316 protein-coding genes, 4 tRNA genes, 4 pseudogenes and 1 riboswitch (1 of these 325 running past the window's edge) are annotated in these 335,086 nt (G+C 42.0%); of the genes and pseudogenes, 121 read left to right on the plus strand and 203 right to left on the minus strand.

Annotation, left to right across the window (positions count from 1 at the left end):
* A protein-coding gene (locus ACZ47Z_RS14025) for an alpha-galactosidase (protein WP_464525676.1) crosses the window boundary here: on the minus strand, positions 1–2,145 show its 5' portion. It extends 39 nt beyond the left edge of the window; the window shows 2,145 of its 2,184 coding nt (coding positions 1–2,145); the start codon lies at positions 2,143–2,145; the stop codon falls past the left edge of the window.
* 233 nt (positions 2,146–2,378) lie between these two features.
* Between ACZ47Z_RS14025 and ACZ47Z_RS14030 the strand changes: the two genes are divergently transcribed.
* On the plus strand, positions 2,379–3,290 hold the full coding sequence (locus ACZ47Z_RS14030) for an AraC family transcriptional regulator (RefSeq protein WP_464525677.1): 912 nt from the start codon (positions 2,379–2,381) through the stop codon (positions 3,288–3,290).
* On the opposite strand, the gene ACZ47Z_RS14035 is transcribed toward ACZ47Z_RS14030, so the two are convergent.
* Positions 3,199–4,890 (minus strand): glycoside hydrolase family 13 protein, encoded by a 1,692-nt coding sequence (locus tag ACZ47Z_RS14035; protein WP_464525678.1) that lies wholly within the window; start codon positions 4,888–4,890, stop codon positions 3,199–3,201. The genes ACZ47Z_RS14030 and ACZ47Z_RS14035 overlap by 92 nt on opposite strands.
* Positions 4,891–5,163: 273 nt before the next feature.
* On the opposite strand from ACZ47Z_RS14035, the gene ACZ47Z_RS14040 reads away from it, so the two are divergent.
* Together ACZ47Z_RS14040 and ACZ47Z_RS14045 are read left to right on the plus strand one after the other, a co-directional pair.
* A complete protein-coding gene (locus ACZ47Z_RS14040; RefSeq protein WP_117825525.1) occupies positions 5,164–6,042 on the plus strand; it encodes a helix-turn-helix transcriptional regulator in 879 nt (292 codons plus the stop codon).
* 227 nt (positions 6,043–6,269) lie between these two features.
* Complete coding sequence (locus ACZ47Z_RS14045; protein WP_331468653.1) at positions 6,270–6,482, plus strand: TraX family protein; 213 nt, start codon at positions 6,270–6,272, stop codon at positions 6,480–6,482.
* A 380-nt stretch (positions 6,483–6,862) separates the two neighbouring features.
* Here the strand turns inward: ACZ47Z_RS14045 and ACZ47Z_RS14050 are convergent, their stop codons facing one another.
* A complete protein-coding gene (locus ACZ47Z_RS14050) occupies positions 6,863–7,534 on the minus strand; it encodes an AAA family ATPase (protein WP_464526061.1) in 672 nt (223 codons plus the stop codon).
* 157 nt (positions 7,535–7,691) lie between these two features.
* On the opposite strand from ACZ47Z_RS14050, the gene ACZ47Z_RS14055 reads away from it, so the two are divergent.
* The 12 genes from ACZ47Z_RS14055 to ACZ47Z_RS14110 all read left to right on the plus strand — a co-directional run bounded on the left by ACZ47Z_RS14055 (position 7,692) and on the right by ACZ47Z_RS14110 (position 18,714).
* Complete coding sequence (locus ACZ47Z_RS14055; protein ID WP_001140406.1) at positions 7,692–8,066, plus strand: TnpV protein; 375 nt, start codon at positions 7,692–7,694, stop codon at positions 8,064–8,066.
* A 366-nt stretch (positions 8,067–8,432) separates the two neighbouring features.
* The gene (tet(O), locus tag ACZ47Z_RS14060) at positions 8,433–10,352 is read left to right on the plus strand and encodes a tetracycline resistance ribosomal protection protein Tet(O) (protein ID WP_000691759.1); all 1,920 of its coding nucleotides are present in this window, start codon (positions 8,433–8,435) and stop codon (positions 10,350–10,352) included.
* A 54-nt stretch (positions 10,353–10,406) separates the two neighbouring features.
* A complete protein-coding gene (locus ACZ47Z_RS14065) occupies positions 10,407–10,577 on the plus strand; it encodes a cysteine-rich KTR domain-containing protein (protein WP_223213393.1) in 171 nt (56 codons plus the stop codon).
* 489 nt (positions 10,578–11,066) lie between these two features.
* Entirely contained in the window at positions 11,067–11,576 is a 510-nt protein-coding gene (locus ACZ47Z_RS14070; RefSeq protein WP_000872511.1) for a sigma-70 family RNA polymerase sigma factor, read from the plus strand.
* Between the two features lie 94 nt (positions 11,577–11,670).
* Entirely contained in the window at positions 11,671–12,096 is a 426-nt protein-coding gene (locus ACZ47Z_RS14075) for an RNA polymerase sigma factor (RefSeq protein ID WP_000323896.1), read from the plus strand.
* A gap of 83 nt (positions 12,097–12,179) precedes the next feature.
* Positions 12,180–12,653, plus strand: a complete 474-nt coding sequence (locus ACZ47Z_RS14080) for a sigma factor-like helix-turn-helix DNA-binding protein (protein ID WP_000323521.1) — start codon at positions 12,180–12,182, stop codon at positions 12,651–12,653.
* 153 nt (positions 12,654–12,806) lie between these two features.
* Entirely contained in the window at positions 12,807–13,838 is a 1,032-nt protein-coding gene (locus ACZ47Z_RS14085; protein ID WP_001170965.1) for an AAA family ATPase, read from the plus strand.
* 518 nt (positions 13,839–14,356) lie between these two features.
* Positions 14,357–15,322 carry a MobV family relaxase gene (gene mobV, locus ACZ47Z_RS14090; RefSeq protein ID WP_001145977.1) on the plus strand — a complete coding sequence of 322 codons (966 nt, stop codon included), beginning with the start codon at positions 14,357–14,359 and terminating at the stop codon, positions 15,320–15,322.
* 7 nt (positions 15,323–15,329) lie between these two features.
* Positions 15,330–16,184, plus strand: a complete 855-nt coding sequence (locus ACZ47Z_RS14095) for a ParB/RepB/Spo0J family partition protein (protein WP_000743701.1) — start codon at positions 15,330–15,332, stop codon at positions 16,182–16,184.
* Between the two features lie 76 nt (positions 16,185–16,260).
* Entirely contained in the window at positions 16,261–16,491 is a 231-nt protein-coding gene (locus ACZ47Z_RS14100) for a YdbC family protein (protein ID WP_000659121.1), read from the plus strand.
* 70 nt (positions 16,492–16,561) lie between these two features.
* Positions 16,562–16,753 (plus strand): hypothetical protein, encoded by a 192-nt coding sequence (locus ACZ47Z_RS14105; protein ID WP_000503424.1) that lies wholly within the window; start codon positions 16,562–16,564, stop codon positions 16,751–16,753.
* Between the two features lie 53 nt (positions 16,754–16,806).
* Entirely contained in the window at positions 16,807–18,714 is a 1,908-nt protein-coding gene (locus ACZ47Z_RS14110; protein WP_464525679.1) for a recombinase family protein, read from the plus strand.
* A gap of 7 nt (positions 18,715–18,721) precedes the next feature.
* Here the strand turns inward: ACZ47Z_RS14110 and ACZ47Z_RS14115 are convergent, their stop codons facing one another.
* The 13 genes from ACZ47Z_RS14115 to ACZ47Z_RS14175 form a co-directional block, all read right to left on the minus strand.
* Positions 18,722–19,732 carry a helix-turn-helix domain-containing protein gene (locus ACZ47Z_RS14115; protein WP_117825521.1) on the minus strand — a complete coding sequence of 337 codons (1,011 nt, stop codon included), beginning with the start codon at positions 19,730–19,732 and terminating at the stop codon, positions 18,722–18,724.
* A gap of 149 nt (positions 19,733–19,881) precedes the next feature.
* Entirely contained in the window at positions 19,882–20,070 is a 189-nt protein-coding gene (locus ACZ47Z_RS14120; RefSeq protein ID WP_005342828.1) for a hypothetical protein, read from the minus strand.
* 349 nt (positions 20,071–20,419) lie between these two features.
* Positions 20,420–20,782 carry a pyridoxamine 5'-phosphate oxidase family protein gene (locus ACZ47Z_RS14125; RefSeq protein WP_054754375.1) on the minus strand — a complete coding sequence of 121 codons (363 nt, stop codon included), beginning with the start codon at positions 20,780–20,782 and terminating at the stop codon, positions 20,420–20,422.
* Positions 20,783–21,182: 400 nt separating this feature from the next.
* Positions 21,183–22,217, minus strand: coding sequence for an SdpI family protein (locus tag ACZ47Z_RS14130; RefSeq protein ID WP_464525680.1), 1,035 nt, complete (start codon positions 22,215–22,217; stop codon positions 21,183–21,185).
* Complete coding sequence (locus tag ACZ47Z_RS14135) at positions 22,192–22,485, minus strand: autorepressor SdpR family transcription factor (protein WP_054754373.1); 294 nt, start codon at positions 22,483–22,485, stop codon at positions 22,192–22,194. Before ACZ47Z_RS14135 ends, ACZ47Z_RS14130 begins: the two co-directional genes overlap by 26 nt.
* Positions 22,486–22,727: 242 nt before the next feature.
* On the minus strand, positions 22,728–22,943 hold the full coding sequence (locus tag ACZ47Z_RS14140) for a PF20097 family protein (RefSeq protein WP_117825516.1): 216 nt from the start codon (positions 22,941–22,943) through the stop codon (positions 22,728–22,730).
* A gap of 16 nt (positions 22,944–22,959) precedes the next feature.
* The gene (locus ACZ47Z_RS14145) at positions 22,960–23,274 is read right to left on the minus strand and encodes an AbrB/MazE/SpoVT family DNA-binding domain-containing protein (RefSeq protein ID WP_464526062.1); all 315 of its coding nucleotides are present in this window, start codon (positions 23,272–23,274) and stop codon (positions 22,960–22,962) included.
* Between the two features lie 60 nt (positions 23,275–23,334).
* Positions 23,335–24,957: a recombinase family protein gene (locus ACZ47Z_RS14150; RefSeq protein ID WP_055229859.1), complete on the minus strand. Its 1,623-nt coding sequence runs from the start codon at positions 24,955–24,957 to the stop codon at positions 23,335–23,337.
* 107 nt (positions 24,958–25,064) lie between these two features.
* Positions 25,065–25,250, minus strand: coding sequence for a hypothetical protein (locus ACZ47Z_RS14155; RefSeq protein ID WP_015540918.1), 186 nt, complete (start codon positions 25,248–25,250; stop codon positions 25,065–25,067).
* A 261-nt stretch (positions 25,251–25,511) separates the two neighbouring features.
* Complete coding sequence (locus ACZ47Z_RS14160; protein WP_464526063.1) at positions 25,512–26,852, minus strand: virulence-associated E family protein; 1,341 nt, start codon at positions 26,850–26,852, stop codon at positions 25,512–25,514.
* Positions 26,737–27,477, minus strand: a complete 741-nt coding sequence (locus tag ACZ47Z_RS14165; protein ID WP_464525681.1) for a CHC2 zinc finger domain-containing protein — start codon at positions 27,475–27,477, stop codon at positions 26,737–26,739. Before ACZ47Z_RS14165 ends, ACZ47Z_RS14160 begins: the two co-directional genes overlap by 116 nt.
* A gap of 47 nt (positions 27,478–27,524) precedes the next feature.
* On the minus strand, positions 27,525–28,613 hold the full coding sequence (locus ACZ47Z_RS14170; protein WP_464525682.1) for a DUF3991 domain-containing protein: 1,089 nt from the start codon (positions 28,611–28,613) through the stop codon (positions 27,525–27,527).
* Between the two features lie 129 nt (positions 28,614–28,742).
* Complete coding sequence (locus tag ACZ47Z_RS14175) at positions 28,743–29,309, minus strand: flavin reductase family protein (protein WP_054754268.1); 567 nt, start codon at positions 29,307–29,309, stop codon at positions 28,743–28,745.
* A gap of 120 nt (positions 29,310–29,429) precedes the next feature.
* Here ACZ47Z_RS14175 and ACZ47Z_RS14180 point away from each other — a divergent pair, with 120 nt between their 5' ends.
* Positions 29,430–29,768, plus strand: coding sequence for a winged helix-turn-helix transcriptional regulator (locus tag ACZ47Z_RS14180; protein ID WP_054754266.1), 339 nt, complete (start codon positions 29,430–29,432; stop codon positions 29,766–29,768).
* Positions 29,769–29,875: 107 nt separating this feature from the next.
* Here the strand turns inward: ACZ47Z_RS14180 and ACZ47Z_RS14185 are convergent, their stop codons facing one another.
* From ACZ47Z_RS14185 to ACZ47Z_RS14280, 20 genes are all read right to left on the minus strand, one after another.
* Positions 29,876–37,186 carry an N-6 DNA methylase gene (locus ACZ47Z_RS14185; protein WP_118374193.1) on the minus strand — a complete coding sequence of 2,437 codons (7,311 nt, stop codon included), beginning with the start codon at positions 37,184–37,186 and terminating at the stop codon, positions 29,876–29,878.
* 15 nt (positions 37,187–37,201) lie between these two features.
* Positions 37,202–37,501 (minus strand): hypothetical protein, encoded by a 300-nt coding sequence (locus ACZ47Z_RS14190; RefSeq protein ID WP_054754264.1) that lies wholly within the window; start codon positions 37,499–37,501, stop codon positions 37,202–37,204.
* On the minus strand, positions 37,482–37,742 hold the full coding sequence (locus ACZ47Z_RS14195) for a hypothetical protein (protein ID WP_023920501.1): 261 nt from the start codon (positions 37,740–37,742) through the stop codon (positions 37,482–37,484). The genes ACZ47Z_RS14190 and ACZ47Z_RS14195 overlap by 20 nt, the downstream gene beginning before the upstream one ends.
* Before the next feature lie 12 nt (positions 37,743–37,754).
* Positions 37,755–38,051, minus strand: a complete 297-nt coding sequence (locus tag ACZ47Z_RS14200) for a hypothetical protein (protein WP_054754262.1) — start codon at positions 38,049–38,051, stop codon at positions 37,755–37,757.
* A 161-nt stretch (positions 38,052–38,212) separates the two neighbouring features.
* On the minus strand, positions 38,213–42,463 hold the full coding sequence (locus ACZ47Z_RS14205; protein ID WP_464525683.1) for a SpaA isopeptide-forming pilin-related protein: 4,251 nt from the start codon (positions 42,461–42,463) through the stop codon (positions 38,213–38,215).
* A gap of 285 nt (positions 42,464–42,748) precedes the next feature.
* Positions 42,749–43,693: a ParB/RepB/Spo0J family partition protein gene (locus ACZ47Z_RS14210; RefSeq protein WP_117825218.1), complete on the minus strand. Its 945-nt coding sequence runs from the start codon at positions 43,691–43,693 to the stop codon at positions 42,749–42,751.
* Entirely contained in the window at positions 43,650–44,474 is an 825-nt protein-coding gene (locus tag ACZ47Z_RS14215) for a ParA family protein (protein ID WP_054754259.1), read from the minus strand. Before ACZ47Z_RS14215 ends, ACZ47Z_RS14210 begins: the two co-directional genes overlap by 44 nt.
* A 534-nt stretch (positions 44,475–45,008) precedes the next feature.
* Positions 45,009–45,188 carry a hypothetical protein gene (locus ACZ47Z_RS14220; RefSeq protein ID WP_002594660.1) on the minus strand — a complete coding sequence of 60 codons (180 nt, stop codon included), beginning with the start codon at positions 45,186–45,188 and terminating at the stop codon, positions 45,009–45,011.
* The gene (locus ACZ47Z_RS14225; RefSeq protein ID WP_117825216.1) at positions 45,185–46,570 is read right to left on the minus strand and encodes a zinc-ribbon domain-containing protein; all 1,386 of its coding nucleotides are present in this window, start codon (positions 46,568–46,570) and stop codon (positions 45,185–45,187) included. The genes ACZ47Z_RS14220 and ACZ47Z_RS14225 overlap by 4 nt, the downstream gene beginning before the upstream one ends.
* Positions 46,571–46,716: 146 nt before the next feature.
* Entirely contained in the window at positions 46,717–47,337 is a 621-nt protein-coding gene (locus tag ACZ47Z_RS14230) for a flavodoxin family protein (RefSeq protein ID WP_117825211.1), read from the minus strand.
* Positions 47,338–47,347: 10 nt separating this feature from the next.
* Positions 47,348–48,181, minus strand: coding sequence for an SDR family oxidoreductase (locus ACZ47Z_RS14235; protein WP_117825208.1), 834 nt, complete (start codon positions 48,179–48,181; stop codon positions 47,348–47,350).
* Positions 48,171–48,599, minus strand: a complete 429-nt coding sequence (locus ACZ47Z_RS14240; RefSeq protein ID WP_054754248.1) for a MerR family transcriptional regulator — start codon at positions 48,597–48,599, stop codon at positions 48,171–48,173. The genes ACZ47Z_RS14235 and ACZ47Z_RS14240 overlap by 11 nt, the downstream gene beginning before the upstream one ends.
* A 326-nt stretch (positions 48,600–48,925) precedes the next feature.
* Complete coding sequence (gene lysS, locus ACZ47Z_RS14245) at positions 48,926–50,947, minus strand: lysine--tRNA ligase (RefSeq protein WP_464526064.1); 2,022 nt, start codon at positions 50,945–50,947, stop codon at positions 48,926–48,928.
* A gap of 169 nt (positions 50,948–51,116) precedes the next feature.
* Positions 51,117–51,599 carry a transcription elongation factor GreA gene (gene greA / locus ACZ47Z_RS14250; RefSeq protein WP_015530013.1) on the minus strand — a complete coding sequence of 161 codons (483 nt, stop codon included), beginning with the start codon at positions 51,597–51,599 and terminating at the stop codon, positions 51,117–51,119.
* Between the two features lie 421 nt (positions 51,600–52,020).
* Positions 52,021–52,983 (minus strand): tRNA dihydrouridine synthase DusB, encoded by a 963-nt coding sequence (gene dusB, locus ACZ47Z_RS14255; RefSeq protein WP_055157160.1) that lies wholly within the window; start codon positions 52,981–52,983, stop codon positions 52,021–52,023.
* Positions 52,984–53,167: 184 nt separating this feature from the next.
* A complete protein-coding gene (locus ACZ47Z_RS14260) occupies positions 53,168–54,700 on the minus strand; it encodes an AMP-binding protein (RefSeq protein WP_464525684.1) in 1,533 nt (510 codons plus the stop codon).
* A gap of 12 nt (positions 54,701–54,712) precedes the next feature.
* Positions 54,713–54,937, minus strand: coding sequence for an acyl carrier protein (locus ACZ47Z_RS14265; protein WP_054754242.1), 225 nt, complete (start codon positions 54,935–54,937; stop codon positions 54,713–54,715).
* Positions 54,938–54,999: 62 nt separating this feature from the next.
* On the minus strand, positions 55,000–56,415 hold the full coding sequence (locus ACZ47Z_RS14270; RefSeq protein ID WP_054754272.1) for a condensation domain-containing protein: 1,416 nt from the start codon (positions 56,413–56,415) through the stop codon (positions 55,000–55,002).
* Positions 56,415–57,380, minus strand: a complete 966-nt coding sequence (locus tag ACZ47Z_RS14275; RefSeq protein ID WP_226861508.1) for an alpha/beta hydrolase — start codon at positions 57,378–57,380, stop codon at positions 56,415–56,417. Before ACZ47Z_RS14275 ends, ACZ47Z_RS14270 begins: the two co-directional genes overlap by 1 nt.
* A 28-nt stretch (positions 57,381–57,408) precedes the next feature.
* Entirely contained in the window at positions 57,409–57,777 is a 369-nt protein-coding gene (locus ACZ47Z_RS14280; RefSeq protein WP_054754240.1) for an SCP2 sterol-binding domain-containing protein, read from the minus strand.
* A gap of 263 nt (positions 57,778–58,040) precedes the next feature.
* On the opposite strand from ACZ47Z_RS14280, the gene ACZ47Z_RS14285 reads away from it, so the two are divergent.
* Positions 58,041–58,655, plus strand: a complete 615-nt coding sequence (locus tag ACZ47Z_RS14285) for a TetR/AcrR family transcriptional regulator (protein WP_054754237.1) — start codon at positions 58,041–58,043, stop codon at positions 58,653–58,655.
* A 99-nt stretch (positions 58,656–58,754) separates the two neighbouring features.
* Positions 58,755–61,025: an endopeptidase La gene (gene lon / locus ACZ47Z_RS14290; protein ID WP_196021852.1), complete on the plus strand. Its 2,271-nt coding sequence runs from the start codon at positions 58,755–58,757 to the stop codon at positions 61,023–61,025.
* A 155-nt stretch (positions 61,026–61,180) separates the two neighbouring features.
* Here the strand turns inward: lon and ACZ47Z_RS14295 are convergent, their stop codons facing one another.
* The 16 genes from ACZ47Z_RS14295 to ACZ47Z_RS14370 all read right to left on the minus strand — a co-directional run bounded on the left by ACZ47Z_RS14295 (position 61,181) and on the right by ACZ47Z_RS14370 (position 76,820).
* Positions 61,181–61,525, minus strand: coding sequence for a DUF6145 family protein (locus ACZ47Z_RS14295; RefSeq protein ID WP_015530004.1), 345 nt, complete (start codon positions 61,523–61,525; stop codon positions 61,181–61,183).
* A gap of 122 nt (positions 61,526–61,647) precedes the next feature.
* Complete coding sequence (locus tag ACZ47Z_RS14300; protein ID WP_020436572.1) at positions 61,648–62,640, minus strand: biotin--[acetyl-CoA-carboxylase] ligase; 993 nt, start codon at positions 62,638–62,640, stop codon at positions 61,648–61,650.
* 205 nt (positions 62,641–62,845) lie between these two features.
* On the minus strand, positions 62,846–63,838 hold the full coding sequence (gene argF, locus ACZ47Z_RS14305) for an ornithine carbamoyltransferase (RefSeq protein WP_015530001.1): 993 nt from the start codon (positions 63,836–63,838) through the stop codon (positions 62,846–62,848).
* A gap of 196 nt (positions 63,839–64,034) precedes the next feature.
* Entirely contained in the window at positions 64,035–64,823 is a 789-nt protein-coding gene (gene rlmB, locus ACZ47Z_RS14310; RefSeq protein ID WP_054754229.1) for a 23S rRNA (guanosine(2251)-2'-O)-methyltransferase RlmB, read from the minus strand.
* Positions 64,824–64,826: 3 nt separating this feature from the next.
* The gene (locus tag ACZ47Z_RS14315) at positions 64,827–65,483 is read right to left on the minus strand and encodes a potassium channel family protein (protein WP_055146979.1); all 657 of its coding nucleotides are present in this window, start codon (positions 65,481–65,483) and stop codon (positions 64,827–64,829) included.
* 72 nt (positions 65,484–65,555) lie between these two features.
* Positions 65,556–66,962, minus strand: a complete 1,407-nt coding sequence (locus tag ACZ47Z_RS14320; RefSeq protein ID WP_227164683.1) for a TrkH family potassium uptake protein — start codon at positions 66,960–66,962, stop codon at positions 65,556–65,558.
* Between the two features lie 175 nt (positions 66,963–67,137).
* Positions 67,138–68,133 carry a biotin synthase BioB gene (gene bioB / locus ACZ47Z_RS14325; protein WP_054754223.1) on the minus strand — a complete coding sequence of 332 codons (996 nt, stop codon included), beginning with the start codon at positions 68,131–68,133 and terminating at the stop codon, positions 67,138–67,140.
* A 410-nt stretch (positions 68,134–68,543) separates the two neighbouring features.
* Positions 68,544–69,236 (minus strand): response regulator transcription factor, encoded by a 693-nt coding sequence (locus tag ACZ47Z_RS14330; RefSeq protein ID WP_015529995.1) that lies wholly within the window; start codon positions 69,234–69,236, stop codon positions 68,544–68,546.
* A complete protein-coding gene (locus tag ACZ47Z_RS14335) occupies positions 69,229–70,287 on the minus strand; it encodes a sensor histidine kinase (protein WP_015529994.1) in 1,059 nt (352 codons plus the stop codon). The genes ACZ47Z_RS14330 and ACZ47Z_RS14335 overlap by 8 nt, the downstream gene beginning before the upstream one ends.
* A 91-nt stretch (positions 70,288–70,378) precedes the next feature.
* Positions 70,379–71,572 (minus strand): methionine adenosyltransferase, encoded by a 1,194-nt coding sequence (metK, locus tag ACZ47Z_RS14340; RefSeq protein ID WP_020436567.1) that lies wholly within the window; start codon positions 71,570–71,572, stop codon positions 70,379–70,381.
* 134 nt (positions 71,573–71,706) lie between these two features.
* Positions 71,707–71,808, minus strand: a riboswitch (SAM riboswitch).
* A 96-nt stretch (positions 71,809–71,904) separates the two neighbouring features.
* Positions 71,905–73,374 carry a CapA family protein gene (locus ACZ47Z_RS14345; protein ID WP_412376928.1) on the minus strand — a complete coding sequence of 490 codons (1,470 nt, stop codon included), beginning with the start codon at positions 73,372–73,374 and terminating at the stop codon, positions 71,905–71,907.
* Positions 73,367–73,519: a hypothetical protein gene (locus ACZ47Z_RS14350; protein WP_157050471.1), complete on the minus strand. Its 153-nt coding sequence runs from the start codon at positions 73,517–73,519 to the stop codon at positions 73,367–73,369. The genes ACZ47Z_RS14345 and ACZ47Z_RS14350 overlap by 8 nt, the downstream gene beginning before the upstream one ends.
* Before the next feature lie 72 nt (positions 73,520–73,591).
* Positions 73,592–74,884, minus strand: coding sequence for a UDP-N-acetylglucosamine 1-carboxyvinyltransferase (locus ACZ47Z_RS14355; RefSeq protein WP_054752850.1), 1,293 nt, complete (start codon positions 74,882–74,884; stop codon positions 73,592–73,594).
* 180 nt (positions 74,885–75,064) lie between these two features.
* Positions 75,065–75,583 (minus strand): shikimate kinase, encoded by a 519-nt coding sequence (locus ACZ47Z_RS14360; protein ID WP_054752847.1) that lies wholly within the window; start codon positions 75,581–75,583, stop codon positions 75,065–75,067.
* A 52-nt stretch (positions 75,584–75,635) separates the two neighbouring features.
* On the minus strand, positions 75,636–76,031 hold the full coding sequence (locus tag ACZ47Z_RS14365; protein WP_270376523.1) for a hypothetical protein: 396 nt from the start codon (positions 76,029–76,031) through the stop codon (positions 75,636–75,638).
* 204 nt (positions 76,032–76,235) lie between these two features.
* Positions 76,236–76,820: an FHA domain-containing protein gene (locus ACZ47Z_RS14370; protein WP_243005340.1), complete on the minus strand. Its 585-nt coding sequence runs from the start codon at positions 76,818–76,820 to the stop codon at positions 76,236–76,238.
* Between the two features lie 135 nt (positions 76,821–76,955).
* Here ACZ47Z_RS14370 and ACZ47Z_RS14375 point away from each other — a divergent pair, with 135 nt between their 5' ends.
* A complete protein-coding gene (locus ACZ47Z_RS14375) occupies positions 76,956–77,819 on the plus strand; it encodes a methionyl aminopeptidase (RefSeq protein WP_117579224.1) in 864 nt (287 codons plus the stop codon).
* Between the two features lie 122 nt (positions 77,820–77,941).
* Here ACZ47Z_RS14375 and ACZ47Z_RS14380 read toward each other — a convergent pair whose 3' ends face one another.
* From ACZ47Z_RS14380 to ACZ47Z_RS14450, 15 genes are all read right to left on the minus strand, one after another.
* Positions 77,942–79,999: a glycoside hydrolase family 13 protein gene (locus tag ACZ47Z_RS14380; RefSeq protein WP_117825178.1), complete on the minus strand. Its 2,058-nt coding sequence runs from the start codon at positions 79,997–79,999 to the stop codon at positions 77,942–77,944.
* Between the two features lie 114 nt (positions 80,000–80,113).
* A complete protein-coding gene (ftsH, locus tag ACZ47Z_RS14385) occupies positions 80,114–81,952 on the minus strand; it encodes an ATP-dependent zinc metalloprotease FtsH (RefSeq protein ID WP_055157063.1) in 1,839 nt (612 codons plus the stop codon).
* Between the two features lie 18 nt (positions 81,953–81,970).
* Positions 81,971–82,498, minus strand: a complete 528-nt coding sequence (gene hpt / locus ACZ47Z_RS14390) for a hypoxanthine phosphoribosyltransferase (protein ID WP_015529986.1) — start codon at positions 82,496–82,498, stop codon at positions 81,971–81,973.
* A 4-nt stretch (positions 82,499–82,502) separates the two neighbouring features.
* Positions 82,503–83,951, minus strand: coding sequence for a tRNA lysidine(34) synthetase TilS (gene tilS / locus ACZ47Z_RS14395; RefSeq protein WP_117825176.1), 1,449 nt, complete (start codon positions 83,949–83,951; stop codon positions 82,503–82,505).
* A gap of 39 nt (positions 83,952–83,990) precedes the next feature.
* Complete coding sequence (locus tag ACZ47Z_RS14400; protein ID WP_464525685.1) at positions 83,991–85,394, minus strand: SpoIIE family protein phosphatase; 1,404 nt, start codon at positions 85,392–85,394, stop codon at positions 83,991–83,993.
* A gap of 207 nt (positions 85,395–85,601) precedes the next feature.
* Entirely contained in the window at positions 85,602–85,934 is a 333-nt protein-coding gene (locus tag ACZ47Z_RS14405; RefSeq protein ID WP_054752843.1) for a septum formation initiator family protein, read from the minus strand.
* 100 nt (positions 85,935–86,034) lie between these two features.
* Entirely contained in the window at positions 86,035–86,364 is a 330-nt protein-coding gene (gene yabQ / locus ACZ47Z_RS14410) for a spore cortex biosynthesis protein YabQ (RefSeq protein ID WP_117916631.1), read from the minus strand.
* Between the two features lie 12 nt (positions 86,365–86,376).
* Positions 86,377–86,664 (minus strand): sporulation protein YabP, encoded by a 288-nt coding sequence (gene yabP / locus ACZ47Z_RS14415; protein ID WP_015529981.1) that lies wholly within the window; start codon positions 86,662–86,664, stop codon positions 86,377–86,379.
* Positions 86,665–86,933: 269 nt separating this feature from the next.
* A complete protein-coding gene (locus ACZ47Z_RS14420) occupies positions 86,934–87,173 on the minus strand; it encodes an RNA-binding S4 domain-containing protein (protein ID WP_015529980.1) in 240 nt (79 codons plus the stop codon).
* Between the two features lie 25 nt (positions 87,174–87,198).
* A complete protein-coding gene (locus ACZ47Z_RS14425) occupies positions 87,199–87,471 on the minus strand; it encodes an HU family DNA-binding protein (protein WP_015529979.1) in 273 nt (90 codons plus the stop codon).
* A gap of 168 nt (positions 87,472–87,639) precedes the next feature.
* On the minus strand, positions 87,640–88,725 hold the full coding sequence (locus tag ACZ47Z_RS14430; protein ID WP_054752837.1) for a protein kinase family protein: 1,086 nt from the start codon (positions 88,723–88,725) through the stop codon (positions 87,640–87,642).
* A gap of 146 nt (positions 88,726–88,871) precedes the next feature.
* A complete protein-coding gene (locus ACZ47Z_RS14435) occupies positions 88,872–90,212 on the minus strand; it encodes a CCA tRNA nucleotidyltransferase (RefSeq protein WP_015529977.1) in 1,341 nt (446 codons plus the stop codon).
* A gap of 202 nt (positions 90,213–90,414) precedes the next feature.
* On the minus strand, positions 90,415–92,133 hold the full coding sequence (locus ACZ47Z_RS14440) for a Na/Pi cotransporter family protein (protein WP_117541440.1): 1,719 nt from the start codon (positions 92,131–92,133) through the stop codon (positions 90,415–90,417).
* 352 nt (positions 92,134–92,485) lie between these two features.
* On the minus strand, positions 92,486–93,877 hold the full coding sequence (gene asnS / locus ACZ47Z_RS14445; protein WP_464525686.1) for an asparagine--tRNA ligase: 1,392 nt from the start codon (positions 93,875–93,877) through the stop codon (positions 92,486–92,488).
* 145 nt (positions 93,878–94,022) lie between these two features.
* On the minus strand, positions 94,023–94,181 hold the full coding sequence (locus ACZ47Z_RS14450) for a hypothetical protein (protein ID WP_155492233.1): 159 nt from the start codon (positions 94,179–94,181) through the stop codon (positions 94,023–94,025).
* Positions 94,182–94,900: 719 nt separating this feature from the next.
* Between ACZ47Z_RS14450 and ACZ47Z_RS14455 the strand changes: the two genes are divergently transcribed.
* Entirely contained in the window at positions 94,901–95,743 is an 843-nt protein-coding gene (locus ACZ47Z_RS14455) for a formate/nitrite transporter family protein (protein ID WP_055147018.1), read from the plus strand.
* 129 nt (positions 95,744–95,872) lie between these two features.
* Here ACZ47Z_RS14455 and ACZ47Z_RS14460 read toward each other — a convergent pair.
* The 3 genes from ACZ47Z_RS14460 to ACZ47Z_RS14470 all read right to left on the minus strand — a co-directional run bounded on the left by ACZ47Z_RS14460 (position 95,873) and on the right by ACZ47Z_RS14470 (position 99,348).
* Positions 95,873–95,944, minus strand: a tRNA-Cys gene (locus ACZ47Z_RS14460).
* Between the two features lie 75 nt (positions 95,945–96,019).
* Entirely contained in the window at positions 96,020–97,750 is a 1,731-nt protein-coding gene (ade, locus tag ACZ47Z_RS14465) for an adenine deaminase (RefSeq protein ID WP_054752859.1), read from the minus strand.
* 35 nt (positions 97,751–97,785) lie between these two features.
* Positions 97,786–99,348, minus strand: a complete 1,563-nt coding sequence (locus ACZ47Z_RS14470) for a sensor histidine kinase (protein ID WP_054752823.1) — start codon at positions 99,346–99,348, stop codon at positions 97,786–97,788.
* A 201-nt stretch (positions 99,349–99,549) separates the two neighbouring features.
* Between ACZ47Z_RS14470 and ACZ47Z_RS14475 the strand changes: the two genes are divergently transcribed.
* Positions 99,550–100,824: a M18 family aminopeptidase gene (locus ACZ47Z_RS14475; RefSeq protein WP_464525687.1), complete on the plus strand. Its 1,275-nt coding sequence runs from the start codon at positions 99,550–99,552 to the stop codon at positions 100,822–100,824.
* A 51-nt stretch (positions 100,825–100,875) separates the two neighbouring features.
* On the opposite strand, the gene ACZ47Z_RS14480 is transcribed toward ACZ47Z_RS14475, so the two are convergent.
* On the minus strand, positions 100,876–101,772 hold the full coding sequence (locus ACZ47Z_RS14480) for a LysR family transcriptional regulator (RefSeq protein WP_117914359.1): 897 nt from the start codon (positions 101,770–101,772) through the stop codon (positions 100,876–100,878).
* Positions 101,769–101,966 (minus strand): VanZ family protein, encoded by a 198-nt coding sequence (locus ACZ47Z_RS14485; protein WP_330577882.1) that lies wholly within the window; start codon positions 101,964–101,966, stop codon positions 101,769–101,771. The genes ACZ47Z_RS14480 and ACZ47Z_RS14485 overlap by 4 nt, the downstream gene beginning before the upstream one ends.
* Before the next feature lie 541 nt (positions 101,967–102,507).
* Between ACZ47Z_RS14485 and ACZ47Z_RS14490 the strand changes: the two genes are divergently transcribed.
* Entirely contained in the window at positions 102,508–103,005 is a 498-nt protein-coding gene (locus ACZ47Z_RS14490; protein ID WP_015528578.1) for a QueT transporter family protein, read from the plus strand.
* Between the two features lie 225 nt (positions 103,006–103,230).
* Here the strand turns inward: ACZ47Z_RS14490 and ACZ47Z_RS14495 are convergent, their stop codons facing one another.
* The 27 genes from ACZ47Z_RS14495 to ACZ47Z_RS14625 form a co-directional block, all read right to left on the minus strand.
* Positions 103,231–105,681, minus strand: coding sequence for a C39 family peptidase (locus tag ACZ47Z_RS14495; RefSeq protein WP_464525688.1), 2,451 nt, complete (start codon positions 105,679–105,681; stop codon positions 103,231–103,233).
* Entirely contained in the window at positions 105,681–106,928 is a 1,248-nt protein-coding gene (locus ACZ47Z_RS14500) for a class I SAM-dependent methyltransferase (protein ID WP_054752816.1), read from the minus strand. The genes ACZ47Z_RS14495 and ACZ47Z_RS14500 overlap by 1 nt, the downstream gene beginning before the upstream one ends.
* An 860-nt stretch (positions 106,929–107,788) precedes the next feature.
* Entirely contained in the window at positions 107,789–108,328 is a 540-nt protein-coding gene (locus ACZ47Z_RS14505) for a transcription repressor NadR (RefSeq protein ID WP_054752814.1), read from the minus strand.
* Positions 108,329–108,392: 64 nt separating this feature from the next.
* Positions 108,393–109,247: a carboxylating nicotinate-nucleotide diphosphorylase gene (nadC, locus tag ACZ47Z_RS14510; RefSeq protein ID WP_055147039.1), complete on the minus strand. Its 855-nt coding sequence runs from the start codon at positions 109,245–109,247 to the stop codon at positions 108,393–108,395.
* 87 nt (positions 109,248–109,334) lie between these two features.
* Complete coding sequence (locus ACZ47Z_RS14515) at positions 109,335–110,582, minus strand: L-aspartate oxidase (RefSeq protein ID WP_464525689.1); 1,248 nt, start codon at positions 110,580–110,582, stop codon at positions 109,335–109,337.
* A 91-nt stretch (positions 110,583–110,673) separates the two neighbouring features.
* Positions 110,674–111,579 (minus strand): quinolinate synthase NadA, encoded by a 906-nt coding sequence (gene nadA / locus ACZ47Z_RS14520; RefSeq protein WP_054752812.1) that lies wholly within the window; start codon positions 111,577–111,579, stop codon positions 110,674–110,676.
* An 860-nt stretch (positions 111,580–112,439) separates the two neighbouring features.
* Complete coding sequence (locus ACZ47Z_RS14525) at positions 112,440–113,297, minus strand: TrmH family RNA methyltransferase (RefSeq protein ID WP_054752810.1); 858 nt, start codon at positions 113,295–113,297, stop codon at positions 112,440–112,442.
* A 14-nt stretch (positions 113,298–113,311) separates the two neighbouring features.
* Positions 113,312–113,578 (minus strand): hypothetical protein, encoded by a 267-nt coding sequence (locus ACZ47Z_RS14530; protein ID WP_181968172.1) that lies wholly within the window; start codon positions 113,576–113,578, stop codon positions 113,312–113,314.
* 203 nt (positions 113,579–113,781) lie between these two features.
* Positions 113,782–114,021 carry a hypothetical protein gene (locus tag ACZ47Z_RS14535; protein ID WP_054752808.1) on the minus strand — a complete coding sequence of 80 codons (240 nt, stop codon included), beginning with the start codon at positions 114,019–114,021 and terminating at the stop codon, positions 113,782–113,784.
* Between the two features lie 18 nt (positions 114,022–114,039).
* On the minus strand, positions 114,040–114,555 hold the full coding sequence (locus ACZ47Z_RS14540) for a hypothetical protein (protein ID WP_054752806.1): 516 nt from the start codon (positions 114,553–114,555) through the stop codon (positions 114,040–114,042).
* Between the two features lie 468 nt (positions 114,556–115,023).
* The gene (locus tag ACZ47Z_RS14545) at positions 115,024–115,875 is read right to left on the minus strand and encodes an AraC family transcriptional regulator (protein WP_464525690.1); all 852 of its coding nucleotides are present in this window, start codon (positions 115,873–115,875) and stop codon (positions 115,024–115,026) included.
* A 40-nt stretch (positions 115,876–115,915) separates the two neighbouring features.
* A complete protein-coding gene (locus ACZ47Z_RS14550; protein WP_464525691.1) occupies positions 115,916–117,250 on the minus strand; it encodes an MATE family efflux transporter in 1,335 nt (444 codons plus the stop codon).
* Positions 117,251–117,501: 251 nt separating this feature from the next.
* Positions 117,502–118,695: an ABC transporter permease gene (locus ACZ47Z_RS14555; RefSeq protein ID WP_054752803.1), complete on the minus strand. Its 1,194-nt coding sequence runs from the start codon at positions 118,693–118,695 to the stop codon at positions 117,502–117,504.
* Positions 118,688–119,572 carry an ABC transporter ATP-binding protein gene (locus ACZ47Z_RS14560; protein ID WP_054752801.1) on the minus strand — a complete coding sequence of 295 codons (885 nt, stop codon included), beginning with the start codon at positions 119,570–119,572 and terminating at the stop codon, positions 118,688–118,690. The genes ACZ47Z_RS14555 and ACZ47Z_RS14560 overlap by 8 nt, the downstream gene beginning before the upstream one ends.
* On the minus strand, positions 119,556–120,335 hold the full coding sequence (locus tag ACZ47Z_RS14565) for a hypothetical protein (RefSeq protein WP_464525692.1): 780 nt from the start codon (positions 120,333–120,335) through the stop codon (positions 119,556–119,558). Before ACZ47Z_RS14565 ends, ACZ47Z_RS14560 begins: the two co-directional genes overlap by 17 nt.
* Positions 120,322–120,861, minus strand: coding sequence for an RNA polymerase sigma factor (locus ACZ47Z_RS14570; RefSeq protein ID WP_464525693.1), 540 nt, complete (start codon positions 120,859–120,861; stop codon positions 120,322–120,324). Before ACZ47Z_RS14570 ends, ACZ47Z_RS14565 begins: the two co-directional genes overlap by 14 nt.
* Before the next feature lie 142 nt (positions 120,862–121,003).
* The gene (locus ACZ47Z_RS14575; protein ID WP_464525694.1) at positions 121,004–123,553 is read right to left on the minus strand and encodes an ABC transporter permease; all 2,550 of its coding nucleotides are present in this window, start codon (positions 123,551–123,553) and stop codon (positions 121,004–121,006) included.
* A 13-nt stretch (positions 123,554–123,566) separates the two neighbouring features.
* A complete protein-coding gene (locus ACZ47Z_RS14580) occupies positions 123,567–124,247 on the minus strand; it encodes an ABC transporter ATP-binding protein (RefSeq protein WP_464525695.1) in 681 nt (226 codons plus the stop codon).
* A 98-nt stretch (positions 124,248–124,345) separates the two neighbouring features.
* Entirely contained in the window at positions 124,346–125,254 is a 909-nt protein-coding gene (locus ACZ47Z_RS14585; RefSeq protein WP_464525696.1) for a sensor histidine kinase, read from the minus strand.
* Positions 125,251–125,934: a response regulator transcription factor gene (locus tag ACZ47Z_RS14590; protein WP_464525697.1), complete on the minus strand. Its 684-nt coding sequence runs from the start codon at positions 125,932–125,934 to the stop codon at positions 125,251–125,253. The genes ACZ47Z_RS14585 and ACZ47Z_RS14590 overlap by 4 nt, the downstream gene beginning before the upstream one ends.
* Positions 125,935–126,139: 205 nt before the next feature.
* Positions 126,140–128,584, minus strand: coding sequence for an ABC transporter permease (locus ACZ47Z_RS14595; RefSeq protein ID WP_464525698.1), 2,445 nt, complete (start codon positions 128,582–128,584; stop codon positions 126,140–126,142).
* A complete protein-coding gene (locus ACZ47Z_RS14600; protein ID WP_055157098.1) occupies positions 128,581–129,255 on the minus strand; it encodes an ABC transporter ATP-binding protein in 675 nt (224 codons plus the stop codon). The genes ACZ47Z_RS14595 and ACZ47Z_RS14600 overlap by 4 nt, the downstream gene beginning before the upstream one ends.
* A gap of 177 nt (positions 129,256–129,432) precedes the next feature.
* Positions 129,433–130,698, minus strand: a complete 1,266-nt coding sequence (locus tag ACZ47Z_RS14605) for a sensor histidine kinase (protein ID WP_054752797.1) — start codon at positions 130,696–130,698, stop codon at positions 129,433–129,435.
* Positions 130,674–131,363, minus strand: coding sequence for a response regulator transcription factor (locus ACZ47Z_RS14610; RefSeq protein ID WP_008120506.1), 690 nt, complete (start codon positions 131,361–131,363; stop codon positions 130,674–130,676). Before ACZ47Z_RS14610 ends, ACZ47Z_RS14605 begins: the two co-directional genes overlap by 25 nt.
* Positions 131,364–131,509: 146 nt before the next feature.
* Positions 131,510–132,907 carry a 23S rRNA (uracil(1939)-C(5))-methyltransferase RlmD gene (gene rlmD / locus ACZ47Z_RS14615; RefSeq protein ID WP_464525699.1) on the minus strand — a complete coding sequence of 466 codons (1,398 nt, stop codon included), beginning with the start codon at positions 132,905–132,907 and terminating at the stop codon, positions 131,510–131,512.
* 95 nt (positions 132,908–133,002) lie between these two features.
* Positions 133,003–133,947: a 3'-5' exoribonuclease YhaM family protein gene (locus ACZ47Z_RS14620; protein ID WP_054752791.1), complete on the minus strand. Its 945-nt coding sequence runs from the start codon at positions 133,945–133,947 to the stop codon at positions 133,003–133,005.
* A gap of 19 nt (positions 133,948–133,966) precedes the next feature.
* A complete protein-coding gene (locus ACZ47Z_RS14625; protein ID WP_054752789.1) occupies positions 133,967–135,277 on the minus strand; it encodes a S1C family serine protease in 1,311 nt (436 codons plus the stop codon).
* 238 nt (positions 135,278–135,515) lie between these two features.
* Between ACZ47Z_RS14625 and ACZ47Z_RS14630 the strand changes: the two genes are divergently transcribed.
* From ACZ47Z_RS14630 to ACZ47Z_RS14640, 3 genes are all read left to right on the plus strand, one after another.
* Complete coding sequence (locus tag ACZ47Z_RS14630; protein ID WP_464525700.1) at positions 135,516–137,891, plus strand: endonuclease MutS2; 2,376 nt, start codon at positions 135,516–135,518, stop codon at positions 137,889–137,891.
* A gap of 51 nt (positions 137,892–137,942) precedes the next feature.
* Entirely contained in the window at positions 137,943–138,644 is a 702-nt protein-coding gene (locus ACZ47Z_RS14635) for a response regulator transcription factor (protein WP_015527527.1), read from the plus strand.
* Between the two features lie 67 nt (positions 138,645–138,711).
* Positions 138,712–140,115: a sensor histidine kinase gene (locus ACZ47Z_RS14640; protein ID WP_020437008.1), complete on the plus strand. Its 1,404-nt coding sequence runs from the start codon at positions 138,712–138,714 to the stop codon at positions 140,113–140,115.
* Between the two features lie 267 nt (positions 140,116–140,382).
* Here ACZ47Z_RS14640 and ACZ47Z_RS14645 read toward each other — a convergent pair whose 3' ends face one another.
* Positions 140,383–141,714, minus strand: coding sequence for a substrate-binding domain-containing protein (locus ACZ47Z_RS14645; protein ID WP_464525701.1), 1,332 nt, complete (start codon positions 141,712–141,714; stop codon positions 140,383–140,385).
* 310 nt (positions 141,715–142,024) lie between these two features.
* Between ACZ47Z_RS14645 and ACZ47Z_RS14650 the strand changes: the two genes are divergently transcribed.
* Positions 142,025–142,195: a DUF362 domain-containing protein gene (locus ACZ47Z_RS14650; protein ID WP_015527524.1), complete on the plus strand. Its 171-nt coding sequence runs from the start codon at positions 142,025–142,027 to the stop codon at positions 142,193–142,195.
* Positions 142,196–142,434: 239 nt separating this feature from the next.
* On the plus strand, positions 142,435–143,052 hold the full coding sequence (locus ACZ47Z_RS14655; RefSeq protein WP_054752777.1) for a helix-turn-helix domain-containing protein: 618 nt from the start codon (positions 142,435–142,437) through the stop codon (positions 143,050–143,052).
* Positions 143,053–143,158: 106 nt separating this feature from the next.
* Here ACZ47Z_RS14655 and dnaB read toward each other — a convergent pair whose 3' ends face one another.
* The 13 genes from dnaB to nagA all read right to left on the minus strand — a co-directional run bounded on the left by dnaB (position 143,159) and on the right by nagA (position 154,063).
* Positions 143,159–144,514, minus strand: a complete 1,356-nt coding sequence (gene dnaB / locus ACZ47Z_RS14660; protein ID WP_020437011.1) for a replicative DNA helicase — start codon at positions 144,512–144,514, stop codon at positions 143,159–143,161.
* 15 nt (positions 144,515–144,529) lie between these two features.
* Positions 144,530–144,979 carry a 50S ribosomal protein L9 gene (gene rplI, locus ACZ47Z_RS14665; protein WP_020437012.1) on the minus strand — a complete coding sequence of 150 codons (450 nt, stop codon included), beginning with the start codon at positions 144,977–144,979 and terminating at the stop codon, positions 144,530–144,532.
* A 2-nt stretch (positions 144,980–144,981) separates the two neighbouring features.
* Positions 144,982–147,027: a DHH family phosphoesterase gene (locus tag ACZ47Z_RS14670; protein WP_054752773.1), complete on the minus strand. Its 2,046-nt coding sequence runs from the start codon at positions 147,025–147,027 to the stop codon at positions 144,982–144,984.
* Positions 147,028–147,233: 206 nt separating this feature from the next.
* A complete protein-coding gene (gene rpsR / locus ACZ47Z_RS14675; protein ID WP_015527519.1) occupies positions 147,234–147,500 on the minus strand; it encodes a 30S ribosomal protein S18 in 267 nt (88 codons plus the stop codon).
* Positions 147,501–147,521: 21 nt separating this feature from the next.
* On the minus strand, positions 147,522–147,968 hold the full coding sequence (locus ACZ47Z_RS14680) for a single-stranded DNA-binding protein (RefSeq protein ID WP_015527518.1): 447 nt from the start codon (positions 147,966–147,968) through the stop codon (positions 147,522–147,524).
* Between the two features lie 16 nt (positions 147,969–147,984).
* Entirely contained in the window at positions 147,985–148,272 is a 288-nt protein-coding gene (rpsF, locus tag ACZ47Z_RS14685; protein WP_015527517.1) for a 30S ribosomal protein S6, read from the minus strand.
* Between the two features lie 127 nt (positions 148,273–148,399).
* Positions 148,400–148,588 carry a DUF951 domain-containing protein gene (locus tag ACZ47Z_RS14690; protein ID WP_015527516.1) on the minus strand — a complete coding sequence of 63 codons (189 nt, stop codon included), beginning with the start codon at positions 148,586–148,588 and terminating at the stop codon, positions 148,400–148,402.
* Position 148,589: 1 nt separating this feature from the next.
* Positions 148,590–149,438, minus strand: a complete 849-nt coding sequence (gene srtB, locus ACZ47Z_RS14695; RefSeq protein ID WP_054752768.1) for a class B sortase — start codon at positions 149,436–149,438, stop codon at positions 148,590–148,592.
* Between the two features lie 21 nt (positions 149,439–149,459).
* Positions 149,460–150,095 carry a lactate utilization protein gene (locus ACZ47Z_RS14700; RefSeq protein WP_054752766.1) on the minus strand — a complete coding sequence of 212 codons (636 nt, stop codon included), beginning with the start codon at positions 150,093–150,095 and terminating at the stop codon, positions 149,460–149,462.
* A gap of 57 nt (positions 150,096–150,152) precedes the next feature.
* A complete protein-coding gene (locus tag ACZ47Z_RS14705; protein WP_117914257.1) occupies positions 150,153–151,043 on the minus strand; it encodes a Cof-type HAD-IIB family hydrolase in 891 nt (296 codons plus the stop codon).
* A 107-nt stretch (positions 151,044–151,150) separates the two neighbouring features.
* Entirely contained in the window at positions 151,151–151,900 is a 750-nt protein-coding gene (locus ACZ47Z_RS14710) for a copper homeostasis protein CutC (protein WP_054752764.1), read from the minus strand.
* Positions 151,901–152,092: 192 nt separating this feature from the next.
* A complete protein-coding gene (nagB, locus tag ACZ47Z_RS14715) occupies positions 152,093–152,818 on the minus strand; it encodes a glucosamine-6-phosphate deaminase (protein WP_117541344.1) in 726 nt (241 codons plus the stop codon).
* A gap of 120 nt (positions 152,819–152,938) precedes the next feature.
* A complete protein-coding gene (gene nagA / locus ACZ47Z_RS14720; protein WP_270376881.1) occupies positions 152,939–154,063 on the minus strand; it encodes an N-acetylglucosamine-6-phosphate deacetylase in 1,125 nt (374 codons plus the stop codon).
* Positions 154,064–154,532: 469 nt separating this feature from the next.
* Here nagA and ACZ47Z_RS14725 point away from each other — a divergent pair, with 469 nt between their 5' ends.
* Complete coding sequence (locus ACZ47Z_RS14725) at positions 154,533–156,053, plus strand: sodium/proline symporter (RefSeq protein ID WP_464525702.1); 1,521 nt, start codon at positions 154,533–154,535, stop codon at positions 156,051–156,053.
* 250 nt (positions 156,054–156,303) lie between these two features.
* Here the strand turns inward: ACZ47Z_RS14725 and ACZ47Z_RS14730 are convergent, their stop codons facing one another.
* From ACZ47Z_RS14730 to ACZ47Z_RS14905, 36 genes and pseudogenes are all read right to left on the minus strand, one after another.
* The gene (locus tag ACZ47Z_RS14730) at positions 156,304–156,756 is read right to left on the minus strand and encodes an Hsp20/alpha crystallin family protein (protein ID WP_054752758.1); all 453 of its coding nucleotides are present in this window, start codon (positions 156,754–156,756) and stop codon (positions 156,304–156,306) included.
* Positions 156,757–157,078: 322 nt separating this feature from the next.
* Entirely contained in the window at positions 157,079–158,299 is a 1,221-nt protein-coding gene (locus tag ACZ47Z_RS14735; protein ID WP_055157120.1) for a tyrosine-type recombinase/integrase, read from the minus strand.
* Between the two features lie 104 nt (positions 158,300–158,403).
* On the minus strand, positions 158,404–158,598 hold the full coding sequence (locus ACZ47Z_RS14740; RefSeq protein ID WP_004614488.1) for a hypothetical protein: 195 nt from the start codon (positions 158,596–158,598) through the stop codon (positions 158,404–158,406).
* Between the two features lie 434 nt (positions 158,599–159,032).
* A complete protein-coding gene (locus ACZ47Z_RS14745; RefSeq protein ID WP_004613734.1) occupies positions 159,033–159,281 on the minus strand; it encodes a helix-turn-helix domain-containing protein in 249 nt (82 codons plus the stop codon).
* A 1-nt stretch (position 159,282) separates the two neighbouring features.
* Positions 159,283–159,702 carry an RNA polymerase sigma factor gene (locus tag ACZ47Z_RS14750; RefSeq protein ID WP_054752756.1) on the minus strand — a complete coding sequence of 140 codons (420 nt, stop codon included), beginning with the start codon at positions 159,700–159,702 and terminating at the stop codon, positions 159,283–159,285.
* A 293-nt stretch (positions 159,703–159,995) separates the two neighbouring features.
* Positions 159,996–161,000, minus strand: coding sequence for a sensor histidine kinase (locus tag ACZ47Z_RS14755; RefSeq protein WP_055267763.1), 1,005 nt, complete (start codon positions 160,998–161,000; stop codon positions 159,996–159,998).
* Positions 160,997–161,656 carry a response regulator transcription factor gene (locus ACZ47Z_RS14760; RefSeq protein WP_015530206.1) on the minus strand — a complete coding sequence of 220 codons (660 nt, stop codon included), beginning with the start codon at positions 161,654–161,656 and terminating at the stop codon, positions 160,997–160,999. Before ACZ47Z_RS14760 ends, ACZ47Z_RS14755 begins: the two co-directional genes overlap by 4 nt.
* A 58-nt stretch (positions 161,657–161,714) precedes the next feature.
* Positions 161,715–163,682 carry an ABC transporter permease gene (locus ACZ47Z_RS14765; protein WP_055056265.1) on the minus strand — a complete coding sequence of 656 codons (1,968 nt, stop codon included), beginning with the start codon at positions 163,680–163,682 and terminating at the stop codon, positions 161,715–161,717.
* The gene (locus ACZ47Z_RS14770; protein WP_055056266.1) at positions 163,672–164,442 is read right to left on the minus strand and encodes an ABC transporter ATP-binding protein; all 771 of its coding nucleotides are present in this window, start codon (positions 164,440–164,442) and stop codon (positions 163,672–163,674) included. Before ACZ47Z_RS14770 ends, ACZ47Z_RS14765 begins: the two co-directional genes overlap by 11 nt.
* Positions 164,443–164,608: 166 nt before the next feature.
* Positions 164,609–164,839 carry a hypothetical protein gene (locus ACZ47Z_RS14775; RefSeq protein WP_054752748.1) on the minus strand — a complete coding sequence of 77 codons (231 nt, stop codon included), beginning with the start codon at positions 164,837–164,839 and terminating at the stop codon, positions 164,609–164,611.
* Between the two features lie 15 nt (positions 164,840–164,854).
* On the minus strand, positions 164,855–165,184 hold the full coding sequence (locus tag ACZ47Z_RS14780; RefSeq protein WP_003061243.1) for a DUF3784 domain-containing protein: 330 nt from the start codon (positions 165,182–165,184) through the stop codon (positions 164,855–164,857).
* Between the two features lie 14 nt (positions 165,185–165,198).
* Positions 165,199–165,408, minus strand: a complete 210-nt coding sequence (locus ACZ47Z_RS14785; RefSeq protein ID WP_005342572.1) for a helix-turn-helix transcriptional regulator — start codon at positions 165,406–165,408, stop codon at positions 165,199–165,201.
* A gap of 1 nt (position 165,409) precedes the next feature.
* Complete coding sequence (locus ACZ47Z_RS14790; RefSeq protein ID WP_055267761.1) at positions 165,410–165,724, minus strand: DUF6442 family protein; 315 nt, start codon at positions 165,722–165,724, stop codon at positions 165,410–165,412.
* 144 nt (positions 165,725–165,868) lie between these two features.
* Entirely contained in the window at positions 165,869–166,771 is a 903-nt protein-coding gene (locus tag ACZ47Z_RS14795) for a conjugal transfer protein (RefSeq protein WP_117628733.1), read from the minus strand.
* Positions 166,772–166,787: 16 nt separating this feature from the next.
* Positions 166,788–167,795 (minus strand): bifunctional lytic transglycosylase/C40 family peptidase, encoded by a 1,008-nt coding sequence (locus ACZ47Z_RS14800; RefSeq protein ID WP_117628732.1) that lies wholly within the window; start codon positions 167,793–167,795, stop codon positions 166,788–166,790.
* Positions 167,792–169,987, minus strand: a complete 2,196-nt coding sequence (locus ACZ47Z_RS14805; protein WP_117628731.1) for a CD3337/EF1877 family mobilome membrane protein — start codon at positions 169,985–169,987, stop codon at positions 167,792–167,794. The genes ACZ47Z_RS14800 and ACZ47Z_RS14805 overlap by 4 nt, the downstream gene beginning before the upstream one ends.
* Positions 169,987–172,437 (minus strand): conjugal transfer ATPase TcpF, encoded by a 2,451-nt coding sequence (gene tcpF / locus ACZ47Z_RS14810; RefSeq protein ID WP_117628730.1) that lies wholly within the window; start codon positions 172,435–172,437, stop codon positions 169,987–169,989. Before tcpF ends, ACZ47Z_RS14805 begins: the two co-directional genes overlap by 1 nt.
* Entirely contained in the window at positions 172,415–172,813 is a 399-nt protein-coding gene (locus ACZ47Z_RS14815; RefSeq protein ID WP_003061368.1) for a conjugal transfer protein, read from the minus strand. Before ACZ47Z_RS14815 ends, tcpF begins: the two co-directional genes overlap by 23 nt.
* A 118-nt stretch (positions 172,814–172,931) precedes the next feature.
* Entirely contained in the window at positions 172,932–173,435 is a 504-nt protein-coding gene (locus tag ACZ47Z_RS14820; protein ID WP_002323345.1) for an antirestriction protein ArdA, read from the minus strand.
* 17 nt (positions 173,436–173,452) lie between these two features.
* Positions 173,453–173,956: an antirestriction protein ArdA gene (locus ACZ47Z_RS14825; protein WP_054752738.1), complete on the minus strand. Its 504-nt coding sequence runs from the start codon at positions 173,954–173,956 to the stop codon at positions 173,453–173,455.
* Entirely contained in the window at positions 173,875–174,171 is a 297-nt protein-coding gene (locus ACZ47Z_RS14830; protein WP_054752736.1) for a hypothetical protein, read from the minus strand. Before ACZ47Z_RS14830 ends, ACZ47Z_RS14825 begins: the two co-directional genes overlap by 82 nt.
* An 86-nt stretch (positions 174,172–174,257) precedes the next feature.
* Entirely contained in the window at positions 174,258–174,854 is a 597-nt protein-coding gene (locus ACZ47Z_RS14835) for a VanZ family protein (RefSeq protein ID WP_006857107.1), read from the minus strand.
* A 143-nt stretch (positions 174,855–174,997) separates the two neighbouring features.
* Positions 174,998–175,219, minus strand: coding sequence for a hypothetical protein (locus ACZ47Z_RS14840; RefSeq protein ID WP_003060793.1), 222 nt, complete (start codon positions 175,217–175,219; stop codon positions 174,998–175,000).
* Between the two features lie 24 nt (positions 175,220–175,243).
* Positions 175,244–175,333: pseudogene (locus ACZ47Z_RS14845) on the minus strand (DUF3789 domain-containing protein); the annotation flags it as partial.
* Between the two features lie 33 nt (positions 175,334–175,366).
* Complete coding sequence (gene mobT, locus ACZ47Z_RS14850; RefSeq protein WP_055285970.1) at positions 175,367–176,563, minus strand: MobT family relaxase; 1,197 nt, start codon at positions 176,561–176,563, stop codon at positions 175,367–175,369.
* 183 nt (positions 176,564–176,746) lie between these two features.
* Positions 176,747–178,141 (minus strand): FtsK/SpoIIIE domain-containing protein, encoded by a 1,395-nt coding sequence (locus tag ACZ47Z_RS14855; protein ID WP_055168651.1) that lies wholly within the window; start codon positions 178,139–178,141, stop codon positions 176,747–176,749.
* A 393-nt stretch (positions 178,142–178,534) separates the two neighbouring features.
* Entirely contained in the window at positions 178,535–178,717 is a 183-nt protein-coding gene (locus ACZ47Z_RS14860; RefSeq protein ID WP_005428606.1) for a hypothetical protein, read from the minus strand.
* 97 nt (positions 178,718–178,814) lie between these two features.
* Positions 178,815–179,198 (minus strand): YdcP family protein, encoded by a 384-nt coding sequence (locus tag ACZ47Z_RS14865; RefSeq protein ID WP_005428605.1) that lies wholly within the window; start codon positions 179,196–179,198, stop codon positions 178,815–178,817.
* Positions 179,199–179,213: 15 nt separating this feature from the next.
* Entirely contained in the window at positions 179,214–179,540 is a 327-nt protein-coding gene (locus ACZ47Z_RS14870) for a YdcP family protein (protein WP_005428604.1), read from the minus strand.
* Between the two features lie 233 nt (positions 179,541–179,773).
* Positions 179,774–182,818: an SrtB-anchored collagen-binding adhesin gene (locus tag ACZ47Z_RS14875; protein WP_117628729.1), complete on the minus strand. Its 3,045-nt coding sequence runs from the start codon at positions 182,816–182,818 to the stop codon at positions 179,774–179,776.
* Between the two features lie 475 nt (positions 182,819–183,293).
* Positions 183,294–185,033: an ABC transporter ATP-binding protein gene (locus tag ACZ47Z_RS14880; protein WP_464525703.1), complete on the minus strand. Its 1,740-nt coding sequence runs from the start codon at positions 185,031–185,033 to the stop codon at positions 183,294–183,296.
* A 1-nt stretch (position 185,034) separates the two neighbouring features.
* Positions 185,035–186,789, minus strand: a complete 1,755-nt coding sequence (locus ACZ47Z_RS14885) for an ABC transporter ATP-binding protein (protein ID WP_464525704.1) — start codon at positions 186,787–186,789, stop codon at positions 185,035–185,037.
* Positions 186,790–186,981: 192 nt separating this feature from the next.
* Positions 186,982–187,611: a TetR/AcrR family transcriptional regulator gene (locus tag ACZ47Z_RS14890; protein WP_021739680.1), complete on the minus strand. Its 630-nt coding sequence runs from the start codon at positions 187,609–187,611 to the stop codon at positions 186,982–186,984.
* Between the two features lie 316 nt (positions 187,612–187,927).
* Positions 187,928–188,728 carry a class I SAM-dependent methyltransferase gene (locus tag ACZ47Z_RS14895; RefSeq protein WP_464525705.1) on the minus strand — a complete coding sequence of 267 codons (801 nt, stop codon included), beginning with the start codon at positions 188,726–188,728 and terminating at the stop codon, positions 187,928–187,930.
* Positions 188,728–189,507, minus strand: coding sequence for an alpha/beta fold hydrolase (locus tag ACZ47Z_RS14900; RefSeq protein WP_054752730.1), 780 nt, complete (start codon positions 189,505–189,507; stop codon positions 188,728–188,730). Before ACZ47Z_RS14900 ends, ACZ47Z_RS14895 begins: the two co-directional genes overlap by 1 nt.
* A pseudogene (locus tag ACZ47Z_RS14905) lies at positions 189,494–190,395 on the minus strand (ketopantoate reductase family protein). Before ACZ47Z_RS14905 ends, ACZ47Z_RS14900 begins: the two are co-directional and overlap by 14 nt.
* Positions 190,396–190,852: 457 nt before the next feature.
* Here ACZ47Z_RS14905 and ACZ47Z_RS14910 point away from each other — a divergent pair.
* Entirely contained in the window at positions 190,853–192,172 is a 1,320-nt protein-coding gene (locus tag ACZ47Z_RS14910) for an MATE family efflux transporter (RefSeq protein WP_464525706.1), read from the plus strand.
* Here the strand turns inward: ACZ47Z_RS14910 and ACZ47Z_RS14915 are convergent.
* From ACZ47Z_RS14915 to ACZ47Z_RS14935, 5 genes are all read right to left on the minus strand, one after another.
* Positions 192,114–192,902 (minus strand): hypothetical protein, encoded by a 789-nt coding sequence (locus tag ACZ47Z_RS14915; protein WP_054752718.1) that lies wholly within the window; start codon positions 192,900–192,902, stop codon positions 192,114–192,116. The genes ACZ47Z_RS14910 and ACZ47Z_RS14915 overlap by 59 nt on opposite strands.
* A 114-nt stretch (positions 192,903–193,016) precedes the next feature.
* The gene (locus tag ACZ47Z_RS14920) at positions 193,017–193,601 is read right to left on the minus strand and encodes a cytidylate kinase-like family protein (RefSeq protein WP_349179021.1); all 585 of its coding nucleotides are present in this window, start codon (positions 193,599–193,601) and stop codon (positions 193,017–193,019) included.
* Positions 193,602–193,614: 13 nt separating this feature from the next.
* Positions 193,615–194,982: an MATE family efflux transporter gene (locus ACZ47Z_RS14925; protein WP_464525707.1), complete on the minus strand. Its 1,368-nt coding sequence runs from the start codon at positions 194,980–194,982 to the stop codon at positions 193,615–193,617.
* 366 nt (positions 194,983–195,348) lie between these two features.
* Entirely contained in the window at positions 195,349–195,852 is a 504-nt protein-coding gene (gene bilS, locus ACZ47Z_RS14930; protein WP_054752712.1) for a flavodoxin family protein BilS, read from the minus strand.
* Between the two features lie 54 nt (positions 195,853–195,906).
* A complete protein-coding gene (locus ACZ47Z_RS14935) occupies positions 195,907–196,383 on the minus strand; it encodes a PTS sugar transporter subunit IIA (RefSeq protein WP_055147167.1) in 477 nt (158 codons plus the stop codon).
* Positions 196,384–196,632: 249 nt separating this feature from the next.
* Between ACZ47Z_RS14935 and ACZ47Z_RS14940 the strand changes: the two genes are divergently transcribed.
* Positions 196,633–197,955: an MATE family efflux transporter gene (locus ACZ47Z_RS14940; protein WP_054752708.1), complete on the plus strand. Its 1,323-nt coding sequence runs from the start codon at positions 196,633–196,635 to the stop codon at positions 197,953–197,955.
* Positions 197,956–198,057: 102 nt separating this feature from the next.
* Here ACZ47Z_RS14940 and malQ read toward each other — a convergent pair whose 3' ends face one another.
* The 3 genes from malQ to ACZ47Z_RS14955 form a co-directional block, all read right to left on the minus strand.
* A complete protein-coding gene (malQ, locus tag ACZ47Z_RS14945; RefSeq protein ID WP_464525708.1) occupies positions 198,058–199,572 on the minus strand; it encodes a 4-alpha-glucanotransferase in 1,515 nt (504 codons plus the stop codon).
* 15 nt (positions 199,573–199,587) lie between these two features.
* Positions 199,588–200,442: an endonuclease/exonuclease/phosphatase family protein gene (locus tag ACZ47Z_RS14950; RefSeq protein WP_054752706.1), complete on the minus strand. Its 855-nt coding sequence runs from the start codon at positions 200,440–200,442 to the stop codon at positions 199,588–199,590.
* Positions 200,443–200,578: 136 nt separating this feature from the next.
* A complete protein-coding gene (locus ACZ47Z_RS14955) occupies positions 200,579–200,728 on the minus strand; it encodes a hypothetical protein (RefSeq protein WP_155492235.1) in 150 nt (49 codons plus the stop codon).
* Positions 200,729–201,148: 420 nt separating this feature from the next.
* On the opposite strand from ACZ47Z_RS14955, the gene ACZ47Z_RS14960 reads away from it, so the two are divergent.
* Positions 201,149–202,174 (plus strand): LacI family DNA-binding transcriptional regulator, encoded by a 1,026-nt coding sequence (locus ACZ47Z_RS14960; RefSeq protein WP_117542411.1) that lies wholly within the window; start codon positions 201,149–201,151, stop codon positions 202,172–202,174.
* A gap of 79 nt (positions 202,175–202,253) precedes the next feature.
* Here ACZ47Z_RS14960 and ACZ47Z_RS14965 read toward each other — a convergent pair whose 3' ends face one another.
* From ACZ47Z_RS14965 to ACZ47Z_RS14980, 4 genes are read right to left on the minus strand one after another with little or no spacing between them, the layout of a single operon-like run.
* Positions 202,254–203,030: a Cof-type HAD-IIB family hydrolase gene (locus ACZ47Z_RS14965; RefSeq protein WP_464525709.1), complete on the minus strand. Its 777-nt coding sequence runs from the start codon at positions 203,028–203,030 to the stop codon at positions 202,254–202,256.
* Entirely contained in the window at positions 203,008–205,221 is a 2,214-nt protein-coding gene (locus tag ACZ47Z_RS14970; RefSeq protein ID WP_117827371.1) for an alpha-galactosidase, read from the minus strand. The genes ACZ47Z_RS14965 and ACZ47Z_RS14970 overlap by 23 nt, the downstream gene beginning before the upstream one ends.
* A 2-nt stretch (positions 205,222–205,223) precedes the next feature.
* Positions 205,224–206,612 carry a sucrose-specific PTS transporter subunit IIBC gene (locus ACZ47Z_RS14975; RefSeq protein WP_054752702.1) on the minus strand — a complete coding sequence of 463 codons (1,389 nt, stop codon included), beginning with the start codon at positions 206,610–206,612 and terminating at the stop codon, positions 205,224–205,226.
* A complete protein-coding gene (locus ACZ47Z_RS14980; RefSeq protein WP_054752700.1) occupies positions 206,605–207,984 on the minus strand; it encodes a glycoside hydrolase family 32 protein in 1,380 nt (459 codons plus the stop codon). The genes ACZ47Z_RS14975 and ACZ47Z_RS14980 overlap by 8 nt, the downstream gene beginning before the upstream one ends.
* Positions 207,985–208,075: 91 nt before the next feature.
* Here ACZ47Z_RS14980 and ACZ47Z_RS14985 point away from each other — a divergent pair, with 91 nt between their 5' ends.
* Complete coding sequence (locus ACZ47Z_RS14985) at positions 208,076–208,942, plus strand: AraC family transcriptional regulator (protein WP_226875140.1); 867 nt, start codon at positions 208,076–208,078, stop codon at positions 208,940–208,942.
* Between the two features lie 184 nt (positions 208,943–209,126).
* Here the strand turns inward: ACZ47Z_RS14985 and ACZ47Z_RS14990 are convergent, their stop codons facing one another.
* Positions 209,127–209,663: a hypothetical protein gene (locus tag ACZ47Z_RS14990; RefSeq protein WP_015527498.1), complete on the minus strand. Its 537-nt coding sequence runs from the start codon at positions 209,661–209,663 to the stop codon at positions 209,127–209,129.
* A 26-nt stretch (positions 209,664–209,689) separates the two neighbouring features.
* Entirely contained in the window at positions 209,690–209,965 is a 276-nt protein-coding gene (locus ACZ47Z_RS14995) for a helix-turn-helix domain-containing protein (RefSeq protein WP_054752697.1), read from the minus strand.
* Positions 209,966–210,152: 187 nt separating this feature from the next.
* Here ACZ47Z_RS14995 and ACZ47Z_RS15000 point away from each other — a divergent pair, with 187 nt between their 5' ends.
* Positions 210,153–210,917, plus strand: coding sequence for an EFR1 family ferrodoxin (locus tag ACZ47Z_RS15000; RefSeq protein ID WP_054752695.1), 765 nt, complete (start codon positions 210,153–210,155; stop codon positions 210,915–210,917).
* A gap of 125 nt (positions 210,918–211,042) precedes the next feature.
* Here the strand turns inward: ACZ47Z_RS15000 and ACZ47Z_RS15005 are convergent, their stop codons facing one another.
* Positions 211,043–211,699 (minus strand): trimeric intracellular cation channel family protein, encoded by a 657-nt coding sequence (locus ACZ47Z_RS15005; protein WP_055163260.1) that lies wholly within the window; start codon positions 211,697–211,699, stop codon positions 211,043–211,045.
* A gap of 413 nt (positions 211,700–212,112) precedes the next feature.
* Between ACZ47Z_RS15005 and ACZ47Z_RS15010 the strand changes: the two genes are divergently transcribed.
* On the plus strand, positions 212,113–212,706 hold the full coding sequence (locus ACZ47Z_RS15010) for a 50S ribosomal protein L25 (protein ID WP_015527493.1): 594 nt from the start codon (positions 212,113–212,115) through the stop codon (positions 212,704–212,706).
* A gap of 70 nt (positions 212,707–212,776) precedes the next feature.
* On the opposite strand, the gene ACZ47Z_RS15015 is transcribed toward ACZ47Z_RS15010, so the two are convergent.
* Together ACZ47Z_RS15015 and ACZ47Z_RS15020 are read right to left on the minus strand one after the other, a co-directional pair.
* Positions 212,777–214,153: an MATE family efflux transporter gene (locus tag ACZ47Z_RS15015; RefSeq protein WP_226866080.1), complete on the minus strand. Its 1,377-nt coding sequence runs from the start codon at positions 214,151–214,153 to the stop codon at positions 212,777–212,779.
* Positions 214,154–214,203: 50 nt separating this feature from the next.
* Positions 214,204–215,463: an iron-containing alcohol dehydrogenase gene (locus tag ACZ47Z_RS15020; protein ID WP_464525710.1), complete on the minus strand. Its 1,260-nt coding sequence runs from the start codon at positions 215,461–215,463 to the stop codon at positions 214,204–214,206.
* A 314-nt stretch (positions 215,464–215,777) separates the two neighbouring features.
* Here ACZ47Z_RS15020 and ACZ47Z_RS15025 point away from each other — a divergent pair, with 314 nt between their 5' ends.
* Positions 215,778–216,917, plus strand: a complete 1,140-nt coding sequence (locus tag ACZ47Z_RS15025) for a glucose-1-phosphate adenylyltransferase (RefSeq protein ID WP_055147206.1) — start codon at positions 215,778–215,780, stop codon at positions 216,915–216,917.
* Between the two features lies 1 nt (position 216,918).
* Positions 216,919–218,034, plus strand: a complete 1,116-nt coding sequence (gene glgD, locus ACZ47Z_RS15030) for a glucose-1-phosphate adenylyltransferase subunit GlgD (RefSeq protein ID WP_412377692.1) — start codon at positions 216,919–216,921, stop codon at positions 218,032–218,034.
* Positions 218,035–218,180: 146 nt separating this feature from the next.
* On the opposite strand, the gene ACZ47Z_RS15035 is transcribed toward glgD, so the two are convergent.
* Positions 218,181–218,948, minus strand: coding sequence for a type III pantothenate kinase (locus tag ACZ47Z_RS15035; protein ID WP_020435950.1), 768 nt, complete (start codon positions 218,946–218,948; stop codon positions 218,181–218,183).
* 3 nt (positions 218,949–218,951) lie between these two features.
* Complete coding sequence (gene coaBC / locus ACZ47Z_RS15040; protein WP_015527755.1) at positions 218,952–220,151, minus strand: bifunctional phosphopantothenoylcysteine decarboxylase/phosphopantothenate--cysteine ligase CoaBC; 1,200 nt, start codon at positions 220,149–220,151, stop codon at positions 218,952–218,954.
* A 225-nt stretch (positions 220,152–220,376) separates the two neighbouring features.
* Between coaBC and ACZ47Z_RS15045 the strand changes: the two genes are divergently transcribed.
* Positions 220,377–220,808, plus strand: a complete 432-nt coding sequence (locus ACZ47Z_RS15045; RefSeq protein ID WP_020435949.1) for a hypothetical protein — start codon at positions 220,377–220,379, stop codon at positions 220,806–220,808.
* Between the two features lie 73 nt (positions 220,809–220,881).
* The gene (locus ACZ47Z_RS15050; protein ID WP_015527753.1) at positions 220,882–221,577 is read left to right on the plus strand and encodes a 3'-5' exonuclease; all 696 of its coding nucleotides are present in this window, start codon (positions 220,882–220,884) and stop codon (positions 221,575–221,577) included.
* On the opposite strand, the gene ACZ47Z_RS15055 is transcribed toward ACZ47Z_RS15050, so the two are convergent.
* Genes ACZ47Z_RS15055 through ACZ47Z_RS15075 form a run of 5 tightly spaced genes read right to left on the minus strand, consistent with a single transcriptional unit; the run spans position 221,574 to position 227,234 of the window.
* Positions 221,574–221,801 carry a phosphopantetheine-binding protein gene (locus ACZ47Z_RS15055; protein ID WP_015527752.1) on the minus strand — a complete coding sequence of 76 codons (228 nt, stop codon included), beginning with the start codon at positions 221,799–221,801 and terminating at the stop codon, positions 221,574–221,576. The two genes, ACZ47Z_RS15050 and ACZ47Z_RS15055, sit on opposite strands and share 4 nt — an antisense overlap.
* Positions 221,773–223,056 (minus strand): diaminopimelate decarboxylase, encoded by a 1,284-nt coding sequence (locus tag ACZ47Z_RS15060; protein ID WP_412377691.1) that lies wholly within the window; start codon positions 223,054–223,056, stop codon positions 221,773–221,775. The genes ACZ47Z_RS15055 and ACZ47Z_RS15060 overlap by 29 nt, the downstream gene beginning before the upstream one ends.
* Positions 223,053–224,651, minus strand: coding sequence for an amino acid adenylation domain-containing protein (locus ACZ47Z_RS15065; RefSeq protein ID WP_464525711.1), 1,599 nt, complete (start codon positions 224,649–224,651; stop codon positions 223,053–223,055). Before ACZ47Z_RS15065 ends, ACZ47Z_RS15060 begins: the two co-directional genes overlap by 4 nt.
* Positions 224,648–225,637: an SGNH/GDSL hydrolase family protein gene (locus ACZ47Z_RS15070; RefSeq protein ID WP_464525712.1), complete on the minus strand. Its 990-nt coding sequence runs from the start codon at positions 225,635–225,637 to the stop codon at positions 224,648–224,650. Before ACZ47Z_RS15070 ends, ACZ47Z_RS15065 begins: the two co-directional genes overlap by 4 nt.
* A 10-nt stretch (positions 225,638–225,647) precedes the next feature.
* Positions 225,648–227,234, minus strand: coding sequence for an MBOAT family O-acyltransferase (locus tag ACZ47Z_RS15075; RefSeq protein ID WP_464525713.1), 1,587 nt, complete (start codon positions 227,232–227,234; stop codon positions 225,648–225,650).
* Between the two features lie 251 nt (positions 227,235–227,485).
* Between ACZ47Z_RS15075 and ACZ47Z_RS15080 the strand changes: the two genes are divergently transcribed.
* A complete protein-coding gene (locus ACZ47Z_RS15080) occupies positions 227,486–228,022 on the plus strand; it encodes an ECF transporter S component (protein WP_054752685.1) in 537 nt (178 codons plus the stop codon).
* A gap of 159 nt (positions 228,023–228,181) precedes the next feature.
* Here the strand turns inward: ACZ47Z_RS15080 and ACZ47Z_RS15085 are convergent.
* From ACZ47Z_RS15085 to ACZ47Z_RS15095, 3 genes are all read right to left on the minus strand, one after another.
* Positions 228,182–228,253: transfer RNA gene (locus ACZ47Z_RS15085), tRNA-Cys, on the minus strand.
* A gap of 42 nt (positions 228,254–228,295) precedes the next feature.
* Positions 228,296–228,367: transfer RNA gene (locus ACZ47Z_RS15090), tRNA-Glu, on the minus strand.
* 115 nt (positions 228,368–228,482) lie between these two features.
* A complete protein-coding gene (locus tag ACZ47Z_RS15095) occupies positions 228,483–229,979 on the minus strand; it encodes a DUF6612 family protein (protein ID WP_054752683.1) in 1,497 nt (498 codons plus the stop codon).
* Positions 229,980–230,397: 418 nt separating this feature from the next.
* Here ACZ47Z_RS15095 and ACZ47Z_RS15100 point away from each other — a divergent pair, with 418 nt between their 5' ends.
* Positions 230,398–231,060, plus strand: coding sequence for a GDSL-type esterase/lipase family protein (locus ACZ47Z_RS15100; RefSeq protein ID WP_054752682.1), 663 nt, complete (start codon positions 230,398–230,400; stop codon positions 231,058–231,060).
* Between the two features lie 171 nt (positions 231,061–231,231).
* Here ACZ47Z_RS15100 and baiCD read toward each other — a convergent pair whose 3' ends face one another.
* The gene (gene baiCD / locus ACZ47Z_RS15105; protein ID WP_055147243.1) at positions 231,232–234,696 is read right to left on the minus strand and encodes a bile acid Fe-S flavoenzyme BaiCD; all 3,465 of its coding nucleotides are present in this window, start codon (positions 234,694–234,696) and stop codon (positions 231,232–231,234) included.
* A gap of 287 nt (positions 234,697–234,983) precedes the next feature.
* Between baiCD and ACZ47Z_RS15110 the strand changes: the two genes are divergently transcribed.
* Positions 234,984–235,991: a helix-turn-helix domain-containing protein gene (locus tag ACZ47Z_RS15110; protein ID WP_054752677.1), complete on the plus strand. Its 1,008-nt coding sequence runs from the start codon at positions 234,984–234,986 to the stop codon at positions 235,989–235,991.
* Positions 235,992–236,188: 197 nt separating this feature from the next.
* The gene (locus tag ACZ47Z_RS15115; protein WP_117916781.1) at positions 236,189–237,529 is read left to right on the plus strand and encodes a sodium-dependent transporter; all 1,341 of its coding nucleotides are present in this window, start codon (positions 236,189–236,191) and stop codon (positions 237,527–237,529) included.
* A 96-nt stretch (positions 237,530–237,625) separates the two neighbouring features.
* On the opposite strand, the gene ACZ47Z_RS15120 is transcribed toward ACZ47Z_RS15115, so the two are convergent.
* Together ACZ47Z_RS15120 and ACZ47Z_RS15125 are read right to left on the minus strand one after the other, a co-directional pair.
* Entirely contained in the window at positions 237,626–238,852 is a 1,227-nt protein-coding gene (locus ACZ47Z_RS15120) for a sensor histidine kinase (RefSeq protein WP_464525714.1), read from the minus strand.
* Positions 238,849–239,586: a response regulator transcription factor gene (locus ACZ47Z_RS15125; protein ID WP_055147259.1), complete on the minus strand. Its 738-nt coding sequence runs from the start codon at positions 239,584–239,586 to the stop codon at positions 238,849–238,851. Before ACZ47Z_RS15125 ends, ACZ47Z_RS15120 begins: the two co-directional genes overlap by 4 nt.
* A 195-nt stretch (positions 239,587–239,781) precedes the next feature.
* Between ACZ47Z_RS15125 and ACZ47Z_RS15130 the strand changes: the two genes are divergently transcribed.
* The 6 genes from ACZ47Z_RS15130 to ACZ47Z_RS15155 all read left to right on the plus strand — a co-directional run bounded on the left by ACZ47Z_RS15130 (position 239,782) and on the right by ACZ47Z_RS15155 (position 244,332).
* Positions 239,782–239,922, plus strand: coding sequence for a CD1871A family CXXC motif-containing protein (locus tag ACZ47Z_RS15130; RefSeq protein WP_020435933.1), 141 nt, complete (start codon positions 239,782–239,784; stop codon positions 239,920–239,922).
* Positions 239,915–240,802, plus strand: coding sequence for a 4Fe-4S binding protein (locus tag ACZ47Z_RS15135; RefSeq protein ID WP_054752676.1), 888 nt, complete (start codon positions 239,915–239,917; stop codon positions 240,800–240,802). The genes ACZ47Z_RS15130 and ACZ47Z_RS15135 overlap by 8 nt, the downstream gene beginning before the upstream one ends.
* Positions 240,803–240,843: 41 nt before the next feature.
* A complete protein-coding gene (locus ACZ47Z_RS15140) occupies positions 240,844–241,779 on the plus strand; it encodes a TlpA disulfide reductase family protein (RefSeq protein ID WP_015527735.1) in 936 nt (311 codons plus the stop codon).
* Between the two features lie 148 nt (positions 241,780–241,927).
* A complete protein-coding gene (sdaAB, locus tag ACZ47Z_RS15145; protein ID WP_054752674.1) occupies positions 241,928–242,596 on the plus strand; it encodes an L-serine ammonia-lyase, iron-sulfur-dependent subunit beta in 669 nt (222 codons plus the stop codon).
* A gap of 23 nt (positions 242,597–242,619) precedes the next feature.
* Positions 242,620–243,489: an L-serine ammonia-lyase, iron-sulfur-dependent, subunit alpha gene (sdaAA, locus tag ACZ47Z_RS15150; protein ID WP_020437104.1), complete on the plus strand. Its 870-nt coding sequence runs from the start codon at positions 242,620–242,622 to the stop codon at positions 243,487–243,489.
* 51 nt (positions 243,490–243,540) lie between these two features.
* Positions 243,541–244,332: a helix-turn-helix transcriptional regulator gene (locus ACZ47Z_RS15155; protein WP_054752672.1), complete on the plus strand. Its 792-nt coding sequence runs from the start codon at positions 243,541–243,543 to the stop codon at positions 244,330–244,332.
* A gap of 15 nt (positions 244,333–244,347) precedes the next feature.
* On the opposite strand, the gene ACZ47Z_RS15160 is transcribed toward ACZ47Z_RS15155, so the two are convergent.
* The 4 genes from ACZ47Z_RS15160 to ACZ47Z_RS15175 all read right to left on the minus strand — a co-directional run bounded on the left by ACZ47Z_RS15160 (position 244,348) and on the right by ACZ47Z_RS15175 (position 251,499).
* Positions 244,348–245,535, minus strand: a complete 1,188-nt coding sequence (locus tag ACZ47Z_RS15160; RefSeq protein WP_464525715.1) for an iron-containing alcohol dehydrogenase — start codon at positions 245,533–245,535, stop codon at positions 244,348–244,350.
* Between the two features lie 2 nt (positions 245,536–245,537).
* Entirely contained in the window at positions 245,538–246,827 is a 1,290-nt protein-coding gene (locus tag ACZ47Z_RS15165; RefSeq protein WP_464525716.1) for an L-cysteine desulfidase family protein, read from the minus strand.
* Between the two features lie 765 nt (positions 246,828–247,592).
* The gene (locus ACZ47Z_RS15170; RefSeq protein ID WP_055163273.1) at positions 247,593–248,528 is read right to left on the minus strand and encodes a DUF5692 family protein; all 936 of its coding nucleotides are present in this window, start codon (positions 248,526–248,528) and stop codon (positions 247,593–247,595) included.
* 208 nt (positions 248,529–248,736) lie between these two features.
* Positions 248,737–251,499, minus strand: a complete 2,763-nt coding sequence (locus tag ACZ47Z_RS15175; protein WP_464525717.1) for an FAD-dependent oxidoreductase — start codon at positions 251,497–251,499, stop codon at positions 248,737–248,739.
* 226 nt (positions 251,500–251,725) lie between these two features.
* Here ACZ47Z_RS15175 and ACZ47Z_RS15180 point away from each other — a divergent pair, with 226 nt between their 5' ends.
* Both ACZ47Z_RS15180 and ACZ47Z_RS15185 read left to right on the plus strand, forming a co-directional pair.
* Positions 251,726–252,331 carry a TetR/AcrR family transcriptional regulator gene (locus ACZ47Z_RS15180; RefSeq protein ID WP_054752666.1) on the plus strand — a complete coding sequence of 202 codons (606 nt, stop codon included), beginning with the start codon at positions 251,726–251,728 and terminating at the stop codon, positions 252,329–252,331.
* 523 nt (positions 252,332–252,854) lie between these two features.
* Positions 252,855–252,931 (plus strand) — tRNA-Arg (locus ACZ47Z_RS15185).
* A 217-nt stretch (positions 252,932–253,148) separates the two neighbouring features.
* On the opposite strand, the gene ACZ47Z_RS15190 is transcribed toward ACZ47Z_RS15185, so the two are convergent.
* The 3 genes from ACZ47Z_RS15190 to ACZ47Z_RS15200 form a co-directional block, all read right to left on the minus strand.
* Positions 253,149–253,271 (minus strand): hypothetical protein, encoded by a 123-nt coding sequence (locus ACZ47Z_RS15190; RefSeq protein ID WP_264466043.1) that lies wholly within the window; start codon positions 253,269–253,271, stop codon positions 253,149–253,151.
* 178 nt (positions 253,272–253,449) lie between these two features.
* Positions 253,450–254,235, minus strand: a complete 786-nt coding sequence (locus ACZ47Z_RS15195; RefSeq protein ID WP_054754425.1) for a hypothetical protein — start codon at positions 254,233–254,235, stop codon at positions 253,450–253,452.
* On the minus strand, positions 254,219–254,782 hold the full coding sequence (locus tag ACZ47Z_RS15200; protein ID WP_117861307.1) for an RNA polymerase sigma factor: 564 nt from the start codon (positions 254,780–254,782) through the stop codon (positions 254,219–254,221). The genes ACZ47Z_RS15195 and ACZ47Z_RS15200 overlap by 17 nt, the downstream gene beginning before the upstream one ends.
* 440 nt (positions 254,783–255,222) lie before the next feature.
* Here ACZ47Z_RS15200 and ACZ47Z_RS15205 point away from each other — a divergent pair, with 440 nt between their 5' ends.
* The 14 genes from ACZ47Z_RS15205 to ACZ47Z_RS15270 all read left to right on the plus strand — a co-directional run bounded on the left by ACZ47Z_RS15205 (position 255,223) and on the right by ACZ47Z_RS15270 (position 268,187).
* Complete coding sequence (locus tag ACZ47Z_RS15205; RefSeq protein ID WP_147322155.1) at positions 255,223–255,585, plus strand: DUF6017 domain-containing protein; 363 nt, start codon at positions 255,223–255,225, stop codon at positions 255,583–255,585.
* A 14-nt stretch (positions 255,586–255,599) separates the two neighbouring features.
* Entirely contained in the window at positions 255,600–255,896 is a 297-nt protein-coding gene (locus ACZ47Z_RS15210) for a hypothetical protein (protein WP_055166957.1), read from the plus strand.
* A 7-nt stretch (positions 255,897–255,903) separates the two neighbouring features.
* Positions 255,904–256,308, plus strand: a complete 405-nt coding sequence (locus ACZ47Z_RS15215) for a hypothetical protein (RefSeq protein WP_055166980.1) — start codon at positions 255,904–255,906, stop codon at positions 256,306–256,308.
* Between the two features lie 134 nt (positions 256,309–256,442).
* Positions 256,443–257,420 carry a choloylglycine hydrolase gene (gene bsh / locus ACZ47Z_RS15220; protein WP_054754348.1) on the plus strand — a complete coding sequence of 326 codons (978 nt, stop codon included), beginning with the start codon at positions 256,443–256,445 and terminating at the stop codon, positions 257,418–257,420.
* A 38-nt stretch (positions 257,421–257,458) separates the two neighbouring features.
* A complete protein-coding gene (locus ACZ47Z_RS15225) occupies positions 257,459–258,139 on the plus strand; it encodes a GTP pyrophosphokinase (protein WP_054754346.1) in 681 nt (226 codons plus the stop codon).
* 35 nt (positions 258,140–258,174) lie between these two features.
* Positions 258,175–259,734 (plus strand): cardiolipin synthase, encoded by a 1,560-nt coding sequence (cls, locus tag ACZ47Z_RS15230; protein ID WP_464525718.1) that lies wholly within the window; start codon positions 258,175–258,177, stop codon positions 259,732–259,734.
* Positions 259,735–259,988: 254 nt separating this feature from the next.
* Positions 259,989–261,353, plus strand: coding sequence for a citrate/2-methylcitrate synthase (locus tag ACZ47Z_RS15235; RefSeq protein ID WP_172679323.1), 1,365 nt, complete (start codon positions 259,989–259,991; stop codon positions 261,351–261,353).
* A gap of 168 nt (positions 261,354–261,521) precedes the next feature.
* Positions 261,522–261,779, plus strand: a complete 258-nt coding sequence (locus ACZ47Z_RS15240) for a helix-turn-helix domain-containing protein (protein WP_242950202.1) — start codon at positions 261,522–261,524, stop codon at positions 261,777–261,779.
* 174 nt (positions 261,780–261,953) lie between these two features.
* Positions 261,954–263,387: a phospholipase D family protein gene (locus ACZ47Z_RS15245; protein ID WP_055166961.1), complete on the plus strand. Its 1,434-nt coding sequence runs from the start codon at positions 261,954–261,956 to the stop codon at positions 263,385–263,387.
* The gene (locus ACZ47Z_RS15250; RefSeq protein WP_054754342.1) at positions 263,366–264,076 is read left to right on the plus strand and encodes a response regulator transcription factor; all 711 of its coding nucleotides are present in this window, start codon (positions 263,366–263,368) and stop codon (positions 264,074–264,076) included. The genes ACZ47Z_RS15245 and ACZ47Z_RS15250 overlap by 22 nt, the downstream gene beginning before the upstream one ends.
* The gene (locus tag ACZ47Z_RS15255; protein ID WP_464525719.1) at positions 264,076–265,119 is read left to right on the plus strand and encodes a HAMP domain-containing sensor histidine kinase; all 1,044 of its coding nucleotides are present in this window, start codon (positions 264,076–264,078) and stop codon (positions 265,117–265,119) included. The genes ACZ47Z_RS15250 and ACZ47Z_RS15255 overlap by 1 nt, the downstream gene beginning before the upstream one ends.
* A gap of 31 nt (positions 265,120–265,150) precedes the next feature.
* Positions 265,151–266,215 (plus strand): FUSC family protein, encoded by a 1,065-nt coding sequence (locus ACZ47Z_RS15260; RefSeq protein WP_015527717.1) that lies wholly within the window; start codon positions 265,151–265,153, stop codon positions 266,213–266,215.
* Complete coding sequence (locus ACZ47Z_RS15265) at positions 266,205–266,777, plus strand: CDP-alcohol phosphatidyltransferase family protein (protein WP_054754338.1); 573 nt, start codon at positions 266,205–266,207, stop codon at positions 266,775–266,777. Before ACZ47Z_RS15260 ends, ACZ47Z_RS15265 begins: the two co-directional genes overlap by 11 nt.
* A 48-nt stretch (positions 266,778–266,825) precedes the next feature.
* The gene (locus tag ACZ47Z_RS15270; protein ID WP_055166965.1) at positions 266,826–268,187 is read left to right on the plus strand and encodes an MATE family efflux transporter; all 1,362 of its coding nucleotides are present in this window, start codon (positions 266,826–266,828) and stop codon (positions 268,185–268,187) included.
* Positions 268,188–268,244: 57 nt separating this feature from the next.
* Here the strand turns inward: ACZ47Z_RS15270 and ACZ47Z_RS15275 are convergent, their stop codons facing one another.
* The 7 genes from ACZ47Z_RS15275 to ACZ47Z_RS15305 form a co-directional block, all read right to left on the minus strand.
* Positions 268,245–268,685: an ImmA/IrrE family metallo-endopeptidase gene (locus ACZ47Z_RS15275; RefSeq protein WP_005423556.1), complete on the minus strand. Its 441-nt coding sequence runs from the start codon at positions 268,683–268,685 to the stop codon at positions 268,245–268,247.
* A gap of 35 nt (positions 268,686–268,720) precedes the next feature.
* Positions 268,721–268,846, minus strand: coding sequence for a hypothetical protein (locus ACZ47Z_RS15280; RefSeq protein ID WP_278278154.1), 126 nt, complete (start codon positions 268,844–268,846; stop codon positions 268,721–268,723).
* A gap of 261 nt (positions 268,847–269,107) precedes the next feature.
* A complete protein-coding gene (locus tag ACZ47Z_RS15285) occupies positions 269,108–269,281 on the minus strand; it encodes a hypothetical protein (RefSeq protein ID WP_157050617.1) in 174 nt (57 codons plus the stop codon).
* A gap of 13 nt (positions 269,282–269,294) precedes the next feature.
* Complete coding sequence (locus ACZ47Z_RS15290; RefSeq protein ID WP_157050615.1) at positions 269,295–269,432, minus strand: hypothetical protein; 138 nt, start codon at positions 269,430–269,432, stop codon at positions 269,295–269,297.
* An 830-nt stretch (positions 269,433–270,262) separates the two neighbouring features.
* Complete coding sequence (locus tag ACZ47Z_RS15295; protein WP_054754334.1) at positions 270,263–271,816, minus strand: glycosyl hydrolase 53 family protein; 1,554 nt, start codon at positions 271,814–271,816, stop codon at positions 270,263–270,265.
* A gap of 6 nt (positions 271,817–271,822) precedes the next feature.
* The gene (locus ACZ47Z_RS15300) at positions 271,823–274,288 is read right to left on the minus strand and encodes a glycoside hydrolase family 2 protein (RefSeq protein ID WP_117861347.1); all 2,466 of its coding nucleotides are present in this window, start codon (positions 274,286–274,288) and stop codon (positions 271,823–271,825) included.
* A 20-nt stretch (positions 274,289–274,308) separates the two neighbouring features.
* The gene (locus ACZ47Z_RS15305) at positions 274,309–275,691 is read right to left on the minus strand and encodes an MFS transporter (protein ID WP_054754332.1); all 1,383 of its coding nucleotides are present in this window, start codon (positions 275,689–275,691) and stop codon (positions 274,309–274,311) included.
* Between the two features lie 167 nt (positions 275,692–275,858).
* On the opposite strand from ACZ47Z_RS15305, the gene ACZ47Z_RS15310 reads away from it, so the two are divergent.
* Complete coding sequence (locus ACZ47Z_RS15310; RefSeq protein ID WP_054754331.1) at positions 275,859–276,908, plus strand: helix-turn-helix domain-containing protein; 1,050 nt, start codon at positions 275,859–275,861, stop codon at positions 276,906–276,908.
* A 224-nt stretch (positions 276,909–277,132) separates the two neighbouring features.
* On the opposite strand, the gene ACZ47Z_RS15315 is transcribed toward ACZ47Z_RS15310, so the two are convergent.
* Positions 277,133–277,441, minus strand: coding sequence for a hypothetical protein (locus tag ACZ47Z_RS15315; RefSeq protein ID WP_117861345.1), 309 nt, complete (start codon positions 277,439–277,441; stop codon positions 277,133–277,135).
* Positions 277,442–277,845: 404 nt separating this feature from the next.
* Complete coding sequence (locus tag ACZ47Z_RS15320) at positions 277,846–277,980, minus strand: hypothetical protein (RefSeq protein ID WP_270347138.1); 135 nt, start codon at positions 277,978–277,980, stop codon at positions 277,846–277,848.
* Between the two features lie 221 nt (positions 277,981–278,201).
* Between ACZ47Z_RS15320 and ACZ47Z_RS15325 the strand changes: the two genes are divergently transcribed.
* Together ACZ47Z_RS15325 and ACZ47Z_RS15330 are read left to right on the plus strand one after the other, a co-directional pair.
* Positions 278,202–278,627, plus strand: coding sequence for a GNAT family N-acetyltransferase (locus ACZ47Z_RS15325; protein WP_054754432.1), 426 nt, complete (start codon positions 278,202–278,204; stop codon positions 278,625–278,627).
* Positions 278,628–278,723: 96 nt separating this feature from the next.
* Complete coding sequence (locus tag ACZ47Z_RS15330; RefSeq protein WP_464525720.1) at positions 278,724–279,440, plus strand: AAA family ATPase; 717 nt, start codon at positions 278,724–278,726, stop codon at positions 279,438–279,440.
* A gap of 314 nt (positions 279,441–279,754) precedes the next feature.
* On the opposite strand, the gene ACZ47Z_RS15335 is transcribed toward ACZ47Z_RS15330, so the two are convergent.
* Positions 279,755–280,009 carry a hypothetical protein gene (locus ACZ47Z_RS15335; RefSeq protein ID WP_054754219.1) on the minus strand — a complete coding sequence of 85 codons (255 nt, stop codon included), beginning with the start codon at positions 280,007–280,009 and terminating at the stop codon, positions 279,755–279,757.
* A gap of 25 nt (positions 280,010–280,034) precedes the next feature.
* Complete coding sequence (locus tag ACZ47Z_RS15340) at positions 280,035–280,409, minus strand: response regulator (protein WP_117498360.1); 375 nt, start codon at positions 280,407–280,409, stop codon at positions 280,035–280,037.
* A 289-nt stretch (positions 280,410–280,698) separates the two neighbouring features.
* On the opposite strand from ACZ47Z_RS15340, the gene ACZ47Z_RS15345 reads away from it, so the two are divergent.
* From ACZ47Z_RS15345 to ACZ47Z_RS15430, 18 genes and pseudogenes are all read left to right on the plus strand, one after another.
* Positions 280,699–281,418, plus strand: a complete 720-nt coding sequence (locus ACZ47Z_RS15345) for a LytR/AlgR family response regulator transcription factor (RefSeq protein WP_054754217.1) — start codon at positions 280,699–280,701, stop codon at positions 281,416–281,418.
* 617 nt (positions 281,419–282,035) lie between these two features.
* Positions 282,036–283,484: a ParB/RepB/Spo0J family partition protein gene (locus ACZ47Z_RS15350; protein WP_464525721.1), complete on the plus strand. Its 1,449-nt coding sequence runs from the start codon at positions 282,036–282,038 to the stop codon at positions 283,482–283,484.
* Between the two features lie 283 nt (positions 283,485–283,767).
* Positions 283,768–284,109, plus strand: coding sequence for a DUF7768 domain-containing protein (locus ACZ47Z_RS15355; RefSeq protein WP_003020223.1), 342 nt, complete (start codon positions 283,768–283,770; stop codon positions 284,107–284,109).
* The gene (locus ACZ47Z_RS15360) at positions 284,109–284,822 is read left to right on the plus strand and encodes an antirestriction protein ArdA (protein ID WP_014080243.1); all 714 of its coding nucleotides are present in this window, start codon (positions 284,109–284,111) and stop codon (positions 284,820–284,822) included. Before ACZ47Z_RS15355 ends, ACZ47Z_RS15360 begins: the two co-directional genes overlap by 1 nt.
* Positions 284,823–284,937: 115 nt before the next feature.
* On the plus strand, positions 284,938–285,345 hold the full coding sequence (locus ACZ47Z_RS15365; protein WP_330368563.1) for a PcfB family protein: 408 nt from the start codon (positions 284,938–284,940) through the stop codon (positions 285,343–285,345).
* Positions 285,332–288,259 carry a DUF4368 domain-containing protein gene (locus ACZ47Z_RS15370; protein WP_464525722.1) on the plus strand — a complete coding sequence of 976 codons (2,928 nt, stop codon included), beginning with the start codon at positions 285,332–285,334 and terminating at the stop codon, positions 288,257–288,259. Before ACZ47Z_RS15365 ends, ACZ47Z_RS15370 begins: the two co-directional genes overlap by 14 nt.
* Positions 288,256–288,600 (plus strand): TnpV protein, encoded by a 345-nt coding sequence (locus ACZ47Z_RS15375; RefSeq protein ID WP_033119194.1) that lies wholly within the window; start codon positions 288,256–288,258, stop codon positions 288,598–288,600. The genes ACZ47Z_RS15370 and ACZ47Z_RS15375 overlap by 4 nt, the downstream gene beginning before the upstream one ends.
* Before the next feature lie 135 nt (positions 288,601–288,735).
* Positions 288,736–289,566, plus strand: coding sequence for a TraX family protein (locus ACZ47Z_RS15380; RefSeq protein WP_464525723.1), 831 nt, complete (start codon positions 288,736–288,738; stop codon positions 289,564–289,566).
* A 300-nt stretch (positions 289,567–289,866) separates the two neighbouring features.
* Positions 289,867–290,391, plus strand: a complete 525-nt coding sequence (locus ACZ47Z_RS15385; RefSeq protein WP_015516227.1) for a hypothetical protein — start codon at positions 289,867–289,869, stop codon at positions 290,389–290,391.
* Between the two features lie 127 nt (positions 290,392–290,518).
* Positions 290,519–290,878 (plus strand): DUF3847 domain-containing protein, encoded by a 360-nt coding sequence (locus tag ACZ47Z_RS15390; protein ID WP_097770909.1) that lies wholly within the window; start codon positions 290,519–290,521, stop codon positions 290,876–290,878.
* Entirely contained in the window at positions 290,844–292,340 is a 1,497-nt protein-coding gene (gene mobQ, locus ACZ47Z_RS15395; RefSeq protein WP_097770908.1) for a MobQ family relaxase, read from the plus strand. The genes ACZ47Z_RS15390 and mobQ (ACZ47Z_RS15395) overlap by 35 nt, the downstream gene beginning before the upstream one ends.
* Positions 292,337–294,208: an AAA family ATPase gene (locus tag ACZ47Z_RS15400; RefSeq protein ID WP_117844093.1), complete on the plus strand. Its 1,872-nt coding sequence runs from the start codon at positions 292,337–292,339 to the stop codon at positions 294,206–294,208. The genes mobQ (ACZ47Z_RS15395) and ACZ47Z_RS15400 overlap by 4 nt, the downstream gene beginning before the upstream one ends.
* 142 nt (positions 294,209–294,350) lie before the next feature.
* The gene (locus tag ACZ47Z_RS15405) at positions 294,351–294,509 is read left to right on the plus strand and encodes a transposon-encoded TnpW family protein (RefSeq protein ID WP_002596227.1); all 159 of its coding nucleotides are present in this window, start codon (positions 294,351–294,353) and stop codon (positions 294,507–294,509) included.
* 41 nt (positions 294,510–294,550) lie between these two features.
* Positions 294,551–295,438: pseudogene (locus ACZ47Z_RS15410) on the plus strand (VirD4-like conjugal transfer protein, CD1115 family); the annotation flags it as partial.
* 95 nt (positions 295,439–295,533) lie between these two features.
* On the plus strand, positions 295,534–295,692 hold the full coding sequence (locus ACZ47Z_RS15415; protein WP_097786389.1) for a Maff2 family mobile element protein: 159 nt from the start codon (positions 295,534–295,536) through the stop codon (positions 295,690–295,692).
* Positions 295,693–295,847: 155 nt separating this feature from the next.
* On the plus strand, positions 295,848–296,120 hold the full coding sequence (locus ACZ47Z_RS15420) for a helix-turn-helix domain-containing protein (RefSeq protein WP_002593556.1): 273 nt from the start codon (positions 295,848–295,850) through the stop codon (positions 296,118–296,120).
* On the plus strand, positions 296,080–296,457 hold the full coding sequence (locus tag ACZ47Z_RS15425) for a TnpV protein (RefSeq protein ID WP_340277574.1): 378 nt from the start codon (positions 296,080–296,082) through the stop codon (positions 296,455–296,457). The genes ACZ47Z_RS15420 and ACZ47Z_RS15425 overlap by 41 nt, the downstream gene beginning before the upstream one ends.
* Before the next feature lie 47 nt (positions 296,458–296,504).
* Complete coding sequence (locus ACZ47Z_RS15430) at positions 296,505–297,014, plus strand: GNAT family N-acetyltransferase (protein WP_054754202.1); 510 nt, start codon at positions 296,505–296,507, stop codon at positions 297,012–297,014.
* A gap of 72 nt (positions 297,015–297,086) precedes the next feature.
* On the opposite strand, the gene ACZ47Z_RS15435 is transcribed toward ACZ47Z_RS15430, so the two are convergent.
* On the minus strand, positions 297,087–297,410 hold the full coding sequence (locus ACZ47Z_RS15435) for a helix-turn-helix domain-containing protein (RefSeq protein WP_054754200.1): 324 nt from the start codon (positions 297,408–297,410) through the stop codon (positions 297,087–297,089).
* Positions 297,411–297,545: 135 nt separating this feature from the next.
* On the opposite strand from ACZ47Z_RS15435, the gene ACZ47Z_RS15440 reads away from it, so the two are divergent.
* On the plus strand, positions 297,546–298,364 hold the full coding sequence (locus ACZ47Z_RS15440; protein WP_464525724.1) for a hypothetical protein: 819 nt from the start codon (positions 297,546–297,548) through the stop codon (positions 298,362–298,364).
* Between the two features lie 45 nt (positions 298,365–298,409).
* Here the strand turns inward: ACZ47Z_RS15440 and ACZ47Z_RS15445 are convergent, their stop codons facing one another.
* A complete protein-coding gene (locus ACZ47Z_RS15445) occupies positions 298,410–299,228 on the minus strand; it encodes a helix-turn-helix domain-containing protein (RefSeq protein ID WP_464525725.1) in 819 nt (272 codons plus the stop codon).
* A 482-nt stretch (positions 299,229–299,710) separates the two neighbouring features.
* On the opposite strand from ACZ47Z_RS15445, the gene ACZ47Z_RS15450 reads away from it, so the two are divergent.
* From ACZ47Z_RS15450 to ACZ47Z_RS15570, 25 genes and pseudogenes are all read left to right on the plus strand, one after another.
* Entirely contained in the window at positions 299,711–299,899 is a 189-nt protein-coding gene (locus ACZ47Z_RS15450) for a hypothetical protein (protein ID WP_002304353.1), read from the plus strand.
* Positions 299,896–300,237, plus strand: coding sequence for a DeoR family transcriptional regulator (locus ACZ47Z_RS15455; protein ID WP_003020305.1), 342 nt, complete (start codon positions 299,896–299,898; stop codon positions 300,235–300,237). The genes ACZ47Z_RS15450 and ACZ47Z_RS15455 overlap by 4 nt, the downstream gene beginning before the upstream one ends.
* On the plus strand, positions 300,230–300,526 hold the full coding sequence (locus ACZ47Z_RS15460) for a DUF3847 domain-containing protein (protein ID WP_340278052.1): 297 nt from the start codon (positions 300,230–300,232) through the stop codon (positions 300,524–300,526). The genes ACZ47Z_RS15455 and ACZ47Z_RS15460 overlap by 8 nt, the downstream gene beginning before the upstream one ends.
* A 301-nt stretch (positions 300,527–300,827) precedes the next feature.
* Complete coding sequence (locus tag ACZ47Z_RS15465; protein WP_054754190.1) at positions 300,828–301,247, plus strand: hypothetical protein; 420 nt, start codon at positions 300,828–300,830, stop codon at positions 301,245–301,247.
* Positions 301,248–301,436: 189 nt separating this feature from the next.
* Positions 301,437–303,017 (plus strand): MobQ family relaxase, encoded by a 1,581-nt coding sequence (gene mobQ, locus ACZ47Z_RS15470; RefSeq protein WP_340278016.1) that lies wholly within the window; start codon positions 301,437–301,439, stop codon positions 303,015–303,017.
* 65 nt (positions 303,018–303,082) lie between these two features.
* On the plus strand, positions 303,083–303,727 hold the full coding sequence (locus tag ACZ47Z_RS15475; protein WP_340278015.1) for a CHC2 zinc finger domain-containing protein: 645 nt from the start codon (positions 303,083–303,085) through the stop codon (positions 303,725–303,727).
* Positions 303,696–305,033, plus strand: coding sequence for a virulence-associated E family protein (locus ACZ47Z_RS15480; RefSeq protein WP_464526065.1), 1,338 nt, complete (start codon positions 303,696–303,698; stop codon positions 305,031–305,033). Before ACZ47Z_RS15475 ends, ACZ47Z_RS15480 begins: the two co-directional genes overlap by 32 nt.
* Positions 305,034–305,274: 241 nt before the next feature.
* Positions 305,275–305,472 carry a hypothetical protein gene (locus tag ACZ47Z_RS15485; protein ID WP_004612761.1) on the plus strand — a complete coding sequence of 66 codons (198 nt, stop codon included), beginning with the start codon at positions 305,275–305,277 and terminating at the stop codon, positions 305,470–305,472.
* Entirely contained in the window at positions 305,473–307,143 is a 1,671-nt protein-coding gene (locus ACZ47Z_RS15490) for a recombinase family protein (protein ID WP_117142167.1), read from the plus strand.
* Positions 307,144–307,233: 90 nt separating this feature from the next.
* A pseudogene (locus ACZ47Z_RS15495) lies at positions 307,234–307,314 on the plus strand (Maff2 family mobile element protein); the annotation flags it as partial.
* Positions 307,315–307,325: 11 nt separating this feature from the next.
* A complete protein-coding gene (locus tag ACZ47Z_RS15500) occupies positions 307,326–308,192 on the plus strand; it encodes a VirB6/TrbL-like conjugal transfer protein, CD1112 family (protein WP_014080220.1) in 867 nt (288 codons plus the stop codon).
* Positions 308,193–308,207: 15 nt separating this feature from the next.
* On the plus strand, positions 308,208–308,939 hold the full coding sequence (locus ACZ47Z_RS15505) for a septation protein SpoVG family protein (RefSeq protein WP_117536003.1): 732 nt from the start codon (positions 308,208–308,210) through the stop codon (positions 308,937–308,939).
* Positions 308,929–309,708, plus strand: a complete 780-nt coding sequence (locus tag ACZ47Z_RS15510; RefSeq protein ID WP_464525726.1) for a DNA-methyltransferase — start codon at positions 308,929–308,931, stop codon at positions 309,706–309,708. Before ACZ47Z_RS15505 ends, ACZ47Z_RS15510 begins: the two co-directional genes overlap by 11 nt.
* A 2-nt stretch (positions 309,709–309,710) precedes the next feature.
* Positions 309,711–310,280 carry an MT-A70 family methyltransferase gene (locus tag ACZ47Z_RS15515; RefSeq protein WP_257362322.1) on the plus strand — a complete coding sequence of 190 codons (570 nt, stop codon included), beginning with the start codon at positions 309,711–309,713 and terminating at the stop codon, positions 310,278–310,280.
* A gap of 3 nt (positions 310,281–310,283) precedes the next feature.
* Complete coding sequence (locus ACZ47Z_RS15520) at positions 310,284–310,673, plus strand: PrgI family protein (RefSeq protein WP_118523115.1); 390 nt, start codon at positions 310,284–310,286, stop codon at positions 310,671–310,673.
* Positions 310,630–312,990, plus strand: a complete 2,361-nt coding sequence (locus tag ACZ47Z_RS15525; RefSeq protein WP_181967583.1) for a VirB4-like conjugal transfer ATPase, CD1110 family — start codon at positions 310,630–310,632, stop codon at positions 312,988–312,990. Before ACZ47Z_RS15520 ends, ACZ47Z_RS15525 begins: the two co-directional genes overlap by 44 nt.
* Positions 312,971–314,689, plus strand: coding sequence for a C40 family peptidase (locus tag ACZ47Z_RS15530; RefSeq protein ID WP_118553450.1), 1,719 nt, complete (start codon positions 312,971–312,973; stop codon positions 314,687–314,689). Before ACZ47Z_RS15525 ends, ACZ47Z_RS15530 begins: the two co-directional genes overlap by 20 nt.
* 14 nt (positions 314,690–314,703) lie before the next feature.
* A complete protein-coding gene (locus tag ACZ47Z_RS15535) occupies positions 314,704–314,958 on the plus strand; it encodes a DUF4315 family protein (protein WP_014080213.1) in 255 nt (84 codons plus the stop codon).
* Positions 314,959–314,960: 2 nt separating this feature from the next.
* Positions 314,961–315,710 (plus strand): DUF4366 domain-containing protein, encoded by a 750-nt coding sequence (locus ACZ47Z_RS15540; RefSeq protein WP_464525727.1) that lies wholly within the window; start codon positions 314,961–314,963, stop codon positions 315,708–315,710.
* A 177-nt stretch (positions 315,711–315,887) separates the two neighbouring features.
* Positions 315,888–316,241 carry a cysteine-rich VLP domain-containing protein gene (locus tag ACZ47Z_RS15545; protein ID WP_118553448.1) on the plus strand — a complete coding sequence of 118 codons (354 nt, stop codon included), beginning with the start codon at positions 315,888–315,890 and terminating at the stop codon, positions 316,239–316,241.
* 179 nt (positions 316,242–316,420) lie between these two features.
* A complete protein-coding gene (locus ACZ47Z_RS15550) occupies positions 316,421–317,380 on the plus strand; it encodes a hypothetical protein (protein WP_412358293.1) in 960 nt (319 codons plus the stop codon).
* Positions 317,381–317,393: 13 nt separating this feature from the next.
* The gene (locus tag ACZ47Z_RS15555; RefSeq protein WP_118553447.1) at positions 317,394–317,978 is read left to right on the plus strand and encodes a defense against restriction DarA-related protein; all 585 of its coding nucleotides are present in this window, start codon (positions 317,394–317,396) and stop codon (positions 317,976–317,978) included.
* A gap of 12 nt (positions 317,979–317,990) precedes the next feature.
* Positions 317,991–318,155, plus strand: coding sequence for a hypothetical protein (locus ACZ47Z_RS15560; protein ID WP_014080207.1), 165 nt, complete (start codon positions 317,991–317,993; stop codon positions 318,153–318,155).
* Positions 318,152–318,499, plus strand: a complete 348-nt coding sequence (locus ACZ47Z_RS15565) for a plasmid mobilization protein (RefSeq protein ID WP_003020363.1) — start codon at positions 318,152–318,154, stop codon at positions 318,497–318,499. Before ACZ47Z_RS15560 ends, ACZ47Z_RS15565 begins: the two co-directional genes overlap by 4 nt.
* Positions 318,500–318,657: 158 nt before the next feature.
* A complete protein-coding gene (locus tag ACZ47Z_RS15570) occupies positions 318,658–320,004 on the plus strand; it encodes a relaxase/mobilization nuclease domain-containing protein (RefSeq protein WP_464526066.1) in 1,347 nt (448 codons plus the stop codon).
* A 200-nt stretch (positions 320,005–320,204) separates the two neighbouring features.
* Here ACZ47Z_RS15570 and ACZ47Z_RS15575 read toward each other — a convergent pair whose 3' ends face one another.
* Entirely contained in the window at positions 320,205–320,564 is a 360-nt protein-coding gene (locus tag ACZ47Z_RS15575) for a helix-turn-helix domain-containing protein (protein WP_054754179.1), read from the minus strand.
* Positions 320,565–320,810: 246 nt separating this feature from the next.
* On the opposite strand from ACZ47Z_RS15575, the gene ACZ47Z_RS15580 reads away from it, so the two are divergent.
* The 7 genes from ACZ47Z_RS15580 (at position 320,811) to ACZ47Z_RS15610 (ending at position 329,383) form a co-directional block, all read left to right on the plus strand.
* Positions 320,811–321,494: a response regulator transcription factor gene (locus tag ACZ47Z_RS15580; RefSeq protein ID WP_270664723.1), complete on the plus strand. Its 684-nt coding sequence runs from the start codon at positions 320,811–320,813 to the stop codon at positions 321,492–321,494.
* A complete protein-coding gene (locus tag ACZ47Z_RS15585; protein ID WP_117461331.1) occupies positions 321,491–322,522 on the plus strand; it encodes a sensor histidine kinase in 1,032 nt (343 codons plus the stop codon). The genes ACZ47Z_RS15580 and ACZ47Z_RS15585 overlap by 4 nt, the downstream gene beginning before the upstream one ends.
* Before the next feature lie 141 nt (positions 322,523–322,663).
* The gene (locus ACZ47Z_RS15590; RefSeq protein ID WP_054754173.1) at positions 322,664–323,329 is read left to right on the plus strand and encodes an ABC transporter ATP-binding protein; all 666 of its coding nucleotides are present in this window, start codon (positions 322,664–322,666) and stop codon (positions 323,327–323,329) included.
* Between the two features lie 15 nt (positions 323,330–323,344).
* Entirely contained in the window at positions 323,345–325,855 is a 2,511-nt protein-coding gene (locus ACZ47Z_RS15595) for an ABC transporter permease (protein ID WP_118601454.1), read from the plus strand.
* A gap of 580 nt (positions 325,856–326,435) precedes the next feature.
* Entirely contained in the window at positions 326,436–326,846 is a 411-nt protein-coding gene (locus ACZ47Z_RS15600) for a sigma-70 family RNA polymerase sigma factor (protein ID WP_014080198.1), read from the plus strand.
* Between the two features lie 469 nt (positions 326,847–327,315).
* Positions 327,316–327,582 (plus strand): DUF6870 family protein, encoded by a 267-nt coding sequence (locus tag ACZ47Z_RS15605; RefSeq protein WP_007884026.1) that lies wholly within the window; start codon positions 327,316–327,318, stop codon positions 327,580–327,582.
* A gap of 118 nt (positions 327,583–327,700) precedes the next feature.
* Positions 327,701–329,383 carry a recombinase family protein gene (locus tag ACZ47Z_RS15610; RefSeq protein ID WP_118553444.1) on the plus strand — a complete coding sequence of 561 codons (1,683 nt, stop codon included), beginning with the start codon at positions 327,701–327,703 and terminating at the stop codon, positions 329,381–329,383.
* 44 nt (positions 329,384–329,427) lie between these two features.
* On the opposite strand, the gene ACZ47Z_RS15615 is transcribed toward ACZ47Z_RS15610, so the two are convergent.
* Together ACZ47Z_RS15615 and ACZ47Z_RS15620 are read right to left on the minus strand one after the other, a co-directional pair.
* Positions 329,428–329,649, minus strand: coding sequence for a hypothetical protein (locus tag ACZ47Z_RS15615; RefSeq protein ID WP_054754165.1), 222 nt, complete (start codon positions 329,647–329,649; stop codon positions 329,428–329,430).
* A 308-nt stretch (positions 329,650–329,957) separates the two neighbouring features.
* On the minus strand, positions 329,958–330,443 hold the full coding sequence (locus tag ACZ47Z_RS15620) for an entericidin EcnA/B family protein (protein WP_117541662.1): 486 nt from the start codon (positions 330,441–330,443) through the stop codon (positions 329,958–329,960).
* 157 nt (positions 330,444–330,600) lie between these two features.
* Here ACZ47Z_RS15620 and ACZ47Z_RS15625 point away from each other — a divergent pair, with 157 nt between their 5' ends.
* The 3 genes from ACZ47Z_RS15625 to ACZ47Z_RS15635 all read left to right on the plus strand — a co-directional run bounded on the left by ACZ47Z_RS15625 (position 330,601) and on the right by ACZ47Z_RS15635 (position 334,192).
* Positions 330,601–331,275 carry a response regulator transcription factor gene (locus ACZ47Z_RS15625; protein WP_464525728.1) on the plus strand — a complete coding sequence of 225 codons (675 nt, stop codon included), beginning with the start codon at positions 330,601–330,603 and terminating at the stop codon, positions 331,273–331,275.
* Entirely contained in the window at positions 331,272–332,624 is a 1,353-nt protein-coding gene (locus ACZ47Z_RS15630) for a sensor histidine kinase (RefSeq protein WP_054754160.1), read from the plus strand. The genes ACZ47Z_RS15625 and ACZ47Z_RS15630 overlap by 4 nt, the downstream gene beginning before the upstream one ends.
* A 164-nt stretch (positions 332,625–332,788) precedes the next feature.
* On the plus strand, positions 332,789–334,192 hold the full coding sequence (locus ACZ47Z_RS15635) for an alanine/glycine:cation symporter family protein (protein ID WP_226865976.1): 1,404 nt from the start codon (positions 332,789–332,791) through the stop codon (positions 334,190–334,192).
* A gap of 104 nt (positions 334,193–334,296) precedes the next feature.
* On the opposite strand, the gene ACZ47Z_RS15640 is transcribed toward ACZ47Z_RS15635, so the two are convergent.
* Positions 334,297–335,037 (minus strand): SdpI family protein, encoded by a 741-nt coding sequence (locus ACZ47Z_RS15640; protein WP_054754158.1) that lies wholly within the window; start codon positions 335,035–335,037, stop codon positions 334,297–334,299.
* Positions 335,038–335,086: the final 49 nt, after the last annotated feature.

Genomic DNA, 335,086 nt, shown 5'->3' on the forward strand with positions numbered 1-335,086 from the left:
CTGTCTGATTCTTGGTATTCGGATTCCTGCATACATCAGTTCATCCCCGCCGTACTCCTGCCCGGTCTCACAATCTGTGTAAACTGCATCCGGATCCAGTCCTTTTAATCGAATTACCGGAACTCTGTAGGCTGAGCGTGCAAGGATCTGCACGTGAGTGAAGATGACTTCCATTCCATCTTCTGAAACAATATTCCAGGCACTTTGATTCTCCTGAAATGAATCCACCAGCCGGTAATAAGTTCCAAACTGTACGGTTCTTCGTCTCCTTTTATATTCTGCAATCTGCTCTCTGACTTCTTTCTTCTCTTCTTTTAAAAGCTTCTTCAAATCCAGTTCATATCCAAGATTGCCTGCTGCCGCCACGGCAAATCTTGTAGCAAGCGGTGTGGTCCGTCCAACCTGATGATTCGGACATGCTGACACATGCGCTCCCATTGTAACTGTCGGAAACAGAAAGCTTGTTCCATGCTGGATTTTCAGCCTGCAGACCGCATCTGTATTATCGCTGGTCCATGTCTGTGGCATGTAATAAAGCATTCCTGCATCGAATCTGCCACCTCCACTGGAACAGCTTTCAAACAACACCTGTGGAAAACGTTCTGTCAATGTCTCCATTACCTGATAAAGTCCAAGCACGTAGCGGTGTGAAAGTTCATTCTGATTTTTCCTGTCAAGATAAGCACTTCCAAGATCTGTCAGATGCCGGTTCATATCCCATTTCACATAACTGATATTTCCCGGTACCAACACCTTACTGACTGCTTCGATCAGATATTCGCAAACTGCCGGATTCGACAGATCCAGTACCAGCTGATGTCGGCTGAGTATTGGTTCGTAGAGCGGACTTCGGATCACCCAGTCTGGATGCTCCCTGTAAAGATCACTTTCCCTTGAAATCATCTCCGGTTCAAACCAGATTCCGAAATCAATCCCCTTCTGTTTCACCTTTTCGGCAAGACTCTGCAGTCCATCCGGAAATTTCTTCTTATCTTCCGTCCAGTCCCCCAAGGAAGTCGTATCTGTATTTCTTCCCTTGAACCAGCCATCATCCATCACCAGAAGTTCGATTCCAAGTTCCGCTGCTTCTTCCGCTAGCGTCAGCATTTTCTCTTCATTGATCTCAAAATACATACCTTCCCAGCTATTCAATAGAACTGGCCGTTCCCGGTCTCTGTACCATCCCCGGCAGACGCGCGTTCTGTATAACTTATGAAATGTATTCGACATTCCGGAAAGTCCATTTACACTATAGACCAGTACAGCCTCCGGTGTGCAAAAGCTTGTTCCCGGTGCAAGCTGCCATCCAAACTGATACGGATTAATTCCAAGCTGTACCCTGATTGTTCCATACTGTCCACACTGAACACATCCATAGAAGTTTCCACTGTAAATCAGGTTTACTCCAAGCACTTCCCCTTGCTCTTCCGTAGTCCCGGGACTTAACAATCCGATAAATGGGGTTGCCTGTGGGCTGCTCGTTCCACGACTGCTTTCAATCGTGACTGAATCCGCACACAATGGACGTCGATACACGTTTTTCTCTTCTGTATGTGCACCGGATAATGTCAGTACATCATATTCCTGTGTTGGAAGATCCATGTTCATGCTTAAGAATCGACAGATTTCTATCGGTTCTGTTCCGTCATTGATCCATTTTGCGAATCGTGTGACCACTGCATCTTCATAGATGGTGTAATATAACAGAATTCTCTGATTTCTCACCTTATCCTGAAGCGTAATCTCCAGTGTCATTGCCTCGGTGTCCGCATCAGTATAGACATGTGGCAGGCCATCCGGAGCGATCTTTCCACTCAGAATGCGATAGCCGTTATAGAAAAATCTTGCGTTTTTATCTCCATTTCTATCTTCTAGTTCGTAAGCCGGACTTCGGAAGTCCCCCTGTCCGGACTCCGGAAATTCCCTCAACTGTGTATCCAGAGAAAATGTCCTGTCTTCCGCTATCGGATTCGCACAGAATCCACGGTCGTAATAATAATCCTTGATGCCGCTGTGCCATCTCTTTATTCTTTTTCCGTAGTAACAATGCTTTAAATATCGTTGTTTTTCTACTTGAATCACATAACTGATCTTATCGTTGTATAGATGAAAAACCTGCTGTTCTTTCTCAAAACTGATCTGCATTCTATTCCTCCACTCTCTCATTCTGCTTCATTTCATCGCTTGACTAAATGCATTATAACTTCCATCTCTTTTCACTTTCAATGGTAATGCAGATTAGTGAATGGTAATTTCTTGCTATTTTTTATTGATTGCTATATTATAATATCTGATATAAAAACCCAAAACTAAGATTTCTACAGATTGTTTCGTGTGGCGCCCCGCAATCTTCATTTATTTTGAAAGGAGTACTTTTTATGACAAACACAAAATCATCTGCCCAACCGCCTTTTGATTCCGTCGGTTTTCATATAACCTCTGCGCTTCCCCTCCAGACACTTCGTGGAATCGGCATGCATCACATCACTTCCCATGACTATCATTGGGATAACCGAGTCCGCAAAAACTCTTATGTATTACTTCAGTACACGATTTCAGGAAAAGGAAGTTTCCAGACACCAGACCATACCTATCCTCAACAGGCGGGTGATCTCTTCCTTGTTCAAGTACCCGGAGACAGCCAATACTCATTACCCGATGATTCGGAATGCTGGGATGTTCTTTATCTAGAATTTTCCTCCGAGTGTCTCCCTCTTCTCTACCACATTCATCAATCCTGTGGACCTGCTTTCCACCTGGAAGCATCCAGTACTTTACCTGAACAGATGAAACAGCTCTATGCTGATGCGATTTCCAATCAGTTAGCATCGGTATTTGATAATTCCAAAGCGGCCTACGCTTTTCTTTTAGATCTGGCAGATTATGCATTGGAACACCCGGCACTTTCTTCACCTCGTGTTACACTGGCCAAGAATTATCTGGATTCCAATTATTACAACACGGATCTGAACCTTGACGAAGTCGCTGATACCGTCGGGCTGTCCAAGTATCATCTTTGCAGAGAATTCAACCATCTCTATGGAATCTCGCCCGGAAAATATCTGGCGAATCTGCGTCTTCAGAAATCCTGTGCGCTTCTTTTACAGAGCCGCCAGCACACAATTGCCGAAATCGCCTCCATGGTCGGATTTTCAAATGATAATTATTTTTGTAAGGTCTTTCGAAAAGCTTTCGGAACTACACCAACTCAATATCGGCTTCAAAATCAGAACTATGATCTTGTCCGCGTTCTCCATGATTCGCATCCCAGGATTCCATCTGATAAATAACCGCCTCATATGGTCTGAGTTCTGTAATTTTTTCCGCGGCAGGCGTATCTGCATAATTACTAAGCATGACCTGCCCGGCTCTCTTACACTGTAACTTTCTTGTCTTCTCATGAAAGTTACAGACAATCAGCCATTTTTCCTCCTCCAGCGTTCTTGTATAGATATAAAGGTCTTCATCCTCCGGGAACAGCAGTTGATAAGTTCCGTATACCATAACTTCATGTTCTTTCCGAAGCTGAATCAATTTCTGATAATGATAGAAAACGGACTCTGGATCCGCCAATGCCTGTTCTACATTGATTTCCTTATAATTTGGATTGACTCTGTACCATGGAGTTCCTTCTGTAAATCCTGCATTCTTTTCGGTATTCCACTGCATCGGTGTCCTTGCATTATCCCTCGCCTTCGCCCGGATTGCATACATGGTCTCTTCCTCTGTGAATCCCGCTTTCAGGCGTTCTTGATAAATGTTCTGTGTCTCAATATCAGGGAATTCATCAATCGTCTGAAATGGAACATTCGTCATTCCAATCTCTTCCCCCTGATAGATATACGGTGTTCCCTTCATTCCATGAAGCAGTGTCGCAAGCATTTTTGCAGACAGGACACGATAGTCTCCGTCATTTCCCCAACGGGAAACGATTCTTGGGAGATCATGATTATTCCAAAATAAACTGTTCCATCCATGACCTTCTAACTCTGTCTGCCATTTGCTGAAAACACACTTCAGATCCGGCAGATAAAGTGGTTTCAAATCCCATCTTTGTCCGCCCGGTTTCTTATCCAGCTGAATCTGTTCAAACTGGAAGATCATACTAAGTTCTTTTCTTGCCGGATCAGTATATAATCTTCCGATCTCCGGGGTCGCCCCCCAGCACTCACCAACCGTCATGCTGTCCCTGTGACCAAAGGTCGCTTCGTTCATCTCTTGCAGGTATTTATGAAGCATCGGCCCATTCTCTTTAATCTTCTGATCCGGTATCTTTCCAATCAGATCAATCACATCCATACGGAAACCTGCAATCCCCTGATCCAGCCACCAGTTCATCATGTCATAAATTTTCTGCCGCAGCTTCGGATTCTCCCAGTTCAGATCCGGCTGTTTCTTACTGTAAAAATGCAGATAATACTCATCCGTCTCCGGCGAATACTCCCATGCACTTCCACCGAAATTTGACATCAGATCATTCGGTGGCTGTCCATCTTCACCTTTCCTCCAGATGTAATAGTCCCGATATGGATTATCCAGGCTTTTCTTTGCTTCTATGAACCATGGATGTTCATCTGATGTATGGTTAACTACCAGATCCATAATGATTTTAATATCATTATCTTGACATTTTTGTATCAATATCTTCATATCTTCCATTGTTCCAAACTCCGGGTAAACCGTACGGTAATCAGAGATATCATATCCATTGTCATCCTGCGGCGACTGATAGATTGGACAGATCCAGAGTACATTAACTCCCAGTTTTTTCAGATATTCAATTTTCCCTGTAATTCCTGGAATATCCCCCATTCCATCCCCATTGCTGTCCGCAAAACTCCGAGGATATATCTGATAAACGACACTGCTCTGCCACCATTTCTTCTCCATCTTATGTCCCCTTCTTGCTTTTTTTATTCGAACCAAGTATAATACAAAAAATAAAAAGATACTTTCATTATTTTATCAAAAAATAACACAATATTATGCACCAGTTCAGCCATGCGGCTGTATAAGGACAGACTATCGTTATAAGCTCGCTTATATAAAATAGTCTGTTCTTATGCAGACATAGGGCAGACGCCCCTAAGCGAGGATTCGTCACGCAGTGTCGAATTCGAGCTGCATGGCTGAACTGTTTCACTACAAGAAAGGAGATCACTCATGTCACGTTCCTTAAAAGAGACAAATTTTCACGGAACCCCTATGTTCCCCTTACAGATTTATTCTCATAAAGATAAGAACGGTTTCTATTCCGTTACTGCCCACTGGCATGAGGAACTGGAATTTCTCTATATTGAGGAAGGAACTATGCACGGAATCATTTCCGGAACCCCTTATGAAATGAAAGCCGGTGAATTCTATTTCATCAACTCTGGTGAACTGCATGAACTAAGCGCACACAACCATTCCCTGCATCATGCAATCGTTTTCGATCCTCAATTACTTAATTTTGATTTGTATGATGCCTGTCAGTACAATTTCATCCAGCCAATCACACAGAAGAAACTGCTCTTCCCAAACAACATCTCCAGTGCTCTCAGTCAGGAAGAACAAGAAAGTCTCCGACAGCTTTTTCTTGAATTGATCTGTAATTACCACTACCCGGAACAATGTGCACTTCTCAAAATTAAGATCTGTCTTCTACAGATTTTGGAACTCTGTTTCCGCACAGAAATTCTTATACAGAACCAGACTACCGGAAAGCAGCTCTCCTCCATGAATCTGCTGAAGGAAGTGCTTGATTTTATCCGGTCACATTACGCCGAAGAAATTACATTAAAAGAACTTGCTGACATTGCCTGCATGAGCCCGACCTATTTCTGCAGATATTTCCATCAGGAGATGGGAAAAACACCGTTCGCCTTCCTGAATGAATACCGCATCAAAAAAGCGGCTATCCTTTTGGATGACAGCTCACTGTCTGTTTCTGATATTGCCATTAACTGTGGATTTGACAACATCAGCTATTTCATTCGTAAGTTCAAAGAATACCAGGGAATCACCCCCAAAAAATACAGAAGCCGGAAGATGCCAGAATAATATTTCTTTATTTGAGAAATATTCAGCAAACAAGTAGCAAGTACAACATTATAGGGATCTTTAAAAGACAAAGATGACCCAGTAAGTGGATGTAGAAATAGTATGATATCATGTGAATAACAATCGGAATTGATAAAGGATCATCTGCATGAAACGATTATTATGTTCGCACTTTTCAAGTGTAGGAAATTTGATAAAAAAAGAAATTGAAAAAAGGACTAATTTTTATGAACAATGTAAAAGAGAGAATCAAAATATTTTCAGGAGCGCAGCTTAAATACATCGCTTTTCTATCCATGCTTATCGATCACACAAACAAAGCGTTAATCTATCCGAATTTGGATGGAGGAGCATTGAATCGGTTGAGTGACTTTTTTGATATTTTAGGAAGAATTGCATTTCCAATATTCATCTTCCTTCTCGTCAGTCGAGTAGACTAAGACCTCTCAATCTTAGCCCCTCACAGATCCGTACGTGCGGCTTTCCCGCATACGGCTCCTCATAGTAACATTCGCTTCAATATAAACAATAGTACGTTTCTCTGACTCCGCAGTGCCACATAACACTCGCCATATCGCATTACATGATATTGTCTTCCGCACCAGTTAAGACGTCGACCGACTGAAGTTAACGTTTCGAAGCTCAATCACTATTCAACCCTGCTTTCTTGCTGTCTACGCTTATCAGATGCCGTTACCGGCATCATCCCAAGACTCGCTATTATCTGGTTGGCTAAACCTTGGATAAACCGGAATCCCACCGGCTTGACTACACACCCTTAGCTGGGCGCACAACTGGAATTTATCGATTTCTTTATTATCTAATCTGTTAGTAATCTATCCAACAGCATCTGCCTATTATTTATAAACATTTCTGTTACCTGGTAACTCTCTGTATCCTCATATTCGCACAGATGTATGCGTCCATTATCAAAACAATAGATATCTGCATCTGGTATTCCTAACAAAATTGGCGAATGCGTAACTATAATAAACTGTGCTCCCTCTTTTGCACATCTGTATATTTGCATCAACAATGTAAGCTGTCTCTGCGGCGATAATGCAGCTTCCGGCTCGTCAAAAAGATACAAGCCATTTGGATTCATATTATTCTGTGCTAATGCAAGAAAACTCTCTCCATGTGATTTTTCATGATATTTAGCGGAAGGATGTGTAATATCTGCATATTCTTCTTCCTGCGTTGCAACATTATAAAAGCTTTCTGCCCTAAGAAAATATCCCCACTTTTCCTTCCGATAGCCTTTGGCAATTCTTATCGCATCACACAACTCTGAATGTGTATCATGCGTAGAAAAAACATAATTCTTCGTTCCACCCTCAGGATTAAAACCATGTGCTACGGCAAGTGCTTCCAATAAAGTTGATTTACCGCTGCCATTTTCCCCTACAAAAAAAGTAATTGGTTTGTTAAAATCAAGTTTTTCAATCCCCTTAAAAGCCTCGATTCTCTTTAAATAACTATCGTTATCAATTCTATTTCAATCGAATATTACCCCTTGTAAGAATTGATCATTCATCTAATCATCTTCCTGTAAAAGACACTTTCTAATCCACCAATCTTTCGTTCTAAAGATGTAGGACGGATTTTGCGGACATTCAAAATAAAAAAGAATGTGGAGGTAACAGACAATGGCAAAGACAATTTTTGAGGAAATGGGCGGCAAATACGAAAGGCAAGGCGATTATTTAATACCGTGCTTAACTGTACCCGCCGAAGAAGAACAGCCGATAGGCATCTGGGGACAGCGGCATTTGGATTATCTGAAGCATCACTGCAAAGTTACATACACCAATCTTCTTACAAGCGGCAGACTTAACGCTTACCTTGCCGACATTGACAGACAGGCACAGGAACGCTTTGAAAGGCTCATAGAGGGTATGAAACAGGCACAGGGCATAACGGAACAGCTAAAGGCAGAAAACGCCTTAGAATGGACAGGATGCCTCAATAACATAAGGGCTTGTGCGAGGGAGATTGTGGAAAAGGAAATTATTTTTGCATAAACAGATGATTAGTGGCAGGGGGAAATCCTGCCGCTTTTTCTGCTTTAGTTTGTCAGCTTGACAAATAAAGGGTTAAGGAATATAATTAGATTCAGTATTATACAAGGAGTTAATAAATATGCGGCAAGGTATTCTTAAATAAACTGTCAATTTGATAGTGGGAACAAAAAGTAGCAGTCCCGTTTCACTTTTAATATGGGGCTTAGTTTTTTGTACCCAGTTTAAGAATACTTTTATCATGTAATTTTATATGCCCGAAAACATATAAGTGTTTTGGGGCTATTGGAGTTATTTACCCAGTGATAGGAGTATTTATCACTGGGTATTTTTATGCCCTTTTTTGGGTGTTGATAGGAGGAAAATCACATGAAAATAATTAACTTAGGCATTCTGGCTCACGTTGACGCAGGAAAGACAACATTAACGGAGAGTTTATTGTATACCAGTGGTGCAATTGCAGAACCAGGGAGCGTAGATAAAGGCACAACAAGGACAGATACAATGAATTTGGAGCGTCAAAGGGGAATCACTATCCAGACAGCAGTGACATCTTTTCAGTGGGAGGATGTAAAAGTCAACATTATAGATACGCCAGGCCATATGGATTTTTTGGCGGAAGTATACCGTTCTTTATCCGTATTAGACGGAGCAGTATTATTAGTTTCTGCAAAGGATGGCATACAGGCACAGACCCGTATACTGTTTCATGCACTACAGACAATGAAGATTCCGACAATTTTTTTCATCAATAAAATTGACCAAGAGGGGATTGATTTGCCAATGGTATATCAAGAAATGAAAGCAAAGCTTTCTTCGGAAATTATAGTGAAGCAAAAGGTTGGGCAGCATCCCCATATAAATGTAACGGACAATGACGATATGGAACAGTGGGATGCGGTAATTATGGGAAACGATGAACTATTAGAGAAATATATGTCAGGGAAACCGTTTAAAATGTCAGAACTGGAACAGGAAGAAAACAGGAGATTCCAAAACGGAACGTTATTTCCCGTTTATCACGGAAGTGCTAAAAACAATCTGGGGATTCGGCAGCTTATAGAAGTGATTGCCAGTAAGTTTTATTCATCAACGCCTGAAGGTCAATCTGAACTATGCGGGCAGGTTTTTAAGATTGAATATTCAGAGAAAAGGCGGCGTTTTGTTTATGTGCGTATATATAGCGGAACATTGCATTTGAGGGATGTTATTAAAATATCTGAAAAAGAGAAAATAAAAATCACAGAGATGTGTGTTCCGACAAACGGTGAATTATATTCATCCGATACAGCCTGCTCTGGTGATATTGTAATTTTACCAAATGATGTTTTGCAGCTAAACAGTATTTTGGGGAACGAAATGCTGTTGCCGCAGAGAAAATTTATTGAAAATCCTCTCCCTATGCTCCAAACAACGATTGCAGTAAAGAAATCTGAACAGCGGGAAATATTGCTTGGGGCACTTACAGAAATTTCAGATGGCGACCCTCTTTTAAAATATTATGTGGATACTACAACGCATGAGATTATACTTTCTTTTTTGGGGAATGTGCAGATGGAAGTCATTTGTGCCATCCTTGAGGAAAAATACCATGTGGAGGCAGAAATAAAAGAGCCTACTGTTATATATATGGAAAGACCGCTTAGAAAAGCAGAATATACCATCCACATAGAAGTCCCGCCAAATCCTTTCTGGGCTTCTGTCGGGTTGTCCATAGAGCCGCTCCCTATTGGAAGCGGAGTGCAGTATGAAAGCAGAGTTTCACTTGGATATTTAAACCAATCGTTCCAAAATGCGGTTATGGAGGGGGTTCTTTATGGCTGCGAGCAGGGGCTGTATGGATGGAAAGTGACAGACTGTAAAATCTGTTTTGAATATGGATTGTATTATAGTCCTGTAAGTACCCCCGCAGACTTTCGGCTGCTTTCCCCTATCGTATTGGAGCAGGCTTTAAAAAAAGCAGGGACAGAACTATTAGAGCCATATCTCCACTTTGAAATTTATGCACCGCAGGAATATCTCTCACGGGCGTATCATGATGCCCCAAGGTATTGTGCAGATATTGTAAGTACTCAGGTAAAGAATGACGAGGTCATTCTGAAAGGAGAAATCCCTGCCAGATGTATTCAAGAATACAGGAACGATTTAACTTATTTCACAAATGGGCAGGGAGTCTGCTTGACAGAGTTAAAAGGATACCAGCCAGCTATTGGTAAATTTATTTGCCAACCCCGCCGCCCGAATAGCCGTATAGATAAGGTTCGGCATATGTTCCACAAGTTAGCTTAACAGCTTGCAAAAGTCATATAAAATGAGATTTGAAAGGATTAGAGACTAATTATGATGAAATGCGAATGGATATTGTGTCCTGTTTGTGGGAGCAAAACCCGTAATAAAATTAGGAAGGACACTGTTTTGGAGAATTATCCCCTTTATTGTCCAAAATGCAGACAAGAAAGCTTGATTAAAGTTGACAACTTGAAGATAACTGTCATCAAAGAGCCAGACGCTTAAGACGCAGAGCCGATGAAATTGTGGAACAATTCACGAATCATCGGCTCTTTTTGTTTCGTATTTGAAAGAACAAACTCACCAAATAAAAAAAACGATATTCGGGTGGGTTATTTTGTTATACCCTAAATTACCCTCTGAATTTGTTTTTAAATTTGGAGGGATTTTTTTATGTTCTTTTTTCGGGCGGTTATTCATCTGCTCATACGAAGTAAAATTTATCAATACATAGCATATCAGAGAATGGCAGGAAACCAGTTAAAAAAATTTCTGCCAGTGCAGCGGTACTTCTCACCTTGAAAGTGGAAGTACAATCTCCATACAACAGAATTTGTATTTCCCATAACCGTGAAGGTCACAGAGCCTTTGCGGTTTTTCTTTTGTCGTTTTTTGTTGGAAAGTGCCGCAGGGCTGTTTCTGGTGTGCGTTGCCGCTCCCCGCCTCTCCATCTGGATTTTTACATTTCAAAAATTCAGATTGGAGGTATTAGCGGTGAAATACGCACCAAGAAAAGTATATATCAAAGAAAGCGGCGGCTATGTGGAACTGTCCTATACGGATTTCTGCCGCCGCAGGCAAGCCGACAAGGGATATATGGACAAGCTGTTTATCCCCGTCCAAGGTTGTCTGCTTGAAGTCGTAAGGGAGCAATATGCGGACTTCTACCGTGACAGGGAGCGGTGGCGTTACCTGCAAAAATTAGATGCGAGGAACAGCCTGCTATCTCTGGACGGATTTACGGACAGCGAGGGGAATCCTCTGGACTTTATCGCTGATGAAGCGGCGGACATTGCGGAAACCGTTGTCAATGCTGTTATGGTGGACAGGCTGAAAGCCGCCCTGCCTTTGTTGTCGGATAGTGAGCAGGAGTTGATACAGGCAATCTTTTTTGACGGACTTTCCGAGCGTGAAGTCGGGGCGAGGTTAGGCATAACCCAGAGCGTTGTGAACAAACGCAAAGCCAGAATCCTAAGAAAACTAAGAAAGATAATAGAAAATTAAAATTTAAGGCGTTCAGCCCCCTTGTTTTTTCCTTTGGGAAAATGAGGGGGCTTTTCTCTGCCCTCTCAATCAATTCTGATTGGAGGAAGAAAGAATGGCATACAACCACGGACGGGAGGACAGGAAATGGCGTATCTGGAAAGAAGCGGAGGAAAAGCTGCTGCGTGAGTGCGGCGTTGATGAAGTGACCATTGAGCAGATACGCATAGCGGACAGGGCAGACTTCAATTCCAACAGGCGGTTTTACCGATGGACGAATGACGTTGCGGAATACCTTGAGGACATGGCAGACAGGGAGCGGCAAGCGGAGGTGAATACAGTTGCGGAGTTACTGGACGAGATTGAGAGCGAAAATCTCTATCAAGTATTAGTCACGGTGGACGGGCGTACCTTGAAAATCGTCCTGCTGAAAATGCAGGGGTATTCCACAAAGGAGATTGCCCCACTTGTGCATTTGACGACTGGTGCCATCTATGCGAGGTTAGACCATCTGCGGAAGAAGCTTCGGAAAATTTTGTAAGCGTCTAATACATCCCATTATTCTGCGGGCTACTGGGTGGGGAGTGGAATCTCCCCGCTTATTTTTGGCAGGAGGAAAACGGGATGGCATATAAAGCTAAGGCGTACACGCTTCGGGAGGAATCCACGGAAAGCGGTATAAGGTATTTTATCAGTTTTAAGGACGGGCAGGGGGAACACCACGAACTGGAAGTATCCGAGCAGTTATTCTTTGAATTTCGGCAGATGGAACGCAGGAACAGGAATCTTCTCCAATGGGACGAGCGGCACAGGGAGTTTTCGGAAGTATGGGACGAAACGCTGAACAGGCGGGCGTTAAAGCTGCCTAAGAGCATTGAGGAACAAATGATTGAAGCAGAACGGGCGGAACTGCTCTGTAAGGCGGTTGACAGACTGCCAGAGATACAAAGGCGACGTTTCCTGCTCTACTACGAGTATGAGTTCAATTTTTACCAAATCGCCGCTATGGAGCATTGCACCGCTTCTGCAATACAGAAATCCGTTGCTGTTGCAAAGAAGAAAGTAAAAGCGGAAATGAGGAAATATCTCCAACCATGACCGACACCGCCCGAAAAAGAAATCTGTTTTTTATTTGTGTGGGATTGGCGGTATTACATACTCTCACTTTTTTCGTGGGAGTAAATCTATTTTTAAGGAGGTCAACGCCTATGTGCAACAAAAACAAGATAACTGCCCGAAAGGAGGAAACCCATGCAGAAGTTACAGACAGTCAACGCCGAAACGCTCCTTTATGAGCCGCTTGAGAAGCCGTCCTTTGTGGTGGACAGCCTTATCCCCACAGGCTTGTCGCTGTTCTGCGGCTCACAGAAGATAGGCAAGAGCTGGCTCATGCTGAAGCTGTGCTTATGCGTGTCGCAGGGAATCCCCTTATGGGACATGACGACAATGGAGGGCGATGTGCTTTACCTCTGCCTTGAGGACACGTTCTGCCGCATACAGGACAGGCTGTTCCGTTTGACGGACGAAGCGAGCGGGCGGCTTCATTTTGCCGTGGCAAGCTGCAAGCTGTCAGACGGTCTTATCGTGCAGCTTGAGGATTATCTGAAAGACTATCCAGACAGCAGGCTCATTGTCATTGATACCTTGCAGAAAGTCCGTACAGCTTCAAAAGACAACGCCTATGCAAGCGACTATGGGGACATCTCCCTAATCAAAGATTTTGCCGACAGGCACTCTCTGGCGGTCATTGTCGTACACCACATCCGAAAGCAGAATGACAGCGATGTGTTCAACAAGGTGTCTGGGACGACAGGCTTAACGGGGAGTGCGGACGCTACCTTTGTTCTGGAAAAGGAGAAACGGGCATCTGACACCGCCAAGCTGTATGTAACGGGCAGGGACACGCCCTATCAGGAATACACGCTCCGTTTCCGTGATTGCAGTTGGGAACTTGTGGAGAGGAAAACGCAGGAGCAGCTTGCGAAAGAAACGATACCAGATGTCCTTTTTCGGTTGGTGGATTTTATGAGGGATAAGGAAGAATGGGCAGGCACGGCAACGGAGCTGTTAGCCGCTATGGGGGAAACGGAAACCATACCCACGGTGATTACGAAATGGCTGAATGAATATCACACCACATTTTTAAGCGAGAACCGTATCTGCTACCAGTACAGCCGCAGGAAAGACGGCAGGCAGATTGCCCTTGCAAGGAGGGCGGGTGACAGCGGTGACGGCGGTGACAGCGATATTGGGATACCCCCTGTTACTGTCATTGACGCTTAAAGCCATGTAAAGTTGGCGGCTCTGCCCTGCGGGTGACAGCGGTGACGGCAGTGACAGTGATTTTAGGATACCCTGCCGCTGTCATCCCTACGGGAGAACACCCCGCAAACGCAAAATGCAGGCGTGGGATTCACCCGCCCTTTTCGGGCGTGTAAAATCACCCCTGCGGTCAGAAAAATCTCTCCGATTTTTCCGACTGCGTTTACAGGGTGTAACACACTACACTTTGCCCTGCAAAGAGCCGTGTGCCAGACGTTCCCTCTGGACTCCCTTATGGCAGGTCTTACGCCCTGCTATCCTACGCCTTGCGGCTTCGGATAAAAGAACGGCGGCATGACGGTTACAGCTCTTGCGAGGGAGTATCCCAAAAACACCGTCACCATCGTCATGACCGTCATGCAGGGGATAAGGGTGACAGTTACGGCAATCGGCAGGGGGCATCCCAAAACTGCCGTCACCACCGTCACCGCTGTCACCCAAAGGGCAGTTACCCGCCGAAGAAAGGAAGATGATGGATTATGCCCTATGCAATCCTGCGTTTCCAGAAACGCAAAGCGGGCGGCGTTGCGGCTTGCGAACGCCACAACGAGCGGAAGAAAGAAGCCTACAAAAGCAACCCAGATATCGACATGGAACGCTCTAAAAATAACTATCATCTTGTCGCACCGCCAAAGTACACCTATAAGAAAGAGATTAACCGAAAGGTAGCCGAAGCAGGGTGCAGGACAAGGAAAGACAGCGTGATGATGGTGGAAACGCTCATCACGGCTTCACCAGAATTTATGAACCAGTTACCGCCCGAAGAACAGAAAGCGTATTTTACGATGGCTCTGGATTTCATTTCGGAGCGTGTCGGGGAGCAGAATATCCTCTCCGCAGTCGTCCACATGGACGAGAGAACGCCCCATATGCACCTCTGCTTTGTGCCGATTACACCAGACAATAAGCTGTCCGCCAAAACAATTTTAGGCAATCAAAAGAGCCTGTCGGAGTGGCAGACCGCCTACCATGAGCGGATGTCCTCACGTTGGAATCAGCTTGAGAGAGGTCAATCTTCGATGGAAACCAAGCGGAAACACGTCCCCACATGGCTCTATAAGTTGGGCGGCAGGCTTGATAAGCAGTATGGGGAAATCGTGTCTGCCCTGTCCGACATCAACGCCTTTAACGCAGGGAAAAAGCGTGACAAGGCTCTGGAACTGGTTGCCGCATGGCTGCCCGAAGTGGAGAAATTCTCTAAGGAAATCGGCAGACAGCAGGCGTATATCGACAGCTTAAAGGAGCAAATCGGGCAGGAAGCCGACTATGCAGGGCGTATGCGTGATGAAAAGTACGAGCAGGAATTAAAGGTGCAGAAAGCCAACCAGAGGATATTTGAATTGCAGAGAACCAACGAGCAGATGGGGCGGCTGCTCTCAAAGATACCGCCAGAAGTGTTGGAAGAATTACAGAGAACAGGCAGAAACAAATCAAGAGAAAGGTAAAAAGTGAATGAAGAAACAGGATTTTAAGGTGTTAAAGACCAAAGATTTATACCCGTTTCCCGACAATCCGTTTCATGTTGTGGAGGATGAAACGCTGTCAGAGTTAGCGGAAAGCATCAAGGAATTTGGCATTGTCACGCCGATAATCACACGCCCGAAAGAGGACGGGAACGGTTATGAAGTGATTGCGGGGCAGCGGCGTGTCCGTGCGTCCGAACTTGCAGGTATAAATACCGTGCCTGCATTTGTCCTGCCCTTAGACCGTGACCGAGCCATCATCACCCTTGTAGACAGTAATTTACAGCGTGAAAATATCCTGCCATCGGAGCGGGCGTTTGCCTACAGGATGAAATCCGAAGCCATGAAGCGGCAGGGTTTCCGCACAGACTTAACCTCGTCACAAGTTGTGACGAAGTTGCGGACGGACGACAAAGTGGCACAGGGCTTCGGCGTGGGCAGGATGACCGTCCAGCGTTTTATCCGCCTGACGGAACTGATACCGCCGATTTTGCAGATGGTGGACGAGGGGAAAATCGCCCTCACACCTGCGGTGGAACTGTCCTTTTTGAAGAAAGACGAGCAGGAAAATCTCTTTGCCACGATGGAGAGCGAAGAAGCAACGCCCTCACTCTCACAGGCACAGCGGATGAAAAGCATGAGCCAGAGCGGGCAGCTTGACATGGATATGATATTTTCCATTATGACGGAGGAAAAGGGAAACCAGAAAGAAACCTTGAAAATCAACACAAGCAAACTGAAAAAATACTTTCCGAAGGACACAACGCCGAAGCAGATGGAGGAAACCATCATCCGACTTCTGGAACGTGAGTTGCAGAGAAAACGGAGCAGGGACAGCCGCTAACCTTCTTTTTTCGGGAAGTAAATGCAGGAATTTGGAACAGAAGAAAGACAGAATTTTAAGGAGAATGAGGTAAGGAATGAAAGAAATCCAGTATGAGATTGTAAAGGAAATCGCCGTATTGTCTGCGAGTGACAGCGGCTACACAAAGGAAATCAATCTTATTTCATGGAACGGGAGAGAGCCGAAATATGACATCCGCAGCTTTTCCCCGAACCGTGAGAAGTGCGGAAAGGGTATCACGTTGAACGCTGATGAAGCAGCGGCACTCCTTGAAGCATTACAGAAAGAAGTAAACAGCGGGGATTGATGGTATCTGATTGACAGGGCGGGGCGTTTCCAGACGTTCTCCTGCCCTGTCTGGAAAGGAAGATTTAAGTATGGGCGAGGATAGGAAAACAACTGGAAGAAGAAAGCGTATTGTGCCAAAAGGGCAAGTACAAATGATTATCAGTCGAGAATATATCGGCACACAGACCGTTGCAGAAGCGTTTGTCCCGATTATCTCCGAGGATATTCGGAAGAAGATTGCCGAGGGCGACACCTTCGACAATGAGGGGCTGTCCGCTTAGAATGTACGCAATGGAACATGAAAACGTTAGGACAGATATGGAGGTTTTACAGTATGGCAGGAATAAGAACGGAGAACAAGATTTATGAAGTCGGCATTTACTGCCGCTTATCAAAGGACGATGGCACGGATAACGAGAGTGCGAGCATTGCGACACAAAAATCCATCCTCACGGATTATGTGAAAAGGCAGGGATGGCATTTAGCAAAAACGTATGTTGACGATGGCTACTCTGGAACAAATTTCCAAAGACCAAGTTTCCAGAATATGATTAAGGACATTGAAAACGGGCTGATAAACTGCGTGATTACAAAAGATTTATCCCGTCTGGGGAGGAACTATCTTGATTGTGGGTTATATCTGGAAGTCTTTTTCCCAGAGCATAACGTGAGGTATATAGCGGTCAATGACGGCGTGGACACCTTAAACAAATCCGCTATGGACATCACGCCTTTCCGCAACATCCTAAACGAAATGTATTCTGCCGATGTGTCAGTCAAGATAAAATCGGCGTACCGTGCGAGGTTTCAGCAGGGGAAATTCATGGGAACAACAGCCCCTTATGGCTATGTCAAAGACCCTGCCGACCACAACCATCTGCTGATAGATGACAAAGTTGCCCATGTGGTAAGGGAGATATTCGACCTTGCGTTAGCGGGCAACGGCATCGCCAAAATCCGCAAGCACATCAACAAACAGCATATCCTACGCCCTGCCGCTTATGCGGTGGAGCAAGGGGCAACAGGCTATGAGCGGTACTTTGAGGATAACGAGGAAAACCGTTATATTTGGAGCGAGAACAGCGTGAGGGGCATTTTAAGAAGCCCGATATATGCGGGCAACCTTGCAGGCTACAAGCGGATTGCAGCCAACATGAAAAGCAAGAAACGCCCCTCTAAGCTGCCCGAAGAATGGGAAGTGATACCAGACACCCATGAGGGGATAGTCACGCAGGAGGAATTTGACACCGTACAGCAGCTTATGACGAGCCGCAGGCGGGAGCAGAACGCAGGGGGATTTGAGAATATCTTTTCGGGCGTTATCAAGTGTGCGGACTGCGGCTATGCGATGCGGGCGGCGAGTGCCAACAGGAGGAAACGCCCCGACATCATCGACTGCGTACAATACACCTGCAATAATTATGGCAGATATGGCAATGTTATGTGTACCGCACACAGCATTGAAGCGAGGGACTTATTCAATGCCGTCCTTGCCGACATCAACCGCTTTGCGGATATGGCGGTCAATGATGAAAAGGCGGTCAGAGCCATAGAAAGGCGGCTCACGGAAACAGACCAGAGCAGGGCGAAATCATTAGAGAAAGAAAAGAAGAAGCTGAACAAACGCCTTGCGGAGCTTGACAGGCTGTTTTCCTCTCTCTATGAGGACAAGGTAATGGAGCGTATCACGGAGCGGAATTTTGAGATGATGTCGGGGAAATACCAGAAAGAGCAGCTTGAAATTGAAGCACGGCTGAAAGAGGTAACGGAAACGCTCAATGACAGCTATGAGAAATCGCAGGGCGTGAGGGACTTTCTATCCCTAATCCGCAACTATCAGGGGCTGAAAGAGTTGGACGCAACCATCATAAACGCACTCATAGACAAGATACTTGTTTCGGAACGTGAGAAACTTGCGGACGGGACAGTAAGGCAGGAAATCAAGATTTACTATAAATTCATCGGCTTTGTCGGTGAATTACATATCACACCCACAAAGCGGTGGACGGCGTTAAAGCCTAAAAATTGTACGGTGTGCGGTGTTGAATACGTCCCCAGCTCTGGAATATCAAAGTATTGTCCCGCTTGTGCTAAGAGGATACAGAGGGAGAAATCAAACGAGAGCAAACGCAGGAGTAGGGAGAGGAACCGAAGGGCATGTATTGAACTGTCCGCAAAAAATGACCGACTGAACTCGGTCAACCGGAATTTCTGGATGCGTATAATATGCGAAAAAACTTAACTCCATCTTAAATATAGTGCTGAGTTTCACTGCCATTCTTTAACACCATTTTCACCACACCAAGCAATGCTGCAAACAAAACACCAGCAACCGGCCATACAATCCATGTAATATCCCAGCTCATCGTCCAGAAGCTCCATGCAAGGTAAATCGCTGTAGTCAAGCACCAATATACACCAGAAAACGTGTCAGTCTTTTTCTTAAACAGTTTTTCTTCTTTTGTATATTCGCCTTCCTGAAGAAGGGTATCGTAACTGCTTTTTACCATCCCAACACGAACCAACAGATTCACTCCTATTGCAAGTATGAATAGCAGCAATCCAACGGAAAGGCCGCAACAATAGTCAGACGTTTCCATGGATCCGGCAATAATTGTCGGAATCACTGCCAGTATACAGAGCACTACCCCAACAGCTGTTCCTCTGATAAAAATCGGTTCATAGGAATCTTTTTTTTCTCGTACTATTCCAGATACACCATACTCTGTTTCAAAGCATTCTTTTTCAAAATGTTCCATATGTGATTCTCGCATTCCATATGTAATAAACAAAAAGACGGCTGCCGCAACCATTCCAAGCAAAAAAACACATCCAAATACTGTTGCCAGAGATTCCGAAACATGAAATACGCCATCTTCTGCCATTGTCACAAGAACAATCAATAATATTGGACTTGAGATACACATACTTGTTGCGTTTGCCACTACTTTGGATCCATTTCTTTTCATGTCAAGAAATTCATTTGCATTCTCCATAGTTACTTTTTTCAACGGTTCTGCATAGCTTTCAGTACTTTCGTGATAGGTGATATTTTCTGCTTTCATTTTATCTTTTAATAGGTAATCTGTACTAACACAAAATAGCTCCGACATCTGTAAAATTCTTTGCAAATCTGGAACAGCTCCTGCACTTTCCCACTTAGATACTGCCTGTCTGGATACGCCCAACTGATTGGCTAGTTCTTCCTGTGACCATCCATTCTTTTTTCTTTCCTCTGTAATCTTATCAGCTAAAATCATTTTTTTCTCCTTTTGCAGATTTTATGAGCTCAATATAACAGTTTTGCTGTTTGCATTCCACCATTTCAGGCTGTAAATCTGTCAACCAGCAGTTGCAAATCACAAAAGGACTCGATGAATTCCGATTTTCCAACAATACAAGCAGAAAATTATTTATCATCTGTATTGTTTTCCTTTTTCTTATGAGTCGAACCCAAGCAAAGAAATGAAGAACCAAGACATAACCATACTATAGCCATAGAACTTTCATTTCCACTCGTAAAACCAATAGCTGACGCTATGAAAAACAGAACTGATGCAATGTAAAATAAGATTGATTTGTTTATCCCTTTTTTCATAAATAAGAATCTCCTCCAAATTCCGATTGTTACATTGGCGAATGAATCCACATGTATCCCAAAATCAAGACACTAAGCACTATTACAAGCAGCAATGCTATACCAATTGCTTTGTGCTTTCGCTTAAAAGCGATAAAACTTCCCACACCCATTACTATGTATGCGAGAAGCAATAACATCGTAAAACTCATATGACCTCCTTAAATTCAGATTCCTCAGTTTCAAGAACTGGAAGTTGTCTATTATCTGATACAAGCTTTGGCAGTATAGGATTCAACGTCAATCTTAACCACATTTACTGCACTTGCCATCTTATCGTCGATCTCATGTTCTTCACCAGTCTGTACTTTCATAAGAACACCAAGCGCTTTACATTTTCTTTTATGTCTTCAATGATCATTGCTTTACCTCGACACATGACGCTCCCATACTCTGCTCCATATTTGCAAGGTATATCCGCTGTAATAAGAGATTCACCTCTATCAATTTCTACAAATACATTCCTGTTTTCTTTGAGGCACTCCAGCTTGTGTCCTTTTTTCGCACAATGCACATAAAATGTCAGCTTTCCCTTTTCCATTTGGTAGCCATAATGCAATGGTACAATATAAGGGAATTCACCGTCAAACATTCCTAAATGCATATATCTTGCTGACGCAATAATTGTCTCGATTTTATCAATGTCGGTAATCTCTCTATCTTTCCTTCGCATAGTTTTTTACTTCCTTCAAATTCCGATTGAGATTTCACCTGTTTTAAGAAATTTAATAACTGTTATATTTTGTTATTAAATTCTCCGCAAACCATTGAAAACACTGGATTTGTCGCAGGTGAGCTTTCCCTTATTGTTTCCCTTGTGTTATATCGTCCCACCAGTGTTTACGAACTCTGATAAGGGAAAATACAAGGGCACAAGAGGTCCGGTGGACCTTTGCTCTGTGCCGACCGAAGCGGCAGCGGAGACCAAAAAAATTATATAAAACAGTATAACACAAAATAAAAGTGACATGGTGAACTGATTGAAATGCTTCTGATTTTTGTAGCAAATAATTGATTGAACGATAAGGAAATAAGAAACGCTGAGAATAATTTCTTCTCAGCGTTTCCGACAACTATTTTCTTTCCTTTGACACCTTCTCACTTATTCTCTGATAGATTTCCTTTGTCTCTGCGTCATTTTCCCCATTTACAACTAATATTTTTCCATCTATGTTCATGACAACATATGAATGGCAGGAGGCATGAGTGTAGCGGATATAATCTCCGAAGATATCGTTTTTGAAGTTTCCCATAGCATACTTCAGGTTTCCAAGACCATTAGTTCTGTAACCATTATCGTTCTGCAATACATTTTCTTCATAAGAAATGCTGTCAATTTGCGAATACTCCCCTGTATAATCATTCCATCCTTTTGCTTCAATGTTAAAATCACGATCATTACAACGAATCTGAATGCTTCCACAAAACAAAGTCCATATAGTAAACACAATAGTGGAAATTGCGATGATCAGATATATCACACTTTTTTTTGTATTATACTGAATTTTTAATCCTTCTCCTGTTGCCAGCTTTTTCTTATAAAAAAGGTAGGAGTAGAGAATGCTAATGATTGCAGCTGCCATAATGCTTATAATATACACAACCAGTGCAGCCATGCTTTCCCCAAAAAGTCCACAAAGCATACATAAAATACCTGATGCCATCCATAATTTGCCGCTGAATCTATGTGTTGCATTCCAGTTTTCTTCATCCATTAAAGACCATACAACTCTTATTCCTATGGTATTATTCTGTTTCACTTTTGGCAAATAATTTCCAATAACCATAAACAGCAGTCCAGTTCCATAGTAAATTACTGCCATAAACAGATTTTCCATATCTGCACCCATATTGACCAGTCTTGCAATACCATTATAGAGTAATGTTATAATTGGTATAATCCACATCGTCATTCCTATAATCTTGCGGCTCTGCTGTCTGTTCCGGTTATCATAAAATATTATTGCCACCAGCGCACAATCCGTCACTACAAAAAACACATTTGCCCACATGCTCTGTGAACTAGTGAATCCTACTAAAACCCCGATGAGCATTACCAGAACAGAACAAATTAATGAACCTCTATATTTTTTTATCATTTCCTTCATCGTCCGATACTCCTTTCAGATCTATAATCCACAACATGACATCTTCCAATACGGAAGTGTTTAATTCATAATAAATAAATTTTCCCTCTCTTTTATTTCGGATTAAATCAGCCTCCTTCAATATTGCCAGATGTCTGGATATAGAAGCTCCCGTTACTGAAAAATGTTCACATATCTCTCCAGCAGAAAGCCGTCCATTCTTCAATAAATTTAAAATCTCACGTCGTATTGGATCTGCCAGTGCTTTTAATGTATCTTGTATACCCAAGAATTCATCACGCTCCTCGTTTAACATTTAACCTAATTGTTAAATGTATTATAATGCAAGATATGTTATCTGTCAACGACTAAATTTTTCTAAAAGAACGTGCTTTGTTCATTAAGGGCAGAGAGGCTTTTTGTCCCTCTGCCCTTAATAACAGATGGCTTCCTCCTTTCTCGAAAAAAATAACAGCCTTACGTTTGATTTCGTAAGACTGTCTCATAATTTCTTTATTGAATTGTAACTGCTTAATACTTAAATATAACTGTTTTGCACTCTTCACAAATTGAAGCAGCTACCCTTGTTCTATGACTTGGTTTAAGCTCTGTGATTTTCACAAAGCCCTCTGCATTTTTCGCATTTTCAAATACTCCCGGTACTTTATTTGCAAAGCTAAAAGCACCATCTTTACTGCAAAACAAGTATCCGTCACGCATCTCTTTACCACATTCAAGGCATTTCATTGTATGCACCTCCATTTCATTCATTTGTCATTTGCCTACTTAATTTTAATGCTTCTTGTACTCGCTGTTCAAAGACATCTGCCTTTACAAGAGCAATGCCTTCTGCATCATCTCCGAGAACAACTAATCTGTCGCCTTCATTTAGTTCAAATGTTTCTCCTGCCGCTTTCGGTATTACAATCTGACCTTTGCTGCCGATAGTAACTGTCCCCCATAAATGCTTACCTATCGGGGCAGGAGCAATCTTTATATCATCGACTTTATTGTCCTGATGAACAAGTGAATCTATCGTAACGCCATAGTATTTTGCCAGCTTGTCACACTTATCAATATCAGGATAAGTTTCTCCCGTCTCCCTTAATTAAAGATATTGTTGGGTAAAAAAGAAAGGTCAGTCGATTTTGCCGATGAAGCGGTAGTAGATTTCTACTTCCTGCTCACGGCTTCCGTCCTCGCCCTTGACAGCTTCGTGGACGGTTATTTTTTCAATTAGAGTGTTCAGAAGTTCGGCGGTCAGCTCCACAGGGTTGACATACTGTTTCATCAGGGCAATCCACTTTTCAGCATCCGCTGCGGTCTGTACGGCGGCTTCCATCGTTTCGTGAAGCTGTCTTATTTTTGTTTCAAGCTCCTTTTGCTCGTTCTGGTACTTCTCGGACAGCATATTGAAGTTATACTCGGTTATGCGTCCGGCAGACCAGTCCTCATACATTTTAGCAAACAGCCCGTCAACCTCGGCTTTACGCTTCTCTGCCTTTTTCAGCTCCGCAGCCTGCTTTTTCTTCGCAGAGTTTCTTTCCCTGTCGTTGGCATTGAGCAGGCGTTTCAGCAGCTTGTCCTCGTCTTTCTGTGCCAGCATAGACCAGTATTGCAGTCTTGCAAGCACATAGGCATACAGTACATCATAGCGGATATAGTGCATGGAACACTGGCGTAATCCCTGCCCGTTCTTGCTGCAATGGTAGTACCCGTATGGGTTCTTATTCTGCTTGTTTTCCCCATAGGCTAAAGACCATCCGCAGTCTGCACATTTTATCAATCCTGCGAAAATCTGTGTCGTACCGTTTCTGCGTTTCCTGCGTCTGCTTGCAATCAGCTCCTGAACTTTTTGGAACACTTCTTCAGAAATGATGGCTTCGTGGGTATTTTCCACACGATACCATTCTTCCTGCGGCTTCCGCACCTTTTTCTTGTTCTTGAATGAAATGTTGCTCTGCTTGTTGTGAATGCTGTGACCGATGTAGGTTTCCTCTTTCAAAATGCTCTTGACCTGTGCTATCGTCCACGCATAGGCTTTTTCTGCGGGCGCACCGGCGTAGATATTGGCGAAAGTCCCGTATCTTTCATAGTTCAGCCAGCCGGGGGTAGGTACTTTTTCCTCCACCAGAATCCGTGTAATGCTGGCGGCTCCACGCCCGTGTACAGCAAGGTCAAAAATCTTCTCTACAATCCAGCGTGTTTCCGGGTCGATCAGAAGATGACCTTTTTTGTCCGGGTCTTTTACATAGCCCAGCGGTGCATAGGCTCCATAGTGTGCGCCATTGGCAAATCTTGTGTGCATGGCAGCCTTGACCTTTTTGCTGGTCTGTCGGGCGTGCATTTCATTCAGGATGTTTAAGAACGGTGCAAGCTCGCTTTCTCCGTTGATGGTGTCCACATTGTCATTGATGGCAATGTAGCGTACTCCCTTGCTGGGGAAATAGATTTCTGTGTACTGACCGGTCAGGATATAGTTTCTTCCCAGACGGGATAAGTCCTTTGTGACAACGCAGTTGATTTTCCCGTCCTCGATGTCATCAATCATCCTTTGGAAACTTGGACGCTCGAAATTTGTCCCGCTCCATCCGTCGTCAATGTACTCGTCTACAACGGTCAGCCCATGCTCTGCGGCATACTGTCTAAGCATCATGCGCTGGGTCTGGATACTGCCGCTTTCCCCCTGTAATTCATCGTCGCGGCTCAATCTCAAATATAGTGCGGTGTTATAAATCGTTGTATTGTATGGTTGTTTCACGTTTAAAAATCCTCCTTCTAAAAGAAACAACCCACGCTTATACAATACTCGCTGGTACAAGTATATCATAAGTGTGGGCTGATTGACAGTCGTTATTCCGTATTTTTTCAGGAAGCGGCGGCAGCGTGCTGGATCACATCTTCCAGCAGGCTGTCAAGCGGCTTCCCATCCTGTGCAAAATGCTCCGATACCTTGATACGGACTTTCCCCATGACAAAATACTGGGTGCCGTCTTTTTCGGTAAGCAGGGTGCCGCTGTTTTCGTTGTTGCTCTCGTTTTTGTTTTTTGCCATAGGCAGTTACCTCCATAAATGAAATATGCCCGACAAGAGAATGTCAGGCAGGTGTACAGCCGCAGACTGTCTCCGTGTCAACCAAACCGTGTCAACCGGCAGAAAAGACTTTGAAAACAATCCATAGGCGCTCTATGATTACTTTTTACTTTTTCTTTGATTTCTTGGTTGACAAAGGAGAGAAATGCCCCAAATATCAGGCTTTTCTCCGTCAACCGGCTGTCAACCGAAGCGTCAACCAAACTGTCAACCGGTGGCTTTTCAGAATGGCAGTTCCATTTGCCGGGCTTCTTCTTCCGTGATTTCCTGAAAACCGTCCCCCTCCGGCGGGGCTTGGTTGACACGCTCCCAGCCTTTTTGAGAACCGTATTTCTTATACCGCTTCGGGCTTTTGTAGGCTGCCCAGCCCTGTATGATGCCGCCCGCAATGCCGGTATTCATAATCTCACAGATTGCCCGTGTCTCCCAGTCTGCCGGGGAATTTAAGTTCCCCAGCGCTTCCTCATAAAGCTGCTTGGAGCATACCCTGTCACCGGTGTAGTCCTCCAAATAGGCGTAGATCATGCCAGCCTGTGTGTCCTCCTGCATGAAGTCCTGCTGATGGGCGTTCAGGTATCGGTTCATTTCTATGCTGAATGACAGCTTATACTTCCCACTGCGGTAAACCGTCATGGCTTCCGCCCACATCTGTTCGATATACGCCCTCGCCGCCGCTTCATCGTCCAGTATGTGAACCTCCGCCCGTTCCGGGTACACCGTCACGGGGAGAAAGCGCCGGTTGCCGGTGCGGTCACGGGGCAAAAAGTCCTGCCGGTTGGTCGTCCCTCCAAATACACATTGCCGCAGCCGGTCTGCCGGATGTGTCTCATACGGCACTTTGTAGGTTTCTTTCTGGCGGCTTAAGAATGACTTGATTTCCTCAATACTCTTGGCGTTGGCTGTGGCGATCATCTCCGACATCTCGATAATCCAATGCCCTTGAAGCTTGCGGTACACATTTTCATCGTCCAGCTTCTTCAAATCGTCTGAAAACCATTCGTCCCTGCCTGCCAGCAGCCGGAAAAAGGTAGATTTCCCGGCTCCCTGACCACCAACCAGACAGAGCATGACCTCAAACTTGCTCCCCGGTCTGAATACCCGCCGGATGGCTCCCATCAGGAACAGTTTCAAGGCTTCATAGGTGTATTCGTCCGTATCGGCTCCCAGAAAGTGATGCAGGGCGTAACGGATGCGCTCTGTGCCGTCCCATTGCAGGCTGTCCAGGTAATCCCTGACCGGATGGTAGCGGTTTTCATTGGCAACAATCTTGATGGCGCTCTGCACCTTTTTCTCGCTGGTAAGCCCGTAATTTTCTTCCAGATACAAAAGCAGGTAGTTCATGTCCATGTCGGTCAGCGTGGTACTGGTGCGCTTCCAGCCCAGCGGCTTCACAATGTCAATCTGCTCCGTCAAAAGGTTCAGGCGCAGCGCCCCGCGAAACAGAGGGTCACGCTGGAACACCGTCAGGCAGTTTCGGATGCTGTTCTTCACGCCGCCTTTCTGCGTCCCCTCTAACGTCTCCCGGATTTCTTCCGGTGTCTGCGCCGGTTCCATTGTGTCCATCGTCCTTTTGACCGCTTCCTGCGTTTCCGGCGGCAAGCTCTGAAATTCGCTGTTCAAGCCGCAGCACCTCCTTTCCCTGTGCGGCGATCAATGCCGCTTTTTCTTCTATTTCTCCGTATAACAAAATATCCAAAAGGTATTCTGTGTAGCTTATCCTCTGCAACGCTTCCACAAAAAGAGGATGCCAGATGGCATCCTGCGGCTGTGGGGCGTATGCTGTTTTCCAATGCTCCAGCAGGCGCTGATAATCGCATAGCACCCGGAAACAATACCGTTCCGTTTCCTGAAATCTCTGCTCCGCTGATTTTTGCCGGGGCTGTGACCTGTTGTGACGCTTCCTATCTGGCGGCGCATTGCCGGATTTCTCATAGGAAACGCCGAAGTCCTCCGCAAGCCTGACCGCAGCTTCCCGTTTCCCCAATCCATGCAGCAAAACGGCAAAGTCGATCACATCCCCGGAAGCCCCGCAGCCGAAGCAGTAAAAGCGGCTGTCCACTTTCATGCTGGGCGTGCGGTCATTGTGGAATGGACAGCAGACCATGCCGTTTCTCCCCACCCGGATTCCATAGAATGAAGCAGCCTGCCGTGTGGTAACAGACTGTTTCACCGCTTCAAATACATTCAAATGCTCCCTCCGTAAAAATACCGGTAGCGGTAAAGCTGCCGGTTATATCATAGCTCCATCTCATGTTTCTTTCTCTGTACTTCCTGTGGCTGCTCCCTCCGGCGCAGTGCGGTATCTACGGCGTTCTGCACCTGCCGCAGCCGTATGACTTCCTCCAGGAGCGGCTTATGCTGCGGAGACAGTTCGGCATACTCTGTTTTTAACTGTTCGTATTCCTGTTTCCATGCTTTCAGGGCAATGGGTTTTCCGTCCAGTTTTTCTTTCAGAATACGGCGGGCGGCATAAAACAGCCGTAACTCCGCATCGTGGGATGTTTCAAATTTCTCCCTCTGTTTCTTAAACTTGATATTGTTCAATTCCGTATGAACAGGTTTTAGCCGCTGGTAATTCTCGCCCTCCCGTATCAATTCCTGCAATTCCTTTATCCTGGCAGATTTCTTTTTCATGGAGCCGCTTAATGCTTCAAATTCTTCACTGACAGAGGAAAGACGCTCCTGCAAATCCTCTAATGTGAGCAGCTTGTCAATGGCACACTCAAAGAGGTGTACTTCCTCTAAGTTTTCCTTACCAAGCCGAAAAGAATAATCTTTTTTACTGCCACTGCAATCGCCCATAATTCTACGCTTATTCGTGGAACGGTAGGCTGCATATTTCGGCTCTTTCTTCTCGTCATAGCCTACAAACACAACATTGTGATACGGCAGGCTCTCAAAGATAAGGTCATTAGAGATACAGTAATTGATGATTTCAAAATCTATTCCTCTCCCGAAAAGATACTCTGTAATCACTCTGTTGGAAACACATTTTTCAGGGAGAAGAAGTGGTTTATTTTCCTCTTTTGCCTGTGGCTTTTCATAGACCGGAGCTTGAATCGCTGTGTGTCCGATAATGGTTTCCACTGCTTCAAGGAAGCTGTAACCTTTGACCTTAATCAGATAATCCAAAGCACTCCTGCCGCCGATACCTCTCGACCACCATATCCATTTCCCGTTTGAAATCTTCAAGCTGTCGTGGGTTCTGGTGCAATAGGTGTTACCTGAAAACTTAACCAGTTCATACGGTTCATAATTTTTCAGGTAGGTTAATAAGTCCATCTGCTTCGCCTGAATGATTAACTCAGGTGCGATAAAAGGCATATCGACCACCTCCTTAAAATAAAAATAGCCACCTGATTTTTTGAAAACCAAGTGGCTATATAATATTAAATTTTGTGTCTATGTTTTATGAAAGAATCTTCTCTTAATCAATTTTTCTTTCCTGTAGCTTTACTTTTTCAGTTTTAACCCATCTTTGAAAGCTTCACCCACACGCTCTGTAACCTTGTAGTAACCATGAGTATAAGGGTCAAATGCAATGGCATTTACCTTGGAAATATCAATTTTACCGTCTACCATAACGCTCTCATCGGCAGTTACATTCACTACCTTTCCAATAACGCCACAACCGTATTCATTATCTTGATACTCAATAAATTTACATTCTAAACAAATTGGAAACTCATTGATAATAGGAGCATCTACGACTTCAGCCTTACTTGCAGTCAATCCGCTACGTGTAAATTTATCTGTTACACGATTACCAGACTCTACGCCAAAATAATCTGCTTCTACCAAGTGTTCTACATCTGCGATACTAACAGTAAATGCACCTCGTGCCTTAATATTTTGCACGGTTTTATGTGTTTCGGTAAGATTCAATGCAACTATGTCCCTTGCTTGCATTGTCCCCCAAGCAGCATTCATTACATTCACACTGTTGTCCTCATTATAAGTTGCCACCATCAACACTGGCATAGGAAAAATTCCTTCCGTAATTTTCAACTTTGTTCTCATAATAATCTCTCCTTAAAATTAGATTGACAGAATTATTTATCCTGCTTATAATTATATCCAATCAATTCAGAATTTCAAGTACTGGTAAAAATGATAGGTACTATCCAAGGAGAAAGTATAATGATACAAAACTACATTGAAAATGCCAATTTTGAAGATACAGGCTTTGCTTACACCTTGTCCCTGATTTCCGGCAAACATAAAATGGTCATTCTTTATTGTTTAATGGAATTTAAAACTGTAAGGTTCAATGAGCTGAAGCGTTATCTGAAAACAATTTCCGATAAAACATTAAGTAGCAATCTCAAGGAACTAGAATCTGACAAACTGATTATCCGTACTGAATATCCTCAAATTCCACCCAAGGTGGAATACTGTCTTTCGGAACGTGGCAAGTCACTAATGGTAGTGTTAGATCAGCTTTGTGTTTGGGGTGAAGAAAACAAACTGACAGATTAACATCTTCTAATTTTTTTGAAAATATTATTTCTGACAGTATAACTTTGTACCATCTTACCTAACATACTATCTGCGGTATGGGATTTTTCCATACCGCAATTCTAAACTCATCTTTCAAAATTTCTTGACTTCTTTTCAATCATTTCGCCCTCATCAGGTTCTCCGCCGACAATCTCATTTTCTTTTTTATCCATATTGAGCAGGATATTCAGCTCATCAAGTCGGGCAGTTTTTGCCCTCAATTCTTCCTCCTTTGCAAACGGCTTTTCGATTTCCTGCTTCGCTGTTTCAAACTGCTTCTCCGTATTTTCAAGGCTGTTTTTCGTATCAGCAAGTGCTTCCTCAAAGCGTTCTATGCCGTTATCTATTCTCACGATATTACCGTGAGAATCATCGCCAAGCGGTACATCTCTGCTCGTTTCGCCTTTTAATTTCACAACATAATTACGCTGCACCGTATCAAAATACAGTTCCATTTGAAAGCCACGGTACTCGCCAAGTGGTATCGCATCAGGACTGTTCATTGACTTGCAGGCATTGATGATTGCCTGACCTGCTTCGGCTTTTTCGGAATAAGAAACACCCGATACCATCATTCCAAGCGGCTGCTCGTCTATCGGTTTCGGGTGTGATTTTGCTGTTTCAACATCTTTTGTAAGTCCCTCTACACGGGATTTTAAGTAAGCAATCTGTTGTGGATAGAACTTGATGACCTTATCCTCCAGTCCGTATTTCTCCGATAAGAAATTGGATTTTAACATCTTCAGCTTCTGCACCTGAATGTCTAAGTCCATCTTTTCTTTGATATACGGATTGCCTGTTGCAAGCATTTTTATCTCTGCATAGGACAGTGCGGTTTCATCAATGTCCTCTGCCGACCTGACCGGAGATTTGCTCGTCATAATCTGACTTGCGAACTTCTGCTTACCTTCCACAAGCTGATAGAGGTATGCATCAAAGGTCTGCTCTGTTACATAGCGATAAATCTCTACCTGCGGATTTTCATTGCCCTGACGGACAATTCTACCGGAACGCTGCTCCAAATCTGAAGGTCGCCACGGACAATCCACATCGTGAAGTGCAATAAGTTTGTCTTGCACGTTCGTCCCTGCTCCCATCTTCTGAGTAGAGCCGAGAAGCACTCTGACTTCTCCCTTGCGGGTCTTTTGGAACAGTTCTTTTTTCTTCATATCCGTGTCGGCTTCGTGTATGAACTTCACTTCACTTTCAGGAATACCTCTCTCAATCAGCTTCTTTCTGATGTCGTTGTAGACGGAAAATGTGCCATCATTCTTCGGAGTGGAAAGGTCGCAGAACACAAGCTGTGCCGATTTTTTGTCGATATTTTCTTCCCATATCCGATAGATGTTATCGACGCAGGCATTGATTTTACTGCCCTCAAAATCAGGCAGCATATCGTTTAGCATACGCTGGTCAAGAGCCAGTTTTCTTCCGTCATTCGTGATTTTCAGCATATTATCTACGCTTGAATCCACACCGCCGCCACGCACCTGCTCGGCTCTCTCTGCAAGGGAAGCAACCATTTCCTTCTGCATTTCCGACGGCTTTACTGCAATGTTATGGTACTTTGCTTCCGGTACTGGCAGGTTCAACATATCTGCTGTTTTAATGTCCGCAATCTCCTTGAACATCGCCATTAGTTCCGGCAAGTTATAGAATTTTGCGAACCTTGTCTTTGCTCTGTATCCTGTTCCTTCCGGTGTAAGTTCCACTGCCGTAATGGTTTCTCCGAAAGTGGAAGCCCAGGCATCAAAGTGCTGCAACCCATTTTTCACAAGCGTGTTGTACTGCAAATATCGCTGTATCGTATAGAGTTCCACCATACTGTTTGAGATAGGTGTACCCGTTGCAAATACGGTTCCTCGCCCTCCGGTAATCTCGTCAAGGTAACGACACTTCATAAAGAGGTCGGAAGATTTCTGTGCTTCCGTCTGTGCGATACCGCCCACATTACGCATTTTTGTATAAAGATAAAGGTTCTTGTAATAATGGCTTTCATCAACAAAAAGCCTGTCTACACCAAGTTCCTCAAAGGTTACAACATCATCTTTTTTCGTCTGGTCATTGAGTTTATCAAGTTTCTGCTTGATGGATTTCTTTGACTTTTCAAGCTGTTTTATGGAGAAGTTTTCCCCTCGGTTTCGCTTGAGTTCTGCAATTCCTCCGGTTATCTCCTCAAGTTGCTGTTCTAAGATTGCCCTCTGTCTTTCAATGGACATCGGGATTTTCTCAAACTGTGAATGTCCGATGATAACTGCGTCATAATCTCCGGTTGCAATCCTGCCGCAGAACCTTTTACGGTTCTTGGTTTCAAAATCTTTCTTTGTTGCGACAAGGATATTCGCCGCCGGATAGAGCTGCAAATACTCAGCCGCCCATTGTTCGGTCAAGTGATTTGGTACAACAAACAGTGACTTATTACAAAGTCCAAGCCTTTTCGACTCCTGTGCTGCCGCTACCATTTCAAAAGTTTTTCCTGCTCCGACTGCGTGTGCAAGAAGCGTATTTCCTCCGTAAAGGATATGGGCAACCGCATTTTTCTGATGTTCCCTGAGTTCAATTTCAGGGTTCATACCATTGAAGATGATATGACTTCCATCATACTCACGAGGTCTGACGCTATTGAATTTCTCATTGTAGGATTTGCAAAGCCTTTCCCTTCGTTCTGGGTCAGACCATATCCAGTCCTGAAATTCCTGCTTAATCATTTCCTGCTTCGACTGAGCAATCGCTGTTTCCTTTTTATTCAGGACAGCCTTTTTCTTTCCCTCATCATCTTCGATATAATCAAAGATACGCACATCTTTTAAATTCAGCGTTTCCTCAATAATCTTATAGGCATTGATGCGGGAAGTTCCGTAAGTGTTATATGCCCTTACATTTCCTTTGTCGTAAGATTTGCCCTCAATATTCCACTCACTCGTAAATGGAGAGAAGTGAACTTTGATATTCCACTGTGCATAGCGTGGTGTTTCAAGCAAATGAAAGATAAACTCCTGCACATCGTCCGGTGGCAGCCAAGTTGCACCAAGTCGCACGGAAATTTCACTTGCAGTCAGGTCTTTCGGCTGCACCTTTTGAAGTGCTTCCACATTGACCTTATAATCTTCCGGATAGAGTTCTGCCGAGTTCTTTGCAATCTTCAGCTTTTCCCTGACATTACCCGAAAGGTATTCATCAGCCATCAGATACTTCGGTTCGTAAGAATTTCCATACTCATAAAGCGGGTTTAGGAAGATAACACCCTTTAAGTCCTCAAAGATTTCATTCTCCGATTTACCGGAAAGCTCCATCATATAGTCCATATCAATCGTGGCTTTTTCTCCAAGAGATACCGCCAACGCTTCGCTTGCCGTATCAACAGAAGTAACCGGAGTATGCGGCTTAATTGTCCTCTTAGAAAACATATCAGCCTTACGTTCCAGTTCTCCGTCCTCTCCGATTATCTCCAATGCGGAAAGCAAAGAGAATGAACTGTCCTGCGAAAAAGCAGAGGTATTTGCACGGCTGTTAATGAGTCCGTACTTACCTGAAAAGGTATCATAAAGTCTGTTTAATCGCTCCTGCTCCGCTTTGATTTCGCTGTCAGGGTAATCTTCTGTCTGCAATTCAATCAGCGTTCTGACGGAATTTCTAATAGCAATCATACCCTTAATTCGGTTCTCTGCGGTTGCCGACACTTCCACCGGAGTCATACGGGAATTTTCACGATAATAGATTTTATCGTCTACCACCGTATATGAAAAGTTTCTCACTGCCGGGTCTGCCGGAATAGAATTATCTTCCTCCTCCAGTTCTTCCTCGGCTTCATATTCCGTGATTTCTCCGTGAATGTTTGCTACTGCTTCATCAAGCTGTGCTGCAAGGTCTGCATTTTCATACGGCACACAAGTTGCTTCCATACCGAAACGCCCCGATACCATTTTCATTTCTCCGAGTATCATTTCGGGGTGCTGCACAAAATAAGAGTTCATCTTAATTCCGTTCTCATCGGTATCAAGATGAACCCAATCCGGCTCAATATCTATCAGTCTGTCACGCTTTTGCAGGATAAGAATATCCGAAATGACTTCCGTTCCTGCATTACCCTTAAAGGTATTATTCGGCAATCGGATTGCTCCAAGAAGCTCTGCCCTCTGTGCAATATACTTTCGTACTGCTAAAGTTTCCTTATCCATTGTGCCTTTGCTCGTTACAAGTGCCATCACACCGCCGGGTCTTAACTTATCAAGGGACTTGGCAAAAAAGTAATCGTGTATCAGGAACTTATGCTTGTCGTACCTTTTATCCGACACCTTAAAATCTCCAAAAGGCACATTGCCAACCACTCCATCAAAGAAGCTGTCCGGCAGATTGGTTTCTTCAAATCCTTGTGCCGCAATGGTTGTTTTCTGATAAAGCTGCTGTGCAATCCCTGCGGAAATCGTATCAAGTTCCACACCGTAAATCTTACTGTCCTGCATTGTGTCCGGCAGCATACCGATGAAATTACCGATACCGCAGGACGGCTCTAACAAGTTGCCTTCCTTAAAGCCCATCTGCTCCATTGCCTTATAAATGGCTGTGATAACTTCGGGCGGCGTGTAGAACGCAGTCAACGTGCTTTCTCTTGCCGAAGCATATTCCTCCGGTGTTAATACCGAAGAAAGTTCCAGATATTCCGTTGCCCACGCTGAATTATTTTCATCAAAGGCTTCTGAAAGCCCACCCCAACCAACGTACTTTGATAAGATAATCTGTTCTTCAGGAGTGGCAAATCTGTTTTCTTCCTGACATTTTTTTAGAAGCTGTATCGCCATAATATTTCTGCGGAAGCGTTCCTTTTTACCAACTGTTTCAACCTCATTTTCTTTGAGATTAAAGGTGTGGCGTTCTGCCATAGATACATCAGGGTGCAAGTCAAAGCCTTTGACTTTTTTCTTCTGCTCCCAAGCGGGAACTACCGGCTCAGGCTCTTTATCATAACCGTTTCCTATGCGATACCCCTGATGATACATCTCATCATAGCTGTCAAAACCTGACTGCGAAGCTACTATCTCTCGATAATCTTCAATCGGCATACTGCCCATATTGGTCTGAACTTCTTCCGTTTCATTTCTTTCTTCGGCAGGTTCTTCCTTTACAATCAAATGCTCATTCATCGGATTCTCACGCACTTTTCTGTCAAACTCTGTGCGTGAAAATTCCTTATTGAACAGTGGCATATCATAGTCATAGAGCATTACTCTCTCATCATCAACAGATAAGATTTCGTACTCAGAAGCACCGATATACACCTTATCGCCAAGATGATATTCATATTTCACATCTTGCGATATTTCCGCTTCTTCAGGTTCTTTTTCGGCTAGTTCCTGCTCCGGTGGTGCATTAGAGAGTATCTCACGGTTTCTTTTCGTTTCCTCGATTTTGGCTCTGCGTTCCTCTTGACTTTCAAGCCACTGAGGATAGCGTTCTTTTTCCTTTGGATTTAAGTATCTGTCCATTCGGATAAGTTCCCCGATACGTTTCTCCACCTGCGACCACGAAAGCGTGATATGTGGATTTTCTTTACCGATACCTTTCGTAATCGTAATACCTTTTCCATCGTGACTCTCATCAATTCCTGCTCCGATTATTACTGGATAAGAGCCGCCCCAACCGTACTCATTTTTTAAGAAGTCTGCGTTTTCTTTTGCTGAAAGGCTTTTTTCAAACTGCTCATAGATACGCATTTTACCCTCAGAAAATCCGCTTCCATTCGCAAGAACAGCGTCGATAATCTCCTGAGAAAAAGTAAAGGCAGAGGTTTTCTTTTCCTCTGCCCGACCGTCTAATATGAATGTCATCTGACCGTCCATTGACGGTAATGGTTTTATGCTGTCACTTAATTCTCCCAATAATCGCATAGCTTCAAAATGTCGGGCAATAACAGCCCAATCATAAAAACTCTGTGCGGTTCTGCTGTCGTATTTGCCCTCCCACAAATGCAGAACGTTTTCAAAGGTCTTGTACCCTACTGTCCTGCCATCCTCTAAAGTAAGCTCGGTATAATCATTATTGAAAATACTCTTTATATACTCTGTGCGGTCTTTGTTATCAGGATTACGTTCATAATAATCTTTGATTTCTTCCAGACTTGCTGATAAATGTGGTGTCGTTCTGAGAATTTCATTGATTACTTCATCACGCCCAAAGAACGGAAGGCTTTTATCCTCGTGTGTTCTGTCGTAATACTCTAAGCGAATATCACTTCCGCTTTCACGATTTCCTGTGCCGAGCTGCGAAGGGAGTTCATCAGACGAACCCATTTCATCATATCCTCCGCTTTCATCTGTTCGCTCACTCCCTCTTTCTGTGCCATCTGGCTCAGGATTGTTTCCTCCATCTTGCTGGCTCTCTGTTCCACTTCCGCCAAGTGCTGTGTCAGTTCGCCCCTCGTCAGGAGATTGTAGTAAAGGACTCTGTGATGTTCCTTCAGAAAATCTCTCCTCATCTGAGCGTATCTGCCCAAAGTCACTTCCGGCTGCTGTGGAAGTTTCAGGTTCGGAAGGCTGTAATCGCCCACCATCGTGTAGGTCAGTTCGTTCATTGTCCAAACTCCTTTCGTCGTTATTTTCAACCTTATTGTATTCATTTCTGTCCTGACCGACAATTATGCGATTTTGACGGTTGAGTGCAGTAATTGTTTTAGATATTTCCGTCAATCCCATTTCTGCAATATCACTGGTAGCAAATCCAAGTGCATTGAGTGTTTCCTGCGTATTGAAATTGGTAACATCTCTGAAATCATCAAGTTCAAAATAACCGTCCGTATCAACGCCAAGCCTTGACATCATCATATATGCCACACTATTTGTCACGACATTTTTATAAATGAAAGCCACAATATCCTCTTCCACTTCCTCGAAGGAACTGCCCTCGGTTGCATAGTAAAGGTCTTGCAGATAATCAGGGATATTATCCTCTGCCGCATTTCTTGCTGCTCCCATAATTGCTTCGGCAAGACTACTCTTATTCTCAATCTCTCCGAAAGTGCTTTCCAATGTTTCAATCACATCAGCTTCGTATTCCTGACGCATATCCCAAATCGGGACTGTTCTTGAATATCTGCTTTCGTGAGTATCTGAAATGTCAAAGTAATGTGTCAGTCTTTGCCGTGAACGGTTTTCATCAGCAAAAACAGCAATACCTCTTGCACCTCGGTTGACCCATCTGCCAAAAATTTTGTTCCACTGCTCTATCTCAAGAACCGCCGTTGCATCAGGTCGCTGTGCATATACAAGTAGCTGCTCGTCATAACGTAACTTATAATTTCGGCAAGCCGAAGCCAAGAATGCCTGCCAGTTCTGAGGATTTGACACAACCGTTTTGCAGGTGCGGTTGTAAAGCTCAGAAATAAGGTCATATTTTCGTGCCATTACTCTTGCACCTCCTTATCGCTGTTTTTCTCTGTTTCTGGTCTTGTTTTTTGACGGTTCGGATTGATTGATAGGTTCAACTTTGCTTCCATTAAGCTCCATTTTTTCAGCAAACTCACATATATGATAGCAGCAATTTCCGACATACAAATGGTAGTCATCAATATACTTGCACACTCTGTCTGCTGTGTGTCCATCACGAAAAGTAATCCTGATTTTTCCACCATCGGGAATATAGAATTTTAAGTTGTAATGACTGTTTATAAATCGAATTTGCTTTTCCTGCGGCTCTGCTCTATTCTCCTGTTGCTTCATTTTCCTTACCTCTCATTTTTGTTGCTTCATCAGAACCGCCGCCCAAATACGAAAAGAGTTTACCGGACTTTGTATTCTTCTGAAGCTCCATAATCACACCCATATCAGGAATCGTGATATTCGGAATTTTCAGGATTGCTTCCATATCAAGCTGCTGCAACTTTTTCTCCGTATCACAACCGGAGTCAAAGAGTTTATTCAGCACCTTAACCTTATTCTGAAAAGTTGCTTTGTCTTTCACGAAAATACCTCCTTAGCTAATGTTGATTACAATAGAAATACTGCCGCTCTGTTCTTCTTTCTGCGGATTACGTGAATACTCAGGAAAAAGGGACTGTACTCTCTGCCTTGCCCTGCGTATGGTTTCAAAACAAGGAAGTCCGTATGCTCGGTAATTAAATACAATATCCTCAAGCGGAAGATTTCCAGCAGGTATATATCCGTACCGATTGTAATAATGCAGAATAAGAAGCATATCATCATACCTCGACATCGGGCATTTCTTTAAGATTTCAAGCACTCGGCTCTCCACCGTTTTCTGTTGTTTCATAATGTTCCTCCAAAAATTAAAGGGACAGAGTTTTTTACGCTCTGCCCCGACTGGTTAATGTTCGCTTGTTACTTACTTCTTACGGTTTTTAACCTGAAGAAAGATAAAGCCGCCGACAATAACGGCGACTAATGCGATAGCGATAATTGTCTTTGCTTCCATTACTCGTTACCCTCCTTTTTCTTCTTTTTGTGTGCAACAACAGACGTTACAGCGATACCGACAGCAGAAAGTCCGGCAAGGACATACCAAAGTTTCATATTGGTATCATCTCCTGTCTTTGGAGTATCCCTCAACTCATTGTGCATTTTTACAACGGCTGTTTCATCAAGTTTGATAGTAACATTCTGGTCGGCAGGTGTGATATATGCAGCAGAGGCATTGTTTGCCACTTCGGATACGGTATATTCGCCAATACGAAGTCCCTCAATCACGATTTCGCCGTTCTTATCTGTTTCAAATGTCATATCATAGCCGTTTGCTCCGGTTACTCTGAACGCAAAACCTTTGACCTTACCGTCTGAAGATGTCTTAACGATTTTCAGTGTTCCACGCATAGCTTCATTGATAAATCCGACACCTGCCTTATTCTCAACGGAATAAGTTGTTTCGTCTTTCTCAATGAAAACAGAGTATTCTCCCTTATCAAGCAGGAAGCCCTCCGGTGCTTTTGTTTCACGGACAATATATTTTCCGTAAAGCAGTTCTTTCATCTCATAAATTCCGGTTTCAGTTTCTTCAAGATTTCCGATAAGTTCATCTCCATCATCAATCTTTCCGTTCTCATTGGTGTCCTTATATACCTCAAAGGTTGCACCCGTAAGCTTGTTATCCGGATATTCAGCGTCCACCTTCGTGAGTCTGATATTGCCGTGAACATACTCATTGACAATCTCAATTTCAACTACCTGCTCGGCTTTGCTAATATTAACCTCATACGCTTTTTCATCAAGAACAAATCCCTTTGGCTGCTCGATTTCTCTTACAATCCATTTGCCATAAGGTACTTTTTCAAAAGAAAAACTACCGTCTTTTGCAGAGATAGTCGTCATAAGTGCAGTATCCTTTGTAAATTCTGTTTCTTCGGCTTTGAAGATACCGATAACAGCACCCTCAAGTGCTTCTCCATTCTCGTCAATCTTCTTACCTGATACAGAACCATAGATAAGTTCATTCTTGATTTCTTTTCCGTCATTTACTTTAATTTCAACCGTTGCGGTATCCTGACCTGCGTATTCAAACACAACCGGATACTTCGTATCAGAGAGAATATAATGCTCATCGGTTGCATTCTCTTTGACATAGTATTTGCCAAACGGAAGGTCTGACTTCATAACAGCAGTTCCATTTTCATTTATGCTGACAATCTCAATCAGTCCATCAGCCGGAATAACGGTACCGCTTGCAGATACAATATCTTCTGCGGCATAAAGACCAAAGCTGATGTTTTTGATTTCTCCGTTGTCGCCAATACCAAATGTCTTATCCTTTTCAATGGCTTTTGCAAGGCTTACCTGAACTTTCTGTCTTTCGTTATAGAATGATGTGGAAGTTTCGGTAACAGAGATATTCTGACCTGCATAAGTAAGCTCAACCGTATGTGTTTCGCCACTCACTACCATTCCATCAGGTGCGGTAATTTCCTTGACCTCGTATTTTCCGAGATAAAGTTCTTTGCTCTTAACAAATCCATCGGAGCTTGTTGTGATAGTATCTACCACTTCGCCCTTTGAATAGCGGAGTGTACCGTCCGGTGTGCTAATATCTTCCGCAGCACGGACTTCATAAACTGCACCCTCAAGTCCTGCCACTTCATAAGCAGGCTGATAAATAACATCACTGTCCTCAGAACCACTTACATTGACACCACTAAATACTTCTCCGGTCTTTTCAACCGTGATAGTACCTTTCTGTGCCATATTCGGCTTATTGACTTTCACAACAGTTACGCCGCCTTCCTCTGTGGAATTTTCTTCGGTAATATCAAAATATACCGGAGTATCATCAAGTACATATCCGTATGGAGCTTGTACCTCTACGATAGAATACCCCTTGCCGTAATCCAGTTTCTCAGGTGTGACAAGAGAACCATTTGCATCGGTATAGAACACATCAATCGTGGTCGGTGTCGGATAAGTAAAGGTCATTTTGACCTGATTACCCTGCGGGTCGTAAATCTTAAATCCTGCTCCTGCATACGGAATACTCTTTCCGCTTTCTGCGTCCACCTTAACTACATTGACAAAGCTCTCGAAGTTACGGTTATTGATAAGATAACGATACGTCTGTGCGTTCTGTGAAATGAACACATCAAAATCGTCCATCATCTCTCTGCCTTCCCAACCAGAAGTCTGGTGTACAGTATAAATACCATACGGCATATCTTTTGTCTGACCAAAGCCATTTTCATCGCAAACGATAGTATCTCTCTCGTCTTTATTGGCTGCGTCATAGCTTCCGGCAGATTTCAGATAAATCTCAAAGGAAGCACCCTTTTCAGGTGTTTCAATCTTTGTTTCTCCATCGTCAGTGTGTTTAATGATAGCCACATTACCTTTGATTACCTGCTCGGTTACATCATTGGAAGTAAGGTTGTGTTCCACCTCATAAAGTTTCGGGTCTGCACCTACTTCATGGATAGTCTTATCAAGCAAATATCCCTCTGACGGTGTGATTTCTCGGATTGTCCAGTCGGTATCACAAACATATTCTTTGGTAGTGAACTGACCGTTTTCATCAGTAACATACTTATCTACAAGCGTTTCTCCCTTATAGATACCGTAAATTGCTCCCGAAAGTTTGGCATTGCCCTGTGCTTCGCCTTTCTCAGCGTCGCTCTTTGTTACTGTTACAGTAAACTTCTTCAAAATATTATTGAAGTTTCTTGTGGTTACTTCTTTCCACTTCACTGGTGCAATCTGATTTTTCGGCACAACATAACGGATAGCCGTGTCTACTTCCTCAAGGGTATATGGTTCAGAACCACTGATAAGCACATCTTTGAAAGTTGCCACACCGTTTTTGTCTGTAACTGCATACTGGTCAACAGCAGCACCGGAAAGAGAAGTACCGAAAAGATGGAACTTCATACCTTCAACAAGGTTATCTTCTGAGGACTTCACTACCTGAAGGTCGCCACGCTTCAATTTGTTATTAAAATTGACCTTTGCACCCTGTCCTGCTACAACAGTAACTCTATGTGTTTCCTGCGGCTCGTACTTATCGTATGCCTGCTCGGTTACAGTATAGATACCCGGCATAAGGTTATCAATCTGGAACTTACCGCCATTAGCTGTTGTAACCGTCTGATTGATACCGTTTCCGGTAATCGTGAAGTTAATACCGTCAACCTTGCCGTCCTCACTGGTCTTTACAATCTGACAAGAACCATAGCTGACTTTCATCTTCACATAACCGTTGATACTGTCGCTTACTTCCTGAGCATAGCTGACAACATCCTGCACACTGGAATTCTGACCGTGTTTGCCCTCTGACCATACAACCACACCTCTGCGGACTGCATTTTTCTTGGTTGCGGTAATGGTAAATTCCTTACTCGGTGCTGTATCCATAGAAACCGTAAGTTTGTTACCATTCACTGAAAAGCTCACTCCACTGATGCTTGCCTTGAAATTATATTTGGACAGCACATTATTGGAATCTGTCAGAGTAGTTGTGTACTTGCTTCCGTTCCACTCAAGTTCTATTGTCTTTGCCGAACCGGATGATTTATTACAAAAACTCGGTATGGTCGCATGGTTCTGTACACTCTGCACCATACTGTTGTAATAACTGAAAATCTTATTGCGAAGCGGATGCTTTGCATTGATGACATCTTTCACATTGCTGCAACCACTGGCTGCTACATGATTGAAGTTCACATCACGCTCTCCGATAACAGTTTCCCAGATAAGAAGCTGTGTGGCATAAGCCTGTGCAATGCTGTTTGCTGCTGCTTCATTCTGTGACCTCCAAGATGTCGAGATTGTCCCACGGTAGCCATACTGTAAAATACGACCAACGAAAAGACGGATTTCATCTCCGGAAATAACCCCGTTGGATGCAAGGTTATTAAAATAATTTTCGTCATACTTATTCATTGTCTGACCGACCTTGAGCGAAATTCCCGGCTCAATACAATAAGCAACATTGCCTGAGTATGAGCCAATAGCCTTAAGATTGGTAAAATTAGAACGTCCGGTATGCCAACCATTTTTCAAGGTCAAATTACTGTGTCCCCATACCCCATCGTAATTAGCATCGCCATCACGAGGGAAATCGACCATATAAACATCGGCTTTTTCTCCCGAAGCAGCATATGCTGTTATCGAGCCAATGCCTGCAAAAGTGGTCACACACATAAGGGTCGCCAAGAAAAGCGACGTGACTCTTTTGAATTTTGACTTTATCATTGCGTTTCCTCCTGTAAAAATTGAAAAACACACCGTATCTCTACGATGTGCCTTTGTGGATTTTCTCTTACGACAAGATTTACCTGCCGAAAAACAAATGCGGATTTTTCGTTAATTTTTCATTTTACCATACACCTCCTGTCCGTTCATACTGTGCGATTGCCCCTTAGAGATAGACATATACTTTGAGATAGTTATATTCAAGTGAGATAGTATATATCATTTTCGGTAGGTAAAAGTATAACTAAGGGGTTAGAGTGTGAGAAAGGGGAACTGTAAAACAGGCTATCTGCTGTCACGCTCTGCACGATTACGCAAGAACTTGTTGTAATGCTCCAATGCCTTGCAGACAAAATCCTCCGTCTGACTGACGGGAATATTTTTCGGGATAAGCTGTCTTACTCTGTCGCCCCTCAACACGATTTTTTCCTTTTGGTTCGGCTTTTCCTCAGACATAACAGCGTGGATTGCTTCGGTTGTAAGGTTGCCCTCGTTGAATAACTTTCGCATACGGATTGTCTGGTCGTGTGACGGGGTAGCGTCATTCAGGTCGATTTCGTCAACCACATCACGCTGGCAATCTTCATCAAGATAGGAAAGTTCTACGGCAGGACGCATTTTGATACGCCCCTCATCAACAAATTCAAGCAGTTCGGGAACAAGGTTTGTTAAACGAATATAACGACGAACTTGCGTTTGACTGTCGCCCGATTGTTCTCCGATTATTTGAGCAGTTTCTTTGCCATCCGACTTCCGACCCAGTGGGTTGGAAGTTAAATCTGTTCTTTTCCCTTGTCTGCTTAATGCTTCTAAACGCATTTTATAGGCAAAGGCTTTTTCACTCGGCAATATCTCTGACCTTTGGAAATTACTCTCAACCATTAAAATGGTCGCTTCATCTCTGTTCAGGTCTACAATCTCACTTCTCAGTGTTTCAAATCCTGCCAGTTCACAAGCTCGCTTTCGTCTGTGTCCTGAAACAAGTTCATATCTGCCGTCCTCTTTCTGCCTTACCGTTGCCGGAGTAATAACCCCTCTTTCCTTGACACTCTCCACAAGCTGCATCATATCTTCATCGTCCCTGACCTTAAACGGATGGTCTGGGAAATCATCAATCAGCTCTAACGGAATATCTCGGATTTTTGAAAGCTGTTCTTCATCTCTCTGTGCCTGAGTGGTAAATAAATCATCGAGCTTCGTGAGAGTGAAGTCGCTCTTTCTTCCTGCCATCGGCTAACACCTCCTTTGTAAATTCAGCGTATGCCTTAGACACTGTGCTATTTGGCTCATAAGCATAAATGCTCTTGCCTTTGGAAGAAGTTTCAGCGGCTTTTACGGCAATCGGGATTTGTGTTCGATACATTCTTATCTGATTACCGAAGTTTGCCCTGAGTGCTTCAACCGTACTCTTTGCAAGGTTTGTTCGGCTATCCACCAAAGTAAGCAGCATACCGTCTATCTTAATATCCGGATTGATATACTTCTTTACTTTTGAAATAGTCTGCACAAGCTGTGTCATACCCTTTGCCGGCAAATACTGAGCCTGAACCGGAATGATAACACTGTCTGCCGCCGATAAAGCATTAAGAGTAACCATACCAAGTGAAGGCATACAGTCTATAATTACATAATCATATCTGTTTTTCACTTGACTCAGATAATTCTTGAGTGTAGTTTCTCTGCTCATTGCGTTTACAAGGTTAAATTCCATTGCTGAAAGCTCAAGGTTTGCCGGAACAAGGTCAACACCTTCTTCGTGGTGCAGGATACCAACCATAGGGTCTGTCATCGTTTCATTGATTACATCTGTGAGTTTCGTTGCAAGCGTGATACCCAAACCGTCTGTATCCTGCCAACCAAGACAAGTCGTTAAATCGCCCTGCGGGTCTGCGTCTATGAGCAATACTTTCTTGCCCTGCATTGCAAGCCCGACTCCGAGATTAACTGTTGTGGTGGTCTTTCCGACTCCGCCTTTCTGGTTACATACGGAAATCGTTTTACAGTTTGACACTTCTTTTTGCCCTCCTTTCTGAAAATTCATAGCCACCGCATTATGGCTATGTACCTGACCGACTCATTTCCTAATCGGTCATAGCAATATTTGTTCTCAACACCCCTTGCCAAGCAAAATGCTTATGGGAAGTCACTAAGGAACAGACTGCTTATCTGTATCATAGGATTCTAACCTCTGCCGGGTACTCCGCCAGCTCCGTAGAGAAGTATCATTATCATTCTGACTGTCATCGCCATATCAGGGGCAACCTGATACTCATAGCCGGAGTTCTCGCTATTCTGAAATACAGAAATCACGGCGTACCTGCTAAAGTGGCTATCATCAGAAGTAAAGTCTTAGTGAATGACTTATTCAATTTTCAAGTGAAAAGGCTTCCGTTTTTGCTATCTGGAATGAACCCCTTCACTCATTTGGACAAAGGGGTATGAAATGCACACCCAAAATCGCCGCTTTTCCAAAAATTTTTCAAAAAAATTTTTGAAATAAAAAAAGCCGCCTGCTCCGGTTAGGAAACAGACGGCAAAACACGTTCTAAATGTATTCAATTTTCAATTTCTTTTTCTTTGCTTCAAGCACTTTACAGAGGACATCATCTACTGCATCGGTGTATCGTCCCTGAGCTGCTAAATTGTTCTTCAGTTCAATGAGCGATTGTATCACTCGGCTTCGTTCTTCTTCATTTAAGTATAGATGATAGGTTTTCTCTCTCATTGGCTGTCCCTCCATCTTTCAAATGTATTTTTTATTATCTCCACATCTTCCTCGGTATCGGAAGAAATAAATATATGTACGCTCTGAAAAGCTTTCTTTAAGCTATTGGCATAATCCAGTTCTGTGCCTTTCATCGGCAGCTTAATCAGCCTTATCCCTCGTTGCTTACACATATATGCTTTCATTATTTCTATATTCTCATCAGCACTTCCGGACTCAATAGCCAACTTTTCTGAAGGTATGTATGTTTCAAGCGGAACTCCAAGCAATCGGTCAGAACCAAGTTCTGCTTTCAAGCCTTTCTTATTAGAATAATAGCTGACAGCCAAAGCAGGAAATAATGACAAATACTCCTGCTCACAAAATCGACAGCCTTTATTCAATATCGTTCTTTCATTTATCTTCATACTCCACGAATGACCGTGCCTGCATTTCCACCACGCTCTCTTTGCCGAAGTTCGTGATACTTGTGTCGGTTTCAATTTATTCTGTTCATAATCCCATTCGCTAAGAAGCTGACTGTCTGTTGTCGCCAAATCATTATATCCGGCAAGGACTTCTCTCTCTGCACAAACGGGGCATACCGTACCTTTTACACGAGCATTGATAACTGATTTCCACTCATTACCGCATTTTCTGCACTTCCACCAGACATTTTTCCTCGACTTTGCATTTACCTCATCAGGCTTCAATGACAAGTTCTTCTCCGACCACTCAGAAGCAATTTCAGGGTGTGTTGTCTGCAAATCGTTAAACCCTTTCAGGAATATGTACCCACTGCAATACGGGCATTTGCTCCCACCGGAACGAGTAGAAATAAGGGTGTTCCACTCTCTTCTGCAATCCTTACACTTCCACCAAGCCTTACGATTGGCAAAGACCGTAACCTGAGTTGGAAGTAACGGATAATTTCTATCCGACCACTCGGCAGCTATATCCGGCAGAAGTGTTGCAAGGTCATTAAATCCTGCCAACACTTTATTATGGGAGCAATACGGGCAACCTGTTTTATTTATTGTCCTGCTCTTAACGGCTGCTTCCCACTCGTGACCTTTCTCGCATCTCCAAATCACTTTCTTATGAGAACCAATAGAAACCTCTGTCGGTTTTATCTTATTCTTTTTCGACCACTGCTTTACCAGTAGCGGCTCTAATGTCGCCAAATCGTTAATCCCTGCAATCACTCTCGCACCGGAACATATCGGGCATTTTTCTCCATTAGAACGAGCCTTAACGCTTGTCTGCCATTCGTGACCGCAAGCACCTCTCCACCATACTTTTTTATTTGAACCAAAGGTAATATCATCAGGTGTAAGCGGTATGTTCTTCTCCGACCACTCCGAAACAAGCTCCGGGTGTACTTCTGCTAAACTGTTGTTCATAGCCAAACCTCAACCTCCTTGTGCTTAGAGTATATGAAGTTTTGGCTTTATCTTGTAGTTTGCGAATATCCGTATAAATAGAAAAAGCCCTTTGAGAAAAGGATTTCTCCTCTCTCAAAGGGTAAATTGAAAAACTTGAATCTGTACTACCGAATAAAATTAGTCAGTATTTTTTCTTCTGTATCAGGCATTTCAATTCCTTGCTTTTTTCCAAGTGCAATACATTTTAATAACCATGCCATATTATTGGCAAGTGTTCTCATTGTCTGCATTCCCTCTAAATCCTGTCTCACATCATCCGGTGTAAATCCGTGTACCTGATTCCAATACTGCGATGAAACAACAGGCATACTATTCATCGTAAAGTACTTGTTTAACTGATCAAAGGTTGCTGATGCTCCACCACGTCTACAGCTAACAACAGCAGCACCAAGTTTTCCCTCAAACTTACCACTTCCTGCAAAAAATGCTCGGTCAAGAAATGATGTAATCTGTCCACTTGCCCCTGCATAATAAACCGGAGAGCCTAATACGATTCCGTCTATTTCCGGCAGCTTTGCAATGAATTCATTAACACGGTCATCAACAAAACATTTCCCGGTTTTTTGACAGTTTCCACAGGCGATACAACCTGCTATTGGCTTTACACCTAAATACATCATCTCTGTTTTAATTCCATTTGCCTCAAGGGTATCTGCAACTTCTTTTAATGCTGTGTATGTGCATCCTTCCTTGTGAGGACTTCCATTTATCAATAATACTTTCATCGTAACCTCCTTAAAAATCTGTATAGGATGCTGTATCTTGCATTTCATCCATTAGCTGTACTGTGTTTAAGGCAATTTCTCGAATTCCGTTACAGCAATCTGTTCCCATTGGAAGGGATTCCGGTGGATTATCCATTTCTGCAACCTTGATATAGAGTTCTGCGGCTTTCTTTGGATTACCTGCTTGCGTTCCATTTTGTCCATTATAAAAATCCATATTTTCATCATAAAGGTCTTGATATGGGGAGTGTTCCGCTATATCTGTTTTATGTGAAGCCCCAAAAAACTCTGTTCTCATAAATCCGGGTTTTACATCCGTAACGTGAATTCCGAATTGCTTAACCTCCATTGCCAATGTTTCAGAAAGAGCCTTTACAGCGTGCTTTGTCGCACAATATGGACCGGATAAAGGACCGACATTATAGGCACCCAAACTGCTCACATTAAAAATATGACCGCTGTTCTGTTTTCTCATTATCGGTAATGCAGCTCTGATAACATTTAGCAGTCCAAAAACATTGATGTCAAATAGTTCTCGAACAGCTTTATCACTCATTTCTTCAATCGTTGCCAAATGTGTATATCCTGCATTATTGACCACTACATCCACTCTTCCGAATTTCAACACTGTCTTTTTCAATGCGGTTTTTACGCTTTCTTCATCTGCAAGATTCATTGAGAGTGGTAAAAACTGTTCACTTTCATTTCCAAAAGCTTCTATTAAAGCCTGCTTGTTTCTACTCGTCGCTGATACCATATAACCTTGTTCCAATAATTCGTTAACCAATGCGTGTCCTAACCCTTTGGAACATCCTGTAACAAACCATACTTTCTTATTTTTCATTTTTCTTCCTGCCTTTCCAAATTAACTTCTGCATATATTCGTGACTCCATTCGTCTTCCTTGCCGGCTAAAAGTTTTGCATAATGGTCAACTTTTCTATCCAACACTTTTATTCTCAGCTTCAAGTTTTCAATTTCTTCCAGTGTCTTTTCTCGCTGTTTGGACATAATCTCGAACCTTTGCTGTAATGTAGAATCACCCTGCTGATACAATTCAATGTATCTTTTTATTTCTTTTAAAGGCAATCCTGTATCCCTAAGTGAAATACTGACAAAAAGCCATTCTAATTCCATATCATCAAAAATTCGCTGATTATATGAATCTCGTTTTGTTCCCGGTATCAATCCCTGGTCATCATAATATCTGACTGTATGAACTGAAACTCCAAGAATATCAGCTACTTCCTTTACTGTATACATAGTCTTTGCCTCCTTAATTGCAGTATACAGCATTCGAGTTACTCGAATGCAAGAAGTTTTTTAAAGAGTGCAGGATTTTATTAAAATCTATACACTCTTACTCCTAATTTCTTTACAAATTCAGATTTGCATTTCCATTCATTTTAGAAAATGGGCAATCCCGATTGGGACTGCCCATTCATCTTGAAAATTATGCGATTTTTTCTTGCTTGCACCGATTTCTGCATCAATTGATGTAAGTTTGATGTAAATCGCTGTTTTTTCAGTTTTTTATCAAATGAAGTACGTCCCGTCTATTTGATAAAACGGTACATCTTTACATCATCTTAATAGAGCTTTGCACCTGCTGGAATGTGGTCATCAACCATCAGAAGGTTCAGTCCTTCGTGACCGTCTTCCTCGTGTACTGCTGAAATCAGCATACCTTCGGAATCAATTCCCATCATCTTTCTTGGTGGCAGGTTCACGATAGCAATTGCTGTCTTACCAACCAGTTCTTCCGGCTCGTAATACTCGTGAATACCGCTTAAAATCACACGGTCTTTGCGTTCTCCGTCATCTAATGTAAACTTCAGAAGCTTCTTTGACTTCGGTACTGCTTCACAAGCTAAAATCTTAACTGCACGGAAATCAGACTTACTGAATGTATCGAAATCTACCATTTCTTCAAAGATTGGCTCAATCTTTACGTTGGAGAAATCAATCTTTTCAGATTCAGTTTTTACATTTTTTTCAGGTGCTTCAGAAGCTGTATTATTTACATCATTTTTCTTATTTACACCATCTAAGGACTTCATTGTCGGGAACAGTAATACATCTCTGATTGCCTCTGCTCCTGTCAGCAGCATACACATTCTGTCGATACCGAATCCGATACCACCTGTAGGCGGCATACCGATCTCCAGTGCGTTCATGAAGTCTTCATCTGTTGTGTTGGCTTCATCATCTCCCTGTGCAAGCAGTTCTTCCTGCGCTTTGAAACGCTCTCTCTGATCGATCGGGTCATTCAGCTCGGAGTAAGCATTTGCCATCTCCCATCCATTCATGAAGAACTCGAAGCGCTCTACATATTCTGGATTCTCTGGTTTCTTCTTTGTCAGTGGAGAGATCTCAACCGGGTGATCCATAACGAATGTCGGCTGAAGCAGATGCTCCTCTACGAACTCCTCGAAGAAGAGGTTGAGGATGTCACCTTTCTTATGTCTCTCTTCAAATTCTACATTATGCTCTTTTGCAAGTTCTCTTGCCTGCTCCAGAGTCTCAACTTCATTCCAGTCAACGCCTGCATATTTCTTAACTGCATCAACCATTGTGATACGCTCGAACGGTTTACCGAGATCCATCGGGATTCCTTTGTAAACGATCTGTGTTGTTCCAAGAACTTCCTGAGCAACAAAGCGATACATGTTCTCTGTCAGATCCATCATGCCGTGGTAATCTGTGTATGCCTGGTAAAGCTCCATCAGAGTGAACTCTGGGTTATGTCTTGTATCAAGACCTTCGTTACGGAATACACGTCCGATCTCGTATACTTTCTCAAGTCCACCAACAATCAGTCTCTTCAGGTACAGCTCAAGTGAAATACGAAGCTTCAGATCCTCATTCAGTGCGTTGAAATGTGTCTCGAACGGTCTTGCAGCTGCTCCACCGGCATTTGCTACAAGCATCGGAGTCTCAACTTCCATGAATCCTTCTCCGCTTAAGTACTTACGGACTGCTGCAAGGATCTTGGAACGTTTGATAAATGTATCTTTAGAGTCTGCATTCATGATCAGGTCTACGTATCTCTGACGATAACGTGTGTCTGTATCTGTCAGGCCGTGGAACTTCTCCGGAAGCATCTGTAAGCTCTTGGAGAGAAGTGTCATCTTCTCGGCATGGATAGAGATTTCTCCTGTTCTTGTTCTGAAAGCGAATCCTTCAAGTCCGAAGATATCACCGATATCAGATTTCTTGAAATCAGCGTAAGCGTCTGTTCCGATTGCATCTCTTGCTACGTATACCTGGATGTTTCCCTGTAAATCCTGGATATTACAGAAAGAAGCTTTTCCCATAACTCTCTTGAACATCATACGTCCTGCGATTGCTACGTGAATCGGGCTTGCATCCATGATGCTTCTTCTCTCTTCGTAATCATTCTTGAGAGCCTCTTTTGCCTGCTCTTCATCCATACCTTCTACGTTCGGCTGCTGGTGATCTTTTAAAATCTCAGCCTCATGTGCCTCATAGAGATCTTTTACTTCGAGTGAATGGTGTGTCTGGTTAAACTTTGTAATCTGGAAAGGGTCTCTTCCGTTCTGCTGCAGTTCTGCAAGTTTCTCACGGCGAACCTTTTTCAGCTGATTCATATCTGGTTCCTGTGTGTTCTTCTGATTCTGTCCCACTGTCTGTTCTCCTTCCGTTTCTATCTGCTTCCGCATCAATTTTTACATAAATCAACTTGGAAGCATTATTTTGTATATTGTCTTTTTAAGCGAATTCAGACCTCTTAATAGTAAGAGGTCTGTCCTAAGCTGATTATGAACGTTTGATATCAAGTACTTTGTACTGGATAACTCCTGCCTGTGTCTCAACGTCAACGACATCATTGATTTTCTTTCCGATCAGTGCGTGACCTACCGGAGACTCATTGGAGATCTTTCCTTCCAGACTGTTCGCCTCTGTAGAACCAACAATCTTGAACTCCATCTCTTCATCAAATGTGATGTCGTAAACCTTTACTGCACATCCAACATTGATCTTATTAAGATCAACTTCATCCTCTACTACAACTTCTGCATTCTTCAGGATTGCCTCAAGCTCCTCGATACGGGCTTCGATATCTCTCTGCTCGTCTTTCGCTGCATCATACTCAGCGTTCTCGGAAAGGTCTCCCTGCTCTCTTGCCTCTTTGATCTTACCTGCAACTTCTTTTCTCTTTACTACTTTCAGATTCTCAAGTTCATCCTCAATTGCCTTTAATCCGGCATAAGTAAGTAATCTTTTTTTTGCCTCTGCCATTGTTCCTGCTTCCTTTCTACTTCCTTACCGTCACTGCCTGTTGCAATAACGTTTCGTTTCCTACAACATTTACAGATTCTCTGCAAATCATTTTCTGTCTATACTTTTCATGCATTCAAAGTTTCTTCTCTGTCTACAGATATTATGATCTAACCAAATTGCTCCATTGCTATGCAATTTATACTTTTGACACTTACATCATATTATCGGTTTTAAAATGCATGTCTGCTGTCTTTTTCTCCTGAACGCCAATCGTTGTATCAGCGTCCGTCCGCAATTTCAATATTATACTCAAACTCGCGCTTTCTGTCAAGCAATTTCACTCTCACAGGTCACTTCTGCGCAGTGTATGAAAAGCCTTTAAAACCGCCTTTTTCCGAACTTTTTCCAACTGTTTTCCGAAGTCCCGGAGCTTCTTTTCCTACAGTCTCTGAAAGAGAAGTTCTTCCAGTTCCTGATAGGACTCTACCCGGTTGATTTCTTCACGCAATTTTGCAGAACCTTTCAGTCCCTTTGTATACCATGCCACATGTTTTCTCATCTCGCGGATACCAATGAATTCACCTTTGTATTTTAGCTGTAATCTGGCATGACGAAGCATCATATCACGAACTTCTTCTTTTCCCGGACGTTCTGGTAATGTGCCTGTCTCTTCATATGTGATCATCTCGGAGAAGATCCATGGATTCCCCTGTGCTCCTCTCGCGATCATGATTCCGTCACACCCTGTTTGTTTTACCAGCTCCTCTGCTTTCTGTGGGCTTGTCACATCTCCGTTTCCAATTACCGGAATAGAGACAGCTTCTTTTACCTGACGGATGATATCCCAATCTGCCTGTCCGCTGTAATACTGTTCTCTTGTCCTTCCGTGCACGGCTACAGCTGCTGCCCCGGCCTCCTCAATGATCTTCGCGATCTCAACCGCATTAATGCAGCTGTCATCAAATCCTTTTCTTATCTTCACAGTGACCGGCTTATCAATCGCCTTCACCATTGCACTGACGATTTCATAAACCAGCTTCGGATTCTTCATAAGTGCAGAGCCTTCTCCGTTGCGCACAACCTTCGGCACCGGACATCCCATGTTAATATCCATGATATCAAATGGACGCTCTTCCACACGTTTTGCCATCTCACTCATAATCTTCGGATCTGATCCAAAAAACTGAAGTGACACTGGCTGTTCATCCGGGTGGATCTCCAAAAGTGACTCTGTATTTTTATTATTATATAAAATCGCTTTTGCGCTGACCATCTCCATACACAAAAGACCTGCTCCCTGTTCTTTACACAACACACGGAATGGAAGATCTGTCACTCCGGCCATCGGTCCTAAGATGTAACGGTTTGGCAGCGTCACATTTCCTATTTTCAACTGTTTCATCATATTCTATTCTTTCTAATCTATAACTATTCTTCTTATTTGACTTTAGTATCATAGTAAATAACTGCCGAAAAGTCAACGTACACGATCTGTTCTTTCGCATTCACACAAAAAAGTCTGAATAAATCCGGCAATCACAAAGCTTTTGCAATCCTCCATTTATTCAGACTTTTTTATCTGTCTTTTAATATCTCTTGATTTTTCTTGAAGCTGTCTTCTCAAATTCTTTCTCGCGAATGATCAGACTATAAATTTTTTTATATGCCGGTGCACCCTGATTATATTCATCAATCAGTTTTTGGAGTTCTACACGGACTTCCTCTTCTCTTTCAAGTCCCTGCTTTTTTGCGTACTCTTCATCCGGATATATTTCTGCCTCGATCACTCCTTTTGCTTCTCTTACTAATACTTCCTGTACGAGTCTTGAAGAACTTAATTTATTCTCCAGTTCTTCCGGTGAGACATTTTCTCCATTCTTTGTAATGATCAGGTTTTTCTTTCGTCCTGTCAGATAGATAAACCTTTCTTCATCTACATATCCAAGATCCCCTGTGCAAAGCCATCCATCTTTCAGTGCGGTTTTTGTTTCTTCCGGCATCTTGTAATATCCTTGCATTACACTGCTTCCGCGAACCCACAGTTCTCCATCTACGGTCTTTGCCTCGCAGTTTGGAAGAAGTTGTCCTACTGAATTCTTTTTTACATTCCATGCAACGGTTGTACTGATGACCGGTGAACATTCTGTCATTCCATATCCCTGGAGAATCTGGATTCCAAAACGTTCGAACAGCTCAATATAATCCGGGTTCAGGTATGCACCTCCACTGCAGATCGTATGAAACTGAGATCCAAATACTGCTTCTTTTACCACTTTTTCCGGAAGGTCTTTTACGTCTTCTAACTTTTTTGCAAAAGTTTCAATCATGAGCGGTACCATCAGGATCATATTCGGCTTAAATAATTTGATATTTTTTGCTACACGCATCAAAGAGTCATTGATACAGATAATTGCACCGAGAGAAATTCCTTTCAGGATATCCATACTCAGGCAGTATGCGTGGTGAATCGGTAAAACTGACAGGATCACATTTCTCTCTGGGAGCTTCATATCCAGACATGTCGCGTTCTCAACGAGATTTCTGTGTGTCAGCATCACACCTTTGCTCTTTCCTGTTGTCCCTGATGTGAACATGATCGTACAGAGTTGATCCGGAGTAATCTCTGTTTTTTCTACTCCTGTATCCTCATCTATCGTTTGTTCCATCATTGATTTTGTAAGAGAAAGTATATTTCCCTCATTCGCTTCTTTCTGCATAGAAAGGATGTACTTCAGTTTTGGACACTTTTCTTTCGCTGCTTCGATCACATCTTTACGAATCTCATCCAGAATCAGGATTGTTACATCTGCACGGTCGATAAGTTCACACAGTTCTTCTGCCGGAAGTGACACATCCAACGGTACTGCAACATTTCCGCCGTCCACAATTCCAAAATAGGAAGCAATCCATAGATAAGAAGTCGCACCGATCAATGCGATATGACTTTTTGGATCTCCCAGTTTTTTCAATAATGCTGTTATTCTCTCACTGTCTTCTTTCAACTGTGTGTATGTCTTTGCCGCAATTTCATTTTTTCCTGCTTTGTAACGGATTGCGTCTTCATTTCCAAAACATTTTTCTGCATTTGTAAGAATATCGCGAATTGTTCTATATTCCATTTTCTTTTCCCTCTACTTCAAAGACTCAAGATACGCTACAGCTTCTCCGACTGTTCGGATATCTGCTGCCTTGTCCTGTTCAATCTCCACATCCATCTCGTCTTCTATTTCACCAAGCATGCTCATAAAATCAAAGGATGTGAATCCAAGATCTTCCATAAAACGTGATTCCGGCTTGATGTTTTCCTGTTCAATTTCTACATAATTACAAATAATATCTACTAACTGCTCAAACATGATTTTTTCCTTTCCATTCTGTCCTGATCGTGATTCTCAACATGATCCGGATCATCTTTCTTTTATACAAGCTTTATAATTTCTCCAATTGTAAGTTCAGGATTTTCTGCTCCCTTGAACATAATTTTACATAAATAGTAATACAGATATTCCAACTCTTCTCTTGAGATTGCTTTTTTCTGATGTTCAAAGTTGAAATCCAATCCATTATCCTCCGGTCGGTGCATGACTGTCAGATACATTGCCTGTGTTGTCATTCCATTCGGATACCATTTTGTCTTATATTGAATTCCTCCAAGATCTTCCAGTCCTTTCTCCTGCAATGTCATAGGCTGGTAAGTCAAAGACATCGGCTCATACGTCAGTCCATTCTGTGGCTGTGGATATGTCCTGGAGCGATATGCGAAATATTCTGTCGGGTCATAATTTGCATGACGGAATAATTCATTCTGCTTATCACGGATTTCATATACTGCATCGATAAACTTCACATCTTCTGAAAATACGGTACGAAACGGGAACGAATGAATTCTTGTTCCACCGGATTTCTTTTCTTTTAATGTAGCCCTTCTGGCAATCGCATTATTGATCGATACATCCTCCTGTCCATTCATTTTCTGGAAGTAAGTACGTAATCCCATCAATAAAAGACATGCCAGGGATACCCGGTACTTTTCGCAGAAATCCATCAGACGTTTGGTCGGTTCTGCTTCCAAATGAAAGATATCCAATGCAGAACTCACATCATCTGTCGCATTAAATGCAGAACGAAGCTTTGGATTTTTAAACATTTCCCTCGCTGCATCCAGCTTATCTGTTCCATTAACACCATTATAAACCGGCTCTGATGATTCAATCAGTTCCCTGAAAAATTCTCTGTCTCGCTGCTGTGCTTTACTTCCGGCTTCATATGCGAGATCCTTCTTTACCTGATCTATGTAAGAACACATATCCTTTGGATATGGGACACCTTCATATTTTGCATTACAGTACAGCTCAATAATATCCTTCAGAAATGTGATCAGCGACTGAGCATCTACCACCATATGATGTCCGAGGAAATACACTCCGTTGAATCCATCTGAAGTGCGGATCATTTTAATTTTTGTCATCAGTGAATCCTCGAATGGAAATGGGACAGTTGTCCATTTCTGCATCGTATCAGCTGCCTCTTCCATAGTCACATTGGAGAAATCAACGAACTCTATCTCCCGTTCTTTTCTGTCCTGCTCTGCACTTACAACATACTGATATACATTCCCCTCTTTGTCCTTTGCAAAGCGTATCCGCATCCCTTCATTTCTCTCATATGCTTTGTAAATGGACTCTCGGAGTACATCCCAATCCAGATCTGTGCCAATTGTCAGGCTTGTGCCAATATTCAGTACTGCCGCATTCGGACAAAATGGCAGATAATACAAATGAAATTTTTGCGCTACCGTCAGTGGGTATACAGGATATCCTTTTCTTGTTTTCATCATTCTATGATTCCTCCTATAAATGAATCCATTGCTCCTTCATAAGCTTCTCTGTCTTTATAATAACTTTCGCAGTGTCCTGCCCCGTGGATGATCAGCTTCTGTTTTGGAGATTTACAATTTTTATAAATTTCTTCAGACATACTGCATGGAACAAATGTATCTGCGTCTCCATGGATCAAAAGGACAGGAACTTTTGCTTTTCTGACTTCACGGGCAGAATTGCACTCATCCAGTCCATATCCTGCCTGTTTTTTATTCACCGCATCCGCAATCTGTATTATTGGAAACGCCGGAAGATGATACATACTGTGAAGTACATGTGTAAACACTGCCTTGGGCGAAGTAAACGGACAATCTGCAATAATTCCTTTTACCTGCTGCGGCAAATCAAGCCCGCTTGCCATCAATACTGTGGCGCCTCCCATAGAATTACCATGCAGGAGAATCTGAACATTTTCTCCTTCCTGTCCGATCACCCATTCAATCCATCGATATGCATCATAACGGTCCTTACATCCGAATCCAATGTATTTCCCTTCACTTTGTCCATGTGATCTCTGATCAACAAGAAGAACGTTATAACCACGCTTCAAATAATAATTTGAAATACTTCCATAATCTGCAAGCCCCTGGCTCGTGTAGCCATGAAAACAGATCACTGCTTTTTTGCATTTCTTTTCTTCGACATTTCCTGCTCCCTGGAAATACGTTCCATGAAGCTTCAAACTGTCTTCCGACCGGATCCAGACATCTTCATGAGGCTGCTCCATCATCCACTCCCTGCATTCCTTCATCTTTGAAAAATACTGATCCCAGTCTACCCCGGACATCTTCATCGTGCGTTCTGTCTTTGCGTTATAACGCATCATTGTTCTTCTGTAAAAGTATGCACTTCCACCTGCCTCTGCTGATACGATTCCCACCAGACCTGCAAGTGCAAGAAGTTTTCCGTAATGCATCATCTTTATCACCTTTGCTTCCTTTTTACAGTTATTTCTGTTTCTGTGTTTTCTTTATTGTATTCTGTTCTGCTTTTCTGCTATCAATCAGTTTTTTCAGATACAGAGCTTTGTCAATATTGCCTTCTACTTTCAATTTTCCCAGTGTTACTGCGAGAACCGGATCCAGCTTTCCCTCGTTGATTTTAAATAGTGTCTCTGCGGAACAAATAAAAATAGCATCTCTGTCATAATATTCGTATGGTTCCACATACAGCTTTCCTTCTTTTACCTCTGCATAAAAGATTCCTTCTGCTTCTCCTGTTATATTAAACTGATATGCAAGATGTTCATTCACAGTACTTACGTCTGCTTCCATCATCATTCCTTTTACTTTTGAAAACATGTCTGCGTATGTCATTTTTCTCTCCCTCTCCTTTTCAGCTTTTCTTCTTTCGACCGATGGTCGATTTGCTATGTTTTTAATCTATCACTTTTTCGACCCGTGGTCAATTATCTATTTCAGACAATCTTTTGTTTTAAAGTGTCCTTTTTTTGTCCTCTTTTTTATTTCTATTTTATTGGTTCTTCCGACTTTATTGTGCTATACTTAAAAGGATATCGGTCAATTCCCGTAATCTGGAACTGGCCAAATATACTTACGAATATACGAGGCGGACTTCTATGCCAAAACAATTAAAATACGATAAGATTCTGGATGCTCTTCAAAAGCTTCTGGAAACCAAAGAACTTTCTAATATCTCTGTCAGTGAGATTGCTCAGACTGCTGAAATTGGAAAAGGAAGTATTTATTATTATTTTTCTTCCAAAGATGCAATTCTTGAAGCACTGGTAGAACGCAATTATGAAGCTCCAATAACAACAGCAAGACATCTTGCAGAGCAAAGAGAGATTTCACCTTTCACACGCATGGCTCTGATCTTTCAGGCCTGCCGAAATTCCTCTGCGGCTTTTTTAAAGACACAGCCATCAACTACAAAGGCTGCACCGGAGCGGGCTTTTCTTCATCAAAAGTACATGAATCATCTCATCGTTTCACTCAAGCCGGTTCTTGCTTCCATTATTGAACAAGGGATTGCACAGGATTTAATCCGCTGTGCTGACCCTGTTTCTCTTGCTGAGATCGTACTGATTGTACTGACTGTTAAGATGGATAACACCTTAATACCTTCAACAGCAGATGAGATTGAACAGACAATCTCTGCTCTTGTCTCTCTTTTGGAAAAAGGAACTGAGAATCCTGCGGGATCGCTAAACTTTCTGATGGCACAGCTGTAAGCAGTTTTCTGTTCGCGGCACCTGCATTACACAACATATCCCACCATTTTGAATTGCTGACGATGATATGATAAATCATGAGACGAAAGGAGTGTTTTTATGATTATTCGTCCTGTTTTTAATATATTATTACTCCCTGATATCACTTATTTTTTTAAACGTGATTTCTTTCCGGGGGCTGCTGCAGACCAGATTGAAGTCGGTACAGATATTCTGTTTCCATTTTTGAAAAATGAAGTGGATGAGACTACTGTTACTATAGATGATATTTACCCGGTCGGTATGTCTGCGAGAGTCGAATCCATCGGTGATGATGACAGCATCCAGATTCGTACATTAGAACGTGTCAGTCTTGATGATATTGAGCTGGATGAGAACGGACAGATTACAGCTACAGCTTCCATCCGTCCGGAGGTAGATGATCTTCCTTTAGAAGAAGAGAAGCAGACTTTCACAAACCTGCGGAACTCGCTTCTGAAATTTGTTCAGAATTATCAATGGGGGATCTGGGCAAGAAGCTACATTATCCAGAGAAAGAATATCTATGACCTCGGTTCTGCTCTTTCAGATTATCTGAACATTACTTCCGAAGAAAAATATGCAATTGTTGAGACAGATTCCCGCCGTGAGCGCTGTGAACTGATTGAGAATGCGATCAAAGAATTCATGGAAGTTGCCAAAGTTTCTTCTGAAGCACAGGAGGCACAGAAAGGTGACCAGGAGCAGCTTTACAGAGAGGTTGCAATTAAGAAGCAGATCGATTACCTTCAGAAAGAATTAGATGAGATGCACCCGGAAAACATTTCCGATGTCCGCGCTTTTGAAAAAAAGATCCAGGAATCCGGCATGAATGAAGATGCCCGTAAGGAAGCGGACAAAGTCCTGAATCGTATGAAGCAGGAAGGAAAAGACAGCCATGAATATGGGCTTCTCTATGACTATCTTGATTTTGTCACCAGTCTTTCCTGGAAGCATCCGGAATTTACACCGATTGATTTAAACCGGGCAGAAGAGATTCTTGATGAAGATCATTATGGACTTAAGAAAGTCAAAGAACGTATCATCCAGCAGATTGCTGTTATGGCACTGAACCGGAAACAGTATGGTTCCATCCTCCTTTTTGTCGGTGCGCCTGGTACCGGTAAGACAAGTATCGGACAGAGTATTGCCCGTGCGTTAAACCGCGAATATGTCCGCATCAGCCTCGGCGGTATCCGAGATGAAGCTGAGATCCGCGGTCACAGAAGAACTTATATCGGTGCTATGCCGGGACGGATCATGGAAGGGATTAAACGCAGCGGCGTTTCCAATCCTGTTGTAGTTCTTGATGAAGTAGATAAGCTTGCGAAAGATTATGGCGGAGATCCGGCAAGTGCATTGCTTGAGGTGCTTGACCCGGAGCAGAACAGTACATTTACAGACCATTATATGAATGTTCCATATGACTTATCCAATGTTCTGTTCGTCTGCACAGCGAATTCTACAGATACGATTCCTGAACCGCTTCTGAACCGTATGGAAGTGATCGATTTTCCAGGATATACGGCGGTGGAAAAATTCCATATTGCCAGAAAGCACTTACTTCCAAAAGCAATGGACGCTATGGGAATCCAGAAGAAAATGTTAAAGATAACGGATGGTGCATTGCGCAAGGTCATTGAAGATTATACGATGGAATCCGGAGTCCGTGGACTTAAGAAACAGATTGATATGCTTTGTCGTTCCGCTGCTGTGCGTCTTGTAAAAGAAGAGGGGCAGACTCTGACAGTAAATAAATCGAATCTGAAAGACTATCTCGGCCGTAAGAAACTGCATCATGACCAGAAATTAACTTCCACACAGCCTGGTGTTGTCACCGGACTTGCATGGACACAGGCAGGCGGTGAGATTCTGTTTATAGAGACAAAGCTGACAGAAGGGGAAGGAAAGGTGATCATCACCGGACAGCTTGGAGATGTCATGAAAGAATCTGTACAGATTGCACTGACACTTGTGAAGTCTCTTTATCCTAAAGAAAGCAAGGTTTTCCAGGATCATGATCTGCACATTCATGTGCCGGAAGGAGCTGTTCCAAAAGATGGTCCATCTGCCGGCATTACATTAACCACAGCACTTGCTTCCCTTGTTACCGGAAAGGCTGTCAGCCCGGATTATGCCATGACCGGTGAAGTTTCCCTCCGCGGAGGTATACTTCCGATCGGTGGGCTTCCTGAGAAACTGATGGCTGCCCAGAGGGCCGGTATTACAAAAATACTGATTCCTTTTGACAACGCAGATGATCTCGAAGATGTAGCTGCTGAAGTAAAGGATAAGCTGAAAATCACTCCGGTGAAAAAGGTCAGCGACGTTCTGAAGTTATTGCTCGGATAAAAAGTGACCTATCGTTAAACGGAAACTATGAGAAACAAAAGCCCATGGCGGAATCTGAATGATAAGTTCAACAAACTTATCATTCAGATTCCGCCATGGGCTTTTTTATAGTTTTAAAATTCGACAGATAAACCGTAATCTATTTATCTGACTATTTATTCCTCTGTCTCTTCTTCCATCTCTTCTCCGAGATAGAATACTTTGTAAAACATTTCAAGAGACTTGAAAAGCTCTTCCTTTGTGTCCTGCAGCTCTTTGATCTTCAGTACACTACCAATCTCATCGAATGAGAAATCACCCTCGTTGTGCTCTACTTTCAACTCAAGGTTTCCATTCTCATCAAACACCAGCAGGAGAACTCCTCCAACATCCGCTGTATACAACACACACATGATCTGCAATTCCTGTTTCACTGCTTCCGGAAGAGATTCAAATTCCGGGTTCAGATAATATTTCTGCTCATAGGAGCTGGCCGCACACAATACCATTTCTTCATCCATAATTTTTACACCTTATATCACTGCCCACAGTTTCTGTAAACAGTACTTACCTTTCCATATTTTCCACATTCACTGCATAATCCCGATGACTTATTCACATTCCGTAGGTCTTATCCACCTGGTTATACATACCCATATACGCCGCGCACCGAAACTTCTCCGGCATACACCGCCTCTTCGGTTCCATCTTCTTTCCGAACGATCAATTCTCCTGTCTGATTGATTCCAAGTGCGTAAGCATTGTACTGTTCTTTCGCGCCAAGAATCCGGACCTCACGGTCTTTATTAACCAGTAATTCGCTGTAACGTTCTTTCAGACCGGACAGATCTCCATGTTCAAGGAAAACCGTGTAGTTCTGTTCAAAGCGTTTCATCACTGCTGCGATCAACGGTGCTCTCTTTACCACATGTCCACATTCCAGTCTGAGTGATGTCGCTGTCTCACGGATCTCCTCAGGGAACTCTGTCAGGTTCACATTGATCCCTACACCAATCGTTACATGATTAATGTAATCGATCTGAGTGCTCATCTCTGTCAGGATTCCGACGAGCTTCTTTCCATTAATGATAATATCATTTGGCCACTTGATCTTTACATCTGGGTTTCCACAGGAATCTCCGCAATCCATGATTCCCTCTGCTACACTTAATGCCATCACAAGCGTCAGCATCGGCGCCTGATCCGGTTCAATCTTCGGACGAAGCAACAAGGACATGTAAATGCTTGAACCTGACGGTGAATCCCAGGAACGGCCCCTTCTCCCTCTTCCGGCTGTCTGCTTATCTGCTACCGCAAGTGTACCTTCCGGTGCACCTTCATCTCCCATCTGCTTGATCCTCAGATTTGTAGAATCTACCGAATCGTAATAAACGATGTTTCTTCCGGCCCACTGCGTATCCATCAGGCTATCGAGCTCTTCTTTCGTCATCACATCCGGACTATCTACAATATGATAACCTTTATTCCGCACAGCTTCAACCTGATATCCTTCTTCCTGCAGCTGACGGATCACCTTCCAGACTGCAGTTCTTGACACCCCGAACTTTTCACAAAGCTGCTGGCCTGACACATATCCGTCCGCTTCCCTCAATAATTTTAATATTTCAGCTTTCATTCTAATTCCACCTCTCATCAGACCTTTATACAAAAGAAAGGTGTCTGTCCCATCTCTGGAATAACAGACACCTTCTGCTCATTCTTATTTTCCACAGAAGCCGGTCTGATCTTCAACTCATTTATCATACCAAACTTCTGCTGATTTCTCAAGTTCATCAAATACATTGCGCGTTACTGTTCACACGATGTGCGATTACGTTCTCTTAGAACTCGCCAAGTGTTGCAACCATTACAGCCTTGATCGTATGCATTCTGTTCTCTGCCTCATCGAATACTTTGGACTGTGCAGACTCGAATACTTCGTCTGTCACTTCCATATCTTCGATTCCGAAACGCTGTCCCATCTCTGCTCCAATCTTTGTCTTCAGGTCATGGAATGCCGGCAGGCAATGCAGGAAAATAGCTGTATCTTTTGCATTTGCCATAACTTCTTTTGTTACCTTATATGGTGAAAGTTCTTTGATTCTCTTCTCCCATACTTCATCCGGCTCGCCCATGGATACCCATACATCTGTATAGATAACATCTGCGTCCTTTGTTCCTTCTTTTACATCTTCAGTCAGAGTAATTGTTGCTCCGGACTGTGCAGCATAACCTTTACAAGTTTCAACAAGCTCTTCGTTCGGGAAATATTCTTTTGTTGTACATGCTACGAAATGCATTCCAAGCTTAGAGCATGCGATCATCAGGGAATTACCCATGTTAAATCTTGCATCTCCCATGTATACAAGCTTGCGGCCTTTGAGTTCTCCGAAATTCTCACGGATTGTCAGCATATCTGCCAGCATCTGTGTCGGATGATATTCATTTGTCAGACCGTTCCATACCGGTACTCCTGCATATTTTGCAAGATCTTCTACGATTTCCTGACCGAATCCACGATATTCGATTCCGTCATACATTCTTCCAAGTACACGAGCTGTATCTTCGATGCTCTCTTTCTTTCCAATCTGAGAACCTGATGGATCAAGATAAGTTGTTCCCATTCCCATATCATGCGCTGCCACTTCGAATGCACAACGTGTTCTTGTACTTGTCTTCTCAAAGATCAGTGCAATGTTCTTGCCATGATAATGATCCACCGGTACTCCGTTTTTCTTCTTCTCTTTGAGGTCTGCTGCCAGATCAAGCAGGTATGTAATCTCCTCTGGTGTAAAATCCTTCAGTGTCAGAAAATTTCTTCCTTTTAAATCCATCGTTCTCGTCCTTTCTATTCTATAACTATATGAATCAGAACCCTCTCTGTCCTTCTCTTCTTCATATCTTTGAACCTACATTGTAACCGATGAATTTAGTATACTACATTCGTGTATAAAAATGCAACTAAAACTTTATTTTACTCTGTTTTATACATATTTATTCAGTACTTATACATTCTTTTATGCATTTTTATTATTTCTTTCTTCTCTGTCTTCCTGCTTCGAACATCAGAACCGCCGCTGCCACTGCCGCATTTAGAGATTCTGCCTCGCCTTCCATTGGGATACGGATAAGACAATCCGCGCAGTCTGCAACTTCATCACGAAGTCCGTTTCCCTCATTTCCTATCAAAAATGCACAACCAGTTGTATAATCTTCCTCGTCGTATGCATTTTCTCCACGCAAATGTGCTGCGTAAGTTTTAATACTCTTCTTCTGCAGCTCTTTGATCTTCTCCGGAAGATCTTCCACATAGAGGAACGGCATACGGAATACAGCCCCCATCGTGGAACGAATCACCTTTGGATTGTAGACGTCCACGCAATCTTTGCTCAATAAGATTCCGGTTACACCTGCTGCCTCAGCTGTTCTGAAAATAGTTCCGAGATTTCCCGGATCCTGCAGATTATCCAACACAACCAAATGCGGTGCCTTCTGATTTTTCACCTGCATCAGGTCATTCATCGTATAATTGAGTCTCTTCACAATCGCCAGAATTCCCTGCGGTGTCTTTGTATCTGACACATAAGCGAACACAGTATCTGTCAGAAGCTCGACCGGCGCCTGTAATTTCTCTAAAAATTCTTTATTCTTCTTTGCAAAGCTTTCTGAAGCATATACTTTCTCAATTCGTTCCGCCGGAATCTCTTCTGTCATTCTTGGTCCTTCCACGAGAAAGATTCCTTTCTCATCTCTTAAGCGGCTCTTCTTCTGCAGCTTCGCCAGTTCTTTGACCTGTGCATTCGATGTACTTGTTATCATAATCTATTTCTCCAATTTTCCAATTTTTTCGAGTACTTTATTTGCTCCAACCAAAATCAATAGTGCATTCTCCGGAAGCGGCATCTGTGGATTAAACTCTACATTAACATTTCCGTCCTGCATGATTCCTACAACTGTAACTCCATATTTCGTACGTATACCCAGTTCTGCCATACTGTGATTGATCCACGGTTTTGGAACAGCGATCTCAACCATACTGTAATCATTTGACAGTTCAATCCAGTCTGTGAATTCTGTTGCCAGAAGGCTTTTGGCAACCCGGCTGCCCATCTCAATCTCAGGATATACAACAGTATCTGCCCCTACTTTCTTCAATATAGTTCCCTGTAACTTATTCTTTGCTTTGGCAACAACCTTTGGAATTCCTATTTCTTTACAAAGCAGAGTCGCCATGATCCCTGCTTCAAGATTCTCCGCAACTCCAATAATTGCTCCGTCCAAATTCCTTGTTCCCAGTGCACTCAGAGCTTCTTTCTCTGTGATATCTGCCGTAATAGCATAAGTTACTCTGTCCGAGATCTCCTGAATTGTCTCCTGTGATTTATCTACAACAATCACATCGCATCCCATATTTTCAAGTGTCAAGGCCACACTCCGGCCAAAGCTACCAAGCCCCAGAACTGCAAACTGCTTTCTCATCGTTTTCTCCTTCTCATATACTGCTTCTTATCTTTTCTTTATCCCGTTTCTTTTATCTTCTCTTTTATATTTTTATCCAACCATAATCTTCGCTTCCGGCAGAGTACGGAACTGATTCTTCTTATCCACATGACCGGAAAATATAAGTGCCATCGTCATTGGTCCGATTCGTCCAATATACATCATGAGCATCAGAACGACATGACTGATATCACTAAGCACCGGCGTCAGATCCACTGTCAGACCAACTGTTGCCATCGCAGATGTCGCCTCAAACATCAGATCAAGGACTTTCTGCTGTGGCTCGATCACTGTCATCACCGTCACCCCAAACAGCCAGAAGACAAATGTCACAAGTGTGATTGTTATCCCTACTCTTATAATTTCGAATGTAATTTTTCTTCCATAACATTCCGTATCTTTGTTTCCTCTCAAGACAGAAATCGCTGTAAGCAAGAGAACAGCAACTGTTGTTGTCTTGATACCACCTGCAGTTCCTGCCGGTGAACCACCGACGATCATCAGCATGCAGGCCAGCAGCTTCGAACCATTCGTAAGGCCTGACTGAGATATGCTGGCAAATCCTGCCGTTCTCGTCGTCACAGACTGGAAAAAAGCCGCCTGGAATTTCCCTGCAGCGTTCAATGTTCCCATCGTTGCCGGATTATGATGCTCCAACAAATAGAATCCCAAAGTTCCCAAAGTAAGAAGGAACAACGTCATTGTCAGAACAATTTTACTCTGCAGGCTCAGTCTTGTGATCGTTCTTCCGACTGGCCGTTTCCCCTTGGACTGTATTGTCATCTTTATATTCTTCGCAAGATCGATCCATACCGGATAACCAAGACCGCTGAGAATGACAAGCATTGTTGTCGTAATTGTGATCACTGGTGTATTGACATATCTCGTAAAGCTTGAATCTCCAAGAATATCTACACCCGCATTACAAAATGCAGAGATTGAGTGAAACACGGAATAGAAGATTCCCTTCGCAACACCATACTCCGGAATAAACTGAAATGAATATCCGATTGCGCCAATTCCTTCTACAAGAAATGTTCCCCACAATACTCTTTCAATAAACCGGATCATTCCTTGAAGTGTGGACAGACCATAGGCTTCTTGAATGACAACTCGTTCCTTCATATTTATTCTTTTTCCAACCAGAATTAAAAATGCAGTTGTACATGCAATGATTCCAAGTCCACCGATCTGGATCAGAATAAGCAGAATCACTTTTCCTGCCACTGTAAATTGCGCAGCCGGCACAACTGTCACCAATCCTGTCACGCAGACACATGTTACAGCTGTAAACAGTGCATCGATATAACGAATCGGCTGATGATTTGAAAATGGAAGCCATAAGAGCAGACTGCCAAGCAGAATCACGCCAAAGAATCCGATTGATATGATCCTCACTGTATTCCATTTTGCTCTTCGTGCTTTTCTCCTGTCTTCATCTATATAAAATCCATACATGCCTATCTTTCCTCGCTCTCACATGACAATTATTAACCCCCATGTTACCACTCCCTTTAATCATCTGCAAGTAAAAGCTGATAAAACGAAAGATACGCCACTCTGATTCATCCTCAGAACAGCGTATCCTTCGTTTGGCGGTTTATTTAAAATTATTATATAGTTTGAATCATTTTTAGTGATCTGTAGACTCGATCTCTCCATCGAATCCCGCATCTTTTATCATTTTCATTGTGTCATCGATTCCCTGGCCTCCGGCTGTCAGATAACCTGATGCAAAGATAGAATCAACAACTTTGAAAAGTTCCGGTTCCAATCCCTTGAAGTAAACTTCTCTTCCTGCTGCACAGCGGATATCGGACTTCGGAATCATCAGTCTTGCCAGACAAAGAACTTTCAAGCAATACTCCGGTGTCAGCTCTGAGATATCACGATCTGCCAGTCTTGTTCCCGGAATCGGAAGTAAGAAATTGATCGGAACTGATTCCGGATTGATCTTGCGAAGATCCATCAGCATATCAACGATATCTTCCTTACTCTCACCCATTCCAACAATTCCACCACTGCAGATCTCGAATCCAAGACTCTGAAGCATCTTGATATTATTCACACGCTGATCATAAGTATGTGTTGTACAAATCTCCGGATAGAAAGAACGGCTGCTGTTCAGATTATGGTTGATACGGTCCAATCCAGCATCTTTCAGGATTCTTGCCTGCTTCTCTGTCAGGAAGCCGATGGAGCAGCAGATCTGTGTATCTTTCTTCTTCATCTCGCGGATACGGTCTGCAAGATCTTCAATCTCCTCGTCTGAGAATCCGATTCCACTCAATCCGATACAATGTCTTGCAAGATGTTTCTCATCTACCAGGTCATTATCTCCATAAAGCTTTTCATCTGATACTCTCTTGTACTTCTCAATCTCTGCCTGAGAATCCTTAGATTGTGCACAATAAGCGCAGTTCTGTGTACAGTTTCCACTACGAACATTTGTCAGAAGCTGAACGCTTACTTTCTTCCCTTTGTATTTTGTACGAAGTGCATAAGCACACTCCATCAGACTGTCCATCTCCTCCTCTGGAAGATTCAGCACTTCAACTGCTTCTTCTCTTGTAAGCGGACATTCTTCATCCCAGTTTTTCAGTAATGTATGAATTGATCTGTTTGACATGGTATATTTCCCTTTCTTCTGTTTCTATGATATGAGTTTCAAAAGTAATTTTTGTCATTCACTGATGCAACCGGATTACTCCATTGCTATGTAATTCCCGCAATCCTCAAATATCTCCAACGCTTCTTCAGCATTATCATTCTGTTGATCTTATTTACAACATATGAAAATAGTATAGCCATGTCTTTTTCGATTGTCAACCTTTTCTTTATTTGAGTTGACATCTTTATTATTTCTAGAACAAAGAATGTGCCTTGCACATTCTTGCGCCTGCGGCGGTCGCTTGCGACATCTACATTGTACGCCGCAGTGCGCATCCTTAGCGGAGCGTTTTTTATATATTAGGAAAGCACTTTCCTAATATATAAAAAAGAACCCCACCATTCACTGGCAGAGTCCTCTCTTTCTTCTTATACTTTAAATCTATATCCCACACCCCAGATTGTCTCAATATATTGAGGATGTGAAGTATCATACTCAATCTTCTCACGGATCTTCTTAATATGTACTGTAACAGTTGCAATGTCTCCGATCGACTCCATATCCCAGATCTCACGGAAAAGCTCTTCCTTGCTGTACACATGATTCGGATGTCCTGCAAGGAAAGTTAAAAGGTCAAATTCTTTCGTTGTGAAAGACTTCTCTTCTCCATTCACCCAGACACGACGTGCTGTCTTGTCAATCTTCAATCCACGGATCTCGATCACTTCATTCTGCTCTACATTACTTCCGATCAGTCTCTCATATCTTGCAAGATGTGCTTTCACACGCGCTACAAGTTCACTTGGACTGAACGGTTTTGTCATATAATCATCTGCGCCAAGTCCAAGCCCACGAATCTTATCAATATCATCTTTCTTCGCTGAAACCATAATGATCGGTGTATTCTTCTGGCTGCGGATCTGACGACAGATCTCAAATCCATCTACTCCCGGAAGCATCAGATCCAGAATGATCAAATCAAATTCTCCTTCAAGTCCTTTCTTAAGTCCTATCTCACCATCATTCGCAACCTCGACTTCAAAACCACTCAGCTCCAGATAGTCTTTCTCAAGATCTGCAATGCTTTCCTCGTCTTCTACGATTAAAATACGTTTACTCATCTTCTACGGGTACCTCCTGATATTTTCTTATTACAAAATACATCGTGGTTCCAACGCCCTCTTCGCTGGTTGCCCAGATCTTTCCTCCGTGCTCTTCCACAATCTTCTTCACGATAGAAAGACCGATGCCGCTTCCTCCCTTGGAAGAATTCCTTGAAGCATCTGTCCGGTAGAAACGGTCAAAGATATTCGGCAGATCCTTTGCCGCAATGCCCTTTCCGTTATCTCCCAGTTCTACCTGAATAAAGTCTCCCACGTCCTTTACATCCATCGTAATCTTCACCTTTGGCTTATCTGTATATTTGATAGAATTTGATACGATGTTATTGATGACTCTTCGAAGCTGCTCCGGATCTACGATCACCTTGCTGTCCTCTTCCATAAAGTTCCTGTAAGTAAATTCAGCTCCCTTTGATTCCAGTTCTACACTTAAATCCTCCGCACAATCTGCAAAATATCCCTTCGCAGAGATTGTTGTGAAATTATACGGAATTCGATTCGTATCGATCTTTGAATAAAGCGTCAGTTCATTGATCAGAAGATTCATCTCATTAGCTTTATTATAAATGGTTCTGATGTATCTGTCCATCTTTTCCGGCGTATCTGCTACCCCATCCATAATTCCTTCCACATAACCTTTGATCGCTGTGATCGGAGTCTTCAGGTCATGTGAAATGTTACTGATCAGCTCTTTATTCTCTCTGTCAAATGCTACCTTTTCTTCGGCCTGTGCTTTCAGTCTGAGACGCATCTCTTCAAAGTCCTGACAGAGTTGTCCGATCTCGTCATTTGATTCTGCCTTGATCTCAAAGTCAAGATTACCCTCTTTGATATTGCGTGCAGCTCTCTGAAGTTTCTCCAGCGGGACCGATACCGATCTGTAGATCCACAAGATTAGAAATGCTGTCGTAAGGACAACTGCGATCAGATACAGCTGCTGTATCTCTGCCCCTCTTCCCGGAACAAATGCATGCATTGCGATCAGTGCAAATGTTACAGGAAAGATCATAACGACTACAAAAGCAATAATCAGTTTGGTACGTAATTTCATAGAAGCATCTCCTTTCCGTATTGAAAAAGGTGCCTGACACTTTATGACGGGTGTCAGGCACCTTCCGGTGCTTGTATCAGATATTTCTATCTTACAGATATTTCTTTAAATCGTCAACCTTGTCCAGCTTCTCCCATGGAAGATCCAGGTCGTTGCGTCCAAAATGTCCGTAAGCTGCTGTCTGTTTGTAGATTGGTCTTCTCAGATCCAGCATCTTGATGATTCCTGCCGGACGGAAATCAAAGTTCTCACGAAGGATCTCAACCAGTTTTGTATCAGAAAGTTTTCCTGTTCCGAATGTATCAACTGCGATAGATGTCGGCTGTGCAACACCGATTGCATAAGAAAGCTGAATCTCACATTTCTTAGCAAGTCCTGCTGCTACAACATTCTTTGCTGCATAACGTGCTGCATAAGCTGCAGAACGGTCTACCTTTGTACAGTCCTTTCCGGAGAAAGCACCGCCACCGTGACGAGCCATTCCGCCGTAAGTATCAACGATGATCTTACGTCCTGTCAGTCCACTGTCTCCGTGTGGTCCACCGATCACGAAACGTCCTGTCGGGTTTACGAAGAACTTTGTCTCTTCGTCTACGAGTTCTGCCGGAATGATCTCATCGAATACATATTTCTTAATATCCTCATGAATCTGCTCCTGAGTCACATCCGGGTCATGCTGTGTAGAAAGAACAACTGCATCCAGACGCTTTACAGAACCGTCTTCGTTGTACTCTACTGTAACCTGTGTCTTTCCATCCGGACGAAGGTAAGTAAGTGTTCCGTCTTTACGAACCTTTGTCAGCTGACGTGCAAGCTTATGAGCCATTGCAACCGGGTAAGGCATATACTCTTCTGTCTCATCAGAAGCATAACCGAACATCATACCCTGGTCTCCTGCTCCGATCGCCTCGATGTCTTCATCTGACATCTTGTTCTCTTTCGCCTCAAGTGCTTTATCTACTCCGAGTGCAATATCTGCTGACTGCTCATCCAGTGTTGTGATCACGCCACATGTATCAGCATCAAATCCATATTTTCCTCTTGTGTATCCGATCTCACGAACAGTGTCACGAACGATCTTCTGGATATCTACATAAGCCTGTGTTGTAATCTCTCCCATAACCATTACAAGACCTGTTGTACAGCATGTCTCACATGCTACACGGCTCATCGGGTCCTGTCTCATCAGTTCATCAAGGATCGCATCTGAAATCTGGTCACACATCTTATCCGGGTGTCCCTCAGTTACTGATTCTGATGTAAATAAAATCTTTTCTCTTTCCATATCTGTTCTCCTTTCCGATTGCTGTCCCCACAGCAATATCTCACTTTCTCTCGCTTGTGCTGTCTTCATTTGCTTACATTGCCAATAATGAAAACAGCCCGCATCAAGCGGACTGTCAGTTTATCTTAACAATCCTCTTATTGTTCGAAATAACTCGCTCAGGTTGGCACCTTCCTATTACGAGGGGTTGCCGCAGCTTCTTAGATCCTTTGTATCTCCACTGCTCTGAATAAGAGAAAGTATCATCTATTTAATTTTGTTTCGTATCAGACTATACAACACCTTGTTGATTATGTCAATACCGTTTCCTGAAGTTGATAAAATTTTTATATTTATGATTCTGCATCAATATCTTTCAACTCCGTGATCACTCCGGTATCATCGATTGTAATATTCGGCGAAATCTCCTGCAAGTGATCAAAAAGTGCTCTCTGGGACTCTGCATTATTCAGATACTGTGTCTGGCTGTCTTTCTGCTCACACGGTGTAAAGGACATCTGCTTCAATCCTTCTGATGTAATCTCAAGATTCAGAAGTCCCGTGTATTTTGTCTCATCATTAAACCAGAAATCGCCCAGACTGTATACAATAGGTCCATCTTCTGTATATTCAATTCCCTGAAGTACATGCGGATGACCTCCGATCACAATATCTGCTCCCGACTTCAGGAATTCTTTTCCATGCTCTGTCTGTGTTGAATTATACATATCCTCATCTTCTGTTCCCCAATGAACATATGCGATCAGATAATCACATTCCTTTGATGCATCCGCAATCACCTGATTATACTCTGTTGTGTCGTAGGATGTAAGAATACCTGTCGTTGAATCTGTTGCTTCCGGTGTAAATTTATACTGTTCTCCCTCGGAAGCTGCCACAAATCCGATCTTGATTCCATTGATAATATAATAAGTCGGCTGCTTTGCCTCATCCAGATTCGTTCCGCCTCCAACATGAGTGATCTTCGCCTGATCTAACAGATCGATCGTATCATCCATCGCATCTGCACCATAATCGTAAATGTGATTATTCGCAATTGAAACAATATCTGTCCCCATCTGTTCCAGCAACTTCATGCGTTCTGGTTTTGCACGGAATACATAATACTTATCCTCCAGCGGAGTTCCACGGTCACTGATACAATATTCATGATTCAGGAAGAAAATATCTGCCGCATTTGTCTGATCCAGAATTGACTTGGAAATGCATTTAGACAAGTCATTTACCGTATCATAATAATCGAGAACATATCCATCTTCCTCCAGACAGAGGTCACCTGCTGCCGTAATCTGCACGGTTCCGTTCTCTGCTGCCTTCTTCTCATAGATATGATTCTTCGCAGCGGTAGCTTCATCCTTTAATTTTCCTTCGTATGTATCTGACAGAACATGCAAAGTTGCTCCAAAGGAATCATAAATATCCTGCGTTGTTATCTTTTTATTCTTCTGATAAACCGGAAATAAATCATCCATCTCTTCAGAATAGTTCTTTTCCAGCCATTTCGTAAATGCTGTAACATCAGACTTTTCCACTGACACTCCATTATCCGTCAGGAAAGTGTTGTAGCAGTCATTCAGCGATTCATTCATCTGTGCAATCTCCTGCTCCAGTTGTTTTTTCTGTTCTGCTGCCAGTTTCTTTTTCTTAGCCACATTGACTGCAAAGGCTGCCAGCGCTATGATTATGCACAACAAAATACAGCCGGAAATAGTCATTCTTCGTCTGAGCTGTCTGATTCTCTTTTGTTTGATTTCTTCTCTCTGTCTTTTTCTCCGTTCTTCTGCCTGTTCAAATTCATTCATCGTTCGTTGCTCCTGCTGTTTTCTTATTGATATCCCGCCACTGTTTCATTCGACCTGCCTGATTGCCTATTACGCCATAACTCCTGACATATAAACTGAAAACAGGTATCAGAACTTTCGTTCCGACACCTGCATACATTCTCACATCATATTTCTTCGGATTCTGTCTGTATCGGCTCGCTGCCGGCCGCAGCTTGTTGTAAACAGTAACCTCGGTTTAGCCAACTTTTAATTTGAATTTCTGAATCTCTTTTTCACTGGACACTTTCTCAATGATTCCACCCAGACTTCTGAGTTTCTCTTCAAAGCGTTCGTATCCTCTCTGGATATAAACAATATCATCTACGATCGTAATTCCTTCTGTTGCAAGTCCTGCGATGCAAAGCGCAGCTCCTGCACGAAGATCCGGCGCGCTGACTCTTGCTGCTGTAAATTTCTCAACACCCTCGATCGTTGCTGAATTGCCTTCAACTTTGATATTCGCACCCATACGTGCCAGCTCATCTAAATATTTAAAACGATTCTCGAAGATACTTTCTGTGATCGTACTTGTTCCCTTTGCGAGTGCAAGCACAACCCCGATCTGTGGCTGCATGTCTGTCGGATATCCCGGATATGGTAATGTCTTCACCTGTGTACTTGTCAGACGTCCCTTAGCCACTACACGGACTGCATCGTCAAATTCTTCCACTTCACATCCGATATCTACCAGCTTGGAGATCGTTGCATCTAAATGCTTCGGAATCACATTGAGCACTGTCACATCTCCGCGTGTTGCTGCAGCGGCAAACATAAATGTTCCTGCTTCGATCTGATCCGGAATGATGGAGTACTCTGCCTTGTGCAGGGACTTCACTCCACGGATCTTGATCACGTCTGTTCCTGCACCACGGATATTTGCTCCCATGCTGTTCAGGAAGTTCGCTACATCTACAACATGTGGCTCTTTCGCTACGTTCTCCATGATCGTAAGACCGTCAGCCATAGCTGCTGCCATCATTACGTTGATCGTTGCACCTACAGTCACAACATCGAAATAAAGATGTGTTCCCTTCAGCTCTTCCGCCTCTGCAACAATCTTACCATACTCAATGTCTACATCTGCTCCAAGTGCACGGAATCCTTTCAGATGCTGATCGATCGGTCTGCTTCCGATATTGCATCCTCCCGGAAGTGCTACTTCTGCTCTCTTGTATTTTCCAAGAAGTGCACCTAACAAATAATAAGACGCTCTGATCTTCTTAATATAGTCATAATCAATACTGAAATCTCCAATTGTATTTCCATTGATCTTTACTGTATGTCTGTCAATTCTCTGTACCATTGCACCGATTCCCTCGATTGCCTCCAGCATGACATTAATGTCATTCACATCCGGAAGATTCTCAATCAAAACCGGTTCATCTGCCATGATTGCAGCTGCAAGAATTCCAAGTGCCGCATTCTTAGCTCCGCCGATTTCAACTTCCCCAACCAGCGGATTACCACCCTTAATAATATATTGCTCCATTTTGCACCTCAATTGTCCGATTCTGTATTACTTCCCACAGATTCTGTGTTCAGTAACGATTTATTCTTGTGTCTTTATCTATACGAAAAGAACTATCTATCTTAATTACAATATAATCCATACATAACTATAACACAAAATCTTTCATTGTGGAATCCCCTTTTTCTATGACGGTAATATTCACGCTTTATTTTGAGAGTAATTCTCAATAGTATCAAGTACATTTTCTATTGTTTCTTCAATCTGACAGCCCTCTTCACTGATTGTCACATCTGCATACTTCTCAAAAAGGACTTTTCGCTCGTCATACAGGTCTTTTAATGTCTGACCGTCCTTCAAAACAACTCCTCTTTTTTGAGGATTTCTGATTCTCTTCTTTATTGTCTGATAAGAAGCATGAAGATATACAACAATTCCGATTTCTTTGAAATGTTTCATTGCTTCCTCGCAATAGACAACACTTCCGCCCGGAGAAATAACCGCATTTTCTGCTTTTATATCACGATTTACCTGATTTTCGATTTTTAAAAACCCATCATCACCGACTTCTGCTATGATTTCACGCAGAAGCTTTCCTTCTTGTTCCTGAATCAGAAGATCTGAATCTATGAAACCTTTTCCAAGTCTTTTTGCTACTACAATACCAACTGTACTTTTTCCGACAGCCGGCATACCGATAAATATAAGATTACTTTTCATCTGTATCTGTTCCCTTCTTCTGAATCCGTTTCTTTTGTTGTAATCTGAATGATTATATCATAGATTTTCCTGGCAATGAACAATAACTGTAAATTTTTTGTTTCCTTTTTCTCTGTTCTCCCCTGCGTCGGTAGATTTCCTGATACAACAGGACTTCCGCCAGATTTCTTAACATCCGTTCTTCCCCGGCAAACATTTTCTCCTGCTTTTTTACATTTTCGCAAATTCTGTTGCACATGATGCGTAGCTGCAATTTATCCGGGTAAACGTCAAACATCACACTCCCCGTGTATTCCATCCTGTCACATTCCTCTTCGACATAAGGCAGTATTCTCTTTGGAAGATCCGGATACAGGCTTTTCATATACTCCAGGTCTGTCCTTTCTGCTCTCTCATCATATTCTGTCTGTATCGGATAGGCCATATAATAAGGCAATTTCTGGTACATATTGCTCACTCCCACTGACAATAAGTTGTGCCGTCCCTGCTATCCACATTCCTGTTGATTGCAGCTTATAAATCCGGCGGCTATATATAACTACTATATGATCTTCCTTACTCAACTGTTACTTTCACACAGACTCTTCATTTTACGATCTAAAAGAAAAAGAAGTCCTGACTTTTCCGCCGGACTTCCTTGCCTGTAAATTCATTATTCACTTTCTCTTAAGATTCTGAGAATCTCCAGTCTGGTCTCCCCAACGCCAATCACATCTTCTCTCTGAACCTCTGTCGGACGATCTACCAGGATTCCATTCAGATATGTTCCATTCTTGGAACCATCATCCATCAGATACAAACAGTCACCTCTCTGTATGATCACACAGTGCTGCTTGGATACCCTTCCATCCTCATGCAGTGGAAGATACTTCTCATAATTGTCATTCCTCTTTGCTCTTCCGATTCCCACTTCATCATAGAATATAAAGCTATATTTCTGCCATGTATCCAGATCTTCCAGTATAATCTTCCACTGTCTTCTCTTTTTAGAAGAACGCTTCGCTGAATCCACAGAACTGTTCTGCCCTGAACTGCGTCTCTTCTTTCCCTGCGGCTGATCCTCTTCCTCTTCTGGATCATATCCCTGATCTGCCTTGTAACGCTTTCCTTTCTTGGATTGCTTTCTCCGCTCTGCGTCCTGTGCCTTATTCTTTTTTACACTTATAAATGTACTGCAAAGAAGTGCGATACTTCCTAAAATCAGCAGTACCATAATCGCCCAATACCACATATGCATTATCACTCCTATCTGAATCTTAATCGTACTATATTTTTACGTTCTCGGCAAGCATAACATGTATCTTTTTGTCGAATTATGTGATAAAATAAGTAGAAACAGTGAAAATAAGTGATTTTTAGAAGAGGTAATATCATGGAAAGAAATGAATTGTGCTGGTGCGGCAGCGGCAAGAAGTATAAGAAATGCCATATGCCGATTGAAGAAAAGATAATGATGCATGCTGAACGTGGTGAGATTGTTCCGACACGTAAGATTTTAAAAACTCCATTCCAGATTGAAAAGATCAGAAAAAGTGCTGAGCTTAATACAGCGATCCTGGATGAAGTAGCAAGACAGATCCACATTGGAATGAGCACACAGGAGATTGATGACATCGTATATCGTTTCACAAAAGAACACGGTGGTATCCCAGCTCCGCTCAATTATCAGGGATTCCCTAAGAGCGTGTGTACTTCTATTAATAATGAGATTTGTCACGGCATTCCGGATGAGAATATCATTCTGGAAGAGGGAGATATTATCAATGTTGATGTATCCACTATTCTTGACGGATATTTCTCTGATGCCTCCCGTATGTTCAAGATGGGAAAAGTATCTGAACGTGCAGAGCGCATCGTCCGCGTCACAGAAGAGTGTGTGAAGCTTGGACTTGAGGCTGCGAAGCCTTGGGGACATTTAGGTGATATCGCAGATGCGATCAATACACATGCCCGTGCAAACGGATACTCTGTTGTAGAGGATATCGGCGGACACGGTGTCGGTCTGGAATTCCATGAAGATCCTTTTGTCAGCTATGTGACACCAAAGGGAAGTGAGATGCTTCTCGTTCCAGGTATGATGTTCACGATTGAGCCTATGATCAACGAAGGCAGCCCTGACTTCTTCGTAGATGAGGACAATGACTGGACTGTTTATACAATGGATGACGGTCTTTCTGCTCAGATTGAGTACATGGTACTCATCACAGAGAATGGTGCAGAGGTTCTGACAAAATAATAATACCAGGATCCCAACATCAAAACAAATACGGGATGAACAGATGTTAAAACTGCTCATCCCGTATTTTTATTATTCTTGTATAATGCTCTTTCTTTATCTGCAAAATACCGTTCCACTTCTTACGGCATCAACCTCAATGCTTCTGCCGGCTTTAATACGATTGCTGAATGAGATCCCATATTCAGGACAATCTCTCCATCTTGTACGATATACTCGTCATATTCTGTCGTATAACCGTTTTCATAAGAGTAGATCAGTCGTTTCATCCGTCCTTCCATCTCTACACCCGCATACCATACCGGTACGGTCACTGTACGAAGTTCATCACTGTTATTCACAACAACGACAATCTGTTCACCCGCTTCAAATCTTCCATAGGCCAGCAGATTTTCATCCGAAGCCAATAGCTTGATAGAACCCTTTTTCAACGGCTTCTCTTCCTTGTGGATACGGATCACTTCTTTGTGGAATGCCTGAAGTTCTTTGTCTTCGTTCCCCCATGGGAAAGTTCTCCGGTTATCCGGATCGGTGAATCCACAAAGTCCTGCCTCATCACCATAATAAATCGTCGGCGCACCAATCCAGGTCATCTGCATAATAACCGCTTCTCGTAAGATTGCCTTATTCACATCCTTTTCAGCTGCTTCTGTTCCAAGCTGTGCCACACGTCCTGCCTTGTGGTTCGTACGTGTCAGGAAACGAGAATGGTCATGGTTGGAAAGTTCATTCATTGCCATCTGAAGAGATGGTGTCAGCATACTTGCCATAAAATGACGCATCGCTCCGACAAAGTTATCAGCATTTCCACACAGATCCGGACGATATTCATCACTATGCTTCTCCATACCAGTCAAAAACCAGGTCAGCGGTTCCATAAATGCGTCATAATTCATAACGCTGTCCCACTCATCTCCCTGGAGCCAATCCTGCGGATCTCCATAATGTTCTGCCAATATAATTGCATCCGGATTCGCATCCTTAACTTCCTTTCGGAATCGCTTCCAGAAGATATGGTTGTATTCATTACTGAATCCAAGGTCCGCCGCAACATCAAGACGCCATCCGTCTACGTTGTACGGCGGTGATACCCATTTTCTTCCGATATCCATAATGTACTGCTCAAGCTGTGGTGAATCCTCATAATCGAGCTTTGGCAGTGTATCATGTCCCCACCAGCCATCATATGTTCCGTTATAAGGCCAGAGCTCATTTCTCGCATCATGGAACAGGAAAAAGCTGTTATATGGACTTTCTTTACTTACATATGCTCCCTTTGGATAGTCCGGCTGCGGCTCATAGATACGTTCTCTGTCCATCCATTTGTTAAAAGAGCCACAATGATTGAATACACCATCCAGAATTACACGCATTCCTCGCTTATGCATCTCTTCTACCAGTTTGATAAACAGCTGATTACTTGCCTCAAGGTTACGGATATCTCCTGTGCGTTGCTGATACTTTGTCGCATGGATATTATCCTTTGCACCTACCGGAAGTACTTCTCCGTCATCCACAACAATCTTTCCATAATGCGGATCTATGTAATCATAATCCTGAATATCATACTTATGATTCGACGGAGAAACAAACAACGGATTGAAGTAAATAACTTCAACTCCAAGATCCTGCAGATAATCCAGCTTATCTAAAACACCCTGTAAATCCCCGCCGTAAAAATTACGGATATCCATTGCCTCCGGTGCCTGATTCCAATCCTTCACCTTGCGGCTCGGTGCCCCAATATAAATATATTCGTTATCCTCCACATCATTTGTCGGATCTCCATTATAAAAGCGATCGACAAAGATCTGGTACATCACAGCACCTTTCGCCCACTCGGGTGTCTTAAATCCCGGCGAAATAATAAAATCATAATAGTTTTCTTTTTTCCCTGTTATTCCATACCTACTATAAAAACAGATTTCTGCTCCCTGCTTGATTTCAAAACAATATCTTAAGATATCCTCACCAAGCTGATACTCAATCTCGTAAAAGTCAAATTCACCGTTCGTACGTGTCTTCCACATAGGATACTCCTGTTCTCCGATGTGAAGTTTCACTTCATCAACATCATTGTGTGCCGTACGAAATCGCAACACTACTTTTTCATTTATCTCAGGCTCTGCCGGACAGACATAATCACCTGTACCGTCACAAAACAGTGCTTCTCTATTCACCTGTTTAGCCTCCTTTAACTCAATTCTTAAAACTATCTAAAATAAAATACCCCCGGCCAACACGGGATTGCCCGCCGGCAGAGGGTATCTTATCCTAAATACATATAATGACTACTATCCTTCAACCTCACTGTCTGCAAACAGTGCTTCGAATTCACTTCTTGTTATCTTTTCCTTCTCAAGAAGCAGTTGTGCACACTTCTCGAGTACCGGATGATACTCCTGAATAAGTGTACGCGCTTTCAAATAACACTCATCAATAATACGTTTCACTTCTTCATCAATCGTTCCGGCCACTTTTTCGCCATACCCTCTTGATGTATGACCGAAATCACGTCCAATGAATACTTCATCGCTGTCATTATCATAATTGATCAGTCCCAGTCTTTCAGACATACCGAACTTCGTGATCATTGATTTTGCAATTGCTGTTGCCTGCTTGATATCCTGGGAAGCTCCCGTTGTGATATCATCAAAAATCTCTTCTTCTGCAACACGTCCGCCAAGGGAAACTGTAATTTCCTGAAGCATATGCCCCTTTGTATTGAACATATCATCCTTCTCCGGAAGCGGCATCGTATATCCGCCGGCTCCGCCTGTCGGAATGATAGATACACTGTAAACCGGTCCTACATCCGGAAGCAAATGGAACAAGATCGCGTGTCCGGCTTCATGATAAGCTGTAATCCTGCGTTCTTTCTCAGAAACGATACGGCTCTTCTTCTCCGGACCGATTCCGACCTTCACAAATGCATGACGGATATCAGACTGCTGAATGTACACCCGGTTCTCCTTCGCTGCCAGAATTGCAGCCTCGTTGAGAAGATTCTCAAGATCTGCTCCTGAAAATCCTGCCGTTGTCTGGGCAATCTGCTTCAGATCCACATCATCTCCAAGCGGCTTATTTCTCGCATGAACTTTCAGGATCTCTTCTCTGCCGCCTACATCCGGACGTCCGACAAGAACATCACGGTCAAATCTTCCCGGTCTTAAGATTGCAGGATCCAGAATATCCTTACGGTTTGTCGCTGCCATTACGATAATGCCTTCATTTACACCAAATCCATCCATCTCTACAAGGAGCTGGTTCAGGGTCTGCTCACGCTCATCATGACCACCGCCAAGACCGCTTCCGCGGCGTCTTGCGACTGCATCGATCTCATCAATAAATATGATACATGGTGCGTTCTTCTTCGCATCCTGGAACAGATCACGGACACGGGAAGCACCCACACCAACAAACATCTCAACGAAATCTGAGCCCGAAATGCTGAAAAATGGTACTCCTGCCTCACCGGCTACAGCCTTTGCAAGAAGTGTCTTACCGGTTCCCGGAGGTCCTTCTAAAAGAACACCTTTTGGGATACGTGCTCCAACCTGGATGTATTTCTTCGGATCTTTCAGAAAATCTACGATCTCCTCCAGTTCTTCCTTCTCTTCTCTCAATCCTGCAACATCACGAAATGTAACCTTGATCTCATTCTTCGTACTCATCTTTGCGCGGCTCTTTCCAAAGTTCATCGCCTTAGAATTTCCCCCGCCGTTCTGACGGCTCATCAGGAAAAAGATCAGAAATACTCCACCAAGTGTGATCAGCATCGGAACTACAACTGTTGTCAACATAGAATCCTTCGGTACATCCGAAAGCCTGTACTCCACCTGATTCTCTGTCAGAAGCTTCTCTACCTGCTCAACATCTGACACATTCACTTTCCTTGTATTACCATCATCTTTCAATGTAACAGAGACGGTTCCTGTCGGAACTGCACTGTTCTGATTGATGTAGACATCAGAAACATTTTTTTCCTGTACTGCAGAGACAAAGGAGGTATATGTCATCTCCTGCTGATGCATCTGAAGCTGGTTCGCCATCCACAGAACCACAACAAGGATCACAACAAAACTGATGATCGTTGCCCCACTCAGACCTCTGCTTTTTCTGTCATTATTCAATTTATTATTGCTTCCTTTCTATTCTGCGACTTCTACTACTCCGATGTATGGAAGATTTCTATACTTCTGTGCATAATCCAGTCCGTATCCAACTACGAACTCATCCGGAATCTCAAATCCTGTCCAGTCTACGTGCACATCTTTCACACGGCGGTCTGGTTTATCAAGTAATGTGCAAAGACGGAGACTTGCCGGCTTTCTCTGACGAAGTACGTCCATCAGATAATACAGTGTATTACCGGAATCAATGATATCCTCCACGATCAATACTTCCTTATTCTCAATAGACTCATCCAGATCTTTCGCAAGTCTTACAACACCACTGGACTTTGTTCCGTCTCCATAGCTTCCAACACACATAAAGTCCATAGATACCGGAACTGTAATTCTCTTTGCGAGTTCACACATAAAGAATACTCCACCTTTCAGAACACAGATCAGATGGATCTGCTTTCCTTCATACTCTTTACTGATCTTTTCTCCGAGTTCACGGATTCTTGCATCTACTTCTTCCTCTGAAATTAACACTTTAATCTTCTCAGCCATTGTTCTATTCCTCCATAATCTTTATCTTAAGAATCTTTTTCGTCTGGTCTCCCACCTGGTAGTACGAACTCATCCTTCTGCCCGGAATCCATACGATGTGGCTTTCCTCTGCGATCAGAAGCTGTCTGTCCCGTTCTTCTTGCGGAATTTTCTCATCAATAAAGTAACTCTTCAGCTTCTTTTTCTTTCCTTCCCCATCAATTGTAAAATAATCTCCGGGTCGTCTGTATCTCACACAGAGACTGCTTTTTATTATATCATAATCAAAGCATTTCGTGTAGCTTTTTTGTGGTATCTCTTTTGCTGAATTCTTCTCATTTTCACCGCTGATTGTACAGCAGATTTTCAAATTTGTTCCCGGGATCTGTGCTTCTCCCGGAATCTGAAGCTGTAGAACAAAATTACTCTCTTCTTTTCTTTTCTCTTTCTGATGTACAGATGTAACTTTTTTATCACCTTTTGTAAGCAGAACTCCCTCATACATTCTTTTGGCTGTAACACTATACGGAAGATCGATCTGCCGTCCTGTCTGCCGTTCAAACAGTTGCAGTACCGCCAGGATATGCCTGCTTTCAATATCTTTCTGTGCCCCTGCCACTTCACTTACTGATCTTTGGATCAGTAATTTCTTTATCACAGGATCAAGGTGTTTCATTTCCTCTGCCTTGAGAAATATTTCTTTCCTGCTTTGAAGTCCGTCTGTCTGTTTTGCACAGATATTCCATGCCTGATCTGTCTGTTTTTCCAGATATTCATAGATTTCTTCTGCCTGTTCACTGAGCTTCACAAAATGTTCTACCGTCCTTGTATTAACCTGTTCTTCTAATGTCGGAATTACATGATGACGAATCCGGTTCCTTGTGTATTCATCTTCCTGATTCGTTTCGTCAACACAATATCTGATGTCACACTCTTTCAACCACTGTTCAATCTCTTCCCTGGACAATTCCAGAAGTGGGCGGATCCATTTTCCATACACTGGTCTTATCCCACACAATCCGCGAAGCCCGGTTCCTCTTGCCATGTTAAGAAGCATTGTTTCTGCATTGTCATTACTATGGTGCGCTGTTGCAATCTTTGTCCCGCCCTGTTCCTTACAGAGTTGTTCAAATGCCTGTCTTCGCACATATCTGCCTGCTTCCTCCAATGATTCTTTCCGCTTTTTTGCAATTAATTCCACATTTTCATGAAATGCAAAAAAAGGAACCTGCATTTTATGACAAAGCATTTCCACATATGCCTCATCCTGTGCAGCCTCCTCCCCGCGCAGTTCATGATTCACATGGCAGACAAGCACCTGAAATCCCAGCTTTTCCTGCAATGAACAAAGTGCCATCAGCAGACATACAGAGTCTGCGCCACCCGATACACCTATGACAATCCTGTCCCCTTTTTCTATCATATGATATTGTCTGATATAGTTTTCAATCTTTTCTAATCTTTTATCCATCATACCTCAACTATACGTTAACGGTTACTTCTATGTCAATGACTACTTTCTGCATTTCCACAAAGCTGCAACCAAAACTGACATATCATCCTCCGGTTCTTTTCCTGTCCAGTTAAGTACCTGCTGTAAAATGTGTCTGGCCAGTTCCTTGGGGTTTCGTATTTCCGTTCCTTTTATGATTGTTTCAAGAAGGAAGTCCTGCTCTCCTACCGGAAGTGCATCCAGCACTCCATCTGTCAGCATGATCACATACGTCCCATCTGTCAACTGCCGTTTCACGGAATCTATTTCAAGTGAATTCATCACTCCGATTGGAAGGCTTGTCGATGTCAGATGCTCAATCTGATCCTTTCTTCGGATAAAAGTTGAGGATGCGCCTGCCTTGATCAATTCGCATTCCCCTGTATACAGATCAAACACTGTAAGGTCGATCGTAGAGTAATGGATTTCTTCTCTTCCGCAGACCAGTGTTGTATTGATCATCTGGATCGCAGTCTTTTCCGGAAATCCCGCTTCCAGAAGTTCTTCGAGAAGTTCTATCACAAGTGTGCTTTCCCGACAGGCAGCCTGCCCACATCCCATGCCATCTGACAATGCAACTCCCCTTTTACCACCCGGAAGATCCATCATCGTGAAACTGTCCCCTGAAATATTACTGCAGCCTTTTCCGATTCTTGCTATTCCGGACATTGTGTAATAGGATGGTCCTTCTCGGAAGACCACTGTTGTATAATCCGCTCCGATCAACTGCGCCCCTTCTTTTCCCGGAATCAATCTTCTTCCTGTCAGATTACTCAGAATCCCTGCCAGACTTTTTACCGGAATCTTTTCCGCTTTCCAGGTGCGCATCGTCAGATGCAATTCATATTTTCCCTCTCCATTCACAAGAAAATGCATGGAAAGTACACGTATTCCTTTTCTTTTCAATTGAGACAGGATCCGTTTCCCCAACCTTTCATCTGTAAATATGCTGTCTTCCAGATTTTTCGCCACATTTTGCAGCATATCTGCAAATAGATCAAGCTGGGCTGCACACCCTTCCCGGCTTCTTGCAATACGATTGATCCAGATCATATTTTGTCTTGCTTCGTGAAAACTGTCAAGCATCCCCCGATAAAACCGCGGAGCCATAATGCAGCGCTGCATCAGTTTTCTTTTTGTCTCTGCATCCAGTTCATTTCCATACTGATCCACTGCTGCAAGAATCTCGTATCCCATCTGATACATCTGAATATAGTTTTCCCCCCAGCACCAACTGTTTTTCTCACATTTTTCACACACTTCTTCTCTTACGCAGGCAAACATTTCATCAATCTCTTCTTCTGAAAATGTCTGCTTTTTTTCTTCTAATTTCAAAAATGTTTTCGCTAACTGTTTTAATGAAACTGCAAACTTATCAATCTGTTCCACATATAGACTACTATGTAATACCTGTCCATTTTCCATTTCCATCCCCCCTCGTTACTCAACTGTGAGAAACACGCTCCGCGAGTTTCTCAAGTTATCGCGACAGTCGCCAAGGTCTCGTGCAAGCACGGACTTTGGCTCGTTGTTCGCGTAAAAGAAAAACTCCAGGAGAACTTTCTCTCCCGGAGTTATCTTTCGTAAAATTCTGTATCCGTCTTTCACTGACTTTGCAGATTCGATTACTATTCACTTGATTGGTTTAAATACGATTTCATTCGGATCAACAAGATTCAGCTTATCTTCTGCAATCTCTTTCATGTAATCATCTGTCTGTACATACTGCTCGTATTCTTTGATCTCTTCTGCTCTTGCCTGCTCACTTTTGATCTGTGTCTTCAATTCTGCTTCCTGCTGTTTATACGCTATATTCTTTGCATGAAGCTTTACTGCACTCACTCCCAGCACACCGGAAAGAAGACACAATACTGACAAGATCATAAGAACGCTTCTTTTGTACGGACTCGGACGTCTCTGCTTTGTATAACTGCACCGTCCAGTCACTCTTTTTTTCTTTGCCATCTAAAATTCACCCTAAAATAATACACTCTTAACGTTACCGGGAAATCAATCCTGCCTTCACTGACGGAGTCCCCCTATAAACTTCCCAATTATCAACATTCTATCTGTTTTTTCTAATAATTTCAAGGTTTTTCCTTGTTTTTTTGTGTATTTTTTCTCCAGACGAAATCAGTTTCTGAATAACGGCAACGCCAAATACAAGACCTAGTAGAAAATACCATCTGATACTACCATACGTAGTTGCATATATCTGTGAGAAAATATATGCACTCATAAATATCCAGTAGAACAGATCCTCGATTCCTTTCACCAGATTATTATGTATTATCATTTTCCTTAAAAAAATCAGGATCTCGTACCCAGCCCGGACATTCACACCCGTAAGACAGGCACAGAAGAAGACAAGCAGTTCTTTTTTTATATTTAGCATCTTCTTTCTTCCTCACTTGAACATCTTTGTCCAAAAGCTTTCTTCCTGTTTCTTTGCCTGCGAAATATTAGAATATGAAACACTATCTATTGTTCCCGACAAATCTACTTCTCCCTTTTCCACACTGAGACGGTTCACATGCAAGTCTGTTCCTTTTACTAACAGCATTCCCTGCTCTGTTTCCAGAAGAATCTCATTCAGATCAAAAGACAATACATCCAGAACACCTGTCACCATACTTGTCTTCCGGTTATTAACCACCAGCTTATGAGCCTTTACAGTCTTTTGCTGTTCCTCCATCCGCTGCACCTCCCTCTTCTCTGGCATACCCCACAGTATATTACTGGAACCAGATAACGGTTCCCTGTACTTTTCTATATATATGTCAGAGCTTTTCTACTTATTCCTGACAGATAAAGGTTTTATAGATGTGTCTCCAAAACTGCTTTATCGTACAATATACAGAAAGGCAGGGAATATCTCACTTTGTAAAATATTCCCTGCCTTTCTAAGATTACTGAAAACAATAACCATTGATTGACTTATACATTCCTGTCGTCTGACAGACTTTACAGGTATTTGAATAAGTCCTTTGCTTCTTCTTTTTTTGTTGTCTCCTGCAGTTCAAGAACCTCAACCTTAACGGTTCTCGTTCCAAACTGAATCTCGATCACATCTCCCGGCTTTACCTTCACAGATGCTTTCGCCGTCTTTCCATTCACCAGCACACGTCCTGCATCACAGGCTTCGTTTGCAACAGTTCTTCGTTTGATCAGACGGGAGACTTTTAAAAACTTATCCAGTCTCATATATTCTTCTACAAAATCCCCTGAACTAGTTGATTGCGTCCTTTAATGCTTTTCCAGCTTTGAATTTAGGAGCCTTGCAAGCTGCAATTGTCATAGTTTTTCCTGTCTGTGGGTTTCTTCCTTCTCTTGCTGCTCTCTCGCTCACTTCAAATGTACCAAATCCAACAAGCTGTACTTTATCTCCGGCTTTCAGCTGCTCTGTTACAACATCAACAAATGCCTTTAATGCTTTCTCAGAATCTTTCTTGGAAATCTCTGCCTTTTCAGCTACTGCTGCAATAAATTCTGTTTTGTTCATGGATTATGTCCTCCTTTATTGTACTCAAATACAATTCTATTCCTAGTTTTATTTATTCAGGTTGCAAGTCTGCACGATAACTTGCCTCAAACCCTTATGTACTGTTATAACGGTTTCCCTGTTGTTTGTCAAGATAAATCCACATTTTCCGCGGTTTGCGGAGCTTTTTTATTCGAAGATTTCTCTCAAAAACACTTCTTTCTCCTTCGTCTGTTCTACTGCTGTCTGCAGCTTCTCTACACTCTTTTCCGGAAGCCATGCTTTATTTGATCTGGAATAAGCACTTGCTGTCTTCCAGAACTTTTCCGGATAGGCCAGTCGAAGACAAAGATACTCTCTTTCATCTGGTTTTAATTGCCGTACGCTTTCATATGCTTCTAATATATTTTGTCCTGTTTTTTGTTTCCAATGGTATTTTTCCATTACTTTTCTCAAAAGGTAATATAAATCATCTACTTGTATTCCGATTCGCATCCGCTCAAAGTTTGTTATCACCTCATTTTCCGGAAGGATCATGACATTATGATAATTATAATCTCCATGAAGCATTTTCCTTTCCCGTATACTTCTTTCATATAGATTCTGGCAACCAGACCGCTCTATCTGCTCTGTCACCTTTTCTGCCTGCCATGCAATTTCTTCATAATGCTTCAGATAATAGGATTCGAATTCATTTTTTGCAACCCGTTTTCTGATAAATGACCGCACTTTTTTCATTTCCCTGTTACGACGTTTCATTTCTTCCAATGGATTTTTACTTAACAATGGTGACAACTTTGTCCAGTCCATTTTCTTTTCTTCACAAACTGACTGCTGTGTATTCTGTGGGATTTCCTGCACCTCTTCTTTCTGGAATTTCTGAAATATTTCTTTCTCCTGCAAGTCCGGCTCATACCACTGAAATTCCAGATGAAGCTCTCCCAGTTTTCTTGCTGCCCGGAAAATATCTTCCTCTCTCTTCAGATTACACTCTTCCCCCGGATACCATTTTTTCATCAAATATCTTGTTCCATCTCTGGAATTCTGCACCAGATTCCCTTCTTTACTGAACACAGGTGTATCCACCAGATATCCCTGCTTTTCTAATCGGTTTAAAATAAGATACAATAAAGGGACGCGCCTCTCCGAGATCTTTGTCTCTTTCAGAAGCATCGTCCCTTCTTTTGTATCGCAATAAAATGCACCTCTGATCCGCCGGGTGCTATTCACTTCAAGTTCGTACTTTTCCAGTACTTCCATCTCATATTCTCTCATGGCTGCCCCCTGTCCCATTGACCTGGATTATTATTCTTTTCCAGTTACCAGACTTTTTACTGTCGGTTTTAACAGCAACCGACAACGATTTCTTTCTAATCTATGAAAGGGACAACCTGAGTATTCTCTTTTTCTTCCGGTATTTTCTACTTTTCTTTTTCCATTTTTTCTTTCACGTACTTACAAAGATTCTCTTTCGTGTTCCGTTCCGGATCATCCAGCACATATTCCAGCAGTTCACTGAGCATTGCACCGAGTTCGCGTCCCGGCTTCATCCCCAGTTCCATCAATTCTCTTCCGCTCACCGCAAGCTGTCGAAGAGTCACGCACTGATTCTCCATCAGGATCTGTTTGTAAAGATTTCTTATCTCTACGATATTTTCAATCTTTTCCCTTCTCATGTAAGTGCTCTGTGATTTTGCATCTGCAAGACGCACTGCGAGATAGTATGGGAATAATTCAACACCGATCCGATTCATTGCACGACGTACATTCGCCGGTGTTGCTTCCATCCGGTAATCATGATAGCAGACCAGCTTCGTTACAATGCGAATCGTCTCATTGTCAAATTTTAATCGCTTCAAAACTGTACGGGCAATTTTCTCGCTTTCCAGAGCATGTCCTTTGAAATGATCGTTTCCTTTCTCATCTGTTGTCTTCATTGCCGGTTTTCCCATATCATGGAACAACATTGTAAGACGAAGGTATTTATCTCTCTTCACATGTTTCAATGTATGAAGTGTATGCTCTGCCACATCGTACTTATGATGTATTGTATTCTGTTTTACTCCTACCATGGCGTCCCATTCTGGAAGGACCACCTTTGTAATTCCAAGTTCACAGGCATCCTGAATGCGCTCCGGATGTGGAGACGTCAGAAGTTTCACGAGCTCTGTCTGAATACGTTCTGCACTAATATTCTTAAGGTTTGGTGCAAGCTCCTTCACTGCTTTGGCAGTATCAGGTTCAATCGGGAAATCCAGCTGTGCTGAGAAGCGTACCGCACGAAGGATACGAAGTGCATCTTCTGAAAATCTTTCCCTCGGATCTCCAACGCAGCGGATCAGATGATGATTCAAATCCTGCATTCCACCAAACACGTCTACCAGCCGGACATCATCATTATATGCCATCGCATTGATCGTAAAATCTCTTCTGCGAAGATCTTCTTCCAGACAATTGGTAAAGCGGACTTCCTTCGGATGACGGCTATCCTCATATGCACCGTCAATTCTATAAGTCGTCACCTCATAACTGTCTTTGCCAATCATTACTGTAACTGTTCCGTGTTCTATTCCTGTATCAACCGTCCGGCGAAATATTTCCTTGATTGCTTCTGGTTTTGCCGACGTTGTGATATCCCAGTCCTGCGGTTTTCTCGCCAAAATAGAATCTCTCACGCAGCCACCTACTGCAAATGCATCATATCCTGCAAGTTGCAGATTATTAATGATAAACAATACCTTCTTTGGTAATTCTATCTTCATTTACTACTTCCTTCCTATATTAGTAAAAGTTCCTTTTTCTCTCTATTAACAGATTAATATTATAACTGTTCTTTCTTGTTGTCTCAACTATTTTAGCACAGTTTTTCTTCTTTTATCAGCATAAAATCAAAAGGATTTCCATGAAATAGAAAACAGGCAAACTCTCTTCTATTGAAAGTTTGCCTGCTCATAATAAAGTTCTCTACTCCATCTCTCTTAAAAATGTGCTGAATCTCACTCCGTCCTCTGCCGCATCTGCCAGATTCACACAGCTGTTTCCGATTCTTTCCACATTATGTAGAATCTCATTGAATGCAGCCGTAAGTCCTGCCTTACATTTTCCTTTGTGTACACGTTTAATATGTCCTTTTCTGATATCTCCGTCCATCTTGCGGATCTTTTCTTTCATCTTGACAAGATTTTCAGCCTCATTTGCCTCTTCGTTATTAACCATTTTCATGACCATATTGTACATTTCACTGACAAGTTCCATGCTCTTCTGTATATCCTTTGATGCTTCTTGTGAAAACTGTACCCTTTCTTCTTTTGCACTCTTCTTGTCCTTTTTCACAAGCTTTTCTGTCTGCATGGAAACAGCGACATTTTTCGTAAGTTCACTGATTCTGTCAATATCGATCAATACATACTGAAGCTCTGCTGCTCTTGCCGCCTGCTGCTCTGTCATAACTCCGGCGGCTGCCATCTCAGCCAGATAATCTGTGATCTTTCCTGTAAGTTCAGCTGTCACTTCTCTGCTCTTTACAAATTCTTCAACAGAAGCACCATCTCCACTATCAATCTTTTCTGCTGCCTTTTTCAGCGTCACGCCTACCTGCTCTCCGCAATTCATCAATTCTCTTACTGCAAGCTGTAATGCAACTGTAGGCTGACTGATCAGTTTGTTATCAAGAAATTTTGGCTGCACTGCATTGACTTCTTTCACTTCTCCGTCCGGGATCAGACACATTACGATTTTCACCATAACTCCAACAAGCGGTACCCAGATCAGCGTCATCACAAGGTTGAAAAATGTATGCGTATTCGCAATCTGTCTCGAAATCACTTCAATCTCCGGTCCCTTAGGGGAAATATACTGGATAAACGCTGCCAGTGGTTTTACGAACCAGATAAACAGGAAGCATCCTGAAATATTAAAGATACAGTGTGCAAGTGCTGTTCTCTTCGCATCCTTCGGCTGACCAATACTTGCCAGAAGTGCTGTGATCGTTGTTCCGATATTGTCACCGAAAAGAATCGGAATTGCACCGGCCAGACCAATGATACTTGTCACGCCATCTGCACCCGGCTGAGCTGCAAAATTCTGGAGTACTGCGATTGTTGCACTAGAGCTCTGCACCACAACAGTCATTAATGCACCAACAGCAACTCCAAGGATTGGAACGTCTGCCACTTTGCCGATCAGCTCAGTAAAAATTGGGCTTGAAGCCAATGGTTTCATAACAGATCCCATTGTCTCGATTCCAAGGAACAATAAACCAAATGCAAAAATAGTCATTCCGACATTTTTCACACGTTCTGATTTAGAAATAAAATATACGATAAATCCAATAAAAATGATTGCATAAATGTAGTCACTCAACTTAAATGCAATCAGCTGTGCTGTCATTGTTGTACCGATATTGGCACCAAAAATAATAGAAATTGCCTGTGGCAGTGTCATCAGTCCTGCACTTACAAAACCAATCGCCATAACCGTCGTTGCACTTGAACTTTGCAGTACGGCTGTAACAAGCATTCCCGCAAGTGCTCCCATTACAGGATTTCTCGTTAAAAGTGACAGGATTTTCTTCATTTTTTCTCCTGCCGCTTTCTGAAGACATTCACTCATCATATTCATTCCATAGATAAAAACCGCCAGGCCACCAAGCAGCCCGAAAACAATCTGTATGTTTTCCTTCATTTTTCTTCCTCCAGATCCTCTCTCATGTCTGTTTTCAATTACAAATCACTGTCTTGCATCTGTTTTTCAAACGCAGTGCTTTTTTCTTCTTTACATATCCGAGATTATCATGGCTTTATAAAAAACTCTGTGAAGTTATGTTAAATCTATGTTAAATAGCGAAAATTTTATTAAAATCCCTTTTAAATAATGTTAAAACCAGGTTAGTTATCTATAACTTTCTTATTCTTTGCAGTCTTTCACTTCAAACGATAAACCGGACTGGTTTTCCACATTCGATATAGAAAAAAGAGTGTTATCCACACACTTTACTGTTCATGTGTGAATAACACTCTAAAACTTCTTTATATTATTACAGTTCGCAGTTGTTTACTGTTCTTGGGAATGGAATGACGTCACGGATATTAGACATTCCTGTCAGATACATTACGCATCTCTCAAATCCAAGTCCGAATCCTGCATGTCTTGTAGAACCATATTTTCTCAGATCAAGGTAGAATCCATAATCTTCTTCCTTAAGTCCAAGTTCTTTCATTCTTCCAAGAAGCTTGTCATAATCATCCTCTCTCTGGCTTCCTCCGATGATCTCTCCGATTCCCGGTACAAGACAGTCTACAGCTGCTACTGTCTTACCATCTTCGTTCATCTTCATATAGAAAGCTTTGATTTCCTTCGGATAATCTGTAACGAATACAGGACGTTTGTATACCTGCTCTGTCAGATAGCGCTCATGCTCTGTCTGAAGGTCGCATCCCCAAGATACTTTATAATCAAACTTATCATTGTTTTTCTCAAGGATCTCTACTGCCTCTGTATATGTTACACGCGCAAAGTCAGAGTTCACTACATTATGAAGTCTGTCAAGAAGTCCTTTATCAACGAAAGAGTTGAAGAAGTTCATCTCTTCCGGTGCATTCTCAAGTACATAGTTGATCACATACTTCAACATAGCCTCAGCCAGTTCCATAGCATCCTCAAGATCTGCAAATGCGATCTCCGGCTCGATCATCCAGAACTCTGCCGCATGTCTTGTTGTGTTAGAGTTCTCTGCGCGGAATGTCGGTCCAAATGTATAAATATTACGGAATGCCTGTGCATAAGTCTCTCCGTTAAGCTGACCACTTACTGTAAGGCTTGTCTCTTTCCCAAAGAAATCCTGTGTATAATCTACAGTTCCATCCTCATTCTTCGGAACATTGTCCATATCCAGTGTTGTAACACGGAACATCTCTCCTGCACCCTCACAGTCACTTCCTGTGATCAGCGGAGTGTGTACATATACAAATCCTCTGTCCTGGAAGAACTGGTGAATCGCATATGCTGCCAGAGAACGAACTCTGAATACAGCCTGGAATGTGTTTGTTCTCGGACGGAGATGAGAAATTGTTCTAAGATACTCAAAGCTGTGACGCTTCTTCTGCAGTGGATAATCTGGCGCAGATGCTCCTTCGATCACAACCTCTTCTGCCTGGATTTCAAATGGCTGCTTAGCCTGTGGTGTCGCTACCAGTGTACCCTTAACAATGATTGCTGCTCCTACATTCAGCTTGGAAACCTCAGCGAAGTTCTCCATCTTATCATGATATACAATCTGTAATGTATCAAAATAAGATCCATCATTCAATACGATAAATCCGAATGTCTTAGAATCTCGAATGCTTCGAATCCAGCCTCCAACTGTTACCTCTTTGTCCAGATATCCCTCTCTGTTCTTAAATAACTCACGAATTGTTGTCAGTTCCATACCATTTACTCCTTCAAATAATTCTTCTATCTTTTTCTATTATCAGAATCTTCAAACAGATGCCTCCCGGCAGTCTTAACAGTTATTATAACACTCCAGGAGCGCAGAGTAAATAAGAAACAACTGATATCACTATGTATTTCATCTATTTTCTCAGTTTTTCCAGTTCTGCCCTCAACCGGATCAGTTCCTTTTCCGCCTCCTCAGCACGTTTTCTTTCAGCTTCCATCTCATCTTTTGTTCTCTGCATCTCTGTCTCCAACGATTCTTTCTCCGCTTTCGTCTCCTGCATTTCTGCCTTCATTGTGAATGATGTCATCAAAAATGTCAAGGCAAATAAACGTGTACTCCTGTAAAAGGTTCAGTTCTATTCCTGAATCACTTTGTTGCTGAAACCGATGAATATAAATGTCCTTTGAAAAACTCTTGAAAACACTATTACTTTTTTCAAATAGAACTATCGTATATACTTTTTTTATGTCTCGATAATGAAACTTTTTTCCTAATTCTCTTCTTACTCTTTTATACTGTCTTAATAACATATCAGCCGAATAACATGCACTACGCTCCCCTGGAAAAAGATATCCGATAGTGCTTCTCCTTCTGTTTTTTACTCCCGGCCAGAAGTAGATATAGAATAATTTGATGCACTTGAATTTTCAATGTGTTTTTTGTTCGTAACTCATCTTTTTTGTTGATAAAATGAGGATATCTTTTTTCTACACAAAACAATATTTTTCTAAAATTTTCCACATGAATAACTTTATAAACATATTTTGCATAATTACTATTGCTTACGGATGCTTATAAACCGTACAAATAACTGTCCTAAAGCAATAAAAATCCCGAATTTTGTATCTATATATAAACATGCCTTTCCACTCTTGAAATCCAATATTTTCTAGTATAAAATATTCTCGTTAAATTCTTGACGAATAGCAATATAACAACGGCAGTTCTTTTACTGTGTTACCATTCAAAGCAAGAGAGCTGCCGAATTACAAAAGAATAAGGAGTTATATCATGGACAATCATTTTAACACTCCCGCAGAAGTCATTGATCTGAGTATCAAGGCCTGCGAGAACAAAACCCGTCTTCCACTTGGAAAAATGATTCTGCTCGGCATCATGGCCGGTGCGTTTATTGCTTTCGGCGGTGCTACAAGCAGCACAGCAGCACACGCAGTAGAAAATGTTGGCGTAGCAAGAGCTCTTGCCGGATGTATCTTCCCTGTCGGACTGATGCTCATCGTATTTCTCGGCGGCGAACTTTTCACCGGAAACTGTCTGATCATCATGGATGTATTTGACAAACGTGTCACATGGGGCGGATTATTCCGAGATCTTTTCATCGTATTTTTCAGTAACCTGGTCGGTGCTCTTTGCGTGGATCTACTCATTGTATACAGTGGAAACCTGAACTACTCAGGCGGGCTTCTCGGTGCTTATACAATCAAAGTTGCTGTTGGAAAGATTGCAATTTCACCACTGCAGGGAATCACTTCCGGAATCTTATGTAATATCCTGGTATGTCTTGCAGTACTGATGGCTACTTCCGCAAGAGATATTGCCGGTAAGGTATGGGCAATTTTCTTCCCAATCTGTGCCTTCGTAGTCGGCGGATTCGAACACTGCGTTGCCAATATGTTCTATATCCCGGCTGGTATCCTTGCTTCACTTAATCCGGCTTATGTTGCGAAAGCAGAAGAAGCTTACGGAATTACAGCTGAACAGATTGCGACACTGACACCACTTCACAGCCTTGCAAACTTTATTCCGGTTACACTTGGAAATATGCTCGGTGGTATGATCTTTGTCGGACTTCCGCTGTATCTGATTTATAAAAAGAACTGGGAAAATAAATAAGGACTATTTTAAAGAAAAACTCATGTGAATTTCTTCTAACGAACTCACATGAGTTTTTTCTATCTCTGAGATTGTTGGCGTAGGTACTCAAAAAAAGAACCTGAAACAAATCAGTTTCAGGTTCTTCAGAGGCGCAGACCGGATTTGAACCGGTGAATCAGGGTGTTGCAGACCCACGCCTTACCGCTTGGCTACTGCGCCGTATTTATTTAACTATTAAAGTATAGCAAAATACGTGCAGTACGTCAATGGTGTTTTCTTTGATTTTTAACTTCATTATTCAACTTCTACAGGAATGAATGAAAATGTTGTCACATCAAACAATCCCATGTCTGTCAGCTTAATCTCCGGAATTACTGCAAGTGACATAAAGCACAGTGTCATTACCGGCTCCACATCTCCACAGATTCCAAGTTCTTCGTATGCTTTTTCATGAATGTCTGTTAATTTCTGATCTACCCATTCTCCGCTCTGATCACTCATCAGTCCGGCAATCGGCATTGGCATGCTCTCGATCACTTTTCCTTCCTTCACAAGAACAATACCACCTTCCTGCTCGATCAGACTGTTCACGGCAAATTCCATCTCTTCATCATTAACTCCAACAACAATGATGTTATGAGAATCGTGAGCCACTGAAAGTGCTACAGCACCTTCTTTGATTCCGTATCCTTTCAGGAATCCACAAGCTACATTTCCTGTTCCCTGATGACGCTCAACAACAGCTACTTTTACAAGATCAACTTCTGGATTTCTTACGAACTCTCCATTTGCATCCAACTCAATCTCTGCTGTATCTTTCGCTGTTACAACTCCACCCGGAAGAATCTTGATTACATTTACTTTGTTTGATTTCAAATTCATTTTAAATTTCTCTTTGGAGAAATCTTTTACGATCACACTTCCCTTAACGGAAGAAATATCACATTTTTTGATCTCCGGCAGATATTTTCCTTCTTCTGCCACCAGAGCACCTTCTACAAATACACGGTTTACATGGAAATCTTTCAGATCATCCAGAAGAACAACATCCCCACGGTATCCCGGTGCAATTGCTCCTCTGTCTTTCAGGTCAAAGCATTCTGCTGCGTTAAGTGTTGCCATACGAATTGCTGTCACAGGATCAAGACCTTCCTCTACACAGATACGCAAATGATTATCAAGATGTCCTTCGTGAAGGATTGTCTTCGGCTGACGGTCATCAGAACAGAGCAGGCATCTTCTACTGTTCTCTGCTGTCACACCTTTAAGCAGTGTTCGAAGGTTATGGCATGCAGAACCTTGGCGGAGAAGAATGTACATTCCTCTTTCCAGACGGTCATTCATCTCTTCTACTGTAGAACATTCATGATCTGCTGCGATTCTTGCAGCGGCATATGCATTCAGCTCTTTTCCTGTGATTCCAGGTCCATGTCCATCAATAAATTTGCCTTCCTGTTTTGCTACAATGATCTTATCCAGATCACTGTCTGCCGCATTGATCACACCCGGGAAATTCATGAACTCACCAAGTCCGGCAATTCCTTCTCTTGTGATTGGCTCTTTCATTGCTTCTGCATCGATCACCGCACCTGAGTGCTCGAATGGTGTAGCCGGTACACAGGATGGAAGCTCATATTTTACATCAAGCACTGTGTTCTCAGCTGCTTTCATCATATAGTCCAGACCGGCGATTCCACATACATTTACGATTTCATGTGGGTCTGCCATAATTGTTGTTCCTCCATGTGGAACTAACAGGCGTCCAATCTCCTCTGGACTTACATAAGAAGATTCGATATGGATGTGGCTGTCGATAAATCCTGGCGCTGCATATCTTCCTTCTGCATCAATCACTTTCACGCCTTCATACTCACCGATACCTGCAATCTGATTACCTGAAAATGCAATGTCTCCTTCCTGGATCTTTCCTGAAAATACGTTTACAATCTTACAATTTTTGATCACCAGATCTGCCGGAACTCTTCCTGCAGCTGTATCAATAAGTTTCTTTAATTCCACCTTCATTGTTGCTACGTCTTTCACGTCAGAAGTCCTCCTCTTTATTTTTCGTCTGAATCCTCTTTGCTTTTAAATGGAATCACTTCGCATTCATTTAAAGCTTCTTCGTCTTCGTCTGAATCTTCTTCGTCATCTTCTTCCTCAAGAAAGCTTTTGATTTTTGATAAACAAATTTTGATTTTCCTAAACGAATTTTCACCCTTTACATCGGTTTCATCTTTCTCTGCATCCGGCACAAAATTCTCTGATGACTCTTCCTCTGTGTCCTCTGTAATCACAGGCATCGCGATTGTCTCACCCAAAGCTTCGGACTCTTCTGAGCTATCTCTGTTTTCGGTCACTGCCTCTGTTTCAGTCGCCGTATTTATTTCTGTAATTCCTTCTGTCTCAGCCGTTTCATTTATTTCAGATGTTACATCTGTCTCAGCTTCTTCTGTAGTTGCATCTGTCTCAACTGCTCCTTCTGCTTCTGTAGTCAGATCTGCATCCTTCTCCTCTTCTATTTCGTCTGTTCCATTAATTCCTTCTAACAGCGCATCAACTGTCTTCTCTTCCTCTGACACTTCTTCTACTTCTGCCTCTGGCTTCGGTTCACACGGCATCCCCACTGTAAAGCAGCTTCCGGATCCCAGGATACTTTCTGCATCCACCCATCCATCATGTACTTCAGCAATCCATTTTACAACAGAAAGTCCCAGTCCAAAATGACCTTCTCCGGCACCTAAAGGATCTCCTCTGAAAAACCGATCCCATACGTGCGGCAGATCCGTCTCCGAAATTCCAATTCCCGCATCTGCAATCTTACAGGTAAATTCACTGCCTTTACTTTCAACAACAACTTTGATCAGTCCAATCTCCCGGCTATAATCAATGGAATTCTCCAGCAGATTTAACAGCATCTTCCGATAACAGTTCTCATCCACTTCTGCGTAAATCTCCGGTTCAATCTCATATTCTATCTGCACCGGTTCATCTGCCTCCTGAAGTCTGCTGATCTGACCTTCTATAATTCCTGTTGTCAGTTCACTGATATTCATGCGTTTTTTATAAGCCGGCTGGCATCCCTGATCTGCCTTTGCAAAAAATGAGACTTCCTGAATAAAATCTGAAAGAATCTGTGCCTTCTTCTGCACCAGTTCAATCTGCCAGCGCTGACGCTGGGACAGTCGCCAGTCGCCAAGGCACCATGCGCTTCGTGTAAGGATCACACTGACCGGCATCCACATCTCCTGTACAACATTTTCTGCAAAATGTCCCTCCTCGCGCACATCCTCAAGTAATTCATTCAATGTCAGCTGCAGTCTCTCCAATTCCGCATCAGATTCTTCCAGTTCCAACTGTCTGGAGAAATCTTTTGTTCTACAGATTTCCGCCGCTGACTCTGCCAGGTCTGCAGTCCGTTTCAGAACCTCTCTTACCAGAAAGTATCCAATTGCAAGAGATGCGATGAAAACGATTGGAAGTACCACCTTCGCCATCGCTTTTGCTGACTGCGCATCTGTTCCACTTATCACTGTAGCAAGAAACAACGCAATGCCTGTTGCCACGAATATGCACCCTGTATATTTTAGTGTTAATTTTATTTTCAAAGATATTTTTTTCATTCGTACTCCTCCAATGGAATCTCTGACATTCCAAATTAGATTATAGCACATTTTAAAACAGTATGTTGTGAAATTCTTCTTAAATAAAAAGTTTTTATTATGCTTTTCCGCCTTGTATTTCTCTCTGATTTGCCCTATCCTAAAAAGTAAATATATCAGCAAAAAAAGAGTTTTAAAACAATTTGAAAGAAGGAAATATCTATGAACAATTCAGTTTCTCAAGAACTATTAAAATTTCTTCAAAAGAGTCCCACAGCATTTCATGCAGTTCAACAGATGAAATCAGAGCTTCTTGCAGTTGATTTTACTGAACTAAAGGAAAATCAGCGTTGGAATATAGAATGCGGCAAACACTATTTTGTTACACGAAATGACTCTTCCCTGATTGCATTTACAATTCCGGAAAATGGTATTGACAAGATGCACATTCTGACAAGTCATAGTGATTCTCCGACCTTTAAGATCAAAGAGAATCCGGAGATCGAAGTAGAAAAACATTATGTGAAATTAAATGTAGAAAAATATGGTGGCATGCTCTGTGCACCCTGGTTTGACCGTCCGCTCTCTGTTGCCGGACGCGTTATAATAAAAGATAAGACAAGCGGACAATTCACGAGCAAACTCGTCAATATTGACCGGGATCTTGTTATGATCCCGAATCTCGCGATTCACATGAACCGTGAGATCAATAGCGGTTACAACTACAACGCACAGAAAGATCTTCTCCCACTTTATGGCTGTGGTTCTCCTAAAGGAACTTTTATGGAACAGATTGCTGAAGCTGCCGGGATAGAAAAAGATGAAATTCTCGGTCATGATCTATTCCTTTATAACCGACAGGAAGGTTCCATCTGGGGGGCTTCTGAAGAATTTATTTCCAGCGGCAGACTTGATGACCTGCAGTGTGCCTTCGCATCACTTCAAGGTTTTCTTTCCGGTGAGAAGAGAGACTGTATGGCTGTACACTGTGTTCTTGATAATGAAGAAGTTGGAAGCGGTACGAAACAGGGCGCCGCATCCACATTCCTTTTTGACACACTGATCCGTGTTCACGAAGCACTTGGATATGATGGAGAAGATTATCTTGTCCATCTTGCAGACAGCTTTATGATTTCTGCGGATAATGCTCATGCGGTTCATCCAAACTATACAGAGAAAGCAGATCCGACAAACCGTCCTTACCTGAACGAAGGAATCGTGTTGAAATTCAATGCAAACCAGAAGTACTGTACGGACGCCGTATCTGCTGCCATGTTCCGCGACCTATGTAAGCGGGCAGATGTTCCGGTTCAGACATTCACAAACCGCTCTGATATGGCCGGTGGCTCTACCCTTGGAAATATTTCCAACACTCAGGTTGCGCTCAATACCGTTGACATCGGACTTCCACAGTTGGCAATGCATTCCCCTTATGAGACTGCAGGTGTGAAAGATACTGAGTATCTGGTACGAGCTGCAAAAGAATTCTTCTGCTAGTAAAAGAAGGAGCAGGGATTTCATTATGACGAAATCCCTGCTCTTTATTTTTTACAAATGCTTTCTCAGCGCCTCTACATAATAAGATGCATAACGACTGAAAATAATATTTTTCTTTTTAATAATACCGATCCTCATCGTTTTATCAACATCTAATGGCTTCGCTATAATACTGCTTCCATTTAATTTCTGATCGATCACACCACTGCTTACTGTGAATCCGTTTAATCCGATCACCAGGTTAAATAAGGTTGCCCTGTCTCTTACCTGTATACTCTTCGGGAAATCAAGCATGCTTATAAATTCCTCTGAAAAATAAAACGAATTATTATTTCCCTGTTCATAAACAAGATACGGATATGGTCGTAAATCTTCCATGGAAATCATTTCTTTTTCTGCCAGTGGATGATCTTTACAGATAAATACATGCGGTTCTGCAACAAACATTTCCTCAAACTTCAACTGATTATTCTTTATCAGCTTCAAAATCACATCTTCATTGTGTTCCGAAAGGTAAAGAACCCCTATCTCACTTTTTCCGCTTGCCACATCTTCAATGATCTCGCCCGTCTGTGTCTCTCTTATAATAAAACTATACTGTTCTGCATCATATTCTTTGATCAAATCAACAAAAGCATTTACCGCAAATGAATAATGCTGACAAGACACAGAAAACTTCGGTGTTCTTCTCTCTCCATTTCCAAAATGTTCTTTCATATTGTCAGCCTGCTCTAAGAGCATCCTTGCAAAGGACAATAGCTCTTCGCCTTCTCTTGTAACAGTAACGCCTTTGTTAGACCTTGTAAATGCAGTCACTCCCATCTCTTTTTCAAGATTATGAATTGCTGCACTAAGCGACGGCTGTGAAATAAAAAGCTTTTCTGCAGCCTCCGTAATATTCCCACAATCCGCAACCGTAACTAAATAGGTTAATTGCTGTAATGTCATGTTTTCCTCCTTATTGAATCTGATAAAGTGCGCTTTGTAAAGTTTTCTGTCACAAAGCGTACGATAAGGTAGCCGATCAAAGTACCGATGCTATTTGTAATAATATCATCTATATCAGTTGCTCTTCCAGTAAAAAGTTGAGATATTTCAATAAAAAACGTTGCAACGCTTCCTGCCAGGGCAATACGTTTTATACTTCTTAATTAAGTTTAATTTTTCATTAAGATAAAAACTATATATAGGACACAAAATTATAGAACCACAAAGCAACATATGATATACTAGCAATGTTACCGCCTCCTATACTGGTACAGAACGGAGGTGTTCACCATGGATTTAGCATTATCTTTTATTGTCGCTGTTGCGGCTGGTGTAGTTTGCCACTACATCATCAAATGGTTAGATGGCGACAAATAGCCGGTAACTAGCCTGTGGAGTTAAACCTTTCCACACAAGAATTAGGAATAGAAAAACCCTCGGATGGCACTCCGAGGGTTTTTCGTTGCTGTTCACTATGGAATAGCATTATCTTTTTGCCTACTGGCATTATAGCATATGCAATTTAACAATACAATATGTAATTTTAATAGAAAGTGAGTATGTCCTTGATTTTTCACCTTTACCATGCTATACTACAAACCGCTGAAACCCTTATAAAATAAGGTCTTACTGGGTTTTAGTAAAGTGTGTTCGTGACCTTCCACACGTAAAACAAAACTAAAGGAGAACTGAATAATGAAAAACTCAAGTAACAAAGTGCTTTACCTGGCACAGGCAGCTATGATCGCTGCCATCTATGTCGTACTGACTGTTGTCGGTGCATCACTGGCTTTTGGAGAGGTGCAGATCCGTTTTGCGGAAGCACTGACGATCCTCCCGGTATTTACTCCGGCTGCAATCCCTGGATTGTTTGTAGGATGCCTCATCGGAAACACACTTGGAGGTGCAATCCTGCCTGACATTATCTTCGGCAGCCTTGCAACACTGATCGGTGCCATCTTTACATGGTCTTTAAGAAACAAGAGCAAATTCCTTGCCCCTGTTCCTCCGGTTGTTGCCAACATCATCGTGGTTCCATTTGTATTAAAATACGCTTACATGGTTCCACTTCCGATTCCTTTCATGATGCTGACAGTTGGTGTCGGAGAAGTGATTTCCGCCGGTGTGCTTGGTCTGATTCTTTACGGAGCACTTAACAAATATCGAGGAATTATCTTTAAAAAAGCTTTATAGATTTTTCTTATGTAACCTAAAAACGACAGGATCTTCATTTGAACTATTGAAGAACCTGTCGTTTTTATTTCATTTTCTAGTAACTGTTCAGAGCCAACCTCCAAAATGCTACGCATTTCGTCGGTGTGGCGTATCCGCCAAATAAAATTTCAAAAACAGTTTTAAAAATGCAAGCATTTTATACCTGTTTTTGAAATTTTGCTTGGCTCTGAACAGTTACATTTTCTATTTGATATAACCAATAAATGTATTTCCGCTTCCGGAAATCATTCCTTCCATCTCACTGATGGAAACTGTCTGTGACTCTCCATTTTCAGGATCTATATAAGTAATATCATTCTTCGTATATCCTGTCAGAAGAATTGCATGATCTGCACTTGTAAGTGCAATCACCGGACATCCTCTATTGATCACGTAGAGTACCTGATCCAGCGTACATCCTGTCAGATCTACTTTCTGAGCATCATATATCTTCATATAACGCTCACATGCTTCAAGTGATGTCTCTTCTCCTTCTTTCGAAAGAGCAACATCCTCTATCGAATACGCAAGATCTCGATTTCCTTTCTCCCAGACATATTTCTGGTCAGAAGAGATCACAACTCCTGAAATCTTCTGTGCTTTCTGAATCGCATAAGAAGCTTTATCATAAATTCCTGCCAGTTCACCGACCCCATAGACATAGTATTTCACACTTTCGCTGTTATCAGCAAGAACCATCTCAAGTTCATTCTTTGATGCCAGCTGATTCGGCCGGATCACTTTCACGCTCTTCTCTCCTGCTCCCTCTGCAAATGTAATCCGCATCTGTTTTTCCATCAGTGCTGTTGTGTATACTTCTGTTTTAATCGCTGTATCTTTGCGTTCCTCATTATTCGTAATAAACTCCTGTGAAGTAACGTTGTAAATATCCCCGCTTTTCTCTACACGATTCAGTGTTACCATATTATCATCAATTAAAATATCAGAAATATAAATGCCTTTATCAACAAAGGAATAGCTGGCAACTTTTTTGTTCTTAGAATTACGGATTTCCAGTTCATACATTGGAGTGATCGATTCTCCGGAAGCTTTCTTTCCTGCATCCTCAGATTTCATTTTTCCATAAATAAAGTCACCATTGACAAATCCAAGTGGACTAATTTTTTCTCCGCTTGCTGCCTCAACAGTATTCGTCTCCAGACTGCTTAGATTCATTACCTGAATCACTGTTCCGCCACTCTTATCTCCTTCTGACTGATATGCCATCAGATGTCCATCATCAGAAACCGCATATTGTCCTTCTTTAAGATTCTCCGCAAGTGTTGTCTGTTTATTCTTTTTCAGATCTACCTGATACAAAGTTCCGTCTGCCAAAACATATAACTGCTCTTCCGCATGATTATAATAAACCATCTTGCCAAGCTCATCCGCTGCGATTGCATAGGACTTCTTACTTGGTATAAATGCTTTCTCCTGGATCAGATTTCTCTCTACATCAAAATAATAAATTCCGACACCGACTTCTCCTTCGTGTTCGCCACGATTCATATATCCATACACAGCAAATGCAAGATTACCACTGTTGTCCATACTGATGATACGAACTGCATGTTGATCATTCAGATTCCTTTCATCTGTCGTATCTACATCTGCAAATCCGAAAATATTTAATAATTCATTCGAACTCTTATTGTACATCCAAAGGTTTCTGGACTCCACAAATGCTGCAATCGTTTCTTTCTCATTTGTCTCATACGGAACATCTGAAGGTGTAACGCCGAGCAGAATTCCGTTTTCATCGATCACACTTCTGTTCTCACTGAATACTTCCTGCATATCACGATTGTAATCCAACAGGTAAATTGTAGTTCCTGCGATTCTCACACGGAAAAATTCTTTAATATCATAAACTGCATTCTCACCGGCATCATCCACGCAGGAAACTCTGTAATTCGCAAGGAGAGAGGTATACACACTATTACTTTCCTTTATACTCCAACGCACATCACCAAGCAACTGTGGTTGCATAGTTCCCCACTGAATATGAGAAATATCTGAATGGATATTGACTGTCTGATAAGTTGTATTGTCACTCTCATCTCCAGGTTCCAAGTAAATATTCAATGAATCTACATCCGTCTTATTAAATGCTTTCGTATGAAAATCCTGTGCAAATGTAAGACATTGTGATGCTGTAATATCATCTGCTTTCTCAATTCTGGTATAGAAATTAACTTTCCTTGTCTCTTTCTCCTCGCCGATCACAAGCGAAACCTGAAGTACTGCCTCCTGGATTTTATCTCCAAGTGATTTCCCCAGCTTTAATGTAACATCTTCGCTTTCTGCAGACTTTAGAGTTCCTTTATCATATGTCTCTGTTCCATCCAGAGAATATACACTGTAACTGATCTCCCGGATCTGGTTATCATTTTTCTCAATCTGCATCTTCAGTGTACCATCACTCTCTAATGGTGTAATGGTATCTCGCATTGCGGCAATATCCATATCATTTACATAACCAGACAACGCATTTATCTTCTGTCCCCCCATCATAAATGAGACTCTCGGTAGTGTGGCATCTCCCATATCCACAACCTGATCATCATTTCCACGGTTCAGTATCACATTACTGATCACCAGCACAGCCGCAAAAAGAACAACCAGTGCGGCAATCTTTATTACCCTTTTCTTCATTATTTATCTCCCTTTTGCTCTGCCAGAAGCATACCTAATGTTGGCTGAATCTTCAAAAATCTTTCACAATCCTCTGCCTCTTTTCCGCTCTTTGCTGCAGGACTCCCCTTTTTCACTGCACGCAGCAGAATATTCTTCGGCGTATGCTCCATATCAATAAATTCTAATACCTGAGTTTCATATCCCTCGCTTTCCAGACGCTTTGCTCTAAGTCCATCTGTCACAAGTGCTGCAAAACGCTCTCGCAACAATCCATAATCCATAATTGGTCCGAGCACTTCTTCCATGGAAGCTAGTTGATCTCCCAGCATTTCTGAAACTTCCATAACTTCCGTCTTCGATTTCATCTTGCCTGAATGCAGATTTCTCTGCTTTTCAAGCTGCTTGTTCACCTCATGCTGACAACATGGAACAGACAAAATCACTTTCGCATTCCAGCCAACCGCTTTCGCAAGTGCATAATCTGTAGCTGTATCACACGCATGAAGCGTCACAACCATGTCAACCTGATCCACACCTTCATAATCCGCAATATCTCCAACAAGGAATGTCAACTTCTCATATCCATACTTCTTTGCCAGTTCATTACAATGCAGAATCACATCTGTCTTCAGATCTAATCCGATAGTACGAATATCATATCCTTTTAACTCGTGTAAATAATAATACATTGCAAATGTAAGATATGATTTTCCACATCCAAAGTCCAGAAGTGTAAGCTCTCTGTCCCTGTCAAGCTGCGGCAGAATGTCCTCAACAAACTCCAGGAAACGATTGATCTGACGGAACTTATCCATCTTCGTCCGCACAATCTTTCCATCCTGTGTCATAACTCCAAGATCCTGAAGAAACGGAACCACAATCCCTTCTTCCAAAATATATTTCTTCTTCCTGTTATGAGACAGATCCGCAGCTTTCGCCTGCACCTTCTTGCGCTTTCTCTTAATCGTTGCTTTCCCTTTCTTACTGATCAATACCGTGATATCCTCACTCACCGTCTCAACCTGAACCTGACGAAACTCTTCCAACAATTTCGCAAGCTCATCCTTCGTCTCTTCTACCGTCAGATTCTTATGAAATGCCTGCGTCTTTGTGAAAGACTCTAACTGAAATAAAAGCTCCCCCTTCTGTTCCATCGGTCGAAGCTTTGCCTTAACTACATTATCCTTTACTCGCGGGTTACTAAACACCGCACGAATAAACTCTCTATTCAAAATCCCAGCTAAAAACTGTATGATTTCTTCCATATAAATGACCTCTTTTTCTTCTATAATAAAGTAGAATCTCGAAAGACTCTTCTTACTATTTTGCAGAATAAAAAGGGAGATGTCAAGGGATATAGGGGACGAAATAAAGATTTATCGTAGAAATCATTTTTCGGATATGAGGACGAAAACTGCAAATATTATTTTAGAAAGTCGCTTGTTAGAAGAATGGTACAGGAACGCCGACTCAGGGTTACGCATACTGTTCATACTAGGAAAAACAACAGACTGCTAAAAGCAAAGAAAGGTTTGACAAACTCGCTGCCGCTCAGACAGCTGTCAATCCTTTCTTTAACGCAATCCATTGTTTTTCAAGTATGAGCAAGCATGCTCCACATTCGTCTTCGTCCCTGTACCATCCTTCTAACATGAAACTTCTCGGACTTCATATTTTCTGTTTTCTGTTTATTGAAAAAGATGAATTCCTACGACAAATTTTATTAAATACAAACATGTTTGAGATATGGATATCATTCTATAGAATATCCGGTGCGTCTGCTTCTCAAGTAGAGTTCTTCTTTCGAGAAAGTAGAAATCAGATAGCGACGAAAAATCTACTGATAGACAGATGTTGAGGGATTGATTCAGGTGACTGTTCTGTGTGCTTGGAAAGACTTAAAAAACGAAAGGTTACATTAAAGCAATGCGAGGCAGCTGTCTGAAGCGGCAGCGAGTTTGCCGAGCATTGCTTTGTTTTTAGTAATCTTTCGTTTTTCTTAGTCTTTCCTGTATACAGAACCCGGAGCCTGAAGCAATCCCTCAATGTCTGTCTATTAGAAGAAACTTTATAAGCGCTATCTGATTTCGTCCGATTTTTGAAGAAGAATCTCTACGATAAATCTTTACTTTGCAAAAAGCTCTTTCTCCCACTCTTCTTGCTCCAGCAAAAATCCTTTTTCTTCCAGTGCTTCTTGAATCATATCCAATGTCTTTTCACTATCCGCTTCTACTACATGATAATGGTAATCGGATGTGATATTTTTCAGTGGCGTAGACTTTCCGCTTCGGATGTCATCTATGAACTCTACTGCATTTCGTCTAGAATTAATATTGAGTGATGCTTCCATATGACCGTAGACTCTGTGATTCACCATCACATTACGAACTCTTCCGCCCAGATCGACGATTGTATAGAGTTCATCTTCAACCTGGTCATCGGTATGTTTCACTTTGAAGATTCTTTCTACTAAATGTGATTCGTGCAAAATATATCCTCTGTTTGTAGATATAATGTCATGTCCTGCGGCACGGATGAGTGCGATATCCTGCACGATCACCTGACGGCTTACTTCATACTGTGCAGCCAATGCCTTTCCCGGCACCGGTGCTGAGCTTGTCTTTATCTGATTTATAATGGCAGTTCTTCTTTCTGGTCCTGTCATCATGCCTCTTCCTTTCTAAATTGAAATCCATACTAATAATTGTTCTTTAACAATTATATCACTTTTACTCTACAGCATGAAGGTTTTTCATCGAGATATCAAGAATCGGAGCGGAATGTGTCAGGGCTCCACTGGAAATATAGTCTACGCCAAGAGCTGTCAGGCGTCCGATGTTCTCTTTTGTTACATTTCCGGAACACTCCGTCTCCGCTCTTCCGTCAATGATCTTGATTGCTTCCTGCATCTCTTCTGTTGACATATTATCAAGCATGATGATATCTGCTCCGGCTTCTACTGCTTCTTTTACCATCTCAAGATTCTCAACTTCTACTTCGATCTTTCTTACAAATGGTGCATAGTCTTTTGCCATCTCGACAGCTTTCTTTACGCTTCCTGCAGCTCCAATGTGATTGTCTTTCAGGAGTACCCCATCAGAAAGATTATATCTGTGGTTATAACCGCCACCAACACGAACTGCATATTTCTCGAAGATTCTCATATTAGGTGTTGTTTTTCTTGTATCAAGAAGTTTTGTTTTGCTTCCTTCAAGAAGTCCTGCAACGGAATGTGTATAAGTTGCGATTCCACTCATTCTCTGAAGGTAGTTCAGTGCTACACGCTCACCGGAAAGAAGTACGCGGATATCTCCTGTTACTTTTCCCATCAACTGGCCGTTCTTTACTTCGTCTCCGTCTTTACAGTAAAGTTCTGTCTTTGTATCTGCATCTAACAGTTCAAATACTCTGCGGTAAACTTCCAGTCCGGCAATTACTCCGTCCTGTTTACAGATCAGTTCTACTTCACCTTTTACATAATCTTTCATAACTGAATTTGTTGTTACGTCTTCGCTTGAAATATCTTCTTTGAGTGCCTCAAGGATCAAATGATCTGCCTGAAGTGTCATTGTAATTTCGTTCATCTTTATATCTCCTGTTCCTGTCTCTATATTCTTTCTCTACTCTTCTCTTAACTTTTATTTTTTCAGCATAGATTAATATCACTATTATTATGCCAATTCACGTACTTTTACTTCATTCTCTGTACCTGAGATTTTATTTGCCGCACGTTTGGCAAATACAAGGCTTTCCAGAAGTGAATTACTTGCCAGACGGTTCGCACCATGTACACCGTTACAGCTTGTCTCTCCTACTGCATACAAATGTTCCATGGATGTTTTACTGTCTGAATCTACCCAGACACCACCCATGAAATAATGCTGTGCCGGAACAACCGGGATACATTCTTTTGTCACATCATATCCCTCTTCCAGACAATGTTGATAAATGTTCGGGAAATGACCCATGATGGTTTCTTTTCCAAGTTTTTCCATGGACAGCCAGACATGATCTGTGCCTTCCTTTTCCATCTCTTCTCTGATTGCCTTAGTCACAACATCTCTTGGAAGAAGTTCATTTACAAAACGTTCTTTCTTGCTGTTAAGAAGAACTGCACCTTCTCCACGGACAGACTCTGAAATAAGAAAGCGTCTTCCTGGTTTCTTGGAATACAATGTTGTTGGATGGATCTGTACATAATCTAAATGCTCTAAACGAATTCCGTGTTTTTCGGAAATTGTAAGTGCATCTCCTGTGAGATGCGGGAAATTTGTAGAATGCTTATAACGTCCACCGATTCCACCGCTTGCCCAGATTGTATTCTCTGTATGGATTTCGAATTCATTTCCATCTTTATCCTGTGCAATGATTCCTTTACATTCATCATTTTCCACAATGATATCTGTCATCGTTGTATATTCAAGCAATGTTACATTAGAAAGCTGCTTTACCTGTGCAAGCAGTTTACTTGTGATTTCTTTTCCTGTAATATCTGCATGAAACAGAATTCTCGGACGTGAATGTGCTCCCTCACGAGTAAATGCATAAATATCCTGAATCTCTGCCTTTTCACCACCGTTGTCTACGGCTTCATTTCCAGACTCATCTGTCTCCTGTTTTTGGAAATCTACACCATAGCCAATCAGGTCATGAATGATCTCTCTTGAGCTGCGGATCATAAGATCTACAGATTCTTTTCTGTTCTCATAATGTCCCGCTTTCATTGTATCTTCAAAATAACTGTCATAGTCATCTTTGTCATGCAGCATGCAGATTCCTCCCTGAGCCAGGAATGAATCACTGCTCTCTAAATCTGACTTTGTAATCATAATGATCTTCTGATCTCTCGGAAGACTCAGTGCGCTGAAAAGCCCTCCCACACCTGTTCCGACAATGACTACATCTGCTTCCATTTTCATAATAAATATCTCCATTCCGACAGCGACTGTCGATTTGATCTCATTATTTTTCTTTGATCTTCGATTGCTGTCAATCCTATCTGCTCTCTGTTTACTTGGCCAGTTCTAACATTCTCTCTAACGGTTTTTTAGATTCTTCACGAAGCTTATCGTCTACAAAAACTTCATTCTCGCCTGTCTTTAATACATGAAGCACTTTCTCAAGTGTAACCTTCTTCATATTTCTGCAGATTGGAGTTGTCTCTGTAAAGTAAAATTTCTTCTCAGGATTTCTCTTCTGAAGTTCATACAAAACACCACTCTCTGTACAGATGATAAATTCTTTCGCATCTGATTTTCCTGCCTGCGCGATGATTTCTGAAGTACTTCCAACAAAATCAGAAAGTTCCAGAACTTTTGCCGGACATTCCGGATGTGAAAGAACCTCTGCTTCCGGATGCGCTGCTTTCGCTGCTTTGATTTCTTCAACCTCCATACATTCGTGCACAATACAGAATCCTTCATTATATATAAAGTTCTTTTCCGGTACCAATCCTGCGATGTAATGTGCAAGGTTACGATCCGGGATAAAGAAAATATTTTTATTCGGAAGTGCTTTTACAATCTTCACTGCATTGGATGAAGTTACACAGACATCAGAATGTCTTTTCAGTTCCGCTGTTGAATTGATGTAGCAAACAACAGCAAGGTCATCATACTCTGAACGAATCTTCTCGATTGTCTCCGCAGATGCCATATGTGCCATTGGACAATCTGCTGCCATATCCGGCATAAGCACTGTTTTCTCAGGATTCAGGATCTTCGCACTCTCACCCATGAATGAAACACCGCAGAACACGATTGTTTTCTCTTTCAGACCAACCGCAACTTTGCTTAAATAGAAAGAATCTCCCACATAATCTGCAATCTCCTGAACTTCCGGTCTTACATAATAATGCGCTAGAATTACGGCATTTTTTTCTTTCTTTAACTGTTCTATCTCTTCTCTGATTGTCATAGCACGTACCTCTCTTATTCTCTCCTGACATAAAATTCTGCTGTAACACACTTTCATGTCTATTACTCTGTTGATTTATTCTTGCCCATTATATCACTGTTGTTTACAGGTGACAAGACACTTGTTTTACAAAAACTTTACACCAAGAGGATTTCTTTTGTGAAAAATGTAACATTTTATATGGCATTGTTCTTTTTGTGGGGAAATGATGAGAGAATTTCCTCTATAAATTGCCGGGAAATAAAGATTTAGCGTAGAGATTCTTGTTTGAATGCGGACGAAAACTGAAAATATTATTTTAGAAAGTCGCTTGTTAGAAGAATGGTACAGGAACGCCGACTCAGGGTTACGCATACTGTTCATACTAGGAAAAACAACAGACTGCTAAGAGCAAAGAAAGGATTGACAAACTCGCTGCCGCTCAGACAGCTGTCAATCCTTTCTTTAACGCAATCCATTGTTTTTCAAGTATGAGCAAGCATGCTCCACATTCGTCTTCGTCCCTGTACCATCCTTCTAACATGAAACTTCTCGAAGTTCATATTTTCTGTTTTCTGTTTACTGAAAAAGGATCGTCTTCTACGCTAAATTTTATTAAAGTAAATACGCTTAAGAAATGGGAATCATTCTATAGAACATCCGGTACGTCTGCTTCTCAAGTAGAGTTCTTCTTTCGAGAGAGTAGAAATCAGATGGCGCTGAAAACTTACCGATAGACAGACATTGAGGGATTGATTCAGGTGACTGTTCTGTATACAGAACCCGGAGCCTGCATCAATCCCTCAATGTCTGTTAGAAGAAACTTTATAAGCGCTATCTGATTTCGTCCGAACTTGAAAAAGAATCCCTACGATAAATCTTTATTTTCTCAACTGCCAGAACGCCACTGCACTTGCTGCTGCCACATTCAGAGAATCTACACCATGTGACATCGGAATCTTCACAGTATAATCGCAAGCTTTAATTGTCTCCTGCATAAGTCCGTCCCCCTCTGTTCCAAGAATCACTGCCAGTTTTTCTTCACTCATAAGCTGCGGATCATCAATACTTACGGAATCATCGGTTAATGCAAGTGCTGCTGTCTTATACCCAAGTGCTTTCAGGCTTTCGATTGCCTGAACCGGCCAGATCTCTTTCCTGTCGCATCTGCGTTCTTTATCATCCTGAATAAATGTCCATGGAATCTGGAACACCGTTCCCATACTCACTCTGGATGCTCTTCGATACAATGGATTGCTGCATCCTGAAGTCAGTAATACTGCATCCATATGCATTGCTGCTGCCGATCGAAAGATTGCTCCGACATTCGTTGGATTCATCACATCTTCCAAAATGGCAATTCTATTCTTTCCTTCGCAAAGTTTCCTGAAATCTTCCAGTGGTCGGCGTTTCAATGCACAAAGCATTCCTCTCGTCAGCTTGAATCCTGTCAATTGCGTCAAAACATCAAACTCGGCTGTAAAAATAGAAGTGCCTGTATTCTCAAATCTTGCAAGAACTTCCTGCGTCTCTTCATTTTCTTCCATCTGCTTCTTTTCAACCAAAACAGATATTGGAATATATCCGGCATCCAACGCCCGTCCAATCACTTTCGGACTTTCTGCAATAAAAAGTCCATCTTCCGGACGGTCTTTATTCAGAAGCTGTGCTTCCGTATAACGTGCGTAGACGTCCAGTTCCGGTGCGTTAAAGTTGTTGATTTCTATAATATTTAACATATTCTCTCCACTTATTACTTATATTTTCCAATCAATTCTCTATAAAAATCCACCGTCAGATGAATCTTTTCCACAGATATATTTTCATTTTCTCCGTGCACAGATGCGTATTGCTGTTTATCTATATCGATTGGAGCGAATCGAATCACGGCACCGCCTTCATCCACGATCCACTCAAAACTGATCTGATTCTCTTTGAAATAGTCGAGTGCCAAAGCATTTTCCGATTCCATGATCTCCACACATTGCAATATCACACAATCTTGCAATCTCTTCGTCACTACATCCGGCTTTCTGCCTCATCCACCAAGAGATAAAGTCAGAACGCACGGTGCTCTAAAAGCTCTCTGATCTTGACTACAAACTTGTTTTTGATCTTTGGTTCATTCACAATTTTTGACATAATTTTTCCCCCTGTCTGTCGATAAAATTCCTGTTACTATTTTATCATACACACAGGGGGGAATAAAGATTAAAACACATATTAAATGATACCGTGATCCTTCGCCAATGCTTTAATACTGCGATCATAAGTTGCTTCTGCTTCTTTCGAAAAGAAACATCCCGGCACGCCTTCATTGTGATCACGATGATAAGCTACACAGGCACAACATTTCCCGTGACGCGGACAGTTTTGTGAAATTTCTATTTTTATCACCGTAAAAGCATAACCATCTCTAGTCCTTCTGTATGCAGGAATATTTTCGAATATTCGGATTGACATCTGTCATTTCCTGTAGTATTATACTTCCCTAAAGGAAATGGGTTTTTTGTCTGATAAGCGTTTATTCGCCGAGAGAGTTGCTCGTTTCTTTTTTATATCTATTACATCATACAAATACAACTTTCCATCATTTGAATGACGTATAAGCATAGAGGCATGAAAAACATTATATCTTTCTAATTCGCCCTTGTCGTCATAAACCGGGAGTGCAAATCTTGAATCATATCTGTACCATCCATTTTTAGCATCTCTTTTATGTTTATCCTCATGATTCTCTCTGAAATGCTTTCCTACTGCTATCTCTATCATTTCAGGAATTCCAGTCGCAGCATTTGCTTTTGCCTTTGCATTTGTTCCCTTTATACTATTGGTATATTTTGATCCACTGTATTCCTTAGGAAGATCGGAACCAATGAAAATAACATCTCCTGTTGCAGCAATAGTATAAAACTCGCCAACGTATTCTTTTAAGTATTCCCTGACATCTTTCCAATCTACAGAACGTTTTCCCTTAAATCGTATATCGTTAATCATAACAATATTATTGCCGTCAATGTCCTGAATAACAGAGACATTTCGATTGTGGAATCGGTATCAACATTCAATTCGCTATTGGGGACTTCTATCATGAAATTCAAAATATAGTAGATGAAAAAATGAAATCCATTACATTGCAGGATATTATTGATCGGTATTATTTTAAAATCAGGGAAGTTAAAAACCTTTAACTAATCAAGAATAGCAAGAATAGCAAGCACTGCCTGTGTCATGACACAGGCGAAATCCCCCTCACTTTCCTATCGTCTTTGCTACAATTTGCCTTGGGTAGTTACACCTAAAATTGAATTACACACGAAACAGACTGTTGTAAAAACCGAACATTTTACTACATGAGATGCCTCCAACGTCTCACTTAGTACCCAGGAAATGATTTTTCTGAAATATAGATCCATAATACTGGTAAGATATGCATATCCTCTCCTTTCTAACCATATACCTGGCTTATTTTTTTCTATATTTTAACGGAGAAACTCCATATGTTTTTTTGAAGCTTCTGATAAAATAGCTTACATTCTGATATCCACTCTGCATTGCAATCTCTGTAACAGGAATATCCGTATCTTGTAACAGCTGTTTTGCATACTCTAATCGTAAATGTGTTATATATTGCGAAAGTGTAATATGAAAGTGTTCCTTAAAATATCGCGATATATATTTTTCCGAAAGATGAAACAGCTCACCAAATTCTTTCAACGATATCTTTTCTTTAAAATTCTGCTGTATATATGAAATCATTTCTTTTTCTACAATATTTCTCCCGCTTTTATCATTTTCAATCACAAAGCCCTTCTCCCACATTTCAAGAATAAATTGTAAAAGAATTCTTTTTGTCTTTATCTGAGCAGTTATTTCGGACTCAGTTTTCTTATTTTTTGCCATATATGTCTCAACCAACTGCTCACACAGTTCTTTTGCTGTATCTTTTACTCTTGGGCCTATCATCAGGTGACCATTTTTTAACGGCTTCAGTAATTTATCATCTAACATATCATTTATGCAAAAAGATATGTATTCTACCGGAAAAAGGAAAGTAAAATAATCTACTGTACCAGTCTGTGAACCCATAAAATGCAGATTACCCGGCGACACTACAAAAGCATCACCGGGGGTTCCAATATAGTTTTCTCCTGATATACTTACAGTCAAAAAACCACTTTTTACATATATAATTTCCAGTTCATCATGCCAATGTACCGGTATCTGAAATGATCGTCCCCCATTTTTTATATGATATGTACTAAACGGATCATCCTTTGTACCGTGTGGTTTATTTTCTTTTAATTCAAAGTACATAATCTCTCCTTTAATATTCCCTACAGGCGAAACAGAGGATTTACGACATATCAGATAATTCTACAAGACTTTTACTCTTCCATTTTCCACTCTTCCATCTAAGTACCATTCCCACAGCTCTCGCACATTCGTCACCTGCCATAGCAATATATGCTCCCACAGCCAGAAGTCCCATGTGTATTCCAAGAAAATACGTTCCGCCAACTGCAAATAAATACATAAATATCGCACCTAGCATAACCGGGAAAACTGCATCTCCACTCGTTTTTAATGCCTGACCATATACAAGGTTTGTTACCCTTCCAAATTCAAGAAATATATCTACTATTAACAACTTTACCACAAGATTTATCATCTGTATATCATCCGTAAATATATGCACTATAAAATGCCCGGCTAATGCAAATGTTACAGAAAAGCATGTCGCTGTGATAATTCCGTATATCGCAGCTTTTCTCGTTCCCCTGTTACATTTCTCAAACTCTTTTGCTCCAATTCTCCAGCCGGTCATAATTGCATTTGCCTGAGCAAGGGCAGCTCCCACACAATACGAGAAACTTGCAATCTGTACAGCATAGGAGCGAGCTGTAACATTCATTCCATCCGCATCCATCTGATTCATAAAACGCACAATCAGGGTCATTGCAATGTTGTAAAGTGCAGTTTCAAGTGCAGAAGGAAAACCAATCTTAACAATCTGCGCAAATATCTTTCTTGCTGCAATCCGCTCAGGACTCTGCTTTGCTTTTATAAGGACAGCCCCCATGCCAGCTACAATAATAAGATTTACAACTCTCGAAATAACTGTGGCAACGGCAACTCCCATTACGCCCCAGTTGAATACAAATAAGAATACTGAATTAAGTATTATATTAAAAACATTTCCAACAACAGTTCCTATTAAAGAATGCTTTGTATATCCAAACACTCTCAAATAACTGGAGAAAATAGGAATAAGTGCATTTAAAAAACATGTGCCACCGACAATTCTAAGGTATATTTCAGCCGGCTCAAGCAAAGCCGGAGCAATACTTACGATTCTAAGCATCCCACCAGAAAATGCGGCAAGAATGATAGACATTATGATACCTATCAATGCGTTGAATATAAGTCCAAGTTGTCTTGCCTGATATGCAATCCCCGGTCTTCCGGCTCCAATATTTTGTGACATAACAGCTATCATACCCGATGATATTACTCCAAACATAATAATAAAAACGCCTATATATGTATTGGCTGTTCCCACTGCTCCCACAGCCTGGTCACTTACAGATGATAGCATAAGCGTATCTACCATACCGGAAAGCATATAAAATAAAGTTTCTAAGCATATTGGCACAGATAGCTGTGTTAATGTTTTTCTTTTAGCTTCCATGTTTTTCTCCTCACATACAATTCAAGACTACCCTATCAATAATACGATATATTTCTATGTGATTCTTGTATAATATCATGTGAAAATTGCACTATTTCTACTTTAGCTTGAAGAGTACTCGGGGGAAGCTATACCATTCCGATGACTGTCTGGATTATGCCAAAGTACAGGAAATTCAGAAGTTATATCCACAGATTGGATTTTCCATTGGAAAAACTCTATCCGGTCTTTTAACAAAATAAATACAATTTTTACCTATTTCCATATCTGCGAAAACTTTTATAAATAAAAGGCAGTAAGGCTATTGCCATCACTGTATACATTACCATTACAAGCGGAATTTGTCGAAATACACAATTCCCAATCTGATAAATAAGTGGGACTTTTACACTTGCCTGTACATTTGTCAAAATTGTTGGTATCAAATTGAAAAGCGTTGTATACACAGAAAGTGCCCGTCCTATAAATGGCAATAAGCAATATAAAAAGAACGGAATGCAAACAGCGACACTAATTGTATGCATTTTAGCCGCTACTAACATAGACACTGAAGCCGCCAGCATACTGGCTATAAATCCACATACAACTGTCAACAAATAGTATTGTCCATATGACATAATGTAAATACTATATGCCTGATACATTTGATAGGGTGTATTCATACCACTGGTTCCCATAATTCCAAAACAAATCACACTAAGTAATATAATTCCCATACAATAAATCATAACTGTCGTAACTATTCCTGCCAGTATTTTTGTTTTAACAGCTTTTGTACGTCCATACTTTGTAGAGAAAAATACTGCATCTGCTTTTGTCTGAAAATCATCTGCAAATATTCCAGCACAAATAAAACCAACTATGATTGCCAGAATAATAGAATTCGTTTCTACATACATAATCATCGTATCCCATGAACTATAAGATTCGTATTCTACTGGTAATTTTATTTCATTATATTTCTTTTCCAAGTATTTTTTCTGAACAGCAGTCTTTCCATATTCTTCTGCCATCTTTTCCATATTTTTATGATAAGTGTCATAGAACTCTTGTATATTTTCTTCTGTAATTTGATTCAGAACACTTTCATCATATTCTGCATCCGGTATTAATACCGATATTATAAAACTCCTAATATCATCTATCGGTTGTAATGTCGTTCCGTAAATCGCATTTTCTTCTTCTGAGGATTGTGTCACCGCATTTTTATTTTGTTCTATAACTTTTCCAAGTTCATCTTCTGTCAATGTACCTTTCCATGCTCGTCTGTTATCTGTAAGTTTTCTTGTTGCCATAATTCCAGTACTAGCATTTCCATTCTCATCCACATAGCGATTACTTGTAACTGCAAATCCGCTAAAAATGACAGCAAGTATCAATGCCAATCCGATTGCAAATACATTAATTTTCTTTGAAAAAATTCGTTTTAATTCTAATTTAAGCATCTTGTTTTTCCTCCGATTTTTCTCCAAAATAAAATAGAAATGCATCTTCCAGATTTTTTTCTACAGCCACAGCATCTTCTGTTGGCTTTTCTATTGAAATAATTCTAAGCTCTGCTCCGGTTTTTGTTGTTTTTATATTTCCAACCAAATATTCATTCATATATTTGTCTATCATACTTCTCGAAACATTACATTGCCATACCTTTTCTTTCATAGAAGATACTAAATCTTCCGCAGTACCTGCATAAAAAAGTTCTCCATCTTTCATTAACATAATGTTATTCGCAATGTACTCAATATCCGATACAATATGTGTAGACAAGAGCACCAAACGTTCTTCCGACAATTCACTAATTAAATTACGAAAACGTATTCTTTCATTCGGGTCTAATCCAGCGGTAGGTTCGTCCAGGACAAGAATTCGCGGATCGTTTAACATCGCCTGTGCTATTCCTACACGTCTAACCATTCCTCCAGACAAATTCTTCATTTTTCTTTTACTGAATTTTTCCATTCCTACTTGATTTAATAATTGCTTCACTTTTTTTCTGGCAAACGGTATTTTTAACCCTTTTATAGAAGAAATGTACATCATGTAATCATATACGGTCAAATCTGGATAATATCCAAAATCCTGTGGTAAATATCCCAGAACTTCTCGGTATTCACCTCCTAGTTTCCATATATCTTTACCATTCCATAATATTTGTCCTGCTGATGGTTGAACAATCGTACAAAGCATACGCATTAATGTGGTCTTTCCTGCTCCATTTACTCCAAGCAGTCCATAAATTCCTTTTTTCATAACACAATTCACTTTATTGACAGCATTTACTTCTCCGTATTGTTTTGTTACATTTTTAATTTCTAATTTCATACATGTATTCCTCCAAAATTTTTTCATCAAATACCAATGACTTCTGAACACAAAAAATAAAATATACAAAAGTCAATATCAGCATAGCCACCCATACCGGAGTTACAATTTTCTGATAAATAACATCATTTGCAACAATCATCATCCATAAACCAACCCATACCAGACAGGAAAGCACTGCTATATATTCTGATTTTTCCCATCTGCTGTACAATACACGAAAACATATACAACATGAAACATTTACTGGAAGCAAAAAATTAACCACCAAATCACTTAACGAGAGTATTGTTGTTTGATATGTAATTGCCAAAAACACCATAACGATCACCAGATCCACTACTCCAAACATTAACATTCTTGCTGTACAAATCTGACGCAGTGTGTAATAAGACGCCTGCTCAATCTCAATCGCACCATTTCTTCTGTTTTTCCAAATTTCCGGGACAATCAGAACCACAAATATTGTGGCAGATATTCCCATAATCCTCATCATATCTTTTATGTCTGATGTATAATTACTCAACCATATCCATAGACACATAAGAATACAACCTTGTAAAATCCACCATCTTTTTTTTATGAATTTTGTCTGCTCATACAAAAATTCAAAATAAGATGTTCTATGCGATTGTTTCGATAAAATTGACTTTGACAAAATATTCTGACATGCTTTTACTGTTCTGTTTTCTGCTTCAATCCTTACATATTTTTTTTCAATCTCCTCTTTATATTCCTTTATTTGTTGCTTATATTTCATCATAGTTTTCCACCTCCAACTCTTTCATCAAAAGTTCTTTTGCTCTTCCAATTCGATATTTTACAAGCGAAAGTTTTATGTGAAGTAATTCTGCAATTTCTCTTTGCTTCAATTCTTGAAAAAAATATAAAACTGCCGTTTCTCTAATTTCTTCCGGTAACTTTCTCACTGCCTGTTCAATAGTTAATCGGACTCCTATCTCTTCTACATGATTTTTACTTCTGTCCTCTGATTTTAGCAGTTCCTCTGATGGAATATCTTTTTTCTTTTTGTAATAATTTTTAACGGTATTTCCGGCAATTGTATAAAGATAATTCTTAACTTTTCCATATTCTTTATATCTATATAAATTGGAAAAGAAACGTGTAAATACTTCTTGTGTCAAATCCTCTGCCTCATAGGGATCATAGATATGTAGCAAACAATATTGATATATACTTGAGTAATATTTTTTGACCAGTTTTTCACACGCGTCTTCATCTCCTGCTCTTGCTAGATGTACTAACAAAGAATCTGTCTTGTATTCCATTCGCGAATTTGCCTCCCTCTATTTTCTAAATAATATAACAATCCTACTATTAAAAAAGTTAGGATTCTTTTGTTTTTATTTATATTTTTCTAAAAAGGCGCATGGATTCATCAAATCCATACGCCTAATTTACATATTGTTATTATTCTTTCCGAATCCTTTCAACAATGCTTTCCCGACTCATCTTTTCAAACTGATACTTTGGTATCACATACGCAATCCCAACCAAAATCGGAATCATAAGCACACATGGCACTATCGTAAGATGCAGCCGGAAGAAAAATGCCGTACCAAGCGTATTTATTAAAATCTGCTTTGCTCCAACCACAACTAACAATACTGCAATCATAAATGCGCCTCCCAAATATAGGAATCCCTCAGCCACTAGCATTTTCGATATCTGTTTTTTCGTCATTCCAACAACTTCCAAAAGTGCCAGTTCCTTTTTCCTGCTGATTACAGAGGTTGCTGTTGTATTAAAGAAATTCATAATACCGATAAATGCTAAAATAACGACAAGAAAACCACCAATCATATAATATTTGCTGACAAACTGCTGAAAACTCTCCTCCATATCCAATACAGAAAAAACATTGATCATATCATTTTCTTTCAAAATATTTTCATCAATGTATTCTTTTATCTGCTTGTCCTCGCCCTTCTTTGCATCGATGGCAGCATACATGGCTGATTCATTTCCCGTCTGGGTAATATACTCATCTTCTGGAACTAATACCGTAATATAGATAAGGTCTGCATACGGATAATCCAATGCATATGGCATCAGTGCTTCTCCAATGACTTCGTAATCTTTTTGGTTCCCATTTTTGTACTCCATCTGAAAAACATCCCCAGTCTGATAATAAGAAACCGGATGCTCTGCATATTTATCACCATAATCTACAAGCACATAATTTCCGCTTTTAAATGTATCCCAAGAGCATTTTTCCCCTCTCCATTCTAATTTGTCAAACACCGACTCGCTGATTCCGAGAAAATGAACACTTACTGTATTGGAAGCCTTTGCATCTTCCCAAACCTGTTCTTCATAATCAGTCCAGTTTTTTTCATATTTATCTGCGAATGCTTCCCATGTTTTCAGAAGTTCCGGCTCCATCTTGTGGGTTTCTTCAGAATAATACACATATCCTGTCTTAGCACTATCAGGACATTCGTCCAAAATCTCTTTGATTTCAGGTGTAATACCGTTGAAATTCGTATTTGACAAACTTCCCGTCATCTGATCCAGTTGAAAATCGGAAGCTAAAAATACTTTTCGGTAAGAATCAAAATCATATCCCTGCACCAACATCACGATACAGTTGACAACCACCATAGAAAGAGCGATAGAAAGCATAACAATCAATCCCTTTTTCCAATTTCGTAACACATTTTGAACTGCCATCCCCCACCAGGTTACAGAAGTATTCTTTTTTATTTTCCTATGTGACTGCTCTCCTTCTGCCAAACGCAGAGCTTCCACAGGAGATACCCTTTCCACCATTTTACAAGCCTGCAAACTAGAGAGATACACCGTCAAAAGCGTTAAAAGTATCGCTGCAAGGAAAATCAAAGGATTCGCTGATACTACTGTCTGAGCCGTTTTTCCTGTCTGTGCACTAATTGCAGCATCTGCATTCAAGGACGGAGCCATGCAAAGACCTGCAAGATAACCACAAAGCAATCCGATTGGAATACCAATAGCTGATAATCTCCACGCCTGCATACGTACAATTTTCTTCAACTGCTTTCCCGTTGTCCCCACGTTCTTCAATAATCCGTAGGCTCTAATATCCGTTTTCACGGATATATTAAAAATATTATAAATAATTAAGTAACCAGCCAATATCACAAACAATACCATTACAATAAGGGAAGTGAATGAAAATGAATCCTCTTCAAAGAGATTATATGCCGGATTGACTTCCATTCCTGACCCAGCTCTCGTAAATCCCGCTGCTTTAGATATCTTTTCCGTTTTCTTTTCCAGATTCCAAAGGTTCTTGTACCAGACAGAATACTCTTTCCCTCCATTGTAGATGCCATTTTCTAATTCTTCCTGCGTAACGGGATAACGATTCTCCTTTGCATAGGCTTTGGATACCCAGACCATCTGACCTAAAACAGCTTTATCCCCCTGCCAGAATCCACATATCCGAAACGTATCTGTCTTATATTGTTTCAGCATTGGATTTACTTCCCAGGTCAGCGTTACTTCTTCCCCAATCTTTGGTGTAACACCCAGAGATTCCAATATCGTGCTGCTAAGTGCTACTTCATTTTCTTTCTCCGGCAGTCTTCCTGTAGTTGGCAGACAATTATAACTTTCTGCCATATTTTCATCTGCATATCGGACCTCTACGGAAAAACCAAACCGTTCGTCCATTCCAGCTCCCAGAAAAATACCGGAACCATATCGTTCCACATCTTCATCCTGTTCTATTGTTTTTTGCAATCTCTCCGCATCTTCTTCTGACAAATTCTGCGCAATAGCATGGGATGAATCCATAAATTGCTTAATTTCCGTTGCTCTTTTGGAAAGTATCATGGATACACTCCCCACAAAGAGGCTTGTAAATAACAGTGATGTCAACATGATTGCAATAACAGCAATAATATTTCTTGCTCGGTTCATTTTCATAAAACGTTTCGTCAATAATCGTAACGTTTCTTTATTCTCTACTTTTACCATATAATCGCCCTCACTATACCAAACCACTGTCTGAAACAATTTTTCCGTCTTCTATCTGTAAAATCCTGTCAGCCATCTGGGCAATCTCCTCATTGTGAGTAATCATTACAATCGTTTGATGAAAACGCTTACTGGTGACTTTTAAAAGTCCCAATACATCCTGACTCGTTTTTGAGTCCAGATTGCCTGTCGGTTCATCTGCCAGCAAAATAGCAGGTTTTGCCGCTAATGCTCTTGCGATTGCCACCCTTTGCTGCTGCCCCCCTGACAGTGCACTTGGAAGATTTTCCAGTTTTGTCCGAATGCCCAGTGTATCTATGATTTCATTTACATAACCTTTTTCTACCTTTTTTCCATCCAGTTTTACAGGAAGAACAATATTTTCCCATACATTCAGCATCGGAACCAGATTATACTGTTGAAATACAAATCCAATATTTCTACGCCTAAAAATAGTAAGCTCTTCATCTGTCATATGGCTTAAATTCTGTCCGTCAACAATGACCTGACCGGATGTTGGATTATCCAAACCACCAATGATATGAAGCAATGTAGACTTTCCACTTCCAGAAGTTCCAACAATCGCTACAAACTCCCCCTTTTCCACTTCTAAATTTACACCATCAAGGGCTTTGACTTCTGTTTCTCCCTGCCCATATATTTTTCGTAAATTTACTGCTTTTAATATATTCATGCCATCCTCCCATCAAAAAAGCCTGTATTGATCTTTACAATACAGACTTTATCATGACAATGTCTCCATCTGGTTTCTGAAATGTCACAGTTTTGATACTATTCCTTCTTTGCTATTGGAAGAAACACAGAAAATGTAGAACCTTTTCCTCTCTTTGATGTCACTTTTATATACCCCTTTTGTGCCTGAATGATCTCTCTTGCAAGGAATAAGCCAATTCCTACTCCTGGCTGGTCTGCCACTGACAGACTCCGATAAAACCTTCCAAATATCTTTGGTATTTCTTCTTTTTCTATTCCAATGCCATCATCAATGATATCGATCTTTACAAAAAAAGAATACTGCTCGACTTTTATCTGAACATTTCCCCCACATGATGTATACTTAATCGCATTGTCTACAATATTTCCGAGTGCCTCCACGGTCCATTTTGCATCACACATAGCATGTAAATCCGTATCAAATAGACTCAGGGAAATATCCTTCTCCATTGCTTTTACATTAAACTGCTGCTGTACGGATGCAAACATCTGTGCAATAGCAGTATCCTCCGGATGTACTGCTATAATTCCGCTTTCCATTCGTGATAATTTGACCAGTGATTGTATCAGAAAATCCAATTTCTCCGTCTGCTCCAAAATGGTAGCTATCTCCTCTTGATTTTCATTACTCACTTCAGAGAGTATTTCTCCATAGACTTTCAGATTTGAAATGGGAGTCAGTGTCTGATGCGCAATATCTGAAATAAGTTTTTGTATCACTTCTTTCTGTTCCTGTTGATTTTTTTTTGCCAGAAAACTACTGTCTATATATTGTTTCATGCTGTTTTCAAGAGCAGAATACTTTTCTTCTGATATTTCTGTCCGTTCCAGTTCTCCATCTATTGCACAATCCAGCATTCGCTGCAGCCGGTTCAAAAGCTTTTTTTCTTTCTGATAAAAAAAGCTGTACCAAAAAACTCCGCTCAGGACAAATATAACTACAATCAACATATTTGTTTCTATCATCCATTCACCGCCCATGTATAACCAATTCCATAAACCGTTTTGACATATTCAGGCTTCTGCGTATCATCTTCTAATTTGTCTCTGAGGCGTTTGACTGCAACAGTCAGAGCATGAGCATCCACAAACTCTGTATCTCCTTGCCATACCTCGTCAATCAGGTATTCTCGCTTCACTACTTTTCCTCTGTTTTCGCACAGCACTTTCAAGAGTTTTTGTTCTGTCTTACTCAGTTCAATAAGTTCTCCATTTTTGAAAAATTCCATTTTATCGAAATAGAACTCGAATCCATCAAACTCCATAGAATTCTTAACTACTGCATCTTTATTTCTAAGCTGCACAGACACTCTTGCACGCAAAACCATCAAACTAAACGGTTTCGTAATATAATCATTTGCCCCAGCGTCCAATCCTGTTACGATATCTACTTCCATGTTATTTACTGTAAGCAGGATAATCGGCACCTGACTGTTTTTCCTTATTTCTCTTACAAAATCAATCCCATTCCCATCCGGCAAGTTCACATCTAATAAAACCAATGTGATATCTTCCTTTTTCAAGATGTCTCTAGCCTCCTGCAAAGTCTGGCACTGATAAAAGAAATAGGAATCATTCTTCAATGCGAGACGTATTCCATCATTTAATTTTTTGTCATCTTCAACAATCAGTAACTTTTCACTCATATTTTCTCTGCTTTCTTTCAAATTACGCTAATTGTATCATTGCCAGTTTTATAAATCAAATCATTAAATCAAAATCTCTAGCAGAAATTATCTTATAAACAGCAAGAGGCTGTTGCTAAAATACTGTTTAGATTTATCATACATACAAAATGGAAGTTATCTATTTCTCCTCTTCGTTAAAACCTAGTTCATTACATATTACTTGCTATCCCTGATACCTTATTCTTTCTACCAGCGTTTCCTTTTTCAGATTACTGCTTAAAACGCAGGAAAGTACAATCTGCAACAGACCGACCAAAAAAATCATAATAAAAATTGGTACGATTGGAACATGATAGATATTCATTCCAAATATTCCATTATGTTTTGCATAGGAAAAAAGTGCATAGCCGAGCGGCAGACCAATGATCAAAGCTACGCATATGGTGCCAACCGTAAAAATCAGTCCCTGTAACTGCAGACATAAATTTAATTGTTTATTTGTCATACCCACAGCCTGTAATACACCATATTCCTGCTTTTTTGTCGTAATATTCATGATCATGGTGTTTGCCATATTCATAAAACCGATGAGCCCCACAACCGCCATAAACAGATAACAGCCGAGCTTCATCATGCGGGCTGCGAATTCTGCAGATTGTAACTGTGCATGATAGGTATCCATTTTTATATGCGAAGTATTAGAAATCAAAGTATTCAGACTCTGTTCCACAGATGCCACATCTTTTTTATCACAGTCCACCCACAGATATCCATAGGCTGTTCCCCTCGGATTCATGGAACGGTATACACCTTCCGGAATGACAAGATAAGTGTCCGCACTTACAAAAGATCCTGCAATCTTTCCCTGATAGGTATAGGTTCCACTTCCATTCTCAAAGTCAAATGCAATGGATTCACCCGGAGCATATCCATCTTGTTCCATCCACATCGACCAGCCAAAGAAAATTTCACCATTCTTTACCGCCTGATCATAGTCCATAGAGCCAATATCCCCGTCCTGGCGCATAAAATCAAAATCATTTTTACTCACAATAGCAGCCGGAAATCTTGTTCCGTTCAGATTTACAGAGACAAGCTCTCTCGTCATGACATCTGTCACGCCCGGAATGCTTTTGATTTCTTCAATCAGCGAATCATTCAATGGATTATCCCTCAGAATCGTATCCAGATTATTCTCCGGATATCTTTCATCGTACTCAGCAGAATAGTCAAGCTGCAGTTCAAATTGTCCATGAATAACGGAAAGACGTGCTTCATGCTCCGTATCAATATTTCCTACATAATTAGAGATAATCACAAACAATGCGCAGGAAAGCCCCAGTGTGAGGATGGTACCAATGGTTCTTTTTGGATTACCCGTTATATTTGCCATTGCCATAGAAAACACGGTGACATTTTTTCTGCCATTTCGTTTTTCTTTTTTGTGTGTTTCTGCATTTTCTAAATACCGTGTTGCTTCGATAGGTGAAATCCGTGAAACAATTTTCATTGGTTTGCGCAGTGCCAAAGCAACGGTAAGAAATGATACGAAAATACATAGAAGTATAACAGGCAGGGAAAACAGTGGCACCTGCTGATTTGGGACTCCCATAGAACCCGTTCCGGTTGATACAAGGTTTCCCTGTTCTACCAGCCAGTTAAAACCGCATTTTGCAATCAGAAAACCAAGAAGCAATCCAACCGGTATTGAAAAAATTGTCAAAAAAATGCCCTCTCTGAAGATCAGTTGTTTCATCTGCTTTTTTGTTGCTCCCAGAGCCTTGATTTTTCCATACTCCTGTATCTTGTTGACAATACCGACCTGAAAAATATTATAAATGACCACAACAGAGAAAAGTACAATTGCAAGAATCAGAATTCCACATACCGCAATCGTTTCATAACTCGGCTGCAAGACCCATTGCAAATAGAGATCATTGACTATAACGTTTTTTTCTTCGATTCCACAAGATGCTGCAATCTGCTTTATAACCGGTTCAATATTATTCATAGATACATTTGCAGAATCATTTAAAGTAAAATATATATTATACTGTTTGTCATTCTCTGCGACGTGCTCATCATAAAACTCCTGTGACCCGAAAGCAACATAAGATGCCTCGATGGTATATTCATCCCGATCATATAGGATTCCGCTGACAACAAACTCTTCCGGCTTATATTCTGACCGCATCCCTGCACGGTAATCCAGTGTAACCGTATCTCCGACCGTTACATCATCATATCCCATTGCACGAAAAAAAGCTCTTCCGGCGGCAATTTCCTGCATTTTTTCCGGATACTTTCCTTCCTTTAACTCATATTCTTTATTATAAGGAAGCATTTTTCTTGCAGTCTCATCCATGCAGACAAACCCGCCTTTTTCATTGCCTTTTATGATGCCTTCTGTACACATAATTCCTATTGCATCTATTTCTGCACGGCGGCTTACTTCCTTTAACTGCGAGGCATCTGCTGCGACAAACAGACCATAATTGCTTCCATATGAGCCTGCCGCCTGACTTTTCTGCAAACGTATCATTCCATTTCCCACAGTACTGATAATCACAAGCAGCATCGTAGTCAGACATATGGACATCATAATCAGTATACTTCTTGTCTTGTTCTTTTTGTCATTGCTATATGCAATCCTGCTTATTGTCTTCATCTGAAATCCACCACCTGTCCGTCCTCAATCACCAGAATACGGTCAGCGACCTGTGCAATTTCGTCATCATGGGTAATCATTACAATTGTCTGTCCATATTTTTTTGCTGTCATCTTAAGCAGGGCGATCACCTCATCACTGGTCTTAGAATCAAGATTGCCTGTCGGCTCATCTGCAAATATAATTTCCGGACGATTCACCAGTGCTCTTGCAATTGCTACTCTCTGCTGCTGTCCTCCGGATAACTGATTTGGCAAATTGTAAATCCTCTTTTCAATCCCCAGAGTTGCAATAATATCATTTACATACGCTTCATCCACTTTTCTTCCATCCAGCCCCAGTGGCAGTACAATATTTTCCCAGACATTAACAGATGAAACCAGATTAAATGCCTGAAAAATAAATCCGATTTTTCTTCTGCGGAAAACAGCAAGGGCATCTTCCTTCATCCTGTATAAATCTTTCCCTGCTAAAGTAACACTGCCTTTTGTCGGGGTGTCTAGCCCTCCAAGCATATGAAGTAATGTACTTTTACCGGAACCTGACTTTCCAACAATTGCGACAAATTCTCCCTGCTCAATCTGAATGTCCACCTGATTGACCGCTTTGACCTGATTCTCACCTGCGCCATAAAACTTACAAAGCTGCTTGGTTTCTAATATCACACTCATGTGTTGCCTCCTTTTCAATTCTGTAAAGCGTACCTTTTCAGCACGCTTTCTTTGCCTGTTTATATATTTGGTCATTTTTCAACCTACATCCAAATTGTATCAGGACAATCTTTCATTTCACTTTCAAAAAACGAGCAGAAATCTTACAATTCTGTAAGATTTCTGCTCACTTAAAATTTAACCAACATATGGTAATTGAATCACAAACGTGCTTCCTTTTTTCTTTTTGCCGGAGGTTACCGTAATCGTACCTGCGTGTTTTTCGATAATTTCTCTCGATAGAAAAAGTCCGATTCCTGTACCACTCTTTTCCATGACCTCCTTGGAACTTCCTCTGTAAAATCGTTGAAAAATTTTGTGATACTCATTCTGCGGAATACCAATTCCCTGATCCTCAATTTCCATTCTTACAAGATCGTTTCTTTTTTGTAACCGGATAAATATTTTTGAACCACACGGACTGTACTTGACCGCATTATCCAGAACGTTGATCACAGCTTCACCAAGCCACCTTTTATCCTGCATAATCGTGCATGTTTCCAGCTCTTTTTCATAGTCAAAAACGAATTCAATTTCTTTCTCATCCGCTTTAGGATAAGTGCGGTTCACAGCAGATATGACAGTATCCATAAGCGGAAGTTTTTTCTTATTAATCTGAATCAGTCCAGTTTCCATCTTGGATATTTCAAGAAGCGACTGCAATAATGTCTCCAGTCCATCCAGAGCACTCCGACAACGGATACGAAACTCCTCCTGTTCTGTGGCACTTAAGTCATTCTGCATCAGCACACTAAAACATGTATCCAAAGCTGCAACCGGTGTCTTTAACTGGTGAGAAATATCAGAAACCATTTCTTTCGTGTTCTCCTTTTCTGCCCTTGCTTCTTCCTTTATCAACTGAATATGATGTCCGATTGCTTCAAGCTGGTCATTCAATTTTTCCAGTTCTGCATGATTTTCCGTTTTCAGTAAATCATCAAATTTATTTTCACGGAATCTGATCAGAATTTCTTCCAACTGGTCTAAAATTTTCTGATGACACGCATCTTCTTTTTTCTTCCAATAAAGTAAAAAAGTCAAAAGAAGCACGCATATCACAGTGCTTACAGCACCGGTCACCATAACCTGATGCCGGAATTGCATATAAAATGCATTCCCTTTATTTCCCCAGTATCCATATTGCTCCAATAATCGTCTTCCCTGTTCGTTAGTTTCAATATCCTTATCCTTAAGCAGTTCCGAAACAGCATCCAGCCCGGAAAATTCTTCCTTTGCAGCAATCTCTGTCATAAGATTCATTTTATATTTATAATCTTCATAAAACACATACGTGGTAAAGCAATTTAATATTGCAAACAATAATATGACAGGTAATACCAAGGAGAGCACTACTGTAATCTTCTTGCGATATCTCTTTGTCACTGCCTTACCTCCTGATTCCATATATACCCAAGGCCTCTGATATTCTTTATATAGACCGGTGCAGCCGGATTGTCTTCGATTTTCTCACGGAGTCTTCTGATATTGACAGCGATTGTATTTTCATCCACAAAATCCCCTTCCAGATCAAACACATTTTCCAATATTTGTGTTTTTGAAAGAATCTGTTTCGGATTCTGCAGAAAAAAAGTCAGCATTTTCAACTCCGTTTTTGTCAGACTGATTTCACGACTCTTTATCAGGACTTTCATTTCTCCTGCGATAAATACGATATCTCCCGAAATCATCTTTCCGGCTTCCGTTTTCTCCTGTCTGCGGCGGAAATGTGCTTCTATTTTCAAAAGAAGTACCGAAAGACTAAACGGCTTTGTAATATAATCATCTGCCCCTGCTTCATATCCCATGACCTGATCCATCTCCTGATCTAGTGCTGTAAGACAAATAATGTATGTATTATAATTGCATCTCATCCACCTTACAAATTCCAGTCCATTCCCATCCGGAAGATTCACATCACAAATGGTAACATCCACATTATTATCACTTGCAATTCTTTTCGCTTTTTTCACTGATTCTGCTGAAAAAACCTCATATCCGGATTTTTTCAGTGAGAATGTAATTCCACGATTTAAATTTTCATCATCTTCAACCACGAGTATACCTGGCATAGCATCTGCACCTCTCTTTGTTAACTATTCATCTTAAAATGCTTCAATGCCTCCACAATTGCACTCTCTTTATCTCATCATATGTAGCCTTAGTCTCTGCAGATGTTATATCCACATCATCAAGTTCAATCGTGACATTAATATAATCATCTGGTTTTTTGTTGGGACAAAAGAACTACCGTCTCCACATGCACACTCTGTGGGAACTGATCCACACCTCTACACATCCTGATCTCATATCCATTCGCACACAGATACTTCAGATCTCTCGCCAATGTCGCACTGTCACAGCTTACATACACGACCTTCTCCGGCTGCATCTTCACAATCGTCTCCAGCAGTGTCTCGTCACAGCCCTTTCTCGGTGGATCCACAACGATCACGTCTGCATGAGCTGTCTCGCCATTATGCTCTCGCTCATATTCTGCATAATATTCCGGCAAAACTTCTTCTGCCTTCCCGACGAAAAATTCTGCGTTATCAATCGCATTAATCTTTGCATTTTCTTTGGCATCATTGATTGCCTGCGGCACAATCTCAACTCCGTAAACCTGTTTTGCCTTCTGGGCAAGGAAGAGGGAAATCGTTCCGATTCCGCAGTACAGATCCCACACGGTTTCATCACCTTTGAGGTCTGCATACTCAAGTGCAAGTCCGTATAGTTTCTCTGTTTGTACCGGATTTACCTGATAGAATGATAATGGGGAAATCTGATATTTTACATTTCCGATATAATCTGTAATATATCCCTGCCCCCAGAGAATTTCATAAGAATTTCCCATAATTACATTATCTCTTCGTGTATTCGGACTGATCGTGATACTTGTCATGCCCTCAATCTGAATAAGCTTTTCAATCAGACGCTCTGCTTTCGGAAGTTTCTTTCCGTTGACCACAAGACAGACCATAATTTCTTTTGTCTTGAAGCCATAGCGGATCAATGCATGCCGGATCAGACCTTTTCCAGTCTTCTCGTCATACGATTTGATCTTGTTTTCACGCATATATTGTAAAATAATCTCGAGAATCTCTTTGTTCTGCTCTACGCCAAGAGCGCAATCTGTGTTTGCAATGATATCATGTGTTCTTCCGGCATAGAATCCCGTGATCGGATTGCCTTCTTTGTCCGTTCCGAACGGGAACTGTGCTTTATTACGATAACCAAACGGATGCTCCATTCCAACAACCGGCTGCATCACTGTATCGATCTGGTCTTTTGTGAACCCACCGATTCGTTCCAGATTGCCACGAATCTTCTGGTCTTTAAACACAAGCTGACGATCATAAGACATTTCCTGGATCTGGCAGCCTCCGCATCTTCTGGCAAATGCACACTTTGGTTCTACGCGATATTCTGACGGTGTGATGACTTTCATCAATCTGGCATAGCCATAATTCTTCTTTGCCTTCATGACTTTCGCTTCAATCACATCACCGATCACTGCGTCTTTGATAAAGAGCGTGTAGCCATCCACATGGCCAATTCCTTCCCCGCTCACTCCGATATCTGTTATTTCAACTGTTACAATATCATTCTTGTTCATTCTTTTCTCTCTTCTATTTTACTCTTAATTATACAAATAGCCACTGCTCACATAGATTCTGCAAACAGTGACACTTGTTGTTCCTATTGTTATATTTAATCCTCAGATGCTCTTCTTAAATTAGACTCAAACAGACGATTATATCCAAGCCATTCTGTTCCTGTTTTTCCTTTAAACAGTTCTGTCAATGTCTGAAGCTTTGCATCTGTTGAATCTGCCATATTCAGTGCCACTGCCTCTGCCAGTGCCGGTTTCTTTGGAGAACCATATTCCAGTTCACCGTGATGTGCCACGATACAATGCTTGAGTTCATGAGCAAGCTTCACCGGAAAGTCCGGGATAGAACGAATCGCATCATCAATCATCTCGACACCGATCACGATATGTCCGATCAGCTGTCCCTCATCTGTATAATCATTGTCCGGAAAATCAGAAAGTTCTTTCACTTTTCCAATATCATGGAGAATTGCAGAGCTAAGGAGCAGATCTCTATTCAAAATAGAGTAGTTTGTTGCAAAATAATCACACATACGAGTTACACTGAGTGTATGCTCAAGCAATCCTCCGGAAAATCCGTGATGTACTGTCTTCGCTGCGGAATGTGCCTTGAATTTTTTGATAAATGCTTCATCTTTTATATAGTAGAATTCCAACACCTGTCTTAAATATTTGTTAGAAATCTGACGAATATAAGCTGTCAGTTCCTCGTACATTCCGTCTACACTCTTATCTGTTGTCGGCATATAATCTGCCGGATTGTATTCTCCCTCTTCCGCCTTTCTGATCTGACGGATGTTCAACTGAAGATTTCCGTTATAATTAATCACATCTCCAAAAACTTCGATAAAGTCCTTCTCATCATAATCTGCGATTCCCTGGGAGTTCGGATCCCATACTTTTCCATCCAATGTTCCTGTCTTATCCTGAAGGATCAGATTATCATACGGCTTTCCATTTCTTGTCTCTGCGGAACGTTTTCCTTTACAAAGATATACATTCCTAATTGTTTCTCCCTCGCATAATCCATCTATAAATCTCATTTTCTGCCTCTTTCACTTGTTATTCTTTACTTTCAATCGTAACATCAAATTTAATATCTACATATCCTTCAGATCCTCGGCGTTTCCCTTCTACTTTGATCTGATCTCCTACTTTCAGTGTCAACATCAGTTTACGGTAAGCACTCATGCTTACAATTTTCTCTCCATTCACAGAACAGATCACATCTCCACTCTGTATGCCCGCTGCCATTGCAGGTGAATCTGCTGCCACGTCAATCACATAGACTCCTGACGGCATGCCCTCTTCTTTCTGAATTCCACTTGTCACTGCTGTTCCTGACACACCGATATAAGGTACACTTGCACCGTTCGCTAACAGCTGGATAACCAACTTCAGATCTGAGATCGCATAAGCATTCGCAGTACGTATTCCACGTTCTTTCCAGATATCAGAAGAAATCATTCCGATCACTTCTCCATCCAGATTGAATAAAATACCTGTTCCTTCGGATGCACTGCTCATATCGGTCGCAATCACACTATACTCTCCATCGCGTCCGATTTCTTTATAGTTTGACGAACTGACAATTCCGTAACCGCTTCCTCCGGCATAACCGAAAATATTTCCCAGTGCGAATATAACATCACCCTGTTCTGTCAGATTCGAATTACCAAGTGATGCTACACTTGAAGCACTCCATGTGGCATCTGAAAGGCTTTTTTTATCTACCGCAAATATTGCAAATCCACTATTTTTATCCTTTTTTTTCAGGCTTGCCTTATATTCTGATTTATCTGAAAATGTAACGCACCACTCTTTTGCATCTTCGCAGATCGAAGCATAGGACAAAATCAGTATCTCCGGTCCGTTATCCGCAACGATCACACCAGATACGCTCTCATCAATTCCGGTCGCTTCTGCATTCCAGTTCTCCTGTTCTGCTCCTTTCGTAACAGATACCACACTCTTCTTCGCTGTCAGTGCTTTCTCATATGCTTTGGACATCATCTGTACATAACTGATCTCCTGCTGATTCTGCGCGTCATTCTGCTCTGTTGTGTCGTCACCTTCTGCTAAATCTTCCTCTGATTGATTGTCCTCCTGGATTGTCACAACTTGTGTCTTTTCAGGAAATAAATGCTGTGCAAGCGGGCGCAATGCAAAGAATCCCAGGCATGCAGAGCCTCCTAAAACCAGTCCGCATATTGCAATCCGGATGAGCTGTTTCATTCCTTGCTGTCTGCTGATCTTCTTTGGTTTTATCGTCTCTTCGAGAAATGCAAAAGATTCCTTTTTCTCTGACTGTTCTAAATTTTTCCCGTCAGGACCCTCTTCCGGAACCTGACCATTACTTTTCTTTTCTGACATTGACATGAACCTCATTCGTGACTGTTCACTTCCGTGTCAACTACAAAATCAACCGACACGGACATTTCCATTACTTAGTATAACTGATTCATATAGATTGTTCAATATCTATAAAAGCCTTTTATTTAATGAAATAATAAGGTACAATAAGACTCGGAAATAGTTATTGTTCACATGTATTGTGAACAGCTACATGATTAAAAAATTAGTATTAAGTTGAAATGACAGAGGAAAATAAATGAATCAAAAAACATTATTTAAACTTGAATATGATAAGATCATTGCTCTTCTTGAAAAAGAAGCGACATCTTTCCGTGGAGGACAGCTCTGCCGTCGTTTGAAGCCAATGACCGACCTTCATAAGATCAACACTTATCAGGAACAGACTGCTGCCGCTTATACACGAATCGTGCAAAAAGGACGTATCTCGTTTGGTGACGCTGCACCGGTTGAAGAGTCCATGAAGCGTCTGGAGATTGGTGGCTCACTCAGCAGCACAGAACTTCTCCGTATTTCCCGCCTGCTTGTAAATGCAGCCAGGGTAAAGGCCTACGGAAGACATGATACACAAGAGGACGCTTGCGACTGCCTGGATGAATATTTTAACCTGCTTGAACCACTGACACCACTTTCAAATGAAATCGACCGCTGTATTATCGGCGAAGATGAATACAGTGATGATGCCAGTTCCACACTGAAGCAAATTCGTCGAAGCATTAATAACATCAATGACAAAGTACACGCCACTTTAACTACACTGGTCAACGGTTCCCTTCGCACTTATCTGCAGGATGCAATCATTACCATGCGTGGAGACCGTTATTGTGTACCTGTTAAAGCGGAATATCGTGGACAGGTACAGGGACTCATTCACGATCAGTCTTCAACAGGTTCTACTCTTTTTATTGAACCTATGGCAATCGTAAAACTGAACAATGACTTAAAAGAACTTTATGCAAAGGAACAGGAAGAGATTCAGGTGATTCTTGCGAATCTAAGTGAAGAAGCCGCACAATATATCGAGGAAATCCGTGCGGATTACCATTCTCTGACGGATCTTGACTTCATTTTTGCACGAGGTGCTCTGGCAATGTCCATGCGCGCCAGCCGGCCGCTTCTGAATGAAGAGGGACGCATCCGTATCCGCGAGGGACGTCACCCACTGCTCGATCCGAAAAAAGTTGTTCCGATCACCGTGACACTTGGGGAAGACTTCACACTGCTGATCATCACCGGACCAAATACCGGCGGTAAAACTGTTTCTTTGAAAACGGTCGGCTTGTTCTGTCTGATGGGACAGTCCGGACTTCACATTCCTGCCGGAGACCGCAGTGAACTGGCTGTATTCCATCAGATTTATGCAGATATCGGAGATGAACAGAGTATTGAGCAGAGCCTTAGTACATTCTCTTCTCATATGACCAATATTGTCTCTTTCCTTAAGAAAGTAGATGAACGTTCGCTGGTTCTCTTTGATGAACTTGGAGCCGGTACAGATCCGACGGAAGGTGCCGCACTTGCAATTTCTATTCTGTCCCATCTTCACCAGAGAGGAATCCGTACAATGGCTACCACACACTACAGCGAGTTAAAAGTCTATGCACTTTCCACTCCGGGTGTGGAGAATGCCTGTTGTGAATTCGATGTAGAAAGTCTTCGTCCAACTTACCGTCTGCTGATCGGTATTCCTGGTAAAAGTAATGCATTTGCAATCTCCGGGAAATTAGGTCTGCCGGATTATATTATTGAAGATGCAAAGAAACGGCTCAGTGAACAGGACGTTTCCTTTGAAGATCTTCTTACTGATCTTGAGACAAGCAAACGGACGATTGAAAAGGAACAGGAAGAAATCGCACGATTGAAGAAAGAAGCGGAAGACCTGAAAGCCCAGGCAAAACAGCGCCAGGAGAAATTAGATGATCAGCGCGACCGCATTTTACGCGAGGCAAATGAAAAAGCAAACGCCATTCTGCGTGAAGCAAAAGAAATTGCAGACAAGACGATCAAGGATTTCCGTAAATTCGGCAAGGAAAACATTTCTGCTGCCGAGATGGAAAAGGAACGCGAGAAGCTGCGTAAGAAGATCAAAGATACAGCATCTGCATCTGCAATGAAAGCACAGAAACCAAAGAAAGAGCATAAAGCATCTGACTTCAAGCTCGGAGAATCTGTCAAAGTTCTCAGCATGAACCTGACAGGAACCGTAAGCTCTCTACCTGATGCCAAAGGGAATCTTACCGTACGTATGGGAATCCTCAGTTCCCAGGTCAACATTTCTGATCTGGAAATTATCGAGGAAGTCTCTCCATATGCACCGAAGAAAATGAACCGTACTTCAAAAGGCAAAATCAAAATGGGAAAATCTCTTTCTGTCCGGCCTGAGATCAATCTGCTCGGACGTACTGTTGATGAAGCCGTTGCTGAGCTGGATAAATACCTGGATGACGCAATCCTCGCTCACCTGAATACTGTCCGTGTAGTTCACGGAAAGGGAACCGGAGCACTCAGAAAGGGAATTCATGAATATCTGCGTCGTCAGAAACATGTAAAATCCTATCACCTTGCCGAATTTGGTGAAGGTGACGCAGGTGTAACAATTGTAGAACTTGGCTAATTATTTTAAACAGTTACCAACTACCTTATCATGGTTAATGGGGGAAAAAGAATGTTTGGAAAACAGAAAATCCTAATCGTAGATGATGATGAGAATATCGCTGAACTGATTTCTCTTTATCTCACAAAAGAATGTTTTGATACAAAATTAGTATATGATGGAGAAGATGCGCTTGCAGCTTTTGACAGCTATCAACCAAATCTGATTCTTCTTGATCTGATGCTTCCGGGAATTGACGGGTATCAGGTTTGTCGTGAGATTCGTTCCAAAGCTGCCACACCGATCATCATGCTTTCTGCAAAAAGTGAAGTATTTGACAAAGTTCTCGGACTGGAACTCGGAGCGGATGATTATATCATGAAGCCATTTGACCCTAAGGAAATGGTTGCCCGCGTAAGAGCTGTCCTGAGAAGATATCAGGTTGGACAACAGAATGATACTTCTGTTGAAAAAACAAAATGTGCAGAGTTTGACGGATTGACGATCAATCTTACAAACTACTCTGTTGTGTGTGACGGACATCCTGTTGATATGCCGCCAAAAGAATTAGAACTCCTTTACTGTCTTGCTGCATCACCGAATCAGGTATTCACAAGAGAGCAGCTCTTAGACCGTATCTGGGGCTATGAATATATCGGAGACACTCGTACCGTTGATGTTCATATTAAACGTCTGCGCGAAAAGATTAAAGACCACCCTCACTGGAATATCAGTACTGTATGGGGAATTGGTTACAAATTTGAGACAAAATAGATTTAAATCATCGGTCCTGGATACTGTAAACAGCATCTGGTGACCGATGAGTACTTAGGGAGAAATTATGAAAGCAGTTCTGCATTTAAAATTTATTGTACTTTATATTATTTTCGGGTTTTTATGTGTTTTCACAACAGCAACATTAACCACAGAACTGATCACCGAACGTCTGGAAAAAGATACTTCGCAGACATTATACAGAGAAGCAACCATGATTGCGGATAATTATCTGCCTTCCTATTTTTCAAACGAATCTTCCAGCTGGGCTGTTCATTCTCAGTTATCTGCTATGAAGACGTATCTTAATTCTTCTCTGTGGTTTGTTGAAAAAGATGGTACAATGATCACCTCTGCCAACCTGAAGGATACTACTGCGCCACAATCCGTCAATAATTTTGATCCGGCCGAAATCGGGAGCAACCAGTACATGATCGGAACCTATCATAATTATTTTCAGGAAGATATGATTACTGTAATGGCTCCTGTCACACAGGGATTTTATACAAAGGGATATCTGATCATTCACAGCCCGGTCTCTCTGATCAACGAAAGATGCCGCACGCTGATGGTTCCGGTTTATATTTCTCTTGGAGTTATTTTCCTGTTGTCCTTCATCTTCCTGCTTGGGTTCCATTTCTTCGTCCATCGACCATTGTTGCTGATCACAGAAGCTGCGAAGCAATATGCCATGGGTAATCTGGATTACGAGATTCCGGTAAACAGGCATGATGAGATCGGATATTTATCCGCATCACTGAATTATATGGCTACACAACTGAAAGACTCTGATGATTATCAGAAAAAGATCGTAGCAAATGTATCCCACGATTTCCGTTCCCCGTTGACTTCAATTAGGGGGTATGTAGAAGCAATGGCAGACGGAACAATCCCACCAGAGCTTCATGAGAAATACTTAAATATCATTCTCTTCGAAACGGAACGACTGACTGACCTGACAACGGATCTTCTTACTTTGAACGAATTTGATACAAAAGAGCTCCTGCTCAATAAGACTTCCTTTGATATTCAGGAGATGATCAAACATACTGCCCAGTCTTTCGAGGGTGTCTGTACTCAGAAGCATATATCCATTAAGCTCTTTCTACTGTCTGAACAGATCAATGTAATGGCGGACCGACGCAAAATCCAACAGGTTCTTTATAATCTTCTGGATAATGCGATTAAATTCAGTGAGAATGACTCTTCTATTACAGTAGAAGTAACAACGAAAAATGATAAAATCTTTGTTTCCGTAAAAGATCATGGAATCGGAATCTCAAGAAAGGAAATCAATAAGATTTGGGAGCGTTTCTACAAATCAGATCTTTCCCGTGGAAAGGATAAGAAAGGAACCGGACTTGGACTTTCGATCGTAAAAGAAATCATACAGGCTCACGATGAACATATCAATGTGATCAGTACAGAAGGGGTTGGCACCGAATTTATTTTTTCTTTAAGCAAAGCTTAAAGGACAACGTGAACAGAACAAAGAATGTGCCAAGGCACATTCTTGCGCCTGCGGCGGTCGCTTGCGACACCTACCTTGTACGCCGCAGTGCGCATCCTGAGCGGAGCGTTTTTTTATTAGGAAAGGACTTTCCTAATATAAAATAAAAAACATCAGGATTTTATTACTTCTATATTTCTGAATTTCAGAATGAAGTATAAAACCTGATGTTTTTATTTTACCTGACAAGCTCTTTTCTTTTATGAAATTGTTCGACTTATTTTCAACTTATTCGTAAAGGAACGGTGTTATCGTATCATCATTCATATTGTCTGCTGTCACCCACACATATCCTGTGTTGACCTCAGCTTCATTTCCAATCTCAAGAACTGTACGTGCCGCTGCAACTACTGTCGCATATCCCATTCCAAAAGGATTCTGCACAATAAGTCCATCCACCTTTCCATCTTTCAATGCCTTGACCTGCTCTTTTCCAGCATCAAACCCCACTAATGTAATATGTTTTTCTGCATCAAGCTGATCCATCGTCTTAATTGCAAGCTGGGTTACTGTCTCGTTCGTAGCAATACATCCTTTTAAATCAGGATGTTTCTCCATATAATATTGAATTGCATCTTCATCACTCATCTTTGCCGCGCCATCATTGACCTGCTGCATCTTCTCGGACAATTCATTGTCCACTTCCTGTGCTGTCTCATTCGCACTTTCGTCTGCTGATGAAGAATCCGCATTCGATGCTGCATCTGCAATTGTCTCGGAAGCATCACCTGTTCCTGTTGTCTCTTCCTTCTTTTCTCCTGCTTCTGCGGCTGCCAGTTCTTCTGGTGTTACCCCGACCTGTTCAGCTACAATCTGTTTCTTCAACATTTCCAGCTGATCCAGATAAATTGTCTCTGTAACAGTCACATTCGGATGATTTGCTGCAAGTTCATTTTTGATTCCTGCCTCACGCTCTTTCGCCGTATCTGATACTGTATCATGCACAAGCAACAGAATCTCCCCACTGTCACCGATCTTCTCACAGAAATTCTTTGTTCCTGTTGTTGCCGCTTCTATATTATTCGTTTTGCAAGTACTTTGGATATTTTGATAGCTGTTTCCTGAATCAAATGCTACGATCGGAATTCCATTCTCAATCGCAAGATCAAACTGGACGGAGCATGCGCTTGCATCTACACTGGAAATTGCGATCACATCCGGATAACGTGCAAGCTCTTCATCCAGAATATTCACCTGCTGATCGATATTATCATTCTCATCCGGTGCACTGTATAATACTTTCACCTTATCATTTCCTGAATAGCCAAGTGCTGTATTCAAGTCAGTTGCTGCCTGCTCTACCCCTGCCTTTACCTGATTCCAATATGGTGTTGAAGATCCCCTTCCGATTACAGAAATATAAGTTCCAGGTTCCAGATCCAGATTGTCTGCCGATGCATATGCAGAAGATTTAATTGCATCCAGATTTGCCTGATATACCGGTGCTTCTGTCTTATCTCCTGTAAAAACCGGATCATCTGCCTTCTTTCCGCAGCCGGCTGCAAGTACCGTCATACAAAGTGCTGCCGCAATCGCTGCTCTTACATTTCGTTTCCGCATAACTTTCTCCTTCTTTTCATTTACGCAATTTTATCTCTATGTTTTCTACTTTTTAACTCTCAATCCATTATGATACACGAATCCTCGAAAAATGGAAGAGATAATTTCTTAAAATCTCGTGAATTTTTGTTTTTTACTAATTTAGGATAGAAATCTTCTATTTTCTACGTTTATAAGTTCTATAAGACTAACTTATAAATTACTCAAATAAATACATCAGGAACTCTTGTATATTTCCCCATCTTGTATTAAAATGAGGATAACGAAAAGGGAAAAACCTATCGTAATCCAAAAAAGGAGGGTACATACAATGGCACACGTAATTAGTGATGAATGTGTAAGCTGTGGTACTTGCGAAGGCGAATGTCCAGTAGGCGCTATTTCTGAAGGAGATGGCAAATATGAGATCGATGCTGATGCTTGTGTAGATTGCGGAGCTTGTGAGGCTGCTTGTCCTACAGGCGCTATCTCTGAAGCATAATTTATAAACGCTAAGTGATCACAAAACGCAGAAGTCCTGCCCGTCTGATTGATTCAGATGCGGCAGGATTTCTTTTTTTACAACTTCTTTTCTTGTATTCCATACCTTTCTTCAATTACCATTTTTTGCCATAATTTGACGAACGATTAGCACTTCTTTCATAATTTCTCTATGCTATAATAAATGTAGCGAAATCAGAACAGTAATCGCAATGATTCTAACAGGAGGATAGAAAATCAATGGGTGAAGTCAGATTTATGATCTCTGAAGCTGCCAAGAAGGTTCAGGTAGAATCCCATGTCTTAAGGTACTGGGAAGAGGAACTTCATATTCCGATCGGCCGCACAGAGATGGGACATCGATATTATACCCAGGATGATATCCAGCTCTTTTGCTGTATTAAAAAACTTAAGAATGAAGGGGTTCTGCTTCGCGATCTGAAGCCATTGATCCCAGAGTTGAAATCTACACGTCAGATAATGAGACACGCTGAAAACAAGGAAAAGAATGCCATTGCCAAAACACCCGCACCCGACCTGACATCTGAGTGCAAACCGGCCACCACCACTACTCCGGTCGAAGTCATCACAAATACCCAGCTGGAACATGTACATTCACTCATCGGAGAAGTGCTGACTGAAGTCGTTACTGAAAATAACAAAGCATTAGAAAAAGAAATCAGCACTCAGGTCACCGCAGATGTCATACGTGAGATGGATTTTCTTTTCCAGGCGAAAGAACGGCAGGAAGAAGAACATTTCCGTAAACTGGACAGCCTGATTCGCCAGCAACAGGCAACCCGAAGAGAAAGTGTGAAGAATAGTCCGGTACTGAGATTCAAAAAAAGATTTACATAGCATTTCTGCGATTTCTAATTGCACACTGCACATACCGGTAGATTTATTGGATTTGTATACCGAAAAAAGACAGGCGCTCTCCAACAAGTGCCTGTCCTTTTCTTTTTTATATCTCCTGATCCTGCTGACGCAGCTCGTTTCCAAAACGAGTGTACTGTGGCATCCACGCAAGACGCACGGTACCGATCGGGCCGTTTCTCTGTTTTGCGATAATAATTTCTGCAATGTTCTTATCTTCCGTGTCAGGATTATAATAATCATCACGATAGATAAACATACAGACATCGGCATCCTGCTCGATTGCTCCGGACTCTCGGAGGTCTGAAAGCATCGGACGCTTATCTGTTCTCTGCTCAACCGCACGGCTCAGCTGTGACAGTGCAAGCACCGGCACATTCAATTCTCTGGCAAGACCTTTCAAAGAACGTGAGATCTCAGAAATCTCCTGCTGACGGCTCTCATTCTTTCTTGAATTGCTTCCGCTCATCAACTGTAAGTAGTCGATAATGATCAGGTCAAGTCCCATCTCCAGCTTGTATTTTCTACACTTTGAACGCATCTCTGAAATCGTAATACCTGACGTATCATCAATGATCATTCTTGATGATCCTATTGTTCCGGCTCCTTCGATCAACTTCTCCCAATCCGTATCTGACAGATTACCGGTTCTTAGTATCTGTGCATCCACATGAGACTCCAATGAGAACAGACGGTTTACCAACTGCTCTTTGGACATCTCAAGACTGAAGATTGCTACTGCTTTATTCTGACGAAATGCCACATGCTGTGCGATATTCAATACAAACGCTGTCTTACCCATGGAAGGACGGGCTGCGATCAGTACAAGGTCTGAGCGCTGCAGACCGGACAACTTATAATCAAGATCAATGAATCCTGTCGGAATTCCTGTTACTGTTCCTTTTGTCTTAGACGCACGCTCGATTACATCCAATGCATTGAGTACAACCTGCTTGATCGGTACATACTCTTCTGAATTCCCAGTCTCTGCAAGTGCAAAAACCTGCTTCTGTGCATCTTCCAGAATCTCCTCTAATGGCTGATTCTGCAGATAACAGGCATTTGCCGTCTCTTCATTTACTTTGATCAGGCGACGCATGATTGATTTTTCACGTACAATTTCAGCATAGCTCTTGATATTCGCAGAAGTCTGTGTTCCCATCAGCAAATCTCTTGCAAACTCCATACTGCTGATCTCTGGCGGGACATCCTTTTCTTTCAGATATTCCTGCAAGGTGATCAGATCGACCGGTTTTCCCGCATGAAACAGTTCCACCATAGAATTAAACAAGATTCCATATGCTGTCTGATAAAAATCATCCCCTGATAATATCTCGGAGGCCACCGTGATGGCCTCCTTGTTCATCAGCATCGCACCGAGCACTGCCTGCTCTGCCTCCGCACTGTGCGGAGGAATTCGTTTCATTGCTGCTTCCATATCCATAAAGATTTCGTCTCCTTATGCTTCTTCCTGTACAACTACTTTCAGTTCTGCTGTAACCTGTGGATGAAGCTTTACAGACACGTTGTGTGTTCCGAGTGTCTTGATCGCTTCTTTTAACTGGATCTTCTTTTTATCAACATTAAGATTCAACTGTGCTTTTACTTCCTCTGCAATCTCTTTGCTTGATACAGAACCGAAAGTTCTTCCACCTTCTCCAACTTTGATGTGTGTTACAATTTTAGCTTCTGCGATCTTAGCTGCAAGTTCTTTCGCGGCCTCCAGGTTCTCCTCCGCAACTTTTTTCTCGTTATTCTTCTGAAGCTTCAGATCATTCAGATTCTTTCCTGTTGCTTCCAGTCCAAGCTTCTTTGGAAGGATAAAGTTTCTTGCATATCCATCATTTACGTTTACGATCTCTCCTTTTTTTCCAAGAGATTTTACATCCTGTAATAAAATAACTTTCATTGTCAAATATCTCCTTCTTCTATCATTTTATCAATGGTCTCTTTTAATGCACTGACTGCTTCATGCATATTCGTGTGGTCAAACTGTGCTCCCGCAGAATTAATATGACCGCCTCCACCGAGCTTCTCCGCGATAATCTGAACATTCACTTCATCAATGGAACGCGCACTCATATAAATCTTATTTTCATATTCTGTCAATACAAAAGAAGCCTTTATTCCGCTAATATCCAGCAATTCATTCGCCGCTTGTGCTGCAAGCACTGTAGGACTGTCAATATCGCTTGGACATACTGCAATCGCATACTCCTTACGATAAACTTCTGCATTGCGGACTGCCTCAGCCTTGGCCTGATAAGATGCCATATCATCACGGAACATCTTGCGTACCCGTGTAATATCTGCACCGCATCTTCTCAAAAATGCTGCTGCTTCAAAGGTTCTCACACCTGTACGGTTCATAAAGTTTCTCGTATCGATCATAATTCCGGCATACATGCACTCTGCTTCAAGTGCCGGGAATTTGATGTCATCTACCATATACTGTAGAACTTCTGCGATCATCTCGCAAGTGGAAGAAGAATACGGCTCCACATAAGAAAGTACCGCGTTCTCAATAATATTACTACTCTGCCTGTGATGATCCAGCACTGCAATCATCTTTGATTTCTTCAAGAGTTCCGGACACTCTGTCATCTGTGGCTTGTTCGTATCTACTACAATGACCATTGCATTGTCATCCACATAATCCAATGCCTGTTCTGACGTAATAAAAATATCATCCTCATATGCAGGGCTCTCCAAAATCTCATCATACAACGGACGAACAGATCCTGTAACTTCATTGATCACAATATGTGCCTTTTTTTCCAGACTTACTGCTGCACGGTAAATACCCATACATGCACCAAAAGAATCCGGATCAGCAATCTTATGACCCATAACAATAACTTTGTCTCTGGTCACAATAAACTCTCGAAGTGCCTCAGCTTTAACACGCGCCTTCACCCGTGTATTCTTCGCTGTCTGCTCCTTCTTACCACCAAAATAAGTTATTCCGTTACAATCCTTAATAACTGCCTGATCTCCGCCTCTGGCAAGTGCAAGATCGATTGCCACACGCGCATACTGGTAGCTCAACGCATACGTTGCCGTATTCAATCCCAAACCAATACTCAGTGTTGCCGATCTTGAATTACCGATATTAACCTGTTTTACCTCTTCCAGAAGAGAAAACTTGTCTTCTTTCAGCTTTTTATAAGCATCCTTTCGAAGTACGATAAAGTATTTATCCTTCTCCAGTTTCTTTACGATACCATCTACATCTCCGATATACTTATTGATCTTACGGTCAATCAATGCCACAAGAAGGGATTGTCTGACTTCCTCAACACTCTCCATAACTTCATCATAGTTATCAATATAAATCAATCCGGCAATCATTCGCTGATCTTCGTTCTCTCGGATGTAGGCATTCAGTTCTGTTACATCTCTTAAAGAAACTGCAACAAAATATTCCTGCTCTTCCGGAATCTGAAGCAACTCTTCTTTCTCACTGAATCCCTCCAATGATACTTTTCGAAGCTCTGCCTGATAACTTCTTTCACGATAGGTTACTTCCAATTCTACATGATCCACATCATTTTTTGGAAATACACCCGGATGTAATTCTGGAATCATACGGTTCAGATAACGTTCTTTTCTCTGACCCTCTGTCAGATTCAAAAAGCAATCATTCTTCCACAGAATCCTCCCATCCTCCAGCGCAATCGCATAGGGAATTGCCAGTTCTTTGAGCAACCGGTTTTCAATACCTTTATACTGTACTGAAAACTGGATCAGATCTGCCAGGATCAAAGATCTGTTATAGAAATACAGCGAAAAAGCGATTCCTACATATATAATTATGATCACTGACATCAAAAGTCCGGCTTTCTTGTCCACCATGTACATCCATACATCCATGCCAATCAAGAGAAGTGTCATGATCAGCGGCCATCGCATGTACATTCTGAGCTGTCCCTTCAGCTGCATTTTATTCCTTTTCATAACTAATACCTCACCTGGGACTACTATCAATCACCATCATCTGTGACTAATTACAATATAGCTAATCTATTATAGCATCTTTTCCCCTAAGATGCTATAGGTTGTATTATGCAAAAAAACACGCAAAAATGAATTAGAAAAAGCAAAAAGATCGAATTTCTGAATTTCTCCAAAAATTCGATCTTGCTATTAGCTAATTATCTCAATTAGTCCTGAACGTAAGGCATAAGAGAAATGTGTCTAGCTCTCTTGATTGCTACTGTAAGAGCTCTCTGGTGCTTAGCACAGTTTCCTGTAATTCTTCTAGGAAGAATTTTTCCTCTTTCAGAAACATATTTTTTTAATTTTGCAACGTCCTTGTAATCGATTTCGTTGTTCTCTTTACCACAGAACACGCAAACTTTTTTTCTTCTACGAGCTGGACCTCTTCTTTTGAATCCACCCTCTGGTCTGCTTCCTTTTTCGTAAGCCATGATGGTTATCTCCTTTCCGACTTAGTTAAACGGTAACTCCTCATCGATACCATCCGGGATATTCATGAAGCCATCACCTGCATCTGCGCTAGGTGCCGGACTCGGTGCAGACTGACGCTGGAAACTTGCTCTGTTAGCTTCTGCCTCGGCTCTGCTCTCTGCAAACTCCTGCTCTTCCACGATCACTTCTGTTGTGTATACTTTCACACCATCTTTGTTCGTGTAGCTTCCTGTCTGGATACGTCCGGAAATAGAGACACGCATTCCCTGATGGAAATACTTCTCAGCAAACTCTGCGGAACGTCCGAATATAACACACGGAATAAAATCCGCTGTCGGCTCACCGTCTCTTCTGAATCTGCGATCTACAGCAAGTGTATATCTTGCAACCGCTGTAGCATTGTCTCCCTGTGAATATCTCACTTCTGGGTCTCTTGTTAACCGTCCTACTAAAACTACTTTATTCATATATACCTCTTTCCGCTTATGCTTCCTGTTTCACGCATAAATATCTGAGTACATTGTCCATAATGCGGATACGCTGCTCTACTTCAGCTGGAACTGTACTTTCAGCCTCGAAGTGGATGAAGTAATAAAATCCTTCTTTCATTTTCTGGATCTCGTAAGCGAATCTTCTCTTGCCCCACTCATCAACGTCTGTTACATTACCGCCGAAACGAGTGATCATTGCTTTCACTTTCTCGATTACTTCTGCTCTTGCTTCGTCTTCGAGTTTTGCGCTTACAACAACAGCTAATTCATACTTATTCATCTTATTTTACCTCCTTATGGTCTCTTGGCCCCCGGTTCCTCCCGGGAACAAGGAAATTGAATGACTGATTGGAATTGTTCCATCAGCATGTCACAGTTTCTTATAATACCATAAAGAATTTGTTGTTTCAAGCCTTTTTTGTAATTTGTCTTGTATTTTTTTCTACCAATTTTCTTGGCACCATGATCTGGTGCCCGCAGCCCATACATTTGAGACGAAAATCCGCTCCGACCCGGAGAATCTCCCACTCCTGACTTCCGCATGGATGCGGTTTCTTCATCTTAATAATGTCGCCTACATCAAATCTGTCTGCCATTCTAATTTTCTCCTCCGTCTGTCGCCGTCAATACTCCCTGCAAAAGGAATCTCTCATCTTCTTTTACATTGGTACAAGTTGAAAGACTGACAATCTGAGACTGCGCATTCACTTCTGTTCCTGTGTCATATGCTGAATCTTCTTTACACATTTTCAAATAACTCTCAAACGCTTCGTCTGTCGCATAAGTCAGATTATACTGATCTGCAGTATCCTTCACGACAGCTGCTGAAAACACGGTATAAGTCCTTGTTTTTCCATCCGGTGTATAAATATAGAAATTCGGATGTTCTTTATAGAAAGATTCTTCCTCATACTTTTTCAGCTGCGAAAACATTTCTCCGCCAACTTTCAGGTTATGTCCATAAATCATTGTATTTCTATCTGAAAAATCACTCTTATTTTTCATGTCCATGAAAATTGCACCCAGTTTATTATCATTTGCGGAAAACGTCTTTGTCAGATATTCTTTGTTATCTGCACTTTTTACAACCGGATAACTGATAATTGATGGTTCATCAAACCGGATCCAGGCTACCGTATCTGGATTTTCCTGCAAAAGCACATCAAAATCTACTTTAAATGTGTCTCCCGATACATCTCCCGGATCATCTGTTTGCTCCTGTACAGTGATTGCTTTATTTTTGAGCTTATCATACTCTTTTCCACCAGAATAATATGGCACCATTGTGCGTACCAGCTGATAAAGCGAAAATGCAAAAACACAGACTGCCACAACCAGGATCACCATTGTTACTTTATCAAATAAACCGCTTTTTTTCTTTTGCCTGCTTCGTTTCTGTCGCTTTTCTAATCTGTGGCGCACCGGCTTCTTTCTATTTCTTCCCATTCTTTTTCCCTTCTCCAGCTACTAGAAACCAAGATTTTCATCTACAAGAATAATTTTGAAACGACCTTTCTGACGGCTGAATCTTGTTACCAGAATCTGACAACAGATACATTCCGGGCTCTTGCAGTCAAAGCAGCTTCCAGCCTTGGAACATGGTGTATCAATTCCAAAACGCTGTGCATTTACAGGTGCAGCTTCATTTCTTGCCCTGCTCATTGCATCTTCCTGTGTCTTTACAACTTTGTTCATACCAACAATTAGAAGTACATTCTTTGGTCCAAATGCATATGCTGCTACACGGTTTGCATTTCCGTCAATATTGATGAACACTCCATCTTCACTCATCGCATTCACACTTCCAAGAAACCAGTCACAGGAAAAAGCTGCTCTCGCGATTTCCTGTTTCTCTTCCGGTGTAGCTGCTTTATCTCTGTCACAGAAATTATAGTTTCCGGATTTTATCGCATCAATCAGACCGCATTCGTGTACGGAAGAGGCACCTCCCATATTGATCGTACTTCCTTCCGGAATCCACTCCAGTGCTTTCTGCACTGCTTCTTCCTTTGTCTCAGCATAATAAGCATCCATATTTCTGGATTCAAGTGCTTTCACCACACGTTCTCCAAGTACTTTGTTTCTTTTCTGTCTTACATCCATCTTAATTGCCTCGCTTTCATTTTGTGTTATCAACATACAGTTTCATTTTTTGAAAAGTTATTCACGATTTGAATTGATTTTCCCCTGCTTTTTCAACAGTTCATGAATAGTATATGCCACCCCTAAGTCTTCATTTGACTTTGTAACATATTTTGAAACCCGCTTCACTTCCTCATCTGCATTTTCCATCGCGACAGTTGCGCCAAAATCCATAGACAACATAGAGTAATCGTTCAGGCTGTCTCCAAACACCATCACTTCCTCTTTTGTATAACCTAAAGATTCAATATATTCCTGAATCGCAGGTCCTTTCTCCGCTCCTTTTACCGTGATTTCCAGATTATTATAGAAAGAAGACGCAACTGCGAGTTCTGGATTCTGCATCAGTCTGCGCTTGATCTTATCAAGCATCTCCAGATCGCCTGTGAAAAGGAAAATCTTATGGATTATAATTCCCTGTTTCTCTAATTCGTCCACAGAATCGATTCGTCTTGAATTTGCCTTCACTCGCTTATAAAGTTCTGACTGCTCTATTTGATCTCTGCACTCAGATAAATGGAACAGCTGAATCTGACGAACAATACTCTCCTCTACTTCCTCCGGTGTTCCCACACGATACTCATAAGGTCCGGCGCAATACAATACCGAGATTGGATATTCTTCCAATACCTTTGCCACCTCATTGCAGATCTCATATGTAAATCCTATGCTTTTTAGAATTTCACCCTTTGGGTTGCGTATCTCTGCGCCTGAGCCCACAATGAAATCACAGCCCAGATCCAGACCTTTTAATTCTTCCATTGCTCCATTATAACTTCTTCCGGTTGCTATCATAAAGCGGATTCCCGCCGCCTGTGCTTCACGGATCGCTTCTACTGTCTCCGGTGCTACTTTGTGATTGTCTCCAAGAAGTGTTCCATCCATATCACTTGCTATTACTTTGATCATAATCCGCTTTCTCCTGTTAAAACTTTCTTGTCTTATAAATATATTTTTTGCCTTTGCCTATGAGTATAACTGTTTTTGTGAAGCTGTGCAAGACACGTCTGTTGAAGTTAACCTGTTGTTTTTAAAACCTTTACTGCTTTCACGATTTCTTCTTCCGAAGTCTGCCAGAGCGCATAATCTCCACGTTCCGACAATCCAAGTCCGATTCCTTCTTTTCTATATTTCATCATACTGTCCACTACAATCTTTCCAGACATATGATAAGAAGTAATTCCTGTATACGGAAGTAATTTTTCTATTGATTCCGCACCAATCCCACTTGCCGCAAGGATCTCAATCCTTCCTGCGCTTTTTTCCTGAAGTGCTTTCAGCATCTCTTTTCCTTCCCACGCAGTTTCTTTCTGTCCACTTGTCAGAATCGTATCAAATCCAAGTTCAATGGCTTCTTCGAGTGCTTTCGTCGGATCTATACAGACATCAAATGCACGGTGAAGCGCTTTCTCTTTATTTCCTGCTACCTTGATAAGTTCTGCCATTCGCTCTGTATCCAATGTACCATCCGGATTGAGCATTCCGATGACAACTCCATCAGCTCCCATCTCACAGTACATCTGAACTTCCTCTTTTAGCTGTTCAAATTCATATTGGTTATAGCAATAATCTCCATATCTCGGACGAAGAAGAACTCTCGTCTTGATGTCTGTATATTTTTTTACAAGATCAAATAATGCTTTTCCCGGAGTAAGTCCTCCAATCACAAGGTTACTACAAAGCTCGATTCGGTCTGCGCCACCTTTCTGCGCATTGATCGCTGATTGTACACAATCTGTGCATGCTTCTAATATTTTTGTTTTCATATGTTCTGTTTTCCTTCTATGTTAAAGTTCTACATATCAGAAGAAGCTGCCGTTGGCAGCTTCTTCATGGTTCTTATCGTTTACTAAGAAATCTCTCTGGACACAAGCTGCTATAAGCTTGTTACTGTTCACTCCCGTGTCAATCACTTCGCTGATTGACACGGAGGATGCATGTTTTGGCTTGAATGCATCTTACAGGTACTTTGCTGCCTCTTCGTCACAGATCACTGTTACATGTGGATGGAACTGTAAGATACTTCCAGGTACCTTCGGTGTAACCGGTCCGTTTACTACTTCTTTCAGGATCTCTGCTTTATTCTCTCCGTTTACAAGAAGTACGATCTTCTTTGCACGCATAATTGTTCCGATTCCCATAGAAACAGCTTTTCTCGGCACATCTTCTTTCTTCTCAAAGAAGCGCTTATTCGCTTCAATTGTGCTGTCTGTCAGGTCGATTTCTCCTGTTACCTTTGTAAACTCATCTGCCGGCTCATTGAATCCAATATGTCCATTACATCCAAGTCCAAGCAACTGGATTTCTACCTGTCCTGTCTTTGCCATCAGTTCTTCGTAAGCTTTTCCTGCCTCTCCAGCTTCAAATCCAACCCCATCCGGTACATGTACATTCTCTTTATTGATATTTACATGATCGAAAAGATTGTCATTCATGAAATAATGATAGCTCTGATCATGCTCCGGTGCCAGCCCGATATACTCATCCAGGTTGAATGTAGTAACCTGAGAGAAATCAAGATCTCCAGCCTCATACATTTTAACAAGCTCTTTATACAGACCAACCGGTGTGGATCCTGTTGCCATTCCAAGGATTGTCTTTGGATTCTCCATGATCTCTGCTGCAAACAATGTTGCCGCTGCCTTGCTCATCTCTTCATAATTCTTCTTTACAATTACTTCCATTTTAATACCCTCTCATTTCATTATATTTATATCGAGTGCTTTGGAAGCCACCCCATATTTTCATAGATCAAATCTATTTGCTTCCTGCTTCTGTAGATATATTTTATAACTTCTTATTCCTTATGCGAGTTTACCATAGCTGATTGTCTGTACTAAATCAAAGTCCTCATTTAATACAACCATGTCTGCATCTTTTCCTGCTGCAATAGCCCCCTTAGAATCAAGTCCGAACTCTTTCGCCTGATTTCCAGAGGTCATCTTTACTGCATCTTCAACTGTAGCACCTGTAAATTCCATAACATTTTTAAATGCCTGAATGTATGTAAGGATACTTCCTGCGATTGTTCCGTCTTCCAGTTTTGCCATACCATCTTTTACGATTACGACCTGTCCGCCCAGTTCGCTCTTTCCTTCCGGCATTCCTTTCGCACGCATGGAATCTGTGATCAGCTCGATTCCATCATACCCTCTTACTTTGCATGCGAGTTTCACCATATCCGGTACAATATGCTTTCCGTCACAGATTAGCTCTGCATGTACCCCTTCTGCCAGCATACCATATCCTGTCACCCCCGGCTCTCTGTGATTCAGTCCTCGCTGTGCATTGTAAAGATGAGTCACATGTGTTGCTCCGCTTGCATTCAATTCCCCGTATAATGCATTCGAATGTCCTGCGCTTAAGACAACTCCATTTTCCCTGCACCATGTCTCAAATGACGGATCAGCCTCTTCTGGTGCATAGGTAACAATACGGATCAGTCCACCACTGATCTCATTCCATTTTTCCAGTGTGTTTTCATCCGGTTTCTTAATATAAGAAGGATCTTGTGCTCCCTTAAACACAGTTGAGATAAATGGTCCCTCTACGTGGATTCCTTTGATCACCGGGTTCTTCTGTGCCGCATCATGAATATTCTGCATTGCTTTCTCGATGTTCTCATAGGTCTGAGTCATAGTTGTACAGAAGTAAGTTGTGATTCCCTCCTGCTTTGTCATCTGCTTAACCATCTCATCAATCTCATCCGGTGTAGCATCCATATTATCTTTTCCATAACCACCATGGCTATGAATATCGATAAATCCCGGAACCACCATCGTCCCGGCACAGTTCACCTCAAGATCATCTTCTTTCGGCTCAAATCCTGTCATATCTCCGACTTCTTCAATCTTCTCATCGAAGCGGATATAGCCATTTTCGATCACACCGTCCCCAGTATAAATCTTCTTCTCTTTGATCAGTTTCATGTTGTTCTACCTCGTTTTCTACTTTTTAGAATACTGGTATCTGTGAAGATACTGAACAGATACGGATATATTACTGTTCGTAGTGACTTACGAGCAGCAATACAACTCTTACTTTTTTATTATCTCACAATACAAAGTGAGATTCCATCAATATTTCATAATTTATCAAAAAATCTCTGTCCGTTTCCACTAACCGCAGAACTATAAGAAACGTTACTGTTCACTCCCGTGTCAATCAGCGGAGTGATTGACACGGGAGTGAACAGTAACTAAGAAACACCTGAAACAATAGTAGTTTCCCCCAAACTATTGACAATATCTGCCTAATTGCGGTAAATTAAATGTTATTGTGGGTTAAAAATGCCTTCAATTATGATTTTGATACCTATGGATTGTACAAATGCTATGCCTTCTTACAATCCTGCCCGATATCATCATATAAAATAACATAAGGAAAGGATAAAAGAATATGAATTGGGAAATCATTACTTTTATTGCGTATTTCGTCATTTTGCTTGGCGTAGCATTAGTATTTTACTTTAACGGTACCAATAAGAACTCCGAGGACTTCTTCCTTGGTGGAAGATCTATGGGGCCTTGGGTAACAGCACTGTCCGCACAGGCGTCCGATATGTCTGCGTGGCTGCTGATGGGACTTCCGGGATCGATCTTAGCTTTCGGTTTCGGACAGATGTGGATCGGTATCGGTCTTGCATTAGGAACAGCTGCTAACTGGATTCTGTGCGCAAAACGTCTGCGTACATTCTCTAAAGCTGCAGATGATGCAATCACATTACCACAGTATCTGACAAATCGTTTTGCAACAGACTCCAGATCACTGCAGTTGACATGTGCACTGATCTTCCTATTTGCTTATACAATTTATGTAGCATCTGCACTGGTAGCCGGTACTTCTGTATTCACAACACTGTTCCCGACAGTTTCTCCTAAGATTGCTATGTTCGCATTCTTGCTGATCATTGTTGCCTACACATTCTTTGGTGGCTTTGCTGCAGTTTGCTGGACAGACTTTTTCCAGGGATTACTGATGATGCTTGCACTGATGCTTGTACCTCTCGTAGTCTGCATCGGTCACAGTGATCTGTTGGATCCTACTGCTCTTACTACAGTATATGAGTATACTGATGCTGCTACAGGCGCTGTAACACAGTGTGCTTTCGGAGGCGGTATCTTTGATGCCAGCTGGCAGGATATCGTCAGCGGACTTGGCTGGGGATTAGGATACTTCGGTATGCCACATATCCTGGTGCGTTTTATGTCTATCGAGAAACCATCCATGATCAAGAAATCTTCTATCGTAGCAATTGTATGGGTAATCATCTCACTGTTCTCTGCTGTCCTGATTGCTTACTTAGGCAGAATGGTTATGGGCGCTGAACTGCTCACTCAGGGAAATCAGAAACTTGTATTCATTGCTATGGCGCGAAGATTCTTCCCGGCAGGCATCTGTGGACTTCTGCTTGCAGCGATCATCGCCGCTTCGATCTCCACTGCTGATTCCCAGCTGTTGGTAGCATCCAGCTCCTTCACAGCAGATCTGTACAAGCCTTTCTTCAGAAAAAATGCTTCTGAAAAAGAGACTCTGATGGTTGGACGTATCCTCGTACTGATCCTCTCCCTGATTGCTTTTGGTATCGCAAACTCCAAGGGAAGCGGTGCTCAGGCTATCATGGATATGGTTGAAAATGCATGGGGCGCTTTCGGTGCTTCTTTCGGACCTGCGATTCTACTGTCACTGTTCTGGAAACGCTTTAATTACCAGGGTGCTGTAGCAGGTGTAATCTCCGGATTCGTTGTAGATCTCGGATGGCTGCTCACAGGAATGACAGATGCCACAGGTATCTTCGAGATTGTCCCTGGATTCTTTGCAAGTCTTCTGATTGCTGTTATTGTAGCAAAGCTTACTGCTGAACCAAATAAAAAAGCTGTTGAAATCTTCGATCAGGGAATCAAAGCGGAAACTGAATAAACTATGAGAAACACGCTCCGCGAGTTTCTCAAGTTATCGCGGCAGTCGCCAAGGTCTCGTGCAAGCACGGACTTTGGCTCGTTGCTCGCGTAAATTACAAATGTATTATAAAGTCAAAAAATCAGTCGTAAATATTTACGGCTGATTTTTTGTGCGTTTATGATTCATATTTATCTTATTTATATACAAAAAGAAGGGGCTTACATAAGCCCCTTCGACATTTGACACCTGACTCACATCAGTGTTCAAATCATCCTTCAATTGCGATTGTTTTCTTTGTCTCAACTGGTTTTGCCTCTTTCTTCGGCACTGACAGTTTCAGAATACCATTCTCGTATTTTGCTTTGATATCTTCCTGTGTAAGGTTCTCACCTACATAGAAGCTTCTCTGCATTGCTCCGGCATAACGTTCCTTACGGATGTATTTACCTTTCTTGTCTTCCTCATCCTTATCAAGACCCTTAGCAGCTGATACGGTCAAATAACCATTCTCAAGCTCAATGCTGATCTCATCTTTCTTGAATCCAGGAAGATCGATATCTACTTCATATCCTGCGTCATGCTCACGGATATCTGTCTTCATCATGTTCTTAGCGTGTTTACCGTATAACGGATTCTTCTTTCCCCAAAAGTCCTGCTCAAATGGGAAGTTCATCCAATCATCATCAAATAAGTTTTCTCCAAAAATACTAGGCATCATCATAAGTCATTTCTCCTTTCAATGCTAACTAACTTTGTTGCCTTTTGTGAGAAGATCTCACAATTTATATAAGCTGCTTTCGCAGTTGTTGTCAGAACATTCGGAGGATTTCAGAAGTTCATTTCTTTTCTTTTTCTCTGTCTTCCTTTGTTCTACTTATTATATAGCACGCAGTTTTTAGCCATGTCAAGAGGTGAGTGCTAATTTTTTGAGATTTTTTTTGCAAACCCTTTAAAATCAATGGTTTGCAGTATCTTATTTCTTTTGAAATTGTGATTTTTTCTGTTTTGACACCAATTTGACACCAATTTCTCTTTTTGTGGTGTCAAGCATTTAACACCATACTATCTAGTCTTGCAATCTCATTTTCAATCCTTGTCAGCTCTCCAATATGGTTATACACTTCCATTGTTACATCTATATGAGCGTGTCCCATAATATATTGAAGAACTTTTACATCCATACGGCACTCTGCCATTCTGGTACAAGCTGTGTGACGCATTACATGAGCTGAAAACTTTGGTAACAGCTCTGCTTTCCTATGCTCTTTTTTTGCTCTCTCTACTTCGGTTTTGTTATATGCGTCTACAATGTTGTATAAAACACTATTTACGCCATTCGGCATAAGCGGTCTGCCCGATTTTGCTGTAAAGACAAACCCCGAATACCCGTCCACCTCAATGCTCTTATCCTTTGCAAGCATAAAATTGATTTTCCTTTGTTCCTCAAAGGCTTTTGCAACTTCTTGTGTCATAGGTATAATACGAATACCCGACTCCGTTTTTGGTGTAGAGATATGGAACTTGCAACCGTCGCCTAAATTCTTATAAATGAGCTGGTGGTCTACATTAACCGTTTTTGCCTTGATGTTTATATCTTTCCATGTAAGACCAATAAGCTCCCCACACCTTAACCCCGTACCAATCATTATGGTAAACATAGGATAATATGTGTTATAGACATTGCTCTGTTTTACAAACTCCATAAACTTTTCTTGTTGAGAAACTGTTAAGGCTTCTTTTTCCTCTGCTGTTTTTCCATAATCACTAATGGAACTTTTTGCAGGGTTCTTTCGGATAATATCATCATCAACAGCCATTTCTAATGCAGGATAAAGCAGGTTGTGAATATACTTGATTGTAGAATAAGCATATCCAGCTTTGGAAAGTTTCGCATAATACGCTTTAATATGTGAGGGTAAAAGCTGAACAACTTTAATATTTCCAATCTCGTCTTTTACTCTGTTTTCCCAAGCACGAACATAACTAACTCTTGTAGTATCAGCCAGCTCACGAGTTTCCATATAACGCTCAAATAACGTGTTGAGCGTCATTTTTTTGATTGCTCCGTCTGTCAATATGTTATCTTCCATATCTTTTGCAATCTGCTTCTCTTTTTCTCGAAGCTCTGGTAAATCTTGTGCATAGACTGTCAATCTCTTGCCTGTTCTTACATCTGTATAACGATAACTGTATCTTCCATCATTACGCCAGTTTTCGCCCTCTCTTAATTTTCTTCCTTTTGGGTCTTTTCTACTAATTGCCATGAGAACCATTCCTTTCTGAAAAAGCCTCTTTTCTTGTTCTCACAGCGTGCTTTGTCCTTTCTTATTATACTACACACGCCAGAGAACATAAATAGAAAATCGCTCTATTCTTCCAAATATAACAAGTATTTCTTGACTTTTTCTATGGAATAAAGAACCCTGCGACCTATCACAATTTTTGCTCCTGCCTGCTCGCCAATCTTTCTTGCAGTAGCACGACCACAAGATAACATAGCAGACAGTCCCTCTATATCAACAGCAATCGGCTGTTCCGTTGCTCTTATCTTCGTTTTATTCATATTCCAACACCTTACCTCGCTGGAACATCACATCATTTAACACATCAGTATTTAACATAATGTAACACCCCCTTTACTGTGTGTCTATTTATAAGTTACATAAGCAGACAGACGGCTTTGGAAAGCTCCATTAGTATCTCAACTATTCCCATTCTTGTGGGCAGAACCGCACCATGCGGACGTATCATTATTCTGTGAGGATAGGTCATGGCAAAACGACTTTTCCAACAGTCGCTCTCGGATCACTGCGTGGGTCGCTCGCTTTCTTTTGGAAAGGTCGTGGCGTACAGTCCCCGTGGCTCGCTATCTCACAAACGTATCTGTCTGCTTTATTCAGTTGTCAAAGAGCTGTGGCGAAAGCGTGTTGCTTTCATGTAAAAGCAGGGCAGAGCAGGAAAGAGGGGGACATTAAACCATGGTCTGCTAAAAACTGCTTATTCTTCTTCGATTTCTAAGGCAATATCAAACCCTAAAATCATTTTGATAAGTGCTTCTCGGATAAGTCCCTTTAACTCCATATCTACAACAATATAGACATTGCCGTATTCATCATAAAGTGGGCGCAAACAGCACTTTGATATGTACGGGTCATAAAATGCCAGTATTTTTTCAATCGCTTTTTCGTCCCCGTCCATTGCTTGCGAAAGCAAATAGTAGGACGGCTTCTTAAATGTTTGCTTCATTTTACTGCTTCTCCTTTAGTATTTTTTTCATAGTTTCCAAAGCATGATGTCGGTTTCTAAATACACCGCTTTGCGTAATCTTTTGTAAGTTGGCAATTTCACTTTCTGTCATTTCCAAGAAGTAATACATTAACAGAGTATTTCTCTTTCTTTCTGGAAGTTTTTTCAAGGCTTCTGCCAGCTCATCATCAAGGACACGAATATCAATGCCACATACTGAAAAGATTGTATAATCTGTTTCGTAGTCGTCCCTCACAGCAAAATTTTCAACGAAAATTTCTGGAAGTTCACAGAATGGAATTTCTTTATCTTTTCGTCGTTTCAATCCTTGTTGGTAGTCCTTTACAACATGACGGACAACTTTCTTCAAACAACTTTCAAAGCGACATTGAACTGTTTTCTGGAAGTCAGACGGTTTCATCAATCTCACCCCCTTTCCACTATGATTTGAAAAGTGTTTATCCCTCTTTCCGCACCATATAGGGAATGAAAGGTGTGATTTAATGACCTCTTTTGAAAAATTTTTAAATTTTTTTCGGGTATGAAAAAAGCCCGCACAAAACATATAGTCTGTACGAGCCTTTAAAGCTAAAACATATTCAATTTTTAATAGTGTGCTATTAGGTGGAATTTGATTGCAAATAATTGTACTTAAAGTTTTCCATAATGCAAGCCCCCTTAAAGCACCGTATCAATGTTGGCATGGTTTTCAAATTACTCTGAAAAATTATGAACTGTTCCTTTTGGAAATGTAATGGTCAGTCTTGTATATTCTTTTTCCGTAGAAGCAATATCCAATTTCAAGCCCAACCTATCGCATAATTTTTTCGATAGATACAGTCCCATACCCGTTGCATTTGCCTTGTTTCTATTTGAACCCGTAAAACCTTTTTCAAATACACGGGATAAATCAGACGCTTTTATTCCACAACCATTATCTTCAATCACAAACAATATATTTGTACCATTGTCTTGACTGTATATCGTCAGTTTATTTTCTTGCTTATCAAAATACTTAATCGCATTTTGCACGATTTGAGATAGAATGAATGTCAGCCATTTTTCATCAGTATAAATGACATTTTCTATGTCATGGATATTGATAATTGTTTTTCTTTCCATAAGCGAATGACGGAATTTCAGAATGACATTATGTATCACTTCGTCTAACTGCAACTGTTTTACAAAATAGTCCTTTTCCGTATTTTCGCTTCTTGCATAGTAGAGCATTTGTTCCACTAACTGAAATATTTTGTCTGTTTCTTTTTTTAATGTGTAATTTTTTGTATTGTCAAACGTCAAAGACAATGCTCCTATCGGTATTTTAATTTCATGGACGAAACTTTCCACATATTCTTGATAGTCCTGCTTTTCCTCTGTGATTTTGCCGATTTCATCATTCATAGATTTGCAGGCTTTTTTTAGTGCGTAGCAATAGGCTTTATTTTGAAATTCTTTTGGCTTTGGTAAAACGTCTGCAATATAATAGGTTTCTTCCAGTCCGTCTACTAAATCAATAATATGTTGTGAAACGTTACGTTTCTTCCGATACAAACACCATTGAAAAAGCCCTTGTATGCTGATGAACAGAATTACCAACGATACAACAAACAGCGTATCTACACCGTAGAAAATCAAGAGAAATGCTACTACGGCAAGAAAGAAAAGCTGAAACAATATCTCTGTTATTTTTTCTTCTAAGAATGTAAAAAAACTCACAGTTTCCAACCCTTTCCTCGTATATTTTCCAATAAATGAACAATACCGATTTCTTTCATTTTCTTTTTTAGACGGGTCATATTAACCAATAATACATTTTCGTCTATATAATATTTGTCATTCCACAGCTTTTCCAATAGTTCTTCTTTGCTAATAACTTTATCTTCGTTCATAAAGAAGTAGTACAAAATACGAAATTCATTTCTTGTCAGTTCAATGCTTTGCTCTTGATACTTCAAAATGGATAAATGTAAATCAAGGGTACAATCTTTTTTGACAAGCTCACGGAAATTATTCGGGTTTGACAACTGCAATGCACGCTTGATCTTCTCAAGAAGAATAAGCGTGTCATACGGCTTTGTTATGAAGTCAATCCCACCCACTTGAATACTTTTCAATTCGTCAGCATTTGTATCTCTGCTTGTTACAAAGATAATCGGTACTGGCATGACTTGTTTTATTTTCCTGCATACTTCATAGCCATTCTCATACGGCAGGTTAATATCAAGCAGAACCAGTTCTATGGAATATTGCTTTAATTCATCTGTCAGGTTTCCAAAGTCAGTCAATAAAACTGTTTCATATCCTTGTGTGTTCAATAATTTAGAAAGCTCCAAACGAGTGATTTCATCATCTTCGATAATTGCTATTCTCATTTCAACACCCCCTTGATTTATCATTATAATAATTTCACAGTAGGAGAGCTAGAAAAGTCTAACTCTCCTCGTTGATATTTCGTTTAAAACCAATATACGTTGCAATCCAGTAAATACTATAAATTAGGAAGAAGATAATTAAATTCAAGCCAAAGTAGATTAGATAAAGGTGTTTATCTCCCAAAATTTGTTGATACACATTATTCAATGACGACATCATCACAAAAGAACATAATATTGCTGATATTGCAGGGACACAAAATAATATCAATAATTGTTTTCTGATTGTCTTAAATAGCGACTTATCATTTATTCCTAATCTTCGCAAGGTCAAGTAGCGATATTTGTATTTAGTAGAGTCGCTCAATGATTGAACTGCCAAAATTGTCCCTACTGCGGAAATCAAGATAAATGCAATGTACATAAACAGACTGGCTACTATTGCAACCATTGCTTTTTGTTGTTCTATTTCTGCACCTCTTACATTTACTCTATACGATTCGTCATTTATTTCTCCATTTTTATCAACCTTTACTAATTGATGTTGCATATCTTCTTTTATCTTGTTTTCTAATTCTGCATCTGTTTCTTCTTTTGTATCTATAATCAAATGATTTTCTGATACTTCAAGTCCTTGAACATATTTATCTGGAAGTACAACAACAAATCTGCCAGTATTAGTTATAGAGTTCCAATAAGACTTAGTGTCATATCCTTTTAATTTCAAATTTTTATTTGCTACTGTTATAGTTTCAATGTCTTTGTTATCTTCAACCTCATATGCAAACTTGCTATTTGTAACTATATAGTATTCGTTATCATTTAAAGAAAGCAACGGCATCTTTCTTAATTCTAGTAACCTATTATAATCACTTAACTTCAAGACTGGGTCAAAATCATAATATTCTGATTGGAAGAAATTTTGTACCTGATGATTCGGCTCTTTATAAATGTCGTACTCAATGGTATTATCAATCGTATATTCTTCTTCAATTACTCGAATATATTCATCAAATACCTGCTTATCATCAAAGAGTTGTACATCATATGGTGCATTTAAATTCACGCTGATATCATACGAAGCTTTGTTGATACTAGAATAATTCAGAGCCAGCAGTGAAGTTAAAATCAACATAGACAATGTACCAAATGTGAAGCTCATTGTTCTTGCTTTAGAAGCAAATGTTCTTGCTACAAACAGATTGTCATTTTGATATTTCATTTTTTTATTCTTTAACAAAACAGTCAAGAACATATCTGCACAAGTTGTAGATATACCATAAATGCTGATAATCAACATGATTACGCTCACCATCAAATAGGTAAGTGTTTCTTGCTTATTAAAATTATCCATAGTACAACGTGAATTCCAGAGAAAAAGAGAAATCGCACCAAGAATAATACTTAAAACAAAAATGACATTTCTTTTTTTACTGTCACGGAACATTTTCTTTTCATTTTGTTTATCAAAGTAAAGAAAATCACGTATCGTCATTTTACTTATTCTTCTTAATAGATTAAGTAAAACCAAAACATAAATAGTTAAAAAACAAATTATCAATAGTCCAATAGAAACAAAATTCAAAGAAATAAAGAGAGTTTTTGGAATACCCAGTAAGTTTACAATTACTAACGACACAAACTGGCTGAATAAAAAGCCAATAGGAATAGCTAATACAAATGCTAAAATTCCCAACAGTATATTTTCAATTATAACTAAGTGGGCAATTTCTTTTTTCTTAATGCCAAGAAGCATATATGTTCCTAATTCTTTACTTCTTTTTTCAAACATAAATTTCGTTGTATAGTTGATCAAAAAGCATATCACAAAAATAATAAGGATATTTACAGCGAACAATGAATTCTTAAATGCATCCATACTGGAACATAACTTTACAATTTCATCAGAGCTTGCCACCAAATTAAAAGCAAATATAAGAGAAACGGATGCAGTAACGGTTATCAGATAAATCAAATAATCTTTAATATTTCTTTTTGTATTTCTATACGCTAACTTACCTAACATTTCCCACTTCACCTCCAAGCAAGGTTAATATATCCAGTATTTCATTGAAGAAATCTTTTCTGCTTTTTTCCCCTCTGAAAATTTCATTGAATATTTTACCGTCTTTCAAGAACAAAATACGTTCACAGAAAGACGCACTAAACGGGTCATGTGTTACCATTAAAATAGTAGCCTGCATTTTCTTGTTGATTTCAGACATTGTTTCCAGTAATAATCTGGAAGCTTTTGAGTCCAAAGCTCCCGTCGGTTCATCAGCTAATATCAGTTTCGGTTCATTGATTAAGGCTCTTGCACAAGCACAACGCTGTTTTTGTCCGCCAGAAACTTCATAAGGAAATTTCGATAAAATATCACGAATACCCAATTTATCAGCGATAGCATGAACTCGTTTGTCAATATCAGCAGGGTTCTGTTTGTTGATTACCAATGACAAAGAAATGTTTTCTTCAATCGTTAAAGTATCTAAAAGGTTGAAATCTTGAAAAATGAACCCTAGATTTTCACGTCTGAAATCAGCAAAATCTTTATCCTTGATTTTTGTAATATCTTGATTATTGACTGTAATGTGTCCACTGGTTACAGTATCAATCGTAGAGATACAGTTTAATAGGGTAGTCTTTCCAGAACCACTAGCTCCCATGATTGCGACAAATTCGCCCTTGTCTACATACATAGAAATACCGTCTACTGCCTTTGTGATATTTCCAGAATTACCCCCATAGTATTTTTTTACTTGCTCTAAATTTAAAATGTGTTCCATTAAAAATCGCTCCTTTCTTCCTGCCACATTTATTTGTTTTGGAATACAATTAAATTATAGCAAGGGCAGTATTCAATTACACTTACAGTTTTGAAAGTAAACAGAGAGTAAAAGAGCCGTGATAATGCAGATCACAATTCTGTGAAGCATTTCCACGACCCTTTTATTATAATTTTACCTTTGTCTTTTTCGTAATGGTATAAATGTATTCCTCTGGTGTAGGGCGTTTATTTCCAAAATACTTTTTGAAATTTGCCTGCACTTCTGGGTCGGTGCTGTTAATAGCTTCATCAATCGTAGCTTCTATATCCGCCCGAACATCAGCCAATGATACACCGCCAGCCTTTGCACCAGCTTTCAATGCCTTTTTTATATCTCTTTTGTTCAGTCCTATCATATTCATACCTCAATTCTACTTTTTAAAGCTAATAAGTTTTCCGTTGTATTTTACAATGATGAATATGATATAAAACACTCCTACAACAATCAAAATAAGACCTATGTAATAGCCTAATTCAGAATGAGAGATTAAATTGATAATCGGCATAACAAGAATACCAATACTAACCAGTAAAGTGCCTATTCCTATTTTTTTTGTAAACACCTTTTTATCTTTAGGGTCAAGTTGTGTATAATGATAACCATGTAATAAAGTAATATTCTCTTTTATTCCTATTTGATAAGATGTAAAAAGTAAAAACAATCCTATAACTATTTCAACAATCAATTCCTCTAATTCCATAATCGTTCTCTCCTTTAATCAAAATAAAATAATTCTTCAAATTTTTTATCTAAAGCTATACAAAGCACTAATGCCAATTTTGCTGTTGGATTAAATTGTCCAGTTTCAATAGAACTAATTGTATTCCGAGAAACCCCGACTAGTTCAGCTAATTCTGTTTGTGATAATTTTTTTTCTTTTCGTACAGTTTTTAATCTGTTTCGCAAAATTAAATGTTCGTCCATTCTATAAACCTATCATTAAAAATTTATAAAAGTAATACCCCATAAATAGAAGAAAGAATAAAGCAATAACAAATTTGGATTTATTTTTTGAAATATGTGCTTCATAACCCATAGAGCCAAATGCCACAGACCCAATAATTGTCATTATGTCATAGTAAGGTTCTTTACAAACTGCTTTAATGAAAAGAATTAAAATGCAGATAAATAAAACAAACATTAAGCCAAAAGATTTCCCTTGAAGTTTAATATGTTTTTCGTATTCATCAAGATATAGATTCTCTTTTTTGTTTTGTGATAGTATTTTTTCTTTATCCATTATATAACGCTCCTTTCAAATAATACCAAGTACACTTGTCATTTATATTATAGCATTCGGTCATTACAAGTCAATATTTTTGCACAGTTTTCTTGTCGTTTTGTAAAAGCGTGCAAATCTGATAGGAAATGCACGCTATATCATTTATCCTACAATCTTCCAGTTACTATCCTTATGTAGCACAAGCTCATACTGCGATACCTGCGTCGCTTTTGTCTGATTATCAATGAATTTTACCGCAACCTTGACTTTCACATTGTCGCCGTCCTTTATAAAGATAGGGTTTACCAGTTCAGAATAAATGTAGTCCCTGCCGATAGGTTCAATCACATTTCCCAATACATAGTAAGCAAGCTCTTTTTCCGTCGCTGTTGGGTACAGCTTAAAGAATGTTTCCAGAAATGCGGTAGCGTCGTTTACAGTATCAGCGTCTACACTTGCGTCTGCTTCTGATGTCTTAGGCTCATAGTCTGATTTTTCGATTGCTGGTGCAAGGGTAGGGTTCTGAACGATTACCATATCCCCGTCAGCGTCTATATGGACTTTTACGGTATAGGTTGCTTTCACATTGCTTGTCTGTTCTCCCTCTTTTATCTGCTGATCTACTTCGTAGGTAGCAGAAAAAGTGTCCGTTCCCAACTGTTCGATACTCCACACAATCACATCTGTAACTGTGGAGCTGGTCGGTATATCCGTTCTGATTGTATCACCATTCAAGTCCTGCAATTCCTTTGTCAGATAACCGCTGATTGCCTGCGTCCTTGCTTCAATCGCTTCTTTGCTGTTATTCCATATGTAATAGGACTTTGCGAAGTTCTTCACAAAATTTTCAATCCCGTTGGTGTCCTGCAAGCGAAGCTCAATGATTTCTTTTTCGTGGGTCGTGTGCTGGTCGATAGCGGTAAAATTCTTATATACCCCAAAGCTCACGCTTGCGATAAGCACCACCCATAACGCAATCACGGTTTTCTTATATATGCCTACCTTGACAGTACGCACCTTTTTTTCTTTGACATTTTCTGTCTGTTTCTTATTCTTCTTAAACATATTTTTCAAGTCCTTTCTATTGTTTTACTCGTCCTGCACCGATTAAGTGCTGTTGCCAGTAACTACTACTTAGGTCTGCATATCCTATCGGGTCGCCTGCATGGTACATTTTGTTATTTCCCACATATATTCCCACATGGGTTACATACGAACCAGCGTTATAGGTAGAATGAAAAAACACCAAGTCCCCAGCCTTTGCCTGCGAAAGCGGAAGATGTTGGGTAGCGTCATACTGTGCTTGTGCGGTTCTCGGTAAGGAGATACCAACTTTTCCATAGCACCATTGCACAAGTCCGCTACAATCAAAGGAAGTGTTCGGGTTACTGCCACCATACACATACTTCCAGCCTTGATATTTCAACGCTTCATTCATAATCGCTTGTGCTGTCGCATTATCAAAGTGTGCCACAGTCAAATATTGATTGACTAATTCCACATAGAACATATTTCCATAGCCATACCGCCAGCCCCCGTTCTTCGCAACGGCTATCGGGTTGGTGTAGGTTACTTTTTTACCGCCCGACTTCTCACGGGCAAAATTTTCTGCAAGATTAAAGGTATGCTTTTTCCCGTTTCCAGCCACATATCCCACATAGCCACCGCCGTAATTATAGGACTGTATCGCTACATTCAAATCGTCGATACCTTGATTTTTGCAGGAAGAAAGCAGGGACGCAAAATATTTACACCCCTGCTTGATTGAGCTTTCCGTATCTAAAGAGTTGGGCGGTAAGCCAAGACTTTCCGAACTCTGCATAACATCTTCTGCCGTACCGCCACTTTCTACTTGAATGATAGCCAATAGCACATTGACATACTCGGAAATGCCGTATTCTCTGGCGTATTTTTCTACCATAGGCTGATGTTTCAAGACTTCTGCGGACAAATTCATACCCGTAATGCCAGAAGAAAAGTTGCTGTTCTCGTCGTCGCTGTCCGCACTAATCAACACACCAAAGAAAAGCACCATAGAAAAGAGGATAGGAAACAGACTGCCAATGATAGCGATATGTTTCAGTTTCATTTTTTCTTCTGTCCTTTCTTCATCACAAGGTTACGAGTTTTCTCTGTTGTCTGCTGGTTCTTTTGGACGGTTTGCGTCTGCTGAACCTTTGTCCTACGGTCTTTTGTGTAATTCTGGCGTGTTTCCTGCGATACCACTTTTTCTACATTCTGCCTATGTACTGGCTGTGCAGACTGGGTCGCTTTCCTATCAGAAGCACCAGAAGATAATGGACGCTCTTTGATAACATTTGTCTTGACTGGCTCGCTTGCTTTTGAAGTGGTCGCTGTGGCAGGACGTTTGACTTCCTGCGTTTTTTCAACACTCGGCTTTGGAATGGTTGAAGCTGTGGCTGGTCGCTCATGGGGACGGGTAGCTCCCGTTGTCGCTGATCCGTCAGCCTTTCGCTGTGCCTGCCTTGTTTCTTGTGCCTTTTGAAGCTCCATACGCTTGTCAGCGATATTTTGTCTATGCTGTTCCTGCTTTTCCAATCGTCCCGTCTGTCTGGACTGCTGTTCCTGCACCATGCCACGCTTGAAGTCGGACACGCTGGACTTTGCCTTTTCCTTTGCGGAATACACCGCATAAGCGGTCTGTGTCGGCATATCCTTGATATTTTCTTTGACAGCATTTGCCTTGTCTTTCACTTTATTTTTCGTATCTAAGACAGCACCCACCTTTGAGCCTGCACGCTGTCCCATGCTGGAAGTGGTATTGCCCCGACTGTCTTTTGTAGCTGTGTTCCTTGTCGGTTTTCTGTTTGAAATCGTGCTACCTGCCACCGCACCAGCGACACCGCCAGCAGTAACCGCACCAGCAAGCCGTCTTTCCATACGTCTAGCCCTATGTGCCAAGTATAGATATGGTCTGCGGAAAATTCTTCGTCCCATGCTTTGACTGTCGTTAGCATTCAAAGAGAACATACTCATTAAGTCGCCCAGCTTCATGTAGATACCAGCGAAACACACTATCTGCAAGAACGCCACCATGAAAAACGGATAGTCCGTAGATATGTTATAAAACATACTGGAAATGCTGAACGCCACCGTTACAATGAGCGTTATTCCTGCCCGTGTCATTATGGTATTAAACACCCTTACGATTGCCTGCTTTGCCATGCTTTCATAACTCGGTATCATGGAGAGTAGAAAACTGATAGGCAGAAACATAGCGAAGATAATAAAAAGTATCTGGCTAAATAACATCATGCCCGTAAGCAAGAATACAAATATCGTTATCCCTAGGTTAAAAAACAATAGGAAGAACACCATGCCTAAACGGTTCACGACCTGCGGTATCGTCAGATTGTTGTTGTCGTTGTCCTCGATTTCTGTTTTCACGACTTCCTCTCTGGTCTTGCCGTCCTCGTCCTCTGGGCTTGCCGATACGAGAGCTTCCACACGGTCTGTCCCGATTTCCTCTGCGTTGCTGTTCCCGAATTGTAAGAGTAACCACGGCTGTTCCACTTGAATGGAAAATAAGCTGTCCCGTATCAAGTCCACGCTGTCCTTGCCCTCACTGTCAGAGTTGGGGAGCATGATTTTTGTTCCCAAGTCAAGTGAAGCGGTACTGATGTCTGATGAAAACTCATTTATCTTTTTGATGTAATCGGGAGCATAGGCAATAAATGAAGCAGACAACACGAATACCACCACAAAGTTGATAACGGCGTGAAGTGCCTTGCTGGTTTCTCTTTTTATCAGTCCCGTATAGGCAACATAAAGTCCCACCACTAAGATAATGAGAAGCAGAAAACCGATATAGAAGCCCGTAGAAGAAAAGCCGTTCTGTGTTACACCTGCAAGGGTCTGTATGCTTTTTCCGATACTGTCTGCCATATCGTTAATAAAATCAAGTTTGTAGGCTTCCTGCACCACATAGCCCGTAGCATTGCTTAAATAAAGGCTTATCGTCCAGACAAAGTTGGTAATGCAGTAAAGCCCGTATTGCACCGATTTTCCGATACCGTCCAGCCAGTTCCACGGAAGCCACGACCAGCTATTATCCACATAAAAATCAAGCTGGTAGTTGGAAAGGGGATATTTTGAGTAAAGATTTTCTGCGTTTATGGTATCGTCCACAAGCCCCGTCGCATGAGCCACCGTCCCCAGAAGTGAAAGCAGGATAAGGGAGAGTGCCACCACGAACAGAGCCATTTTGAGAAAGTGGAAAATCTTCTTTTTTGTGAACGCACCTTTTATCCTTTCTTTCATCACTCCACCTCATTTCTCTGTACGGGCGGTCTGGTATCAAAGGCGTGTAGCAGTTCTTCAAAGACTGGGTGTATCTGCACCACACCGACACGCCCGTATAAGTCCTGCAATAAGCATTGTCCGTTCTCCAAATCACGAAGCCGTTTCTGGTTGTTCTCGTCGTCCTTGTCGATACCGAAAAATTCTAAGGTCTGTTTTATCTCGCCCAAGTCGGTACTACGAAATGCAAACTTCAAGCCGATATTGTTTTTCAGACTTTCCTTTGACACGTCATAGGCAGACTGGGTAACAAAATAAACGCCTGCCTGCATAGCTCGTCCAGCACGCACCAGCTTATTTGATAAGGTTTCGCCTTGTGCCACATTTAAAAACGCCCACGCTTCGTCCAAATCGACAATCTTAAAAATGCTTCTGTCCGAATGGATAAAATCAAGGGCAAAGGTACTAATCACAATCAGCATAGACACCGACAATAATTCAATGGTCGTGTATTCCTCAAAAGTGGTATCTTTATCTGGCAGTACAAGGTCGGCTACTTGAATGATATTGAGCTGATTATCCAGACTGATAGCATTTTCTACCGTACCGTCCGAAAACAGCAGGTGTGCAAAATCATAGTCCGTAAAACTGTCGATATGGTCTGCGATATTTCTTGATACTGGTGTATCTTCTTTTCGCAATTCTTCAATGACGTGTAACAGTCCTCCTTTTTCGCTTTGGGTAACGGAACGCACCGCCTTACGAAGTACGGGAAATTTTTCGCCGTCCCTAGAAGAAATACCCGTAAGGAATGTCAAGATGTCGATTGCCAGACTTTCAGCGTCTTTTACATTCTTCATAATCACGAATGGGTCAAGAAGTCCTGCATTGTCCTTGTCGCTGGTAAGGTTTACGATATTGATTTCATGGGCGATTTCTGGGAGTGTTTCTTTCCAGTTGCCACGCTCTGATTTTGGGTCTAAAATAACCGCTTGTCCCCCAAAGAGAACGGAGTAATACACCAGAAGATTGTTGCAGAACGACTTCCCACCGCCAAGCGAACCGACAAAAGCAGAAGCAAGGGCGTTTGTTACTGTACCTTTTACACCTTGACTGGCAAGGGACGGTTGCAGATACACATTTCTTCCCGTATCAACGGAATAACCCATATAGATACCCGTGTTTTCCCCTAACTGCTGGGTAGCACCAAACCCAAGCCCTGCCAAGAAGTCTGATTTTACATACTGCACATAATCATTGATATATCGCTTGCTGGCAGGAAGAAATTCAGAATGAAGCCCCAGCATATCCCCAGCAGGACGCACCAGCTTTACATTGAGGTCGTCGTAAAAGTCCTTGACTTCATCACAACGGCGTTTCAGCTCGTCAAGATCGGGTGCACACACCCGTATGACGTAGCTTAACTTATACATACTTTCTTTGCTCTGGTCTAAGTCCGTTTCCAGCTCGTCCACGCTGTCTAATGCGTCCACCACATTTGAGCTGGTTTCACTTCCTGCTTGATAGGCGTGGTTATCCAAATCTTTTAATTCCTTTTTCTTGTTGCGAACTGTCGTTAATGCTTTTCGGTTCTCCACGATTTCTACATTCATGGAAGTATCAACGGGAAAAGTAAATTGCTGTTGCTGGAAATAGAAGATTTCACTTGACGGAAAATCGAGCTCCCCGACAATCGCATTGACGGTAAAATAAGACACATAGCTTTCCTTGTCCTCATGCTCCAATCGTAAATACCGCTGGCATTCCTCAATCACACACCTTGTCGGACGGATAAGGTCGTAGTATTTTATCAGCGTTTCCTTTTTCAATTCTTTCTTTGGTAGCTGGTACTCATAATCTTCATAAGCGATACCGTCCCTGCCGTAAAGATGTTCCATGAGATACCCAAAATCATTGATTTCCAAGCGACGCACCTTAAAGCGACGGGAGATTTTATTTTCCAGTAACTTTTCCATTTTCATGTAACGGTTGATTTCATCATTCGGCATGGAAACAAAATCATTCATCAGCGTATGGTTCACTTCATGGAGAAATTCCGTGAACGTCAGCCACGCCGATTTTTTGATGTTCTTCAGATTGAGCTGTTCTTCCGTAACCATGAGCTTAAAGCCAAGAAAAAAGCGGTAGTCCACTTGATTATCCCCAATCATAGATACTAACGCTTCGGTCTGTTCGTCTATCTTCTGGTAGGCAACTTCCTTTAATTTTCCCGTTACCAGTTTCTTTGACTGCTCCTGCATACTTCGTATTGAGCTTTCTGTGGCAATCTGCAACGCATGAATTTTACCCTCACGGGACTGTGCAATGAGCTGTCGAAAGCTGTCATGCACGATAAATTTCTGCTCTGCGGATAAGAAAGAATAGTTGTACGGTATCAGCTCATAATAAGCAAACACCTCATTGTCCTTATTCCAGACAAGGTTATTGTCAATATATTTTATCGGGAACATAGTTCACACTCCTTACTGCCGTGATTGTTTCATTGAGTATCTGCTTATGCAGTTTTACGGCTTTTCCTGCATAAGTGATTTTAGGTCGCAGGGCATAGGTTATCTGTGATTTCAAAAAGCTGTACGGCTTCTTTCCGTCAAAGGTTTTCTGCGACATAAACCAAGTGAGAGCAACGGGAATACCAAAGTATTTGAGAAATGCTCCCTCAATCATGGAAAGTGGGGGAATATCCCCAAACAGAATGATGATAAATTCTGTAATCACAAACCATGTAATCTGTGTAAAAGTAACGGGAAAGGGCAAGTTAAAGTCATTGATTGCATACAAGACTTTTTCCACGTTCCAGATACCCGTATAAGATTTAATCTTTTTCAAGTTCTTTCAGCTCCTTTCGTAAATTCTTCAAAGAGAAAAGGACAGCCATTTTCAGACTGTCCCTTAAAAGAGAAATACGCTGTCAGTAGCAACAATGCTTGTCGCTGATCTTCCAGCGTTAATATGGTATCTCGCACATACCTCGGCTTGTTTCAATAAAGCAACCGCCCATATCCAAATCTCGCCCGTAGGCTTCATAGTCAATGTAGTTCTGCAAGCTGGGTGGAATATCCCCAAGTGCCTGCAATTCGTCTATGTAGTAGTAGGCAACGTCTGTCATGGTTTCACAGTCGGGATAATAATAAATATCGTCCTTGTGTTCCACGACTTCTTCCAGCGTCCCGTAGTGGCTGATAAATTCGTCCAGACACTCTACGATATAGTCGGGAAGTTCCTCTATCATTTCATACATCTCATTAAGTTCTTCAATGGAAACATACTCGCCAATCGCAATGGGGAAGTTGTCGGTATCATGGATTGCGTATTCCTCATACTGTTCATTCAAGCCGATTTTTTCTTTCACATCTTCTTCGTCAATGGGGAACGTGAACCAAGCACCGACTAAATAGCCCTCATTGTATTTGCCAAGATTAGCAATGTAAACCGCCATATCATCAATCATAAGCACCACCTCATTTCTTACTCTGGCAGTTCAAAGATACCGTGTTCTGTTACTAAAAATTTCCCGTGTTCCTGCAAGTGAGAAGCATAGGCTTCAAAGTCAAAGTAATATTCTTGACAGTCCTCGGATAAATGCTTAAATGTCGGGTCGTTCATCAACTTTTGCCTTGCAACATCAATCATGCTTTTGCAGTTGGGATAAACCGTAATCACGTTCCTGCAAATATAAAGTGCTTCTAAATTCTCAAACACCTTAAGTAGTGATACATATTCTTCCTGCATATCGCTTGAAAGCTGGCGGTACATAAAATCTAATTCGTTGAGCTGGTACACGCTTGTATGTTCGTGGACTTCATCAGCATAAGGCAACACCTTTTCGATAATACGGTAATCTTGACTTTCTGCACCGACACCTAACTTTTCTTCAAACTCGGCAACATCTATCGGCAAGTCGAACCAGTATGATATTGTTTCTTCGCCAGTTGTTCCTCTCGTTTCCACCAGTACCCTTGTTTCCTGCATTGTTCCTCACGTCCTTTCTGTTGTTTCATCACATCTTTTATGGTCTGGTACGACATACCAAACACATACTTTGAAAAATCTTCTAACTGTCTTTCTTCATAGTTGGCAGGGTTCAGTCGTTTCATTTCATGCCACACCTTACGCTTGTAAGAGGGCAGGTCAGAAAGATAATCGCAACCAACTTTTACCTGCATATCCTTAAAAACATCGTTCATTTCATCACTCCAATCTGAAATTTAGGTACGAAAAAAGCAGTCAATCCTAAGACTAACTGCCTTTTGTGTAAATATTTTTGTTAGCACTAGAGAAAAATTCTCCAGTTGAATAATAGAAATTCTCCTAAAACTGCAAGAGTTAAATATACAATAGGTTCTAGTTTAGAAAGAGAAATAGATTTATGGTTAATATTTTTAAATAACCTTTTTGTCAATTTCCAAATAAAATATCCAATAACTGCCCCTAGCGTATTCATCATTAAATCATCAATATCTGTATTTCTCCGATTGAATAACTGGCAAAGTTCAATGGATAATGAAAAACCGAAGCCTATCATAAAAATTTTCAGAGGATTTCTGTATCGTTTCCAAATTAAAGGAATTAAAAAGCCCAGAGGTAAAAACATTATAATATTTAAAACATAAGTCATTATCCCCTCAGACTGAAACGGTAATAAATTGATTTCCTCTAATCTTATAATCGTATCATAATGTCCAATATCCCAAATACTACCTATACCTGCAACAGAGAACGTCAAGTAGATATATAACAGAAAAATATATACCCATACAAAATGAATTGCTTTGTTTTCTTGTTTTTTGTTTTGACGCTTGCAAATAATAAGCTGGTATAAGGAACAAGGAACTATAATACATAGCAAAGCATAAATTGTAGATAACATAGTAATCGTCCTTTCACAGTAATTTTAAATAAAATGATACAGTAAAAATCTTAAAAAGCACGAAAGAATGTATTTTGTTTTTATGAAAGATTTTATGTTATCATATCATTTTTTGCTCTGCAATTAAAGATAATTTCAATATTTTATGCACCGATAATCTTATTGAACAGCTCTAACAGTACATCTTTCACACCGCCAGCATTGAATACCAAGCCGACAGCAATTAAGGCAACTACCAAGAAGCCGATAAGTTTGGAAAACTCACGCTTGAAACCTAAGTAGATACCGATAACCACGATCGACATAAGCACCAAGCTCTGTGCATTTGATAAAAACCATTGATACAAATTTTGTCCGAAATTCATTTAATTGTCCTCGCTTTCTTTTAATTATTTCATTTCATAGTCAGCTTCTTTGCCGACATTCAAAATACACATCAAGACTACGCCGATACCCATTCCCATAGATACCAGCAGGAAGTCTTTTAATAATACCCACATTTTTTATCACTCCTAACTTTCCACCAAATCTTTTGCAGGGGTCGTCTGCTGTTTGATTATCATTTCATGCTTTTCTGTGAGCTTTGCCTGCTGTTCGATTGTTTCCATGTAGTCTGTACCGTTTCCTTTATCAATCTTTTTCAGCATTTTCAAGGTCGGTGCTACCTGCCGTTGTACCCACCGCAATGTACGGTCTAAGGTGTAAGGCTCTGGCTTTGTCGTCAGCTTCAAGCTCTGTCTGTTATCGCCGATAAACCAAGCCCAGCGTTCATTGAGTTTCCAGTCATTTTTTCGCTTGTCTGGTTCTTCATCAACAAACCTCACATACTGGTTGATGATAGAAAAGGCGGTCTGCTCTGCGTCATAATAGGTCAGCAAATCTCGTACTGCATAATAGGCTCGTTCATTTCTAAGCCGTATCTCAAAACGATTGATAATGTCGGCTTCTTCAAGCGGTGTCCCTAACTTGACATACTGCTCATAGTCCTTTTCATAGATACAGAAATACACATCTGATTTCAGCGAACCAAGATAAAGGGTATGTCCCATATATTCTCTGTCGTCCTCTCTGTGCTTAATAAGCTCGCCCGACTGGTAAAACTTATAACTTCTGGATTTTCCGATATATTCCCGTTTTCTGCATTTTTCTGCAAGCTCTGGAATATCCAAAATGCCCGTATGGTCGTTGATAGCAAGGTCGATACGCTTCATCACGCCACCGTCTACGAGTGCATCCATGAGAAAGTCATACCAGCTTCTTTGTTGTGCCAGCAGGTAACTTTCAAACTGCCTGCAACCACGCCCCTTTAACTCTAAAAGGACACCTTTTTCTTCGTCAGCCGACGTATAGATAAAGATGTCCCCTAAAGAATAATGCTCCGTATAGCTGTAATGTCCGTAATCTTCATGGAGCATATAATTGATATTCAGTTTTAATATGTCTTTGATGATGTGCTGTATATCCAGCGTGGGAAAACGAATTTTCACATAATCAAACAGCATAGTAAGCGGTGCTTCTGGATTGAACCTTGCCAGTTCTTTATGCAAAGTTTCCAGAAGTTCCTTTGACGGCTTCATTTTTCCGCTTTCTATCTTGTTGAGATATTCCCTTGTGATACCAGAAGCCACCGCCAGCCTGCCTTGCGAGATACCGTAAGCAACCCGTTTCTCCCGTAATTCTTTTATCCATTGTTCTTCATTCAGAACCATACCCCCAATCTGTCAAGTGTGAAGTTTTTTAAGGCGACTTCACAACCGATTTTTGCTAGGAAATCATGCCAGAAGCCTTATGTTTCCTATGTTTTTTGTCTATTGTCTATTTGCAAACGTACCCCTCTGTTAGATACCGAGGGGTTTTACCTGCTGGCGTGGCTAACGCCACACCAGCAACGGCTAGTCCGTGCCGTCGCCTTTCGCTTCGCACGTCGCCGTCCCGTCCTGCCTTGCTTGTGCAAGAGAGCCGATAGTCTGCAAAAAATCATGTCCTTTCGGGACTAAAGGCGTGTAAAACTCACTGATAACGCTTGTTCCCACATCACAATATCCACGCCCCTTGATACGCTTCTGAAAAAACTGCTTTTTCACATCTGAACCAAACAGCATACCGTAACCTAATTCGCTGATACGCCCAAGTCCCACACGGAAATTGAAGTTATCTCTGATACCGTCCGAGAAATACTTTGCGTCTGGACGCTGGCAGGCAACGATAAGGAAATAACCTGCTTGTCGCCCTAACATAACGATTTTCTTTAGCTGGCTAAGTAAGCTCACGCTTTCTTTCGTCCCCAGCATTTCAAAAAACGCCACATATTCATCAAAGATAAGAAAGCAGGGTGGCAGTCCCAAATAGGCGTAGTTTTCGCCCGTCTTATAGTTCGGGTGTCGCTTCATTTCCTCGCTTCGCTGTACCATGCCCTCATAAAAGGCATTGACGCAATCAATCATTTCTTCTTTGGTGTGATACACATTTCCCATAACTGTCCCCAAGTCTGCTAAGTCCGCATTTTTCGGGTCTAAGACGTAAAGGACAGCGTTGGTATGCAGTAGGGCTTCAATGAGCGTCAGCAGAAAATAAGTTTTACCGCCACCCGTCCCACCAGCGATAAGAGCGTGAGGGAGTGCGTCATATTCCCAGACAAGATTTTTCATCAGCCTAAGACTGCCGTTTTCTGCCCGTACTTCATCAATGGTAATACGGTTCGCTATCATATCATAAAGCAGGGTATATTCGATATAGCCGTCGTGCAGGGTCTTGTCGGTCAGTTCACAATACAAGCCACTTTCCAATTTATCCTCTAACCGTAAAAGCTGGTCTTGATATTTCCCCAGCGTAATTTCACAGCGGATATGAAGCAGTCCCTTTTCCATTTGATAATAAATCTTTGGAAACCAGACGATTTTTTCCCTTGATCTGCTTTGCCGGTCAGTAAAAAAACCGCTGTCTTGTACGGTATCGGCTTCATACCACTTATTTTCCAGTACCATTCTTGCCAGCTTTTGACGGTGCAGGAGCTTCTTGAAACTGTCGTAACAGAAGCGGTAATATAGAAAAGCGACCAATGCACAAACACCCGTCGCTATCAATATGGTTATGAAGTTGTAAGGGGAGAGCGTCAAGCCGTTTTCTAACAAGCTGAAATGCTCCCAATCAGTACGCATAAGCTGTTTGATATTGAGTAGCAAAAGAACCGCCACGAATACCACCAGAAGCATCCCTATGGAAAAGTGGTAGACAAGGTGCTTGTCGCTGGCTCTGATACGGTGTCCTTTATTCCAAATCTTACGCATAAATCAATCACTCCTTTCTGGGTACGAAAAAAGCAGTCAATCCTAAGACTAACTGCTTTGTGTGTATGGATATGAAGTTTTGCAAATGGGAATTTTATATTACTTTTAATGCAATTTCTAGTATCAACGAAAAAATACAAATTGATAAAATAATGATAACTATTTCAACATTTCCTAGTGATATAAAACATTGAAAAATCAGCATAATTCCTACTAATAATATAGCTGTTCCCTCAATTCTTGAATGTAGCTTTATGTTTTTTACCCCATTATATCTTTTGATAAGGGGCAATTTACCTTTGATAATACTGAATACCCCTAAAACCACCATTATATTACCTAGTATTAGCCCTATCATATTTACCACCTTTTCTAAATCTTTAATTTTCAGTTCTATAAATCGAAATTTTCTTGTTTAAATTTATCTTTGAAAAAGCCAATTAAAATTAAAGCAATACCAAGAATTGCAACTGGTATATAAATAATATTAGGTATATGATAAACAAATCTATCAATTCCAGACATAGCAATATAAATAATTATTCCCACACAAATTAAAATGTTTTTATCTTTCATAGCTGGTCTCCTTTACACCTTATTATTTGTCCGTTTCTTCATACCCATATTATAACAGTTCCATATATCCGCTACAATGAAAATCTATTCAGTAAGCCTATTTTTTCGGCTGTCCCTGCGGTGTATGGTTCTGTGGACTGCCTGCGTTCTGATTGCCTTTATTTTTCAACACAATATTCTCTGCCTTTACATACCAGTCCACATCTGCACCCGTATAAGTCTTTCGTGATACCGTATCGGCTACTGGATTGACAAGCTCCACAACTGCATTGTACGGAAATTCCCTTAACGGTACTTCTGGCGGTACAGACACGGGGATAATTCCACCATGCAGACTGCACTTCAAATCATAGATACGCTTTTTAAGCTGGGTACTCGGTGTCCCGTCCTCATTCTGCAAGAACACATCACGCACCGCTGTAAATTTTAATTCTCCAAATGTTTTCTCTTTGTCAATAACAAACCCGTTTGATAATCTCATAAATTCTTCACTCCTTTACTTTTCTTCAACTGCTACAATATCATCAGCAAGCAACACATAATCGGTATGTCCCATATCCCCGATTGCGTAACCTCTGCCATATAACTTCGGATTGACAAGTTTTACTTTCTGCTCATACTTGAACTTCTTTTCGCCAGCCTGCACGGGAATTTCCACGACAACATTTTCCCCTCTCTGCACATCTGAATAAAGGTTGTAGCTTCTTCTTGCGAAAACTCTACGGTTATCTTTATCTCTGTCAAAAACATGGTCGCTTTCGCCTGCAAATTCAAGAGTTCCAAAAGACTGTGCCATATCTGGCACGACATATTTCATTTCCATATTGTTTTACCTCGTTTCTTTCTATTTTTGATAAATTGATTGTGATTTCTTATTCTGGCAGTTTGGGAAGTACCAGCAATCCCACAGATAGTAAAGGGTAAAATCAATGCTTCGCACCCTTGACTATCCGTGTTCTTGCAGGTCGTAAGCAGACAAGCCAGAATAAGCAAAAGTCTGCCGTTTGACAGCTTCGGCGGAGAGCGTGATTTTTCTTTCCTCATACCGTTACCGCCTTATGATTTCTTCATTTTACGGCGTTTGTAAAGATATGTTCCAGCCAGTCCACCAGCAGACGCAAGCAACATCACGACAAATGCTATTACATTTGTACTGTCGCCCGTTTTGGGACTGTCGCTAGGTCTGTTAGGCTTTTCTGGTGTCGGTGGTGTTTCGGGTTCTTCTGGGACTTCTGGTTTTTCCTTAAAGGTAATCGTCTGTCCCTTGTCCTCAATGTCCTTATGCTCGGTAACTTTCTTCGGCTCGTCTGGATTGCTTAAATCGTACAATTCTTCAAAAGTTACAAGCTGTTTGCCGTCAAGGGAAGTAGCGTCAAAGGTAAAAGCAACTTCCACTTTCATAGTTTCGCTGTCAGCAGTAAAGGTATAATCACTTTCCACACGTTTTCCATTGATAAGAAGCTCGGCGTTTTCTTCTTTCAACATCTGCCAGCCCACAAGTTTGTACTGTGTACCGACTTCTAAGCCCTCTAAAGTTACGGTATCAATGATTGTTACCTCTTTTCCAGCTTCAATCTCTTTGTTGCCGTCCTTGTCGGTAGCAGTCGTATGAATTTTGATGATACGCTCTGTGATAAGTACGGTTTGCCCGTCGTCCTCAATGTCCTTGTGTTCTGCAACTTTCACGGGTTCGTCTGGATTGCTGAAATCATACAATTCTTCAAAAGTAACAAGGTTTTTGCCACCTAAAGCAGACGCATTGAATGTATAGGAAATTTCTACTTTCATTTCTTTATCATCAGCGACAAAAGTATAGTCATTTTCCACACGTTTTCCGTCAATGATAAGCTCGGCATTTTCTTCTTTTAACATCTGCCAGCCTTTCAACTGATACTTTGTGCCTTTTGTAAGTCCGTCTAATTTGACAGTATCAACGATTGTTACCTCTTTTCCTGCAAGGATAGTCTTTTTGCCGTCCTTACTGGCCGCTGTGGTATGAATAGAGATTTTTTTTTCGTATTCATCAGTCAGCGTTCCTAAATCAATCACAAGATTATTTCTTGATACCACGATTTCAAAAGGTGGGATAAGTTCAAAGCCTTTGTTACTATCAGAGCGTAATTCTTCAATGATATAGGTATCATAAGGTAATGCACCCTTGCTGTCGTCTGGTTCAGAAGTTCCAAACCACACACCGTCCTCGCTGGTCTTTCCTGCGTTGGTATTGTGCTTATGAGAAGCCCAGTCAGCAGAAGTGGAGAATTGCCCGTTATCATCAGTTACCACTACATGATTTTCGCCCGTTGTCTTGCTTGTGATCCTAAAGGGAATATCAGCAAGACGCTTGTGTGTGCCTGCACCGATTTTTACACCCTCAATATCCCCACGCTTAATCTGATTGTAGATAGAATGGGCTTCGTCGGTTAAGTCCACGATTTTTCCATTTTCTGTGATTGTAAAATCAATCGGTTTTGCACCGTCAGTTAAGTAACCGTCGGGAGCTTCACTTTCAACGATACGGAAATTTCCGTAAGGTAAAAGGTCGGAAGAAGTAGAAGCGACACCCTCAATATCGGTACGAATTGTCTTTACCACTTCATTTTTCTTGTATAACTTGCCCTCAACCAATACCGCATTATCATTTAAGGAAATGATGTCAAAAGCAGTATCTTTCAAGGTAGCACTTCCTTGTGGCTTTGTATTGCCCGTTTCTAAATCTCGTTTCTGAATTTTCACACCGCCACGGATAACCTTGTCAGATACGGAAAACTGGTTACTTCCAGATAATACGGCAAGGTCGCCGTCCTCGGTAATCTGTGTAAGGTATAAGCTTTTTATCTGTTCGGACTTATCGCCAGTCTGCATATATGCACCCTCTAACAAGTAGCCGTTTGGAGCTTTTGTTTCTTCAACGGTTAGCGTTCCAAGTGGAAGAACCGCTTTGCCGTCCTGCATATAGAAGCTGTCGCCAGATACCTTGTATGCGTCCGCTAATTTTGTGATGTAATGAGTTGTCCCGTCGCTGTCTGTTTCAGCGATTGTCTTTGTAATCCATGTACGAGTAGCTTCGGCAGGAAGATTGTCTTTGTTATAGAAGCCTGCATAATACTTCCATGTAAATTCCGCACCGGCTAGAGAAGCGTTCCCTTGCGGATTGTCTTTCTGTGTTTCCATATCAATCTTGAAAAGCTTAATCAAAGTGTCTGTTACTTTCGGTGTATCTGATACTTTCAAGGTCGCTGTCCTTCCAGCTTCAACCTTTAAGGAATATACAGTTTTATCTACTTTATATCCTGCTGGTGCAGATAATTCCTTGATATAAACTGTGCCAGCCTTTACCTCTACAACATCTGTATTTCCGTTTTCATCAGTCGTAAGGGTGGCAAGCTGTTTCGTGCAGTCCTTATCAGAAAAGACACCATAGGTCGCACCAGCGACAGAGTAATTCCCGTTACTGTCTGTAATGCTGGTATTACTGGAAGTCTTTTGCAGTTTCGCATTTCCGACATTCAGCTTCGCCCAGAATTGTCCCAATTCCTGCCCCTCGCCAGAGTAGATATAACCGCCACATTCATAGCGTCCTTTATTCTCTTTGACAAAGGCTTTTGCACCAGAGAAAACTTCGTCCTGCGTTGCCTTTGGAATTTCATCATAAGAAGCTCGCACATTATCACATTGCCAGCCAAGATGTACGCTCAATCTCTGCCAAACTACACATTGTTCCAACAGATAGACTTGTTTATAGTTCAATTCCTTGTGAGCTTCGCCATACTGTTTGACATACTCTAAGGATAACGCCACATCTGAAATCTGGTCGGCACTCATGCGTGAGCTTGCGTCAGCTCTGGTCTTGTAACCGTTCTTAAAATCTGTATTGATGTCAATACAATAGGCAGTTTCGCCCTCGACTTTCATATAGCCCTCATTGAATGTCGAACCGATAGAACCATCATTCATTACTTTTTCAATGATACCGACACGCTCTGCACTTTCCGTCCAGTATTGCTTACTTTCTGCATGGACGGGTATAGTCGGTAAAGCAGTAACGACAGTTGCAAAAGCTAAGAAGCCCGTACACAATCGTTTCCATGTCTTTTTCATAAATCTAATGCTCCTTTCATTTTGGATAATAAAATAGCCGTCCAATAAGAACGGCTGGAAATAGAAAAGGAACGTCATTTTAGGCGTTCCATAATCTATAAAATATTCAATTTTTTATACTGATGTGTTGCTCATCAAAATCTCAAATTAAGGTTATTTGACACCAATTTTGACACCAATTTTTTGTATATTGACGATTTTTGATGAAATGTGATAAATTCATAAAACCCGTGAAAAGCCTGTAAATAGGCACTTTACGGCACTCTATGAACTAAGACAAAAGCTACGCTGTAATAACAAGAGGTGAGTGCTAATTTTTTGAGATTTTTTTTGCAATCCAACGGTTTTCAGTGCTTTTTTCATATTACATTATTGAATATCCCTCATTCTGCCTATATAAGTGAAACTTAGCGAACTTAAATTAAATCTCTTTCAGACAATTCAATTTGGATATTCACCAACTGTGGATTATTTCTCAGTGCACCAGTTTCCAGCTTACCGCCTGCTGCCTTGCATCCACAAATCTCTTATAAATACCTTCCTGTTTCATTAATTGCTCATGTGTTCCCTGCTGTGCAATTCTTCCTTTTTCAACAACTACAATCTGATCTGCATGTCTGACCGTTTTTAATCTATGGGCAATCATAATAATCGTTTTTTCCTTTGTAAGTGCATCTACTGCATTCATCAGATCCTTTTCATTCTCCGGATCAACATTGGCCGTTGCCTCATCTAATATAACGATTGGCGCATCCTTCATAATCGCTCTGGCTATCGAAATACGCTGCTTCTCACCACCGGAAAGTGTGGCTCCTCCTTCTCCGATCACTGTGTCATATCCATTCGGAAGTTTGCTGATGAAATCATGACAACATGCTTTCTTCGCCGCTTCCACCACTTCCTCATGGCTTGCATCCTGACGTCCGAATTTAATATTATTCTCAATGGTATCTGCAAACAAATACACAGACTGAAATACAAATGAAAAATTACGCATCAGACTGTTCATGCTGTAGTCTTTTACATTCACGCTTCCAAGTGTCACTTCCCCGGAATCCACATCCCAGAACCTGGCGATCAGATTGCAAAGTGTTGATTTTCCTCCACCAGACGGTCCAACGATTGCTGTCGTCGTTTTCTGCGGAATAGAGAGCGATATATCATCAATGATCTTCCGTTTGTCATAGGAAAATGAAACGTTAGAAAGTCTGATATCGTAATTTTCCGGCTGGATCTCTTTGCCGTCGATATCCATGGTGTCCAGCTCCAGTATTGCATTTGCTTTATCTACACATACGCTTACCACATGTAAAAGAGATGAATAATTTCCTGCACATTCCAGACTGGCATAAAGCATAAATGCTGAAATTGTCATACCGATTGCATAGACCGCACTCATAGTTCCATTAATATAAAAATATGCACTGCAAGCCACGATCACAGCACCTGTAATTTTGGTTATCACACTTTGCAGAAAATGATAGGGCACAAACAGCATTTCCATCTTTGTATTGATCTTTTCACATGCTTCATTTGCATCATTTAATCTTTTCGCCTGTTTCCCAAGCAAGTTATATGATTTAACTTCTGATATTCCCTGCAGATACTCCATGATCTGGTTTACAAGCTCCGTATCGCATACCACTTTTCGCTCTGAATCTTTTTTACCCGCATTCTGCATCACAGAATTGACTCCAAAGAAAATAAGTACTCCTGCTGCGGCAATCAGTCCGATTCTCCAGTCAAAAATAAACAGCATAAGAATGATCATTGATGTTTCCAGAATTCCCTGCATGGTCAGCATGACCACTCTCGCAGCCACATCGCCAAGTATTTCCATTGTATTGGTTGTAATGGAAGAAATTTCCCCAATACTATTGGAATTGAAATACCCCATCGGCAGATATCGCAGATGTTCTGCAATCTTGATTCTCATAAAAGCACTTGCATTATATCCTCCCTCTGTCTGAAGCACTGTAGAATATCTCTTGCAGATTACGTCGACTACAATTGCAAGAACCATAATCGCAACGGAGCCTCCAATATATTTTCCTGTCGGTTTCCCACTCAGCAGACCAATCAGTATGTACATAATAGCCGGAATCTTCATTGCTGAGGCAAGAGCCTCTATGAGTCCGATCACTATCGACAGTTTAAATTTATTGCCATTTTCCCTGCCTGAAAAACGAAAGAATTTTGCCAGAATCCCAAACATATCATTCTCCCTCCTTCACCGTATCTTTTACAGAAATATGGGCATTCCACATTTCCTTATAAAGCGGGCATGACACCAGAAGTTCCTCATGTGTGCCATGTGCTGTTACATTTCCATCATTTACAACAAAGATCTGGTCACTGTCCTTAACAGTAGAAAGTCTGTGTGCTATTACGATCAGGGTCTTCCCTGCTACCAGTTTTGCGATAGAATTCTGCAGAATTGCCTCATTTTCCGGATCTGTGTAGGCAGTTGCCTCATCAAGGATCACGATCGGAGCATCCTTTAACATTGCTCTTGCAATGGAGATACGCTGCCTCTCGCCACCTGACAGATGTCCTCCTGCACCTCCTACAACCGTATCAAATCCATTCTCCAACTGCATGATAAATTCATAGCATCCACTTTTCTTTGTCACCTCGATGATCTGTTCATCTGTAGCATCCGGATTTCCCTGTCTGATATTTTCACGGACTGTTTCATTAAACAGATAATTGTCCTGTGCAACATATGCAATTTTCCGATTAAAATCTGCAAATGCCAGTTCTTTGACATCAACTCCACCGATTTTGATGCTTCCGGAATCCACATCCCACAGGGACGCAATCAGCTTTGCGATGGTCGACTTGCCGCTTCCGGAAGGTCCTACGATTGCATTTACCGTTCCTGCTTTCAGCTCCATAGTTACTCCGTGCAGGATTTCTTTGTCGTGATAACCAAATCTGACATCTTCAAGAGTAACGGAGTTATCTTTTGGAACACTTTTATTTTTCTCTGGACGTTCAAGCTCCGGCTGTTCCAGAATTCCTGCCACTTCACCAACAATCACTCCGATCTTGCCAAGATCATCTGTATAGGAACCCACTGTGATCAACGGTCCAACGATTCCAAGTGATAAAATAATGCAGATGACAAAATCTGAAATCGCAAGTGTTCCATTGGCTACATAATGTGCCCCAAACGGCAATACCGTAAGAAGCGTATAAGGTGTGACCACCATCATCAGTCCATGAAAGATCGAGCACCGTTTCATCCAGGAAATAAAGGAATCTGCATAAGCCATAGCCGCCTTTGTAAATTTTGCATAAGAACTTTCTGTCTTTCCAAATGCCTTGATCACTTCGATTCCGTCAATATATTCCACTGCCGCATCGTTCAGATCTTTTGTTGTCTGAACCGTTCTCTCGAAGCTTGGTTTATAATCCAGCATCATTCCAAAATAGGAAAGAAATCCCACTATAACCGGCACTAATGACCAGAGTGCCAGTCTCCAGTCTGTCAGGAAGAAATAAATCAAAATCATAATCGGTGCCAGCAGATTGGACGTGAATTCCGGGACAATATGCGCCAGTGTTGTCTCGATACTGTCGATTCTTTCCACCATAATATTTTTAAATGTACCGGAAGGTGTGTCTTTCACATAGCCAAGAGGTACCCGCGCCAGCTTGTCACAGCAGGATTTTCTTATATTTGCAAGTACTGCAAACGTTGCTTTATGTGACAATGCTGTCGAAAGTGAATGAAGCAGTTCTGCAATGATAAACGATAATGCAATCAGAATCGCTTTTGCAAGATATATTTCAAACTCCTTTTCACCATTTAAAAACAGCTTTACTACATCTGCAATAATAAAATACGGCAAAATCTTAAAAATCACATTTCCTATTGCAAGTAACACACTCCACACATAGGCAATTCTTTTTTGTCCGGCCCACGTCAGGATCCAGCTGACTGCCGACTTCTTTTTTTCTTTCACATCTTTTCACTCCTTACGTTCGTTTTATTGTTTCGTTTTATTGTTTTACCTTCTGTTAGTTCGCACTAACCAACATATAATAAAATAGGTGGTCTACTGGCATCAACCACCTGATATTATTATCCTGTCTGAACTTTATTTAGAAATCCAGAACCTGCAACACACATAACCTATTCAGAATTCCTGCATCAGTTATACTGGAAATTCAATATTCCACAATCGTTCCCAGCCACCTGTATTGAATTCTTTCAGCTGATGCACATTTTTCTTTGCAGTCTCTCTATCTATATCATGCTCAATGATCTGAAATACTGATGAAAAAAATCCCGTATAGATCATATGCATAAGGCTTTCCTCTACAATCGGTATTTTCACACCGTTCTCTTTCATCTTTTCCATATAATTCAAGCTGGACTTCATTTCCCGCTCTACCATATTGTGTATGAATAATTCAAATTTTCCACTGTCTCCGCATTTCAACAATAATCTGAAATTATCATAATGATCATAGATATAATCAACCATCTGCTCCATCCCATCACTGGATGTATCCGACATATTCCTTGTCTGATCACTGGCAGAAAGCTTTTCAAACTCCTCAACGATCTGGTCATAAATCTGATAAATATGTTCCATATAAGGATCCGTCAGTGCGTCAAAAAGTGCCTCTTTCGTCGGATAATATTTGTAAAATGCACCAGTAGTAAGCCCTGCATCTTTTACAATATTTCTTAAAGATGCTCCTGTCAAACCATCTTTCAGAAAATGTTTTCTGGCCGTATCTAATATGTTTTTCTGTGTATCTTCTGCTTTCGTCGACATTCTTTTCGTATCCTCTAAAGTTCTTTTCAAAAATATAACAGTGCTATATAGCACTGTTATATTTTAACTCATTACAGAAATTTGTCAAGTCTACTGTTTAGATTTTCTTTATCTTTTATCTATCTACTCTCTTCCATTTTGCAACAGCATTTCTTACCCGCCAGTCAATATCCAGACGTGCTCTGCGACATTCTTTCGGATGTTTTCTTGCTGCCTGAAAAGCCAGTTTCACATTTTGCATTTCCAGTATGCACCATAAAATCCATCTGTTTCCACATCAAAATGTCTTTTCTTCATTTGTATCATCTCCTTAATATCAGCCATGTTTCTCCATAACTATTATTTTGTTTGAGATATTCCGAACGATTGAAATCTTTCCTATCACATGATAAATCGGCATAAGCTTTTTCATTCCTTCAACCAGACTGACTTCCTGTTGAACAGAAAATCCCGGCACAATTCTTTGCAGTTCTGTTCCGTTCTTAACTCCCCATGTGAATTTTGCATTGCTGCCCTCTATGGATTTTTCTTTCACATGTTTTACAACAAAAGGTGACATGGTTTCAACCATTACGGTTACTTCCTGAAATGATTTTTCAATAATAAGAAACATCTTTCTGATATCTTTTTCACACAAATACATTGTAAGCCCTTCGATTATTACCAGAACATTTTCACCATGATAATCGATATCATCTATATAGGAATCATCCATTGCAGACTTTGCAATCTGATATATCGGACCTGTTTCTGTAAGAAACCGTTTCCTTATCTTCATCGTTTCCGGCAAATCCACATTGTACCAACGCAGATATTTTCCTTCCATTCGATAACATCTGGTATCCAGTCCACATGCAATATTTATAACAATTGTATTTACATTTTTCTCCAAATATTGCTCAACCATCCGGTCTAATACAATTGTTCTTGCAATCACGCCATAGTTCATGGCTTTATCTTTATCCGCTTTGGAAAAGTCATACTCAAGATTTTTCACAAGTTCTACTGCAATTTCGTCGTTTATTTTAGCATTTTTCTTTCTTGTTTCTTTTGCTCTTGCATACAGAGTCTGTGCCATCGTTTCCGGCACACCTGTCACATTCACTTTTTCTTTCATTATCTGTCGCCTTCCACTGCCTTTCTTACTTCTTCCACCCACTCTGCACTATGACAGCAAAACAGTTCTTCATGCTGCATGTTATGTCTCCGAATATCCGGATTTTTGAAATAAGTCCAATATCTCTTTTCATATTTTCTGCCCATCTTTGTAGCGTAAAACACATGGATAGTTGTTCCCGGCACATCAATTCCATGCTGGACTTTTGTAACCTGATCCGAATAGAACTGATTATAAATACTCTGTTTTGTAATCCACGGACTTCCTCCTTTACCGATTCCAAACATATTTAAAAATCCATTATATAATTCTTTCTTAGCCCCGTCTGTCTTGTTAAGCTTTTTCTGCATAAATTTCGGAAGAGCACCTGTATGTACCATTTTATACATGAAAGGCACTACCATGGATGCCTGAATTTTTGCCACAAGATTACCTGCTTCATCCATATCGCTGCTCCCAATGATGCCATGTTCTATATGAATTCTTTTTCGCTGAATCAAAAGAGATACAAAACTTCCTCCAAGGGAACACCCATACGCTGCTTTAATTCTTCCATCATACTTTTTCTTGATTTCCTGCTCAATCTTTTCGCATTCATCTTCCATTGAATAAAATTCTGTTTTCTCATTTGGATCAAATCCATCATAAGAAACTGTTACCGTGTAAAAATAAGAATGTAATCTATCCAGTATATGATCAAAGCTACTATACAGGCAACAGGTACCAGGAAATAAAAATATCACTGGTTTACTACTGTCTCCACTTTCATAAAATTTCATATCTGGCCTCCTTTAGTTTTTTCATATAAGCATAAAATTGCTTATGCAGCTCCCTCATTTCATCTGGTGCCTTCCTAGCATGTTGATACATAAATTTATCTCCAAAGCTACTTTCGAATGTAACAGCAAGCATAATCGTCATAATTGGCAGTGGTAAAAAACGAAAAATATTCATTTTACAAGGTGACAGCCTACCTGCCTGTTTTCGCAAAAGCTAAAATTTCTTTTCAATTTTTTTGCTGTTTTCTTCATAATCTTCCAGTCTTTTCCCGCTCTTTCCGGGCAATCTGCTTCGTAATATGCATCTGCAATCGGCACCACCAGGGCAAGATGACATAATTGCCACATATGCATATCCACTACTTTCTGATATGGTATATGAGCATGCCTTAATATCTTTGAAAACTGCTTTGTCTTTTCGGATTTATTTCCTGATATTTCTGCAAATGTTGTCGGCTGAATCATTCTTGGAGTGAGTGCTGCATCAAGGATACCATCATTATTTATACTTCCGCCCGCTCCTGGAAAAGCAGGCAATATTCTCCCTTTTCCAACAATATCTTCCCATTTTTTATAACTGTCCAATGAATTTACCATTGTAACAATTATATTGCTTTTATTATTTTTTAATTCAGCAAGTGCTTCATATAGCTGATTTTCCCTGACAGTTAGCAAAATAAAATCGTAAGCATCATTATCTGACAATTCTCCAAGAATCGTGGCTTCTGCCCGCCTTATGTTCTGGTTTTTCTTATAAAGCAGTCCATTTTTCTTTAAAAACTCAAGTCTTTTACCTCTGGCATAAATACTCGTATCATAACCAGTTTCTGCAAATAAGACCGCATACAAGGATCCAATCACACCTGCACCATAAATCAATATTCTCATAGAAATCCGTCCTCTTTTTCATTTTCAAAAAACTGCCAGCGCTCATGTTAGTGATATCTAACTCTCATTTTCTAAAAAACCGTGTGAAAACAAAACTGTAATTCCACACGGTTTCTTTTCTTATGCATTCAGTATATCACTTTTACCTGGTTAAGCAACCAAATTTTGTACTTTGTACCACCCTTTTCCAACTGTGCTTTATACTTCTCATACTCTTGTACAATCGCTTTTTTTTGCATACTCTGTCGTTTCTCCGTCATGATTGGAAAAACACAATGTCTGAGTGATACAAGCTGCTTTAATTTTTTTCTTGCATTTCCTCTTCCCTTTCGTTTATAATAAGTCCGAAGAAAAATAATTGTAACAAAAGCCGGCTTGTAAAAGCGTGAAATCATGAGGATTTGCTTGTCCTTACAGATTTCACGCTTATTTTTTTGCAATGCCATAAGGAGGTTTTATGAATTCCAAAAACAAACTGGCAGAAATGCCAATCCGTCCTTTACTGTACACGATGGCGGTTCCCCTGATGCTGTCTTTACTCGTACAGTCACTCTATAACATTGTTGACAGTATCTTTGTCGCCAGATTGTCTGAAACGGCGCTGACCGCTGCATCTTTGGTTTATTCCATTCAGTTCTTAATGATTGCCGTAGGTGTCGGAACTGCAGTAGGTCTGAATGCTCTGCTTTCCAGAAAAATTGGGGAGCATAAGCCGGAGGAAGCATGTCGTGCTGCCACAACCGGACTTTTCCTGATGATTTTTACGTCTCTTATCTTTTCAATGATCGGGATTTTTCTGTCCGATACGATTGTCACTAAAATGGCTGCTGATTCAGAACTTCAGGAACTCTGCAAACAATATCTTTCCATCAATCTTGTATATTGCTGGGGAATCTTTCTGCAAACTTATGCTCAGCGACTGTTACAGGCGGTTGGAGATACTGTATTATCTATGCTGTCTCTGATCATTGGTGCTGTTTTGAATATTATTCTTGATCCTATTATGATTTTCGGTCTGCTTGGCTGTCCTGCAATGGGAGTCCGTGGTGCAGCGATCGCAACTGTCATTGGCCAAATAGCTGGTGCTATCGCTGCCTTACTGTTTAACCGTTTCCGAAATCCAATCATCCACGTCCGTCTGAAAAACTATCATTTCATGTGGCAGGATGTTGCTGATATCTACCGGGTGGGGCTTCCAACAATCATTATGCAGGCAATCGGAAGCATTATGACATTTGTAGTAAACCGTATTCTTCTTGATGTTTCCGCAACAGCCGTTGCCTTTTTTGGTATCTACTACAAACTGCAAAATTTCCTGATGATGCCAATCAATGGACTGGGACAGGCTGCCATACCTATTGTAGGATATAATTACGGCGATAAAAACTACCAACGTGTACATCAGACATGGAAGATTTTACTTCCTACCGGAGCAATCATTGCCTTGTGCGGAACTGTTATATTCTGGTGTTTTCCCGGACAGTTGCTGCAATTATTTTCTGCAAGTTCAGAAATGCTGCTGCTCGGCATTCCGGCACTGAGGATTATTTCCATTTCCTTTGTGATGTCTGCAATTACGATTCTTTGCGGATACTTCTCCTCCGGGCTTGGAAATGGCATTATTAACATGGTTGGTGCTGCCATCCGTCAGCTTATTTTACTGGTTCCATGCCTTTGGATTTTTATAAAAATCTCTGGCATTTCTCCTTCTTCCAGTTTTAATCTTCCATCAGTTCAAAAGAATGAAAGTCTACTGTCCCTTCTCCCTGAAATCTGAAGAATAATGCTCTTTTTCCTCTTGGGATGTTTAAGGCACTTTTATAAGTATGCATTTCTTTCTCTCTGTTACTCACTTCAATCTCTGCACAAATATTTTCAAAATCAGATTTGTCAGAAACCTGCATTGTTCCCTTTGCATTCCCCTGTATAGTAATTCCGATCTGATTTGCCTCTCCCATTTCGAAATATTTAAAACCAGCGACCGACCCATTCTTCATATTTGCAATGTACTGATCTCCATTATTTTCTCGATCTTTTCCACTCTGCGTGAAATAAGGATGATCTTTCAATTTTTGTTTCGGTGACTTTCCATCATATCGTCCTGTTCCATTTATCGACCACAAATTGCAAGCTATTCTTGCTTCATAAGATCCTATCCCTTTCAACGCTCCTTGATTTAAGCCACAGCTTGTAATTTCTGCCTGCTGAAAGCCTCCGTCATCTCTACGTTCCAGTTTTTCTGCACATGCCTGTCTTGCATAAGAACTACGATTTGTCTGTCGATGATAAAAGATATACCATTGATCTTCTATCTGAAGCATTCCTCCATGTGTATTTCCTAAATAATTAGAGGCATGTGTCTCATCTTCATTTCCATTCAAATAAAGATCACCAATATCTACCAGAACGCCTCCATAAGTAAATGGACCTTTAGGTGAATCTGCCATTGCGTAACAAAGATCATGATTGTGTTCTGATGAATATACAAAACAATATTTTCCATCCACTTTTCGTATAGAACTTGCTTCAAAAAAAGCATGATCCTGAAAAGCACCCTTTTTTCCTTTTGTAGGAAATAGAATTTCACAAATAGCAAGCTTTTTCGGAATATATTTTCACAGTCATATACATTCCATAATTATCTTCTCACATCTGTCATACCCGAGCTGGGAACTGTTCAAACACAGCGTATAATTGTCAGCTTTTCCCCACTTCTGGTTTGTATAAAAATTGTAATTTGCCATACGTCTTTTATCTATATCTACCATCATTTTGACGGCTTTCTGTTCTTCTACATTGTATAAGCGAGTGATACGCTGTATTTTTTCCGGTGTGTCTCCATGAATAAACACATTCAGCACATCATCCCGGTCTTTCAGAATATAATCTGCATTTCTTCCAATGATCACGCAAGACTCCTTTTCAGCCAGCTCTAAAATAACTTTCCTCTGTGCCTCATACACCAGGTCTTCTACTGATTTTCCTGTGACGTCACGTCCGGCAAATGCATATGCGAATAATCCTTTTTTCGGCGATAATTCTGCATTTTCCTGAATATATTCCGGAGATAAACCAGACTTTTCTGCAATCTCATTAATGATATTTTTATCATAATAAGCAATTCCAAGTTTCTTTGCTACTTCTTCTCCGATAAAACGTCCGCCGCTTCCGAATTCTCTGCTGATTGTAATAATTCTTTTTGTCATCTCTGATTCCTCCTTAACTTAAAACATCAACTTTATTTTTTCTGATTTTCTTTAAGAACATATATCCCACAAAACATGAAACTATTTCAGTAATAGGAAATGCCCACCAGATTAATGTAACGCCCATCTGGACATTTCTGACAAATATCGAAAAAATTCCGGCCAGTGGCAGGATAATGATAAGCTGTCTCAAAAGTGAAATAACCAGCGATTCCATACCACCGTCCAATGCCTGATAAATCCCTTGATAAGCAACATTGATTCCGGCAAACAGAAAGCTGACTGAGATTACCCTCATTGCTCCGATAAAATATTCTCTTGACTGTCCTGCATTGAACAGTGTTGCGAACGCCCCAGGGAAAATCTCTGTAATGGCAATTCCAAGAATCATTAATGTAATCGTATAGATCAGACCATATTTGATTCCATCCTTTATTCTCTTCTTACTTCTCATTCCATAAGCAAATGCAAGGATCGGAGTGATCGCATCACGCAGACCAAATGCAAGGAAGAGAACAAACTGCTGCACCTTATAGAACAAACCATATGCTGTCTGTGCTGACGGATTGAACTTCAGGATCAGATTCATTACATAAACCATAATCGACATCAATGCCTGTGCAATGATCGCCGGAAGTCCGATTGCATAGATTTCTTTTATAACACCTGCATCTGGCTTCATATATTTCGCTCCATGCTCAAACTCTTTATTCAATTTTATATGGAAAATGAACAGCAATACTGCGGACGCTACCTGACCAATTACCGTTGCATAGGCCGCGCCTTTCACTCCCATTTCCGGGCAAGGTCCAATACCATAGATCATGATCGGATCAAGAATAATATTTACAACTGCTCCGACCACCTGACCGATTGTGGAATAAAGGGATCGTCCAGTTGCCTGTAATAACTTTTCGAATAAAGAGAAGAAAATAATTCCAAAAGAGATCACGCAGCATATCCGCAGATAACTGACACCCATCTGAAAAACTTCTGCATCTACTGTCTGGGATGAAATGTATGCTTTCACTCCAAAGATGCCAAATAATAAACAAACCACATAAATGATCACTCCCAGGAACAGACTGTTTCCTGCTACCTTTGCTGCTTTTTTATTGTTTCCCTGTCCAAGTGTCCTTGCCAAAAGTGCATTAGTTCCGACACCTGTTCCGATTCCCACTGCTACCATGAGCATCTGAACCGGGAATACCAGTGTCAATGCATTTAATGCTGCCTCACTGCCCACTCTCATATTTCCTACAAATGCACTGTCTACAATATTGTAGACCGCCTGCAATGCCATAGATAAGATCATCGGGATTCCCATCTGGATCATCAGCTTATTCACCGGCATATCCTTCATTTTGTTGCTTTCCGCCATTTTGTTTTAACTCCTCTCTTTTCTGCACAAAAAAAGTGCGCACCTTGTCTTATAAGCTGGACTTACGCTGACAGGCTACACACTTTTTCATGGCGATATTCTATTTGTAACTGTTCAGAGCCAAGCAAAATTTCATAAAACAGGTGTAAAATGCTTGCATTTTTAAGACTGTTTTTGAAATTTTATTTGGCGGATACGCCACACCGACGAAATGCGTAGCATTTTGGAGGTTGCCTCTGAACAGTTACTTCTATTTTAATAAAAAAACGAGTAGCCGGTAAACTGGATTTACGCTTACTTGCTACTCGTTTGTAGTTATTATATTTCCTGTTTTATTAAAAGTCAAACAAAATTTTCTTTACTTTTCTATCCTCTAACCAGCTCTCTCAACTTATCCAGATCTTTCTTATCCGGATGTGATAAAGCACGGTCAAAATTTGCGATCAGCAGATCAAGATTCGGCATATGATCCGGCTGCTCTTTCATTTTCACATAACGGTCTCTCACCGCTTGCGGCATCTTTCCCTGACACATATACTCACCAACTACCTGATTGCTTTCATCCATAGAACTCTTAACATTATTCAGAACCTTCTGAAAATATGCCTCATTCTCACCAAACCCGGCTGTTCCAAACAGAAAGACTTTCTTATTCTTTATTCTTTGCAATAACTCCAATGCGGATTTATCTGCATTTCCCTGGTCTGTCCAGAAACCAATGTAAAGCATTTCCGATACCGGTTCTTCGATTTCGCTTGTTCCGAAATAATCACAATTCTCCTGCGGCAATGCATCACGAATCGCATTTGCCAGCTCTGCTGTATTTCCTGTTTTGCTGCTGAATATGATTGAGTATCTTTCTTCTTTCATACTATAACCTTCCTTCTAAGCTAAACCGATTCTGGAACAATATCTTCAGACTTCTTATTTCTGCTTAATTTCCATAATAACTGTTTTTCCAGCCTGAACTTCTCCCTCTTCACATACAAGCTCTTTCCCTTCAAGGCTTGAACCGATGACGATCGGTGTGATGGAATTACGTCCTGTTTCTTTGATAAACTCAAGGTCTGCATCTGCAAGAAGATCTCCTGCTTTTACCTTGTCCCCTTCTTTTACATGGATCTGGAAACATTTTCCATTCAGTGCGACTGTCTCAAGTCCGACATGTATCACAACTTCTACTCCGTTATCGGAAGTAACAGCATAAATGTGACCTGTCTCTGCTACTTTTGATACAGTTCCGTCAACCGGGCTTACAACCTTACCTTCTGTCGGAACGATTGCGATTCCATCTCCAAGAATCTTCTCTATAAAAATAGGATCCGGCACTTCTGTGATTGCTACTGCTGTACCGGTCATAGGTGCTAAAATTGTTTCAAATACATTCTCCTGATTGCTCATATCTAACTCCTCCTTAGACGTCTTTCATCCACTCATTACTTCTCTTACCAACTAAAAAATTATAGTCACTGTTTCTGCGAATATCAATCCCATTTTTTGATTTATTTGTGAATTCTATGTTTTGCATATTTTTCCACGCTAGTATCGTTTCTTCTTATTCATAATGATCAGAAAATCTTTTTATTGACCTTCATGTATCTTTAAGGTTTATTATATACTAAGAGATTTTTTTAACAAGGAGGGTTCCCAATGGAAAAAACTCTTATTTTTCAATCTGTAGATGAGATTCGATTAAAGAAATTATTACGCTTTATCATTCCAACTTATCTGACCTCATTATTTACTACAGTTTATACAATCGTTGATGGAATCTTTGTTTCTGCTTATGTTGGAACAAATGCACTCGCCGCGATCAATGTTGTCTATCCGCTTGTAAATATTCTGTACGGTATCGCACTTGCCTTTGCGACAGGAGGAAGTGCACTTGCCGCTCTTCATATCGGTGGAAAGAGAAATGATGAAGCCAGCCGGACTTTCTCGGTAAGCATGACTGCTGCCATTGTCATTGGCGCTCTTGTTTCTGCACTTATTCTTTTCCGGTTGCCGGTCATCCTGCAGATGCTTGGTGCAACCTCACTGCTGATGGCAGATTGTAAAGCTTATATCTACTGGTGGCTGTTCGGTGCTCCGATCGTGGTTGGAAAAGAGATGTTCACTTATTTCATCCGTGTTGACGGTTCTCCGACGTACAGTTTTCTGACAGCACTTTCCGGAGGGATTTTTAATATTGTTTTCGATTACATTTTTATCGGACAGCTCCATATGGGAATTACAGGTGCCGCACTTGCAACTTTCCTCGGCCTGCTGCTTTCTTTTGTAATGGGAGTGGTTTACTTTGTAACACATCCGAACTTCCTTCATTTTACATTCCACGGATTATCTATAAAGGAAGCATTTCATAGCATGGTCAACGGAACTTCTGAATTCGTAAACCAGCTTGCGATTGCGATCACAACCGTTGTCTTTAACCGAAGTGCCCTACTTTTCGCCGGAGAAGACGGCGTTGCTGCTGTTTCGATCATCATGTATTTACAGTTCTTATGTATCGGAATTTATTTTGGATTTTCTATGGGACTATCAACGCCACTAGGATATGCTTACGGAGACAGAAATTTCTCTGTCTGTCGTGTTTTAGAAAAGTACGCTTATCGCTTCTTTGCGATTGCACCGATCATTCTCTACGGATGCACTTATCTGCTGTCACCAATTGGGGTACGTTTCTTTGCATCTCCCGACAGCACAGTCTTTGACATGGCAGTTTCCGGACTGCGCTTATATGGACTCGGATTCTTATTTTCAGGAATCAATATCTTCGCAGCAATCCGTATGATGACATATGGCAAAGGATATATCTCAGGTATGATTACTTTCCTTCGTTCCTTTGCTCTGCTACTTCTTTTCCTGACAGTTCTTCCGAGGTTCTTGGAATTAAATGGAATCTGGCTGGCAGTTCCGGCAGCTGAGATATTGACACTGATTGTTGCACTTTGGACGTTGAGGAAAAAACTGTAGCTTAAAAACAACTACTTAAAGAGAATTAAAAGACAGAGGTTTCTGACATTTTGTAATCAGAAACCTCCGTCTCTTTTTCATAAAATCTTATTTTTTAGAATCCTACTCGACTGTCTCCCAGTTCATTCTTCCATATCTGAGTGTCATCTCCTGGATTTCCTTCTGCAATTTCAATGATAACTGTCTCGTATTCACTCTCCATTTCCAGTTCTTTCCTACCGTAGACGGAGTGTTGATACGACAATTATTTCCAAGTCCTAAATAGTCCTGCATCGGAATAACACACAGCTTTGCACTGCTTCGCATAATCAGGCTGATCAGAGATTTATACAGTTCACTTTCCGGTGTGTACTGGTCACACATGTAATCTCTCGCCAGTTTTTGCTCCTCTTTTGTGATACTGCTCCACCATCCAACGATTGTTTCGTTGTCATGAGTTCCTGTATAAGCCACACTGTTCACCGGGTAGTTATGTGGAAGATAATCATTCGCACAACCTGAGTCACGGGAATCAAATGCAAATTCCAGAACCTTCATTCCCGGAAAACCACTCTCGCGGACCAGCTCACGAACAGAATCTGTCACATAACCAAGATCTTCGGCAATAACCTGCTTCCATCCAAGTGCCTGTTCCACTTTGCGGAACAGATCGATTCCAGGACCTTTCTCCCAATGTCCTCCGATCGCATTCTCTGCCCCATACGGAATTGAAAAGTATTCATCAAATCCACGGAAATGATCGATTCTGACAACATCATACATCTGGAATACATAATGCAGTCTTGAAATCCACCATGAATATCCTGTCTCTCTATGATAGTCCCAACGGTACAGCGGATTTCCCCACAGCTGTCCTGTCGCAGAGAATCCATCCGGCGGGCATCCGGCTACAGCTGTCGGAACATTTTCCTCATCTAACTGAAACAGTTCCGGATGCGCCCAGGTATCCGCACTGTCCATTGCAACATAGATCGGGATATCTCCAATGATCTTGATTCCATTTTCATTTGCATATGCCTTTAATTTCATCCATTGCTCGTGGAATTTAAATTGCATGTACTGCTGGAATTCAATATCATAATACAGTTCCTCTCTGTAATAATCCATTGCCCATTTCCAACGGAGACGGATATCTTCTGCCCATTTTGTCCACTCTACATTGTCAAATCGTCCTTTTACAGCCATGAACAGTGCATAATCTGACAGCCACCAGCTATTCTCATTCACGAATTTCTGATACTCCGGATTCTCACTGATCTTACTTCTCTCATAAGCTTTGCGAAGTAATGGATAACGTCCATTATAAATCTTCTCGTAATCAATGGAACCCTTTGCTTTTCCCCAGTTTACTTTCTCACATTCTGCACGTGTCAGAACACCTTCCTCGATCAGTTCATCAAGACTGATAAAGTACGGATTTCCTGCAAATGTAGAAAAGGACTGATATGGAGAATCTCCATAACTGGTCGGTCCAAGCGGGAGAATCTGCCAATAATTCTGTCCTGCTCCTTTGAGCCAATCTACAAATTCATACGCACTTTTTGAAAAACAACCAATTCCGTACTCTGACGGCAAACTACTGATCGGCATTAAAATACCTGCTGCTCTTTCGCTCATTTTATCTTCCTCCTCTTAATCTTCTACCTCAATCATTACTCCATAATGATCGGATACTACCGGGTAATTCTTACCATTACATACCACTTTCGATGACTTTACTTTTTTCTGCGTATTACAGAAAATGTAATCCAGACGTTTGGCATCTTTCACTGCTCCACCGCCTTCTCCATCGCGCCATCCATCGATTTCTTCTTCCACTGTAACACCGGAATCTTTCTGTTCTGCCAGACAGTAACTGTCCTTCCATCCGCTTTCGCAGATCAGTTCATATCCTTCCTGTTTTACATTATCGAGACTGTTGAAATCTCCCATCAACCAGATGGTGCGATCTTTCTTTTCCAGACTTTTCGTCAGCTTTTCCATTTTCTCCCACTGTTTCTTCAGCGGTTCTTCCTCGTCGTTCCACCAGCCCATATGGACTGTAAAGAAAATGTCATCGTTCCCTTCTGTCTGCATTCCTAAAATTTTTCTTGTCTTCCAATTATCATAATCATCTGTCTGGCTGATCAGGAACTGCTTTACTCTCATAATCGGTTTCTTTGATAAAAGAGCCATTCCTTCATCGTATTTTCCATATCCGATCTTTGCAGACAGCCAGGTCCAATAGTAATACACTCCTTTTTCTCTGAGTGCTTCAACAACTTCTTTCGCGTGATTGTCTTCTCTTACAGGAAGTCCGAAATCCATACATCTCTTATACCCGGCCAGCATTACATCCGGAATTTCTCCGGCACTTGCAGTCTGATTCACCTCCTGAAGAGCAACTACATCCGGCTGCTCAACTATTAACGTCTCTATAAACTTTTCTTTTTTTTCTTCGTAAGATGATTCTACAAGACTATGCGTATTTAATGTCATTAACTTCATTCTCTTCTCACTCCTGTAAAAACACCGGAGAAATTTCTACATACCCTTCTCCAGTCTATTGTCTGTTATGAACTAAAATCCCCCAACTATGATACCTAAGGATTGTTTCGTGCAATGCACTCTCACAATCCTGGTATCATAAGATGTCATTAATATCTGATTTTAATACATCTGCTTTTGGCCCATAGACAGCCTGGATTCCATTATCTTTCTTAATCAGTCCACGTGCTCCCTCTGACTTCCATGCGGCAAGCTCTGCTACTTTATCCAAATCCTTTTGTTGCATTGTTCCATGCAACCGTTTGCATTAATTATATGCACGTTTTGCACGAAATGCAATTCTATTTATAGATCTATTTTCTATTTCTGCCTTTTGCACAATTTATATGCTCTGTTTTTGTACATTCTCACAACAGTTTCTATGCAAAAAACTATGCAACAGATTTGACATCATTGCGTTCTTTCACTAAAATAGTAGGTGACGAATTTTTTGTGAAAATGTAACTGTTCAGAGCCAAGCAAAATTTCAAAAAACAGGTATAAAATGCTTGCATTTTTAAGACTGTTTTTGAAATTTTATTTGGCGGATACGCCACACCGACGAAATGCGTAGCATTTTGGAGGTTGGCTCTGAACAGTTACGTGAAAATAAAGGAAAATAGGTGTCAGATGCCTGACATCCTCATTTCCTCACAGGAGGGAAAATATGGCAGTAACAATTAAAGATGTGGCCGCTTTGGCAGGTGTATCACCTTCCACTGTCTCCAGAACTTGTAAGAATAACCCATCCATCAGCACAGAAACAAAAGAAAAAGTTCGTAAAGCGATGATCGAACTTGGTTACGAAGTAAACTTTCAGGCCAGCAATCTTGCTTCTCAGTATTCCCGCACAATCGGGATTATCCTTCCGGCATCCGCCCGTGAAGTATATGAGAATGCTTTCTATCTTGAAGCAATTCGCGGCATCAGCCACTACTGTAACCAGAGACAATACATGTCTACTGTTGTGACAGGTCAAGATGAAGATGAGATCTTAAAAGCGATTCAGTCTATGTCACGAAGTGGAAAAGTAGATGGGTTCATCGTTCTTTATTCTCGAAAGGACGATCCGATTATTGATTATCTCTTCAGCGAAGGGCTTCTTTATATCTTGATTGGAAAAGCAACACAGTACACGAATCAGACATTATATATTGACAATGATAATCTTCTTGCCGGAGAGGACGCGACCGAATATCTCTATCAGCTCGGTCATCGCAAGATTGCTTATCTGGGTTCCGACAGTTCACTGACTTTTGCCGCAGACAGAAAAACCGGTTACCAGATGGCATTGACTAAACACGGAATCCCTTTCCGTCCGGAATACTGTGCGGAAGTTCTGAATGTATCAGGAGATAACACAGAAGCAATTTCTTCTCTGTTACAGCAGGATGAACCGCCAACTGCAATCGTTGTAAGTGATGATATTCTAGCCATTTCACTTGAAAGAGTCTGTCTTCAGAATCATGTTTCAATCCCTGATGATTTGTCGATTATATCATTCAACAACTCTCTATTTGCAAGATCGACATCTCCACAGCTTACTTCAATTGATATTAATTCTAAGCAGTTGGGTATCGAGGCGGCATCACAGATGATCAATCACATTGAGAATCCGAATCTTGTTGCAACAAAGATTATCGTGCCACATCAGCTGATTGAACGTGACAGCTGTTGTAAAATAAATGGATAAAAGGACGGAGAGTTCTGACATTTTCAATCAGAACTCTCCGTCCTTTTTATCATTTTTTCTTCTGATATCAACCAAGCGCTTACAAACTTAGATGTTGCAACAATCTGCATACCTCTTGTGCAACTGCATCATCTTTATTAGATTCGATGACTTTCTCTGCGATTTTTTTCAAGCTTTCTACTGCATTTCCCATGGCTCTGGAATGCGGGAACTTTTCAAACATTAGAATGTCATTCTTCCCATCCCCAAATACCAATACCTCTTCTTTACTATATCCATAATACTCAGCGACCTGTTCAAGCATAGTTCCCTTATTCACCTGCCGGTCTGTAATCTCTATGTTCCAGGCTGCAGATGACGTAATTGTGATATCGTGTCTCTTCTTCAAAAACTCTTTTATATTTTTCAACTTATCCTGCTCTTCTGAGAAAATAAATATCTTTTGAATTTTAATCTGCGCATCAAAATTTTTTTCCACTGCGGGCATTGGGCAAGCCGTATCGCAAAACTCACAGTCTGTCGAAAAATCTCCTGATGATGTATTAATTTCAAAATCAAACTTCTTTTCCATGAGCATCTGTATAATTTCCTGCGCACAGGATTCTTCTATTGATTTTTGGAAAATCAAAGTCCCATCACTCTTTCGAAATTCAGCTCCATTTAGCAGAAGATATTCCGGTGAAACTCCCGCTGTTCTCATAAGCTCAGATGCCGTTTTCAGCGAACGGCCTGTTGCCGCAACCCACAGAATTCCGGCCTGCTGTGCAGTCCTTATACACTCCGCTGTTTTCTCTGATAACATGCCTTCCTCATTTAGAAGTGTCCCATCCAGATCACTTGCAATTAATCTGATCACCGTAATTCTCCTTTACCTTTGAAAAATGAAATGCAAATGTATGGAAATCTCGTTTTATTAATGGTAGCGATACTCCGATCTCCATCAATTCATCTCCACCCAAAATCTGCCCGGTACTTTCATCTTTATAATCCCATTCCGGATGCAGACCACAGAGATGAATTCTTCCATGAGAATATCTCGGATCAAACAGTTTCTGCATGATAATAACTTCGCATTCTTCTCCCGTCACGGAAACAACCGACCATGCAATATAATTCTCATTCGGAACTTCAAGATAACTAAGCACTCCCTTTTGCAACCAGCCTCTCTGTTCTTTATATTCCTGAATCTGATCAGCAATTTCTTTTCTTTCTTCTTTGGAACATTTCGTAAGATCAAGTTCATATCCCAGATTAAATAATCTTGCTACCTGATATCTTGCATCCAGAGAAGTACTTCTTCCGGTCTGATGATTCGGAACAATACTTACGTGAGCCCCCATTGTTATCTGCGGATATAAAAGGCTATACCCTCTTTGGATCGTCGCACGGTCAAATGCATCTGTATTGTCACTTGTCCAATTCTGCGGCACATAATACAACATTCCCGGATCAAATCGCGCACCACCACTGGAACATCCTTCAATCAGAACATCCGGATATTTTTCTGTAATGCGTTCCAAAATATCATATAATCCAAGCACATACCGATGACTGATCTCTTCTTTTTGCTGTACTCCCAGACATGCAGAATTCACATCTGTCAGCGGTCGGTTCATATCCCACTTTATGTAATTGATTTTTCCATTTTTTAAATAAAAATCTAATGTTTTAAATAAATATTCACGGACATCTTCTCTTGAAAGGTCCAGCAGATATTCATGTCTTCCTTTTACCGATTGATACCCCAGAATGTGAAGCGCCCAGTCCGGATGTTGACGTAACAACTCACTATCCTCGCTGACTGCCTCCGGTTCAAACCAAAGTCCAAACTGTAAACCTTTTTTATGAATCGCATCTGCAACTGCTGCAATTCCACCCGGAAGTTTCTGTTCATTACATATCCAGTCTCCCATTGAAGATCTGCTGTCATTTCCTTTACGGAACCAACCGTCATCCAACACAAATAATTCAATTCCCGCAGCTTTAGCCAGGTCTGCCTGTTCATCAATCTTCTCCATTGTTACATCATAGTACATAGATTCCCAGGAGTTTAAAAGAACCGGTCGTATTTTTTCCTCAAATCGTTTAGGAATTAGATGCTGTTGGTACAGCCAATGAAAATTGTGGCGCATTCCATTCAGACCCGTATTGCTATAATTCAATACCGCTTCCGGAGAAGCAAATGTATCTCCTGGTTTTAATTCCCATTTAAAGCTGTCCGGATGAATTCCAATCTGTGCCCGTACATTTCCAAACTGATCCTTTTCCACCTGTGCGAGGAAATTTCCGCTATATACAAGATGCGCTGCCCAGACTTCTCCGCTGCATTCATTCGTCTCCGGTTTTAACGCCGCAAAAAATGGCTGATGCTGAGGACTGCTGCTTCCCCTGACACTCTCCGTTTTCTGCACCCCATAATGAATCGGGAAACGCTGCATATTTGCCTCTTTAGCATGTGTTCCATATAATGTCATAAGTTCATACTCTTCTGCCGGAAGTTCCAGAGACATACTCTGAATGTTCTGAAGAAAAACGGTCTGCTTCCCATAATTTTCTACTTTTTGATGCCGTAAAACAATTCCGTAATTTTCAAAAATCGTATAATAAAGAAAAAGTCGGATCCCTGCTCTGTCATCTTCACAGATCACTTCCAGTGTCTCCGACTCATTTTCATTAACACGAATCTGTGGCATACCCTGTAATTTAGGCTTACCGGATACCACACTCCAGCTTTTAAACACCGGTTCGCAAAATGTTATTCCATCTTCTTGTGTGATTGCAAAAGCCGGAATACGAAAATCTCCATGTCCTCCGACCGGATATTCAAACGGGAAATCATCAAAGGATATATTTTCGACAGAGCTGTCATGTTCCGTATTATACCCTCTCTTGAAATACAGGGGATTTCCGGTCCCCCGGTAATTTCGGATCTTTCGTCCGAAATACCGATGAACCAGATACTTTCCATCCACAACTTCCATCACATAACTTATTGTATCATTACTTAATTGCACGATCTGTCCTTTGTTATGAAATAGAATACTCATACTTACTGCTCCATTTTCTTATTAAAACCAAACATCCATGTCAGTCCGAATGCTACACCGAAAGCAACTACATTTACCAGAATATAGAGTGGCAGCTGCTCGTTAAGATACAGCAATGTTCCTGGAATACCTGTAATTGACATTCCTGTTGCTCTCAGATGGAAGATTGATGCCAGAAATCCTCCAACACCGCCACCGATCATTGACATTACAAACGGTTTCATAAATTTTAAGTTGACTCCAAATACCGCCGGCTCTGTAATTCCAAGTAATGCAGACAGACATGCCGGATATGCCACCTGCTTTGTCTTATTAGACGCTGCTTTGATTGCAACTGCAAGAACTGCTCCTGCCTGAGCAACATTTCCGCAAGTTCCGATTGGATTCAGATAATTCCATCCATCTTGTGCCAACATACTGATCTCTAAGAAATTCAGAATATGATGAATACCAAAAATACCAAGAAGCTGTCCGAAACATCCATATAAAAATCCGCCTATTCCCATTGGAAGGAAAAGAAGATGTTCTACTGCAAACAGAACTCCTGACTCTACTGTATGTAAGATTGGTCCAAGTACGAACAATGCCAGAACACATCCAACCAACAATGTTAAGAACGGTGTCACAATCAGATCGATTGCATCCGGAACTTTCTTTCGCAGCCATTTTTCAAACTTGGAAGCGACAATTCCTGTCACAAATGCCGGTAATACTGATCCCTGATATCCTGTTACTTTTAAGAATCCAAAGAAAATCAACGGCTGTGCCTCTCCTGATCCAACTGCATAAGCGCTTGGCAGGCTGCTGTTTACAAGCATCAATCCTAATACAATTCCAATTACCGGACTTCCGCCAAAATTCCGGAAGGTTGACCAGCACACTAAAGCCGGAAGAAATGCAAATGCCGTGTCTGTCAATACCTGTGTAAATGTAAGAAGATTCTGCGGAATACTATCAGCTGTCAGACCAAATACTGCAAGTACTGCCTCCTGAGTCAGAAGCCCTCTAAGTCCCATAAACAAACCAGTAGCTACAAGCACCGGGATAATTGGCACAAATACATCAGAAAACATTCTGATTGCTCTCTGAAATTTATTTCCATAAACCACCTTTTCTTTTTCCTCTGACTTTTCTTCGTCGCCTGTTCCTGTAACTTTTACAACTTCGTCATAGATTCGGTTAACCAGACCTGTTCCAAGGATAATCTGATACTGTCCAGAATTAAAAAAGCTTCCTTTTACTTTCTCCAGATTTTCAATCTCTTTTACCTGAATCCTTTCTTTATCAGCTACTACAATACGAAGTCTTGTCGCACAATGTCTTACTGACACAACATTTTCCGTACCACCAACCAGTTCAAGAATCTTTTTTGCTAATTCTTTATCACTCATTTTTCTCCTCTCCTTCTCCCATTAAATCATACATTTCCATGACTCTTTCTTTCATGAATCCACTTATTTTTACTTTTCCATTTTCTTCTTCTGTGAACATTCTCATAGAAAACACTTTGCTTCCCTGATTCACAAAAATTTCCATACTGGAAATATCAGACCAACATTCTATCGTTTCCAACGAATCAATCTTACAGTTTCTCTCATCATAATCTTTTGTAACCCAATTTTTTCTCTTTACAGAAATTATTTTTTCTACTTTTTTGTATTCTAGAATAACTTCTCTGTTCTGAAATTCTATTTTAAAAGAAGTTTCATTCTGAAGATTAGATAGTTTTGCACAGTATACTCTGTTCTTAAGAATTATTTCTCCACTTTGTCTTTCCTGCTCGGAAATCTTATGTATGCACAAACTTTTTTCCAATTCTCTTACCGGAAGCTGACACAGTTCTCCGTTTCGATAAGAAAGCTCTCTTGGTAATGTCATACAATGGATACTGGATTCTCCTGCACCAAACAGCTTCTCTTCTTCCTCTTCCATTCTTGACATCCACGCAAACAGAATTTTTCTTCCATCCGGTGATGTAAATGTCTGCGGCGCATAAAAATCAAATCCCTGATCCATCTTTTTACGCCCTTCATCCAGATTCTGCATATTGCTATCTTCTATTTTTCCTGAAACTATGTCATTAAAATCAAACTCTTTATAAGCCGAAAAACTACAAAGTGAACTATCACTTTCATTATCTCTGTGCTGCGGACAATAAAGCAAAATTCCTTGTCCATCTACCTGAAAATAATCCGGACATTCAACCATTTCATACTCCTTGGATTTTGCAAGCACTAATTCGAATTTCCAATTTTCCGCATCCTTGGAGCTGCATAGTGCGACAGAACCTCTTCCATTTTTCATCTGTGCTCCGATCACCATATAATAGTCATCGCCGTCCTGCCATACTTTCGGATCTCTGAAGTGCTCGGTAAACTCCGTAGGTGTTGATACCACAATGCCTTTTTTCTGAAATGTCTTGCCATCCTCAGTAACTGCAAGGCACTGGCTGCTTTTTCTCACACCGCCGCTCTTATTATTTCCTGTATAAAATAAGCGAAGCTGACCATCCTTTATCAATGCACTACCTGAGTAAACTCCATTTTGCTCATAAAACTGGTCCGGCAAAAGAGCACTTCCTTCCCAATTCCAATGAAGTAAATCTTTCGATGTAAAATGTCCCCATTCCTTGTAAGAATGATTCTTTTCAAATCGATTCCACTGAAAGAACACATGATACATATCCTTGTAAAAAACTAACCCATTAGGATCATTTAGCAGACCTCTGTCCGGTTCCAGATGATATTTCTGCCGTTTTATCATTTCTAAATGACCTCCCGTCCTTACTTTCTGGCGCCTGACTATATTAAACTATATTTTTCTATTTTGGAACATAGCATTTTCAGAAGAATATATGGAAAAAACTAACTTTTTGTATTATGATAGACTTATGATTGAATATAAAGAAACCAAACATTCTCTGGTATATAAAGCCAATAGTGATCTTTCTCTGTACAGTGCCGGTTATGAAGAATGTACACCTGGCTACAGTTATGGTCCGACTTTGAGATCATATCAGCTAATTCATTTTGTACTCAACGGGGAGGGAGAATTTCGTATTAATGAGCATGTGTTTCACCTAAAAGCAGGAGATGCATTTCTCATTCCAGCAGGTAAGATCACTTATTATGAAGCCTCAAAAACAAACCCTTGGTCTTATGCATGGATCAGCTTTATCGGCATCAGCTCGGAAAGCTATCTCTATCAGATTATGACTTCAACAGAAGATATTTATGTGATCCATGGTCTGGATACCCGAAAATATTACGATTCTATTTCCAGGATCATGCAATTAGACGCCTCATTGACCAGTCATTATTTTGAAGGAAATAGTATCCTGCTTCATATTATTTCCATGCTTTTTTCAGATGTTGATTTTCATGAAGCAGACACAAATAAACTGTCAATTATCGATGAAATTAAATTTTACTTTGATATCAATTATGCTGAGAATTTGAAGTTAAAAGATGTAGCTGACTATTTCGGCATCCATCAGAATTACCTTACACGGGCTTTCCATGAAAAGTTTGGAATCTCACCCAAAAAATATCTACTTCAACTGAAATTCAAAAAAGCTGCAAGGTTACTTGCAACTACACAACTTCCTGTTTCGATTATTTCCAATTCACTTGGATTTGAAGACCAGCTGGCATTTTCACGTACATTTAAAAAGTTTTATAATGTTTCGCCAACAGATTACCGGAGCCATTTAAAACCGTAACACTTCTTACGTTTTTTCATCCATTTTCTGTTACTCACCACCTGAAGGAGTGGGAGTCTTCTCGACTGAGATAAACAATCCGCAGAATACAAAGTTGCGAACTATACTGATACTTACAAAAAGAACAGAGATTTCTGACATTTTTTCAATCAGAGCTCTCTGTCCTTTTTCATCATTTTGATATTTATAAGACCTTATATTTTTCAAATATTTCCAAGTACTCCTGCTCAACATCCTTGAATGCTCTCACCGTATAATCAGGTACCATACACGTCTCTGGCTTGTCTCCTTCTGAGTCTTCACCCAGTAAATATTTCATATCATACCACAATACCGCATCATCAATCTCTTTGATCAGCTTCTCTTCCTGCTCATCAAGTGGTGAACCCAGGAACTTGGTATACAAAACATCAAGCAAATGATTCTCCTGCTCTTTATATACTGTCATAAATTGCTTCAGCGGACGCGGCACGTCTGACATGTAACACTCACTTGCATCATGCAAAAGTGCACCCTCAATCACACGATTACTATATCCTCTGGCTGCGGCTTCCTTCGCACACAGAATGCAATGTTCTCCCACCGACCAGAACGTACTGACCTGGCCGTTCCCCCGGCAGATCATCGGAAGTGCATGGGCGATATCTACAATGTTGATTAGTTCCGGATCTGGGTTTATCGGATCAAAATGATTTCCTGTGTATGTTGTGATGTAACTCATAATTTTCTCCTGCTTTCTCTTTGATATTATGTCTCATTTATAACTTCTTGGATATCCCTATACGGCACACTTGTAAAAATATCTCTAAGTTCATCTGCCATATCCAATGCCATCGCAATCTTCGTTAAGGAAAGTAATGAAATCATCCCTGTCGTCTCAAACCTTTTAATCGAACCATAACTCACACCACTCATAGATGCTAATTTTTCCTGTGAAATTGAACGTCTCTTTCTAATATTGCGCACTCTTTGCGCAAGCTTTTGATCAAGTTCTTCTGCTGTTTCCCATACTAACTGTTGCATTCATCCACCTCACTCTATGGATAATATTTTATCTATTTTTAACTATTTTATGCATTTTTAGATAATATTTTATCTATTTGAATCATATCACTTTTATCTTTTAATATCAACCGGGCACTTGCAAAATAACTCTAAAACCTCTAAAATTATTGTATCTGCCAAAACATTTAATTAAGGGAGAAAATTTATGAGTATATACGCAATTTACTTCAGTCCAACCGGTGGAACTGAAAAAATAGTTACATTTATAGCTGAACAATTTGGTGAATATCAGAGCATTGATTTATGCGAAAAGACTTCTGATCTAACAAATGATTTTTCCGAAGAAGATCTCTGTATCATCGGAGTTCCTTCCTTCGGTGGACGTGTTCCTGCCATTGCATTAGAGAGAATCAAAGCCCTGAGCGGAAATAATGCAACTGCGATTCTAATCACCGTTTACGGAAACCGTGCTTATGAAGATACATTGATCGAACTTGAAGATACTCTGATTGAAAAGAACTTCACCTGCCAGGCAGCTATTGCGGCTATCGCAGAACATTCCATCATGCATCAGTTTGCAACTGGAAGACCTGATCAGAATGATCTTACAGAACTCGCTTCCTTTGCACAGAAGATAAAAGAGAAAACAAACAACACTGTAAAAACTGATTTTCCACCAGTACATGTTCCGGGTAACAGACCTTACCGCGAATACGGTACGATTCCGCTTATCCCTGGTGCTTCACATACCTGTGGTTCCTGTGGATTGTGCGCAGCGAAATGCCCGTCAGGAGCAATTCCATCTGACAATCCTAAGCAGACTGATAAGGACAAATGTATTTCCTGTATGCGCTGTATCAGCGTCTGTCCAACACATTCCCGCAAGCTGAATCCACTAATGCTGGCTGCTGCTTCCCAGAAGTTAAAAAAAGCTTGTTCCGGACGAAAAGAAAATGAACTGTTTTTATAAATAAGACTATAAAAACACCCGCTATTTTCATCCTTCTCAAGATAAAATAACGGGTGTCTCTAAATTATTACACTATACCACTACTTCTATCAGTGTCTTGTCACCAAATTGAATTTTCCTATTCGTTATTCTTCATCCTCCAGCTTCACGCACGGCAGATTCCATCTGTAATGCGCTGCTCCGATACGAATCACAAGCACAACTACTGTTCCGATCACAAGCGCCGGAATCTGTCCCCAGCTTCTATATGCCAGTACACAACAGATTGCCCCCGCGATCGATGCACAGGCATACACATGCTTTACAAAAATATATGGTGGAACCCCTGCCATCACATCTCGGAGAAGTCCTCCTCCAACTCCTGTCAGTACTCCAAGGAAACTTAAGAAAAACATATTATCATGATATCCTGCTGTCCATCCTGTGGATACTCCGACTGCTGTAAAGATCCCAAGTCCGACCGAATCCATCAGGAACATTAGTCCTGCATAGAGTGCCTGGTATTTGCTATGCACCAGTCTCTTATTAATAGAAAGTAAGAGAAATGGCGCTAATGCAGAAATCACTGCCACTTCTACATAAATCGGCTTCACAAATGCGCTCGGTGTCTTCCCCAAAATCACATCACGCATCATTCCGCCTCCTACCGCGGTCACCACACCAAGCACCAACACACCGAAAATATCCATCTTTCGCCGGATCCCAACCATTGCCCCCGAAATTGAAAATGCGATCGTTCCGATCAACTCGATGATCAAAACGATCAATGTCTGTAAATCCATATTGTTTCTTCCCCATTTCTATACCGATATTTCGACTAATATCAGTAGTTTCTGTTTGAAATTTTATCATAAAGGATTTGCATTTTCAATAATGTTACACATGTTTTGATTCCTTTTTAATTTCGTCACTTTTCTTCTAAATAAATATCCCGTCCCATACATTTCCGCCATTTTCACAATAATTCTCTGAATATTTCCGTTATACAACCTTAATTTTTTCATTTATCACACCTTTTTAAACCTTCAAAACCTTAATTTTTCACCATACAATTTTCCCTGCTTTTCCCTTCCCCTTGACACCGGGTGCTATAGTGTAACTGTAGCAAAGAAAAAGAACACTTAACAAAACCTACTTATTATTTTGACAAGTTGAAGGCTGCTAAGCGAATTCAGTAATTTGGAGGAAAAGATAAATGAATACTTTAAAAGCTGAAAAAAGAGACATGTCAATCAAAGCAAAAAAATTAAGACGCGAAGGATTCGTAACAGGAAACCTGTTTGGTCGTGAACTGGAAGATTCTATTCCACTGAAATTTGATAAAGCAGAAATAGAAAAACTTCTGAAAGTCGAGAGCAAAGGTGGTCAGGTTATGCTGGAAGTTGCCGGCGAGACTTATGACGCTCTGATCAAGGAAGTTGATTACAATCCTTTGAAAGGTTATGTAGATGAAATAGATTTTCAGGCACTGGTAAGCAATGAGAAGGTTCACTCTGTAGCAGAGATTCACCTTGTAAACCTCGAGAAACTGTCTTCAGGAGTACCACAGCAGATGCTTCAGGAGATTTCCTTCAAGGCTCTTCCTGCCGCATTGGTAGAGAAAGTCGAAGTTGATGTTGGACCTCTGAAAATCGGGGACACAATTCGTGTTGCTGATCTTCCAATTGCCAAAGACAAAGATGTTGATCTTATGACAGATCTTGATGCAACAGTAGTTACTATCACAGAAGTACACGTAAAAGCTTCTGATCTTACTTCAGATGAAGAGGAAGAAGAAGCCGCAGAATAATTTTAACTTAACAAGCGACAGGCGCAGAGCTTCATAATTGATTCTCTGCGCCTGTTTTTTGCTTTCACTTTTACATCGCTATCTTCCCTTGTTTCTTCCACTTCCGTGTCACATAGATATAATACGGGATCAGTGGAATCAATGCAGAAATCCATGCTGCCGGATCCGCCAGGCAAACTCCCGCAAAACTTGTTTTTCCTGCCACAAGAACTACAATTGCAGATCTCGCCGCAAGTTCAAACACTCCTCCGAGCATCGGCACAAGTCCATATCCAAGTCCTTGCAGGGTATTCCTATATAGGAAGATACTTCCCAGGAATGGATAACACCAGAATACCGTATGGAAATACAGCACTGATACTTCAATAACTTTCGTCTCTGATGGGCTGATAAAAAGGTAGGTCAGATATTTACTAAAGAAAAATACCAGTATCATCGCAATTACGCTGTAAGCCAGAATCATAATCTGTGTACAGCGCACACCTTGTCGTACACGGTCTACTTTTCCAGCTCCCCAGTTCTGTCCCACATAAGTTGCAATCGTTGCACCGAAAGCAACGAATACTGTGCAGATTACATTCTGAATCTTTGCTGCCGCAGAGAAACCAGCCATATAATCTTCCCCGTAAACATTTACAGCACCCTGTACAATAATTGTTCCGATCGCTGTAATAGAAAACTGTAATGCCATCGGAACTCCAAGAGCCATCAATTTTCCGCAAGCTGGAAGAGAAAATCTGAAATTCTCTTTTTTAAGATGCAGAATAGGGAACTTCTTCACGATATATATAAAGCAGAGTACTGCTGAGATTCCCTGTGCGATAACTGTCGCATAGGCACATCCTTCTACACCCATACCGCCATAAATAATAAATGCCACATCAAGTCCCACATTGATTACCGCTGAAATAATCAAAAAATACAATGGGGATTTCGAATCACCCAGTGCACGCAGAAATGCAGCCAGCGCATTATACGCTGCCGTTACAATCAGACCCGCATAAATAATTCCCATATATGCCTTTACGTCCGGCATAATGCTATCCTTATAATTCATCAAACGTAAGATTGGCTCATTTGCAATTCCAAGACCAATCGTCATAAGCACAGCCCAGCCAGCAGAAAGGTAAATAGACATCGCCACATAATGCCGCATCCTCTCATATTCTTTCGCGCCAAACCACTGTGACACCAAAATAGCAAATCCACTACTCAGACCGTTCAGCCAGCCTGTCACAAAGAACATCAAGGATCCCGTACTTCCAATTGCAGCCAGTGCTCTTACACCAAGAAACTGTCCTGCTATGATTGAATCAGCAATGTTGTAAAACTGCTGAAATATATTTCCCAAAAACATTGGTATCATAAACTGCATGATCAGGCGGGCCGGACTTCCGGTCGTCATGTCATGAATCGTTGTGTTTTTCATTGTTGCATTGTCACTCATACTGTCATTATTTCCTCCAATTCATTACATCCCTCACCGATTTTTGTCGGTTATTCATTCTTTTCTGCACCTTCAAGTCTCGCACCTTCCATCATGGCCAGAACAAACTCTTTCATCTCCTGTGCATCCCAGATCTCCGGAACCGGATAAACCGGATTCGCCTCTTTCTGTGCCCATTTTACAATCTGGTTCACATCTTCTTCCCGGATCATATCCGGATATTTCGGAATTCCAAGTTTCTCTTTTAACTCTTCCATCCACTGGAGAAATGTTTCGGCACGAACTTCGGCTGAGATCATACCGTCCGGTGTATCTACTTCCATCGCACAGATATCACACAAATCCGCAAGCTTATCATACACAGAAGAGCCATAGGCACGCATCACATGCGGAAGCAGAATTGCCATCACAAGCCCGTGAGGCACTCCATAAAGCCCGCTGAGCGCATGGCCAATTGCATGAACATAACCCACACTTCCTCTTGTAAATGCGCGTCCCGCATGAAATGCAGCCTCCTGCATATCCTGTCTCGCTTGCAGATTTGTCCCGTCTTCATATGCTGTCAGAAGACTTTCATGAATCAATCGCACTGCCTTACTACACATCAGACGCTCAAAATCACTGTTATATGTATCATTCGTGTATGCTTCCACTGCATGACACAGCGCATCCATTCCTGTCTGTGCTGTTACCTGTGGTGGCAGTCCTACTGTAAGGCACGGATCAAGTACTGCAAAGCGTGGCATCAATTGCAAATCATTGATTGATGCTTTATGATGTGTCTGAACCTCGGTAATCACCGCTGCAATCGTTGTCTCAGACCCGCTGCCTGAAGTTGTAGGCACGGCGAAGATTACAGGAATCGGACGTAGCACACGGAAAAGTCCCTGTAAGTTCCGAATTGCTTTCTTCGGTCTCGCAACTCTGGCTCCGATCCCTTTTGCACAATCCATCACACTTCCGCCACCAAATGCGATCATGCAGTCACACTTTTCTCCAAGAAATATTCCTACTCCATTTTCAACTTCTTCATCCGTAGGATTTTGAGAAATGCCGTCAAAGATAACATATTTCAACTTCTTCTCTTTCATCTCTTCCAGCAGTTCATTAAGAAGCCCCCTCGCACGGATCTTCGGTCCTGTTACAATTAATACTTTATGAAATCCTCTATCTCGAACCGCCTCTGGCAGCTTCTTCACTGCTCCTGATCCACTGAGCATTTTCGGTGAACGCCACGGAAGTGCAGCCATCAAAAGCTTCGCCCCCGCCTGATATACTCTGCAATATTTTTTCATTAAAACTGATTTCACATTTGCTTTCATCTCACACCTACCATTTTCATGAATACTGTGATTTGTATTTTGCCACACTCCTGCTTTGAAATCAATCAATTCTTTCTATATTAAAGGAATTTTTTTAATGTTCCTTTTCACTTGTATATAATAATGCCTAAAAATCTGTCTGATTTTCCTTATTTTCTTTTTTTGTGAAAAATGACAAATGATTTTCGATAAATTTTTCCATTATTTTTGCTATTTTTTTATTTTTTCTATGTAAAATCCTAGCAATATCGCACAAAAAAGAGTATACTAAAGAAGTAGTATTATGAAAGAGAGGGCTTTTTATGAAACACGATAATATGTTGGCTATGATCTTAGCCGGAGGTCGAGGAACCCGCCTCCATGATTTGACAAAAAAAGTGGCTAAACCAGCCGTTTCATATGGCGGAAAATACCGCATTATTGATTTCCCACTTAGTAACTGCGCAAACAGCGGAATTGACATTGTAGGTGTTCTGACACAGTACGAATCCGTACTTCTGAACAGCTATGCAGCAGCAGGAAGAAGATGGGGACTTGATGCGAAGGACAGTGGAGTTTATGTGCTCCCACCACGTGAGAAAGCTGATGCGAACCTTGATGTATACAGAGGAACAGCTGACGCTATTTCCCAGAATATTGACTTTATAGATACATACTCCCCAGACTATCTGCTGATCCTCTCTGGAGACCACATTTATAAGATGAATTACGACAAGATGCTCGAATATCATAAACAGAACAACGCAGATGCAACGATTGCCGTTATCGAAGTTCCTATGAAGGAAGCAAGCCGTTTTGGCATTATGAATACAGATGAGACAGGACATATCGTTGAATTTGAAGAGAAGCCTGAGCATCCAAAGAGCAACCTCGCTTCCATGGGTATTTATATCTTTAACTGGAAACTTCTTCGTAAGATGCTTCTCGCAGATATGAAGAATGCAGATTCCAGCCATGACTTTGGTAAAGATATCATTCCTACTATGCTTAATGACGGAAAGAGTCTGTATGCATACAAGTTCAAAGGATATTGGAAAGATGTTGGAACAATTGATTCACTCTGGGAAGCTAATATGGACCTTCTTGATAAGAACAATAAGCTTGATCTGAATGACCCAAACTGGAAGATCTATACAGAAGATGCAACTGCACTTCCACAGTATATCGGAGCTGATGCAGTTGTAGAAAGAGCCTTCATTACACAGGGATGTGTCGTTGATGGTACAGTTAAGAATTCTGTTCTGTTCACTGGTGCGAAAGTTGCTGCCGGTGCAAAAGTCATTGATAGTGTCCTCATGCCGGGTGCTGAGGTTGCAGAAGGTGCCGTTGTTACACGTGCCCTTGTTGCCGATGGCATTAAGATTGGAAAGAACGCTGTTGTCGGAGACGCAGCCAGCGAGAATATCGAGCTCGTTGCAAAACGAGTAAAGGGGGACGAATAAAATGAGTAAAGCTTTTGGAATTATCAACTTTGCAGGAAACAACATACAGGTAAATGACATGCAGGCATACCGTCCGATCGGTGCCTTCTCCTTCCTCGGAAGATATCGTGTGATCGACTTTCCGATTTCTAACATGAGTAACAGTGGAATTGATGTAATGCAGGTTTATGTTCGCAGAAAACCCCGTTCTCTCGTAGAACACATCGGAACAGGACGTCATTACAATATCAACTCCAAACGTGGTAAACTGATTACTCTCTTCCAGGAGAGCAACATTGACAACGGTATTTACAACACAGATATCGCTGCTTACATGGAAAACCTTGACTGCTTCGATGAGATCAACTCTGAGTATGTTGTGATCGCGCCTAGCTACATGGTTTACACAGCTGATTACAGTGCATTTCTCAAGACACATATTGAATCAGGTGCAGACATCACTCTGATGTATCACTCTGTTGACAATGCGAAGGATCATTTCCCGAACTGTCAGACACTGAACATCAACAAACAGAAAGGTGTTCTCTCCATGGAGCCAAACCTTGGAAATGCTAAGAACAGAAACATCTTCATGGATACTTATGTAATGAAGAAAGATCTGTTCCTTGACCTGGTTCAGAAGGCACACAAACTTTCCTCCATGTACACACTGGCTGATATCGTGAATGAGTCTTGTGAGGAACTTGATGTTCGCGCATATCCACATCGTGGATACTTTGCAACAATCTCAGACTTCAATAGTTACTATGAAGCAAACCTTGAACTGATCGACCTGAAAAAAGCAACAGATCTGTTCCATGATAACTGGCCAATTTATACACGTACAAATGACTCCTGCCCGACACAGTATTTTGAAGGCAGCAAGGTAACATCCTCTGTTATTTCCAACGGATGTCTGATTGAAGGAACTGTTGAGAACTGTGTTATCGGACGTGGATGTACAATCAAAGAGGGCGCTGTTATTAAGAATTGTGTCATCGGTGCAGACGTTGTTATCGGAAAAGGTGTTCACGCTGAGAATCTCGTAATCGACAAACATGCTCGTTTGATCCGTGGAAAACGTATCATTGCATCTCCTGATAAACCGGGATACATCAAGCGTGGTGACAAACTGTAAGTTTAAAATCACTTTTAAAGAATCTTATGGGAGAATCATTTTCCTAATATATAAAACAGGAGATTGAAAGATATATTTTGAATCTTTCAATCTCCTGTTTTTCAGTTCTGTATCAAATGCGTTTTATATTTTTACTTGCAGCATTTTTATTTGCGATTCTTTTTATAGATGATTGCAAGTCCTTTCAGGAGCAGATCATCGTCCAGGATAATCTCTCTTCTACAATGAGAAACAATCTTCTTCGCCAGTCCGCCTGTCGCGATCACAGTTGCCTCTCCGCCAAGCTGTTCCTGCAGACGATCAATAATTCCATCCATTGCGGCAGCGCTACTGTAGATCAGACCGCTCTTCATACACTCTGTAGTATTCTTTCCAATCATATGCTCCGGTGCTTCAATACTGATTCCGCCAAGCTGAGATGCATGAGCTGTCAGAGAATCCAGAGAAACTCCGATTCCAGGATAAATCATGCCTCCGATATAATTCTTATTTTTATCAATCACGCAGACTGTATTTGCTGTCCCAAGATCAAAGATTAGAAGTGGAGCCGGATACTCAACAATTGCTGCAACAGAATCGACCACCAGATCACTTCCCAACTGTGCTGGGTTATCGATTCGAATGTTCAATCCTGTCTTAATTCCGGCTCCCACAACAAGAACATTCTTCTTCAGGATCTTCTCTACCGCCAGCTTCACGATGGTTGTAATCTGCGGCACGACAGAAGAAATGATTCCGCCTTCGATTTCATCTCTATGAATATGATAAATATCAAGTACATTCTTAATATCGATTGCATACTCTAACTCTGTCTTCGTACGAACAGTTGACAAACGTTCTACAAAAAGAGTTTTATCTCCATCAATACAGCCCAATACAATATTTGTATTTCCAATGTCTATTGTCAGTATCATCTTTTAAACTTCCCCTCTCTGTGCCAGAATCTGATCAAGGATTCGATCTGCTGTTTCCTCTTTTGTCAGCTTGCCGAGCTCTTTTTCAAAATCTTCTGTAATCACTGTGACCACATTCGTATTCCCGCCAAACCCGGCGCCTTCCATTTTCAAACTGTTTGCTATAATCATGTCCAGGTTCTTTTTCTTCAGCTTCTTTCTGGAATTCTCGAGCATATTTTCTGTTTCCATAGAAAATCCACAGAGGAATTGATCTTTTGTTTTATGCGCTCCAAGATACGCAAGAATATCATCTGTGCGTTCCATTTCAAGTGCCAGATCGTCATCCTTTTTCTTCACCTTTTCATCACTGACATAGCGTGGTCTATAATCCGCAACTGCTGCTGCCTTAATAATAATATCCTGTTCTTCGGCCCGTCCTGTCACTTCTTCAAACATTTCTCTCGCCGTTGTGATTGGAACAACATTTACAAAATGTGGCTTCTCAATAGAGGTCGGTCCTGTGACAAGTGTAACATCCGCTCCACGCTGCATACATACCTTTGCAATCGCATACCCCATCTTTCCGGTAGAATGATTCGTAATATAGCGTACAGGATCAACGGACTCCTGTGTAGGACCTGCTGTAACCAGAACATGCAGTCCTTTCATATCCTTTTCTCTTGCGATTTCCCGCAAAATATATTCAAGCAAAAGCTCCGGTTCCGGCATTTTCCCTGCTCCTGTATCTCCACAGGCAAGATAACCAACCGCCGGGCTGATCACTTCATAATTATAATGCTCCAGTACCTTCAGGTTATCCTGAACGATTGGATTCTCAAACATATTCGTATTCATTGCAGGAGCAACGATCTTCTTACATTTGCACGCCATGATTGTTGTTGTCAGCATGTCATCCGCAATGCCATGAGCAATCTTCCCAATCACATTCGCACTTGCCGGTGCCAACATAACTACGTCCGCTTTCTTCGCTAATGATACGTGTTCTACACTATATTGAAAATTCCGGTCAAATGTATCTACAAGACACTTATTTCCTGTCAGTGTCTCAAATGTGATCGGATTAATAAAATTTGTCGCATTTTCTGTCATAAGCACATGCACATCTGCATGCAATTTCTTCAGCGCACTTGCAAGTGACGCAATTTTATATGCTGCAATACTTCCTGTCACTCCAAGAAGTACAGTTTTTCCCTTTAACATGAGTACATTTTTCCTTTCTGTTAAACTCTTTTTTTAGTTTAGCACAACAAATATTCTTAGAAAAGTCCTTTACCGTTATGTTTTTCACAAAATACCGTATAATTTTGTATTTTATCCACATTCTATATAAAGAAACCCACATTCTTTTCTTATAACTGATGCACGTATTCCATCTTTGATATTATTTCGTCACAAATAATGCACCATAAAAAGGAGGATTTCATCATGGATGAACAAACACGAAAACTATATGAAGAATGCAACACTGGATGTCAGATGGCAATCGAAAGTATGCAGCAAATCAAAGATTTCACCCAAGATACAACCTTATTCCAATTAATTGAAAAATACATTGATCGTCATTCTCGATTAGGCGGTAATGCAAAAGACCACCTGATTGATTCGGGAAATGAAGTTAAAGCTCCGGGAATGATGGCTTCCGCATTTTCCTGGTTCAGCACAGAACTTAAACTGAATCTGAATGATGATAACTCCAAAATTGCAAAACTTCTGATTGATGGATGCAGCATGGGAATTAAAACACTCGGAGAACGTGCCAATACATTGAACAGGGCTGACAAATCTGCCGATGCGCTGGCAAGAAAAATTATCAAAACAGAAGAAGAAATGATACGAGAATTAGAATCATTTTTATAAAATTTGCTTTCTCTTATCTGTAATGTTAGTATAGTGATATTAAGTTATTAACATTACAGATAAGGAGCATTCTATGCTGAAATCATATATTGCATTTGACCTGGAGACAACCGGGCTAAGTCCTCAGGAACATGAAATTATAGAGATTGGTGCCCTCAAAGTCCGGGAAGGAAAGGTCGTTGACCGTTTTATGGAATTCGTCCATCCAGACAAACCGATCACACCGATGATCACCAACATCACACATATCACAAATGATATGGTTGCAGGAGCAAGATCCTGCCCGGAAGTCATCCACGATTTTCTCTCCTTTTGTGAAGATGACGTGCTGATCGGACACAACGTCATGTTTGACTATAGCTTTGTAAAATGCAGTGCAGTCAGAGAAGGTCTTACATTTGAAAAAATGGGAATCGATACTTTAAAAATTGCCCGCAAAGTACATAAAGACTTTGAGTCTAAAAGTCTCGGTGCGTTATGCGACTATTATCATATTGAGAATCCTGCTGCTCACCGCGCATACTATGATGCACTCGCAACCGCAAAGCTTTATCAGACACTGGCACACTATTTTGAGCCACAGGATCCGAAAGTGTTCCAGCCTCTTCAACTTCAATATAAAATTAAAAAAGTGCAGCCTGCCACACCAAAGCAGATTGCACTCTTAGAACGCCTGACGGAACAGAAAGAACTGATACCTGACTGGGATACAACTACGCTGACAAGAAGCGAAGCCTCCCGGATCATTGACAGGCTTTTGAAATCTTAATCTTCCTGAAGTCTCTGTACCATTGCCCAGATTGCCTTTGCCGAATTGAAGTTCACCGGCATCATCTCAGAGGCTTCAATGCTGATATCAAATGCATCCTCCAGCTCTGATACAAGTGTGATGATCGCGAAAGAATCAAGAAGCTGATCATCGATCAGAGCTGTCTCGTTCTCATAGTCAATACTATCATCAATCTCATTTAAAATTTCTAATAATTCTTCCATTTTTTCTTCCTCTTTTCCTATCATTTTGAATCTGTAACTGTTCTACCATGTTCAATTCATAAGTTTCCTGCTGTACTCTTGCCTGGATCCATCCTTCTTCCTCGCTGTAAAGTACAACCCCCGGAAGTTCATGGCTCAAGAACAATGCCATTCCTTCCATTGCTGAATACGCACCGGTTCTCTCGAATACAAGGATGGCGCCTTTTTCCAAACCTTTCAAGGTGATTTCATTGCAGAGAACATCATTCAGTGTACATAAGGATCCACAGACTTTCCAGGTCTTTTCTTCTGCATTCTTATTTTTGGAAACTTCCGCAACCTTCACTGAAACTTCCTTTGGAAGTACCTTCACATACGGTTCATACATTCCCTTGATTTGCCCGTCATAATTGAGCTGATGACAGCCCCCGTCAACAATACAATAATGAATGCCGTCACTCGTCTTGGTATCTTCCACTTTGGTCAAATAGTAGCCACACATCGCCGCCAGCGCGCGTCCCAGCTCTACTGTTACATGTCCCTTCCACTGCATGCCCTTCACAGCGTCCTGAAGTCCCTTTAATCCAGCTTCTTCAAAGGTCTCTGCCGTTTTATCGCGGAAATACGGAACTGCCGTTCCAGAGCCGTATTCCAGACATCTCACATCGATCTGCTCTTCTGCCGCTTTCTTTAAAAATTCATCCAGATATGCCAGTTCCTTCTGATGGCGCTTCAGATTCTTCTTTTGTGTTCCTGAGAAATAGTGAATTCCTTCAGCCTCGATTCCCGGAAGTTCCTTTGCCTTTTTCAGAATTTCTAATACCGTATCTTCGTCCATTCCAAACTGATTTCCACTTGTAAGTCGCGGGTATAACCGGAGCACACCATCCTCCGGATGTTCCTCGCTCCATTCTGCAAAATATTGGAAATGCAGTGGGGATTCCACTGTATATGCACATTTATTTCCGCAATATGAAAGTATCTCCCGGATATCATCCCGTTTTTTCATAACACCTGAAATAAATAATTTTTCCGGTGGAACTTGCAGTTTCCTGCAAATCCGAAATTCTCCCATGGAGCAGACTTCGATGCGGTCTGCCCACTGAGCCATATATCCTGTCAGAAATGGATTCGCCTTCATTGCATAACAAAGGCTGATCCCCGGACCAAAGCCTGCACGAATACGTTCTGTCTGTTCTTTTAAGATATCCAGATCAAACACGTAAAGCGGAGTTTCATATTTTTTTGCAGCATTAAACAGCATTTCTTTTTTCACAATATTTTCTCCTTTCTTATGCTGCTCCTCTCAAACCCCAATGTACAGCCTTTATTTTTTCCATAATTCTTAAAATAATTACGGTCTGTCTTGCCATTCTTGTTCAACGGCATCTCATCTACCTGAATCAATTTTGTCGGAACCATATAGACCGGAAGTTTTTCCTTCATCTGTTTTCTGACATCTGAGGCTGCTTTCTCTCCAAGATAAAATCCCATAATACGATTTTTCTCCATATCAAAGACACAGCAGCTCTTCTCCACTCCATCAAGTGCTGTCATAGAACGCTCAATTTCCTCCAGCTCAATCCGGTGTCCCATATGTTTGATCTGGAAATCTTTTCTTCCTGCAAATACGATATTTCCTTCTTCGTCATAACTTCCAAGATCTCCGGTTCGATACATTCTCTGTTCTGTTCCATCTACAGGATACAGCACAAACTTCTCCGCTGTCTGCTCAGGTTCTTTATAATAGCCATTCGCCAGAGATTCTCCTGCCGAGCAGATTTCCCCCTGTACACCAGGTTCTGTCACCCGTTTGCCTTCCTCGTCTACAAGGATTACTCTTCTTCCCGGGAATGCCTTACCGGCCGGTATTTTCTCACTGTCCTCATACTGTCGCTCAATCGGGAAATAGGTACAGTTACAAGTAATCTCAGTTGGTCCATATAAATTTACAAATTTTGCATCTGGCAGCTTTTCCTGCCAGATACGCAGCTGTTTTGGCGGCATTGCTTCTCCGCTGAACATAACTCTTTTCACTGATTCCGGCACTCTGTAATTCAATCCTTTCAGCGCAGACACAAGTGTTAATGCCGAAACAGCCCAGGTCAGATTGGTCACTTTCTTATCGCAAAGATAATCCAGAAGTCTCGGCGGTGTCGAGAAGTATTCTTTCGGTATCAAAACAAGCTGTGCCCCTGTCATGATACTGGAATAAATATCTTTCACAGACACATCAAAATCAAACGGTGCCTGATTTCCAATCACATCTTCTGATGTAATCTCAAAGATTTCTGTAAAATGACGGACAAACCGGCTGACAGCACCATGACTTACCACGATTGCCTTCGGAGTTCCTGTAGACCCAGAAGTGAAAATTCCATACAAAGCATCTGTCTCTTTCCATTGTCCCTGGATCTGTTCAAGTTTACTGCGTTGCTCTTCTGACAAATCCGTTCCTGTTGTCGGTAGAAGTGTCTCCGGTCCGATCACTTTCTCTTCGAGTCCTACTCCGACTGCTTCCAGCTGCTCTTTTCCCTTCTCATCAGAAATGATCACTTCCGGCTCCAGCTTCTCCATAATCTTTCGCAGACGTTCCGCCGGGTTCATCGGATTCACCGGAACATAAAAACATCCTGCATAAACGATTCCAAGCATCACTGCCAGTGTTTCTGAACTTTTCTCTAAAAGAACCGGAATCGGATTTCCCGGTTGAACCTTTTTACTTAATTCTGCACCTATCACCTGAGCTTTCTTCACAAGTCCTTTCCAAGTCAGCTCCTGATTTACATCCGAAACAGCAACCCTGTCTTCATACTTTTTCGCTGTCTGCTCCAGGCTCCACAAAATATTCAACTCTTCTTTTGCTATCATTTTCCTACACCCGTTTCTTTTGCCACTTCTATTTTTCCTTGTATTCTTGCAAGGTTCTGCTTATACTGTTTGGCCAGCTGATTCCATGCTTCATACGTCGGATCATTTCTATGATCTTCCAGTTCATAATTCTCTTCTAAATAATTTCCAAGATACGAAGTCACCTTCTCTGCCCCATAAACATTCAGATGATCGCCCTTATCCTGTGTATCTTCTGTCCAGTTCAGCCCTAATTCTTCCACCTTCTTATTCAGATCCAAATATGTGATTCCTTTTCCATCCGCATATTTCTGTATCTCTGCATGCCGTTTATGATTCCAGTTCTTTGGTGATGGCATACTTACAAGCAATAACTGCGCATTATTCTTTTCACACAGTTCTTCAATTTTCTCCAGATAAACCTTTACATACTCAGGCATTGTTTCACATTTTTTCTTTTTCTTCATATAATCCGGTTTTCCTTCATATGGATCAACCTCATCCCTGATCACAAACCCCTTGTAATTCGTATGCATTTCCGGCTCATCTACTACTGTCTTCCACAGATTATGATAACGGAAAACCGGCAGATAATACTGTCCTGCCTGCGTTAATATCTCCTGTGTACTTTTTACTGCTCCAATATCACGGAACAATGTATTTGTCTCAAGTATCACAATCTTTGGAGACTGTTTCTTAAATGCATGTTTCAGCATGTAATAAGTCTCTGGAATTCTCTGTGCTCCCTGTCCACAGTCATAAGTTGTAATCCCTTTATCGTCCCACAATCGCATTGTTGATACGGAATTATAGCTTTCGCTGTCACCGGCCACCAGCAGATCCAGTGTATCTTCCGGCTCAACTGTAAGAGCCGCAAACGGACGGTTTCTTCCGGTCACTTCTCCATTCAGCTGATGCACCACATAACATTCCATCCCGACAGAACTTGCCAACAGAAATACTGCCAGTATTACAATAAAGAGAACTCCTCTTTTTATCTTACTCATTCTTATCACCTCAGAAACCGGCGTAGATCAGATCTTGAATCTGATATCCATCCCCATACGCTGCGAAGATTAAAATACCTATAATCAAAGCATAATACAATCCCCAACGCACCGGTACAGCCAGTTCTCCCATTTTCTTCTGCACATGGATTCCGTGCTCTTTCATAGAACCCACAATTCCGACGATCAGGCATCCCACTATCACTGCCAGATAATCTGCCCGCTCGAGCCCGAGTGTATACAGTGTCCCATCTGTTAATTGTCCTGCATCAAAATGCTTTATCATATTGCAGAACATATACCATCCGGCCTTCAATCCATTTGCACGGAAAAATAACTCTCCAACTACAATAATCACCCATGTCTTTGCAATCTGGATTGTTCTCCAGATTTTCGTCTCCGGATCAATATGACACACTTCTAAAATATGGTCTCGAACCGGCTCCACAGCAATCCCAAGCATGATCAATACAAAATAATACATTCCATAGAAAATATAGTTCCACTGTGCGCCATGCCAGACTCCGTTCGCAACCCACACTGGGAACAGGGCGATTGCAGAAGTCACCAGTCTTGTAATATGCTTTCCGCAATGCTTTCTTCCATACTGGTTCCATTTCTTAACCAATCCGGATACCGATACCGGATAGAAAATATATGCCTTGAACCACGCGCCGAGTGTAATATGCCATCTGCGCCAGAATTCGGAAGGGTTCTTCGCACAGAACGGCTGTCGGAAGTTTTCCGGAAGGCAGATACCAAACAACTTTCCACTTCCTATAATGATGTCCATACAGCCGGAGAATTCCATATAAAGCTGAATCACGTAACCAATCGCTGCTGCAAGAATCACCGCACCATGATAGTCTGCATAATGGTCAAATACCTGATTTACCATCAGTGCCATACGGTCAGCTATCACCATCTTTTTAAAGAGTCCCCAGAAGATTCTTACATAACCATCGACCACATTTCTATATTCCAATGATTTTCCTGTATACAATGTGTCTGCCACATCAGAATATCTTGCGATTGGTCCTTCCATGATCTGTGGGAAGAATCCAAGAAACAATGCGGTTCTCCAGATTTCTGTCTCTGCCTGTATGGTTCCCCAGTACACATCTGTCATATAACCAATAGCCTGCAATGTATAAAATGATATTCCAATTGGCATTAATAGATTTTCCGGTCTCCATCCTTCCAGAACCGGATGTCCAAACAGATGACTTAAATTCACCGTAAAGAAATCAAAATATTTCAGATAGCCGAGAATTCCAAGTAAAATGAAGATGCCAAGTGCAAAAACTCTTCGTCCTTTTTTCTGATATTCCATCTTCACTGCTTTCTTTTGTTTCCGTTCCAGACCTTCTACAGCCTTCGCTTCCTGCATCCGGATCACAGTCAGCCAAATGCCGATACAATGGGTCAGAAGCGTTGTTCCTAAAAGATAAACCAGTAATTTCCCACTTAGCAGATAAAAGAAAATCCAGCTGAATCCCAGCAGGACTCTTCCTCTCCATTTCTCCGGTGCAAGCTGATAGACGAACAGACAGACCGGAAGAAATAAAAAGATATATATGATCGAATGATATCCCATCTTTTGTAGTTCTCCTTCTTTTGTGAACTGTGTTCCCTGGCAACGTATCTATACAGGTACAAACGGTTCTGATTTAAATCTTTTTTATTATTTCATCAACATCTTAAAGCATACTCTCTACATTTCTTAAGATTTTATAAATTTATTTTTCGTTTAAAACTGGTATGGTTTATTTTTGTAAAAGTGGCTCTTTTTTATAGTCCACTTCTGTTGTATAGTATGATAAATCTTAAAGGAAAGAGGTTTTTGTTATGAATTCTAAGTCAACAGTAACATTAAAGAAACTTGTCATGGCTGCACTGTTCGCAGCGCTTGCCTGTGTTGCTACGATGTCAATCAAGATTCCTACTCCCGGAACAAGCGGATATATTCACCCGGGTGATGCGATTGTTATCCTTGCTGGTGTTGTTCTCGGACCTGCATGGGGATTCCTCGCAGGCGGTATCGGATCTGCTATGGCAGACCTGCTCGGAGGATATTTTGTCTATGTTCCGATCACATTTGTGATCAAAGGACTGGTATCCCTTTGCTCCGCCCTTCTTTACCGTAAAGTAGGTAAGAATTCCAAGAGCCGTTACATAGCAGTCATCCTCGGCGGTGTTGCTGATATCATTCTCGTTGCCGGCGGTTACTGCCTGTGCGAGTACTTTATCTACGGAGCCGGCGCATTCGCAAGCGTTCCGGCGAACCTGGTCCAGGGAATCGGTGGACTGATCCTTTCTGCTGTACTTTATCCGATTTTGATTGCAATTCCGGATGTAAAACAGACAGCACTTGCGAATTCATAAGTTTTGTTTATTAACTGATAAGCCCTATAATATTGCACGCAAAATCCCCCATGGGAAGACAGAACCTTTACTTCTTCTCATGGGGGATTTTGTTGTATCTAATACTTATTTTCACATAAAGAAAAAAGTCCGGAAACAATCATTTCCAGACTTTCTAAGAGGCGCAGACCGGATTTGAACCGGTGAATCAGGGTGTTGCAGACCCACGCCTTACCGCTTGGCTACTGCGCCATATCTTAAATTTTATTACAGCCAGCAATGCTTTCTGTAAAATGACCCCGACGGGAATCGAACCCGTGTTACCGCCGTGAAAGGGCGATGTCTTAACCGCTTGACCACGGGGCCTCAACGATCACTTTCTCGCGTGACCGTTTTATATAATATCATATGTTTTTGTGGAATGCAAGTGTTTTTACAAATTTTCTTTTATTTTTTTCATCACAATTCAAGAATGTAACAGTTACTCACCTTTTTTCACTTCGAACCTGCTGATTCCCATCATGCTCACTGTTCCATCCGTGCTGTTCGTATCGATCTCGCAACTATTATAAAAACTTCCGTCTTCATACCAGTTATATACATTTACAAGCTCGGATTCTGTATGTTGGGATGCTTCTCCATATGCTGCCTGAACGACATCAATTGCCGTTCCTAACTGGATTCCTCCCGGGAATATTACTGTCAAGTCTTCGTTTCTCAGTGAATACTGTTCCACATAGATTCCTCCGACCAGACAATCCTTCGCTTCTTTTACAGCATTCCCTGTATTGATCAGATCCACCATGATCGTATTCTTGGAAGCATCTTTAAACCAGGCATTCTGATAATCTCCTGCTTCAATCTCATACTCCTGCGGAAGGCTTTTTTCATCCAGCGTAAGTCCAGTGCTTTCCAGGTCTGCGATTGTACACGGAAGCGTCAGTCCTTTACCGTTAATCTGAACGGTATAAGAATTCCAGCTTGCTCCAAGTTCTTCACTTTGTGGTGCGGCACCTTCTATATCCGACTGGATTCCCTTAGCGGCTTCTGCTTCTGCCGCTGCTTCCTGATTCTCTTCTTCCAGCATTTCATCTGTATTATTCTCCGCTTCGTCCTCACCGTTATCCTTCGCAGATTCCTTTACAGCCTTTGGCACTTTAATCTTCTTTGTATCATTATAGGACACAAATGTCACTTCCAGTGTATAGGATGTCACCTGTGCATTCTCTTCTCCTGCTGCCTTCAAATAATCTGTCAGATCAAAGGTAATCTTTGCCGGAAGTATATTACTTCTATAAATATCAATCACACAGTCCACTTTTACGTTGTTCAATTTCTGCTGAAGCTCCTCGTTGTTTTCCTCATCCTCGGAAGCCTGTAGATTCCAGCCTGACAGATCAGAGGAATCTTCTCCGAGTAAAGCTTTCAGCGTATCTGCAAATGTCTCCTGGAACTGTGTTCCACTGATCGTTCCTGTCAGCTCAAAGCACTCTTCCTTATTCACGGTCGCAAGATCCTGTGAAACGTTGAATGCTCCGGACAGATTCTGAAGTCCATCGAACAATACCGTCTGCTGTGAAGATGTCTCTTTCTCCTCAACAGCGTTCTTCTCCCAGGCTTCATCCGTTCCACTGTAGATCACAGTCTTCCCGTCTTCTTCCACCTGATAAGATTCCATCTCCTGTGTCTCTTTCGTTCCGGCCATATTCGTCTTCTGCTGACCTTTTCTGTGTACTGCTGCCGGATCCCGTGTCATCTCGATATCCAGATTGCTCTCCTGGCTGATTGCACTGTTGCCATTACCCATCTGCAGTTTTACGATCTGATTCTCTTCTGCCGATTCTACCGATGTCATATTAACCTCAATATCGCGGAACAGATTCTCCGATGTCGCTGCTTTCTGACAGCCACTCAGACTTCCAACTGCCGCAAGAAATATAATTCCTGCTGTTAACTTCTTTATCCATTTACATTTCATAGTTTGTCTTTCACTTCCCAAGTCGTATATTCAAGAATGCCTCGACATTCTTGCTACTATCTCTTATCGTAACCAGCTTTGCACTTCATTATACAAAATTATTTTCTCAAAAACAATGCTTACTTCCTGCCTGTGACATCTCACTACTGAACAATAGTTACTGTTCACATACCACTATCCCGAGACATACAAGCCCAAATTCCATTGCCGCAGGCAATTTGGAATGAATTTTGGCTACGTTACTGTGAACGGAGTGAACAGTAACGAACAATAACCCGAGCATTCCCCTATCGTCTTCTATTTTCCTACTATTTTTATATGTTTATTTGGTTTTTCTATTGACTTTCTCATTGAAATGCTTTATCATACTTTTCATACCTGTTTAATATGTTATTTTGTTTGAGTGAGGAATTTGCTTATGAATATCTTATGCTTTGGAGATTCGAATACTTACGGATACCGCCCGGATGGAACCGGACGCTTTGATGAAAAAACAAGATGGACCTGCCTGCTTCAGAAGAAATTCGGCAACGGACATCGCATTATCGAAGAAGGATTGTGCGGCCGCACAACTATTTTTTCGGACGCTTTTCGCGAAGGCCGCCGCGGATTAGACCAGATTGGAATCACAATAGAGACTCACAATCCTATAGATCTTCTGGTTCTCATGTTAGGAACAAATGACTGTAAAACGCGCTTTAACGCTTCTTCCAAAACGATTGCCAAAGGATTGATTCAGGTTATTGAAAAAGCGAAGAAATATAGTCCTCAGCCCTTTGAACTCTTGATCATCTCTCCGATCCATCTTGGCAATGGAGTCGGAGATGACGGCTTTGATCCTGAATTCGATCTTGCGTCTGAACAGGTTTCCAGACAGCTTGCACAGGAATATCGGAAAGTTGCCACTCATTATCACGCCGGTTTTCTGGACGCTTCAAAAATCGCTCTTCCAAGTGAAATTGACCGGGAACATCTGGATGAATCCGGTCATGCAGCACTTGCGGATGCTGTTTATAAAACAATTACTGAAAGTGGATTGCTTGAAAAAGGGATGGACTCTTCTTTCTGTCATATTGCATAATATTCTTCCCTAATGCTCTTACCAACTATGAGAAACACGCTCCGCGAGTTTCTCAAGTTATCGCGGCAGTCGCCAAGGTCTCGTGCAAGCACGGACTTTGGCTCGTTGCCCGCGTAAATTAAAAGAGCTGTCATACGACAGCCCTTTCATCAGAAAAGATTATTATTGTGTTTATAAATCAAGTTTTTTCTTCAATTCTTCACGAATCTCATATGCGCTGAATCTCATTGGAATTTCGTAAGTCTCATCTTTACTGTGCTGTGGATCCCATACCTGTGCATAGAATGGGTTCTTTCTTGCAATCTTTGGATAAGCCCAACTCTTCTTCATACATTCTGGACACCAGTGTCCTCCCTGAAGAGCCGCATTTACAGATAAATCAAATTCGTGTCCGAACGCACACTTCCATTTTACAGGAGTATAGATATCTTCGATTTCTCCGCCAAGATACTCGCCTCCTCTGAATTCTGCCGCTTTCTGCAGATCTTCAGCTGTCAGATTCTCAAGATCTTTGCTTTCATCATATCCGTGATCAAGGAATGTTTCTTCTTCGCTTGGACGATGAAGTTCGAATTTTGTTCCGATCAATTTGTGTTTTTCTTCCAAAGATCCGTAGAATGCCTGAATCCATTCGGTTTTATTATTTTCTTCTGCCCATCTTGGTCCCATTTCTTTTGAAGCTATCGCTTTATTTTTTTCCTTTAACTGCTCAATATTCGGAAGCATTGCCGCAACCATTGGGTTCTTGAAAAGACGTCTTGCTGTGTTTTCAACTTTTTCCCAATACTCTTTTCCGGAAATGCAGCGGAAGTGGAGATAATTTTCCAAAACATCTGCATCTGTATAGTACTGTCCATGGAAGTTAAATCTTGCCATCTGCTGTGGTTCATAAATATCTTCAAAATTATAACCCATCGGATTCAGATTAAGATTCATGAATTCCCATGTAGTCTTACGGAATTCTTTTCCACTACTTAAGTTATATGCTTTTCTCCAAAAGCTTTCATCTACCCAGTCTTCACATAAGTTTGCCATACAGATACCAGACTCAATCTGTGTGCTCCACTCCAATACATTGTTCGGTGGCTGATGGAACATGATTGGTTCCTGAGCTGCCGTCTCTGCACTTGGATGCTGACCAGTCTGGCGAATGGATACCCAGTATTTTAATCCGCAATCATACAATGCTGCCTCAGTAAATACTTTTGACAATGCATAGTAATCGTGAATAGACGGGTTCATCGGATCTCCAACTCTACCAAAATGTACCGGTTCCAGTCTGCTTCCTGTCATAGCAACTGTTCCGACATATGCCAAATGAACTTTATCCGGATCTGGCTGCTCTTTAATTGCTTTTATGATATTTAATGTTGATCCGATATTTGTATACAATGTCTCTTCCGGATATTTATCCGCTGCCGGAGATACCATTGCGCCAATATGTAATACATAATCACAACCATCTACGCATTTTTTGATTGTGTCGTAATCTGACATGTCTCCCCATACAACTTCAAGTGCAGGACACATATGTTTCTTTGCAAATACACGATTCTTATCGGATGGTCTGAGCAGCGCACGTACTTTGAATCTGTTTGGTCTTGCCAGCAACTGTTTCAGTGTCTGGCCTCCCATCATTCCGCTCGCACCTGTTATGAAAACAAGTTTTTTCGGTTTTGATACATCTCTGTGCACATCTTCACGGTCAAATGTAAGTGCTGCATCCATTGCTTCTCTGGTTGCATTAATTGCACGTCTTGCCATTGCTGCATCACCGATCTCAAAGTAGCCGATTCCGTTTTTATAACATGTCTCTGCAAGAGCACTTCCGTCACGTTTCTTAGCACCGATTGCAAGTACTGCCGTATCACATGGGAATTCAACTTTTTCTCCGTCTTTTTCGCCGATCACAACATTGTCACCGATTTCAGTTACTTTTATGGATGTAACCGGGATAATGCCGGATTTCTGGATTTCTTCACCCATACATATTTTTCTTGTTGTTCCCATATCAGAACAGATATCCGGAAGCATTTCGAGAACGCTTACTTTCGCTCCCTTTTCTGCCAGATATTCTGCTGTTTCCATGCCGACCATACCGCCACCGATCACAACAACATTTCCTGTAGCTTCTGCTTTACCGTCTAATACATCATGAGAATCTTTTACAAATGCCTTATCTACGCCCGGAATCGGAGGAATGATTGACTCTGCACCGATTGCGTTCATAACAGTATGAGGTTTGATTTCTTCAATCATTTCCGGTGTAACTTTTGTATTCATACGAATATCAACGCCCAGTCGTTCCGCCTTCTTAGCCATTGAGATTGCCGCCGCTTTCATTTCTTTCTTACGCGGTGCCTCACCTGCTGTTAAGAACTGACCACCAAGTGTGTCTGTCGCTTCGCAGAGAATCGGATCATGTCCTCTCTTCTTCAGGATAATTGCAGCTTCCAGTCCTGCAATACCTCCACCGGCTACAAGTACTGTCTCTGGTTTTTCTGTCAGATGGATCTCACATTCTTTTTCGCGTCCAAGAGCCGGGTTACGAAGACAGGTAATACATTCCATATCCATATTTTCAAATCCGTCATAACAGCCCTGATTGCATCCGATACAATAATCAATATCGTCTGTCTGCCCTGCTTCTGCCTTCTTACAGAAGTCAGGGTCTGCAAGCTGTGCACGTCCCATAACAACCATATCTACTTTGTCTTCTTCCAGAATCTTTTCTGCAAGTTCAGGTGTATTAATTCGTCCAACTCCGATTGTCAACATTCCTGTTTCCTCGCGGATTTTAGCTGCATTGTCAACATTAAATCCCTGTGGAAGATCTACAGGAGGAACTTCGAATTTCAATCCATTTGACAAAATATTTCCTCTGGAAACATCCAGAACGTCAACACCTGCTTCCTGTGCAAGTTTACAGAATTTGATTACTTCTTCGATTGTAAGTCCACCTTCAAGATAATCATCATGTGCATCGATTCTCATTAACAATGGCATACCCTCCGGCATATTAGCACGGATTGCACGAATACACTCTAATGGGAATTTTGCACGGTTTTCAAAAGATCCGCCATACTCATCTGTTCGTCTGTTAATTCCACCGGACAAGAAAGAGTGTGGCAGGTAGGTATGTGCACAATGGAATTCAATACAGTCATATCCTGCCTGAACTGCGCGGTTTGCAGCCTTTCCATAGGCATCTACTACAACCGGAATCAATTCTTTAGGCATTCCCGGAATTGTGATTTCTGCACTGATCGGCATATCACTTGGGATAATGATCTGCGCTGCACGGTCAGAAGAAACTGCCAGAGCTCCAAGCCACAACTGAACGCCGGCCTTACCACCTTCTGCATGGATTGCATCTGTTAATCTTTTCATACCCGGAATATACTCGTCTTCACTAAGGGATAAGAAACGTTTTGGTGCTGCTGGTGTGTAAACACTTGTAACTTCGACAATGTTTAATCCGCTTCCACCTTTTACACGAGCCACATGATAATCGATCAGTTTGTCTGTAACTTCACTTCCGTCACCTGAAAATTTCGTTCCCATAGCCGGAAGAATAATACGGTTCTTTAATTCCATATCTTTTATTTTTATAGGACTAAATAACTTCTCAAACACAAAAATCAGCCTCCTTTTTCTTATTTCATTTTCCAAGAATGCTCCATCATTCTTGCTACGAGTTTTGCGTTACCTATAGTTTACACTGTACAGATGAATGAACGTCAATGACACATTATTGCCAAACTTCATGCCCTACTTTTTACTTTTTTCCAAACTACATTAGTTAAAATCCCCATGAGAAATCTTTTATCGGAAAACAGGGCCATTTCCTCTGTACAGTTGACTGTACGCTTTAGAATAAGTATACTGAAATTATACAGATAACGTGACAAGGAGGATACGTTATGAGAATGCAGGAAATCTGTAAAATCAGCGGATTTACAAAAAGAAATATTCACTATTATATTAAGGAAGGATTACTTTCTCCTGCTTCTGATGTTCAGAACGGTTATTATGATTTTTCAGAGGAAGAAGTGAAGCGACTATCTTTAATACGTCTGTTTCGTAATGCCGGCCTTTCTATTTCCGTGATCCGATCTATTATGAATACGCCTGACAGCACCGGACTATATTTAAATCAGCATATCAAAGAGCTCCATAAAGAAAAGGAACGTTTAGAAGGAATTTTATCTGCTATGAATGATCTTTTCGAACGCCTTCCGGTTAACACAGATATTGATAAACTATATGCCTTAGGAACTCAGATCCATATTCCTGAAATATGCTCTTATCCGGAAAGTGATTCTTTTGATGCAAATGATAAGCTTCAGGTTAACCGGATTTTGTGGGTTCATTTCCTTCCCGAACCACCGTTGACCGAGTACCAGGAATTTTTGTGGCAGAAATTAAATCATCTTACAAACATTCAGTATAATGAAAACTGTCGCAAGATTCGTCAGTTTCTTCATACACTTGACATTACTGACATTGACAGACTTTTCAAAAAGAAAGACAAGCATATCAACTATGTAGCATCTTTAGATCACGACGGCTGTTTGCAATATGCCGAAGAAATGAAAAACAGAATCCGTGCGTTTATGAAAAATAAAGAAAATATTGATGCCTGGAAACGATATTACTCTCTGTATATTTATCCGGAAATCCAAATCTACGACAGTGAGATTTGTTCTATCATGTTAGAAATCAGTCCTCTTTTTGTTGATTATTGCACGAACATTCATCTCACCTGCGAAAGAGTCTACGTTTGGCTGCAACAGACTTTAGAAGGAAAAGCTCTTGAAAAACAGCTTCTTGATTTATTTGATGACAAAATTGATTTAATACACAGTCAGCACGGCGAGTTAGAACTTTTAGCAAATTTTCCACAATTAATCCTTGGAGCCGACTGGTAGATACAACTACCGTTAAAAAATGGTTAGATAAAAAAATTTGATTTTATCATAAAATCACCACTCACATTGTACTGTAAAAAAATATTACACCAAAAGAAGCATCATCTCGGTGCTTCTTTTCTTTATGTAAATATGCTATAATACATTAATACGTTCGTGTACAAAAGTATACGTGCTTTTACAGGAGGAAAACACACATGGGAAAACATGAAAAAGAACGTGATGGATTCAAAAGCCGGACTGGATTTATCCTTGCCTGCATCGGATCTGCCGTCGGCATGGGAAATATCTGGAGATTCCCTTACATGGTATCAGACTGGGGTGGTATGACCTTTCTGATTCCTTATATTTTATTTGTAATATTGATTGCTTCTACAGGAGTAATTGAGGAAATGGCACTGGGACGCGCTGCCAAAGGTGGCCCGATCAAAGCCTTCGGTGTCTGCACAGAAATGCGAACTGACAATAAGAAAACAGGTGAACTGATCGGACTGCTTCCGGTTCTTGGCTCTCTCGCACTTGCGATCGGATACACAGTTGTTGTCGGATGGATTTTCAAGTATACCTTCCTTGCACTGACCGGACAGATTGCCGGCATGAAGCAGGATATGAACCAGATTGGCGGTATGTTCGACAGTACTGCTTCTGCTTTTGGTAATAACCTTTGGCTTGTAATCGCAGTTCTTGTAACTGCTGTGATCATGGCAATGGGGATTGCCGGTGGAATCGAGCGTGCCAACGGCGTAATGATGCCGTTATTGTTCGTACTGTTTCTTGGACTCGGGGTATATATTTTCTCCCTTCCTGGTTCATCTGCCGGATATCGTTACATCTTCACAATCAATCCAAAGGGACTTTTAGACCCAAGACTTTGGATCTATGCTTTTGGGCAGGCATTCTTCTCTCTGTCCATTGCCGGAAACGGAACTGTTATCTATGGTTCCTACTTAAAGGATTCTGAAGACCTGGTAAGTTCTGCAAAAAATGTTGCCATCTTCGATACAATCGCTGCCTTACTCGCTGCTTTCGTGATCATTCCGGGAATGGCAGTCGGCGGTGCTGAATTATCTTCTGGCGGCCCGGGACTGATGTTTATCTATCTGGTCAATGTATTCAACGGAATGCCCGGCGGCAAGATTGTAGGCATCATTTTCTACATCTGCGTACTTTTTGCCGGAATGAGCTCACTTGTAAATCTGTACGAAGCTCCGGTTGCTACATTACAGGAACGTTTCGGATTAAAGCGGGTCTCAGCTGTTGGAATCATTGCAGCATTCGGCTGCTGTATCGCACTTCTCATCCAGGGCATCGTCTCCGGATGGATGGACGCAGTTTCTATCTATATCTGCCCACTTGGAGCAATGCTTGCAGCAATCATGTTCTTCTGGATCGCAGATAAAGAATTCGCACTGAAAGCGGTAAATACTGGACGTGAGAAAAAAATCGGAACTTGGTTCTTGCCACTTGGAAAATATGTCCTTGTTCCACTCGCACTTGTTGCACTGATTGCCGGCGCAGTGCTGGGCGGAATCGGATGATGAAACAATAACGTTAAACTACCACATAAAACTATGAGCCACAATCATTCGCAGCATCAAGCTACCATGATCGTGGCTCTTTTCATTCAGCTATCATTATTCTGTTATACCCATTCTCACTTCAAATGTCGTTCCGCCCTGCTCATTTCCGCGAACCTCAATCTTCCCATCATGCACCCGCACAATTTCACGCACTAACGCAAGTCCAAGTCCCACACCGCCAAGCTCACGGCTTCTTGACTTATCTACCCGGAAAAATGGTTCAAAAATCTGCTCTCGAAATGTCTCATCAATTCCATTCCCAGTATCCGCAACTGTCAGGACAACTTCATTCTTCTCTCTCTTCGCCGATACTGTAACGGTTCCATCTACCCGATTATATTTAATTGCATTTTCAACGAGATTATAAATCATCCGATAAATCAGAATATCACTTCCTGTCAATATCAGTTCATCCTCTGGCTTTTCGTTACTGTTCACACTACATGCGACCAGCAACGACTCTTCTGTTCCATCTGTTCTTCCATCCGATGAATTCTGTGTCTTCTGTATCAGTTCAATATTCTTTTCCTGCGCCAGCGGTTCCAAATCTGCCAGCACCTCCTCTATCAGCCCCTGCATTTCAATCTTTTCATTACGTGCTACCGTCTGCAGCTCACTCATATCTAAAAGCGTTCTAACAAGCTTGCTAAGGCGTTCATTTTGCTCTGTTACCATCTGGATTGTCTCTTGTGCAGCTGCTTCGTTCTCTGAATTCTCCGCCGCATGATAGAGATCTAGTTGTGCCTGCATTAATGCCAAAGGGGTTCGGAGTTCATGTGCTGCATTCCCTGTAAACTGACGCTGTGTCTCGAATGATTCCGAAAGTCGCAGGAGCATCTTATTATAAGATGTACGAAGTCGGTCCAACTCTGCGATTTTATTTTCCTCAATCGTATACTCTGTCAGATTCTGCGCCTGAACCTTTTCTACTGTTTCTGAGAATTCTCTGAGCGGTTTCAATGCGCGGCCACTGACAAAATAAGTTACCGCTCCGCCAATCAGCGCTACAACACCAGTGATCAACAAACTTCTATTTCTATAATCTGACTTTGAATTGTATACTTCCGTAGAAAATTGTGATGCGAAATCATCCCACTCATTATCCGGAATATCAATGTAGACTGCCTCCGGCGTAGTGCCCTGATCTGTGACGGTCTCCTGAAGCGTATCGATATAATAGACACCATTCTTATATAAGAAAAATGTCAGACATCCACACAATACTGTGATCAGCATGGTTGTAAGAATCGTCAGTCTCCACTGGAGTGATATTTTTCTCATGCTTTTCCATCTCCTATCTTATACCCCTCACCAATCTTATTCACGATGGGATCATAACCAAGTCCTGCTTTCAGTTTCTTTCTCAGAGAAGACATATGCACTCGGATCGAACCGCTGAAACTATCTACAGAAGAATCCCAGACATGCTCGATCAACTCTTCCTGACTGACCGGTCTTCCCTGATTCAAAAGAAGATACTCCAGGATTCCATTCTCTTTTCTTGTCAATGCGACCGGCTTGTCTTTTGCATATGCAGTCCTTTCTTTTGTATCAAAACGAAGACTGCCACATTCAAGACAGACATTTTTCTGTACAAACTTTCTTCTTGTCAGGCTTCGCACACGGGCTTCCAGCTCTTGCAGATGAAATGGTTTTTCCATATAATCATTCGCCCCCGCATCAAGACCGTCAACCTTATCTGCAATCTGACTTCTCGCAGATAAGATCAATACTTTTGTCTCTTCATTTTCCTTGCGAAGCTCCCGAAGAATATCCATTCCATCCATCCCCGGAAGGTTAAGATCCAGCACGATCAGATCATACATTTCCACATAAATCATATCCAGTGCTTCCTCTCCGTCATTACACGTGTCTACCTCATAACCTGCCTGATGCAGACTTTTCGCAATCATATCACATAATTTCTTCTCATCTTCAACAACTAATAATCTCAATTTATTTTTCTCCATTTTCTTAACAGGAATTTTACACCCTCTATTGTATAATGCAAACATCGAAAGGTCAATAAACGGTTACTGTTCACACGATGTGCGACCAGCAACGCATCTCGCCATTTTAAATCGCCTTTGGCGATGGGGCGAGATGCATTCAAGCCAAAACATGCATCCTCCGTGTCAATCAGCGGAGTGATTGACACGGGAGTAAACAGTAACAATAAACTGACTTTGAACATTGAAAGGAGTATATGAATGAAATCTGAAAAAGCAACACAGATTCTTTTACTTGCAGCCGGTCTGGTATTTTTCCTTGTCGGAATCTTCCGCGGAGAAGCTGCGGTTGTGCTTAGCAAGGCAATAAAATTATGTATGGAGTGTGTCGGAATTGGATAAGAAAATGAAATCAAGCAAAAACCCTCTGGTCCGCTTCCGCGGATGGATTCAGGCAGCTGCAACGCTGCTGACCAACATTCATATCCCGAATCTGTTTAAAGGGAAAATTTATCAGGGAAATGTAAAGACGATGTGCGTTCCGGGACTAAACTGTTACTCTTGTCCTGCCGCCACAGGCGCCTGTCCGATCGGAGCATTTCAGGCTGTAGTAGGATCCTCCAAATTTAAGTTCACTTACTACATCACAGGATTTTTCATCCTGTTAGGTGTTCTGTTAGGACGATTTATCTGCGGATTTCTCTGTCCGTTTGGATGGTTCCAGGATCTGCTGCATAAAATTCCGGGCAAGAAACTTTCCACCGCAAAGCTGAAGCCTCTGCGGTATCTGAAATATGTGATTCTGGTTGTCTTTGTTATACTGCTTCCGGCATTTGTAACCAATTCACTTGGTATGGGAGATCCTTTCTTCTGTAAATACATTTGCCCGCAGGGAGTACTTGAAGGCGCAATCCCACTGGCACTTGCCAACTCAGGAATCCGTTCCGCGCTTGGACATTTATTTACATTTAAATTCACGATCCTTGCGCTTTTCATCATCCTGAGCATCTTGTTTTACCGTCCATTTTGTAAATGGATCTGCCCGCTGGGCGCTATTTACTCACTGTTTAACAAGGTATCTTTTCTTAAGATCCAGGTTGATCATGAGAAATGTGTTGGCTGCCAGAAATGCAGCCGTGTTTGCAAGATGGATGTCAACGTAGTAGACACACCAAACCATCCGGAGTGTATCCGCTGCGGAGAATGTATGAAAGCCTGTCCGACTGACGCAATCTGCTATCATTATGGGTTTTCAAACAAGAAAAAGGCTGACAATAAATAAACTAAAACAAACAAAATGTAATTTAAAGGAGATTTAAAATCATGAAAAACAAAACACTTAGAACAAACGCAATGAAATTAAAAAAGGTAATCGCTGCATCACTTGCCATTTCTGTACTTTTTGCATTTACAGGCTGCGGAAATTCTTCCTCAACAACCAATACAAAACAGGAATCTTCTTCCACAACAGAAACGGGCAGCACTGACGAGCTGAACAAAAAACTGGACGACCTTTACCAGCAGGAAAACCAGCTTTTTGCTGATCACAAAGATGCATGGGACAAAGTCTTTGGTCTTATGAACAAGAACACTGACGGTGATGCCATGAACGAAAACTATGCTGACTTTCTTGCAAGTACAGTTGAATCTAATAAAGACTCTTTCTCTGAAGAAGAATATGAAACTTTGAGCAAAGACATTGAAACAATTCGCGGTATCGAAGAAGAGATTGCAAAACTCGAGAAAGAGAGCGCTGCATCCGAATCCTCCGACAACGCTTCCTCTAAATCAGATGAGTCCACAGGTGTATTCAAAGGTTTCAAAGGAAAAGATCTGGACGGCAATGATGTAGACGACAGCCTTTTTGCTAAAAACAAAGTTACAGTTGTAAACTTCTGGTTCAGTGGATGCAAGCCGTGCGTCGGAGAGCTTTCCAAACTGAATGAATTAAATGAGAAGCTCAAAGAAATGGGCGGTGAAGTTGTAGGTATCAACACTGACACTTTAGACAACAATGAGGCTGGAATCAAAGAAGCAAAAGAAATTCTGAAAGCACAGGGCGCTTCTTACAAGAACCTGACTTTCGATTCTAATTCAACAGTTGGAAAATATGCCGGAAACATCATGGCATTCCCTACAACAGTTCTTGTAGATAAAGACGGAAATATTGTTGGCGAGCCATTCATGGGTGGCATCGATGATCAGTCAAACTACGATCAGCTGATGAAGCAGATCCAGTCCGTACTTGATCAGAACTAATTCGCATAAGTATCATACTTAGGGGCAGTTACTGTTTGCAGTAACTGCCCCTAACAGCATTTACGCGGATCGTGTTTCTCATAGTTTACATCCACCGCCGCACTTGCTATACTAAACTCATATATACAAACTCAGGAGGCTATTTAAAATGTCTTTTATCAGCGTTTTTGATGTTATGGGGCCGAATATGATCGGTCCTTCCAGTTCTCACACTGCCGGTGCGGCACGCATTGCTTATCTTGCACAGAAGATGATCAACGGACCGCTTGCAAAAGTAGAATTTATTCTCTACGGCTCTTTCGCCAGAACGTATCACGGACACGGTACTGACCGCGCACTTCTTGGAGGAATCATGGGATTTTCCACTGATGATATGCGAATCCGGAATTCCTTCGAGATTGCTACAGAAAACGGACTGAAATACTCTTTTACTCCGAATGAGGAAGAAACTGATATTCATCCGAATACCGTCGATATTATTATGACCAATACTGCCGATCAGGAGATGACGATCCGTGGAGAATCTCTTGGCGGCGGTAAAGTCCACATCACACAGATCAATCATGTAGAAGTAGATTTCACCGGTGAATACAGTGCTATCATTGTTGTCCAAAAGGATGTTCCGGGTGTTGTTGCCTGGATCACCAGCTGTCTCAGCGACCGCCGGGTCAATATTGCTTTTATGCGTCTGTTTCGTGAATCGAAAGGACACACTGCTTACACGATTGTAGAATCCGACGGAAAACTTCCGGAAGAAATTGCCGACACCATCCGCCAGAACGAACATGTTCTGGATGTTATGGTCGTACAGATGTGATTGTGTTCAAGGAGGTTTTTTATATGGATTTTAAAAATGCAAACGAACTCCTTACACTATGTAAGGAACAGAATATTTCTATCTCTGAAGTTATGCGTAATCGAGAGATCATAACCGGAGAATGTCCTGCTAAAGAAGCGGATCAAAAAATGGCGCGTGTTCTTGAAATCATGAAAGAAGCTGCCCGCTCTCCGATTGAAAAACCAATCCGTTCCATGGGCGGGCTGATCGGCGGAGAGGCACAAAAACTTGCCCAGCATTCTGCCAGTGGTCAGGGACTGTGCGGTGAACTGCTTGAGAAAGCTATCACTTATGCTATGGCAACCCTTGAGACAAATGCGTCCATGGGACTGATCGTTGCTTCACCTACCGCCGGTTCCGCAGGCATCGTTCCGGGATTGCTTCTCGCTTTTCAGGAAGTATACCATTTCTCCGACAAAGAGATTCAGCAGGTTCTCTTCAATGCGGGCGCTGTCGGTTACCTCGCCATGCGAAATGCCACTGTTGCCGGTGCTGTCGGAGGGTGTCAGGCTGAGGTTGGTGTTGCATCTGCTATGGCAGCGTCTGCCGCTGTTGAACTTATGGGTGGAACTCCTAAGCAATGTCTGGATGCCGCCTCAACAGTCCTTATGAACATGCTTGGACTCGTCTGTGATCCGGTCGGAGGTCTGGTAGAATACCCTTGCCAGAACCGTAATGCAGCCGGGGTTGCCAATGCACTGATTGCAGCTGAAATGTCTCTTGCCGGCATTTCTCAGCTCATTCCTTTTGATGAAATGCTCGAGGCAATGTACAAAGTCGGGAAGCGACTTCCGGTTGAACTGCGTGAGACAGCATTAAGCGGATGCGCAACAACACCATCTGCCTGTGAAGCATGTCATATACACGCATGATAATACTATTAGATCAACTATTCTAAATAATTAACCCGGAGGCAGGAAAAAATGAAACCGATTTACGAAGAAAATGAAGAAACACTGGAAATCGCTGAACAGATTTCTTGCCATATTCCCCCACATCTTCACAAATCAATGGAACTTGTATCCGTGACAGAAGGTACACTGGAAATCGGAGTCGGAACTGAATTGTATCATATGGAAAAAGGCGATTTTGCACTTGTATTTCCGGAATTGATCCACCACTATCAGGTATTCAACAGTGAATCCTGTAAGGCGATTTATGCACTTGCTTCACCGCTTCTTGCTCCTAGTTATACGAAAGAATTACAGCAATTTTGTCCTGTAAATCCGGTAATTCTGGCTCAAGAAGTACACCCAGACGTAAATTATGCCCTGCGAAGCATGCTGGTCTATCCAGCCGCTTCACAAGGGCATGTTCTGCATCAGGCATTTATTCAGATTATACTTGCACGCACTCTTCCCTTATTTGAAATGATAGATAAGAGCAGTGTGGGAAGTAATAACATTATCTACCAGACTGTTTCTTATATTGCTGCACATTATACAGAAAAACTGACGCTTTCCAAAATGGCTCATGACCTTGGAATCAGTCAGTCCTCTTTATCACGTGTCTTCTCCGGTACATTTCATACTAATTTTAACCGGTATCTGAATGAAGCAAGATTGGATTATGCCTGTAGTCTCCTGCTTCACAGCGACCATACGATTCTCGACATCTGCATCCGGGCAGGATTCGACAGTCAACGGACATTCAACCGAGTATTCCAGGAGCAGTATCATATGTCACCAAGAGAGTATCGAAAGCAGCCGCATTAAGCAGCTCTTTCGATATTAACCTCTCTCATATGCCATCTGATAAATTACCAGAATATCCTCATATGCCAATGGCTTATATCCAATCAATGAACGGGTTTTGTTCCTTGAGCAGTCAAGTGCCAATTTCGCAAGATCATCTTCTTTTACACCAAGTTCTTTTAATCCGATTGGCATCCCTATCGATGCATAATACTGCTCCTGCATATCAATTGCAGTTTCAATTGTCTTCTCCGGATGTTCAAAATCAATATCCAGTCCCCATACGTTAGATGCATACTGCAGCCAGCGATTTATATTTGCTTTATAAACATATCTTGCCCAACTGCACCACAGCGCTGCAAGTCCTGCTCCATGCGCTACTTCCGGGTACATTCCGGATACTTCATGCTCTAACTGATGAACAACGAGCTGGAACTCTCTTCCACACTGTGTGAGTCCATTATGTGCAAGTGAAGATGCCCACATCATATTTGCTCGTGCAGTATAATCTTCCGGATTCTTCAGACAATCTCCTGCAGCTTTTCGTACACTCTTAATCACAGCCTCTGCAATCGAATCTGTCAGATAGGTATCCTCCCCCGGACAGAAATATCTTTCAATCGTATGCATTGCAATATCTACTGCTCCGCATGCTGTCTGATAAGGACTTACTGTATAAGTAAGAACCGGATCCTCAATTGCAAAGTTCATACGGTTAAAGAGTCCGTTACAGCCACGTTTCTCTCCTGTTTCCAGATTACTGATCACACAGGAAGAACTCATCTCGGAACCGGCTGCTGCCAATGTCAGGATCGCTCCCTTCGGAAGTGTCTTCTGTGGAACAGCTTTACCACAATGAAAATCCCAGACATCCACTTCCGGATTCGCCAGTCCATTTGCAATCGCCTTAGATGAATCCAGAACGGATCCACCTCCTACTGCAAGAACAAAGTCTACGCCTTCTTTTTTGCCAAGCTCAATCCCTTCTCTTACAAGCGGAAGTTCCGGATTCGCAACTACTCCGCCAAGCTCTACAAAACTGATGTTTTCTTCCCTCAGACAATTCTCCACCTTATCAAGCAGTCCACTCTTTCTTGCTGAATTTCCACCGAAATGTACCAGAACTTTCTTTGGATGAAATCCTGCAATAATCTTACCGACCTTTAATTCCTCGTCTTTTCCAAAGTATACTTTTGTTGGTGTTTCATAGATAAAATTATTCATTTCTAGCACTCCTCATTGATATCCGCACGGTCTATCATTACATTCAGAATCTCTGTATCCGTGGCACGCATACCAACTCTTCCAATGTAACCCATGCTCTTAATTGTTTCTTCAATATCATCTTTGATGATACCTTCTCCCGGCAGGAAACTTTTGTTCTGAATACTAAGCTGAAAAGCCATAAGTGCAGCATCAACAGATGTCGCTATCTTCGCTGCGCAGGAAGGTTTCGCTCCATCGCAAACGATTCCTCCGATATTTCCAAGTGTATTGATGATTGTCAGGGAAACCTGTTGATAGGTTCCACCATACATATAGGTAATCCCTGCACCGGCGCCACAGGCAGCACTGACTGCACCACAGTACGCCGAAAGACTTCCAATATAATATTTCTGATGGATCGCAATCAGATTGCTGACAACAAGAGAACGGCAAAGCTTCTCATGAGATACTTCCCATTCATCTGCAAACACAATAACCGGAAGCGACACCGTCATGCCTTGATTACCACTTCCTGAATTGATAACAACTGGCATAGAACATCCGCCCATACGCGCATCACTTCCGGCTGCTGCCCTTGCACAGGCTCTCGTAGTAACACTCTTTCCCCATACATGCATCAGAGTTTTACCAATCTGCGCTCCATAGTTATTATCAAGTCCTTCCTGAGCAATCGCAGAATTCAGTTTAATCTGTCGATCAATGATCGGCTGCACATCTTCCATACGAACCTGATCCGCAAAATCAAGGATATCTTTAACCGTAAGTTTTGATTTATCTACGGTAGTCTTAACCTCTGATTTATAAGGATTATCCAACAGCACTTCACCATCCTTTTCAATTCTTGTAATATTCGTGTGCTGATGTTCGATTGTTACAGAAGCAAAATGCTCTCCTTTTCTTACTTTAGCTGTAATATAGAGGTTATCAACTCCTTCAACTAAAGAACAGGAACAGATTTTCTGATTGATCAGTTCTTTCGTTTTCGCAATATCTTCACAAGTCACTTCACTCAACACTTCCAGTGCCTTATCCGCATTTCCCCCTACGATACCAAGAATTGCTGCCACTTCCATTCCTTTCATTCCTCCGGAATTCGGAACTGTAACGCCCTTAACATTCTTGATAATATTTCCACTGAGTTCCATTTCTACAGAATCTGGAAATTCTCCAAGAATCTGACGTGCTTTTGCCGCTGTATAGGCAATTGCGATCGGTTCTGTACATCCAAGAGCAGGTACTAGTTCCTGCCTTAGGATATTCAGATAGTTTTCGTATAATATAGAGTCCATTTAAAAGGTGCTCCTTTCTCAAAATAACGTAAATGTATATGAAACAAGTATATACTTTTTAAGAAAATAAAACAATCATTTACGGATAGAATCACATTTGTGAAGAATTTCTATATATAAAAAATAAGAGTAGATATCTTCTCTCAAGACATCTACCCTTATTTTTTATTGTTTATTTGATTTGATTTTTGTGTATATTCCATGGCTTACAATCTTCCGCCCCATCCATAAGTATTACCCATTAATTTTACATAACTTTCAAGTGATTCTTCAAACCATTTTGCTAATTTTCTCATAATTTTCTTTCTCCTTTTTTCTTTTATTTTCTTTTTCTATTGCTTATCTAAAGTACATTCCGTTCATCTGTCCAAAGAACTTAATATCTTCTTCATAAATCTCATGCAGCCATCTTTTAATTCTCTTCATCATCTCTAAACACCTCCTTTTCATTTACAATTGCATTATAGGCGAAAAGGAGGTGCATTTCTTGCCAAATCCAGATGAAAAGTAGCCAAAATCTGTAAATACGCTATAATTTAAATATTTTTCTTGTTTTTTCAAGACATTTTCCAGTAAGTTATGTATCTCACATAAAGAAGGGGCTGTCGGTAAATAACGTTTTTTAAAGCTGACAGCACCAAACAAAAATATCCTGACAGTTACAAGGCTTTCTGGCTCTGCAACTTGTTCAGGATATTTTTATTTTGATAAATACTTTCTGTTTTTGGCCGCAAAAAATCCTTGTTTGGATTTTTTATTATCAATTTATTTATTCTCTGCATTTATTTTCTTGTAAAATGCTTTGTCTGTATAAATTTCATCCTTAAACGGATTCAACTTATTCTTGCGGATTACGCTGAACTGGTAAATAACTGCTGCCGCATTCACAACTAAAGAAAGAAAGCTTACAGCAAAGAATGCCTTCGGATTATGTGTTGTCGGAACAGGCGCCAGTCTGTCTGCAAACTGTGGAACTGTCATGATAAACATAATCCAAAGTGCCAGTGTGTGTGCTCTATGCTGTAACCAGCATCCTTTCTTGATAAAGAATGCAGGGATAGTACAGGATAACAGCAGAATCACACCACAGTATACAGAATGGTCTGAAATACAGTTATATGTATATGCAAAGTTCCAAAGATCATATCCAAGGATATAGATCCAGTCCATATCCGGCCACATCATATCTTTACTCTTTTCTTTGGAAATGTAAATACCTGTCCACCCGCAGATCAGCAGGATGTTTAAAATACCTGCAATTCCATTCATGATATTCCACGGTCCTGACATAACCCAGAGATTGTTTACCTTCTCGCCTGCAAATGCATGGAAGCTGTATGCCTCGAAATCACGGAAAACTGCCTCACAAATATTGATTGCAAGAATCAGTGGCGGGAAGCAGATTACCCATTTATGCTTTGTCGCATTCGGAATATAACGCATCAGCATGAAACCAACACAACCTGCAAGTGCAGAGTAAGTCTTTGCCCAGTTGAACCAGTTTCCGGTTCCGTACTCATTTCCCGGCGCACAGGTTGTCGGCCATACAAAGATTGTCAGCACAACCGGAACAATCACAAACAGTAAGATTCCACCCCATTTTGTTTCACGTCCTAATTCATTCAGTGCGATCAGGACTACGAGGATAAAGAACATAATTCCCCAGGTTTTTAAGTCAGGTACATTATAAAGTATTCCCATTTACTTTTCCCCCTTGTTTCCTTTTAAAATTTTCCTTAGATTTTAATTTGTAACTGTTCAGAGCCAAGCAAAATTTCATAAAACAGGTGTAAAATGCTTGCATTTTTAAGACTGTTTTTGAAATTTTATTTGGCGGATACGCCACACCGACGAAATGCGTAGCATTTTGGAGGTTGGCTCTGAACAGTTACTTTAATTTCTTTCAAATTTATTTCTTCTTAAATTTTAACTTGATGGACTGTTTTACCATGTTCGGAAGAACAAATTTCAGACGATCCTCGTAAGGAACCATTCTGCTACATTCCGGAAGTTCTCTATGTAACTTGATTGCATCAAATTCACATTTTGTTGTACAAAGTCCGCAGCCGATACATTTATTCGGATCAACAACAGATGCTCCACATCCAAGACAGCGCGCTGTCTCCGCTTTCACCTGCTCTTCTGTAAATAAAAGCTTTGCATCACGGAAGGAATGTTTTGTATCAATTGCATCATTATGTCCTGGAATCTGACGGCTGGAATTATCATAATTCTCCACCTTGATGTCATTCTTATCTAATTCGATGAAATCATTTCTGTTACGTCCGATTGTAAGACTGGACTTTGGCTGTACAAAACGATGGATTGAGATTGCTCCCTGCTTTCCTGCTGCGATCGCATCGATTGCAAACTTCGGTCCTGTATAAACATCTCCACCAACGAAAATATCCGGTTCTGCTGTCTGGTAAGTAAGCTCGTCTGCAACTGCTCCATTGCCGCGTCCAAGTTCTACCTTGCTTCCCTTTAACAGATCACCCCATACGATTGACTGACCAACAGAGAAGAATACATGCTTACATTCTACTGTCATAAGCTCACTCTCATCATATGTCGGATTGAATCTTCCTTCTGCATCAAATACAGAAAGACATTTCTTTAATACAACACCGCAAACCTCACCATTCTCGTCTACGAGAACTTCCTTCGGTCCCCAGCCCGGATTTACAACGATTCCTTCTGACTCAGCTTCTTCTATCTCTTCTACGGAAGCCGGCATTGTCTCTCTGGACTCCAGACAGAACATATTTACCTTTGTATCGTCACTTGCACATCTCTTAGAGTCTCTTGCTACGTCGATTGCTACGTTACCACCACCGATGACAACTACGTCACCCTTGATATCGTATTTCTCATTTGCATTCACCTCTTTTAAGAGATCAACCGCAGATGCACATCCCTTTACTGTATCATTCGGGATTCCCGGAAGACGTCCGCCCTGACATCCGATTGCAATGTAAAATGCTTTGTATCCCTGTGCACGAAGTTCATCTAATGTGATGTCTTTTCCAACTTCTACACCAGTCTTGATCTCTACCCCCATCTCTTTGATAATATCGATTTCTGCCTGTACGACATCCTTCTCTAATTTGAATGATGGGATTCCGTATACGAGCATACCGCCGGCGCGCTCATTTTTCTCGAAAATAGTTGGTTTATAACCTTTTTCGGCAAGGTAAAATGCACAGGATAATCCCGCCGGTCCACCACCGATGATTGCAATCTTCTCATCGAAATATCCTTTTGTTGCCGGAACTACTTTCTCCGGAATAAAACGTGTCTCAGCATTCAGATCCTGAGCTGCAATAAACTTCTTAACTTCATCGATTGCAATTGCCTGATCGATTGTTCCACGTGTACATGCGTCCTCACAGCGACGGTTACAGATATGTCCGCAGACTGCCGGGAGTGGGTTGTTCTTCTTGATCAGTGCAAGGGCATCTCTGTATCTTCCCTGCGCTGCCATCTTGATATAACCCTGAACAGCGATATGTGCCGGACAGGCTGTTTTACACGGAGCTGTACCTGTATCATAACAGTTGATGCGGTTCTTATCACGATAGTCTTCGTCCCACATCTCCGGTCCCCATTTCTTCTCTGTAGGAAGAACATGCTTCGGATACTCTACTTGAGAACCATCCTTCTTACAAAGCTTCTGACCAAGCTTAACAGCACCTGCCGGGCAGTACTCTACACAACGTCCGCAAGCCACACAGTTCTCTGTCTCAACTTTTGCAACATATGCAGATCTGTCCATATTCGGTGTATTAAATAACTGTGAAGTACGAAGCGCATAACAGACATTTACATTACAGTTACAGATGGCGAAAATCTTATTCTCACCGTCAATATTTGTAATCTGATGTACGAAACCATTGTCCTCTGCCTGTTTTAGAATCTCTAACGCGCGTTCCTTTGTAATATAGTGTCCACCTTTATTTGTCTCAACGATATAATCTGCCATATCGCCCACCGCAATACACCATTCTTCCGGATCATCCGCACATCCCTCATCGAATGTTTTACGAGATCTTCTACAAGAACATGGACTCGCTGCATATTTTCCCTCATACTTTTCAAGCCAATGTGAAATGTGCTCAATTGGCAGAGACTGATTCTCTGTTGAAATCGCCTTCTCTACCGGAATAACATGCATTCCAACACCGCCCTCAGGCATAAATGGTGCAAGTCCTTCCAATGCAATACGACTCATTCTCTCAAAGAAAAGTCCAAGCTCCGGATGCTTCTCTAACATCTTCGCATTCATACAAGAGAACTCTGCACTTCCAGGTACGAAGATCGGCAGTACATACTGCTTCTCATGCTGTGGATTTTCCCAGTTATACTCCACCAGCGCAACCTCTGCCATTTCCTCTAACTGCTTCTCCAGATAACCTCTGTCCTTGCCTGTCACCTTTACCATCTGATCTAAAGTTTTCGGCTGGCGCACCCCCATCTTCAATGCGATCTCAGCCTGCTCATCTGTACACAAAAGTGCCAGTCCCCAATACTCCGGATCGTACTTTGTCATCTTCTCTAATCCGAGCTTTTTCTTTGCACGCCCTGTCATCATCTTGGCAAGTTTTAAGATTGGTTCACGTTCTTTTTCGTTCTCAATATAGTCCGGATACCAGCCTTTAAATTTGTCTGTCATATTCCCTCTCCTTTTCATAAATCTTTTCATAAATTATAATAATTTCCTATAAGACCAACATAACATTTGTTATGTGCTTTGTCAAACAAATATCGATGTTACATTTATCTTTTTTTATGCTATAATCATGTTACTGTTCACTCCCGTGTCAACCACACTGCCAAGAGACACGGATGATGCAGATTTTGTGAGTAATAACACAAATTCATTTCGAGGTGTAAAGAACATGAATGAACAAAAAAACACAACCAAAACACAGATCAAACAAGCTGCGATCCGACAGATTGAAAAGTTCGGAATTGATAAGACAAGTATGCGTTCGATTGCTGCCGAAGCCAATATGACAACCGGCGCGATTTATTATTACTATAAGAATAAACAGGATTTATTTGATGAGATTGTCACTGATTCGATTCATTTTGCACATCGTATTTTTCATGAAAATGAGAACGAGAAAATCACCGTAGATTCTCTCTTTTCTGATGTAGAAAAAGAAGCTCGGATTCGTTTCAAACGCCTTCAGGAAGAAAAGCTATACTTACTTCTATTATCAGATGCGATGAAATGTGATTCAGAATTTTCCCAGAAATATACCTCCGGATTGAAGTCGATTCTGGATCAGGCTGCTACGCTTTTTGCTTCTGCATTTGCACTTGATGATCGTAAGCTTGCAGAACAATTCGCTTCTATCTTTATGGCTACACTTGATGGATTCGCGATTCAACAGGTACTTCATGCGATTCCAAAAGATGATACTTCTTATGCAGATACGCTACTTGACTTCTTCACAACCTGCGTTCCGTATTATATTGAGAAACATAGAGAGTCTTGATAGGAGCAGTAAAGCCGATACAGGAAATGAATCCTGCACCGGCTTTATTTTCTTCTATCCCTTTCTTTTATAACTTTCGAGAGCATATACATCATCTAGCATGTCGCCAATACCAGATAAGTGCCCACTATCAGTATTGCTAAAAGAGTTCCCTGTAAATAAACAGAATCCTCCACTGTTACGGCAACAATATAACTATCGTCCCGTCTCGTCATACATCTACAGTGTTTCCCATCTATTTTAACATGCTTAACGACTACTTGATTCTTGTCTATCTGTTCAGACGATATCCCGATTGCATCAAGTTTCTCTCGTATTTCCATCAACACGGTTCATTTCCAAATAGATGAAAAACGGTTGAGAATTTGTAGGTTCTATGATAAGATATTAACTGTGTCTGGAATACAGATACAATTGTTCCCTTAGTTAAATGGATATAACGAGGTCCTCCTAAGGAAGGCCGAGGCATTCCCCAAAGGGAAAAATCCTAGAAACCCAGTAAAATCAAGGGTTTGCGTCATGTGTCTCTGTAGCTCAGCTGGATAGAGCACCGCCCTCCTAAGGCGGGTTTTTGCGGGGGTTCGAATCCCCCCAGGGACGGTTCAAAGCGTTCGAAAATGTTAGCTGAATTAGCTGACAACGAACGCTTTTGTTATTTTCTAATCACATTCGTGACATAAAATTCCATTCAAAATGATCAATTTCCAGCTAACGTAATCCGATTTTTGTTAGCTGACAGCTAATCAAAATTACCGGTTTGCAAACATGGGTTTTAAGAAGTCCAGCTAACATTTTGGTTCCGCTCTGTTGTCACCCCTTATTGGGAGATGTAAATTTGATCTTCTGGTGTCTCTGCTGCGACCGCCGTAGAACATGCTACAGAAATTATCATTGCAAGAGAAAGAAAAAAAACAATCGTTCGCTTTAAAATTGTTTTCATAAACATTTACCTCCTTTACTTCCTTTATTTCCCACACTTCCTGTTACCTATATATACAATGGAACATTAAAAAAGTTGCATAATTTTAAAAAAATTTGAAGTTTCCTATAATAAAAAAATGAGAGAGAGTGCGATCACCTAACCTGGTAATCGCACTCTCTCTCATAACCGTTTTTTACTATTTAATAACTATTTTTCCTTCCTTTAAAGATATAGGATCTGAGCTTACACCTAAAAGACAGATATAATATTCTCCGGATTTTTCTGCAGTTAATTCAAAGGTTTGATTTAATTCTTTACGAGGCTCTGATTTTCCATCTAATATTTCACCGTCACAGATATAAAAATACATGATTCCCTGGCCATTTCCACCGTTTGTTTCCGCTTCATATTCCGTTGCCTGAATCATTAAGGTTTCTCCCTCATTTAATTTCCAGCCTGATCCGTCTTCCTGCTCAAAAATGACTAAATCATTGTTGCCAAATATAATTTCCGGAGTAATATATTGTCCGGCGTCACCGGATACAGCAAATTCTGTTATACTGTTTGGACTAATGCTTACGTTTTTGTATGATTTAATACGAGCTGTTGTTTCCCAAATTCCATCTGAAGGTTCATCCGGAACCTCTATCTCTTCATCAGCTCCTATTATCTGTCCTTCTCCATGAAGTCCTTTTCCAACTAAATGCCGGTTGCTGTCATCAATTAATGCTGCACCGTAGTTGTGAGCAATAGCAAGAATAGACGACATTGCAGCAAGAGCTGCAACCAGTAAAACACTCTTGATAGCAAAATGCCTTTTTCTCATGATTTTCTGATCATGGATCATATCTGTTACATCTTTACAAGTTCTATCTGAAGAAAACATATCATCGGTTTCATCATTAAACATATCATTTTCTTCTAATATTTCATAAGCAACATCTGAAATGTTAGTAAACATATCGTTATACGAAATTTTCATACTGATTTCCTCCTTCTTCCAAAAATTTTTTCATCTTCTCTTTGCAGCGTTTGAGTTTGCTTTTTACTGTGGATGCCGGAATACCTGTAATGCGGGAAATATCGGCTATTTTCTCATTTTGAAAATAAAACAGAACTAATATTAACTGCTCATCCTTATTCAGTTTCCTCAGAGCATTCGCCAGCAGTAATCTCAATTCAACCTGGTTAAAATCATCGGAAATATCTGCTATGACCTCATCATTTATCTGGTAATCTGGTATGCATTTTTTCTTTTCATTTATAGCTGTATTTCTGGCCAATGTGCCTAAATAACCTTTTATTGTAACGCTTTTCGATGGATCAATTTTATTAGCTTTATGCCACAAGGTAAAAAAGATCTGATTAACCACACCCTGAAGATCAATTTTATGAGAGTAACTGCCTAAGATACTGTATACAATTTTTCCGACATAAGCATGATATTCCGAAATTATTATTGCTAACGCTGATTCATCTCCTTTTTGGATTCGTCTAATTAGTTCATTCTCATCATAATAATTACTCAATACGTTCCACCTCCCACCTTCTTTTCATCTCTTTACCTTATATACAAAAGTCATATGAAAAAAGTTGCAGCCATCCATTATATTTTTACAAGTTTCCCTGTATACGGCTCGAGCCTTGATGACTACTAATCCTTTTATACATAAGTAGGATTAGCAGCGGCAACTCGATTCTTTGCTATTTTTCTTTTTCTCCTGATGAATTCTTTTCGTTTCTCAAAATATTCTATGTTCCTATAGGGATTCATTCCTTGTTTTAGCTTAGGATACCGGTTGATGAATCATTCCTTGTGTTATTATACACAAAGGAGCTGAGTACATACAATTGTAACCAGCTCCTTTGTCTTTTCCATTCTAATAATACTTACAAGAGTAATACAGAATCTAATCTTATCCTATCTGTGGCTCAAGAATCAGAAGATGATAAGATCAGATGTGATGAGATGGAACAGTATTCTATCTTGGAAGAGACAGTCAAACAAAATATCGATTATGATGTTCTTTTGCAGAGTTACCCAAACGAAGTACAACTCGTACAGGGAATCTATGAGTTGATTGTTGAGACTGTAGCATACACTGGAAAAAAGTTAGTGATTGCCAGTAATGAACTACCAACAGAATTTGTTAAAAATCGATTCATGAAACTAAACTTCATGCATATCCAGTATGTAATTTCCAGCATGAAGAAAAATACAACCGAAATCAAGAACATTAAGAAATATTTACTCGCTGCATTGTATAATGCTCCGGCAACCATGCAGGGATATTACCAGGCAGAGGTGAACCATGATATGCAGGACTGGTAAGATAGGAGGTACACATGTTTATTTTAAAACTTGCTGGGAAGATATTATTACTGCCAGTATGGCTGATCCTTTTTGTGATCGGCCTAGCAGTGAAGATGACAGTACAGACTTATGCGGTTGTCAGGGGAATCCTTGGGTTTCTATTCACTTTGCTGATTATAGCGACTGCATACTGTTATCATGACTGGGTACAGGTTGCATTTCTATTTTCGCTGAGTGTAATTCTGTATCTGATCCTGTTTGCAGGAGTATTCGTGGACACTGTACTGGACATGACAAGAGAACGTATTATTGATTTTATTATATCGTGAGGAGGATATGAAAATGAGCGAAAACAATGATTATATTCAGTTACCACCACTAAAAAAAGACACACCAGCCGATGTGGTAGCATTTATGTGGGAGTACATGAAAGTACCGGAGGATTCAAGAGAAAAAGTTAAGAATCTGCTTAAAGATGCAAATGAAAATGGAGTAAAAATAAGTCATCAGGCACCAACACTGTATGATGTTGTTCCGAAAGAAGAAATTGCTGAATTTGAAGAGCTTATGCGCAAAACCATAGCTGGCATTGTATCAGAAGCCAGTAGCGTTGCCTGTTGGGTGTATGTGCAGAAATATGTGAAGCACAAAACCCTAAACGAAATGCTGCAAGAATTGCCAGACGTAGGTCAATTCATCCTAGCTATGGATACCTGGTTTGAAAAACTGATGGAGAAATAATCTAGGAAAATAGTTTAAAGTTTACATGTTATGATCATGTATGAAGTTGGAACAAAATAAAAGAATTGTGCTATAATATTGTTCAAGAAAAAGCTCATTGACATATTTCAATCTATTTAGGAGGATAAACAATCATGTGTACAGCAGCAACTTATAAAACAAAAGATTTTTACTTTGGACGAACCCTCGATTATGAATTCTCTTATGGTGATCAGATAGTAATTACACCACGTAATTATGCGTTTAATTTTCGCCATGTTGGCGATATGAAAAATCATTATGCAATTATTGGAATGGCTCATGTTGCTGAGGATTATCCTTTGTATTATGATGCTATGAATGAAAAAGGAGTGGCAATGGCAGGACTGAATTTTGTCGGAAATGCTGTTTATGCCGCGATTAAGCCAGATGTGGAAAATATTGCACAGTTTGAATTTATTCCGTGGATTTTAAGTCAGTGTTCTTCTTTAGTTGAAGTTCGCGAGCTTCTTGAACGAATTAATATTGTTAATACTCCTTTCAGCGAGCAATTACCATTAGCACAATTACACTGGATCATTTCTGATGAGAATGAGTCAATTACGGTAGAATCTATGTCAGATGGTTTGCATATTTATGACAATCCAGTAGGAGTGCTTACGAATAATCCGCCATTTCCACAGCAGATGTTTCAACTAAATAATTATATGTATTTATCTCCTAAACAGCCCAGAAATACTTTCTGCGAAAATTTGGCTCTTGATGCATATAGTAGAGGTATGGGAGGATTAGGTCTTCCGGGAGATCTCTCATCTTCCTCACGCTTTGTACGTGTAGCTTTTACAAAGGTAAATGCAATTTCAGGTGAATCAGAGGAAGAAAGCGTTAGCCAATTCTTCCACATTCTCGGATCTGTGGATCAGCAACGAGGATGTTGCGAAGTAACGGATGGAAAATATGAAATCACATTGTATACGTCGTGTTGTAATGTTACAAAAGGTATTTATTATTACAATACTTATGAAAACCATCAGATCAGTGCAGTAGATATGCATGTAGAAAATCTGGATAGTGATAAAATGATTTGTTATCCAGTAATTCAAGGAGAACGAATCAACTATCAAAATAAATAATGTTTTGAAATCAGGGATGAGGTAGAAAGGAAAGTTCCATGATAAAAGATGAAGTAAAAAAACTCAGGATGAACAGTCCGGAATCACTACAGTTTTTAAATAATGCTACAAAATTTTATAATTTAATGATGATGTATCGTTGTGCTATTCGGGAGATACAAACTAAACTTGAGGTTTTGGATGATGAATTTTCAGTTGAGAACAATCGAAATCCTATTTCTTTTATAAAAACAAGAATTAAGCAGCCCAATAGTATTTACGATAAATTGCAGAAGATGGGATATGAATTTACAACAAAAAATATACAGACATATCTCAATGATGTAGCAGGCGTTCGAATAGTTTGTGCGTTTATTGACGATATTTATATGATATCAGATTTGATTACCCAACAGGATGATATTAAAGTTATTGAAATAAAAGATTATATAAAAAATCCAAAATCGAATGGTTATCGAAGCTATCATATGATTGTTGAAATACCAGTATTTTTTGCTAAGGGTAAAACACCTATGCGTGTAGAATTACAGATTCGAACCAATGGTATGGATTTCTGGGCAACATTGGAACATCAACTTCGCTATAAAAAAGGAATTGAAGAAATGCCTGGCTATGATGAGATAAGTGAAGAATTACTTCATTCTGCAAGAGCTATCATTGAAGCAGATAATGAAATGCAGAGAATAAAAGACAAAATTGGTAAGTTCCACGAAATTTAGGGAGAAAACTGAGCAAGTAGGAAGGTGGAATATATATGAAACAAGATACTTTAGAGGGCAAAGCAAAAACAAAAAATGGGGTAAAACGGCTGTGTTTTTCCATAATCTGCATTCTTCTGGAAGTGATTTTTATTATTACTATCGTAACACGCTTGAATGAATATGCAGAAATCATAAATTTATTTACAAGGATTTTGAGTGGGATCTTGGTTTTGGGATTGTACGCATCAAATAAGACATCCTCTATGAAAATGCCTTGGGTCATCTTAATTCTAATTTTTCCAATTATGGGTGTAGGCTTGTATTTGTTGATTGGTTTGAATGGTGGCACACATAAAATGCGTGAGCGATATGCAGAAATTGATAGCAAATTGTTACCAATGCTTCCGGACAGTCAGGAGTGTTTGAGCAGAATAAAAGAAACAATTCCGAAAGCAGGAAATATAGCAAGTTACATACAAAGAAATTCGCAGTATCCAATCTATCAGAATACGGATATTGTGTATTTTGATGAAGCAGTGAAGGGATTAGAGGCACAGATTAAGGATTTGGAGAAAGCACAGAAGTTTATCTTTATGGAATATCATGCGATAGAAGACGCTGAAGCATGGCATAAGATTCAAGATGTTCTGGAAGAGCGAGTAAAAGCAGGTGTGGAAGTTAGAGTATTCTACGATGATATGGGTTCTATAGGCTTTATTAACACAGATTTTGTGAAAAAGATGGAGGCAATAGGAATTCATTGCCGTGTATTCAATCCGTTTATGCCAGGTTTAAATCTGTTTTTGAACAATCGTGATCATAGAAAAATAACAGTTATTGATGGAAAAGTCGGATTTACAGGTGGATATAATCTAGCAAACGAATATTTTAATTACACACACCCGTATGGACAGTGGAAAGATACAGGTATTCGTTTAGAAGGAGATGCTGTTCAGTCGCTTACGGTGACATTTTTGGAAATGTGGAATGCAGTAAGTGATAAGGATGCTAATGATTCTGATTTTAGTAAATACCTTTTCCACTATGATTATGCGGCACAGCAAACTGGGTTTGTTCAACCTTATGCAGACAGCCCTATGGATAATGAGCAAGTAGGAGAAGAAGTTTATATCAGTATGATAAATAAAGCTGAAAAATATTGTTGGTTTATGACTCCATATCTAATCATAACAGATGAAATGACGCATGCGTTATGTCTGGCTACTAAGCGAGGGGTAGACGTAAGAATTATCACACCTGGTATCCCTGATAAAAAATTCATTTATAATATAACTCGTTCTTTTTATCATGGATTAGTTAAACATGGTGTTCGTGTTTATGAGTGGACTCCTGGTTTCTGCCATGCAAAAATGAGTGTGGCAGATGACTGTATGGCAACTTGTGGAACAATTAATCTGGATTATCGAAGTTTATATCACCATTTTGAAAACGGCTGTTTTATGGCAGATTGTCAGGCAGTTGTGGAAATAAAAAATGATCTGATAAGAACGATGGGAGAATGTCGTGATGTGACAGACCAATATCAAACCGGACGAAGTGCATATTTGCGACTGGGACAATTATTTATGAGATTATTTGCTGGATTGCTATAAGAATCTGATGAAACGACCTTTCAAAAAACAGTTGATTTAGAAGTTAACTGTTTTTGAAAGGCCGTTTTTGCTATATCTAACAGTCTGTTGTACAAAGAAGATTTTGCATGGATGAAAAAACAAACCTTGTTGAGGTTAAATTGAGTTTTCCATTGTATTGTATTGCTAATGAATAAGAATAAGAAAAAGAACAGACAATGCTGAATGCTCTGGAAACAAGAATATCTGAGTATAGTATGTAAGTTCGTAACAGAATGAAAGGAGCGATTCAAATGAGCAATTTGGAAAATTATATGAAACAGCAAGCAATTTTTTGTGAACAAAATGATAGCATTAGTAAGAATCTGTATTCAGAGTATGGTGTAAAAAGAGGCTTACGAGATGAAAAAGGCCAAGGTGTGTTGACGGGGCTTACAAATATTTCTGATATAAAAGCTTTTGAATATCGTGATGGAGTAAAGAGTCCATGTGATGGCGAGTTATCTTATCGTGGTTATAATATAAAAGATTTAGTAACAGGAAGTAAAGGAAAAAGGTTTGTCTTTGAAGAAGGAGCATATCTTCTTTTATTCGGAGAATTGCCAACTGATACACAGTTAATGGAATTTCAGGGAAGACTATCTGATTGTATGGAACTACCGACTAACTTTACCAGAGATGTCATTATGAAAGCACCTACATCAGATATTATGGGTTCTATGACTCGAAGTATTCTTACATTGGGCTCTTACGATAAGGAGAAAGAAAGTCTTGAAATTCCGAATGTGCTAAGGCAGAGTATGCAGTTGATCGCAGCATTTCCTATGTTAGCAGTATATGCATACCATGCTTATTGTCATTATGAAAAAAACGAAAGTATGTATATTCATAGACCTGAAAAAGATTTATCTATTGCTGAAAATTTCCTGCGCCTATTAAGACCAGATACAAAATTCACAGAACTGGAAGCAAGAGTACTGGATATAGCATTATTGTTACATATGGAACATGGTGGTGGTAACAATTCTACATTCACTACACGGGTAGTAACATCTTCAGGTTCAGATACTTATTCTGTTATTTCAGCAGCAATGTCATCCTTAAAAGGAAAAAAACATGGCGGTGCAAATCTGATGGTAATGAATATGATGGATGATATTAAAAGTCATGTGAAAGATTATGAAGACGAAGAGGAAATTGCATCATATCTGAGTAAGATTTTGAAGAAAGAGGCGTTTGATCAGAAAGGACTTATTTATGGAATGGGACATGCTGTATATTCTATTTCAGATCCGAGAGAAAGGGTGTTCAAAGGCTTTGTAGAACAACTCGCAAGGGATAAAGGACGTGAGAAAGATATGACCCTTTATAACAATATTGAGAAGATTGCACCTAAGTTGATTGCAAAGCAGCGTCAGATATTCAAAGGAGTAAGTCCTAATATAGATTTCTATAGTGGTTTTGTGTATGACATGTTGAATATTCCAAGAGAATTGTATACGCCATTATTTGCGATAGCAAGAATTGCTGGTTGGAGTGCACATCGCCTGGAAGAATTGATAACTACAGATAAGATCATTCGCCCGGCATATAAGAGTCTAGTCAGCAAAAAAGAATATATAGAAAGAGAGGAACGATAATATGGGAGCAGGAACCAGTGCAGAGGAGTTTTTTTAAAGAGCATCAATGTTGAAAGTATATTTGAATTTGTTGAAAGAACAGATTATTTGTTTCTTTATAGTATAAAGGAATGTGTTGAAAAATCAGACTGTCATGAAGGAGTATATCTTTCAGAAGTGGCAGAATACATGAAATTATCGATTCCAGAAACATCTAAGATGGTAAAAAGTCTTGAAAATAAAGGATATATTATCTGGAAATTAGATGAAAAAAAAGAAAGAACATACCTTGTTTTGACGAACAAGGCAATTGAATTAAGTAATTGTCAGAAAGAAAAAATGATAGAAGCTTATGAAAAAATCATATCGAATATACAAGAGGATGACCTGGCAGTTACACGGTGTACATTGAGAAAAATCCGACAGCTTATGGAAGAAATAAAATAGTGATTAATACAACGGAGTAAGAAAAGCTCCTTCATATATTAGAATAAAAATATGACTGTTTCATTAAAAAGAAGCCGGTCATATTTTTTATGAAAAATAAATTTTGTTGAGGTTAAATTGAGATTGACTTTGTATTGTATAAGTATGAAATAAAAAGGAATCAGGTGATGTACAATGAAAAAGCATAAAATATGTAAAATCCTTCTTGTTATACTGGCAATTTTTTTATGTGTGGCTTTTTATGAATTGCTCGGAATCTGCGTTGCATATAAAAAGCAGCCGGAAGTGTCCAATACAACCAAAAAAGAAACAAAAAATGGGTCATGGAACGAATGCAGTGAAAATACAGAACGGGCAGTAATCATAGAAAAGAATCCAGAAGCGCTTTTACAAAGAGTGCGTTTGATTAAGAATGCAAAAAAGGAAATTATTCTTTCTACTTTTGCATTTCAATCCGATGAAAGTGGAAAATTGATCTTAGGAGCACTGCATGATGCGGCAGACAGAGGTGTACATATTCGTCTGTTAGTAGATGGAATGGAAAGCTGGATTGATATGGAAGGAAATCCGTATTTCTATGGATTATCTTCCCATGAGAATGTTGAAATTAAACTATATAATAAGGCCAATCCGTTGAAACCGTGGAAAATGATGGGTAGAATGCATGATAAATATTTGATTGCAGATGGAAAGAGATATATTCTTGGGGGAAGAAATACATACAATTATTTCCTGGGGGATTTTCCGGGACATAAGAACTATGACAGAGACGTGTTAGTGGTTTGCGATGAACCTGAGAAAGAAAATTCAGTTAACCAGTTGTTAGAGTATTTTGAAACGATATGGGAACAAGAAGACAGTGGTTATTTTCATGACAATAAAAAACTGGCAAATAGAAAATCTGTAAAGAACGCAGTTTTAGAGCTGCAGAACGGCTATCAGAAATATTTTGAAGAGAATAAGGAAAGAATCTGCGATACCGATTACACGGACGAAACTTTTGAGACAGAAAAGATTGCATTAGTGTCAAATCCTATTCACACAGGTTCCAAAGAACCAGTAGTGTGGTATCAGTTGGGAGAATTGATGAAAAATGCAAAAAATCGTGTGAAGATCCACACGCCATATATTATCTGTAATGATATGATGTATAATACATGGGAGGAGATTGCAGAGAACGTTTCAGATTTTTCTATCATGACAAATTCAGTTGCGAATAATGGGAATCCATTTGGGGCTGCCGATTATGCGAAAAACAGAAATAGAATCTTAAGTACAGGAATTAATATCTGGGAATATGAAGGCGGTTATTCATACCACGGAAAAAGTATTCTGATTGACGATGATCTGTCTGTAATCGGTTCCTTTAATATGGACATGAGAAGTGCATATCTGGATACGGAACTGATGCTTGTAATTCGCAGTAAAGATATTAATAAACAGTTGGAAGAGGGCATGATGGAATATGAAAGAGTGTCCCGCCAGGTATTGGAAAATGGAACCTATCGTGATCCATATCATGTAGAGCCAATCGAATTAACAAAGAAACGTCAGAGAAAAATATTTTTGGTACAGCATCTGCTTGGATGGGCAAGGTATCTGTTTTAATAAGGAGGAAGGAAAACGTGTTTCAAATATTGATTGTAGAAGATGATAAAGAATTAAGCCAGCTATTCCAAAAAGTGCTTGAGAAGAATGGATATCAAGTCAAAAGTGCATCGGATGGAGCACAGGCATTAGAAGTATTGGATAAGGAATATATTGATCTGATCATTTCTGATATTATGATGCCGGTTATGGATGGCTATGAACTGGTGTCAGAACTTCGTTCAGCAGGATATCAGATACCAGTGCTTATGATCACTGCGAAAGGTTCCTTTGATGATATGCGCCAGGGATTTCTTTCGGGAAGTGACGATTATATGGTAAAACCGGTAAATGTGAATGAAATGGTTTTAAGAGTCGGAGCACTGCTTCGCCGTGTACAGATACTGAATGAACACAAAATTGTGATCGGTTCAACAGAGTTTGATTATGATGCAATGACGGTTACAACTGATAAGGAAAGTCTTGTTTTGCCTAAAAAAGAATTCCTGCTTTTATATAAGCTTGCAGCTTCGCCAGGCAGAACATTTACAAAACAACAGTTGATGGATGAAGTATGGGGATACGAGACGGAGGCAGACCCACATACGATAGAGGTACATATAGGAAGAATCAGAGAGCGTTTTAAAGATAACCCTGATTTTGAAATCGTAACAATGCGTGGAATTGGATACAAGGTGGTGAAAAAATAATGGAACAAAAGAAAGAAAAAGGATTGCGGATCCGATCCTGTCTGACTGGTGCAATCTGGCTGGCACTTGTATTTTCAACAGTCATATCTGCTTTATTATTTGCTTTTTTGAATCATTTTTTTAATCTGCCGGGCAGCATACCTGTGCTTGGCTGGCTTTTGATTTTCAATACATTGATTGCAGGGCTGATCACTTCCTTTATCAATGCAAAGTTACTGGAACCAATTACCAGACTTAGTAAAGCAATGAAGGAAGTTTCTCAGGGAGATTTTGAACAGCATTTGGAAACGAACAGCCGTATAGCAGAAGTTGGAGAATCTTATCAAAGTTTTAACGTTATGACAAAAGAACTTCGTGCAACAGAGGTGCTGCAGATGGATTTTGTATCTAATGTTTCTCATGAGTTTAAGACCCCGATTAATGCCATTGAAGGATATACAATGCTGCTTCAGGGAGAAGAACTGTCTTCGGATCAAGAGGAATATGTAGAAAAAATCTTATTTAACACCCAAAGACTTTCCGGATTGGTTGGTAATATTTTGCTGTTATCCAAGTTAGAGAATCAGAATATACCAATGAAAAAAACAGAATATCGTCTGGATGAACAGATCCGCCAGGAATTTCTTTCATTGGAAACAAAATGGACAGAAAAAGAAATTGGTTTTCAGGTAGAATTGGAGGAAGTTAAATATACTGGGAATGAAGGACTTTTTATGCATATCTGGATAAATCTTTTGGATAATGCGATTAAATTCAGCCCTTCAAAGGGGACAATTACGATGTTTCTGAAACAAGAACAGGATTCTGTTAAGTTCATTCTGGAAGATGAAGGACCAGGAATAGAGGATGATGTAAAATCCAGAATATTTGACAAGTTCTATCAGGTAGATGGATCTCATAAAGCAGAAGGAAATGGCCTAGGTCTTGCACTTGTAAAACGGATTGTAGATAGTGCCGGAGGAACAATCAAAGCAGAAAACCGTGAATATGGTGGATGCAGATTTGTTGTAGAGCTTCCAATACAGAAAGATGAGGCCATATAAGTTTAAGAAAAACAGATAGAGGAGGAATTACATGACATTTTATCAGGAATTGCAGTTAAATCAGGCAGGTTCTAAAAATCTGTTGAAAAAGAGTGAAACAGTGAAAGAAAAATCATATCATATACTGCTATATTTGGTAAAGATAGCTGTTACAATGGCATTTTGTTTTTCATTTGTTACTATTTTCAGTATCTTATTTGGAAATGAGAATAGTATTGTGGGTGTAGTAGTTTTATTATGCCTTATGGTATTTCGGAATGCGGATCTGGGGATCCACACCGGACAATCTACGATGCTTTTGGCTTTGTTCTTTGTAATTATGACTGTATGTCCGCATTTAGCAAATCAGTTTTCACCGGTATTGGGAATGCTGTTAAATATTGCGGCACTGGCTGTGTTGATTCTGTTCGGATGCCATAATCCATTCATGTTTAATCAATCTACATTGGTTCTTGGGTATCTGCTGCTATATGGTTATGATGTTACGGGAAAAAGCTATCAGATGCGATTAGTCGGAATGGCTTTAGGTGCAGCACTTACCTGCTTCGTATTTTATCGAAATCATAAAAACAGAACTTATAAAAGAAATCTGAAAGATCTGATACAAGAATTTGATATCACTTCTTCCAGAACAAAATGGCAGATATGTCAGATTTTATGCGTACCGATTGTCCTTTGCATTGCAGAACTTTGTAATATGCCACGTGCAATGTGGGCTGGTATTGCGGCCATGTCCGCGATTTTGCCGTTTATGGAAGATATGCACTACAGAGTCCGTAAAAGGATTGTCGGAAATATTGCAGGTGTTATATGTTTTACAGTATTATATTTTCTGCTTCCTTCGTCAATCTATGCATATATAGGAATTCTTGGTGGAATCGGTGTAGGACTTTCAGCACAATATGGCTGGCAGGCAGTATTTAACACATTTGGTGCTTTAGCCATTGCTGCAGAGACTTATGGTCTACAAGGAGCGGTTAGTCTTAGAGTGATTCAAAATGTTTTTGGTGTTGTGTTTGCTTTAGCATTTTGTGTTATATTTTATTGGTTTATGTCTAAAAAAAAGGTAAGTGAGGTGACCGTACATGCAGAGTGAAGTGAATCAGGAAGAAAATTTGAATAGAATTATTACGGTTCCTAATCTTCTTTCTTTTTTTCGGCTTTGTTTGATTCCGGTAATTATACGGAGTTATTGTGTAAAGAAAAATCCTCTGTTAGCTGGTGAAATCTTATTGCTGTCTGGTCTTACGGATCTTGCTGATGGATATATCGCAAGAAGATTCCATAGGATTAGTAATTTAGGAAAAATACTTGATCCGGTGGCTGATAAGCTGACACAGGCAGCAATGTTGATTTGCTTGTTTACTCGCTTTCCACATATGCTCCCGTTGATCGTTATAATGGCAGTTAAGGAACTTTATATGGCGGTTAGTGGATGTCTTGTGATACAAAAGACAGGAAAAGTACATGGTGCAGACTGGCATGGAAAGATAGTAACCTTTTTATTATATGGAACTGTGGCTGTACATATTATATGGTTCCACATTACACCAATGGTGTCAGATCTGTTAATTGGTTTGTGTGCTATAATGATGGTTGTATCAGTTGTTTTGTACATTATCAAGAATACCAGGACTCTTAAGGGAGAGACTGTATAAGCAATTTTATATTGCAATGACTAGAAAAATATTTAGGAGAACACAGACATGAACAGTAAGTCAAACGCACAAGCTATGGAAACAGAAAAAATACCACGTCTTTTGGCCCAGCTTGCAATACCTGCTGTTGTGGCTCAAATCATCAACCTTTTATATAATATTGTTGACCGTATTTATATCGGACATATTCCAGGTGTCGGTGCCGCAGCATTAACAGGTGTTGGATTGTTTACGCCAATTCTCATGCTGATCAATGCCTTCGCCATGCTGGCAGGATCCGGAGGTGCACCGCGTGCAGCGATTTCTATGGGAAAGAAAGATAATAAGACAGCGGAAAAGATTCTTGGAAACTGTTTTGCAATTCTCATGCTTATGGCCGCAGCTTTGACGGTGATATTCTTTACTTTTGCGCCACAGTTACTGACGATGTTTGGTGCTAGCGATAAGACACTTCCTTATGGCGTGGATTATGCAAGGATTTATATTCTTGGAAGTATTTTTGTTTTGATCGTGATGGGAATGAATCCATTTATTACGACACAGGGATTTGCAAAGATCAGCATGATGACAACAGTGATTGGTGCTGTAATCAATATCATTCTTGATCCGATTTTTATCTTCGTATTTCATCTTGGAGTAAAGGGAGCTGCACTCGCAACTGTTTTGAGTCAGGCTGTAGGGGCAATATGGATCCTTCGTTTCTTGTCAGGAAAGAAGACGATTCTGCATCTTAAAAAAGAAAACTTTAAACTGCAAAAAGAAATCATCTTACCATGCCTTGCTCTTGGTATATCTACATTTGTCATGTTATCTACGGAAAGTATTTTGTCTATCAGTTTTACTTCCAGTTTGTCAAGATATGGCGGAGATCTCGCAGTAGGGGCTATGACAATTATTACCAGTGTTAGCCAGCTTGCAACATTACCATTACAGGGAATTTGTCAGGGTGGACAGCCAATCATGAGCTATAACTATGGTGCAGGAAATAGAGATCGAGTAAAAAAAGCATTTTTTACTCAATTTACAGTTTGTACAATTTTTACGGGATGCTTCTGGTTGATTATGCTTCTATTTCCGAAGATGTTTGCAGGTATTTTTTCGAATAATACAGAATTAATCACGTATACGGCATGGGCGTTAAGAATTTACATGGCAGGTATTTTTTCTCTTGGATTCCAAGTTGCTTGTCAGCAGAGTTTCATGGCATTGGGCCAGGCAAAAGTTAGTTTATTACTTGCCTGCTTAAGAAAATTGATTCTGTTGATTCCGTTGATTTTTATCCTGCCGCATTTTATCCAGAATAAAGTATTTGCGGTATTTTTGGCTGAGCCAATCAGTGATATTTTGGCAGCGATAATAACAACTTCAACGTTCTTTAGTCGGTTTAATAAAATTTTAGATAGAAAATAAAGCATTATAAAAAGATCCTGTTCAAACTATGCTATAAAGAACAGGATCTTTGTGTATTTATTTTGCCAGGAAATTACTCTGTATCTCCATCGGCATATGATAAGCTTGGCCTCGTTTTGTCAGGCTGTATAGTTTAAAGCTCATGAGTTCCGGAGTTGCATTCAAAGAGCTGCAGAGTCCGAAATAATCCAGGTCCTCGTTCTGAACCATATCTTCGATCTCCTCATCATCAATCAGAAGATCGGCAGCAAACAGATTGGCCTGGTATTCTGTATTATCCGTCATATTGTAGAGTGTATCATCTTGCATCGGAGCCATTTTCAGCTGGGAACGATGCAGAATGATATGCCCTAATTCATGGGCGGCAACGATCATCTTTTCTTCTTCTGAAAGGAAACTGCTGATCATGACATAGATTGTCTTACAGCTCATAAAACAGTATCCTTTCAGTGTCTTATATCTGGAAGTTTCCCCGACAACAATGTTCATCTGATCCATGATCTCAAATGGATCTCGGATTCCATATTTCTTGATTAATTTCTTTGTTTCTGCTCATATTTGATTTTTTCCATATAACCAGCAATGCAACATATGATAATAATTATAATAGCTGCAACAAATACGACAACTTTTTTATGCTTTTTAAATGCTTCCTTCATAGTTTCTGAATCCCCCTACATATTTTATAAATGTATTGTAACATACACTTATTTTTTAGATAGAAGAAATGTTATATTAGTTACCATACATTACAGGATTAAAGTACTTGAATTGTTTACATAATTTCTATCAACATCACTGATTTCAGGTTGCCTATTCTAATTTCTCCGTAGATAATTTCCACAAATATCTCAGCAAAAATCTGTGAACTTCCTCATCTGTTGCAATCCATGATAGTTCATAATTATTTGCTGACTTCTTTATTGTCTCATGAATATATAATTTTCCTTTCGAAATGCTGTATTCTCTTTTACAAGCTCCCTTATTAGAATTGTAATTTTTGTATTTGCAACAAACCCTTCGTTTAATTCTAATAGTTTTTGGCAATTTTTCTTTGTTAATTTAATTTGTCTAAGTCTATCAATAGTTCCCATATTTCACATCCTATCAAAAATCATACTTTTGTGGATCAAGCCCAGCAGCTTTCAATACTTTCTTACGTTCTTCAATATCCATGAATTCAAGTTCTTCAGGATCTAATCCGGATAATTCAAGTTCCGTTTTTTTTACATTTTGATTTTTCATCTCTGACCTCTCATCTCTTATTACAGTATTTCATTAATTTAATTGAAATAGCTGCTTCCCCCAAAAGGAACACAGCTATTTCAAGATAACTTGAGTTATTTTAAGCAAATTGCATTAGTTTATGCATATTAATAATATAGCACGGAATTTAACATTTTTCATTTGCTCTCTTTTTTTATTTCTTCAGAAATTATCGTTTCCTGTTTCTTCTTATTGATTTTACAAATTATTCCATGTGGTGTTACCATCGCAACCTTAGCTGTCGCACATCAGGCAGAATTCCAGCTCCACAATTCACTAAAAAAGAGATTCAAGATCTCGGTGTTTTCAAAATCTCAAGCCCTAATAAAATCCAGAAGCGGATAGAAAATCTTGAATCTGAACAAGCTACTACTGTCCGGGAAAAACAGGAATTGCAGAAAAAGCAAAGACACTGAATATCATCCGACAGAATTTCACAGCACTGCTTAATGCTCCAGAGATACAAATTCCCATATCAGGAAAAGAGCCAACTCTCTAATAAGAAGAGGTACATACTTAGCGGACCTCTTCCTTTCCATCTAATCTATTTTTGCACTACCCTATCATACTTGCGCCAGGAAGCAGTACAAGCATACTTATTTCTATCAAAAAAGAAAAAGAGCATATGGATTTGACTCCATACACCCTATGATTGTAATCTTCATCTTTTCATAGAAAAAAGATCCTCGCAAGGTAGAAGGTTAACAAACCTTGTCCTTACAGGGATCCTTTCAATTACTACTGAAGATTCCGAAATGTGGTATTAACCGACAGCTCTTTCATATCTTAATCAATATTTACCAATCAAATCAATCTGTCAAAAGAATAAACCATTCAGAACTTGACGATTCATCCGATACCTGAACAATCGATGCTCCATCATTAGTACTATTATTCAGCACACCCAAATATAATCCACTCCATCTGTTTTGAATCTTATATTTCCCATCAGACGTAGTAGTAATCTTCCATTGCTGATTCCAACCACCGTTATATTCGTACTGAACTACTTGTGCATTTTCATTTTGAGAAAGACCGCAAACATCTAAAACTTTACCACTGTTCTTATTTACAATTTTATAATAGCTACTGTCTACCTTTTCAAATATCCACTTTTGGCTGTCCCACTGGTCATAAGTATATTGTTCTACCTGCGCATTATTGTCTTGTGATCCAGTTGCAATATTAACCGATTTTTGGCTATTGATATTCATCATTTCATATGAACAATCAGCATTCAAATAATCCGGAGCTAATTTAAATGCATTTAAAGCATTTGTGAAATGCAACTTATTATTCCCAACTAATTCTGTAGCTCCCAATGTATAACCATCTGGTACAACAGACGAATTTAATTCTGGTTCCCAATAGAATACTCCTATTCCTTTATTGTTAGGAACCGATTTAACAGCGTTAATTTCTTTTCTTAACAGTTCATATGTTCCTTGTGAATTACTTTCGAGCTCACCGGTTTCACAAATCATCACATCTTTACCATACTGTGATGCCATTTTATTCAAATTATACGCAACATTTTCTATACAATCTCCATCATAACTCGAAGTCCAATACGGATAGTATGACATACCTATCACATCTGTTTTTCCACCACATTTCGTGATAAAGTTTTCAAAAAACCATGCGAAATGGCTTATCCCACTTCCATGCGTAAGATGTGTAACTACCTTTGAATTAGGACTTATCGATTTCACCGCATCATATCCGCTATTCAGATATTTCGTTAATTGAGTAAAATCATTTGACTGATTACTTCCAGTCGGATACAACATACCATAACTAACTTCATTTCCAACCTGTACCCACTCTGGATAAATATCCTCATCTGCTAGCTCAGTCATTATATATCTTGTATAATCATATACATACTTTTCCAGCTCACTAGTCGATGCATTTTTCCATTCTGATGGAACATCTTGAATCAATGGATCTGCAAAATGATCACTATAGTGAAATACAACCATTATCTTCAAACCTAGCTCTTTTGCTCTTTTTGCTGTATATAAAAGTCCCTGAGTATCCGCGTAACCAAGCATACAATTTGTACCATCAGGTTTAGTCCAATAGAAATTCTCAGGTGGTTTTACAAAAACTCTAAGTCTTACAGCATTTACACCCTTTTCTTTTAACAACTCAAGAGCATCTCTTGTATTTCCATTGTCATCCACCCATTCAACGCCTTGTGATTCAAGCTGTGATAAAAAACCTATATCTGCACCATAAATCATTTCATTTTCTGACAAATTATCAGCCGCTTGTACGGGAATTGATGGTATTGACAACACTATGCATAAACAAATCATCATTAAAATAGCTATACTGCATCTTCTGCTACTCTTTTTCATCACCGTTTACCTCCCAATATCTATGCATACCTCGACGTCATCGTCCGTCCAAAGCCGAAGAACCGCAGGTTCTTTCGAGTTTGAATCTTTCCATCTGACCACAGCTAATGCACTTCCTTCAAAAGTTGTTACTGTATCTGAGAAATAATCTTCTTCGCTTGAAGGATTGGCTGTACCAAATCCCTCTAGCACACCATTTCCCGTAACCTTAGCATGAATGATTCTCCTCTGTGTTTCTTGTGGGTTACAAACACCATGTTCATCTTCTAACCACACTTTTACGTATGCTACATCCCGTTCATTCTCGGTAACACGACAAGCCTTTAGCCTTTTTACCGAATCAGCAGTGACAAGTTCATACTTTCCAATCTCTTTCCCTGACTCATATGCTACTGCCTTTAAAGTCCCTGACTCATATGCCACTTCATATGTTGCTGTGTAATGAGATTTTTTTCCAGCCGGCTTCCTACCAAGAGATTTACCATTTAAAAACAATTCTACTTCATCTCCTGATGAATATACATCAACACTGGCCTTTTCTCCTTCATGCCCTTTCCAAGTCCAGCTGCTGATATTATCTTTAAACATCCATGCGGTTTTGCTTGCTGTCTGTCCCCTATGCTCCATACGTTCTACCGCAATGTATGGCTGATTTGTTAATCCATATACAATCTCCCGGAAATAACTGATTGGTCTGCGATTTCCAATTAAGTCTATATCTCCGATATACCCCAGTCTTTCTGGATAAATGCTTGTAAAATTCTCTTTTCCATCATAATGGAAAATCCCTACTCCTGCTTCGCCGATATAGTCATAACCTGTCCAGGTAAAATCGCCAATAACATGTGGATATTTTGTAACTTTCTCCCACAGATTTTCAATATCTGCTGGATATGTTTCTGTCCCAAGCACCGTTTTTCCCGGATGCAACTCATGCTCAAGTTCATATCTTCCACTCAAATAATTAAGTCCTGTGATATCACAACTCTGGGCACATTCTTCCAGGGCTTCTGTAACAAGAGGATGCTTTGCAAAAAACTCGCCCTTTTCTCCAGACATAAGACTCATGAAACTATTGAGAGCATTACTTCCCCCACCACTTCCATTGCCTTGTGTGTCCATTCCAAACTTTTCAATGACTTCCTTCATAATAACCTTGAGTCGTTTTCCAGCACAATTCAATCCATTTAAAGCATTTGTAGTAAATCTTGTGGCATCTAGTTCATGAAATCTATTGCACAAAGAACGATTAATCCATGATCCCTGTTTTGTTCCTGCTTCCTGTATCTCATTTCCCACAGAATAGATAACTACCGATGGATGATTATAATCCTTGTCTACCATGTGGTGAATCCATTTTGGTGCTTCCTCTTTGAAAATATCTGAAAAATCATAGGTATTTTTACCTCGATTCCACATGTCAGTCAACTCATCCATCACAAGCATTCCTAAATGATCGCAAGCATCAAGCATTGCTCTGCTCATAGGATGATGCGAACTTCTTATCGCATTGAACCCTGCCTCTTTTAGTCTTTTACACCGGTACCATTCCGCTTCTGGGAATGTCTCTGCTCCTATCACCCCATTATCATGATGAATGCAGGTTCCTCTTAAATTCACTGTTTCCCCATTGATCTGAAATCCATTAACTGGATCAAGTGTAAGCGTCCTAATGCCGAAATCTACTGTATATTCATCACATATTTCGTCCCCTATATATGTTTTGACACAGCATTGATATAAATTCGGATGATCTGTACTCCATTTTTTCGGACATTTCACAGGAAGCTGTACTCTTACAGTTTCTGTTCTTTCAGAATAAAATACAATATTCTGTTTTTCTGTTACAACTGTTTTTCCCTCAAATATCAGTTCAACATAGCATTTTGCTTCTATGCCACATGCTTTTGTATTCTTTACGTTGGCACAAACTTCCACAACTGCTACATCATCATTTACAGATAACGTAGTTATTTTCATCTCATCATGTGGAATATAGACACCTTTCCCTGTCCATAAATTCACATCACGATAAATTCCAGAACCCGTATACCATCTGCTATTTGGCTGGTTACTGTTATCTACATCAATTTTTATCAAATTTTCCTGTCCATAACAAATCCATGGCTTTAAGTCTACAGAAAAGCCCATATATCCATTTCTATTTACAGTTGCAAGGGCCCCATTTATCCAAACTCTTGCTGTTCCGTAAATTCCTTCAAACTCTAACACCACATCCTGGTTTTTCCATTCTTCTGGTGCTAAAAATGATTTTTCATAAGTATAAACTCCCCCAGGATAAAAGCCACTCTGTGCACCTGCCGGACACTCTTTATCTCTTTTTTCACGAATCATAGCATCATATGGAAGTGTAACAATTATTTTATTGTCATCACCATAAAAAGCCTTTAATCTGTCATCCTGATCTACTTTTTCAAATGTCCAGCGATCATTAAATTTCTGACACTGCATACTTTGTTCCTCTTTCTATTTTAATTATTCGCTTCTCTTTCCATATCCATTCTCTTATTTTCTTTTTCTACTGTCATAAGTCCTAAAAGAACAGTGATTACAACTCCAAGGATTACAGGAATTGTAATATACATACTAAAGATCATATTAATTGCTCCACTTGTCTGAGTTGCTGCTGTTCCAACATAGCCGGATGCATTTAACAGCCAGCCAACTGCTGCTGTTCCTATACCACCACCAACTTTTACTCCAAGTGATGAGCAGCTAAACATCATACCATCAATATGTACACCTTTTGTACGATATGTATATCCACTGATTTCTGCAATCAATGCATTTAATGTACCTGACATTGTTCCTGCAAAAGTTCCTTTTAAGAACATAAACAGAAGCATCATTGGAAGATTCTTCTGCATTGCAAAGAAGATTAAGAAAATACCTAAAATATCACTAATGACATATCCCCAGAAGTTAACTTTCTGCATACTTCCAGTCTTCTTTACTAATATAGGTGTAAAAATCAATGCAATAATAACTGGGAACATCTTCATCATTGAGAATAAGCCCAGTAATGAACCATCACCAAGTACCTGTTTCATAAAGTAAACAGCTGAACCTGTTGTTAAGTTACTCATAAAATAATATACAATATAGATTGCTACTATTAAAATATAATACTTATTGCTAAAAAGAAGTTTTAAAGATTCTCCAAAACTAATCTTATCATCTTGTGTCTTTGACTCTACTTCAACTACAATATTTTCATCCTCTGGTAATTCTTTTACACAAAGACAACTAATGGTATTTACTACAAGACCGATTGTTCCACAAATAATCGCAACCATTCTCCATCCGGCAGCTCCACCACCAAATGCCTCTACTCCATTTGTTACTGCAAATCCCATTACAATATTTGTTGCAACAGCAAACATAAAACGAATAGAACCAAGTTGAACACGCTCATTCTTATTTCTAGTGATGAGTGCTGATAATGCTGAGTATGCAATTCCATTTGCTGTATAGAATATAGCATTCAATGCTGTATAAAAAGCAAAGAAATAGGCATATTGTGCTGTTGTTCCAAGCCCGCCCGGAATAGAGAACAGCAATACTAAGCATAATGATACACCGATTTGAGCGTATAACATCCACGGTCTTGCTTTTCCTAGTTTTGATTTCGTACGGTCAATCAAGTTACCAAATATAACATCTGAAATTCCATCTAAGAATTTAGATACTAACATCAATGTTCCGATGATTCCTGTGTTTAATCCCATTGTATCTGACAGATACAAAAGCACAAAGCTGGATACTAATCCATAACTTGTGTTTGAAGCTAAATCGCCTGCTCCATAGGCTATTTTCTGATACCATTTCAAGTATTTCTTTTCTGTTTCACGCATTACTTTGTAACCTCCTTATTCCTCGGCACAATTATTTTTCATTTCATAAACGCTTATGTTTTTATAATATTACTTTAATAAATTATGTCTTATAATACTACAACATATATGATAGAATATATTTAAATTCTTATCATATTCGTGAATGAAACGGAGGACTTATTGAAATGGCTTCATCCTATACAGTTAATAATATTATCGAACAGGATAATTTAAATAGTGGCATTAACTCTTATATCAAGATACTGACACCTATTCAGTTCACTCTCGAAACATGCTGTCAGTCAGATGATAATGCTTATCTCAATTTCTTGATGACCTCACCACGGGAAAATACTTTTTATCATTTTCAAACAAAAAAAGAAATCCACCAATTTAATAACCGTGCCCCACATATCCACGACTTCTATGAATTATTAATTGTTTTAGACGGAGAAATCCACCAGCAGATAGAACAATCTGACCTAGTGTTTCATAGTGGAAACTGTTGCTTGATGAACCATAATATCGTCCATAAGGAAGTCTTTTCTTCAGATGCAACACTCTTATTTATAGGTATGTCAAAAGAACTTGTAAAACAACTGTCTGATGATGAACAGAAAGTATATTTTCCAGATATCGAAATGCCAGGGAGGAATCCTATATTAAAGTTTCTTACAGACAACCTGGATAATCCTGATACAAAAGAATATTTAGATTTTCTTCCCGCCCTTAATAATAAAGACTGGCACCACACTCTTCACGCAATTACTGACAATATTTTACGTGCAATTATGTTTCCAAAACTTGGTTCCACTTATATTATAAAGGGTATGCTTTTAGAATTGTTTGACTATCTGGCAGATCCTACACATTTTCACTTTACACCGGTTCACGTAGAAGCTGACAATGATTTTATATTATTTTCTCATATTTGCCATTTATTAGAAGATACAGATGGAAGAATCTCTCGCTCCGAATTGGAACAAATATTAAACTATAGTGGCAATTATCTGAACACCATTGTTAAAAAATATACCCACAAATGTCTGTTTGATTATGGGCAAACTTTCTGTATGAAAAAAGCTGCTACATTACTAAAAGAAACAACTTCTTCTATTTCAGAAATTATGGAAGAATTACATTTTACTAATACAACTCATTTTTATAAATGTTTCAAAGAACACTATCATATGACTCCAAATCAATTTAGAATCTCTAGCAAAAACAAACATTGAAAATAAGCCTGGTAAATGATCTTTTAAAATCATCTACCAGGCCTTTTATTTATCCTTATCTTACACCCCGATCAGCCTCTCTCCGGCTTATCTTTTCCATCTACCGCTTGCTTGCTTCTTCAATTATTTCTTGAAATCAGTTGTATAAGACCCACATAACGTTTCTACCTATAGAGGGATTTACTTTTAGGGCAAAATACGCCCAGAGTAACTCTTATTTCCTATCATCTACTGAATACAATAGAATGGGATAATGCATTTTCATTGGAGCCATCTTCTGAATTCGGATAATAATATACTTTTACCTCCTCTCCTATCTCATATTTATCCTCAAAATCTCCAAATGGCTTTATCCAATATACATTCTCAAATTCGTCTTTTATAGCAATATTATTGGGATAATTAATTTGTACAACATATCCTGATATACTTTGTATTTCTGACAAATATAAAATAGTCAATAATCCTAGTAGTAAAATTAAAATTGAGGTTGCTTTTATAACGTCTTTTTTCACATATTTTCGTATTTTCATATTGCTCCTTCAATATTTATATCTTGATCTTAAACTTACGAAATCGGATCTACTAATTGAACATACTAAAAAAACATACTATTCCCTAAATCACTCTATTCCTCGAAAATAATATGTCTTATGTTCACTACATTTTTGATTTTATCATTTCTCCATTTTATGCACAATATTTTCAACGATTCATTTATATTTTCAGCAAAACTTACAATTCCCACTTGGTTATTTTATATATCTTTCCCTGTTTCTTTGCAACCTCACAGCGGTGTTTATACAAACGCAAAAGGACAGATTTCCTCTTCTTTGGTATTTCTGGATTCTCCTTTTTCGGTGGCAGATTGTTGATTCTTCCATACCGAAAACCGTTCTTTGGTAGCTCCCTTCTGTTTTTCCTGTTCATTGAACTTCTAGATCTGCTCATAATTCTCTGCCTTTACCTCCTGAACTAATTCCCCTAATTCGTTATAAGGCATGTGTTTTAATTTCTTTCCAATCTCCGTATCCTTCACATCTGTTATTGAGAGGGTATGGGAGATCCCCATCAAGATAAATCCCATAGGATGACAGGATGCCAAATGGCAATACCGTTAAATATGGGTGGATCTTGCTCTTATTTGTCCCCCTCTATATAACGAAACGCTCAGAGACTGTTTTACAGTGGGGGAAAAGAAAAATATCAAAAAATTGATGATTAATGGTGAGCTTGTGATAGAATAGAAAAAAGAGAAAAGCATAAAGGATGTAGTTGTGGAGAATATTTGTTATGATTAGAAAGATGCTGAACGGAGATATCGATAGAGTTGCTGACATATGGTTAAAGACAAATCTGAAAGCACATTATTTTATTTCCAATCAATACTGGAAAAGTAATTATGAATTAGTGAAAGAAATGATGTCGCAATCCGAAGTCTATGTGTATGAAGATGATAAAATGATTCAAGGATTTGTAGGATTAAATGATGAATATATCGAAGGTATTTTTGTCTCTGATGAGATGCAGTCATGTGGCATAGGTAAGCTTTTATTGGATTATATCAAGGATAAAAAAGAAAGATTACAATTAAATGTATACCAAAAGAATGCCAGAGCAATTTCTTTTTACCAAAGAGAAGGGTTCATTATTCAATGTGAAGGTTTGGATGAAGCCACTGGTGAAAAAGAATACACTATGCTATGGAAACGAAAATAGAAATCGGGATTGACCGAACTGAAGGTGAAGAATGCTTCTTGTCTAAAGGGCAAGAAGATGGGGATTAGAAAGTGTTTTTTACAAGGAGATGATTAAGTGAATGATCAATTCATACAAGGAGTAATATTTGATTGGGATAAAATTGATAAGGATAGTTATCTGAAGGAAATCAGGGCTTTTAAGGGAGTTGAAAAACTTGATTTTAACAAACCAATTACTTTTTTTGTAGGGGAAAATGGCAGCGGTAAATCAACTTTATTGGAAGCACTTGCCGTAGCACATGGTTTTAATCCTGAGGGTGGAACGAAGAATTATGTTTTTTCTACGCATGATACACATTCAGAGTTGTGTGATGCGATAAGAATTGCCAAAGGCTATCGGAAGGAAAAGTGGGGATATTTTCTCAGGGCAGAAAGCTTTTATAATGTTGCAACGCAGGAAGAAGAATATGCAGATATTACACATCCTTCCGCTAAATATCATGAAAAATCACATGGAGAGAGTTTTCTCGCATTAGCACAGAATAATATGAATCCAAATGGCTTATATCTTTTTGACGAGCCGGAAGCTGCATTATCGCCGCAGAGACAGCTTACATTGTTGATGCAAATATACAGATGTGCAAAAGAGGGAGCACAGTTTATTATAGTTACGCATTCGCCAATTTTGTTAGGAATACCAAATGCAGATATCTATTGTTTTGATAATGGACGCATACATCTGTGCGAATATGAGGATACAGAGAGTTACCAGGTAACAGAAATGTTTATAAATAATAGGCAGATGCTGTTGGATAGATTACTAACAGATTAGATAATAAAGAAATCGATAAATTCAAGTTTATGAAAGCATAGAGTGTATGGATTCAAATTCCCATATACTCTGTCATAATCCATATACTGTCTGCTAATAGTATATGCAAGATGCCGCTTTCAAAAACAAAATTTTTTTTATTTTTTGAAAGTGGAAATTATGTAAAGACAACCTGATTCTTTACTTAATTTCAGGAAAAATGCAGAAATCGCAAAAAACTGGCTTTTGACCACTGTAAAACATGCTCTGAGCGTTTCGTTATATGAAGGGATAATTTTTCTTTCATATTTCAAAGAACAGAGGATAAAGAAATGTCACCATTTTATTATATCCATATTTACATTCTGCAATCTGCCTATTTCGGGAACTACTCCCTGTGCACACCATTCATATGTATTGTCTGTGCCATGCCTTTCTTTACAATCTTCGAAAATATATATCCTGTCAGAACCGATATGTCTTCCGAAAAAGCGGATAAATTCATTAATCTGCTCGTCAGGTGTATGGTAATTAAGTGCGGATCTAAGTGCTTCATTTATGACCAGTTCATACTTTATGATTGTCTTCATGTTGTTTTCCTCCTGAATGTCTTTCTTATCTTACTTTTTTACATTCAAGCCAGACGGAAAGTCCTTCTTTTATTTTCTGTTCTTCCACAGGTTTCATAAAAAAATATTCTATCCGCAGTCTGAACGCATGAAGCGAAAAATCAAGGTCACTGCACCAGATGATTCCACATTTCGGATACAGGGAACGAAGATGTTCTGCGACATTCAGACCGGACACCCCCGATAATGCGAGAAGCACCACTGTCGGTACTGTTTTCAATGTCCATGCAAAAAATTGTTCTTGATTCTGATAAATTTCAATCAGCGGAAAAATATGCTTCTCTTTGAAGTAATTTCTGATATATTCCGCACTGTCTTGTCCTTCCTGTTCCTGGTCGGTCAATATAGCAATACAATACACAACACCCCTCCCTTTCCGTTTAATGTACTTTCATTTATTATTTTCATTATAAAAAAGTCAGAAACTATTTCAACAATCCTGTCACGAAATGACAGAAAATGACACGAATTACAACTCCGTGGTATTGTTTTGTGATATACTGTTACCAGAACGTTTTCGAAATAACTACACCACTTGCTTGTCTGCGGATTCGATTGCACAGATGAAAAAATGTCACTGTGAACGAAGTGTGCAGTAACGAAAAAGTCTCAGCAAGCGGAATTTTATAAATATATAAGGAAGATTTAGTGTGAAAATTGCAATTGTTGATGATATTTCAGAAGAACGGACACTGCTGCGAAACAGACTGGAATCTCAGTTTTCCAGACGCAATGTCCTTGCAGATATATTTGAATATGAAAATGGAGAAACTTTCCTCACTTCAGCGAAGGAATGTCCTTTCACTGTAGTGTTTCTGGATATTTATATGAATGGATTTAGCGGAATTGATACAGCAAAAGAACTTCGAAAATCAGACACTGACTGTCTGCTGATCTTTACAACGACTTCCACTGACCACGCATTAGAGGGATTTCAGGTCCGGGCTCTGCATTATCTTGTAAAACCCTACAGTGAAAATGATATTTCCGCACTGGCAGATGAAATCCTTTCCCGCATCCCGGATTCCGGGAAATACATAGATGTAAAGGTAAACGGCAGTAATATTCAGATTCCTTTCCGGGAAATAATCTACGCTGAACATTTTTCCCACATGATCCACATCCACACTGCTGGTGAAAGGGAACTGGTCACCCGCCAGTCCTTTGATTCCTTCACAACCTCCCTGAAAATGGACTCACGTTTCTATCAATGTAACCGGGGCGTTGTGATCAATCTGGAGCATGCCGTTGATTTTGACGGATCATGCTTTCGCCTTGATAACGGAAGTAATGTCCCCGTCAGCCGGAAGCTGCTCAAAAATGCCAGACAAACATTTATGGAATTTCTGTTCCAAAGGAGGTGCCTGTGACTTTGCCTATTCTACCGGCTATGTCCGTATTTAATATAATGTCTCCGTCATTAAAACTACTATATGATAATTAGGGAGACTGTCCGCCCCGGATAATCTCCCCAATTTCTACATTCTCTTCTCTTAGTCATTTACTATTTTTTCTTTGACTTCTTCCCTTTATTATTCGGTTCTTCCCTTTGTCTCGTTTTTCTAATATTCTTCCAACTGTCATAGCTACCAGAATAAATATACAAAGCACAGCGCCTATAGTAGCTATAAGAATCTCGATTGGACTGTCTATTGGTTCTATTTTATATTTACCTTTTGAAGTTCGATAAACAGTTATAGTGTCTTCATCTCCTATTTTAACTCTATGATAAACGGTGCCTCTTCCTTTATAAGTTTCCCCTTCAACTTCATATGATTACTTCCTATTAGGAACACTGTAAATACAAGGCTTTTCGGAGCCTACAAACCAGAAAAAATAATATTTGATCTATCACATTACGCAAAAAGCCGTCCGGCATGAGAAACGGGCGGCTTTTTTGCGTGGATAGACGGAAAGGAGGCGCAAAAATAACTACAAAATTTTAGCGTTCAAATTTGTGCAACTTTAACGAAAAGGAGGATCGTAAATGGCCGATGAAAAACTGAATACTGGCCCTGCGGAGAATATTTCCCCGGAGGCCGCCGAGCCTATCGCCACACCCGAACAGGCCGCAGCATCTGAACCCCAGCAGGAACAGACCGGGCCTGCCATACCTGGGCCCGGCGATGTGGTTGTGTCCTTTGACAAAATCAATGAGCTTATGGCAGAAAAGAGACAGAACGCCCGCGCCGAAGTCGAAAAGGCGGAAACCCCCGAAGCGCCGGAGGCGGCAGCCCCCGGAGAAACACCGCAGCCCGCCAATACGGAGGAACCGAAAAAGCCGCGCCGTGGCCGTCCGCCGAAAGCAGAAAAGGCCGCGACTGAAAATCAAAAATCGGAGAAATTGGCTGGGGCCCGCAAGGGCCGCCCACCCAAGGCGGATAAGACGGCCCTTGACAAGCCCAAGCCGTCCAAACGAGACAAAGTGTCCCGAAGTGACGGAAAGGCCCCGGATGCCAAGGAGCCCATTAAGCCCGCACAGGATACGGCACCGAAGGAAACTGCTACTGCGGAACAGACGGCTCCCGAGCCGACCACACCGCCCCGCCCGGTTGAGGAAGGCAAGCTGGTTTATCTAAAACTTTCCGAGGTTCATCCGTTTCACACATTCCGTCCGCACCCCTTTAAGGTACGGGACGATGCGAAGATGCAGGAAATCGTTGCTTCTATCCGCGTAAACGGTGTAATGGTTCCCGGTCTTGCCCGCCCGGAGAAAGACGGAAACGGCTATGAAATTGTAGCGGGCCATCGCCGTACCCACGGCAGTGAACTGGCGGGGCTGGAGGAAATGCCCTTTATTGTCCGTGAAATGACCGACCACGAAGCGGTGCAGGCCATGAAGGACAGCAACAAGCAGCGTGACGGGATGCTCCCCAGTGAATTGGCCGCGCTGCTGGAACTTGAGGTTGAGGACATTAAGCATCAGGGCGGGCGGCTGAAAGGCGTTGCGGAAGGCGATGTTGGAAAACGCTCGGTTGAGATTGTGGGCGAGGCGCATGAGATGAACTATAAAAAGGTCATGCGCTACTTGCGGCTCAACTCTCTTGTGCCGGAGCTTCTGGATAAGGTAGACGATAAAAAGATGGGCTTTATGCCTGCCGTGGAACTGTCCTACATCAAACCGAAAAATCAGAGGCTTATTGCTGTTTCCATTGACGGGGAGCAGGCTTCGCCCTCGCTGGCCCAAGCTAAACGGCTCCGGGAGCTGGATAAGGAAGGCAAGCTCAACGGCGATGTCATTGACGGCATCTTATCAGAACAGAAAAAGGAGGATCGAGGCGTGATTATTTCTACTGCGGAACTGGAAAAGTATTTTGGCAAGGAGGTCACTCCCGCCAAAATGAAAGAACAGATTATGTCCCTGCTGGATGACTGGAAAGAAAAACAGCCGCCGGAGCTGGCAAAAGCCCCGAAAAAGCAGGAACTTGACAAGTAACAACTTCGAGACACTTTGTCCCGAGGGCCCCGCCCTCGCGCAGAGGCTCTGGTGGTATATATCCCCCGTCGCCGCCTGTTTTTTAGTACAGCCGGGAGTGGGCCGTCAAGGGTGCAGCGCACCGCCGTTTTCGGCGGCTCGCCCTTGACGGTCTGCCCCGGCTGTGCTATTTCCCCGGCAAGCGGCGGGGGTATATCCTCCAGAGCCGCCCCCTTTCCCAAGACTGGGAAAGGGCGTGGGGTTTGGGTTGAACTTTCTTATTAAAATATCGGAGGTATGAACGATGAAACGACCCCTTGCTTATATCACCGCTGCATGGCTCGGCGGCGATAGCGAAAACGCAGAACTGGCGGCGCAGTATTGCCGCACCGTGTATGAGGCAGGCTTTTCTCCTATTTGCCCGCCCCTGTACTTGCCCCTGTTTCTCAATGATGCTGTTCCCGAGGAGCATAAAAGCGGCATCGACATGAGCCGTGACCTGCTCCGCCGTTCTCATGTGCTGGTTGTTTGCGGGCACAGTATGACCGAAGCCATGAAAAATGACATCGCCGTGGCCCAGCGGCTGGGAATTACGGCAACAACCCTTGAGGGCATCCTGACCGTCAAGGGACAGGGCCGCCGCTAATGGCAACCCTGTTTGAAGCCTACGTTACCAACGCCGGAAAGTACAGCGAGGGCCAGCTTGTGGGTGAAACACTGAAATTTCCCACAACCGCCCAGGAGGTGGAGGCTCTCTTGAAACGGATCGGCGTGGATGGCGTCCGCTATCAGGAAATTTTTATTACCTCTTTCGATGGGGATGTGCTGGGGCTCTATGACCATTTGAGCGAGTATGAAAATCTGGACGAGCTTAATCATCTGGCCTGCCTGCTTTCCGAGCTTACCTCATCGGAGCTGGAAACACTGGAGGCCGTCCTCGACAGCGGCGATCACTGTTCTTCGGTGCGGGACATCATCAATCTGACACAAAATCTGGACTGTTACGGCTTTTACCCCGGCGTATCCGATGAGGAAACGCTGGGGCGTATTTATGTGGACGATCTGGAAATGTTGGATGTGCCGGATCAGGTAAAACCGTATTTCGATTATGAGGCGTATGGCCGGGATGCCTGCATCCACGAGAACGGCCATTTTGCCCCGGGCGGCTATGTTGTCAAAGAAAGCGATCATTTCGTGGAAGTGTATCACGGCTTGCAGGATATTCCAAAGGAGCATAAGGTATTCTCTTTCCCGAAGCTCTCTATCCGGGAGCAAATGGCCGCTTATCAGGAAATCATAGACGGTTCTTCTTTGGAGGGCTACCGTCAAATGCAGAAAAAAGACCGTGGGGATCGGTGATGGCACTTCGAGACAAATTGTCCCAAGGAAGGAGGTGGTGTAACTGATTGATGAAGATATTTCCCGGCGCACGATAGCCATATCCGTAAAAACAACCAAGCTGACGGCGCGGGGACTGGCGTATGTGCTGGGCATGGTGGGCCGGAAGATCCGCAAGGCATACCGTGGGCGGCAAGTACCGCATGGAAAACAAAGTGTGCGAAAGCTCATGGCCCACGGTACAGCCACCAACAGCATTGAGCTATCCGGGGATGCCAAGTCCTTTGACCGCGTGGCCCGGAAATGGAATGTAGACTATGCGTTCTATAAAACCGGGCCTGACAAATACCTGCTGTTTTTCAAGGCTGGACAGGCAGACGCAATGACCGCCTGCTTTTCTGAGTATTCCCGGAAGGTGTTAAGCAAAGCAAAATCGAACCGTGTTCCCATCCGGGAACAACTGCAACAGGCGGCAGATCAGCTTTCCAAAGAAAAGCCGAAGCAGAAAGAACGTGCAAAGGAGGTGGCCCATGAGGACAGATAAGATCAGAAAATATCTCATTCCGAACATTCCCTATCTGTTCATCCTGTGGGCGTTCCTCAAGCTGGGAACGGCCTACCGGCTGGCAGCGGGTAACGATTTTGCACATAAGCTCATCGGGCTGGGCCAGACGATTGGCCCGGCCTTTGCTGACTTTGCACCCGGTCTTGCTCCGCTGGATTGGCTTGTTGGTATTGTAGGCGCAGTTGGTTTCCGGCTGCTGATCTATTTCAAAAGCAAGAACGCTAAGAAGTTTCGGCGGGATGCAGAATACGGCAGCGCCCGGTGGGGAACGGAAAAAGACATCAAACCATTTGTTGATCCAAGGTTTGAAAACAACGTGATTTTGACCGGGACGGAGTTTCTCACGATGAACACCCGCCCTAAAATTCCCGCAAATGCCAGAAACCTGAATTGCTGTATTATCGGCTCATCCGGCTCCGGCAAAACCCGCTTTTGGCTCACGCCCCAGCTTTTACAGGCTCATTCCTCTTATGTGGTGGTCGATCCCAAAGGCGGTGTGCTGGGACAGGTCGGAGCTTTCCTGCAAAAACGCGGGTACAAAATCAAGGTATTCAACAGCATAGATTTTTCAAAATCCATGCACTATAACCCGCTGGCGTATATCCGCAACGAGGCTGATATTCTGAAATTCGTGGATGCCCTGATTTCCAACACAAAGGGCGAAGGCAAGGAAGGCGATCCATTCTGGACGAAATCGGAAACGCTTTTATACTGCGCCCTGATTGCCTACATCATTTTCGAGGGGCCTGCTGAGGATCGGAACATGAATACCCTTGTGGATATGATTTCCGGCATGGAGGTCAAGGAGGATGACGAGGACTTTATGAACGCGGTGGACTATATGTTTGCCGGGCTTGAAAAGCGCAAGCCGGATTGCTTCGCGGTCAAACAGTATAAAAAGTACAAATTGGCCAGCGGTGTTGTATGCTCTAAAAGACTTCTTAATCAAGCGGTTGGGAAGTCTCTTAGAACACACAACCTAAAACCGAAGAAAGGAGCGCAAGTTATGAGAAAAAACGAGAAAATCACAGCTCTGTACGAACGACTGAGCCGTGATGACTTTGGCAAAGATGATGACCAACAGCGTGAGAGCAACTCCATATCCAATCAAAAAGCAATGTTGGAGGAGTTCGCCGCACGGCAGGGGTTTACGAACATTGTCCATTTCACGGACGATGGCATTAGCGGCACTTGCTTTGACCGTCCCGGATTTCTGGCAATGATGAAAGAGGTTGAAGCCGGAAATGTGGAGTATCTGTGTATCAAGGACATGAGCCGCATGGGTCGTGACTATCTGAAAGTCGGTCAGATTATGGAAATCCTGCGTCAGCGTGGCGTGCGACTTATCGCCATCAATGACGGCGTGGATAGTGCCAGAGGTGACGATGATTTTACCCCTTTCCGCAACATTATGAACGAATACTACGCCAGAGACACCAGCCGTAAAATCCGTTCCACTTTCCAGTCCAAAGGCAAGTCCGGCAAGCACCTCACAGGCACGGTCATTTACGGCTATCTCTGGAACGAAGCCAGAGACCAATGGTTGGTTGACCCCGAAGCCGCTGATGTGGTCAAGCGCATCTTTGCCATGACGATTGAGGGCTACGGTCCGTATCAGATCGCCAGCAAGCTGAAAGAAGAAAAAATTCTCATTCCGTCCGCTTACCTTGCCCAGCACGGCGAGGGCGTGAACAAGAATAAGACTTTCAAAGATGTGTACGGCTGGGGTTCTTCCACCATCTGCAACCTTCTTGAAAAGCGTGAATATCTGGGACACACCATCAATTTCAAGACCCGAAAGCACTTCAAGGACAAGAAAAGCCATTATGTCCCGGAGGACGAATGGACGATTTTTGAGAATACGCACGAAGCTATTATTGACCAGCAGACCTTTGACCTTGTGCAGAAAATCCGTGGGAATGTCAGACGCTACCCGGACGGCTGGGGCGAAGCAGCTCCCCTCACAGGCTTGCTTTATTGTGCCGATTGCGGCGGCAAGATGTATGTCCACCGCACCAATAACGGCAAGCGCATTTCTCAATACACCTGCTCACAGTACACAAAAGTTCCTTGCGGGACACTCTGCAAGACCCAGCACCGTATCAATGAAGATGTGGTACTGTCCCTTGTTTCCGAAATGCTCAAAGCTATTGCCGAGTATGCCAAGCATGACCGAGCCGAGTTTGTCCGTGTGGTGCAGGAAGCGCAGTCCAGCCAGCAGACGGCAGAGGTCAGAAAACAGCGCACACGCCTTGCCACAGCAAAGCAGAGAGTTTCCGAGCTGGAAGTCCTGCTCTGCAAAATCTATGAGGACAACATTTTAGGCAAGCTGTCCGACAGCAGATACGCCACTCTGGACGCTCAATACGAAAAGGAACAGTCCGAGCTTACCGCTGAAATCTCTGTTCTGGAAAAGGCTGTCAAGAGCTATGAGAAGCACGAAAAGGACGCTGACCGTTTTATCGCTCTGATTGACAAATATGAGAACTTCGACAAGCTGACCATTGCCATGCTCAACGAGTTTATCGAGAAAATCCTTGTGCATGAGCGTGACCGCAAGGGCAGTATACAGACCACACAGGAGGTTGAGATTTACTTCAATTTTGTTGGGCGTTTCGTTCCCCCGGCGTTTGGAGAAGTGGAGCTGACCCCGGAGGAATTAGAAGAAATCCGCAAGCGAGAGGAACGCAAGGACAGACTTCATCAGAACTACTTGAAGCGTAAAGCCAGCGGAGCGCAGAAGCGATACGAGGATAAAATCAAGGAGCGGAAAAAGGCAGAAATCGAAGCCAAGAAAGCCGCCATTCGTGCAGAGGACATTGCAAAGGGCGTGTTCGTCCCTGTCAGCAGCTTACCGCAGAGAGAGCCAATGAAAGGAGTACAATCAGCATGAATATCACTTACACACAGAACGGCGATTATCTTATCCCGAACATCGTTATCCGCAAGACCAAGCCCATCGGACACTACGGCAGACTTCGCAAGGCGTATCTGGAAATGCACCGCCCGATACTGTTCAATGAACTGGTGCTATCCGACAAGCTCTTTGAACATTGTGCCGAGATTGACGAAGCGGCACGAAACCGCATGGAGCTGATCGTGCGGTCACTGGCAGAGCAAAACGGTGTGACTGAGCAACTGAAAGCCGATAATCAAATGGAATGGGTGCGGCAGATGAACGCTTGCAAGGCACAGGCAGAGGAGATTGTGAAAGCAGAATTGATTTATGATTGAGTGAGGAAGTCCGGGCAGAAAACTGTTCGGACTTTTCTCATATATTCCAAAGTTGCGATAGAATTGTTCACGAGTTTTATGGTATAATTTGAATGCGAAAAATCGTAGAATTGGAAGTTGGTAGGAGGTTGCTTTATGAGCCTTGATAGGAAAATAAATCGCATTCAATTTCTCTCAGGAAATTCGCTAAAGGTTATTGCTGTACTGACAATGCTTATTGACCATCTATGTAAAATTGTGCTGCAATGGCTGCTATCAAACTACTGGGGGGCTATGGCAGATAACGGGCAAATGTCGTGGGAGAGATTCCGAGAGATAGATTATTTCATACGGTTTGATTTGCAAAGCATTGGGACGATTGCTTTTCCGCTATTCTGTTTTTTGCTGGCAGAAGGATTCCAACACACAAGAAGTAAAAAACGCTATATTGGGTTGATGCTTGCATTTGCCCTTATTTCGGAAGTTCCATTTGACATAGGTTTCTTTAGTGCGTATTCACGAATGGAAGATACATTTCCGTTTTACTTGAAGTATCAAAATGTATTTTTCACCTTGTTTTTAGGCTTATTGACATTGGTATGCCTTGAAAGATTTTCGTGTAAATCAGACCTACCGGTGGATAGAATAAAATCAGCAGTCCTGCAAGTTCTCAGTGTAGTGCTTTTTTCCGGCATTGCGGAAGGAATCCATTGTGACTACGGTATGCAGGGGATCTTATTCATATCAGCATTTTATATTTGCCGTAATCACCGAATCTATCAAGTGTTGCTGTTCCTTTTGGCTTACATGGGGGCAACGGGGAATCAACCGCCTTTATGTACGCTTCTTGCCTGCTTGCTTATTCTGCTATACAACGGAAAGCGTGGTAAACTGAAGCTAAAATACTTCTTCTATGTTTTTTATCCAGCACATATCCTTGTCCTATATTTGATTCAGATAGGACTCGGAAAATACTTACTGAAATGACTAATTGCAGTTTGTCGAGAAATTAAGCCGGAGCAAACCCCTTTAGGAACTAAAGGGCGCACTTCTATACTCTCTGTCGAGAGTAGTGCGTCCTGCGGAGATTCATTCTCCGTCAGCAGAAGAAAACTGCATGACCGAGAATGTTGCGTCACTTCGTTCCGTCAAGGTGGCTACACCCCCTTGCGCCGCTAAAGCGGCTATCCCCTGTGGACTTGCCGTCCGCAAACGGTTTTGACAAACCGTTCGCCGCCAGCAAGTTTGAAAATCAAGAATCTTAATTTGATAAAGGAGTGTGATTCTATGAAAAAGAAATTACCCATAATCCTCTTGGGTGTTATTTTGGCTTGTGTGTTGGTTTTCGGTTTCCTTTATGCAAACAATGACATTGGTAAAACCGCAAACAGTTTAGAAGCAGACATTCGCCAATCTCAAAAAATTTTGGATGATTGGATTGTTGATGGAAGCATTTCCGACACAATGGCTGCATTTATTTCTTACCCACAGGACAAGACAGACCACACTTTTTCTGTCTATGTAAATCGCCCTGGCTTGTCTTTTGGATATTTCTTCCGTGGTGGTGGAGATATAGTTGAGGTTGATGATTACATTGCAGAGTTTGTTGTTGAGGGAAATAACGAAAGGGCATTTATCTCAATGAATACCCAAAATATTGTTCGCCTTGAAGTAGATGATGGCAACGGCATTCAGGTGATTGATATTGATAGTGGCAAGCCTTTCGCCATTGTCCTGCCCCTCAATGTAGGAAACATCTGTTTCTATGATACGAATGGAAATGTTGTGGAATATCTTCGCCAACAACTTTGACCAACTTCAATTTACCGAACTGAACACAACAACTGAATACCGAAAAACTGACCGTTGACTGGTCGCAATCTGCGAAAAGTTGACGGTCTTTTTTTATCCCCATTTTCAAAAAAGGAGGTCACGAAAAATGGCAAAACCGAAAAACCTTGAACAGCTCCGAGCCGAAAAGGAACAGGTCGAGACACAGCTTGCACAGGAACAGCACAAGCTGGAGCGTCTGGAGAACAGAAAGAAGTATCTGGAGAAAGGCGAGAGACAAAAGCGCACCCATCGTCTTTGCAATCTGGGCGGCACGATTGAGAGCCTTGCCCCGGAGGTCAAAGATCTCAACCGTGCCGAAATGACGGAGCTGATGGAACACATCTTTTCCCTGTCCGAAGTCCAGCGAGCCGTCCGTCACATGGCGATTACTCACACCAACCAAGCGAACAGAGAAAAGGAGTTGAAAGCCGATGGCACTATTTCATCTGAGCGTCACGCAGACTAAGCGAAGCGCAGGACAGTCCGCTATTGCTTCTGCCGCCTACCGTGCCGGGGAGCGATTGTATAGCGAGTATTACGGCGAATACAGCGACTACACCCGCAAGGGCGGCGTGATCTGCTCCGACATTCTCCTGCCGTCCCATGCACCGCCAGAATACGCAGACCGCCAGACCCTATGGAACGCCGTGGAAAAAGCCGAGCGTGGAAAGAACGCCCAGCTTGCATACAGCTTTGACATTGCCTTGCAGAATGAATTTTCCCTTGAGGAAAACATCGCTCTTGCAAGGCAATTTTTGTTGGAGAACTTTGTGAGCCGTGGCATGGTGGTTGACTTCGCCGTACACCAGCCAGACCGGGAGGACGGCGGCATACCAAACCCGCATTTTCATGTGCTTTGCCCTATCCGCCCCATCGAGCAGAACGGCAAATGGGGACTAAAGCAACGCCGGGTGTATGAGCTGGACGAGGACGGCAACCGTATCCGGGACCAGAACGGAGAGTTTGTTTTCAACGCCGTTCCCACTACCGACTGGGGCAGTCCCGAAACGCTGGAACATTGGCGTGAAGCGTGGGCGGAGATGTGCAATGCCAAGTTTGCGGAAAAAGGTATTGATGTTCGTATCGACCACCGCAGCTATGAACGGCAAGGCGTGGATTTACTTCCCACTATCCATGAAGGCGCAACCGTCCGGGCAATGGAGAAGAAAGGCATACGCACCGAGAAAGGCGAGTTCAACCGCTGGATCAAAGCCACCAATGCCGTTATCCGGGACATTAAGAAGAAAATCGCTCTCCTGTTTGATTGGATTGCCGAAGCAAAAGCGGAGCTTGCCAAGCCGCAGGCACCCGACCTTGTTTCTCTGCTGAACGCCTATTACACCCAGCGCAGAGCCGGGGCATATTCGCAGAAAGGCAAGGTCAGCAACCTAAAAGAGATGAACGAGACTTTCAATTATCTCCGGGCAAACGGCATTTACTCCCTTGAAGATTTGGAAAGCCGTGTCAGCGAACACAGTGCTGCCACAGAGAGCTTGAAGAAAACGCTGGACGAACAGACCGCCCGAATGAAAGCAATTAAGCAGCTCTATGACAGCTCTGCTGCTTTCCAGAGATTGAAGCCTGTCTATGACGGCTTGCAGAAAATCAAGTTTGAGAAACCCAGAGCCAAGTACAAGGCAGAGCATGAAGCGGAATTGATACAGTTCTACGCCGCCAGACGAAAGCTGACCGGGGAGTTCCCGGACGGCAAGGTGGATATGAAAAAACTGTCCGACGAGTATGACGCTCTGGAACAGGCGCACGAAACCACCTATGGCGAGTTTAAGACCGTCAGAGACGATTTACACCGTCTTTGGAAGGTCAAGTCATGCGTAGATACTGCCGCCCGTTTTAACGAGCGCACAGAGGAACAAAAGCTCCAAAATCGACCCCAAACACGACAGAAAAAGGAGGAACTATCCCGATGAATTACACCCAAGCGCAGATTGACCGGGCAAATGTCGTCAGTCTGGAAGATTTTCTCCGTACACAGGGAGAGACGCTTATCAAAAGCGGACGAGAATACCGCTGGAAAGAACATGACAGCCTGACCGTCCGGGGAAACAAATGGTTTCGCCACAGCCAGAGCAAGGGCGGCTATCCCATTGATTTCGTCATGGAATTTTACGGCAAGTCCTTTCCCGAAGCCGTCCAGCTCCTGACCGGCGAAAGCGGCGAGGGGCAGACTGAAGCCAGCACAACACCGCCCACAGCGTTCCACTTGCCCTTGCACAACCGAACAGCCGACAGAGCAATTCAATATCTTTGCGAAAGCCGGGGTCTCAACAAAACGCTTGTTGAGGCTTTTCTTCTTTCCGGGGATATTTATGAGGACGCAAAGCGGCACAATGTTGTGTTTGTCGGCAGAGACCGAAACGGCACACCGAGATACGCCCATGTGCGAGGAACGGCAGACACATTCAGACAGGATATTACCGGGTCTGACAAGTCCTATCCGTTCCGCTATGAGGGAAACGGCAACCAGCTCTTTGTCTTTGAAGCACCGATAGACCTGTTATCGTTTATCTGCCTTTATCCGCAGGATTGGCAGACAAGAAATTATCTTGCCCTGGGCGGCGTTTCGGGCAAAGCCCTTGACCGTTTCCTTTCTGAACGCAAGGACACCCGAAAAGTGTTCCTCTGCCTTGACAGCGACACCGCAGGAAGCGAAGCCTGTACCCGACTGGCACAGGACATTCCCGGCGAGATCGCCGTCATTCGCCTTGTCCCGGCAAGGAAAGACTGGAACGATGTTCTCCGTCAGCAAGGGGACATTCCCAGCCGCAAATTCATAGCCGAGACAATCACGCTGCGAGAGCTGCCCACCGCCCAGCCTGTCCCAATGCTCCGTATGGCAGATGTGGAGCTTACGAGCGTGGATTGGTTATGGTTTCCGTATATTCCCTTTGGAAAGCTGACCATCATACAGGGCAACCCCGGCGAGGGCAAGACCTACTTTGCCATGCGTCTTGCGGCGGCTTGCACCAACCGAAAGCCTTTGCCCGGTATGGAGACAATTGAGCCTTTCAATATCATCTACCAGACCGCAGAGGACGGTCTGGGCGATACCGTCAAGCCCCGGCTGATGGAAGCGGAAGCAGACCTTGAAAGAGTGCTTGTCATTGACGATAGGGACACACCGCTGACCCTTGCCGATGAGCGCATAGCAAGGGCAATCCGGGAAAACAACGCAAGGCTGGTTATCATTGACCCGGTACAGGCGTTTCTGGGCGCAGATGTGGACATGAACCGGGCAAACGAGGTGCGCCCGATATTCCGCAGTCTGGGAGACATTGCACAGGCTACCGGGTGCGCTATCGTGCTGATCGGACACCTCAACAAAGCCGCAGGAACGCAAAGCACCTACCGGGGATTAGGGTCTATCGACATTACGGCGGCAGTCCGCAGTCTGCTCTTTATCGGCAAGCTGAAGGACAGCCCCACAACAAGGGTACTTATCCATGAGAAAAGCTCCCTTGCGCCGCCCGGACAGTCCCTTGCCTTTTCTCTGGGAGACGAGAAAGGCTTTGAGTGGATAGGGGCTTATGACATTACCGCTGACGAGCTTCTTGCCGGGACAGACACCGCAAAGACCGAGAGCAAGACCGCACAGGCGCAAATGCTCATTCTGGAATTGCTTGCAAACGGAAAGCGTATGCCGAGTGCAGAGCTGGAAAAGGCAGTCAATGAGCGTGGGATTTCCTCACGCACCATGAGAACGGCAAAGAGCCGTATCGGGGACAGACTTGTGACCGAGAAAGACGGCACAGCATGGGTCTGCTATCTCCGAGACTGACAACAGGAACACGGCAAGCGTGGCAAAGACGGCAAGGTTTTTATAGATACCTTAATGTTGCCGCCTTGCCTTGTTCCCTCATACCGACACCGCCCGATGATGAACAGTCACCGGGCATTTTTCATTTACAGGAGGATTTTGAATGAACAATACCGCAACCAACACCGCCACTTGCCCGACTGTCAGAAAGCAGATCGGCAAGACCACCTATATCGTCCGTGTCCATTTCAGCGAGACCGCAAAAGAGACGATGGAGGACAAAATCAAGCGTATGCTCCGTGAAGAAGTCCGCAAAATGTGACTTCTTCTTGAATTTGATGAAAAAGTCCTTGACTTTTCGTCTCTGGCAAGACGGCAAAAAGCATTTTAATTTCCTGCGGTGCGCGGCTGGCTCCCTTTGACATCCCGCAGCTTCGTGAAGTCATGGCCTATGACGAATTGGAGCTTGACCGCATCGGAGATCGGAAAACGGCGGTATTCTTCATCATTTCCGATACCACGCAGACCTACAACTTTTTAGTGGCGCTTGCATTTTCGCAGATGTTCAACCTCCTGTGTGAACGGGCGGACAATGTTCACGGTGGCCGCCTGCCGCACCATGTACGGGTGTTGTGGGATGAGGCAGCCAACACGGGACAGGTGCCCCAGCTCGAAAAGCTGGTCGCGGTTATCCGCTCCCGTGAGGTGAGTCTTTGCCTGCTGTATCAGCAGTTGGCGCAGTGCAAGGCCATTTACGATAAACACGCCGAGACAATCCTCGGCAACATGGACAGCGTGGTGTTCCTCGGTGGCCGCGAAGCCAGCACCATCAAGGAAATATCCGAGAACTGGCTGGGAAAAGCCACAATCAGTATGCAGACCGACAGCCGCTCCCGTGGCCAGTCGGAAAGCTACAGTCAAAATACCCAGCGGCTGGGCCGGGAACTGATGACCCCAGCCGAGCTTGCAACCATGCCGGGAGACAAATGTATTTTGCAGCTTCGGGGCCTGCCCCCGTTCTTCTCTCCCAAGTATGATCTGAAACGGCATCCGAACTACCGTTATACGGCGGAGGCCGATAAACAGAAAAACGCTTTTGATCTCGACAGGCTCATTAACCGCCGCAGGCGGCCCGGTCTGAACGAGGCGTGTACGATGTATGAGGTGACTGTGCCGGACGATGCACTCACGGAAGAGGACGAGGACATCCTCAACTATGATGACATCGACGATCCAGACGCCTTTGCATAAATGTTTCGAGACAAAGTGTCCCGAAGTTTGTAACCTGCCGCCTGCATGGGCGGCTTTTTTGTTACCGGAAAAATCCCGGAGAAATGGAGGCTTATATGGCATTTTTCTCATCTGCAATCGACACTTTACAGACCCTCGTTATCGCTCTCGGCGCTGGCCTTGGCGTATGGGGTGTGGTCAATCTGCTGGAGGGCTACGGCTCGGATAACCCGGGCTCCAAGTCCCAGGGCATGAAGCAGTTCATGGCTAATTAAAGGGAACAAAAAGAAAGGAAAAGCACAATCCAGACGGTATCAGCGGCAGGCTACAAGAATAAATTGTGATTTCACAAGATTGGTGCTATAATAAGAGAAAAGTTCCTGCCGGGGCAGCCGCCCCGGTGGTATGGATAGAAAGGCAGGAAAACAATATGCACATCAGCTATAAACCACTCTGGCACACATTGTTAGAGCGTGATATGAGAAAAGAGGATTTAAGGCTTGCCGCTGGTATGACAACAAATATGATTGCCAACATGAGCAAAGAGGGAAAGCACATCAGCATGGATACATTAGCCCGTATCTGCGAAACGCTGAATTGTGAGATTACCGATGTGATTGAGTTAGTACCAGACGAGCCTGCTTCCACAGGAGGTAAGGAACATGAGCGAATTGAAACCAAGAATAACGGAAAACGGAATTGATTATATCCTTGTCGGAGATTACTACATCCCGGACTTGAAACTGCCGGAGGAACACCGCCCTATCGGAAAGTACGGACGGATGCACCGAGAATATTTAAGGGAAGTCCACCCAGCCAGATTGAATACATTGATACTGACCGGAGAATTGTGGACATATCTTGCAGACCTGAATGAACAGGCACAGGAACGGTTAGACACCATCATGGAGCAGATGAAAGCCGCCGAGGGTGTGACAGAGGAATTGAAGCGAATCCAAGAAATAGAATGGGTACAACGATGTAATAATATCCACAACCGGGCAGAAGAAATTGTTTTGTATGAGATGATTTATTCATAACGGTATGGTAGAATGATTATGACAAATTAGAATTTTAGGAGATAAATATGATACTTGAAACTGAACGGTTATATCTGCGTGAGATGGAGCAGACTGATTTTGAAGTTTTGTGTAAAATTCTGCAAGATGAGGATACAATGTACGCATATGAGGGAGCATTTAGCAACGATGAAGTCCACGAATGGCTTGACAGGCAAATTGCACGCTATCAAAAATGGGGCTTTGGTTTATGGGCTGTTGTCTTGAAAGAAACCGATGAAATGATTGGGCAATGTGGACTTACTATGCAGCCATGGAAAGAAAACAAGGTGCTTGAAATAGGCTATCTTTTTGAGAGGTCATACTGGCATAATGGATATGCTATTGAGTCGGCAAAAGCGTGTAAAAAATACGCATTTGAAGTATTAGATGCAACGGAAGTGTGTTCAATTATCAGAGATACAAATATAGCATCTCAAAATGTAGCCATAAGAAATGGAATGATAATAAAAGATACATGGATGAAGCATTACAGAGGTATAGATATGCCACATTATCGTTATGTGGTTTATAGATAACTCCCAGTTTATCTGTCCGATAAACTTATCCATGAAAGAGATTCAGCCAGCCGATTCCGGCTGGCTGTTCTGTTACTCATTATGCTCCAACACTGCTTTTATCATGGCAAATGCAAGCTCCTGTTTGCTGGGAGAAGTATCTTTCCAAAGTGCTTCTATCTCCCGGATGGTACTGATTTCGTTTTCTTCCAGTTCGTCTTGTAGAAGATAATCAGGCGAGATTTTCAGAGCCTTACAAATGTCTATGAATACCGACAGGCTGGGCATTTTTACGCCACCCTCAATCTGTCGGAGATAAGTAGCGTTGACATTGCACATTTCCGAAAGACGGTCAGCAGTTAAGCCCCTGTCTTTCCTTACTGCGTTGATACGCTTTCCTAATCCGTTCTTTTCCATAGTCCACACCTATTTATTAGATATTAGCTATCAGTTATCATTTTATACTCTTTAAGACTATAATATGATTGCCGTTTTCAATAGCTTCTGTTAGACTATAAGATATTAGCTTGTAGCTTATCGGAGGGTACGGATATGAAGAATATATGGAGAAAAATGCGGGACTGTTGGCTGGATTTCTGGGAAGATGATGAACTGGACATGGATAAAAAACATTTAAGCCAGCATGACAAGCGTTCCCTGCTTTATGGCGGTTTTATGATAGGGGTTGCTACATTTGGACTTTTCTCAATCGGTATTATAGCCGGGAATATATGGACGAACCATCAAAACCAGAAAGATATGGAAGAATTTTTAGGGACAGTTGTTACTTACATGGCAACAGCCACCGATGATGAATATGAGGAAATTGCTCAAACCATCCGGCACGATTTGGTGTACAGCCAGTATGGACAGGATGTTGAAAACCTTATCCGATATATCCCGAATACGGCTGACGGTTGCTGTCTGGAACGGGAGCTGCCGGAGCGTATCAATCTGGTTTTCCTAAATACCGGCGCAGCCTATGGGTTGGAAATATTCGATAATACCGAGCCGATTGAGAGCCAACGGGAAAGAGGCGGCACAATGATTACCTCTGGATATGATGAAATCAGCGAAGCTCACTTTATGATGATGTCAAATCCCAATAGCGGCAGCGCCACCGCTTCCATTGACCGGGGACGGGGCATTGTGAGCGCCCACAAAATGAAAACACATTTTTGTGATGATTGTATCCGGGAAATCCTGACTATTGTTGAAGATGAATTTATAGACGAAGCTGTGATTTATGACGCAGAGGAAAAGACTTTTTACCCTGTCACAGAAGGGGACTTGCAAATCGGGGACTATGCTTTCCACACTTACTATGAGGATGGCAGCTATGAAATAGAAATTACATATACCGGCGAATAAAAGACACTGCCGTTGTAGGAACACCCATTCCCACAACGGCAGTTTTCATTTCCAAGGTCTGCGCCGGAAATTCATGCCGGAATGTTTGATAAGCGGGGACTTGCGGAACAGCTTTTTCAAGGTGGTGCGTTCTTCTTCCGAGAGCCGCTTATATTTGAGCTGGAACGCCTTGCAGAATATCTCTGTAAATTGCTGCACCCTGTCCCCCGGCGATTGCATAGCCTTTTGGACTTCCCGGATCAGCTCATCGGCGGGCGTGGTATCCGGTGCACTTTCACTGTCATTTTCGTGTGCCTTGCGTATGTCATGGAGAATGGTGTCCCATGTTTTATGTGTCACATGGCAGAAAAAATCTTCTTCCCCTACCTGACAGGCTTCTAATACTTTGATTGCCCGGTCTGCCGCCGCTTCGGGATGTGCTTCCAGTATCATAGCCCGCACAGCAGCCAGCGAACTGTTCATGTCATGGAAACGCATGGTTGCTATCCCATCCACATAAATTTCTGCGTCTGCCAGCAGTTCCCGGAATTTTTCATGGGAGATAATCTCACACAGCAGCCGGTTGTTGAAGCGTTCGCTTTTCAGAAGTTCCACAACTTCATCATTGATATGCAGTTCCGTAAGTTCTATATTTTCTGGATTGCGGTTGTCTGTCCGGCAAAGCAGATAATCGGTGGACACCTGATAAAAGTCTGCCAGTTTTAAGATACTTCCGTGGTTGATTTCCTTGCAGCCCTCTGTTGATTCATAACTTCCAAGAGCAGATTTTGAAATGCCAACGGCAGCTTCCAGTTCTTCCAAACTTAGATGACGCTCCACCCGTAAATCTTTCATTCTTTCGGGAATGGAAACATTGCACTTCATAAGGTTCAGCCCCTTTCCAGCGGCATATATGTCCGCTGGATTTATTATAACATACTATTTCCGCAATCGTGGAAATTTCTGATTTTTACCCTTAATTCCTACTTTGTGGACATACGGCACAGGGCACAAAAATGTTCTATGATACAGGTAGTTCATCGATGGATTATTCCAATCGAATGACCAGCCTGTGTGGGATATGCTTCCCCGGCGATGTAGTGCCATGACTTTTGGCAGGGATGTGGAGGAACCCTGACCGAAACGAGCATACCAAAGGGAGCGATACGCCGCTGTGAGATTCAGGGGAGGAACGACACCGGGGAGAACTGGCGAACTGACACCGAAATGATACCGAAACACGACAATCTGATAGGGGGATAGTCTACCCTATCGCTGATACTTCGGGAGATTTTAGACGGCTCTATGGCTGTAATTTTGCCGAAAATCGCCCCGAAACCATACACTAAAACGGGAGGAAACACAATATGCCGAGAATGAGCAAAAAGCGGAAGCATGAGCTTTCCTTTTACCTCAATGACCGGGGGCGTGTCACTTACAACGAATTATGCCGGAAATGCCAGCATGGGTGCAAGCAGAGCTTCCGGGCGGTTGTGATTGACTGCCCCCGTTATTTATCCAAACGAGCAAAGAAAAAGGAGGAACACACCGAATGAATTTTGAATTTATGACGATAGACACACCATTGCCGCCCTGTATGCCCTTTCCCAGAGCGTTGACAGGATTTCCAGTCAGCAGCACCGCAAAGGTCATGTACTGCCGGATGTTAGACGCTATGCTATCCAAAGGGCAGGAGGACGAGAACGGAATCCTGTTTGTCTGCTTCCCTGTCACAGCCATTGCCGCAGTCCTGTCCCGCAGCCCCATGACGGTCAAGCGTTCTCTGAATGAACTGGAAACCGCCGGACTTATCATGCGGGTGCGTCAGGGTGTTGGAGAACCAAACAGGATTTATGTGCTGATACCGGGAAAGGAGGACGCTGCCCTTGCCTGACACCTCAAAGCTGGAAAAGCTCAACCGGGAGATGGAGAAAAGCGAAAAGAAACTGCGGAAAGCCATCAATGATGAAAAGGCATTGCAGCACCAGTTAAAGCAGCTTACCCGAAAGGAACGGACGCACCGGCTCTGTACTCGTGGCGGTATGCTGGAAAGTTTTCTGCAAGAGCCGGAACGCCTGACAGATGATGATGTCATGCTGTTGTTGAAACTCATTTTTCACAGGCAGGACACGCAGGAACTATTGAAAAAACTGCTGGAACGGGAGAAGCCGGAAACCCCTTAGTTTACTAAGGGCGCAATTATACACCACCCAAAGGTTGGTGCATTGCGTTCTCCGAAGGCTCCTCGCCGGAGGGCTGTGATTTTCCGCAGTCATGGTCTGCTCCAAATCAAACAGGGGACGCTACGCTTCCCCTGCGCTGGCTGTCGCCAGCTACCCTTTTGTGGACTTGCCATCTGGGAACACCTTGCAATGCAAGCTGTTCCCAGCCGACAAGTTTGCAATTCATCTATTCCCTAAGTTGGACAGTTATAGTATAATAAGATTAACAGTGAATTGGATTTTGAAGAAATGGAGGCGGAAAATGAAAAAGACAGTATTGGTATTTATGATTTTAGTTACTATGCTTACTGGTTGTAACAATGCAAAAACTTCTTCTAACGAAACAATAAATGAAACGAATATATCAGAAACAGCAGAAATTTCCGAAGAAGCAAGAGAACGTACACCATTTGAAGTATTGATAGACAAACCTTCTTTAGAAAGCGGAAAAGAAAAAGAAACAACCGTTATTATTGTTACTGATATAAAGGATTGGGACTATACCGTTTCATCTGAAAATGGAAAAATTTCCAATAAAGAAGAAAACTCATTTGTCTATGCAGTTCCTAAAGATGAAAGTGAAAGGGAAGATACAATTACAATACAATTATCAGATAATGAAAATGGAACATCATATGAATATACGATACCTCTTATTTTTGCTAATAGTATTCTGCAATAAGATACAGACTCCTTGTTAAATCTTTCGCATCGGGTCAAATTGCCCCGAACTTTTACAACTAAATACCCGCCGCTCTCACAACGGCACACCGAGCAGGAAATCTGAAAAAGGTCTTCTGCTTTTTTTCTGCCCAAAATGCGGTGGTAAAACGCCACCCCATCCATAAATCAAGGAAAGGAGGGACACGAAATGCCCTGTCCACACAACGAAATCACGATTGTTCAGCGCAGTCAGCGGCAGTCTGCTGTTGCCGCCGCTGCTTACCAGAGTGGAGAAAAGCTGTTCTGTGAATACGACCAGCAAGTGAAGCACTACCCGGAAAAGCGTGGTATCGTCCACAATGAAATCCTGCTCCCAGCAAATGCCCCGCCGGAATATGCAGACCGCAATACCTTATGGAACGCCGCCGAAGCGGTGGAGAAGCAATGGAACTCCCAGCTTGCAAGGCGGTGGGTGCTTACCATCCCCAGAGAGATACCGCCCGACCAGTACGCTGTCCTTGTCCGGGAGTTTTGCCAGCAGCAGTTTGTTTCCAAAGGCATGATCGTTGACTTTGCCATCCATGACCCCCATCCGCCGGGACACAATCCCCACGCCCATGTCCTGCTCACTATGAGGGCAATGGACGAACATGGGAAATGGCTTCCCAAGAGCCGCAAGGTTTATGACCTTGATGAGAACGGGGAACGGATAAAACTGCCGTCCGGCAGGTGGAAAAGCCACAAGGAGGATACGGTGGACTGGAACGACCAGAAGTATTGTGAAATCTGGCGGCATGAATGGGAGGTCATCCAGAACCGCTATCTGGAAGCCAATGACCGCCCGGAGCGTGTGGACTTGCGTTCCTATGCCAGACAGGGGCTTGATATTGTTCCCACTGTCCATGAGGGGGCTGCTGTCCGGCAGATGGAAAAGCGAGGTATCCAGACGAATATCGGCAACCTGAACCGGGAAATCAGAGCCGCCAACCGCCTGATGAAGTCCATCCGGCAGCTTATCCAAAACCTCAAAGGCTGGATTACCGAGCTGGGCGAAAAAAGGAAAGAGCTGCTTGCACAAAAGGCAGCGGAGGAAGCGACATTTCTTCCCAATCTGCTGATGAAGTATCTGGAGATACGCAAGGCAGAACGAAGCGACTGGACAAGGGCTGGACAAAATCGGGGGACTTCACAGGACTTAAAAGCAGTCAGCGAAGCCCTGTCCTATCTCCGGCAAAAGGGGCTTTCCACTGTGGAGGATTTAGAAGCATTTCTGGAAGCGTCCGGAAAATCAGCCGTAGATTACCGCAATCAGATGAAGCCCAAGGAAACCCGAAGCAAAGTGATTGACGGGATTCTTGCTGCCCGGACAGCCTGCAAGGAATGTGAGCCTGTCTATGAGAAGTACCAGAAGATATTTTTTAAGAAAACAAAGGAGAAATTCAAACAGGAACACCCGGAGGTTGCCCGGTATGCGAAAGCCGCCGCCTACCTTGCCAAGCACCCGGACGATAAGGACAGTACCCAAAAGGAGCTGCAAGAGGAGCAGGAAAAACTTCTCAGCGAAATCGCAGAGCTGAAAGAACCTTTGACCGAGGTACAGGAGGATTTGAAGAAGCTGCGGGACATCCGCTACTGGGTACGGAAAGCCACCCCCGGCACAGAGGAAAGCAAAGAGCCGCCCAAGAAACAGCCTATCAAGGAAGCCTTGCAGGATAAGGCGGACGAGAAAAAAGCCCAAAGAACCGCCCCGGCACAGACGAAACACAAACAACAGGATATGGAACTTTAACAGGCACTTGCCATTTTCAATCAGAGAATGTCAGGTGCTTTTCTTTTTTTCAAGGAGGGATAGATTTGAATGTATTTGAAGCTGTGAAACAGTCCGTCACAACAAGACAGGCTGCGGAGCATTATGGAATCCATATAGGTCGGAACGGGATGGCTTGCTGCCCGTTCCATAACGATAAAACCCCAAGCATGAAGCTGGATTGGCGTTACCACTGCTTCGGCTGCGGTGCTGATGGGGATGTGATTGATTTTGCCGCCGCCCTGTATGGGCTGGGAAAGAAAGAAGCCGCCGTACAACTGGCACAGGACTTCGGGCTTTCCTATGAGGACTGGAAGCCGCCGGGAAAGGCAAAAAAGCCCAAGCCCCGGCAGAAATCCCCGGAGGAACAGTTTCAGGAAGCAAAGAACCGCTGCTTCCGTATCCTTGCCGATTATCTTCACTTGCTTATGGCATGGAGAACAGACTACGCCCCGCACTCCCCGGAGGAAGCCTTTCATCCCCGGTTTGTGGAAGCCTTACAGAAGCAAGACCAAGTGGAATATCTGCTGGATGTGCTGCTGTTCGGGGAGACAGAGGAAAAAGCGGCTTTGATTACGGACTACGGAAAGGATGTGATACAGCTTGAACAGCGAATGGCAGAGCTTGCAGCCGCAGACGCAGCAAGAACTAAAAAACACCATGAACGCCATGCAGCCGCCCCAGAGCGTTGAGGAAATCAAGGCGGGGCTGGAAACTACCGAGAAAGGCGGTGTCCGTCAGAGCATACGGAACTGCCTGACCGTATTCCAGCGTGACCCGCTACTTTCCGGGGCTATCGCATACAACATCCTGACCGACCGCAAGGACATCATAAAGCCCATCGGTTTTCAAAGAGAAAGCACCGCCCTGAACGATACGGACATGAAGTATCTGCTTCTTTATCTGGAAGAAACCTACGGGCTTACCAATGAGAAAAAGATTGATAACGCCATCGGGATTGTGGCGAATGAAAACAAGTACCATCCCATCCGGGACTATTTAAGTGCCCTTGTTTGGGACGGGACAGAACGAATCCGTTTCTGCCTGCGACACTTTCTGGGGGCTGACGCAGACGATTACACCTATGAAGCGTTGAAGCTGTTCCTGCTGGGTGCAATCTCACGAGCCTTTCAGCCGGGGTGCAAGTTTGAAATCATGCTCTGTCTGGTCGGCGGTCAGGGGGCTGGCAAGTCCACCTTCTTCCGTCTGCTGGCAGTCCGGGACGAGTGGTTCTCCGATGATTTGCGGAAGCTGGACGATGAAAATGTGTACCGCAAGCTGCAAGGTCACTGGATTATCGAAATGTCGGAAATGATGGCAACCGCAAACGCCAAGAGCATTGAGGAAATCAAGTCATTTTTAAGCCGGCAGAAAGAGGTTTACAAGATACCTTATGAAACCCACCCGGCAGACCGCCCCCGTCAGTGCGTGTTTGGCGGCACTTCCAATGCCCTTGACTTCCTGCCCCTTGACCGTTCCGGCAACCGCCGCTTTATCCCGGTCATGGTGTACCCGGAGCAAGCCGAGGTTCACATTTTGGAGGACAAAGCTGCTTCCAGAGCCTATATTGAGCAGATGTGGGCGGAAGCGATGGAGATTTACCGAAGCGGCAGGTTCAAGCTGGCTTTCAGCCCCGCCATGCAGCGGTATCTCAAAGAACACCAGCGGGATTTTATGCCGGAGGACACCAAAGCCGGAATGATACAGGCGTATCTTGATAAGTACACCGGGAGCATGGTCTGTTCCAAGCAGCTCTACAAGGAAGCCTTAAACCATGCCTTTGACGAGCCGAAGCAATGGGAAATCCGGGAAATCAACGAGATAATGAACCAGTGCATTTCCGGCTGGCGGTACTTCCCGAACCCAAGAATGTTTTCAGAATATGGCAGACAAAAGGGCTGGGAGCGTGAAAACCCGGCAACGGACTCCGGCAACCCGTCTGAAAAAACGATGGACGGTTTTGTGGAGGTCACAGAACAGATGGAGCTTCCATTCTGAAAATGACAGCCCGTTGCACCCCCTGTTGCTATCCCGTTGCCGAGCCGGTTGCCGGGGAAAATCCCGAAACTATCGGCTTTTCTCCCCTATGACAACCAAAACAACAGAAAAATAAAAGAAAAGTATAAATAGTAACCATCGCCAGATTGAGATTGTTTGCAAGGTCTTTTGAAGCCCGTTGCCGGACTTCGTTGCCGACACCCTCTGTCTGGCTATTTTCATGTATGGAGGATAACTGCCTATGGCAAAAAACAAAACAGAGATTCATGTGACCACTGTATTTGACGGGGAACTGGACGCTACTGATGTGTTCGTCAGCCTGATTTCCCAGAAATACGGCAAGACAAATACGAAAGAATATCTTGCTAAAAAGAAAGATTTGAAGTATAATGAAGATGAGGTTCAAAAGAGCCAGATACCGTCTGGATTGTGTGGGTAAATGGCTATGATGAACGAAATGGAATATAGAACAATCGGAAAAGCACTTGCCGGGGGCTATCGTGCAGCGGTCTATTGCAGACTGTCAAAGGACGATGACCTGCAAGGCGAAAGTGCCAGTATCGCAAACCAGCGTGATATGCTGGAAAAATACTGCGAAAAGCAGGGATGGGAGGTTGTGGCAGTCTATCAGGACGATGGCTTCACAGGTCTTAATATGGAGCGTCCTGATTTACAGAGAATGTTGAGAGCCATTGAGCGCAGGCAGATCAACCTTGTCATCACGAAAGACCTCAGCCGACTGGGGCGTAACTATCTGCAAACCGGGCATTTGATTGAGGACTTTTTCCCAAGAAACGGTGTCCGCTATATCGCCATGAATGACGGTATCGACACCCTGCGGGATAACAACGACATCGCCCCGTTCAAGAATATCCTGAACGAGATGTACAGCAAGGATATTTCCAAGAAAGTCCATTCCTCTTATCTTCTGAAAGCGCAGAAAGGACAGTTTACCGGGTGTCTTGCCCCGTTTGGGTATCGGAAAGACCCAGAGGACAAAAACCATCTGCTCATTGACGAGGAAACCGCCCCGATTGTGCGGCTGATTTTCGGATATGCCCTAAACGGTCATGGTCCGAACTATATCCGCAGACGGCTGGAGGAAGAAAAAATCCCCTGCCCCACATGGTGGAACCGGGAACGGGGGCTTCGCAATACCCGCACCAAATGGGAAAAGAAAGACCCGGAAAACGGGCGGTATATGTGGGACTTCTCCGTTATCAAAGACCTTTTGATGAATCCCGTCTACACCGGGGCGATTGCTTCCCAGAAAAAAGACTACCGTTTCAAAATCGGCACGATTGGGGAAAAGAAACCGGAGGACTGGATTGTGGTGGAGGGACAGCATGAACCGCTGATTGACCGCATGAGCTTTGATATTGTGCAGAACAAGCTAAAGTCCCGCCAGCGTCCGGGGCAGACCAATGAAATCAGCCTGTTTGCCGGACTGATAAAATGCGGCGAGTGTGGGAAGTCGCTGACGATACGCTACACAAACGCAAAACATCCCCAGCAGATTTATTCCTGCAAGACCTACAATGCCTTTGGAAAGAACCACTGCACCCAGCACCGGATTGACTATGACACCCTTTACAGCCATGTGCTGCGGAAAATCCGGGAATGTGCCAGAGCCGCCCTGATGGACGGGGAAGCGGTTGCCGACCGCTTGACCAATACCTGTGAAGCCGAGCAGCGGGAACAGCGGGAAGCAATGGAACGCTCCCTTACAAGGGACGAGGAACGGATTGAGGTTCTGGACAAAATGGTAATGCGGCTTTATGAAGATATGATTGCAGGGCGTATCAGTGAGCAGAATTTCAACACCATGCTGGAAAAGACACAGACCGAGCAGACGGAGCTTAAAACCAGAGTGTCCGAAGGCAGGAAGCGGCTGTCCGATGAAGTCCAGCTTGCCAATGACGCAAAACAATGGGTGGAAGCCATTCAGGAATATGCCAACATCACAGAGTTGGACGCAGCCACCCTCAACCGCTTAATCAAAGAAATCGTCGTGCATGAGCGCATTGACGAAGATAAAACAAGACACATTTCTATCGAAATTCATTTTAATCTCAAACCCATCCCGGAGGTGGAACAGGTCACTGCCTGACCTGTCCCGCCGGGACGGTTCTCTTAAAAATACCATATAGATTTTTTGTACGCCGCCGCCCGCCATCGAGCAGAATTTTACACCTAATTGGGGATAAAACAGCTCATGGCGGGCGGCGGCATCATCGTCATTGGCACCACACTGATCCCTCTGCTGTCTGGCCTGTTTTAAGGTAGGCGCTTATGGATTTTCTCACCGACTGGCTCACAAACTGGCTCAAAGAGCTTCTGATTGGCGGGATTATGGGAAACCTCGAAGGGCTTTTTGATACCGTCAATACCCAAGTCGGAGAGATTGCGGCACAGGTAGGGACTACCCCGGCGGCGTGGCACGCCGGGGTTTTCTCCCTGATCCGACAGCTTTCCGAAACGGTGATCCTGCCGATTGCCGGAATGGTGCTGACCTTTGTTGCCACTTATGAGCTCATACAGATGCTTTTGGAAAAGAACAATATGCACGAGGTTGACGTTGCGAACCTCTATAAATGGATGTTCAAAACAGCCTGTGCAATCTTAATCCTGTCAAATACATTCAATATCGTCATGGCTGTGTTCGATGTGTCGCAGAGCGTTATCGCACAGGCAGGCGGGCTCATTCAAGGCTCCACCGATGTTTCGGCGGATATGCTTGCCGAACTGGAAACCTCGCTGGAGGCGATGGACTTGGGGCCACTTTTGGGGCTGTGGCTGCAGTCTGCGCTCATTGGCTTCACGATGAAGGCGATGGGGATTATCATTTTCGTTTTGGTGTATGGCAGGATGCTGGAAATCTATCTGCTGACCAGTCTGGCACCCATCCCCGTTGCTACGCTTTCCAACCGGGAGCTTGGCAGCACCGGGCAAAACTACATCAAGTCCCTGTTTGCCGTGGGCTTTCAAGGGCTGCTGATCCTTGTATGTGTTGCAATTTACGCAGTGCTCATTCAAGGCATCGCAACAAGCGGCGATCCCATTGGGGCGATTTGGGGAACTGTGGGCTACACGGTTCTGCTTTGCTTCATGCTCTTTAAGACCGGGAGCATTGCCCAGCGTATCTTTGGCGCTCATTAACAGGAGGTGGTGCTTATGCCGAGAAGATACGGGGCGGATGGAACGCGCTTATGGAATGGAAAAACGCCGGAGGAGTTTACTGAGGCGGATGCTTACCGCTTTATGGTGGAAACAGAGGCCGTCCTGCAAAGGAAAGAGCTGATGGACGATCCCGCCCAGCCTGCTCCGGCAAGCGGAAAGGAGGAATTTTATCTGAGTAAGAAGGACGATGTATTGCTGACCCCGGAGCAGATTGCTGCGGAGGAACGGCGCTGGCTGTTTGATGCTCCCATCGCGGAGCTTGCGGAAGTCAAGGGCGTTAGCATTGACGAGGCAGTAAAAATGCGGACGGATGCCATCTTGCAGGAGGCGGTTGTTCCGATCACGGTATCTGTTCGTCCGATTGAGCCGCAGGGAAAGTTGATCGGCTTCGCCAGCGTCAATTTTGGCGGTGTGGTCATCGATGATTTTAAGGTTGTGGACGGGAAAAATGGGATTTTCCTCGGTGCTCCCTCTAAGCCCGATCCTGCCAGCCGGACGGGATACCGGGCTACGGTTCGGATTCCTGACCGAGCCACACAGGAACGGATTAACGCGGCTGGTGTGGAAGCGTATCATGCGGCGGTGGAACAGCTTGTTGCGCGGGCTCAGGCGATACGGCCTGCCCCGATCAAGGAGCAGATGGCCGAGGCCGCAAAGCAGGCAGGAAAAGAAAACGCCGCCCGGCCTGCGCCTGCCAAGGAAAAGGAGGCCCGCAATGACCGATAGCCGCACTTTGGGACAAAGTGTCCCGAAGGAAGGCTTGTTTCTCATGGACGGCATCGAGGGCCTGCGTTCTTTGCCAAAACATAGCGTGGATATGCTGCTGACTGATCCGCCCTACGGCACAACCCGGAATTATTGGGATGTGCCCCTGCCGCTCCCGGAGCTGTGGGAGGCGGTGAAATGGGCGGTCAAGCCGAATGGCGCGGTGCTGTTTTTCGCACAGTGCCCCTTTGACAAGGTGCTGGGCGCATCCAACCTCGCCATGCTCCGCTATGAGTGGATTTGGTACAAAGAGCGCGGAACGGGCTTTCTCAATGCAAACCGGGCTCCGCTGAAAAAGTCCGAGAACATCTTGGTGTTTTACCAAAAGTCCCCGGTCTACAATCCACAGTTTACTTACGGCAAGCCATATACCCGTGTTCATTTCCGAAGCGGTACAAGCTCTAACTATGGGAAATTTGAACGGCAGGGCTCCGAGTCCAACGATGGCCGCCGCTATCCCGGAAATGTGCTTTTTGTGCCTACGGTGTCCGGCGGCATCCATCCCACACAGAAGCCCGTGGAGCTTTGTGAGTATCTGATCCGCACCTATACCCGCCCCGGCGAATTGGTCGCGGACATTTGCGCGGGCTCCGGCACAACCGCGATTGCAGCTATCAACACAGAACGCCGCTTTGTATGCTTTGAAACGGCCCCGGCCTTTTATGCCGCAGCCAGTGAGCGTATTCGTGCGGCGCAGGCAGTAAAAAGCTCTGGCGAGAAAGGAGTGTAATTATCCAGCAGTATTCTATCATTTACGCCGATCCCCCTTGGCGCTACTCGGCTAAGAAAGTACAGGGCGCGGCGGAAAATCATTATCCCACTATGAGCATTGAGGATTTATGTGCGTTGCCTGTGGCTGATCTTGCAGCCCCGGACAGCGCACTCTTTTTATGGGCCACTTTCCCGCAGCTCCCGGAGGCGCTCCGGCTGATCGAGGCTTGGGGCTTCACCTATAAATCCGTTGCTTTCGTCTGGCTGAAAAAGAACAAGAAGGCGGATAGCTGGTTTTACGGCCTTGGCTTCTGGACAAGGGGCAATGCAGAAATCTGCCTGCTGGCAACCAAGGGCCACCCGAAGCGGCAGGCTGCCAACATCCATCAATTTATCGTTTCCCCGATTGAGGCCCACAGCAAAAAACCGGACGAGGCCCGCGACAAAATTATTTCCCTGATGGGCGATCTGCCCCGCGTGGAGCTCTTTGCCAGGCAGACCCCGCCCGGTTGGGCTGTATGGGGGAATGAAGTAACACCAACCATCCCGGACTTTGGGACACATTGTCCCGAAGTGCAGAAAGGAGTGTGATCTATGCCCTATGTAAACGTACCAAACGATTTATCCAAAATCAAAACAAAGATGGCTTTCAACCTCACCCGCCGCCAGCTTGTCTGCTTCGGCAGCGCGGGCGCAGTGGGGATTCCGGCCTATCTGCTGACCCGTGGCACCCTCGGCAATACCGGGGCGATGTTTCTCATGCTGGGAATTATGCTCCCGGCGTTCCTGCTGGCGATGTATGAAAAGGACGGCTTGCCCTTTGAAAAGGTTGTGCGAAACATCATCCGGGCCAAGTTTCTAAGGCCGGGGATCAGGGCCTACCGAACCGAAAACATTTATGCGCCCTTTGCCGGGCCGGGCGCTGGAAAGGAGGATGTGATTGAAAAACACAAAGAAGAAAAACGGAGCCGCCGCCAAGGGTAAAGGCCGGGCGACCCTGTCTGCTCAGCAGACAATCCCGTATCTGTCCATGCACCCGGACGGTGTGTGCAAGCTCCCGGGCGGGCTCTATACAAAAACCGTAGAATATGAGGACATCAATTACTCCGTGGCATCCACCGAGGATCAGACCGCCATATTCAGCGGATGGAGCTCATTTCTCAACTACTTTGACAGTTCGCTGCCGTTCCAGCTTTCCTTTATCAACCGCCGTTCTCATTCCCGCAGCCGCTATCAGGTCAATATCCCGAAAGCGGATGACAACTATAACAGCGTCCGGGACGAGTTTACCGGGATGCTGAAAAATCAGATTGCCAAAAGCAATAACGGCATTGAACGCTCAAAATACATCACCTTTGGCATACCCGCCGAGGGGATTACGGAGGCACGGCCCCGACTGGAGCGTGTGGAGGCCGATGTCATGGGAAACTTTAAGCGGCTGGGCGTTCCCTCGGAGCCGATGGACGGGCGGGCCCGCCTTGCGCTGCTTCATAGCCAGATGCATCCGGGGAGCCGCGAGGCGTTCCGCTTTTCGTGGAAAGACATCCCACAGACCGGGCTTGGCACAAAAGACTTTATTGCCCCGGACAGTCTCGACTTCCGCCAGTCCCGCACATTCCGCATCGGCCAGTATTGGGGTGCGGTGTCCTATTTGCAGATTATGGCATCGGAGCTTTCGGATAAGCTGCTGGCGGAAATCTTGGAGCTGGATGCAGAAATGACTGTGACCATGCACATTCAGACCGTGGATCAGCTCAAGGCAATCAAGACCATCAAGGGGAAAATCTCGGACATCGGAAAAATGAAAGTGGAGGAACAGAGAAAGGCTGTGCGCTCCGGCTATGACCCGGATATTCTTCCCCCTGACCTGATCACATTCAGCAAGGACGCAGCGGAGCTTTTGGCTGATTTGCAATCCCGCAATGAGCGAATGTTTCTGCTGACCTTTACGGTGGTAAACCTTGCCCCTACTCGCCAGCGGCTGGAAAACGATGTGTTTACCGTGGGCGGTATCGCGCAGAAATACAACTGCGCTCTGCGCCGTCTGGACTGGCAACAGGAACAGGGCTTTGTTTCCTCGTTGGCCCTTGGTTACAACGAGGTGGAAATCCAGCGCGGTATGACCACCAGCTCCACAGCCATCTTTATTCCTTTTATGACAAGGGAGCTCCGCATGGCGGGGCAGGCCCTCTACTATGGCATGAACGCACTTTCCCACAATGTCATCATGGCTGACCGCAAAAAGCTGAAGTCGGCAAACGGGATGTATTTGGGTTCTACGGGCTCCGGAAAGAGCTTTGCCGCAAAGCGCGAGCTCTTGAATGTGTTTCTCACCATCCCGCAGGATCGGATCATCGTGGTTGACCCGATGGGCGAATACGCTCCGCTGGTGCGAAGGCTGGGCGGCCAGGTGATCGAGATTGCCCCGGACAGCCCGCACCACCTCAATCCGATGGATGTGGAGCTCAATATGGCCGCCGGAGAAAGCCCGCTTTCCATGAAGGCGGATTTTCTTTTATCCCTGTGCGAGCTGGTGGTCGGCGGCAAGGAAGGCTTGCAGCCCATTGAAAAGACGGTCATTGACCGCTGTGTGCGTTTGGTGTATCGGGAGCAGGCGCTCGGACTGGAAACCGCAAAAACACCGCTGTTGCAGGATTTGTACGAAGAGCTCTTACGCCAGCCGGAGCCCGAAGCCCGGCGCGTGGCAACTGCCTTAGAGCTTTATTGCACAGGCTCCCTCAATCTCTTTAACCATCCTACCAACGTCAAGACGGACAGCCGTGTGGTGTGCATCGTTCTGAAAAACATGGGCGAAAACCTTAGAAAGATTGCAATGCACATCACAAATGAGTTTGTTTCGCAGGCGGTGGATCAGAACTTCCACGAGGGTGCGGCGACTTGGTGCTACTTTGACGAGTTTCATATTCTGCTCCGCGATCCACTGACGGCCAGCTACTTTGTAGCGGTCTGGAAAATGCTGCGTAAAAAAGGATGTGTGCCGTCTGCTTTAACGCAGAACGTCAAAGACCTTTTGGCCAGCCGGGAAATCGAGAACATTCTGGATAACACGGATTTTATGATCCTGCTTTCGCAGGCGCAGAGTGACCGTACCATTCTGGCAAAACAGCTCGGTATTTCCGAGCACCAGCTTTCCTATATCACACACAGCAATTCCGGCGAGGGCCTGCTGTTCTATGGAAATGTGACCATCCCGTTTGTGGATCGGTTCCCTCGCGGAGAAATCTATGACCTGCTGACTACCCGCCCGGAGGATATGAAGAATGAAACGAAAAACGAATAAGGCCAAGGAGGAGGCTTGGTCGCAGACCGCCCACGCCCCTGACGGGGAGCAGCCCGGGCCGGAGGCTTCCGACACTTCGGGACAAAGTGTCCCAAAGTCCAAGTTCCGCAAAAAGAGCCAGCAGGAACAGGCTGCGGCGGCAAAGCTCCGTATGGAGTCCCAAGGCGAAAAGCTGGAACAGGCCCGGGAGAAGCTGGCAAAACAAAAGCCGCCGAAAAAGCCCGGCCCGGTAAAACGCATAGGCCGTGTTGCCAGCGGTTCCGTTCACAGCTTCGTGCATGGCAAGATTTTTGAAGTGGAACAGGAAAATGTCGGCACAGAAGGCGCACACCGTTCTGAGCTTGTGGGAGAAACCGCGCTGCGGCACGGCTCCCGCTTTGTGCGCCGTAAAGTCCGGGAACATCCGGCAAAAGTGGTACGCAAGGCCGAGGCCCGCTATACCAAATACACGGCAGACTACCATTTTCACACCGCCGCACAGGAGCACCCGGAGCTGACGAAAAATGCCCTTACCCGCTACTGGCAGAAGCAACGGCTCCGCAGGCAATACCGCAAGCAGGCAAAGGAGGCTGCAAAGCAGAGCGCGGCTGCGGCTGGGAAAACTGCCACAGCCACAGAACGCCTGACTGCCCGGGCAGTGGAATTTGTCAAAAGTCATCCCGCAGGTGCTGTGATTGCGGTGCTCTGTGTGTTACTCCTGTTTGCTATGCAGTCCTGTTCCTCTACCATGCTTATGCTGGGGAACGCCGGGGCCGGTGCATTAGGAGCCAGCACCTATCCTTGCGAGGATCGTGATATGCTGGCCGCCGAAGTTGCCTACTGTGCGCTGGAAGATGATTTACAGCATTATCTGGACACCTATGAAAGCACCCATGACTATGACGAATACCACTTCGATCTGGACGAAATCGAACATGATCCCTATGTGCTGCTTTCTCTTTTGTGTGCGCTCCATGAGGGACAATGGACAATAGGCGAGGTACAGGGAACGCTGCAAATGCTCTTTGACCGCCAGTACATTTTGACCGAGGATGTGGTGGTGGAAACCCGGTATCGCACGGAAACCGACACATGGACGGACGAGGACGGCAACTCCCATACGGACACCTATCAGGTGCCTTACGATTATTACATCTGTACGGTCACGTTGGAAAATTTTGATTTGTCCCATGTACCTGTGTACGTTATGGGCGAGGATCAGCTTTCCCGATATGCCATCTATATGGCAACGCTGGGAAATCGCCCCGATCTGTTCCCAGATTCTCCCTATGTGAACAAGTACATTACCGGGAAACCCGGTGATTACGAAGTGCCCGGAGAATATCTGGACGATGAAACCTTTGCTGCAATGCTTGCCGAAGCGCAGAAATACATCGGCTATCCCTATGTGTGGGGAGGCAGTTCTCCTGCCACTTCCTTTGATTGCTCGGGGTACGTTTCGTGGGTCATCAATCACTCCGGCTGGAATGTGGGCAGGCTGGGAGCCCAGGGGCTCTATAACATCTGTACGCCGACCAGCTCTCCCAAACCCGGTGATCTGGTGTTCTTCAAAGGCACCTATGACACGCCGGGCGTGAGCCATTGCGGGATTTATGTCGGTGACGGGAAAATGCTGCATTGCGGAGATCCCATCGGCTACGCAAATTTGAATACAAGCTACTGGCAATCTCATTTTTACGCCTACGGGCGTTTACCGTGACAGGAGGTTTTGAAATGGCAACTACTAAAAGCATGAAAATTCAGGCCGAGATTGATAAGGTCAAGGCTAAAATCAGTGAACAGCAGGCCCGGCTCAAGGAGCTGGAGCAGAAAAAGCTGGAGGCGGAAAACAGCGAGATCGTGGACATTGTGCGCGGCATGAGCATTTCCCTTACGGAGCTCCCGCTGCTGTTTGAAAAGCTGAAGGACGGTGGCACTTTGGGACAAAGTGTCCCGAAGTCCGAAGAAGAAAAGAAGGAGGAAAACTGAATATGAAACACTTTCGTATGTTGGCGGCGGGGCTTTGCTCCGCTGTTCTTTTATGCGGCTTTGCGATTCCGGCCTACGCCTATTCGGACAGCGGAAATGAGGAACCGCCTGTTGTGGAAGAAACTCCGGCCCCGGAACCTGCACCTACCATTACCCCGGGCGAGGGCTTTTCGGAGGATGGAAACCTTGTGACCCGCGATCTGCTCTATGATGCTGCAACCAATAAACAGTTCATCACGGTGGAAACCAACGGCGGCAGCACCTTTTACATTGTCATTGACTATGACAAGCCCGTGGACGAGGACGGCGAACAGTATCACACCTACTTTTTGAACATGGTGGATGAAGCCGATCTGCTGGCTGCACTGGAGGCCGCTGGCGGAGAGCTTCCGGCCTGCTCCTGCACAGAAAAATGTGCGCCCGGAGCCATCCATACGGATTGCGCGGTCTGTGCGGTCAACATGACCGAGTGTGCTGGCACAGCTCCCGAACCCGCCCCGGTGACAGAACCTGCGGAGGAGCCGGAACCCGAGCCCCAGCAGAAAAGCAATACCGGGACGCTTCTGCTGATTTTGGCTGTGGCTGTGCTGGGCAGCGGTGCAGGCTGGTACTTCAAAATCTACCGCCCGAAGCATGAAAAAGCCGCTGTACCCGAAGAGGATTACAGTGAGGAACTGGTCGATTATGACGATCCCGAGGACGATGGGCCGCCTTGGGACGAGGACGATACCGAAAGCGAGGATAATGAATGAGATTTACCAACAACCCCTATGAGGGATTTATGAAAGAAAAAAGCTACTTTAAGGGTGTGCCGCCAAGCCTGCCGCCGAAGGGCTCCCGTTGTGACGGCTGCCCTTACTGGCGCGGGATCGGCTGCGTGTTCTGCTACCGGGAGCAGCTCAAACCACCGGGCAACGGGAGGTGATACTGTGGGCCGAGAACTGACCCGGACAGAAAAAGCGGCAATCCGCAGGCTGGTGTCAAAATGGTGTGCCAACTATGACCGGGACTGCGGCTGCCTGCCGCTGGATTGCGAGTGCTATATGTTTGGGAAATGCTGGACAGGGGCTTATTGCCGCTACTTCCGCGGGGCAGTTCTGCCCCTTGATCCGGCGCTGGAGGCTGCGTTGCTGACAGAGGGGCCAAGGCCGGATTTCAAGGCTTGCCCGGTATGCGGCAGAGCCGTGGCTCCTGATGGACGGCAAACCTATTGTTCGGCGGCCTGTGCAAAGGCGGCACACCGCAGACAGCAGCGGGAATATATGCGGAAAAAACGGAGCTGATGTGTTGACAATTAGACCATCACAAATCCGCTTGTAGCAAGGCTTTTTAAGGCCCTTTTCTGCGGAAGGCGTATGTTTCTACGTCCGCCCCTGTTTCCGTGAGATGCTGTCAACATTTTAGCTGCCGGGGCTTTGGGACAATTTGTCCCAAAGTTCCGGCTTTTGTGGAAGGAGGTACTATGCCGAAATATTATCCGATCAATGAAGAAGCCGCAAAGCGGGCAAAAGATATGAACAGCTTTTCTGACTATCAGCCGGGCTCCGCTACGGCGGGCTACCGGGCAATGGTCGATGAAGCGTATGCAGCGGCGGAACGCCAGAAAGCCCGTGTCGATCCAATGTACCATGATAAGATTGACGCGCTGGTGGATCGCTATGCCCGGAAACTTGCGGAAAATCTGAATGAACGCAATGTGATTGATGCCCGGGTGCCCTCTATTCTGATCTCCGGGGGCGGCAATTTCCCTGTGACAAAAAAACACAAGCAGAACGCCGCCCGGGATCGCAACTATGGAGAGTATGCGGAGATTTCAAAGCTGCTTGATAAAATCCGCTCTGTTGGAATGGGTGGGATCAGCGCGGATGACGATCTGGCCGTGGAAAAGCTGACAAAAAAGCTGGAGGGGCTGGAGTCCCAGCAGGCCACCATGAAGGCGGTCAATGCGTATTTTCGGAAACACAAAACGCTGGACGGCTGCCCGGAGCTTACGCCGGAGCAGGCAGAAAAGCTCAAAGCAGATATGGCGCAGTCATGGCACTTGGACAAAAGCAAGCCATACCCCGCCTATCTGCTTTCCAACAACAACGCCAACATCCGCCGTGTGCGCCAGCGCATTGAGGAACTGAGCAGCCGCTCCGAGTTTGCTGGCTGGACATTCCCCGGAGGTGAGGCAAAAATCAACGAGGCTGAAAATCGTTTGCAGCTTATTTTTGAGGAAAAGCCCGATGCCGATCAGCGGCAGGAACTGAAAAGCAACGGCTTTAAGTGGGCTCCCAGCCAAGGGGCATGGCAGCGGCAGCTTAACCAGAACGCTATCCGTGCTGCGGCCCGGATAGACTTTCTGCGACCCGAGGACGGTACAAGCCCCTATCAGCTCCAGCCGTTTGTGAAAAGAGAAAATAAAGAAATGTCTCGATGATGGGAGGTGTACTATGGACAAAAATCAAGGCTATGCTATTTTGAAGGCGGTCATGCTGGAAAATGGGCGAGGATTTGCATTGGGCGAACATCCCACCGCGCCATCCCGCTATGTCACATGGGCCTGCTATGATGACAAGGACGGCCAGCGGCAGTATGAATGGGGTCACTATGGAAATGACCGCACCGCGATGGAACAGGATTTCACAGACCGGGTGCAGGACTATCAGCGTATTTATAACATCGGGATCAGGCAGACCGAGGCTCCCGGCCTTTACAAGTATTATTCGACCCAGCGGCCTGTGGACATCGGGACATTCCCGAAGCCGCCTTATAACAAGCCGGATGAAATCTTCAATTACGATCAGCGCATCCCGGTGGAAAATGGCTCGTTCTTGGCTTGGGGCTATCTTACCTATACCCGCCCGCTAACGGAAAAACAGGCATCCGACTATGAGCTGCGTCCTGCGCCTGATAATCCCGACAGGCCCCGTCCGATTGCCGAGCAGATGAAAAATGCGGCAAAGTTGGCGGAGGCAGATCGCGGCTCGGAGGCTCCGGCTCCCCAACGGAGGCAGCCTGACCGTGGCGATAGATAAGGAGGTGCGTATATGGAAAAGAAACGTGAACAGGAATTGTCTGTACTGGAGGTGCTGCGCCTGCACCGTGAATTTCATTTGCCGCACCCTGTTCCAGCAGACGAACAGGAAAAGCCGCTGGATAAGGTAAAGGAGCCGCCACGCGCCTGCCGCAGCCGGGAGCGTGAGGAGCGATGACAAAAAAGCGCCGCCGTCCGATCCATCTTCATGTGATGGTGTCGGAGGCGGAGCAGGCCCTGATTCAAGAACGTATGGCGGAGGCTGGCATCCGTAACATGGGAGCCTATATGCGGAAAATGGCCCTGAGTGGGTATGTGCTTCATGTTGACCTTTCGCCTGTTCGTGAGCTGGTTTCGCTCCAGCGGCGCTGCTCCAACAATCTGAACCAAGTGGCAATTCAAGCCAACACCTACGGCGCGATTTATCCCGAAGAACTCGCGGCCTTGCAGCGGGACTATGCCGCTTTGTGGGGGCCGCTGTCTGATCTCTTGAAACAGCTCTCCGCGCTGGTAGAGCTCTGACCCATCCGGGGAGTGGTTGATACCGCTCCCCGGCTTTTTCTACTTCGGGACAAAGTGTCCCAAAGTAAAAATACTGTTTGCCGGAAGGAGGGATTTTTACGGCGACCACCTACATCCGCCCTTATAAAACAGCGGCGGGAAAAAGTGCAATTCAAACGATGGAGGATCGTTTCACCTATGGCCTGAACCCGGAAAAGCTGGGAGCCGTATCTTCCTATCTCTGCGATCCGAACACGGCTCCCGCCGAGTTTCTTCTGGTAAAAAGTCAATACCTTGCAGAGACAGGCCGGGCCGTATCTCGCGGGGCACTGTTCTTTCAGATCCGGCAGGCGTTTCTGCCCGGGGAGGTTACGGCGGAAGAAGCAAACCGTATCGGTTATGAAACGGCGATGCGCTGGACAAAGGGAAAACATCAATTCTTTGTCTGTACGCATACCGATAAGGCCCATATCCACAATCACATTTATTTCAATGCAACGGCCTTTGACCGCTCCCGGAAATTTCATAATTTTATTGGTTCGTCCTTTGCCCTGCGGCGGCTCTCTGACCGCGTGTGCATCGAACATGAATTGTCTGTCATTCAAAATCCGCGCCAGCACAGCAAGGGCCGCTTTCTTCACTATGGCCAGTGGATCGGGGAAAAGCCGCCCTCTGCCAAGCAGCGGGTGCAGCTGGCTGTTCTCGCCGCTTTGGAGAAAAAGCCCACGGACTTTGCCGACTTTCTTCGTCTCATGGAGGAGTCCGGCTTTTCGGTGAAACAGGGACGCGGCGGTGTCATCTCATTCCTTGCGCCCGGGCAGGAAAAACCGACTCGGCTCCGGGCTTCTACACTGGGAGCCGGATTTGACCCGGAGGACATCAAGGCAGTAATTGCCGGGGAACGTCCACTCCCTGAGCTGACAGAGGAGCCCACGGTTCCGCCACGGCGAGTTAATCTCATCATCGACATTCAAGAGCGTATGGCCCAAGGCAAGGGCCCGGCCTATGAACGATGGGCCAAGGTCTACAACCTAAAACAGATGGCCGCCGCGCTCCAGTATTTGCAGGAGCATCATCTGACAGACTATGCGGCGCTGACGGCCAGCACCGAGGCTGCGGTGGATCACTTTCACAAGCTGTCTGACGAGCTCCGCACAACGGAGGAGGCTCTTTCCAAAACCTCGGAGCTGATGGCTGCCACGGTGGACTATGCCAAGACTCGCCCGGTGTTTGATGGATACAAAGCTGCGCGGTACAGCAAAAAGTATCTGGCCCAGCACGAAGCGGAGCTTGCCACTTACCGGGCGGCAAAGGATACTATGAACACCATACTGAACGGCGCAAAACTCCCTAAGATTGAAGCACTAAAAAAATCCCGCCGTGAGCTGGCGGGACAAAAGAAAGCGCTTTATGCAGAATACCGGGAGGCCCAGCGGCAAATGCGGGAGGCCGTGGCAATAAAAGCGAACATTGATCATCTGCTCGGCATAACGGACGAGCGTGAGAATAAGGCACAGGAACGATAGTGACGGGCCGCAGACTACGGTGCAACGCACCGGGACTTTGGGACAATTTGTCCCGAAGTACAGCGGGTTTGGGGAGCTCCCCAACAAGCATTTTTGCGGGCCTGCGGCCAGCAAAAATTTCGGAGTGTGGCCACACCCGAATTGCTTGCCAAAACGCGCAACCCGCAACATGGCGCAAAAAACGGAGGTTACGCTTTCTTTTACGTTTCCTCCGTTTCTTTCGATGCTTTCATCGCTTGGATTGTAGCTTCAACGATTTTCAATTCTCTTTCGTCCAAGGCGTTCAACATGGCATCAATCCGCTTCCTGCACTCGCTCCCGCTATTCTGGGACGGGTAAAAGTATTGATCCACCGATATATCAAACATTGTAACCATCTGATAAAAGGTGTTGAAGCTTGGATGCTGACCATCATTTTCATTATACATAATGGTACGCGGAGCGCGGTCAACAATATAGGCCAGTTGCTCCTGTGTCATGCCGCTGGCTTCTCTTGCACGCTTGATGGCGAGCCCTATATCGTGAAAATCAAAGCGTCTTTCATCTCGTTCTATCTTCATAACATCACCTGATATGATTTTACATTTCATGTGATATTATTTGAACGACTGTGTATTTCATACTACTGACTATTTAATTTCACATACGCAAAATTGATGATCGCGGAAATGTGAGGTACAATATACCTATAACTTTGGGACAATTTGTCCCGAAGATCAGAGGTTGGTATCTAAAATAAAATCAGAAATATTGTGAGGTTTCTGTGACATTTGGGTGCTATACTGAAAATGAAGGAGTGTGATACCATGCGAATTTTAGTAGTCGAGGATGATCGGCTTTTGAATAATACTTTATGCTATAACTTGAATACTGTGGGCTATACGGTTGATTCTGCACTGACAAAATCAGTGGCCAGTAGTTTCTTGACAAAGCAGGACTATGACCTGATTGTGCTGGATGTAAATTTGCCGGACGGGAACGGTTTTGACTTCTGCCGGGAAATAAAAGAGCGTCGCCCTGATACCGTTATTATTTTTCTGACCGCAAATGATATGGAAAGCGATATGCTCAAAGGGTATGAACTGGGCGCAGAGGATTATGTGACAAAACCTTTCCCTATGAGCGTCTTTCAAAAGAAATTAGCGGTAGTGCTGGGTAGGCTGACAAAACAATATGGTGGTGATACTTATGAGGATGGCACACTGACCATCAATTTTTCAGAAATGAGTGCTACTCTATCAGGAAAGCCACTTACATTCACCCCACTGGAATATCGACTTTTGAAAATCCTGATGAAAAATCCGCAGATTGTTTTGACCCGGCAAGTCTTGTTGGAAAAGCTGTGGGACGCAGACGGAAATTTTGTGGATGAACACGCTCTGACTGCGGCGATCAGCCGGGTACGAAACAAAATCGAAACACCTGACCGTCAGTATATCAAAACGGTATATGGTATGGGCTATATGTGGATCGGAGGAGTGCTGAAATGAATGTGCGAAAACTTTCCGTCAACAAAGCCTGTATCTTTTTTGCTGTTCTCCTGCTGGTGGCAATGGGGACGGTTTCAGCAGCTTTGTATGGGCTGACCCAAAATATAACCGCTGTCTGGTATGTATTATTGTTCGGCATTTTTGTGCTGGTTTGCGCTGTTTGTTTTATGGTGCTGGTTCGCCGCAAACTGGCAATGTTCTCCGATGCTTTTTGCAGTTTAATGGATGATATGTTATCCGGGAATATGCAGCCGAAACAGACTGTGGAAGAAGAAAGTCTTTTCTATAAAATTGAATATCGGCTGAACCGTTTATATGAAGTCATGCAGGAAAACAAGAACGGCATTGCACAAGAACGGGCTGACCTGCAAGAACTGATTTCCGACATCTCCCATCAGGTCAAGACCCCGATTGCGAACTTGAAAATGATTAACAGCACTCTGCTTGAAAATGAAGTCCCTGTGCAAAAACAAAAAGAGTTTCTAACGGCACAGGCCAGCCAGCTTGATAAACTGGATTTTCTCATGCAGGCTATGATTAAAACCTCTCGTTTGGAAACAGGTGTTATTTCTCTGGAAAAGAAAAGCCAGCCGCTTTATGACACGCTTGCCGCCGCATTGGGAGGTATTCTTCTGAACGCCGAGAAAAAACAGATCAATGTTCAAGTGGACTGCCCGGAGAACTTGGTTGTTTCCCATGACAGAAAATGGACAAGCGAAGCACTGTTCAATATTTTGGACAATGCAGTGAAATATACGCCGGAGGGCGGTCAAATCCGTGTTTCGGTTGAAAGTTGGGAAATGTATGTGAAAATCGACATTGCAGATACAGGCATTGGCATTTCAGAACAGCATCAGGGAGCAATTTTCAAGCGTTTCTATCGAGAGGACATCGTACATGATGTAGATGGAATTGGTATTGGTCTATATCTGGCTCGTGAGATCGTAACCTTGCAAGGCGGTTATATCCGGGTAACATCCGAGGTTGGGAGGGGTTCAACTTTTTCCGTCTTTCTGCCTCGACAATAAAATAAGTACGCTAAAAAACAAAATGTCACAGACCTATGACATTTGAGATTTAATTAAACAGAGGTATTTTGTTTCCCGTGACATTTCTGTGAGGTTTACCTTTTATGATAGAGCCATCAAAAAGAAAGGGTGGTGTTCTATATGAGCATATTACAAACGACAGATTTGAAGAAATATTACGGCACCGAACCGAACATTACAAAAGCATTGGATGGCGTGACCCTATCCATTGAGGAAGGTGAATTTGTTGCCATTGTTGGTACTTCCGGCAGCGGTAAGTCTACTTTGCTGAACATGATGGGCGGGTTAGATACGCCAACTTCCGGCAGTATTAAAGTAAAAGGGAAAGAATTATCGAAACTCAAGGATGAACAGCTTACCATCTTCCGCAGACGTAACATCGGGTTTATCTTTCAGAATTACAATCTTGTTCCTGTGCTGAATGTCTATGAAAATATTGTCCTGCCGGTGGAGCTGGATGGTGATACCGTGGACAAGCGGTTTATGGATGAAGTCGTGAAAATGTTGGCTCTCGATGGGAAGCTGAACAGTATGCCTAACAATCTGTCCGGCGGCCAGCAGCAGCGTGTAGCGATTGCCCGCGCCCTTGTTTCCAAACCAGCTATTATACTTGCAGATGAACCGACAGGCAATTTGGATAGCCGGACAAGTAGTGATGTTCTTGGTTTGCTGAAAGTTACAAGTCAGAAGTTCCATCAAACGCTTGTAATGATTACCCATAACAATGAAATTGCCCAGCTTGCCGACCGAATTATCCGTATTGAGGACGGAAAAATCGCACAGTGACAGGGGGTGACATTGATGGATGATATTTTATTTGGGAACAATAATCAGGCAACAATCAATCGTCTTGCCAAAAGAAGCTACCGCGCTAATAAGCAGAGAAATGTTTTCGTTACCATCGCATTATTCTTGACCGCCTTTATGATCACATCTGTATTTAGTTTGGGGTGCAGTTATTTTGAAACCTATCAAATGCAGCAAATTCGTGCGATGGGCACGACTGCGGATGTGGCAATTACAAGCCTCTCAGAAGAACAATATGAAGAATTGAGCCGATCCAGCTTGGTATCCGTAGTTGGTATCAGTCAGAGATTGGGCAGCATTGATACATCTGGAATGGACGATGCCCTGCTGAGTATTACTTGGATAGACGAAACAGAATGGCAAGAACACCGTGTACCAACAATTTCGGATATACACGGAGATTATCCGCAAGCAAAAAATGAAATTATGCTCCCTACATGGGCTTTGCGTGCAATGGGGATTGATGATCCACAGATAGGGATGAATATTTCCCTTTCCTATCAACTCGGAACAGATTATCAATATATCTCCGATGAATTTGTTTTGTCGGGCTATTACACAGATTATTCGGCTTCACGTGCAGGCAACCGTGGTGCCGCTTATGTTTCGGAGCTTTTTGCAACACAAACAGGGCTTCCCTTTGATAGTGTGTCTACCGCAATGATTTCTTTTTCTGATGACAGTAATGCCCTGCGATCCTGTGAAAAACTAAAACGGAAGATTTCGTTTACAGAAAGTCAGTCCTTTGAAATTGTACCTATTGCTCAGAGCAATTCCACCACCATTGTTCTTCCACTGGCTGCTATTATCGTCTTTATCATTATCAGCGGCTATTTGCTGATTTATAACATTCTGTATATCTCAATTTCAAGAGATACACAATTCTATGGACAGCTTAAAACGATAGGCACGACAAAAAGACAAATCAAGCGGATCGTGCGTTCTCAAATATTCAGAACGGCGGTGATCGGTATTCCCAGCGGCCTGATTGTCGGTGGTATTGTTTCGCTTGGACTTGTTCCGTTTGCCATGAATATGATGTACTCAAGCGATACAGACCATGGGGAGATAGTGTCCTTTTCCCCCATTATTTTTGCGGGTGCCGCAATCTTCACATTTTTTACTGCAATCATCGGCAGCATGAAACCAGCGAAAATAGCTGCAAGTATTTCTCCTGTTGCGGCTTCACGCTATACGGAGGCAAATACAAGGAGTTACCGAGATCATAAGAGCCATAGAACAAAATTATCTCGGATGGCACGAGATAATATTTTTAGAAACCCTAAAAGCGCCTTCCTTACTTTTGCGTCCTTATTTTTAGGCTTAATATTGTTTTTGGTTTCTGCTGGTCTACTATCAAGCCTAAGTCCCGACAATTTTGTAAATCAATGGGGAGAAAGTGATTTCGCATTGACTTACAGCATTTCCGAAGAAGGAAACCTGCTCTCTGATGAAATGTTGCAGCAAATTGAAACAATGCAGGGAATTGAAAATCTGCGCGTCACTTATTCTGCTTCACCGTGGCCCACTATGGATGTCATTTACGACGAAAATGTATTCGGGAAATATATTGATTCCTTGGATGGCGTATCAGGTCTTGATTTTTCAAATGCGGAAACACGAAAAAACTATACAGATAATTTTTGGAGCGGCGTTTACGGAATAGATTCCAGATATATCGAAGAACTTAATAAAACGCTTGATAAGCCTATTGACTTAACCGCCTTTGAAAAGGGAGAGTTGGTGGTTTTGTCCGCTATGACGGATGATGAGGGAAACCTATTGATTCAGCCAGGGCAAGCAATCACCGTTGTCGGTGAGTCCGGGGAACAGGTCTTTACAGTGGCAACTGGCTTTCTGGACGCTGATTTTCAGAGTGGTCGAGGAAATGAGAGAGGTACTGCCCCTGATTTGTATATCAGTGAGCAGGCAATAGAGAAGTTGTCTGGAGAAACCAAAATCTTTCGGATTGCTTTTGATACGATTGATAGCAGTTATGACAAAGGGATTATGGAGCAGCTTCAATCCATTACTGCTTCGTCACCGGGCATTACGATTCTGTCACGATATGAAAAGCAGCAAGAAATGGCCGGATATTTGCTGACCTCAAGGATTATAGCCGCAGGGTTGTCCGCTGTATTTTTGCTGATAGGAATTATGAATTTCATTAACACAATGGTTGTTAGTGTAAATACTCGGAAACATGAATTTGCAACACTTGAAAGTATAGGAATGACGAAAAAGCAAATTAGAAATGTATTGCTTTGGGAAGGCGGGTATTATTGGAGTATTTCTTTCCTACTGCTTGCCACACTGGGAACAGCGATATATATTCCAATATACTCAGCCTTTAGAAGAATGGTTCCTTATGCAGCTTTTCACTATCCTGTAATTTCTCTGTTAGTTGTCGCAGCTATTGTTTTGCTGGTCTGCTTGGCAACCCCCGTCATAACTTTCATGCAAAATGTTAAGCAAAGTGTTGTAGAGAGACTGCGGCAGAATTAAATATTTGCGATGAAAACCGGGAGATTATTCTCCCGGTTTTTCAAATCTCACAGGTTCGTGAGATTTCAGCCCATTATTCTGTCGAAACAGCGTGTGTCAGTGACATTTCTGTGAGGATTGCTTGTTAAGATAAGCGCAAAAGGAACAAGCTGCCGCACGACGGCAAAAGAAAAAAAGCCGTCGTACAGCAGCCTATCAACACGCCCATTTGAAACGGCGGCTTTGATTTTCAGAGCCGCCGTTTCTTTGCGTCTACACAAACCAATGACGACTTGTAGGGACACGGTAGCCGATGGGAGGTTATTTTGCCGTGTTCATTTTATTATTTCATTGTTCGCGTGATCTGCACCAGCTAAAAAAAGCGTAGCCCCTCCGTCGGAGCAGTCCGGTTTTGAACATGAAATTAAACAGTACATAACCGATAATACTTTTTCGTGCGCTTGTGCGGCCTTGTGTCGCACAGGCGCATTTTGCTTTCCAGACTTCGAGACAAAGTGTCCCGAGGTGCGGTGCCGTTCTCCGCCGTTGCTCCATTTCGTTTCCGACCAACCCCGAACAAACTGAAATGGAGGATTTTACGATGACTACTATCAATTTGAAAGATTTTTATTATTGGTACACGCAGGATCAGCTTATCGAAGTTTCTGACGAGGTGGCCGAGGTATTCAAGGCCGATGCCCGCTATGAAATGGCCTACCAGCGGCGGCTCTCCCGGCACAAGGCGCAGTATTCTCTGGACTGCGATGACGGGATTGAATATTCCGCTTGCCTGCATGAGCCGACCCCGCAGGAGCTCCTTGAACGGATGGAAACCTTTCTTCGTCTGTGGAACGCTCTCAATTCTCTGCCGGAGATCCAGGGCCGCAGAATTGACGCACATATCATTCTTGGCAAGTCGATTAAGGAAATTGCCGAGGCCGAGGGCGTACATGAGGAGTCTATTCGCCAGTCGATCAAGCGTGGCCTTGAACGCATGAAAAAAACTTTTTGATTTTTTCTTCTTAACCCACTTGGAATTGATGAAAAAATGTCTCGGTTTATGAGAGGAGGTTTTCTTCCTAACGCGAGGGAATAACGGCAACCCTGAGTAAGTACGTGGAGCCAGACGGTGGGTGCGCGGTGACATTTCCCAAAAGAGATTGAGCGAACAACACCAACACTGTAAATGGGCCCGGCCATCCCAAGGCCATGATCCGGCGCTGAACAGGTTGGCTGCCTGTTCCTCCGGGCTTGTCGCTTTACTTGCGTTGAGAGCGCCGCACAGAAAATAACGATTGTCTTTGGACAGGCCAAGTAAATATGTGCGGCGCTCTCTAATATTCAAAAACTATAATAAACCTCGAGACAAAGTGTCCCAAGGTGGAGTAAGGCAACAGGCCAGCATCCCGGTGGTGCTGGCCTGTTGCGTTTCCCCACCAAACAGCGGGAGGCGTTCTATCAATCTGCGAAGGAGGTTTACCGTGAAATTAACTACACAGGAACTTGAACAAATGAGAAGCGTTGACATTGGCGCGGTGGCTGCCGAGTCCCTGCCTGATGTGAGCGGTATGACCTTTGACAATGCGCTTTCCCGAAAGGAGCGCATCTCTCGATTTTTGCAGACTGTCAAAAATCCATACTGCTTTTGCATCGGTGGGGTTGGCGTGAAAATTGAATTTGCTGAAAGCGGGCCATCTCTCCAAGATAAGCTGACGGATTTCCTGCTGCGGCAAAGAAGCGGGCTGTAACTTCGGTTACAGCTCGTTTTGCTTCTTCGAGACAAAGTGTCCCGAAGCGGAGGCATCCTTGTTGTCCTCCCCGGACAGAGTTATAATATAAGTGTAATGTGATAGGGAAGGAGGAACAATGGCACGAGCAAAAAACAGAGGGTATCAGCAGAGTTTCTCTCCCTCTTACACAATCCGCCGCTGGCGGCTGGGCATCTATATCCGGCTTTCAAAGGAAGATTTGAAAAAAGGAAAAGACGATAGCAACAGCGTAAAGAACCAGCGTGACCTACTGAACGATTTTTACCGACGCAACATTGACGAGTTTGAAAGTATCACGGAATATGTAGATGACGGACATACTGGAACGGACGCTAACCGTGAAGATTTTCAACGGCTCTTGGCGGATGTCATGAGTGGTAAAATCAACTGCGTTATAGTAAAAGACCTGTCCCGCTTCGCACGAAATTATAGCGATGCCGGAAGTTTGATCGACAACCTGTTTGTTCAAATGGGTGTTCGCTTTATCAGCCTTGCTGAGAATGTGGACAGCTACAAGAACCCCGACAGCGTTTCAAATATCATCGTTCCCATTACAAACGTGATGAACGATAATTACTGCTATCAGACTTCCAAAAAGATCCGGCAGGTATTTGATTACAAACGGCGCAACGGCCAGTATATCGGAGCATTTGCTCCTTACGGCTATGTAAAGCACCCAAAGGACAAGCACAGGCTGATTGTTGATCCCGATGCTGCTGAAAATGTCAAACTCATTTTCACAATGCTTATTCAAGGGTCATCAAAACGTGCTATCGCGTTGTACCTGAACGAACACGGCGTACCGAGCCCCTCGGCTTACAAGGTACAAAAGGGCTTGCCTGTTTCGACAAGAGGGTATGACGATCCTATGTGGGGAGCCCGCATGATCCACTCCATTCTTACCAATCCGACCTACACCGGGGACTTAGCCCAAGGTCGGAGCCGGGTGAAAAGCTACAAGGTACACCAGATTGAAGCTGTTCCCCGCGAGGAATGGGTGGAAGTGGCTGGAACACATGAGGCCATTATCGACTATGAAACTTTCGATAAGGTACAGGCTCTCTTACAGCGTGATACCCGTACTTCCCCGAAAGGCCGTGAGGTACATTTATTCAGCGGCTTTCTGAAATGTGCCGATTGCGGGCGGGCCATTACCCGATGCGTTAGCAAGAACAACAATGTATATTATTCTTGCTCAACCTACAAGAACCGTTCCCGGGCAGCCTGCACCATGCACTCAATCAAGCATGAACGGCTGGAGGCTGCTGTTCTGTTCGCCGTACAGCATCAGGTACATTTAGCTGTTTCCTACTCAGAAATCGTAACGCAGATCAATTCCGCTCCAATCAAAAAAAGCCAGTCTTACCGACTGGACGATCTGATAGCTGCAAAAGAGCGGGAACTGATAAAGATAACACGCTACAAGCAATCTCTTTATCAGGACTGGAAAGACGGTGAAATCACCCAGCAGGAATACCGGGATATGAAGGCTGACTATGAACGGCAGACTTCTGATATTTCCGCGGTGCTTACCCGGCTGAACGCTGAACGCGCAGAACTGGCAAACGGTGTGGACAATGAGCATCCTGCACTGGTAGCCTTTATGAAGTATCAGAACATTGAAGCCCTCAACCGTGAAATCTTGGTTGAACTTGTGGACTATATCAAGGTCTATGAAAACGGCAATATCAGCGTGAAATTCAAATTTGCTGACGAGCTCCGCAAGATTGCCGAGTACATTGAAATCAACACTACGGAAGATACCGCAGTAGCGGGCTAACCCCCGCTACAAACCCCTTTGACAGTGTGTTTTCCTAATAGGCGCTAATCATATGAATAATTAACATCATATTTTATCATCCTAGACTCTTCATCTTCTTTTGCTTGAGTAATAACTGCACTCACCCTTCGAATATCAGTAGAATTTTCAAACTCTTTTTGTTTATTAATTTCATTGAATATGCAGAAGATGCATCCAACCACTCCAATAATAAATAACAGATATACGCCTACAATTTCCCATTTTTCATTCTTTTTTTTATCCATAATTTTTCGCCTCCCCGGTAAGAATATTCTATTCATTATGTTATATTCATAATACCCGATTATTCATATGGTGCCACTATCACTTGTGTTAGTAATCGAATTAATTTGTTTACTCCGGCGTAATTGAAAAGATAAAAAGTAATTGAAAAGATAAAAAGTAATTGGAAAGGCGAAACCATAGTAGAACGACTCAAAGCATTTCGCAAGCATCCATTCCAAGTAAAACTCAAGAAGGTGATATAAAATCTGTGCCGGGCGATTCTGGTTATTCCCTGACAGATATGGTTTCTGAAGAAGTCGATATGGAATTAATCGTCAATTCCGTATTTATTTTCCAGTGCTTCTTCTGCTAATTCCAGTTCATCTTCCAGTTTTTCAATCGTGCGTTCTCTCGCTTTGTATGTCTCGAAGCTAATCTCTTTCATCTGGTAAGCATACTCAAATTCATCGTCAAGCTTATCCAGTTCGTCATCGACTGCGTCTACCTGTTTTTTCAAAGTGTAGAATTGTTCGTGATTCTCAGATGCATTTGTAGATGTTTTTGCATTGTTTACACTTTTTGTTATATTACGGATATCGTTTTCATAAGAAGAGAAATCATAATCCTTTTCGTTCGCATTCTCTACTGCGTTTTCTGTGTTACTGATATTATCATCATTGTCATCTGTATTTGATGTTACAACTTCCTGTGTCTTAATTTCTATATCTTCTGCTGCTCCATTATTGGATGAAGTGCATCCTGTAAAAGCAAATATTAATGTGAGAGATAATAAAACTACTAATATTTTTTTCATAATGTGTTCTCCTTCCGTCTCTTGGATGTTTTGTTTTTGCTGTTATATGTATCATATAGGGGGAAGATTAAAAAAAGATTAAAACAAATAGTAATTTCAAAAAATGAAAAAAAGGACTCTAGCACACGAAAATGATTGGTATTATAATAATTACATTATGAGATTACTGATTGTAGAAGACGAGAATGATTTAAGAAACATTGTCAAAAAAAGGCTTGTCAAGGAACATTACAGTGTAGATGCCTGTGGGGATGGTCTGGAAGCAATGGATTATATCGATATGACTTCCTACGATGGTATTATTCTTGATATCATGTTGCCGGGAAAGGACGGATATGAAATCTTAAGAGAATTAAGGCAACGAGAAGATGATACACCGGTTCTGTTACTGACAGCAAAAGACAGCATTGAAGACCGTGTCAAAGGACTGGATCTTGGTGCCGATGATTACCTGATCAAACCATTTGCATTTGAAGAACTACTTGCAAGAATCCGTGTCATGATGCGTAGAAAGCCACAATTTACATCCAATCAACTAAAAATAGCAGATCTTATTCTGGATCGTGACACAAGAAAGGTTACAAGAGCCGGAAATGAAATTGATCTTTCTGCAAAAGAATTTATGGTTCTGGAATGTCTTATGCGCAACAAAAATATCGTAATGACAAGACAGCAGATTGAACAGAATGCGTGGGACTTTGATTTTGAAGGTGGTTCCAATGTGATCGACGTATACATTCGCTATTTACGAAAAAAAATCGATGCACAATATGAACAAAAACTCATCCACACTGTTCGCGGTGTCGGATATGTAATAAGGGAAAACGAATGAAACAGCTGACGATCAAGAAAAAAATTACGCTATGGTACACCGGAATCATTGCCGTAGTTCTTGGGACTATTTTAGTTCTCGTCCTTCTTTTTGTGGATAAGGTTGGAATTTCTGCGACAGAAGAAGAAATCAGTGCCGCAGTGACTGGTTTCTCTTCAAATATTAATTTTCAGGATGATTCCTTTTATCTTGACGGCAATACCGAATTTTACGATGACGGTATTATGTTTTGTATTTATGACAAAAACGGACGCTTACTTTATGGAACGATTCCAACCCAATTTCCAGAAGAAACTATCCTCAAGTCGAATACACCGCGAATGATAACCAGATCAAATCGAAAATGGATGATATATGACAGCGTTTACACTTACGGTGACGATGAGGAAATGTGGGTACGAGGAATTACCTCCGTACATTCTATAGAACTTTTCATGCAGACATCCGAGAAAATGCTGTTGATTGTATTCCCATTACTCATTATTCTGATTTGGGCCATCGGATATTTTATGATCAAGCGGGCATTGAGACAGGTGGATCTTATCTGCGATGAAGTTGAAAACATCAGCAATGGAAAAGATCTTTCCAAACGATTGTCTCTGCCAAAAGCAAAAGATGAATTATACGAATTGTCGGAGAAATTTAACGAAATGTTTGAGCGCTTGGAATTTTCGTTTGAGAAGGAACGTCAATTCACATCAGACGTATCCCATGAACTGCGGACTCCCGTTGCTGTTATCATTTCCCAATGTGAGTACTTATTGGAAAATGAAAACTTATCTGCGGAAGATAAAGAAGAGATTGCAGTCATCTTAAGGCAGGCAAAACGAATGTCAAAGCTGACAAGCGAAATGTTAATGATCGCCAGAAACGAACAGGATGAGCAGCATCTGATGGAAAAACTGGATTTTGGATTATTAAGCGAACTTGTAATAGAAGAACTGCAGACAAAAGCACAGGAAAAAAATATTGAAATCACCCTGCAAAAGCAGGACGACTTATTTATGAACGGCGACCAGACATTGCTCTTGCGTATGATGATGAATTTAATAACCAATGCCATCAATTACGGAAAAACAAATGGACATATTCATGTTATCCTGAAGGTCGAAAATGACCAGATTGTCGGTGAAGTGAAAGATGATGGTATTGGAATAAGTGAGGAACACCTGGACAAAATCTGGGAGCGTTTCTATCGCATAGACAAAAGCCGTTCCAAAGAAAATGGCGGTACCGGTCTCGGCCTTTCTATGGTGCGCTGGATTGTAAACCTCCACAATGGAACCATTCACGTCGAAAGTATCGAAGATATCGGAACGAGTTTTATTTTCCGATTTCCGAAAATATAAGGGGCTATCGCTATATATCCTTTTGGTATATTTTCCTTATTCTATCACAGTATCGTATTATTCTTCCATCAGTTTTCAAACCAAGTACTAAAATGTAAAAAAGCTTGCAAATCCACCTTCTTTCCGTTAATATATTGACAGCAAACAGAGAAAGGAAAGAAGGTATGTTTCAAACAATTATTGGTACAATCAGTTCTTTTATGTACAGCAAGCTGCTGGTCATTCTACTGATTGGTGCGGGAGTCTATTTTACAATCCGCACAAGATTTCCACAGGTAAGATTATTTAAGAATGCTTGTGGATCCGTGATGGAAAAGCCGGAGGATAAAGGGGCAATTTCCTCTTTTCAGGCACTTATGGTTTCAACAGCATCCCGTGTGGGAACGGGAAATATTGTCGGGGTTTCATCGGCGATTTGTATAGGTGGATTTGGTTCTGTATTCTGGATGTGGGTGATTGCGATCATCGGAAGTGCATCTGCACTGATCGAAAGTACATTGGCACAGATTTATAAGAAAAAAGGAAAAGACGGAAGCTGTTATGGAGGACCGGCTTACTATATTGAAGCGGCACTTCATTGTCGCCCGCTGGCAATTGTTTTCTGCGTTGCAATGATTTTAACCTACGCATTTGGATTTAATATGCTGGCATCTTATAATCTGCAGTCTACATTTTCAGTATTTTCTTTTTATGATGCAAAGATGAGTCCCTGGATCATCGGTGGGATTTTGGCAGTGCTGACAGGATGGTGTCTGCTTGGCGGCGGATCACGTATCGTAAAAGTAACTTCAATGGTTGTGCCGGTAATGGGGATTGCGTATATCGGAATTTCACTTCTGGTAGTAATTATCAATATTCAGAACGTGCCGGCAATGTTCGTGCGCATTTTTGAAGAAGCATTTGATTTCAAAGCAATTTTCGGAGCATTTTCCGGTTCAGCCATGATGCAGGGAATCCGCCGGGGACTCTATTCCAATGAGGCAGGTATTGGTTCCGCTCCGAATGCATCAGCTTCGGCAAATGTCAGCCATCCAGTAAAACAGGGGCTGGTACAGATGTTATCCGTATTTATTGATACTTTGTTGCTTTGTACAGCAACAGCAATGATGTGTATGTCATCCGGGATCGATCCGGCAAAAGAATTGCAGGGAGCACCATGGGTACAGGCATCTCTTCAGGAATCACTTGGTTCTTTCGGGCCGATCTTCATTACAGTTGCAATGGTATTTTTTGCATTTACAACTCTGCTCGGAAACTGCTTCTATTGTGACAATCTTTTAATCTACATTCACAAAAAACAGCCGGAAAAAGCTTTTATGAAAGGCTTCAGACTGGTATCGGCACTTGCAATCTTTCTGGGCGCAGGAATGGAGATGTCTCTTTTGTGGGATCTTTCCGATGTACTGATGGGGGTTATGGCGCTCATTAACATTCCGGTTATCCTGATTTTATCAGGGATTGCATTGAAAGCGATCCAAGATTATGAAGTGCAGTTAAAACAGGGAATCAACCCGGTTTTTAAAAGTGCAGACATCGGTCTTAGACAAAAAACAGATTTCTGGAGATAAAACAGGATAATGGGGGAGACTGTCCGAACCATCGGATAATCTCCCCCAATTTCTACATCCTCTATTTTATAACTAAGACTTTCTGTGTTTTAATGGATAGCTTTTTACTTTTTGTTACTGTGGTATTTTTTATAGAAATAAATATAGGATATTCCACCTGGAATACTGATCCAGATAAGCATTGTTACAACAGACACAATCTCAAAATCAGAAATTGTTAATGCACAGGCTATATACAGCAATACCATCGGAAATGAAATAAATCCTAAAATTCTATGTGCAATCTTCCAGGTATCTTCATCACGCACAGTCCATGGCAAACGAAGGCCGGTATGTCTGTTATATGGCAACTTCGGCGATACAATACCTATAAAAACCATTATGCAAGACAATAATACCATAGCAAATAGTTTCTCTCCATTTTCCGAAAAAGTAATGACATCAACTGCACTCAGAAAAGCAAAAACAATACCAATGATTAAAATGCTAATATTGCAAAGTGTGGTAACACGGAAAATACCAAGCCTTAAATCGTCAGTTGTTAGACTTGTAAACAAGGCCAAATTACGATACAGTACGATACCTGCAATCAGCATACATATTCCTGCCATTAGAATTGATACGACTTCATTTTTCACACTCATTGTAATCATCATAGATAAAAATGTAACAAACAGAATCAGACCTCTTTTCTGGTTTGCCTGATACAACAACTTTTCTTTTTGCTTTTTTCTTGCCAGCTGTTCATTTAGTTCCGCCAATTCTTCCGCCAAATTCCCATTACTATGGATACTCTCCTCAATTCCAAGCAATTGACTAACCGATACATCAAGCAAATTTGCCATTTCAATCAAAACATCTGCATCCGGAACGGATAATCCCGTTTCCCTTAAT

It is taken from the genome of Mediterraneibacter faecis (genome assembly GCF_055383675.1).

Bases quoted from the DNA above. Each gene is read 5' to 3' on its own strand.
- ACZ47Z_RS14360 (WP_054752847.1), bottom strand. From the start codon at position 75,583: ATGAAAAGTAATCTTATATTTATCGGTATGCCGGCTGTCGGAAAAAGT.
- ACZ47Z_RS14800 (WP_117628732.1), bottom strand. From the start codon at position 167,795: ATGAAACTGAAACATATCGCTATCATTGGCAGTCTGTTTCCTATCCTC.
- srtB (WP_054752768.1), bottom strand. From the start codon at position 149,438: ATGGGAAGAAATAGAAAGAAGCCGGTGCGCCACAGATTAGAAAAGCGA.
- ACZ47Z_RS15280 (WP_278278154.1), bottom strand. From the start codon at position 268,846: ATGAAGGAAGCATTTAAAAAGCATAAAAAAGTTGTCGTATTTGTTGCA.
- ACZ47Z_RS14535 (WP_054752808.1), bottom strand. From the start codon at position 114,021: ATGTCAATCCGAATATTCGAAAATATTCCTGCATACAGAAGGACTAGA.
- ACZ47Z_RS14650 (WP_015527524.1), top strand. From the start codon at position 142,025: ATGGCACACGTAATTAGTGATGAATGTGTAAGCTGTGGTACTTGCGAA.
- ACZ47Z_RS15400 (WP_117844093.1), top strand. From the start codon at position 292,337: ATGAATTACACCCAAGCGCAGATTGACCGGGCAAATGTCGTCAGTCTG.
- ACZ47Z_RS14700 (WP_054752766.1), bottom strand. From the start codon at position 150,095: ATGGATGTAAGACAGAAAAGAAACAAAGTACTTGGAGAACGTGTGGTG.
- ACZ47Z_RS14240 (WP_054754248.1), bottom strand. From the start codon at position 48,599: ATGTATACAGTAAAGGAAGTAGCTGATATTCTTGGAGTTTCAGTTCAT.
- ACZ47Z_RS15370 (WP_464525722.1), top strand. From the start codon at position 285,332: ATGAGGACAGATAAGATCAGAAAATATCTCATTCCGAACATTCCCTAT.
- ACZ47Z_RS14785 (WP_005342572.1), bottom strand. From the start codon at position 165,408: ATGGACGAACATTTAATTTTGCGAAACAGATTAAAAACTGTACGAAAA.
- ACZ47Z_RS14950 (WP_054752706.1), bottom strand. From the start codon at position 200,442: ATGAAGTTAATGACATTAAATACGCATAGTCTTGTAGAATCATCTTAC.
- ACZ47Z_RS15355 (WP_003020223.1), top strand. From the start codon at position 283,768: ATGAAACGACCCCTTGCTTATATCACCGCTGCATGGCTCGGCGGCGAT.
- ACZ47Z_RS14110 (WP_464525679.1), top strand. From the start codon at position 16,807: ATGGCAGGAATAAGAACGGAGAACAAGATTTATGAAGTCGGCATTTAC.
- ACZ47Z_RS14115 (WP_117825521.1), bottom strand. From the start codon at position 19,732: ATGATTTTAGCTGATAAGATTACAGAGGAAAGAAAAAAGAATGGATGG.
- ACZ47Z_RS15315 (WP_117861345.1), bottom strand. From the start codon at position 277,441: ATGAAAATACGAAAATATGTGAAAAAAGACGTTATAAAAGCAACCTCA.
- ACZ47Z_RS15375 (WP_033119194.1), top strand. From the start codon at position 288,256: ATGAATATCACTTACACACAGAACGGCGATTATCTTATCCCGAACATC.
- ACZ47Z_RS15610 (WP_118553444.1), top strand. From the start codon at position 327,701: ATGGCACGAGCAAAAAACAGAGGGTATCAGCAGAGTTTCTCTCCCTCT.
- ACZ47Z_RS14285 (WP_054754237.1), top strand. From the start codon at position 58,041: ATGCCAAAACAATTAAAATACGATAAGATTCTGGATGCTCTTCAAAAG.
- ACZ47Z_RS15245 (WP_055166961.1), top strand. From the start codon at position 261,954: ATGAAAAAGCATAAAATATGTAAAATCCTTCTTGTTATACTGGCAATT.
- ACZ47Z_RS14980 (WP_054752700.1), bottom strand. From the start codon at position 207,984: ATGATAAAACGGCAGAAATATCATCTGGAACCGGACAGAGGTCTGCTA.
- ACZ47Z_RS15595 (WP_118601454.1), top strand. From the start codon at position 323,345: ATGGATGATATTTTATTTGGGAACAATAATCAGGCAACAATCAATCGT.
- ACZ47Z_RS15405 (WP_002596227.1), top strand. From the start codon at position 294,351: ATGAACAATACCGCAACCAACACCGCCACTTGCCCGACTGTCAGAAAG.
- ACZ47Z_RS15520 (WP_118523115.1), top strand. From the start codon at position 310,284: ATGCCCTATGTAAACGTACCAAACGATTTATCCAAAATCAAAACAAAG.
- ACZ47Z_RS15240 (WP_242950202.1), top strand. From the start codon at position 261,522: ATGAAATTATCGATTCCAGAAACATCTAAGATGGTAAAAAGTCTTGAA.
- ACZ47Z_RS15600 (WP_014080198.1), top strand. From the start codon at position 326,436: ATGACTACTATCAATTTGAAAGATTTTTATTATTGGTACACGCAGGAT.
- ACZ47Z_RS14825 (WP_054752738.1), bottom strand. From the start codon at position 173,956: ATGCAGGAAACAAGGGTACTGGTGGAAACGAGAGGAACAACTGGCGAA.
- ACZ47Z_RS14890 (WP_021739680.1), bottom strand. From the start codon at position 187,611: ATGTCGACGAAAGCAGAAGATACACAGAAAAACATATTAGATACGGCC.
- ACZ47Z_RS14470 (WP_054752823.1), bottom strand. From the start codon at position 99,348: ATGAAAAAAATATCTTTGAAAATAAAATTAACACTAAAATATACAGGG.
- ACZ47Z_RS14505 (WP_054752814.1), bottom strand. From the start codon at position 108,328: ATGACAGGACCAGAAAGAAGAACTGCCATTATAAATCAGATAAAGACA.
- ACZ47Z_RS14320 (WP_227164683.1), bottom strand. From the start codon at position 66,962: ATGTATGGATTTTATATAGATGAAGACAGGAGAAAAGCACGAAGAGCA.
- ACZ47Z_RS14420 (WP_015529980.1), bottom strand. From the start codon at position 87,173: ATGAGACTGGATAAGTTTTTAAAAGTCTCCCGTCTGATCAAACGAAGA.
- ACZ47Z_RS14105 (WP_000503424.1), top strand. From the start codon at position 16,562: ATGGGCGAGGATAGGAAAACAACTGGAAGAAGAAAGCGTATTGTGCCA.
- ACZ47Z_RS14405 (WP_054752843.1), bottom strand. From the start codon at position 85,934: ATGGCAAAGAAAAAAAGAGTGACTGGACGGTGCAGTTATACAAAGCAG.
- nadA (WP_054752812.1), bottom strand. From the start codon at position 111,579: ATGACAATCAGAGAAGAGATAGAACAGTTAAAGAAAGAAAAAAATGCC.
- ACZ47Z_RS15010 (WP_015527493.1), top strand. From the start codon at position 212,113: ATGAATACTTTAAAAGCTGAAAAAAGAGACATGTCAATCAAAGCAAAA.
- ACZ47Z_RS15530 (WP_118553450.1), top strand. From the start codon at position 312,971: ATGAAACGAAAAACGAATAAGGCCAAGGAGGAGGCTTGGTCGCAGACC.
- ACZ47Z_RS14760 (WP_015530206.1), bottom strand. From the start codon at position 161,656: ATGAGAATAGCAATTATCGAAGATGATGAAATCACTCGTTTGGAGCTT.
- ACZ47Z_RS14910 (WP_464525706.1), top strand. From the start codon at position 190,853: ATGAATTCCAAAAACAAACTGGCAGAAATGCCAATCCGTCCTTTACTG.
- coaBC (WP_015527755.1), bottom strand. From the start codon at position 220,151: ATGTTAAAGGGAAAAACTGTACTTCTTGGAGTGACAGGAAGTATTGCA.
- ACZ47Z_RS15325 (WP_054754432.1), top strand. From the start codon at position 278,202: ATGATTAGAAAGATGCTGAACGGAGATATCGATAGAGTTGCTGACATA.
- ACZ47Z_RS15080 (WP_054752685.1), top strand. From the start codon at position 227,486: ATGAATTCTAAGTCAACAGTAACATTAAAGAAACTTGTCATGGCTGCA.
- ACZ47Z_RS15575 (WP_054754179.1), bottom strand. From the start codon at position 320,564: ATGAAGATAGAACGAGATGAAAGACGCTTTGATTTTCACGATATAGGG.
- argF (WP_015530001.1), bottom strand. From the start codon at position 63,838: ATGGATTTAAAAGGAAGAAATTTTCTGACACTGAAGGATTTTACACCA.
- ACZ47Z_RS15295 (WP_054754334.1), bottom strand. From the start codon at position 271,816: ATGAAAAAGAGTAGCAGAAGATGCAGTATAGCTATTTTAATGATGATT.
- ACZ47Z_RS15635 (WP_226865976.1), top strand. From the start codon at position 332,789: ATGTTTCAAACAATTATTGGTACAATCAGTTCTTTTATGTACAGCAAG.
- ACZ47Z_RS14480 (WP_117914359.1), bottom strand. From the start codon at position 101,772: ATGACATTACAGCAATTAACCTATTTAGTTACGGTTGCGGATTGTGGG.
- ACZ47Z_RS14970 (WP_117827371.1), bottom strand. From the start codon at position 205,221: ATGAGTATTCTATTTCATAACAAAGGACAGATCGTGCAATTAAGTAAT.
- greA (WP_015530013.1), bottom strand. From the start codon at position 51,599: ATGGCAGAGGCAAAAAAAAGATTACTTACTTATGCCGGATTAAAGGCA.
- ACZ47Z_RS15585 (WP_117461331.1), top strand. From the start codon at position 321,491: ATGAATGTGCGAAAACTTTCCGTCAACAAAGCCTGTATCTTTTTTGCT.
- ACZ47Z_RS14560 (WP_054752801.1), bottom strand. From the start codon at position 119,572: ATGAAATTAGAAATTAAAAATGTAACAAAACAATACGGAGAAGTAAAT.
- ACZ47Z_RS15580 (WP_270664723.1), top strand. From the start codon at position 320,811: ATGCGAATTTTAGTAGTCGAGGATGATCGGCTTTTGAATAATACTTTA.
- metK (WP_020436567.1), bottom strand. From the start codon at position 71,572: ATGGAAAGAGAAAAGATTTTATTTACATCAGAATCAGTAACTGAGGGA.
- ACZ47Z_RS14040 (WP_117825525.1), top strand. From the start codon at position 5,164: ATGTCACGTTCCTTAAAAGAGACAAATTTTCACGGAACCCCTATGTTC.
- ACZ47Z_RS15055 (WP_015527752.1), bottom strand. From the start codon at position 221,801: ATGGAAGAATTATTAGAAATTTTAAATGAGATTGATGATAGTATTGAC.
- ACZ47Z_RS15570 (WP_464526066.1), top strand. From the start codon at position 318,658: ATGGAGGATCGTTTCACCTATGGCCTGAACCCGGAAAAGCTGGGAGCC.
- ACZ47Z_RS14365 (WP_270376523.1), bottom strand. From the start codon at position 76,031: ATGTACCAGAAATTGCCTTATTATATGGCCTATCCGATACAGACAGAA.
- hpt (WP_015529986.1), bottom strand. From the start codon at position 82,498: ATGGCTGAGAAGATTAAAGTGTTAATTTCAGAGGAAGAAGTAGATGCA.
- ACZ47Z_RS14125 (WP_054754375.1), bottom strand. From the start codon at position 20,782: ATGCGAAGGAAAGATAGAGAGATTACCGACATTGATAAAATCGAGACA.
- ACZ47Z_RS14300 (WP_020436572.1), bottom strand. From the start codon at position 62,640: ATGAAAGCTGAAATATTAAAATTATTGAGGGAAGCGGACGGATATGTG.
- ACZ47Z_RS15110 (WP_054752677.1), top strand. From the start codon at position 234,984: ATGAGAATGCAGGAAATCTGTAAAATCAGCGGATTTACAAAAAGAAAT.
- ACZ47Z_RS14435 (WP_015529977.1), bottom strand. From the start codon at position 90,212: ATGAAGATAGAATTACCAAAGAAGGTATTGTTTATCATTAATAATCTG.
- ACZ47Z_RS15550 (WP_412358293.1), top strand. From the start codon at position 316,421: ATGCCGAAATATTATCCGATCAATGAAGAAGCCGCAAAGCGGGCAAAA.
- ACZ47Z_RS14345 (WP_412376928.1), bottom strand. From the start codon at position 73,374: ATGAATGAATTTGAACAGGCAGAAGAACGGAGAAAAAGACAGAGAGAA.
- ACZ47Z_RS14080 (WP_000323521.1), top strand. From the start codon at position 12,180: ATGGCATATAAAGCTAAGGCGTACACGCTTCGGGAGGAATCCACGGAA.
- ACZ47Z_RS14315 (WP_055146979.1), bottom strand. From the start codon at position 65,483: ATGAGAAAGCAGTTTGCAGTTCTGGGGCTTGGTAGCTTTGGCCGGAGT.
- ACZ47Z_RS14725 (WP_464525702.1), top strand. From the start codon at position 154,533: ATGAATTGGGAAATCATTACTTTTATTGCGTATTTCGTCATTTTGCTT.
- ACZ47Z_RS14190 (WP_054754264.1), bottom strand. From the start codon at position 37,501: ATGAAGCAACAGGAGAATAGAGCAGAGCCGCAGGAAAAGCAAATTCGA.
- ACZ47Z_RS14030 (WP_464525677.1), top strand. From the start codon at position 2,379: ATGACAAACACAAAATCATCTGCCCAACCGCCTTTTGATTCCGTCGGT.
- ACZ47Z_RS14260 (WP_464525684.1), bottom strand. From the start codon at position 54,700: ATGGAATATAGAACAATTCGCGATATTCTTACAAATGCAGAAAAATGT.
- ACZ47Z_RS14805 (WP_117628731.1), bottom strand. From the start codon at position 169,987: ATGAAAGAAAGGATAAAAGGTGCGTTCACAAAAAAGAAGATTTTCCAC.
- mobQ (WP_097770908.1), top strand. From the start codon at position 290,844: ATGGCACTATTTCATCTGAGCGTCACGCAGACTAAGCGAAGCGCAGGA.
- asnS (WP_464525686.1), bottom strand. From the start codon at position 93,877: ATGGAACTGACAACAATTCGTGAGTTATTTAAGAACAGAGAGGGATAT.
- ACZ47Z_RS15565 (WP_003020363.1), top strand. From the start codon at position 318,152: ATGACAAAAAAGCGCCGCCGTCCGATCCATCTTCATGTGATGGTGTCG.
- ACZ47Z_RS15260 (WP_015527717.1), top strand. From the start codon at position 265,151: ATGACATTTTATCAGGAATTGCAGTTAAATCAGGCAGGTTCTAAAAAT.
- ACZ47Z_RS14220 (WP_002594660.1), bottom strand. From the start codon at position 45,188: ATGAGAGAGAAAACCTATCATCTATACTTAAATGAAGAAGAACGAAGC.
- ACZ47Z_RS14355 (WP_054752850.1), bottom strand. From the start codon at position 74,884: ATGGAGCAATATATTATTAAGGGTGGTAATCCGCTGGTTGGGGAAGTT.
- ACZ47Z_RS14730 (WP_054752758.1), bottom strand. From the start codon at position 156,756: ATGATGATGCCTAGTATTTTTGGAGAAAACTTATTTGATGATGATTGG.
- ACZ47Z_RS14545 (WP_464525690.1), bottom strand. From the start codon at position 115,875: ATGTACTTTGAATTAAAAGAAAATAAACCACACGGTACAAAGGATGAT.
- ACZ47Z_RS14450 (WP_155492233.1), bottom strand. From the start codon at position 94,181: ATGAAGGCAGAAATGCAGGAGACGAAAGCGGAGAAAGAATCGTTGGAG.
- ACZ47Z_RS15015 (WP_226866080.1), bottom strand. From the start codon at position 214,153: ATGAGTGACAATGCAACAATGAAAAACACAACGATTCATGACATGACG.
- ACZ47Z_RS14370 (WP_243005340.1), bottom strand. From the start codon at position 76,820: ATGCATATGTGGTATTGGGCGATTATGGTACTGCTGATTTTAGGAAGT.
- rpsR (WP_015527519.1), bottom strand. From the start codon at position 147,500: ATGGCTTACGAAAAAGGAAGCAGACCAGAGGGTGGATTCAAAAGAAGA.
- ACZ47Z_RS15640 (WP_054754158.1), bottom strand. From the start codon at position 335,037: ATGGCAAATTTGCTTGATGTATCGGTTAGTCAATTGCTTGGAATTGAG.
- ACZ47Z_RS15560 (WP_014080207.1), top strand. From the start codon at position 317,991: ATGGAAAAGAAACGTGAACAGGAATTGTCTGTACTGGAGGTGCTGCGC.
- ACZ47Z_RS15380 (WP_464525723.1), top strand. From the start codon at position 288,736: ATGAGCCTTGATAGGAAAATAAATCGCATTCAATTTCTCTCAGGAAAT.
- ACZ47Z_RS14170 (WP_464525682.1), bottom strand. From the start codon at position 28,613: ATGCCTTTTATCGCACCTGAGTTAATCATTCAGGCGAAGCAGATGGAC.
- ACZ47Z_RS14710 (WP_054752764.1), bottom strand. From the start codon at position 151,900: ATGAAAACAAAAATATTAGAAGCATGCACAGATTGTGTACAATCAGCG.
- ACZ47Z_RS14855 (WP_055168651.1), bottom strand. From the start codon at position 178,141: ATGCGTAAGATTTGGAATAAAGGACACCGTATCAGAGCCAGCGACAAG.
- mobT (WP_055285970.1), bottom strand. From the start codon at position 176,563: ATGGTTCTGAATGAAGAACAATGGATAAAAGAATTACGGGAGAAACGG.
- sdaAB (WP_054752674.1), top strand. From the start codon at position 241,928: ATGTCTTTTATCAGCGTTTTTGATGTTATGGGGCCGAATATGATCGGT.
- ACZ47Z_RS15620 (WP_117541662.1), bottom strand. From the start codon at position 330,443: ATGAAAAAAATATTAGTAGTTTTATTATCTCTCACATTAATATTTGCT.
- ACZ47Z_RS14335 (WP_015529994.1), bottom strand. From the start codon at position 70,287: ATGAAATTACGTACCAAACTGATTATTGCTTTTGTAGTCGTTATGATC.
- ACZ47Z_RS14100 (WP_000659121.1), top strand. From the start codon at position 16,261: ATGAAAGAAATCCAGTATGAGATTGTAAAGGAAATCGCCGTATTGTCT.
- ACZ47Z_RS14745 (WP_004613734.1), bottom strand. From the start codon at position 159,281: ATGAAGCAAACATTTAAGAAGCCGTCCTACTATTTGCTTTCGCAAGCA.
- ACZ47Z_RS14425 (WP_015529979.1), bottom strand. From the start codon at position 87,471: ATGAACAAAACAGAATTTATTGCAGCAGTAGCTGAAAAGGCAGAGATT.
- ACZ47Z_RS14235 (WP_117825208.1), bottom strand. From the start codon at position 48,181: ATGAAAAATAAGAAAGTATGGTTTGTTACAGGATGTTCCAAAGGGTTA.
- ACZ47Z_RS14140 (WP_117825516.1), bottom strand. From the start codon at position 22,943: ATGAAATGCCTTGAATGTGGTAAAGAGATGCGTGACGGATACTTGTTT.
- ACZ47Z_RS14770 (WP_055056266.1), bottom strand. From the start codon at position 164,442: ATGGAACACATTTTAAATTTAGAGCAAGTAAAAAAATACTATGGGGGT.
- ACZ47Z_RS15250 (WP_054754342.1), top strand. From the start codon at position 263,366: ATGGGCAAGGTATCTGTTTTAATAAGGAGGAAGGAAAACGTGTTTCAA.
- rlmD (WP_464525699.1), bottom strand. From the start codon at position 132,907: ATGAACAAGAATGATATTGTAACAGTTGAAATAACAGATATCGGAGTG.
- ACZ47Z_RS14400 (WP_464525685.1), bottom strand. From the start codon at position 85,394: ATGGAAAATGGACAGGTATTACATAGTAGTCTATATGTGGAACAGATT.
- ACZ47Z_RS14455 (WP_055147018.1), top strand. From the start codon at position 94,901: ATGGACAATCATTTTAACACTCCCGCAGAAGTCATTGATCTGAGTATC.
- ACZ47Z_RS14990 (WP_015527498.1), bottom strand. From the start codon at position 209,663: ATGAGTTACATCACAACATACACAGGAAATCATTTTGATCCGATAAAC.
- ACZ47Z_RS14830 (WP_054752736.1), bottom strand. From the start codon at position 174,171: ATGAACGATGTTTTTAAGGATATGCAGGTAAAAGTTGGTTGCGATTAT.
- ACZ47Z_RS14630 (WP_464525700.1), top strand. From the start codon at position 135,516: ATGAATCAAAAAACATTATTTAAACTTGAATATGATAAGATCATTGCT.
- ACZ47Z_RS15140 (WP_015527735.1), top strand. From the start codon at position 240,844: ATGAAAAACAAAACACTTAGAACAAACGCAATGAAATTAAAAAAGGTA.
- ACZ47Z_RS14175 (WP_054754268.1), bottom strand. From the start codon at position 29,309: ATGAGAACAAAGTTGAAAATTACGGAAGGAATTTTTCCTATGCCAGTG.
- ACZ47Z_RS14940 (WP_054752708.1), top strand. From the start codon at position 196,633: ATGGAAAAAACTCTTATTTTTCAATCTGTAGATGAGATTCGATTAAAG.
- ACZ47Z_RS15100 (WP_054752682.1), top strand. From the start codon at position 230,398: ATGAATATCTTATGCTTTGGAGATTCGAATACTTACGGATACCGCCCG.
- ACZ47Z_RS14210 (WP_117825218.1), bottom strand. From the start codon at position 43,693: ATGGCAGGAAGAAAGAGCGACTTCACTCTCACGAAGCTCGATGATTTA.
- ACZ47Z_RS14860 (WP_005428606.1), bottom strand. From the start codon at position 178,717: ATGAAAGATAAAAACATTTTAATTTGTGTGGGAATAATTATTTATATT.
- ACZ47Z_RS14795 (WP_117628733.1), bottom strand. From the start codon at position 166,771: ATGTTTAAGAAGAATAAGAAACAGACAGAAAATGTCAAAGAAAAAAAG.
- dusB (WP_055157160.1), bottom strand. From the start codon at position 52,983: ATGAAACAGTTGAAAATAGGAAATGTGACGCTGCCAAACCGTTACATC.
- ACZ47Z_RS15430 (WP_054754202.1), top strand. From the start codon at position 296,505: ATGATACTTGAAACTGAACGGTTATATCTGCGTGAGATGGAGCAGACT.
- ACZ47Z_RS14375 (WP_117579224.1), top strand. From the start codon at position 76,956: ATGGAAAGAAATGAATTGTGCTGGTGCGGCAGCGGCAAGAAGTATAAG.
- ACZ47Z_RS14955 (WP_155492235.1), bottom strand. From the start codon at position 200,728: ATGCAACAAAAGGATTTGGATAAAGTAGCAGAGCTTGCCGCATGGAAG.
- ACZ47Z_RS14265 (WP_054754242.1), bottom strand. From the start codon at position 54,937: ATGTTTGAGCAGTTAGTAGATATTATTTGTAATTATGTAGAAATTGAA.
- cls (WP_464525718.1), top strand. From the start codon at position 258,175: ATGAAACAAGATACTTTAGAGGGCAAAGCAAAAACAAAAAATGGGGTA.
- ACZ47Z_RS14330 (WP_015529995.1), bottom strand. From the start codon at position 69,236: ATGAGTAAACGTATTTTAATCGTAGAAGACGAGGAAAGCATTGCAGAT.
- ACZ47Z_RS15285 (WP_157050617.1), bottom strand. From the start codon at position 269,281: ATGGGAACTATTGATAGACTTAGACAAATTAAATTAACAAAGAAAAAT.
- bilS (WP_054752712.1), bottom strand. From the start codon at position 195,852: ATGAAAGAAGAAAGATACTCAATCATATTCAGCAGCAAAACAGGAAAT.
- ACZ47Z_RS14035 (WP_464525678.1), bottom strand. From the start codon at position 4,890: ATGGAGAAGAAATGGTGGCAGAGCAGTGTCGTTTATCAGATATATCCT.
- ACZ47Z_RS15070 (WP_464525712.1), bottom strand. From the start codon at position 225,637: ATGAGTAAGATAAAAAGAGGAGTTCTCTTTATTGTAATACTGGCAGTA.
- rpsF (WP_015527517.1), bottom strand. From the start codon at position 148,272: ATGAATAAGTATGAATTAGCTGTTGTTGTAAGCGCAAAACTCGAAGAC.
- ACZ47Z_RS15305 (WP_054754332.1), bottom strand. From the start codon at position 275,691: ATGCGTGAAACAGAAAAGAAATACTTGAAATGGTATCAGAAAATAGCC.
- ACZ47Z_RS14655 (WP_054752777.1), top strand. From the start codon at position 142,435: ATGGGTGAAGTCAGATTTATGATCTCTGAAGCTGCCAAGAAGGTTCAG.
- ACZ47Z_RS15420 (WP_002593556.1), top strand. From the start codon at position 295,848: ATGCACATCAGCTATAAACCACTCTGGCACACATTGTTAGAGCGTGAT.
- ACZ47Z_RS14820 (WP_002323345.1), bottom strand. From the start codon at position 173,435: ATGATTGATGATATGGCGGTTTACATTGCTAATCTTGGCAAATACAAT.
- ACZ47Z_RS14875 (WP_117628729.1), bottom strand. From the start codon at position 182,818: ATGAAAAAGACATGGAAACGATTGTGTACGGGCTTCTTAGCTTTTGCA.
- ACZ47Z_RS15120 (WP_464525714.1), bottom strand. From the start codon at position 238,852: ATGAGAAAAATATCACTCCAGTGGAGACTGACGATTCTTACAACCATG.
- ACZ47Z_RS14130 (WP_464525680.1), bottom strand. From the start codon at position 22,217: ATGAAGGAAATGATAAAAAAATATAGAGGTTCATTAATTTGTTCTGTT.
- ACZ47Z_RS15275 (WP_005423556.1), bottom strand. From the start codon at position 268,685: ATGGATCAGATGAACATTGTTGTCGGGGAAACTTCCAGATATAAGACA.
- ACZ47Z_RS14570 (WP_464525693.1), bottom strand. From the start codon at position 120,861: ATGGAATACAAGACAGATTCTTTGTTAGTACATCTAGCAAGAGCAGGA.
- ACZ47Z_RS14270 (WP_054754272.1), bottom strand. From the start codon at position 56,415: ATGAAAACAAGAAAAGGATATCCTGTATACCCACTGACGGTAGCGCAA.
- ACZ47Z_RS14065 (WP_223213393.1), top strand. From the start codon at position 10,407: ATGAAATGCGAATGGATATTGTGTCCTGTTTGTGGGAGCAAAACCCGT.
- bsh (WP_054754348.1), top strand. From the start codon at position 256,443: ATGTGTACAGCAGCAACTTATAAAACAAAAGATTTTTACTTTGGACGA.
- ACZ47Z_RS14160 (WP_464526063.1), bottom strand. From the start codon at position 26,852: ATGGACACAATGGAACCGGCGCAGACACCGGAAGAAATCCGGGAGACG.
- ACZ47Z_RS14585 (WP_464525696.1), bottom strand. From the start codon at position 125,254: ATGATAGAAACAAATATGTTGATTGTAGTTATATTTGTCCTGAGCGGA.
- ACZ47Z_RS15025 (WP_055147206.1), top strand. From the start codon at position 215,778: ATGAAACACGATAATATGTTGGCTATGATCTTAGCCGGAGGTCGAGGA.
- yabP (WP_015529981.1), bottom strand. From the start codon at position 86,664: ATGGAGGAACAGCAAAAGACTGTAAAGGCTCATAAGCTGGTGGTTAAT.
- ACZ47Z_RS14095 (WP_000743701.1), top strand. From the start codon at position 15,330: ATGAAGAAACAGGATTTTAAGGTGTTAAAGACCAAAGATTTATACCCG.
- rlmB (WP_054754229.1), bottom strand. From the start codon at position 64,823: ATGATAACAAGTACATCGAATGCACAGGTCAAAGAACTGGCGAAGCTG.
- ACZ47Z_RS15360 (WP_014080243.1), top strand. From the start codon at position 284,109: ATGGCAACCCTGTTTGAAGCCTACGTTACCAACGCCGGAAAGTACAGC.
- ACZ47Z_RS14540 (WP_054752806.1), bottom strand. From the start codon at position 114,555: ATGATTAACGATATACGATTTAAGGGAAAACGTTCTGTAGATTGGAAA.
- ACZ47Z_RS15205 (WP_147322155.1), top strand. From the start codon at position 255,223: ATGGAACAGTATTCTATCTTGGAAGAGACAGTCAAACAAAATATCGAT.
- ACZ47Z_RS15300 (WP_117861347.1), bottom strand. From the start codon at position 274,288: ATGCAGTGTCAGAAATTTAATGATCGCTGGACATTTGAAAAAGTAGAT.
- ACZ47Z_RS15255 (WP_464525719.1), top strand. From the start codon at position 264,076: ATGGAACAAAAGAAAGAAAAAGGATTGCGGATCCGATCCTGTCTGACT.
- ACZ47Z_RS14490 (WP_015528578.1), top strand. From the start codon at position 102,508: ATGAAAAACTCAAGTAACAAAGTGCTTTACCTGGCACAGGCAGCTATG.
- bioB (WP_054754223.1), bottom strand. From the start codon at position 68,133: ATGTCAAACAGATCAATTCATACATTACTGAAAAACTGGGATGAAGAA.
- ACZ47Z_RS15270 (WP_055166965.1), top strand. From the start codon at position 266,826: ATGAACAGTAAGTCAAACGCACAAGCTATGGAAACAGAAAAAATACCA.
- ACZ47Z_RS14565 (WP_464525692.1), bottom strand. From the start codon at position 120,335: ATGATGAAATATAAGCAACAAATAAAGGAATATAAAGAGGAGATTGAA.
- ACZ47Z_RS15390 (WP_097770909.1), top strand. From the start codon at position 290,519: ATGGCAAAACCGAAAAACCTTGAACAGCTCCGAGCCGAAAAGGAACAG.
- ACZ47Z_RS15195 (WP_054754425.1), bottom strand. From the start codon at position 254,235: ATGAAAATTTCGTATAACGATATGTTTACTAACATTTCAGATGTTGCT.
- tcpF (WP_117628730.1), bottom strand. From the start codon at position 172,437: ATGTTCCCGATAAAATATATTGACAATAACCTTGTCTGGAATAAGGAC.
- ACZ47Z_RS15005 (WP_055163260.1), bottom strand. From the start codon at position 211,699: ATGGATTTACAGACATTGATCGTTTTGATCATCGAGTTGATCGGAACG.
- ACZ47Z_RS14995 (WP_054752697.1), bottom strand. From the start codon at position 209,965: ATGCAACAGTTAGTATGGGAAACAGCAGAAGAACTTGATCAAAAGCTT.
- ACZ47Z_RS15485 (WP_004612761.1), top strand. From the start codon at position 305,275: ATGGCAAAAAACAAAACAGAGATTCATGTGACCACTGTATTTGACGGG.
- ACZ47Z_RS15385 (WP_015516227.1), top strand. From the start codon at position 289,867: ATGAAAAAGAAATTACCCATAATCCTCTTGGGTGTTATTTTGGCTTGT.
- ACZ47Z_RS15210 (WP_055166957.1), top strand. From the start codon at position 255,600: ATGTTTATTTTAAAACTTGCTGGGAAGATATTATTACTGCCAGTATGG.
- ACZ47Z_RS15075 (WP_464525713.1), bottom strand. From the start codon at position 227,234: ATGGGATATCATTCGATCATATATATCTTTTTATTTCTTCCGGTCTGT.
- ACZ47Z_RS14775 (WP_054752748.1), bottom strand. From the start codon at position 164,839: ATGATAGGACTGAACAAAAGAGATATAAAAAAGGCATTGAAAGCTGGT.
- ACZ47Z_RS14735 (WP_055157120.1), bottom strand. From the start codon at position 158,299: ATGGCAATTAGTAGAAAAGACCCAAAAGGAAGAAAATTAAGAGAGGGC.
- ACZ47Z_RS15115 (WP_117916781.1), top strand. From the start codon at position 236,189: ATGGGAAAACATGAAAAAGAACGTGATGGATTCAAAAGCCGGACTGGA.
- ACZ47Z_RS14575 (WP_464525694.1), bottom strand. From the start codon at position 123,553: ATGGTAAAAGTAGAGAATAAAGAAACGTTACGATTATTGACGAAACGT.
- ACZ47Z_RS14690 (WP_015527516.1), bottom strand. From the start codon at position 148,588: ATGGCAGACAGATTTGATGTAGGCGACATTATTAAGATGAAGAAACCG.
- ACZ47Z_RS15290 (WP_157050615.1), bottom strand. From the start codon at position 269,432: ATGAAAAATCAAAATGTAAAAAAAACGGAACTTGAATTATCCGGATTA.
- ACZ47Z_RS15440 (WP_464525724.1), top strand. From the start codon at position 297,546: ATGAAGAATATATGGAGAAAAATGCGGGACTGTTGGCTGGATTTCTGG.
- ACZ47Z_RS15130 (WP_020435933.1), top strand. From the start codon at position 239,782: ATGAAATCTGAAAAAGCAACACAGATTCTTTTACTTGCAGCCGGTCTG.
- ACZ47Z_RS15435 (WP_054754200.1), bottom strand. From the start codon at position 297,410: ATGGAAAAGAACGGATTAGGAAAGCGTATCAACGCAGTAAGGAAAGAC.
- ACZ47Z_RS14865 (WP_005428605.1), bottom strand. From the start codon at position 179,198: ATGAGATTATCAAACGGGTTTGTTATTGACAAAGAGAAAACATTTGGA.
- ACZ47Z_RS15175 (WP_464525717.1), bottom strand. From the start codon at position 251,499: ATGACAGACAAATTTAAAGGCTGGTATCCGGACTATATTGAGAACGAA.
- ACZ47Z_RS14205 (WP_464525683.1), bottom strand. From the start codon at position 42,463: ATGATAAAGTCAAAATTCAAAAGAGTCACGTCGCTTTTCTTGGCGACC.
- ACZ47Z_RS15170 (WP_055163273.1), bottom strand. From the start codon at position 248,528: ATGGGAATACTTTATAATGTACCTGACTTAAAAACCTGGGGAATTATG.
- ACZ47Z_RS14900 (WP_054752730.1), bottom strand. From the start codon at position 189,507: ATGAAATTTTATGAAAGTGGAGACAGTAGTAAACCAGTGATATTTTTA.
- ACZ47Z_RS14185 (WP_118374193.1), bottom strand. From the start codon at position 37,186: ATGGCACGAAAATATGACCTTATTTCTGAGCTTTACAACCGCACCTGC.
- ACZ47Z_RS14880 (WP_464525703.1), bottom strand. From the start codon at position 185,033: ATGTTTGGGATTCTGGCAAAATTCTTTCGTTTTTCAGGCAGGGAAAAT.
- mobV (WP_001145977.1), top strand. From the start codon at position 14,357: ATGCCCTATGCAATCCTGCGTTTCCAGAAACGCAAAGCGGGCGGCGTT.
- ACZ47Z_RS15625 (WP_464525728.1), top strand. From the start codon at position 330,601: ATGAGATTACTGATTGTAGAAGACGAGAATGATTTAAGAAACATTGTC.
- ACZ47Z_RS14495 (WP_464525688.1), bottom strand. From the start codon at position 105,681: ATGAAGAAAAGGGTAATAAAGATTGCCGCACTGGTTGTTCTTTTTGCG.
- ACZ47Z_RS14155 (WP_015540918.1), bottom strand. From the start codon at position 25,250: ATGGCAAAAAACAAAAACGAGAGCAACAACGAAAACAGCGGCACCCTG.
- ACZ47Z_RS14975 (WP_054752702.1), bottom strand. From the start codon at position 206,612: ATGAGTGATAAAGAATTAGCAAAAAAGATTCTTGAACTGGTTGGTGGT.
- ACZ47Z_RS14670 (WP_054752773.1), bottom strand. From the start codon at position 147,027: ATGAAAAGGAATAAAATGCAGCTGAAGGGACAGCTCAGAATGTACATG.
- ACZ47Z_RS14590 (WP_464525697.1), bottom strand. From the start codon at position 125,934: ATGAGTGAAAAGTTACTGATTGTTGAAGATGACAAAAAATTAAATGAT.
- ACZ47Z_RS15165 (WP_464525716.1), bottom strand. From the start codon at position 246,827: ATGGACTCTATATTATACGAAAACTATCTGAATATCCTAAGGCAGGAA.
- ACZ47Z_RS14625 (WP_054752789.1), bottom strand. From the start codon at position 135,277: ATGTCAGAAAAGAAAAGTAATGGTCAGGTTCCGGAAGAGGGTCCTGAC.
- ACZ47Z_RS15540 (WP_464525727.1), top strand. From the start codon at position 314,961: ATGAAACACTTTCGTATGTTGGCGGCGGGGCTTTGCTCCGCTGTTCTT.
- ade (WP_054752859.1), bottom strand. From the start codon at position 97,750: ATGAAGGTGGAATTAAAGAAACTTATTGATACAGCTGCAGGAAGAGTT.
- ACZ47Z_RS14635 (WP_015527527.1), top strand. From the start codon at position 137,943: ATGTTTGGAAAACAGAAAATCCTAATCGTAGATGATGATGAGAATATC.
- ACZ47Z_RS15225 (WP_054754346.1), top strand. From the start codon at position 257,459: ATGATAAAAGATGAAGTAAAAAAACTCAGGATGAACAGTCCGGAATCA.
- ACZ47Z_RS15065 (WP_464525711.1), bottom strand. From the start codon at position 224,651: ATGATAGCAAAAGAAGAGTTGAATATTTTGTGGAGCCTGGAGCAGACA.
- ACZ47Z_RS14780 (WP_003061243.1), bottom strand. From the start codon at position 165,184: ATGGAATTAGAGGAATTGATTGTTGAAATAGTTATAGGATTGTTTTTA.
- ACZ47Z_RS14840 (WP_003060793.1), bottom strand. From the start codon at position 175,219: ATGAATTTCGGACAAAATTTGTATCAATGGTTTTTATCAAATGCACAG.
- yabQ (WP_117916631.1), bottom strand. From the start codon at position 86,364: ATGCTAAATATAAAAAAAGAACTGCTTGTCTTCTTCTGTGCCTGTCTT.
- ACZ47Z_RS14555 (WP_054752803.1), bottom strand. From the start codon at position 118,695: ATGCTTAAATTAGAATTAAAACGAATTTTTTCAAAGAAAATTAATGTA.
- ACZ47Z_RS14605 (WP_054752797.1), bottom strand. From the start codon at position 130,698: ATGGAATCAGGAGGTAAGGCAGTGACAAAGAGATATCGCAAGAAGATT.
- ACZ47Z_RS14550 (WP_464525691.1), bottom strand. From the start codon at position 117,250: ATGGAAGCTAAAAGAAAAACATTAACACAGCTATCTGTGCCAATATGC.
- ACZ47Z_RS14075 (WP_000323896.1), top strand. From the start codon at position 11,671: ATGGCATACAACCACGGACGGGAGGACAGGAAATGGCGTATCTGGAAA.
- ACZ47Z_RS14925 (WP_464525707.1), bottom strand. From the start codon at position 194,982: ATGGCGGAAAGCAACAAAATGAAGGATATGCCGGTGAATAAGCTGATG.
- ACZ47Z_RS14680 (WP_015527518.1), bottom strand. From the start codon at position 147,968: ATGAATAAAGTAGTTTTAGTAGGACGGTTAACAAGAGACCCAGAAGTG.
- ACZ47Z_RS14705 (WP_117914257.1), bottom strand. From the start codon at position 151,043: ATGATCAAAGTAATAGCAAGTGATATGGATGGAACACTTCTTGGAGAC.
- ACZ47Z_RS15125 (WP_055147259.1), bottom strand. From the start codon at position 239,586: ATGTTTGCATTATACAATAGAGGGTGTAAAATTCCTGTTAAGAAAATG.
- ACZ47Z_RS14835 (WP_006857107.1), bottom strand. From the start codon at position 174,854: ATGTTATCTACAATTTATGCTTTGCTATGTATTATAGTTCCTTGTTCC.
- ACZ47Z_RS14960 (WP_117542411.1), top strand. From the start codon at position 201,149: ATGGCAGTAACAATTAAAGATGTGGCCGCTTTGGCAGGTGTATCACCT.
- ACZ47Z_RS15050 (WP_015527753.1), top strand. From the start codon at position 220,882: ATGCTGAAATCATATATTGCATTTGACCTGGAGACAACCGGGCTAAGT.
- ACZ47Z_RS14870 (WP_005428604.1), bottom strand. From the start codon at position 179,540: ATGGAAATGAAATATGTCGTGCCAGATATGGCACAGTCTTTTGGAACT.
- ACZ47Z_RS15555 (WP_118553447.1), top strand. From the start codon at position 317,394: ATGGACAAAAATCAAGGCTATGCTATTTTGAAGGCGGTCATGCTGGAA.
- nagA (WP_270376881.1), bottom strand. From the start codon at position 154,063: ATGAAACTGATCAAAGAGAAGAAGATTTATACTGGGGACGGTGTGATC.
- ACZ47Z_RS14440 (WP_117541440.1), bottom strand. From the start codon at position 92,133: ATGAAGGAAAACATACAGATTGTTTTCGGGCTGCTTGGTGGCCTGGCG.
- ACZ47Z_RS15095 (WP_054752683.1), bottom strand. From the start codon at position 229,979: ATGAAATGTAAATGGATAAAGAAGTTAACAGCAGGAATTATATTTCTT.
- ACZ47Z_RS14225 (WP_117825216.1), bottom strand. From the start codon at position 46,570: ATGAACAACAGTTTAGCAGAAGTACACCCGGAGCTTGTTTCGGAGTGG.
- ACZ47Z_RS14750 (WP_054752756.1), bottom strand. From the start codon at position 159,702: ATGAAACCGTCTGACTTCCAGAAAACAGTTCAATGTCGCTTTGAAAGT.
- ACZ47Z_RS14525 (WP_054752810.1), bottom strand. From the start codon at position 113,297: ATGTTAAATATTATAGAAATCAACAACTTTAACGCACCGGAACTGGAC.
- ACZ47Z_RS14180 (WP_054754266.1), top strand. From the start codon at position 29,430: ATGATACAAAACTACATTGAAAATGCCAATTTTGAAGATACAGGCTTT.
- ACZ47Z_RS14200 (WP_054754262.1), bottom strand. From the start codon at position 38,051: ATGAAACAACAGAAAACGGTGGAGAGCCGAGTGCTTGAAATCTTAAAG.
- ACZ47Z_RS15180 (WP_054752666.1), top strand. From the start codon at position 251,726: ATGAATGAACAAAAAAACACAACCAAAACACAGATCAAACAAGCTGCG.
- ACZ47Z_RS14620 (WP_054752791.1), bottom strand. From the start codon at position 133,947: ATGAGATTTATAGATGGATTATGCGAGGGAGAAACAATTAGGAATGTA.
- ACZ47Z_RS14765 (WP_055056265.1), bottom strand. From the start codon at position 163,682: ATGTTAGGTAAGTTAGCGTATAGAAATACAAAAAGAAATATTAAAGAT.
- ACZ47Z_RS15425 (WP_340277574.1), top strand. From the start codon at position 296,080: ATGAGCGAATTGAAACCAAGAATAACGGAAAACGGAATTGATTATATC.
- ACZ47Z_RS15215 (WP_055166980.1), top strand. From the start codon at position 255,904: ATGAAAATGAGCGAAAACAATGATTATATTCAGTTACCACCACTAAAA.
- ACZ47Z_RS15045 (WP_020435949.1), top strand. From the start codon at position 220,377: ATGGATGAACAAACACGAAAACTATATGAAGAATGCAACACTGGATGT.
- malQ (WP_464525708.1), bottom strand. From the start codon at position 199,572: ATGAGCGAAAGAGCAGCAGGTATTTTAATGCCGATCAGTAGTTTGCCG.
- ACZ47Z_RS14475 (WP_464525687.1), top strand. From the start codon at position 99,550: ATGAACAATTCAGTTTCTCAAGAACTATTAAAATTTCTTCAAAAGAGT.
- ACZ47Z_RS14920 (WP_349179021.1), bottom strand. From the start codon at position 193,601: ATGACAAAAAGAATTATTACAATCAGCAGAGAATTCGGAAGCGGCGGA.
- lon (WP_196021852.1), top strand. From the start codon at position 58,755: ATGATTATTCGTCCTGTTTTTAATATATTATTACTCCCTGATATCACT.
- ACZ47Z_RS15615 (WP_054754165.1), bottom strand. From the start codon at position 329,649: ATGGATAAAAAAAAGAATGAAAAATGGGAAATTGTAGGCGTATATCTG.
- ACZ47Z_RS14595 (WP_464525698.1), bottom strand. From the start codon at position 128,584: ATGAAGACAATAAGCAGGATTGCATATAGCAATGACAAAAAGAACAAG.
- ACZ47Z_RS15450 (WP_002304353.1), top strand. From the start codon at position 299,711: ATGCCGAGAATGAGCAAAAAGCGGAAGCATGAGCTTTCCTTTTACCTC.
- ACZ47Z_RS15415 (WP_097786389.1), top strand. From the start codon at position 295,534: ATGGCATTTTTCTCATCTGCAATCGACACTTTACAGACCCTCGTTATC.
- lysS (WP_464526064.1), bottom strand. From the start codon at position 50,947: ATGAATCAGCTGAAAAAGGTTCGCCGTGAGAAACTTGCAGAACTGCAG.
- ACZ47Z_RS15465 (WP_054754190.1), top strand. From the start codon at position 300,828: ATGAAAAAGACAGTATTGGTATTTATGATTTTAGTTACTATGCTTACT.
- tilS (WP_117825176.1), bottom strand. From the start codon at position 83,951: ATGATGGATAAAAGATTAGAAAAGATTGAAAACTATATCAGACAATAT.
- ACZ47Z_RS15350 (WP_464525721.1), top strand. From the start codon at position 282,036: ATGGCCGATGAAAAACTGAATACTGGCCCTGCGGAGAATATTTCCCCG.
- ACZ47Z_RS14515 (WP_464525689.1), bottom strand. From the start codon at position 110,582: ATGAAAATGGAAGCAGATGTAGTCATTGTCGGAACAGGTGTGGGAGGG.
- ACZ47Z_RS14645 (WP_464525701.1), bottom strand. From the start codon at position 141,714: ATGCGGAAACGAAATGTAAGAGCAGCGATTGCGGCAGCACTTTGTATG.
- ACZ47Z_RS15235 (WP_172679323.1), top strand. From the start codon at position 259,989: ATGAAAGGAGCGATTCAAATGAGCAATTTGGAAAATTATATGAAACAG.
- ACZ47Z_RS14230 (WP_117825211.1), bottom strand. From the start codon at position 47,337: ATGAAAGTATTATTGATAAATGGAAGTCCTCACAAGGAAGGATGCACA.
- ACZ47Z_RS14430 (WP_054752837.1), bottom strand. From the start codon at position 88,725: ATGAGAGAATATGAGATGGAAGTACTGGAAAAGTACGAACTTGAAGTG.
- ACZ47Z_RS14895 (WP_464525705.1), bottom strand. From the start codon at position 188,728: ATGAAAGAAAAAGTGAATGTGACAGGTGTGCCGGAAACGATGGCACAG.
- glgD (WP_412377692.1), top strand. From the start codon at position 216,919: ATGAGTAAAGCTTTTGGAATTATCAACTTTGCAGGAAACAACATACAG.
- ACZ47Z_RS15500 (WP_014080220.1), top strand. From the start codon at position 307,326: ATGGATTTTCTCACCGACTGGCTCACAAACTGGCTCAAAGAGCTTCTG.
- ACZ47Z_RS14610 (WP_008120506.1), bottom strand. From the start codon at position 131,363: ATGCCAGGTATACTCGTGGTTGAAGATGATGAAAATTTAAATCGTGGA.
- ACZ47Z_RS14280 (WP_054754240.1), bottom strand. From the start codon at position 57,777: ATGACATACGCAGACATGTTTTCAAAAGTAAAAGGAATGATGATGGAA.
- ACZ47Z_RS15190 (WP_264466043.1), bottom strand. From the start codon at position 253,271: ATGAAAACAATTTTAAAGCGAACGATTGTTTTTTTTCTTTCTCTTGCA.
- nadC (WP_055147039.1), bottom strand. From the start codon at position 109,247: ATGAACGAAATTACAATGACACTTCAGGCAGATCATTTGATCCTTGAG.
- ACZ47Z_RS15265 (WP_054754338.1), top strand. From the start codon at position 266,205: ATGCAGAGTGAAGTGAATCAGGAAGAAAATTTGAATAGAATTATTACG.
- ACZ47Z_RS15510 (WP_464525726.1), top strand. From the start codon at position 308,929: ATGACCGATAGCCGCACTTTGGGACAAAGTGTCCCGAAGGAAGGCTTG.
- ACZ47Z_RS14935 (WP_055147167.1), bottom strand. From the start codon at position 196,383: ATGAGCAATCAGGAGAATGTATTTGAAACAATTTTAGCACCTATGACC.
- ACZ47Z_RS14600 (WP_055157098.1), bottom strand. From the start codon at position 129,255: ATGAGTGTGATATTAGAAACCAAGCAGCTTTGTAAGTTTTATGGCGCA.
- ACZ47Z_RS14295 (WP_015530004.1), bottom strand. From the start codon at position 61,525: ATGGATGAAGAAATGGTATTGTGTGCGGCCAGCTCCTATGAGCAGAAA.
- ACZ47Z_RS15035 (WP_020435950.1), bottom strand. From the start codon at position 218,948: ATGATACTGACAATAGACATTGGAAATACAAATATTGTATTGGGCTGT.
- ACZ47Z_RS14085 (WP_001170965.1), top strand. From the start codon at position 12,807: ATGCAGAAGTTACAGACAGTCAACGCCGAAACGCTCCTTTATGAGCCG.
- ACZ47Z_RS14985 (WP_226875140.1), top strand. From the start codon at position 208,076: ATGGAAAAAACTAACTTTTTGTATTATGATAGACTTATGATTGAATAT.
- ACZ47Z_RS14055 (WP_001140406.1), top strand. From the start codon at position 7,692: ATGGCAAAGACAATTTTTGAGGAAATGGGCGGCAAATACGAAAGGCAA.
- ACZ47Z_RS14275 (WP_226861508.1), bottom strand. From the start codon at position 57,380: ATGATGCATTACGGAAAACTTCTTGCACTTGCAGGTCTGGTGGGAATC.
- sdaAA (WP_020437104.1), top strand. From the start codon at position 242,620: ATGGATTTTAAAAATGCAAACGAACTCCTTACACTATGTAAGGAACAG.
- mobQ (WP_340278016.1), top strand. From the start codon at position 301,437: ATGCCCTGTCCACACAACGAAATCACGATTGTTCAGCGCAGTCAGCGG.
- ACZ47Z_RS15320 (WP_270347138.1), bottom strand. From the start codon at position 277,980: ATGGGGATCTCCCATACCCTCTCAATAACAGATGTGAAGGATACGGAG.
- ACZ47Z_RS15490 (WP_117142167.1), top strand. From the start codon at position 305,473: ATGGCTATGATGAACGAAATGGAATATAGAACAATCGGAAAAGCACTT.
- ACZ47Z_RS14640 (WP_020437008.1), top strand. From the start codon at position 138,712: ATGAAAGCAGTTCTGCATTTAAAATTTATTGTACTTTATATTATTTTC.
- ACZ47Z_RS15535 (WP_014080213.1), top strand. From the start codon at position 314,704: ATGGCAACTACTAAAAGCATGAAAATTCAGGCCGAGATTGATAAGGTC.
- rplI (WP_020437012.1), bottom strand. From the start codon at position 144,979: ATGAAAGTTATTTTATTACAGGATGTAAAATCTCTTGGAAAAAAAGGA.
- dnaB (WP_020437011.1), bottom strand. From the start codon at position 144,514: ATGGATATGGAAGCAGCAATGAAACGAATTCCTCCGCACAGTGCGGAG.
- ACZ47Z_RS14740 (WP_004614488.1), bottom strand. From the start codon at position 158,598: ATGAATAAAACGAAGATAAGAGCAACGGAACAGCCGATTGCTGTTGAT.
- ACZ47Z_RS15000 (WP_054752695.1), top strand. From the start codon at position 210,153: ATGAGTATATACGCAATTTACTTCAGTCCAACCGGTGGAACTGAAAAA.
- ACZ47Z_RS15590 (WP_054754173.1), top strand. From the start codon at position 322,664: ATGAGCATATTACAAACGACAGATTTGAAGAAATATTACGGCACCGAA.
- ACZ47Z_RS15480 (WP_464526065.1), top strand. From the start codon at position 303,696: ATGAACGCCATGCAGCCGCCCCAGAGCGTTGAGGAAATCAAGGCGGGG.
- ACZ47Z_RS14500 (WP_054752816.1), bottom strand. From the start codon at position 106,928: ATGGAAGAAATCATACAGTTTTTAGCTGGGATTTTGAATAGAGAGTTT.
- ACZ47Z_RS15155 (WP_054752672.1), top strand. From the start codon at position 243,541: ATGAAACCGATTTACGAAGAAAATGAAGAAACACTGGAAATCGCTGAA.
- ACZ47Z_RS15335 (WP_054754219.1), bottom strand. From the start codon at position 280,009: ATGAAGACAATCATAAAGTATGAACTGGTCATAAATGAAGCACTTAGA.
- ACZ47Z_RS15455 (WP_003020305.1), top strand. From the start codon at position 299,896: ATGAATTTTGAATTTATGACGATAGACACACCATTGCCGCCCTGTATG.
- nagB (WP_117541344.1), bottom strand. From the start codon at position 152,818: ATGGAAGTAATTGTAAAGAAGAATTATGAAGAGATGAGCAAGGCAGCG.
- ACZ47Z_RS15505 (WP_117536003.1), top strand. From the start codon at position 308,208: ATGCCGAGAAGATACGGGGCGGATGGAACGCGCTTATGGAATGGAAAA.
- ACZ47Z_RS14580 (WP_464525695.1), bottom strand. From the start codon at position 124,247: ATGAATATATTAAAAGCAGTAAATTTACGAAAAATATATGGGCAGGGA.
- ACZ47Z_RS15310 (WP_054754331.1), top strand. From the start codon at position 275,859: ATGGCTTCATCCTATACAGTTAATAATATTATCGAACAGGATAATTTA.
- ACZ47Z_RS15630 (WP_054754160.1), top strand. From the start codon at position 331,272: ATGAAACAGCTGACGATCAAGAAAAAAATTACGCTATGGTACACCGGA.
- ACZ47Z_RS15445 (WP_464525725.1), bottom strand. From the start codon at position 299,228: ATGAAGTGCAATGTTTCCATTCCCGAAAGAATGAAAGATTTACGGGTG.
- ACZ47Z_RS14790 (WP_055267761.1), bottom strand. From the start codon at position 165,724: ATGGATAAAGAAAAAATACTATCACAAAACAAAAAAGAGAATCTATAT.
- ACZ47Z_RS15160 (WP_464525715.1), bottom strand. From the start codon at position 245,535: ATGAATAATTTTATCTATGAAACACCAACAAAAGTATACTTTGGAAAA.
- ACZ47Z_RS14120 (WP_005342828.1), bottom strand. From the start codon at position 20,070: ATGAAAAAAGGGATAAACAAATCAATCTTATTTTACATTGCATCAGTT.
- ACZ47Z_RS14045 (WP_331468653.1), top strand. From the start codon at position 6,270: ATGAACAATGTAAAAGAGAGAATCAAAATATTTTCAGGAGCGCAGCTT.